We start from the raw sequence: 461,373 nt of genomic DNA, 5'->3' as shown, positions 1-461,373 counted from the left end.
TCGGGCCAGCTACGGGATTCTTGGCAATCAGGAAATCGGAAATTATGCGACACAAAATATCAGTTCCAGCGGAATCAATTACATTCAGGGAGGAACCTGGTGGATGGGTAGCAACACCGGGGTTACATGGGTTTCTCCAAAAAACCTGACATGGGAAGAAACCAAAACGAGTAATGTGGGATTGGATGTAAGCATTCTGAATGGCAAGTTTGGCTTAAATGCAGATTATTATGTCCAGGAGACGAATGATGTGTTGCTCAGCATCGCTATGCCAAGTTCTGCGGGAATGAACGGAAGCCCTACCATGAATGCAGGAGTAATCCAGAATAAAGGTTTTGAACTCCTGTTAAATCATAAAAATAACGTTGGTGAAGTTCATTATAACATTGCTGTAAATGCATCAACAGTAAAAAACAAAGTCAAGGCTGTAACGGTTGGCTCTACTCAGGAATTTGGGGGTTATAATCCTCAGGGAGAAGGCACAATCACCTGGGCAAAGGTGGGTGATCCTATCGGGGCTTTCTATCTGATTAAAACCAATGGACTGTTTCAATCTGAAGAAGAAGTAAAGGCACATACCGCTCAGAATGGTCAGCTTATTCAGCCGGATGCAAAACCGGGAGATATCCGTTTTGTAGATTTCAACGGAGACGGCAAAATCACGGATGATGACCGGCAATATGCAGGAAGTCCGTTTCCGGATTTCAACTATGGGATCAGAGGAAACGTTTCCTTTAAAGGAATTGATCTGGGCATATTTTTCGACGGTATGGCGGGAAATAAAATATACAACTATACCCGGGCACGTATGGAGTCCATGAATGAATTTACCAACTTCGGTTCTAATGTAGAAAATGCATGGACAGAACAGAACAGAGATACGGATGTCCCTCGTTTTACACAGGAGGATAAAAATAAAAACAGCCGGAGAGTCAGTGACCGTTGGTTAGAAAGCGGTTCTTTCTTCAGACTCAAAACACTGGAAATCGGATATACTTTCAATACACAGTGGGTAAGCAAAGCAAAGTTCAAAAATCTCCGTCTCTTCGCTGCAGCAGACAATCTTTTCACATCGACCAAATACAAAGGATATACACCTGACCTTGGACAAAATGACGATCAGAACGGAGGTGGCTCAAGCACAATGTCCAGAGGTACAGACCATGGACGATTCCCATTGGCCAGAACAATTATGATGGGGCTGCAAGCGAATTTCTAACATTTAAAAAGTAAAACATGAAAACCACTATATTAAAAAATATATCATTTGCTGCGATAGTCACACTATCTCTATCCAGCTGTAAATCAGACTTTTTAGATCTGGTCAATCCAAACCAGGCTGTGGAAGAAACATTCTGGACTTCTGAAGCCAATGCTCAGGCTGCTTTAGCAACTGTTTATTCGCCAATACGGGGACAGATGTACGGATATTTTGGCGGATATACAGGATGGCATACCATGAACAGGGCCGATGATGTCTGGTTCATCCTGGGTGAAGAAATTCTAAACTGGGAACCGGCGACCTATACCAATACAGCAAATACCGCAGAGAGCGATTTTGGAAGATTATACAATTGTATCAACAGAGCAAACGTCGTCCTCAAAAATATCCGGAATGTTCCCATGAGTGAAAATAAGATAAACGAGCTGTATGCAGAAGCCAGCTTCCTGAGAGGCTATGCTTATTTTCTACTCGCCAGCAACTTTGGGGATGTTCCGATACGCTTGCTCCCTGCAGGTGAGAGTTCTGATGAGATTATGAAAAAATCTTCTCCGGAGGAAGAAGTCTGGAAACAGGTTACAGAAGATTTCAAGACCGCAAAAGAATATCTGCCTGTCACAAGACCGGCTGCAGAAGCAGGACGTGTGACGAAAGGCGCTGCCATTGCTTACCTGGGAAAGGCTTATCTTTTTATGAAGCGTTATCCGGAAGCGGAAACGGAGCTGGCCACCATTATGAAAGCTCCGTATAGCTACGATCTGGTTGAAAACTTTGAAGACAATTTTACCGAATATAAGGAACTGAACAAAGAATCCATATTTGAACTTATCTATGACGGTAGTTTCGGCAGTGGTTCCTGGGGATCTGAAGAATCTACCAGTACGCAGGGTTTTGTGATTGCCAATTTTGTAGGCCCGCAGGGAACCGGAGGATGGTTTAAGTGGATGCCAACAGCCTCCATTGTTAAAAGCTTCACAGCAGAAGAGCGTCCTGCAGGATCAAGCTCCCGATTTGACAAACGGATGTATACCAGCCTTTTCTGGAAGCATTCGGACTTTGAGTCGACTGTTCCGGATGGTGCATGGTTTGGAAATATGTCATTTGACAAAATATGGGAAGCTTCTGCAACCAAACGCCTTCGCGGAGAACCCGATTTTCCAACTATAAATGCTGTAAAAGGGCGGTTCTTAATTAAAAAGTTTACCAACTTTTATAAAAATGAAGCCGATGCAAACAGCATGTACAATCAACAAAATCAAAATAATAACCTTCGTGTAATGCGCTTTGCTGAGGTGCTGCTGTTACACGCTGAAGCCTGTATCAAAACGGGTAAACTGGGCGATGCTGCAGCGGATCTTACACGTATCCGAAGCCGTGCCGGACTGGCATCAAAAACCTGGGCTAATGCTGATGAATTATGGAATGAAATGATCCATCAGAACGAACTGGAATTCTTCTTCGAAGGTCACCGTTTTTTTGATCTGAAACGGTGGTATCCTTACGAACAGATGAAACAGATCCTCGTTACCAACAAAAAACAAGGTGCAGAGAATTTTCAGGCCAGGCATTATTATCTGCCAATACCACAGGGAGAGATGAATACAAATACTGCGATCCAGCAACATCCGCTTTGGAGATAAGAACTACTAATGCAATTCATAAAACCAGACAGGGGACAGCAAAATGTTCCCTGTCTTTTATCACAAAACATTATGCCTGGACAATTTTTAAGGAGGGGATTCCATACACTGGTATTGTTCCTTATCCTTTTGCTTTACGTACGTTGTAAGGATGACAAGGTCGAAGCAACAAGTGCCGACCTTCCCTTTCGTGCAGCTCTTCAAGCCATGATTGATAAAGGAGTTCTTCTCCAAAAATATACAAAGGGTGCTGAATATTATGTTTTTCATTTTGAGACAGGAGAGATCAGTGTGCCTGTATCTAATGTCAGAGATATCAAAGAAAGTCCTGAACTATGGTCTACACAAATCACATTTACGGATCACCAGTCCATCGCTATCCCCTCAAAAGGAGATAAACTTGACTTCATTGTGAAGGATATCGTTTTAGATCCTTCAGGATATAATCCGCTCGCGGCTATGGTAGATGTACTATTACCGGCAGCAGGCAGGATCAAAGTCATCGTGAAAGGTAAATCCGGAGAACAAGGCACAATTACACACTTACTGCAGGCACAAACTCCAAGACAGCAAATACCGGTATTCGGACTGTATGCCAATTTTAATAATAAAGTAGAACTTGTATTCACGGACAAAGATGGTCTTGAACGTGGCCGTACTTCTATATCGATCCAAACAAAACCTCTTGATATAAGTTCTTTCCCCGCTTTTGAAATCATCACTGCTCAAAGAGTCCGAATGGAACCCGGATTGAATCTGGTAAGTTATCCGGGAGAGAGCGAACTGGATACTTCCTGTCCCTATATGTTGGATGCCGATGGAGAGATCCGATGGATATTGTTGCTCAAAAAGTCTCCGGATCTGCAGTCTTTAGGTGCCTCTATTGGTCTGAAGAGACTTAAAAACGGGAATTTTCTGTCAGGAGATATGTATCAAAACCGAATTGTTGAATTGGATATGTTCGGAAAACTTGTCCGGCAGTGGGATCTCAAGAAATTAGGATACACTTTCCATCATGAAGTATCAGAGGCCAAAAACGGCAACTTTCTTGTCACAGTAACAAAATCAAGTGCGCGTCTGAATAATGGTAAACCTAGAATAAACGATCATATTATTGAACTTAATCCTAGCTCAGGAAATCTGGTAAATGAATGGGATCTTGTCAGTATGCTGGACAGTTCGCGCTATGACAAAGGGGATGAAAATACTCCTCCACCATTCGCACAGACCCCAACCAACTGGGCACATAACAACTCTATTACGGAGCGGGGTAATGATCTTCTGGCAACCTTACGTTATCAGGGGATTACCAGCTTTAATCCATCTCATAAACTGAAATGGATTATTTCACCACACAAAGGATGGGGAGCAAACTATCAGTCTTATCTCTTACAGCCTGTTGATAAGCAGGGACAGCCGATTACAGATTCCCGGATCATCTCCGGAGAAGTCGCTCATCCTGATTTTGACTGGCCATGGGGGCCCCATACCCCTGTAGTAATGCCAAACGGCAATATCCTTGTTTTTGATAATGGCTACAACCGCCATTTTAAACCCAATGATCTAAGTTCCGATGAAAGCTACAGCCGTGTAGTAGAATATGCGGTCGATGAAGGCAAAAAAACTGTACAACAGGTGTGGGCATATGGACAAAACAGAGGAAGAAGAACTTTTTCACAGGCTCTTTCAGGAGTACAATACCTATCCCAAACCGGAAATATATTATTCTGTCCCGGCATGGGAACGGTAACCAACAAAGGCTACGGAGGCCATATTATTGAAATCGATGGTAAAACCAAGGAAGTCATTTATGAACTGGAGATCAGCTCCCCTAGCTACACCGCTTTTCACAGGGTAACACGCCTTCCCATGTATCCGGACAACCTATAACCTATTGATCAAACATGAGCCAGCAGAACAACATGAGGGGACACTTTTTTAACCAGCGAAAAACATTACTTTTTGACAGACACGAGGAGTTACTGACGAGAACCAACATGCCTCAATCGGATTTCAATGGGATTATAAATCGCTATAAATATCCGGTTATCAGCAAACATCATATTCCGTTAAACTGGAGATATGACCTTAATCCCGAAACAAACCCACATTTTTTAGAACGAATCCCGGTCAATTCTACATTAAATGCCGGAGCAATCAAATGGAAGGGCAGCTATCTTCTCCTTGTTCGTGTAGAAGGGGTCGACAGAAAATCCTTCTTTGCTATAGCCGAAAGTCCCAATGGGATTGATAATTTTCGATTCTGGGAGCGTCCTTTATCTTTTCCTGATAATGATGAACAGGAGACAAATGTTTATGATATACGCCTGACAGCCCATGAAGACGGGTGGATTTATGGCGTTTTTTGTAGTGAAAGGCATGATCCGAAAGCTTCTCCGGGAGATTTGTCATCTGCTATCGCTTCAGCAGGCATTATCCGGACAAAAGATTTTACACATTGGGAAAGACTTTCCAATATCAAGTCTGACAGCCAGCAACGTAATGTCGTCTTACATCCTGAATTCGTAAATGGCAAATATGCCCTGTATACACGCCCTCAGGATGATTTTATTCTGGCCAGAAACGGAGGCGGAATTGGTTGGGCACTCACAGATGATATCCGCCACGCCGTAATTCAAAACGAGATAATCATTAATAAGCGTCATTATCATACCATCAAAGAGGTTAAAAACGGAGAAGGACCTTCTCCGCTTAAGACTGCTGAAGGCTGGCTGCACCTGGCACATGGTGTACGACATACCGCAGCCGGGCTACGATATGTACTCTATCTGTACCTGACTGATCTGATCAATCCGGATATACTGATCGCCGAGCCGGCAGGCTATTTCATGGCTCCGGAACAGGGTGAGCGGATTGGTGACGTATCTAATGTGCTGTTTTCCAATGGCTGGATTGCCGATGAAAACGGAACCGTTTATATTTATTACGCATCCAGTGATACCCGCATGCATGTAGCCGTTTCTTCGATAGACCAATTACTGGATTATTGTCTTCACACGCCGCAAGACGGTTTAAGAACCATAGAATCTTTAAAAAAAATTAACGAACTCATTGACAGAAACAATATATACAACCAACAGCATCAATAAAAAGATGAGTATATTCATGTGTTATTTACGCTCCATCCGCTAACAAGGATGGGATAGAACAACGACATTATCTATTTGATATATTAACCTTTAGAGACGGGTCAACTTTCAGAAAAATTTCTGAAGACTAACCGGTGACTACTATATTACACTTGTAAAGAAAGAGAAAAAATGTACCTTTAGCCGCTCCTTAAACAATTATATTCCGGTTGATACATACAAAAGGATAGCAGATTTCCAATGAAACTCCAGTTTATAGACATTCTTATTATTGTTGTATACCTCATTACAATGATTGTCATCGGCTTATTGCTGAAAAAGAAAGCATCTAAAAATCTTGACTCTTATTTTCTGGGCGGCAAATCTCTTCCCTTCTATTTACTGGGTCTCTCCGATGCTTCCGGAATGTTTGATATTTCAGGCACCATGTGGATGGTTTACCTTGCATTTGTGTATGGATTCAAGAGTCTTTGGATTCCGTGGCTGTGGCCTGTATTTAATCAGGTTTTCCTTATGATCTATCTCTCCGTATGGTTGCGGCGCTCCAATGTACTTACAGGAGCAGAATGGATACGTACACGGTTTGGTTATGGACGGGGGGCCAATCTCTCTCATACTATCGTGATCCTCTATGCCCTGATGGGTGTACTGGGGTTCTTAAGTTATGGATTTATCGGGATCGGCAAGTTTATGGAAGTATTCTTTCCCTGGGAATTTGTCTCCCAATATATTCCGCTTCATCTTGAAACAGCGTCCGTCGCACAGGTTTACGGAATTTTTTTCACCGGTATTGCAACTTTCTATGTGATGCTAGGCGGTATGCACAGTATTGTCTGGGCCGATGTTGTACAGTTCAGTATTATGACCGTATCCGGAATGGTGATCGCTGTTATCGCGATGAATAAAGTAAGCCCTGAAATGCTGGCAGCTCACACTCCTGCAGGCTGGGGTTCTCCGTCTTTTGGCTGGACACTGGACCTCGACTGGAGTAATCTCATCCCCTCCATTATGGACAAAATCAATGAAGATCAGTATAGTCTGTTTACCATATTTGTGATGATGATGCTTTTCAAAGGAATTTTTATGAGTATGGCAGGTCCGGCAGCCAATTATGATATGCAAAAGATATTAGCCTGCAAAAGCCCCAAAGAAGCAGCACTCATGAGCGGTTCTGTATCTGTCATTCTGTTGATACCAAGATACCTTATGATTATGGGATTCACAGTTCTTGCTCTTGTCTTTTTCAGTGAAGACTTTAACAATATGGGAAATAGTATAGATTTTGAAACTATTTTACCCAGAGCAATTAATGAATTTGCACACGTAGGGCTGGTGGGTCTTTTACTGGCCGGACTTTTATCTGCTTTTATGTCTACATTCGCCTCTACGGTCAACGCAGCACAGGCCTATCTGGTCAATGATGTATTCCTGAAATGTATACACAAAAAAGCTTCAGCAGTGACACAGATCAGAGTGAGCTATATCGTATCTGCTCTTGTCGTGATTATCAGTACCATTATTGGTATGTATGTCAGCAACATCAATTCCGTATTGCAATGGATCGTATCCGCATTATATGGCGGATATATTGCCGCCAATGTACTGAAGTGGCATTGGTGGCGCTTCAATGGGAACGGTTTCTTCTGGGGAATGCTTTCAGGTATTATCGCATCCATGATTGCACCGCTGTTTTTTCCGGATATACTTCCTCTTTATTATTTCCCTGCACTCCTGTTGGTATCCGTTACCGGATGTATAGCGGGCACATTGCTCTCCAAACCTACAGAAGAAAAAGTATTGATAGATTTTTATATCAAAGTACGTCCCTGGGGATTCTGGAAGCCCATCATCCAGAAAGCAACGGCACAATATCCGGATCTTAAGGAAAACACAAACTTCAAGCGTGATATGTTCAATATTGTTATCGGCATTATCTGGCAATGCAGCCTGACCCTCATACCCATGTATATTGTAATCAAGCAAGGCTTTCCGTTATTCACCAGTATACTGATCTTAGGAATTACCTCACTTATCCTCAAGAAAAACTGGTACGATAAGATGAATATCGAGGAGAAAGAATACAATGAATTTATGAAGAAAAACTTCAGAAGTATTGATCAGAAATTCTAATGTACTTCGTTTTCGCGCAGTAAGCGTAGAAAATTACCTCCCATTATTTTGCCTACATCTTCTTTGGAATACCCCTGTTCCAGAAGTGCTTTAGTCAATAAGGGGAATGTACTTACATCTTCCAGCTCACGCGGAGGAGATTCGATTCCATCATAATCGGATCCTATGGCCACGTGGTCGACACCGACTTTCTTAACCAGATAATTAATATGTTCCAGCAATTTGGACATCGGAGCATTAGCCTCATGCTGTAATTTCTTTGGCAGTTTTTCATATTGGCGGGTAGGGGATAATTTATAGTTCCCTTTATCTCCAAAATGCTTGCGGTAAAGCTTCTTGACCCGTTCTGTATACGTCGGATCTAAAAATCCCGAATAAAAATTTACACCGATGACTCCGCCATTTTTCTTTAAGGCTTCCAGTTGTTCGTCTTTCAGATTACGATAATGTGGCATTAAAGCATAGGCATTACTATGAGATACCAGAATCGGTTTGGTAGATGTGGCGATAACATCATAAAAAGTCTTTTCACCTCCATGAGAAAGATCCACCATCATCCCCAGTTCATTCATCCTTCGGATAATATCCTTTCCATGCGCTGTCAGTCCCTTACCTTTATCAGAGCTTGTTTTGACCTCAATAGCTGCTGCTGTAACCCATGGAAGATTATAATTCCATGTCAATGTAAGATAACGGACTCCCCTGTCATATAGCTTTTCCAGATTCGCAATTTTGCTTTCAATCATGTTGCCACCTTCTACACCTATCACCGCAGCAATCTTTCCTTTATTCAGTATGGCATCTATATCTTTGGAGCTTTTGGCCAGTTCGATCTGCTGCGAATTTTTCGAAATCATTTTCTCCAGCGCATCAATCTGGTCGTTTGCATGATTAAATGCACCCTTTTTCCATTTCTTATCATCCGACCATACAGCAAAGACCTGCACATCCACCCCGCCTTCTTTAAGCCTGGGGAGATCTGTATGGCCTGTATTCAGCCGCTTACCAATATCCTTGCCCTTGAAAATAGATTCATAGATCACATCATTATGGCCATCCACGACAATCAGATCCTTATGAATCTGTTTGTAATCCTGGGCAAATACAGAAGAGAAAGCACTCATAAGTGTAATTCCTACAGTTAACTGTTTGACTATTTTAATCATAAGAGTATCTTTTATTCCATGTATATAATTTGATTTTCAATGGTAATACAGAATATCCAAACTATATTCATTGGTGTTTGTGCAGCCTGTACGACATGATATTTCATTAGAATACGGCTTTTCAACGATTGACAGACCCTACTTTTATTTCTTTACTTCATCGAGCGTCTCATATATGGCATCCTGAATCCGGCTGCGGATATTCAGGTCCAGCAATTTAGATGAAACCTGCGGGTGAACTCTGTTGGATAAGAAAATATAGATAAGCTGATTAGACGGATCTATCCAGATACATGTACCGGTGTATCCGGTATGTCCATATACGGAGCTATTTGCACCTTTAGAAGGATATTCATTTTTTGGATTCGGATCCCAACGGTCAAATCCAAGTCCTCGTCTGCTCGTTGCGGATTGTTTGCTGGTAAACAGATCCACTGTTTCTCCTTTAAAATAGCGGTTTCCACCATACTCTCCTCTGTTTAAAAGTAACTGACCATATATGGCCAGGTCATTTGCGGTAGCAAAAAGCCCGGCATGTCCTGCCACTCCACCGGCCATTGCAGCTCCCTGATCATGAACATAACCTTGTAAAAGGACTTTACGAAAAGAAGTGTCATGCTCTGTAGGAATAATATTTTCTTTTGCAAAACGGTCTCTTGGAAGATATCCTGCAGTCTTCATACCCAACGGCTTATAAAAGTTCTTCTGTACATAATCCTGCATAGGTACGCCCGTCTGATGCTCTGCAACTTCTTTCATGACATACATACTGATATCACTGTATACATAATTGCCGACCGGCTTGACCGGAGAATTTAGCATTTCAGGCCACATCACATCTCTGTAGTAATTGTTCAGCAGATAACAGCTATCTGCAACTTTCACCTGATGACTTGCCGAAAAACGACGTTCCAGATCTCCGGGTTTCAGGTTTCTGTAAAATGGAATAAAGGGAGTAAATCCTGCTTCATGCAACATTACACTTCTTAAGGAGATGTTCTTTTTATTGGTTGCCTGTGCCTGATACAGGTAGTCTCCTATGGTACTATCCAGATTGATCACATGTTGTTCTGTAAGACGCATAATAACAGGGGTTGTACCTGCAATTTTGCTCACGGAAGCAAGATCAAAAATATTACCTATAGTCGTAGGCGTCTTTTTGTCATAAGTGTGATATCCGTAGCCTTTTTCAAAAATGACCTGTCCATCCTTAATAATCATCACTACAGCACCAGGAGTCGCTTGTTTGCTGATGGCTTCTGCAGCAATCTCATCTATTTTTTTTGTGAGCTTATTTAGATTAAGAGAGCTGTTCTGCCCCTCTGTATACTGAAGTCTGGTTTGATTCGTATTGAAACCGGCTCCCTTTTGAAAATAAAAACTATAAGTCTTATCCAGTTTTGCGGTACTGGAGATCCCGCCAAAAATTGTCATAGCCGCGTTTTTCTGCGTCTGACTATCTGTATTTGTATTAAACAGAATTGGTATTGTAAGGCTGTTCAATTTCGTCAATCCGCTTCCGTTACCGAAAACAGCAAGGATGATCTTTTTATTATTTTTACGGGCCTGCACCAGCTGGTAGACGAATTGATCCGTGATATCCGCATCTTGTAATGGAACAATAACCGTATTCGCATACTTAATACTCTCATCCAGTTTTTCCAGCCCCTTTGTTTCAAATTCGGTGTAACGTCCGGCCTGAGCAATAAAATCCGCAAATTTATCTGAAGAAGGGCTGGCAATAACAATTTTATAGTCATCCAGCTTTTTAAGAGGAATCATTCCCTCCTGATTAAGGAGCAACACACTCTCATTTTTGACAGCAGATTTATACTGTCCGTACAGAGGAAGTGTTCCCAAAAAACTACAAACAGTTGCTGCGATTACCCATTTATGGATTTTCATACGTCTTTAATTTAGGGTTTACGATGATAAAAGTAACGAATAAATTCTTTTTTGCTGTAAATTTAAACTCCAAAAATGCACAAACATGCATACAATTTGTCTTTTTTATTCCAATCCAGTAAAAATATTACATACAATCTGCTAAAATCGTTACTTTTTTATCAAAGAAAGATTGTCTAAGTTTGTTTAATGCCAGAGGTTATCGACAATAAAACCATTTTCTCCTTACTGGAAGTAACGAAAAGTATTCAAAAGACTATTGCGGATCGTTACAAGAGTATGTATTGGATTAAAGCGGAGATGAATAAGCTGAATCATTACACGCATTCCGGACATTGTTATCCTGAACTGGTTGAAAAAAAAGATGGTAAAATTGTCGCAGAAATTCGTTCTATCCTCTGGAAGGCGGACTACAACCGGATCAACATAAATTTTATGAAGACGGTACGTGAGCCGCTTCGCGAAGGTATCACGATGCTTTTTCAGGCCAGCATCTCCTACGATCCTATGTATGGATTGAGTCTTAAAATTGTAGATATAGATCCGACTTTCGCACTGGGGGAACTGGAAAAAGAAAAATTGGAGAGCATACAACGTCTTAAAGAAGAGGGAATCTACGATCTGAACAAGTCTCTCCCTTTCCCTGTAATTCCCAAGCGTATAGCTATTATATCTGTAGAAACAAGTAAAGGATTATCCGATTTTTACAAGATCATTCAACAGAATCCCTGGGGATACCGATTCGAATGCACCCTGTATCCTGCCCTGTTACAAGGGGATAAATCTATTCCTTCCATTATTCAACAGCTTAGTATAGTGGCAGAACATCAGGATAAATATGATGTAGTTGCCATAATCCGGGGAGGTGGTGGAGAAGTCGGACTATCCAGCTATAACAATTATCTGCTGGCAAGAGCTATAGCTATATTTCCACTGCCGGTTCTTACGGGTATAGGACATTCAACGAACCTTACAGTAAGTGAAATGGTGGCTTATAAAAATGCTATTACCCCCAGTGAATTAGCTGATTTTCTTCTGCAGAGATTTCATAATTTTGCTATCCCGCTGGACCGCGCCTCCGAAACAATCCACCATTACAGCAGCCTGATATTTGAACAGCAAGCTCAGAAACTGAATGTGTTTGCTTCAGATATCAGATGGACTACGCAACATATGGTCCAGATGGCTAAAAATAATATCCATATTCTGGAAAAGGATCTTAAAACCGGATTTCAGCAACACATAAAGGAGCAACTCTCTTTTCTAGAAAATACAGAAAAGCTGCTGCAGTTAGCTGATCCGGTACATCTGCTGCAACGCGGATTTTCAATAACAAAAATAAACGGGCAATTACTGACTTCAACGGTACAGGTCAAACCGGGAGACAGCATCAGCACACGCGTGCAGGATGGAGAAGTTTCCAGTACAGTACATGCCATTAATACCCAACAATATGGAGACTAACTACAGCTATACAGATGCATTCAACGAACTGCAACAAATTGTCAATGATATCTCTTCAGGAAGCACGAATATTGATGAACTGTCCGAAAAGATCAAACGGGCAGCTCTCCTTATCAAAGTCTGTCGCACCAAACTGATTTCTACAGAAGAAGAAGTAAACCAGCTCCTGGCGAATCTTGCCCCTGCTGAGGCACATGTTAGCCCGGAAGAAGAGTAACAGACGTGCTTATAACCGAAGTGTAAAGATATTGTTGTTTAATTAGTTTCCGTCGATCAGGGTATCATAAGATATTTTAATTCCTTAAATTTGCCATGCTGCTTTCGAAAATTCACTGAAAAACAGCGTGATAAGTCACTATTGCATGCAAGATTCTGAAAAAAACAGCCCTAAAACTCATATACTTATAAAAGGAGCACGAGTCAATAACCTCAAAAACATTGATGTCAGTCTTCCGAAAAACAAACTTGTAGTTATTACCGGAATGTCCGGTTCGGGAAAGTCTTCTTTAGCTTTTGACACCCTCTATGCAGAGGGACAACGCCGTTATGTAGAAAGCCTTTCTTCCTATGCCCGTCAGTTTATGGGCAGGATGAATAAACCTGAAGTAGATTATATAAAAGGTATAGCGCCGGCTATTGCTATTGAACAGCGTGTCATTACCAGCAATCCCAGATCTACCGTAGGGACATCTACAGAAATCTATGATTATCTTAAACTCCTTTTTGCCCGTATAGGCAAGACTTTCTCTCCTGTTTCAGGAAAGGAAGTAACTAAAGATACGGTATCAAGCGTTGTAGATTTTATTTCGAAAGCACAGGATGAGGCTACAGTTACCATATTTGCTCCCTTAATCCCGCTGAACAACAGAAAACTAAAGGAGGAGCTCTCTTTACTCTTACAAAAAGGCTTTGTCCGCGTGTGGTATCAGGACAAGATGCAAAAGATAGAGCAGCTTATAGATGATAAAAATGTGGCGAACAAATCCTTCAAAGATGATGAGGTACAAATTGTTATTGATCGCATCCGGTTAGATCAGGAGGAAGAAACCATCAGTCGTCTGGCAGATTCTGTGCAAACTGCTTTTTTCGAAGGAAAAGGAGTCTGTACTGTTGATATAGATGGTGCTAAGCATTTTTTCTCTGATAGATTTGAGCTGGATGGTATTACATTTGAAGAACCCACTCCCAATTTTTTCAGTTTCAATAATCCATATGGAGCCTGTCGCCGTTGCGAAGGTTACGGAAAAATCATAGGTATAGATCCGGATCTGGTGATTCCTGATAAGAGTCGTTCGGTATATGATGGTGCTATCGCACCATGGCGCGGTGAAAAGATGGGAGAATGGTTGCAGGTACTTATCAAATCTGCACTCAAATTCGATTTCCCGATACACCGTGCATATGGGGATCTGACACCTGAGCAGCAAGAATTGCTGTGGACAGGAAACTCTTATTTCCGCGGACTGAATGAGTTCTTTCAGGAACTGGAAGAGCAAACTTACAAAATCCAGTATCGTGTCATGCTATCCCGCTATCGCGGTAAAACAGATTGTCCGGATTGTAAAGGGTCTCGTCTGCGTAAAGATGCAACCTATGTCAAAGTCGCTGATCGTTCGATTACCGACATTGTACTGTTACCATTAGATCAGGCGCTCACTTTTTTCCGGGAGATAAAACTGACAAAAAATGAAGAGATTGTCGCAAAACGGTTATTGGCAGAGATCAATAACAGACTGCAGTTCCTGTGCGATGTAGGACTGAGTTATCTGACTCTTAACCGCTTATCCAATTCTTTATCCGGCGGAGAATCTCAGCGCATCAATCTGGCTACGTCACTTGGAAGCTCATTAGTGGGATCCATCTACGTTCTGGATGAACCTTCCATTGGATTACATCCCCGTGATACGCAACGCCTTATCGGGGTGCTGAAATCACTACGCGACATTGGAAATACGGTGATCGTAGTGGAGCATGAACAGGAAATGATGGAAGCTGCGGACTACCTTATTGATATCGGCCCTGAAGCCGGTATTAACGGGGGAGAATTAGTATTTGCAGGAACCTACTCTCAGATCCTGAAGGATAAAAAAAGTCTGACAGGCCAGTATCTGAGCGGAACAGAGCAAATTGATATTCCAGCAAAAAGAAGAAAATGGCATGATAGCATCAAAATTAAAGGTGCTCGTGAAAATAACCTCAAAGGCATAGATGTTGCCTTCCCTCTCAATGTATTTACCGTTGTTTCGGGGGTGTCTGGTTCGGGAAAAACCTCTTTAGTGAAAAGAATCTTGTTTCCTGCTCTCCAAAAAGCGATAGGTAATTATTCCGGAGAGCAAACAGGTATCTTCGACGCTATTGAAGGTGATATTAACAGTATAGAGCAAGTGGAAATGGTCGATCAGAATCCGATAGGCCGGTCCTCACGATCTAATCCGGTGACGTATGTAAAAGCCTGGGATGAAATTCGTGCCCTGTACGCCAATCTTCCGGTTGCAAAAGCGGGAGGCTTAAAACCTGCTGCATTTTCATTTAACGTAGAAGGCGGACGCTGTGATGTCTGTCAGGGCGAGGGAGAAGTAAAAATCGAAATGCAATTTATGGCGGATATTGTGTTGCCATGTGAAGCATGCGGAGGCAAACGATTCAAACCACATGTCCTGGATGTACTGTTTAAGGACAAAAATGTATCTGACATATTAAGCCTGAGCGTAGATGAAGCCCTTGAATTTTTCAAGGATCAGGCTAAAATCATTTCCAAACTACAACCCCTGCAGGATGTAGGTCTGGGCTATGTAAAACTGGGGCAGTCTTCCAGTACCTTGTCCGGAGGAGAAGCACAGCGAATCAAACTTGCCTCCTTCCTGATCAAAGGGAACAACAGTAAAAAGACTCTTTTTATTTTTGACGAACCGACTACAGGTCTGCATTTCCATGATATCAAAAAATTACTGAAATCTTTCGATGCTTTGATCGCTTTAGGAAACAGTATCCTGGTGATCGAGCACAATATGGAGATGATCAAATCTGCGGACTGGGTTATCGACATCGGTCCTGAAGGAGGAAATAAAGGCGGACAGTTGGTTTTTGAAGGAACTCCGGATGAACTCGCCAAATGCAAGGAATCTTACACAGGACAATACCTAAAGAATCATTTAAACAACAATTAATATTACTATGAAGCTAAAAAAAGTACTAATATTAGCCACTGTCGGAATACTGGGATTGACTGCCCAGGCACAAAATCAACCTGAACGCCCAAAACTGGTGGTCGGGTTAATGGTAGACCAGATGCGCTGGGATTATCTTTACCGCTTTGCTGACCGCTACGGTAAAGGAGGTTTCAAAAGACTGTTAGATGACGGCTTTACCTGCCAGAATACATACATTAATTATATCCCTACTTATACTGCTATCGGGCACAGTTCGGTCTACACCGGAAGTGTACCGTCCATTCACGGTATTGCAGGAAACGACTGGATCATGGAACAGACCGGAGAATCTATGTACTGTACACAAGATACAAGTGTTACAGGTGTAGGAACTACTGAAAAAGAAGGAAAACAGTCTCCACGCAATCTGTTAACATCTACGGTGACAGATCAATTGCGCCTGGCTTCTAATTTCAAATCAAAAGTAATCGGTATTGCTCTCAAAGACAGAGGAGGAATTTTGCCTGCCGGTCATTTTGCAAATGCAGCTTATTGGTTTGAAAGCAAGTCAGGTAACTGGATCAGCAGTAATTTCTATATGGATCAACTGCCAAAATGGGTACAGGATTTTAACAACAAGAAACTGGCCGATAAATACCTGAAACAAGACTGGAATACACTTTATGATATTTCGACCTATACTTCCAGTATTGCTGATGACAATGTATACGAAGGAAAATGGGCAGGCGAGGATAAACCAACATTTCCTCACCTTACTTCCAAGCTGATGAAGGATGAAGGTTATGAGCTGATCAAAACAACTCCATATGGTAACCAGTTGACTCTGGATCTGGCAAAAGCAGCTATTGAGAATGAAAAAATGGGAAATAATCCGACAAAAAACACGGATTTCCTTTGTGTAAGCCTTTCATCCACGGATTATGTAGGTCACCGCTATTCTTTATCTGCTATTGAAATTGAAGATACTTACCTGCGTCTGGATCAACAGCTGGAAGAGTTTTTCAATTATCTGGATAAAACAGTAGGACAGGGTAACTATACTTTATTCCTGACTGCAGATCATGGTGCATCCTATAACTCCCGCTATTTTATGGATATGAAAGGAAATGGAGGTTATTTCTTTTCCCGTCAGGTAATGAAAGATCTGGATGAAGCATTGAATGCAAAATTCGGAGTTACCAAGCTGGTTAAAAGTCTGATGAACTATCAGGTTCACCTGAATTACCCGCTAATCGAAAAATCCAATCTGGATGTCGATAAAGTAAAAGAAGAGATTATCAAAGTATTGAAAAAAGAAGAAGGAGTAGCCTATGTGGTAGATGTGGAAAAAGGAGACAATATGGCGATTCCACAACCTATTCGTGAGCGTATCATCAACGGGTACAACATGAAAAGAAGCGGAGTTATCCAGATTGTACTGGAACCGCAATGGTATGACGGATCTCCGCGCTCTACAGGAACCACGCACGGCACATGGACACCTTATGATTCCCATATTCCGTTGATATTTATGGGATGGGGCATCAAACCGGGTGTTTCAAACAGAGTGGTTAATATGACAGATATTGCGCCGACTATTTCTTCTTTACTGCATATTACTGAACCGAACGGCAATATTGGTAAGCCGATACTGGAGGTATTAGGTCAATAAAACCATCATATGAAAATCGCAATTAATTTGCTTATTTTTGTGGATTATCAATGGAGTTAAACTATGCTTTCTAAGAAAACAAAATACGCAATCAAGGCTTTGATGGTTTTGGGACGAAATTACGGGAAGGAGCCGATGCAAATTGTTAAAATAGCTGATGAAGAAAATATTCCGAAAAAGTTTTTGGAACAGATCTTATTAGAAATGCGAAACGCTGGTATCCTGTACAGTAAAAAAGGTGCTGGTGGCGGATACAGCCTTAACAAAGCTCCGGAAGATGTTTTTCTTTCACAGGTTATGCGTCTTATCGATGGACCTATTGCATTATTACCCTGCGTAAGTCTTAACTTCTATCGTTCCTGTGATGAATGTACAGAAGAACATGTCTGTGGTATACGCGATACTTTTATCGACGTCCGCAATGCTATGCTGCAGATCCTGAATGATACAAGCATCGCACATCTTATCAATAAAGAAAAAGAACTAAATCTGGATATCAGGCCTTAAGTTCTGCCGGAAAGCAAGATATAAAAAAGCACATTGCATTAACGCAATGTGCTTTTTTTTGTAGTATCTCCTTTTTATTTTAACATTCGTTAACCTTATTTAACATCATGCTAATTAACAATAACTTATTTTTACTGTACATATTTGAACCGATTAATTATGAAAAATCTCTACCGGTTATTGTTAATAATCCCCTTAATTATAGGCATTTCGCAACACACATTTGCGCAGATTAATATTTCCGGTAAAATCCGGAATTCCAGTGATTCTCCTGTTTCATCGGCTGTAGTAACGTTGTATCAAGGCAAAGGAGCCGGTAAAATGATCACAGCAGGAGCCACAGATGAAAATGGAGAATTCCAGCTTACATCAGATAAGGGTTCTTATTTGCTGAAAGTTACTTTTTTACAAGAGCTTCTTTATCAAAAAGAAATAACAGTCGAAAAACAACTTGATCTGGGCCTGATTACAGTCGAAAAAGATGGTAAATCTAAAGAGCTGGCTGAAGTAGAGATCAGAAAGTACAAACCAACTGTCGTTTTCAGAAACGGGAAATTAGAATTCAGTCCCAGTGTAGTTGAAACGGGTTCGGTACTGGAGATAATGAAGATTGCCCCTACCGTGCAGATACAGGAAGAACAGATCAATCTGCTTGGGAAAACGGGAACAGAAATTCGCATAAACGGCAGAAAAATACATATGAGCGGAGAACAACTGACTTCTTATCTCGCCACTCTTTCAGCTAACATGCTCGAAAAGCTCGAGATAGTACACAATCCGGGAGCAGAATATGATGCGGATGCCAGAGGAGGAGTTATCAATATTGTATTGAAAGAGTTAAAAGAAAAGGGAATTAATGCCTCCACCTACGTGACCCAGACGAAGTCCAAATATGCAAACACTTCATTAGGAGGTAATTTTAATATGTTAACCGGAAAGTGGCAGACATGGGGATCTGTGGGAGTAGATAAAGGAAAAAACTGGACTTACGGCACCAATGACATTTTCTATACTTCAGGACTATGGCAGGACAAAAATGAACAGACAACCCAGCAAAAAAGTCTGTCCGCTACTGCCGGAATCGAGTTTGTACCCGATTCCAGTAATGCCATCAATGCCTCTTTTTCTTATTATAAAGGCCCTTCGACAGGAGAAGAATATAATCAGTCCTTTATCTATAATGTCAAGAAGATACTGGATTCGACACTACGAACTACAGGAACAAATCCTCAGGATTACAGCAACTTTTCCTATAATGTGAATTACGTACATACATTCGGCAAGAGCAACAGAAAACTAACATTTGATTATGCGCAGGTATCTACCTTGTTTGACAGAGAGCAGGATTTCACCAACTCGGTCGTCAAAGGGGGAAACGACACACAAACGCAACGTTTCTTTTCCGGAAACAATCAGAATGTGGCTGTACAGACGGCTAATCTTGCCGTGGATCTTCCTAACAAAATTGTAAATCTGAACGTAGGAGGCAAACTTATCTTCAACAAAAATCAGAATGAGACTTCGTTTTATGAGTTTGTAAATAATAACTGGGATGCAAGTGAAGATAAGTTTGATAATTTCAAGTATAAGGAACGTATTCAGGCCCTTTATTTTCAGGGAAATAAAACTATAGGCAAGTGGGAATTGCAGGGAGGACTTCGTATGGAAGCTACCCAAACAGAAGGCAGCAGCATTACGAATGAACAGATCACAAAAAGGAATTACACGAAATTCTTTCCTTCCTTCAGCGCATCATTCAATAAAGATGAGAACAATACGTTTAATCTGTCTTATGGCAAAAAGATTCAGCGACCTGAATTTTCATGGGTCAATCCGTTTGCCTGGTATACCAATGCATACGAATATTCGCACGGAAACCCTTCCCTGCAACCGTATTTCAGTAATGACCTGACCTTTATGTATGTGCTCAAACAAAAGTGGACATTTTATGCAAGCTATTATTCCGCACGTGATATTTATGCGGAATACATGAAAATCGATACGACAACCGGACAGCGTGAAAGCAGAGTGGACAATTTTGTAAATCAGGATATTCTCAGTCTGTATGCAAGTACTGATTTCAATCTGTGGAAAAAATGGAAAATGTCTCCTGAGTTAGCTTTTCAGGCACATAAAAGAGGTTCAGACCTGGCATTGATTGATGATACTAGCGGCTTTAACGTAACTGCCGGTCTATACCAACAGATTCAGGTATTGCCAGACAACAAACTGGTGCTGACTTTAAATTCATCTTACAGCTCGCCCAGCAATGCCAGTGTATTGGAAACCAAAGCCAGATTTGTACAGCATGCAGGCATCACCTACCAGGCTGTTAAAGATACACTGCAAATTTCTATCAACGGCAATGATCTGTTCAAATCCGGAGCTTTCCAGTATGATGCATATGTTAATGATATTCGCCGCACACGGTACAAATATTCCAATAGCCAACAGGTCAGCATGACGGTCCGCTATAATTTCAAAAAAGGTAAAAAAAGAGAAATAAACAGATCTAATGCAAATGATGATGAAATGCGTCGGGCAGGATAAAACAAAAGCGGCCGGAAATATTTCCGGCCGCTCTTGTTTTATAATACATCCATCAGATGTTCAAATGCCATTCCTCTGGAAGCTTTTAACAGAATTGTACTATTGATTACCGGCCGGTCAATCAAAGCTTGCTTAGCCTCTTCCGAGGTTTCATAAAATTCCGCTTCAAGATAGGCTTGTTTTTTGAATGCCTTTCCGACAAAAATCAAACGGTCAGCTCCGATAGATTTTGCCCGTTGCACCACCTTTTCATGTTCTGCATCAGACTCATCCCCCATCTCAAACATATCTCCCAATATGATCACCTTGCGGGTAGCATCAATGACTTCAATATTATCGAGTGCCGCAGCCATACTGCTGGCATTTGCATTATAATAATCAGCTATAATGGTATTATGCTCTGTCTTTGTCACCTGTGAGCGGTTATTTTTAGGGACATAACGCTCAATTCCGGTATTAATTTGCTCAGCACTGACACCAAAGTATAATCCTACAGCTATTGCTGCCAAAAAATTCTCTGTGTTATATGATCCTGTCAATTGTGTGTGGACGGTATAGGAATCAGACTTATCCTTTTCCTTCCATTCAATCTGCAGGAGCGGATCCGCCTTTAGCAATTTCCCGATTACATCGTTGGTTTCAGCAAATCCGTAGGTAACTACTTCACTTATTTTACGTGTGGCAGCCATTTCATTCAGATGCGGGTTGTCTGCCTGAAGAAACAACGTGCCATTGTGGTTCTGTAAATAGTCATACAATTCACCTTTTGTTTTCTTCACCCCCTCAAATGAACCAAATCCTTCCAGATGTGCTTTTCCTACATTTGAGATCAGACCATGTGTTGGTTCCGCAATAGTACACAAGAAAGCAATTTCTTTGAGGTGATTTGCACCCATCTCTATTACTGCAATTTGTATGCTCGAATCAATAGATAATAAAGTCAGTGGAACTCCGATATGGTTATTAAGATTTCCCTTTGTTGCATACGTCTTAAATTTCTGCGACAAGGTAGCATGTAACAGTTCTTTCGTGGTCGTCTTGCCATTTGTTCCTGTCACACCGATAACAGGAATACTCAATGTTTTACGATGATGATTAGCGAGCTGCTGTAGGCTTTCCAAAACATCATCTACCAAAATATAACGTCCGTCTTTAGCATGTGGTGCTTCATCAATAATCACATAGCTCGCACCGGTTTGTAAGGCTTGATCAGCAAAGCTGTTTCCATTGAAATTAGCCCCTTTAAGCGCAAAAAACAAACTCCCCGGCAAAATATTACGGGTATCTGTAGATACGTATGGATGTTGTAAATATAAATCGTATAGCGCTTCAATAGTCATGATCAAGAATTTGTTTCACAAACTTAGATAAACTTGTAACTATATGCAAGAGTCTGTCGACGGTTAACAAATATGAGCAAGATTCTTCCTTATAAAATCAAACCATATGCTCCGTAAAATCTGGAAAATATTATTGTAATTGATACGCAATCACGCTATTGCCATTAAAAGTAGGGATATACACGATTTTTTTCTTTGCATCATAGCCAAGATCGGCAGTATTAAACTCTCCTTCAACATCTAATAGTTTCTCAAAATTTCCATCTGCCTTTACATAATACACCACACCCGGCCAACAGGTAACAATATAATCCCCGTTACCTACAGCTTCTATTCCATCCCCGCCATGCTCAAATCCTTCTGCAAGAATCTGCTTTTCTTTCGTTTGTGCATGTACACTCCACAATTCCGGACCGGCAAGTACCAAAAGGTTATCCCCAACCACCAAAAGCCCGTTGGCACTTTCTGCATCCTCCAGAAAAACCTCAGGTTTGTGGTTAATCAGTTTAAACACTTTTCCTAAACGCGTATCAGAAACATATACTGTCCCTTTAGCGTCAATTGCTATATCGTTTAGAAAAGTAGCATCGGGGACTTCAATCTTCTCCAATAGTTTACCGCTTTTGGCATCCACCACTACGACATGGTCTATATCCGCTACATAAAGTTTGTTCTTATACAATCCTAATCCTTTAGGTGCATTCATTCCGGTAGCCCAATCTTTCTCTTTTACTGTCCCATCTGTATTTAATAGGGCAACACCTCCTTTTCCGTCTCTTTCCATTCCTCCTCCGTCAATTAATGACACATACAATTGTTTGTCAGGTACTGCAAGAACAGATTCCGGAACAGGCATTTCTTCCTGTGTACGCCAGATTTCTTTTAATTGATGTTGTGCCTCTGCCATTGTAATGCACAGAAAGGAAAGGGAAAGACTTAGAATTGTGTTTTTCATAATATAAAGAGCTTATATTCTTAAAGATACGAAAAAAATTAATTCCCGTCTTTCGTCAGCCATTTCGGTCGTTGCGGAGCCTGATAGTTTTTCATCTTTTCCAGCAGATCTTCGATATCATCACTAACCAATAACATATCCCTGTTTTCTGCAGAGAGCAATCCTGATTCTACCATGTGATTTACAAAAAGGATAAGATGATCGTAAAATCCATTAACGTTTAACAGTCCTATAGGTTTGGAATGCAGCCCCAACTGTCCCCATGTAATCATCTCGAACAGTTCTTCCATTGTACCAAAGCCTCCGGGTAGCGTAATCACGCCATCACTCAGGTCATTCATCATCTGCTTTCGTTCATGCATACTTTCCACCACATGCAGCTGAGTCACTCCTTTATGCCCGATCTCTTTGCTATTCAGAAAATGAGGAATCACACCGATCACCTCACCTCCCTGAGCCAAAGCACCATTTGCCACAGCACCCATTAACCCTACATGACCACCTCCGTACACAATACGTAGACCTTCGTCGGCTAATTTTTGCCCTGCGAAATAGGCACTGTTCATATAAACTTCATCAAATCCCGGACTTGACGCACAAAATATAGCTACACTCTTCATAGTTTTAAAGATAATGATAATCCCAAAACATTCAGATTTTGCATGTATAAAAAAACCGTAAGTGCCTCGCGCGCTTACGGTCATAACTAACTAAACATTGAAACAATCTTTTATTGGGCCCGGCTTTTCTCTTCGTTACCGGTGTCCTTTTTATTGAAGTTATTTTTCAGATTTCCAAACTTATACGTGTAGGTCAATCGGACTACACGGCGATCATGCGTCTGGCGGATTCGGGTATTAAATTCACCAAAGTTTGTGGACAGATTATGATTACCTGTATTGAATATATCGTTTATGGCCAGTTTGATAAGGCTTCTTTGGTTCTTAAAGGTCTTGGTAACTCCCAGATCCAGATTCCAGCGCGATTCCAGCTTATAAATGTTATAAGAAAACGGAGACATATAGTTCACATTAGCCTCTGCAGACAACAAAGATGAGATCTTGAAGGTATTCATGGAATTTCCCTGAAACATTACTGTCTGACGGTTTAACGCGTTATTGGCAACCTCTCCTTCAAACTTCATGTAAACAGCTGTCAGGTTGTTATACATCGACCAGAATTTTGTCACCGTCACCGGGACATTCAGATTGATATAAGCCTCTTTATTTCTTCCCAGATTTTCGCGTGTTACCCAGGTTGTATTCGTTGTCGCATCCTGCCCCATACTCTCCACTATCGCATCTTTCTTGACGGTGTAGCCCATAGCGACGTTATACTTTTGCAATAAAGTATAGTTAAATTTATATTCATCTGCGTATTGTGGATTCAGATACGGATTTCCTCTCTCAGATGTAAACTTATCAATGAAATAATCGAACGGATTCAGATACTTATAGTTTGGACGATTAATTCTTCTTGCATACCCAACAGATACAATATGATTGGGACTCACCGTATAGGTCAGTGTTCCGGTAGGAAACAAATCCAGATAATCACGTTTTGACCGTTTACCCATTGTTATGGAATTACCATCAGACTGTGTATATTCTGCTCTTAATCCGGTTTTTAATCCCCATTTTCCAAACTGACCTGAATAATCCACATATCCGGCAGCGATTTGTTCTTTATAGATAAAGTGATTTGTTCGGGTCGTATCATTAATCCAATTATTATCCTCAAACTGCTCAAATAAAAGATCGTTATCAGATGTCACATTGGAATATTTAGCACCTACATCCAGGGTATGATTTTTATTTATAGGATGAGAATAATCTAATTTCGCAACGTAAATATCAATCCCTATAGGCATATCGCTTTGAAGCAATTCTGCTGCACCTATCAATTGGTTATCAGGACGGAAAGTTCTGTTATCATAATCGGCTCCTTTGTTATTTCTGAATCTGCTCCAGTCCAGATCCAATACCAGTTTGCGTCCGGCAGAATCAATCTTAAATTCATTGTTAAAATTGACAGAATAGTTATTGAAACGCTCTTTGTAATCCGAAGCTGATCTTACAATCGAATCTATAGGATTGTTGACAATTCGTACTTCCGTTGTACTCCAATTATCATTCAGTTCTTTATTGTTACGACCGATGAATTGCAGTACCATTGTATTCTTTGCTGATGTTTTCTGCTCTATACCAAATTTGTAACTATGTGTCTTGTCCCGTGCATCAATCTGACTAATCTGAGAAAAATTAGTATTTATTCCATTATTTGCAATAGTTCTGTCGACGTTGATATCATTGATATAGCGCTCATTGAAATAGGAATATGATGTAAACACATTTGTATTGTTCTTTTTATAATTTACAGACAGGGAAGTGTTGCCTCTGAATCTGCGTGCCTGTGCAGCAGATACATTGAAATTTCCGTTGAAGCCTTCAATTTTATTCTTCTTCAGCACGATGTTGATCGTACCCGTAGATCCTTCTGCATCGTCTTTACCTGAAGTAGCAGTAATAACTTCCACAGACTTCACCTGATTGCCATCGGTACTCTTCAATAAAGTTGCCAACTGATCTCCTGTCATATAAGTCTGACGGCCATCTATCGTCACATTGATACCACTCTGCCCCATCAGCTGAATATTGTCATTCTGATCTACACTTACACCTGGAGCTCTCTTGATAATTTCCAGCGCATTATTACCCGCAGCCAATGGTGAATCTTCTACATTCAGAATCAACTTCCCCTGTTTATTCTCGATCAGAGGCTTCTTTCCCTGTACCTCTACTTCTGCGAGTACAGTTGAAGAATTTTTAAGAATAAGATCAGCGACTCTTCTGTTCTGACCATTTATATCCGTGATTGCTGATTTTTCCTTTGCATATCCGACACTGTTTGCTTCAATGATATATTTTCCCTCCGGAACATTTACAAACTCATACTCCCCCTTTTCATTGGAGACTGTGGATTTCAGAAGCAATTGTTTTTCCGCCACATACAGATACATGGTCGCCGCAGCAACAGGCTGTTGTTTTTCATCCACAATCCTTCCTTTCAGGTTGTTGTCCTGCGCCCACACATTCAGTTTCCCAACACAGAATACGGCTGTAATAATTAATAATTGTACTAGTCTTTTCATAGATTTTAAAAATAAGGCTTCCCTGTTCCGGAAAATTCTCTCCGAAATAAGCTGTCACTCCGATGTATTGATGATCAGTTTGTGGCGGTTGGCCTGTTGTTGTTTACTGTTTTATATAGGTTAGACGCTAACGGGAAAGAAAAGGTTGCATTCCTTTCCCGATTTCGCTTTCTTTATTTTTTATTCTTCTCCTTCGTATCTATTCTCACACCATCTTTCCCAATATTCACCAAAGTGTCTTTTGAGTTTTTCGTTGTGATCTTGATCCCATCTTTAGAGATATTTACATTTGTTTCATCATCGCTGTGATTAATGGAGTCCTGTTCAATTGTCACCTCTTGATCTTCTGAAACTTCTTCTTTCGGTTCAATAGCACATTTCAATCCCAGATCTGTCACGTTCCACTCCGTTTCTTTCACATCCTCTTCATATCTTACTTTACAATCGTAGTAAGAGATATCTCTTAATTTATGTTCCAAAGAGCGATCAATGATTACTTTAGATCCTACAGGCAGGTAAAGAGTTACTGTTACTTCCTGATCTCTGTACAATTCTTTCTCTCTTAATTTAAAGTGACTGTCGAAATGTATGCCCAGACTATCCTGAGTTACCTGATATCTGATTTGCGAAGCACGATTGGTCGCCAGCTGATAATTTTTACCTCTTGATGAATACTCATATTTGATATAAGGAGCTTTCAGAGAGTCTATTTTTTCAACTCTAACCCTGATATTATTTTTCAGAAAATCGCTAAGATCCCTGTCATCTATCTTGATTGTTCTTTTGGTATTGCTTTCCTCTACTTTGATCACTCTTACATCACGCTCACTCAGGTGATAAACGGCCTGTCTCTGAAGAGGCTTTTCTTCAACGATTGTACTTTCTTCCTTAAAGTCTTTCATCGTGTTGACCCCATAAGAAATACTTACTCCTGTCGCCAGTAACCAAACAATAAATAAGGAAATCGATACATATTTATTCATGGAACCTTTATTGAAAAGCGCCCGTATAATACTGTAAAATATAGCGATCATAGGTATTGCGATTGCAAAAGCAGCTGCTATAAGTGCAATATAGGCCTGATTCGGTTCCATGAAATTGACAGGATACATAATTCCGTTGTCACTAAATCCGGAAATTCCGAAGGCGAAGAAAATCACAGCGATCAATAATCCCAGTAAACTCAAGCCTATTGAAAAGGCGATTACCAATCCTATTGCCTTTACAAACACAGTCAAGATCTTGACGATAACATCGCCGGCCGAACGAACTCCTTGACTAAGAGAATCGCCGGCCCCCGAAAAATTTTCGCGAAACCCACTCATTTCTTCTTCAAAATTTTTCTTAAAATTCTGCAGATTCGGAGCTTCTCCTCTCATTTCCATTTTATCTGCGCGGGTGACAGCTACAGGCATAATAATCCAGAGAATCACATAAGCCAATATACCTGAACCTCCCAGAAGAACAAACAAAACAAACAGCAGACGTACCCAACGAGCTTCAAGTCCTACATAATGTCCAATCCCGCTACACACACCGCTGATAACCGTATCATCCGGATCACGCATCAGCTTTTTGCCAAAAGTAAAAGACTGGTTATTTGTATAATCCTGTTGTGTATACCCTTCACCATAAGATTCATCTGCTGTATCAAAGTCACTCACTCTTCCCATCTGAGCGATCACATCATTCACATCTTCGTTGTTAATGACTTCTTTACGCCCGCTCTCGATACGCTCGCTAAACATCTCAGCAATTCTGTTTTCGATATCTTCCAGAATCTCTTTACTATCCTCCGATTTACCAAAATGGCGTTTGATGTCGATCATATAAGATCGGAGTGTCTCGTAGGCATCCTCTTCTATGTGGAAGACGATCCCGTTAATATTGATAATTATTGTCTTATTCATGATATATGTCTCTAATTGTTTAGTCTTTAGTTTATTCTTCCTTCAATTGATGTGGATACGGCAAATACCAGTTCCTTCCAGGTCACATCTAATTTTTCGAGAACCTGAAGACCTTCTGCTGTGATCTCATAATATTTTCTTGGAGGACCTGAAGTTGATTCCTTCCAAATATAACTCAGCAAACCATTGTTCTTAAGTCGAGTAAGTAATGGATATAGAGTACCTTCTACTACCAGTAACTGCGCCTTTTTTAGTTCGCTGATAATATCTGAGGCATATATCTCCCCTCGGGAAATAATAGAAAGGATACAGTATTCCAGGATCCCTTTCCTCATTTGTGTTTGTGTATTTTCAGCTATCATAACAATACAAAGATATATGCTTTATCCTGTACTTTGCAATACATAGTACTATAATTTATGAAAATAAATAAACAACAGCCTGATAATCAGCAAAATAATTTTTTATGTTTTTTTCTAATACTGAATCAAAAGGTTAAAAAAATTATTATTCCGTTATTTTTCCCTATTTTTAAAACATGGAAGGCTGCTTAACCTTCCTTAAAATGAAAGCATATTTTAATGAGATTTTTAATAAACTATTCATGGACGATTTTGTGGTCCATAATCGTTCTTATATTGATCAGCCTTCCGTCCAATGATTTCAATGGCGTCAGTACGTTCGAAGGATTTGATAAACTTGTACACACCGGTTTCTTTTTTGTCTTTACGATCCTGTCCTACTTCGGATCGGTTTTACAGTCCAAAAGAAGAGCAACCAAGCTGAAGACAAGTATTATAATCATACTGATAGCAGTATCCTTTGCCTTTCTTACTGAAGGGATACAACTGTACCTTACAACGACAAGAAGTGCAGACTGGTGGGATATCTTTGCAGACACTGTGGGTATAGGTATGGGTGTATTTGCCTATTCATTACTCTATCATAAAAGAACAATATGAAAAGAAAATACTGGATTTTTACACTTCTGATTGTCTTCACGACAGTATGTTTTAGCTCCTGCTCTATCTTTAAGAAAGACTGTGGATGCCCGTCGGTGAATTCAGGCAAGCGAAAATAATGTCAGGCTCTTGCCAGGGTAGCGATAGAGACGCGTACTCCGCTGATGCCGGATAGCATACTGGCAGCGGAGGCAAGGGTCGCTCCTGTTGTCAATACATCATCTACAAGGAGTATATGTTTATCCGTCAATGTTTCTTTATTTAAAATGTCAAATATACCCTCTACATTGTCATATCGATCCAGTCTGGAATACATCGTCTGACTCGAAGTTTCTATCGTTCGTGCCAGATTGACGTTGTCCAACGGTATACTCATTGACGTTGCGAGTCCCCGCGCGAAATACTCCGCCTGATTATAGCCTCTTTTTCGTTGACGCTTACGGTGTAAAGGAACGGGAACAACGAGATCCACATCAGCATATTCACTGGTTCTCCTGAGTACCTCTCCATATTTTATACCCAGAAAATAACCGATTTCAGGATGTCCGTTGTATTTGAGTTGATAAAGAATACGCTCTACGCGACTTCCTTTAGATAGAAACAACATAGCTGTCGCATTCTGAAAGTCACACTTCCCTCTTAATTGGCGGGTAGGTTCATTATTACTATCCAGATGAAAATAGGTCAGCGGTAAATGATACAGGCATGTTGTACATAGAAATTTTTCCTGATAGAGCAATGCTACTCCGCAGCCAAAACAACATTCCGGAAAAAATAAAGATAGAAAATCTTTCCAATAGAACACCAGCTTCATACATTCAAGTCATTGGTTTGCTTAAAGTTAACCAATGATAATGAAAATAGAAAACCGGCTAGACAGCTTCCTCTTCTTTGATCGCTAACTGTCCGCAGGCAGCATCTATATCTTTGCCTCTGCTACGTCGTACATTTGTGATGATGCCCTGACTACGCAGATATTCAGCGAAAACATCTATTTTATCGGCATCAGCATTGGTAAAATCTGCTAATGATATGGGGTTGTACTCAATAAGATTGACTTTGCTTGGTACATGTTTACAAAAACGGGCCAGCTCTTTCGCATCTTCAAGTTCATCATTAAAATTATTAAAGACTATGTACTCGAAGGTGATCGGACTTTTGGTTTTTAAGTAGAAGTATTTCAGGGATTCAGCAAGAGCTTTCAGTGTATTTTGCTCATTGATAGGCATGATTTCATTACGCTTCTCATCATTAGCTGCATGTAAAGAAAGTGCCAGATTAAACTTCACTCCATCATCACCCAATTTTTTGATCATTTTGGCGATACCTGCAGTAGATACGGTGATCCGTTTAGCGGCCATATTCAAACCATCCGGAGAGGTAATCCGTTCTACAGACTTCATCATATTGGCATAGTTAAGCAAAGGCTCGCCCATACCCATATATACGATATTTGTAAGAGGCTGTCCGTATTTTTCTTCAGCCTGCCTGCTGATCAATACGACCTGGTCATATATTTCATCTGCATTCAGGTTGCGTTTACGGTCCATATATCCGGTTGCACAAAACTTGCAGGTAAGACTACATCCCACCTGAGAACTGACACATGCAGTCATACGATCGGTAGTAGGAATAAGTACACCTTCAATAACATTGTTATCATAAAGCCAGAAAGAGCTTTTTATAGTTCTGTCTGAACTGACCTGCGATTCTTTGACAGTCACAGCATTAATAGCAAAATTTGCCTTCAATGTGTCTCTCAATGCTTTACTCAGGTTGCTCATCTCATCAAAATCTGTACAGGATTTCTGCCACAGCCATTCATATATCTGCTTGGCGCGGAATCCCTGCTCTCCCATTTCAACTAACTTTTGCTTCAGCTGATCGAGTGTTAAACTTCTGATGTCGATGATGTTACTTTTTACTGCCACGGCGCAAAGTTACGGTAAATTTTGGAAATCCGTCTTTTCTAATGACACAGCAGTATCAAAAAAAGGCTACTCCGTCTCCGAAGCAGCCTACTATCAATCACCTGTTTTACTATTAATTCACATATTCTATAAGCACGGAAGATGCCTTATCATTAAATGATGTAATACAACTGTTAGAGGCATTCAATACATAACTACTGCCTTTAAAATAGTCCTGATCGTAAAGTGTTACCCGTATATTCGGAGACAATAATGCTCCGGAAATATCATTATCTGAGATCCCTTTAGCGACTAATTCTGCTGTTGTATATCCTCCGACCGGCAGCTCGACTTCATATCCTCCATAACTGCAATGTTTATAAAATTTGGCTGTACCCCCGCCACCATAAGGCTCGACAATGACAGAACTGGTCTTATCATTAAAACCATAACTTCCTGCCAGACAGTCTGCACTTGCAGTCATGAGCAGCGGAGTTCCGGCAAAATTGTCCTGATCATATAACCTCACTCTAACGCCGGTCATCGGCACTTTTATCCCGGAAACATCATTATTTGCAACTCCTAACGCGATCAACTCTGCTGTGGTATAAGAACCATATGGAAGCGTAATATTATATCCTCCGTAAGAACAGTTTTGTGTTACGGTAGTTGTATTTCCTGCAAATTTTGGAATTCCGTTTACAAAGCTGAAAGAATATCCCTTAGCGCTGATGTTCCCATTTTCAGCAAGCAACCGTATTGTAAAATTATAGGATGTATTGCCTAAGGAATGTAAATCACTTACAGGCATTTCTATATGAAATGTATTTCCGGAAGGAGCATTTACCCACATAGGAGAGTCATGATCTGTATTCGTCGGACTACTGACAGGGTCAAAGTAGTAAAGGACGTTTGCCAATGTCTGATTACTGGTAAATGTTCCAGAAATAACCATTTTTGATGTTGCTGTATTGTAATACGCTTCTGTAAGAGAAGCATTTGTAGTCAGACTTCCATATTGTCCGGGAACGACAGAAGGCTGAAACAGTTCATTGCGAAATAATATAGCACAATCTCCTTCTGAAAGAAAGGTTTTTTTGCCGGTCTTACCATAAGTAGAATTTCCGCTTCCCATTAATGAGGTTCCTAATACCAGAGCTTCTGAGACTTTCTCTTTGTTGTGAGGCAGGTTTAATCCATGTCCCAACTCATGGAACAGTCCGCCGATATAGGCCGATGTCGTAGTTGGCATAGCCGCCAGACTGATGTTAGGGTTATCGAGGGCAAAACAATTTCTTCCAAGGCCGAAGAAAGGCTGCCCACCGCCATCTGTACGTTGAGGCAAAATAATCAGATTGTGATAAGTCGTAGAAAATTCCTGCGGATGGGTGGATCTATACGCATTTATTTCACTTATAATGGCATTCGCAGCTGTTGTACTATATGGGTAATTTGCCTGAGGTTGCGCGCCCTGTATTGTTATAATTTTTACACGATTAGTCGTACTGTCCAACGGAAGTCCTAAAGTTTTGCCTCCATATCCGTTACGGATCATCTCCGCTGTAATAAATCCCTGAAAATGAATCAGCAGATCACTCAACCGTTCTTTGTAACCACTTACTGCCGGATTATCGGACGGAACAAAATAAATGATATTCAGGTTCCTGGCATTCGAAACAAAGCCACCGGCATTCAGCGGGAGGTTGGCAACAGTATTTGTATTGGAAAGTTTTGAATCGGATTGTGTATCCGTTACATTGGGTTTCTGACAAGCGTACAGCATGCCCAACACCCCCACCAGTATTAGTGTTTTTAGATTGTTCATAAGTAGTTTATTTGATTGGTATCAACCAAATATAATGATCTATACGCTTAATATTCTTGCGTTTACAACGAAAAAATTACGAAAACGTTTACGTGTATAAGATACATTTTACCGCTATTTATTCATCAAAAAATGCCGCTATTTTCAGGTATAGCGGCATCATTTCTCACAAAAGACAGCAGTAAATTTTATTGTTTCCTGCGCTTTTTATATTTGCGGATAAATACGAATCCCAATACTCCGATCAGTAAAAACGGCCAGATTCGAATCAGGATAATAAAGAAGGTTTCTAATGCAGTCCACCCGAAACGAACTGCATCCACTAGCTTGGTGCCAAAGCTGTCTGCCCCGATGGAAATATTGGATTGTTCCTGATAAAGATAAACTGAAAGCGTACTATATGCGACTTGTTCACTTAAAGATTTGAGAGAAGCAGCCGTTGCATCAATTTCTTCCTGAATAACCCGTATCTGCTCCTCAATCTCTAAGATCTCCTTGACATTCCGGGCTTTGCCAAGCAATTCTGTATAACGTTGGAGGTAGGCTTTTTTACTTTTCAGCCGCGAGTCCAGATCATAATACTGCCCGGTCATATCCTGAGACTGAATGCTCTTACTTGTAATATTGTCCTTCCCGCCTTCCAGTTCTGCAATGAATGCTTCATAGTCTTGTACAGGAATCCGGATATTAAGATTATACGAGGCTATTGAATTTCCTTTTGAAAGTGTCTCTTCCTCATAGAACCCTTTATGTTTGCTGACCAGCGCATCGAGAGATTTTTTACTTTTCGCTACGTCCCGGGATTCCACAGAAACAGATCCTGTCTTGATGATTTTTTTCTGGGGCACAACCAGACTCACCTTTGCCGCGGCATCAACCGCAGCATTCGGCTCACTCTGATCTTCCAGTTTCAGCTCCATAGGTTCTGCTGCATCAGGCTCGGACAAAGCGACCTTAGAGGAGTCCGAAAGCTTATTACACGAAAATAGGACCAGTACTGCTGATCCTATTAACAAGATTCGTTGTACATTTTTCATTTTTTTGAATTTTAGACATGATGCAGCATCAAATCAAATTCCATAAAAGAAAAACGAATCCTTATTTATTCGGCTTTAGCTAATGCTTTTTTAACCGCCGGAGCTATTTTTGTACCGAATATTTCTATAGATTTCATCATCATATCGTGATCCGGACTACCGACATCCATATGTGCTGAGAAACGTGTCAAACCAAACATTTCCTGTACATGAAGGATTTTTTCTATGGCTTCATTCTCACTTCCGATGATCAGGTGTCCATGGATAGAACGACCAAAATCATATTGTGATCTTTGGTAAGGAGGCCAGTTGCGGCTCTTACCGATTCTGTTCATCTGAGCAGCATATACAGGATAGTAGTACTCCGCTACTTTTCTACTGTCTTCACCAAAGAAGGCATGCATGTGTACACCCACCTGAAATTTATTCATATCATGTCCGTTGTCTTCATAAGCCTGACGGTACATCTCGAACAAAGGCTGAAATTGCTCCGCAGCTCCTCCGATTATGGCAAACATTACCGGAAGGCCCAATTTACCGGCACGAATTACAGAAGAAGTCGTTCCGCCGACAGCGATCCAGATCGGAAGTTCGTTGTGCACAGCTCTCGGGAATATCTCCTGATTAATGAGTGATGGTCTGAACTTACCTGTCCAGTTAACCGTTTGTTGTTTATTGATACGGAGCAACAGATCTAATTTCTCTTCAAAAAGCTCACTATAATCTTCTAATTTGTATCCAAATAATGGAAATGATTCAATAAAAGAACCTCTGCCGGCCATGATTTCAGCACGACCGTTGGAAAGTAAATCTACGGTAGCAAAATCCTGATATAACTTAACCGGATCGGCAGAACTTAATACAGAAACTGCACTACCCAATTTGATATTTTTAGTAACGGATGCTGCCGCTGCTAAAATAATCTCCGGAGCAGCTACAGCATAGTCTGCACGGTGGTGTTCTCCCATTCCAAAGAAATCCAGACCGACTTCATCCATCAGCTTGACCTCTTCAATAATTTGATGTAAGCGCTCCTGTGGTGCCTGTATCTTGCCGGTCGAAGAATCTATTTGAAGATCCCCAAACATTCCTATTCCTAATTCCATAATATTTCCCATTTTATATCAACAAAATTAGATAAGATTGGTTGTGCCTGCATTGATCTATGATAAGAAACGCTTGTTATGAAAATATATCTGTGATACTTACCCGTGAATAAGCTCTTTATTACCGTAGCTCTGAATCAATTCTCCTTCAAAAGTCAGCCATTCTTTCCACCGCTTGTCAACATCTACATCTGTAGAATATTTTCTCGCAAAATTCAGAAATGTAGTATAATGATTTGCCTCAGAGACCATCAGGTCATGGTAGAATTTGGCAAGATCCTGATCCTTGATATTCTGGGATAATACTCTGAACCGTTCGCAGCTTCGCGCTTCAATCATAGCCGCAAAAAGCAGGCGATCAATAAAAGCCATATTACGGCTTCCGTCTTTTTTTGAAAACTTCATCAGCTGGCCGACATAGTCATCTTTACGTTCTCTTCCCAGCGTATACCCTCTTTCCCGGATAATCTCTATAACCATCTGAAAATGTTGCATTTCTTCAATAGCAATTGCCGTCAATTCGTGCACAAGATCTTCATGTTCAGAGTTATACGTAATCAGTGAAATAGCATTTGTTGCTGCTTTTTGTTCACACCATGCGTGATCTGTAAGAATCTCCTCTAAATTAGATTCTGCAATATTTGCCCAACGGGGATCCGTTAATAATTTCAATCCTAACATATACAAAGTAAATAGTAGAAGCTGTTTAATAATCTGCCGATATCAACCTTTTCTTCTTTTAAAATATAAAAATAAGGATATTATGCCGCTTTCAGGCATCTACATTGTCAAATTGATTCTTAATGATGCGATGTCAGCTCGGAGATCACAGCATTCGCCACCTCATCTTCATGTCCGTCAAAATGATGGTCCCCTTTCAGTACCTGAATACGCACATGTTTTGTGGCTAGTTGTGAGGAAGGAAAATCCCGGGTATCGTTTCCCATCAACAGAAGGGTTTGTGTATTTTCTATTTTATTTATTTCAGCAATGACATCGAGGCTTCTTTTCACATGACTCCGGCCGACCATATCTGCCAGATGAATCTCCAGATCGGTAGATGTGGAAGGTTCTATCATGACAGCGCGATACAACTTGCTTTTGAGATCTGCAGGAAGCCTGTTTACAAGAAAGGGAACCGCATCGGCACCAAAAGAGAATCCCGCAATGACAAATTGCGTATTAGGTCTTTTGTCCAGTATCTTATGAAGGTAGCCAGCCATATCAGTGGCAAGCTGCTGGGGACTCTTCTTATTCCAGAAATACTTTTTGGAATCCACAGCAGAAATACTATATCCCTTATTTGCCAATGTACTGCAAAGATTGCTTGAAAAAGTATTCAATCCGCCATCTCCACTAAAAAATAAGATAAACGGAACTTTTGTATTTCCCTGCCATTCTTTCATAGGTACCGTATTTTGTTGAGCCTGTACGACCATTAAGATCATAAGTGCTCCCAATAAACCCCAATTCTTTTTCATATATAGACCTCTCCTACTTTCCCGGCTTCATTACCTTCGTCAACGCTACAGGCAATTGTAATAAATCAAAATCATTACTGAATACAAGGTACTTATTTTCCCAGATAGTTGCATATTTCTCCTTGAAACTCCGTAACGTCTGATAATGCTTAAAACTTCCCACTTTCTCGGAAGCAAACTTCATAATCTGCTCTGCCGGATTGTCCGGATTACTGAGTCCACTCATAGGAATCATTCCTAAATTAAGGTAATTCAGATTTTTTTGTTGTGCGTAACCTATTAATTCGACAATAAGTGCATCCGTACATCCGCCGGGAGCTTCAGCACGTTTACGGATCAGATCATAGGTGCATTCTTCAGGAGCAAAATCCGGAATAATGTTTAAAAATGCCTGTATTTTTTTTTCTTCATCTCTCACGACAATCACATCCTGATACTGTATGGTTTCGGCTTCAAACATACCCTGTGAAAAGATCATCTCTTTTTTACCAAATGAGACTAACCATTCCTGCGAGACAGCTTGTAGTTCCTCTACCAGATCAAAGCTGTGGGGAGCATACAGAATCTCCGCATTATACCCTCTCTTTGTGAGCGCATTAAGCCCGTTTCGTAAGGACTTGCGATCTTTTCCGCTAAGGGAAAACGAACGTGTTTCCATAATAGCTTCCTGACCAATGATGATTTTCTGCTTTTTCATATCCATGAAATAGACCAGACTACTTTCATCTACCCTGTAGTATGCCGTCTTCAGCCCGAGTCCGTGGCAATATTCTTCAAATTCAGCAATCACTTCTTCCTTATCCTCTTCTTCACAAACAGGCTCGTCGAGTACTATCGCAAACTCATTGGCTGTCGCATAAGATACAAATCCATCCGTCAGCGTAGAGAAATAGATCTGTTTATCTGCAGATACCTTGAAATAATCCATTGGGGAATGTCCGTAGAGCTGCAAGAGGCTCTTGGCTCTCTCCAGCTCGTGACCTTCCTGTATTTTTTCGGGGTGCACGATCTTCGGGCGAAGAATAGTATATAATAATAACAACCAGGAACACAGCCCCAGTAACCGCGTGATGTTGAGAAAATCGCGGCCGAAGTTGGTGCGCGGATCTAATTCATCATCCGAAAACAACAGAAAACTGCGGATCGTATGATAAAGCGATTCCTGCCAGGAAAAGTCTTCTCCGAAGTGTTTTTTATCAATAAAATAGAAGCTCAAAAATTCGAAAAGCCCCACTGCGGTCAAAACCGTAAAAAATGTTATAAATCCAATCCGGATCCAATTCAGATTTGTCTTGATATTATACTGTCTTCGGTTGCTCATCAACAGGAAAAGGATGAGCAAAGCAACGATAGATTCTTCGTAATCAAAGGCTTTTCCGAGATGTCCGAACAACGACAGTACCGTAAAGATAATAGCCGCAACCCAGGCTAACCGAAGCCCCTTCAAGAGATAGGCTGATGTCACCATAAGCGCTATTCCCATGACCAGTACCATTAGCTTTGAAGCATGCATCGCTTCTGCCGGCAAATAAAATTTCTCCAGCCGCATCCGTTCAGCGAGAGGAGGCGTTGCAACGGAAATCAGGTTGACAAGCCCCAAGAAGAAAATAGATACCGCCGGAAGAATCCGTACAATAAGCTGTTTTCCCCGCCATAAAAACGAAACAATTCCGGCAAACAAAGGCAGCCAGAATTCAAATACCCGATACAGTAATGTAATTCCTAAAGCCTGATCGTGCGCATATCCATAGGCTGTAAAAATGTACAGCATCGTAAATTCCACAGCTCCCAGTCCTCTTAGAAAAGGAGAAATAATCATCAGCACCACTGAAATCGTATAGCCTACTGCAGCAGCTTCGAAAGAGATGTGTACACCTAATGCATACATACTTATAAAGGCATGCAGAATACCACAGCATTCGATCAAAGTAGAGAGAAGAACGGTATACAACAGATGCTTTCGGTCCAGACTACCTGAAAAGACTTCGTCTATCTGATGGATTACTTTAGGAAACCGACGTTCCACAAGCCCGTAGAGCCTTCCTCTGGTTCTAAAGGACCAGAAAATAACAAAAGCAATACCCAAAAGCAGACCTAATGCCAGCAACGCCAGCCAGGCATCATTAAAACTGCGATGATCCCACACCGTGTAGATAATAACCGGAACTCCGATAATAAATACCGTCAACAGGCCGACATAGCCGTAAATCGCCCCCGCCTGATGGATTTGTGTAGCTTTGAGCTTGCGCCGGCGTAGCTGTGCCGTGGTATAGGCGAGCGAGCTGATTCCTCCTGCCGGAAGAAATACACTTAAAAAATTACGTTTTAAAAAAAGCTCTATAGCATCTGAAAGATGCAGAGATGCTCCAATAGTACGGAAACTCTGTATGTACATCCAGCCCTGAAGAAGAATATATAGCAGCGTAATACAGACTCCGCCAAGAAGCCAGACAGGATCGGCCTGCTGCAATTGCGGAAGAATGGACGCCAATTCTTTACGTTCACTACGGAAAAAGAAAAAAGCCAAAAGGATAACGAAGATAGCTACGATCTCTTTCCAATATGTTTTTGGGGAAAAACCCTTTATTTTTTCTTTAAGCAATGCGTTCATTATAACCTCATTGATGAAACGAATGTAGTATTATTTCTTAATAAAGCAATGTTAAAAAAAATTAACCATCGTCTTAAAATTGGCTTAACTTTGGACTTCATGCAACATCAAAAAGTATTGATCATTGGCCTGGTGTGGCCGGAACCGACATCCTCAGCAGCAGGATTCCGGATGCAGCAATTGATAGAACTTTTTCTTCAACATGATTTACAGGTCGTCTTTGCCTGTGCTGCTCAAAAGTCTGCATACAGTCTCGATCTTGCCGCAATGGATGTAGAAGAAGCCCCTATATTGCTTAATGATCCTTCTTTTGATACTTTTATTCAAGAGCTGAATCCTGCTATGGTGGTATTTGACCGCTTTATGATCGAAGAGCAGTATGGATGGAGAGTAACACAGCACTGTCCGGATGCACTAAAGATACTGGACACCGAAGATCTTCATTTTCTTCGCCACGCACGTCAGCAAAATACGACAGATACCACTCCCGACCTATACAACGATGTCACTAAACGTGAACTCGCTGCTATCCTGCGATCAGATATCAGTCTGATTATCTCCGAGACAGAGATGGATCTCCTGACTTCTACATTCCGGATAGACCCTCGTATACTGTATTATCTACCTTTTTTGGAACAGGAAATTGATGATGAAAGAGTTGCATCATGGAAGACATTTGAAGAAAGAAAAGATATGCTGTTCATAGGCAATTTTCTGCATGAGCCGAACTGGCATACGGTGCTGAATCTTAAGAAAAATATCTGGCCGTTACTTTGCAAAAAAATGCCTGAAGCCTCTCTTTATATTTATGGTGCCTATCCTTCTCAAAAGGTCTTACAGCTTCATAATCCTAAAGAGCGTTTTTTTATAGCCGGCCGGGCAGAAGATGCCAGAGAAACGATGGCTAACCACAGGTTGCTGATCGCACCTATACCTTTTGGTGCTGGTATAAAGGGTAAGTTTATAGATGCCATGCAAACCGGAACACCTTCCGTCACCTCTTCAACAGGAGCCGAATCAATGGCTGACCGGGTTAACTGGCCTGGCGCAGTGGAGGATGATATAAATCTGTTTACAGAGCAGGTCACGATACTTTATCGTGATAAAGATGTCTGGGAAGCTGCTCAGAAAAAAGGTATTTCGATTATCAATAACCGGTATTCCAGCAGGAAGTTTGTGGAGACGTTTATACAAAGGTTATTTGAGTTGCAGCGCGCTCTTGCCTTACACCGCCAAACTCATTTTGTGGGGCAGATCCTGCAACATCATACTTTGCAAAGCACCAAATACATGTCCCTCTGGATTACAGAAAAGAACAAATAAGATAAGCTATCTTTTTGAATACACCTTATCTTATTCCAAAATAATACGCCCTGTAATTCAATTAATTATTGTAAAGTTTGCTGTGAATCTTCTTTAATTCATCTACCGGAATTTTTATTACTTTTCTGTCATAGGTCATAAGACCATTAGTCTCAATCTCTACATCTGTAGTCTGCGTATATACTGCTGCCGAAAGACCGGCCCGGATCAATTCAGGAAGGCGCCCTATAAGCTTAGCATACTCGGATAACAGTTTCTCTTTATCATCATAAGACTTATATCCCCAATTGCCTTTATCCAGCCACACATGGTCTTTGACCGGAAGTCCCAATCCTCCGAACTCGCCCAATACCAGAATTTGTTTGCTGCCATATACAGCCGGATCCGGCATGGCAGGTCCTGTATAATAATGCAGGTCAAGTATTGGACTCAATCCCACGAAAAAATTACCTCCGCTCGCAGCATTGACCAGCCTGCTCGTATCATATTTCATTGTCCATTCTACAATATCTTTCGTTTTGAATTGTCCCCAGGCTTCATTAAACGGAACCCAGACAACGATAGACGGATAATTATGGAATTTATCCATGATCGCTTTCCACTCTTTACGGAATATCCCTTCTGATTCTGCAGAACGCACCTTATCAAATTTAAGATCTGGTGCCTGCGCTATCAGATCGTGATCCGCATCGACTTTCTCTCCCACAGGCATTTTGACCCGAAGGTGCTGAGACCAGTTGTTATCCCCCCTGTCTCCGCTAGGCATATCCTGCCATACCAGCATCCCCAGCTTATCACAGTGATAATACCATCTTGCGGGTTCTACCTTAATATGTTTACGGATCATATTAAATCCCATTTCTCTGGTTTTCAGAATATCAAATACAAGTGCCTCATCTGTTGGAGCAGTATATAATCCATCCGGCCACCAGCCCTGATCCAATGGTCCGTATTGGAATACAAACTCATTATTGAGCATCATACGCTGTATGCCATTCTGATCTTTGGCCATAGATATTTTCCGCATTCCAAAGTAGCTTCCTACTTCATCTATCACTTTTCCTTTGCGTAGTATCGTTATTTTCAGATCATATAAAAACGGATTTTTAGGAGACCATAGTTTTGCATTTGGAATGGACAAAGTCGTCGCTCCGTCGGTCAGCAACTGCTCTGTAACCTTTACTGATCCGTCCAATGCTGTTACTTTTATCTGATCACCCGTCTGAAGATTACTTGTCTCTACTGTCAACTGTAGCTGCGACTTATCAATATCAGGCGTTTGACGGGTTGACAAGATATACGTTTCAGGAACAGCCTCTACCCATACGGTCTGCCAGATCCCTGTGACTGGTGTATACCAGATAGACTCCGGTTTGTTGACCTGTTTACCAGCAGGCTGTGGCCCTTCGTCTGTCGGATCCCAAACCCGAACAGCAATCTTTTGTTTTGTGCCTTTATTCAGTGCTGAACTGATATCAAACGAAAAGGAATCATACCCTCCTTCATGTGTTCCGACTTTTGTCCCGTTTACATAGACCTGTGTTGCCCAATCTACCGCTCCAAAATGTAACAATACCTTCCCTTTTCGCAGCGAGGAAGGGATTTCAATTTCCCGGTAGTACCATAATACACTGTCTTTTCCCACAGATCTGCCCACTCCGCTCAAAGCGGATTCTACTGCAAAAGGAACTAGAATATCCCCGTCAAAAGATTCCGGAATCTGCGGATCAGCAGCATCAGGCAAAATAGTGTATCGCCACAGGCCATTAAGATTTTTCCAATTATTATTACGTGTTAATTGCGGTCGTGGATACTCGGCATGGGGAGAAGATGCATTTACTTTTGTAGCCCATTCTGTGGTAATTTTTCCGGGCACTATTTTCCATTCCTTCTGAGCAAAGACCTGAGCAATAGCCAGCCACCCCATCAGTATCAGCAATATTCCTTTTTTCATAATCATTAGTTTGTTTCTTTTTTGTTCCAAACGTTTTTCAGTTATTTAACGGTTGAAAAAGCATAGGTAGATTTTGTATGGTATACCTCATCCGGCCGAAGCACAGTTGAAGGAAAGTTAGCATGGTTGGGACTATCCGGAAAATGCTGCGTTTCTAAACAAAATGCGGATCTGTAAACATCTTTACCGTTTCTGAGTGTGTTTTTTTCCTGCATAAAATTACCGGAATAAAACTGCAATCCGGGTTCACTGGTATAGATTTGCATTTGTATTCCCGAATCTGTACTTTTTACGGTTGCCACCGGGCCCGTAGATTTCTTATTAAGAACGAAGTTATGGTCATACCCTTTGCCGAAGCTCAACTGTTCATTTTTTTTGTCTATGTCAGATCCTATTTTTTTCTCCATCCTGAAATCAAAAGCTGTTTCTCCCACATCGGCGAGCTCTCCTGTAGGAATTAATGAACTGTCAACAGGTGTATATTGATCCGCATCTATCTGAAGGGTATGGTTCAGAATGCTCCCGGATCCATTCAGATTGAAGAAAGCATGATTGGTGAGATTCACAACGGTTGTTTTATCTGTTGTTGCTTCATATTCCATTGTCAGCTCATTATTGGCTGTAATGGTATATATTACTTTTACTGTCAGATTTCCCGGAAAGCCATTATCCTGATCCGGAGAAACCAGTGTACAGACAAGTGTGCTGTCTCCCACTTTTTTGAGGTTCCATTTTTTATACTGAAATCCTGTTTTACCTCCGTGCAATGTATTCAGACCATTATTGATCGTCAATTGGTAGTCTTTACCCTCAAGTGAAAATTTACCTTTATTAATCCGGTTTCCATACCGGCCTATTGTCGCTCCGAAGTAAGGTTCGGTAGCGGTATCATAATCTGCAGGGTCTTCGAATCCAATAACGACATCGACAGGATTTCCATTTTTATCCGGTACCTGCAGACTCATAATTCTGGCTCCGTTTTCACAGAATCGAGCCGTCATCCCTTTATTATTAGTAAGGATAAATGCCTGATATGCTGAATCCTGCAAATTAACCTGCTGTTTTGAGCTTTTATCTGTGGAGGATTGACAACTTAACAAAGTTCCGATAGTAAGTACAAACAATGTGATGGTGATTTTCATTGGTTAGCCGTTTGTATTATCATAATAATATGTATGTCGGTTCCTGACATACATATTGTTTTTCAAAGGTATCTGTATATAAAAATAGTTCTAAAATTTCTATATACGCACATATAGAGTATATATATTCTGTGACAAATAATCAACTCCCCAACGGAGAAGTCAGGAGAGATGATTATTTTTTTATTGGGGCAGGTGTTTCTATAAAGATTTTATGGCAACACCATATTCTATTCTTTTATATATTTTAATACAAAAAGAATAGGTTGTAAATTATTAGAAATTTGGTTCCTGATTATCCTGTTTCTTCGCCAGTTGCTGACTGTCTCTTGTATTTTTTTGTACAGCAATAGCACCAAACAACGCCAGTAAAAAGGAGAAGGCATAAAATCCCTTTTCACTCGGAAGCAGGGTTGCATTCCAGAGTCCTATGGTCAGTAATACAATGGCCAGAATCGTCGAAAACCAGCTAAGTCCATAATAGATATCTGTAACCGGAATATTTTCCAGTCTGTCGCGGACACTCTTCTGAACGGATATAACAGCAAAAAGGCCAAACATTAGAACAGTGAAATAATAGCCCTTTTCGTTTAACAGCATCTCCGCTCTCCATAGTCCGATAAGAAAGCCCGCTATTCCTGCTGCAAGAGCAATCCAGGAAGCAGCAATAAATGCACTTGATGTTTTTGATTCATATAGTCGTATAATTGATTTGTTGTAAAATTCTAAGCGAAGAAATTCTTCTTCATATTTTAAGTGAATACAATCTTCTTAATTACAAATGGCTGATATATAAACGTCCAATATAAAGAATTTATTTTCTTATTACTATTCCGGGGAATCAACTTTAAACTATTTTGCTCTTTTATTTTCAGTGGCTAAAGAGATTGTTTCTTCAATTCGCTTTTGCCTGGTTTCCGGTCTTTTCGCATCATAAATCCATTTCAAAATTTCCTTTTTTGATGTTCTCGAAAAGCTTTCCCAATTTTTATATGCTTCTTTATTTATAAGAAAAGCATGCTCTAAATCCGGAGGAACCAACAGATTCTCCGCATTATCAGATGCATCCCACATTCCGTTTTTCCTCGCTATATCCACGACTTCCAAACCTGCATCCGTCATCAGATTCTGCTCCATCAAAAGCGCAATTTTTTTCTTATTTACAGCGCTCCAGTTACTTTGTGCTTTTCTTTTGGAGAAAAACTGAAAGCATCCATCCGGATCCCGCTTCTTCTTGAGACTATCAATCCAGCCATAACAAAGCGCTTCTTCCACGGCTTCAGAGTATAACACACTTTTCACAGCAGACTCTTTCCTGAAAACGACCAGCCACACTGCATGAGCTGTCTGGTGATTATCCGCAAGCCACTGGCGCCATTCCGCTCTCGATTTAGCATATATCACCTTAACTCCATTTCTGATTTCTTCCATAACATTGTTTATTAAGAACTCAGGAAAGCAAACCACCTTCATTTACAAGATCTTACCAACTAAACTTACACAAAAAAAACCTTCTCTGAACAATCTTTATTTATAAATGCGACTATTACAGAAGCACTTTGACACCCAAAGAGATATTCCGGCCGGGAAGAGGTGCAAGATATTTCAAAAAGGAATTTTGTGGTCTGGCTTCTATGTTCAGCAGATTATTACCATGCGCATAGCATTCTACTGTCTGTCCCATAAACTTCAATCTATATCCGACCCGTCCCGCAAGCAGAGAATAAGCTGGCATTGGAGGCTCCGGATTTATATTTTTCCCTAAATAACGTTGTTTCAGATAGCGGTCAAAGGATACATGAAAAAAGATCTTATCTAACTGCAGCGATCCTGCAAGGCCGTATCGGCTGGTAGGAAGGTTTGGCATATAATCTCCTTCCGCCCATTTACGCATATTATCATCTGCTGTGTTTTCATTTTTGACCAGATCAAAGAAAGAGGATATCTCCCACGTTCTGTCCTTAGTCCAGGAAGCTTTGTAGCTTAGTTCAGCTTCCCAACCTGAAATTTTCGTATCGGAAGCTCTCCATTCCTTGACCAAAAAACCTCCGGATCTGGATATTCCGGTATGTGCCAGATAAAGGTAATTGTCAAACGTTGTTTCATAATATGTTGCACTCACCTGAAAACCGTACGCCTGCCAACCGGCTCCGAATTCATAGGTTTTAGCAACCTCTTTTGGTAATCTGTCATCTCCGTTTTCTTCAATCATAATTGCGAAATGATCATTACCGGCGTATAGTTCGTTTACATCGGGAGCGCGTTCAGCATGATTGTAGGATAACTTAAGAAAAGCTGTTTTCAAAATATTCCAGCGCAGATCAGCAGAAAAATGATTCAGATCAAAATTCCGGTCGGAAAGCTTTCCTCCTGCCATCCCGCGACTCGTTTTATATCCGGCATCATGTTCTGCCCGCCGTACGACCCAATCATGTCTGTAACCGACATTCAGCAGTACGGGTTGGAAAGTAAATTGCTGTAAGGTAAATGCCCCGACCTCCCGGCTCCAATTATTGGGTAAATATCTTTGTGCTCCCGTTCCATCAATTTTTAAAAAGGAAAAATCTATTCCACTGGTTCCTTTCCAGAATTTTTTAATCTGATGTTCCATATCTGTTCGGAGGGCGTGTCTGGTACTGTTGAATTTATTGACCTGGTATATTCCCACCAATTCTCTGTCATCAGATCGCTGCATCATATAATTGAGTTTCCAGGCGGATATAATGGAAGAATCAGCACGATAAGCTGTTTCAAAAAGTGCACTGTGAGCCAGAGCTCTTGTATTGATCGGTGCGTAGTCCGGCATTGGCACCACCACATCATGTGAATGCTTAGGTTTACTTGTCATCGCAAATCCCGGAATTCCATAATATCCCTCCAATGCACGGTAGCCTAAGCCTATCCGCCACCGATCCTGAATATAACTCGTTCCGATATTTATCGCCCGGCTCTCCGCATGGCTGTTGGGCATGATCCCTCTGGTCACGGGTGCATAATCCGAAATTCCATGTACTACAGTAGTCGAAAGAGGTGTTTCGGGGTCTTGTCCCGCGATATATTTGTCATTGGGAGGATTGAGCACACGCTCAGTACCGATAACAGAATGGGATTCAAAAGTATAAAGATCTGCTTCGGAAAGACCCCATTTGGGATCATTCAAATGATCCAGTACAAACTGGCTTAGGTAAGGATACAGGCTCAGGTTACGAATCGTCTCTCTATCCACATGAACCTGTGCCATTGTTTCGGTCAGGTGGTCAATCTGGGGATCATACGCTATCGGAGCTTTGGTATTTCCCGGGATTTTAAGATTATTATTATGCTGATTCATTCCCCCGAAATGCCAGGCCCATTTTTTTCCGAGATTACCATTGATATCGACGGCCTGTCTGGTTCCGCTATTCGTACCACCTTCTACCGTGACCCGCCCTCCAAAAGGTTTTGTAAATAATGACACCGGAATTGTGTTATCGTGCATATCCACAGCTCCTCCAATTGCCTTACCTCCATAGAGCACGCTCGCACTCCCCTTATACACATCAATTCCCAGTAAATTATCCATATCAACATTGCTGTTCAGATTGGGACTTATACCAGACAGATCATTGTAAGATAATCCGTTTGTAAGGATTTTGACACGGTTTCCACTCAGACTTCTGATCATTGGTGCTCCAGAATTGGGTCCGAAGTTGGCATTCTGTACTCCAGGAATACGGCTCAAGGTCTCGCCCAACGTCCTTGCCTGCAATATATCGAGGTCTTTGCGACTCAGCTCAGACACATTTCCCTTTGAGGATTTACTGCCTGTTACAATAGCTGTGGGTAGATTGATCTTTTTCAGACTATCAGCAGTGACTTTTTCCTGCGCCTGAAGAAAGGAAACTGAAAATATACTTGTAGATAGCATAAATACTAACGGAATGCGATAGTGAAGCGATTTCATATGGTGTTGAGAAGTAATGTTTAAATGATGGTGCAAAAATATAAAAACAAATTTTAAATGCAACATTGTTGCTTTTTATTGCAATATATTCCTACCTTCGTCAAAAAATACATTTTATGAAACGCTACAATTACTCTAAACCCTTACTTTTCGCTTGCGCCACAGCCTTATTGCTGTCTACGTTTTCGGCTTGCAAAAAAGATGAAAAAACACCTGATCAATTACCTTCAGAACTTTCCCTGCTTTATGGCGAAGAGAAAGATCTGACGTTACCTGGATCTTTAGCAGAACACGGGGATGTCTCCTTGCGACTGGAATACGCTGAAACGGAAAATATTACGATTTCGGGAACAACCAAACTGCACGATAAATTAAGTCAGGCCTTCTCCATTCAAAAGAATCAAAATAAAATTCACATTAACAGTAATGTTCTATACCCGAATGGAGTCGTTTCTGTAACGAACGGAATCAAAATTCCGGATACTTACAAAGTAGCAGTGGTAGCTACTGCGGCTAACGGCACTGTAGTGGGCAGACAGACGGTAGGAATCAAAGTATCTCCGGCTAAAGTGAGCATTAAAGGAGTCCAAAACAACGGCGAAACTCCCTTTTCCTATGTCTTATACAATGATAAAGGAGCTAGTTTTGAATTGGATGCATTGAAAACACCTACTACCGGTACTTCCTGGTTCTTGCCAAAACCTGCGGACGGAGATACGGCAGTCAGCATAGACGGCAATCAGATCAAATTTGCCGCCACTGCCGGAGACCCTCAGAAACAAGCTGAAAAAAAATATGATCTTGCACCCGCTTTGCTAAAAGATGGATTTCCAGTTGCCTCAACTCCTTTCCAGGTTATATTTATTCCGCAGATCAAATTCTTCTTTGGGATGTACTATCCGGAACACAACCTGACGATCAGCCTCAATCTGATTCATATTAGCTTATCTAACGGCTATGTCTCTGCTGCTCCTACTTTATATCCGGATAAATACAAATCTTCATTCAGTCTTGTTTCGGTAGAAAAGGATGGCAAAGCTTTTACAGATAGCAACAACACTTTTGCTGTCAATCCCGCTACCGGAATTGTAACTGTTAAAAAAGATGATACATTGAAAGCCGGAAGTTATAAGTTTATAATAAAAGCGGTTACCACTACAGGTCTGACCTTTGAAACAGATCTGACATTAGCCATGTCTGGTGAATAATAGTTAAGAATTGGTTTTGGTTAATTAATAGAAGATGGCGGTTTGTGCTTAGTGTCTTGATTACGGACATTAGGTACATCGTCATTTTCAAACCATTGGATAAACATTGATTTTGAAAAGCAACCTATCTTAAGTATATTACAACTTAAGCTGAAAAACAGCTTAAGAGACTTATGCTTTCTGGACAAATTAGGGTGCGCACATAATCAAAGAAAATGAAGGTAAAGAAAATAGTAATTATTCTGGCAATGCTTGCTGCAGGTGGAATTGGCCTTTTTATTTTCATACTCTATGCAACCGTCAAAACCAAATCTACCGACATCAGTACATACTCTCCTTTTAAAGAATGGGTAGGAAAAACCGTTACCCTCAAAAAAGAAATGTTCCTGTTAGAACAGGATAAAAACCAAATTGAAGAACCTGTATATCCTTACTTACTAATAGACAGCTTGCATCCGCAATGGCAATATGCTGAAGCTCAAAAAAATAATTCAAATAGTGACATTAAAATAATTGGAAAAATTCCTGTGGGCAGTAAACTTTCCATTGAAAAAGCAAAGCAATATACAAATGGTGTTTCGGGTTTTTCGCAACCAGCTCTCCTGGGAACTTTAAAAAACGGAGAAAAAGAATTTAAGATCTCATTCGAATGGGGAGATCAGAATATAAGCAAAGCTATGGATGGAATCGAAGCTTCCTGGCTCTTTCAACAGGCTCCCTGGCAGGAAACTAAAGACACCTCCTATTACATTTTGCCTCAAGCAAAATGGTGGTAGAACCTCTATCCATTATCTGAAATAAGGAATTCTGAATCCCTTGATTTTTCATTTTTTTATTATTTTAGTTTAAAATTTGAAGGATATATACCTATTATTATCCTTCCTCATTTATCATGAATTACAAATGAAAAGATACATTCTTATTCTGACGCTTAGTCTTTTGCCTTATTTTGCTTTTTGCCAAAAGACAGTTGTTCCGGGTAGTCCAGATATTAAGGCTTCCTATCTAAAGCCGGAAAAATCTTTATACACAGTTTATTATGTGAAAGATACCAGCTGGACAAAAATGGGTTCTTTAGCTTATGATATCTCTGTATCCAACAATCAGCTAAGCCTTACATACAAGTATACAGACAAGAGTAATGAATGGTCAAAGCAGCGGGTTTCTATCGCTGATGCAAAAACATTAAGACCAATCAGTTATAAATCAGAAGGAACGGAAATAAAACTGGACCTTAATTTTGCAGAAACAATAACCGGAAATTACTATTCCAAGAAAACCAAAAAAGAAAAACAACTAAACTTACAACCAAATAGCAAGTTTATAGATTTCAATCTGGCAGATCACTTTATTACTACACTTCCTCTGGATGTTGGGTACAAAGCCGTTATTCCTCAATTTTATTATGATGAAAAGTCAGATATATTAATTACCAACTACATTGTAAAGGAAGTAAAAAGTTATATCTATTATTCGCCCCGGACCGGAAAGCATGATACCTGGTTAGCAACGGTACTGGAAGAAAGTACAGGAGCGATTTACAACTATGTGGTTGATAAAAAGGACCATCGTCTCTGGCAGAGAGAAATGTCTATGGGCAAGGGAATGTGGGAAATCTGTGTAAATGAGGAAATAGATTACCAGCCGATCAAAAGCGCATTTGATAAAGAACAAGCGATGCGGCAGATTACAAAGGGAAACAGCGTTATTATTGGAACGGCATATGCAAAGGAAAATTCAGGTAAAAAGCTCGGAGGACTCGTCAATACAGCAAAAAAACAATTTGCGCCAAAAGGAACAGAAATAACACTTTTTCCAAACTCTGCTTATTATGAGGAATGGGTAACTGTAAATAAGAAGATAAAAAAACAGGGAAAAATGCCAGAAGTTCCCTTAGATGCAAATTTTGGCTATGGTATTAAGAAGGCAAAAGTATATGACGATGAAGGTCATTTTGAATTCTTAGATCTTATGCCCGGAACGTATGTTGTAATGGCTAGTTTTGATTTTACCAATTCCTACAATTATTCTTATGTATCCGGCTATACGAATTATTACAATTACTGGGGCTATACAGGATCAACAACACATTATGGTTCATCCAGACAGCAATACAGAGATAAAGCAAATGTCGAAAAAGAGGTGACAATAGCCAAAGACGGAGAGAAAAAAGAAGTAAACCTGAAAGATAAGTAAATAATTAAACCCGGTTGTTTTTATAACTGGCATTGATCTTTTATTGTTAAATTATCAGCGTATCAAAGATGTAAAACCCGGCAGATACGGTAAACGGTATCGTTACATTATCATACCCGTCACGGCTCAATGCCTCCGTGAGTGCTGTGATAACAGATAGTAGTGCTAATACCAACAGTTCCTGTCCCTGCAAGGTATACCGGAATATAAGGCAGGAAACCAACATAATCAAATAGGCGCTGACAAAAAAGAAAAGCGAGCCGACAATCGTTTTATGTGCTCCCCAGATCTGATATGCCCCCAAAGGCCATCTCTTTCCGCTCAATGCGGCAAGCGGATCACTAAGGGCTAATATGAGAATGGGAAGATAATAGTATATCAGCTGATTATTCAGGATAGTATAGCTCAGATAGCAACCGTATACGGCTACCGGATAAGCCAGACTGCCAACAGATCTGCGCTCAATAGCATGAATCGATCGGAGTAACAGGAAACGTTCAGAGCAGATTAACAGAATTGTAAATGTAGTACATAGGGCTAAAACCCACCAATGATTATCCAGCATCATTGGAAAAAGCAATGCTAATAAGCCTGTACCTGTATGTACAATTTTGCGTGTAAACTCGACCCTTACTTTAACGCAGTGATATAACAGTTCTGCAACAGCAAACAGCGATAAAAAAAGTCCGGACAGTATCAGCACATTACATATTCCTGGATCCATATCTGTTACCATATTAATTGTTCTACATGCACTAAACCAAAAACCGATCCTGTGAACATAAAGCTGTCATACCGGTCCAGTATACCTCCATGTCCCGGAATCAGCCTGCTGTAATCTTTCGTTGCACAAAGTCTCTTATACCAGGACGCCAGTGCATCTCCTGCAAATGCACAGATGCAGATCAATAGCGGTAAAATCAGGTTAAACCCATCAAAGGTACCGGCATGAACAGTAATAAGCAGACCTGTTACATAGCCTGTGATGCCTCCTCCAACTGTGCCCGCAGCAGTTTTGTTCGGGCTGATATTCGGTAATATCTTACTTTTACCAAACAACTGCCCGAAGAGCTGCGAGAAGCCGTCAAACGTAAAAATAATGGTATAGATATACAGCAACACTTCAGGAGTACTGCTGATAACAAACCGATAGAATCCAATAGCAATACCGATATAAATAAGCATGGACACAACACCAAAAATTACTCCCCGCCTGGAGAGGCACCCTACCCAAAGAAGCTCAATAAATCCCGTAAAGATTAGTCCGGCAGCCAGGTAAATCAGCATTCCGGTTTGAATACTGACCGCTGTAATAAGGACGATCAGTAAATAAAGAATATACTTAATCCACCGGGATCTTTTCTGCTCCGGGTTGCTGTTTTTATTTAGAATTACCGTAAGCAAAGCGCCAATTCCGAAAAATAAAATAACTATATAGATCAGGTTCAAAAACATCATTTCTTTGATTTGTTCCACACGAATAAACTGCTTTTCACATTCGACCGGAGTTCGGGCAAGACAGACACTAAAAGTAATTCTTCCATATAGGCCAGAAGGCTGATGACCAGCATAATATAAAAGTAAATCGTACTTACTCCGAATATGAAAAATGTGAATATAAAAACACCCTGCACATATCCCGTTACTTTGTAGGACCAGAGGTGAAAACTCGGGAATCTGCGAAAACGGATCAAACTTACTAACTGAGGAAGCAGCCACATCCCGATAAGCAGACTGAATTCTATCCTATGCTCCATAACAAAAGATTTCTCCAGCATTATCATTCCCGCAAAAGCCATAATGTAGGTGCCGATATCAGCCAGAGAGTCGAGTCTTGCACCCAATTCCGTTTGTAAGTGAAATAAACGGGCAATAAGCCCATCCAGGATATCCGTTATCAGATTGACAGACAGAAGTGTGATAAAAAGCGGTTTGTCTCCCACACGCATTGCATAGATAATAAAAGGCAAAGCCAGTATACGGTATATGGATAAGGCATTGGGCACATTCCATATGTTTTCTTTTTTAGTGTCCATAGCTATACAGATTTCTTACGTCCGAATTTCTGGTGAGCACTTGTAAAATGTCCTGCTGATAACGCTGCTGCGATAGAGAGTTCGCCAGCCAGTACAAGACCTCCACATATTTCAGCAAATTTTCTGGCCTGGCCTGCTCCATAGCAATCCATCATTTCCAGACACTCCCGCTGTGTCGGCAGATGAGTTCCCCCACCAACTGTTCCAACCATCAGATTGGGCAAAGTCACACTTGCGTACAAGGAACCATCCTTATTAAGCTCCATACGTGTTATACCAGTCGCCGCTTCTGCCACGCAGGCAACGTCCTGTCCGGTTGCCAGAAATAAAGCCGCCAATCCATTCGCATAATGTCCGTGCGCTCCTATAGCACCACTTTGGATAATGCCCATTGTTGAGGAGCGCCAGTATTCTGCCATAAGTTCAGGCGTGGTTTTCAATACCTGCCGGACAATAGTCTCCGGAAGCACAATTTCAGCTGTCACCTTTTTGCCCCGGACATTTGAGAAGGATAGAGCAGTTGCCTTTTTATCGCCGGAATAATTACCTTCTACAAACCAGAGCTTAGGCTTTACAGGACTGTGTGATACCAGATACTGGCATATGGCATCTGTACATATCGTGACCATATTCTGCCCTGCCGCATCTCCAGTCTGATACTCAAAAGTGACAATGAGATGGTTCCCTTCGATCTGAATCTGCATATTAGCTAATCGGGCAAATCGACTGGTTTGTCTTGTGATTTCCTTCAGTTTTTCTTCCTCCGGAAGTAGCCAGCTGACAAACAGACCTAATTCGCCGACATTCTCAAATTTGAACAAGGGACTGCGTTGTACACCTTCCAGCAGACATATTGAAGTAATACCGCCTGCCATAAAACAGGCTCTCGCACCGCGATGATAAGAGGCCACTAAAGCACCTTCACTCGTTGCCAGAGGGACATAAAAATCAGCATTGGCGGCAGAACCCGTAATCCGTAACGGGCCGATCACTCCTGTTGGTACACAAGACATCCCGATATAATTTTCAATATTTCCGTTAAGAAGATCCGGTTCATCTCTGCTCTCTCCTCCCGCCAGACAGGGAAATTGTTTTCCGGTAATCTTTTGTAAAAACGAATGCCGCTGCTCCAGACCTTCCCTGTTTACCTCCTGAGATAACGGAAGTGTACAGTCAACTGCTAATTCTGCAGGTTTGCGGTTTTTGAGGTTGTGTATTATACCTTTAATGTCTGTATTTTCAATTGATGAGGCCATAATAATTGATATTAGTAAACACAAACATATTGCGATTTTCGTTGTTTAATTTGTGACAAACAATAATAATATTTTGCATTTTTGTGAAAATCACAAAATAAGCCTATGTATCAGGAACTGTTAATCCGCGAAATCCAAAAAAAAACAGGCCAACACCAGTCGCTTATAGCGGAAGTATCTGCTGCTTTGGATATCAGCTATGACGCTGCACATCGGCGTATATCTATGAAAAGTAAATTTTCTATTGAAGAATCTGTTCAACTGGCAAACTACTTTGGTTTTTCAATGGATCAGGTTTTTCAACGGAGTGAGCATGTTTTGGTTAAAAGAACAAAGGAGATTCAGACGTTAAATGACTTCAGCAGTTATCTGGATAACTCTCTCAAGTCGTTAATGGATTACCTTCCCGATACAGATACCAGTCTCTATTATTCCGCTAAAGATATTCCGATATTCTACACTATAAATATGGATCTGTTATCTACATTCAAGCGTTATGTCTGGCTGAATATGTTGAATATGGAAGGTTTGGATATTTCTTTTGAAACCTTTGAAAAAAATGCCCGGATTATGGATAACAGCAGAAAACTAAATCACTTTTATTCTGCTATAAGTGCTCATGAAATCTGGAATGATACGACGATAAACAGTACTCTGCAACAAATCATGTATTTCTTTCATGCGGGTCTTCTAACTGCAGATAACGGAAAATCCCTCTGTGAAAACCTTAAAGAACTGATATTTTCCCTGGAAAAAAAATGTACCGCACAAAATGAGCAATACCGTCTCTATTATCACGATCTGCTGATCCTGAATAACAATGTTCTCGTGGCAGATAAACAACGTAAATCTTTATTTGTGCCCTATACCATGCTGGGATATTTTATCACCAGTGATACAGATACTTGCAAGCATGTTTCTAATTTTTTTCAGCATCAGCTCAAAAACTCCAAACTTCTGAATACTGCCGGCACCCGAGATAAAAAGATGTTTTTTAACAGGGCGTATCAAAAAATAGATCTGTACAAAAATCAGATTACTTCTTTTAATGATATTGGTTAAAGGGGATAATATTTACACATTCTGAAAATTACGTTGCTTTATGAAATCTCAAATTTTTGACCTTAAACTCTCCGGAACTCCGCTAGATTTTGGGGATACACAATCGCTGGAAACCTATAGATTTCCAAATGGTAAAGGTTTTCCGGATTCTTACAAAGATTTTGTGCTGACCTATGGATATGGCGTGGCTCTGGGAGAATTTCTTATTTACATACCGATGGAAGACTACGGTGATTCCCTGTTTGTGCGATCGGAAGAAATCAAAAGTACGTATATCGAAGATGTTTATAATAATGATATTTGGTTTGAACTGGAACCTGATGGTTCTCCGGAATTGTTAAAACGATTATTTCCTTTTGCCAGCAGCGAAAATGGACTTTATCTGTTCTGGGATTATGAGTCGAATCCCCAACCACATGAATTTGACATCTATCTTACCGATTTCCGGGGTACAGGTTTTAAGAAAGTGGGCGGATCACTATACCGTGTCATCAATAATCTGACACACAATGGATCTGAACATACACCTGTTTTCAATAATCCGAAGGAACGGATTTTTAAGTGTCTGCAGAGACAGGATTTGTAAGAAAAACAGTCCTCTAAGCCAGAATCTTGATGTTAAGACCAATAAATACAAGAAGAGACTTCATCAGAAGCCTCTTCTTGTATACTTAAATTAGCCCTTTACTTAGCAGGTTCTGCTTTTAGGCGTTTGAAATTGACTTCATTCGAACCCTGGCGATAGAACATACTTTCCTGAGCCGGGGAAAAATCCATATAGATTTGAGCCGCCTCAAACATAAACTTGTCCTCTTTATAACAGGTTAACGGAAATGCGCCCTGACCGTCGGCCTGACCGTACAGCTCTCCCTCTTCCTGGAAAATCTTTATTTTGAGTGGAAAATCTGCAGATGAATACACTCCTTCATACTGCTTTAACTGTTCCGGAGAAAGTTTCAGAACATTGGTTTCAAATTCCGGTAATTTAAGTTCAGGATCATAGATAGCACCCAGAATAGCGATATAGACAGCATTATGTTCATACCGCTGACCGTTAATTGTAATAGAAATAGCTATCTTATCATCCACATTGTATCCGGCGAGGGTGTGGGTACCATAGGTATCTCCTCCATGCCCCAAAAAGACATTCTTCTTATAAGGGATATACATAAATCCCTTTCCAAAACCATTATTATCTTTACCTGCCTTCATTTTTTCGAGCGTTTCCTTTTTCAGCAGCTTACCTGCGAACAGCCCTTCAAGGAAATTGTTCAGATCCCGTGGAGTAGCCAGAATATCTCCCACACCGATAATATTCTGAGGATAAAAATCCGGAACCTCAATCCATTCATTAACATACTTGTAAGGCCGGAAATAGTTATTATTATAACTGTCAAAAGATCTGAAATCCTTTAATTTTAATGGTTTGACAATCTCTTTTTCAACGATCTTTGCGTAAGGTTTCTTATAGCATTTTTCTATGATCTTCGTTAATAAATAGAATCCTGAATTTGAATACCGCATGTCGGTTCCGGGCTCAAAAAGAGGTTTTCCATGTCGTATAACATTCAAGATAGAATCCACAGATCTTTTTTCTGTTAGCCAGGGTTCCCCCTCTCCAATATTTGTATAATCTCCCAAACCACTATTATGACTGAGAATCTGACTTAAATGAATCTTATCTGCATTGGGAACATCAGGAAAATAGGTGCTCAGCTTTTCCTCTAAATTTAACTTACCTTGTTCAACCAATTTCCAGAAAAGAACAGAAGTTACCAGTTTAGTCACAGAACCTATCTGGTAGCTTGTATGTTCATCAAAGGTTAGATCCTTGACTTTTGACTGTCCGAAACTTCGGTTATACACTTCCTTTCCGTCTTTGTAGATAGATACGTTTCCAATCCCCTGATTGTAGTGTTCGATATGATTGAGAACTGAATCTAATCTTTCTTTTCGGATAGTCTGCCCTCCGCAAACAGAACCTATCAGAACGAAGGTCAGTAAGAGTAGTGATTTCATATATGATTTTGTTTTTCAGCTTAATAACTGTCAGCAATTTAATAATAAAATATAAGCTCCCAATTTTTCAGTAAGTAAAAATTAAATTTAACCGTCAATCCAGGTTAAGCAGTAAAATGAGACAGATATATAAGAAAGGGTCGCCTGATTATAAGCGACCCTGACTTTACTTTGTTATGAGTTATAATGTTCTTCTTAAGGTTTTAAAACTTCTGCCAGTTTTTTCTCCAGGTCAGCTCCTCTTAAATTTTTAGCAATAATTCTTCCTTCCGGATCCAATAGAAAGTTTGAAGGAATTGCACGGATACCGTACTGTGTGGAGACATCATTTTTCCAGCCTTTCAGATCTGATAATTGAGCCCATTCCTGAAGATTATCATCTTTAATTGCTTTAAGCCATGCTGCTTTACCTTTTTCATCATCCAGAGAGATTCCGATAATGGTAAAACCCTTATCCTTAAAAGTGTGAAATGCTTTTACAACATTGGGGTTTTCAGCTCTACATGGGCCACACCAGCTTGCCCAGAAATCTAAAAGAACGTATTTTCCTCTGTACTCCTCCAGCTTAACAACTTTCCCCGATGTATCCTGCTGACTGAAAGCAGGAGCGACACTGCCCAATCCTAAAGCTTTTTGCAACAACAGCTGTTCCAGGTATTTTTTTCCTGCAGTACTGTTTTTAACTTCAGCAGAGAGCTTTTCGTAAAGAGGATAGATATCATTGTATTCCGGCGAATAACCACCAATCGCCTGCACAATATCCAGCGCAATAGGAGTATTCGGATATGTAGTTAAAAAGTCTTGCCTGATCACCTTACGCTTCTGGCTGATATCCTTATTTGTTTCATCAATCTTATTCTTCACAGCCAAAGACTCTCTCTCCGTTTCAGATAATCCCCTGTACCATTCATACAGTTTAGTCTGTTCGTCATTATGAGGTTTAAGTAATGCATTTAATTTCTGATCATCGGTATTAACTGCACCTCCTGTAACCGTTGCATTAGTTATGGAGTCCTTACTGGCTAGTGTAATCTTACCTTCCTCCAGATAAAATGGAATTGCATAACGGTAAGCCTGTCTCAGGGTAGACCCCACCAGAAGATGTGCTTTCGTGGGACCATCAACCTCACCTGAAAATATAAATTTACCTTGCGGATCAATTTGCACCGAATCAGCCTCATTACCTTTAAGCAGATACGCTTTATACTCCTTCTTTACTTCAGGAATATGACCTTGAACTTCAAATTTCGAAACCTGCGCCTGTGCTGCAATGGGAGCAAGTACTAAAAGCAGGATTTGTTTTGTGATTTTTCTCATGATTATATAAACTAAATTAGTGTTGAATTCTTAAACCGTCTAATGCAAAATATGGCGGACTTAGCAGAGCCTGATTATTATCCTTATAGTTTCCGTCAATAGTAAAAAGTATTTTATCTACACGACCCAGGGACTGCAGATCTACTCTGGTCCAGTTGGATCGGACAATCTCTACTGTGGGATTCTGGCTGTCCCCTCCTTTTGTGGTTGCCAGATAGAAAGTAGTCGTTCCGGTCCTGGAACCATTCAGATAGCCTGTTATCAGCAAACGAATATAAGTAGGCGTTTTGCTTAATACTGTCGTTCCCGCCAACCGGATAAGATCTTTTCCGGCTAATGTCGGAAGACGCCACCGACCATAATCTGCTGTGGAAGTACTGGATACATTCGGATTTCTGACTTTTGTACCATCCAGTTTATACTGTTGACTGCCGGCATCTAACGTCCCTGAATAGACAGATCCATAATTTGCCAGCAGGTAAGTATAAGTCGTGTTAGCGATCAGTACATGCTCCGCTACTACCGGAGCATCAAAAGAAAGAAAAGCCTGATCATCCTGCGCATGTCCGATAAGGTAGGTTTCAGTCCGGTTAGGCGTAGTTGTGTAAACGCTAAAAATTGTTGAATCAATTGCTCTTCTTCGTAATTCTGCTGATACACCTGATGATGGCGTAAAATCCGGACTTAATACCCAGGGATAAGAACGGTAGTTTCGGTTAGATAACGCAAATCCGCTGAAATCGTTATTACCCTTTTTCTGAACATTTACCTGCACAAATCCTGTAGATTCAGCTCCTGCACGATAAGGCGCATCCGGAATATGACTGGAAAATCTATCAAGTGTAATCTCATTGAATGTAATATCTTCCGGATAAGGTATTAAAACCTCTTTGACCTCGTCTTTGCAGGATGCAATACCTGTAGTAAGTGAGAGCCAGATAAGCGATTTGATTATATTCATCTTTTTCATATAAATAATTAAATAGAGGGGTCAATTAATCTTGTCCCGGATTTTGGATAGCTGACGGGTTATTAATAATCTCTGAATTTGGGATAGGCCAGGAAGAACGTGTAATGTCAAATGTCAATCCGTCTTTAATTGCTACAATCCAGGGCTGATTATCTTTTTTAAAGCGAATACTGGCAAAGAATTCACTGCCATTTTCCAGGCACAGTTCTAAAAATATTTCTTTAAAAATAGCATCATATAGCTGCTCCTGATTGAGTGGACTAAGGCTTTTGAACGCCTGTGCAGATCTTTTCTGACGAAGTTCATTGATTGGCGCAATAGCTTGCGGCACACTAGCTCCCGTACGGGCCAGTAGTTCGGCTTTGAGCAGATAGAGTTCTGCAAAGCGGAAGTAATAAGTTGCATACTTTTCATCAACAGGCGAATTGACTTTACCCTGATAACTTCCCAGACGTGCTAACTTCTTAAATGTATAGCGAAAAGTATTGTCCCAAGTCTCAGGAGCTCTGACCTCTCCGGTAGCAATAGACCAGCGCGGATCGCCCGCGAACCAGTCAGTACCATAGCGCAGACCTGCCGTTAATGAACCTCCCGGAGCTAATGGCAATGTATTTCCCTGATAGATAATCCCGTAGGTATACCAGTATCCTCCTGCGGAAGTACGGGAACCATCGTCTTCTAAATATTTTACAAAAAGGTTTTCGGGTGACTCCCAGGACCGCTGGTATACTTGTGCAAGATCACTTTGAAGCTGAAATTTGGCATTCGTTTGCTCCAAAACACTGTTAACCAGAGTCAACGCCTGTCTGAGAGGTTCTGTTTCATTACGGTAACCTGCACGATATAAGATAGATTTTGCCTTAAGTATTTGTGCATACTGCCTTGAAATATAGCGAGGACTATCAAAGTCCGGAGCATGTTGAATGGCAAAATCAAGATCTTCATTAATATGCCTGTAGCTTTCACCAACAGTTATACGCGGAGCATTCACATTGTCCAATGCTGCAGGTTTGTCCCGATAAATCAGCCCGTAAGGACTTTCATCTTCTGCCCACCAGTAGCCAAAATTCCAGAGGATATTAAGATTGATCCATGCGCGTACTGCCTTAGCTTCACCAAGCAGGGCATTTCGTTGGGCAGTATTGGCAAAAGCAGATTCAGGAAGAGCCTCAATACCCGTTATAGCAAAATTAGCAGAATTCAGACTACGGTAAAAAGCACTCCAGACAGCCGATCCTCCGGGCGTCTCCTGCGTATAAGACAGATTGTAGTCAGCTACACCTGAAAAATTTACAAATCCAGCTTTGGTTGCTTGCGCCACATATAGCGCGCCGGACCAATTATCATTACGAAAAGTCGCATATATGCCATTCACAGCCGCTTTTGCTTTATCATAACTCGTGATGGCATTGGATTCCGTGAGGGCAAACCTGGGCTGCTGATCCAAATATTTTTCACAACTGACAAGCAATGTAAATACTGAAATCAAAAGAATATGAAGGTTGAATTTTTTCATAAGTATTATTTTTATCTAAAAGTGAGTTTCACACCTAAATTAAATGTGCGTGCTGCAGGATATGCACTGTTATCTGTTCCCATCCCGGTACCTATGCTTGAACTGGACCAGTTGCCCTGCGGATCAAATCCGGGATAGGAAGTAAAAGTCAGGAGATTAGTCGCCTGGAATGTTAAATCTATTCCTTGTACCAGAGAATTGGCGAGTGATTTTTGAGGTATTCTATAGCTTAGATTAAGAGCACTGAGCCGGATGTAAGAAGCGTCATATAACCAAAAATCGGAGAAAGTACCATTAGCCCCGTCTCCGTACTGCGTCATGCGAGGAATAGTTGCAGTGTAGGGATCTAACAGCGTTGCACTTTGTCCTGCGATCTTATTACTATGGTTGTAATTCCCTACATAGCCGACATCTTCAAGAGGCATACTCCACAGTCTTTTCTGACCGTAAGCATAGGTAAAAGTAGCATTGGCATAGAAATTTTTGTAAATGGCGGTAAGACCAAATCCACCAAAATATTTGGGTTCAGCGCTTCCTAAAAAAACCTTGTCTTCTGTATTAATGATACCATCTCCATTCTGGTCTCTAAAATACAGATCACCAATACTTTCCTGTGCACTTCTGTAATATTGTTTGGCACCTGTGGCACTCGTCCCCTGTAAAGCTATAATTTCTTCCTGTGTGACAAACAGCCGGTTATAGGTTTCATAACCAAACCATTGTCCTGTCCTTTCTCCTTCCTTGACCACGATATTACCAAAATTCAGCTCCGATGCCGTACCGTTAATTTTCAAAACCTTCCCTTTGTTACTGGCAATGTTTGCATCAGCCGTTAATGTAAAATCCGGCCGCTTAATAATATCATACCTTATATCAAACTCCAATCCTTCATTCTTAATAGATGCTACATTAGAACTAATAGTACTGAAGGATGAACTGGTTGGAAGTGGTTTGGAGTAAATAAGATCGTCAGATTTTTTAGAATAATAACCAAATGATCCGCGAAGTCTTTCCCTGAATAAACCAAAATCAAGCCCGACATCGACCATCTTGGTTTCTTCCCATTTGAGTTCTAAATTACCGATAGAAGACGGACTGATTGCGGGACTTTCGTTATATCTTGCGGAACCGATGTAAGTTTGCCAACCATAATTACCAAGGTTTTGGGAACCGGCTGTTCCTATAGATCCTCTTAATTTAAGATAAGAGATCTTGTCTTTTACAGCGGTATTTTTAAAGAAGGATTCTTCATGAATCAGGTATGCAACTGATCCTGAAGGAAAGATTCCCCAACGATTATTGGGACCAAAGCGGGACGATCCGTCTCTTCTTAAGCTTCCTCCAATAATGTAGCGATCTTTAAATTTATACTGAAGTCTGGAGAACTGGGAAACCAAAGCATAGGCGGTATAATCTTCTGTCAGGGCTCCCCTGTTTGCTCCCGAACTGAAATTATTGAGAATATCATCATCAGGGAAATTGCTGGCCGCCATCCCAAAGCTTGTTAAACCTGTTTTTTCGAATGAATATCCAAGTAAAGCCAGTATATCATGATCTCCATGTTGCCTGGAATAATTAAGCGTATTTTCCCAAACTTGAGAATTTGTTTTCTGATACTGCCAATTGCGGCTTCCATCATAATTAAAAGTACTGCCCCGGCGCATATACCTTAGCGACTCATTGTTGATATAGTTTGCCGTGAAAGCCGTTCTCAAAAGAAAATGTTCCCAAAAATTCACTTCCAGAAAAGTCGTGGCATTGAAGTTTTTATTTTCTCCATTTTGGGTATTCAATAAAGTCGTGTAAGGATTTTCAGTATAAGGATCCCTGGTGAAAAGAGTTCCGTCCTCATTGTAAACAGGAATATCCGGTCTTATTTTTTTTATGACGTTAAGCATATAATCTTTATCGTCCGTATTTCTGGAGGAAGCATTTATTTGCAGACCAAATTTTATCCCTTTACGAATCCTTGCCTCAAGATTTGCCCGACCTCCGTAAAGTCGGTTTTTACCCGATTGGATAACCCCATAGTAATTCTGGTTATTGAGCGAAACATAATAGACCACATCCTGTGTTCCTCCCCGCAAGGAGAGCGTATGGGTATGGTTCCAGGGCGATTGGGTCATCTCTTTTAGCCAATTGGTATTCCCGTCATAATATGCTCCCGGTAGTATACGAAGGTCCGATTGGTCATATTCGCTCGTTCGCAGTTTAAAAAAAGCCTGTTCATCCAGATATAACCGTGTGAAATAATCGAAAGCTCCTCTGCTGATAACCTCCTCACGTGCAGCCCTATCCGCAAAATCGATATACTGCGGAGCATCAAAATAGGAGTACTCATTGAAGTTTTGAGTTTGCAACCCCAATCGGGAGGAAACCTCAATAGTGGGCACCTGACCTTGCTTTCCTTTTTTTGTTGTGACCAGGACTACGCCATTTGAAGCTCTTGAGCCATAAAGTGCTGTAGCAGAAGCATCTTTCAAGATATCAACACTCTCCACATCTTCCAGATTCAAGTTGTAAAGAGTGTTTGCCACATTTCCAGATGTATTATTAGAATAATCCGGTACACCATCGATAACCCAAAGCGGTTGATTATTGCCGGTCAGCGAAGATGCTCCCCGAATAATTACACTGACGGGTGATGTTGGAGAAGCAGATTGAATCGCAACGTTGACACCCGCTGCTCTTCCCTGAAGAAGGCTCTGAATATTAGCACCCATAGGTGCATTTTTCAGATCAGCCTCCGTAAGCCGGGTTAGTGATCCCGTTATATCTTTTGCCTTGGAGCGCCCATAAGCAACAACAACAGTCTCTTCCAGTGAGTTTTGAAGAACCTGCATGTTGATCTCTATACGTTCCTGGATATTTCGAAGGGGATAATGGACAGTTTCAAATCCAACATAAGAAATCGTTAACTGATCTCCTTTGACAGAGGGTATTTCAAAATTTCCAACGGCATCCGAGTGTGCGATAATACCTGTGATTTTAGATTTAATGGTTGCTCCGCTTATAGGACGTCTTGATTCGTCAAGAATTTTTCCGCGGATAAGTGTCCGCTGATCTGATTCCGGTAAACCCACAATAGCAGGCAGGCGTAAGAATCGACTTTTTTTAGTAGCAAGATTATGATTTTCAGAAGAATAAGCAACACTTATGGACAAACTAAACAATACCAAAAGTATCTTCAGCCAGGCACAAGTGTATGTATAGAAACGAATGTATTTCATTAAGATTAAAGTTTAAGTAAGCAAGAGGATGTTTAGCAGTAACTAAACTTTTGTTTTTTAGGATAAGGATAATGCGTTAGCATCTACCTCTTTGTGGATGTAGTATGTGATGTGCCAGGGGGCACATTCGAAATATTATAAAATGTTTTTTATAGGGCATTAGACGTTAGATTATTGTTAATTGCCCTGCAAATATATTACAATATCTATAAAAACTATAGACTTTATAGATATTTATTCTTTTAGAAATCTATAATAACGAATAAACAGCTGATTTAATGAGCTTTATAAATTTAAATTTTTTCTAAATAAATACTGATTACATGAAGATTTTAACCCTATACTCTTCTTTTACTAAAGAATTATTGCACATTTAAGAATTAAATCAGCCGGTTTGCTTTCATCGCTTCGCTGCCTTAAAATGGAAAACTTCAGGAAATATCTGCGGGTTTGCAGATTTATATGGGGATCAATAACAGGGAATAATTAGTAAAGCTTCCTAAACAAAGGAAGAAATAATCCGGATCTCCATCTACAGACATGAGATGTCAGCTATACAGAGATCCGGAGAAAATTTAAAATTTATACGCAACGCTTGCCATAAAATTAAATGGCTTTTGCGGTCTGGCATAATAGCCGTCACTTACCCAGTATTGTTTATCAAGGATATTATTTGCTTTAATACGAAAACTATATTTTGGTCTGTTGTAGAACAGCGTCGCATCCAGCAAGTTATAGGCTCCCAAAGTAAATGTATTTGCAGCATCCAGATATGCTTTTGAAATATAGGAATTTCCGACGCCAAGCCCCAGTCCTTTCAACTGTCCGCTAGTCAGCGCATAACTTGCCCAGACATTGATAACATGTTCAGGAGTACCCAATGCCCGTTTACCTACATTCGTCCCACTTACAAATTCATTATCATTATATCCATAACTTGCCACATAATTAAAACCCGTAAAAGGTTTACCTATTAACTCCACTTCAAGACCTTTACTGCTCTGTGTTCCATCTTGTACAGTATAATTCTTACCATCCCGCGCCTCTGTACGCAGACTATTTGTAACGTCAATATCGTAATAACTCACTGTTGCATTGAACACATCAGACAACTCGACTTTGAACCCTCCTTCCAGCTGATTTGCCCATTGCGGTTTAAATACCGAAACAACTCCATCCGGCTGCAAACGGTTCGGCACATTCTTGAAGCCGTTCATGTAATTAGCAAATAAAGAGACTTTTTCTTTCCATACATTGTAAACCAATCCAAATTTAGGGGAAAGGGCTGTTTGGTTATAATTCCCGGTCTGTACTCTTGTCAGTGTATTGGTCGTCCCTTCACTGATAAACCGGTCTACCCGCAGACTTGCCATCGCCAGTAACCGATCTGTCACATTAAATACATCAGATACATAAGCACTGTAACTTGCTTCTTTGGTCACATTCTGTCCCGTATTTCGTCCGGCCAGGACTGCACTGACATTCTCTATCCGAATCACAGGTGTTGCCGGAAGATTGTATAACTGCGCAGGTGCAAATACCGGTGTTCCATAACCTAAACCATCGTAACGTGTTTTTCTATAGTTAGACATATAGTCAAATCCGACAACCAATCTGTTTCGGAACTTTCCGATAAGAAAATCTCCAATGAAATTCTGCTGAAAGTTTTTACGTGCAGACTCTTCGTCTGTGAAAACACGCAATGTCCTGTCCACCAGACTATCTGTCTTCCAGATCATATCAAAAATATAAAGATCATCGTATCCACCACTTCCCCAGGCGTATTTAGTCTGCGAAAGCCATTTATCTGAAATTTTATAATCTGCCTGAAACAAGACGTTGCTGGAAGATTGTTTACTAACTAATGAATTGTCGTTAAGAGACTGCCGATAGTCCAGATGAAGCTGGTCAAAACTTGTTTTCCCGAGCTTGGAATCGATCATCCAACCCGCCGGAGTGATGCCACGAACAGCATAAAAATCAGCATCAAGTGTCAGTTTCAGCCGGTCATTGACCTGATATGAAAGACTGGGGGCAATAAGTACTGTTCCGTTATTTCCCTGATCCTGGAAAGAATTCTCTTTTTGACGTGCCAGATTCAATCTGAATAATACGCCGTCCCCAATCTTAACAGGTGTGTTAATATCAGCTGTTAACCGGTTCATATCCCAGCTTCCCACCGTATAACTTACCTCTCCGCCAAAGGTCTCATATGGCTTTTTTGTAATGTAGTTAACAATACCGCCAAAGGAAGTCATCTGTGCCCCAAATAATGTTGATGTTGGACCTTTGATAGTTTCCACCCGCTCCACTTCAGCCAGGTCGATTCCTGTGCGCAAGTAGGTGGCCATACCATTTCTAAAGTTTTCACTGGTCTGAAACCCTCTGGAAAAGAAAGAAGGCATTCCGGCTCCGGTCTTGGATGGCGCAGCTCCTGGTACATTTCTAAATGATTCTTCCAGAGTCAGTGCCATTTGTTCTTTGATTAATTCTTTATCCACCACACTGTAGACCTGAGAATTTTCCAGATTTTTAAGTGGTAACCGTGCTACATAATCACTCTCCTTTTTAGAAGTGATGATATATTTTTGTCCGATAATAAGAATTTCATCCAATGTCTTGCCGTCTGCTGACAGAACAAAATCGGCGATCTTTTTTTCTCCGTCTGCAAGCTGCACAGTCTGAGATTGCTCCGGCAACCCCACAAAACTTACGGTAATAATGTAGGTTCCGGCCTCCATATTTTCAAATGTATAGCGGCCATCTTTATCGACACTTATACTTCTTCCACCGGAAAGTTTTACTGTACTGTATGCTGCAGATTTACCATCTGTTGTGGAGACCCGACCAGTAATAATGCCGCTTCTGTTCTCCTGGGCATTGATATTCCCGGAACAGATCATGAAGAATAATATTTGGAAAAGAAGGAGTAGTGATTTACTGTTTTTTAAAGAATGATACATTTTTGTTTTTGGTTATGTGTAAGTATTAGATTGAACTATATGATTAATTATCTATCAGATCATACGCTGCCATCATAATACCTCTACCCTAACTATATTATCCAAACGAGAATAACTGTATAACCTGAAAAACAAAATAAGAATAGAAGCAATACGCTTGCTACCAGCATGTTAATTGCTCTGACTCTATTAATTATTTGAATGCATTTTCATTTATATATATTAAGTCTAAATAAAAACAATAGCAAATGTATTTTCAAAATATTGAAATACCAAATCTTTTTAACAAATCTTAAATAACAGATGGAGAGAATATACTTTTATAGTATAAGTGTTGGTCAGATTACACTCTGTTTTGAATACATAACAGATATAGCAAATTAAGTTCATTTGCTTTCTAATCTGTGATAGGAAGATCTATATTGAAGTTGTTCCGTTTTTCTGCCTGGCTAAAAAGCCCCCGTCAGTCTCAACTGCAGAAAAATCGAGGAGAGGGCTTCTTTTGCTTTTCGCTGAATTACAACAGTCGTAGTTTGTTTAATTCCAGATTACTCACTATTTCAGAGGTATGACCATATTCCATGTACGGTCAAAACTGTAGGAACCATTTCCGCTGCCTGTCGCTGCAAAAAGGTGAGTTGGCTTCCCATCTTCAAATAATAAAAACGGCCTTTCGAAATTCGCCTGAACGGTTTCAGTTCCGTCATCCCATCGGATTTTTTTGGAATACGCTTTGACAGGAGAAGAAAGCTCCCAATTGATCCCGTCACGCGAAGAAGCATGAATTCCACCGCCTTCTTCTCCGCATATATGCCCGAATCTGTCTTTCATGATTAGTTCATACGATTTTCCATTCCACCATACAAAAGGATCTTCAACATCGTTAGCTTTATTTTTCAGGGAATGAAATGAAAATATTGGATTATCAGATATCCTGTTGTAAGGGCCTTTAAAAGTTTTTGCCATTGCAGCACCCAAAAGCAAAGGGGGATTATGATCTGCCGGAGAGGATTTATAAACAAGGTAAATGCTTTTATCCGGTAATACTACAGGAGAGGGGTTTGAGGTAATCGAAGCATCCCATTTTCCCGGCCGGGGAGATAGTATGGGAGAATCTGACCGCGTCCATGGACCTTTTATGGATTTGGAATAAGCCATTCCTATCCTTTTATTCATCCAGGCTTTATGCGCCACTCCGTTGTTCCATACGTCTTCATCATACTGAGGGGCCGGATCGCTGTAAGTATTACCAAAGTAATAGAGTACATAGTATCCATCCGTTTTTATAATACGCGGATTGTGTGTAGTACAGCCATCAAAATATTCTTTTCCTCTCGCAGGCAGTACAACTTCGACAAATTCATACGGCCCTTCGGGTGTGTCAGATACAGCTCTCACCACTTCAGAATTGGTAACCCAATTTCCAAATCCATATTTTTTACTCCACCTTGAGGCAAACATATGATATTTTCCATCTTCTCCTTTTATCACTGACGGATCCCATATCCAGTAATCATCCATAGCGAAACCACCACCTTTTGAAGCAGGTAAAAGTTTATCAATGAATGCATCTTCTTTGTTAAAGAGAAATATTCCCTCCTTCTGCATAGACAGAAAAATAGGGGCGCCAACCATCGCTTTCAAAAAGTTCTTTCGAGAAATATTCATTTTTGATTGTTGAAAAATAAAGACCCTATTGCAAAATAAAACTACATTTAATAACTAGTTTTTCTACAGATCGTATAATACCAAACTTAAATATCCGGTTTTTTTCAAAATAATCAATTACTTTTTAGATCTATAGGTTTTATCATACGAATGAATGTAACTGCAAATTCTATCTTTCAGATAAATAACAGATTATCCCAAAATAAAAACAGGACAAATGAAATATATTTTCATTTGTCCTGTTTAGTAGCCCGTAGGGGAATATCCACTATTGGGTTTTAGTTTCTTTATCTGGCTTTTACAAGTGTTACTTTTTCGAACTCATCGAATAACGTACTGGTTTGACATACGTCTTAGCTGCAATTGCTATTATGCTAAGATAAGGAGTTCTTAATATATGTGAAAGAAATATTAGTGGAAAACGAACCAATATGTTTTCATATTTACTAGTTTACATTTTTTCAGCGATTGTGAAACACATTCGGCCTCATGAATACACAGAATGTTAAAAAACTAAACGGAAAAAGTACATTCTATTAGTAACTAAAGGTAAATCAACTGTTCTTTATCATCTGTATACTTTAACTTAAGTACGCCCATACCTAATTGTGCGATATCATTTAACGGACCTATCTGCAATTTGATAGGCTCAACTCTATCGTTGGGAACGAATATTCTAAACTCCTGTTGGTGCTTAAATTTTTCATGCTTTCTAAATAAGCCAACTCCACCAGAGTAGTTGTTTGCATAATAGTTGACTTTATTTGAAATACAACTGCTATACCCCAAATCGGTTAAGGCTTTACTGATACGATCTATAAAAACCTTTGGTTTATGGATGAAGATCACAGTATCGCCAAATGATTGCGTTTCAAATCTAATTTCATTCCTATTCCCCGAGAAATGTTCTGAATATATCCCGGTAAGACAATAAATATTACCTTTTTGCAAATTATCATGTCTAATCAAAATATCCTTTGCGTCGAAAGTTGTACCATCTTTGTCGAAATCCCCTCCGATCTCGCAAAGTATTACTTTACCTTCGCCGAGATAGTTACGGCCATGTATCCCATCTTCTTCGTTAGATCGTTCCCAGTTGTTATCACAGTTTCGAATAAAATCAACAGAGTTAATATACACTTCTCCAGTATTGAAAAGAGCCTCTATATGTTCTCGTTTCCCTCTACGGAATAAGAAATAAACCCTTCTATCTTCAATCGGAATAAATTCCTTTTCCATACAATTTTAAATTATATTGATAGCTTTTACCAAATCACCTACCTGTATCTCACTTTTCAACTTATCTTCGATATCCAAACCTTCAAGTAATCTCCCTACACTTGATAAAGCAAAAAACCTTCCCTTTGATTTGTTTTCTGCAACAAGAGTAGAAATTTTTTCTTGTACATGCTGAACATTTATTGTTGAATCCTACAGATGGGTCATCTGTGGGCATAATGTCAACGGTGATACCCTTGATTTTGAAGCGACAGATTACACCCGACTCAATCTCAGCTATTCTTCCAATTGCTGTCACTGTTTGTAATTAGGTGTCTCGACAATCACATCAATATCATCAGTCGGCCTCACCTCAAGGACAGGCCGGTCGGCATATAAAGATATTGTTGCTCCTCCTACGAAGACCACATGGTCACGTAACTCTTGTAGGGCGTTGTTTACGGCCTTGATCCGTACGATATTAGTATGATTTGACATTGGCTGATAATTCTTCTTTCAACTCTTTTTCTGCAACGGCTTTTTCCCGAAGTTTGCCGACTCTTATCACGTCCAAGAGGGCGAGTAATCGATATAGTTCTTCATCTTCCGCGATGGCTTTAACCTGATTGGCGTAGAAAGGTTCTATAGCCTGCCCCAAGACTGATCCGGAAGAAGACGGCCAGACATAAGACTGCTCGCTACTGATAAAAGACTGCATAAAGGGATGTGAATGAGCTGTAGGCACACCTCTTGTCAGTATTCCCGCTTGTGCTGGAAATACATATTTCATTCCGTGTATAAGAAAATTCAACAAATTTCCACGATGGACATTGCGCTTTCCAAAATCAATCAGACCAGCATATGCACTTCTTTCTAACGATTCTGATATTTCTGAATTACTGATGTATAGAGAATTCGCCAAATCTTTTAACTGCCAATTTTCATAGTGAATTGTCGAGATCTTGACCAAGACAACGATATCCTGTGGTCTCATGCCGTTATGTTTGCGTTTCATGGCATAAAGGCAATACTTTATTTTGCAATTCGCGATTTGCAAATTGCAAAATAAAATAAGCTTGACTCGAATTATTAATACCTGAACAAAATCTGCTTCATGCGGTAATTTTTCTCTGAAAGCAATCTCAAACTTCCGGGTTTCGTTTTTTATAATCGACTGATCTTGATGTTTATTTATGTGACACACGTGCGCCCAATAGTATTAGGTTAGCGTTTTTTGTCATCTTGAACGCAGTGAAAGATTTTATGCACTATGCTTTTTTAGATGCTTCGGTACCCTCAGCATGAATAAAACGGTATTTGTATCCTTAACTTAATGACATTGCATGTGCGCCGGCATGGGAGTTATCGTGGAATGCATTGAACAGTCAGAGATGAGTTAATTTTCGTACTTTTGTCTTTATGAACCTTGCATTATTGATTAATCAACCCGAAGGTAGGCGTTTAGAGTTTAAGCAGCAGCTGAATAAGCCTTTAGAGCTTGCGAAGACTATTGTGGCGTTTGCGAACGATGCAGGGGGTGAGTTGATTATTGGTGTACAGGATGATCACCGTAAATTGGTAGGTTTGCCCGAAGATGAACTCCTTTTTCTCGAAGAACAGATCAGCAATATTATTTTTGATCACTGCCAACCCATTATCGTACCCGAGATATCTTTCCAGCAGGTCGATGGCGCCCATTTTATTAGAGTCCATATCCATCGGGGAAGCAATTTTCTATATTATATTAAAGCAAAAGGGAAGCTCGAAGGAACCTATATACGTGTAGGTTCATCTAACCACCTGGCCGATGAAAACATCATTGCCGAACTAGAGCGCCAGAAAAGAAATGTATCCTATGATAGTGAAGTCGTATTGGATGATCATATAGGGGATTTGGATCTTGGGAGATTCCGGTTATTCTATGAAGAGCGTACAGCAGAGAGATTGGATGAGACAGCTTTGCGCAAATTGGAATTGGTAAGGATATTTCAGGGAAAGCCCAGTGCCTACTCATGCACCAATCTTGTTTTCTGATAGTCCCCTCCGCAGGCGGTATTTTCCCTACCCCAAGATCGAGTGCGCCAGGTTCAAGGGTGCGGACACAGGTGCGTTCATCGACCAGAAAACCATTGATACGCATATCGGCGAACAGGCAGAGCAGGCGTACGAATTTGTATTGCGGCATATCAATAAATCGGCGACTGTAGAAGGCGTGTATACCAATACCCGTTGGCAATATCCCGTAGTGGCTGTTCGGGAGGCTATTCGGAATGCGGTCGTTCATCGTGACTATGCACTCACGGCAGAGATATCAAGGTCGCCATCTTTGACGATATGATTGAGATTACTAGTCCCGGTAAGTTGCTGTCATCCATAGACTTCGACGAGTTAGAGGCTCGGCAGTCCGATATTCGCAATAAGGTCATTGCCAATATAGGCTTCGATGTAGTCGAGTATTGTAGTGTTATGGTAGAGAAGGGTATAATTTAGCATTGTTTAACGATAAGAATTTGGAATGTATATCTACGAAGCATTATCACGTGAAAGGGTTAAAGTATAAATGGAAGTAAAATATGTTGACAGAGTATGAACTCTATATTCTTGAAGAGTTTAATAGACTGAGTTTAGAGCAACCAAAGTCTCTTTTCAAATATATGGATATTGATGGTGGAGTAAAGTGTTTGGAATCATGTAATATAAAATTCACATCTCCTTTAAATTTTACGGATTTAACAGAATGCAGGCTCTCCCGTTTTGATATGCAAAGATATTATCAGGACACTTTTCTTCGGCTCTCGAAAGATCTGAGTGATAATGTTATAAAGATTGGAGATCAAAATGCATGGGATAAATATAATTTCTTCTTGACGATGGATTCGGAAGAAAGGAATGAAATGCTATTACGGATGACAAACGAGACTATTAAGTCATTCGGTATCTGTTGCCTAACTCATCGATTTGACAATGATAGGATGTGGTCTGACTATGCCAATAATGGTAATGGTATTTGTATAGAATACGACTCACAAATGCTGATTAATGAGTTGAAAAAATATTTCAGGAAGCTAAATGCTCCCTATATGACAGGTAAGACATTGTATATTGATGAAATTGAGCGTGTCCATTATTATCTTGGAGATGTATCAGGAGAGGGAGATGATGATTTTTTTAAAATGTCTGCAATTAACTGGATGTTTGTTAAAGAACAGGAGAAATATCAATTTGAGGAAGAATACCGTTTCGTTTTTCCAGTTTTTAGTCATAATGAATCTGGTTTTTCGCTGGTTAATGTTTCTCCAAATGTTGTGAAAAAGGTACTGATCGGACAACGAGTAAGTTCGTCCAATAGAGAAAAAATCATCCATCTCATTAAACGCAAATATTATGGAAAACCAGACATAGTATATATCTAATTAATCGATCCTATGCTAGCTAAACCAAAGACTTTAGAAGAATTATATTCGTACTTATCTCCATATAGACTGTTTGATGTCTTAAATATAGTGGCCCAGATTAATGCTGTATTCAAGTTTGGTACCTCATTAGAAGAATTACAATATGAAGGTATAGATTTTGAGCTGTTTCAATGGATAAAATATATGAATACCCAACAGCGGATTAACTTATATTTTTCTAGTACTCGATTGGCTAGATTTATATTGTTGTCAGGGGCACACAATGAGTCCACTAGTCGTGTTTCATTTAAGTCCCAAATATTCCGTAACATGTTGGATTACTCGATAGACTTATATGACAAGGATGTAGAAATATTTGATAAAGACTTTATCACTCCCCATATTTTAGGAAAAGTTTCTCATTGGCAATTTCCGTTGCAAGAAAGCCTTCCAAAGCTATTAGGTAGGGCTAATCTATTGTTTTTAGAGATTCCAAGAGAAGTCTCGACAGAGTATGAATTTGACATTAGATTTCAATCCTATTTTGGAATGTCAATCAAAAGCTATTTAGGTATTGGTACACTTATATGGCATAAATCCTGTGGTTACGTAGACAGATTTATGGAAATCGATGAAGCATTGAGTTTTATGTCGCAGGATAGTTATGCGATTTTTCTCGATTTAGTGTCTATGAAGCATCAAGAATACCCGACGTATTTTAGAAGTCAGAAAGGCACTATTGCCAGCAAAGGTTTAGAAATTTATGGAGTTGATCCCTTAAAACATAGGCCATTAATAATTGACGATGGTAATACTTACCTAATACCACAAATGAAATATTTCTTTGATAAGGTTACCAATGGTGTATTTCATTTGTTAGCCGAGAAAGAGCGAAGCAGTAAGCGAAATGAGAATCCTTTTCGGATTACTTTTGGAAATATCTTTAAAACTTATGTGGGTAAATTTTTAATGTCAACTGATTTCGTTCAATGTTTAGATTTGGATTATATAGACTTGGATTATAATAAAAAGATACCTGACTATGCATTGATATCTGGTGATGTCTGCTTATTGATTGAAGTGAAACTTTCCTTGACAAATGCTCATACCAGAAGTCGATTTGATAAAGAGAATGTACTTAATACCATCAAAAAAGGCAGTATGAATAAAGCTTTGCAACAGCTTGATGAATTCGGAGGTTTTATTGTTGAGAATAATTTAACGCTAAACCATCCCTTTTATAAGGTGAAACATGTGGTTTCATTGATTGTGTGTTATGAAGATTTGTTCGTTTCAAATCTTGCTTTTCTAAAACTCATAGAATCAGAGACAGGATTTGACATGAACTTACAAGTATGTAATATCTCAGAATTAGAATCTTTGGGTGACTTACTTTCCAATGGTCTTGATATTGTCGATATTCTTTATAAAAAGGCTGTTTCTGATAAAAAGTACGAGCCAATATCATCATGTACAGATCCATATCAAGAGAAACTGTCTCGTACTGTTTTGACTAATAGCAGAGATAGATTTTTTGATGACTTAATAAACTAGTCAGACTGTAAATGTTTAGGCTATTCCAAGATTTCTTATATTTATAAAGTAATAATTGCAATAAAGTTGAACAAGAGCTATTGGCCTCAACCAAAATATAGAGGAATTGGATTTTATGGTGATATATCAATGTATATTGATGTATTGAAATTTGGTAGAGATGTTGATTTTTTCTCTAAGAAAGAAATAGAACAGATATTAAGTAATCGTGTTAAGGGTCTTAGCTTTTCATCACGGTTGAGTATAACTGCTTGCAACAATTTGCTTACTGAGCTTACAGAGTTTAAGTGGATCGAATTATATTCACGAGTAAACTATAAGAAAGAGGATTTCCAACATAGTTTATTGAATAGAGAACTGTACAGTATTTCTTTTGTTGGCGAACAAATTTTAGAAGCCTATAGTAATGATTACTGGACATTTTATAACGCTTTAATAAAAGAGTTAAACAGCATGTATACTATACCTGCGTGGTTTATTCAGAGACTTTGGGATTTGAATTCTAATCAAGGACAGCTGATAATACCTAGTCCACGAATATCATGGAACCCCGAGAAAAGAAAGTGGTCTGATAAAGATTGGAATAAAGAAATCGAGGACATTGTGTCGGATACATGGAATTACATCACCAGTATTCTTCCAGAAGCTTTTCCGTATCCTAAAGAGCATTTTGTGTCTGATACCGCGATAAGATGGGAAGAATTAGGTAAAACTAAACCTAGACGGATACCAGAGAAAAGTACAGAGTTTACACCACGAAAAAGATTATCTCAGTCTATGAGAGAGGCATCAATTAATTTTTTCTTTGGAAATAAAAATCCTCGCTTGAATAACAATGATTTTTTGGGGAATAAAAGCCCGTTACTACCTCGGACATACTCTTATTGGTGTGCGAGATTAGAAGAATTAGGACTGATTAATTATACCGATTATAATCCCCAGATACCAGGCAGAATAATATACCCTGTATCTACGTTTAGAGAAGATGTCATTGATAAAAATTTATCCGAGATAAAACATGTATTTAATCTTCATAAGCATAAACTAGCCTTATTTAACCCCTCAACTGATAATAAAGAATTCCGTTCTCTTTTTATTTTAACTCTTTACGAAGAATATTATAAATTATATTTGATAAAGAAATCATTATACGTTTCCGTTCAAGATGTTCGTGATGAGGTGTGTCGTCTTTTGAAACTGAATGCACATTTATTTAATACATTTTTGGAAAAAACTATTCATTTGATGGATAATGGTGGGGAGGCTGGATATCGGATTTCTTTAGAAACAGATATTAGGGAAGATCAAAAAAGTGGTTCTCAAATTCTTAGGAGGCCTGTTTATGTAAATAAAAAAATAGTTACACTAATCGCAATTACAAATATTTAATCATGAGTATTTTAAGAACCGTTGAAAAAAAGGATAATTTCAATAATCGATATAAAAAGTATTATCTTACTCGTAATCCCTTTCCTATAAAACCAGGAATTCAGATTCTTAGCTCTGATGATCGGGAAAATGGTGAAATTTATTTGCCTGAATTAAGAACTAAAGAAACTTCTCAATTTGAAAGCTTAGTTATTCCAAAAGCAGAAGGTAAACCTACTCGATGTATCTCATTACTAATGGACAATGCAACGAGACAAGGACGTGGTATCGGAAAATCCTCTTTTCTGTATTACCAGTTTCGAAGGATAAATAAAGATTGGGGAGAAGATATTACTAAGGATTCCGAAGTAATGTTTGCAACTTATTGTGCACCAAATAGCTCTGAAAGTTATCGTAGATTTTACTCCTTAAGCCGTTTAATAATTAACAATCTTATTGAACAGAATGTTCTTTCAATAGCTGTATGTAGACTTCGTATCATGACAAGTTTTTTAGATGAGAGGATATATGACGAAGTCACTGAAACTAATCTTCTAGAGACAGTAGGTGATTATAGCTGGTTGAAAAACAAGTATAATGACCTGGGAATGACATATTTGAGCGAACACGATTTACAGATGGCTGTAAAAAGAACATTAGAAAAACTTGATATTAAAAACCCGAAATTGGTAGATAGATTATCAAGATTTGGCTATAATGCTACGGATTTGAGTAAATACTTTACCTCTGAGATTTCAGAATCCGAATGGAGAAGTTCTGGAAATACATTGTTGTTTGATGATATCGTTACTATTTTAAAGGCTTCGGGATTTACAAAAGGAATAATTCTCTGCGATGAATTGGAGAAAATTATAGTTCCCTTGTCTGCGCAAGAAAGAAGAGCTTTTTGTGAAGAATTAAGATATTGGTTTTTAGATGGAACTAATGAAAATGCTAAGGTCTCATTTTTCAATATTTTACTTGTGATACACCCATATTTACAAGAGATTCTGAACCCATATTGGAGTTCCTCGGGATTAGAGAGATTTACATCTTTGGGAGGAGAGTTGACGCATACTAGTACCATTCTGTTTGAACCCATAACAGTGGAGCAAGCTATTCCTTTGGCTAAGGAATATCTCAAGAAGTCTAGAGAAGCAGGATATAATGCTGATGATAGTTTATTTCCGTTCACTGAAGAGTCCTTAACTTTGGCCTCTAATAAATGTTCAAATATTCCTGGGAAATTTTTAGCTTTATTACATAACGCAATTGAGGATGGAGTTGAAAAGGATGTCGAACATATAGAAGAAAGTAACATTAAAGATTTGTTGTCCAAAAGTTCGATTTCCGAAGGGCAGACTGAATCTAAGGTAGAATCTATTAAGAATCCAAAAATTAACCTTTAATGAGTTTTAAGTATCTTTCTCATAAGTGTTTTTCGGATATTGAAAGAGGCTCTCCGAAAGATGAGCAAACATCTTTTGTCGGTACTTATTCAGATTTACTTTTTCTGGGGGATGGTCGAAAAGAAAAAATCACAAGAGATGATTATATGAAGCTGAAGACGATAATTGATATAGGAAATGTGTTTTTGGTTGAATTAGATGAGATTTGGTTTCAAGAGAACGCTTTTGATATAGATGAGGACGGGAATCCATTCTTAGATAAGAATGTTCATTGTTCCGATAAGATACCTTTATTCACATGTAACTATGTTAGTCTGAAACCTAGTTGTGAATCAGCGTACTGGGACAATGAATTATTTGAAGAGTTTATGAATAATATTTGATATGACTGATATAGTATTGGATACCCAAATATTTGTCGATTTTATGCATCAGTATTATAGTAATAAAGTATACGAAGATGGTCTCTTTATTAAAAATGGTTTTATTTCGGACAACCTCGCAAAATATTTAAATAATATTGTAGAACGATTCAGAGCAGAAGGAGACTTGATCGAGGGAATAGTCTGTACCTCGATATTGACATTCATAGAAATTTCTCGAAAATTTGACCTTATTGCAAAGGATAAATTTACATTATTGCAATTTAAGAGCTTTTTAGCGAATCGACCTGATTGGGTAAAAATTGCGCCATTTACATCAGAGTTATATGAACAACTATATAATGTACCCAAGGTGGTTACTGTCTCAGGGCATATCAAAACAGTGGAATGGGCCGATGCTGTTCATTGTGCCACATATTTAACTCGAGATAAAGCATTATTGGCGACTACTGACGGTACGATAAAATCGATTGCTTTCTTTAGTTTTGTTAATTAAATTTCAATTTTAAACTGAATCCGAATTAAATGAACATCCGTTTGAATTTTGTGTTTTTATAGCAATTAGGATTTTACTCCTCTTTTTTTACAATGGTAGAGTCATCGATATTGAGAGCATCGCAGACTTCTAATAGAGTTATAAAATTGTAGTCTTCTCGTGCATTTTCCATTTTGCTGATTTTTGCAGAGTTAACAGTATCACACCTACGTGCTAATTCATCTTGCGACCACTGCACTTCTTTTTTACTGGGAAAAATTGAAAGATCTGTAGATACAGATAAAACAAAAAACGCTGTAAATATTTAATTTACAGCGTTTTTTGTTTTGACTTTTAAGTGTGTAGCCCGTAGGGGAATCGAACCCCTGTTTCAAGAATGAAAATCTTGCGTCCTAACCCCTAGACGAACGGGCCATTATTTTTTTGGTGATGCAAATATAAGAGGATTTTCATTGCTTCCAAAATATTTTTCTCAGTCGCAACGTAAGCTATTGAGACTGAGAAAAATGTTTTTCAAATCAGATCAGATCGAAGCCAATATCACGGCGAAAATACTTACCATCGAAGTATATGCGGCCTGCATCAGCAGTCGCCTGCTGCAAAGCATCAAACAATGTATCCTGCAAAGTAGTGACTGCGATGACACGTCCTCCGGCACTTAACACCTCCCCATTCTGCTCTTTTGTACCTGCATGGAATACGATAGATTCCTTTACATTTTCTATGTTAGATATCACTTTCCCGGATTCGTAATCACCAGGATATCCACCCGAAACCAACATTACTGTAACAGCCGTTTTTGATGAAACTGTATAGGAGCGGGTATCCAGATTTCCCTGTGCAACACCTTCAAGTAAATCAACCAGATCAGATTCAATACGAGGCAATACCGATTCTGTTTCCGGATCACCCATACGTACATTATATTCGATCACAAAAGGCTCTCCACCGACATTCATCAAACCGATAAAAATAAATCCTTTGTAAGGAATATTATCCTTCTTCAGACCATCTACTGTCGGTTTAATAATTCGTTCTTCCACCTTGTTGAGAAACGTTTCGTCTGCAAACGGGACAGGAGAAATGGAACCCATACCACCAGTATTGAGACCCGTATCACCTTCGCCGATACGTTTATAATCCTTTGCAGATGGCAATACCTTATATGAAGTCCCGTCTGTAAGTACAAACACGGACAGTTCTATTCCTTTCAAAAACTCCTCAACCACAACGACATCACTGGCTGCGCCAAATTTAGCATCTGCAATCATAGCTTTCAGTTCATCCTTTGCCTCCTGAAGGCTTTCGCATATCAATACCCCTTTACCCGCAGCAAGACCATCCGCCTTCAGTACAATCGGAAGATTCTGCGTTTCCAGATAAGCAAGTCCCTCTTCCAGATTAGACCGGTCAAATGAACGGGAAGCCGCTGTAGGAATCTGATGGCGTTGCATAAACTGTTTGGAGAAATCTTTTGAGCCCTCCAACTGTGCTCCCTCCTGCTGAGGACCGATTACAGGAATATGCTTGATGTCTTCTCTGTTGAGAAAATAATCATGAATTCCTTTAACAAGAGGCTCTTCAGGTCCGACCAATATCAGATCAATCTTATTGTCCAGAGCAAACTGTGCCTGTCCTTCAAAATCAGTTACTTTTAAAGGCACGTTTTCTCCATAGGCCAATGTACCTGCATTTCCCGGAGCAATAAATAATTTGTCTAATTTTTTACTTTGAGCAATTTTATATGCAAAGGCAGATTCCCGACCGCCTGAACCAATGATTAGGATATTCATACCGCAAATATATTTGTTTTGGCCGGAATGCGAGGATATTTTTGAGTCTAATCTGCTAATTATCAAATAACCTTTATACTTTCTGTATTTTTTCTTAATTTTCTAAAAAAACCGATCATGAGTCTTAAATATTTCTTCATGTGTTTGTTTACATCGCTTTCTATCTCAGCGATGGCACAAACAGCAGTCATTGACAATGTCTCCAAAAAACTCGACACCTATCTAAGCAACAATATTCAGGAAAAGATATATCTCCATCTTGACAAACAACATTACAGTGCCGGGGAGACTATCTGGTTTAAGGCTTACACTACCGTCGGAATAGAAAATCTGCTATCAAATATCAGTGGTGTTGGTTACGTTGAACTGATCGGACCTGAAAAGAAAATCATTAAATCCCTGACCATTCCCATGACGGCAGGACTCGGCATCGGCGAAATTGAACTGATCGATACCCTGACAGAAGGCTCTTACCGTATCCGTGCCTATACCAACTGGATGCGGAATAATGATGATGCCTACTTTTATGACCGAACCATACAAATATCAAACGGACGAAGCGATAATGTTGTTTCAACGACCTCCTTTATCCCGGCCTCAGATCCTGCTGAAAAGAAGAATACCTATGTAATCAATCTTAAAAATTTCGCAGGAGCACCTTTGATCAACACGAATGTACAATACCGCACCTATACAGGAGACAAAATAGAAGACAAAGGCCGTGAAAAAACAGATGAAAAAGGAGATCTGACTCTCAAAACAGATAAAAAACTCACTTCAGGCTATATTCTTCTAACTTTCGAATCTACCGATAAGCGTCCGGTAAAGAAAATCATTCCTCTTCAGGCACCTTCCGATAACAGTATACAACTCCTGGCTGAAGGTGGAATTTTACTGGACAATACGCTATCAAAGATCGGTGTCAAAGCACTGAAACCAAACGGCATGGGCATAAAGGTAAAGGGCAAGGTCTTGGATAATAAAAAAGAGGTTGTTGCCGAATTTGAAACAAATGATCTGGGCATCGGCAGCTTCACCTTTAATCCGTTTAAAGATCAGCAATACAGTGCTGAAGTCACTTTTGAAGACGGAACAGTTTCATCCGCAAAACTTCCCGAAACACAAAGCTCCGGTATCACCGTTGCTGTAAATCCATTTATGCAGGACCGTATTGCGGCACAATACAGTTTCTCTCCCGATCGTGTCGATCAGAAAGAAGTCTATCTGTTGGTACAGCACTTAGGAGAGCTCCTTTACGTGGCAAAGCAAAAAGTCAGTAAGAGCGAATTGCTATTTATGATCCCGAAAAAAAATCTGCCAACCGGTATCTATCAGATCACATTACTTTCTGAAGCTGGCCTCCCACTTGTCGAAAGAATGGTCTTTACCTCCAATCCGCAGAACGTCCTCCCGCTGAAAGTAAGTACAGACAAGACGGATTACACAACGCGAAGCAAAGTAAATGTTCGTCTGGATGATGCGATTCTGGAGCCTTCCAATTTTGCGAGCCTCTCTGCCTCTGTCATTAACCTTAACCGAAACGAGCCATATGACAAAGACGCTCCGAATATCTATTCCCAATTACTCTTAGCTTCTGATATAAAAGGATATATAGAACGTCCCGGATATTATTTTGAAAACCCGGATAGCATTAACATCACGGATCTGGATAATCTCATGATTACACAAGGCTGGAGAAAAATTGAATGGCAGAAAATAGACTCATTAGCAAATATCAAACCCACATTTGAACCTCAAAAAATGCTGTCTATCAAAGGTGTGGTAAGAAAATACGCCCGAAAGGGAACAGTTCCGAATGCTAAACTACAGCTGATCTCCACACGAAATTTCATGGATTTTATCGATACTACTGCAAATGCGGACGGAAGATTTAACTTCGATAATCTTGTCTTTCCGGACAGTGTTAAATTCCTGATCTCTGCGACAGATGAGAAAGGCAAAAAAAATGTGGAAATCGATATTGATCCAACCGTCTCTCCGTTTGTAAAAGAAAACAAAAATGCCCCTGAAGAATCGAGCAATGTAAATTTTACATTTCAAAAAACAATAAAAGAAAATCAGCGCATGTTTGCAGAAATGCAGCAAAAAGGACTTTTGGAGAAAACTATTTTTCTGGAAGAAGTCGCTATTACACGACGTGTAGAGAAAAAAGCTGCTGAAAGTTCCCGCAATCTCAATGGCTCCGGCCGCGCCGATCAGATTCTGACAGAAGAAGATCTGCAAACCTGTCCTACTCTGGAAATGTGTCTTAATGGACGATTAATGGGTGTCTATTTTCAGGGAGGCGTTCCCTATAACACACGTGGAAATGTACCTATGCAGGTCGTGTATGACGGAATGTACATTGAAGCTGATCAACTCAGTATGATTAATACCTTCGATATTGAAAGTATTGAGGTACTCCGCAGCCCGATGTACACCGCTATCTACGGCTCATACGGTGGCGGAGGTCTGATTGTTATCTCCTCAAAAACCGGAAAAGCTTCTATGACGAGCAATTTTGATCCAAAAGGAATAGCGACAGCCACACCAAAAGGATTTCACCTTAATAAGACATTTTTTAAGCCGGATTACGAAGTCAATGACCCGGAAAAAGCATTTACCCGTGATTACCGGTCAACAATCCACTGGGAGCCAAATCTTCTTATTAAAGATGAGAAAGGAACAAATTTTTCTTTCTTCACTTCAGATGAAAAAGGAACATACCAAATTACATTGGAAGGCGTTGATACAAAGGGACGCATTGGAAGAAGAGTTTTAAAATTTGACGTAAAATAATTAGAATATGCAGTTTATCACCATCAATACCGAAGAACGGATCACACACATTACGCTGGACAGAGGAAAGTCTAATGCCATGCACATGGAAATGATTGACGAGCTTACACAAGCCATTCTCGAAGCAGAAGAAGACCCCGCCATTGAGGGAATTATCTTACATGGGAAAGAGAATTTTTTCACCTCCGGGCTCGATCTGATCACCCTGTATGAATACAATGAGGAGCAAATGAAAATCTTCTGGTCCAGGTTTATGACCTTAATACATAGACTCACCGCATTTTCCAAACCTTCTGTTGCGGCCATATCCGGCCATAGCCCCGCAGGAGGATGCGTACTTGGTATCTGTTGCGATTACCGCATAATGGCTCGTGGCGAATTTATCATCGGACTGAATGAAGTTCCGGTCGGTATTGTCGTTCCACCGAGTATTTTTAAGCTGTATAGCTTCTGGATCGGACAGCGTCTGGCTTATCAATATCTGTTAGAAGGGAAATTACTTAATCCGGAAAAGGCGCTTGAAGTCGGCCTTATAGATGAAGTGGTCGACCCGGACCGTATTCGAACCGCAGCATTACGTAAGATAAAGTCAGTAACACAATTTGAAAAGAACTCCTGGAGAAGTACCAAACAGAATCTAAGAAAAGAATTACTCGAAAGTATCACTCAACAGCAGGAGGCAGCTATCGATCAGGTACTCAAGCAGTGGTGGGCACCCGCAACACGGGCAGTGCTCAAAACAATTATTGAAAATTTAACCGCAAAAAAAGCATAATATGGAACAGTCAAAAGTAGAAGGAGCCTTAAAAGAAAATGCGTTAAAAGGAAAAACAATCGTTGTCACCGGAGGAGGAACGGGACTTGGACGAAAAATGGCAACTTATTTTCTGGAATTGGGAGCTAATATCGTCATCACAAGCCGGAAAATAGATGTACTGGAAATCACGGCAAAAGAGATGATGGCAGAAAAAGGAGGAACTGTTCTGCCGGTAGCTTGTGATATCCGCAATATAGAAGAAGTAGAACATCTGCTCTCTGCAACAGAAGAACGATTCGGACGTGTAGATGCACTGTTAAATAACGCTGCCGGTAATTTTATTTCACCTACTGAACGTCTGTCTGCAAATGCCTTCTCCACAATTATTGATATTGTACTCAAAGGGACGGTTAACTGCACGCTGACATTTGGAAAAAACTGGATTGCGAAAAAGCAACAGGCCTCAGTTCTGAATATTATCACGACTTATGCATTTACAGGTTCAGGATACGTGGTCCCGTCTGCCGTCGCAAAAGGCGGAGTGCTGACCCTCACCAAATCCCTTGCTGCAGAATGGGGAAAATACGGTATCCGGCATAATGCCATTGCTCCGGGACCTTTCCCGACAAAAGGAGCATGGGATAGGTTATTACCGGGAGATCTGGCTGAAAAATTTGACTTTAAAAATAGGGTACCGCTAAAACGTGTCGGAGACCATCAGGAATTAGCCAATCTGGCTGCTTTTCTGGTTTCAGATTTTGCCAACTACATCAACGGAGAAATTATTACCATCGATGGCGGAGAATGGCTGCAGGGGGCAGGCCAATTCAGCGGATTCGAAGCGATACCGAAAGAAATGTGGGATATGATCGAACAAAGCATCCGCAAAAACAATAAATAAATGAGGAGAAGTCCCCTAATTCTGATCCTAATGCTCTTGCTGCTGGCGGGTTGCAATTCCAAAACAAAAAAGGAATCTCAACAGGTTTCGGAACTGGCGGATTCGGGAAAAACGACATCCGCTCAAACGGATGAAAAAGTAGAAATTCAGGAAATTGCCTCCCGCTTTGTCAGGGCTTACTTAAGTCAGGACTCCGCAAAGGTAAATGCTCTGATACATCCTGAGTTGGGTTTGACTATCATTCTTAGAATCGGAGCTGGAGATCGCTTTCAACGTATATCAACATTAGATTTTGCAAATCCTTTACCCGGTTTTTATCCTTACCCTGCATTTCAAAATGATTACGGAATCACATTCGCAAGCCTGCCGACATATAGTTGCGAACATGAGAAATGGAGTAAGGATGGTTGGTTTATAGATACGACCACTCACCCGAATACGCTCTCCTCATTAGCCTCATTTCTCGACCGCGTCAAGGAACAGGAAATCCCTGCAGAAGAAATCCAAAAGATGAAAACACTGGAGCAGACGAGCTACAGAGTTATTCTAACCGGAAAAGAATCTGTTATATTTCACATTACCAACTATCAGAATGCCTGGTATGTCACCCTTTTAGACCGCGCATACAGCAGCTGTGATGCTTAAAATTATGTTGTAATGCTTAAAATTATTTAGCAATCTCATTATTGATTGACTATATTTACTACCAATTAGAGTTTAGCATATGAGTACTATTGACACAAATACACAGGCCAAAATCAATCAATGGCTGGGATCTGAATATGATACGGAAACAGTAGATCAGGTCCGGAGACTAATAGATCAGAATGAAGAAACAGAATTAATTGACAGTTTCTACCGGGATTTGGAGTTTGGTACAGGAGGCCTTCGTGGTATTATGGGCGTAGGATCTAACCGAATGAACAAATACACAATCGGAAAAGCCACGCAAGGTCTGGCAAATTACCTCAAAAAACAGTTCGCTGGTCAGGAAGTCAAAGTCGCTGTATCATACGATAGCCGCAATAATTCACAGTCCTTCGGCAGATTGGTCGCCGATGTTTTTGCTGCAAATGGTATTAAAGTTTACCTGTTTTCCGAATTACGTCCGACACCGGTACTATCCTTTGCGATACGTCATTTTGGTTGTCAGAGTGGTGTTATGCTAACGGCATCCCACAATCCGAAAGAATATAACGGATATAAAGCCTACTGGAATGACGGTTGCCAGCTCACAGCTCCGCATGATAAAAATGTGATTGATGAAGTGAATGCCATTGCATCTGTAAATGACATTAAATTTGAAGCTATCGCTGAAAATATTATTCCTGTCGGAACAGAGATTGATGAGGCTTATATCAAAGCTAATGTGGCACTCAGCATCAATCCTGAAGTCGTAAAAGCGCAAAAAGACCTGAAAATTGTCTTCTCTCCCATTCACGGGACAGGCATCACTATTGTTCCGCAACTCCTTAAAGCATGGGGATTTGACGATGTAATACTCGTGGAAGAACAGGCAACTCCGAATGGAAATTTCCCGACAGTAATTTATCCGAATCCGGAAGAAGAAGATGCAATGGCAATGGCCAAAGCTAAAGGAGAAGCTGTAGATGCAGATTTAGTACTGGCAACCGATCCGGATGCGGATCGCGTAGGTGTAGCCGTAAAAAATAATGCAGGTAAGTTTGAATTGCTCAACGGCAATCAGATAGGAAGTCTGTTGATTTATTATGTATTAAGTGCTAAAAAAGAACAGAATAAACTATCAGAAACAGCATACATTGTCAAAACGATAGTTACCACTAATCTTCAGGCCGATATTGCTGCGCATTTTGGTGTAAAGCACTATGAAACGCTTACAGGATTTAAATACATTGGTGAGCTGATGACAAAGTTACTTGGAAAAGAGGAATATCTTGCCGGAGGAGAAGAAAGTTACGGATACCTGGTCGGCGACCTTGTCAGAGATAAAGATGCACCAAATGCCTGTGCTTTTCTTGCAGAAATGACTGCTTACTTTAAGAATAAGGGTAAATCAGTTTACGATGTACTCATGGACATCTACCAGGAATTCGGATGCTATCGTGAAAAACTGGTGTCACTGACTAAAAAGGGAAAAGCCGGAGCTGAAGAGATTGCAGCAATGATGGTAAGGCTTCGCGAAAATATGCCGCAGACTTTGGGCAGTATTGCTGTAAAAGAAGTCCGGGATTACCAGAACAGTGTATCTATACTATTAGCTTCAGGAGAAAAAAAGGCTATCGAACTTCCTAAATCAGATGTTTTACAATTTATTACGGTAGATGGAGATGTGATCTCTGCACGTCCGTCAGGAACAGAACCCAAGATCAAATTTTACTGCTCGGTAAAAGAGCCTCTAAACTCAGTTGCGGAATACCACACGGTATCTCAGCGTCTGGAGGATAAAGTTGCAAAAATGATGGCCGATATTATTTAAGCTGACAATATGGAAAAATGGAAATTACTCGCTTCGGAATACATTATCAAGCGTCCATGGGCTACCCTCAGAGTAGACAAAATGGAGCTTCCGAACGGTAATATAAAAGAAGAATACTATGTGCTGGAGTACCCGACGTGGGTCAACATGATCGGAATCACTAAAGATCAAAAAATCCTCTTTGTACGTCAGTACCGTCATGGTGCAGATCAGATTATGGTCGAATTGCCTGCCGGTGTTGTGGAAGAAGGAGAAGATCCGCGCGATGCGGCAAGAAGAGAACTATTGGAGGAAACGGGATTTGCATTTGAGGGAATAGAAGAAATTTGTAAGCTATACGCCAATCCCGCTACCAGTGGAAATCTGACATATACTTACATCTTACAGGGAGGTGTAAAAGTACAGGAACAGGAACTTGACAACTCAGAAGATATAGAAGTTGTAGAAATGACTATAGAAGAGGCTAAAACTTTTCTGTTTGAAAATAAATTAGGACAGGCTCTGCACACCGCAGCCCTGTTCTATGCATTCCGTAAACTAGGCCTGCTTTAAAGCAAGCCTGGTTTTATTGCTTTTCAGAAACAATCTTTTGTAAACTCCCGGTTTGGAAGAAGCAAACACTGAATAATCCCTCTCTTTACGAATGTTGTTATCTCTAAACATCATTTCACTTTAGAAGCCGTAGGCTTTTTTGTACCTTTGCCGCATGGCGAGAGAAATTATTGAAACCAAGAGAAAAGCACTTCAAATAAATCTGAACCCCGATATTTACGGCACATTTGCCGAGATCGGAGGAGGACAGGAAGTCGCCCGAAACTTCTTTGGTGCCGGAGCTGCTTCGGGCACTATTGCAAAAACCATTTCAGCATATGACATGGCCTTCAGTGATGCCATTTACGGAGCCGAAGAGTCCGGCAGATATGTCAGCAGACCCCGCCTCAATAAAATGCTCCACCATGAATTTGAGCTTTTAACAGAGCGTCTTCACGGAGAAAAATACTCTACAAAAAAGTTCTTCTCCTTTGCAAATACGGTTACAACGCTCAATTTCACAAAAACAAATGAACCGCATGGCTGGATCGGGATCCGTTTTCAGACGGTCACAAACGGCCCTATTAATCAGATCATCATTCACACCAGATTGCTGGACAATGATAACCAGCAGCAACAAAAAGTTCTGGGTACCATCGGTGTCAATCTGGTATATGCCGCATATTATTATACCAACGATATCCAATCCATGATTGAGTCTTTCGTAGATAATGTCTCCGCAGGCTCGGTGGAAATAGATCTGGTAAAAGTAGAAGGTCCGGTTTTTGAACGTGTCAATGAACGTCTGATCAACCTTTACCTTGTGGCTAAAGGATTTTCAAAAGCAGCGATCTTCAAACCAGATGGCAAAGCGGCACAGAGCAAGGATTATCTGTATAAAAAAGACATCATCATTCTCCGTACGAAATACCGTCAGAAATCTCTTCCAAACTTTGACCTTTTCAATCTTGCAGTTGAGCAATTCAAACGCAATACAAATGCAAATCCGGAAAATGTAGTCGTTATGATTGAGGTCTTGATGGGAAATGTACTGGATGAGGATTCAAATATCTCTAATGAGGATCTAAAATACTTCGCAGAGCGTGCGGAGTACCTCTGCTCCACCGGTAATACTATTTTGGTATCCAATTTCCGCAGAAACAATCACCTGGCAGAATATGTTACGCAGTTCAAACCGGGTAATATCGGCATAGCTTCCAATATCTCTAACCTGAGAAATATCTTCAACTCGGATCAATACAATAAAGATCATTATACAAATGAATTGCTGGGCTATATCAGTGGAATGTTTAGCAAAAATGTAAAGCTGTATGTCTATCCTTACATGGATAAAAATGAAAATATCATCACAACGGAGAATCTTAAAGTTTCGCCGGAAGCAAAGCCTCTATTCGATTTTCTGATACAGAACAGATATATTATCGATATCGAGAATTACGATCCGAAATTTGTAAAAACAATATAACAAAAAAGGCCTTACACGAGTAAGGCCTTTTTTGTATAAGGTGGAATCCTCTACAAGAACTTTTTATAAATAGCATACATGATCTTACGATCTTCATCCGTAAGAGTAGCTGTAGTGATGTCTCTTTGGATATAGTGTGTCTTAAATGCCTTGATAGCTGCATCCGGGTTCTTGGTGTCATATCCTATAATACGCAAAGCCATTACCGGATTGAAATCTAAGGGCGGCGTTTCCAGGAAATCATCATACCAGTAACCGAACCCTTTGTCTGCCAATGTTTTCCAGGGAAAACGGGTCGGATCATTTTTACGTGCAGGAGCCAGATCCATATGACCGATAAAATTGGCCTGTGGAATACCATACTTTGTTTTCAGATAAGTCAGTAATTCGATCAGGCTATTGATCTGTGATTCAGTCCAGGGATCCGTAGTACCATTATTGTCCAGCTCTATCCCTATAGATGAAGAATTGAGGTCTGTATCATTTCCCCATTTTCCTATTCCGGCGTGATGTGCTCGGTAATAATCATTGACCATCTGCACCACCTTACCGTCACGGCCTACCACATAGTGTGAACTAACACCTGCTTTGGCAGAATGAAATGTTTTAATGGTCTGGTCCGTAGAATTCTGTGCGGTATGATGAATGACAACATAGTTTGGCTTGCGCATGCCAAAATTAATAGAAGCCACCCATTCTTTATCCTTTACCGGATACAATTTGGAAATAGCCTGATCTTTGGGAGGAACTTCTTTATATAGTTTGGCAAATTCTTTTGCTTTGCTTTTGTATACTTTCTCAGTTGCGGCATACTTTCCGCCTGAACAGGAGGCGATTACAAAAGAAGCCAGCATAATTCCCGTAGAAATTTTTAAATTCATAAATCATTATTTTAAACAAATATACAACCTGCAACCCAAATAAAAGACCGGACAAACCTCTTGGCACATAATTAGCATAGAAGCAACAGGTACTCTTATTAAACGAAAGAAAACAATTAATAATACATTTATTAGAACACTACAATTATGAGCGAATTTTCATTACAATCATTCATTGCAAAAACAAGGCAGGATGATTCAGAACATGATTATTTTGAATTGGAAAAAGCACAAATGCTGGAAATCAACCTGAATAATCAATCTGTATGGACCAAAAACGGAAGTATGGTCGGGTATGTTGGTACTATCAAGTTTGAAAGGGAAGGTATGCTTTCCGGAGGGATTGGAAACTTCCTTAAGAAAACCCTTACTGGCGAAGGAGCTAAGCTGATGAAAGCACAGGGCACAGGTCGGCTGTATGTGGCAGATTCGGGTAAGAAAGTTCAGATTCTGCAACTCAATAATGAGTCTATCTGTGTAAATGGAAATGATATCCTTGCACACGATCAGAGTATCAAAAACGAAATTACAATGCTGAAGAGTATTGCCGGAATGCTTTCCGGAGGATTATTTCAGGTTCGGTTGACCGGGAGCGGATATGTTGCCATTACAACACATGGCGATCCGCTTACACTGATGGTAACTCCGGGAAACCCTGTCTTTACAGACCCGAATGCGACTGTAGCATGGGCAGGACACTTAAAGCCGGAATTAAAAAGTAATGTATCATTCAAAAGTATACTGGGCCGAGGAAGTGGCGAAGAATTTCAAATGATGTTTCAGGGAGAAGGCTGGGTACTGATCCAACCCTATGAAGAAGTGTATTTTCAACAAAGCTAAATAAAAGAGGGGCTGTTTAGCCCCTCTTTTATTTATATCCTTTTATTTTAAAGCAGAATAATTCAGCTTATCCATAGCTTTCTGTAATTCAGCCAATGAGAAATGCTGGCCTCTTAATTCAACATTGTATCTGTCTTTTTCTAAAAAGCTTACTGAAGAAACAAAGTAATCTGCTGTTCCGTCATTTTCTTTACTTTCTTCCGTTTTACCACGTTTTCCGTTAAACTCGCCGGTCTTCTCTACACGGTTTCCGTTTTCACTTTCACTTTCCACCTGATAACCAAGCACAAGCAAAGAAACAACGCCCGATCCAAGCTCACCTGCACCATCCATCAATTTTACGGTGATTTCTTTACCCGCCTCATCTGAATAAGTGGCATTTCCAGTAGCAATATTTCCATACATTTCACCATTCCCTACCGAAATACTGGTTCTCTTCAATCCTTCTAATGTTTCCGGAAAGAAAGATTTTAGTTCCTCATTAGATAACGGAGCCAGTCCTTTTAATTTCTTCTGTACTTCCTCCATTTTTGCCGCACCATCAGTTAGATTATTCAGGTTTTTGACCCCCGAAACTACGTCTGCGATACCGCCCTTTTCTTCTGTAGAAGTATCACCGTCCTCACTTTTTTTATTTCCGCCACAGGCAGATAGTAAAACTGCAGACAAAGTAAGAGTTGAAATAATTTTGAAATAGCTTTTCATATGTATAAAATTTGTTTTTTAAAAGACCGACGGGCGGATTCTAAACTGTACTGATTCGTATTTGTGAGGCTTGTACCACACAGATTTTCATATATAACTTATTTGTTTAACAAATATAAAAAATCCCATCACATATACAATAATCTATTAAACAGCATTTTACTCATTCGAAAAAATTAAACACATCCGCTCTTCTGAGATATGTTTACTTCTGTAAAGCAATTAACAAAAAAAGAGGCATCACTTAAAAGTAATGCCTCTTTCTGTATTATAATGAAAGGCTTATGCCTCCATGTATTCTTCAATAGAAGGACATGAGCAAATCAGCGTACGGTCTCCCTGAGACTCATTTACACGACCTACAGATGGCCAAAATTTATGTGCTTTCAGATAGTCTAACGGATATGCAGCAGTCTGACGGCTGTATGATCTTGTCCACTCATCTGCAGTCACGACAGCCGCTGTGTGCGGAGCATGCTTCAGAACATTCTCTGTCTGATCAATTTCTCCGGATTCTATTGCTGCGATTTCCTGACGGATAGCGATCAACGCATCACAGAAACGATCTAACTCTGCTTTAGACTCAGACTCTGTAGGCTCAACCATCAGGGTACCCGCTACAGGGAAAGAAACCGTTGGCGCATGGAAACCATAATCCATCAATCGTTTAGCGATATCCGCAACTTCCACTCCTACGTTCTTAAAGTTCCGGCAATCCAGGATCATTTCATGCGCACAGCGACCATTGATTCCGGAATATAATACCGGATAATGATTTTCTAATCTGGATTTGATGTAGTTTGCATTCAGAATAGCTGTTTTAGTTGCATTTGTCAGACCATCTCCGCCCATCATAGCAATATACGCATGCGAGATAACCAGAATAGATGCTGAACCAAAAGGAGCTGCTGAAACAGCATGAATACCTTCTTCACCTGAAGTTTCTACTACTTCATGATTAGGTAAGAAAGGCACCAGATGTTTAGCGACACCGATAGGGCCCATACCCGGACCACCACCACCATGCGGGATACAGAATGTCTTGTGCAGATTCAGGTGACATACGTCAGCACCGATATGACCCGGACTTGTCAGGCCTACCTGTGCATTCATATTCGCACCATCCATATATACCTGACCTCCGTTTGCATGGATGATCTCACAGATCTCAATAATAGATTCTTCAAATACACCGTGTGTAGATGGATAAGTAACCATCAATGAGTTCAGATTAGCAGCGTGCTCCTCAGCTTTCGCTTTTAGATCAGCTACATCTATATTACCAAAATCATCACATTTCACTACGACAACTTTCAATCCCGCCATTGATGCAGATGCTGGGTTGGTACCATGAGCAGATGCAGGAATCAAACAGATATTACGGTTATGATCACCACGACTTTCATGATAAGCACGGATCACCATAAGACCTGCATATTCTCCCTGTGCACCGGAATTCGGTTGAAAACTCATTTTCGCAAATCCCGTGATTTCAGACAACCAGTCATTCAGTTCACCGATCAATTGCATATATCCCGAAGTCTGATCCAGTGGTGCAAACGGATGAAGTCCGCCAAACTGTGCCCAGGTCACTGGAACCATTTCCGCAGTTGCATTCAGCTTCATCGTACATGATCCCAACGGAATCATAGAGTGACATAGCGAAAGATCTTTCGCCTCTAATGATTTGATATAGCGTAACATCTCATGCTCAGAGTGGTAGCTATTGAAAATAGGATGCGTCAGGTAAGCGCTCTGACGAACCAGTTCAGCAGGGATAGAAGATGCAACTGCCTTCTCCGCAGCATCAAAATCAACATCACTTAGTGTCTTACCGATAATTTTAGCAAACACTTTTGTGATGGTCTGAATGTCTTCAAAGGTAGTCGTTTCGTCTATAGAAATTTTTACTTCTGTTCCATTGTAGTTGAAGTTCATTTCATTATTCAGTGCTTCAGCTTTCAATGATCCGGCATGTTCTCCCAGTTCGAAACGAACTGTATCAAAATATGTTTTGTTCAGCTGTGTATAACCCAGTGACTGAACAGCATGATCTAGTAATTGTGCAAGATCGTTGATACGGCTTGCAATATTTTTAATCCCCTGAGGTCCGTGATATACCGCATAGAAAGAAGCCATAATAGCTAGTAATGCCTGTGCAGTACAGATATTAGAAGAAGCTTTGTCACGACGGATATGTTGCTCACGGGTTTGCAGTGCCATACGAAGCGCATAATTCCCGTTTGAATCAGAAGTAACCCCTATGATACGTCCCGGAATATTACGTTTGTAAGCATCTTTTGTAGCGAAGAAAGCCGCATGAGGACCTCCAAAACCCATTGGTACACCAAATCGCTGCGAGTTACCCACAACAACATCAGCACCCCATTCTCCCGGAGGCGTCAATAAGGCAAGACTCATCAGATCTGCTGCTACACAAATTGTCATTCCTTTTGCATGAACAGCATCAGCGAACGCTTTGTAGTCAATGATAGATCCGTCACCCAGTGGATACTGTAAGAAAACAGCAAAAACATCGTCTGTCAGATTAGATTCTGAAACAGATGCTATTTTCAATTCGATTCCAAAAGAGATTGCTCTTGTTTTCAATACATCAATCGTCTGTGGAAATGCTTTTTCTGAAACCAAAAAAGTGTTTGCTGCTTTATTCTTACGAGCAGAATACAACATAAACATTGCTTCTGCAGCTGCTGTTGCCTCATCTAACAAAGAAGCATTCGCAATTTCCAAACCTGTAAAGTCAGTAATAACCGTCTGGAAATTCAACAGTGCCTGAAGGCGACCCTGAGCAATTTCAGCCTGATATGGCGTATACTGTGTATACCATCCCGGATTTTCGAATACATTTCTCTGGATAACTCCCGGAAGAATTACATCGTAATATCCCTGGCCAATATAGGATTTGAATACCTTATTTTTTTCGGCGATTTGCTTAGCTCTTTTCAAATACGCAGTCTCACTTAATGCTGTTGGCAGGTTTAATGCTTTTTTAGCTCTGATTTGAGAAGGAACCGTTTGATCAATCAGCTGATCAACAGCGTCAACACCTAAAGCTGACAACATCTCATTCACTTCAACCTGACTTGGACCGTTGTGACGACTTTCGAATTTTTCTTGAAAATGTATTTTACTCATGGATGTAAAAAGTTACCGCTTTTTGTTCAGTACCGGCCCCCGGTTTATGGGGCTTTATTTCTTCACAAAACAGACGAATTTTGGATGTGCAAAGATACATATTTTCAAAGCCTAAAAAAAGTGATTTTTGCCTTGTGACACACGAAGTATACTTACCCTGTAAAACAACCGTTTGCGCTATCATTTTAATAAAATATATTGCCCGGCTAATCGCATTTGTAACACATTATTCTGACTTCCCCGTGAGCTTTTTTATAAATAAGAGAATCAGAGCAATCCTATTTTTCCATTATGATAATTTCCGGCTCAAAAAACCTGTGCATATTAGTATATTTATAATCCAGACACAGTCCAATAGTCTCAGAACCAAATTGTATAAACCCTAATAATCAGCTAAGAGACAATGGTTTCACGTGGAAGAAATTCCTTATGCAGAAACCGGAAAACAAGAAGGCCGGTTCAGGTGTTCTATTTTATTACTAAAGGAGGATGCAAACCTATATACCATGAGACAAACAACAGATACGCTATTGATGATCCGGCCGGCATCTTTCAGAAAGAATGAGCAGACCGCAATCAATAATTATTTTCAACAGACCATTCCCGGTTGGTCTGCTGAGCATATCAATACCTCCGCTCAGCAAGAGTTCGACAACTTTGTCTCCTTATTAAAACAACATGATATCAGACTTATCGTTGTACAGGATGACGGCCAATACGATACGCCTGACAGTATCTTTCCGAATAACTGGATATCTTTTCATGAAAACGGGGAAGTAGTGCTCTATCCTATGTTTGCTGAGAACAGAAGAAATGAGCGTAAGATTGATATTTTCGCTCCTCTAAAAGAAGCCGGATACGCTGTAACTGATCGCCGGGACTTCACTTCTTCAGAAAATCAGCATCTATTTTTAGAAGGAACAGGAAGTCTTATTCTGGATCGGGTAAACCAAAAAGCATACTGCTCGCTCTCCCCAAGAGCTGATAGCGATCTTGTACACCGCTTTTGCCTGACCATGGATTATACCCCCGTCCTGTTCGAATCCTTTCAATCGGTGGGCGATCTTCGTAAAGCGATATATCATACGAATGTGATGATGGCAGTCGGAGACCATTTTGCGGTGCTCTGTGCAGATGCCATAGACAATAAATTGCAACGTCAACTGGTGATTGACAACCTTCACAAGGATAATAAAGAGATTGTATTTATTACAGAGGAGCAGGCGGGCAGATTTGCCGGAAACATTTTACAGGTGCATTCCGTCTCCGGAGCTTCGTTTGTCGTGATGAGCAACCAGGCGTATGACTGTCTGCTCCCCATACAGATTGATATGCTCTCGCAATATGGCACACTCCTTAAAAGCCCCCTGAACGTAATCGAGACCTGTGGCGGAGGAAGTGCGAGATGCATGATGGCCGAAGTATTTCTGCCACAACAGACGACGTCTTAATACAGTATACTAAATTTGAAATCCAGAGGATTAAAATGCTTGTAAAGTTCACTGAAGAGCTCATCTCCATATTTGACATAAAGCAATGCAAAGTTTTCTGTCCGCTCCTGTAAACCACCTCCCGGAAACAGTTTTTCCTTTACTCTTTCAATCTGCGTCAATGCTTCATTATGATTGCGTTTATCTGCTTTCAGAAGCTTTTTCTCAAGATTCTTTATTGCCTTTTTCAGTCTGGCTTTGACGGCATCTGTACTTGGTCCGAGGCTTGGGTCAATTTTATGTGTACGAAGCTTTATTTTACCGAAAATCGCATTTAGCTCCATCCATTCATCATTAAGATTCAGACGATGCGTAGTATGCCTGCGCACATAATCATTCTTAAGTGTGTTTGCCGGCTTAAATATACTTTTGAAGGTGAGATCCAGACGAAAGATTTTACCGGCAATAGTATCATCCGTGATCATGGCGGAATTACGGGGTACCAAAATCGGAAAATCAACAGCATACTGATCAAAATTTGCTTTTAACTGGAGCCAGTATACCATTTCAGCTCCTCCGCCAATGTAGGCCAGATTAGGGAGTATTATTTCCTCATACATAGGCCGCATGATCACATTAGGGCTGAAGCGCTCCGGATAGTTATCAATCTCCTTTTCTAATTCTTCCCTGCTGAAATAGACATCCTGATGCAAAACTTCATAACGGCCGTCATCCAGCTTAACAATTCGCTCTCTGTACGTATCTGTTAAATAGAAAAAGTTGATCTCCCGGGCATGCACCTGAGTAGAAAAACCTTTCTCTTCCAGTTCTTCAGACGTTTTCTGAATAGCTTTATAGCTTTTTTCCTGAAGAATATCTTCTTTGATAACCGGAGCAAATACCTTTTTCAATTCCCTGCTATCGGCATCCAGAATAACTAAACCATACTCTTTAAAAAGACTGTGTACAAAAGTTCTGGTTGCATCTGCCAGATTATTATGTTCAATGTACGCCTTGTCGACTTTATCATTTAGTTTACAGGAATTGTCTGAAAGCCCCAATATTGCCTTATACTGTTTGACCGCTTCTTCGATACTTTCGGTTGCCATACGTCCGGTGGCAGATACAGCCGGAGTATCCCAGCTTATTTTTTTTCCAAATACACGTGTATGATTTATCTCCTCAAAATCGTGATCTTCTGTAGCCATCCAGTATACAGGCACAAAGTTTTTATCCGGATGCGCCTTCTTCAGATCGTCCGCTAACCGGATAGCCGTAATAATCTTAAAAATAAAATAAAGAGGTCCTGTGAAAATATTAAGCTGATGCCCGGTGGTTACGGTGTAGGTATTTTCGTCAAGTAAGGCAGTAATATTGGCTTCCACGGCAGGAGCATCAGCAAGCAGGCCTGTATATTGAGCCCGCAGTTGATGGACCAGCAAAGGTCTGTGTGTGAAAGTTTTTTTGTGTTCAATTTGCTTTGCAAAACCATCCAGATCAGGTCGGTTTCCATAAAATGGCTGCAGCTCCGGATGATTATCCAGATAAGCGATTAAGGTCTTGGAAAAACTGTTTGTATCACGGTAATCTATATAAGTTGCTTTCATTCCTGCTTATTAAATTTTGGGTGCATTAGAAAAAATACACTTGCCCCATAGGGAACCTAACAAAAATAAAAATTTAGCGGGAATGAAAGGCCCTTCTTATATTATTTGACAATAGTACCATAAAGATCGAAGTCTTCAGCACGGTCAATTTTTACCTGAACAAAATCTCCTATGCGTGCATAGGCATCTTTTGCAGAGATCAATACTTCATTATCAACCTCCGGAGAGTCATATTCTGTACGTCCGATAAAATAATCACCATCCACTTTATCAACCAGCACTTTATAGGTCTTACCGATTTTTTCCTGATTAATATCGTATGAAATTCCTTGCTGAACCTCCATAATCTGTTCTACACGGGATTCCTTTACTTCTTCCGGCACATCATCCGTCAACGAATGAGCATGCGTTTTCTCTTCATGTGAATACGTAAAACAGCCCAGGCGGTCAAAACGGGAATCTTCCACCCATTCCAACATCTCCTGAAAGTCTTGTTCTGTCTCACCCGGATATCCGCAGATCAATGTTGTACGAAGAGCAATATCAGGCACTTTATCCCGGATCTGATTGACCAGATCAATTTGCTTTTGTTTTGTTGTCCCTCTTCGCATAGATTTCAGCATATTATCTGAAATATGCTGAAGAGGCATATCTAAATAATTACAGATATTCGATCGCTCCGCCATCGCATCCAGTATATCCATCGGAAATCCGGAAGGATAAGCATATTGAAGACGAATCCATTCTATACCGTCTACGTCCGAAAGATTACGCAAAAGGTCCGAAAGATTGCGTTTGCCATAGATATCAAGACCGTAATAAGTCAGGTCCTGCGCAATAAGAATTAATTCCTTTGTACCATTAGAGGCCAGAAATTTAGCTTCCTTTACCAGATCTTCCATAGATTTGGAAACATGCTTTCCACGCATCAATGGAATCGCACAGAAAGAACATGGCCTGTTACATCCTTCCGCAATTTTAAAGTATGAAAAGTGCGAAGGTGTAGACAGCATACGTTCACCCAGTAATTCATGGCGGTAATCTGCCCCAATACTGGATAATAACTCAGGTAAATCATTTGTACCGAAGTATGCATCCACACTTGAAATTTCAGATTGCAACTCCGGTTTATAACGTTCGGACAGACAACCCGTAACGATCACCTTATTGATTTTACCCTGCTCTTTGAGCTCGCTGTATTGAAGAATGGTATCAATAGACTCCTGTTTGGCATTATCTATAAAACCACAGGTATTGATAACCACAATATCATTATTTTGAATATTAGAGGCCTCATGTACCACCTCCATTTGATTCCCTTTTAACTGCCCCATCAGCACTTCACTGTCATGAATGTTTTTGGAACATCCTAACGTAATCACATTAACACGGGGTTTCTGCTTAATTTCAGCAGGTCTTACAGATTTTGTTTTCATATTACCTTGCAGATTCTTTGAATAAAGAATCAACAAATTCTTTTTTATTGAACAATTGTAAATCGTCTATCTTCTCTCCTACTCCAATGTACTTAACCGGGATCTTAAACTGATCTGAAATACCAATTACTACACCACCTTTTGCGGTTCCGTCCAATTTTGTCAACGCCAGCGCATTGACATCTGTGGCCTGGGTAAATTGCGTACACTGCTCGATTGCATTTTGCCCGGTAGAAGCATCCAGCACTAACAATATCTCATGTGGTGCTCCCGGAATAACTTTTTGCATGACATTCTTGATCTTCCCCAACTCGTTCATCAATCCCACTTTATTATGAAGACGACCTGCAGTATCAATAATAGCGACATCATCACCATTGGAAACAGCAGACTTGATCGTATCAAAAGCAACAGAAGCGGGATCGGATCCCATAGCCTGTGCCACAACACGTACACCAACACGTTCTCCCCATAATTTTAGCTGATCAACCGCAGCCGCTCTAAACGTATCGGCAGCACCTAATACGACTTTATTTCCGGCAGCTTTCAGCTGATGGGCAAGTTTACCTATTGTCGTTGTCTTTCCAACGCCATTGACACCTACCACCATAATCACATAAGGCTTATGGTTTCCGTATTCAAAGTTTTCAAAGTCAGAGCTGTTATTCTCTGCAAGCAAAGCCTGTATTTCGTCTTTCAGCAGATTATTAAGCTCAGAAGTATTGATGTATTTGTCTTTTGCTACACGCGCCTGAATACGATCTATGATTTTCAGGGTAGTTGTTACGCCGACATCCGAAGTAACCAGTATCTCTTCCAGTTCATCAAGAACGTCATCATCCACAGTAGATTTACCGACTACTGCTTTTGTAATTTTAGACAAAAACCCTTCTTTAGTTTTTTCTAAGCCCTTATCTAGCGCTTCCTGTGCTTCTGGCGTTTCTTGCTTCTTTTTGAAAAAATCGAATAATCCCATAGATGTCCTGAGCGAAACCGTGTAATGTAAAATGATTCTGTCGCAGATAGGTATATTCCCTTTGCAGAACAGATATACGCATCAAATATACGCAAATTTAGATGTAACGAAAAAAGCCCTTTCGGTAATATACCAAAACGGCTTTTGAGAATTTTTTAAAGAAAAACTTTAAAAAAGGAATATCTTACTGTTTCGTCTTATTTAGTAGCTGCAGCTAAAGCATCTTTCACTTTATCATTGTGAATCATGCTTGATTTGAAAGTATAAGCTCCAGTTTTTGCAGAACGAGTAGTAATAATAACCTTTGTAAATTCTTTACCGCCACCTTTTTGTAACGATGCAACTGCTTTCTTTGCCATGGTTTTATATTTTTTAACTCAATATCCCTGAAGGGATCTTGTGATAATGATTATTTAATTTCTTTGTGAACAGTAACTTTTCTCAACACCGGATTGAATTTTTTCAATTCAAGACGTTCAGTTGTGTTCTTTTTGTTTTTTGTGGTGATATAGCGAGACATTCCCGGAAGACCACTTTCTTTGTGCTCAGTACACTCTAAGATTACTTGTACTCTATTTCCTTTTTTAGCCATTGTTTTACTTTATTTTATATCCGCCTTGACGGGGATTGAATTTCAGAATATTTAATGCAACAGGCGACTGACCTAATTAGATAGATCCTTTTTTAATAAACGTATTAATAGCAGCAGTGATGCCGTTTTTATTAATCGTCTTAATCGCCGAAGTTGAAACTTTTAACGTAATCCAACGATTTTCTTCTGGAATGAAGAAACGTTTCGTTTGTAAGTTTGGATAAAATTTACGTTTGGTTTTTGCGTTCGAATTCGATACGCGGTAACCATTTAATGCCGTCTTGCCTGTTAAATCACAAATTCTTGACATGATATCTGATTTTTATTGTTGTCTGTATATTACTAATATGTCTTTTCGCAAAGAGTTTGCAAATATCTATATTTCTTTTTGCAAATACAAGACCTGAGCGGGAAATATTTAAAATATTTATGACACAGGATAGGTTGGAGCGCAAAAATAACTTTTTATTTTAATCTAACTTTGTATCTTTAATCAAATAGTTTTCAACAATTCACAATGAACAAATATTTACGAAGAGGGCTTATACTATCTGTATCCGGCATACTGATCATCTATGGGGGATACTGGATGATGCACCAAGAGATTGATCTATACAAGATTATCATGATTCTCGGGGTCCTTGTTTTCAGTTGGGGATTTGTAACAATTATTTACAGCCTGATCCGTAAGATAGAAAGAAAGAGCATTATCGAATCCAGACAGGAAGAGCAACACAAAGATTAGAGAGGCAGATATTACAACTGTCAAATTCGTATTTTTGCCTGCCTCAATCGGAAAACCATGCTTCACAAAACAAAAGGTATAGCCCTCAAACTGACAAACTACTCTGAAAGTAGTGTGGTCGTGCAGGTTTATACAGAAAGTTTCGGCCTGCAATCCTATCTGGTCAACGGAGCAAAAAAACCGAAAGCAAAGATAAAGGCTAATCTCTTTCAGCCTCTTCATCTGCTGGAACTGATCGTTTATCACAAGGACAATAACAATCTGCAACGCATCTCTGAAGCACATCAGACTCCTCCTTTACTGGATCTGCCTTACCATATTGTAAAGAGCTCTATCGCCATTTTTCTTAATGAGGTGCTGTACAAGTCATTAAAGCAACAACAGCATGACGGATTTCTGTTTAATTTTATTTTTCAGTCTATACGTTATCTCGATGAAACAGATCACAGTCTGGCCAACTTTCACCTTACTTTTCTTATAAAACTCAGCATGTTTTTGGGGTTCCTCCCGAATGTAGGAACAAAAGTTCTACCCTATTTTGATCTGAGAGAAGGAAATTTCAGCAGCTCTCTACCCGCTCACAGCGATGTATTACAGCCTCCGCATACTGAAATATTTCATCAGCTTATCGGATCGACCTATGCCTCTGCTGCAGCCCTTAAAATCAATAAAGAAGAGCGTGCCCTACTGCTCTCTAAGATTCTGGACTTTTATAATATACATGTTGCGAATTTTGGGGAAATAAATTCTGTATATATACTTGAAGAAATATTCCGATAAAAAAAAGAGCCGTTTTCGATATCGAAAACGGCTCTTTTCACAATAAATATATCTTGAATCTATTAATTAGATAACTTTTACATTTACCGCGTTAAGACCTTTACGGCCTTGTTCTACTTCGTAAGAAACATTGTCGTTTTCACGAATTTTGTCAATTAATCCAGTAACGTGAACAAAGATTTCTCCTTCACCAGAATTAGGGATGATGAAACCGAAACCTTTGGCTTCATTAAAGAATTTTACTACTCCTTCTTGCATTTTGTATAATATTTAATTCCCTAAAGATATTTATAATTATTTAAAATCGGCAAAAAACATTAAACTAAATTCTCTTTTTTACGTCTATATTTCACTTATTGTATGAAAAATGGTCAAGTTTTTGACAGGTTTTCACACATAAAACAACAGATATGAAGAAAATAATATTAGGTATTTTAATTCTAGGAATTATGGGAACCACGTACGCACAACAACAAGTTACAGACAATCTACGCAAGGTATCAACAAAAGGAAAAGCTGAAAAAGAAGTCACACCGGACATTATTTATCTTTCTGTATCTTTAAAAGAGTACTACCTGGACGGAAATACCAAAAAGAAAGTAACTATTGAAACACTGGAGAAACAATTGTTTGATGCTGCTATAGCTAATGGAATCAAAAAAGAAGATTTCACCATTCAGAATATTTGGAGCTACAACAATAACGACGCTAAGAAAAAGAAAAACTCAGAATTACTGCAGTCACGTCAGTATCGTCTGAAAGTAACGGACCTTTCCAAACTGAACAGTCTGTTTGATGATGTCGATGCTAAAGGGCTTCAAAATACATCTATCAATGAATATGACTATTCCGGAAAGAAAGAACTGGAGAAACAATTAAAAACAGAAGCTGTTAATGATGCGAAAAGCAATGCAACAATCTTAGCTGCAGCTGCAGGCGATAAAGTTGGTAAAGTATTAATCATCAATGACAATACGAGCTTCAATTTTGCTAATTATGCGCCGAGTGTACGCACTATGTCATTCAAATCTGCGGATGTAATGGGCGGAGCACCGGAACAGGAAAGTCTGGACATAGATATCAAACCTATCAAAATATATATGGAGATAGATGCGATATTTGAATTATTATAATCCATGCCAAAAATTCTATTGCCCGAAGAAAAAGAACTCCGCTTAAAGCAGGATTTTGCCTGGGTAGAAAGAGTATCCTGGATACTGGACAACAAATTTAAGATTGGCGGGGTTCGGTTCGGACTAGATCCTCTTCTTAATCTGATCCCATTTGCAGGCAATCTGGTTACCTTTTCGACATCACTGATGCTGGTCATGGTGATGTGGAGGAACGGGGTAAGTTCTAAAGCGGTGGTCAAGATGTTGATCAATATTATGATTGATGCAATATTGGGTGCCATTCCGTTTTTAGGAAATATCTTTGACTTTTTTAAGAAATCCAATCAGCGCAATGTGGAAATCTTGAGGGAACATTATTATGAAGGAAAGCATCAGGGATCTGGAGTCTGGTTAGTGGCAGCAGTATTGGGTATACTCCTGTTGATTTGCGGGATTATGATTTTCATTCTTTGGCAACTTACCGGCTGGATCTATCACCTTATCTTTTAAAAAAAGATCTTTCTTTAAGAATAGCGTTAAGCGAAAGTTTAACGCTATTTTTGTTTATATAGCGATAGTATGAAAAATAAAAGCAGATATATAGCACTTGTGCTGATCATTATCATGATCACCGCATTCTTAACAAATCCTCCGCGTGAAAAACACGAAGAGATTATACGGGACAAAGCAAAGCAAATCTTAAAAGAGCAGCTAAGTTACAAACATCAGGATGCATTTGATTTTGGGATGCAGTTGTTTGGAGACCAGATGATCAATCAGTTTATGAAGGGAAGCGTACAGATAGACAATTATTATTTATTCTCGACAACAAAGGTTCGCTGGGAAAATAAACAAACCGTGATCGGTATTGGTGCCTTCGGAAAAGTATGGTTAAGCAGTAAGATAGACGAAAAAATAACGGATATCATCAAAGTTCTTAAAAAAATATAACAAAAGATAATGCTGGATATTCTATATCAGGATCAGGAGATTATCGCTATAAATAAACCACATGGTTTGCTGGTGCATCGTTCGCCTATAGCCCGGGACGCTTCTGAATTTGCGCTGCAACTCCTTCGTGATCAGCTGCAGCAACGCGTATATCCTGCTCACAGACTGGACCGCAAAACAGGAGGCATATTGTTATTCTCTCTTACGAAGGAGATGGACAAGTCATTGCAACTCCTGTTTCAGGAACGAAAAATGCATAAGTCTTATCTGGCAATAGTAAGAGGATATACAGAAGATAACGGTCAGATAGACTACCCGTTGAGAAAAGAGAATGGAGAAGAACAAGAGGCTTTTACAGATTATAAGACATTGTCACGGACTGAAATTGATCTTCCTACAGGTAACTTCCCGACTTCCAGATATTCTCTTGTAGAAGCCAATCCGGAGACGGGACGCATGCATCAATTGCGAAAACATTTTGCTCACATTTTTCATCCTATACTGGGCGACCGCCCTCATGGTTGTAATAAGCAAAACAAATTGTGGAAGGAACGTTTCGAAATGGACACCATGATGCTTCATGCATCACAGCTATCTTTTGAACATCCATCAACAGGAAGTACGGTATACATAAAAGCACCTTTACAGCCGGAGTTTGAAAGGGTATTATCTATTTTAAAATTAGAGTCACCAAATCTTTAGTCATGAATACATTTATCTTAGAGGTTTTCTGTAAAATAATCGGCATCAGCGCAGCTTCCGGATTAGTATACAATCAGTCCCATCTGTATCTGATAGCTGATAACAGCCATTACATATATGACTATCTTCCCGAAAAAAATCAACTTCAGAAGTTTCCCCTGACTTCTTCCGAAATACTGGGAGAAAATGTTATTAAAAAAGAAAAAGCAGACATTGAGGCAATCAGTCTGTATAACAATACATTATTTCTATATGGCTCCGGTTCGACAGTGAAACGGAACAGGGGCTTTGAGGTCTTCCCGGATAAATCTTTCAATGTAAATTCGGTGGATCTGACAGCCCTTTATGCAAGGTTGCAGAAGGCCGCAAACATTGCGGAGGCTGATTTCAATATTGAAGGTGCTATTGTAGAAAAGGACCGCATTCTCATATTCAACAGAGGAAACGGACCTCAGAAGCGCAATGTTGTTTTCCAAATCAACCGAAAGCAGCCGGAAAAGGAAATTCTGTGGAAGGATATTGCTCTGCCTGCCATCAAGACGATCAGCACTGGTTTTACAGATGCCATCATACACCAGGGTCAGATCTATTTTATTGCTGCAGCAGAAGACTCCAATTCCAATTATCATGACGGAGAGATCGGAGGGTCGCTCATCGGAGTAATGGATGCAGACACATTTGAAATAAAGAATACTCTCGAGATTTCTACAACACATAAGATCGAGGGCATTACTTTTTATGGAGAAGATCAGAAGTCTGTTCAATTTCTGCTTTGTGAGGATCGTGATAATGACGAAAACGAGTCTATCATATATAAACTCACCTTGCCCAAGTAAACGATTGCACAAAAAGCGTAAACCCTCATTTTTTGTGGGTTTAATTTATAAATTTGTACAAAATTAAACTTAAGTTGTTTATGTCTAAAAATACAGCTCTTACGGAGCATCACATTGCGTTGGGCGCAAAAATGGTCCCTTTCGCGGGATTCAATATGCCGGTTCAATATTCTGGGATTAATGACGAACATGAAACGGTACGCAACGGTGTTGGCGTGTTTGATGTAAGTCATATGGGTGAATTTATTTTAAAGGGAGACAATGTGCTGGATTTACTTCAGAAAGTATCTTCAAACGATGTATCCAAATTATATGACGGAAAAGTACAATACGGATATCTTCCGAATGAAAATGGAGGTATCGTAGATGACTTCCTGACTTACCGTATTGATGAAAAGACTTATTTCCTTGTTGTCAATGCATCCAATATAGAAAAAGATTGGAACTGGATCAGCAAATACAATACATATGGTGTAGAGATGAAAGATATCTCTGATCAGACTTCATTATTTGCAGTTCAGGGTCCTAAGGCTGCCGAAGCTTTACAGTCACTTACTGATATAGAGCTTGCTCCAATGGAATATTACACTTTTGCTAAAGGTACTTTTGCAGGTGTAGACAATGTATTGGTGTCAGCAACAGGATACACCGGAGCCGGTGGTTTTGAAATTTATGTTGCTAATGAGGATGCACAGAAAGTATGGGATGCCATATTTGAAGCAGGAGCAGCTTATGGCATTAAACCAATAGGTTTAGGTGCAAGAGACACACTTCGTCTGGAAATGGGCTTTTGCCTGTATGGTAATGATATCGATGATAACACTTCGCCATTAGCTGCAGGATTGGGCTGGGTAACGAAATTCACAAAGGATTTTGTAAATTCTGCTAATCTGAAAGCCGAAAAAGAAGCCGGAGTAAAACAAAAATTAGTAGGTTTTGAAATGATTGACCGCGGTATTCCCCGTCACGACTATGAAATAGTAGATGCAGACGGAAATGTTATCGGTCGTGTTACTTCCGGAACGCAGTCACCATCACTGAAAAAGTCTGTCGGATTAGGCTATGTTGATCAGGCTTTTGCTAAAGAAGGTACAGAAATCTTTATCCACATCCGCAATCAGAAGATTAAAGCTAAAGTGGCAAAACCGCCATTTGTAAAATAAAAAAGAAACGGGCTTAAAATTAAGCCCGTTTTTTTTTCTTCTTTGTTGTTGTCGTGGTCTTCAACGGAACCTGCTGAGGTGTCCTTGTCTTTCTTCGGACCTGTTTCAGCAACACAATTTTCAGGTAGATCAGTACGACTCCCAGCGCAATAGACAATCCGAAAATCAATGCATTCCCACTCTTGTAGGCTGTATACCCGATCATGATAAGCAGCATCATTCCCACATTCAGGCCTACATTATAAATAATCTCTTTTTTCATTTATTAAACTTATTTTTCGGAACGGAATGGATTACCCTATTCCGTAAAAACCAAAAATATACAGCTCCCGCAAGGATATTTCCCATTACAATGAAAATTGCTAATCCAAATCGTTCTACATTAGAAATTCTCCCTGAAAGAAAGATCTCTCTAAGAACGAGAAATACCCAGATCAGGGAAATCAATAAGGAAACACTTATAATCAGTGTTGCAAACTGTATATTGATAAAACAGGCCAGCAGGCCTATTACATAAAAAGCAAGACTAAACAAAAAAGCTTGTTTGGTCTGATGCTCCAGATTTTTCATGTGCAGACTAATAAACGTCCAGCTCAGGATCGATTTCTTCTTTCCAGGCCAGAATACCTCCCTTAAGGTTTGCCAGATTATCAAAGCCTTGCTGCTCAAGAAGCATTACGGCTTGTGCACTGCGTTTGCCACTACGACACTGGAAAATAACAGGCTTGTCCTTCGCAATTTTTTCAGCTTCAATAACAATACCCGCCAAAGGAATATTAAGTCCACCAAGATTAGACACCTCATACTCAAAGGGTTCGCGGACATCTATTAGTTGAAAATCCTCATTATTATCGATTTTTTGCTTTAATTCAGCAACGGATACTTCTTTCATGATTTCTTAAAATATTTTAATCAAATATAAGGATTTGCATTAAGGAAAAAGGAATAATGAATCCCTCTTTAGTGTTAAAAAATAATCCAGACTATTTCATCTCTCCTTCTTCCGGACGATTCGTATTTGTGCCACTGACAATACAATTTCTTTTTATTAAAAATCCGTATCTTGCCCATGTAAATACCTTTTTAATTATGAACAGAATTAATGCCTTATTTTGTGGTTTGTTCGTATGTGCCAGTCTGAACAGTACCGCGCAGAAATCCACAAGTCCTGTCGTAGATAACGCTTATATTACCACCATCCTGAATACACTGGCTTCGGACGAGATGCGGGGACGTTCGGCCCTGACAAAAGACATCGAGAAAGCAGCAGATTATATCGCCGGTGAATTTCAAAGTATAGGTCTTGAACCTTATGCGGAAAAAAACTACCGTCAGACTTTTCAGGTACAAAAAATTAGTCCGTCCATTCCAAAAGTTTCTATTGATCAGACTACTATCTCCCCAGAAAATGTACTGATCCTGAGTCGTGTAAAAGACTTGTATCTGGATGCAAAAAGTGGCGCAAAAGTGCTAAAGATAGAGGCTGGAAGTGATTTTTCAGAAGAATTTAGAAAAATTGTCCAAAGTGGAATTCAAAATGCTATCGTTCAGGTAGATCCCTCTTTTAAGGATCTGTTCAAACGTTTTCAAAAGATATATGGAAAAGAAAGTCTGGTTGCAGAGGGCAATGCGGTCTTCACGAATAGTTTTGTCTTTATTCTGGGACATCAGATCTCAGATAACTATCAGATAGAATTAAAGAACAATTATGAGACTATACCAATGTTCAATGTGGCGGGTATAATTCCGGGAAAATCCAAAGCAAACGAGTTTGTTATCTTTTCAGGCCACTATGACCATATTGGCATTCTGGTTCCCGAAGGACAGGATTCTATTGCCAATGGTGCTGACGATGATGCCTCTGGTGTAACAGCGATGATTGCTTTAGCAAAGCATTTTAAAAAGGTAAATAAGAATGAAAGAACTCTCATTTTCGTGGCCTTCACCGGAGAAGAGCTTGGTATGTACGGTTCCACTTATTTTTCCAAACACATTAATCCGGATCAGGTCACAGCCATGATCAATATGGAAATGATTGGGAAAGATTCCAAATTCGGCCCCAATACAATGTACATTACGGGTTATAATCAATCCAATCTCGGAGAATTGATGCAGCAAAATCTGAAAGGCTCTAAATTTAAATTTTATCCGGATCCCTATCCGCAGCAGAATCTCTTCTACAGAAGTGATAATGCGGTCTTGGCGGCACAAGGTGTACCTGCTCACTCTTTTTCAACCAGTCAGATGGATCAGGATACATACTACCATACTGTAAAAGATGAAGTAAGCACACTGAATATCGAAAATATTAAAGCCAGTATAGAGGCAATTGCTATTGGTATAACTGGTATCGTCAACGGTAAACAGACACCATCAAGGGTAGAGAAATTACGGGAGTAAACGCTGCATGACGTAATCATCCAGCACATAACCAAAATAAGGGATATCTACTTCTTCGGATACGTGGAATCCCTCTTTTTTATAAAAATGGTAAGCCGGATTATTCCGGTTTACATTAAGTTCCAACACTTTACAGCCAAACCGCGCACCCTCCTCTTCAGCAAATGAAATAAGTCTCTTTCCGAAACCTTTTTTTTGCGCAACAGCAAGTAAATAAAGTTTTTCTATGCGCAAGACAGCATTATCCTGAGGTTTCAGTCTGACAGATAAAAAGCCTTGTTCCTCTTTATCATCATACAGGATATAAAACAAATGTCCGTCTTTCATTGATTGCCTGATAGCAGATGCTGTGTAACTCTTCTCCAGCATAAATTCAATCTGATCGGCTGATAAAATTTCAGGGTATGTAGTATAATAACTTGCCCGGCCAATTTGAGCAATAGTTTCCGCTTCCTGCTCCGTTGCTTTATGAATGGTAATACTCATCGTTCTTCTTCTATAAACAGATATGTAGGTTGCTCAAATTCTATCTTAAAAAATCCTTCCACAGAAGTCTTATATCGATTATCTCCTATTGCTGTTAATCCGGATGTACGAATTTGATCCGAACCGATAACGCGTAATACCTCTCCCTGTGGTTTCCACTTTTCATAGGGAGATTTTACCAGAACGGTTCTTTTCGTGGTGGATATAATCACCATATCCAGCTTGTCTGCATAGTAAAGCAATAACTCAAACGGGATATGATCAGTAATTACATTGACGGCGCGATGTCCGTTTTCGACAAGATACTGCAGTGCGCTGCTTATATAGGATTGTTCTACTGGAAATATTCGGGTGTGTTCCTGTATATCTATATCATACACGGAATCATGAAGAAAAAGTATATCTACCTTAATACCCAGACTTTCGAGCGCATCATAGCTTGCATCACTGCTGATAAGGGTAGGGCTCCATTCCAGTAACTGGCCCAGGGACTCTTCATCGATAGCGTCGAGCACATCAATCAATAAAGCCGGTTCTTGATTTTCACGAACGATGTGGTGAGAAGACATATTAATTTCCTAATTTACGAAGTGCGATATAAGCCATCAGCCCCATACCTGTTCGTAATGATTGCTCATCAATATCAAATGTCGGTGTATGTACCGCCGAGGTAATTCCACGGGATGCATTTGCTGTTCCCAATCTATAGAAACAGGCGTCTGTTTCCTGAGAATAATATGAAAAATCTTCGGCTGCAGGCCACAGATCCAGATCAACAACGTTTTCTTTGCCCAGATAATCTTCTGCCAGCAATCTGGCCTGACGTGTCGTTAATTCATCATTAATTAAGAAAGGATAACCTTTACGCACTTCAAAATCACAGACAGCATCCATGCTTTCGGCTATGCCTACGGCCATCTTAACCATTTTTTCATGTGCTTCTGCACGCCATTTTTCATCGAAGGTTCTGAACGTTCCTTCCAGATATACTTCATTAGGAACTATATTTGTTGCACCATTTGCCTGTACCTTACCCCAGGATAATACTGTCGGTGTACGCGGATCTGCCATACGGCTTACAATCTGCTGTAAAGCGGTAATGATATGTGCAGTTATGACAATAGGATCTATATTCTGGTGAGGATGTGCTCCATGCCCGCCCCTGCCCTTGACAGTCATAAACAGCTCATCACAGGAAGCCATATACTTGCCTTCCCTGAAACCGACTTTCCCGGTCTCTATAAAAGGCATTACATGTTGGCCGATGATAGATTTAGGCTCCGGATTATGTAATACTCCTTCTTTGATCATCAGTGATGCTCCGCCGGGAAGACGTTCTTCTCCAGGTTGAAAGATCAGTTTGACTGTGCCTGAAAAAGTAGATTTGAGACGATGAAGGATTCTGGCAACGCCCAGCAATGAGGATGTATGAGCGTCATGACCGCAGGCATGCATTACCCCCTGATTAGAGGAACCGTATGACCTGCCTTCTACTTCCTGAATCGGTAAAGCATCGATATCCGCCCGAAGAGCAATTACCTCTTCTCCGGGAAGATCTCCTTTTACTAATGCCACTACTCCTGTATTGGCCATTGTTGTAAACGGAATATCAAGCTGTCTTAACTGATCCTGTATGAAAGCAGAGGTATTGTATTCTTCAAAGGAAAGTTCAGGATGCTGATGCAGATGTCTTCTGATAGCTATAATATCATTTAAAAACTCTTCTGCCAGTTGTTGTACCTGTTCCTTTGAAATTGTCATGATTAGCAACTTTAACGATAGACATACACGTCTTCTGTAAAGACGAATACATTATCAAACTGAGACCTTAAAATACGCATCAGATTGTTTGCTTCTGAGCGACTTGTAAAGTCTCCCACTTTTACACGGTAGTTCGGCTCATCATAATTGACATAAGCCTCATACTCTTTATATAGGTTTTTGAATCTTCCCTGTTCAGCATATGCCTCATTACGGCTTGCTCCGGAAAAGATCTGTACTCTGAATCCCCGAACTTTGACACGCTTCATCTTGGACTTATCCACTACGGAGGTTTTTCCTATAGAAACGGTCTTTTTTTCAAGAGAGGGATTAATACCTTCTTCCAATCTGTAGGCTTGCAGAACCGAGATCAGGGAGTCCTTGAACACCTCAACCCGTCCTGATTGCTGAGCTTTTGCAAACACGGCAAATCCAAACATCAAAAAAAATAGTATTAATCCCTTTTTATACATATTGAATACTTTATTCTTCAAAAAGATTAACTGTTTTTGCCGTGGCAATTTTTGTATTTTTTACCTGACCCGCAAGGACAATCATCATTTCTGCCTACAGTCGCTTCTTTTCGGATAGGCTGTGTAACGACATTTTCTCTTGTGTCCTGTACATCTTCGTCACTCACTCCGGTAGGAGACGTCAGTTCTGCTTTTGAAGCAACCACTCTTGCCGGCTGTGCCGGTATAGGACGGGCTTCAGCCACTTCCTGTGTCTGACCCGGGATTTCTCCTTTAAATAAGAAGCTGACAATTTCTTTATTCATCGAAGCTAACATCGATTTAAATAAAGAGTAAGCTTCCATTTTATAGATAATGATCGGATCTTTCTGTTCGTATACCGCATTCTGAACAGACTGTTTCAAGTCGTCCATCTCACGAAGATGTTCTTTCCAGGCTTCGTCTATCAATGCCAGTACTATCCCTTTTTCGAATGATTTGAAAACTTCTCTTCCGTTTGTTTCGATTGCCTTTTTCAGATTAGTTGCAACCTGAATACCACGGATACCATCCGTAAAAGGAACAACTACATTTTCGATAACATTACCACGCTCAGCAAACACATTCGCCAGTACAGGCAATGTCTGTGTTCCGATCTGAACAGCTTTATTGTGATAATGATTGATCACCTGATCAAACAAACGATCTGTTAATGTAGTAATATTACTTTGTGCAAATTCTTCTGCTGTAACTTCCGGATCCAAAGCAAACAGTCTGATCACTTCCAGTTGGAACTCTTCGAATGATCCTCCTTCTTTTGCCTCTGCTACGATATCCTCAACAACATCAAAAATAGTGTTATTCAAATCTACATCCAGACGCTCTCCGAATAATGCATTTTTACGTTTAGTATAAATAACTGTACGCTGTGAGTTCATCACATCATCGTATTCCAGTAAACGTTTACGGATACCGAAGTTATTTTCCTCTACTTTGCGTTGAGCACGTTCGATAGATTTCGTCAGCATGCTGTGTTGCATCTCTTCGCCTTCTTCCACACCCATTTTTACCATGATGTTAGAAATACGCTCAGAAGCAAACAGACGCATCAGGTTGTCTTCCAGAGAAACGAAGAACTGAGAAGAACCCGGATCTCCCTGACGACCGGCACGACCTCTCAGCTGACGGTCTACACGACGTGATTCGTGACGCTCTGTACCGATGATAGCCAGACCACCTGCCTTGATGACATCCTCACTTAGCTTAATATCCGTACCACGACCAGCCATATTTGTAGCAATAGTCACTGTTCCGGCTTTACCAGCTTCAGCAACGATATCTGCCTCTTTCTGGTGCAATTTAGCATTCAGTACATTGTGTTTGATACCTCTCATCTTCAACATACGGCTCAGCAATTCGGAAATCTCGACCGAAGTAGTACCTACCAGTACCGGGCGGCCTTCTTCTGTCAGTCTCTGGATCTCCATTGCTACAGCATTGTATTTCTCACGGGCAGTACGATAGATCAGGTCATTTCTGTCATCACGCTGAATTGCTCTGTTTGTCGGGATTTCTACAACATCTAATTTGTAGATTTCCCAAAGCTCTCCTGCTTCTGTAGATGCTGTACCCGTCATACCAGACAATTTGTGGTACATACGGAAGTAGTTCTGTAAGGTAATCGTAGCGTATGTCTGTGTAGCATCCTCTACTTTAACATTTTCTTTTGCTTCGATCGCCTGATGAAGACCGTCAGAATAACGACGTCCTTCCATAATACGACCTGTCTGCTCATCTACGATTTTCACTTTTCCGTCATCAACGATATACTGATCATCGATTTCGAATAACGTGTATGCTTTTAATAACTGGTTGATCGAATGAATACGCTCAGATTTAACAGCGTAGTCACGTAACAATTCTTCTTTTTTATGAACTTTCTCTTCTGTAGTAAGCGTTGATTTTTCAATTTCAGCAATCTCCGTACCTACATCCGGAAGAATAAAGAAGCTTGGATCTTCTCCTGATGCTGTGATCAGTTCGATACCTTTATCTGTCAGCTCTACCTGATTATTTTTTTCATCAATGACGAAGAATAATTCCTTATCTACCTTAGGCATCTGACGGTTTTGCTCCGCCATGTAGTAGTTCTCTACCTTTTGAAGGATTTGTCTGTTACCACCTTCACTCAGGAATTTGATTAAAGCTTTATTTTTAGGAAGACCTCTGTAAGCACGTAATAAGGACATTCCTCCACCTTCTACATCCGAATCTCCGGCATTGATTGCTTTTTTAGCATCATTCAGGACAGTGTTGATATAGTTTTTCTGTGCATTTACCAATCGCTCGATACGTGGTTTCAATTGGTAGAACTCATGTTCATCCCCACGCGGAATAGGTCCGGAGATAATCAACGGTGTTCTGGCATCATCAATTAATACAGAGTCAACCTCATCGATCATGGCATAGTGCAGCTTGCCCTGTACCAGTGCATCGGGAGTCTGCGTCATATTGTCACGCAGGTAATCAAAACCAAATTCGTTATTTGTACCGTAAACAATGTCAGAAGCATATGCTTTACGACGTTGAGGTGAATTCGGCTGGTGCTTGTCTATACAGTCTACACTCAATCCGTGGAACTCGAATAACGGGCCATTCCACTCGGAGTCACGACGAGCAAGATAATCATTGACCGTAACGATGTGAACACCTTGTCCTGAAAGGGCATTCAGATAAGTAGGTAATGTTCCTACTAATGTTTTACCCTCCCCTGTAGACATCTCGGATATTTTACCCTGATGTAATACAATACCACCGATCAACTGTACATCATAGTGAACCATATTCCATTTCACTTCTGTACCCGCAGCAATCCAGGTATTTTTCCAGAAAGCTTTATCCCCTTCAATAATGACATTCGGTTTGCGGGATGCTATTTCTTTGTCAAACTCAGAAGCCGTAACCTCCAGCTGATCATTTTCGGAAAGACGTCTTGCTGTTTCTTTTACCACTGCAAATGCTTCGGGTAAAATCTCCATCAACACTTCTTCCAGTTTTTTATCGCGATCCTTTTTCAGCTTATCTATTTTATCATAGATTTCTGTTTTATGCATCATATCGACATCATCCGCATCTGCCTCTGTTTTCAGGGCATTTATTTCCTCATCGATATCTGCTAAGTATTCTTTAATTCGGTTTTTGAAGTCTGTTGTCTTAGAGCGCAGCTCATCATTGGTTATACTGGATAACTTTTCGTATTCAGCTTTAATTTTGGTAACAATGGGTTGGATAACTTTGATATCCCTTTCGGATTTACTACCAAATAATTTACTTAAAAATTTTAACATAATTTTTTATCTATCTCAATTTATAGCATTTCGCAATAATGACTCCAAAACTATTTTGCAGACAATTTGACACTAATCGGGCAAATTTAGTTATTAGATATGATAACTTACAAAATCACCGGCTTTTTTTTATTGATTTTAAGAAAGAAACAATTTCTTATCTGTATCAGGGATCAGCTTTAGAGCCAAAGCATTATCAAACATATAGGCAATAGCCTTTCTGCCCTCTGTCCCGAGGTCTCTGGAATAGGAATTAACATACAGCTCAATATGTTTGTACATCACTTCTTCGCTCATTTCCTGTGCATGTGAACGGATAAAGTCAAGTCCGGATTTTGGATGTTCAAAAGCAAAGGCTACACTCTTCTTTAATATGCGGTTAAGCTTTTGTTTCACTTCAACCTCCAACCCTCTCCTGACCACAATACCGCCCAGCGGAATCGGGAACCCGGTCGTCTTTTCCCAAAAATCGCCCAGATCAACTACTTTATGAAGTCCCTTATCTGCATAAGTGAATCTATTCTCGTGGATAATCAAGCCCAAATCAATGTCTCCGTCAATCACAGCCTGTTCAATACCCGAGAAAACAACTTCCTGTTTATTTTGCAATTGCGGAAAAGCCAGGCCTAAAAGAAAATTTGCAGTGGTGTATTTTCCCGGGATTCCTATTCTCAAATCTGCCAGATCAGCACTTAATGTTCCTTTAGTATCCAGAGATTCTTTCAGTCGCTCTGCCAATTTTTCATCTTTTGTGATCAGCAAAGGGCCGACACCAAATCCAAGGGCACTCCCGGCATCCAGTAATTCATAGTCTTCTACCGCATAGGCGAAGGCATGGTAACTCAGCTTAGTTACATCCAGTTCCTGCTGAAAAGCTTTTTGGTTAAGGGTTTCCACATCCTGGTATTCCACTTCAAAACTCAAGCCTTCTGTATCTATCTTATTGTGAATGAGCGCATCGAAGATAAACGTATCATTAGGGCATGGAGAAAAACCTAATGTTAATTTCATTATCCAAATATTTTTAATGTATAAATCAATATGACTGTCCCTGCAAATGTAACCAACATAATACCCCTGGCCGTCTGCTCTTTGTCATTTCTATAAAAGTAACGGAGCATAACCAGGTTGACTAATCCGGCAATAACATATAGTGCAGCGGGCTTATTGGCTGACAGCATAGTCTCCAGAGCGGTATAAGTCGTCAGAAGATACGCAACCAAAGGAGCAATGACGCCGATTGCCATCCCGATTAAAAAGTTATTTTTCTGCATGATCCGGATTAAACATCAAAACTCCAGGAATTCAACTCGGGAATGGCATGATGTGCGGTCATGTCATATTGTGTCGGAACGACAGATACATATCCGTGATTGAGAGCATGTGCATCTGTATCTTCTCCGCGGTCTTCCAGTTGAAATTTGCCCGTAAGCCAGAAATAATCCCGGTTGTGCGGATCTACACGTTCATCAAACTCCTCTACCCAGCGAGCACCTGCCTGACGGCAGATCTTAATTCCTTTAATATCGTTCCCTTGCGGAAAATTGACGTTTAACAACGTGTTCTTTGGCAATCCGTTGTTGAGTACCTGTTGGGTTATACTCAATATATAAGGCCTGCAGGGATCAAAGTTGGCATCGTATGTAAAATCATCCAAAGAAAATCCGATAGAAGGAATAGATTCAATAGCCCCTTCAACCGCAGCCGACATTGTCCCGGAGTACAGGACATTAATAGAATTATTAAGGCCATGATTGATACCTGATACACAGATATCCGGCTTCTTACCTTTGAAAATCTTATTTACAGCCAGTTTTACGCAATCTACAGGAGTACCGGAACATTTGTACATTTCTACTCCTTCATAGAGATTTACTTTATCCAGTCGCAAAGGTTTTCCGATAGTTATCGCATGTCCCATTCCCGATTGCGGGCTGTCCGGAGCTACGACGACAACATGTCCCAGTTTTTGCATTTCTTCAATAAGCACCTTTATTCCCGGTGCTGTTATACCGTCATCGTTAACCACTAATATGGTTGGCTTCTTTTTTACCATACTGCTAATTTAGAAAGAAAAAAAGAAAGCGCTAGCTAAATTAGCTAACGCTTAACGATCTTATTACAATAACTAAAGGATTACAAACTGTTGAACCAGTTTTCTACTTCTTCCTTCGTTTTTCCAGTTTTCTTTTGAATGCGGCCCAACAGTTCATCGGCTTTTCCTTCTTCGTATAACAAATCATCATCTGTCAAATCTGCATACGACTGTTTAACCTTACCTTTTAATTCGTTCCAACGGCCTTCCCATGTTAATTTACTCATCTTTTTCCTCCTTTGTTTTAATTTAAAAAATTTTGAGAATGTAATAAGATAACAACCTTACCCCCCTTTTTGTTTTAGAATACGAACTATTCCTCAACACTCTTCTTATAATCAACTCTTTATATTTTACCTGTATTTAGCCTTTAGTTCTTAATTTTACTTAAATTAAGGATTGAAAACCTTTTCGTAGAATTATATGTCAATCCGGCCTAAAACCGTTAATTTAGAAATTTATTCACCCCTCATTACTATTAATTTTTTTCTAATATGAAAACAATATTTGAATCCAGATACGCAATCGGTCCTCAGGAAAGCAAAACCCTTGATACTGCCGGTCTAAGAAAAAACTTTTTGATAGAAAAGCTCTTTGATGCAGATCAAATTCATTTTGTATATACACACTATGACCGCTATATGGCCGGAGGTGCCATGCCGGTATCCGGAAAAATCAAATTAGATACAATTCCTGAATTATTGAAAGAAGAGTATTTTTTGAGTCGCCGTGAATTGGGCATTATCAATGTTGGTGGAAAGGGTTCGGTAGAAGTTGACGGAACGGTATATGAACTGGAATACAAAGAAGCATTGTATATAGGAAAAGGAAATAAAGAAATCTTCTTTAGCAGCGAAGATCCTCAAAAACCTGCTAAATTCTATATGAATTCCACACCTGCACACCGCAATTTTCCAACGAAAAAAGTAACTAAAGAAACAGCCATTAAAAAAGAACTGGGCACTTTGGAAACCGCCAATCACCGTACCATTAATCAAATGTTGCTCAATACAGTGCTGGAAACTTGTCAGCTGCAGATGGGAATGACAGAGCTTCAGCCGGGTTCTGTATGGAACACGATGCCGGCACACACGCATGACCGCCGCATGGAAGTATATTTTTATTTCGAAGTGCCTCAGGAGCAATCTGTATGTCACTTTATGGGACAACCGGATGAAACAAGACATATCTGGATGCAAAATGATCAGGCCGTTATATCTCCGCCATGGTCCATACATTCTGGCGCTGGCACTAGTAATTATACTTTCATCTGGGGAATGGCCGGTGAAAACCTGGACTATGATGATATGGACAAAGTGGCAATAAACGACTTAAAATAAAGAAAGATGAAAAAGACATTCATAGCTGCTTTTGTAGCTCTTGCGCTTGCAAATTCTTTATCCGCACAGCAAAAAATTGTAGTTAAAAATCCGGGTAATCATTCCCGTCATGAACTGATAAGTATACCTTATTCCTCGTTCACAAAGCATTTTAAAGTAGATTCCGTCTTTACGATTGTCAATGCAGCTGACGGTTCTGAAGTTGCACATCAACTTGAAAAGCTGGGACAGTCTTCTCCACAGAACGTTCTGGTGGAAGTCAACGTTGGTAAACAACAGGAACTGACTTTAACGGTAAAACCTCAAAAAGCATCTGCTTTTCAGGCACGGACCTATGCAAGGTATGTCCCTGAGCGGAAGGATGATTTTGCCTGGGAAAATGATATTGCGGCATACAGAGCTTACGGCAAAGCATTAGAAGGCACAAGTGAAGATGCACAAGGTTTCGATTTTTGGTCAAAAAGAACATCCGAACTGGTTATTAATGAATGGTACAAGACAGGCGATTATCATGCAGATCATGGAAAAGGTCTGGACTATTATTCAGTAGGTCAGACGTTAGGCGTCGGTGATCTGGCCTTATTTGTCAATGGAAACATAAAGTTTACCAAACATTACCGCAAATTTGAAGTGCTGGACAATGGCCCTATCCGGTCGACATTCAAATTGATATTCGAACCTCAGGAAATAGAAGGAAACACGATTGAAATCTCCAAAACAATATCTATTGATGCAGGTTCTCAGCTCAATAAAATACAGGTAGAGCTGAAAAACAATAAGAAATCTTCCACAGCTGTAGTAATAGGACTATCCCGCAGAGGTGAAGAAATACCAGCTTATCAATTTGCAGACAACAGTCTTGCATATTGGGAGCCTACACTAGCTGATAAGGGAACTACCGGCACGGCTGTATTGTTCGGAAAAGATAAAATAACGTTAGATACAAAGGATCCTAAACAGTTTCTGGTACACACGACTATTCCGGGAAATAAGAAATTTGTTTATTATAACGGTGCTGCCTGGGATAGAGCCGGAAAAATCACAACAGCACAGGAATGGTTTGATTACATAAAGCAGCAACAACAAAATATTAGCGCACCGCTAAAGGTAACACTGAAATAACAGCATCAGAAGTGTTATCAGCATACAACTTTTAAAGATATATACTATGTCCATAACCCAAATGTTTGACCTGACAGGGAAAACAGCTATCGTAACAGGCTGTAAAAGAGGTATCGGAAAAGCCATAGCCGAAGCACTTGCAGAGGCTGGAGCAGATATTATAGGAGTATCTGCATCTCTGGAACTGCAGGACTCTGCTGTAGAAAAATCCGTTAAAGCTATCGGAAGAAAATTCAGTGCATATCAGACAGACTTTTCCAACAGAAAAGACCTTTATGCTTTTATTGAAAAGGTCAAAGCAGAACATCCGCAGATTGATATTCTTTTTAATAATGCTGGTAATATTCTGCGAAAACCAGTCGCAGAACACCCGGATGAATACTGGGATGAGATTATCGAAATCAATCAAAATGCACAATTTATACTGACCCGGGAAATCGGAAAAGAAATGGTGGCAAGAGGGTCCGGGAAAATCATATTTACAGCTTCTCTCCTGACATTTCAGGGAGGAATTAATGTTCCAGGATATGCAGCATCCAAAGGAGCAATAGGCTCTCTTGTAAAAGCGTTCTCCAATGAATGGGCTTCAAAAGGAGTCAATGTGAATGCATTCGCTCCGGGATATATTGCAACGGACAACACAGAAGCGCTCCGTGATGATCCTGAAAGGTCAAAATCTATATTAGATCGCATTCCTGCAGGAAGATGGGGGCAGCCGGAAGATTTTAAAGGCCCTGCCATTTTCTTAGCATCTCAGGCATCTGACTATGTACACGGTACTATTCTTACCGTAGATGGCGGATGGATGGGAAGATAATCTCAATATAAAATAAAAGGCTTCCGAAAAGGGAAGCCTTTTATTTTACTGGTTGTTTCCTGCCTATTACAGCATTTCCTTTTCTTTTTCAGACATCTTTGTAATCATAAACCGCCGGACATCGGCTATCTGAATCTCATCCAGAACATCTACCAGATTCTTTGTAACCGATTCATTTCCGGGTTTGATCAGCACAATCATATCTTGTCCTCCAGTACTTTGTAGTATCTCCGTTTTCAAATTTATCAAAAGCTCCCTCAGTCCCAGTTTACCATATGACACCTTTACAGGTTTGCTCTTTGGATGCTGGTCAGCACCTTTATAATAGGTAATTTCATTTTGGTCTCCTAATAAAAGATTGATGGTGCGGTCCTCGTTAATCAATACCGGTTCGGTAATAGGTCCCTTATCCGGCATAGCGACAGCCAGATTATTGGGTGTATTCAATGAAGTGGTCAGCATAAAAAAGGTAATCAGTAAAAATGCCAGATCTACCATTGCCGTCAGATCTACTTTAGGCATAGCCCTTGCTCTGATACTTCTCCTTTCCTTTTTTCCGGTGTTTTGTTGTTTAAGACTTAGCTCTGCCATGACCTTGAAGTTTAAAAGTTAAATAATGGTTATTTAACTTTAGGATGCTTTAAAAACGTCCTTTCCATAAAAAAGAAAAACTAAATCCTGCAGCTGTGGCAATAAAAAAGCCCACCTGAATAGATGGGCTATGTCTTTTTTTATTTTGAATAAAGACCCTTTTTGTCTATAAATTCTATAACCTTATCCGGTGTAAAAAACTTAATATCTTTCCCTTCCTGAATGGCCTTTCGTATAAATGTAGAAGACAATTCCATTAATGGGGTATCCGTGATGGTGATAGAAGGGTGATCTTTAAAATCTCCGGAATTGTAGCCGGGTCTCGGGTATACATAGATGTGATAATCCCGCAGAATGATATCTATATTCTTCCATTTCTGAAGAGATTCCAGATTATCCTGTCCCATAATAAGGTGAAACTGCTTATCCGGATATTTTTCAGATAAGTGTACAAGTGTATCTATAGTATAGGATGGCACAGGCAGATTAAACTCAATGTTACTACACCTTAAGTTTTCCGTATCTTCAATAGCCAGATTCACCATCTCCAGACGATCATAAGGATCCGCTAAAGATGCTTTCTTTTTAAAGGGATTCTGAGGGGATACCACAAACCATACTTCATCCAGAGCAGTATGATTAGCCATATAATTGGCAATGATCAAATGCCCTACATGTACCGGATTGAAAGATCCAAAGAAAAGCCCAACCTTCTTCATCGCCGATCTGTACTTAATCCTGATCGATAAAATCTAACAATAGTTTTTCTGCTTCAGCACATGCTGTATCCAGATCATAATTTTTGAGGATGACATCAAACCGATCAGCAAAAGACAACTCATGTTCCGCTTTTGCAAAGCGCTCTTTCAGTTTATCTTCACTATCAGTACCACGACCTCTCAACCGATCTTTCAACACTTCCAGAGAAGGCGGTTTTACAAATATAGAAAGTGCCTGATCCGGAAATTTGGATCGCAGCCGCAATCCTCCGACAACATCTATATCAAAAATAACATGCTTTCCTTTTTCCCAGATACGCTCTACCTCTGAACGGAGTGTACCGTAAAAAGTACCGGAATAAACTTCTTCAAACTCAATGAACTCCTGCTTTGCAATTTTATGCAAAAATTCTTCTTTCGAAATAAAATAATAATCCTTTCCGTCCACTTCCTCTCCACGCGGTTCACGCGTACTGGCCGAAATCGAAAACTCTATTTTATCCGGATATTTATTTAATAAGTGTCTTACTATTGTTGTTTTTCCTGCTCCTGAAGGTGCAGAAAAAATGATTAACTTTCCTTTCATGCGGCTATAAAACGTTTAGCAACTGTTCTTTAATTTTCTCTAACTCCTCTTTCATACGAACCACGATCTGCTGTATCTCCGCATTATTCGCTTTTGATCCTAAAGTATTGATTTCTCTTCCCATCTCCTGAGAGATAAATCCAAGTTTTTTACCATTAGAATCCGGTGCATTCAATGCTTCTAAAAAATAATTACAATGACTGCGTAAGCGGACTTTCTCTTCCGTGATATCCAGTTTATCGATATAATAAATCAGCTCTTGCTCAAACCTGTTCTTATCGATATTCTCTTTGCCGACGACTTCGTCCATATACTGGCTGATACGCTCTCTTATCAACGGAATGCGGGAAGTTTCTTTTGCTTCTACTGAAGTCAGATAGTCCAGGATAAACTGTACACGCTGTTCCAGATCATTCCGTAATACCACTCCTTCCTTTTCCCGGAATATATTAAACTGATTAACGGCTTCCTTAAAAGCGGTCATCAATATACCACCTTCTTCTTCATCAACCGTGTCATCATTATTGGTTACCACTTCGGGCATATCCAAAGCCAAAGCAAACAAAGAAGCTTGCTTATCACCAAGTTCTACAGCGATGTCCTGAAGTTGTTCGTAATATTTTTTTAAGAGAGCAGCATTAATATTTGAGGCTTTTGCTGTCTGATCGGTATACTCAACGTTTACCATCACGTTGACTTTCCCTCTTTCAATAAGCTTACCACACTCTCCGCGAAGGGTCAGCTCTTTATCGGAAACCGCCTTAGGAAGACGGATATTAAGCTCTAAGAATTTTGAATTGAGGGATTTTATTTCAACACTATACTTAACCTTTTCATTGTCATGAGTGCCAATACCATACCCGGTCATTGATTTTATCATATGCAAAGGTATGAAAAGTAAAAAATAAAAAGTAAAAAATAAACCGGTGAAAGTGAGCTTTATAGAAGATAATGCATTTATTACCAGTCATGCTTTGCGATTATAACACAGAGATAGCTTTTATAAGTCGCTCCCGAAGGGATCCTGACATATCCAATACCTATATCCTGGAGGGATCCGTTCCATTTATCCATGCCAAGCAAATGCTTACGATGCATAAAACCGGGAGATCCTTTCCCGATAATCAGCGCCCTTATTCCTTCTTCTGCAGAAGGATGGTTGGCAGCTATAGATTCAAAATTATTTGCTTTAATGTTTTTTAACCAGTCTTTGTTTAAAGAATATCCTCCTTCAGCGATCTGTACATTCACGCCCACACCATCAGGTGTAATGTGGTCAAAATAAGCTCTTTTAGCCATATCATAAGCTCTTTCTTCCGCAACTTTAGCTAATTGTTTGTTCCAGACTAATGCCTTTCTGGTTACATTTTGTATATCCGATATTCCCAGTTGCTTCTTGTATTTAGAAGGATTACTGCGTATATCATTAAGTAATACATAGGCATCTTTTGCTTCACCTCTTTCTGTGGTAATACGTTGTGCTTGTGCAACATGAGCAACCAGCGAAAAAATCGCTACAATCAGATATTTCATAGGCATATTTTATAGTGAAGACTGAGGAGCCAGACAAAAGTTTAATCTATAAACGTTGCTTATTTACTTTTATTTCTGACAATCTCTATAACCGGAGGAATAATCGATACAGCTATAATAAATAAAATAACAAGAGAAAAGTTATGCTGTATAAAGGAAATCTGACCGAAGAAATAACCGGTCAACAGAAAAAGAGACACCCACAATATTCCTCCTATTATATTATAGGATCCAAAACGGGAATAAGGCATCTTACCAACCCCTGCAATAAAAGGTGCAAATGTCCTTACAATTGGTACAAAACGTGCATATATTATAGTTTTAACCCCATATTTTTCATAAAATTGTTCTGTTTTCAACAAGTACGAGGGTTTAAAAATCTTAGATCCGGGTTTGAACAATCGCTTACCAAAATATTTGCCAATCTCATAATTTACAAAATCCCCAAGTACAGCTGCTGTAATCAGCACCACCAGCATGACCCATACGGACAACTGACTCTCCTGCTTCGCTAAAATAACGCCTGTCGCAAACAATACCGAATCTCCGGGAAGGAATGGTGTCACAACAAGACCCGTCTCCGAAAAAATAATGATAAACAAGATAAGATATGTCCATGTCTGATAATCATTGACAATATCCACCATATGCCGATCTATATGTCGTATAAAATCAAAAAGCTGTACAATCAGATCCATAGCAATAGGTATAGATACAAAAAAAGGAAGCTTTTAGGCTTCCTTTTTTTTAAATTTTTCTTTTATCACTTCCACTACCGGAGGCAGTATAGAGAATACAATAATGCCAAGAATGACATATGTAAAATTTTTCTTTACAAATTCTAACTCTCCAAACTTAAATCCCAGAAATAAGAAACTGGACACCCACACAATCGCTCCGATAACATTATAGGAAGCGAACTTGCGGTATGACATAGATCCTACCCCTGCCACAAAAGGCGCAAATGTTCTTACTATTGGAACAAAACGGGCATATATAATCGTCTTCCCACCGTATTTTTCATAGAATTTTTCGGTCTTATCCAGATAATCCTTTTTAAGAAACCGATATTTTCCACTGAAGGCTTTGGGTCCTATATACTTTCCGATATGATAATTCACCATATCGCCAAGTATTCCGGCGACCATTAGTAGTACCCACATCAGCCAGATATTTAAATCTGTTTCTGGTTTGGCAATGATGGCTCCCGTTGCAAACAGTAAAGAATCTCCCGGTAAAAAAGGAGTAACTACAAACCCTGTCTCTGCAAAAATAATAATGAAAAGAATCAGATAAGTCCATGTTTGATAATCATTGACGATCTCGACCAGATGTTTATCAATATGGAGAATAAAATCAATAAGTGATGATATAACTTCCAAGACGCTCTAATTAACCGGCATTATTCAACATGACAGGCATTACCAACATCAGGATGTCTTCATTGTCATCTTTGATCGCCGGGATCAATAAACCGGCTCTGTTTGGTGTACTCATCTCAATAATTACTTCTTCGCTGCTCAGGTTATTCAACATCTCAACCAAAAATTTAGCATTGAAACCGATCTCCATATCATCTCCTTCAAACTGGCAGCTCAAACGTTCGTGTGCTTCATTTGAAAAGTCAAGATCCTCCGCAGAAATATTAAGCTCACTACCTGAGATACGTAAACGTACCTGATGAGTAGTCTTATTTGCGAAAATGACAACACGACGTAAAGTATTCAGAAATAAAGAACGGTCTACGGTCAGTTTATTAGGGTTTACCTGAGGAATAACAGCCTCATAATCCGGATAACGCTCATCAATCAGACGACAGATCAGAAAGATATTGCCAAACTGAAAGAATGCATTGGTATTATTATATTCAATTGTCACATTCACATCGTCAGATGGTAAAGACGATTTTAATAAAGAAAGTGCTTTTTTAGGCAAAATAAGAGATGCCGGTTTATCCGTGTAAATATCTGTACGGCGGTAACGCACCAATTTGTGTGCATCTGTAGAAACAAAAGTAGTCGATTGTTCCGCCAGTTGTACTAATACACCGGACATCGCAGGTCTCAACTCATCGTTACTCACCGCAAAGATTGTTTTGTTGATAGCCTCAGCCAAAACAGGTGCAGGAATATTTACTGTAGAAGTATTGTCAACGGTTGGAATCTTAGGAAAATCATCTGCATTTTCACCACTCAGCTTATACTTACCATCTCCCGCACTGATCTCGATAGCTAACGTATTTGTGTCAACAGAAAAAGCTACAGGCTGATCTGGTAATGTCTTTAAAGTCTCAATCAAAATCTTAGATGGCATAGCGACACGCCCCTCCTCTTTAGACTCTATCTGTAAAGAAGTTACCATACTTGTTTGCAAATCTGTCGCAGAAATTGTCAGCGTATTATCTTTGATTTCAAACAGGAAATTTTCCAAAATAGGCAGAACAGTACTGCTACTTGAAGCGCCACTGATGGCTTGCAACTGTTTTAATAGAATTGAAGTGGATACTATAAATCTCATTTCCTAATATACTTATTTATACTTGCAATAATACAGAAAAGAATCAATATTCTTTGTATTCACTCGTCGTTAATGACGAATAGTTTTCTACATTTTGTTTTATCATACAGCAGGCGAAACCGTATCCGCAAATATATTTTGTTACATTTGTATGTTGGCGTTGAATTATGCAGTTTAAAGATATTATTGGTCATCAGGAAATTAAAGATCATCTCGTACGTACCGTATTGGAGAACAGGGTAAGCCATGCCCAGTTGTTTCTTGGTCCTGAGGGTTCAGGAAGCCTGGCTTTAGCACATGCCTATGCCCAGTTTATCAATTGTGAAGCTAAACTTGCTGACGACAGTTGCGGCCAGTGTAATTCCTGCCGGAAATATGCCAAAATTATTCATCCCGACCTTCATTTCTCTTTTCCCTTTTTTGCAAAAGGAAAAGAAGAGACTTCTGTAACATATATGGAAGAATGGCGGGCAGCTTTTTTGAAAAATCCATACCTCAGTCTTGAATATTGGAGAGGACAACTTGAGGCTGATAACAAACAAGCCAATATCAACATAGCAGAAGCGCATGATATTATCAAAAAGCTTAGTTTGAAAGCCTTTGAAGCAGAATACAAAATCCTGATCATGTGGTTGCCGGAATATCTGGATACGCAAGGCAATGCTCTCCTCAAATTAATAGAGGAGCCACCGGAAAAGACACTGTTTCTCCTGGTATCAGAAAATCAGGATCGCATATTAAATACTATTATTTCCCGGACCCAACTTGTCAAAATTCAAAAACTTCCGCATCAGGAAATTACAAACTACCTGGTAGAAGAACGTGGAATTCAGAAAGAACAGGCCGGAGAAATCGCTTTTATTGCAGACGGAAATCTTCAACAGGCGCTCAATCTGCTTTCTGAATCCGGTAATCATCTGGATTTGCTGATCCGCTGGCTGCGATTTATTGTCAGTGATGCAGGTCTGCATATGATCAGTATATGTGATGATGAACTGTCAAAACTCGGAAGAGAGAATCAGAAAAGCTTTCTTTTGTACGCTATAAATATGATGAGGCAGATTATCCTTATCAAGGAAGAACTTCATGATCTGGTCTTCCTTCCGGAGAAAGAATTAGAGTTTGTAAATAAATTTGCACCACTTTTTACGGTCAATCAGATCGAAGAAGCTGTATCTTTATTTGAAAAAACACATTATTGTGTAGAACGCAATGCAAATCCTAAAATATTATTTTTAGATTTATCTTTGCAATTAGTTTTATTGTTTAAGTATCAAACGTTCCCAAAAGGGACTCAATATATATAAAGAAAAAATATGGGATGTGGCAGTTGCTCATCCGGTGGAGGTTGTGGAAGCGGAACTGCAGTTGCAGGTGCTACCCCGGCAGGTTGCCAAAGCAATGGCTCTTGCATGACCAGCGGATGTAATAAATTAGATGTATATGACTGGCTTTCCAATATGGATATGCCATCTAACTATAAAGCCTTCGATGTGGTCGAAGTGCGTTTTAAAGGATCTCGGAAAGATTTTTTTATCAATACGGACAATCATTACCTGGAAATGGGAGAAATGGTCGTCGTAGAACCTTCTACAGGTGGCTATGATATTGGTCATGTATCCCTAACCGGTGAACTGGTCAGACTGCAGTTGAAAAAAAATAATGTTTCTGTAGACGCTGTTACAAAAAAGATCTACAGAAAAGCAAACGAGGCGGACGTAAAGAAATTTGAAGCAGCGAAGGATCTGGAATGGGAAACCATGCACAAAGCGAGAAAACTGGCTTTGGATCTGGGACTTTCGATGAAGATATCTGATGTTGATTATCAGGGAGACAAGACCAAAGCAACCTTCTACTATACAGCTGAGGGCCGTGTAGATTTTCGGGAGCTCATCAAAAAAATGGCGGAATCCTTTAGGATACGTATAGAGATGAGACAGATCGGTATGCGTCAGGAAGCAAGTCGTCTGGGTGGAATCGGATCCTGTGGCCGGGAACTTTGTTGTTCCACGTGGCTTACAGACTTCAAAACCGTATCTACTTCAGCTGCGCGCTATCAAAATCTTTCGCTTAATACGCTTAAATTAGCGGGACAATGTGGCAAACTGAAGTGTTGTCTCAACTATGAGCTGGACAGCTATATGGATGCATTAAAGGATATCCCGAATAATGTAGACCGTATCGAAACAATTATAGGTACCGCATATCTTCAAAAAACAGATATTTTCAAAAAGACAATGTGGTATGCTTATCCGAAAGCGGAAAACTGGATACCTCTGTCTGTAGATAAGGTAAAAGAATTCATCGAAATGAATCGTGAAGGAAGAAAACCGGAAGAACTGGTTAATCCTAACATTCAGGAAGAAGTAGAAAAACCTGTTGTCTACGATTATGAAAATGTAGTAGGTCAGGATAGTCTGACACGTCTGGATGAACGCAGAAAGAAAAAATCCAAAAGCAAAAACCGTAATAAAAACAAACAAACGGTACAGAAAGCAGAAGGAGTAGCTGAAGACAAAAAACCTGTAAATAAACAGAATAATAAGCCCCAGCAACCGAAAGTTCAACAAGCGAAAAAGGAAGATAATACGGAATCCAAATCAGCGAAAGAGCCTCAAAATACTGATGCTCCAAAACCAAAAAAGAGATTCAATAACAGAAACCGTAATAAAGGAAGAAATAATAATAGTGGTTCTCAGCCTGCTGAATAGGGGTTAACAAGATGAAAAGATTACTTTACGCTTTTATTGTTTTAAATATACTGGTATTGGCCGGATGTGATGCCAATACTGTAGTAGATGAGAATATCATCATTACAGACAAAAGCTGGCCGTATAATGTTATTCCAAAAATAAAAGCGCATATTACGGACAAAGATGCTAAGTATGATGTATACCTTAATCTGCGTCACAACGGAGATTACAGATACTCTAATATCTTTGTTCGTATACATGAAACAAATCCTAAAGGTATCAGTAAAAGAGAAAGAAGAGAGCTTAAACTGGCAGAATTAGATGGCAGATGGACGGGGAGCAGTGCGGGTAGCTTATATGCACATCAGGCGTTGATACATGAAAATTACAGTTTTCCTGATACAGGTGTTTACATTTTTGCTATAGAACAAAATATGCGCGAAAACCCACTGAAAGACATCAATGATGTGGGAATAAAAATTGTAAAGAGATAATTATGAATAAATTTAACCAGATTTTAATACATCCGAATTTTAGTTATATCTATCTTTTTTTAGTTGTTATTTGTGCTGTTTCATTCTTTGTAATGGATGAAAAACATCCCTTCAAAACCTATATTTTTCCGATAGTAATTGTTTTATTCTTGCTACAACGATACCGCAGATACCTGATCCAACGTAATCAAAAGTAATTTGGCTATGCTATTGTTAAGATGGTTTCTATTTCCAATTACCATTATCTACACCAGCATTATATGGCTTAGAAATCGTCTGTACGATTATCAGCTGCTAAAAAGTAAAACCTACGATATTCCCCTCATTGTAATAGGAAATCTGGCCATAGGCGGGACAGGTAAAAGCCCGATGACCGAGTTCCTGATCCGTCTTTTGAAAGACAAAATTAAACTGGCTACGCTCAGCAGAGGATACGGCCGTAAGACAAAAGGGTTTAGATTTGTGTCTACTCAGTCTACATCTGCAGAGGCCGGAGATGAACCTTTGCAATTCAAACGCAAGTTTCCGGAAATAACCGTAGCTGTTTGCGAAGACCGCTGTTATGGTGTAGAACAATTAAAAGATCAACATGAGCTGATTATTCTGGATGATGCATTTCAACACAGAAAATTAAAACCTACCTATTCCATTCTACTTTTTGAATATACTTCTCTTCTGGCACCCGCTATTTTACTTCCTACCGGAAATTTCCGCGATATGATGATGGAAAGCCACAGAGCCAATATCATTATCGTAACCAAAACCCCGGAAGAAGCAACAGAAGAAGATAAAAGGAAAATTATTAAGAAGATTTCCCGTCACAATTCCACTGCTTCCATATATTTCAGTAAAATCAAATATGATAAATGGATGGATAAGAATGGTTCAGGCTGCTATACCAATTTAAAAGAAACAGATGTTCTACTTATAACAGGTATAGCAAATCCAAATCCGCTGATCAATCATTTACAACCCAATGTAAACAGATTGATTCATATGTCCTATTCCGACCATCATGCTTTTTCAGAGACAGATATCAGTAAGATAGAAGAAATGTATAAAGCTATTACCGGATCAAATAAACTTATTCTGACTACAGAAAAAGATTTCCAGCGTTTGTATGGAACACGTCTGCATCATTTCCCGTTTTACTACATTCCTATTCAGATAGCATTTGATACAGCAGATTACGCAAACATAGAAAGAAGTATTTCGGATCATTTAGGAATCTGATATACATATAATATCTTTTTATATGTAGGTATAATACTTCCATCCTCTGCTAAACTACTATCTTACGATAAGAAGATATATATCCTTTAAACCTATCACCCCACCTTCATTATATATAGCATTTTTACCTCATTTTGAGATAAAATAAAGCTTTTACCAGCCTTTCATCTCAAAACAGTATTAATCAGGCTCAGATTGACCTTAAATTCATCCATTTATTGTAACACAATAATTACAATTTAAATTATTGATTATCAAATGCTTACAAATAATCAAAATGTTAAGTAATGTTAAAAAGTAACAAACCTGATACAATTATATACTAAGCCCTGTCAAAAAGCAGTTATTAATGTAAAGAATTTAATAATTGAGTTTTAAACGTATAAATTTTAACAAGATGAAAAAATTAATTTTAACAGGTATCGGATTTTTCTTAGCATTAGGATTAACATTTGCGCAAGCGCAACAACCCCAGTCACCAGAAGATAATGCAAAACAAGTGGTTACTGTATTGACACAACAATTAACATTAACCGAAGAACAACAACCAACTGTATATAATGCAACATTAGAATATGCAAAAGCAGAACAAGCATTATTAGCAGATAATACAGCATCTAAAGAAGCTAAAGCTGAGCAAATCACAAAACTTCAGGCACAGACAGATGCAAAAATCATTGAAGTGTTGACAGATGAGCAAAAACCACTTTTTGAAAAAATTGTAGCAGAAAGAGCTCCTGTAACGATTCCTGAGTCAGCTCCGGCAGAAGTACCTGCTACTGAGCCTTCAACTACTGAGCCAGCACAACCAGTAGAACAAACTCAGCCAACTGAACAACCTACTGAGCAACCTGCTCAGCCGGTACAATAATTAGCAAAGCAATAATAGGTTTCATAAATTAGCAATTAAGGGGTCTTGTTGAAAAACAAGGCTCCTTTCTTTTTAGAGCTTATGCCCTAAAGTATAGAATGCTAATTTTGCAGGTTAGTCTACAATGCTTATATAAAAAGAAAACGGCATTTAAATTTGCTTAACAAGCTGCTTACCGTAATAACGAGATAATAAAAAAGGGAAGCAAATAATTGCTTCCCTTTTTACGTTCAAAATTTTGATTGTTAAGATGCTTTTAACTTTTTCAGGATATCCTGTACATACGTTTTAAACTTCTTGTCTGTTTCTATCAGATCTTCTACTGTCTGGCAGGCATATATCACTGTAGAGTGATCCCGTCCACCAAAGAAGTTACCGATAGACTTCAAAGAAGATTTAGTATGATTCTTTGCAAGATACATAGAGATCTGACGTGCCTGTACGATTTCACGTTTCCTAACTTTTGATTTTACCATTTCTACCGGAACTTCAAAGTACTCACATACCAATTTCTGTATGTATTCCATTGAAATTTCCTTACTGGTATTCTTCACAAAGTTTTTCAGCATAGATTTAGCCAGGTTCAGGTCAATCTCCTTTTTGTTAAGGGTAGATTGCGCCAATAATGAAACCATAGCACCTTCTAATTCACGGACACTGTTATCAATCTGATGCGCCACATACTCTACAACATTCTCCGGCAATTCAATACCGTCAGAATACATTTTTTTCTTCAGGATAGCCATCCTTGTCTCCAGATCAGGAACCTGTATATCCGCAGATAAACCCCATTTAAAACGACTTAATAATCGTTCTTCCAGTCCTGCCAGATCTTTAGGAGCCTTATCAGAGGTCAGAATAATCTGTTTACCTGACTGATGAAGATGATTAAAGATGTGGAAGAAAATGTCCTGGGTTTTTTCCTTACCGGCAAAATTGTGTACATCATCCATGATGATGACATCCATTGCCTGATAAAAATTCACAAAGTCATTGATTGTATTGTTCTTTAATGAATCTACAAACTGTTGACAGAATTTTTCACAGGATACATAGATAACCAACTTATCCGGCAGATTACGCTTGATCTCATTTCCAATGGCCTGGGATAAATGGGTTTTACCTAACCCTACATCTCCGTATAACATCAAAGGGTTAAAAGAGGTTCCTCCGGGCTTATTTGCTACCGCAAATCCTGCAGATCTTGCCAGTCTGTTACATTCACCTTCGATAAAATTATCAAAAGTATAATGCTGATTCAACTGCGGATCTACCTGTAACTTCTTTAATCCCGGAATAACAAAAGGATTCTTAATATTCTTATTCAAATTGACCGGAACCGGGATCGATTGACGCTTCCCTTCTGCACCGTTTCCATTTGACGGAATATTGGTTGTATATGGTATATTGGTTGAAGATTTCTCCACCACAATATTATATTCCAACCTTCCCTGTTCTCCCAAAAATTTTTTGACCGTTTTACGTAAGATACCTACATAATGTTCCTCAAGCCACTCGTAAAAAAATAAGCTCGGCACCTGAATAGTTAAAACGTTCTCATCAAGTTTCACCGCTTTCACCGGTTCAAACCAAGTCTTGAAACTTTGCGCAGGTATATTGTCTTTGATAATCTGAAGACAACTATTCCAAACACTTGTGTACGTTTTTTCCATTCTAAAATTGTTAATAACTTGATTTACAATATCTGACCAAAAAATTGTTTATAACTTTCTCTTAAAACGAAGATGGCAAAAAAAATTCAGCTAAAAAATTAAAAAGTAAAAAAATACACAACGTATTGATAAACAATAACTTAAGTCATTTTTTAGAGATTTTTTACTAAAATTCACAGGCAAAATTTTAGTTTTCAACATCAGCTCTTATGATGGGCTCGATACTCCCAATTTAGTAACTTTTATTGAATTAAAAAAATCAATGTGGAAAACTATGTTTTAAAATAGGGGATAATTTTCAGATAGTTTTATAAGGATAAAGCATAAAAAAGGAGTTGAAAATATCAACTCCTTTTTTAAATTTTATTATCGTACAGGTTATCTATCCAACTAGAGAATCTGTTTTACGGATAGTGGATAATTTTCTGCATTGCTCAGCAATAGCCTCTGCATCATAATGACACAAATTCCAAAGCTCTTTTTGCTCTCCATGCTCTACAATTTCATCCGGAATACCAAGACGAACAACATGAGATTGGTAACCATTATCGACCATAAATTCGAGTACTGCCGAACCCATTCCTCCCTGTAAACAACCATCTTCTACGGTGATCACTTTTTTATACTTACGGAAGACTTCATGTAACAATTCTTTATCCAAAGGTTTGACAAATCGCAAATCGTAATGTGCCGGATAAATACCCTCTTCATTTAATACACGAATTGCTTTTACAGCTTCATTACCTATACTGCCAATGCTTAATATAGCAACCTCTTCTCCGTCCGATACTTTACGGCCTTTTCCTATTTCTATTTCTTTAAATGGTCTTTTCCAATCCGGCATTACCCCTGCTCCGCGTGGATAACGGATCACAAATGGTCCTTTATTCTCCAATTGCGCAGTATACATCAGATTACGAAGTTCTTCCTCATTCATAGGAGCAGACACAGTCATATTTGGTATACAACGCATATAGGCAAGATCGTATGCGCCGTGATGTGTAGGACCATCTGCCCCGGCAACACCTGCTCGGTCCAGACAGAATACCACATTCAGATTTTGTAAGGCTACATCATGAATAACCTGATCATAAGCCCGTTGCATAAAGGAAGAGTAGATATTACAAAAAGGAAGTAATCCCTGTGTAGCCAGTCCAGCACTGAATGTAACAGCATGCTGTTCAGCTATTCCCACGTCAAAGGCACGGGTAGGCATAGCTTTCATCATAATATTCATAGAAGATCCTGACGGCATAGCGGGAGTAATTCCCATTATCTTCTTATTATTCTCAGCCAGTTCCACTAAGGTATGTCCGAATACATCCTGATACTTAGGTGCAACAGGTTTGTCAGAAACAGATTTTTTAATCTCTCCTGTGATTTTGTCGAAAAGACCCGGTGCATGCCACAGTGTCTGATCTTTCTCGGCTAAAGCATATCCTTTACCTTTTACTGTAACGCAATGCAGGAGCTTCGGTCCTGGAATATGTTTAAGATCTTCCAGCGTTTTGGCTAGTTTCTTGACATCATGTCCATCTACAGGCCCGAAATATCTGAAATTTAAAGATTCGAAAAGATTTGCATTCTTTAGCAGTGAACCTTTGATTCCTCGTTCAAGCTTTTTGGCTATTCCAAGCGCATCCGGTCCTACTTCTGATATTTTAGAAAGCACAGCAGCCAGATCATCTCTGAATCTGTTGTAACGCTTAGACGTTGTTATACTGGTCAGATATTCCTTCATCGCTCCAACATTCGGATCGATTGACATGCAATTATCATTTAGAATAACCAGCAGATTGGATTTTTCTATACCGGCATGATTCAAAGCTTCAAACGCCAATCCGGCAGTCAGGGCTCCATCTCCTATTACAGCTACATGTTGTCTGTCATCTTCTCCTTTATAATGAGAAGCTACAGCCATCCCAAGAGCTGCCGATATAGAGGTAGATGAGTGACCTACACCAAAAGTATCATACTCACTTTCATTTCTGTTTGGAAAACCCGAAATACCATTTAATATCCGGTTTGTATCAAAGACGTCCCTTCTCCCCGTCAGTATCTTGTGACCATAGGCCTGATGACCTACATCCCAGATCAATTGATCATAAGGTGTATTTAACACGTAATGAAGGGCAACGGTTAATTCTACTACCCCTAAACTTGCTGCAAAATGCCCTCCGTTAACGGAGACAATATCAATTATATATTGTCTAAGCTCTTTACATACCTGCAATAAATCTTCTTCCTTTAATTTCTTAAGATCTGAAGGAAAATTTATTTTTTGCAATAGTTCTCCAGCCTCTACCTGCATAGTTTTTACGATTTCAAAATAAGATACAAAGTAACAATTTTTTATTTACATAAATCATATAACAATTCGTAATTGTTATGGTTTACATAGGTTCTATAATAAACTAATTTATTAATAATTTTTTATAATTATGTACTTTTGAATCTATGAATGCAAGTGAGGGTTACGAAATTAAGTTAGAACAATTTGAAGGTCCGTTTGATCTGCTTTTGTTTTTTATAGAACGTGATGAATTGAATATCCATGATATAGCGATCTCTAAAATAACAGATGATTTTCTGGATTACATCCAGAAGATGCAGGCTTTGAATATAGAACTGGCCAGTGAGTTTATATTTGTAGCTTCTACCCTCATGCGTATCAAAGCAAAAATGCTTTTGCCACGTCCTGATCTGGATGAAAATGAAAATGAAATAGATCTTAAAAAGGAACTGGTACAGAAACTGATACTCTACAAACAGTTCAAAAATATTTGTGAAGATCTGAAAGGACTTGAAGAAAACCGTTTCAGGTATCATTTAAGAGGAAATATCGGTTATGATCTGAAGAACACTAACCGCCCTGTACAGGAAGGAGAAGAATTGTCTTCATTTGATCTTTACAAACTTATGATGGTATATGAACGTATGATGTACCATTATTCAAATCGTGTCCAGGAAGTCAAACATACTGTTGTAAAATATCCATATACCATAGAACAACAGAAGAGAGTCATTAAGGAGTTGATAGAAATGAATGAGAAACTGGATTTTAACAGTATCCGAAAGAGTTCAGAAAATAAAGTTCATTTCGTCTATAATTTTTTAGCCATTTTAGAAATGCTGCAGCAACGCTTATTAGAAATTGAGGTAGGATTGGGCTATAATAATTTTTGGGTTGAAAAACGTGATCCCAATGTACCGGATCCAGTAGTATTAGAACTGGAAGAAAACTAAAAAAGGTGCTGTTTCATGTGAAACAGCACCTTTTTTTATATAGTAATCAATACATTACTTTTTAAAAGCATTCCAACCCTGAGCTGTTAAAGGATATACATTTCCGGATTTGGAAATCATTTCATATCCAGCATTTGGCTCGGTAATATATCCGATAACTGTTATATCAGGAAGATTTCTAAGTTTATCATATGCTGACTGTGGAACTGTAAACAACAATTCATAATCTTCTCCTCCGTTTAATGCACAAACTGTAGGATCCAAACCAAATTCACGGGCAGTATCATATGTCATCTGATCCAACGGAATTTTATCTTCATATAATTTACATCCTTTATCAGACTGTTTACAAATATGAATGATCTCCGAAGCCAGACCATCTGATACATCTATCATAGCATTTGGTTTGATATCCAGACTATCCAATAGTTGAACAATGTCTTTACGGGCCTCCGGTTTCAACTGGCGCTCGATGATATAATCTTTTCCTTCCAGATCCGGCTGAATATTGGGATTATCTAAAAATACCTGCTTTTCACGCTCCAAAATCTGTAATCCTACATAAGCAGCTCCAAGATCTCCGGAGACACACAGAAGATCACCTTCCTGAGCACCTGAGCGATAAGTTATGCTGTCTTCATCTGCATATCCTATACTGGTTACAGATATAATTAATCCCTGGGCAGAGGCTGAAGTATCTCCACCTACCAGATCTACGTTGAATTTCTTACAGGCAATCAATGCTCCTTCATAGATTTCTTCAACTGCTTCTAAAGGAAATTTTGAGGATAATCCTATTGAAAAGGTAATCTGAGAGGCTATACCATTCATAGCATATATGTCACTTAAATTTACCTGTACAGCTTTATAACCCAGATGTTTAAGTGGAACATAGCGCAAATCAAAATGAATTCCTTCCAACAGCAGATCAGTAGAAATAAGCGTTTTCTTATTTGAAAAATCTAATACAGCAGCATCATCTCCTATACCTTTGACCGTAGACTTTTCAGTCAGTTCCACATGTTTGGTCAGGTGTTCAATCAAACCAAATTCACCCATCTGATCCAGATTTGTTCTTTCTGTATTTTCAAACATTCTATAATGTTAAAATTAAAAATTATATCAGTTAAGCTTACAATCCTAATCTTTCTGAAATCTCCAACATACGTTCAATTGGCTTTTGAGCGCGTATAATTACATCTTCAGGAAGTGTAATTTCAGGAGATTCGAACTTGAGACAATTGTAAAGTTTTTCTAAAGTATTAAGCTTCATATGCGGGCAATCATTACATGCACATGCATTATTCGGAGGTGCCGGAATGAATGTCTTTTCCGGACTCGCCTTTTGCATTTGATGAATAATACCGGATTCAGTGGCTACAATGTAAACCTGTGAGGGATCATTCATGGTAAACTTAAGCATACCTGAAGTGGATCCTACATAATCAGCACCAGCCAGAATATGATCCTCGCACTCCGGATGTGCTATAAACTTTGCATCCGGGTATTCGTTGCGTAAAGCATCTATTTTATCCTGCGAAAAAATCTCATGTACCATACATGCACCATTCCACAAGACCAGATCTCTACCCGTCTTCTTTTTTACATAAGCTCCGAGATTGCGATCCGGACCAAAAATTATTTTCTGATCCAACGGAAGGCTTTCTACGATCTGTACCGCATTACTGGAAGTACATACAATATCTGATAATGCTTTTAACTCAGCTGTACAGTTTACATAAGTTATGACCAGATGATCAGGATATTTTTCTTTAAATTTCGCAAATAAATGAGGAGGGCAACTATCTGATAGTGAGCATCCTGCCTTCAGATCAGGTAATAATACCTTTTTTGATGGGGATAATATCTTTGCTGTTTCAGCCATAAAATGCACCCCAGCAAACACAATCACATCTGCATCTGTCCTGGCAGCCTGTTGGGAAAGTCCCAAACTATCGCCTATATAATCCGCAATATCCTGAATTTCAGACTCTTGGTAATAATGAGCGAGAATAACAGCATTCTTTTCCTTCTTGAGGCGATTAATTTCTTCTACGAGATCAATTGTAGGATCAATAGCTACATCTATGTATCCTTTTGCTTCCAGATCTCTGTCATAAGTAATATTCATTTCCGTGTTGATAAAATTTAAGTCAACGATTCAGACGGTATCACTTCACAAAAGTAGCGAAAGAATTTGAAACGAAATCCACATTCCCTTTTTTCAATAATTAATAACTCTTTTTATAAAAAGGAGACTTATTGTTTATTAGTGTGTGGAAAATGGGGAAAGTTTTAAGAATTTATATTTGCGATTATTACTTTTAACATAGTTATCCACATTTATCCACATCTAAAGTTTATAAATAGAGCTGATTTTCAGATATATGAAAATTACTCTTTTTCGTTTTCCATATTTTAGTGTGAATTGTTTGTTGTTTACATTTTGTTAATAATGGGGTAAAGTTGTGGTTATAATTTGTTCACAATGGCTGGATTTTTTGTGGAAATGTGGAATAAAAAATAGTTTTCATTTTTAATTCACCATTTATCTACACGTTATCCACATATTTTGTTAATTTGTTATCTGAAAAACTAGATTTTTAATACGCATTAGTATTTATGGGAGATCGTAAGGTTGATTTTTTGATTATTGGTTCCGGAATTGCTGGTTTAAGCTTCGCTTTGAAAGCTGCAAAAAAAGGTAAAGTCTTGATAGTCACTAAGTCTAATGAAGATGAGTCTAATACCAAATATGCACAGGGCGGTGTTGCTGCAGTTGTGGATAAGTCTGATAGCTTTGAGAAGCATATACTTGATACTCAGATAGCTGGTGATGGATTATGCCATGTGGAAATTGTGGAAAACGTTGTTAGGGAAGGTCCTGAACGTATAGCAGAGCTTATAGCGTATGGTACTAACTTCGATAAGGTAGATGATGACAGCTATGATCTCGCAAAAGAAGGTGGTCATTCCAAACACCGTATTTTGCATTATAAAGATATAACTGGTTATGAAATAGAACGAGCCTTGCTTGCTAAAGTACATCAGGATCCTAATATTGAGATACTTACACATTATTTTGCAGTAGATTTAATTACGCAGCATCATTTAGGTGAATTTGTTGATAAAAAATCGGACGATATTAAGTGTTTTGGTATCTATGCATTGAATACAAAGAATCACCGTATAGAGAAGATTTTAAGCCGTATTACCCTAATGGCTTCAGGAGGTGCAGGACATGTGTATTCGAGTACGACTAATCCTACGATAGCTACCGGTGATGGTATAGCAATGGTCTATCGTGCGAAGGGCAAAGTACGTAATATGGAGTTTATACAGTTTCATCCTACAGCTCTTTATAATCCCAGTCAATATCCTGCATTTCTGGTATCAGAGGCTGTACGTGGCTTTGGAGGTATCCTGAGACGTGTGTCAGGTGAATCATTTATGGAAGAGTATGATGAACGGGGTTCATTAGCACCACGGGATATCGTAGCTAGGGCAATAGATGCTGAAATGAAGAAATCGGGTATTGATTATGTATACCTGGATATTACAATGCGTAGTAAAGAGGATATTTTAGCGCATTTTCCAAATATTTATGAGAAATGTTTATCCATCGGATTGGATATGACAAAGGATTATATTCCTGTATCTCCGGCTGCACATTATTTATGTGGGGGAATTCTGGTAGATGCATACGGACGTAGTACTATTAATAATCTGTATGCATGTGGAGAATGTTCATCTACCGGGCTTCATGGAGCTAATAGATTGGCTTCTAATTCATTACTGGAAGCTGCTGTATATGCACACCGTATCTGGCTGGATGCTGCTGAAAAGTTAGGGGATATCGATTTTGAGGAAAATATACCAGACTGGGATGATTCCAATACAAGTTTATCCAATGAAGATATTCTGGTCTCGCACAATCTTCGGGAGACACAAAAAGTAATGTCCGATTATGTTGGTATTGTACGTTCTGACTTCAGGTTGGATCGTGCATTCAGAAGACTTGGATTTTTGTATGATGAGACGGAAGAATTTTATAAGCATACCAAATTATCTGTGCCACTTTGTGAATTGAGAAATGTCATTCAGGTTGCTTTTTTAGTTATTAAGTCAGCTCAGGATCGTAAAGAAAGCAGAGGACTCCATTATTCAACAGATTATCCTTATCATGCTGAAATATTAAAGGATACTATATTTTAGAAGACATATGGCTGTTATATTACCTGTTAAAGATAAATACCCTGAATTTCCGGAAGATTGTTTTATAGCCCCTAATGCGACCATTGTAGGCGATGTGGTCATGGGCAATAAGTGTTCGGTATGGTTTAATGCTGTGATAAGAGGAGATGTAAACTATATACGAGTCGGATCTTATACAAATATCCAGGATGGCGCTGTTATTCATTGCACTTACCAGAAGAACGGAACTGATATAGGCAGTTATGTCAATATTGGCCATCAGGCGATGGTACATGGATGTGTAGTAAAAGATTATGTATTGATCGGTATGGGCGCTATTGTCATGGATAAAGCCGTAGTAGAGACTGAAGTTATTATTGCTGCAGGCGCTGTGGTACTGGAAAATACCATATGTGAATCAGGCTATCTGTATGCAGGTGTTCCAGCTAAAAAGATAAAAGCGATAACTGATGAACAACGGGAGATGTTGCATCAGTTACCGCATAATTATGTGTTATACAGTTCCTGGTTTGAAAACAGTTAATTTAGATTGACTGTTTCATTTTGTTCCCAGTTGGCCCGTATTGTGAATGTCTTGTTAAGATACCATATTTGTTCTGCCTGCTTTTTTGTTTTTACATCTGCAGGATCCCATACACCATTCTTGTTAGCATCATATATTACACGTAAAGAATATCTGCCACCCGGAAATTTCTTGTAGGATATCGTATTATCAGGGCCTAATATCTGCCTGTTAAATACCTTTTCTTTCTTGTCATCGATAAGTTCTACCACATATTGCATAGTGCTGTCTATATTGGTAAAATTGAAGTTTATATCTCCGTAATTTTCGCTTTCATCCAATGTGAAATTAGTTTTGAATTCCTTATTATGATCTCCGAATAATCCTGTTAAAGCTTTTTCTTCTAAAACTAATGTATAATTCCTTTTAGGTTTCCAGTTAAAGCGAATATGATAAAGCTGATTATTAAGTGTATCTTTTTGCAGTTGGAAGTTGGTTCTTGCTACACTATCTTCTGTGAGTTTCACTTTAGACTTATCTATAGAGGCTAAAGGTATTTTAGAGGTAACAGTGATATGCGTAATCTTATCTACTTTATTACTGATATTGAGGACAGGTAGTATTTCTTTTTCGAACTTCACATTTACTCCCTTCTTTAATAATACAGTATCCATGACCGTATTGTAATTGCGAATCTCCAGTTTAAGAGAGTCAAAATCAGTGTTTTGAGTATATATTAATGCACTGTCTTTATGTACACCATAGCGTACATATTTGGATGCATCCAGTTCCTGCGGAGATAATATTTTTATGGTCGGATCAAGTAGAGGGCGGTTAAATACAAGTTGTATACCCCCATCCTTTTCCAGTTTCTTTTCACCGGTTCTGAATTTATCAGGGTAGGGTTTAGTAAATTCCAGTTTGATATTACTGGTATCTTTCCTTAATACGATGCTGTCATTGAGAAAACCTATCCAGTCATCTGTACTTTCATATATACGATTACTGCTTTTCTCCTTCAAGGCATATATACGGTATGTATCCTCTCTCAGATTATTGAATTTGAAATTACCAGCTGTATCTACAGCCGTAAATATATTCGCTTTACGCTTACCAAATATACTGTCCTGACGGGTGGGAATCAGAATAACGATGACATCTTTATCTTCATTCTTCATATCCAGACTCTTGGTATATCCGTTCAGAACTGATCCTGATATAGAAAGAGAGTCAAGTTCATCACCAGTGGCAAATACATACGAATAGTTAGGAAGCGGATTACCTTCATTATAGTCGACCAATCCTTTTCCGAAGTGGATTGTATATGTTGTATTTTCTTCTAATGAATCGGGTAATGTTATTTCAAGATTCTTTTTCTTGATTTTATATTCGGGTTGAGTATCTACATCCGGGGATATACTGAATTCTTTAAACTGACTGTTTAGTTTGACATACTCATCGAATTCCAAAACTATTTTTTTTGCTTTGAAATTTCGGGTATAGTTTTTTGGTAACTCACTTAATATTTTCGGTGGAAGTGAATCTTTAGGTCCGCCAGTAGGGTGTTGCATGTTGGCGCACTGTATAGTACTTAAAATAAGAAGACAAAAAAATGAAAAAATTACCACTTTTTGAAATAGGGTAGTTTTTAGCGTTTCTGAGCTACTTTTATCTTTTTTGGATGTTTGTATCATAAAATTAAAAATATCTTCTTATATCCTTTTATTTTAAGCTTATATATTTTATTGTTAATATGTTGAAAATCAATACATTAACTCATGTATACCATTAAAACACTAATATCAGCAGGCGAAACTCCTGAAATACGTGAAGCTTGTCCCAATGTTCTTGGCTTAACCTTTAACAGTTTTTGCCTTGCTTCTATAGAAAGGGAAGTTAAAGAATTGTAATCAAAATTTGGATTGATCTCTTTATCTTCCATTTTTTTCATACGGTTGACAATCTCCATCTCTTTTTCAAAATAGCTGTCGTATTTTACTTTTATTTCAGCCTGCTCTATTGTTTCTTTATCAAACTGATTTAAATAGTTTTCAAAATCACTATCCGCTTTTTTGATATCGTAAATATTAATCTGTGGTCTGCTTAGTATATTAAACATTCTGGTTTTTTGAGATACCGGGGAGGAGTTAAGATTTTCGAGTACCGGATTAATGTGATCCGCTGTTACACTATTTTGTCTTAAGTATTCTACAATAGCATCTGAATTTTTGATCTTTTCGTTTACTTTATTCAGTCTCTCCTCTCCTACCAGACCCAGTTTATAAGCCATTGGTGTAAGACGAATATCTGCATTATCCTGACGTAACAACAAACGGTGTTCTGCTCTTGATGTAAACATTCGGTAAGGTTCTTCCGTACCTTTTGTAACCAGGTCATCAATCAAAACACCTATATAAGATTCGGAACGTTTTAGCGTCAGTTCATGAAGATCATTTATTCTCTGGTGAGCATTGATACCTGCAATGAATCCCTGTGCTCCTGCTTCCTCATATCCTGTTGTTCCGTTAATTTGTCCTGCAAAGAATAAGTGTTTTACTCGAAGTGTTTCAAGTGTCAGATCCAGTTGCATTGGCGGAAAGAAATCGTATTCAATAGCATATCCCGGTCTGTACATTCTGGCATTTTCAAATCCAGGAATCAGTTGTAATGCTTTTTGCTGTACATCTTCCGGAAGAGAAGTCGAAAATCCATTTACGTATATTTCTACCGTATTGAATCCTTCCGGTTCTACAAATATCTGATGTCTTTCACGTTCTGCAAATCTGTTTATTTTATCTTCGATGGAAGGGCAATATCTGGGACCTAAACCTTTTATTCTTCCTGTAAACATAGGGGATCTTTCGAATCCTGTTTTCAGCATTTCATGAACTTTGTCATTTGTGTAGGTTATCCAGCAACATCTTTGTTCTGTAGGAATAGGTACATCTGTATAGGAAAATCTACCTTTATTTTCATCTCCCCATTGCTCTTCCATGAGATCGTAGTTAAGAGATCGTCCATCTATACGTGGAGGTGTTCCGGTCTTCATTCTACCCGATTCAAAGCCAAGACTTACTAATTGTTCGGTAAGACCTGTAGCTGCTTTCTCTCCGGTACGGCCTCCTCCGAAATTTTTTTCTCCGATGTGGATCACTCCATTTAAGAACGTTCCGTTTGTCAGAACTACTGCATCTGCTTCTATTCGTATTCCCAGAGAAGTAATGACTCCGGCAGCTTTATCGCCTTCGACTATCACTTCTTTAACGGTATCTTGCCACATATCCAGATTAGGGATAGCTTCCAGTTGCATTCTCCATTCTTCAGCAAAGCGCATTCTGTCATTTTGAGATCTCGGACTCCACATAGCAGGACCTTTGGACAGATTAAGCATTCTGAATTGTAGTGTAGATTTGTCTGCTATGATACCTGTGTATCCACCCATTGCATCAATCTCTCTTACGATCTGCCCCTTTGCTACTCCTCCTATTGCAGGATTACAGCTCATCTGAGCGATTACACCCATGTTCATTGTAATCAACAAAACAGATGATCCCAGGTTGGCTGCTGCTGCTGCTGCTTCACATCCGGCATGACCGGCCCCTACTACAATTACGTTATATTTCTTAAACATTTTATTTTAGTTTCACGTGGAACAATCACTGCTTCACGTTTAATTTATCTATAGTTTCACGTGGAACGCTTTCTTGTTATTCTGCAAGTTCTGCTAATAATAACCAACGTTCTGTTTTTTCTTCTAGTTTTAATTCAAGTGATTTGATAGCTTCCGCAATCTCGACGAGTTGTAAATGGTCGGTTGTTGAATTTAACACTTCTGTTTTTTCTGCGATCTGCTGTTCTAAAGAGGTTACTTCTTTTTCCAGATCTTCATATTCTTTTTGTTCTTTATAGCTTAGCTTTTTCTTGCTTGGTTGTTCTTTTACTTCTACAGGTTTTACATTTGTTTTTCCAGCTTTGAGTTGCTTGTTTAATAGGTCCTGCTCTGCTTTGAAGTCTGCATAGTTTCCGTTATAGATGTTGATATTTCCTGATCCATCAAAGATGAAAAGTTGATCGGTCAGTTTGTCTACCAGATAACGATCGTGTGAAACCAGAAGAAGTACGCCTGTATATTTTTCAAGAAAATCTTCCAGTACATTTAAAGTATCAATGTCAAGATCATTGGAAGGCTCATCCAGAATAAGAAAGTTTGGATTACGCATAAGCACACGCATAAGTTGCAAACGCTTACGTTCTCCCCCACTTAATTTTTCAACCATGCCGAATTGTTTCTCCGGAGGGAATAAGAAATGTGTTAATAATTGAGAAGCGGTGATCACTTCTCCTTTAGCCATTTCTATATATTCAGCCACATTCTTTACAACATCTATTACACGTTCATTGGTTTGAAATTCCAGACCGCCTTGTTTATAGTATCCGTATACTGTAGTCTCTCCTACACTGATTGTTCCGGAAGTTGGTTTTTCAATGCCTGTGATTAAATTCAGGAAGGTGGATTTTCCGGAACCATTGCGACCGGATAAACCAATGCGATCTCCCTTTTTGAAAGTATAGCTGAAATTTTCAATTACTGATTTAGTTCCGAAGCTTTTAGAAGCATTTTCTATTTCCAGAATTTTGGAGCCCTGGCGACTTACTTTTACACTCAGCTGTACAATATCATTTTTCTTTGCAGCTTTAGATTTTTCCTCTAGATCATAGTAAGCTTCAATTCTGGATTTGGATTTAGTCCCTCGAGCCTGCGGTTGTCTGCGCATCCATTCCAATTCCTTACGCAACAGATTTCTACTCTTTTCAACCAATATGGAATCATTAGCTTCGCGTTCTGCTTTTTTCTCCAGATAATAGCTGTAGTTACCTTTGAATGTCAGAAGATTTCCTCTGTCAAGTTCGCGGATTTCTGTACAGACTCCATCCAAAAAGTAACGATCGTGCGTTACTAATAATACTGTTTTATTTCCTGTAGTCAATAGCTTTTCTAACCATTCTATAGTCTCTATATCCAGATGATTCGTAGGCTCATCTAAAATATAGACATCAGGTTCGTCAATTAGTAATTTTGCAAGTGCCAGCCTTTTTCTCTGACCTCCTGACAAATTATCTATCTGCTGGGTGAAATCAATAATATTAAGGCGGTTTAGAATAGTCTTGATGTTGTATTCATATTCCCATGCATTGAGCAAAGATAATTTTTCAGTAAGATCTTCCAGTTTTTGCTGATCAGGTTCATCTGTACTTAACAATTCTTCATATTGACGAATTAAAGTCTGCTGTTCGTTATCCGCACTATAAATGAAATCATTGATAGAATGTAATCCTGAAAAGTCTGGATCTTGAGCAAGAAAGCCAATTTTAATTCCTTTTTCCTTTACTACTTTTCCTGAAGTCGGAATTACCTTTTCTGCTAAAATAGATAGAAGTGTAGATTTGCCGGTACCGTTAATTCCGACAAGAGCTATCCGGTCACCCTTTTGTAGTCCAAAATGGATGTCTTTGAATAACCATCTGTCATTGAAGGAATGACTGACCTGTTCTGTAGATAATATACTCACGCTAATTCTTTGATTTTCGCTGTTTTGATGATATGAGTGCCTATGAGATCAGATAAACATATGTTCATCATTGATCTGGCTACGTCTTCTCCTTTTATACTTTTATAATCTTTTAATTTTCCTATTAGGAAATAATTTATAATATTCATAACCGCTGAAGATACCTTCTCCAGCATTCTGTTTTCTTTGCGTTTTCCCAATAATAAGGATGGTCTGAATATGAATGTTCTTTTAATCGAAAGTAATTCTATATCGCGCTCAATCTCTCCTTTCATTTTCAGGTAGAAGTTATTGGATAATACATTAGCTCCCATACTTGAAACCAAACTTACCGCAGAAAGCCCTTTGTCTTTGAGATGCTGTGCTACCGACAAAGGATAATCATGATCTATCTTATAATATGCAGAGAGATCAGGAGTTTTACTTTTGGTACTTCCCAGACAGCAATACAGGTGATCAACAGCTATATTTTCCAGCTGATGTGCTATTGAATCTGCATCTGCTATAATATTGATAAGCTTGGGATGTTGCATCTGTAGCTGACTTCTTGATACAGCGTATACTGTTGAATACTGTGTATTATCCAAAAGCATCTCGACCAAAAAGCTGCCAATCAGGCCTGTGGAGCCTAAAACAAGTGCGGTATAGCCAGTCTTATCCATAATAAGGTACAAAAATACAGAATTTAACGGGTTTAAACAGCGTAATATTTATAGGAAAGCTTAGAATTGTACTTCTTTATGACAGTGTATATATAACTGTTAATTTAAGCGGTGATTAGCAATAAGGTTAAAACGGGGAATCTCTACATAAAAAATCTCTCCGTCTAACTGGCGGGACATTTGGTATGTACCTTCCATATAGCCCATTTCGCTTTTAAGATTACAACCGGAGACATATTGATGTGATTCTCCTGGCTGTATAACTGGCTGTTCCCCCACGACCCCATCTCCTTCTACTTCCCTGTGTTCTCCAATTGCATCAAATATTTGCCAGTGACGACGCAATAGCTGAACGGTATAATCGCCTACGTTTTCAATAGAAATACGATAAGCAAACATGAAATGTTCCTTTTCAGGATTAGAATATTCCGGTTGATAAATACTCTCTACCGAAATCTTTACACCTTCTGTTATTAGAGATACCATTAATGCAAATATTACTATAATTTATAAATTATCAAAGAACAACTCCCTGAATGTGATAAAATTACGTAAAAATGAAAAAATCCTGAACCAGAGCTTGTTAATGTTTGTTAAATGACGATTACGTATCCTATTCAAATGCTGACAAACAAGATAAATTTGTATTCGTCTGATCATATTCGTCATAAATGACTAGGTTTGTATATGTCAAAAGGTATATTGTATCTCCTTCCTGTTCCGTTGAGCGATGACGCTGCAATGGCTTCTTATACACCCTATTTACAAGAGACCATCAATACACTGGATGAATATATTGTAGAAAACGAAAAAACTGCCCGGAAATTTTTGAAACAAGCCGGTTTGTCTATTCCGCAACAACAGTTGATCATCCATGATTATGGTAAACATAACCGTGATCAGGGAAATAAACAGGAGTTTTTCAAAGGACTGATGGCGGGCAAAAATGTGGGATTAATGTCTGAAGCTGGATGTCCTGGAGTAGCAGATCCGGGTGCGGATATTGTCGCTGAAGCACATAGCAAAGGTATAAAGGTTGTTCCTTTGGTGGGACCAAGTTCCATTCTTTTAGCCTTAATGGCTTCTGGTTTCAGTGGACAGAAATTTGCATTTCAGGGATACTTGCCTATCGATAAATCGGATAGAAACCGGAAGATAAAAGATCTGGAAGTACAGGCATACAGAGACAAGCAGACACAGATTTTTATAGAAACTCCCTTTCGCAACAATGCCTTATTCGCGGAATTACTGAAGGTCTGCAAGCCTCAAACCAAAATATGTGTGGCCTGTAATCTGACTGCTCAGGATGAATTTATCCTGACACTTACAGTGGATCAGTGGAAAAAAAGAAAGGATGATTTTCACAAAAAACCGGCTATTTTCCTTCTGTATTTTTAAAGAACAGAAATAGAAGAATGACTCTGTAATAAGCCTATTTTCGCTGATTTTGTAAGAAAAATAAAACCAAAGAACTTTTTACAGGTTGTTAAATTGTCAGATAGGTGCTAAATATTATTCATAAATATCAAGTTTTGAATAATTCAGCCTATATTTAAAGAAGAAATTCAAAATTAAGAATGCTAGAGTTTACACCTGATAAGATGACGATGGAAATGCTGTACATTGTTTTGGCAGCATCCGCAGTTCGTCTGATTTGCTGGATTTTATTTGCCAATACCATTCGGAAAACATTAAATCTGATCGCTCCGGAAAACAGGAATATTTTGCCGTCACAAGCCTGGTTTGTAGCTGTGCCCCTGTTTAATATTTACTGGCACTTTGAGGTCGCACGAAGACTCTGCGACTCCCTGAATAATGAATTTTATGACCGTAAAATTCCGGTGGAAGAAAATCCTACACGTAAGGAAGGACAAATTTATGCATGGACATTTCTTTCCATTAATATTCCTTTTCCACCCTTTATACTTGTTATTGCAGGTATTATGAATCTGATTTATTTCATTACATATTGGGTAAAGATCAATCAATACAGAGTTTTATTGATAGAGCACAATAAGTTTGTGGAAAAAGATGTTAATGAAGGATAAAGGCCTGATCCTTTTCTTTGGTAAAGTAAAGCAAAAAAGAGTTGAATGAAAATATTTGAACTAACAAACTATTTAGAGAGTATAGCTCCTTTGGCATATCAGGAATCTTATGATAATTCTGGTCTGTTAGTGGGTAATCCCGGAGATGAGATTCACCGTGCATTAATCTCCTTAGATTGCACCGAAGCTGTTGTGGATGAAGCTATTGCTGAAGGATGTGATATCATTATTTCGCATCACCCTATTGTATTCGGGGGCTTGAAAAAGTTTACCGGATCCAATTATGTGGAGCGAGTGATTATTAAGGCTATCCGGAATAACATAGCTATTTATGCTATTCATACCAATCTGGATAATATCTTTGGTGGGGTCAGTTCAAAAATTGCGGAGAAGCTTCATCTGGAAAATACAGCTATATTAAAGCAAAAGAAGAATCTGTTAAATAAGCTGGTGGTATACGTACCGAGAACACACGTGGAGCTTGTGCGGACGGCTCTTTTTGATGCAGGAGCAGGCAATATTGGTAATTATGACCAGTGTAGCTACAACAGTGCCGGATACGGAACTTTCAGACCATTGGAAGGAGCTGAACCTGCTATTGGCGAGATCGGCCAGCAGGAAAGGGTTGAAGAAACTAAAATAGAAGTTATCTACCCACAAATAAAAGAGCGTGAGATTCTCGTAGCCATGTATGCAAGTCATCCCTATGAAGAGGTTGCGTATAATATTGTTACATTGCAGAATAATTATCAGACTATAGGGTCTGGAGTGATAGGAAATTTATCCGAACCGATGAGTGAAATAGATTTTCTGCAATACTTGAAGGAAAAGCTCAATCTTACCGTCATTCGTCATACTGAATTGAGAGGCAAAGAAGTGTCTCGGGTAGCAGTATGTGGGGGTGCAGGAGGCTTTTTGCTTGCTGATGCAAAAAGATCAGGAGCAGATTTTTTTGTTACGGCAGATTATAAGTATCACGAGTTTTTTGATGCTGAAGGTCAGATCGTCATTGCAGATACGGGACATTTTGAAAGTGAACAATTTACGCAAGAATTATTGTTAGAGATTATTCGGAATAAATTTGCTAACTTTGCAGTCCTAATAACGGAAACAGACACAAATCCAATAAAATACTACTGTTAATGGAACAAACTGTAGAACAAAAATTGAAAGCATTATGGTCTTTGCAAACCATACATACTAAAGTCGATAAAATTCGTCAAATCAGAGGTGAATTGCCTATCGAAGTAGCTGATCTTGAAGATGAAATCGCAGGATTAGAAACCCGTATTGAGAAAATCAGAACGGATCTGGATGAATTGGAAGATTCTATCGTAAAGCGCAAAAACATGATTAAGGACGCTCAGGGGGCCATCAAGAAATATGAAGGTCAGCTGAACGAAGTTAAAAACAATCGTGAATATGATGCTATCACTAAGGAGATCGAAATTCAGGGCTTAGAAATTCAGGTTTGTGAAAAACGAATCAAAGAATATGAGTTTGAAATCCGTAACAAGACTGAACAGTACGAAAGCACAGAAAAAACCTTAGGTTACAATAAGACTGAGCTTGAAGGAAAAAGAAAAGAGCTGGATACAATTACGGCAGAAACTCAGAAAGAGGAAGATACGTTATTGAAGAATGCTGAAGCAGCAGAGAAAAACATTGAGGATCGTTTAATGAATGTCTACAACAGACTTCGTAATTCATTCAAAAATGGTCTTGCTGTAGTTTCTATTGATCGCGACAGCTGTTCAGGATGTCACAATAAGATCCCTGCACAGATGCAATCTGAAATTCGCCAACGCAAAAAAATCATTATTTGTGAGCACTGCGGACGTGTAATCGTTGACGAAGGAATCCTACTGGAAGTAGAATGCGAAATGGTTTAGTTTCGATTTACGATAAAAAATGTTAAAGCGCTGATAATCTCAGCGCTTTTTTTGTAAATCAGATTTCATAACTGTATCTTCATGCTGTTTTACAACAAAATTTTAATAGTATATTTCCTACTTTATGAATAAAAAGCTAAGATTCTATTTCAGTAGTATCATTCTCACAGTATTTTCAGCTACAGCTGCTCAGGGACAGCAACAGGAAACTCTCTTATTGAGAAATCCCAGCATCAGTCAAAATCACATTTCTTTTGTATATGGAGGCGATATCTGGATCGCAGGAAGAGATGGCAGTAATCCTAAAAGACTTACTGTCAACCCCGATGTAGAAAGAAATCCAATGTTTTCACCCGACGGAAAGCAGATTGCTTTTACAGGTAACTATGATGGTAATGTCGATGTTTACACCATCTCTGTCGCAGGAGGTGAACCTAAACGAATTACGTATCATCCCGCAGCAGATGTTATGAGAGGCTGGATTAATAACGAGGAACTCTATTTTACAAGTACACAGGAATTTCAGTATTCATTGGGTTCCAGACTCTATAAAATCAATATAAACAAAGGAAAAGATGAAGCTCTTCCTATGCCGACAGCTTTTGAAGGCTCCCCTTCTCCTGACGGTAATTATTGGGCATATTTAAAAAATTCCGACCCTACGGAACGTGAAGTTGTAGCTTTTAAAAGATACAGAGGTGGAGGTATGCCTTCGATCTGGATTTTCAATAATAAAACAAATGATATTGAAATCGTACCCGGAGAAAAAAGTAATAATGTTAAGCCTATATGGTTAGGAGATAAGATCTACTTTTTGTCAGATAGAGATAAAATCGTGAATATCTTCAGCTACGATACAAAAACCAAGAAAACAGAGAAAATTACCAATAGCAAGGAATACGACATCCGGACATTAAACGGCTTCGGTGATGATCTTATTTATGAAGCTGAAGGTAAGATCTATACCTTCAATATTAAAAGTAAAAAGACTTCTCATATCCCTGTTCAGATCTTTGCAGATAACACGTATAAGCGCCCTCATTATACCAATATATCCGAAGGTATCCGCAATTGGAATGTCTCTCCTACGGGTCAGCGGGCAATTTTTGAAGCAAGAGGCGAAATATTCACAGTACCTAAGGAAAAAGGTGATGCAAGAAATATATCCTCTTCACCAGGCTCTCATGAGCGTTTCCCGAATTGGTCACCCAACGGAAAATGGATATCTTATCTGTCTGACGCAAGGGGAAAATATGAATTGGTGCTGAGAGATCAGATGGCCAAAAATGACCCTATTTATATATCACTGGGAGATTATTACTTCTATTTTGATCCGATCTGGTCTCCGGACAGCAAAAAGCTATTCTTTAATGATGCTCATCTCAACTTGTATTATGTAGATATTGACACGAAGAAAGTGACAAAAGTTGATGATGATGTCCTGGGATCGCATACTAACAGAACAGGCAATTATTTTGAACCGTCATGGTCTCCGGATTCTAAATGGATATCTTACATCAAAACATTACCGAATACTGTATCGGCAGTATTTATGTATAATCTGGATACAAAGCAAAGTCAGCAGATTACGGATGGTATGTCTGAAACGCATCAGCCTACATTCAGCAGAGACGGAAAGTACCTGTTTTTTACGGCTAGTACCAATACCGGTCTGACAAACTCGGGTTTGCATATGTCCGCCTATGAGCGTTCCCCTAATTATACCATTTATGCCTTTATTTTAGCTAAGGATACGCCTTCTCCGTTTAAACTGGAAAGTGATGAAGAAGCTGTTGGTAAGGATAAAGAAAAGGAAGAAGAGAAGAAAAAAGAAGAAAAAGAGGAAAAGAAAGAAGAACCGAAAGTCAAAAATATAAAAGTCGAATTTGATCAGATTTCTAATCGTATTGTCGCTTTGCCATTACCTGCAGGCTATTATAAACTGGATGGAAGAGTGGAAGATATGCTGCTTTACCAACGCGGGCGTACTATCGGAGCATATGATTTAAAGAAGCTGGAAGATAAAGTATTTGTAGAGGGGGCCGGTGGATTTGAGGTTAGTGCAGATGGTAAAAAGCTGATGTACAGTTTAGGCGGTTCATATTTTATTGTGAATTCTAACCAAAAGCCTATTCCTGATAACGGTAAACTAAAGATTGATAATGTTAAACAGCTGGTAGATCCTGCTGCTGAATGGAAGCAGGTATTCAATGAGGTCTGGGCAATGGAAAAAGAATATTTCTATGTTGAGAATATGCACGGTGCAGACTGGAATGCCGTAAAGCGTAAATATGAGAAATTTCTGCCGTACGTAAACCATCGTTCGGACCTGTCTTATCTCTTGAATGAAATGATGGGTGAGATGGTTGTCGGTCATAGTTACATCTATCCGGGAGATCAGCCAAGAACTCCGTCTGTGAATGTCGGAATGCTGGGTGCGGATTATAAAATAGTTGACAACCGTTATCAGATAAGTAAGATCTATACCCGTATGGAGTGGAATCCTGAGCTGCAGGCACCATTAGCTGAGCCGGGGATAGAGGTTTCGGAAGGTATGTTTATTGTATCTGTAAATGGAGTGGAACTGACTGCTGATATGAATATTTATAGTTTATTCAATCAAACAGCCGGAAAGCAAACGGTCATTATGGTGAATAGTAAACCATCCCTTGTTGGAGCAAAAGAGGTTGTCGTGAAACCGATTCCTTTCAGTGATGAAATAAACCTACGTCAGACAGAATGGGTAGAGCGTAATAGAAAACGTACAGATGAACTTAGTAAAGGCCAGATAGCGTATGTGTATATGCCGAATACAGGTTCAGAGGGATATACCTCGTTCAACAGATACTATTTCTCTCAAATGGATAAGAAAGCCCTGTTATTGGATGAGCGTAACAACGGTGGAGGATCGGTAGCCGACTATGTCATCGATCTGTTGTCCCGTGATCTGATCGCTGGCTGGGGTATACGCGACGGAAAGAGCTTTACTACACCCGGAAATGGTATTTACGGACCAAAGGCTATGATTATTAATGAAAATGCAGGATCAGGAGGCGATATGATGCCTTATATGTTTCGTCATAAAGGCTTAGGAAAGCTGGTTGGACGTACGACTATGGGCATATTAGTCGGTATCAGTGGCTACCCTATTCTATTGGATGGCGGAAGGGTAACTTCTCCTAACTTTGGGATATTCGATCTGAAAGGAAATTATATTATCGAAAATGAAGGGGTTGCTCCTGATGTTTTTGTGGAGCAGACTCCAAAAGAAGTGCTGCAGGGTCGTGATCCGCAACTGGAGAAAACGATACAGATCTTGTTGGAAGAGATGAAAACATATCCGTATCAGCAGATGCGTAAACCGGCAGATCCGGTCAGAGTAAATTAATAGAACTATTGAAAAAGGCTGAAGTTTAAACTTCAGCCCTTTTTCGTTAAATAACACGTCCCATTTGAGGGTCTGTCATCGAGGAAGTACCTGTCTCTGCTCTTCCGGCAAAACCACGTTCAAAGTTCGGATCATCAGCTAATAAAACCTTAACTTCATACCAGTTAAACGATTTTTTCCCATTGATAGAAATGATTTTTTCCTGATTGGGCTTCAGGTTAATTTTTTCCTGAAGCTGTTGATAGATCTGTGCAGATACAATTACAGGTCGTGTTTTATTCGCATCTGTATTTTTAATCCTGAGGTTGATATTGCCTGTCGGAATACCTTTCTTATCTAATTCATATTCACAGGTTACGTCTAATAATTGTGAACTTTGATTGCCTTTGAAGGTTCTTAAAAATCCGTTAGGACCATATACCCGTAAGTCATAGTTGTCTTTGAAGTCGGCAAGATTCCATTCAAAATCTACCTGATTTCCGGCTGAAGTAGCAAAAGGCCAGTAGCTAACACCGTCTTTATAGGAAGGCCCGGAATACACATTGAAAGGCGAGCCTAATGCGTTGTCTTTAAATATATTTTTTCCGGCATTAAATCGAAGTTTTATTTTAGACGCAGTCATCTCAGCATCTACATACAATTCATATGCTAATGCAGAGGATTCTTTTATACCAGACTCTTGTTTAGGTAAAAACGGACTCGTAGCCGGAGATCTGTTTGCTGTTTCTATTTCTGAAGAGGACAGCGCTTGGTGGTTTTTCGGATAGTCCAGTGATTTGCTTTTATCTATTCTCAGGATTTGTTCATTGCGGTCAAGAAAATCAGGAGAAGATGTACTTTTATTCGTTTGAGGACGGAAGGCCGAAGTCAGATCGCCGGTAATACCTCTTCTCCATGAGCTTATATTACTTTCAAAGATTTGCTTGTTGTACTTTTTATTCAGGAATGTTTCCATAAACTGAATAGTAGAGGTAATATCGCATACTTCGGAATTAACCCAGCCTCCCTTAGACCATGGTGAGGCAATGACCAATGGAACGCGATACCCCAGGCCGACAGGGCCTTCAGTTGCACTTTGCTCTGATACACCCGCTGCAATCTCTTGTTCGCGTGTTACATATTCATCACTATAGTCCAGATCCGTAGAGGTTCGGCCCGATGCAGGATCATTTGGATTAGGCGCAACAAAAGGAGGGATATGGTCAAAATAACCATCATTTTCATCGTAGTTAAGGATAAAAATAGTTTTTTTCCAGACTTCAGGATTCTGCGTCAATATATTCAGCACTTCTGAAACATACCAGGCGCCGTACATCGGTGCGCTCGGATGATCAGAAAAGTTTTGTGGAGCAACCAGCCAGGAAACTGTAGGCAGCTTTCCGGATTTGACATCCTCTCTGAACTGATATAGTACATCTCCTTTAGGAACCGTAATATCTTTTGATGTTCCCTGATCATCCATTGATACCGTTTCGATTTCGTGGTAGTGTGGATCTCCTTCATTTGTTTGAAAGGCTTTCGTTACAAGCGCTTTATCAAAATTGCTTAATGCAGCAAAGTTCTCAGCACTGTATGTTTTTAATGCAGACTGATAGCTCTCGAGTTGCTGAATTTTGTTCTTTAAGTTTTTCTGTAATTTTTGGCTATCAGCAACCTTTGTATTTTTTATCTGTGTTTCCAATTCCGCAATTTCTGCAGGTAATTGCGTTACACGTATTTTTAAGAAATCGGTATGGCTTTTCTTGAAGCGGATATTATATTGCGCGAACCACTCCAGATTATTGTCTGTAAAATTGCCCAACCAGGGTTCGCGTTCTCCTTCAAGCGCATTTTGGATGCTGACCTCATTTTGATATACTCTCCAACTGATATTATTTTCTTCCAACCGCTCAGGAAAAGTTTTCCAGTGAGCAAGTTGATTAAAATAGATATCGGAATTACGGACAAGGGGCTTTTCTCCCTTTTTAGGGACACATTTTCCTGTCCAGAAGAAATGGCGGTTAGTGGTAGTTCCGGTTATAGAAGAACAGAAATGCTGATCACAAATCGTAAATGCATCTGCAAAAGCATAGTAGAATGGAATATCAGCTCTGGAATAGTAACCCAGTGTCAGCGGAATATCTCTTTGTTCTTTTACTCCCGAACGTTTGGCCTCCAGCCAGTTATCGTGTTTTCCCTTATTGCGTGCAGCAGATTGGTTTTCCCAGGAATGCGGAAGATCTCTAGTCCAGGCTGCATTCGAACTTTGCAGATCCAGCCGGAATGGAGCATATGTTTTACCTTCTTTATTTTGCTGTAACCAGACCAGATTTTTATTAGGCAGTTGGATTGCTCTGGGATCATTAAATCCACGCACACCTTTTAAGGTACCAAAGCTGTGATCAAAAGATCTGTTTTCCTGCATCAGTAGTACGATATGCTCTGCGTCATAGAATGTGGATCCGGCCGCCGGCTCAATAGCTAGTGCTGCCTGAATAGATCCGGGCAGGCTATTAAAAAGACCAAAGGAACCCGTTAATAATGCGGCCTTTTTAATAAAATCTCTTCTATTTTCCATAAGAATTAGGTGTTTGCGGGAAAAATCCGCAGTATTTGTAAAATTGAACGTGCAAACTACTGATATTGCCTATCTTTAACAAATTTTTGAGATTAAGAGAATACAGTATCATTATTATTTTTACAATAACAAATGCTATTAACAAAGCCTATTCATACGCCGGTCGTATCTATGCTATTATTGATTATTATTAGCCTGGCTTGCAGTTTGACGCTGCAGGGAATAGTCATGTTTATATATGCTGTTTATTCCGGAAGTTTTGACGTGCTCAAATCAGGCTCGTCGATCATGAGTAATCCGGTTTTCAGCAATTTGTTATTAGCTGTAAGCAGTATTGCTACATTCGGATTACCGGCTTATTTTCTTTTACAGGCCGAACAGCGTCAGATAAATTACTTTCCTTTACAAAAGAGGGGACGCCTTACCTATTTTGTACTGGTATTGCTTACGATGACTGCTTTTATCCCTTTGATGAGTCAGATTGCAGAATGGAATGCAGAGATGGTTCTGCCGGATGCTCTGAAAGGCATCGAATCCTGGATGCGGGAACAGGAAGACAGTGCGGCCTCCATGATGTCTGGTATCGTAATGAAAACGTCGTGGTGGGGTTTGTTTATTAATCTGATTATTCTAGCCCTATTGCCCGGAATCTGTGAGGAATTGTTTTTCAGAGGGGTAATCCAAACGAGCTTTTTTCGTCTTTTCAAAAATCAGCATCTTGCGATCTGGGTAACGGCTATAATTTTTAGTGCCATACATGTTCAGTTTTACGGATTTTTCCCAAGAATGTTTTTAGGAGCATTTTTCGGATATCTCCTGATCTGGAGTAATAATATCTGGGTCCCTATATTCGGACATTTTATCAACAATGCTACGGCTACCATTTTTGGCTTTTACTATTCCAGAGAAGGGAAAACTTTTGAGGAGATGAGTACTGCTGAAACTTATCCATGGTATATTTATATCGGGAGTATAGCGGCAACAACGATATTGTTATTTATAATTTACAACTATTCAAGAAAGATTAACGATGGAAAAAGACTGGGTAAAGATCAAGACGTATACGAATGCGATCCAGAGTGAAATTGTAAAGCAGATGCTTTTAGAAAATGAGGTTAATGCTGTTGTTCTCAACAAGCAGGACTCTTCTTATCTGTTTGGTAAGATTGAGCTTTATGTCAATGTAAATGATGTAGAGAAGGCAAATGCATTGATCGAAGAACTTAATCCGGAAGAAAACTAATCATGAAGACAAGAGCTATTACAGGTGTTTTCTTTGTTATTATCCTTGTCGGGTCTCACCTGTTGGGTAAAGAGGTATTTGTGGCTTTCTTTGCGCTACTGGGTGTAGCAAGCCTTCATGAATTTTATAAACTGGTAACTTCTGATGATATTAAACCAGATAAGACTATCGGGTTATTGACCGGACTGGTTCTGATGGTTACAGGCGGAGGGGCTTATCTGGAATTTTGGTCTTTCCGGTTTATTCTGCTGGTTGTTCCTTTTCTTTTATGGATCTATATTGCGGCTCTATACCAAAACCGTAAATTTCCTTTTCACGATATATCCTATACTATCAGTGGAATAGTGTACACTGTTGTCCCGTTTTTAACACTGATAGGCCTGGCTTTTGTAAACGGGAAATTTAACTTTTACATCCCCTTAGGGTACCTGATTCTACAATGGTCTAATGATACCGGAGCTTATTTGGCAGGTAGAAGTTTTGGAAAGCGGAAACTTTTTGAGCGGATTTCTCCAAACAAGACCTGGGAAGGATTTATCGGAGGTGTACTGCTTGCAGTAGTGGTTGCGCTCAATCTGGAACAGTATTTCGGGTCTATTGAAAAATGGCAATGGGTTGTCGTGGCGCTGACAATTGGCGTTTTCGGGACATTGGGAGATCTTGTTGAGTCTATGCTTAAGAGAAGTCTGGATGTCAAAGATTCAGGTAAGATCATGCCCGGACATGGTGGCTTTCTGGACCGGTTTGACGGTGTGCTTATTGCAGCTCCGTTAGTCTATATATTTTTGTTGTTGGTTTAAACTCTATTTTCGTTATGGCTAAGATTGAAAAACAAACCTTTTCTTTTTTGGAGGCTCTTCGTCCAAATAATAACCGGGAATGGTTTCAGGAAAACAGAGAGCTTTATGAGGCTTCTCTGGCTAATGTAAAAGCATTTATCCGTGGTATTATTGATGCATTATCTGCTTTTGATCCTCATATTCACACCGATATTTCAGAGAGCAAGTGTTTGTTCAGGATCTATCGGGACACTCGTTTTTCAAACGATAAAACCCCTTACAAAACCTGGTTCAGTGCCGGGATATCTGTTGACGGGCGTAAACTGGACGGGCCGGAATATTATTTACATATAGAGCCGGGTAAGTCTTTTTTAGGAGTGGGTTACTGGAGACCTAATAAAGAGCATCTGGATGCCATCCGTCAGGAGATTGATTATAATGCTGAAGGGTTTTATAAAGCATTGGAAGATCATCAGTGGAAAGCATCAGACCTGTCTGCAGAAGATAAATTGGTAAGACCTCCTGCAGGATATGATGCTTCGCATCCGGAGATAGAGATCCTTAAATTAAAGAGTTTTATTCTCTATCGTAAGTTTACAGATAAAGAGCTGATTGCTTCTGATGCACTGGATAAGGTAATTGAGGCCGCACACAGCATGCTGGCCTTTAAAATCTATATACATCAGGCTATCGACAACGATTAGACTGGCAGACTTATTTTGCCCATACAAACAGCAGGTGAATCTTTGATCTGATTGACATGATCCGGTTTTCCAACAAGTGACTCGTTTGCGAGTAATGCAAACAGACATGCTTCTTTTGCATCCGGATTAAGTCCCAGCTCTTCGAAAGAAGTTATTTTGTAATCTGGTAAACCTGCTTTTATTAATTCTACGAGTAAAGGGTTATGCAGTCCTCCTCCGCTGATGTATACAGCAATATTCTGAAGACCCTCGCACTGTTTTAAAATAGCGGCTACAATGGTGTTTGCAGAGAAATGACAAAGTGTAGCCATCACGTCTTCATGAGAGAGGGTTGTGGTATCTGACAATTCCTGTAAATGATGTAAATACTTGAGATTAAAAAGTTCCGGCCCTGTTGTTTTCGGAAAATCCAGCAGGAGAAAAGGTTCTTTACTTAATTCTTCCAATAATTTTTGATCAGGTTTTCCGGAGCGGGCCACATGTGCGTCTGTATCCATTTCTTCATCAAAATATTCCTTCATATATTGATTCATCATGGTATTTCCCGGACCCAGATCTGTTGCATATGCTTCATAGGTACTATCCGTATGCGGCAGGAATGTAAAATTCGAAATACCACCGATATTAAGTAATATTCTGTTCTCAGTCTTATCGGTGAATAGCAGGTAGTCTCCGTATGCCGCTAAAGGAGCACCTTCTCCCCCGGCAGCAATATGCTTTTGTCTGAAATCTGAAAGTGTAATAATACCGGTCATTACAGCAATATGATCTCCATCGCCTACCTGTAATGTGCTATTCGGCAGGCGCGTGTCATGAGTCAGACTTTGAGGAGCGTGATATACGGTTTGCCCGTGACTGGCAATAATATCCACCTGAGAGGCATCCATATGCCATTGCTGCAAGGCCTGATTGATCAGCTTAGCGTGAACAATTCCAACATAGGCATTCAGCCCGGATAAAGTTTGCAGATCAATAGTGCGCTTTGAAAACACTTCCCTTACATACGTTCTGAATTGAGGTTCGTAATCCAGAGTCTCAAAAGCGACAAGTTCCAGATGTGTATTGCTTCCTGAACCGGAAATCTTACATAGTGCAACATCTAATCCGTCCAGTGATGTTCCAGACATTAGGCCTATAATCATCCGTTCCTGCTTTTGAGCAAGGGCATACAACTTTTCAATCTGTGCATTCATATTCTAAAAATACAACTTTAATCATATATAAAGGGCATCTTTAATATTTTGTAATGTCATGTTATAATTCTATTTTTGAGAAAAAATTAAGATTATGAATTTTCCAGCAGAATTAAAATACACGAAAGATCACGAATGGGTTCGTGTTGAAGGAGATGAAGCCGTAATTGGTATTACAGACTTTGCACAACGCGAACTAGGCGATATCGTATTTGTGGATATCAACACAGTAGGCGAAGAAGTGCCTGCAAATGAAGTTTTCGGTACAGTAGAGGCTGTAAAAACAGTTTCAGATCTGTTTATGCCCGTTACTGCAACTGTATTAGCTGTAAACGAAGCTATTGATGCTTCTCCTGAATTGGTTAACTCGGATGCCTATGGCGAAGGTTGGATTATTCGTGTTAAATTGAGCAATCCTGCTGATGTAGATGCTTTATTGTCTGCAGATCAATATAAAGAAGAAATTAATGCGTAATGCATTTACGTATATAAAAAACAAAAGGCTCACCATTCGGAGAGCCTTTTGTTTTTTATAAGGTATTCATAGTGACTTCCGTAGTCACTTTTGTCCCCTGTACTTCAAGTCTTGTTGTCAGGATATAACTTTTGGTCAGATTAGTGGTTTTATCTAAGATATAGTTTCCGGTTATCGTTCCTATCTGAGAGTCATCATCCCCGAATACATTTCCTGCAATATCAATAACGTAGCCACTATCCGATATTTCTTTAAATGTTGATTTCGTTGTGATTTTCGGAACAAGTTCTCCTTTTTCTATTTCACTATCCCATGTATCTCCTGGTTTTACAGGATGATCGGGCAAGGCTGTTGCCATATTATTAAAAGAGTTTTTATCTATGCTTTGTCCCAGTTCTGTCGGAAAGGATACATCCAGCACTTTTCCTGAGTTTGTCATTACAGTCGTAATTGTTTTGTCAAGTATAGGTGCAAACTGTTCACTCAGCATTTTTCCCATTTCGTCAGTGGATTCTTTTTCCGAATCGTAATTCAGCGTCATCATATCTGCATTGATTTCAGCTTTTATCGTTTTGGTAAGGGTTTCAATAGTAATCTTTTCCCCTTCTATACTTTTTGGTGTCATTTCCATTTTCATGGACATATTCATTAATACACTTTGAGGTCCGTCCACATCTGTCTTGACCTCCATTTTGACTATCGATGGTTTGTTAAGGGATGGTTTAATTTTTAAAGTAACGGCTTGTTGTGCCTGAGTGGTCAAGGTTAGGCCTATTAAGATAAGCAGGCCTAATGCGTGTTTTTTCATAAAAGGAATTTAAGTAAGTGGTCAAAAAGAAAGCCCCTCATCACTGAGAGGCTTTCCTGAATTTATAATAAGATAACTTATTTCTTTAAGTAAGCAACTTCTTTTACTGCTTTTACCACTTTAGCTACACTTGGTAAAGCTGCTTCTACTAATGTAGGCGCATATGGAAGAGGTACATCTGCCGCTGTAACACGAGTTACAGGAGCATCTAAGTAATCGAAAGCATCACGTTGTACTTTGTATGTTATCTCTGAAGAGATAGAGGCCAGAGGCCATGCTTCTTCAACAATAACCAAACGGTTTGTTTTCTTAACAGATTCAACGATAGTTGCATAATCGATAGGACGTACAGAACGTAAGTCGATCAATTCAACATTTACACCTTCTTTTGTCAATTCTTCGATAGCCGGAAGAACAACACGAGGAATCATTTTACCGAATGAAACAACAGTTACATCAGTACCTTCTTTTACGACATTTGCTTTGCCGATTTCCAGGTAGTATTCTTCCTCAGGAACAGGACCTTTATCGCCGTACATTACCTCTGATTCCATGAAGATAACAGGATCCGGATCAATGATAGCTGATTTCAAAAGTCCTTTTGCATCATAAGGGTTAGAGGGAACGACAACTTTCAATCCTGGTGTATTAGCATACCAGTTCTCAAAGTTTTGAGAGTGCTGTGCACCTAACTGACCGGCATTACCTGTAGGGCCACGGAATACAATAGGGATGGAAAACTGTCCACCACTCATCGAGTGAATTTTGGCTGCAGCGTTGATCACCTGGTCAATTGCTACCAGTGAAAAGTTGAATGTCATAAACTCAACAATAGGCTTAAGGCCGTTCATTGCTGCTCCAACACCGATTCCGGCAAAACCAAGCTCTGCGATTGGAGTATCTATAACGCGTTTTGGTCCGAATTCGTCAAGCATACCTTGACTTACTTTATAGGCTCCGTTGTATTCTGCAACTTCCTCGCCCATTAAAAATATTTTTTCGTCTTTACGCATTTCTTCGCTTAAGGCTTCGCGAAGTGCTTCTCTGAATTGTATTTCTCTCATCAGTTGTAAATAGTGTCAAATTCTAATACGCAAAACTACTATTATTTATTGATATTTTGAAGGTTCCGGCTGTCAAAATTATATGACTTTACTTCATTTTTGATAAAAAAAGGAGACTGATATGGCAATATTAACAAGAAATAAAACCTATTTGGATAAAAGATCTAAAAGTTGGACGTTCAAATTTTTGATTGCCAGCGAAATATTCCAGTTCTCTCTGTTGCGCCTTTCCACATAGTTTGAAATGCTTCGAAGCTGAATCACAGGGATGTTTTCTTCTCCGGCAGCCATGAATACAGCCGCTCCTTCCATAGATTCTAAAGAGACAGAAGGAAACAGCCTTTTGACATCTTCAATTGTCTGTTCATGACCATGTACTTTATTGACTGTAATTGCGGTACATTTTTTATAAGAGTCAAGACGGGTGTTCCAGCCAGGAGGGGGTGTTGCAATATAAACAGATTGGCCAAATCCGAGTGTTTCTATGGGAAGAAATGTCTCTCCGTCTTCAGCACCCAATTCTGAAAAGCGATCTTCTGTGATCAGCAGTACCTCTCCTATCATCAGATTTTTGTCAAAAGATCCGGCTATTCCGACGTTAATAATCAGATCATAAGGATTGCTGACCAGGTGTTTCCCGAGCTGATAGGCCGTATTGGTCATGCCCACCCCTGTGATTAGGATCTCACAGGATGGATAATCCTGTTTTTTTTCCAGAAAGGGTTGAATTTCAAAGGATGTAGCAGCAACAATAAGTGTCTTCATACGAGCAAGCGTTGTCCCACAATAATACTAATATTTACTCAAATCTAACCGTAAAGCAGTATCTTTGCAGCATTATGATTTTTATTACTCGACGCGAGCGTTTCAGTGCTGCGCACAAACTTTACCGAGAGGACTGGTCATCAGAGCAGAATGAAAATGTCTTTGGAAAATGTAGCAACCCCAATTGGCACGGACACAACTATGTGTTGTTTGTGACAGTCAAGGGAGAGGTAAATCCGGAGACCGGTTTCCTGATCGATTTAAAAAAAATGAAGGAAATCATATTGCATCATATTATCGAAAAGCTGGATCACCGCAATGTGAACCTTGATGTAGACTTTATGAAAGGCAAACTGGCTTCGACGGAATATATCGCTATTGAGATCTTTAATGTATTAAAGCCTCTTTTTGAGCAGGAGAATGTAATCCTTCATAGTGTGAAATTAGTAGAAACAGAAAACAACTATGTCGAATATTTCGGCAATTAAATCTTAAAAATAAAATTTGATCATGAGCAACCCTTCAAGTTTAGATCATGAAGAGATGAATGGCTACGTTAAAATCGACAAGTATAATCCAGTGCATGTTGACAGAATAGCTACTCATTATACCGATATTCTGCAGGCTCTGGGCGAAGATCCCGCACGAGAGGGACTGTTAAAGACACCAGAGCGTGTTGCAAAAGCATTGAAGTATCTCACACACGGATATGATCTGGATCCGGCGGCTGTATTGAAAGGTGCTATGTTTGAAGAAGACTACAGTCAGATGGTTGTGGTAAAAGATATAGAAGTATACTCGCTTTGTGAGCATCATATGCTTCCTTTCTTTGGAAAGGCGCATGTGGCCTATATTCCTAACGGGCATATTGTGGGTCTGAGTAAAATACCGAGAGTCGTGGATATTTTTGCCAGACGTCTGCAGGTACAGGAGCGTCTTACCAATGAAATCCGGGATTGTATTCAGGAGACACTTGGTGCTCAAGGTGTAGCTGTGGTGATGGAATGTAAGCATATGTGTATGGCTATGCGCGGTGTGCAGAAACAAAATTCTGTTACAACGACATCCGCATTTACCGGTGCATTTCAAAACGATGTGACACGGTCCGAATTTTTGAGATTAATTACCGCCAATCTGGTTTAATCTAAGAAATCCCCGCTTTTATTAAGAATTACTGAATCCAGACATTATTTTGCTTTGTGACGAACGAAATAAAGTAATGTCTTGATTTTTAGTGAGATATGATTTTTTGTTTTTGTATTTACAAAAGCCTTATTTACATTTGCATCCATGTATCAGTCAGAAGAACTGTTAAATACGTACTTAGAACATACTTGTGACGCAGAATCTGCGTTACTAAAAAGGATCAACAGAGAGACCTATTTACGGGAAACTATGCCTCATATGTTGTCGGGTCATTATCAGGGAAGAGTACTTTCTTTTTTGAGTAAAATGGCAAGGCCGAGACGTATTTTGGAGATTGGTACATTTACAGGATATGCTACTCTTTGTCTGGCTGAAGGGCTCAGTAAAGATGGTGAAATCCATACAATTGATATCAATGCAGAGCAGGAAGAACGTGTGCAGGGATATTTTGATGAATCATCATATAAGGAGCAGATCCGGTATCATATCGGAGACGCGCTGGAAGTGATAAAAGAGATATCAGGAGATTTTGACCTGATATTTATAGATGCTGACAAAAAGAGAAATCTTCAGTATTATGAATTACTGGTTGATCGGGTTCCGTCCGGAGGACTTATTATGATCGACAATGTTTTATGGAAGGGAAAAGTGTTGCAGGAGGATCCGGACAATCAAACGAAACAAATTCTCGAGTTGAACGAGCAGTTAGCAAAAGATCAACGGGTAGACAAATTAATTCTACCTATTCGGGATGGGCTTTTTGTATTACGCAAAAAGTGATTTGTGGACTAAATGATTTATTATGCAAGAAAAAAACTTTAAGAAGGTTCTTCTTGTGTTGTTTTTGTGTTTTTTAAGTATAACTACTTTTGCACAGAAATTTTCTCCGACATCTTATGTCGAAGAGCACAAGCAGATCGCACAACGTCTGAGCCGCGAACAGGGTGTTCCCGCCTCCGTTATTTTAGCTATTGCAATGCATGAGAGTGCAAATGGAAATAGCAAAGTCGCCAAAAACCTGAATAATCATTTCGGAATTAAAGGCAAGAACAATAGCAAGACCATCCGGTCATCCTACAAAGGCTATTCTTCTATTTTAGATTCATATCATGACTTCGTTGCCTTACTAAAGCGAAGGACTTCCACTCAAAAACTTTTTGACAAATACGACTCAGACGATTATCAGCAATGGATAAACGGAATCGCAAGATCCGGATATTCACACAGTAAAAGCTGGAAATCTCAGGTGTTGGGTATGATCAAAAGATATGGATTGGACGAACTGGATACTCCGGTTTCAGATAATAAATCCCGTATTGCCAACAGATTAGATGCTGATGTTTCACAAGGAACATCCTCAAAATTGAGATAAGCTTTTTTTTCAGTATTATTGCATTTTATAACAAGGTAAAACTCTATAGTATTCAATGAAAAAGATTTTCTATTTGTCCATCATGGTTATGCTGGTCGCATCATCATGTTCAAGTAAAAGGCACACCGTTTTACAGGGCAAAAATGGAACCTCTGTTTCAAAAGGAAATCAGGGCAGCCAGACTTCCTCCGGCAAAGGAGCGACCAGTATGTCCGGATTGAGCTATATTGAACGTTATAAAGGTGTTGCTATTTCAGAAATGAATAAATACGGGATTCCGGCCAGTATAAAATTGGCGCAGGCATTACTCGAATCCGGAAGCGGGAATAGCTATCTTGCTAGAGAAGCAAATAATCACTTCGGTATCAAGTGCGGCGGCGTTTGGAACGGCAGAAGTGTCAACCGTCCGGATGATAACGAAAATGACTGTTTCCGCGTATATGATAATCCGGACCAATCTTTTAAAGATCACTCTCAATTTTTATTAAGAAAACGATACGAGAAGCTTTTCCTGCTGGATAAGAACGACTATAAAGGTTGGGCAAAAGGACTGAAATCTGCTGGTTATGCTACAAATCCACGCTATGCCGAACTCCTGATTGATATGATCGAAAGGTATGAGTTGTATCGCTACGACCGCTCCGAGACTTATGTGGAAAAAGAAAAGCGTGAGGAAGTCGTGGACAAAGTAATAGAACAACGTATTGTACAGGAACCCGCAGCGGTGGTACCTGAACAGATAAAAAGTCCTGTGGCGATGCGTATTCATGAAGTCAAAGCAAAGGAGACATTATATGCCCTCAGTAAAATGTATAATGTGTCTGTAGAACAGATAAAGCAACTGAATGGATTGACTGCTGATGATGTTTCTATAGGGCAATTGCTTGTGATTTCAAAATAGTTTGCAAACAGTGAAAAGTTGTTAAATATTTCACAATTAGCGTTCGATAATGTAGTTTTACCTTGTGAGAACGCGCCTTTATATTCTTTTTTTTATTTTATTTCTCGGGAAAATCACGCCTCTTTTTGCACAAAAGCAAATAGAAGGAATAGTTTTTGATATGGACACCAAGCAAAGGATTGCGAAGGTGAATATCAGGAATGTGACTGGTGGTGGCGAGGTTTTTAATAATTCAAAAGGAGAGTTTCAGATCAAAGCCAAAAAAGGAGATATACTTATTGCGTCCTCTAAAGGGTTTCACGGAGATACTGTAAAAGTAGAAGACAGCCCGGTGATCCTGTTTTATCTGAAGCGGGCAACAATTTATCTGCAGGAAGTAACTGTCAAAGGCAGGAAGACACCTGAAGAGATTCTGCAACAGGAACGGGAAAACTATAATAAGGCTTACCGTCTGGCTGATCCGGGAAGTGTATTTTCAGTCGGACCAACAGGAGCAGGTGTAAGTATCAATGCGATTTACAGTCTTTTCAGCAGAGAAGTAAAGAATGCAAAACGGTTGACACGCCTCATTGAAAACGATTATAAAGAGAATATGATCGATTACAAATTTACGGAGGCATTGGTTGTAAAGGTGACTGGGCTTAAGGATGAGCGGTTGAAGGATTTTATGACACAGTACCGGCCATCATATTTTTTTGTAATTTCGGCAACAGAATATCAGATGACAACCTATATTCAGTCAAGTTATGATCAGTATATAAGCAATCCTGCATTAAAACGCTTACCTTTGCTGCCGGACGTAACATTAGATATAACACCCTATAAATAATTGTTTAACAAAACAGCTATTATGAAAATAAAAAACTACGCTTTTCTTCTATTGATGGGCCTGCTTTTCAAAACAGCCCATGCTCAGGTTGATTTAAAAGATCTTCGGGCAAAACCGGACTCTATTACAAATAATCAGGATAAGCAAAAGTTAAATATAAAACCGATCAATGTTCCTATTCCTAAATTGGCGCTGGAAGTAGATTACTGGAAGCACTGGAGCCGGTTTGGGGTTAACGCTAATCAGGCTTCATTCAGTGATAGCTGGAAAGGTGGAGGGGTCAATTCATTAGCTTTGGGACTAAATGCCTGGCATAAATCCGAATTTAATAAAGATGATTTTAACTTTATTACGGAGGTAGATCTGCGATATGGTAAAGTGAAGAATAAGGATCAAATGGCCAAAAAGAACAATGACCGTATTTTCTGGGACAATAAGCTGTCTTATAAACTATCTAAAAGCTGGTCACTCTTTACTTCCTTGACATTTGAATCCCAATTTGACGTAGGTTATACGTATGAAACAAAAGACGGCGTAGAGCGAATAAAAGAAACTGTTTCTGCATTTATGGCTCCGGGTTATGTTACGGAATCTTTCGGTTTGGAGTATAAGCCTGATAATACGTTTTCTGTACGATTTGGTACAGGTACTGCCCGTCAGACTTTCGTCTTGGACGATCGTATCAAACCCTTGACAATAGAACAATATGCCATCAAGTATCCTGGACAGACAATCACTAAAGACCAGGAGAAGTATGGTGTTAAGGCCGGAAAAACTTTTAAAAATGATCTTGCATTTCAGATAACTGCCAACCTGGATAAGAATCTGTCTAAGAACCTTAATCTGAAGAGTCGTTACAATCTGTTTGCAAATTATGAGAAGATCGGTGATCCCAGTCATCGTTTAGATGTATGGCTGACAGCTAAGATTACACGATTAGTGAATGTTAATTTAAACGGGATAATGCTGTATGACAGCGATGATGTTACTCCTGAAAACCCGAAAGCGAAACTGCAGTTTTCAGAATCTCTGGCTTTAGGTCTTACATTTAATTTGCCGAGGTAATGAAAGCAGGCATACAAGCCGTATTTGGAGTTTTAGTGGTGGTGATAGGATTTTCAGCTTGTAAGACCAATCAATATGCCAAGACAAATAAACAGTACCAGAATCAGGTCAAAGAGATTGCATCTACACTGACTGCTGAGCTTCCGCAACCAAGCGGAGCAAAAGAATCGGCAGACAGCGCTGTTCCGGAAGTAAAGGCCGTAGATAAAGTGGCCGATCTTCAGCAAAAAGGAATGCGTAAGGATCTGGATTGGGTAGGAGCAATTCATTTTGACATCCGTAAACCCAATTATGTAATTATCCATCATACCGCTCAGGACAGCCTCAAACAGACGCTTCGTACATTTACACTGGAGCATACCAAAGTGAGTGCACATTATCTGATCGGTAAGAAAGGTGAGGTTTACCAGTTACTCAATGATTATCTGAGAGGATGGCATGCAGGAGCAAGTAAATGGGGATCTGTTACAGATATGAATTCGGTTTCTTTGGGAATCGAGCTGGATAATAATGGAAGAGAGCCGTTTTCCGAGGTGCAGATCAATGCCTTGCTAACCTTATTGGATACCTTAAAAACAAATTACGATATACCTACAGCCAACTTTATAGGTCATGGAGATATTGCTCCTACCCGTAAAAATGATCCAAGTATATTTTTCCCGTGGAAGAAGCTTGCTGAGCGGGGATTTGGGATCTGGTATGATGAACGTACACTTATGACCCCTCCAGAAAATTTCAACCCTATAGATGCGCTCAAAATAATCGGATACGATACCCGTAACCTATCTGCAGCTATTGTAGCATTCAAACGTAAGTTTATTGTGAATGACCTCAGACCCGAGCTTACCCTATATGATAAAAGTGTATTGTATAACCTGTACCTGAAATACTAAGTTCTTGTTCAAAAAACTTTATCCTGATCAGCAGGTCAATTCAAAGTAGATTAGATTCAGATGTAAAGGACAGGTGTGCATACCGGGGCCTGCAGGCTGTTTGTCATATTAATCAACATTCTCAGCTTACCAGTTTCTCTGTTTTTCGTGGCAGTGTTGCCTGCAGGATAAGTCCTATGATGACAACCAGTGCGCAGCCGATAAGATTGAGCCAAAGGAAAGCAACAACATCCATTTTCCATATGGCTACAATAATGATTTCTGAAATCACTGCTGCCCAGAATACCGCCCTCCCTCCTATTTTTTTCACATAAAAGGCTACAATAAAAATACCTAATATTGTTCCATAGAACAGGGATCCAAGTATATTGACAGCTTCCAATAAGTTGCCGAGCTGACTGGCGTAGAGTGCGATGAGTATGGTAAATATGCCCCAGGCAAATGTAATCACCCTGGATGCATTAAGATAGCCCTGGTCGGAAGCCTCTTTATTCATAAATCGTTTGTAGATATCTACGATAGTCGTTGATGCCAGAGAGTTGATGGCACTGGCCGTTGCTCCCATAGAAGCAAGGAATATAATGGCCACAAGTAATCCGATAAGACCCTTAGGGAATGTGCTGGTTATAAAAGATAGAAATACATAATTGTTATCATTTACTTCCGCTTTACTATCGTTCTTTTTGATCAGCGCTATTACGTTATCCCTGACACCCTGTACCTGTTTATTTGATTGTTCAAGTTTCAGACGGGCATCTTCTATTGCTTTATCATTATTTTTATCCAGTGCTGTTGTCAACTCATTGATGACGGCCTGTTTTTCAGTATACAGTTGTACATGCTGCTTTTCAAGCGACTGGTATTCCTCATTATAGCTACTTCCCTGAAGCTTCTGAATCTCTTGCTGGTTGAAAAATACAGGAGGGGTATGATACTGATAGTAAGCAAATACAAGTACGCCGATCAATAGAATGGCAAATTGCATCGGAACTTTCAGTAATCCGTTCATCAAAAGTCCCAACCGGCTATCCCGGATAGAGGAGCTGGTGAGATAACGCCCTACCTGACTTTGGTCTGTCCCGAAATAAGACAGCTGAAGAAAGAAACCTCCGATCAGACCTGTCCATACCGTATATTGATTATTGGGGTCAAAAGTAAAATCAATGGCATTTGTTTTTCCGGATTTTCCGGCAATATGAAGCGCTTTACTAAAGCCGATATCTTCCGGTAATAAATGCACAACCATAAAACCTGCGACCAGAAGTCCGCCAAAGATGATACTCATTTGCAGGGCCTGCGTATACGAGACAGCTTTTGTTCCTCCATATACCGTATAAAGTACGACCAGACTACCAATAAACAGTGTCGTATAGGTAACATCTACATGAAGAATGGTCGATAGAATAATAGAAGGTGCAAAGATGGTAATGCCGGTAGATATACCGCGTTGTATCAAAAACAGAATGGCTGTAAGTGCCCGTGTTTTGATGTCGAATCTTTTCTCCAGAAATTCATATGCAGTGAATACACGCAAACGGTGAAAGATTGGGACAAAGGTAATACAGAGCACAATCATGGCCAGCGGGAGTCCAAAGTAGAACTGTACAAAGCTCATTCCGGAGGAGTAAGCTAAACCCGGAGCTGATAGAAAAGTGATTGCACTGGCTTGAGTAGCCATTACAGATAGCCCTACATTATACCAGGGCATAGAGCGGTTGCCTAACAGGTAGCCGTCTATATTGCGGATGCCTCTGCTCTTGTATATGCCGTAGCAGATAATGAGCAGAAGAGTAAGAAAGAGTACGGTCCAGTCGATCGCACTCATGAGAAATACAGTGTAAATCCGTAAAGAAACAGAATAAAAAGCGCTAGCCAGAGAACAACTAAAATATAAAACTGCCTCCAGCTACGCACAAAAGGGGGTAAACCCCTATCTGTCATGTGGTTTTCCTTTTAGAAGAAAACTAATAAAAATGACTGCAAAAATAAAGCCTCCGATTGCTCCACCGATCGCACCCAGGATAGATAGATTCCAGGCAAGAACAGTCAGTGCGCCAAAAATTACCCCAATTAGAATAATCAATCCAGGAACATTCAATGCCGTTTCTTCTGTATTTTCGATGTGGTTTTCCATTTTTAATTTATTGTGATTGTTTTGATAGCAAATTTACAAATAATCTGTAAGCTCCCGGTACTCCGGCAGGCAATTGTCTAAAAAAAGACAAGGATGTATACACAAATTTACCTTTTCCTTCATTAACAACCAAAAGAGATCCGTTATTCGGAGATTCATTTTTATCATTCATCAGCAGTGGAGTAGCATATTTGCGGTCTATCTGCGAGGCGAAGTATAATCCCCGTTCCTGAATCCATCCGTCGAAGTCTGCAGCTGTGATTTTATTCGGAGTTTGTAAAACCGGACTTTCCTTGTCAAATTGTACAGTTGCATTTTCATCAGTCACACGGTCACGCGAGATCTGAAACGGGTAAGGGCCAAAGGTGTTGGATTTCAGGCCATTATTTACATTGTATTGCTCTACCAGCGTTCCTCCCGATCTTACATATTTTAAAAGATGCGGCATCAGGGCAGACATTCTGCTATTTACATTGAAAGCTCTTATACCAACAATTATGGCATCATAGTCCTGCAACTGATCATTTATAATCTCGGATTCCCGTAAATTGGTAACCGTAATACCAATATCTTTAAGACTGGAAGCAACGAGATCTCCTGCTCCTTCAATATAGCCGATTTTTTTCTGAGGAATATTAATATCCAGACCCGTAAGACGGACTTTTGCGGGCGGAAACCAGGTGATTTTCGGAATATGTTCGTATGCAATGGAATGATAAGAAAGAGCAGCCGTATTTCCTATGTTGATCTGTAAAGAATCTAAACGGATATCTTTTGACAAAGGTGTCAATATTATCTTTTGTGAAATTTCAGTCTCCTTATTTTTAAAATCCAGGGATAGTTTTTGCGGAGATACAGTCCAGTTCTTTGGCACATCGAAAGATACTTCTGCTGTCTGAGGTTGATCTGAATGTGCCTGAAATAAGATTTCTACCGTTTTCGGTTCGCCGAGGCGTGCGACAACAGCACTGCTCAGTATATTAGCCGTTACAGCAGGACTAATGATTAACGGCTCATATACCTCTCCTCTCACAGGATGTGTGTATTTAAATAATACCGGACGATCAAATGTGATAGACACACCGTTTATTTTGAGGGTAAAAGTATTGTGCAGGGCATCGGGATTTTCAGGATTGCCAACAAGTGTTAAATCATCCACATTGAATTTTCCCAGCGTACCTTCCTTTTCAAGCCAGTAAGGTTGTGAAACAGGTGTGGCTGTTTGGTTATTTTTTTCGGTTAAGATGCTGTTATAACTAAGCGATTTATTAACAGGTGTATTGTTTATTGCCGAGAGCTCGACTTTAACGTCCGGTCTTCTGACGATAGCATCGTTAGCGACAGAAACGGTTGTACCTAAAACAAATTTTGACTGATCCGCATAACTTTCTATCCATATGCCAGCACAGTCCAGTATCAGTTCTTTTATTTCTTTGGTCTTTTGTGTTTTCCAGTGCGTATCATCTACTTTTTGGACCAGCTGTAAGAGTTCGATCAGTCCGGTGACAGAAGCTTCGGGATGACTAATATTAAAGTTCTGATTAAGCTGCGTAATTTTTTGTTGTATAGCCGGATTGTCTGTTACTCTTTTCCAGGAAGTTTCCACACCATCCATTAAGTCTGTTTTAGGAGCGTCGCCTCCCAGCAGCTCAAAGTATTCTCTGGCATTTCCTCTTTGTCTGGAAGCGCCAAATCCCTGGCTTTTGTGTGAAGAGCGGCTCTCGGAAGCAATCTCTCCATAAGACTTACCTATAAGGGGATTATAATCACCGATCTCAAGATTGAACTGATTCGCTGCTGTTGTATTTACATTGCCAAAATTAAAGGTATTCCAGAGCAATCTCCTGGCTGTCCATGGTTTTACATATTTCAGCTGTTCGGGATATACCTTGGGATCTCCGGCAATTTTAAACGCCTCGATAGCCAGTATAGCTGATGCCTGATGGTGTCCGTGTCCTCCTCTTTCATCTGGCGGAAAACGGGTGATAATAACATCCGGCTGAAACTTTCGGATAATCCACACGGCTTCTTTCAGAACTTCATCTTTCTCCCAAAAATCAAAGGTCTCTGCATAGGTCTTCGAAAAACCAAAATCATACGCAGTGCTGAAAAACTGCTCTCCCTTATCAATGGATCTGGCTTTTAGCAGTTCCTGCGTACGGATAAGTCCCAGCTCTTTTCCAATTTCCGTACCGATTAGGTTCTGTCCTCCATCGCCCCGGGTAAGGGACAGATATGCTGTTCTGTATTTTTTTTCCTGTGCCAGCCAGGCAATAAGTCTGGTGTTTTCATCATCCGGATGCGCCGCAAAATAGAGTACAGAGCCAAGGGAGTTTAGTTTTTCAAGTTTGAGCTTGATTTCGGATGATGGTGTCGGGAGTGAAGGTTGAGCGTATAATAGATATGTGTTTGCGATCATGCAAAGAGCAATAGCGATATTCCGTATAATCATAGGAATAAAGATAAATAATTTTGTAACGCCGAGTAGCAGAAAAGTAAAAGGGATCTGTAATTTTACAGATCCCTTTTAACAACAATTAAAAAATCTTTTTTTGACCTAAAGCTGCAATTAGCGACGAATAATTGAGTTTTAAACAGGTTTCCGTTGTTTGCAACTTTAAGTATTGTAACCTTTATTATAGTAAATGTAGTGTTTTTTATTTCTATTGACAGAACACCTGTAAAAATAAATTTTCCACAAAAAAGAAGTTATGCACATGTGTTGTTGTAAAAGTGCTTCTTCACTATCATCTACTTACTTTTAGATCAATGCTTAGCGGATTATTTATCTATAGAGCCCAAAACTCTTTTCATAAACACATTTAGTGCTTCTTTTTTAGGAGTTCCTTCTTTTATCAATTTATCGACCTCAACAGCTCCATACATATTGGAGATCAATTCACCGATAACATCCAGTTCTTCATCTTTTAAAGAAGGAACTTCCGTTAATGCTTCCAGCGTTTCTATAGTCTCCAGCACGTAGTCCACATCATTTTGCTCGATAAACTCTGTTAAATGCTTAATTACTGGTAGTTTCATTGAATAAGTCTATTAATCCTTCGAATTTATTAGTTTGAACCTGATTGATCAGCTTGCCGTTTTTGAATGCAGCAAAAGTTGGAAGATTATTTACGTTCGCTAACTTTCTTGATTCCGGGAACTTCTCTGCATCAACGATAATAAATGAAACATTTTCATTCTCACCGGCTAATTTTTTGAATTTTGGTTTCATGATACGGCAGTTTCCACACCATGAAGCTGAGTATTGTACCATTACAATATCATTATTGTCCACAATTTCTTGTAGCGTATCGTTTTCTAATTCCTGTAACATGATTTTTTTATTTAAGCGGTTAAATAACAGGGGAAATACAGATACTTCCCCTGTTTTTTTGTTTGTCTTTGCTAAAGCTAGCCAGACTTAGTTAAGGTTTGACAAGTATTCAGCTACACCTGTACGAGTTGCGTGCATAGCTTCTTTACCTTCTTCCCAGTTTGCCGGGCATACTTCACCGTGTTGTTGTACGTGTGTGTACGCATCGATCAAACGGATATATTCTTTAACGTTACGGCCTAAAGGCATGTCGTTTACTGACTCGTGGAATACTTTACCTGTTTCGTCGATCAGGTAAGTTGCACGGTAAGATACTGCAGATCCTTCAGCAAGAGTACCGTATTCAGGGTGCTCCACTTCTTTGATTTCCAGAATACCCAGGATACTGGATAAGTTACGGTTTGTATCAGCCAGGATAGGGTAAGTAACGCCTTCGATACCACCATTATCTTTTGCTGTATTTAACCAAGCAAAATGTACTTCGTTAGAATCACATGAAGCACCGATTACGATAGTGTTACGTTTTTCAAATTCTGGTAAAGCATCCTGAAAAGCATGAAGTTCAGTAGGACATACGAAAGTGAAATCTTTCGGATACCAGAACAATAATACTTTTTTACCTTCCTGAGTTGCTTTTTCAAAAATGTTGATACTTAAATTGTCACCTAATGAATCGATTGCATCTACTGCAATACTTGGGAAATTTTTACCTGTAAAGCTCATGATTATATATTGTTTTTTAATTTTTTCTATGCTACAAAGATACGACTTATTCCATCACGAAAGTATTGCAATTGTCAATAAGCAATTGTTGAAATCTATATCTTTATTATAGTTGTATAGGTTTTTACTATTCTTATTTCTTTATAAATTATGCGCAGACATTGTTTAGAAAGAAGAGAAATATTACATTTGCTTCGCTCAAGATCTAATGGCCCTGTAGTTCAACGGATAGAATAGAAGTTTCCTAAACTTTAGATAGCAGTTCGATTCTGCTTGGGGCTACTAAACAGGACAAAAGATTATAATCCCTTGTCATCGAAGCATAAAAACACCGGTCTCATTAACGAGACCGGCGTTTTTATGTTAGAGAGGTCTTATTTCCAGCCCCCGCCAAGGCCTTTATAGATATCGACAACCGTACTTAGTTGTTTTTGCTTTGCTTCTATAAGTTCCAGTTTGGCATCCAGAGCATCCCGTTGATTCAGGAGTACTTCCAGATAATCTGCTCTTGAATTTTTGAATAACTGATTGGCGATCTCAATAGATTCGTCCAAAGCCTGCGTTTCCTGTGATTTCATTTTATAGTACTGATCTATATTTTTCACTTTGGACATCAGGTTTGCAATATCCAGATAGGCATTCAGTATCGTTTTGTCGTATTCGTATAATGCCTGCAGCTGTCTGGCATCTGCTGTCTGGAAATTGGCTTTTATGGCACTTTTGTTGATCAGCGGACCAGCGAGTTCACCTGCCAGACCAAAGGCTATTGACTCCGGCATTTTCACCAGATAAGAAGGTTTAAATGCTTCGAGTCCCAGCGCAGCGGAAATTTCCAGTGACGGATAAAATTCTTTGCGGGCAGCTTCTACATCCAGTTTTGCTGCTTTTAATTCCAATTCAGCTTCTTTAATATCCGGGCGATTCGCCAGCAATTGTGACGGGATCCCTGTATACACTGGTTGTGCTATTGTCGACATAAAGCTCTCTTTTGTGCGGACTACAGGCTGCGGATAGCGTCCCAGCAAAGCGTTGATCTGATTCTCTTTTTCGGTTATTTCCTGATGAATCGTATAGGCCGTAGCTTTGGACTTGGATAGTTCTGCTTCAAATTTTTTAACTGCTAATTCTGTTGTTGCCGCAGCTTCTTTCTGAATTTTGGAGATCTCCAAAGCTCTTTCCTGCAATTTGATATATTGTTGTACAATATCCAGCTGATTGTCCAGCGCCAGCAATTCATAGTAATTGTCCGCCACTTCTTCAATCAGGTTGGAGAGCACAAAGTTTTTACCTTCTACAGTGGCCAGATAGTGAGCAATAGCAGCTTGCTTTTCTGTCCGTAGCTTTTTCCAGATATCCACTTCCCAGTTGGCGACTAACCCACCTTCAAAATTTCCGAGGGGATCCGGCATTTCTTTTCCAGGTTCTATCTCTGTAGTCGCATCTCCGGCTCCTTCACTGGTATAGCGGCCGGCTTTGCTTACTCCTGCGCCGAGTTTTGCAGCAACAGTCGGGCTTAATTTACCGTTTTTGTAAAGTACACCACTTTTTGCTATCTCGATTTCCTGAAGAGTAATCAGCAGCTCCTGATTATTTTTTAAAGCAGTCTCAATAAGTGCGACAAGGTTCGGATCCGTGAAAAATTGTCTCCACGGCGTTGTACCACTGTTCTGTACGGTATCCTGCTGTTCACCACTTTGAAAATTCAGAGGGATATTTTCTTTTACCTCATCTTTTACAATGGTCGCCTTCGGGGCTTTACATCCTGCCAGCATCAGTGCGAAAGCAATCGCTGTGATAATGCTCTTAGTCTTCGAATTTTCCATCATGTTCATAAGGTTCAGTTTTTTCTGTTAATGGATTTTCTTCTTCATATTTTGCCAGTCGTGATCTTTCCGCTATTGTTCCGAAGATGTAGTATAATCCCGGAATAATCAGCAGTCCGAAGATGGTTCCGATAAACATTCCTCCTGCCGCCGCAGTACCGATGGTACGGTTTCCTAAAGCTCCCGGACCTGTCGCCATCACTAACGGGATCAGACCGGCAATAAATGCAAATGAGGTCATCAGGATAGGACGGAATCGGATTGTCGCTCCTTCTATAGCTGCTTTTACCACCGATATTCCTTCTTCCGCCTTTTTCTGTACGGCAAATTCAACAATCAGTACGGCATTCTTGCCTAGCAGACCGATCAGCATAACCATAGCTACCTGTGCATAGATATTATTTTCAAGGCCTAATAATTTTAAGCATAAAAAGGCTCCGAATATACCTGTTGGTAAAGAGAGGATAACAGGAAGCGGAAGGATAAAGCTTTCATACTGAGCTGACAGGATCAGATACACAAATCCCAGACAGATCAGGAAAATATAAATCGCTTCATTTCCACGGCTTACCTCATCTTTGGAGATACCGGCCCAATCGATACCAAATCCTCTTGGAAGCTTGCTGTTTGCGACCTCCTGAATAGCCTTAATGGCCTGCCCGCTACTGTAGCCAGGAGCCGGAGATCCGCTCACCTCTGCAGAGTTATACATATTATGTCTGGTGATCTCAGACAGACCATATACTTTTTCCAGATGCATAAAATCAGAATAGGGAACCATCTGATCCTTATCATTTTTTACATACAGTTTCAATAAATCTGTCGGTAAAGCCCGGTATTGCGGTCCAGCCTGTACGATCACTTTATAAGGTCGGTCAAAGCGAATGAAACTGGTTTCATAGTTGGAACCTATCAGTGTAGACAGGTTGTCCATAGCTTTTTCTATGGTTACACCTTTTTGTTCAGCCAGATCGTTATCTATTTTCAGCATATACTGCGGAAAACTGGCAGAGTAAAATGTAAAGGCAGAACCCAGTTCAGGACGTTTTTTCAGTTCCTTCACAAAATCATTGCTTACCTGTTCCATTTTTTGATAGTCTCCGCTTCCTGCTTTATCCAGCAGACGAAGTTCAAAACCTCCGGCAGCCCCGTAGCCTGGAATGGATGGTGGCTGAAAGAACTCTATGTTTGCACCCGGGATATTTTTGGCCTTTTCTTCCAGTTTTTCAATGATTTCTGCGGCAGATTCCTTCCGTTCTTCCCAACTTTTGAGATTGATAAGACAGGTTCCGGAGTTGGATCCCGTACCTTCTGTCAGGATTTCATATCCTGCCAGCGATGATACGGATTGTACGCCATCGATATCTTCTGATTCTCTTAACAGTTCTTTTGCAATCTGGTTGGTCCTTTCCAGTGTTGATCCCGGTGGCGTCTGAATAATAGCATAGATCATTCCCTGATCTTCTCCCGGTATAAATCCGGAAGGGAGAGAATTACTTAAAAAGAAGGTACAGATACAGAAGGCCAGTAACAAAGGAAGAGTAAAAGCTTTCTTAGTAACCGTTTTATTCAACAGCTTCTCATATCTTCCGGCACCTTTGGTAAACATATTGTTGAAGCTGTCCAGAAATTTGCTGATCCATGTTTTCTTTTTCGGTTTTCCATGATTGTTTTTAAGGATCAGTGCACATAAAGCCGGAGTTAATGTCAGGGCTGCAACTCCTGAGAGCATAATGGAAGACACCATTGTGATGGAAAACTGCCGGTAGAATACACCAACAGGACCGGACATAAAGGCTACCGGAATAAATACAGAAGCCATGACCAATGTAATGGCTATAATGGCACCGCTGATCTCATGCATGGCTTCTTCTGTCGCTTTGAGCGGAGACAGATTCTTCTCCTCCATCTTGGCGTGCACGGCCTCGATGACTACGATCGCATCATCGACTACCACTCCTATGGCCATCACCAGTGCAAAAAGCGAAATCATATTTAAGGTAATACCGAACGCCGACATGATAGCAAATGTACCTACCAGTGACACCGGTACAGCAAGTGCCGGAATCAGCGTAGAGCGCCAGTCCCCAAGAAACAGAAACACCACAATCGCCACCAGTATGAAAGCCTCAAACAGGGTATGAACTACTTTTTCGATAGAGGCATCCAAAAACCGGGATACATCATAACTGATATCATAGTGCATACCTTTTGGAAAGTTGTTCTTTTGAAGATCCGTCATCAGTTCTTTTACATTTTTGATAACGTCGCTGGCATTGGATCCGTAGGATTGCTTTACGGTGATTGCAGCTGAAGGCTTGCCGTTCAGGGTGGAATAAATATCGTACATAGATGAACCAAACTCTACATCGGCCACATCTTTCAAGCGTACAAATTCACCTCCGGATTTGGCTTTTAGGATAATGTTTCCATAGTCTGTTTCATTATTGAAGCGACCCGGATATTTCAGAATGTACTCGAAAGATTGGGAACGTTTACCGGAACTCTCTCCTGTTTTTCCGGGAGAAGCCTCCAGACTCTGTTGGTTTAGGGCTTCCATGACCTCATCGGAAGAGATGTTATAGGCCGTCAACCGATCTGGCTTCAGCCAGATGCGCATAGCGTATTCACGTGTACCCAGTATATCTGCAAAGCCCACACCACTTACCCGTCTCAATTCGGACATCACGTTGATATCCGCATAGTTGAAGAGAAACTTCTGGTCGGCTTTAGGGTCATCACTGTACAAGTTGATGTACATCAGCATGTTGGGTTCTTCACGTGTGATTTTTACCCCTTCACGGACAACCAAGGGAGGCAGTTTATTGACTACAGAAGATACACGGTTCTGTACATTCACGGCTGCAACATTCGGATCTGTACCCAGATCGAATACAACCTGTATAGATGCTTCGCCGTCATTACCGGCATCTGAAGTCATATATTTCATGCCCGGTACACCGTTCAGACCTCTTTCTAACGGAATAACTACCGATTTAATCAATAGTTCGTTGTTCGCTCCGGGATACGAGGCGGTAATATTTACCTTGGGCGGAGAGATGGACGGAAACTGTGTCACCGGAAGTTTGGCCAGTGAAAGTATTCCTAAAAATAGTATAATCAGTGAGATTACTATAGACAGAACGGGTCTGCGAATAAATTTCTTAAACATAATATTTCATTTTAAGCCAGCCTTACTCTGCTTTTAATTTCAACGATTGCATCACTTTTTCCGGCTCCTGAAACTTCGTTTGTACCTTTTGATCATCTTTTACTTTCTGTACTCCCTCCAGTAAGAAGCGGTCCCCGTCTGCAAGACCCGAACTGATCACATAGAGATCCGGAATCTCATAGGCGATTTTAATGTTTCTGGATTTCGCTATTCCGTTTTTATCTATTACAAAGACATATTTTTGATCCTGAATCTCGTAAGTTGCTTTTTGCGGGATAATCATTGCATTTTTCAGCGGCAGTACCATTTGTATTTTTCCGGTTTCACCGTTTCGCAACAGTTTATCAGGGTTTGCAAATTTCGCACGGAAAGCAATATTTCCTGTTTCATTGTCAAACTCACCTTCGATAGTCTGTATTTGTCCTTTTTTAGGAAAAGCCTCCCCGTTAGCCATAATCAAGGTTACCTCCTTACTTCCTCTGTCATTGATATGTGTCTGATAGTTTAGATACTCAGGCTCTGAGACGTTGAAGTAACTGTACATTTCTGTGTTATTTGAAAGGGATGTCATCAGATCACCTTCATCAACAAGACTTCCCTGTTTCAGCGGAATACGGTTGATTATACCCGAAAACGGAGCTTTGATATCTGTAAATGATAAGTGAATCTGTGCCAGCTTCATTTCGGCATTGGCAGCATCCAGTTTGGCTTTAGCCATAGCTTTTTCATTTTTAGAAACAATGTTATTGGAAGCCAGTGTGCTGGCATTTTCCAGCTCTATTGTTGCCTGTTCTACTTCCGCTTTTGCTTTCAGCAATTCTGCCTGATACAGTTGCGGCATGATACGGAATAGTGTCTGGCCTGCACTTACATACTGACCTTCATCTACAAAGATCTTTTCCAGAAAGCCTTTTTCCTGAGCGCGGATTTCGATGTTTTGTACAGAGCGGATCTGTGAAACATACTCCTTCGTGAAAGAGGTGTCTACTCTTAACGGACTGGTAACGGTGTACTCTGCTACTTCTTCTTTTTTTTCTTTTTTAGCAGTACAGCTTGTTTGGTATAATAATGCAAACAAGCTCATGAACATGATAATTCTCTTCATGATATGAATTAATATAGGACAAATGGAAATTGGAGAAACCGAAGATTTCTTTAGGGACTATGGAAACATCACAACGTTGCCGGATACAAACAGTCTAACAGCCATGAAAATCAAGCATATGCCATTAGCCTTCGATAAGCGTATCGCAGACTGTAAATATGATGTAAGGAAAGGTTATCAGATTCTTAATACCCGCTGGAGGATATATTTGTAAGAAGGGGTATACAGGTGAAAATAAAAAGGAAGACGGTCCTTATGTCTGTATTGAATAAAAGGCAAAAGCAATCCGTATGACAGAGCAATAATCTGTTTGGATAGCTGCACGTCTTTTCGTCCGAAAACAAAATCAGTATCTTCATTTTCTACGCTGAAAATACTTTTTTCCTCCTCATCCAGCAGACTGTTTTTCACGACGAGCGCGTCGTGGTGTATATGACAGGTCTGTTTGGTTTGCTGCATTTGATTTCCATGAATACCGTACACCTGCTGTGCAGTATGTGCATAAGCATGGTGGTGTCCCCATATCAGGAGAAAACAAATATTCAATATGAAAATTACAGCTCTCATTTTCAAAGGCCAAAAATAGCAAAAGTTTAATCTCCTCAAAGCGAAACCGGTGCCGTGATATGTGAAATAATCGTTAAATTTTATTTTGAATGCATTTTTGAACGATAAATTACATGGTTTTTACATTTAATGTTGTCAGAATGTAGACTATTAGCTACTTTCAGCTCAAATATTGCAGCACATAAAATCAGATCGGGATAATTTTTATGCTATCTATAGTCAAACAAGTAATTGGATTATCTCTCTTGTATGCTGCAAATTATAACCTACTATTTTTATGATCAAACATTTTCTTTGTTCACTGGGAATTTCTCTGAGCAGTCTGCTTAGTGTACATGCACAGTCCCAGGCATCCTTCTTCTCGTATCCCACACTGAGTCCGGACGGACAAACAATTGTATTCAGTTACGACGGCGATCTGTGGAAAGTCTCCGCCGACGGAGGTCTGGCGCTACGGCTCACCGCTATGTCGGGAACGGAGATCGCTCCCCGGATTTCTCCTGATGGCAAATGGCTTGCCTTCTCTTCGAACCAGAATGGCAATTTGGATGTATATATCATGCCACTGGAAGGTGGTGATATCCGGCAGTTGACCTACCACGATGCCGGTGACGAAGTAGACAGCTGGAGTTGGGATAGCAAGAGTATATACTTTACTTCTGCCAGATACAACAGATTCAGCAGCTATAAGGTTGCTGTAAACGGGGGAACTGCGGAAAGGATGTTTCCGCATTATTTCAATACCATTCATAATGTGGTAGAAACTCCTTCCGGGGAACTGCTGTTCAATGATTCCTGGGAAAGTAATTTTGCGGCTAACCGCAAGCGCTATAAAGGAGCCTTCAATCCGGACATTCTTTCTTATTCTCCAAAGCAAAAACAATTCAAACAGTATACTGATTATGCGGGGAAAGATTTCTGGCCAAGTGTGGATCAAAAAGGAACGATTTACTTTGCATCGGATGAAGTAAACGGGGAATACAATCTGTATAGCTTTGTGAATGGACAGAAAACAGGGCTGACCAAATTTTCAACATCTATTAAGCGTCCTTCGGTTTCAGCAAACGGGTCAAAGATCGTTTTCGAGAAGGATTATCAGTTATTTTTATATGATGTTGCCACAAAGAAAACGATCCAGCCTAAGATAGCAATCAGCCGCAATCTGGTATTGAATAAGCAACAGGAGTTTGATGTCAAAGATAATATCAGCAATGTAGACGTTTCTCCTGATGGTAAAAAAATGGCTTTTGTCTCCCGCGGAGAATTGTTTGTGAGCGATATTGAAGGTAAGTTTGTACGGCAGATGCCTGGTCAGGGCGAACGTATTGTAGAAGTCAAATGGCTCAAAGACAATAAAACCTTACTCTTTAATCAGACTTACCAGGGATATCTCAACTGGTTTACGATAGCTGCAGACGGCAGGGAGCAGGCAAAACAATTGACAAAAGATCTTCGTAACAACAGGATTATCGAATTTAATAAAGACCGTACTCTTGGTGTTTATCTGAGTGGTCGGGATGAGGTACGTACATTAGACCTCCATACACTGAAAAGTAATACGGTCGTAAAAGATGAAATCTGGGCATTTCAAAATTCATCTCCATCTTTTTCGCCCGACGGCAACTATATCCTGTTTACAGCATACCGCAATTTTGAACAAGATATTATGCTGCATAACCTGAAGACGAACAGTACAATCAACCTTACCAATACAGGAGTATCCGAGCTTACTCCTACCTGGTCTCCGGATGGAAAGTATATTTATTTTGCAAGTAACCGGACAAAACCTTCCTACCCGACCGGAGTACAAAATGCCAGCATATACCGAATGGCACTGGAAAACTTTGATGAAGACTACCGTATCAGTAAGTTTGACGAACTCTTTAAAGAGACAGAGAAAGTAAAAAAAGATACGACAGCACAAAAGAAAACACCTGCAGATAAAGATAAAAAAGAACCTGTGAAAACGGCTTCTGCTGACAAGCCGGTGGTGACTATAGATACGAAGGGTTTACTGGATCGTATAACACTGGTCAGTCCGGCTTTCGGAACACAACTGGATCCTGTTGTATTTCAAAAAGGAGATAAAACCTATGTGTTCTATTCATCCAATCATGGAGAAGGACGGGGTGCATTATATCGTACTGTGATTGAACCTTTCACACCCAATAAAACTGAAAAGGTAGCTGATGGAGGCATCGGCGCTTTATTCGAAACCGGTGGCAAATATTATGCATTGAGCAAAGGAGCCATTCAGAAATATAATATAGAAGCAAATAAATTTGATAAAGTAGATATTTCATTGAAATTTCAGCGTAATCTGGAGAAAGAATTTTCGCAGATGTTTTATGAGACCTGGGCTGGCATAGAGGAAAACTTCTATGACGGAACTTTTCATGGAATAGACTGGTCAGCTGTGAAGAAGCAGTACGAAGCTTATCTGCCCAATATCAATAACAGAGCCGATCTGCGCATATTACTCAATGATATGCTAGGCGAGCTGAATGCTTCCCACTTGGGGTTCAATTCTTCAGGTCCTGAAGAACGCAAAAGCTTTACTGCTGTCACAAACGAGATTGGTGTGGTATATGATGCAAAGGATCCCTGGAAAGTATCACAGATCATTGTCAACAGTCCTGCATCCCGCAAAGGTGTAGACATTAAAGAGGGAGATATCCTGCTGGCAGTTAACGGGCAGAGCATAGATAAAACCAGAGACCGGGATTCCTATTTCACGTTACCTTCCTTAGCTGAAGAAATGGCATTGACATTCAGCCGTCAGGGCAAAGAAATCAACGTCAATATACGTCCGCAGCCGGCAAATGCACAACGGGAGCAGCTCTATGACGAATGGATCAAAGCAAACAGAGCTAAGGTTGACGGAATGAGCAACAACCGGATCGCCTATTCTCATATGAAAAATATGGGCGGTGAAGAGTTAAACCGTTTTTTACTGGATATGGCCGAACAGGAAAACAATAAAGATGCGATTATTCTGGATCTGCGCTACAATACCGGGGGTAATGTGCACGATGAAGTTCTGCGTTTCCTGTCCCAGCGTCCATATCTGCAATGGCAATACCGGGACGGTAAGCGGGCTCCTCAAAGTAATTTTGCTCCTGCCGCCAAACCGATTGTGTTGCTGATCAATGAGCAATCACTCAGTGATGCAGAGATGACTGCAGCGGGATTCAAGGCGCTGAAGCTGGGTAAGATTATCGGAACCGAAACTTACCGCTGGATTATCTTCACCTCTGCGAAGGGATTAGTGGACGGATCCATGTACAGAGTACCGGCCTGGGGATGTTATACCTTAGATGGTCAGGATCTGGAGTTGACAGGGGTGTCTCCGGATATCTATATCAAGAATACATTTGTGGACCGTTTAGAAGGAAAGGATCCGCAGCTGGAAAAAGCAATTCAGGAAATCCTGAAAGATTTAAAATAAATCAAAAAGCCGGTATTTCAGAAGTGAATACCGGCTTTTTAATCGCCTTTTGTTAAAGTCGTAAGAACATAAACTTTATACTACCCAATATTGCATTTTACAGGACTAATCATGTTGTTCACAGATCAGTATATTTGATTGTCCCAGTCTTTGTGATCCTCTGGATGCCGGAACAGCAACATCTCCTGTTGGCAAAAAGTCTATTGTACCGGCTTGTTGTGGTACGTATATCTCTACTGATGTCACAGAATAGCCCTGAGGAAGATATTTGATATAATAACCGTCCGGATGAAAGCTCCAGATGCCTCTCGGAAATTTTTCATTAACAGGAGCGGCTCCGGTAAGCATGGCCAGACTTTCAATTTCCTGATAAGAGGCATTCGCCTTATACATCATCCCTCTGATCTTGTTTTCGATCTCTACAATTGTTTTTGCAGGTTCAGGCAGATTTTGTGTCAGCGACTGCATCGCTTCTCCGCTAAGATAATCAATGACTGAGCTCCCCAGAGCGGACAGGTCTTTTTGACTCAGCAGTATCGCTGCGGTCGCCTGAAGATCCGGAGATAATTTAGTAAAGTTTGTCTTCGCTATAATAGCCCACAACAGCACCTGTACCTGAGATTGTTCGATTTCGGGATGATCTTCCCAGTTTGCGATGAGCGTACGTGCGATCTTTTCTTTGGGGCCTGCGAGTGGAGCGAACAGATAAGCGTCTCCTCTTGAGGGGCCGTAAGTACCTGCCTGCAGACAGAAACTTTTAAAGGTTCCTTTATAAAAACCAGGCTTCAACCGGAATCCTGTAGTTTTGGTATACTGGGCACTTAATGTGCAAAGATCTGTTTTGACAGAATCTTTTCCGAAATCTGCCACAAGCGTTTTTTCCTGGTTGCAATCATCAAAATTGGTTGTGATCGGATCGGATTTTAATAATTTGAGCTGGGAACTGTTGAGTGCCTTGCCGACTCCTTTATTGACGATATCTCCCAGTTTCCCAAATTGAGCCTGAGCACTGAAACTCTGTAATGCGACAAAAAGTATGACCAGTCTGATGGTGGTGCTTTTTAAAGAATATGTATTGTACATCTCTGATTTAGATAGATTAAACTCAAAGTTAATAGAAATATCAGTATGGACAAGATGAATTTTTTGTAAACAAAATCTTAGTGATCCCGTTATCACTGTGTCATAATATGAGATAATGCCTGTTCATTGCTCATGGTTGGGCTCAAATATTGCTGTATGTTAATTTAATGTTGTAAATTTAGTATGTCTAAAAATCCCTCCATATGAAAAAGATATTTCTTCTTTTCGCTGTATTTGCGGTAATACTCTTACCTGCAAAAGGACAACAGGAATTGTCTGCCAGCAAAGGCGGTAGTTCCTGGATCTGGGGCCCGTCTGTGGGGTATCAATACCAAAAGGGTAATTTTTTAAAAGTTTCAGGCTGGGGACTTTTTGCACCCAATGATAATCAGTATATGAAAATTGATGCGGGAGCCAACTTTACCTGGATGATGGATAAGACAACCGTTATTCCCGAGCTTGGATTTACATACTACCTGAGCGATAAAGGTGTATGGCCTTTTCTGAAAGGAGAAATTACACCCTATACCGTTACACCAAAGGCGGGGGTGAGTTTGCTTTCGCTCATTGATATTGGGGTAGGCTACGGGTTTGATATGCAGACGAAGGATAATTTTAAACCCCTGAAGGGCTTTACAACTTCCATCAGTGTTAATGTGCCGTTTAACTTCTTTATCCGTTAATCATCCTGCATCCATAGTAAAGGTTTGACCCATAATATTGTTTCTTTCGGGGAACTACCTGCTCCTGTGGTTAATCTTTGCATTCGGCTTCATTGGTCATAAAAATATATTTCCTCTTTGTGTTTTGATTCGTAAAGTTAATTGGGCAAATTTAATGGAATTAATTTTTCGATATGAGAAATGCTATTCCGATGTTTTTCCTTTTTCTATTGCTCCTCTTTGCTCCCAAATCTCTTTTGGCCCAAAAGAACAAATGGATCTGGGGTCCGTCAGTAGGTTATCAATATCAAAGCGGTAATTTTTTGAGAGTTTCGGGTTGGAATCTGTTTGCGCTGAACTCCAAAGAATATATAAAGCTCGATGCCGGAGCCAACTTTACCTGGATGATGGATAAGACAACCGTTATCCCTGAATTAGGATTTACTTATTACAGGGAGGATAAAATGTTTTGGCCAGCTTTGAAGGCAGAAATTACTCCTTATACTTTTACTCCTAAAATAGGGTTTGGATTGATCTGTTTAGCGGATGTAGCTGTCGGTTATGGATTTAATATAAGCACCAAGTCTCAGTTTAAGCCTATCCGGGGATTTACGGCCTCTGTCAATTTTAATATACCTTTCAATCTCTCCGTTCTTTAAACTACTTTTCGAGCCAGGTTTTGAAATCACTTACCCGTTCCCTGCTGACGATCATTTCCTGATCCGGATCTGGCTGCAGATATATGCGCAGCCGGGAGTTGGAATGTACCGCAATTTCTCTAATACTGTCTATCTGGATAATATGGCTGCGACTGATCCTGAAAAACCGGTTGGGATCAATCATCTTTTCCACCTTATCTAAAGTGATGTCAAGCAAATAGTTATTTCCCTGACGTGTCCACAGGTAAGTTCCTTTGTGTTCACTATAAATACAGGCAATGTCTTGTATATCAATTACCTTGATCGTTTGTCCGATCTTTATGGTAAACCTTTCTTTGTAAGACTCTTTTTTTGTGAGTTTTAAGAGCGATCGGATTTCATTCAGGTCTACAGTCTCTGAACTGCGCTGCAATTTCAGAAATTTTTCAAATGCAAACTTCAGTTCTTCCTCAATAATAGGTTTGAGCAGATAATCAATACTGTTCATCTTGAATGCACGCAACACAAACTCATCATAGGCAGTTGTAAATATGATCGCGGATTGTACAGTCACCTCTTCAAAGATCTCAAAGGAAAGTCCGTCAGACAATTGTATATCCAGAAATATAAGTTCCGGTTCCGGATTGGACAAAAGCCATGCTTTAGCTTCTTCTACCGAGTGCAGAAGTGCAGTCACAGCATATCCCATATTTTCTACCTTCCGCTTCAGCAGGCGTGCAGAAGGCATTTCGTCTTCTATAATTATTATATTCATGATTCAGATTTTACAGACAGCAGCGGTAAGCCTACTTCAAAGTTTCCGTTTTGATCGTTAATAATGACCTCCTCAGTAGTCAGCAATTGGTAACGACTGATAATATTGCTTAATCCTATACCTGTAGACTCCGCAAGCGTTTCTTTAGGTTGCAGATTGTTGCTTACATATAGATAGTTATCTTTTTTGACAATCCGGATATGCAGTTTCCGGGCAGCGCTGACCACATTATGTTTGATTGCATTTTCGATAAGCAACTGCAGAGAAAGGGGGATAATGTTTTCTTCTTCTTCCATATTGCTTTCATCAATCTCTACGATCAGGGCTTCCTCAAAACGAAGTCTGAGCAGATTGAGAAAGATTTGTGCAAATCTTAGTTCCTGTTGTGCGGGTACCAGTTCTTTGTCTTTTTGCTCCAAAACATAACGATAGATACGGGAAAGTGATGTAGTGAAGTCCACCGCCTTTTCCGGACTCTCTTCAATCAGTCCGGTGAGAACATTGAGACTATTGAACAGGAAGTGCGGATCAATCTGATTCTTAAGAGACTCAAATTGAGCGGTGGCATTTCCTGCAATCTGTTTCTGCTTCTGGATCTGTGCATTTTTATAAGCTTTATAGAAATAGAAAGCATAAAACCCGAGACCAACGACTAAGGCAATAAGAGTTGTCATGATATAAGTCGCTAAGTGCTGCCTCAGCAGAAATTCGGTGAATGAAAGCTCTCCGAAAACAACCTGAAAAAAGCAATTGACCACAAAGACCATCAATACAGTAATCAGGATACTACCTGGTATAAAATACGATAACCGTTTACGCCACAGGTTATCATTGGGTACTTTGCTGTGAATATAGGCGGCCAGATTGCTATTTAGCATATATCCCATTACCCCATAGATCATTCCGATCTGTGCCCCTCTGGATTTGTAAAACTGAATATCCAGATTACCGTAAGTGATGAGATAATAGGCCGAGAATAATAGGGATATGCCCGCACTTATTACTATTCCCAGAAATAATGATTTAAGAAAGGCTTTCATATCGGTATTATTTACTTGAACAGGAAGAAACGATCTGCTCTGCTTGCTCTTTTCCCCAGGAAGGAGCAAAAGCGGTCTCGGATTTCTGTGTTTCGAACAAATGTAGAGCTTTCTTTATACTTTCACACTCTGCGCTGGTATCCTGATGGAAATATTTCTTGGATTGCATCTGAAATTGAGCCAGATTCAGGATAACCCTTGGGTTTTCCGGTGCAATAGCTTTCGCTTTTTCGTATGTACCGATAATCAGCGGCGACAATTCCTGTGCTTTAGTCATAGGGTCTGTCGTGAGTTCAGCCGTATAATTCATGGCTTTCAATACCAACCATTCCGGGTTGTTATGCTGTGCAGGATAAGCATCCAGAATAGCCCTGGCTGTTTTGATCAGACTCATCTTGCTGTCGGCATCTTTAGCATTGAATGCGGATAAAATGGTAATAAAGGATTGGTAGTAAGCTGGTATCCAGTTGTCTTTTTCTACCTGTGCGATGCGCTCGAACTGGGCTGCGGCTTCTGTGTTTTTGCCGGATTGCCAAAGTTGCATTCCATTAGCCATACCTTTTTCATAGGCGGTCTGCGCAAACATAGAGTTTGTAATCAGCAGCGCAAGGAGTAATAATGTTGTTTTCATAATATGTTGTATTAAAGTTTATAATTCAAAAGTGTAAAGTCTGCTGTCGTTGTACAACTAATAATAACTGAACTGTCGGAAAACCGGGATGAATTGTCAGATACTACAGATTGTCCAGTTGGTTATCTTTTTTATTTCGGCTTATTGTCATAAAGAATCCTATAAATACAAATCTTTTAGCGACCGGAGTGATTGCCTGACGGGCAAATACACCCTGCGGTCCAGCCTGACTGGCGTAATTGTAACCATAAACAGGTTTATTACCCAGAAGGTTACTAACGGAAAAGAACAGAATCTTCTGCTGGCTAAGTAAATAAGACCAGCTCATCGCAACCTGCGAATAGCCTTTTGTCTTCTGTTGCATAAAGTCCGCCGAATTTGGGTCGTTATAAGGTCTTCCGGATACGTAGCTACCGGTAAGACTAAGTTGAGATTTCAGGTCACTGATCCAGTATTTGCTGACGACCGACAATGCATGATCGGCAACATAAGACGGAGTCACTTCCAGAGGATAGTTGGCTTCCTGGCGACGGGTATGCGTATAACTGTAAGAAACCCAGTACTGCAGATTTCGGATACTCGTATTATCCCGGTACAGGATATCCACACCTTCCGCAAATCCTTTTCCCCTGTTACTGTACACGCTTTGATACGTAGGACGGGCTGTATTGTATTGTACCAGCTGATTATACGTTTTTCGGTAAGCTTCAATACGAAGAGTTCTCCCTTTGCTTTCGTACATGTAATTGAGGATAAAATGTCTGGATGACATCCAGTCTAACCGATTGGCGTATTTGAGTACATTCGGGTCTGCCTGTTGATGAAAATCTCCATAAGCCAGTGAAAGCTGACTGGATCTGTTTATCAGATAGCCCAGTGATACTCTGGGTTCCAGAATCACTCCATCCTGCAAGTTTGTCTGACTCGCACGTAGTCCAAGTTTTGTAATCCATTTTGTACTGATTGCATAGTCCGTCTCTGTATACAGCGCTCCGATTTGCGAATTATAACCATACGCAAATGATCGGTCAGGATCTGTATAGTGCTCTTTATACCGGGTATAAAAAAAATCTCCTCCGAAGGATGTACGTAAACGTTGATGCCAGGTTTTAGAAAGCTTTTCCTTGACATGCAGACTGAAATCCTGATTCGGGATATAGCTTTCATTAAAATAAGTGCTCGTGTTTTTGCGGTCTGCGCCTATTCCGGATTCCATCCGCCAATCATTGGATAGTTTTTGTTTGTAATTGATATTCAGATAGATATTGTCTGTTTTTTGTTTTACATATACCGGATCGGTGTAGTCGATATGCTGCTGGCGCAATGAAAACCGTTCTATATTGAATGAACCATATACATTCAGAAAGCTGTTTTCGGACTGATGACGATAGATCATCTCACCGGACGCGCTTTGATAGGGATCTATCCAGTCCAGTTGTTGGTTAATCAGTTTTACATAAGGTCTGAGGTTAGAGTAGCTACCGTTGAAGCTGAGGGAGTTCCTCTTCCAGGCTTGTGTGGTTCCGAGACCTACACCAACCGAGGAAAGGGACAATTCAGTCTTCGGATCTTCTATTTTATCTGCAGTATTAAGCAGCAATACTCCTGAGAGTGCATTTCCATATTCGGCAGAGTAACCTCCGGTAGAGAGATTGATCCCTTTGAATAAGAAGGGAGAAAACCGTCCCCGGACAGGAGAATCATTAGGCGCGGATGTATATGGCTGACTGGCCTGTATACCATTTACATATGTACTTGTTTCGGATGAAGATCCACCCCTTACCATTAATCTTCCGCTTTCTCCGGCGACCTGAGCTCCGGGAAGTGTGGCCAGTCCGGCAATTATGTTGCCCATGCTTCCAGCTGTAGTAACAATTTCTAAAGGAGTCATTACACTGCCTTTGGCTTTATCTCCGGCCTGCAACATTCCGGCAGAAATAGCAATTTCATCCAGTTGAAGCGCTGCTTCTGCGAGTTGAATCTGTAAAACAGACGTTTGTGTAGTGTGTATAGTTAAAAGAGCGCTTTGATATCCTATAGCTGTTACTTTCAATTCTTTTGAGCCGGTTTCGGTGGTACGGAAGCTAAAGTTTCCGCTGGAGTCCGAGGTGGTACCATCATATGTGCCGATGAGATATATACTTGCACGGGGGACAGGTCTGTTGCTTTTATCTGTAATACGGCCTGTGATCTGGGTTTGTGCAAAAACTGCGGTCTGCATAAATAATAAAAAAATCAATACTCTCATGTGGTTAATAAATTTGATATAAAGGTGCCTCCGGAGACTCGTTTTGGCAAAAGAGAGTGCCTGAATTGTCAGAAAACCAGGATGAATTGTAGGAAGAGCACAAAGAGCTAACTTTTACTCCTGTTTCTCATCTTATTTTTTGGAATATAAACTATTTCTGTACTTTTGCGTAGAATTAATCTAAATAAGAATAAAGTATGCCCCACTATCTGAATATGTACCCGTCAGGGATGAGATATGTTTTCTTTAAAACAGAAAAAGTAATGCATTCCCATCAATAGGCTTTGCTTTTACATGTCTTTCCGGGTTTCCATATACGGTCTTTTTCTTATGTACACAATTTGCCTTTTCTGAATATGCCGGTTGATTTTATCATGGCAGGAATGCGCACAATGAAGGTACAGGTGTATAGCTTCTTCTTTCCGAATTACACAAAAACCAAATTATATTATTACAGAACATTACTATTCTAATTAACATCATGAGATCAGTCTTTATTATTTTATTGTGCTGTGTATTGCCCTTAACCGGTGCGGCACAGAAACAGGAACGGGTGCGCGGAAAAATTATGCTCACAGATCAGGTACCCGTTAAGGATGCCCTGTTGCGATTATTAAATACCTCTTATCAGTCCAGAACCGATAAAACCGGTGAATTTTATCTGGATAATGTTCCTCCCGGAGAGTATGTTATACAGGTAACGTTGAACGATATTGAAGTGCTGCGGGAGAATATACAGCTTACAGCAGGTATGGCAGAACTGCCAACGATCTATGCCACTAAAAAGTACCATGATCTGGACGGTGTGACCGTCTATGGTTACCGACGGAATAAGTTTCTGGATAAGGATAGCACCACAGCAGCCAAGATGCCTTTGCGTTATCTGGAAAACCCACAGGCGCTGACCAGTGTCAATCAGCAGATTATGAAAGAACAGCTGATTACAGATCTTTCGGATGCCCTGCGAAATGTACCGGGAATGGTCAAAATGCAGGGAAGTCCGGGGCGCGGCAGCGGTGACGGTTCATTCTATTACAGTCTGCGCGGATTCCCGACCAAAGTATCGATGGTGGATGGTGTGCCGGCGACGACTAACGGGGAAATTGATCCGGCAGATATAGAACGTGTAACGGTATTAAAAGGGCCATCCGGAACGTTATACGGGGGTGCGGTTACTTCATTTGGAGGATTGGTCAATATTATGACCAAAAAACCAAAGGATTATTTTGGCGGACAGGTTTCTTATTTTCTGGGGAGTTATAACCTCAACCGTCTGACAGCGGATGTATATGGACCGGTGACCAAATCCAGAAAGACACTTTTCCGTTTCAACTCGGCTTATCAGTATCAAAACGGATTCAGAGATTCGGAGTTCCGAAAATCTTTCTTTGCTGCACCGACATTCAGTTATGAGGTCAACGATAAACTGACCTTCAATCTGGGGGCACAGCTGTATAACTACGAAGGAACGAATACGCCGATTATCTTTTTTGCAAGAACACGTCCGTTTTATGCGCATACACCGGATGAACTGGGTTTTGACTGGAAGCGCTCTTATTCCAATAATGATATGACGCTGAAGGCGCCATCCATCAATATCAAGGGTGAAGTCAACTATAAAATTTCAGAAAACTGGACCTCCCAAACATTACTTTCCCGCAATTTCAGAAAAACAGAAGGCTTATACCAGTATCAGTTTATCCGTGGCAATGACAGCGATGCGCTGTTGGAGCGAAATGTACAATGGAACAATTCGGAAGGTAGTTCTACGAGTGTACAGCAGAATTTTAACGGTACATTTCATATCGGAAGTATTAAGAATAAGGTGTTGATCGGTCTGGATTATCTGAATCAGTCTACCCGAAACAACCACTCTCCGATAGTAAAATACGATACAATCAATGGTCGGGATCTGGAAAATGATTATGGTTTTATTTCCCGGGAACTGGCTACAGCCAGCATTCAGAAATCTAAATCGCCAATGGTGCGTAATTATACCTCCAGTAATATTTACGGAGCATACCTGTCGGATGTGGTATATCTGACAGATCGCTGGACGACTTTATTGAGTTTGCGTGTCGATCATTACAACAGCCGCGGACAGTTGAATCTGAATAACAATGTGCGTACAGGAGAGTTTAAGCAGACAGCCTGGTCGCCAAAAGTGGGCATGGTCTATCAGGTACTGAAAGATCGCCTGTCGACTTATGCAAACTATATGAACGGATTCAGCTATGTGGCTCCTGTAACGCAACAATTACCGGAATATAACGGTAATCTGAAACCGCAGATGGCCAATCAGTGGGAGGCAGGAGTGAAAACAAATCTATGGGAGAACAGATTTAACCTTACAGCATCTTACTATGATATCACGGTTAATAACATGTCCCGTGATATCGCCGTAGAACAGGGCGGTAAAGAATATCTGATCACTATTCAGGATGGTGAACAGCGCAGCAAAGGTCTGGAGTTTGAACTGATTACGAACCCGATTGCCGGATTGAATATTATGACAGGTTATACCTATAATGACAGTAAATTTCAAAAAGCGGATGCTTCAGTAGAAGGTCGTCGTCCGGGATCAGCAGGTCCGGCGCATGTCTTTAATTCATGGGCGAGTTATGTCTTGCAGACGCGTGTGTTGCATGGGCTTGGATTTGGATTTGGTGTCAATCGTGTAGGCGAACAGATCAGTGAGGATAAAGTGGTGACAGGACGCTTTACTTTCCCTGCTTATACGCTGATCAATGCTTCTGTTTCTCTGGAAAAAGAGAAGTACAGATTCGGATTCAAAATGAATAATCTGGGTAATGCCCAATATTTCGCCGGACAGGGAGTGGTGGTCGCACAGATGCCACGCAATTTTACAGCGGAGCTGACCCTGAAGTTTTAAAATACAGAGAGGAGAATTCTTTCTTACATGAAATGTATAAGCCGGTTGCAATTCTACTCTGCAACCGGCTTTTCTTTTACTTTGTCGGCCGTAACATGTAATAATGAAGTGAAAAACAGAGAAAATCCGGCAATATAAAGCAGGTAGACCAAATTGTGATACCATACTGTCTGCCAGATATTACTAACCATACCCCATAGTATTCCACAGATTACGAGCAAAAGGGAAAATATCAGCCATTTTTTTAAAAAGGACGGCTCCCTGCCTTTATGCTTGTAATAATTCTTTATAAACTGAAACGGCATAAGGATGAAGAGCAGAAAAAGAACCGGCATTAAGGGATAAGCCATCGGGTGTAATATGATTTTGCTTATATATTCACCTGCAGATTCATATGTCGTATCATAATACTGGTAATTGCCGCTGAGGATATTGCTCCATTCTCTATAAGAGATAATGACAGGAAAAATAAGCAGTGCCGTCAGTGTATTGATAACTATTCTCAGAAACATAATTCAGGATTATTTCTTATGCAAGTTAAGAATAAGAAATGCTATCACATGGTTAAAAATTTTTGTATTCGAAATAAAGGGTTTTCCTGTACAACAGCGGTGTAAAAAATTCTTTAAAGCATTTGTTTTATTGGTGTACAACTGTAACTTTGTTTATAGCCCTCGAGCAAATCTGACTTCGTAGCTCAGTTGGTAGAGCAACAGACTCTTAATCTGTGGGTCCTGAGTTCGAGCCTCAGCGGGGTCACTTTCTGAAAAGAACCTTTTTCGTAGAGAGAAAGGTTTTTTTAGTTTTCGAGACCTTTAAATGTATTCAAGATCTGGCTCTTCATTCCATTCTTTACCATCAAGAACTCTTCCATTCGCTTTTTTGCTTCGCTTAACCCCATCGACTCCCCAAGTTCCCCATTGTTTAAAAAAGAATGCTATATTTTGGTCATTGCATTGTTTCAAAACTTTTAATGCCCATTCAGGCTTCATCGGCCTGGCCTTTGATCCACTTTCCCCACCAACAATGACCCAATGGATATTTGATAAGTCTAAAATACCTAAATCTTCTAACAAAGGTTCTATTGAAAGAAATCTAATTTTCGCTTCAATTTTTCTGAGTATATCTATTCTTTGCTTTGCTTTTTGAAACTCTACAGTAACGCCTAACCAAACATTCTCTGGAATCGATCTGGTTTTACAATATTTTTCCAATATAAGCTCTCTCTTTGTTAAAATTTGATATGTATGATACGGTGTTAAACGAATTATATCAAAAACCCTATCTAAAAATTCGAATGGCATTTCTTCATGAAATAAATCACTCATAGAATTTACAAAAAACTTTGTAGGCTTTTTTATTTTAAGGGGCATTTCTAAACGATCTGGCATAAGTGTAAACTCAAAACCATTGTCATAACCTGGTGCTCCCATGGCTTTTAAGCGCATCGCCATAGATTCAGCGTAACAATGTTTACATCCAGAAGTCACTTTATTGCAGCCTGTTGAAGGGTTCCAAGTTGCTTCAGTCCATTCAATTTTTGAAGTAGCTTTCATACTTTTTGATTAAAATATTTCTATGAACTCATTCTTTTTTAATTTATGTAGGTTCTTTGTAATTAAAATATCATTGAACGTAATTTTTCTCTTATTTTTTAGTTCAATTAAAATTTTATTGGCATCTTTATAAAGAAAGCCCTCACTCAATGTATATAAATATATTTCTTTAATACCTTTCATGTTATTTTCAAATATTTGCTTATGCAATCCTTTTTCAAAAATATCAATCTTTTGAGGTATATTTAAATCATCAAATAAAAAGGGGGTTGTTGTATTTATTTTCTCATTATCAATATCATAATTAGCCTCTCCCCTTAACTTATCTTTTTTCCAACATACATTAAGAAACTTTTCGATTCCTAATGTATGATGTGTTCCAAAAATTAAACCATAAATATTTCTTTCTTTCTTAATTGAAAACGGTGCTAAATAATACTGTTTTTCGCTTGGAATGAAAAGTTTATAATGTTCTAATACTTTTCTGTGAATATGATAATAATGGGAATTCTCAAGAAAAGACCTATCAAAATTGAAATATTTTTTAAATTCATCTGTATTAGAAAACCTTTTAAAATATGACGATGAAATGAATAGTAAAAAATCTGTCTGCTTTAAGGTGACTATTTGTCTAAATAAGGGTTCAGTAATCTCTTTTATACCATTTTGATCAAAAAATAAAAAATTTGCAGACCCTTTCATTGATAGATAAAGCTTATCAAAAGTAGATTTAAAGTCGGAGTTGTAAGTTTTTATTTCGAATAAATCATCTTGTTGTGAAGTATTTTCTACTAAAATGTTGAAATTATCAATATTTAATTCATTTAAGTGTAAGATTATTTTCAATTTATTTTTTAAAATAAGTTCCTTTAAGGATTTAATTACTTGGATAAATATTAAAGGACTACCATCCTTTCCTTCTTTATCTTTCCCCTGTCCAGCGAAAAAATCAAAAATCTGTATTGTTCTCCATATAGGCTGTTTTTTTGCTACAAAAACCGGGAGCCATTCTTCAAAGTATTGCCTTACAATATCTAACTTTGTATTCGTTCCCTCATCAAAAGGTTTCTGAAATAGGTTTTTAACTGGCATAAAACTATTTTTTGGTTTTCAATCCTATTTCAATAACTTGAACAAGTTCTTTATATGTTGATATATTTTCTAACTCTTTACTTTCTGGAAATTTTGTCAATAACTGTTCTTTTAAGCTTTTAAAAAGCTTATCTTCTGATACTTGAGGTTTTATGTTGGTGCGGATAAACGTTTCATCTTTAATTGACATATAGGGCTCATAAAGCTTGAAATATCCTCTTCCAACAGCACCCTGAAATAAAAAAAGTTCTGGGTTAGTTTTCATCTCATTTCCTGCTTTCAAAATTTGTTCTTTGGCAATACCTGGATAGGGGTCAATGTAGAATACTTTCTTAATTCCAAGTTGAAAAGCTTTTTTGGAACATAACTCACATGGACTAGCTGTTGTAAATAAAATGCCTCCATGTAATGGTTGTCCACCGAATTTAGAAATTTGTAACATTGCATTTTCTTCTGCATGAAGAGATCTAGTATGAACTTGATTCTCTTTACCTTCAAACGCATTATGAAAATCCTTAAAACAATATGGGCAATTATGTCCATTTAAATTATTAAAGAAATTATCTTCCTCACCATACACATCTATTAGTGTCTCTTTCACTTTTTCTTTAAAAGTCTTACCTGAATAATTACCGCCATTTTTTTCGTAATCAGAATAGACATTAATTCTCTGATTTAAAGCTAATTCTTTTAAACTTCTTAAGGAGCATGGAGTTTGTCCTTGTGGCACTTCGTTCCATCCTAATGATTTAACAGAGTAACTGGAATCTGTTACCACAGCCCCAACTTGTCTTGATATACACCCTGAATTATACTTTGAACTAAAAGCTACCTGCATAGACCTCTCAATTGCTGATGGAGTAATTATGCCAGGTTTGTAAATTAAGGCTAAAAATTTTAAAAGTTGCATTTCTAAATTTAAATATCTATAATTTTCACTTTCATACTTAATAGGCTCAATTTCAGGATCCTTACTGTTATAGATGTAGTAATCTGCTTTTTGTATACAATTTTCGAGATCTGGAGTGGAGAATTTTCCAGCTTTAAAATCTTTAATTTGATAGTGAGCATTATCTATTTCTTTTATCTTATCAATGATAGAAGATAGCTTTGCATTACTGAATCCTAGTTGTTCAATCTTGTTTTTAAGATATTCGTTAGCTTGTTGTTCATCACGACTTGATGCTATCAAATAAAAACCTGAGTATCTTTCTCTAAAAAAATTGATTTCCAAAGAATTCTTTAAAGAATCAATTATAATTCTATTCCAACCAATAGCCCCTCTGTTTAATTTAATGATATTCTTAATTGCCACGGCTACTGTAAAAATACTCTCGGTTTCTCTTTTCTTATTATTATCTTCAAAAGTTATATGTCCAGAAGATCTGAGATTGCATGCTATATCCTGTAAGAAAAGTTGACGAGCTACAATGTCAATTTTATCAATTTTTTCAAAGAAACCTTTAGCAAAAACACTGAAATTATTAAAGAATAAATCATTCAAAAAATTTAGGTTCTCTTTTTTAGATACACCGCTTTTTAAAAGATCAAATAATTTATCAAAACTAATAAGTTCAGAAATATTATCTTTTAAATATCTAAGGATCTGTTGTACAATTTTATCCGACAAATCGTCTTGCCCTAATCGTCTAGTGACATTTTGGTTTAAATTATAAAGCCTGTTGAAAAGATTGATAAGTAAATCTAAATTTAAATTTGAAAAGTCATTTGAACATTTTTTCTGTAATTCTTCTAGAAAAAATAATAATAAAATATCACGGTATTTTATAACGGAAAATTTACGCCATTCATTTGTTGAATCATTTAGGATATTCTTACAAATATTAAATTTTTGAATTTCATTAATATGAAGGTTTTGTGGAACAGAAATATTTTTGAATGGGTTTTCACTTGATTTTAAAAAATCACAAACATCATTACATCCCCCTCCCGTTCTCCCAGTAAGGCCAACAACTAAAAAGTTGTTTCGCAAACTATAAAAATTATCTAAACTCATTTTTGATTAATTAATGGTTGTAAAAAATCCAAATCTTATATATTTGGAGGAGAGCATAATTTATTGTTAAATAGTTTTAGTGAATATACAAAATACTTAACAGGTTTGAAGAAAAGGAAGTTTAAATTATTTAAAAAAAATTATATTATTCATCTTTTGTAACAACCGAAAGCTCTTAAAGTCTATATGGCTTATTATATTCTAACATTTTTCTCTAAATATTTAGTTAATAATGATCACTTTATTGAATTTTTATATTCAAGCATCCTATTTCCATATAGGAAAATTATTGCTTTTATTTCCCTAATCTAAAGCCAAGTGTTACACCACCTACAAAAGTAAATTCACTTATACCATCATAAAAAATTACTCCGGGACCGATGCCTACATTCATCATGAAACGCTCTCCATAGTTCCGCTGAATTCCCCACATAGCACCCACTGCCATAAAGAAATCAGGCACATATACATTATCACTTTTTAGTATGGAAGGACCGCCTGCTGCAACTACTCCGGCAATATAATTTCCGGAGTTATGTGCTACTTTTTTTCCTTTTCTAAGTCTTTTGTTTAAATCGTAATAATGTCTGACTTGCACATCAAGCGCAGGACGGATGACATAACCCCATTCTGAATCTTCATAATGGTAGTCGTTAATTGTTATGGATGAACTTCTGTATAAAACGCCTCCTGCTATAGGGCCCGATAAACGTAATGTAGTTTTTTTTCCAATACCCTTTTCGTAGGAAAGATTGGTCAGTAAATTATAAGCAAATTGGTGATCCTCTACCTGAGCTTCAACATCCGTATTTGTTTGCGCAAAAGAGGTGCCGGCGAAAGCTATCGCCATAAATGTTGTGATAAAAATTTTTTTCATTGATGGTTAATAATTTGATCTTGCGAAGATATAAAAATTGATAATGATTAATATCAGTCTATACAGAAGCAGGAAGTATGAGTCTGTTCATCTATTATAGTATATAGAATCTACTTCCAGGGGTGAAAATCACTTTTGTTATTTAAATCAAATTTTGCAGAATCTTTGAACGGACTGTCTTCAGATATTGAGGCCCTTTTATAAGAATATGTCCCAATTAATGATTTGTAATTGTCGGATGCGGCAATGACTTGAACCAGAAGCGTATAATCTCCGGAAGGAACGGCCTTTGTAAAGTCTTTCGTCGCATATTTTACGTGTTTAGGCATGTCAGAAAAAATATGATACACTGTATTCTTGTTTATCTCTTTTGGAAAATCTTTAATAGGAATAACAGCTATATCACAAAATATATACTCATCTCCGGTTATGACTTTATCACCGTTAGTTAAAGTCGCTGCAATATCAATCATACCATGCGGAGGGGAAGCTTCATTTTTGGAGCAAGAGGAAAAAGTCGTTACTAATAACAGAATAAGAATAGTGTAGTAGTTTTTCATAATTTATAGTTAAGGAGTAAAAATATAAAAAAAATCAAAGGTTAACCTCTTTACGGGAAACCCTTTTTTCAGGTTCTGTGTCGGCAGTATTTTCGTGCCTATGAAAAAGATAGTATTAATTTTGGTTGTTTTAAGTTCATTACTGGCATGTACAAAATCTGAGGTAGAAAACCTTTCAACTGGTGCCGGAAGTTGTACCTACAACGGAAACAGACTGTACGATGGCCCCAAGGGCGGATGTTATTATAAAAACTCCAATGGCAATAAAATCTATGTTGACCGAAGCTATTGCAATTGCAAATAAGCTAAAAGCCTTCCACCTAAATCAGTGAAAGGCTTTTATATCTAAAATTTATATCCGACGGATATGCCAAAGCCTTTGTTTTTTCGTTCTCCTTTAGGCTTGTATGATCCCCATTTCGGTTCCAGATTGGCCATACCCCATTCTGCGTTCAGCTGGAATGTATAGGTATTGAAAAGATCATATCCAATTACAGCACTTGTTCCGTAATCCCAGGGTTTTCCATAGATATAAGTGCCATAATCGGCAGCAGAGCCATCATTTTTAAATTTTATATCGCCTTTATTGTCGATCATAATGTCCCCTATCAATACGGTTTCGTCAGTTTTCCATTTTCCTCCTGTGCCATAGGCAAGATAAGGACCTACCCCCAGAATAAGACTTCCCGGTCCAACCTTTGGTTTGTAAAGAATATGCACAGGAAGTTCTATGTACGATACATTTGCATTAAATCCTTTGCTGAAACCTATAGATCCGGCATCGGCTTTATATCCTTTTCCGGAATACAAGAGAGAAGGCTGTACATAAAAGTCACTTATGACAGGAATATCTGCACTGATGCTGATGGAGAAGCGTGTGACGTACTCTGTTGCTAGTTCACTTTCCTGTTCATTTGTGGCATTGAGTGCGGTAAAATTAACTCCTGCTCTGGCCCCCCATTTGATCTGCGCCTGTAAACTATTTGTAAAAGAGATAATCATTAATGACAACGCAGCTGCATAAAGTTTGAAGATGTTCATAAATTCAGTATTTTTTTATCTGTTAATTAAAGGTTTGCGAATATAACGGTTATTTTTTTGGAAATGCTACAGCATATCTCTGTAAATATGGGATTAGGGGGCTTTGGAAGCATTAAAATTTAAATAATCATGTATATTTGACACATTATCAGCACAGAATTGGCCTCGTAAACCCTATTCCGAAACATGGATGAATTTAGACAGTTGAATCAACCCACAGGACGCAAAATACAGCTTCATGACAAAGAGTATCTCTTTTTCGGGGGAACAGCATATCTGAGTCTGCTGAATGATTCGGCATATATGGAATTGTTTATAACAGGTGTAAGAAAGCTGGGATTGAATAACGGGACTTCCCGCAATAATAATGTACAGCTTGGAATCTTTGATGAGGCGGAGAAAGCCATATCGCGGAGATTCGGATTTGAAGATGCAATTCTAGTTTCCGGCGGATATCTGGCCGCGCAGATGGTAGTCAAAAATCTGGCTGGAGAAGGAGAATTCATCTATGCGCCGAATAGTCATCCGGCACTCTGGCTGTCCGACAATCCCGGTATCCGGGGTGAATTTCCGGATTGGGTAACGAACACAGTTACTTGTATCAACAACTCAGAACAAAAGGTTTTCGTCCTCATCAGCAATACGCTGGATAATATGAAGCCGGAGCGATATGATTTTAAAGCTTTCAGGGGTATTGACCCGGATAAAAAAGTAATTCTTATACTGGACGATTCGCATGGTATAGGTGTAATAACCCGCAATCGAGCATCTGTAGCTGTTGAAGAGCTTGTACAGGACAATCTGGAAGTCATTTTATTGGCATCCCTGGCCAAAGGAATGGGAACAGATGCGGGTGTGATCTTTGCTTCCTCCCAACGTATCGCAGCATTGCGATCTTCAACATTCTATACAGGCGCTTCGCCCAGCTCTCCGGCATCGATGTATGCCTTATTGCATGGCGAAGAAATCTATCACAAGCAGTTTGATCAGCTGCAGCAGAATATTGCTTTATTTGACCAACTGGCAGGAGACAGACTTTCCCATACTCCCGGTTTTGCTGTGTTTACCTCAGCCAGGGTGGAGTTATATCACTTTCTGTTGCAGAGCGGATTTGTAGTATCCAGTTTTCCATATCCGCTGGCAACGGATCCTTTGCTGAACAGAATCGTAATCTGTAGTCATCATACAGCAGCGGATCTACACCAACTGGCTGATCATATAAACGAGTTTACAGATCAGCCGTAATGCTGTTTTAGTTCCTGCAGATGCTATCTGTATACTGCTACTTAAGTGTTAAAAATACAGTTTCCAGTCCTTTGACTTTGACTGCAAGAACACTGGAACCTTTATTTTTGCGGATCTTAATCATAGCGCGTCCATTAAAAGTCTGTAAGTAGCGGGAGCCTGAAGAAGTTCCCTGATCCTGAACTAATATTCCGTCTCCGGCCAGTTCAAAAAGGACATAGTCTTTTGCGTCCAGACATGCTGTACCCTCCGCATCCGTCAATTGTACTTCTACGACTACTTCGTCATTGGAGAGATTGCTGGTTCTGGTTGTGATACTGGTGGGTTTACTCCATTTTTTTGTTTGGTAAAATTGATTGATCTCATCTGTCACAGTCTGTTTCCCTTTCTTAGCAATTACCCGGATATGATTTTCCCCTTCGCGGAAAACGGTGTTCCAGCGTAGTCCTGCTGCGGGAAAATCTGCGGAGTTCCGTTTTTTCGTGCCCAGACTTTTTCCGTTGAAAAATAATTCGGCTTCATCCGCATTGGAATAGACCTTGATCATTTTCTGTTCATCGGCCTCTCCCCAGCGAATGGGCCAGGAGTGTCCGTATATATGAGCCATTAGATCTTTGGTCCAGTAAGACTGAAAAACATAATAAGACTCTTTTTTTGTAAAATCCCGCTCTACGACACCTTTCTGATTTACATAAGGTACCGGATTGTCCGGACGTACAGGAGTGGAAAAATCTTTGAAAGGCCAGTATGCAGATCCGGTTAGCCACGGCATATGTTCCTGTTCTTTGAGGTGCCAGTCTATCAGATTGCAGATGTAGCTTTCACTCCAGTTTCCATCTTTGGATGCCCTGGTTGCGCCTCCGTATAGAGAGGCATCTCCTGCGCGTTCATCCGCAGAAGTGCTTGACGTGAGTTTGGTAAGGCCGTTGTCCGGATTTTCATCGTGTCTTCGAGCATGGCTGTCCCCTCCCCACTCTGCATGAATAAAATGCGGAACTTGTTTGAATTCAGCCTCGGATACAGATTTATAGTCGGTATACTGACCCCTGTACCATCCCGCCCATATGGACGGAGAATAGACATCTACAATATCCTTACAGAAGTCACAGCGGCGGATGGCCGTCTTGCGGGTATTATCCAGACGATGAGAGAGATTGTGCAGCTCCTGCATAAAAGCTCTGATCTGCTGTTTGTCAAATGTGGGAAAGTCGTTCGGCCAGTCATTTTCATTTCCCATTCCCCAAAGAATAATGCTTGGGTGGTTGTAATGCTGTTCTATCATATTGCGAAGCATACGTTTGGCCTGTTCCTGGTAGACCGGTCCGCCAAGACCACCTCTGCACCAGGGAATCTCTTCCCAGACCAATATGCCCAGACTGTCACAGGCATTGAGAATAATACGGGACTGCTGATAATGTCCGAGACGGATAAAGTTAACTCCCATCTCTTTCATCATTTTCATTTCCTGCAGCATCATCTCTTCAGTCATAGCAGCTCCTACTCCGGCGTGATCTTCGTGGCGGTGCGTTCCTCTCAGAAGAAGACGCTCACCGTTGAGCCGGAAAGGGCCGTTGTCTACGAATTCGAAATGGCGGATTCCGATAGCTGTGCTTTGACGGAAAGTCTGCCCGTTATAGTTGCCCTGTATATGTAACGTATAGCGGTTGGGCTGATCGGGTGACCATAGTTCCGGTTTTTGTAGTCTGATGGCGGGGAGTGTAATTTCAGTGCTCAGCCTTTGATTGCTTGTATGCTTATAGACCGTCTTTCCATCAGGAGCGGTCAGTTCTACTGTAATATCTCCATTAGCCTGATCCGTTTGCGGATATAGCCGAAGGGAAACGGCAATATTCGCTGATTTGCCGGAGATGTCATAGGTTGGTGTCGCAAATACCTTCTCGATTGCGACGGCAGGAAGATACATCAGATTGAGATAGCGGTATATTCCGCCATATACATTGAAATCTGACAAATCTGATGGTATCATTTCCGTGTCTCTGGAATTATCTGTACGAATGACCAGCGGATGACGACCCTTATATTGTTTTTGAAATGCAGGGTTTTTCTCAAAAGCTTTTACAGCATCGGTGATGTCGACAGTCCATTCGTCATATCCGCCTACATGTTCTCCAACCAACTGATCATAGAGATAGACTTTTGTTTTTTGTCCTGCACCTTCAAAATGTAAAAGTGTGCGACCGTTGGGATAAGGATTGCGGATAGCCAGTGTAGTGCGGTACCAGGCAGGTCCCTGATAATAGTTTTCAAACGGAGCGACGGCATCTGTTGCATTATAGCAATGAGGTAACGTAATTTTCTGCCAGATGGGAACACTTTCGGAAGATCCCGGACTATATGGCCGGATCGCTTCCCAGATATTGCCCAGATCATTTCGCACAAAGTCCCAGTTTTCATTCAGGCGCATGCTCTCTTGTGCGGTATTGAATTGCATAGACGCAAAGATCATGTAAACTAACAGCAGGTATTGTCTCATAAATAGGATATAAAGTCTAAAAATAAGAAATGAAAGCGGGCAAAGGGAGGTTTGAAGCATATGAATTTGCGAAAACGTTTAAGTTTTACGCATAAAATTTGCAACTTTCGGGTTTCACGTGGAAAGATAATTTTACAAAATAACTCTTTGATATTCAAGGTAAAAAGTTGTACTTTTGTCGTTCGTTTACGATTGAAAACAGGAGTCGGTTGGGGATAAATACTTGTTAATGATGCATTTTTGTTGTCATTTTCATTAAAAAACGCAGAAATAATTTCCAAAGCTCGTTTTAAAGCAATACCTTTGCGTCCCCAAAGTGCTGTGTGCTTAAGGGTTGAAATACAAAATAATACAGTAAAAACAGATATGACTAAAGCAGAAATTATCGCAGAGATCTCTAACAAAACGGGTTTAGAGAAAGTAGATGTACAAGAAACAGTAGAGGCATTCTTCAAAGTAGTGAAGAACTCCATGATCGGCGGAGAAAATGTTTATGTAAGAGGTTTCGGTAGCTTCGTAGTGAAAAAAAGAGCTGAAAAAACTGCAAGAAACATTTCGAAAAACACAGCAATCATTATTCCTGAGCACTTCGTTCCAAGTTTCAAACCTGCAAAAGTGTTTGTTGAGAAGGTAAAAAACGGGAATAAATAATTCAACGAAATAATTTCATCATGCAAAAGACCAAGCAAATTGTTGTTATTGCCTTAGTAGTTCTCCTTGTAGGAGCCCTATTGGCGCAGCCAATAAAAGGTCTGGTAGATGGTAAGGAAGAAGCTACAAGTACCAAAGGTACTGAGGCTTCTTCTGTCGTTAATTTAGATGCGATCTCACAGGCATCCAAACAAGGATTAGATGCTAATCTGATTCAGGATATCGCAGATCTGGAATCTAAAGTAAGTAAAGCTTCGGGTGAAGATAAAATTGCACTTTACCAGCAGCTAGCTCAAAAATGGGATGACGTAGCAAAACCTGCTCCTCAGGCATTAATTTATGAGGAAATGGCAAAAATTTCTCCTAAATTTGAGTATTGGTTGAAAGCCGGACAGGCTTATCGCGCCGCCTATACAAATTTACAGGACACCGTATTAGCTTCGGCACTTAATCAAAATGCAATTCATGCATTTGAAGAAGCAACTAAACTTGATGCGTCCAGTCTGGATGCGAAGACAGGTTTGGGGGCCGCCATGGTAACGGGTACGAATAATCCTATGGCCGGTATTGCGATATTGCGTGAAGTCGTGGCAAAAGAACCAAAAAACGTAGAAGCAAACAAAACACTGGGATTGTTTTCACTGCAGTCCCGCCAATTTGATAAAGCAATCGATCGTTTCAAAACGGTTATCGAGCAGAAACCCGATGCGGAGTCATACTTTTATTTAGCCACAGGCTATGAAAACATTGGGATGAAGAGTGATGCTATCGCTGCTTTTCAAAAAAGCAAAGAACTGGCATCTGATCCTTCACTCTCTCAATTCATCGATAAACGTATCGAAGAATTAAGCAAGTAACATATTATTTTATAATCATTTAAAAACATTAAAGCTATGCCAAGCGGAAAAAAAAGAAAAAGACACAAAATGGCTACTCACAAACGTAAAAAACGTTTAAGAAAAAATAGACACAAGAAAAAATAAGCTTGTGGGGTTATGACGGTTATTAATGCATATTGCTAACTGAAATAACAGAGTACAATCGATGGATCTGCAATCGTGGATCCATCGATTGTATTTTTTCATTAAACGGGAATTATGTTTCATCGGTGCCCGTCCGGACGGAGTTCGGACAGGAAGGCATCCCAAATATGTAGCTGTTGGTAAAGGAATTAATTATCGATTCTACCCCTGATAAAGGGGTAACTATTGCTTTACTACAGGATAAACAGCTTGTTGAACTAAACAAGGAGCAGGCAAACAACAATTTTTCCGTCGGTGATATTTACCTGGGAAGAATAAAGAAGATCATGCCTGGTCTTAATGCAGCTTTTGTAGATGTAGGTTACGAAAAGGATGCATTTCTGCACTATCTGGATCTCGGTCCGCAGGTGCAGTCGTTACTCAAGCTAACCCGTATAGTAAAGAATGGCAGTTATCAAGAGAAACTGCTCAATAGTTTAAAACTAGAAAAGGACATCGATAAGGCAGGTAAAATTTCGGATATCTTGAGCCGGAATCTGTTACTACCTGTTCAGATAGCCAAAGAGCCTATCTCTACAAAAGGACCGCGGTTGAGTTCGGATTTATCCATCGCCGGAAGATTTGTAGTATTAGTCCCTTTCTCGAGTACAGTTTCTATTTCGAAACGAATCAAAGGAAGCGCCGAACGTACACGCCTCAAAAAAGTAGTGGAAGGAATCAAACCTGCCAACTTTGGAGTAATTATTCGGACTGTTTCTGAAGGTAAAGGGGTTGAAGAGTTGCAAAAAGACTTGTTAGACCTGATTTCGAAATGGGAATTATTTACCAAACGCCTTAGAACTGCAGAACCACCCCAGAAAGTGTTGGGTGAGATGGATAGAGCTTCTACCATTTTACGCGATATCCTGACGGATGAGTTTACGCATATATATGTTAATGATCCTGTTATCTACGAAGAAACAAAGTCGTATGTGCAGGAGATTTCTCCGGATCTGGAAAAGATAGTCAAACTTTATAAACATAAAGAACCTATCTTTGATCACTTCGGAGTAGAAAAACAAATTAAGGCCTCTTTTGGCAAGACGGTCAATTTGCAGGGTGGTGCTTATCTGGTAATTGAGCATACTGAAGCCTTGCACGTTGTTGATGTAAACAGCGGTAACCGGACAGCCAATAAAGAAAATCAAGAAGACAATGCGTTGCTGGTCAATAAGGAAGCGGCGCGCGAAATAGCAAGGCAATTGCGTTTGCGGGATATGGGCGGTATAGTGGTCATCGATTTTATTGATATGCACAAGCCAACTAATCGTAAGGAATTATTTACTTACTTACGCGAATGTATGCAGGCCGATCGTGCCCGTCATACGATATTACCACCAAGTAAATTTGGATTGGTACAGATCACACGGCAACGTGTACGCCCGGAAATGAGCGTAGTGACTAATGAAAAATGTCCGACCTGTAACGGAACGGGCGAAATCCGATCCAGTATCGTACTAATGGACGATATTGAGAGCAATTTGAGTTTTATTCTGCAGGAACAAAACGATAAGGGAATAACACTATGTGTACATCCTTATATAGAAGCCTACATTAAGTCTGGTTTTGTATCAAAAAGAATAAAATGGTTTATGAAGTTTGGAAGGTGGATCAAAGTAAAAGCCGTCTCTTCATATAGCTTAACAGAATTCCATTTCTTCAATGCGAAGGATGAGGAAATCAAGTTATAAGATATTCTAAAAAGGGGTAGTGTTCACTACCCCTTTTTTATGTTTAGTATTTCTCTGCACATCTGCGCTGTACTGCCCTGTTCCAGCCAGTGAATCTGTACATTATCTTTTTCCATTTTGCGAAAGTAAGTCATCTGCCTTTTAGCATAGCGATGTATCTCAGTTTCTAATTTGGTAAAGCAGGCTTCCCTGTTCAGATCCCCTGAAAGATAATAGGAGATATACTTATACTCCAGTCCATAATATTGCAGATCATCATGCGTCACACCGTGTGACAAGAGATGTTCTACCTCTTCTACCAATCCCTGATCAATACGTTGTTTCAGTCGCTGAGATATTTTCGTTCTCCGGATCTCTACCGGAGGATCGATACCAAATGCCTGGTAAGTAAAGGGGATGGGAACAAGCTCAGCTGTTCGCCCATATTTATCTAAGCCAGCCAGGATTTCTAATCCCCGGATCATGCGTTTTCGGGTGCTGTTATCAATCTTGAGATCCGGAGGAATTGTTTGCTGATCTAACCGGATTTGTAATTCTTCCCGGGATAAGATCTCCAATTCTTCCCGTAATTCGGGGTTAACAGGGACATGGCTGTATGGTTTTTCCTGAATGACAGATTGAATATACAAACCTGTGCCCCCACAAAGTATAGGCTGCTTTCCACTTTTGACAATATCAAAATAAGCTTTTTGAAAATCATGCTGAAAATCAGAGAGATTATATTTTTCTCCGGGCTCGCATATATCAATCAGATAATAGGGAATATCTTCGTATTCTTTCAGGTCCTTACCCGTGCCGATATCCATCTGTCTGTATACCTGACGGGAATCTGCGCTGATAATAGCACCATTTATTTTTTTAGCCAATGCAACGGCCAAAGCCGTTTTGCCGGAGGCTGTAGGGCCAAGTATAATAATTACATTTTTCATCGGAACATCAGATTGCTCCGATGAAAAATGTAAGGAATCTTGTCGGTTTATCACACGACAAATTTAGTCCATTTTTCGTTACCTTCATTATTCTGAACGACAGTCTCAATAAAAGCCATACCTCTTACACCATCCTGTACATTTGGAAAATCCAAAGATTCAGCAGACGGAGTGAGGCCTTCACGCTTCGCGGATACTGTCAGCGCAAAATTGCGGTATATGTTTGCAAAGGATTCCAGTAATCCTTCCGGGTGACCTGCCGGAATACGGGTATTGTGCGTCGCAAATGAACTTAATGTATAAGGAGCAGCATATGCATTACCTGTGCGGTAAAGCTGACGTGGCTGATCCAGCATTTTTATAATAAGGTTGTTCGGATCTTCATTTGCCCACTCCAGTCCTCCCTTTTCTCCGTAAATACGGATACGTACCGCATTCTCCTCTCCTGCCGATATTTGAGAAGCCATCAGAACGCCTTTAGCGCCGTCTTCAAATCGCAGTAATACGGATCCATCATCATCCAGTAAGCGGCCTTCAACGAAAGTGGTCAGGTCAGCACACAGTTCGGTGATCTTCAATCCCGAAACGTATTCTGCCAGATGTGCAGCATGTGTCCCGATATCCCCCATGACCAATGATTTGCCAGAACGCTTCGGATCTGCACGCCAGGCTGCTCCGGCATTCCCTTCCCGTTCAGAAAGACGGCTCAGCCATCCCTGAGGATATTCTACCACAATCTTCCGGATTTTACCGAAATGTCCTTCTCTCACCATCGCTTTGGCCTGTTTGACCATCGGATAGCCGGAATACGTATGCGTAAGGCATAATGTTCTGCCTGTACTTTCTACAATAGATTTTAGTTCCTGCGCTTCTTCCAGAGAAACAGTCATCGGTTTTTCCACTACCACATCAAATCCATTTTCCAAAGCTAGCTTTGCCGGACCGAAGTGTAAAAAATTAGGAGTAACAATGGTGACAAAATCCATACGCTCACCTTCCGGTAAAGCGGCTTCTTTGGCAATCATTTCTTCATAATTTTCATAAATGCGGTCTGGGGAAACAAATAGTTGCTCTCCGGATTCTCTGGAAATCTGCGGATCAATACTAAAGGCTCCACAAACCAATTCTATCTTTCCGTCCATAAATGCGGCTATGCGGTGAACAGCACCAATAAAGGCATCTTTGCCTCCGCCCACCATGCCCATGCGTAGTTTACGTTTCATCTCTTTTAGCGTTTTAAAACTTAAGTTTATAGTGTTAAATATACACAATACAGGGCTTCTTTCATAATGTTAGTACCAATTTGGCACTTCCACTATTATACTTGAGATAGCCTGTTGGGTAAGTACGGATGATAGTATCTTCCATATTTTCGGAGAGAAAATACCTTTTCTGGTCTGCTATCCAATATTTTTGTGCCGGAATGGTATAGCGCTTTTCAAAACCGATACGTTCGAGACTTGATTCCTGAGCCCAATCCAGATCTGTGTAGGTCATAATATCCCCGGGATTAAAATCCTGTTGAAAAGCACGGATCAGCTTGCTGATACCTCCGATTACAATATAGGGTTGCTTGTGGCAGAACCGTATCAGTTCAAAGGAGCGATAGCCTTCAGGTTTGTCATGCATGCGGCGACCGCCCGAAAAAACAGCTATAGAAATCAGTTCTCCGTCAGCGAATAAACCATATCGGTATTTTCCGGGCATTGCATCCTGCAGGTGAAATTCTTCCTGAAAAGCCATTGAAATCCGTTTATCTATACGAGCTGCTACGGTATTGCGTGCATAAATGCGCTTCCCCTGTCCGGCCAGCGTCCGGATACGGTCGATGATCTTTTGCTCATCTCTCGCCAGCTGATCTATATCCAGATGAATATTATGGGTGGGATGTGCCGGCTCTTTAATTCGTTCTGTTGCTCCGGCCAGGTAGATGTAAATCTGATAACTGAAGTCCGGCCCGGTAATAAGAGATATGTCGGTCTTACAGTTCTCTAAACGGAGTTCCTTTCCTGTTGAGATAGCAAGTTGTTGCATGAAGTATTTAATCTGCTCTGCGTCGGACATATGTACTTTGGATCAAAGTACAAAAGTAAAGGATACAATCGGATTAAATAAAAGCTTCCTGATATTTGGGTCATAAAAAATATTGGTAACTTTGTACCCACAAAATTTAATAAGATGAAACTGCCAATCGTTGCGTACGGAGATCCGGTCTTGAGAAAAAAGACACAAGAGATAGATGAAGATTACCCGGAGATCAAAGAACTGATCGCCAATATGTATGATACCATGTATGCAGCTCATGGAGTCGGTCTGGCAGCACCTCAGATCGGTTTGCCGATCAGGGTATTTGTGATAGATGCATCTCCGTTTGCAGAGGACGATGATGAAGATAAGTCATTGAAAGATTTCAAAAAGGTCTTTATTAACCCGATTATCGTGGAGGAAACAGGAGAGAAATGGGGATTTAATGAAGGTTGCCTGAGTATTCCGGATATCAATGAAGAGGTATTTCGCCCTTCTAATGTGGTCATTAATTATCTGGATGAAAATTTTGAAGAGCATGAAATCGAACTTTCTGGTCTGGCTGCACGTATTGTTCAGCACGAATATGATCATCTGGAAGCGAAACTTTTTACAGATAAACTGGGGCCGTTGAAAAAGGCGATGCTTAAAGGAAAACTGGATGCAATATCTAAAGGACTAATCAGAGTCGGATATAAAATGAAATTTCCGTTTGAAAAGAAAAAACGTTAAGGATTTATTCCTTAACGTTTTTTGTATTCGCCCACTGCAGGAAGAAAAAGCCGGTATTTGATAGAAACAATACGGACAATAAATACAACTGCAGCACCGATAAATGCACACCACGAATTATTGAGCCCTGTGTTGCGCAGCAGGATAAAAGTAATAGCTCCCGCAAGACAGGCCGTAGCATAGATCTCTTTTCGGAATATAAGTGGGGTCTCGTTCATCAGCGTATCTCGTATAACTCCCCCCAAAACTGCGGTAAACATACCAAATACAACTGCCGCAATGGTACTGCTGTCATAGATCAGAGATTTTTGTACACCTACAATGGTGAAAAAACCGATACCTATAGCATCAAATAAAGAAAGTGTACGTGCGTATTTGTCAAGGCGCTCATTTGCAAGGAGTGCGATGCTGACACCGATCAGAATGGCTACAAGGTAGTTTCCGTCATTGACCCATACAGGACGCAGGTTGAGAAAAATATCCCGGAGTGATCCCCCTCCGATAGCGGTAACAAATCCCAGAAAAGTAGCACCAAACATATCGATGTTTTTTCTGTTGGCTGCCATTGCTCCGGATATAGCAAAAAACATCGTTCCGACCAGGTCACTGTAATATATGTAGTTGGCGTCTGTCATCTGAATAATTTGAATTCAATTATAAATAAATTTGCGTAGCTATGTAAGGAAGAACGTTTATTTTTTAACAGGACTATCCAGATTTATACCTACTCGTATTGCTCTCAGACCTTCCACTCCCTGCACTTCCTCCAAATCTAATTCCTCAATACCTGGCAGCAGTAGATGGGTCGCCTGTAAAGATTGTATGCTTTCACGCAATTCTGAGGCCATTTCCTGAGAAAAATATACGATTGCAATTTTATCCGGTTGTGTAAGGCGCTCGAGCGAATGTCTGATCCGTATTTTATCTATTCGTTTTTTAATGATCTGGTACCTGATGTTATAAGATCCTTCTACATCAAATCTTCTCTCATCACTGCGGAAGCTGATGTCAATATTGGTAGGATTGACAAAAATCAGCTGTGTGGTCTGTAATGGTATTTTTAATTCAGGCTGCATATGATGCACTAAAATACCGATTCTAGCCATGGTGATAAGTTGCTGAAGACGAAATATCCGGATAATTCTGGAGTCAAATGGCTGTAATGGGGTAATGGATTCACCGACAAAGATATCGTACTCTATGCCATCCGTTCTGAACTTTTCAAAGTAAGAAGGATAGTTGCCCTGTACAAAGGCATTAAGAACATCGAGTTCCTGACTGATAACAGCATTAAGCTGTTGCAAGGAAATCTCAAATTCATTCTGAAAACAATCGTTGTGTATCTCGTTACAACTTATCTGATTTTCGTAAGATGTGATAAGTGCATTTGTTCCGGCATTATGATGCCTCACCTCCTCAAAAAACTGATTAAGGTCTTTTCTGAAAAACTCTACAATCTTAAGCAGTGCCTCATCAAAGGGTAGCGTAGAAAATAGCTTTCCGGATTGTTGCATTTTATCTATAAATGCACGGACTGCCGGCGAATCATCTATATCCTGAATCTTTAGAAGCAGTTCTTCCAGTTGCTGATGTTGCAGATTAAAATCGCGCTGTACGGCCTTACTTCTCAGAACAGAAGAATCTCTGACATCTATTGCACCATAGAGCGGATATACATCTCTGAAATAAATGTCTTGTATTTTTGAATTCGGGACATTTGCCGCAAGGTCTCCAAGGTATTTAGCTGCAACCTGATTAAATTTCCATTGTACTGCCGGTTGTAAAGCAGTAAACTGTTCTGTAATGACTTTGTCAAGCCTGTTTTTAAATTCCAGAGAGAGATCAAAAGACAACTGAGAAAGCAGTGTCGCTATATGACGAAGTCTTGGCAGGATGCTTTTATCCAGCATTTTTCCATTGGTAGAATAGATCTCCAATACACCAGAGAGCGTATTGTTATAATATAGCGGCAGTCCTAAATACGAAGTTATCCCTATCTGCTGAAGTGCATTGGTCAGCATAGACTCCGAATCGATCATACCATCCACGAGATTATAGACAATGGAAAAGGGAGAATGCAGATATTCGTAGATAAAATTAGGACTCTCCTCCCTGAAGATATTCTGTAGCTGCCCGAACAATACACTTTTATGTGTAAAGTCTGAATTGACCACAGGTGAGCCATTAAGATGGAAAAGAGGGAAAAGACTGAATTGTACTTCAGAAACACCAAGAAGTATTTTAATAAACTGATCAAGCTTTTGAAAATAATGATTTGTCTCGTAAAGAGACAAGTTGGTCATCATAGACTTGATATGCTGTGTAACGCGTTCTTCAGTGACATTCTGAAAAGTCAAAAGCGTGAATCCTGAAAACTCAAATTTAGTAATATCAAGCACCTTGCTGAGCTGAGACCAGTCCGTGTTTGCTGGATTTCGCTGTTCTTTTAACTGTGTGTAGTCTATGGGAGGCAGGTCGCCTTGCACCTGAATATCTACAAAAGTGTAATCTGTAATCAGATCATAATAGCTGTGTACAGTTCCGTCTTCACTCTTTAATGTGTACAGAATCTTATCTTTTTCGGTATTCGGAAATCCGTAGAATCGCTGTAAGACCAATGCATACAGATGGCGGATCTGGGGATCTATCTCCGGGACAATAAAAGCAGTTTCGGACATATCTTCCTCTTCCAGATTTTTGTCCAGGAAGGAGTAAAGTGCATCCGTGCCATAAGCGACCGTTTTGCTGACCGGAAGTCCGATTCCCCAAAGAGTATCCTGATTGTTAGCCATCAGGGATACGGTCAGGTTGTAAATCAGATGAAAAACCTCATCATATGCGGTCATATTATCCAACGCCAGCTTGCCGTTTTTGTGCTCAACTTCTCTGATTCTTTTTAAAGCAAATTCAGGAAGAATACGTTTGTGCGGATCAGAGTTTTGGACGATATTATCCAGATAATTGAAAAAAGGGTCGCAGGAGAGTTCTTCTTTAAGAACCGGCCAGTAGCCGGCTTCTTTCCTGTGTATATCTTTTAAATACGATTGCATAATCTCTCATTAATATTTAGAAACGGAAACCCATTGAAAAATAGGGATACCAGCCTTCTGTGGAGTGGGCCATGACAAACTGCAAAGCCAGCATCTTAGCCAAAATGTAATAAGCACCACCACCAATGCCCTGATGCATAGAAGAATCTGTAGTGTTTTCAGACCAGACCTTACCAATATCATAAAGACCCAGAACTCCAATTTCACCGGGAGCAATATAACTGTTAATATGATGTACGCGTATCCGTGCTTCAAGATTATTATAAAAATACTGGTCTCCGGCAAACCGGTATTGGCGATATCCTCTGAGATTACCCTGTCCTCCCAGGAACAGGGACTGATAAAAGGCAGGTTTCCCCACATTGGATCCCGCACCGGTTCTGTTGGCAAGTACAATAGCTTTCTGTAAAAAACTTTTGTATACCCCCATCTCAGCAGTCAGCTGTGCATAGGATCTGGAATATTTATTCAGACCTGTATATCCGGAGAGAGAGGTAGAAAAATACCCTCCTTCTGTTGGATTTAAGTGATTGTTGCGATTGTCCTTCATAAAATGCGCTGCAAGCCCTATAAAAGTCTTGTCTTTGGAGACGGTAAGACTGTCGTAAGAGTGAAGAGCGTTGGATGTCAGAATAAACCGGTCTTTGTTTTCTTCCGGATTCATATGATAAGCCTGAAAAGAAGGACCAATGCTGTAGGTAATAGTAGGGCTGGGATTCCAGAGTAAATGTGAATTTACATCAAAAAGATTAAAACGGGCTCTGTAATACCTGCTGCCATAGGTGTCTTCATGAAATTCAGAGTCATTACCCATCCCGAAAAAATTCTGACTATTGTCCGGAGCTTTGGCATTCGCTTCGACTACCAGATCTGCTTTGCCAAATACTTCTTTCCATTGACCACGATATTTGATACGGTAAGCTCCGGTGCGGATCGCCCCTCCTATTCCGAATTCCTGGGTGTTGGAAAACGGAGTTTTGCGAAAACCTCGCTGCTGTGTGTATTTAAATCCTGCTCCCAAAAATACTCCGTCATCAGCATTATATCCTGCAGTCAATAAAGGAAGCCAGGTGTTATATAAATTTACGGGAACAAAATCTACATTAGCAGAATCTTTACTGCTTTTCACATGCAGACGGTTAATATCACCGGAGAAATGTGAAGAAGCACTGTTATCATATAGTCTGATTGTTTTGTTGGAATGTTGTATCTCGTATGCTTTGCTATCATAGCTGCCTATAATCCGGAGTCCTATATCTGTGTCGGAAGTATTGACAAAAACGGAATCTGCACCTTTACCTAAATATATTCTTACTTCTTTGGTCATGTCCGGTGAGAATATTTTGTCCATTAGCAATTTAGTCTCCTCACCTTCTTTATTGATTTTGGTTATTTTAATGCTTAACGCTTTATCCGGAGCATCTTCAATCCGTACTTTTTCATTCTTATCACTCAGATGTACGTCAACGATATTATTTACAAAACGGTAGTATTTATCCATAGCTGCGGGCATGGCATCTCTGCGGGATTTCAGGTCATGCAATATCGCTTCCCCACGGATAGTGATAGAGGACTGGGGCAACTTGCTGACACTCTCTGTCAATACCTCATCTGTAAGTTGATCCGAAAATTTATGTGCTTCCTTCATCCATTCTTCATAAGACAATTGTGCCTGAGGATGCGCATTGAGAAAACGGGATTTGATCATTGAATATTGAATTCTGGGAATTTTGGGACCAAATCCCTGCATAGTGGGCATAATAAAAGGCTGATAGATGTTGGATGTAATAAATCCCTGAGTGACACGCAATGCCTGGTCACGATCCCGGGGAACGGAAACATAGTCGCGGTCTTTATCTTTTTTGCCTTTATTTACATCATACCACCTCCACTGATCTTCATGTCTGTCCCAGTCATTGATCAGGACATCCAGCATTCTTGCTCTTAGAAATGTTTTAGCCTTAAATTTATTGTCATTGTCATTTTGCAGCTTTTGCATCATTTTGATGCTGTTGTCAGAGTTGCCCAAAGGCTCCCGCTCTTCGAGCAAGGCCACTTCATTTGCAAATAAAAGATTATAAGCGCCCAAAGCGGTATCCGGAGCGACTACTCCGATAACAGGATTGGCTACGGGCACATCTATTGCTTTTGCCAGAGGAGGTATCATTAATGCGGAATAGGGATGTTGGGCACTGTTTGCATCATCCAGAACATTTTGTACAAAAGTGTGATGCAGTTCTTCCGGAATAAGAGATTCTGTCCGTTTGTTTACAGAGCGAAGAGCCCACTCTTTGCCCTGTGCATCTTCCAGACGCAGGGATATAGATTGCATTCCTCCGCCTCTTTTCGTAGGTTTTAACCCGCCATGTAGTTCCGACATGCGTAATACAGGTAGTTTGGTTTCGGCGGCCCATTCTTTTCGGTAGTTTTCACCCAGGAAGAAGCGTTGAAGGGTATTCGCCTCATCATATTTCGGATTGACCCGTACAGTGACACTATCCCGGCCGGCAGTCCTGTTGTGTAAAGAGTCTACTATAATATTTATATCCTTATAAGGCTTGGTATATGTGTATGATTCTTTTACCTCATCTTTATCATAGACATAATATGTCATTTTTATATTTCTGTCTTCGAGTTGATCCAGAATTACAAAGCCTTCTTTTTCTCCTTTGTACAAAAGGTGTTTTCCTTTGTGAATATGTGATGCACGTGATCCGGCTCCGCTGACAACCTGTGTAATGTTTTTATCCTGAATGAGTTGGAGCCCGTGATCATGTCCGGAAACATAAATAGTATTAGGAAACTGTTTGAATACAGAAGTCACTTCTGTAATAAGGTCTGTGTATTCAGGATGCGGCTTATCCTCCGGGCTTTGGAATACTGTGGAACGAAGGAGCGGATAGAGTGAGCCGACAACAGGTAGCGGAATGTAAAGATTTTTCCAGCCTTCTGTAAGAGGAAAGAGGTGTTGTTTTACTGAAAAATATCCGCCATGTGGTCCGTAAGTCCGCATGGGGTGATGAGAGGCAACTATAATGGTTTTATAACGGTTTTCATATAACAGTTCATCAAGCTGTTGCAGAAAAACAGTTTTAGAATCACATTCGCAATCGATGTCTGCTGTTGATTTCTTGTGTGGAAATAACCAATATTCACTGTCATAAGCGATAATAACCAGATCTTCAGAGACCGGAATCTCTACCGGTCCCGGACATCCGTTGGCAGGAAGGACTTTTAATAAGGAATCCTGTTGATCCGCTATAAAGTTCCACTGCGCCCTTATTTTTGCAAGTCCTTCTTTACCCATATTATCCCAATCGTGATTTCCGGGAATAAAGTAAACAGGACTGCCGGCCTGTCTTAGGGGTGAAAATTGGGAGGATAAAATTTCCTTGGTTACTTTTTCTTTTGGATTTCCGGGTAAAGCCATACCAGTAGGATATATATTATCTCCCAGATAGAGGGTTGTCGTTTTGCCCGGAATAATAAGTTCTGCTGCTTTAGTAATCAAAGCAGTTTGCTGCGGATTGATTTCTCCCGCATCCCCGATCAGAATCAAACGGCTGCGGATCTGTCCGTTTTGAGCAAAGGCCGGACCGGCCAGCAGAAGAAACAAAAAAAGCGATTGAAATTTCATTATTTAAGCAGTTCAAATTTATATAATATCGCTTTATCTTTATTGCCGGCCTCATTGCTGATATACAGGTTGTCATCGGCATCAAAAGCAATCCCTTCCGGCTGTGCATGCTGTTTGCGGCTTAAGGGAGAAACAGACTTTACATTCCATTTGTCATCTGTGATGACCAACACTTTATCTACTGATGAAAGAATATACCATTCATTTGTTGACACACGTTTTGTCAGAGCAGAAGGTTTGAAGGTGTTAGAGAAACTATGGTCAACTTGTTTTAACTGCTCAATATTCAACGTGAATCCTCCGTTCGCTTCCAAATCTCCGCGTTCATTTATTTTGAAGATATAACCGGAAGTCTGCGCTTTCTTTTTGTCTGCGGAACAGGATTTGCACAGCGCAAACACCAACCCACGGGCAGGGTCAGTGGCCAGACCTTCATATTCTCCCTTTGGTAATAGGTCCTTGAAGGTTTTGACCTGCTGTATATTGTTTTTCTCAGTAATGGGAAAAGTATATAACGTACCATTACTCTTTAGAATAATAAAATGACTGTTGCTGACCGCTAAATCTTCATAATCACCATCTTTTTCGAAAGGGACAGAAGAGAGCTGTTTGTTTATAAGATTATAAGAGTACAATAAACCCTTTTCATCCTGAATGGCATAAATCCATTCTTTATTATCAGGTAAGAAAGTAATTCCCGAAATTTCCTGCAATTCTTCTGGCAATTCCGTTAGCGCTCCCTGATCAAGTTGGTAAGGAAGAGTTGTAGCGGCCGTTGATGGGGCAGATGCTGTATCTTTTGTTTTCGTATTGTTGGCTTTCTGAGAGCAGGCCTGAAAAGCATATGAACTTAAAGATAGAGCCAGGGATAATATGAAGACGGAGCGATTCATAGGCGTCATTTTAAAAGAATGATTATATACTTACGGAAATCAAAAAGGATATAGAAGAAAGAATCAAACCAAGCATAAATATAGCATATGCAATACGCAGTAGTTTGTATTTTCTTCCTAAAACAACTCCCTGTGCATACACATCCTTTGTCAGCATCCCATACAGGAACTCGCTGTCATCCATCACCCTGTTCATTCCTTCCTTATATTCCTCCAGTTTCATTTTATAAAAATTGCCGAAAAACAAGAGGTTTACTGTTTTTTTATTAATCTCTTCCTGTGTGAATACTCCCGGTGGCACCTTCGGAATAGTGGACAATATCGCGACTACCATTGTGGATACACTGAAAGATAATAGCATAATAGTAGGAATAACCAGATGCTCGTTGCTATCCAGCTTTCTCAACAGTACCGCTATGACCATAGAGAGAATAATCGAATTAACCGTTAATAGAATATTCGCTTTATTATCGGCCATATCACTTAAACGCTGATTGTTGGATGAGGTAATCCGAAACATAGTTTCTATCCCGCGCTCGGGTTTCTTTTGCCGTTCCTCATTCTTTTTAGAGTAAGTATCCTCCATCAGCTCCTTCCCCTCCTTGTTCTCTTTATCCATTAAGGTTTTCAGATTTTTCTCTTTTTTCTTATTCAGTTTTTCTTTTGCATAATCTGTATGATAGTGATGCTGCTGCATAAGTGCGATTGTTTGCTTTCTCCATTCCTCTTTACCGATCTTCTTCCCTCCCACTGTTTCTGCTTCTTTACGCATAAGTTTATTGCGGGTCTCGAAATTCTCCCCTCCTAAATGAAACAGATCTGCATCACATAATATCTGCTCTAATAAATTAGTGGGTTGCTGCGGCATCCGGGTAGCCATAATGCAACCTACTACCTGATCCTGAATATGCTTATCTATACCTTGTTCTTCAAGAAATGTCCGGGCGAGTTGCGCTCCCCTTCCTTCATGTTGCTTGGCTCCGCCATGGAAATAGCCCAGGTCATGGAAATAAGCAGCGCATAAGACAATAAACAGATCTTCTTTATTAAGCGCATAGTGATGGGCGATCTCAGTAGTCGCATTGACCACTTCTGAAGTATGTGAATCATTATGAAAGCATAGCTCGGCAATTTTATGTTGCTTTATAAAGTCTGAAACATAGGCTTGCACTTTTTGGAGGATCAGGTCGTATTCCATTTTAATAACCGTTAAGTATTATAACAAATATATCTACATCTGTAGAAAGTCGTAGCAAAACCTGTTTGTTTTTAATAGAAATATATATTTTTTGATTCCTGACTGACTTTTACAAGCCGTTTTATAATGACTTTTGAAATTATCTTGTATATTATCAGATAGTTAAGTTTTAATGAATAAAAAGCTTTGAAAAAGGTTTGGAAGTAATGAGTATAAAGTTCTACCTTTGCACCACTCCGCAAGGGAGGGACGGTTGTTTCGCAAGGGACGACACTTGAAAAAAGGAGGTTTAGAATAACGGGAGGGCATATTTTTTATAAAAAAGATTTGTGTATACCGAAAAAGATTTCTACCTTTGCCATCCCTTACGGGAGCTAAGCTGAGCGGTTTCGGATAGAGATCGGGAGGTGAAAAAAAAGGAAAGAAAGAACCAGAAAATATTTTCACAAATATTTTGGAAGTTTAAAAAAGATTTCTACCTTTGCAGTCCCTTCAGAAACGAAGGAAAAAACAAGATCAAAAGGGGCGCAATGCCTTATTGAAATAGAAGCTGAAACGAGAGTGGAAGCGCGAAGTTCTTTAAAGAAATAATCATGTAGCGTAACGAGTAGTTGATTAGTCAGCGAAAGTTAACAAACAATCAACCAAGTCAATTCAGGTTAGAAATTAACAAAAGACAATTCTAATTATTTTTATTGATAAATAGTTAGGTGTCGAACAATTCATTATTACAATGGAGAGTTTGATCCTGGCTCAGGATGAACGCTAGCGGCAGGCCTAATACATGCAAGTCGAACGAGATTATCCAGCTTGCTGGATATGAAAGTGGCGCACGGGTGCGTAACGCGTGAGCAACCTACCTCTGTCAGGGGGATAGCCCGGCGAAAGTCGGATTAACACCGCATGACATTATAGATGTGGCATCACATTATAATCAAATATTTATAGGACAGAGATGGGCTCGCGTGACATTAGCTAGTTGGAGAGGTAACGGCTCACCAAGGCAACGATGTCTAGGGGCTCTGAGAGGAGAATCCCCCACACTGGTACTGAGACACGGACCAGACTCCTACGGGAGGCAGCAGTAAGGAATATTGGTCAATGGAGGGAACTCTGAACCAGCCATGCCGCGTGCAGGATGACTGCCCTATGGGTTGTAAACTGCTTTTATCGGGGAATAAACCTACGTTTGTAAACGTAGCTGAATGTACCCGAAGAATAAGGATCGGCTAACTCCGTGCCAGCAGCCGCGGTAATACGGAGGATCCAAGCGTTATCCGGATTTATTGGGTTTAAAGGGTGCGTAGGCGGTTCTTTAAGTCAGAGGTGAAAGACGGCAGCTTAACTGTCGCAGTGCCTTTGATACTGAAGAACTTGAATGCGGTTGAGGAATGCGGAATGAGACAAGTAGCGGTGAAATGCATAGATATGTCTCAGAACCCCGATTGCGAAGGCAGCATTCCAAGCCGTTATTGACGCTGATGCACGAAAGCGTGGGGATCGAACAGGATTAGATACCCTGGTAGTCCACGCCCTAAACGATGATAACTCGATGTTGGCGATAGACAGTCAGCGTCCCAGCGAAAGCGTTAAGTTATCCACCTGGGGAGTACGCCCGCAAGGGTGAAACTCAAAGGAATTGACGGGGGCCCGCACAAGCGGAGGAGCATGTGGTTTAATTCGATGATACGCGAGGAACCTTACCCGGGCTTGAAAGTTAGTGAATGATCCAGAGACGGATCAGTCCTTCGGGACACGAAACTAGGTGCTGCATGGCTGTCGTCAGCTCGTGCCGTGAGGTGTTGGGTTAAGTCCCGCAACGAGCGCAACCCCTATGTTTAGTTGCCAGCACATAATGGTGGGGACTCTAAACAGACTGCCTGCGCAAGCAGAGAGGAAGGTGGGGACGACGTCAAGTCATCATGGCCCTTACGTCCGGGGCTACACACGTGCTACAATGGTCGGTACAGCGGGCAGCTACACAGTAATGTGATGCCAATCTCTGAAAGCCGATCACAGTTCGGATTGAGGTCTGCAACTCGACCTCATGAAGTTGGATTCGCTAGTAATCGCGTATCAGCAATGACGCGGTGAATACGTTCCCGGGCCTTGTACACACCGCCCGTCAAGCCATGAAAGTTGGGGGTGCCTAAAGCATGTAACCGCAAGGAGCGTGTTAGGGCAAAACCGATAATTGGGGCTAAGTCGTAACAAGGTAGCCGTACCGGAAGGTGCGGCTGGAATACCTCCTTTCTAGAGTACTTGAATTGGTGCTCGTTACGTATACACATGATTAAAGAAAGACATTAAGAAGAAAGTACCCATCCCAAGAAAAAGGAATGGAGTTACCGAGAGAGATTAAGAAAAAGCTAGTCCCGTAGCTCAGTTGGTTAGAGCACTACACTGATAATGTAGGGGTCAGCAGTTCAAATCTGCTCGGGACTACCACACAAGCCGGGGAATTAGCTCAGCTGGCTAGAGCATCTGCCTTGCACGCAGAGGGTCAACGGTTCGACTCCGTTATTCTCCACTAAAGAAATGTGTTATCGAGTGATAGCATGGTAAGTTTCTTAACGAGTTCTTTGACATATTGAAAGAAAAAAATTACAAGAGAAGACAACAGTAGAGACGTTTTCCATTAATTTGGAGAACACAATACAAGCATCACCATAGTAGCAAAAGGGCTATGCGTGAGAAGAAAGTAAATAAGGGCACACGGGGGATGCCTAGGCTCTCAGAGGCGAAGAAGGACGTGATAAGCTGCGATAAGCATCGGGGATTGGCAAATGCGACTTGATCCGATGATTTCCGAATGGGGCAACCTAACATACTGAAGGTATGTTGTATAATACGCGAACGCGCTGAACTGAAACATCTAAGTAGGCGTAGGAGAAGAAAATAATAATGATTTCCCAAGTAGTGGCGAGCGAACGGGAAAGAGCCCAAACCATAATTGTTACGGCATTTATGGGGTTGTAGGACCACGACGTTGTATTGACCGTATGAAGTAGAAGCAGATGGGAAGCTGCACGATAAGGGTGATAGTCCCGTATACGTAAAGAGGGTCAGCATAGTGGTATCCTGAGTACCGCGGGGTCGGAGACGCCCTGTGGGAATCCGGCGGCACCATCCGCCAAGGCTAAATACTCCTGAGAGACCGATAGTGAACCAGTACCGTGAGGGAAAGGTGAAAAGAACCCCGAACAGGGGAGTGAAAAGAACCTGAAACCGTGTGCTTACAAGCGGTTGGAGCAGAGTGATTCTGTGACAGCGTGCCTTTTGCATAATGAGCCTACGAGTTACTCTTGTCTGGCAAGGTTAAGTGGTTCAGCCACGTATCCGAAGCGAAAGCGAGTCTTAATAGGGCGCATAGTCAGATGAGGTAGACGCGAAACCTTGTGATCTACCCTTGGGCAGGTTGAAGTTGCAGTAACATGTAATGGAGGACCGAACCGATAAACGTTGAAAAGTTTCCGGATGACCTGAGGGTAGGGGTGAAAGGCTAATCAAACTGGGAAATAGCTCGTACTCCCCGAAATGTTTTTAGGAACAGCGTGAGAGTTTAGTTTGATAGAGGTAGAGCTACCGATTGGGTGCGGGGGAGTCAAATCCTACCAAATCCAGACGAACTCCGAATGCTATCAAATATATCTTGCAGTGAGGCTTTGGGTGCTAAGGTCCAAGGCCGAGAGGGAAAGAACCCAGACCATCAGCTAAGGTCCCCAAATATACACTAAGTTGAACTAACGAGGTCCGGTTGCCCAGACAGCTAGGATGTTGGCTTGGAAGCAGCCATTCATTTAAAGAGTGCGTAACAGCTCACTAGTCGAGCGGCCGGGCGTGGATAATAAACGGGCATCAAGTGTATTACCGAAGCTATGGATTATATACAAGAGTATATACTGGTAGGGGAGCATTCTATAGGGGGCGAATCGTCATGGTAATGTGGCGTGGACTTTATAGAAAAGCAAATGTAGGCATAAGTAACGATAAGGCAGGTGGGAAACCTGCCCACCGAAAGACTAAGGTTTCCTGATCAACGCTAATCGGATCAGGGTTAGTCGGGGCCTAAGGTACACCCGAAGGGGGACAACCGATGGACAACTGGTTAATATTCCAGTACTTTTTATAACTGCGATGTGGTGACGGAGTAGTGACACTGCCGCGAACTGACGGAATAGTTCGTTAAAAGGCGTAGGTATTAGAGATGTAGGCAAATCCGCATTTTTAGCTGAAACCCAATAGTACAGCAAAGCTTCGGTGGCGCTGATAGAGCAGGTAAGCAGACTTCCAAGAAAACCCGCTAAGCTTCAGGTTATAAAAACCCGTACCGTAAACCGACACAGGTAGTCGAGGAGAGAATCCTAAGGTGCTCGAGTGAATCATGGCTAAGGAACTCGGCAAAATGGCCCTGTAACTTCGGGAGAAGGGGCGCTTCCTCACGAGAGTGAGAAGCCGCAGTGAAAAGGCCCAGGCGACTGTTTAACAAAAACATATGGCTTTGCAAAATCGAAAGATGAGGTATAAGGCCTGACACCTGCCCGGTGCTGGAAGGTTAAGAGGGGATGTCATCGCAAGAGAAGCATTGAATCGAAGCCCCAGTAAACGGCGGCCGTAACTATAACGGTCCTAAGGTAGCGAAATTCCTTGTCGGGTAAGTTCCGACCTGCACGAATGGTGTAACGATCTGGGCGCTGTCTCAGCCATGAGCTCGGTGAAATTGTGGTATCGGTGAAGACGCCGGTTACCCGCAACGGGACGGAAAGACCCCATGCACCTTCACTATAGCTTAACATTGGAATTGGGTACAGGATGTGTAGGATAGGCGGGAGATGTTGAAGCGGCTTCGCCAGGAGTCGTGGAATCAACCTTGAAATACCGCCCTTTCTGTATTCGGTTTCTAACTCGATCAAGTCGAGGACATTGTTTGGTGGGTAGTTTGACTGGGGTGGTCGCCTCCAAAAAGGTAACGGAGGCTTTCAAAGGTAAGCTCAGTACGCTTGGTAACCGTACGTGGAGTGCAATGGCATAAGCTTGCTTGACTGTGAGACCGACAAGTCGAACAGGGTCGAAAGACGGACATAGTGATCCGGTGGTTCTGTATGGAAGGGCCATCGCTCAAAGGATAAAAGGTACGCTGGGGATAACAGGCTGATCTCCCCCAAGAGCTCATATCGACGGGGAGGTTTGGCACCTCGATGTCGGCTCGTCACATCCTGGGGCTGGAGAAGGTCCCAAGGGTTGGGCTGTTCGCCCATTAAAGTGGCACGCGAGCTGGGTTCAGAACGTCGCGAGACAGTTCGGTCCCTATCTGTTGTGGGCGTTGGAAGTTTGAGTGGATCTGATCTTAGTACGAGAGGACCGGATTGGACAGACCGCTGGTGAACCTGTTATGCCGCCAGGTGTACGGCAGGGTAGCTACGTCTGGAATAGATAAGCGCTGAAAGCATCTAAGTGCGAAACTAGCCACGAGATGAGACTTCCTTATAGGGTCGTAGAAGATGACTACGTTGATAGGTTGTAGGTGTAAAGGTAGAAATACCATAGCCGAGCAATACTAATAGCCCGAAGCTTTCTCAAGCAGATAACACTGTTGTCTTCCTCTTTAATTATTTCTTTCAATATAATGTCATTGATGTTATTGTGGCTAATGAGAGTTAGTTATTATATAATATCAAAAAAGTATTCAGGTGCCTATATCGGCGGTGTCTACCTCTTCCCATTCCGAACAGAGCAGTCAAGCCCGCCAGAGCCGATGGTATTGCCGTAACAGGTGGGAGAGTAGGTCGGTGCCTTTTTTTATACGAAAGCCCTTTCTGGAAACAGATAAGGGCTTTTTTGTTTTCATAGGGTAGAACCAAACCAAATAGCCAACAAAAGCTGGTTCGAGCGTGCCCGCTCGTACCAATATAATACAGGCACAAGCAGCACTACGCTTATGCTTGCGCCAGAGTTAGTGACAACGATTTGTCCGAACTATTCTCTCTCCTTTCCAAGGAGAGATCCCGGTTTACCGGGAGAGAGGTTAAGAACTATTATGAAACAGTACAATAAAAAAGCCCGTTGAAATGTATATTTTCAACGGGCTTTTTTATGGCGCTAGGCCTTTATATTAATCTTCTTCGTAAAATTCGATTAATGAAGCCATATACGGATTACTCCAGCCATCTGCAATATCGTCAAATGCCTCGTCAGGAATATGGATGTGATTAACTTCCAGTGATGTCCCTTTTTTATGTTCATGTAGTTTTAGGGTAACAATAGAAGGTTCTTCCTGCTCGCCAAAGTACCATTGCTGTACAATCTTTTTACCAGGCTCTAAACTGATGAATTTTCCAACGATTGCTCCATCCCACATAGAAAATTCTCCACCTTCTACAGGATCTATGGATGCTTCGTCGCCTGTCCATAAGCGTGCGGTAATCTCTGTTGTAAGTGCCAGATATACTTCATCAGGACTTGCGGGTATTATAAAATATTTTTTAAAATCTTTCATATCATTATTTCTATTGCAAAGGTAATGATTTATTACTGATGTCACTTTTGTAATTATGTTCTGCACTTTTTTTGAGAATGATTAACTTTACTGCTTATATAAGATAATCAAGATGAGTAATATTCTGCCCAATTCCTTAATCCGCAAATTAGGAGCGAATCCATTGTTTGATGAGCAAGCTTTCATTGATGTTCACGAGAAGGGAGAAAGGCAGAGTTCAATCCGCATAAATGAAAGAAAAATAACAGAAGCTCCATTTGCTCATGCAGAACCGATCCCATGGTGTGATCGTGGGTTTTATCTTGAAGAAAGACCTTCTTTTACTTTAGATCCGCTATATCATGCAGGCTGCTATTATTCTCAGGATGCATCATCTATGTTTATTGCGCATATTATTCAATATTTGAAGCTTAATGATAAACCGCTTAAAGCGCTGGATCTATGTGCTGCACCCGGAGGGAAAACGACTCTTTTGAATAGTTATCTCCATCCACAGAGTCTGTTAGTGGCAAACGAAATTATAAAAACTCGGGTGCCTATTCTGATGGAGAACATGATTCGTTGGGGAAATTCCAACGTCGTAATTACGAATAATGATCCCAGTGCTTTTAAGAGATTGCCCGGTTATTTTGATTTGGTAATGATTGATGCACCCTGCTCAGGCTCCGGAATGTTTCGTAAAGATAGCGGAGCTATAGATGAGTGGTCAGAAGCTAATGTAAAGCTTTGTAGTGAACGCCAACAACGCATTCTGGCCGAAGCGATGGATTGCCTTAAAACTGATGGCATTCTTTTATACTCAACCTGTTCTTATTCGCAGGAGGAAAATGAAGATATAGCTGATTGGTTGATAAAGGAGTACGGACTAAAATCTATTCAGATTCCCATACCTGAAGAGTGGGGAATAGAAGAAACAAAATCTGATGTTACGGCATCTTATGGATACAGATTCTATCCGCATAAAGTTAAAGGCGAAGGTTTTTTTATTACAGCATTTATCAAAACAGAGTTTCAGGAAACATTTAACAGAAAAAAAATAAAGCCTGAAAAATCGGATGTTCCGAATGCAATTATTGAACATTGGTTAAATAATGCTGCAACACACATGGCCTTTCTTCATCACGATAATATCCATATCTTCCCCAAAGACTATGAATTAGATCTGAAGATCCTGCAAAATGTACTTTATTTGAAGAATGCAGGAACAAATATTGGTAAACTGGCTGGGAAAGAGCTTATTCCGGCACACGGACTTGCTCTCAGTATAGCGATAAAGACTAATATACCAACACTTGAGCTCACATTAGAGGAAGCGCAGGATTACCTCCGTAAAGAGAATATCAATCCGGAGCACAATTTGAAGAATGGCTGGACGTTGGTTACCTATAAAAATATAAGATTGGGCTGGATAAAGATTCTTGCAAACCGAATCAATAACTATTATCCGAAAGAGAGTAGAATAGCTTATTTATAAACTTAATTTGAAGGTGACGAATGCTGAAGGATAATATTACAGATATCTTTTGCTACCTCTTGTTTCGTTTTTAGGGAAAACTCTTTTAAAGTACCGTCTTTAGCAATAATTGTTACTTTATTCGTATCTGTAGAAAAGCCGGCTCCTTTATCTTGCATAGAATTAAGGACAATATAATCCAGGTTCTTCTTTTGGAGCTTACCTTTTGCATTCTCGAGTTCATTATTTGTCTCCAGCGCAAAGCCGATAAGCACTTGTTTGTCTGTCTTTCTCTTTCCTAAGGTTGCCAGTATATCAGTCGTCTTTTTGAGAGGAATAGCAAAGGTATTTTCTTTCTTCTTGATCTTCTGATCTGCGACTGTTTCAGGAGTATAATCTGCTACAGCTGCACTCATGACAATAATATCTGCTGTATCAAAATATGAGTTTGCAGCCTCCAGCATTTGACTGGCTGAGATAACGGAAATCCTGTTTATATCACTTGGAGCGTTTAAGTGAGTAGGTCCGGATACTAATGTGACCTGAGCGCCCAGATTTTTCAATTCTTCAGCAATTGCGTATCCCATTTTTCCACTGGAATGATTGCCGATGAAACGAACCGGGTCAATTGCTTCATATGTAGGGCCTGCCGTGACTAAAGCTTTTTTACCTGATAAGGGTAGGTCGTGTGTGAAATATTCTCTTACACGGGCTAAAATCTCTTCTGGTTCGGCAAGACGGCCTTCACCTGTCAGACCGCTGGCCAGTTCTCCGTTACCGGGATGTATGATGGTATTGTTGTAACTCTCTAACATTGCAACGTTGCGTTGTGTTGCTGGATGTTTCCACATATCCAGATCCATTGCCGGGGCAACGAAAACAGGGCATTTTGCTGATAAATAAACTGCTGTAAGGAGGTTGTCAGACTGTCCGTTCGCCATTTTAGCTAATGTATTAGCCGTGGCAGGAGCGATCAGTAGAAGATCCGCTTCCAGTCCGAGGTGAACATGATTATTCCAGGAACCGGTTTTTTTGTCGAAATAATCAACCAGTACAGGTTTGTCGGATAGAGTAGAAAGTGTAAGTGGAGTGATAAATTCTACCGCATCCGGAGTCATAATGACTTGTACGGACGCTTTTTCTTTTACAAGGAATCTTACGAGAGTCGCAATTTTGTATGCGGCAATACTGCCGCATACACCAATTACAATATTTTTGCCTTGCAAAGACATGAGAATAAGATTATTCTTGCTCTTTAGAAGGATTTCTGAAGTAAACTTTATCGTGAAGGAATTCATCGATAGCTACAAGTGTAGGCTTTGGCATACGCTCGTAGTGCTTAGAAATTTCAATCTGTTCGCGGTTTTCGAAGACTTCTTCCAGATTATCGTTGTTACTGGCAAATTCAGCAAGTTTACCGTTTAACTCTTCTTTCATGTCAACAGCAACCTGATTAGCTCTTTTGGAAATGACGACGATAGACTCGTACAGGTTATCAGTACCTTTATCCAATTGTCTCAAATCACGTGTAACCGTTGAATTTGGAAGACTGTTATTATTTGTTTGACTCATATCAAATGGGTATTACTTATTTCTTATTTATTTCTTTACTTCTTCAGTACTTTCACGTTGTTGGTTAACACCCAACTCTCTTTCTTGTTCTTCAATAGATTTTTTGATCTCGTTCCATCTTTTGATAGCTACGGCCATATTCGTTTCTGAATCTTTTCTGATGTCATCCACTTCTTTACGGTGCTTACTTTCGGGATAATCATCTATAAAGTCCTGATAATAATCAATCACCTTGCTGTAACGTTCTTCCTGTCTGCGAGGCGTGCTTTTTTCTGCATATCTGAATTGTGCTTTGATAATCAGATAATTGATCTCTTCAGCATACTTCGTATCCGGATAGTCTTTAAGTACATTCTCCAATGCGATAACGGCAGCTTTGTAATCATCATTAAGCCCCATATCGTAATATAGTTTTGCATTTGAAAATGCTTTTTTCTCCAACTTGTCCCTTAATTGCTGAATCAGATCTGACGCTTCTTTTGCTTTCTCTGATTCCGGATAAAGGTTTACAAACAACTGCAGCTCATCAATAGCCTTACGTGTATTTTCCTGATCCAGTGAAGATCTTGGAGAATCCAGGTAAAAACAATAAGCTGTCATAAACCTACATTCTTCAGCTTTTGCACTGTTTGGAAAAGTCTGTGCAAACTGTTTAAAATGATAACGAGCAGAAGTATAGTCTTTTAGTCGGTAGTTTGTATATGCTGTGTAGTAATATAAATCTTCCGCTTCGGCCTGTCCTCTATAACGTTGCATTAAGTCGTCAAATAGGGCTAAGGCTTTCGTATATTTCTTTTTTTCGTAAAATTTGACAGCCTCCTGGTACTTTAAAGCCAAATTATTGCTGGCCCGCAACTTCTCAAACTTGCTCTTACAGCCACTAATAAATACAATGAGCAATAATCCGGCAACAACTGCCACTAAACGCCTATTTAAAAACATTTTACAAAGATAAGGGAATTTGATATAATAGTCAATTAAATTTTGATGTGCAATATAAGGGAAAGATAAGTTTTGAACAATTCTATCTTTGAATTTAACAAACTTTAACGAGAGTTACTGGCGACGTAGAATAACTATATTTTGTCATGCTGTTGTTGAAAAATTAATGTTACCTTGGGAAGGTACGATAGAATTCTGAATAATTCACTATATTTACAAATCATAAAGATTTAACTAATTAAAAATGACGTTACACGAGAGAGTTGAACAGGCCTTAGATACAATTAGACCTTATTTAGAGACAGATGGAGGTAATGTAAGTTTAGAGGAAATCACACCTGAGAATGTTGTGAAACTTAGGTTGACAGGAGCTTGTGCATCTTGTTCTATGAGTATTATGACATTCAAGGCAGGGCTAGAGCAAGCGATCAAAAAGGCAGTTCCTGAGATCACTTCGGTTGAAGCTCTGAATATTACAAGTGCAGATGACCCGAATGCAACTACTCCTTCTCCAAAGGTTTTATAGCAAACTGCTGGCTTTTAACTATTAACACATTTTAACAGCCGTGTAGCGCGTAAATGTGTAGTTTTGTGAGTATGGTAATAAACCCAAAACATATTGTTTTTACAATCTTGCTTATCTGTTCTTCAGTTTTTTCCTTTGCTCAGGAAAAGAAAATTGTCCAGTTTAGCGGGATTATTCATGCAATAGGTTCTGAACTTCCAGTACCCTTTGTGACTATCCGGAATGGTGATCGACAGGATCAGGTTTTTGTTGCCAACCATGAAGGTTTTTTTTCTTTCGTTGCACATATAGGGGATACAGTACGATTTTCTTCAATAGGATATGATCCTACAGAATTTGTTGTTCCCAATACTTCTGAGGATAAATATACTGCTGCAATTCAGATGAAGAGTCTTGTCAAAGAATTACCTATGGTTACACCATTTCCCTGGGCAAGTATAGAAGAGTTTAATATGGCCTTTATGGCGCTGAATGTTGGAGATGACGCCATAACCACCGCTCGCAGAAGCGTTTCACCTGAAGCGCTGGCAGCATTAGCCCGCATAACGCCAAGAAGTGCAGAAGAAATCCAGAATTATAATTCTACACAAAGACATATCGGATTGACAAATAAAGCTATAAATCAAAAATATGCAAACCCATTGCTTAATCCATTTGCATGGGGGAGTCTGATCAATGATATTTTCAAGGGTGACGATAGCCGGAAGAAGTTAAAGTATTAATCAGGCATCTTACTTACAGAGAAAGCATATAGAATTAATCCACTCTGTTCACTTTAATATTTTCGTGGTATTTGTTTTTCTATAAAGCACACATACACCAGAACCCTTACAAAAGCTCCTATTTACCATTTAAGTCTGTTATTACTCGTTGTTTTCCGCTTTCAGATCTCCTATTGCTTTTACACTTAACAGAGAAGACAGATAGGAAATAAGGACGGAAGCTAATAATACAGTTAAGAAGACTAACAGGAAGTCACTCAATCGTATATCTACCGGATAAGCATCAATTATACTATTATTGCCTTCACCGGTACGAATGAATCCGAAAGTATCCTGCAAAAAGCAAAATACGTATCCTATAATAATGCCGCTGACACTTCCAATAAGCGCAATCAGCATCCCTTCGTTATAAAAAATACGTTGTATTAAGGAATTTTCAGCACCCAGACTTTTTAAAACAATCATATCCTGACGTTTGTCAATGACCAGCATTGTCATAGAGCCGATAATATTGAATATCGCAATAATACCTATAAAAGTAAGAATAAAGAATACCGCCCATTTTTCTGTACTAACAGTTTTATAGAGTGTAGGATTTTGTTCTTCGCGATTTAAGACTTTAAACTCTTTGCCTAATTTATTCTGAATCTGTTGCTCGATTTCTTCAATCTTTTCCGGTTGCCGGGTATATATTTCTATCGCCGAAACCTTGTCATACTCACCGAGTGCATCCCTGGCAAAGTCAATAGGGGTGATGACGAGATCGTCAAACCCTTGCTGGTATTTAAGTACTCCTCTCGGACTAATCCCCCTTTGTATAATATCATCTGCCGGATTGACTGCGTTAGTCGATCCTTTTTTGGGAGAGTTGATCAGCATTGTATTTCTCAGGCCAACGATAGGTATTTGTAAATTTGCCTGTACATTCGCACCAATAATGGCATAGCTGACATCCTCTTTGAAAATCTCGAATTCTCCTGCATACAACATGCTGTCTGAAGCATGTTGATAGAGGCTATTTGGTTCAATACCTTTTAGTTTGCCAATAAATTGATGATTGCCGAATTGCAAAAGAGCTTTCTCTTCAAGAACTTCACTATAGCTTTTGATATCCTTACTTTTACGCAGTTCCTCAAAAAGCTGATTATTCGTAGAAAAAAGCTTCCCTTCTACCGGTTCAATACGAAGTTCCGGAGAAAATGTGCTGAACATCGAGAGAATAAGCTTTTCCATTCCATTATAAAAAGATAATACAATGACGAGTGCTGCACTACTGACCAACACACCAATTACACTAATCATCGAAATAATGTTAATAGCATTAACCGATTTTTTAGAGAATAAGTATCGTTTGGCAAAAAAGTAGGACAGATTCATAATATGGACTTTCTTTTATGCGCGTACAAAAGGATTGGTTCTTTTTTCCTCTCCGATAGTGGTTGATGGACCATGCCCCGGATATACAATTACATCTTCCGGTAAGGTATAAAGTTTTTCCTTTATACTTTTTAGCAATTGATTGTGATTGCCTCCCGGTAAATCTGTTCTTCCGATACTGCCTCTAAATAGAGCATCTCCTCCTATCACAAATTTTTGGGATTCATGATAGAAGCATAAGTGCGCGGGAGAATGACCAGGCACGAATATCAGTTTCAAAACATTGTCTCCAAAGCTGACAGTTCCTTCTTCAGGTAAAAAATATTCACCGATAGGAGAGATATCATAGCGTATTCCCATCTGAGGGGCATAATTCTGTACTTCTATCAATAAGGGAAGTTCTCCTTCATGAAACTGAGGTAAAAGACCATATTGCTCATGAATGAATTTATTACCCAATACGTGATCAATATGACAATGGGTGTTCAGCAGTAAAACAGGATTTAGTTTATGCTCTTCCATAAATGATAAGAAAAGATCTTCTTCTGCTTTTCCATACATTCCCGGATCAATGATAGCACAGTAGCCTTTATCATCGTAAAGTACATATGTGTTTTCCTGATAAGGATTGCAGACAAATTGCTTTAAATGAACCATAGTCTTCAAAAATACGATTTATTTCCAATGTATTGTTTGGATGATGCGTTCAATATCGGCATTAATAAAGTCTAGAACCGGTTGTATGGAATCGAGGTGTGGTTTTTCATTGAAATACAGCGCTCCTCTTAGATAATGCTGTGTACTATCGGATACAAAAAACTGGTCATTTGAGGCTGTATTTCCCCGGATCAGATATTGTACACCAAATATACGGCGATCTTTTTTATTGATTCTTTTCTGTTCAATCGCGGTGGCTTTTACCGTGTGATTGAATGCAAATGTTCTGGCGTCTTCACTTAATTGCTGAAAGGAGACATTTTTGTTAATGTCAAAATAGCTGAGATGAAGGCGTGCATTAAATTGCGGAAAATCGAGATTCAGCCAGCATGGCCTGGCATCCTTTTCATGATCCTTCTCTAATGCCGCATAAGCTGGAATTTCGAAATCGAACGGACAGCCTGTCTGCGTCATTTTGTATTTTTTTTCCGGAAATTCAATTCTAAAATAACCTCTTGGCTTAGGGGAATAGTCTTCCTGGCAGGCTGTAATAATAGTACAGAAAGAGAAGATAACTACTGAAAATAAAAGAAATGTTCTCATTATGTTTCGTTCCATATAATCCAGTTCCTTTCGGCCTGAAGTAATAGCATGTCATATCCATTTTTGATTGCGGCCCCTTTTTCAAGCCCCTTTTTAAGAAACAAAGTAACTTCAGGATTGTACACGAGATCATAAAGCAGATGCTCTTCAGATATACTTTCATAAGGGATATCCGGGCAAGTATCTACATTGGGATAGGTTCCCAGCGGCGAACAGTTGATAATAAGGGTATTTTCTTTTATAATGGTGTCATTCAGATCCGAATAGGTAAGATTGGTATCTGTTTTTGTGCGGCTAACAAATGTATAAGTAATGCCTAATTTTTGAAGAGAGAAGACTACTGCCTGTGCAGCACCTCCATTACCCAAAATGAGTGCTTTGTTATGATGTGGTTTGAGAAGTGGCTTCAGTGATTCTTCGAAACCGAATGCATCTGTATTAAATCCTTTCAAATGATATCCTTTATCCTTTTTTTTGATCTGGATACAATTTACAGCATTCATTTGCTGTGCTTCGGGAGATAATTCATCCAGAAAAGGAATAATCGTTTGTTTATAAGGTATGGTGACATTTACGCCATAAAGACCATCAGTTTCCTGATAGAGATCAGGAAACTGATGGATGTCTTCTAACGGATATAAGTTGTAATCAATGCCCCGGATATGTTCTTTTTCAAATTTTTCTAAATAGTACTTTTTGGAAAAGGAGTGACCTAACGGAAATCCAATGAGCCCTAATTTTTTCATGTTCGTTATAAAGCGTATTTTTTTATGATATCAACAATGATTTTGTTTCCCTGCAATTGAGGCAGGTATTCAAAAATAATATAGTGCTTCTGGGGATCTGTTGCGAGTCCTAATTCCAGAAAGTTTAAGGCTTCATTATATTGACCGTTTGCAAATAAATAGGCAACCATTCGATAGTACAACTCTGCTGCTTCCGGATTGTTGTTAATTGCATCAGCTATGGTGTCTATTGCTTCTACAAATTTGCTTTGCTCAAAGTAGATAGATGAAAAATCAAGCCACGCTTCCACATCAGTCGGATTAAGTTCAACGACCTTTGCGTATGCTTTTTCTGCTTCATCCAGTTGTTTTAACTTGTAGCGAGCATCCGCAATGGCGAACCAGTAATCCGGATTTTGTCCATCTATATCCAAGGCTTTTTTGTAAAAATGAAGCGATTCGAAATAGCGCTCTTCAAAATCTAATGTTACTCCGATTCCAAACCATGCATCACCCATATTGCTATCCAGCTTCACTGCTTTTTTGTAATACTGGCGGGCTTCATCCATCTGTTCCAGCTTCTCGTAACATTCTCCAATAGCACAATATGTTTCAGCACTCGGCGGTTCATACTCGAAAGTATGTTTATAGACCTCAATTGCTTCCTTAAAACAATCCAGATTGACCAATGCATTCCCTTTATTGAAATAGGCCGAAGAGAAGTTCTCTTTTATTAAAATGGCATAGTCATAGGCGTCTATAGCTTCTCTATACTGACTTAGCTTATGGTAGGCATTACCCAGATTGTACCATGCAGCATAAGAATATGGATCATTATCAATATACTGTAGATAAAACGCAACACTTTCTTCCTGTTTGTCCAGTACATCATAACAGAAAGCTAGTTCATACAGTGCATCCTGATTTTCCATATTCAGTTCCAAAGATTTCCGCAGGTAATATACTGCTTTCTCATAGTCTCCCTGTGCCTGATATAGTCCGCTTATCTGATAAAATACTTCATCCTTACTATCGGTAAGTTCAAGTGCTTTCTGTAAGTTTTGATGCGCCTCATCAAAGTTATTAAGCGATCCGAGTATACTACCCTTTATGAGGTAAATATCTCCTTCTGAAGGTTCCAGAAGTTCTGCTTTATCCAGTGAAGCCAATGCATTGTGAAACTGGTTTGTTGCAGCGAACAGCTGTGCTTGTTTCAAAAAGAAATTGGTTTCAAAGGGGTGCTGGTTGATTGCATAGTCGACAACCTGTAGGGCTTTTATAGGATCATTCTTATCCATATAATAGTCGATGATGCCCTCAAAAGCCTTCGTGTCAAAGAAATATTGATCTTCATTTCTGATCATTTCTTCATAGCGGTCAACCGAAAACTTCTGTTCTTCAGGAGAACCAAATTCGAATTCTTCTTCCATCGTATTCCTTTCTATTTAGAAATCATAATCCCGTTCACTAATCTTAAAAGAAAAATAAGACTTTTTGTTGAATATATGATGTATATGTTTTCCACATTTTATGGAAATAATAGTACAAAGGTACAATAAATAAAGTAAATGTGTTTAAAACACAAAAGCCTTCCCGAATTTCGGGAAGGCTTTGTATGGTAAATTATTCGTATTAAGAATAATTATTTTTTGATCTCAACACGACGGTTTTGGATACGACCTTCTTCAGTTGCATTAGATGCTACCGGGTTAGCTTCTCCGTAACCGTTAGCTGTAACTTTAGCAGCAGTAACACCAGCGTTTACTAAGTATTGTTTAACTGCGTTAGCACGGTCTTTAGAAAGAGTCATGTTGTAAGCTTCAGTACCTTCTGCAGATGCATAACCATCTAAAGTTACTGATGAATTGTTATCACGCAATTCTTTAGCTAATCTATCTAAAGTAGAGTAAGATTCAGTTTTCAATACAGAGCTATCGAATTCGAATTGAATGCTACCGTACTGACCTGTAGAAGCAGTGATGTTGTTAACAACTGGCTCTGGGAATTTGATTGGACATCCTGAACCATCAACTACTGTTCCAGCAGGAGTGTTAGGGCATTTGTCAAATTTATCAGATACACCGTCACCGTCAGAATCTTTACCTAACTGATCAACAGTTCCTTCTAAAGTAGATACACGTTGTTTCAACGCTTCAACTTCGTTTTTCAATGAAGGATCTTTCAACTCATCGTATAATGTAGCAACTGGGTTAGCAAAAGTCAAGTTTTGTTTGTCTCTTGAACCTAAAGTAAATTCTAAACCACCGTATACGTTAGAGAATTTACCTTTGTAGTCAACTCTACCTGGACCGTATAACAAGTTGTCATCAGTGAAGTTCATTGTGTAACCTAAGTTCAAGGCAACAACTTCAGATAATTTGAATTTAACACCAACACCAACTGGTACGAAAGCGCCTAATTTGTTATCTCTGTCACCAACTTTTTCTCTGTCACCAAAGATTTCTTCACCCCATTTACCTTTGTTGTTATAAACTTCAGCACCAGTGAAATCGTTATTAGCGTACTGGATAGGATTTGAAGCCATTACTCCTAAACCTACTTTAGCGTAGAAGTTAACTGCATTTTCTCTTCTCAAGAAATCGATAGTACCCAATTGGAATACACCGTTTAAGCTAGCAGCCCAGTTTACATCAACTTGTGCAGATCTTGCTCCGTTTGCAGTTTCAGCAACAGGACCAGATACATCGTGGTTGTAAGTTTTGATCTTACCTCTGTTACCTTCTAATTCTAAACCGAACAGGTGAGAGAATTGTTTACGAACAGTTAATCCGTAGTACTCACCAACTTTATTTTGGAAAAGACCTACTTTTTGACCGAATGCATTAGATCCACCTACAAGTACGTTAGGAGCAGTGATACCACCTTGTACACCGATAGACCAAGTTCTGTATTGTGATCTTCCGCCAAATACTGTTGGTTGTTGCGCTTGAGCAACTTCAGCGTAACCTAGAGCGGCTACTAATGAAGCAGCGATAGCTGTTTTTTTAATTGTAGAATAGTTCATACTCTTGTTTTTAAGGTTATTAAAATTTTAATTGTTTTCTTTAACTTAATTTAACACTAACAATCTAAACAATAACTGTACCAAAAATTTAAAATGCTTTAAAAGATTTAAATCTTCATTACCTGATTGCCTTCAGATTTTCAATTTAGCGTGTAAATGTACCTATTTTGAACTTTATACACAAATTTTTTAATATTGAATTCATCGAATTACAATAAAACGGACATAATTGTAGCCTTTTAACTACGATTATAAAATATAATGGATGATTGCCAGCGTGATACCACCCAATAGTGCTGAAACTGGTATTGTCAGAATCCAGGCCCAAAGTAGGCTGATCGTAACGCCCCATCTTACTGCAGAAACTCTTTTTACAATTCCAACACCGATAATAGATCCCGTTATGGTATGTGTAGTAGAAGCTGGAATTCCGAAATGTTCTGTGATACCCAACGTTACTGCTCCGGCTGTTTCGGCACTTACACCTTCCAGAGGAGTTACTTTAGTGATCTTGGTTCCCATTGTTTTTACGATTTTCCATCCGCCACTCATTGTTCCGGCAGAAATAGCAGCATAACAGGTCAATGGTATCCATTCGGGCATATGACTGGTGTTCTCAATATAACCTCCTGCTACCATCGCAACAAGGATAATACCCATTACTTTTTGTGCATCATTACCTCCATGAGCAAAACTAAGCGCCGCCGAAGAGATCAGTTGTAAAAACTTAAACCATTTTTCTGCTACGCTTGGTCTACTTTTCTTCGCCAGATTGATAATGATCAGGGTAATGATGACAGATATTATCATCCCTATGACTGGAGCGAGTACAATGAATGAAATAATTTTTAATGTCGCATCAATGTTGATGGCGTGGATGGGATCACCTCCCATAATATAGGCATAAGCCATTCCCGATCCTGCAAACCCGCCTATAAGCGTATGCGAAGAGCTTGAAGGGATACCATAATACCAGGTGAATAAATTCCATCCGATAGCAGCCACCAGGCCGGCGAATATTACTTCCAGTGTAATGTATTCTTCAATAACTGTTTTGGCTACGGTATTGGCTACTTTATGGTCAGTAAAATAAAAGTAGGCTGCAAAATTGAATATTGCTGCCCATAATACAGCCATAAATGGCGTTAATACTTTTGTCGAAACTACTGTAGCAATAGAGTTGGCTGCATCATGGAAACCATTGATATAGTCAAAAGCAATTGCTAAAATAATAACAACAACTAATAAGGTTGAAATCATTGTGAAATTGTTAAAACTTAAATCCTAAATTGGATTTTACGCATTCTTAACTAAAATACTTTCTAATACATTTGCGACATCTTCGCATTTATCTGTAGCATCTTCCATTGCAGATAGTACTTCTTTATATTTGATAAGCGTGATTGCGTCTTTCTCATATTCAAAAAGATCAGCTACCGCTTTATCAAAAATATAATCTGCCTTGTTTTCAACACTGTTTATTCTTACACATGAATCTGTGATATTGCGAATGTTTTTCAGATCTCTTAGTTCATATATTGCTTTTGCAACGTGTTCTGTTGCTTCCAGAATCAATTCAGTGATCTCGATCATAGGCTGACTTGGTTCCAGGACTTTGTATAATTCCATACGGTTAGATGCTCCGTGAATAAAGTCTGCAACATCGTCAAGTGAGCTTGCTAATGCGTGGATATCTTCTCTATCGAAAGGTGTGATAAAATTTTTACCCAGTTCTAAATGGATCTGATGCGTGATGCTATCACCCTTGTGTTCCAAATCCTCAATTTTTTTGGTGATCTCTTTACGGGTTTCAAGATTTGTTGAGTTGACATTTTCTTTCAACAATTTGGCCATCTCGATCAGATTGCTTCCTGCTTGTTCGAATAGCGGGAAAAATTTTTTGTCCTTTGGAACAAAATAACTGAAAATACTATTTAACGACATATGTTAATATATAATTTATACAAAGATATAAAGCCAATGTTAAGTTAGTGTTAATTTTGACCTTACTTAATATTGACTGATGTTCACTGTCAATGAGATGGACTAGTTTTTTGATTTTTCTAACGTAAATCCAAATGTTGTTCCTATTCCCTCCGTACTTCTTACATTTACATTCTGCTGGTGTGCTTCTACAATATGTTTTACAATAGCTAAACCCAGCCCCGATCCTCCTATTCCCCGTGACCGGCTTTTATCCGTTCTGTAGAAACGTTCAAATACCCTCGGCAGATTTTTTTCTTCAATACCCTGGCCATCGTCGGTTACTTCTACAAGAACCTGTTCGAATAATGGGAATATGCGAATATCTGTGCTTCCTCCTGTTTTTCCGTATTTAATAGAGTTGTCGATCAAATTGGTTAGCACTTGCTGGATTTTCTTTCGGTCTGCTTTTACAAAAGTCACATTTTGATACTTTTGTTTGAATACAATATCAATTTTTTCTGATTTGGCTTTATCGTCCAGATTTTCTATCGTTTCTTTTATCAGTTCGGAGAGATCAAATTTTTCAATATTCAGCGAGATTCTTCCGGATTCGAGTTTGGAGATTTCATCCAGATCATGAATCAGATAGCTGAGACGATCCAGATTTTTGGAAGCTTTATCCAGAAATCCTTTTGCCATTTCGGGATCTTCTTCTATGAGTCCATCCTGTAAAGTTTCAATGTATCCCTGAATAGCGAATAAGGGTGTCTTGAATTCATGAGATATATTGGAAAGAAACTCTCTGCGGAATTTTTCCTGACTTCTAAGCTTATCTATTTCTGATTTTTTCTCTTTGGCCCAGTCTCGTACCTCACGTTCAGCATCTGTGATAGGGTCATCGCTGACATATTCACCCAATGCATCTTTGAGGTCCTTTCCTAATTTGAGATTGTGTATTAGCTTATAGATGGTATTGATACGGCGATAGATATATTTTTCAAAGAGAAAATAAAACACCACAAAACTCACGATCAGGGAAATACCAAAAATGATGAAAGCAGCTTTAATATCGTGCTGATAATAAAAGCTGACAATAGAAATGGATAATCCCACAGCTGCGGCATTAATCAGTACTAACAGTTTAAAATTCATAAAAAAAGCTTCGAAATACTTTCGAAGCCTAAGATAAGTAATGCTTTATTAAATCTATGTTAAAATCTTCCGATTATGGTTTTTCCACCTACAACCTTGTCTTCCAGTTTGACATCGATCTTGGTTCCAAGAGGAAGGAATAAGTCTACACGTGAGCCGAATTTGATGAATCCAAATTCATTTCCCTGCGTTACAGTATCATTTTCCTTCACATACCATACGATACGACGAGCTAATGCTCCAGCAATCTGACGGAAAAGTACTTCCTGACCGGACTTAGACTGCACTACAACTGTGGTACGTTCATTATCTGTAGAGGATTTCGGGTGCCAAGCAACCAAAAATTTTCCGGGATGATATTTGAAATATTTTACAATACCACTGATTGGATTACGATTAGAATGCACGTTGACTGGCGACATAAATACAGATACCTGAATACGTCTGTCGTTAAAATATTCCGTTTCTTCCGTTTCTTCAATAACGACTACTTTGCCGTCTGCAGGACAAAGAATCACTCCATCATCAATTGTTACTTTGCGGATCGGGCTTCTGAAGAACTGTACAATCGTAATAAACAGAAATGCTGAAACTATATAAATGATCCACTTGACAGCAGTAGGGGCGTCATAATAATCAGCAAGGGCATTCGCAATGAAAATAATCAAAACGACAATTGCCAAACTCGTATAACCTTCTTTGTGAAATTTCATTTTCAAAAATATTGTGCAAATATAGTATAATCTTCAAAAAGGAGAACTATTCTTCTGCAGGACGTTTAATGGATATGGAATGTACATCTATCTCTCCTGCCTCATTCACCTCCAACCGACCGGAAACTACGATCGTATCATTGACGGGAAGGTTGTTTTTCAGCGAAGGGAAATAATACGGAATTACCTCTATAATAGCCGCTAATATGTTTTGTGTTTTAGCGTCTTCTATCATTTTTGTAAATGTTACTTTAGAGGGTTTGCCTGCTTCAGATAATTTAGCGGTGTATTCAAAATTTCCGGGTACTATTTTAAATGTCAGCTTTACAACATCAAATGATTTTTCAATTTTTTCACTCAGATAATTTGTGAAGTTACTGTAATCATCAAAGTTGCACTTTTTGAACACTAAGTATTCTGCTCGAACGAAGTATTCTACCGGCAACACCGGAAAATCAGACTGTGTATAGCTATCCTCTGTGAAATAGTTATCTCCTCTTTTGAAAGCTCCACCTGAAAAGTATTCATCTGCCGCAAGGACGCTGTTTTTCTTTTCATCTACGAAATAGACTTCCCATCTATCAGCAGGTACACCACTTTTTACTCTTCCTCTTCTTCGAAGCATAGGATAGCCATATTCAGAATATCCTTCAAAAGGAATAGTGAAATCGTACAGGCCCTCACCCTCTGTAATGGTCTGTTTCCCTTTTCTATCCCATAACGATATGATGCGGACTCCTTGCTCATAATTTAATACCATCATCGGCCGGCCATCCGGATAATAGAATTTCCAGTCATTAACCGGCTGTCCATCTGCAAAAGTCGCTTCCCACTTGATCTTACCATTAGGATGATAAGCGATAAAGGGACCTGTTTTTACACCATTGATATGACTTCCCGTTAAAATGACGTGTCCGGAGGGTCCGAAATCTTTAAAATTTCCTTCAAAAGTATTGGTCTCTTTATTAAATCCGGTTACTCGTTCTATGGATTTAAACGGACAATTTTTTTCTGCCAGATAATAGTAATTGTCAAAGTAAAAACGCATCAGGCTATCCGTTACTTTTTCAAAGTATACTGATTTGGATTCCTGTGCCTTCGATGAAAAGAACAGGAGTGCCAATACACTTAACAAACAGATTTTTTTGAGATTAATCATTACACAATACGTTTAGTGCGCTTCTAACCAATTTTTTCCTTGTCCGATCTCCACTTCTATAGGTACTTGCATGGGAATCGCTGTTTTCATTCTATTTTGAATAAGTGTTTTAAATTGGTCAACTTCTTCTAAAGGAACATCAAACACCAATTCATCATGTACCTGCATGATCATTTTACCGGTCAGTTGTTGGTCTTCAATATCTTCCTGAATGCGCAACATGGCTACTTTTATCATATCAGCAGCGGAGCCCTGTATGGGTGCATTAATGGCATTTCGCTCTGCAAAACCGCGAACAGTCATATTTGCTGAATTGATATCTCTCAGATAACGTCTTCTTTTGAGTATTGTTTCTACAAATCCGTTTTCTTTTGCTGACGCTATTGCTTTAGACATATAGTCGCGGATACCTGAATATTGTTGAAAATATTGGTCTATAATATCTGCGGCTTCACGACGGGGTATCCCTAAACTTTGTGACAGGCCAAATGCTGATTGACCATAAATGATCCCAAAATTAACTGCTTTAGCATTTCTTCGCTGATCGGAGGAGACTTCGTCAAGTTCCAGTCCATATACTTTGGCAGCTGTCGCGCGGTGAATGTCATATCCTTTTTGAAAAGCTTCGAGCATATTTGCATCCTGACTCAACTCTGCCATTAATCGTAATTCGATCTGAGAATAATCGGCAGATAGAATCACGTTATTTTCGGATCTTGGTATAAATGCTTTTCGAACCTCACGACCTCTTTCTGTACGAATCGGAATATTTTGAAGATTAGGATTCGTGGAGCTAAGCCGGCCTGTTGCAGCGACAGCCTGATTATAGCTGGTGTGTATCAGACCTGTAATTGGATTAATCAGGCTTGGTAGTGCATCCACATACGTTGACTTCAACTTTTGGAGCTGTCTGAAATCCAGTATATCCTGCACAATATCGGATTTACCAGCGAGTGTCAGTAATACATCCTCCCCTGTTTTGTATTGTCCGGTTTTTGTTTTTTTTGCTTTTGGATCGAGCTGCAATTTGTCAAATAATACCTCTCCTAACTGTTTAGGTGAGGCAATGTTGAATTTGACTCCAGCTTTTTCATAAATACTGGTTTCCAGATTACGGACATCTTCTTCTATTGTTTTGGAAAATACAGAAAGGACATCTACATCTATTTTAACACCATTTTTTTCAATTTCAGATAAAACATAAACAAGCGGAAACTCGACTTCCTCTGCTAATTTGAGAGTAGCTGTTTCTTCCAGTAAAGGTTCGAATTTTTCTTTCAGCTGTAGGGTGATGTCCGCATCTTCAGATGCATATTCCTTGATTAGTTCAATTTCTACATCCCGCATATTCCCTTGTTTTTTACCTTTTTCTCCGATGAGTTTGGTAATGGAAACCGGAATATAGCCTAAATAGTTTTCTGCCAATACATCCATGCCGTGACGGGTATCCGGATCGATCAGGTAATGGGCCAACATCGTATCAAACAAGGCTCCTTTAACTTTTACGTCATAACGGGAAAGCAATAAGATATCGTACTTAATATTCTGACCGATTTTCTGAATGGCTGGATCTTCGAGAACAGGTTTGAATATGTTTACAATTTCCAGTGCCTGTTCACGTGAAGCAGGAGTCGGGATATAGTATGCTTTGCCTTTTTCAAATGCAAAGGATAGACCAACAATGTCTGCGACCAGGGCATCAAGACCCGTGGTTTCCGTGTCAAAGCAGAAGCTTTTTTGTGCTGCAAGTTCTTTTGCCAGCTTTTGCTGTGCTTCACTGGTATCAACGAGGATATATTCGTGTGCTGTATTGTCAATATTGTTGCTTGCTACAGGAGGAAGCTCTTCCTGTAGCGGAGTAGTATCATTCATCGCCGTGCTGAAAAGGTCCATCTGACCGGAAGTGTTTTTCCCTGTAGCATCAGCGACAGAAAAATCTTCACCAAACACACGCTTTCCTAATGTTCTGAACTCCAGTTCAGCAAATAAAGGTTCCAGTACTTCCTTATTCGGATCTTCAAGAAGCAGCGATTTTTCATCAAATTCGATTGGAACATCTAATTGTATTGTTGCTAAACGTTTAGAAAGGAGCCCCTGTTCGGCAAAAGTTTCGACGTTCTCTTTCATTTTGCCTTTTAGCTTATCCGAATTGGCAATAATTCCTTCTACAGAACCAAAGTCCTGCACTAATTTTTTTGCTGTTTTCTCGCCGATCCCTGGTATTCCGGGGATATTGTCTACGGCATCACCCCAAAGTCCGAGAATATCGATGACCTGAGACACGTCCGAAATTTCCCACTTAGCCAGTATTTCGGGTACTCCTTGTGTTTCTGCGCCATTTCCCATTCGGGCAGGTTTATAGATAAAGATATTGTCAGATACCAGCTGACCAAAGTCTTTGTCGGGCGTCATGCAATATACCGTAAATCCTTTTTGCTCTCCTTCTTTGGCCAAAGTACCGATAATATCATCTGCTTCATAACCATCTTTTGTAATGATCGGGATATTGAATCCTTCGATCAATCGGAAGATATATGGAATAGAGGCAGACAGATCTTCAGGCATTTTTTCCCGATGCGCTTTGTATGACTCAAACTCTATGTGTCTGTTTGTAGGGGCATCTGTATCAAATACGACTGCAATATGAGTGGGTTTTTGATTTTTCAAAACTTCCAGTAAGGTGTTTGTAAATCCCATTATTGCTCCGGTATTCAAGCCATTTGACGTGAGTCTCGGTGTTTTGTTTAATGCAAAGTAGGCTCTGTAAATGAGCGCCATTCCATCTAGAAGAAATAGTTTTTTCACAAAATCTTATTTAACGGTGTATTCACAAAGGTAATAAATTCAATACTTCCGAAGATTAATAAATTTTTACGACTTTTGTCACATGGAGCAAATGGCTGTAATCATTTTTGATAGGGTATGAGAGGGCTGGTGACAAAATCTACAGGAAGTTGGTATCTGGTGCTGGGATCTGACGGCCAACGTTATGAATGCCGGATCAAAGGTAAGTTTCGTACCCATGGTATCAAAAGTACTAATCCTGTGGCTGTCGGTGACTGGGTTGAGTTTGATCTGGAGCCGGATCAGGATAGTGGTGTAATTAAACATCTGGAGCCCCGTCGCAATTACATTATCCGGAGATCGGTCAACCTTTCTAAACAAACACAGATCATAGGTGCTAATCTGGATCAGGCTATTCTGGTAGTTACACTGGCTTCTCCTCCGACATCACTGGGATTTATAGATCGCTTTTTGGTTACTGCCGAAGCTTACAGTGTGCCTGCGGTGTTAGTTTTTAATAAACTGGACCTGTTCAGCGAAGAAGGTCTGGATATTCTGAAGGAATATGAACACATTTATGAGTCTATCGGTTATCCTTGCTATGAAGTTTCCGCTCTGGAAGGCATCAATGTGGAAGAACTAAAGGGATTGCTAAAAGATAAAGTGACGCTCGTGTCAGGGCATTCCGGTGTTGGCAAGTCGACATTAATCAATGCTTTGATTCCGGATGCCGGGCTGAAAACAGGAAGAATATCTGACTGGTCAGATAAAGGAAAGCATACAACTACTTTTGCGGAGATGATGGATCTGCCATTTGGAGGTAAGCTCATCGATACACCTGGTATACGTGAACTCGGGATTGTAGATATACAACCGCAGGAACTATCCCACTTTTTTCCTGAAATGAGGGCTTTGCTCAATAAATGCCGCTTTAACAATTGTCGTCATGTGAATGAGCCCGGTTGTGCGGTTATGGAAGCCGTAGAAAACGGAACTCTTGAGGCTTCCCGTTATGATAGCTACCTGAGTATCTACCATAACGAGAATACCCGCAATTAATTAATAAAATCCCGTAAATAAGAACACTCATTAACCGCAATCTGGTAATATTGTGTCTTGGAATAGTTGTTTTTTAGTTCTTTAAAGTATGGATTGTTAAAGCTGTACAGATAGAACGGAGACTGAGAAAAGAATTCATAATATTTCCACCGCTCGTCATTTGAATATTGAAATTCTTTTTGCTGGCATTTTGCAAGCATGAACGTACAACGTGCTTTGAATTCGTTGTCTTTGCTTAATGTACGAGCTTTTTCATACCAACGCTTTGCCTGTCTTCCCTGCAAATAGTCGTATTCCCAATCTACTTCAGGCGAAGTGTACGGATCATAGCTGCTCCAATTGTAGCTTACCAGCATCCATGCATTTCCGAAAGTTGAGGTTTGGTACACTCCGTTTGCCATCATAAAATAGATATTCGCTTGTTTTTGAGGATCCTTTTCTGTTTTGAGTTTTTTCTCTAACTGTAGCATCTGTCTGGCAAAATCAAGCTTGTCGAATACATCACTGCCTCTCTCTTTTGGATAATCGTTATTCATTGTAATGAATGGATTGGCATATACAGACTGATCTGAATACCAGTCACTATAGGATTGATAGGTGTACGTATTCGGAAGCTTTTCTAAAGTTTTGACGGCATTTTCGTAATCATGTGTACGCAGATAAGTTGTTCCTAAAAGCTCTGTGATCGCCATCTGATCGGTATTGCTGATTCCCTGAAGCAGGTATTTGACTATACCTTTCTGCTGTTCCGGATTTTGAAGATAATTCTGTATTTCTATTATAGAGGAAGAGGTCAGGTATTTCTTCCAGAATATGTCTGTAGAATAATTAAAGTTCTTTTCAAGCGTATCCTGTACATAGTTATTGTTGCTGAATATATCTGCTTTTAAAGCTGCCAGACTCGCTAAAGCAGTGTCACCTTTTGCCAGATACTGGGGAACCAGAATATTGCTTAAGATGTTTTTGCCGATAAGGCTGTAGGGACTTCCTTCATAGCCGTAATAATACTGATCATTTTCTTTATGTTGCTCTCCCTTAGACTTTTCAGAAAGCCAATTGAGCGTGGAGACCATTTCTTCTTCATTTACGTTAGTACCTTTTTTCCAATCGGTGAGTTGGGTCAGCATATTGGTAATACGGAATTGATCGAGAATTGGTTCCGGAAGTTTTTTAACATTTATTTTTTTCAAATATCCCTGAGCAGCTTCATTTTCGTTAATCAACCAGCTGGTATAAGCGGCGGTGAGAAGTCCCAGACTCTTTTGTTTTCCGGATAGCTGGAGTGCGAAATCACGAAGCTCGTGAGCATGTTTCTGTGATTTTTCTTGTTCTTCAGGACTGCCGAAAGGATTGTAATATGTCCAGTTTAAGGAATACGGAGTGATCAGAGCAGATTCCAGCTTGTTCACTTCGCGGGTTAGCAGCATGCCCACGACTTCATTGTTATGATCCAATGTATAGCATGTTCTCAAATATTCCATTGTCATGTCCGATGCAGAGAAACCCAGCAATGCTGCGAGGCTGATCTGATCCTGTTTTGTCTTTGATAAGACGGTGATTTCCTCATCAAGAATATCTATATAGTGAAAGTTTTTATACGCTAAGACTCTTCTTTCCGGGTTGGAATAGAATACTTTAGCATATAAAAATGCAGCTTCTGCTTTTTCTCCGCTCCATCTTTTTGCACCGGCATAGTTGGATAATGCCCAACCCATCAGTGCACTTTTAGATTTGACAGGAGCGATATACTTTTCATATATCAGGATAGATTTATCGTATTCCTTGGCATACAGATACAATCGGGCTGCCTGATAGGAATATCTTAATCTCAGGAAGCTATTCGCAGGGAATGTTTCGATTTTTTCTTCAGCTTTTTCAGCAATATCCAGTATAGAGGAATAATCTACCGGAGCAGGATCCCAATAATTATAGGGTACGAAAGTTAAATTTTCAGCCTCCTTTGTCAGGCTGAAATATTCTTTTGCGGGTGCTGATTTGGACTCTAATAGTTTGACCGCAAATGTGTTTCCTGATAAGGAGTCTGGTAATTGTTTCTGTTCTGTAGCCGCCAGGAATGAAACTACAGTGGCACTGTCTGCTTTATACATCAAAGCCTGTACATCTTCTGGTTTTACGCTTTTTCCCAGGTAAGCTGTCCATTCGCGAATATTGATCACGGCTTCACTCTGTGGTTCTTCTTCTGAGTAAAGGAATCTATAAGGTATATATTGAAAAGCCGAATAGCTCCCGGCTTCTATATTCGGCAGGAAATAGGAAGTTTGATTATCATAAGGATCCATTTCCGGACCACAAGCAATATTCACTGCAATTTCACCAAAATATGCCGCCAGAAACAGACTAGAGACGATTAATGATTTTTTGTAAAGTTTCATTCGGGTATGTTGATAGTATTGTTTTGTCCAGATGATAGAACACAATGTTTCGATCTTCTTTCTTTAATTCTCTTTTCAAAAATGAAGCCGTTTTTGAGAGGTCTTCCTCAGAAACAAACTCATATCTGATGATATCATTTTTCATCAGCCCTTTTTCCGGAAGATCCTGTTTCAATACATACAGATTTGTATTCGGATTACGGGTAAATAGGGTGGTATTGTCCAGCTCTTGTTTGTCAATTTTTTTTGAAATCCCTGCATACTCCTGATTGCGGAATACAACGAACCATTCGAAGAGTGGTAGTGCTATATCGAGCTTGAGCGGATAATTGCCTAAATGATCTTTGAGGTAAAGATTAAGATCCTCCTGGTTCAATATGGAATTTTGAGTTCCGAATTTCCGGAGGTTCCCCATGTTATAGCACATAAGAATGGCTCTCGAAACCGGAGGTATGCCGCTGGTCTTGATATTTTTGATCTGGTGGAGTCTAAGCGTGGAGGTGAGTTCTACATTTGCCAGCTCTGGAAAAGTCTTCATAAACTCGATCAGATAAAAGAATTTGTCGCGGGATGAAGCTGTCCAGTCACAGTCCAGTTGTAACTCTCCAAATGTGGTATTGCCGCTTTGTTTTACCTTTTCAATCACAAATGGCACGATTTTGTGAGCTAAACCTCTTATTGTAAGGCTGTCCATGGACTGAAAGATCCGGGTGTTGATAAAAACTACGGGAACGATCTGCATATCTGCCGGAAGAGTATCTTTGAACGTAATAGGCGAAATGGGGATCGGTTCACGTCCGTTTTCCTGCATGTCTATATCCATAATCCTTACATACAGTTTGTTAGTATGAAGCTGGTTCAGACTGTTTTGAATAATCGAGTCGGATGCGTATGTTGTTTTCCAATAGTAAAATGAAACCTCTTTTTGAGGATTCTGACAACTCACAGCTATCAGTAACATCAGGATGCAGAGGTAAAAATACAGGTGTATGTTCTTATAAATCATTTAGTGTAAAAGTAAGATATTTATATGAGTGAAGCCAAAATAATACATAGTCGTAAAACATAATAGCATACGTAGTTGTTTTATCACGGATTGTTAATTAAATAAAGATCATTATAAATTTAAAGGATGAAGCCAGTTTGGAAATGGGTAATCGGGGTCGTTGCATTTCTTATCATTGTGGTAGTAAGTGCCAGTTGGTATCTAAGTATACATTGGAAACCAATTGTGGAGGATCAGTTAAAGGAAGCAATTAAAGATGCCAGCGATAGTCTTTATACCTTAAAATATGATGATCTGGACATCAATCCAGGGCTGGGAAACGTGGTGGTCAAGAATGTGGAACTTATTCCGGATTCCAATGTCTATAAACAAATGGACGAGCGCAAAGAAGCTCCGAATAACAGGGTTCATATCAAAGTTTCCAAACTTAAAATAGTGAGCTTCAATCTTATTGATATTTTAAAGAAAAAGAAGCTTAAGATCGAATCTATCGAATTCGAAAGTCCTAAAATTCATTTGATGAATGAATATCATGCCTACAATGATACTGTTTCCACTAAACCACAAAAGACGCTGTATGAAAGTGTTAAAAAGTTTTTAAATACCATTCAGATCGGAGGTATAAAAGTTGAGGACATTTCCTTTAAATATACCCAGCTTGATAAAGGCAGGTCATCACATATGGAGATTGAAAAGGTCAATCTGCGGGTGAGAGATGTGCTGATTGATTCAACATCAATCTCAGATTCTCTTCGCTTCTACCATACAAAAATGATCGAACTGGAGGTGCCGAAATTCGAATACCCTCTGCCTAATGGACTATATAAGGTCGGATTTGAAAAATTAAAAATCAATACAGAAGAGCAGAACATTTTACTGACTAAGGTTTCTTATTTACCACAGTTAAAGAAGGATGCTTTCTATAAGAAAAAAGGTTCGGGAGGTTCTATTGCTTCACTTCGGTTTGATACTGTTCGTTTTGAAAATCTGGATTTCAAAAATCTGATGCGGAATAAGCAACTGACAGCCAGACGTGCTCAGATCAGAAACGGATCGGTAGTGATCTCATCAGATAAGCGCTATCATAGTCCTTCTGAAAACAAGATTGGGCAGTCTCCGCACCAGAAGCTGCTTCAATTAAAAGGATTGCTTCGGTTAGATACAGTGCTGGTTGAAAATGTGGATGTAACTTATTCAGAATTTAGTAATAAATATCTGAAAGAAGGCTCTATTTCCTTTGATCATACCCGGGGTTACCTGACGAATGTAACCAATGACTCTGTAGCTCTGAAGAAAGATAAGTGGATGAGGGCTAATCTGAGCAGTAATATAATGGGTTCCGGATTATTAAAAGTTGAATTTGGATTCGATATGCTGAGCAAGCAGGGCGAACACACGTATAAAGGTTCAGTGGGAGCGATGAATGCTACAGCATTCAACAGGATTTTGCGGCCACTGTTAAATGTAGAGATTGCATCGGGAAATATCAAAAGAATCAATTTTGATTATAAAGCTAATGATTACCGCAATTGGGGGACCTTCAAATTCGATTACAATCATTTAAAAATTAATATCCTGAATGAACAGGGCAAGGGCGAAGAGAAGGTGTCTAAGCGTGCTATTTCTTTTTTGGTCAATAGTTTTATACTGAATGACAGTAATCCTGATGCAAATGAAATCTACCATGTAGGAAATGTTAATTACAAGCGGGTTCCTCAATATCCTTTTTTCAAAACGTTATGGCAAAGTTTGCTTGCAGGGATCAAACAATGTGTCGGTATGACTCCAGAGCGGGAGGCAAAGCTTATGGGTAAAGCCGAAACTGCAACGGAAACAATCAGTAAGACCAAGAAATTCTTCAATTCTATCTTCAAAAAGAAGGATAAGAAAGAAGAAGATAAAAAGGAAAAGAAATAAACGGAAAGAGGTGGCTATCTTTGTTACCTTACAGTTGCAGCAGATAAGAGGATGTTAGGTTTCTTAAAGTTTATTTTTAAATACAAAAACAAGATAATAGACATTTGCATGTTCTATGTGAGCATGATCTGTGCATTTGCTGTTATTTTGCATGTAGGATATATAACAGATCCTAAGATTGCGAAGGTATTCGAAGTTGTTATACACGGAATGTTCTTTGGGTTGTTCCTTTTAGAAGGGTTTCGTACGTTATCGTCGATATATGTTCAAAAAAGAGTCGGGGTATCTAATATTTCGGGCCTCGTAATCATTGGTTATTTTTGTTTTATCACCCTTGCCAGGCTCTCGGGCCTCGAATCGCTTTCCTTTTTTAATAAAGAAGAGTGGATATATCTTGGAATCTATCTGATATTTTTATCTGCATTATCAAAAAACAGTCTGTTTTTTGATAATTTCTACTTTAATCCTACGATTCTTTTTGTCATCAGTTTTTTAGTGCTGATCCTGATCGGCACCTTGATTCTGATGTTACCCCGCACTACTTTAGTCGCTCCTTTGACATTTATAGATGCCTTATTTATGGCGACGAGCGCTGTATGTATTACTGGCCTTTCTGTAACGGATATCTCTTCAAATTTTTCGATGTTCGGACAGACTGTGATTCTGGTTCTTATCCAGATCGGAGGACTGGGTATCATGACATTTACAGGTTTTTTCGGGTACTTCTTTTCCGGTGGATTTTCTTTTAAAAATCAACTTATGTTTGGAGAAATACTGGAAGAGAATAAACTTAATTCAGTAATAAGCACTTTGCTAACCATTATTTTCATTACTCTGCTATTTGAACTTATAGGTGCTGTTTCCATTTATTTTACGCTGGATCCAACCCTGTTTAATTCTATTGGTGATCAGGTTTTCTTCTCTATTTTTCATGCTGTCTCTTCGTTTTGTAATGCCGGGTTTTCTATCCTTCCGGATGGAATACAACATGCAGATTACCGGTATAACTACAACTTTCAGTTAGCGCTCGCTATGATATTTGTTTTCGGAGGACTGGGTTTTGGAACGGTTTACAATTTCTATACCTATGCCAAGACAAAGATTCAGGCCCTGTTTTGTAAGCTGATTTTAAAACGCAGTTATGTTCACAGGCCGTGGCCCTTCAGCTTCAATTCTAAATTTATACTGATCTGTAACCTTATCCTTGTCGTGTTAGCAACCAGTTCATATTTTCTGTTTGAATACAACAATACGCTCCAGCAGGATGAGATCTGGTATGGAAAAATAGTATCAGCTTTTTTTATGACCAATGCTTCCCGCTCTGCCGGTTTCAATAGTGTAAATCTTAATTTTCTGAGTGGTCCTACTGTAATTATGGTGACCTCTTTAATGTGGATCGGGGCCTCTCCGGGATCTACCGGCGGGGGTGTGAAAGTGACAACCGTAGCTATTGCGTTATTGAATATTTTATCTCTGGCAAGAGGTAAGGATTCTATAGATATTTTCAAAAGAAGGATCATTCCCGAATCTGTTAATAAAGCATTTGCTATTATATTGCTTTCAGGAGTTACGATTGGAATTTCTTTTGTCCTGCTCAATCTTTCCGATCCCGGCAAAGGAATGAAAGAACTTCTTTTTGAAACGGTATCCGCTTATACGACCTGCGGGCTCTCTTTGGGTGTCACTCCCTCCCTGAGTCCTTCAAGTAAGATTATCATTATCTTTACGATGTTTGTAGGACGTGTAGGTACGTTAACGCTGCTTGTTGCATTTATCAAAAATATGCGGAATAGAAATTATGTCTATCCGAGTGAAAAAATATTATTCTAATTTATCAGCATGAAATATATCGTATTAGGATTAGGACATTTTGGGAAATCGTTAGCGATACACCTCACCGAATTGGGACATGAGGTAATCGGTGCCGATAAAAATCTTACGATTGTAGAACAACTGAAGGATCGGGTGACTCATACGGTATGTATGGATACTACAGATCGTGATTCCGTGAGCGCTCTGCCACTAAGAGATAGTCATGCTGTTATTGTGGCCATTGGTGAAGACGAGGGCGCTTCGATGCTTACTACGGCCTTATTAAAGCAGCTTCACGTGAAACGTATCATTGGCCGCGTAGTATCTGATTTGCAGAAGACTGTTATGGAAGCAATGGAGATTGACGAATACATCATGCCGGAGGAAGAGGCTGCGGAAAGGCTGGCGATGCGTCTGGATAATATTGACATCGTAGATTCCTTCAAGATCTCGGATAAATACAGTATTGTAGAGACTAAAGTACCTGCAAAATATATTGGGATGACCTTGGAGCAGGCAAATCTGACTAATAGTTACGGGGTGATCGTACTCACGACTGTCAATCAGCGGGATGTACTGGAAAAAGGTAAAAATGTGAAGATAAAAGAGGCAACAGGGATTGCAAAATCTGATACCATGCTCCGGGAAGAGGATTTGCTTGTCTTATTCGGCGAACTTTCGAATATTAAAAAACTGATTCAAAAGGGCGAATAGCTTACAACTTCCAGGAATGTAATGCCAGGAAAAGGATTTCATGTTTTAAAACACTGAAATCCTTTTTTGTTATTCTGACGAATTTTAAAATGATTTGTATATTTTTGGAGCTTAATCATTACATACAACCTATTTAGAGTACATGAAAAATTGGTTTAAGGAAAATGCAGTACACTTTGCGATTGTCGGAATCTTTATCGTTATGGTGTTTTTTTATTTTACACCTATATGGCAGGGTAAGACTTTGGCACAACATGATGTGCTGCAGGCAGAGGCAAGTCAGAAAGAATTATTTGATTATAAAGCCAAGGACGGACATGCGCCCAACTGGACAAATTCTATGTTTGGAGGTATGCCTACCTATCAGATCTGGGCAGAGCATAGCAGCAATGTCGGCACCTATATATCCAGAGGTTTAAAAACAGTTTTTCCGACGCCGATAGATGTTGTATTGCTGTACCTTTTAGGGGCGTATTTTTTGTTCTGTGTCCTAAAGGTAAGACCGTGGCTAGCTGCGGTAGGTGCAATAGCTGTCGCATTTACATCCTATAATTTTATTTATATAGAAGCCGGACACGTGAATAAGGCTTATGCTATTGCCTATATGGCACCTATTATCGGGTCTGTTATTCTGTGCTATCGGGGCAAATTTCTCTTAGGTGGAGCTATTCTGGCTTTATCGATGGCTTTAGAAATCCGTGTCAATCATATTCAGGTTACCTATTACCTGTTTATTGCTTTGTTAGTACTGGTCGGTATTGAACTGTACCATGCTATCAAAGAAAAGAGAATCAAGGGATTCGTACAGGCGACTGGCGTTCAGTTAACAGCTGTTATTCTTGCTGTGCTGGTCAACGCATCTGTATTGTATCCTACTTACGAATACAGTAAATATTCTACCCGTGGTAAGGCCAATATCATCAAAGTCGATGAGGCAAATGAACAAAAAGGGCTGGATAAACAGTATGCATACGACTGGAGTCAGGGTGTGGGGGAGACCATTACATTTTTGATCCCTAATGCTTACGGAGGTCGCTCGCAAGGAGTTCTGGATGAAAATTCACATGTTGCCAAACTTTATGAATCGAAAGGGGCTTCTGCAATGCAGGCTGCACAAATCGCAAAACAGATGCCATCCTACTGGGGTGAAAAACAATTCACTGCAGGTCCCTGGTATTTCGGAGCAAGTATATTATTTCTGTTTGTCCTGGGACTATTCATAGTTAGAGGGCGCATTAAGTGGTGGATCCTGGGAGCTACGGCACTTATTATCTTCCTTTCATTTGGCCGTCATCTTCCTTTTATTTCGGATTTGTTTTTTGACTACTTCCCGATGTATAATAAGTTCAGAGCTGTAGAATCCATATTGGTCATTGCGGCATTGCTGATCCCTATATTGGCGATATTATGTATCAATGAGTTGATTAACCGTTCTTCTGAAATCAAAAATCTGGATAAGAAAGTACTTTACACTTTTATAGGTGTAGGAGGTTTGTGTCTTTTGATTGCGTTAGTTCCGGATATGTTTCTGAGCCTTCGTAACTCTAAGCATCAGGATCTTGTGGAAGTATTTACGCAGCAGATCGGAGATCGTACGGTTGCAAATGAAACTGTGACAGCATTGGTGAAGGACCGTGCTTCGCTTGCAAGTAAAGATGCCTGGCGTTCATTGTTTATTGTTGCATTGACATTTGGTCTGATCTGGTTTTACCTGAAAAAGAAATTAAATTATACTGTATTAGTTGTTGCTTTGGGAGTGATCTTCCTTGCAGATCTGTGGTCTGTGGATAAACGCTACCTGAATGATGATTCATTTGCAAACCCTTCTTCCTCCCGGATTCCAGAGCGTGAGGTTGATCAGCTGATCCGCCTGGATCAGGATCCAAGTTATCGTGTGCTGGATCTTACAACAAATGCGTTCTCAGATGCTACAGCATCTTACTTCCATAAAAATCTTGGAGGATACCATGCTGCCAAAATGATGCGCTTTCAGGAGATCCTTGAACATCAGTTTAACGGAGCTTTAAATGAAGATGTACTGGACATGTTCAATGTTCGCTACCTGATTACAGCAGATCCTTCAAACGGGTCTCAGAAAGTAGTAAGGAGAAGTTCTGCTCCGGGTAATGCCTGGTTTGTAGATAAAGTGACGTTTGTGAAAGACAATGCACAAGAGATGCAGGCTATAGGCAGTTTTGATCCAAAGAAAGAAGCTTTTGTTAATCAGGAATTCAAGGATAAGATTGATGCCGGGCGCTTAGGTTTGCCTGTCAATTCCTCTATTACACTGACATCTTATCATCCGGATACGTTGAAATATGAATATACAGCACCAAATGATGCATTCGCTGTATTTTCTGAAGTATTCTATGATAAGGGATGGAAAGCATATATCGACGGTAAAGAAACACAGATTATTCGTGCAGACTATATTTTGAGAGCATTGCAGGTGCCTGGAGGAAACCATAAGATTGAATTTATCTTTGCTCCGGAATCTGTCAAAACTACGAATCTTCTTTCTGGAATAGCGTCAGTTATTCTGGTGCTTGGGTTAGCTGGTGCGGTCTGGTATGGCGTACGTCAAGACAAGAAAAAAGGTCCGGAACCGGAAAAACCGAAACGGACCAATTAAGTTTCTCTTAAATAATATTTAAAAACCTTTAGAATAATTTGAGCTGCGGATCGGTTATTCTGAAGGTTTTTCTGTGATGTGGTGTTAGGCCGTATGCAAGGACGGCGTTTCTGTGTTTGACAGTGGGATAACCCTTATTCTGTAGCCAGTCATAGGCCGGAAAATCACAGGCTATGCTTTCCATATATTCGTCGCGGTAGGTCTTTGCCAGTATGGATGCCGCTGCAATAGAAAGATACTTCCCATCCCCTTTGATAATACAGGTATGTGAAACTTCCGGATAAGGGATAAAGCGATTTCCGTCTACTATAATGTATTCAGCCTTCACTCTTAGCTGATCTAATGCACGATGCATGGCCAGATAGGATGCATTGTGAATATTGATTTTGTCAATTTCTTCAGCGGAAACACTGGCTACGGCAAAGGCAAGAGCTTCCTGCTCAATAATGGGGCGCAATGCCATCCGTTTTTTCTCACTTAGTTTTTTGGAATCATTAAGTAGATCATGATGATAGTCTTTTGGAAAAATAACAGCGGCGGCAAAGACAGGTCCCGCAAGACAGCCTCTTCCAGCTTCATCACAGCCGGCTTCTATACGTTCTATCTGAAATGTGGATAATAGCATGGTATTCAATTAAACTTCAAAAGTAATATTTCTTAAGCCGGGATGAAAATGTAACTTCTCTGTGATTAACCTGCTTTTACAGTAATTAACACTTCTTATCAGTTCTTTTGTAACGAAAACGAATGGTGAACAAACCTTTGGCAATTCTTTATGTCCAATCCCTTGTTCATCACGATTACCGGTTTATGAAGAAAATTCTCATCATATGTATATGTTTCCTGATTTCAATGTCCGGCTATGGGCAGAAGAAATCAAAACAACCTGTTGTTACTCTTCCTGCAATTGATAATGTAGTGATAGACGCACAATTAAAGGAATGGTCAGGAAAGCTTATTTCTGTTGGTCAGGATTCTTCCTGGAGCTATTCTGTTGCCCGAAACGGAGACTATCTGTATGCGGCAGTGAAAATTAAAGATAAAGAATTGCAGAAAGATGTAGTGCGTTGGGGTATAACGTTGGGAGTACATGGCAATGTAAAGAAAAAGGATGGGGCAGAATTGATATATCCGGTTGCTGACCGTGAAGATGTACGGGAGCTTGCACAATCTGATGATTATAAAGGTCAGGATATCAGACAGGTGTTGCTTAATACAGTACGGGGATATCAGATTTCTGGCTTTCAGTCATTAGTGAATGGAAATCTTTCTTTCTCAAATAATTATGGAATTCAGGCGCAAATACGGATCGACGAACACGATAATCTGTGCTATGAGGCTGTTTTGCCGGTTTCAAGACTACCCATAGATAAGGATAAAGGTCCTGTCGGAATTCAGTTACAGTTAAATACGATGTGGTCAGCTATGGCCAGATCGGCCAAGGCTAACAAGGGAAGGGCCGTTGCCGGCGGAAGAACATACGCTACACCGCAAATGCCTAAAAATCAAAGTAAAGTACAAACAGAGGTGTGGATATTGACCATACTGGAACAGAATTAATAATTATATACATATGAAAATACTTCAAAAGTATGCTGCTTTTTTTATCGTCTTCTGTATAGCGGCTACCAGTGCATTAGCGCAAACGGGTAAAAGCGTACAGGGTTTTCTGCGGGACAGCAAATCCCGTGTGGTGGCAGGAGCATCAGTCACTCTGATTTCAGATAAAGATTCGGTGGGTACCAGCTCATCAATGAGTGGTATGTATTCTTTCAGTAATGTAAAGGGAGAAAAGTTTAAAATCAAAGTAAGTAGTATAGGTTATGAAACTTTCGAGAAAGAATTTGCCTTCCAAGCGGGACAGAACAGTCTGTCCATTCCGAGTTTTGAGCTGATGCCTACCAGTACGATGCTGGAGGAAGTAGTAGTCGACGGTGTTCCGACAGTGGTGGTGAAAAGTGATACACTGGAATATACTACACGCGATCTGAAATTACGGGACGGAGCACTGGTAGAAGATGCCTTAAAAAAACTGGAAGGTGTAGAAGTTGACAAAAATGGAACAGTGACAGCACAGGGAGAGCAGATAAAGCGTATCCGTATCAATGGCAAAGACTTTTTTGGAGGAGATGTGAAGACTGCAACACAAAATCTGCCTGCAGATATTATTGAGAAGATTCAGATTATTGATGATTATGGAGATGTGGCGAATCTGACAGGTAATAAAACAGGAGATGCCGAAAAGATTTTGAATATACAGATCGACCCTGCAAAAAATAAAGGATATACGACGACATTAAGACTTGGCTACGGTACTGAAGACCGGTATCAGGCGACAGGTATGATCCTGGCTATGAAAGAGGGTATGCAAATCTCAGCCTTAGGAAACCTGAATAACATCAATGCGCCACTATTTGATTTTAATACACAAGGTGGTGGAGCAAGAAGACGTCAGGGAGGCGGTGGTGGCCGGGGAGGCGGTGGTATGTTTGGTGGTGCCAATGGAATTACCAATACCGGATCATTTGGACTGAACTACAGACAGGATTATAATGATAAGGTAACTGTATATGGTAGCTATAGCTATGGTCACGATGATAATGATGTTATTTCATCCAGCCTTAACAAATTTTTATACCCCGATTCTACATTAGACAAGAATACCGAGTCCACTACAAATACAATAGGTAATACCCATAGATTTGAAGCAAACCTGGAGTGGAAACCTTCTCCAAAGGATTTTATTAAAATCTCCCCTCAGCTTGGCTATGGAAAAACAACAACGGATACTTACAGTCACAATGAAAATCTCTTAAACGGAGTGCTGTATAATACTGAGACCAACAACTCGTACAGTTCTTCGAGGAGTCCGAATGTGGGCATCAGTGCTTTGTATAACAGACGTCTGAATGACAAGGGTAGAAATGTTTTTTTCAATATGAACATCAATTCTTCGGGAACCAAACAAGATCAGGATCGTATTATTGAGACCTTAGTGGGCGATCCCAACAACAGCACTATTACGATGGATAGTATTTATAGGAGAACGCTGGCTGAGCTTGACAATAAAAGCTGGAACGGAGGTGCAAGTGTATCCTATATAGAACCATTGAGTCAGTTTGGCAAATTGGAAGTTTCGTATGACTACAATGTCAATACCTATGACAATAACCGCAATCAGAAAGCTTACAATCTTGACGGGTCAGTTCTGGATGACGATGACTTTAATTTTGAGCGGATGTATGATTATTCCTTTAGTACACATCGTGTAGGAGCCAACTACAGCTATAATAATGATAAAATTAAATATGCTATCGGTGCTTCGGTACAGCCTTCCATATTAGATGGTGATGCTATAGTGGACGGGAACAAAATCAATATTCACCGCAATGGGTTTAATTTTGTACCAATTGCCAGATTTGAGTATAAATTCAATAGGCAGAAGAATTTGCAGATTAATTATTCCGGAAATTCCAATGAGCCATCTATCACACAGATACAGCCATTTACAGATAATTCTAATCCAACAAACGTTGTAACAGGTAATCCGGATCTGGCTGCTGAATTCAGACACAATCTGAGATTCCGGTTTAATTCATCTGATTTTCAAAAAGGAAAAACGTTCTTTGTGATGCTGAACGGAACATTGACTCAGGATAAAATCGTATCCAACAATTTCAGAAGAACTGATCCGGGATTGGGTATAATACAGGAAGTTAATTATCTGAATGAGGACGGAGCATTTAGTTTGAATGGTTTCTATCATTACGGACGATCATTCAAAAGCAAGACTTATAGTATAAACTTTATGGGAGGATTGACCTATAACAATAATCCATCTTACACAGACGGACAGTTGAATCTTGCAAAAAACTGGGCGCTGAACCAAGGAGTGATGTTTAGATATAACCCTTCCGAAAATCTGGAAATAAATCCGGGTTTCAGGTACTCGTGGAATCATACTAACAATACGCTTAATAATACTACAGTCGTAATGCAGTCTTATGCACCGACTTTGATCGGATCTGTTAATATTTCGCCATCGGTTATTTTTGGAGCAGATCTGTCCAAAACATTCTATCAGGGAAATGCCTATAATGAAAACCCATTTGTTATAAATACATATGTGGAGAAAAAATTTATGAAGCAAAACAGAGGTACGCTGCGTTTACAGGCATTTGACCTGCTGAATGAGCAGACGAATATTTCAAGAACGTTTTCAGATATTCAGATCTCTGACAGCCGGACCAACAGACTCGGTCGTTACTTCATGCTGATGTTTACCTACAAGTTCTCCAAGTTTGCAGGAGGTGTAGGTCCACAGGAAGAGAATAGATTTCCAGGAGGAGGACGTCCACCCAGAATGTAATTTTATACCTTTGAAATCGACAAACGGTTGTAGTTCTGAAAGACTGCAGCCGTTTTTGTTTTATAATTATGTAGTTTTGCACAGTTCCGTACATCGTAGGTATTGGAATACGAAGTATATTGAACACCCATAATATTTTTAGATGACTACAATGGAATATGAGATTATTCGATTATCGAATGGCATTAGGATAGTTTTATATCCCCAGCAAACTCCGATCACACATACCTGTCTTCTTATCAATGCCGGATCCCGTGATGAAGAAAACGGGAAATTCGGTGTAGCACACTTTATAGAGCATCTGCTCTTTAAGCAGACAGAACGAAGAAATACAAATCAGATTTTAAACAGATTGGAGACTGTAGGTGGAGACTTAAATGCATATACAACGAAAGAGTATACCTGTATTCACGCCTCTATTTTAAATCCGTATCTGGACCGGGCGCTCGACCTGTTTGAAGACATCATATTTCACTCCACTTTTCCTGATCTCGAGATGGAAAAGGAAAAAAGCGTAATTGTAGATGAAATGGCATCCTATCTGGATAGCCCGGAAGATGCAATTATTGATGATTTTGAAGATATTTTATTTGCAGATTCCGGCCTGGGACATAATATTCTCGGAATAGAAGATCAGTTGGTCGGTTTGCAAAAAAATGATATCCTTCGTTTTATGAAGGGAAATTATAATACCAATGATATTGTTATTGGTATTACGGGAGATTATAAAAAAACACAGATAGAAAAACTGGCCAACCGTATTTTCGGGCAGATCGAGAAATCTGTTATTCAGAGAGACAGAGCCCGCGTTACGGTGCATACTCCGCAACATATTCGGATGGAGAAGCCCATAAATCAGGTGCACTATATGTTAGGTACCCAAGCCTATGGTATAGGGGATGAACGAAAAACCGGGTTATTGTTATTGAATAATATGTTGGGAGGATTAGGCATGAGTTCTATCCTGAATTTATCTATTCGTGAAAAGTACGGTATCGCTTATACGATTGAGTCAAATTATTCTATGTTTTCGGATACAGGAATTTTTTCCATTTATCTGGGAACGGATGAGGAGAAGGTAAAAAAAGCGGTGTCACTTGTTTTCAAAGAATTGAATAAGCTGAAAGTGCACGGTCTTACAGCTACGCAACTGCAAAAAGCAAAGAATAAATTTAAAGGACAGATTGCGCTGGCAGAGGAAAACAGAATGAGTATGATTATTGCTGTGGCAAAAAATATCATGGATTATGACCGGGTAATAACGCTGGAAGAAGTTTTTCAAAAAATTGATGAGGTGTCAACAGATGGTGCCAAAGAAATATTAGAAGACATCTTTGATACGGATAAGATGACATCTCTAAGTTTTGTGCCTTCGGAAGAGGATTAGGGATATTTAAGTATATTTGTTCCATTAACAATCAAGATAAAATATGAAAACAGCTTACGTGTTTCCGGGTCAGGGCGCTCAATTTGTAGGAATGGGCCAGGATTTGTATAATTTGAATGATGAAACAAAGGCTCTGTTCGAACAGGCTAATGATATTTTAGGATTTCGTATCACCGACATTATGTTCAATGGTACGGATGAAGAGTTGAAACAGACCAAAGTAACACAGCCTGCTATTTTCCTGCATTCTGTAATCCTTGCAAAAGCTTTAGGTGAAAATTTCAAACCGGATATGGTTGCAGGACACTCATTAGGTGAATTTTCAGCATTGGTCGCTGCAGGTGCACTGACTTTTGAAGACGGATTGCAACTGGTAGCAAAACGTGCTAATGCAATGCAAAAAGCTACTGAAATCGAGCCGTCAGCAATGGCTGCTATTTTAGGACTGGAAGATAATATTGTAGAAGAAACATGTGCGCAAGTAGAAGAGACAGTTGTAGCAGCAAACTTTAACTGTCCCGGTCAGGTCGTAATCTCCGGTACAGTTGCAGGAGTGGATAAGGCCTGTGAATTGTTATTAGCGGCTGGTGCAAAGCGTGCTTTGAAACTCAATGTCGGAGGAGCATTTCATTCTCCTTTGATGGAGCCGGCACGTGTAGAACTTCAGGCAGCTATAGAAGCGGTTGATATCAAAAGTCCGGTTTGTCCGATCTATCAGAATGTAGATGCAAATCCGCAGACTGACCCCGCTGTAATTAAAGAAAATCTTATTGCACAATTGACAGGAGCTGTTCGCTGGACACAGACGGTACAACATATCCTAAGTGACGGAGCAGAAGCATTTGTCGAAGTAGGACCAGGCAATGTGTTGCAAGGATTGGTGAAGAAAGTAGATCGTCAGATCCCGACTTCAGCAGCCACAGTATAATAGATATAACATAAAATAGAAAAGTCCCATTCAACTGAATGGGACTTTTCTATTTATTGCGGAATATCGTATAATGATCTTTTATAATAATATCAATAAACTCTTCCGGATTTCTATCCCGTTGAATGCCTAATATCTGTTCAAGCCTGGCGGATAAAGCCCAGATAATATTATAGTCTTTGCGCTTAAATCCCTTATTATAAACATCCTTTATTGTATTGGCATCCTGATCGCTTAATTTGATGACCTGTGGATAGGTAATAGCTCTTTCTGCGGTTATTTCTGCAAACAAAGTATGGCTGAGCTGGGTATTTGTCTGTGTACTGATCACCGTGGTATCTGCTGCCAGATCTCCGATACGCTGTCCTTTTTTTGACAATATGATACTGCTCATGCCTAACGCCCCCATACAAAGGAAAATGTCAACAATGGAACATACCCAACGGATAAAATACTGATAAGCAGTTGCCCTTGTGCCATCAATTTTGACAACTTTGATTTTCATTATCTTTTTTCCGAGTGTCTGCCCGGAAAGAACGGTTTCCATAACAAAGGGATAGAAGAAGGCAGGAAGCATAAACAAACTGTAGAGCCCCATTGTCGTCCATGAATCTGATAAAAAACCTGCTCCGGAATACTTTAAAATAAGAACGGCAAGAATAACATAAGCTATAACAATAAGCTGATCAATCCCAAAGGCAATAATCCGGGCACCTAAGGTGGCTAAATTATATTCAAATTTTACGTTTTGAGGGGTGTTTATTAAGAGCTTATTCATATATTTGAGTAAATGCGTTGATTATTTTAATTATGCGAGAACCTTCATTCATAGACCGAAATAAAGAAAAATGGGCAACTATTGAAAGCAATTTAGCAAATAAAGCTGATATTGATCCGGATGAATTAGCCTCAAATTATATCGAACTTACGAATGATTTGGCATATGCGCAAACTTTTTACCCTCAAAGTAAGACAAAGCAATATCTCAACGAATTGTCCCTTATAGCTCATCAGAAGATTTATAAAGATCAACGGGCATCTAATAACCAGTTTCTACATTTTGTAAATTATGAAATCCCAGAGGCGATCTGGAAAATAAGAAGACAACTGCTCTATTCTCTCTTGATTTTCTGTCTTGCTGTAGGCATCGGCTTTCTTTCTGCTCATTACGATGAACAGTTTGTCCGGCTGATATTAGGAGACGGGTATGTAGACTTTACAACAGAAAAAATAAAAGAAGGAGATCCTGCCGCTATCTACGATGAAGGAGGTATGTTCGGATCTGCATTAGCGATTACCATTAATAATGTGAGAGTAGCATTTTATGCCTTTATTTTTGGGATATTCTATAGCATTGGGTCCGGTTATATCCTGTTCTCAAACGGAATTATGCTGGGCGCATTTCATTATATGTTTTTCAAGTACGGAGTGATGCAAGAGGCTATGTCCGCTATTTGGATCCATGGAACAATCGAGATTTCAGTAATTATCATTGCCGGAGGCTGCGGTCTCACATTAGGAAACAGTATGCTGTTCCCAAAATCATATACACGGCTGGAATCATTTAAACGAGGAGCCAAGCTGGCGAGCAAGGTGCTCATCAGTACCGTTCCGTTTTTTATTATTGCAGGTACATTAGAAGGATTTGTGACCCGTTTTTATCAGTCATCTTTAGCGATGTGCCTGGCTATTATTTTTGCGTCCTTATTTGCGATTGTATATTTTTATATTTGGAGACCTTATCAATTAGCCAGAAAATTTGAATGGAGTTAAACTTTGAGTTCAAAAAGGAACGTAAATTAGGGGAATTTGTGCAAGATTTTGTGGATTTGCTAAAGATCGTTATCCGGCATTTCTGTGCAACGCTTTTTCGGCTGGCGGTTATACCTCTTGCCATTCTGTTGCTACTGGTCTTTTATCTGACGACTAAAGTAGATTTTAATGCAGACTTCAGTGCCGGAGATATGATGCAGATATGGGGTCTCTTTATCGGTATAGTCTGTGTCCTTTTGTTGCTTTCTACTCTGTTTTTTGGCATAGCTATAGAATACTTTATTCTGTTGAAAAATCAGAATAATCTGGATTTCGGATCAACGGAAGTATGGAACAATTTTAAATCAAACTTTGGCAAGTATTTTAGGTTTTTCGGTGCATCTATTCTGGTGATGTTAATCATGATCATCCCGTTTTTCTTTGTCCTGATTATTGCTTCTTTTATTCCTTTTGTCGGTAACATCGTGGCCGGGGTCCTGATGTCCCTGATTGGAGTGTGGCTGTTCTGCGCTTTTATGCTGTATAGAGAAGGCTACTATTCTCTTGGCAGCTGTTTTAATGAGGCCTATCATTTACTGAAGAAAAAAGTATATGATTATGGTGTATCCTCTTATATTGTCAGCGCCATTTTTCAGGTTATGCTTATGATGATGACATTGATCCCTGCATTGATCCTGGGATTGATTGCTTATAATACAGTTGGGTTCAACGATAATTTTTTTGATACCTTTTCCGGAAAACTGATTGTTTCGCTGGGTGGAACTATTTTCTCACTGGTAACGATAACCAGCTATATGTTCTCTGTACTCATTTCCGGATTGATATATGAATCCGCTAAAGAATTACGGTTCGGAGAGAATATTTATGAAACAATAAACAATATTGGAAAGGAGGCAAATGGCCACTAATTTTCGTACCATTATTCTTTCTATTTTCTTTATTACACTATGTTATTTCGGTTATGCTCAGGAACAGGACACGCTCTATACAGATCCTGATACAGCTGTTTACGATGAACCGATAGATGCAACAGATGAACTTATTACCAAGAAGAAACAACATCCTTATTGGGAAGAAGGATACTATAATAAGGTACCGAGAACCCATGATATCCCGGCTGTAGATTCCGCAGAATTCAATAAAATGTTCAAAAAATATCAGAGTGAAGAATTTCTTTACAATGAAAAGGTACTTGATAACATAAATTTTTTGAAGCGCTTAAAAAACAGGATTAATGACCTGCTATCCTCTATTTTGCCGGATTTCTATTTTCAAAATCCGGAATGGATGTACAAACTTATAGGTGCCGTTTTCGTAGTTCTTCTGGTGTATGTTCTTTACAGATTAATATTTACAGGAAAAAAACTCTACACTGTACAGGAAAAGGAAGACGACGAAAATGCGAATGTGGCATTTGTCGAACGGAATCTTCTTCAGGTAGATGTGCATACATTTGTGGAGCAGGCACTAAAAGAAGAGAATTATTCCCTGGCTATTCGTTATCTCAATCTTCTGAATATTCAGACGCTGGCAAAAAAAGAATTGGTAAAGTGGAATTATACCAAAACCAATATTGAACTGATGAATGAAATGGACAACACAGAACTGAGAAAAGAGTTTGAAGCTTGTTCCAATGTCTTTAATTATGTGTGGTTCGGTAATTTTCCGGTAACGAAGGAGAACTATGAACAGTACGCTACACTATTCCGTGAATTTCAAACTAAATGGTCATGAAAAATACGGGTAAGTTTGGAATTATAGTATTGCTGATCGCGCTGGTATTGATTGCAATAATAGATGCAACCAGTCGCAAGCCTATAGACTGGAGAAAATCTTTTGATCAGCGGGACAAGATACCCTACGGATTATATGTGTTGCATCAGGAGTTGGGAAATATCTTAGGAAATGACCGCAAAATCGAAAACACAAAAAAGTCAGTTTATGAAACTTTAGAAGAGGATTCATTGCACGCAAAAAATACTGCTTTTGTGTTTATAGGTGACTATATAGACATTATGGGAGCCACTGCAACAGAGAAATTGCTGCAATTTGCAAAAGAAGGAGGAGAAGTTTTCATATCGACAAACTATTACTCCAGCAATCTTTTAGATACGCTTAATCTTTCTTCAGCCTATCTGGATGTGAATAAATTTTCGGGATTTTCGTTATTAGGCGATATAAACTACTCACTTGTCAACGGTCGCAAGAGAATAAAGTACGATAAGATAGAACAGACATCAATATTTGATCTTATCGATAGCACTAATATTTCCATTGCCGGTAATGCGTATGCAGGCAAGCATGCTGTCCCTAATTTTGTGGAGGTATCCTGGGGCAAAGGCAAGCTCTATTTGCATCATACTCCGGAAATGTTTACCAATTATTACATGCTGCAACATCAAAAATATGATTATGCAGCTTCGGCATTGAAATTAATAAAAGCTAAGCATATCATCTGGTGTGACAACTATTACAGGGAAGGGCAGCCAAGTACACCTCTGCGTATGATTCTTTCCTACGAAGGACTTCGTGAAGCATGGTATTTGTTATTGTTTGGTCTTCTGCTATTTCTGTTGTTCCGAAGCAAACGTGAACAACGTGCAGTAGAGGTGGTGACTCCTGAGCCAAATCTGTCTAAAGAATTTGCCAAAACAATAGGGACGCTTTATTATGAAAATGGTGAGCCGGGAAATATGATAGACAAGAAAATAGATTATTTCCTTTTCGATATCAGAAATCATTTTCATCTGGACACGCTCCAGTTGAGGGATGAAAAATTTCTCAACAATCTGTCTCTGAAAGCAGGAATTTCACTTGCCGAAACGGAAGAATTAATGAATTTGATAACGCGGTACAGGAATAGAAAAGACCTGTCTACACACGATCTCAAGTTTATAAACAATAAAATAGAAGAATTCAAGACTAAATCTAATATGATATGAACGAATTAGAGAAATATATGCCCAACTTTGAAAGCCGTCTCGATCTGACAGAGCTGCAGGATAAGATGGAATCGGTGAAAAGGGAAGTAAAAAAAGTAATTGTAGGTCAGGATCAGGTTATCAATATGCTATTGATGTCTATTCTGTCATCCGGACATTCCCTGATTGAAGGGTTGCCCGGAGTCGCCAAGACGCTGACTGCAAAGTTGATCGCTAAAACTATTAACAGTACTTTTCGTCGTATCCAGTTTACGCCCGATCTGATGCCTTCAGATGTTACGGGTTCATCTATTCTGGATCTGAAGTCTAATGAATTTGAGTTTAGAAGAGGCCCCATTTTTGGAAATATCATTCTCATCGATGAGATCAACCGTGCCCCTGCAAAGACCCAGGCATCTCTTTTTGAGTGTATGTCCGAGCGTCAGGTGACAGTAGATGGAAATACCTATCCAATGGATTCCCCTTTTATTGTTTTGGCGACTCAGAATCCGATAGAGCACGAAGGAACGTATCGCTTGCCGGAGGCGCAGTTGGATCGCTTCCTGTTCAAGATCGTCGTTAACTATCCCGAATTCAGTCAGGAGCTAACCATATTAAAAGAACACCATGCACAGAAGGCTGGTAACAAAGAAGCGTTGGTTCAGCAGGTCGTTTCAGGTGAGGAGATTGTGTTGTTTCAATCACAGGTCAAGCTGGTCTTTGCACATGAAGATGTCCTGAACTATATAGCGCAGATTATTGTACAGACCCGGACTAATCCGAATCTGACTTTAGGAGCTTCGCCGAGAGCTTCAATTGCAATTCTGGAGGCTTCAAAAGCATCTGCAGCACTTCTTGGGCGAGATTTTATCACGCCGGATGATGTCAAGTACGTTGCTCCTGCTATTCTCGGACACCGGGTGACACTCACGCCTGAAAAGGAAATGGAAGGATTCACCACCGAATTTATTATCAAACAAATTGTAGACGGTGTAGAGATTCCAAGATGATCAGGCGTATAAGAAGACTTTATTTCACTAATCAGTTTTTCTATTCCTTATTAGGAATGGCTCTTTTGTTTACTGTTTCCTTTTTTGTGAAGGGAATGTTTCTGGTAGTAGGTATTGTCTTCTGGCTACTGTTGATCTGTTGGGTTTGGGATCTTATGTTTTTGCATTTTGGTAAGAATAGAGTGGAGATTGAGCGACATTACCCTGAAAAATTATCCAACGGAGATGACAATCATTTTGAGCTTGCTTTTATAAGTCACTATCCGAAGAAGGTAAAAGCCAGAGTTCTGGAAGAATTTCCAATGCAGTTACAGATTCGTGAAAAGGAATTTGAAATAGAACTGTCGTCTTTAATTCCGAAACATGTGGAGTACGAGTTGAGACCAACCAAAAGAGGTATATATGAATTCGGCAGATGTCATGTTCTGGTTCGGAATCTGGGTTTCTTCGAACGGAAATTTCTTTTGGAAGAACCTTTAAAAATACCATGTTATCCCTCCTTTATTCAGTTGCGAAAATATCAGCTTATGGCAACAACAGACAGACTGAAAGAGATGGGAATCAAGCGAATCCGCAAAATCGGCTCAACTCTGGAATTTGATCATGTGCGGGAATATGTGAGAGGAGATGAATACCGCTTTATGAACTGGAAAGCTTCTGCCAAACATAAAAAGCTGATGGTCAATCAGTATCAGGAAGAGAAATCTCAGCCCATATATTCCTTTATTGATACCGGCCGTGCCATGCGCATGCCGTTTAACGAGATGACCTTGCTGGATTATTCGATCAATTCAGTACTTGTTTTGTCCAATGCTGCAATACTGAAGCAAGACAGAGCCGGAATGCTGACGTTCTCAAACGGGATTGCAAATCATATTCCTGCGGAGAAGAGAAACAATCAGATGCAGAAAGTGTCAGAGGCACTATATAGTATTACAACGCTATTTGAAGAGTCTGAATTTGGAAAACTATATGCATTTGCGAATAAGCATATTAATAAGAGATCTCTGATTTTTGTGTATACTAATTTTGAGACAATGGATAGCCTAAACAGGCAGATGCCCTATCTCAAAATGATCAATAAGACCCATATCGTTGTAGTCGTTGTATTTAAGAATACCGAATTGATACAGATGGCAAAGGAGAACACGCATTATACAATAGATATATATAATCAGATTATAGCGGAGAAATTTGTTTACGAAAAGAGTCTTATTATTCAGGAACTGAATCGTCAGGGGATCCAGACGATTTATACCGCACCGGAACAATTGACAATCAATTCAATAAACAAATATCTGGAAATAAAAGCCCGTGGATTAATCTAACTGCGTATCATGGACGAGTACTTTTGTCCAGTTACTGCTGAAATCCTCTATTGCCTTCAGGTGAATAGGATGAGTCTCATACGTATTGATGTATTCCATCTTTTCAAATACAACAATCAGATTGTATGTCCAGCTATTGTCTACGACAGGTCGTTTACTTGTTTCGGCAGGACGGCCATAGCGTAGACTTTTAATATTAGGCACTTTCCTCAAGGCTTCGAAAAACTTAGTAAAATCTTTAATCTGCTGGGCTGTCAGTTCTTCTTTTAGCCAAAAATATACCGAGTGCATGATCTGTCCGTTTTCTACAACCGCAAACGAGGATTTTGACTGTGCAAAAGCGGATACAGCTAATGCTGAAGTTCCGATAGTTGCAGCTGAAGATTGGAGAAATTTTCTTCTTTTCATAGTATGTTTGTCTTGATCGTTTTAAATATAGTAATAATTATAGACGGATAAAACAGAAAGGGCTTATCACATCCTGATAAGCCCTTTCAAATTTTTATAAGGTCAAAGCCTGTTAGATATTAAATGCAGCTTTGATCTGATCTACAAAATCTAATTTTTCCCAGGTAAACAGATCTACTTCTACCGTTTTTTGTTCACCATTGCTGTTTTCAAAAGTTTTGGTTACAGATCTTGGGGTACGTCCCATGTGGCCATAGGCAGCAGTTTCTGAATAGATCGGGTTTCTTAATCCCAGGCGGGTTTCGATTCCGTAAGGAGTCATATCAAATAACTCCGATATCTTTTGTGCAATCTGTCCGTCTGTTAAGTTTACTTTGCTGGTGCCGTAAGTATTTACATATACACCCATCGGATCTTTAACACCGATAGCATAAGATACCTGTACTAATATTTCCTCTGCAACTCCGGCTGCTACCAGATTTTTTGCAATGTGACGTGTTGCATAAGCCGCAGAACGGTCTACTTTTGAAGGGTCTTTTCCTGAGAAAGCCCCGCCGCCGTGAGCACCCTTGCCCCCGTATGTATCCACAATGATTTTACGTCCTGTCAATCCTGTATCACCGTGAGGACCTCCGATCACAAATTTTCCGGTCGGATTAATGTGAAATTTGATCTTATCATCAAATAAGGATTGCAATTCTGGTTTTAGCTGAGCTTTTACACGAGGAATCAGGATTGCTTTAATATCTTCCGTAATCTTATTCAACATTGTTGATTCTTCATCAAAATCATCATGTTGTGTAGAGATTACAATCGTATCAATGCGTACAGGCTTGTGATTGCTGTCATATTCTAAAGTCACCTGAGACTTGGCATCCGGCCGCAGATACGTGATTTCTTTATTCTCTCTACGCAAATCTGCCAGTTCGTAAAGCAGACGGTGCGAAAGATCAAGTGCTAAAGGCATGTAATTGTCGGTTTCATTGGTCGCATAACCAAACATGATTCCCTGATCACCGGCGCCTTGTTCTTGTTTTGTTTTACGGTCTACACCTTGATTGATATCGGCAGACTGTTCATGGATAGCAGATAATATACCACAGGAATTGGCTTCAAACATATAAGCTGATTTGGTATAGCCAATCTTTTCAATGACTGAACGTGCAATCTTCTGTACGTCCAGATATATCTTGGATTTTACCTCACCGGCAAGTACAACCTGACCTGTAGTGACTAAAGTTTCGATTGCTACACGTGCATCCTGATCCCACGCAAGGAAATTATCTATTAATGCATCTGAAATTTGATCGGCAACTTTGTCAGGATGTCCTTCCGAAACCGATTCTGAAGTAAATAAATAAGCCATAAGTATTGCTAATTAATGTAGACAGGCTCGCTGATAAGAAGGTAGAAACACAGGGAAGTGGAAAAACACGAAATGAAATAGTTTTAGCACTTTTTTACTGTGGTTGCAATCTCCTGCTACAGAGCTTCTGCCCGTAACGCAAATCAGTCCACAAATTGTTCGGCAAAGCTACAACTCTTTGACGAAATATAAAATTCAATTTTATACTCTACAATTAAAAATGAAAATTCAATGATATTAAAATTAACATTCATTATGTATACGGGCTTTTGTCTATCTTTATCCGGAAAAAATACAAGTAAAGACCTTTATGGCCGAGAGAAAGCGAATATTATTTGTCGTCAACCCTATTTCGGGAGGAAAACGAAAGACTGCGTTCAATAAGCAGGTTCTTGAGGTATTAGATCTTCAGAAATTTAATCCTACTTTTCAACAAACTAACCATCCCAATCATGCGTATGAACTTGGAAAACTGGCAATTGAAGAAAAGTACGATGCCGTTGTAGCTGTTGGCGGAGACGGGACCATCAACGAATTGGGCTCTGCATTGGTGGGCTCGGATATTCCTTTGGGGATTATTCCCGAAGGTTCGGGAAATGGGCTGGCCTTATATCTGGGTATTCCGATGAATGAAGCTGCTGCACTGCGTAGGCTAAACCGATTTGAGGCTGTAGAAGTAGATTCCGGTCTGATCAATGACCGTAATTTTTTCAATATAGCAGGTATTGGATTTGATGCATCCGTGAGTGACCGCTTTGCCAATGAAAATATAAGAGGTCCTATAGGGTATCTCAAATCAGCTATTAATGTACTCAGTAATTATAAGCCCTGCATGTATAAACTGACCATTGACGGGGTGCAGTATGAGCGGGAGGCCTTCATGATCAGTGTCGCTAATTCTCCACAGTATGGAAATAATGCGTATATCGCTCCTCAGGCATCTGTTAACGACGGTGTGCTGGATGTTTGTATTGTGCACAAGTTTCCACTTTATACCTTGCCTATGATGGTGTTTCACCTGTTTAATAAATCTGCAGATCAGTCCGAGTATGTAGAAATCATTCCGGGGAAAGAAATCACTATTGAACGTGAAAAGGATGGCGCAGCGCATGTAGATGGGGAGCCGTTTGAGTTAGGCAAAAAACTGGATATACGAATCTTACCAAAATCACTTCGGATAATTTGTTAACTTAGTTCTATGAATAAGCATAAAAAACAACGTTTTGAAGGAATTGTATATTCCACTTCTGACGATTTTGATTATCAGGAGAGCGATATTACAGAAGAAGCAGAGACACTTCCAGCCAATAAGCAGTTGCTGAAGGTAATGCTTGACCGCAAAATGAGAAAGGGAAAAGTTGTTACAATTGTAACCGGTTTCATAGGTTCGGATGCCGACCTGGAAATCCTAGCAAAAAAATTGAAGCAAAAATGTGGAGTTGGCGGGACATCTAAAAATGGTGAAATTATGATTCAAGGTGATTTTAAACAAAAAATAGTTGACTTGTTGAACCAGGACAGCTATAAAGTCAAAGTCGTTGGCGGATAGTTGTTTACACATCATTTATAACCTGAACCTTAACTTTTTGTAACAGAACTGATGCAATAACTCTCATAATTTGACGTTTAAAAAACACTTAGTTACAAGAGTATTCATGTGAGTAATCACTTACTTATTTTTAACACTTAATGATTTATTAATTTGCATATCAAAAAAAAAATGGTTTTCATTGTAAAAAATTACAGCATTAAGCATGATTTTGACAAGATAAGAATGACGGGCAATGATTCTGCTGATGTATTGTTCGTTTTAAAACGTGAAAATCAAAATGAAAATTTAGAAAATTGTATTTTAATGCAACATTAATTTTATTTTTATTACAAAATGCTATATTTGTTTCTCACATGAGTAACAGATATAGATCTAGATTGCACATAATTGAATTAAACATTATATTAAACAACAGTAAAAAATCTAAAATTTAGTAAAAATGGCAAACGCACCAAAAACAACTAGTCCTGCAAAACAAGAGAGCGGAAATTCAGGTTCCCTATTTGCAAGTTTAGCAATCATCATTTGTTTCATTGTTGGTTTCGTAGTATGGAAATATGTAATGGGAGCACCTTCTAACTTCCAGGAAAATAATCCAGAAAACCAACCTCTTCCAGGAAACTACTTAGGAATGGTATACCACGCTGGTGCTATCGTACCTATCCTTATCGGTTTATTCTTAATGGTGTGGGTTTTCTCTATCGAACGCTTGATCGTTATCAACAAAGCTTCAGGTACTGGTAATGTTGGTAACTTCGTAAGAAAAGTACAAACGTTAATCAACGGTGGTAACATTGACACAGCTATCGCTGAGTGTGACAAACAAAAAGGTTCTGTTGCAAACGTAATCAAAGCAGGTTTATTGAAATACAAAGACGTTTCTGCTAACCCAGGTCTTGATTCAGAAAAATCAGCATTGGCTATCCAAAAAGAAATCGAAGAGACAACAGCATTGGAAATGCCTATGTTGGAGAAAAACTTAAACGTTATAGCAACATTAGTTTCTATCGGTACGTTGACAGGTCTATTAGGTACAGTAACAGGTATGATCAAGGCCTTCTCTGCATTAGCAACAGGTGGTGCTCCGGATTCAGCTAAATTAGCAAACGGTATCTCTGAGGCCCTTATCAATACAGCAACAGGTATCGCGACTTCTACATTCGCTATCGTAATGTATAACATCCTTACTGCAAAAATCGATAAATTAACTTACTCAATTGACGAGGCTGGTTTCTCAATCGTACAAACGTACGCGGCTAACCACAAATAAGAATCTGATGTTTTTTACGATTCTTTTATGGAATCGTAAAACGAAAAGCATCATATAGTCAAAGTATATTGAGTAATTAATTTTAGAAGTAAAGAAAAATGGGAAAAGCTAAAGTAAAAAGAACGAGTACGTCCATCGACATGACAGCCATGTGTGACGTATCCTTCTTGCTTCTTACATTCTTCGTATTGACATCTACAGCACGTCAACCGGAAGCATTCCCTGTAGACACACCAGCTTCTACCACAAAAGATAAATTGCCGGATACTAATCTTGGTATTATCACAATCGGTGGAGAAGGAAAAGTGTTCTTCGGAGTGAAAGAACGTGAAGTTCGTAAAAGGATGTTAGAAAGAATGTCGGCGAAGTACAATATTCAATTCTCTCAAGAGGATTACACAAAATTCGAATTAGCTGAGGATTTTGGTGTTCCGATTAAGAATTTGCGCCAGCTTTTGACACTTGACGTGAGTCAACGTGTACAGCCGGGAGTGCAAACAGGTATTCCTGTTGATAGTACAGAGAATAATACAAACGAATTGTATCATTGGGTTCAGTCAGCAAGATTAGCAACAGCTGAGATTACAAAAGAAAAAGAAAGCGAGAAGGATTTTGTTGATCCGGGACCGATGAAAATTGCAATCAAAGCAGATGCTAACGAGAAGTATCCATCAATTAATTTAGTAATTGAGACTCTTCGTAACCAAAAGCAGAACAAATTCAGTTTTGTAACAGGTCTAAAAGGTAACGAATAATTAACGTCTCATTTTAATTAAATAGAAGAAAATGGCAGAATTAAATCAAGACTCCGGTAAACAGGGGAAAGGTGGCAAAGTAAGAAGTAAGAAAAATGGTGGTAAAGTCGATTTGACAGCCATGGTTGATCTTGCGTTCTTATTGATTACTTTCTTCATGTTAACTACGTCTTTAAACAAGCCTCAAGCGATGGACGTTGCAATGCCTGATAAGAATAAAATGGACGCTACTGACAATCTCGAGATTGCAGATAACCGTTCTATCACATTATTATTAGGTTCTGACAATAAGATTTTATGGTACTACGGACAATTAAAAAGTCCGATTACCCCTCCTACAGCCATTGATTATGGTAAGGACGGTCTTCGTAAAGTCATTACTGAAATGAAAGCAAGAGTTCCGGCTGCTGCTGGAGGAAAGGATTTGATCGTAGTAATCAGACCTAGTGAGAAATCTGTTCAACGTAATCTTGTCGATGTATTAGATGAGATGAAAATTGTAGATATCAAACGCTATATGATTTCAAAAATCACTCCTGAAGAAATAGATGTGTTAAAGCGTGAGAATTTGTATAACGACTAGTTTTATAAAATTTTAAACGCAAAAAAATAAGAAATTATGTTTGGTTCAAAATTAGATTTATTCAAAAAGGAATGGCTAGACGTTGTTTTTGCGAATAGAAATAAGGAATATGGAGCTTATCAGCTTCGTAAACTGGCACCAAGAGCGACTAACGTTGGTTTAGCAGCTGTTATAGGGTTAGTTATCCTTTTGAGTATTCCAAAGATTTTCAACATCAAGTTGATTCCAGATAAGCCGGTAGAACCACCTCCAGTAATCACGGAAGTGACCCTGGAAGATTTGGAAATCCCGGAGCCGCCAAAAGAGGAAGAAGAGCCTCTTCCGGCGGAAGAACAACCACAGCGTATTGCTCAGGAACCGCCTGCTGAAGACCTTATCCGTTTTCCAGAGCCTAAAGTAGTTCCTAAAAATCAAGTGAAAGAAGAAGTAGCTGCTCAGGAAGACTTCAAAGACGACAAGAAAACTCCTGCTCGTATTACGCTTAAAGGTACTAAAGGTGCATCTGGCGTTCCTACAGGTGAATTTGGTCCTAAGAAAGTCGATGGTGCTGTAACGGGTACAGAAAAAGGTTCTCCTGACGGTACCGGTTCGAATGAAATCTTTACTGCGGTAGAGGTGAATCCAGAGCCACCGGGCGGTATGAAAACTTTCATGAAATGGATCGGCGATAACTACCAATATCCTTCAGCTGCATTAGAGCAAGGTGTTAATGGTGTGGTTCAAGTGTCATTCGTTGTAGAGAAAGATGGTAGTCTTACTGACATCAAAGTACAACGTGACTTACAATATGGTACAGGTCAGGCTGCCGTAACGTTACTGAAAAAGGCTAAAAAATGGTCTCCAGGTATACAAAACGGACGTCCGGTACGTGTAGCATATACATTGCCAATTCGATTAAACACTATTAATCAATAATTTGTGACAAGTAACAAATTTAACAATAGTACGAATAGTTACAGACAGAAATCGCCTCTAAAGCGATTTCTGTCCATTTTAGGACTATTTATGTTTGGCCTTTACTTCGTGCTGGGGCTTCTTATCATCTTCTGGAATAACTTTCCGTTAGAAATTAATCCGACCTATCGTACTTTTTTCGGGATTTTGCTTATCGTCTACTCTTTCATGAGATTTGCGAGACTTTGGCAAAATAATTTTAGGGATTAAAATCATATCAATTAATCTTTTTAGTATTTATCTAATCTATAGCTGTATGAACAAAAAGGTAAGCTTTCGGATTTTTATGTTGGCAGTTGCCACAAGCCTGGCTGTGTTTACATCTTGTAGCAGTCGTAGTTCTAAAGATGGATCCGATGAGGAAAAGGCAAAGCATGGAGATATTTTAAATGGAAGACTATCTGTAATAGTAGATGAAACTCTTTTACCTATTATAGAAGAACAGGTAGATGTTTTTCAGAATTCTTATAAGGACTCCAAAATCGAATTAGTTTCAGCGCCGGAGGTAAAAGGAATTAATCTGTTGTTGCAGGATCGGGCTAAGACTGCAATAATGACAAGAAAGCTGTCGGCAAGTGAGGAAGAGTATTTTAAAAAGAAATCTATATCTCCCAAAGTATTTCAGATAGCTACGGATGCGGTCGTTTTTATTAGTAATACAGGCCGTGCGGATACAAGTATTACCGTTGAAAATGTGGTAAAAATATTAAAGGGTGAAAATATCGGACAGAATTATTCGTTAATACTGGATAATGTCAATTCGAGCACGCTACGTCAATTAAAAGATATTGGCAAAATTGAAAAAATTTCGGGAAAAGGATTGAAAGCCATGGAAAATGGAGAAGAAGTCCTTTCTTATGTGGCCGAACATACAGATGGAATAGGGATTATTAGCTATGATCAATGGCTAAATGCAAAACGTTCTTTTCAGAATAAAGATAAAATTCGTACCTTAAGCGTGCAAAATTCGTTAACAAAAGAAGGAGATAATAAATTTTATCTACCAAATCAGTCAACTTTGGCAGAGGGTTTGTATGTATTAAGTCGTCCGGTGTATATTTTAAATTATCAACCGGACATGGGACTTGGAGTCGGCTTCTCTGCTTTCCTGACAGGAGACAGAGGTCAGCGAATTATGTTAAAGGCAGATTTAGTGCCTGCAACAATGCCGGGTAGAGAAATAATTATTAGGGATAAAGTAGAATAATTCGTTATTTAGAAAATATAAATAGAACACAAATAGATTATGACAAAAAGCAAATTATTTTTAAGTCTATTATTTGCAGGAGCTGTAGGAACAGCAAGTGCGCAGAGCTTGAAGGATGCTCAAGCTGCAATGGAGGCCGAGCAATATGATAAGGCAAAAGGTATTTTGGAGAACTTGGTTCAGAAAAAACCAAAGGATGGAGACAATTACTTTTACTTAGGTCAGATTTACCTGGTAAATGATAAAGTGGATTCAGCTGCTATTATCTTTAACAATGGTTTGACTAACGACCCTAAGTCGCAGTTAAACAGTGTTGGTCTGGGTATTGTTGATTTAAAAAACAACAATAACTCTGCTGCTGAACAGAAGTTTACAACAGCAACTTCAAACTTAGGTAAGAAGGATTACTTACCATTATATTTTTCAGGTCGTGCTTTGATCGATGCTCCTAAACCGGATTTCGCAAAAGCATTGGAGTATCTGACTCAGGCAAAAGCTAAAAATGCAAAAGATGCATTGGTACCTTTGGCATTGGGTGATGCTTATGCAGGTATGAATGAGTCCAGTCTGGCTTATGTTCAGTATCGTGATGCGATTTCTCTGGATGAAGCATTGATTCGTGCAAAAATCGGTCAGGCTGTGATCACACGTAGAGCACAGGCATATGACGTAGCTATTGAATCTTTGACTGCATTAAGTCAGGAATTCCCTAACTATGCCCCTACTTACCGTGAATTGGCGGAGACTTATCACCTTTCTTCCCTGAAAATTGATGATGAGGCAAAATACAAAGAGATCAATAAACAAGGTGTTGATGCATATAAAAAGTATATCGAACTAACTGGTGACAAGTCTTTAGAGGCAAAAATCAGATATGCAGATTTCCTGGTATATGCTCGTGAGTATGCAGAATTGAAATCTGTTTCTGAAGAACTGGCTAAAAATCCGGATATCGATCCTAAAATTTACCGTTATTTAGGTTATATCTCTTACAATCAGGATAAAAACTACGCTAAATCAGCAGAGTATCTTAATTCATTGTTCACTAAAATGAAACCTGAGCGTGTAATCTCTCGTGACTACTTGTTCGCTGGTTTGGCTAATATCGGTGTTGCTTCTGCAGATACAACCGGTGCTTCATCTGCTGCTGCAGATAAAGGATTGGAATTTCTGAAAAAAGCAGTTGAATTAGATAAAGAAGAATTGTTACCTGAAATCGCTGAGACTGCATTTGCAAGATATCAGGATCGCGACATGGTAGCAGCTGCTAAGATTTTCGAAATCCCGGGTTCAATGCCTGAGTCAGAGTATTATTATGATGCTAACTACTACATCGGAGAGATCAACTACAACTTAGGTCAGAAAAAAGTTTCTGCTGAAGAAGATGGTAAACCATTCTTTGATAAAGCGGATAAAGCTTTCGGTGTTGTTATCGGTGCTACTAAACAAGAAGTTGTTGACAAATACTTAATTCCTGCTCTATACTACAGAGGTTTTGCACAATTAGGTTTGGATAATCTGGAAGAGCCAGAGAAAATGCAAGGATTATTTGTTCCTTCATTCACAAAATTGATTGAAGTGATCAAATCAAAACCTGCAGATCCAAAAAACAATGATTATTTAGTTGATGCAAACAACTATTTAGGAGTATTCAATTATGCAAAAGGTAACAATCCTAAAGCAAAAGAATTCTTCCAGGCTACATTAGCTATTAATCCTGCTGATGAGTTTGCTAAATCGTATATGGAGGCGCTGTAATTCAGCTTCTAAACAATACATAAAAAGGTGGCCGATTTTTCGGCCACCTTTTTTATTATCTTGGATTTTAGCGTATAAAATGCTAATTTTAAAACATAAATAACCAAAAAATGTACACATGGAAACAGTAAACCTAGCCAGTGCACCCGTCGACTATTTACCTATATTGATACAACTGCTTGTGGCAGTGAGCTTTGGTGTAGGAACGATCATCATTACCCATATGATAGGTCCCAAAGTAAGAACCGAGAATAAACTTTCTTCCTTCGAATCCGGAGTTGAAGTAAAAGGAAATGCCCGTCAACCTTTTTCCATTAAATACTTTCTGGTCGCAATTCTATTTGTCATTTTTGATATAGAAGTGATCTTTATGTACCCTTGGGCAGTCAATTTCAGATCGTTTGGTATGCAGGGTTTGATTGAGATGTTTGTCTTTATGGGACTGCTACTTTTAGGCTTTATTTACATTATCAAAAAGAGAGCTTTGGACTGGGATTAGAATAATTCTAAATAATTTTTTGATTTACAATAAATTATATTTTACAGTACCTTTAGGAAGTAATCACTATAAGCGAGTCAATATAAACAATAAGAACTACTATTATGAGTAATGTCAAGTTGGCTGAAGCTCCTCCGGGAGTAGAAGGATCAGGATTTTTTGCGACAACTTTAGATAAAGCTATCGGTTTGGCACGTGCTAATTCGTTATGGCCATTACCTTTTGCTACTTCTTGCTGTGGTATTGAGTTTATGGCGACAATGGGATCTACTTATGATCTGGCACGTTTCGGAGCTGAAAGACCTAGTTTTTCGCCGAGACAAGCGGATATGTTATTGGTAATGGGAACCATTGCTAAAAAGATGGCTCCCGTTCTGAAGCAGGTATATGTACAGATGGCAGAGCCCCGTTGGGTGATCGCTGTCGGAGCCTGTGCTTCTAGCGGGGGAATTTTCGATACTTACTCCGTATTGCAGGGAATAGATGAGATTATCCCGGTAGATGTATATGTGCCAGGTTGTCCTCCAAGACCAGAAGCTATTTTAGATGGCGTACTGCGCCTTCAGGAGATTGTAAAGAATGAATCTCTTAACAGAAGAAATACACCTGAATATAAAGCATTGTTAGAAAAGTACGGAATAGTAACTGATAATGGATAAACTTACTAATATACAACTGTGGGAGCGTCTGCAAGAGCATTTTGGGACTAAAGTCAAAAATGCATCTGAGTCTTACGGTCTGCTGACCATACAGACTTCAAAAACAGATATAATAGATGTACTGGCTTTTATAAAAGATGATACTATACTTCAGTTTATCTATCTGACGGATATTACAGCTGTACATTACCCTAATCAGGAAGAAGCTTTTGCTGTAGTTTATCATGTGCATAGTCTGGTTCATAATGTACGTATCCGGATCAAAGTTTTTATTGACGGTCAGCATCCTGCGATTCCGTCAGCGACTGTACTTTGGAACGGTGCAAACTGGATGGAGCGCGAAACATATGATTTCTTCGGCATCCATTTCGAAGGACATCCCGATCTCAGAAGAATTTTGAATGTGGATGAAATGACAGTCTTTCCGATGCGAAAAGAATATCCATTGGAAGATCCGAACAGAGTAGATAAGAAGGATTTTTATTTTGGCCGATAACTAAATATTTGAGATGAGCGATTTTATAACCAAGATAACCCCCAATAGCCCCGTTTATTCCGATAACGATCCGCAAGATGAACTGATAACACTAAATATAGGCCCTACTCACCCGGCAACACACGGTGTGTTCCAGAATGTAGTGCAGATTGATGGTGAACGTATCGTTAGCGGTGTCTCTACTATTGGTTATATACACAGAGCTTTTGAAAAAATTGCAGAGCATCGTCCATTCTATCAGATTACACCTCTCACTGATCGGTTGAATTATTGTTCATCACCTATTAATAATATGGGGTGGCATATGACAGTGGAAAAACTGTTGAATATAGAGATTCCTAAGCGTGTGCAGTATATGCGTGTCATCGTTATGGAACTGGCTCGGATTGCAGATCATATTATATGTAACGGTATCCTCGGTGTTGATACAGGAGCTTTTTCCGGCTTTTTGTATGTCATGCAGGAACGTGAATTTATATATGAGATCTTCGAGGAGATCTGTGGAGCCAGACTGACTACCAATATAGGGCGTATCGGTGGTTTTGAAAGAGATTTTAATGATGTCGCCTTTTTAAAGATAAGAGAATTTTTAGAGCGCTTTCCTCCTGTTCTGACAGAGTTTGAGGAAATGTTTGTTCGCAACAGAATATTTATAGAGCGTACTTCAGGAGTGGCAGCTGTCACACCGGAGCAGGCTTTGAGTTATAGTTGGTCGGGTCCGATTCTGCGGGCTACAGGTATCGATTATGATGTGCGTGCACAAGAACCGTATTGCTCTTATGAAGAATTTGATTTTGAAGTGCCAGTAGGTACTACTGGTGATGTATACGACCGTTTTATGGTGCGTAATGCCGAAATGAGGCAATCTATGCGTATCATCGAACAGGCTTTGGAGAAAATAGCAAAAGAACCTGCAGATGTGTTCCATGCCGATGTTCCGGAGTTCTATCTTCCTCCAAAAGAACAGGTATATACGAATATGGAAGCTTTGATCTATCACTTTAAGATCGTGATGGGCGAATGGGAAACTCCAAAAGCGGAAGTTTACCACGCAGTAGAAGGCGCCAACGGTGAATTAGGGTTTTACCTGATTCATGATGGAGGACGTACACCCTATCGTTTGCATTTCAGAAGACCTTCGTTTGTAAATTATCAGATGTTTGCTCCAATGAGTAGCGGGATGTTAATTTCGGACGCCATTATTAATATGAGTAGTTTAAATGTAATTGCAGGAGAGTTAGATGCTTAGTGTTAAAGAAAGTCAGCCCGTAGAATTTTCTGCTGAACTTTTGCAAAAGTTCGGAGAAGTTGTATCCCGTTATCCGGAAGGGAAACAGAAATCTGCATTATTGCCTGTTTTACATTTGGTCCAGGCTGAATTTGGCTGGCTGAGTGTAGACGCAATGGATAAGGTTGCACATTATCTGGATATACAGCCTATTGAAGTATATGAAGTGGCCACGTTCTATACTATGTATTTTCTGGAGCCTAAAGGAAAATATGTTCTTGAAGTATGTCGCACAGGACCTTGTTGTCTTGTGGGAGCAGAAAAAATCATGGATCATATTGAAAACCGCTTAGGTGTAAAGGAAGGAGAGGTCACTCCTGACGGACTTTTTTCATGGCGTGGAGTAGAATGTGTTGCCGCCTGCGGATTTGGTCCTGTGTTACAGATTGGCCCGGAGTATACATTCTATGAGAATCTGACTGAGGAAAGTGTGGATAAGCTCATAAACGAATTGAAAGAAAAACATTAATTACCTAGGAGATGGCTCGTAAGTTATTACTCACACATATAAATGTTCCCGGTATCCATACATTCGAAGTGTACCGGCAGCAGGGCGGATATCGTGCTGTTGAAAAGGCATTGAAATCGATGTCTCCGGATGATGTAGTAGAAGAGGTGAAAAAATCAGGACTTCGTGGTCGTGGCGGAGCAGGTTTCCCTACGGGTATGAAATGGAGTTTTCTGGCAAAGCCTGAAGGCGTACCACGCTATCTGGTATGCAATGGTGACGAATCAGAACCAGGAACGTTTAAAGATCGTTTCCTGATGACGCATATACCTCACGCACTTGTTGAAGGTATGATCGTTTCCAGCTATGCTTTAGGAGCAAATACTTCTTACATCTATGTCAGAGGAGAGATGATGCCGCAAATCCGTATTCTGGAAAAAGCCATAGCAGAAGCAAAAAATGCAGGATTCTTAGGGAAGAATATTTTGGGGACCGGATATGACCTGGAGATTTATGTACAGCCAGGAGGTGGTGCTTATATCTGTGGAGAAGAAACGGCTCTACTGGAATCTCTTGAAGGTAAAAGAGGGAATCCGCGAATTAAACCTCCGTTTCCGGCAGTAGCTGGTTTATATGGATGTCCTACAGTTGTTAATAATGTAGAATCTATAGCAGCGACTGTTCCTATCATTAATGATGGCGGAGAGGAGTATGCGAAAATTGGAATAGACCGTAGTACAGGAACAAAACTGATCTCAGCCGGAGGTAATGTAGCCAAGCCGGGAGTATATGAGATCGAATTGGGATTGCCGGTAGAGGAATTTATTTATTCTGATGAATATTGTGGCGGTATCGCCAATGGTAAACGATTGAAAGCCGTCGTGGCAGGAGGTTCTTCTGTTCCGATTTTACCGGCCAATCTAATTACTAAAACTATTAATGGAGAAAGCCGGCTGATGAGCTATGAATCATTAGCTGATGGTGGTTTTGCAACAGGTACGATGTTGGGGTCGGGAGGTTTTATTGCTTTTGACGAAGATCAATGTATTGTACGTAATACCTGGAACTTTACCCGTTTTTATCATCACGAAAGTTGTGGACAGTGTTCGCCATGCCGTGAAGGAACGGGCTGGATGGAAAAGATACTTCATAAAATAGAAATAGGTCAGGGATCTATGGCAGATATTGATCTGCTGTGGGATGTACAGCGGAAGATTGAAGGAAATACAATATGTCCGTTAGGAGATGCCGCTGCGTGGCCGGTTGCAGCTGCGATCAGACATTTCAGAGATGAATTTGAGTGGCATATTACCAGCGCCAGTGAGGCGACAAGCCGAAATTATGGCCTGGCACATTATGCAGATCCGTTAGCACCGGTTGTTTAAAATATTAAAGGAAAGTAGAAAATGGCAGAAGACGTTAAATTCAAGGTTAGCATAGATGGAATTCCTGTAGAAGTAGCTCCGGGAACAACTATTTTGAATGCTGCCCGTCAGATAGGAGGCGATATTGTTCCTCCGGCAATGTGCTATTATTCCAAGTTAGAAGGAAGTGGTGGTAAATGTCGCACCTGTTTGGTAAAAGTAAGTAAAGGATCCGAGAAGGATCCCCGTCCGATGCCTAAGCTGGTCGCTTCCTGCCGTACAACGGTTATGGATGGAATGGAAGTGCTGAATATCACTTCTCCTGAAGTAGTGGAAGCAAGAAAAGGTGTGGTCGAGATGTTGTTGATTAACCATCCTTTAGACTGTCCTGTATGTGATCAGGCCGGAGAATGTAAACTTCAGGATCTTGGCTATGAGCATGGCAGCGAAGGAACCCGTTATGAGTTTGATCGCCGGACTTTTGAGCGTATCGATATCGGGGATAAGATCCAATTGCACATGAATCGCTGTATTTTGTGCTACAGATGTGTATTTACAGCAGATCAGATTACGAATAATCGTGTACATGGTATTCTTAACAGAGGAGATCATGCCGAAATTTCAACCTATATTGCTAAAGCTGTAGACAATGACTTTTCTGGAAATGTGATAGATGTATGCCCAGTAGGAGCATTGACAGATAAAACATTTCGTTTTAAAAACCGCGTGTGGTTTACAAAGCCTGTAGATGCGCATCGGGACTGTCCGACCTGTTCGGGTAAAGTAACATTGTGGAACAGAGGTACGGAAGTACTGCGTGTAACGGCACGTAAAGATGAGTTTGGTGAAGTGGAAGAATTTATCTGTAACACCTGTCGTTTTGATAAGAAACATACAGATGACTGGACACTGGAAGAACCAACGCCGGTAGATAAGGATTCTGTAATCGGTGCAAATCATTACCCCGAGTTTAATCCACCTCCGGTTATTAAGCCTGATCTGGAATTGCAGGAGGCGAATGAAGAACAATTAGCAAGAACTGAAAAACTAAAATAGTATAACATATAAGCATGGAAACAGCTTTCATTATAGAGAAATCCGTTTTAGTCGTTATTATTTTCGTAGTGACGCTCGTCATTGCGATGTATTCTACGCTGGCAGAGCGGAAGATTGCGGGGTTTATGCAGGATAGGTACGGCCCGGATCGTGCGGGAATATTCGGACTGTTGCAGCCCCTGTGTGATGGCGGGAAGTTTTTTTTCAAAGAAGAAATAATACCGGCAGGTGCACACAAGGTGCTTTTTATCCTGGGACCTACTATTGCAATTATTACAGCTTGTATAAGTTCTGCTATTATTCCCTGGGGACAGACGCTTACAATAGGAGAACGTACTATTTCTCTTCAGGTAGCGGATATCAACGTTGGTGTTCTTTATGTTTTCGGAGTAGTTGCCTTGGGTGTCTACGGAATTATGCTGGGAGGATGGGCATCAAATAATAAATTTTCCCTGATGGGAGCTATACGTGCAGCATCGCAGAGTATCAGCTATGAGATCGCTATGGGATTATCCCTGATTGCTTTACTGATGGTAACAGAAACGCTGTCTATTGGTACTATTGTGGCACAGCAAACAGGTTTTGTAAATTGGAATATCTGGGTACAACCTCTGGGATTCTTACTGTTTATGGTTTGTGCTTTTGCAGAATGTAATCGTGTGCCGTTTGATTTACCGGAGTGTGAAACAGAACTTGTGGGTGGATATCATACAGAATACTCCTCTATGAAACTTGGGTTGTATATGTTCTCGGAGTATATCAATATGTTCGTGTCGTCTGCATTGATGGCGGCTCTGTATTTCGGAGGATATAACTTTCCATTTATGAATGATCTGGGATTATCACAAAACTGGATTACCATTATTGGAGTTATCGTGTTTTTTCTTAAAATATTTGGTTTTATCTTTTTCTTCATGTGGATTCGCTGGACACTGCCGCGTTTCCGGTATGATCAATTGATGAAACTGGGCTGGAAAATTTTGATTCCGTTAGCAATTGCCAATATTGTGCTGACTGGTATTATTACGGTAGTAAAGGACACCTATTTTTAGGGGTGTGTAGGGATCATTTAAATTAGAATCAGGATGCAATCATTATCAAATAGAAAGAAAGTACTGGAACAAAAGCCCATGAATATCTGGGAGCGCATGTATTTGCCTGCCATTGCCAAGGGACTTGCGATTACTTTACGACATTTTTTTAAGAAAATTCCAACGGTTAAGTATCCGGAGCAAATCCGGCCTTATTCTAAGAACTTTAGAGGACAGCACTCGTTGAAGCGTGATGAGCAGGGAAGAGAGCGTTGTACAGCATGCGGACTTTGTGCACTGTCTTGTCCTGCAGAAGCGATTACTATGACTGCTGCGGAGCGTGAAAAGGGTGAAGAAAACCTGTATCGGGAAGAAAAATATGCGGCAGTATATGAGATTAATATGTTGCGCTGTATCTTTTGCGGATTGTGTGAAGAGGCCTGCCCTAAAGAGGCCATCTATCTGGATGGTCCTCACGTAACAGCTTCCTACCTCCGCAAGGATTTTATTTATGGAAAAGATAAATTGGTAGAACCTAAGTTTGATATAACTCAGCTTCAGCAAAAAAGTATAACCTAATTAACAGATGACGATATTTTATTTTGTAGCTTTTTTGTCTATTTTCTTTGCGTTAATGACCATTTTCACAAAGAATCCTGTACATAGTGTTCTGTATTTGGTTATCACATTTTTCACCTTTACAGTACATTATATTCTGTTGAATGCCCAGTTTTTGGCTGTAGTCAATTTCATTGTTTATATGGGGGCGATCATGGTGCTCTTTCTCTTTGTCCTGATGCTCCTCAATCTCAATAAGGAATCCGAACCCATGCGATCGGGCGTTGTTAAGATTATGGGCGCAGTAGCCGGAATGTGTTTACTGGTGGTAGTTCTTGGATCTTTACGGATCATTGAAATTGACAATGGTGATGTAGTCGCTCAACCATCTATCGGACTGGTCAAAGAATTAGGAGTGGTTCTGTTTGATAAATTTTTACTGCCATTTGAAATTTCTTCTATTTTATTGCTAACAGCGATGGTAGGAGCAGTTTTACTGGCTAAAAAAGATACTAAGAAAGTAAATGGATAATATTGTTCAACACATACAAGGGGTACCATTAAATCATTACCTGATTTTTTGCAGTATCATTTTTGCAATCGGCGTGATTGGTGTTTTGATCAGACGTAATGTCATCATTATTATGATGTCGATCGAGCTGATGCTGAATGCTGTCAATCTGTTGCTGGCCGCATTTTCTTCTCATCATGGAGATCCTAGCGGACAAGTATTTGTATTTTTTATTATGGCACTGGCTGCGGCAGAAGTTGCTGTCGGTCTTGCTATTATTATTATGGTATATCGAAATACCAAATCAGTTGATATTGAATCGTTAAGTCGATTGCGTTGGTAACATTTATAAGATTAAGGTATTATAAATATGATTGAATTAATTTGGTTGATCCCTCTATTACCGTTAATTGGTTTTTTAATCAATGGAATCGGTCAGCATATCCTTCCCAAGTCCCTTATCGGAGTTATTGGAAGCGGAGTGGTGCTGGCATCTTTCCTGATCAGTTGCGGAATATTCTCGACCGTATATGAGGCCAGAGTTGCCGGAGACGCAGCCGTATTTACACAAGAAATCTTCAATTGGATTAAAGTTGGCAACTTAAGTATTTCCCTTTCTTTTCTGGTGGATCCGCTGAGTTCTATTATGTTGTTGATCGTTACGGGAATAGGTTTTCTGATACATGTATATTCTATCGGATATATGCACAAGGATAAGGGCTTTGGTAAGTTTTTCGCTTATCTCAATCTGTTTATCTTCTTTATGTTGCTATTGGTTTTAGGCTCGAACTATTTGGTCATGTTTATTGGCTGGGAAGGTGTAGGTCTATGTTCCTATTTACTTATCGGATTCTGGTATACGAATGATTCCTATGCTTCAGCTGCAAAAAAGGCTTTCGTGATGAACCGGATAGGAGATCTTGGCTTTCTGTTAGCTGTTTTCTTTATCTTTTATGCCTTCGGATCATTAGAGTTCGCTTCAGTATTTCCAAAAGCAAAAGAACTGGCGATGGGTGATACTTCATTACTTGTCATCACGATCTTATTATTTATAGCTGCCACCGGTAAGTCTGCGCAAATCCCTTTGTTTACCTGGTTGCCGGATGCCATGGCAGGACCAACTCCTGTATCAGCGCTTATCCATGCCGCAACGATGGTTACTGCGGGTATTTATATGATAGCAAGGTCTAACATTATGTTTACACTTTCACCAGTGACAATGCAGATTATAGCTATCATTGGTGTGGCAACTGCTTTATTGGCCGCGTTTATTGCACTTACTCAGAATGATATCAAGAAAGTACTGGCTTATTCGACAGTTTCCCAGCTGGGTTATATGTTCTTAGGTCTGGGAGTAGGTGCTTTTACAGGTGCTTTCTTCCATGTTTTGACCCACGCATTTTTCAAAGCACTATTGTTTCTCGGAGCAGGATCTGTTATTCATGCTATGAGTGATGAGCAGGATATGCGCAAAATGGGAGGTCTTCGGAAGAAGTTACCTGTAACTTATTTTACTATGCTTATCGGTACGATTGCAATAGCAGGTATCCCTCCATTATCAGGATTTTTCTCGAAGGATGAGATATTAGCCTTTGCTTTTGCGGAGAATAAACTATTGTGGACAATAGGATTTATTGCAGCTCTATGTACGGCTTTTTATATGTTCAGACTGTTGTATCTTACCTTCTTTGGTACATTCAGAGGAACAGAAGAACAAAAGCATCACCTTCATGAGTCACCGATATCCATGACGCTACCTTTAATTGTATTGGCAATTCTGGCAGCAGTAGGCGGATTGATGAATATTCCTGAAGCCTTGGGCGGAGGGCATAAACTTGCTAATTTTCTGGCTCCGGTATTTGCGGACAGTCAATCTATCAAAGGAACTTTCCATATTGACCATCAGACCGAATATATTTTAATGGCTGTATCTGCTTTGGCAGCGATAATTATGGCGGTAGTGGCATACGGACGATATGTAAAACGAGGATATGTGCCAAAATCTGACGCTTTGGAAGATAGCGGCCTGCATAAACTATCTTATAATAAGCTGTATGTAGATGAACTTTACGATAGTGTTATTGTAAAGCCCCTTAATGCATTTTCAAGATTCTTATATAAAGTAATAGATCGTTCGGGTATAGATGGTATCGTCAATGGTATCGGTAACCTGTTTGTCTCCTCAGGAAAAGGAATCCGTCAACTGCAGAATGGCCACGTTGGATTCTATATCTTCATGATGGTTGTCGCTGTGGTTGTATTGTTTGTGTATGGAATTTTAAGCGTTTAATGAAAATAATTGTATAGATGACTAACCTTTTTATACTGCTTTTATTACCACTGATTAGTGCTGGTGTTCTGGCATTTGTGAAGAATTCGCAACCTGCTCAGATCATTGCATTGACTTTGTCTTTACTGCAATTAGCTTTCACAATTCCTTTTCTGTGTCAGTTTGTTCCTGATGCCAGTGTACAGTTTGAACAAAACTATAGCTGGATTGAGAGTTTAGGAATACATTTTCATATCGGATTGGATGGGATCAGTTTACCTCTGGTCTTACTGACAAATGCACTTATGCCTTTGATCGTATTATCAACGTTCTCTAAAACGTACAAAGGTAATCTGTATGCTTTGGTCGCTTTTATGCAGGCCGGTCTGGTATTGGTATTTACGGCTTTAGATGCTTTTACATTTTATGTAGGATGGGAGATTGCATTGATTCCGATTTACTTTATCTGTGCGCTTTGGGGCGAGGGTGACCGGATACGTGTGAATTTAAAGTTTTTCGTTTATACTTTCCTTGGAAGTATTTTTATGTTGGTTGCGATTATCTATTTGCAACAACAAACTGTGAATAAGGATTTTGAATGGAGTTCCTTTGCTGCACTTGATCTGACCGGATCTGTGCAACGTTGGATTTTCTGGGCATTTTTCCTTGCTTTTGCAATCAAGATTCCTTTGTTTCCATTTCATACATGGCAACCTAATACTTATACCAACGCACCAACTGTAGGTACGATGTTACTGGCTGGTATCATGTTAAAAATGGGTATCTATGGTCTGATCCGCTGGTTGATCCCAATTGCACCGGAAGGAGTGGCTGAATATGGCCATATTGCTATGATATTGGCGGTTATCGGAATTGTGTATGCTTCTATTATTGCTATCCAGCAAAAAGATATAAAACGCCTGATTGCCTATTCTTCTATTGCGCACGTGGGACTGATCAGTGCCGGAGTGTTTGCGTGGAACCTGCAGGGATTGCAGGGAGCGATGATACAGATGATCAATCACGGTATATCTGTTATCGGGTTATTCTATGTGTTGGATATTATAGCAAGTAAGACCGGAACGAGATCTTTGGCTGACCTTGGCGGATTAGCCAAGCGTATGCCTAACCTGGCCATATTCTTTCTGATTATTGTGATGGGGGCTGTAGGGTTGCCGTTGACAAATGGTTTTGTAGGAGAGTTTTTGTTGTTGATGGGCGTTTATCAATATGGCTTCTGGTATGCTGTCTTTGCCGGACTTACACTGATATTAGGAGCAGTATATATGCTGCGTCTTTACCAAAAATCTATGTTGGGACCATTAAAGGAACAAAATAGTCATGTTACGGATATCAGCGGACATGAAATAGTATTACTGAGTATCGTTGTGGTAGCCATTATCTATATCGGTGTTACTCCAAATGGTTTATTGGGCTTGTCAGAAGCTTCTGTACAACAATTGCTTCAGCAGGTGAAATTTTAGAATTATAGCGACAAAATATTAGAACGATTTATTTATGGGTGCGATTATTACGCTGTCTTTATTAGGAATATTAGTATTATACATGGGACTGTATAAGGCTAAAAATGCCTTATTGCCTGTTACACTGCTGGGATTGGCCGGTGCATTGGTTTTTCTAATATTGGATTGGAACAAAGTTGCTGAACCTCTTTATAGCGGGATGATTATATTTGATCACTTCGCAATAGGTTTCTCTGTGCTTTCTATTCTTATTACAGCATTGGTTCTGTTACTATCCAAAGAATATTTTTGGTCAATTAGTGAACATGTTGCAGAATATTATGCTTTAATTTTGTTTTCCCTGACTGGAGCTATATTAGTTAATTCCTATCATAACTTTGCGATGCTTTTTATAGGCATAGAAATTATGTCGGTAGCTTTATATATTCTTGTAGGTATCCGAAAGCAGGATTTTGCATCTAATGAAGCGTCCTTGAAATATTTCCTTATGGGTGCATTCTCCACCGGATTTCTGTTGTTTGGGATCGCCCTTATTTATGGCGCTTCAGGTTCTTTTGATCTGGAAGTAATTAAAGGCTATGTCATTGCTCATCCGCATGATATTTCTCCGTTATTCTATGCCGGAATTTTATTTCTGATTGTGGGATTATGTTTTAAAGTTGGGGCTGCTCCTTTTCATTTCTGGACGCCTGATGTCTATGACGGTGCTCCAATTCTGATTACCAGCTACATGAGTACGGTTGTCAAAGCCGCCTCTTTTGCCGGGATGCTGCGTCTTTTTAGTTCCGCTTTTGTACCACTAAATGAATACTGGACACCAATATTACTAACCATTGCTATTATAACATTGTTCATCGGTAATATTTCAGCATTAATGCAGCACTCGTTTAAGCGTATGCTTGCGTATTCCAGTATAGCGCATGCTGGTTATATGTTATTTGCTGTTATTTCGATTGGTAATCAATCGGCGAGTGCAATTCTGGCTTATGCGACAGCGTATTCCTTAGCTACAGTTATTGCTTTCGGCGCTTTGATCCTTGTAAAACGTGAGGTGGGTTCGGATAATTTTTCTGCCTTTAACGGACTTGCAAAACGTAATCCCTGGCTTGCACTTGTTGTGACAGTGGCAATGCTTTCTCTGGCAGGTATTCCTCTGACAGCAGGTTTTATAGGTAAATTTATGATGTTCACCATAGCGATGAACAATTACCATATTGTGCTGTTGATTCTGGCAGCGGTCAATGCTGTGATTGGCGTATTTTATTATCTGCGTGTGGTCGTAGCGATGTATTTCAGAGAAAGTGAGCCGGGAACTTCAAAGGTTAATATTCCTGTTAATTATTCTTTTGTTTTCCTTATTGCAGTCTTGTTAACAGTCTTGATAGGTATTTATCCGGATTGTTTGATAAAGCTTATTTGATTATAATAAATCGAAAAAATTGAAATGCATGGTACACTACCATGCATTTTTTTGTTATAAGTTTTATTCTCAGTTTACAAATTGTATATTTATACGGGTGCAGGATTTAAGAATGATATACAATAAGAAACTCGATTATATTTTACTTGTTGGATTCCTACTACTGATAACTTGTCCTGCTCTTGGTCAACTGACGATCAAAGGAAGGGTTGTGGACAAGAACACAGGACATGGAATTCCCCGTGCGACTATCGTATTAGCCCCTGGAAACCTGGGGACTTCTACTGATACATCGGGTAATTTTGCAATTCTTGCCAACCAAAATCAGACTTCTATCCAATTCAGGGCAATGGGTTATACCGCCGTTAATCTGCCTATCACTAAAGATTCCTTGCAACAACTTAATGTCGAATTGGATTATGCCGATAATATGTTGGAAATGGTCACTATTTCCAAAAGATCAAAATCAAAAAAGGACGATCCGGCTTTGGAGTTGATTGATCTTGTCATAAAACATAAAAAAGATAACCGGCTTCGTTCGTTAAATCAGGTGCAGTTTGAAGAGTATGAAAAAGTTCAGTTCGGGCTTGTTGATCCTCGAAAGGCAATGGAGAAACGGATGGGGAAATTGAAATTTATTTTTAAGAACCTTGATACTGCATCCATAAAGGGGAAGGCGCTTCTGCCGATGTATATGGAAGAAAATCTTTCGGATGTCTACTCACAGACAGATCCTTCAAAATATAAGAAGCTTATAAAGTCTCACAAGAAGACAGAATTTGATCCCCGGTATATCAATAATGCCAATATTCAACAATATCTCAATTATCAGTTCCGTCCGGTTGATATCTATGATCCCAGTATTTTTATTATCAATAAACTTTTTCTAAGTCCGATTGCAGACGAAGCGAAATTGTTTTACCGGTTTTATATTCAGGATACCATACAGACGGTCGACGGCACATTTGTAGAGCTGGCATTTGAGCCTAAGAATAAGCAGGATCTCCTGTTCAGTGGTACATTGCAGGTCACCACAGATGGCCGGTATGCCGTGCGGCAGGCTGAACTTGCTGTTGGTAAGGAAGCTAATTTAAACTGGATAAACGATATTTTGATCAGTCTGCACTACGATCCTAATGCCGACGGGTTTATGTTTCTTCGGAAGTCAGATCTGTTGATTCTTTTCGGAGGCAGGAAAGACGATGCTTTATTTGGTCGCAGGGTTGCCTTCAATTCGAAATGGGATTTTAAAAGCCAGATTCCGGCTAAGATATTTGAAGGAGCTCCTACTGAAATGCTAGCTTCAGCAAGTCAGGATACGGCTATTTTGGAGCGGCAGCGCCCCATTCCGCTGAATAAGATCGAGCAAACGGTCTACTCCAATACCGATTCGCTCAATAATATGAAAAGCTTCAAGCGTCTGATGGCTATAGGCTATTTACTGGCGCAGGGCTTTCATAATGCAGGGCCTGTAGAATTCGGACCGCTTGAGTATACCTATAGTTTTAATGAAGTCGAAGGAAATCGTATCCGGTTTGGCGGACGGACTACCGGACAGCTTTCTGAAAAAGTATACCTGGAGGGTTATCTGGCCTATGGAGTCAAAGACAGGAAAATGAAATATTATCTGAGATCCGCATTCTCACTTAATAATAAATCGGTGACGACCTTCCCTGCTCACTATATTGAGGGGACAGTACAACATGATGTCATGGAGCCGGGACGTGGTATTGGTTTTAAGAAAGGAGACAGTTTCTTTGCTTCCTTTAGTGGTACTAAGCCGGAGAAATTTTTATTCAATGATGCCTATAAATTAAATCATGTTTGGGAATTTGGAAACCATATCAGCGTAAGTACCGGATTTACTTATTTCAGAAGGGAAACTGCAGGTACACTTGTGTTTAACAAAACAGGGATTCATGCCGGTGAGACGCTGCCACGTATAGTGACGAACGATGTGGAAATGCAACTGAGGTGGGCACCAAATGAAAACTTTTATTATAGAAATCTTACACGAACTCCCATTATTGATAAATATCCTGTCTTTACCCTTCAGTATAATCAAGGGGTGAAAGGTTTTCTCGGAGGAGAGTACAACTACAGTGCATTGCGGTTTGCCGTATCCAAGCGCCTTTTTCTGAATCAGCTGGGGACTGCTGACCTTACAGCTGGCGTAGGTAAAATATGGGGAACATTGCCTTATCCGTTATTAGAAATACCGAATGTTCAGATTGAACAGGACCGACACACGGTGGACTATTTTATGATGAATAGCATGGAATTTGCGGCAGACAGGTATGTGAAGTTTGCTATAGATCATCGGCTGCAGGGATTTTTGCTGAATAAGATCCCACTGATCAAAAAATTAAAATGGAGGGAGTTGTGGCGTCTCCGGATGTTTTACGGGGACCTTTCTCCGCATAATAATCCCTATATCAGCAATGAAGTTGTTTATTTTGATAAAGATGACGATGGAAGAATCGTAACGCGTACGATTGATCAGACGCCCTATATGGAAGCAACAGTGGGAGTAGAAAATGTTTTTCGGTTTTTTACCGTTGAATATGTCAAAAGACTTTCTTACCGGGAATATGATAATGTCCGGAGAGAAAAAGTTCGTTTAACAGTACACTTTAATTTTTAATGAGATGAATGCACTTGAAAATCTTTTAGTAAAAAAACAAAACCATGTTTGTTATGTTACTTTCAATCGCGAGCAGCAGTTGAATGCACTTAATACAAAAACATTTGAGGAGTTGAGTACGGTATTGGATGACATTGCTCAAGATCAGGATATCTGGGGTGTGATTGTCACAGGAGCAGGATCAAAGGCATTTATTGCAGGCGCAGATATTAAAGAATTTCAGTCGTTAAATGAAGAAGAAGGCCGGCTACTAGCTGCTTCAGGGCACAAGGTGATGGATCGGATTTATAATTTTGACAAACCAGTCATAGCTGCCATTAACGGCTTTGCATTAGGTGGAGGTCTGGAACTGGCATTGGCCTGTCATATGCGTGTTGCAGCTGTATCAGCCAAATTGGGTCTCCCGGAAGCTTCCTTAGGATTAATACCCGGATATGGAGGGACACAGCGTTTGACAGATCTTGTAGGGCGAGGGAAAGCTATGGAAATGATACTGTCCGGCAATATGATTACTTCGGAAGAGGCTTTATCATGGGGTGTGGTCAATCACGTTACGGAGACAGAGAATCTTCTTTCTAAAGCAGAAGAGATATTGACAAATATTTTTTCAAGGTCCAAAACATCTGTTAAAGCTGCTATCAGAGCTATTAATGCCAGTATTTCAAAAGAGGAGAACGGTTATAAAATAGAAATATCTGAATTTGGAAAATGCTTTGGGCAGCCTGATTTTATTGAAGGGGTATCTGCTTTTGTAGAGAAACGCAAACCAAATTTTTAGTTTCGGGACTACTTTAACTTATTCAATAGCATATCCAAGCATATATTCGCCGAATTTTTCATAATACACGTTATATGTCGTGCGGATCTGGTTGATTTCTAGTTGAAGTTTAAGAATTCCCTGTGCCTGATATTCAAAAGGCAGTATGGTCATATTATTCAGGAAGGAGACCCCTTTATTGCCCTGTAATTTATATATGGCTTCCTTTGCGCACCAGCAGGCATAAAGCTGTTCTATACTTTGTTCGCCTTGTATAAAAGCAAGTTCTTCCGGTTTCAGAAACTTATGTTTGATTCTGATGACTTTATCTTTTACAATTTCCAGATCAATTCCTACTTCTCCTTTAGAACTTATCAACACAGCTGCGTAATCATAGGAATGTGTAAGCGATATTTTGTAGGGAAAATTTGTCAGATAAGGCTTACCGTTTTCATCTGAAGGACAATCAATATACTGATCAGTTTGCAGGAGATAACGTAATAGAACACGGGTTGTCATCCAGTGAAGGCTTCGTTTGCCTTTTCCAAAAGAATCCAGAAGCGCTTTCTCACGCGTATCCAGTTGAAGTTTTGCCAACAGTTCTTCAGCAGATTCTTCTATCTTCCAGATAGCAAGTTTAGTATGTTCATCTAATTCTCGGAGGTATGCTAAAGCCATCTCAGTACAGTATGATCGTTGATTATACTGCAAGTTACGCAGACCCGGACTAAAATCAAACAGATCTGTCACAATGTTTGTGGCAATCCACAAAGGAAAGTAAGTGGTTTAAATAAAATTCGGAATATATGGTCATAATTCTGAGGCAAAACTGTATTTTTGGAGGCTGACAATGTGGGGGTTATCCCGGTCAGTCTATTTTTACAAAACATGATTTTATCGGACAAAAGAATACTGGAAGAAATTGATGCCGGAACAATCGTCATCGAACCATTTGACCGCAGTTGCTTAGGAACTAATTCTTACGATGTGCATCTGGGCAAATATCTGGCAACATATAAGGATCGCGTGCTGGACGCAAAACAACATAACCAGATCACACACTTTGAGATCCCGGCTGAAGGGTATGTGTTAGAGCCTAATACATTGTATTTGGGTGTGACACTGGAATATACGGAAACACATAAGCATGTCCCTTTTTTAGAAGGAAAATCCAGTACAGGACGACTGGGAATTGATATCCATGCGACAGCAGGAAAGGGCGATGTAGGTTTTTGCAATACATGGACGCTTGAGATTTCTGTAGCACAGCCCGTTCGCGTGTATCCGGGTATGCCTATCGGACAGTTGATTTATTTTGCTGTTGAAGGGGACATCGAGACCTTGTATAATACGAAGGGAAATGCCAAATACAATAGTAAAACGGTGCGCCCTGTAGAGAGTATGATGTGGAAAAACTCTTTTTAGAGAGCAGACTATAGAAACAAAAGAACAGGGAATTTTCCCTGTTCTTTTGTTTTATACTTATCCGCCGAATTCCATCAGATAAGCTTTCAGGAACAGGTCAATATCTCCATCCAATACGGCTTGAGTGTTTGATGTTTCTACGCTTGTTCTGAGGTCTTTGACCAGTTTATAAGGATGCAGTACATAATTTCGGATCTGCGAACCCCATTCGATCTTTTTCTTGGAACCTTCGATAGCAGCAGTAGCTTCCTGACGCTTACGCATCTCTATCTCATATAGCTGTGATTTTAGAAGGCGTAGTGCATTCTCTTTATTTTGGAGCTGTGATCGGGTCTCCTGATTTTTGATAATAATACCCGTCGGTTTGTGGTGCAGACGTACTGCAGTTTCTACTTTATTGACGTTCTGTCCTCCTGCTCCACCTGACCGGAATGTATCCCATTCGATTTCAGAGTCCTTAACATCGATTTCGATATTATCATCGATCAGCGGATATACATACACGGATGCAAATGAGGTATGTCGTTTGGCATTAGAGTCAAACGGAGAGATCCGTACAAGACGATGTACTCCATTTTCACCTTTCAGATAACCATAGGAGAAGTTTCCTGAAAACTGTAGTGTAACAGTCTTAATCCCTGCAACATCTCCTTCCTGAGAGTCCTGTTCGGTGACTTTAAAACCATGCTTTTCTCCCCACATAATGTACATCCGCATAAGCATTGCAGCCCAGTCACAACTTTCTGTTCCACCGGCACCCGCGGTGATCTGTAAGATTGCATCGAGCTGATCCTCTTCAGCACTGAGCATGTTTTTAAATTCAAGCTCTTCGATGTCCTGTAAAGCGGTTTGATATTGACTTTCCAGTTCCTGTTCTGTCGCATCACCGCTTTGGAAAAATTCGTACATCACCACCGTGTCTTCTACCGCTGATGCGACCTGATCAAAATGTTCAGTCCATACTTTTTTTGTTTTGATAGCGTGAAGTACTTTTTCGGCAGCTTTGGAGTCGTCCCAAAAAGTGGGGGCAAGTGTTAGCTCCTGTTCCTGATTGATTTCTTCTTTCTTGACATCAATGTCAAAGATGCCTCCTCAGGGATGTTACGCGATCCCTCAAGTCTTGAATATGTTCTTTGGTCATGTATCAAAAGTAAAGATTTAAAAGTACTTTCTCATCTTTCAGGCCTTCTAACTTTTTAACTTCCCTAAACTTTAGCTCCTTCGGTTTTTCAGGAGTCTTCGAGGAGGGGAAATATGTTTGCAATTCACCCCATTGGGAGAGGGAATTTATTATCTTTGAATAAATACAAAAGATATGTTACCAAGAATAGATTTTACACAGACAAACGCATATAAATATCTGACAGATCATTATATCACGATTAACCAGGAGAGTCTTAAAGAGCTATTTCAGAAAGATTCTCAACGATTTGAGAAATTTTCTGTTCAGTTGGAAGATATTTTGGTGGATTATTCTAAGAACAGAATTAATGAAGAAACAATAGCTTTATTGATTCAACTGGCTAAAGAATGTCAATTGGATGTGGCTATCAAAGCTATGTTTTCCGGAGAAAAGATCAATGAAACGGAAGGACGTGAGGTGTTACATACAGCATTGCGAAATCAGAGCGGCAAGCCTGTACTGGTTGACGGTAAAGATGTAATGCCTCAGATAAATGCCGTATTGGATCATATGGAATCTTTTACGAATGAAATTCTTTCCGGATCCTGGAAAGGCTTTACGGGCAAAGTGATTACAGATGTCGTGAATATCGGTATTGGTGGATCAGATCTGGGGCCGGTCATGGTTACGGAGGCTCTGAAGGCGTATAAAACACACCTTAATGTACATTTTGTATCTAATGTTGACGGGACACATATTGTTGAAACACTTAAAGGACTTAACCCCGAGACGACCTTATTTCTGATTGCTTCCAAAACATTTACGACACAGGAGACGATGGCAAATGCCGGCTCTGCACGTGAATGGTTTCTCCATAGCGGTGCCAAAGAATCGGATATTGCCAAACACTTTGCCGCTTTGAGCACCAATGCGGAGGCTGTATCTGCGTTTGGAATTGATACACGAAATATGTTTGAATTCTGGGATTGGGTAGGTGGACGTTACTCTTTATGGTCCGCAATCGGACTTTCCATTTCTCTGGCTCTTGGTTTTAATAATTTTAAGGAATTACTGAAAGGTGCTTATATCGCCGATGAACATTTTCAAACAGCTCGTTTTGAAGAAAATATTCCGGTATTGCTGGCTGTGTTAGGCATCTGGTATAATAACTTTTTTGATGCTGAAAGTCATGCTATTCTTCCATATGATCAATATCTGCACCGCTTTGCTGCGTATTTCCAACAGGGAGATATGGAAAGTAACGGTAAATATGTAGATAGAAATGGCAATCGTATAGATTATCAGACCGGACCTATTATATGGGGTGAACCCGGAACAAATGGTCAACACGCGTTCTATCAGTTGATACATCAGGGGACCAAATTGATTCCTTGTGATTTTATTGCCCCTGCCGTTAGTCATAATAAGATCGGAAACCATCATCAACTGCTTTTATCCAATTTTTTCGCACAAACGGAAGCATTGATGAACGGCAAGTCTGAGGAAGTCGTCGTAGCAGAGTTTGAAAAGGCAGGAAGATCTCAGGAAGATATTCAGCGATTAAAGAATTTTAAAGTATTTGAAGGTAATCGTCCAAGCAATTCGATTCTGCTGAAAGAGATTACACCCCGTTCTTTGGGAACTCTTATTGCTCTTTATGAACACAAGATATTTGTACAGGGAATTATCTGGAATATCTTTTCATTCGATCAGTGGGGAGTAGAATTGGGTAAGCAATTAGCAAATCAGATCTTACCTGAACTGAAGGGTAATGAAGAAATCAGTTCTCACGATTCTTCTACAAACGGGTTGATCAATCAGTATAAAGCCTGGAGATAAATCTCATCATTGTGGGATATTAAAAAAGGGTCATTTTATTACGAAATGACCCTTTTTTAATATATACTAATTATCCTATACTTCAGTTGTTTTTGGCGGAAAGTTTTTGTGTTTCCGTTTACTGATTTTTTCTAAATTGACAGGTTGAGGGACTTTCACATAATAGCCTGTTCCGTCATAAGGACGTTTTCTAGGGTGTTCCTTACATTGTGGTGAACAGCATCCGTCCATTTCCCAACCACATTCATCACATTGTGTGAAATGTTCATTACATTCTGGATTTGCACAGTTGATCATTTTTGGAGTCGTCTTGCCACAGTTTTTACAGGTAGAGACAATTGTTGGATTTACTTCATTGACATCTACTGTAAGACGGTTGTCAAAAACATAGCACTTTCCTTCAAAATCCTTTCCCCCGGCTTCTTTTCCGTATTTGATAATTCCTCCGTGAAGCTGATATACATCTTCAAATCCTTCCTTCAGAAGAAGAGCAGATGCTTTTTCACATTTAATACCACCTGTACAATAGGTGAGGATTTTTTTGTCTTTATATTTCTCTAATTCCTTGATCTTTTCGGGGAATTCACGGAAGTTTTCGATATCCAGTGTAATGGCATTTTTGAAACGTCCTACACTGTGCTCGTAATTGGAGCGAACATCTAGTATAATGACGTCTTCCTGGTCTTTCATTTCCATGAAATCCTTAGGTTCCAGATGAACTCCTGTCTGACGATTCGGATCTATTTCTTTTGGATCACGTAATCCCGAGTGTACGATTTCTTCTTTATACCGGCAGTGCATTTTGATGAAAGAAGGCTCATCGACCACATCAATTTTAAACTCCGTTTTGTTAAACCGTCCATCTGCATAGATCGCTTCCATATAGGCCTTACAAGCTTCCTCTGTTCCGGAGATTGTACCGTTCAGACCTTCGTCTGCGACAATAATACGACCAACAAGGCCAAGGGAATTACAAAATTCTAAGTGATCTGCAGCAAACTGTTCTGCATTCTCGATAGGGCTGTAGCAATAATACAGCAATGTTTGATATGTCATACTATTCATTGATACCGCTGCAAACGGCGTTTAATGCTAAATAAATTAATGGAACAAAGATAAGGAAAATAAAATATCCTTCATTTTGATTCTCATCACTTTTTTATCAGGGGAGCCAGCAGGTATTCAAGGCCGTTGAGTTTGATCTCGTAAAGGGTGGCAAGCTGATTGCCTAGTTTTCCTTTGGGGAACCCTTTCTGTCGGTACCAGACAATATAGGATTCAGGAAGCCGGCACAGGAGCACACCTTTATATTTACCATAGGGCATTGGTGTATTGGCCAGTTCGGTTAAAATTTCGGGATTGAACATTAATCTTGGGTTTTTCCGTTTTTGATACGGTATAGTAGAAGACGGACAGCGATAACTGCGTGATGAAATATATTGGGTATAGTGCCGTAATGTTTTTTGAAAATGGCATAACGTTCTTTCAAACTTTGTTTATGTCGTTTTTGGGACATGCCACCCACAAGATATTTAGCGACATAATGATGCGTATTGACTGTAGTCTTAGCTTTTTTTGCTGCACGGATTACCCAGTCGATATCAGCACTAAGCTGGTATGACGTATCATAGGGCTCTGTCAGCTCTCTTTTAATATAGATGGCCTGGTGACATACATTCATGCCGTATCTGAAGCTTTTCCAGTAAAAATGCTCGGGGATACGATGTCTGCGATCACCTAAGATATGACGATCCTCATCTACAAGTTTTGTTTCACCGTAGTAGATATCGGCCATGTCGCAATTTTCAAAAATGTCACTCAATGTTGATGGAGAGAACAGTTCATCTCCTGAATTTAAGAAAAGAACATAATCTCCGGTTGCAAGAGCCAGCCCTTTGTTCATGGCATCATATATCCCTTTATCTTTTTCGGATATCAACACATGTATATAAGACTTGTATTGATCAATAATATCCAGAGTACCGTCTGTTGACAAGCCGTCAATAACAATATATTCAATGTTATCATAGCTTTGAGTGGCTACAGAGTCTAACGTATATCTGATGTCCCGGACATTGTTGTAGACAATGGTTATGATTGATATTTTGGGGTGCGCCACGTGATTAGTTGTTTAATTTGTTGATCCATTTTTTTGCAAAGCGAATACCGCGTTGGAATAAAGATCCTTTGCGGTGTGCATAGAAATTTTTGATCCGCTCATAAGCAATTGCATTTTCTTCTATTTTTTCCGGGAAAAAGGTTGTTTTCTCTTCGTTGAGTCTTACTCTATACGTCTGTTCTGTATCAGAATGCGTTCCGGATCCATCTGTGCCTATATTCTGAATGTAGGAATGACGCGGATACAAAGTTAAGCCCTTTTGCAGAAAAACAGACAGATACCAGCGGATCGCCCAGGAATTTATTGTGCCTTTTCTGAACTGCTGCACCTGTCTCCAGAAGTTTTCTTTTCCTTCTATGCTGAATTGGTAAACCTGTTGCTGATCCAGTTGCTGAACCAAACTCTCTATGTCCGGATTAAAGTATTTCCACGCTCTGTCCCAGGTCGCCCATCCCCAACTGTTCGTCACCCGGAAAAAGAAAGTCTCAGGGAGTGTATCTGCATCTTTCAAGGGATAGTTATATCCGCTGACAGACATCACCTGAGGCTGGGACTCATACTGATTCAGCGCATCATTAAAATATTGAAGTGCATTTGGGGCGGTTTTAAGATCATCTTCCAGAACGATGACTTTACCGTATCTATTAATAATAGTAGTTACTCCGTCAATAATATTTGGTGCCAGGCCCCAGTTTCTATCCCGTTGTACAATAGTGACAGAACGAAAAGACCAGGTTTTGTGTATGATTTTATAGACTTCAGCGACTTTGCTCTCGGCGTTCTTGTCCTTCGCTCCATCTGCGTAGATAAAAAGATCAGATTCTGATGCCAGTAGATTTTTTTCCAAAGCAGCTAACGTCTGCTCCGTATGGAGAGGACGATTGTAAACAAAAAGAACAACAGGAGCCAGTTTTTTTTCCATACAGATTGCCAAAGGTTCTACAAAGATAAGATTAAATAAAATTTCTACCCGGATTCTTTGTTTGATTGCGAACCTTAGTTACTTCTGCCGTTTTTGCCAAAAGCTTAAAAATCATTTTATAATAAGCCCAGCATAATTTCAGATCTCCTTTGAAAAAAGCTTTAATACTTTTAAGCTTTGCGGCCACAATGCTTTTTCCGAAGGCTTTGCCAAACGTATAATTGATGTTAGCATATTCAGAAAGAAAATATACGTATTCTGCGCGTTCTGTGGCAGCAAATGAAGGCTTGCGAAAAGCTCTGTCATGAAAACCAATGGCAGAAGAGGTATATCCAAATTTGTAATGGTGGAATTTAAGCCTGTTCGCATAGTCCTTATCTTCTCCATAGTGATAGAATAGAGGCGAGAAACCACCTACTTTCCTGAGAATAGAAACCGGAATAAACCAAAAAGCTGCGTTTATAAATTCTACAATTTTAGTCTCTTCATATTGCTTTACCTGTTGCAGATCTCTATTCCCGATATAGGTTTGAAATCCATGATCCAGTTTATTCCCCTCACCTGTCAGGTGGATAGGAGAAATAATGCCTTCAGGAAAATCCTGCTCTATATGTTTTATCATATTTCCGATGGAAGGCTTGGTGACCCAGGCATCCTGATTAATCAAAAAGGCATAATCATAATGTTCGTCGATAGCAATAGTGAGTCCCATATTGTTGGCTTTGCCAAATCCCAGATTCTGATCATTGGCGATGAGACGCACACTTGGATATTCCTGACGGATACGCTTTAAGGTTTGATCCTGTGAAAGATTGTCTATCACCAGAATATCGACCGGCTCATCCGAATGGATCAAACTTGGCAGGCATTTATCTATCCATTTTTCAAAATTATAAGTAACGATGATTGCTAAAATTTTCATGCTGTTTTACTTTTGAAAAATTTATCAAGTTTAAGAAATGTAATACATTCTTTAACCAATTGCGGACGAATAAACCAGACAAGCGTTGTATACAATATTGCTGTGATGATAATTTTCAGAATAAAATGAATGTACAGATGGAGGGTGAGATCCATCGTGATAAGATATGTTCCGGCTACTGCGACCGATGCAATCGCGGCGAACAAAAATACATCCGCAAATAAGTGTTTCCATTGTAGTCCTATCTGGTTAGAGACAAAATAATGCCATACAAATAGCCAAAAGATATTTGTAATGACATACACGAGAATCATACTCGAAATACCGTATGGATATACCAGTAAGAACAGTGCAAGCTGTGTCAGACTTAATGCAATAACATTCCACATGTAAATGTTTGATTTTCCTTTGCTTAGCGCCAGATTAGCATAAATGTCTGCCAAAGGGACAAAAGCACCGCCTATACAGAGCAATTCCAGAAAGTAAGCACTATTCTGCCATTTGTTTGTAAGAAAGATTTCAATAAATTCTTTTGCGACGGAGGACAGACCAAATATCAATGGAAAGGTCATAAAAGCTGTAAAGCTCAGAATCTTTCGGAAAACTCTTAATTGCCTTTCTTCTTCTTCGTGAACACTTGTCAAAATGGGTTGAGCAACACTACGTGACATGCCCAGTAATACCGATTGTCCCATGATGTTCCATTTATTGGCCTGATTAAAAGCTCCGGCGTCACTCTTGGTGTAGAATTTTCCTAATATGGTCGTGATAATATTGGTGTTGAATTGGAGAAAAAGATTGGTAATCAATACCTTGCTGCTAAATGCAAACATCTTCTTTACGGGGCTGAAATCGAAATGAAAAGTTGGCCTGAAAGAGGAGAATATCCATAGAAAAGTAGTATTTACCAGTACATAAAGTACGGTTTGCGTGGCAATCCCCCAATAAGCCTTACCATTGTAAGCCATAATAACGCCTGCGATTCCGGAAATAAGGAGCGCAATAGTCGTTCCTATTGCACGCTGTTTCACTTTCAGATTTCTGAAAAGATAGGCATTGTGTGCGGTGCCCATACTGGATATTAAAAAGCTGAGGAACAGATACCGTGCAAGCGGAGTTAATTCCGGCATATCATAAAAGGATGCGATAAGCGGAGCACAAAAGAAAAGGATAATGTATAGAGATAATCCAATAAGTCCACTAAACCAAAAAACGGCATTGTAATCTTTATGTTCTACCTGCTTTTGATTGGTAATAGCACTTACAAAGCCACTTTCCTGTAATGTGGATGCCAATACCGGAAAAATGAGGAGTACAGCAACAGCTCCATAATCCTCCGGAGTAAGGATACGGCTTATATAAACACCAAAAAATGCACCTAGCAGTTGTTGGATAAGATTGCTCATTCCTCCCCAAAGAAGGCCCTTTGCAGTTTTTTGTTTTAAAGAAGGCTCTTCTCTGTTATTGTTATTTTCCTCCCGCAGCGATTCCATCTAACTCTTTGATACGCTATTTTAAATTACTTTTATCGTTTTAGCGAACTCCTTTAAAGATGGATGTTCAGGTGTCAAATCTGTTACTAAGAATGAAACATCTCTCAATGGTGCAACTTTCATTTTCTGGTTAGAATTCAGCTTTTCTGCGATACTTAATATAGCTACTTTATGTGAGCATTTGATCATCGCACGTTTGATTTGTACAACCTCCCAGTCTGAATCTGTAATTCCGTCATCAATAGAAAGACTATTGGTGCCTAATATGCAAAGATCTACTTTGATCTCGGAAAGTTCATTAATGACCTGCGCTCCGGTTACGATATTTGTATTTCTGGAAAGCTTACCTCCGATAGAGATTACTTCTATGTTTTCCTTTTCGGCAAGTTCTAATGCAACAAGAGGACTGATCGTGAAAAAGGTACATTGTATATCTTCAGGAATGATCCGTGCTAGTTCTATAACTGTCGTACCACCACCGACGAGTACCGTCATCCCATTTTGGATAAGGGATATGGATTTTCTGGCAATTTCTTTTTTAGACTCTTTAGCATATACATTTCCATCCTGAAACGGGAATTGAAATGACTTGGAGAGTGCCCCACCATAAACTTTTAATACCTGTCCGTTTTCAGCGAGCTCATTAAGATCCCGTCGGATAGTATCTTCCGAAACGTTAAGCTGCACACTGAGGTCTGAAGATAAAACTTTATTGTGAAGATTGATTTGGTGTATAATGTAGGCTTGTCTTTCTTCTTTTAACATATTTATAGCTGATTATTGTTATAAAGTTAAGGCTTTTCTTCGCATTCTAAATTTTTTCGCTAAAAATTTAGTCTTCAGCGGTTTGGTTATCTTCGTTTTTCTGAATTTTTGTCACACCAGCTTTAAACTTTGGTCTGAATCCCAGTGGCTTAGCCGGAGTCTGAGGAGCCTCTTTCGTGTCTTCAGCGGTTGCTGCAGAAGATGTTTCTGTCGTTTCCTTATTGTCTATAGCTGCGGATTCCGTTGGTGAAGTTCCTTCGTCTTGTTCTTTTTTGACGGTTGTCACACCAGCTTTGAATTTGGGTCTGAATCCCAGTGGCTTAGCCGGAGTCTGAGGAGCCTCTTTCGTGTCTTCAGCGGTTGCTGCAGAAGATGTTTCTGTCGTTTCCTTATTGTCTATAGCTGCGGATTCCGTTGGTGAAGTTCCTTCGTCTTGTTCTTTTTTGACGGTTGTCACACCAGCTTTGAATTTGGGTCTGAATCCCAGTGGCTTAGCCGGAGTCTGAGGAGCCTCTTTCGTGTCTTCAGCGGTTGCTGCAGAAGATGTTTCTGTCGTTTCCTTATTGTCTATAGCTGCGGATTCCGTTGGTGAAGTTCCTTCGTCTTGTTCTTTTTTGACGGTTGTCACACCAGCTTTGAATTTGGGTCTGAATCCCAGAGGCTTAGCCGGAGTCTGAGGAGTATCTTTCGCGTCTTCAGCGGTTGCCGCAGAAGGTATTTCTGTCGTTTCCTTATTGTCTGTAGCTGTGGATTCCGCCGGAGAAGCTGTTTCGTTTTGTTCTTTTTTAGGAGCTGTAATTCCAGCCTTAAACCTAGGCTTAAATCCTGCCGGCTTATTACTTGTCTCTTGTATATTCTCTTTTTCGGGAGATACAGGTTCTTCCGTATTTGTTTTTGTAGTCGTAACTCCCGGCTTAAAACGAGGTTTAAAACCTGCAGGTGCACCAGAAGATGCCGGTTGAGTATTTGAGTCTTCTTTAGGCTCTGTGTTCTCCGTTGTGGTATTACTTTTAAAGCGAGGTGTGAATCCGGTTGCCGGACGGGGTTCTGCTGCTGTTTTTTCCGCAGTCGGTTCATTATCAGTAACCGGTGTAGCTGCAGATTTGAATTTTGGCCTGAAACCTGCTGGTTTCGAAGCAACTCCTGCAGATGCAGCAGGGGCTATTGGCGTTTCTGTTTTTTTGACAACAGCAGCAATCCCCACTTCCTGTTCGGCCAGCTTATAATCCTTACGAAGCCGGTTGAACCAGAATTTCTTTGTATGATCAAAGCTTTTCTCCCCCATTAACATATAATGCTTTTTGAATTCATCATAAAGAGCCGAGTTTGAATGTTGTAAGGCATTCAAATCAATGTTCTTTTTCACAAAAAATTCTTCAAAGGTCATACGTTCCTGTTTTTACAAATGTACCGAATTTACCAAAATGAAAAAAGAGAGCGAAAGCTCTCTTTTTTCATTTTATAAGAAATAATACGAATTATATTAGTCCATATTATGATATACAGCCTGTACATCGTCATCTTCTTCGATTTTATCGATAAGTTTAAGAACATCAGCTGCTTCTTCCTCAGAAATAGTAGAATGTGATAAAGCAATACGTTCTAATTTTGCTGATTTTGTTTCTATACCTTTTTCTTCTAAAAGACGTTGCATATTTCCAAAATCTTCAAAGGAAGTTTGTACTACCACAACATCATTTCCTTCTTCATCCGCTTCTACATATAACTCTTCCAGACCTCCGTCGATAAGTTCCAGTTCCAATTCTTCTACATCCAGATTTTCCTGAGCATCGAATCTGAAGATAGATTTTCTGTTGAAAATAAAGTCTAAGGAACCTGTTTTCCCTAATGTACCGCCGGCTTTTGTAAAATAGCTTCTGATATTAGCTACAGTTCTGTTGGTGTTATCTGTTGCTGTTTCGATAAGAATAGGCACACCGTGCGGGCCATATCCTTCATAAACATATTCTTCATATCCTTTCGCATCTTTCTCTGAAGCACGTTTTATCGCTGCTTCGATACGATCTTTAGGCATGTTTACAGCTTTACCGTTTTGGATTGCTGTACGCAGGCGGGAGTTGGTTTCCGGGTGAGGTCCACCTTCTTTTACTGCGATAGCGATTTCTTTTCCTAAACGTGTAAATTGGACAGCCATTTTTGCCCAGCGTTTAAATTTGCGCTCTTTTCTGAATTCAAAAGCTCTTCCCATTTTGTCTGTTATTTGTTTTTAAGGTTTTGGATCATGTCCGCCGTCATTTCGGTTAAATCGAATTTCGGTTTCCATTCCCAATCTTTTTGGGCATATGAGTCATCAATACTTGCAGGCCAGGAGTCTGCAATAGCCTGACGGGGATCATTGTCCGAATAAGTGATGGTAAAATTAGGAAGAATTTTTTTAATTTCTTCAGCAATCATCTTCGGTGTGAAGCTGATACCTGCAAGATTATAGCTGGAGCGGATCGTTAGCTTTTGTTCAGGAGCTTCCATCAATTCGAGTGTACCTCTTATTGCGTCATCCATATACAGCATTGGCAGGGCTGTGTTTTCTGAAAGAAAGCATTCATAGGTGCCATTTTTGAGCGCTTCAAAAAAGATATGTACGGCATAATCTGTAGTTCCTCCTCCTGGTTCTGTTTTCCAGGAAATAATTCCAGGGTAACGTATGCTTCTTACGTCCAAACCATATTTTGCATGATAATATTCGCAAAGGCGTTCTCCTGCCAGTTTGCTGATACCATAGATACTGTTTGGATCCATTGTACAGTATTGCGGTGTATCCTGCTTAGGAGAATGTGGTCCGAATACAGCGATTGAACTAGGCCAGAATACGCGTTTTACTTTAAACTCAAGCGATAGATCCAGTACATGGAGTAAACCATTCATGTTGAGATCCCAGGCCTTTTGCGGATATTGTTCACCAGTCGCAGATAACATGGCTGCAAGGTGATAAATCTGAGTAGGTTTATATTTATCAAAAAGCGCTTTTAAAGCTTCTTTGTCTAATACGTTAATGATTTCAAAAATCTCATTTTCGGCCAAGGATTTTGGTTCTCGAATGTCTGATGTAATGACATTTTCATATCCAAATTTTTGTCTCAGGGCCAATGCTAATTCGGTTCCGATCTGACCGTTTGCACCAATAATAATTACGCGCTCTTTCATCGAAACAAAGATACTCATTTTGTAACCTTTGTCAATAGTGAGATGTGGCTGAGGCAAGGACAAAACTCCCTCTGAATGTCCTGTTGAAGCCTTGATTGTCATATAATTCAACTATATATAAGTAAATACCCGGCGGTGCCGGTGAACCATTTTCTGTTCGGCCATCCCAGGTGATCTGTCCCGATGAACCTATACTTTTATTCCGAATCAATCGATTGATCATATGACCTCTATCGTTTACTATACTGAGGCTGATCATGGCATTTTCGACTTGTATTTCATAGTTAATGAAGAGTAAATCTTCAAATGAATCTCCATCAGGAGAAAATGTGCGGGAGGTCAAAAAAAAATTATTTTTTTTGAAAATTTTATCGCTGTACCGGCTGTTTTGATATCCCGGAGTTGCTCCTTCCGCTGATGTTGCGGAAGAACGGAAGTTTCCGGGAGTATTTGTATCCTCTTTGTATTGTTGTCGTTCCAATGAAATTCCCCGTTTATTGGTAATAAACGGGCTATGCATATTTTCGGTATAAAACAGACTATCTATAATCTGTTCCTGATACCGGAGTGTCACTACACCTGATATATTAGTGTAGGCCGGGAGTGTACGTAGCTGTATCAGATTATTCAGATCTGTAGCCGGATAATGTTGTTTTACAATTGTTCCGTTTGTGGTAAGCAGCCGGTAATGTCCGGCTGGAAAGTAATGAACAGTGTCGGCTATGTTATATTTTCCGATCTTCCAGTTCTGTAGATTTATGTCCTCTATACTGTTGTTGTAGATCTCGACAAAGTCTACCCCTCCGGGCTTCGGGTTAAATAATATTTCATTAATGATAATGTCTTGAGGGTGAGGTTTATAGGGTGGGATGTGTGAAAGCGTTATAGCTGTGTCGAGTGCTGTCTGATGTCCGTTGAATAGTACTGCCTTACGAATATTAATCTGAAAGGTTTCTTTTACCAAAGAATCTTTCAGATGCAGATATACAATTGAATTCTGAGAAGTGATATTCTCAATTTTTTTGGCTGGGCTAATAAAGTAATTGGATTGTTCAGACATAGTCGCTGTATCCAAAGGATCGGAGAATAGAATTGATATCGTTTTAGGATTAAGAATGGATGCTCTTTTAACAGATAATCGATCTGTCGAAGAGTATGCTTTGAGCAGGATATAATGGAAACGAAGCGATGAACGACGTGTTGCAGTGAAGTAACTGGCCAGTCCGAAATCTGTCTGCAGCTTGTAGACATGGTCTTTTACCTGGGCCTGACCGGCTGTGTTCAGGAGAGGAAGAAATGATTTCTGCTCATACTCTTTCACTGCGATACGCCAGATGCCATTCTGATCGCAGGTTATCATGACCTGTGCAGACAGGTGCTCTTTCTCATTTACAAGCGGAGTACTTTGAAATATAATCATTCTGGAATTTCCATTCTGACGATAAAGTTTATAGAAATGGTAATCTGAAGTGCCATCTACCTGCAGATGATAGCCCTCATGAGGCTGATGAGTTGAAGGTTTATTAACAGAAAGATAGAAGCGGAAGTAATTAGCTGAAGAAAGCGCTGTAGTACTGGTAAATCCGATTTCGTATTGCATACCTGCTTTAGGTAGGATGCTGCTATGGAGATATGCGGGTGATGAAGATTGGGGACTGATCCGCAAAATATTATCTTCAACGAAATAATCCCGGGTAGGCTGCCATTGATGGAGCTGACCTGCCTGGAACTTGTCCATAAATAGGACACCCAGTGTATCAGATAGAAGAAGGGTATTTTGCGCATGTAAGGATACCTGCGGAGTAAGAAGATGTAACAGGCCTGCTAACCAATAGCATAAAAGTTGTCTTTTTTCTATTAATACGCTCATAATTTATATAAATTGTCAATATTGCTGTGTAAAATTTATAAATTTTAAAATATCTCTGGTTTGATGTCTCTTTAATTTGTATGTTTGGCATTCTACATTAACATGTAAGTTAAGTAAAGATTAATAAAATTTATAACAATTTAAAAAAACAACACAGTATTATGAAAGTTGCAGTAGTTGGCGCAACAGGCCTTGTTGGGTCAGAGATGTTGACAGTTTTGGCAGAGCGTAATTTCCCGGTGACCACCTTGATTCCAGTTGCTTCTGAGAAGAGCAAGGGTAAGGAAATTGAGTTTAAGGGTAAGAAGTACGAGGTTGTAACCGCAACAGAAGCTATTGCACTGAAACCTGATGTTGCTCTTTTTTCAGCCGGAGGCAGTACTTCTACAGAATTTGCTCCTTTGTTTGCAGAGGCAGGGATTACAGTTATTGACAATTCATCAGCATGGCGCATGGACCCGACAAAGAAACTTGTCGTTCCGGAAGTAAACGGGGATGTATTGACTGCAGAGGATAAAATTATAGCAAATCCTAACTGTTCTACGATCCAGATGGTCGTGGCATTGAAGCCATTACATGACAAATACAAAATCAAGCGTGTAGTTGTATCTACTTATCAATCCGTTACCGGAACCGGTGTTAAAGCGGTTCAGCAGCTTAATGATGAGCGTGCGGGAATAGAAGGAGAAAAAGCGTATCCTTATCAAATCGATTTGAATGTAATTCCTCATATTGATGTATTCCAGGACAATGGATATACAAAAGAAGAAATGAAGATGATCAAGGAAACGAATAAGATCATGCAAGATGATTCTATTAAAGTGACAGCGACTACTGTCCGTATACCTGTGATGGGCGGGCACTCTGAATCTCTTAATATCGAATTTGAAAATGAGTTTGATTTGAAAGATATCAGATCTGTACTGGAAGCACAGAGTGGCGTAATTGTAGTGGATGACCCGGCTAATCTGGCATATCCTATGCCAAAGGATGCACATGGTCGTGATGAAGTCTTTGTTGGTCGTATACGTCGTGATGAGTCTCAGGACAAGACATTGAATATGTGGGTTGTTGCAGATAACCTTAGAAAAGGAGCTGCAACGAATGCTGTTCAGATTGCAGAACTATTAAACAAGAAGGGACTGATTTAATAAAAAAATCTTTCTGATTATATGAAGAGCTGCTTTATACAAGCAGCTCTTTTTTTGTGAACTTATATAGTGTAAAAATGCGCTGTCACAGTATAGATGGAAAATACACGAACATTGTCTGACACTCTATCCTGGAGAAGATAGATGGTTGGCATCGTATGCTTTCTGATTATATGAAGAGCATGAATTACCTTCAAAAAACAGAGACAAAAAAAAGAGCAACTTTTGTTGCTCTTTTTTTATTTTGTGAATAGATATATTCTTATCTCACAGGAATGAATTCCCAGTTGTCATCAAATTTGAATGTACCGTTAGCACCTGTTGCGATATATCCTTTTCCGTTTACAGAGAATGATGCTGCGCCTTCACGTGCGGATCCCTGGAATGCCTGATGTTTGCTTTCCCATGAATCACTTGAAGGATTGTATCTCCATGTGCTGTTCAGAATAGAAGATTTTTTACCACCAACAACGAATGCTGTCTGACCTACTGTAAAAGCAGATGCACTCTGACGTGTTACGTCGATATCATCTGTTTTGATGTCATTCAGACGAGTCCATGTTGTTCCGTCAAATTTATAGAAATCTTCAGGGAAAGCGTTGTTGTCAAAACCACCACCTACATAAGCAGTGTTACCGATCACGAAAGAAAAGGCATTCACTCTTTTATTAGCGAAGATAGTACCTACTTCAGTCCAGGTATCAGTTGCAGGATCGTATTTGTAGAAATCTTTAAGTGTTTTTTCCGCTTTTGTAGAACCTAAACCTACATATCCGAAACCTCCTAATGAAAACGCTACCGCTCCGTATCTGGCTTCACCTGGTAAAGATTTAATCTTTGTCCATGTGTTTGTCGCAGAATCGTACTTGTAAAAGTCATTCAATGCATCTGTTCCGTTGTATCCTGTACCTACGAAACCAACTCCGTTGATTGCGAAACCTACAGCTGCGTTACGAGCGTCTCCGATGAAGTCAGCTTTTTTAGACCATGAACCTTTTTTGGAATCGAATAACCAGGTATCTTTTACTCTCTCATTTGTTCTCAGGATACCCGTAGTAATAAAACCGTTGTCTCCGATAGAGAAATAGGCTGCTGCACTGCGTGGATCTCCGTCAAAAGCTGAAGTTTTAAACCACTCAGTCGGACCTGTATCTGTTGTGCTATCTGTATCATCACTTTTTTTACAAGAATTGAAGGACGTTAAAGCGATAGTACAGGCTAAAAATAAGATTAGCCAATTTTTCTTGTTCATAAATTGTTAAAATTTAGTATATACGATGTTTAATTTAACTTTTGGCTTGTTATTTTCTTTTGCGATTTCAAGCGCATTCGCTGTGGAGAACAGGCTTGGAGATGCAACAGTTAAAAATAACGAAGTATCATAATAATTTACAGTATTAATATTCTTAAGGTATGCAATCAGATCAAATACATATTTACCATTTGCTCCGGTATCATTTCCTTTGCTGAAACTTACCTGTTGTATAGTGTTTGTAAAAGGAAAATTGACTGCTGTAACAGGTATTCCGTTAATATTTGCTACCATCAGCATGACGGATGGAGGTACAGGGTACATTCCGGTATTTAAATTTGGTGTTTCGATAATCAACTCCGCTTTGTTTATGGAAATCTTCTCATCCAGTATAAATTCTCTTAACGAAGGAATCTTAATGTTCGCTACAACTCCTGTACCACCCTGAACAAATACTTCCTGATTAGTTTCCGAGCTTTTCAACTCTTTATTCGTATAATTTAAGGATTCGTATGGAGTACCGGTACGGTCAAATGTAATATTGTTATGCTGATAAGATTTACTGTCAATAGTAAATGTTTTTGCAGCCTGAGTTTTAAATCCGTCCGATCCGATGTAAGAATAGTTTACTTTAACTGCCAGTGTATCATTAAATCCGATTACAGTAGTATTAGTCGCTGCAGGGACAATGACCATACCTTTAAAGAATTCCTGAAAGTTAGCATTGGAAGATACTTTAATGTCATTATTCTTGAAAAGATTAAATAATGTGTTTCCAAGATTCTGATCCAGACGTACAGATAAAGTATCTAAGGATTTAATACGTGGTCTGAATGTTAATTCTCCAAGAGGCGTGCTGTTATAATTAAATTTCTGCTTGCCGAATAGAGTCGGACCTGTGACAAAAGCCGGAGTCAGATTATTATCAATACCTGTAGTAATGTCTCTTAGTATGATATTTTCTGTGACTTCATGTACACTTATCTTTTGATTTACAGTAGTATCTCCGTAGTAGTATCTGGCCTGATTAGGTTTGATAACCAGTGTCAGGGAGTCAAATGTTGCACCGTCAGGTATTGTCGCAGATACATTTCCTAAACCTAAGCGAAAATAGCTGCTTGATGAAATACTTCCCGTCTTTGCGCTGTTCGCTTTACCGACAAGGATAGTACCCGTTGCTGCAGTAGGAAGATTATCCATCTGGAAGGTGGAGACATTTACAGTAAATGAATCGGTAACACTAAGACCAAGATTGTTATCGGAGCCATCAAGTGAAATACTGATATCCTTATTACAGGAACTTACGACAGCAATGAATAAAATTGGTAAAATATATCTTATATTTCTTCTTTTAAAAAATCGACTCATGTTGAAAAATTACGCAATGACGCAAAAGTAATGATTGCCTCCTGTTAATCAGTGTTATATTTTGTTAAATTAGGTTAATTCATAACCGTGAAGCAAAGCTACTAATTTAAATTTGTTTTTTAATTATGGTGAAAAGGTATAAATTGGTAATAACAGTCATGATCCTGACGGGTTTGGGCGTTATTCTGGTATTGTCGGGATGGCTTTATGGCAGCTATCAGAACAGACGGGATCTGTTTCTTTCTTCTGCAGAAAGATCAATGTTTAATGTTATACAGGAAGTATATCAGACGAAGATCAATGTAGACGATTCTCTCCGTTCCGCTCAGGCCAGAGGAAGGAAATCATTTGTAGGCTATCTGCAGGAAAAATTTCCAAAAATAGACTTTGATTCTTTACGCAAGAATTTTGAAGAAAGCTCAGGGAAATCTTCCTATATGCAAGGCTTCAGGGATAATGCTCCCAGAAGAGGAGAAGAGCGTAATGACGAAGGACCTGCTCAGATTATTCCTCCCTATCTGTTCAAAGATTTTGATTTCGATAAAGAGGTGATGGATACGGTCTGTCACAGACTTAAACTGACGCTAACAGATAAAGGTATTCATACCGATTTCAAGGTGGAGTTACTGCAGCTTAGTCGGGAAGAGGTGTCTACTTTCCGTGCAAATACGAAAGCAGAAAAGCTGATGTGGACAAGACCAACCTTAGTAAATCCAGACAGAGGGCAGTTTGTCGTGGTTAAATTTGAGAATACCTGGCGTTATTTTCTTTTTGGTATAGGATGGCAGTTGTTGGTTTCAATAGTTCTTGTTGCTTCTCTGGTTGGCTCCTTTCTTTATCTGATGCTGACCATATTGCGGCAGAATAAGATGGCTCAACTGCGAAAGAATTTTGTAAATAATATGACCCATGAGCTCAAGACTCCGGTCTCTACTGTTATGGCAGCTGTAGAAGCGATTCAGACGTACGGTGTCAAAGATGATAAAGCTAAAATGGAGTTATATCTTCAGGTTTCCAGAAATGAGCTTCAACACCTTTCTGATATGATTGAAAAAGTTTTGCAGATGGATATTGATGAAGTAAAGGGAGTCAATTTACAATACACGACATTTGATATTGCAGACTTGCTGGAGCGGTGTATTATGATTGCAAAGCTCAATTTTAAAAAGAAGATTGAGGTAGTCTTTGATTGTGAAAAGAGACCGGTAATGATATCGGCTGATGAAGCGCATCTGAAGAATGTGTGTAGCAATCTGCTGGATAATGCAATCAAGTATTCCGGAGAAGAGGTTTTGATAACGGTTGTTCTGAAAGAATTGGCGCACTCGATAGAGATCAGTGTGAAAGATAATGGGAAGGGCATTGCTGCAGAATATCAAAAGGATGTATTTGATGCTTTTTTCAGAGTTCCCGAGGGAAATCTTCATGAAGTAAAGGGTTTTGGTCTGGGATTATCATATGTAAAGCAAATGATTACACAACATGGAGGGACTGTTTCTCTCGTCAGTGAATTAAATAAAGGTAGTATCTTTACGATCAGTATTCCTAAAGCGTAGTTATGATCCGTATTTTGTATGTAGAGGATGAGGCTGGTCTGGCCATGATTTTGTCAGATACTCTGGCGTCTCATGGATTTGAAGTAACACATTGTCCTAATGGTGGAGAGGCTTTTTCCACGTTTCAGGAACAGAAATATGATCTTTTGCTGATCGATGTCATGATGCCTGTGATGGATGGTTTTGAGCTGGCAAAGAAGGTGAGAGGAATGGATACGGATGTACCTATTATATTTCTGACCGCACGGACGCAAACTGAAGATGTCGTTGCAGGGTTTCACCTTGGAGCCAATGACTATATTAAAAAGCCATTTAAGATAGAAGAACTCATTGTCCGGATAGAGGCTCTGTTTAAATATTATAACCGGGCACAGGCTGTTTCAAAATTGCAAATAGGAAATTATGTTCTGGATCATGTGAAGCATCTGCTGACTTTTGAGGAGATGGAAGAGAAGCTATCCTTTCGGGAAAGTGAATTGTTGCGCAGATTATTTGAAAATAAAGATAAGGTGGTTCCCCGGGAAGAGATTATTAAAGCATATTGGAGCCAGGACAAATATTTTACCGGCAGAAGTCTGGATGTTTTTATAAGTAGAATGCGAAAGTACCTTATTAAAGATGAACGGATCAAAATTATTAATATCAGAGGTATAGGTTATATGTTAACAATAGATGAATAGAAATGAAAGCATTGATTATAGTAGATGTTCAAAATGACTTTGTGCCGGGTGGATCGTTGGCCGTAGAACATGGCGATGAGATTATCCCTTTGATTAATCAGCTTCAGCAGGATTATGAACTGGTGGTTGCTACGCAAGACTGGCATCCCGTTCATCACAAAAGTTTTGCGGTGGAACATCCTGGCAAAAGCGTTTTCGAGGTAATTGAACTAAATGGTCTGGAGCAGCGATTGTGGCCAATGCATTGCGTACAGGGGAGTAGTGGAGCAGCATTTCATGAACAGTTAGACATGAATCGGGTAGAAGCGATCTTCAGAAAAGGAATGAATCCGGAAATAGATAGCTACAGTGGTTTTTTTGATAACGGACGCAGGAAAAATACAGGTCTTGCTGGATTTTTGCGTGACAGAAATATTGAAGAAGTCCATGTATGCGGTCTGGCGGCCGATTACTGCGTATATTTCACAGCTAAAGATGCATTATCTCTAGGCTTTCAGACAGCAATTCTTGCTGATGCCACTAAGGCGATAGATCCGGCTCATTTTCAAACACTTGCCAGATCATTTGAAGAAGATGGTGGGAGGTTGATTTAACGCATTCCTCTGCCCCTTCCTCCTTCTCTGCGCGGGTTGGTTGATCCGCGTGATCCTTTACTGTCCTGTCCGCCGAATTTGCGTAGATGGTATGTAAAACTCAATAGAAAATAGCGGGTCAATGTATTAGACTGAACATCTGAAATCGAGAATTCATCTACACGTCTGTTGACATTTTTTGCTTTATTGAAGATATCGAATGCTTTTAAAGACAGTTCTGCGTTTTCTTTCTGAAAGAACCGTTTGCCAATGGAGGCATTCCAGATAACTGTCTGAATCCCGGAGGTATTCTGTACACCACCGTTAAGCATGTAGTTTATATTGGACGTCACAAACATTCCTTTCCAGAAATCTACAGACGCATTATTGTTAATGGTATGGTTGTACACATTATATTTTTTGACCTGTAAGGATGGATTCTCCGTAAAGGTCAGGTTGCCGTTGTAGGAGAGTCCTATTACTGTCTTTCTTCCGAAATTACTGGATATTCCTACTCGCTGACGTATACCGTAGGATTTGGAATTCAATAAATCTTTATTTAATATGGAATAATTGTTATTAAAGAAAAGATTATTATTCAGGTTGAGGTTTAGTTTCCATTTATTAAGCGGTAAACCCAGACTGTTTGTCATCCTGACCGAGTAAGCTCCGTTGACATTCTCCGGTGTGATGTACTGTCCACCGGCTCCTAAAATAATATCATCTGTGATGTGTACTGCTGTATCTGTCAGTAAGATCGAATTGACGATCTTGTCCTGTATATATTCAAAGTTAAGGCTGGAATTGAAACTGCGTCCTGTGGATTTTTTGATATCCCTGAATTGAAAACTAATATTATGTTTATATTCCTGATCCAGATCCGGATTACCGTTTTGAATACGCAAGGCGTTTTGATTGTCTATAAAGTCTTGTAACTGATTTATAGAAGGGGCATTCGTTGCGGTATTATATTTCAATTCCAGCCGCTTTTCTTTACTGATGTGATAAATGATACTCATCTCCGGTAAAAAGCTTCGGAATCCGGAAGTCGTGAGTACATTTTTAGGGAAAGTCTTATCATTCTTGCGGGAGGCATATTGATAATTTGCTCCAATCTGAAACGTTAAGCTATCTTTTTTAGAGAATAAATAAGATATACCACCACTGTGAAAATCAAAATCATTTCGGAATTCATTTGATAACCTCTCGTTAAGCTGGCCCAGTTGTCCGGTTTCTTCCAAAAATTCGAAAGTCTTGCGGTCCGAATAATTTGCCGTATTGCGGTAACTGTAATTAGCCTGTAACCGGCTGAATCTGGATATGTTTTCGGTAAAGGTCAGCCTTCCGTTTATTCCGTTTCCATAGCCCTCAGATATATTCTGATTATTATTGGTGTCAATACGATTTAACAGTGCATCTTTATAATATTGATTGAGCGCATAGGTGCGTCCCTCACTGTTATTGGAGGAATGATTGGCATTTAAATTAACAGATAATGTTCTTCCGGGTTTATTCAGCCTTACCATATAAGTAAGTGCTCCCGATAAATTAAAGTTGTTGCTATTATTTCGATTTCTCCGGTCCGATGTATTAATGGTATCCTGGAGTTCATTAAGAGTTGTACTTATATTAAAATTAGTGCGATCATTGGAAGAATAGGACAATTTCGGCACAAAATCTATGCGTTGAGTGGAATCTATATCCCAGTGTAGCCGTGCCCCTGCATTGTGACTTACTGCTCCATTGTCTGTATTCGACGCTTGTTGTCTTAACTGATTAGCCCGTGAACCGAGGATATAGTTGGTTAAGGAATTTGTAAAAGTATTGGTATTGGTCGAATTAAAATTGTAATCCGCGCTGACCTGCATTTTTTGATTTAAATAACTGTTGTTGACGCTCGTTGCCACGGCGTATGTCTTAGACAGGCCACGCTCAACATTTGAATTTCCCCCTCTGTTGCCCCCGCGTCCCTGCTCCCCGAAGTTGGTCTCATTGGTATTATTAGCCATTGCTGTAAGGGAATAGCGCTTGTCATTCTGAAAGCCATTTATATTGATATTAGTTGCGTACTTTTCATCATTTCCCAGATTGCCGTTTGCTTTTCCGAAATATCCCTTTTTCCGATTGGGCTTGGTAACGATATTGATGACCTTATCTCGCTTACCATCGTCGAATCCGGAAAATTTAGCCTGTTCAGATTTATCATCTATGATTTGTACTTTATCTATGATGTCGGCAGGTAGAGATTTGAGCGCAATTTTGGGATCCGTGCTGAAGAATTCCTTACCATCAACGATTATTTTTTTTACTGCTTCTCCGTGGGCATTGACATTGCCGTCTTCATCAATTTCCACTCCGGGAATCTGCCGGATCAGTTCATCTGCATCGGAGTTTTTGGCTGTTGCATATTTATTGGCATTAAATTCCATTGTATCACCTTTCAGTGCAACTGTTTCTGCTGTAATCTCGATTTCATCCAACATGATTTCCGAAGATTCCATTTGAAAATTTACTGTTGCTGCGGTACTTCCCAATGTGATTTTTCGCATATCCTGCTTATACCCCATGTAGTTGATGTTGATGACATAGGTACCTTGTTCCAGATTGTTGAATGTATAGTTGCCCAGCATATCACTAGGTGCTTTCAGAGTAGTTGAATCTTTGCTGTTAAGAATAGAAATACTGGCTCCTTTAATTGGCTGGGATGTCAGCTTATCCGTGATTTTACCGGAAATACGGATTTGACCAACAGCTGATAAGGAAAGGAATAAAAAGATACTGACAAGCGCAAGGTGTCTCATTGAAATTTAGGTTGATGTGATAGTCTTTTTATAGGAATACTGTTTGTAAAAAAAATAATGACAATCCGTTATCCTCTTCGACTATGCCTGTGCGAATATAAAAAGATTAGGTATATTTGTAATATTTATAGCAATAAAGATACATGAAAGATAATGCGATGAGTCGCAAGGAAAGGATAATGAAAGAGGCTTTGGCTCTCTTTGCGGAGAAAGGATATGCGGATACTTCGACAAAAATTATTGCTCAAAATGCAGAAGTTTCGGAGGCCTTGATTTTTAAACATTTTGGAAATAAGGACGCTCTGCTTTTTCATCTGATCAAATCCGGATACAGAAGAGTACTGATGTATCATAAGGGAATGATGACCTATAAAAATCCAAAGGACTTTCTGAAAAATATGATCTTTCTGCCAAGTAAACTGGTGGCTGAAGAGCCTATTTTCTGGAAACTGCAGGAGCGTCTGTCTCATAATTCTTTTTCGCGCCAGCAGCATGAGCAATTTATGAAACCTGTACAGCCTATTATAAATCGTGCATTTGAAGAGCTTGGTTATGAAAATCCGGAACTTGAAACACAGTTTTTGTTAATTGTTATTGATTCCCTCTGGAAAAAAGAAGCCAGTGGTGAGATTGAGCAATCCTTAGATCTGGCGATTCTTTTAGAGAAAAAATACAATCTGCTGTAAGCTATATTTTTTTTGTAACAATTTGCGTTTTTGTGCATCTTTTTTGTTGTAATACGCACAAATAGTTTTAAAAATCAATTTTATTTGACGTAATTCGTGGTACCTAATTAATTTTAAAGCATATGATATTTAGAAAAATGGTTTTAGGGCTTGCCTTTGTGGCTGTTTCAATTGCCGCTAAAGCACAGTCTAACCCCAATTTTGTTGCCTTTATTAATCAAAAGCACGCGTGGGTTGATTCTGTATTCAATACCCTTTCTCCTAAAGAGAAAATAGGACAGTTATTTCTTGTTCGGGCACATACAAATCTAGGCCAGAAATATATAGATTCTGTGGCTGCAGTAATTCAAAAAGAACAGTTGGGAGGTCTGGTTGTATTTCAGGGAGGACCTGTGCGTCATGCCAATATGTTTAACCGTTATCAGGCCGTTGCCAAAGTGCCTTTGCTGATGACTTTTGACGGTGAGTGGGGCTTGGGAATGCGTATGCCGGATTCTACGGTTTCTTATCCTTATCAAATGACTTTGGGTGCTATTCAGGATGAGTCTCTGATTTATCAGATGGGTAAAGAGGTGGCTAAAGATTTTCATCGCATCGGAATGCACTTTAATTTTGCTCCGGTTGTTGATATCAATAATAATCCTAAAAACCCGGTGATCAATTTCAGATCATTCGGTGACAACAAGTATAATGTTGTTAAGAAGGCAAAAGCATATATGGATGGTATGGTTGACGGAGGGATTATAGCATCATTAAAGCATTTTCCGGGACATGGAGATACGGATGTGGATTCACACCATGATCTGCCACAGTTGAAATTCAGTAAGGAGCGTCTTGATACATTGGAAATGTACCCTTTCAAACAGTTGATCAAAGATGGTGCGCCGGCAGTCATGGTTGCGCATATGAATATTCCAAGTCTGGATCCCACTCCTAATATGCCTTCATCAATATCAAAAGCCGTAGTAACAGGACTTTTGAAGGATCAGTTAGGTTTCAAAGGCCTCACGGTTACGGATGCAATGGATATGAGTGGAGTGAAGAAGTTTTTTCCAAACGGAGAAGCAGATGTTCAGGCCATTATTGCGGGGCATGATTTGCTGGAAGTTTCTGAAAACAGTGGTCGCGCTATTGGGTTGATCGAAAAGGCAATCAAGGATGGCCGTATCAAACAAGCCGATCTGGATGCCCGGGTAAAGAAAGTTCTGGCTGCAAAATTGTGGGTTGGTCTGAACCGTAAGCGTGTAATCAATACAAACTATCTGTATGATGACCTGAACAGAACCAGTTCAAAACAATTGGTACAGCGTTTAGCGGATGCGTCCATTACACTGTTGAATTCAAATAACCGCCTGTATTCGTTTCAACCAAAACAAAAAACGGCTATTGTAAGTATAGGCGTGACTGCAGCGCAGGATTTCGAAAAAGAAATGAAAGCCCGTCTTCCTGAGTCTGATATATATTACATCAAAGGAGACGAAAAAGAAGAAGCGCTACAGGAGATTTTCAAAAATGCGAAAGATCATAAACAGTTAATCGTAGCGATTCACGATGACCGTTCACGTCCGCGCAGTGAGGTTCCTTTTAGTCCGGAAGTAAAAGAGGTGATTGCTAAATTAGCAAAGAGAAAAGCGATCACCTGTCTGTTTACTAATCCTTATGCATTGGCTGATCTGCCAGGTGTAGAGAAAAGTCAATCTATACTTATGGGGTATCAAAATGACTGGTTCATGCAAAAAGCTGCGGTGAGAGCTATCTTCAGAGAGATCAAGCCGAAAGGTAAATTACCGGTAACGATCAATGAAAATTATAAAAACGGAACAGGAATTTAAGGCTTATAAGATTAATTGTATATGGCGAATCACGTAAAAAATGATTCGCCATTTTTAATGTATTATGGGAGGATCACTTCCCGGATATTAGAGATATTACTTTCATTTTTCATTCTGTCAATAGCCGTCACCACATAAAAATAATGACCTCCGGGTTTTATAGTATTATCCGTGTACTGAAGGTAGCTGTCATCGTATGATATTTGTAAGATACGTTCTGCATTTGCGGTGTTGACATTTTCTCCCTTTTCAAAACGATAAATGATATAACCATAGATCTGTTCATCGTTAGGCTTTTGCCACATCAGCGTAGTCGATCTTCTGTTTGCAGAGACGTGTGCCTGTAATCCATAAGGGGATTGCGGAGGTATGCTGTCTATCCATGCCATCGTTGGTGGAAGTGCTTTGTAGCGATACAGATCATATTGCATGGAATCACGTAGTCCTGCCAGATTGTCCATCAAAGATTTAGAGCTGAAATAAATACTTCCCTGTACTTCATGTTGATTCCGCAGGTGACGCACCTGCTTTGGAATTTGTCCCTTATCTGTCCATCCCTGGCGTTTTTCAGTTAGACGGTATGCCCCATGTCCTACATAAAAATGACGTCCGTAGGTATGTTTCTCCCACCATTCCAGCAAGATTTCGAAAGCTGCAGCTCTGTTATTAAACGGAAAATAAATTTGTGGATTGATATAGTCTATCCAACCTTCTTTCATCCACTTGACCCCATCTGCATACAGCGTGCGGTAGCCACTGAGTCCGCTTGTATTGGATCCATCCGGATTATCTCTTTTATTATCCCATATACCAAAAGGGCTTATCCCATATTTGATAAATGGTTTTTCCTTTTTAATTGCTATTCCGAGATCACGGATCAAAAGGTCGACATTGTTTCTGCGCCAGTCGTGTATATTGGCAAAGCCTTGGCCGAACTGATGAAAAGTAGGCGCATCAGGTAGCGCAGTATTTCTTGCATCCGGATAAGGATAGAAATAGTCATCAAAATGAATCCCGTCCACATCATAGTTTTTGACAACATCCATGATGACATCAATGATATATTGTCTTACTTCAGGCAATCCCGGATTGAATAGATATTTTCCACCATATTTAAAAAACCATTCCGGTTTTGTCCGGGTGATGTGATCTTTGGAAAAATGGGCAGGATTCAGTGTTGTAGATGCACGATAAGGATTGACCCATGCGTGTAGTTCCATTCCTCTTTTATGTGCTTCTTCAATAACAAATTCCAGCGGATCGTAGAATGGTGATGGAGCTTTACCCTGTACACCGGAAAGATATCTGCTCCAGGGCTCTCTTCCTTTAGCGTAAAATGCATCTGCAGCAGGTCTGATCTGGAAGAATATGGCATTCAGTCCGGCACGTTGGTGTGCATCCAGAATATTGATCAGCTCTTGTTTCTGCCGTTCACTACTTTCATTGTCCCTGCTTGGCCAGTCAATATTGGCGACTGTAGCTATCCATACACCACGAAGTTCCCGTTTCGGAGAATTTTGGCTGCTTGCCTGATACTGGAAATGACTGATGAAAAGAATTAGAATGATTATCTTTCGAAAGTGCAACATGTTTTTTGAATCCCCCACAACTATTAGGCATCAAAGATAACAAACGTAGGGTAACTGACTTGTTACGTACAGGCGGGAGGGTGTTAAATAGTGTTAATTTTTCGGAATGTACGGAGGGAAAATCGTTGTTTATAAAAATGACAATAATTCGTGTTGAAATAACCTTTTCAATATGATATTTGTAATGGAATATATCATATTTTTGTGACGATTAAATTATTGATCTAAAAAATGGCAAAAGAGCAGATTTCTATATTTGATATGTTTAAGATTGGGGTAGGGCCGTCCAGTTCGCATACATTGGGTCCATGGCGTGCTGCACAGCAGTTTACCAAAGTCTTAGAAGATAAGGGTGTGTTGGGTGATGTAGAAGCTGTCAAAATCTTATTGTACGGCTCTCTGGCAAAGACCGGCGTCGGACATGGAACTGATATTGCAATCCTGTTGGGGCTGAGTGGGGATGACCCCGTGACTTGTGACGTCAATCAGATCACACCTAAAGTAGAGCATATCAAAACCGCACATGAGCTTGTATTGGCCGGTAAGCATGCTATTCCTTTTTATTTTAAAGAGGATCTTTTGTTTTTATTTCAGGAAAGTCTTCCTTTTCACCCTAATGCTGTAACTTTTCAGGCTTTTCTGAAAGGAGAAAAGGCTGTAAGTGAAACTTATTATTCCATTGGCGGAGGCTTTGTTGTTCAGGAAGGAGACGATTCAGGATTTTTATCTGAAATAGATCTGCCCTTCCCGATTGATACTGCACAGGAGCTTATGCTGGCGTGTATGCGTACGGGGCTAAAGATCTCTGATGTCGTTATGGAGAATGAGAGTGCATGGCGTAGCGAAGAGGAGACCAATGCCGGCGTCCTTCGTATTTTTACAGCTATTAAAGAATGTATCTACAGGGGTTGTCATACTTCGGGTGTACTCCCAGGCGGATTGAATGTGGAAAGACGGGCTGCAAAACTGAATAAAAAACTGATCAATGGTCGTAGTTATGTCGATTTTGAGAGCTGGGTACAAGCTATACGTGAAGGAGGGAAAGATTTTGATTATATTCTGGATTGGGTAAGTTGCTTTGCTTTGGCGGTAAATGAGGAAAATGCATCATTTGGACGTGTGGTTACTGCACCTACAAACGGAGCTGCTGGTGTAATTCCGGCGGTGCTTCAATATTTCATTACTTTTCATAATGGATTTGATGAGAGTAAGATTATTCAATTTATTGCAACAGCTTCTGAGATTGGTTCGATTTTTAAAAAGGGAGCAACTATATCTGCCGCAATGGGTGGATGTCAGGCGGAGATTGGCGTTTCCTCTGCAATGGCTGCCGGAGCGTTGACCGAATGTCTGGGCGGATCTCAACGTCAGGTATTAATGGCTTCTGAGATTGCAATGGAGCATCATCTGGGGCTGACCTGTGATCCGATCGGTGGACTCGTGCAGGTGCCTTGTATAGAACGAAATACAATGGGTGCAATTAAAGCAATCACTGCGGCTCAGTTAGCCTTGCGTTCTAATCCGGATAAAGCTAAAGTAAGTCTGGATGCAGTGGTGAAAACGATGTGGGATACTGCACAGGATATGAATGTCAAATATAAAGAAACTGCAGACGGAGGATTGGCGGTACATATTCCGCTGAGTCTTCCTGAATGTTAAGAGTATATGATCTTACCGGATATTTTTTAATTTTGTTTGAATGAAGTATAGTGCTATAGCATCAGGCAGTAACGGTAATTGCTATTACGTGGCGAAAAATGATTCTGCAATTCTGGTTGATGCCGGGATAAACAGCAAGCATATTCACCTGCGAATGGGAAATCTGGGAATTCAGCCTGATACTATAAAGGCAATTTTTATAACACACGAGCATACAGATCATATTCGCGGGCTTTCGGTTTTCAGTAAAAAATATAACCTTCCGGTGTATATTACTGAAGGAAGTTACCGTGGAAGCCGTTTACATCTCCCTTCACATATGGTACATGTTATCAAGCCGGATGATAAGGTGGAGATAGGAGAACTGACGGTATATGGTATCCCCAAATATCATGATGCGAAGGAACCTTGTAGTTTTCTTGTTTCTGACGGAGAATATAATATCGGTATCCTGACCGATATCGGCAGGGCTTGCGATAATGTCAGATATGTTATTCAGCATGCAGATATTCTGTTGTTAGAATCCAATTATGATGAGGAAATGCTTCGTACCGGGCGCTATTCTTATTATTTAAAAAACAGAATCAGTAGTGGATGGGGACATATCTCGAATACAGTTTCTCTGGAAATTTTTAATAATTGCCGTAGCAGCAGGCTTAAGCACCTGATATTAACCCATCTTTCGGGAGAAAACAACAGTGTAGAACTAGTTGAGCAGACTTTTGCGCCGTATTGCGCTGAGATCAAATTGTCTGTAGCGACCAGATCCGCAGAGACCGAATTGTTTGATCTTCATGCGTTGCTTCTGAAAGAATTGATTTAGGTAAGCGTTGCGGCTGACCTAAATTTTAGATCAATTCCATCTTGAAGAGGTCTGCCAGATGGTTCTTTAATCTGTCTTTTACTTCGTTGATATCTACTTCTCTTCCAAGTTCACGCTGCATAGAAGTTACGTCTTTATCATCTATTCCACATGGAACAATGTTCCCGAAATAACTCAAATCGGCATTTACGTTAAATGCGAATCCGTGCATAGTCACCCATCTGCTGGCACGTACACCCATTGCACATATTTTGCGGGCTTTGTCATTATCCGGATCTATCCATACTCCTGTATATCCTGGGTATCTGCCTGCCGGAATTCCATAATCGGCAAGAGTAAGAATAACAGCCTCCTCCAATGTGCGGAGATAGAGGTGGATATCGGTAAAGAAATTGTCCAGATCCAGAATCGGATAGCCTACGATCTGTCCGGGACCGTGGTAAGTGATGTCCCCTCCACGATTGATCTTATAGTATGTAGCTTTTTTTTCTTCAAGGCCCTGCTCATCTAATAAAAGATTGTCCGGATGACCGCTTTTTCCTAATGTGTACACATGAGGATGCTCTGTAAAGATGAGATAGTTACGGGTCTCTGTATGTGCTTCGTTGACACGATTATCATGCTTGACGTCCAATATACTTTTGAAGATATCTTCTTGTCTGGCCCATGCATCCTGATAATCCTGCAAACCCCAGTCCGTGAATTGTACTTTTTTGTTCATACTTACAGCCTTTCACTAATACAACAAATTATTATATGGATATCTGGCATTGTGCATTTCGACAATAATGTCGTAAAGTTTTTGCTTGAATTCCTCTACATTCGTTTTATTGGTTGCTGAAATAAAGATTGCCGGATCTGAATTTTTTGCCATCCAGCTGTTTCTGAATTCTTCCAGTGTTACTTCTCTTTCTTCGCCTTCGTCTCCTTCTTCAACTGCCGGCTTGTAAGCATCTATTTTGTTGAATACTGTAATGACGGGTTTGTCTAATGCTCCCAGATCCTTTAATGTTTCATTGACAGCGTGAATGTGATCTTCAAAATTGGGATGAGAAATGTCAACAACATGAATCAGCACATCTGCTTCCCTTACTTCATCCAATGTAGATTTGAAACACTCTACCAGGTGATGGGGTAATTTACGGATAAATCCAACAGTATCGGACAGCAGAAATGGCAGATTATCAATCACGACTTTTCTGACAGTGGTATCCAGAGTTGCAAAGAGTTTGTTTTCGATCAGTACATCGGATTTGGAAATCATATTCATAATGGTTGATTTTCCGACGTTTGTATATCCGACTAATGCTACCCTGATCATTTCTCCACGATTCTTACGCTGGGTCTCATTCTGTTTATCAATAGATTTGAGACGTTCTTTGAACAGGGAGATCTTATTGAGGATCATCCGTCTGTCGGATTCTATCTGAGACTCACCCGGACCACGCATCCCGATACCACCACGCTGGCGCTCTAAGTGAGTCCACATTCGTGTCAATCGGGGAAGAATGTATTGAAGTTGAGCCAGTTCAACCTGGGTCTTAGCCTGAGCTGTTTTGGCGTGACTGGCAAATATATCCAGGATCAGGTTGGAGCGGTCCAGAATCTTCACTTTGAAGAAGTTTTCGATATTGCGCAGTTGAGATGGACTTAATTCATCATCAAAGACCACCATATCGATTTCTTCTGCATCGATGTAAGATTTGATTTCCTCCATTTTTCCACTTCCGATAAAAGTTGCCTTATCGGGATAAGCGAGTTTTTGTGTGAAAATGCCGTTGGTAATTCCACCGGCAGTCTCTACCAGAAATTGCAGTTCTTCGAGATACTCACGAGCTTTAGCTTCTGTTGTATCCGGAGTAATGACCGAGATCAGTACAGCAGTTTCGGGTTTTAATGCAGTATCGTATATTTTGGTTCTAGCCATATAATAGTATTAAGAATAAGAGCAGCAGGAGATTTGAAAACAGGTATATTATTAACAGATTCCTACGCAATTTTGTTTGCCGGAAGCATCTTGCTCAAAGCATAATGCAAAGATAGGGGTTTTTTAAGAGATTTTGTCCCAGGAGATACCAGGAGCACGTTGTTTAAGGTAAGCGCTAAGTAAAATATTCTTCTCAGACTGGAGTGTAGGGTCTTCTTTGAAAATGCTGATCACCGTATTCCGGGCTTCCGAAAGAATCGCCTGATCACTGGCCAGATTGGCGATCTTCATGTCCAGTACACCGGATTGCTGTGTTCCGGAGATGTCTCCGGGACCCCGCAGTTGTAAATCGACTTCTGCAATTTCAAATCCGTCGTTGGTGCGGACCATTGTTTCCAGTCGTAAACGGCCTTCCTTACTTAGTTTGTTGCCAGACATGAGGATACAAAAGGATTGTTCGGCACCTCTTCCTACACGTCCGCGTAGCTGGTGAAGCTGGGATAGTCCAAAGCGTTCGGAATTTTCGATGACCATGACAGATGCATTCGGCACATTGACTCCTACTTCGATCACTGTCGTCGCTACCATGATTTGTGTTTCATGCTTTATAAAGCGTTGCATCTCAAAATCTTTATCTTTCACCGGCATTTTTCCGTGCACGATACTGATCTTATATTGTGGCAACGGAAATTCACGTTGCAGGTTTTCAAGTCCGGCTTCCAGATAGAGCAAGTCCAGCTTTTCACTTTCCTTAATCAAGGGAAATACGACATACACCTGTCTCCCTTTTGCGATCTCTTCTTTCATAAAACCGAACATGCGCAGCCGGGAGCTTTCAAAAAAGTGCACCGTTTTAATCGGTTTACGGCCTGCCGGTAATTCATCAATGACCGAGATATCGAGATCGCCGTACATAGTCATTGCTAGCGTGCGCGGTATAGGTGTAGCTGTCATCACCAGCATATGCGGAGGTATGATATTTTTACGCCACAGTTTGGCTCGCTGTTCTACTCCGAACCGGTGTTGTTCATCAATAACTACAAAACCAATATTTTTGAATCGTACTTTATCTTCAATAAGCGCATGCGTACCTATCAGTATATCCAGTGTCCCTTCTTCCAGCTCCTGATGGATAATCCGACGTTCTTTGGCAGGCGTAGATCCGGTCAGCAAACGGACTTTTGCAAATTCCTCACCTAACAGTTCACTTACACTGGCGTAATGTTGTGTAGCAAGAATTTCTGTTGGAGCCATCATACAAGCCTGAAATCCATTGTCTATGGCGAGCAGCATACTCATCAGGGCTACGACTGTCTTTCCTGAACCCACGTCTCCCTGAACAAGCCTGTTCATCTGGGCGCCGGTATTGGTGTCCTGACGAATTTCTTTGATCACCCTTTTCTGTGCATTGGTCAGTGGGAAAGGAAGTTTTTCATTGAAAAATGTATTGACCTTTTCTCCGACCTGATCAAAGCGATGACCTTTAAATTTGAGCGTATTGAGCTGCTTGTTATTTAACAGACGGAGTTGGATAAAAAACAGTTCTTCAAATTTTAACCTTCGGATTGCCTGATCGAGTTCCTGCTGTGATTTTGGGAAGTGAATGGCAAGTAAAGCCTTCGGGTAGTCGATTAACCGGTGTTCCTGTATGAGGTAAGAAGGCAACATATCTCCGATACTACGGTATACCGTCTCCAGAGCTGTCTGTTGTAAACGCTGTATACCCCTTGTGTCGAGGTTGAATTTTTTGAGTTTCTCTGTAGAGGAATAAACGGGTTGCAGACTCTGATTTCCGATCTTTTGTTCCAGTGCATTATACAGCTCCATCTCCGGATGTGTGATAGAGATATGTCCGTTAAATTCGGTCGGTTTTCCATAAAGGATATACGGAGAACCAATCTTAAGGGATTTTTTTAGCCAGGGAATACTTTGAAACCAGACGAGTTCTATTGATCCGGTATCGTCTCTAAACTGACCGACCAGCCTTCTTCCTCTTTTTTCACCAACTTCCTGCAGCCCGACCAATCGTCCCAATACCTGGGCACCGATCATATCAGGATGGAGTGTGTGGATTTTGTGAAACTGAGTACGGTCTATGTAGCGGAAAGGGTAATATTCCAGCAGATCACCAATAGTAAAAACCTGCAACTCTTTTTTGAGTATGTCGGCCTTTTGCGGCCCTACGCCTTTGAGATATTCTATGGGTGTTATTAATGATAAATTAGCCACTGCAATTACATTTCTGCTAAGTGGCTAATTTAAGAAAAATGCTTCAAATACGGTTAGTATTGTATGACTGGTTTTCCATTTTCACAGCTGACTCCCTTTGCAGGTTTGTCATTCTGATTGGTGCATGGAGGTGTACCTTGCAGTTGTCTTTTGGATGCAAGCAGACTTTCGTACTGACGACCTTTTCTATAAAACTCTTCTCCTCTGATGTTTTCATTGTAGAGTACAGCGATATATTTACAGTCTTGGCGGATATATCCTATTCTCCACACATTAGGATTAGTACAAGGATCATTTTTATGGAAATCTACAATCTCTGTAAAATATTTTGGTAATTCCACCTCTATTTCCTGCAGCGTCATATCTTTAGCATAATAAAGTTCGGCCTTATTATTTTTGCATCGTATTCCAATGGGTGGATAGCCTTCGATGTAATCGAGGTAAGGAATAGGGGGAGCATCCGGAGCATTATCAGCGCGTTTGCGGCGAACATGAAATTCTTCTACGAGTTTTTTATACCGCTCTTCAAAACTTGGGTGTACCGGAAGATATGTCGGCCCTAGCTTGTAGATAGTGGCGATCTTCCAGACGGATGGATCTCCGCAAGCTACACTTTGTGTCAATTGTACTATTTCCTGATACTTTTCATCTGCCAGACGGTTTAATTCTTCATAACCGGGGTCTTTTTTACAGCCCGAAAATATAATTCCGGACAATAAAAGGAGAAGGCTTAATATTCTTTTCATAGTTAATTTTTGGTATTGTTATAGATTAATGTTGCTTTGCCGTTTTGACAGATAATACCGGAGGGCTTTTGATAAGCCATACAATTTATTGCAGGAGCGACCATTGGCGCATATATTTCCATAATCTGATTATGGTCATAGATCAGTTTTTCAAGCTTTGCTCTATCGATACTTTTGTGGTATACGATATGGGATAATCCACACTCTGTCCGGATATCGGTCATACTCCAGTCTGTCGGATCGGAACAGGGTATACTGTTTGTTAACTCATCCAGCTTTTTGTAAGAATCTGTTGAAAGTTTTTTTAACTGTTCCTGGCTAAAATTTTTGTAAGGATTTGGTATATCCGGAATACAGCAATCTTTTCTTTTACAACTGAAAAAAATCAGGATTACCATAAAGAATAACGATATTGACAGTGTTCTTTGCTTCATAACCAAGTAGGGGTTTAGTGTAATAATGCAGATTACTTCGCTATTGATTAGTATTTAACAACAGGTTTGCCATTCTCACAAGTTACCCCTTTTGCCGGTTTGTCATTTACAGATGGACAATTCATAGATTTATCCAAAACGGTTTTACGATAATATAGATGAGCATATTCTTCCACTCTCTTTGAAAACTCTCTGAGCCTTTTGGTATCTGTATAGGTTATTGGTACAAATTCACAATCTTTGCGTATGGTGGTTACATACCATCCTGAAGCTGAACTACATGTCTCCTCTTTAAAAAAGTCTCTGATTTCCGGAAAAAGTTTCTGTAAGCGATCATTAACCTCTGTCAGATCAAAATCATTGGCCGTCATTACTTTTATCTTACCATCTGCACAACGTAATCCGAAGTGAGGGGGAAGAACCACCATTGACGTTCTGGCAGTATTGGGTACCGGACCGTTGTAGAGTTTCCCTGCTCTTATAAAGAGCTCGTTTGCTTCTTTTACTAGTTTTTTGTAGTCCTGTTCAAAACTTGGGTGTACCGGAAAATAACCATAGGTGTAGAGCGTGTCTATTCGCCATTCACTCAGATTGCCACAGGAGCGATCTTTGGTAAGTTGCATGGCTTCCTGAATTTTAAGATCTGCTAGTCTGTTTAGCTCTTCATAGGACTCTCCTTCTTTCTTACAGCCCATGAGTGTGAGAATAAGGGTGAAAAGTATCGAAATTGATACAGCTTGGATTTTCATAAGAATAATAATATGGTTTTAAGATAAAGACGTTGATTGCAACCATTATGCTACAGCAGTATTATTATTTAAATAAAAAAGCCCCTGATTAAAATAAGATCAGGGGCTTTTGCAGGCTTGAATAAGGAATTTTAAAAATTTCCCTGTTCTTTGTCCCACCACAAACGTGTACCTCCGTTGTCTGCTCCTCCAAGCAATTGTATTGCTTTTTGGACTTCACTACCGTTGGCATTATATTCATTCTGAGGAAAAGGTAATCTTCGGATCTGTACACTTGTACTGATCGTGCCTCCGCTGTTGTTGACTACAACCGGGAATAATTTTGGATAACCTGTTCTTCTGTATTCACTCCATGCTTCCTGTCCTTCAGGGAATATGGCTAACCATTTCTGCGTGATGATACGTTCCAGCTTTTGCTCATTGCTTGCCGCCTCATCCCATTTGATGGTGATTGCTGTCATAGGAGTAGCGTCATTTTCTGAGTTCTTAGGATCTAGATATTCGACAGGTATATTCGTATTATCCTGAATGTAGTGGCTCAATTGAGATGAGACATTCCATTGCTGGAAGGATAGGTCTATTCCTTTCTCATATAACGATTGTGCTGTTCCGCCGGCATTTGCCCATCCACGGAGTGCAGCTTCAGATCTAAGGAAATATATCTCGGCAGCTGTCATCAGCACTGGGGCTGTAGTTGCAGAAAAAGAAGGATTGCCATCTGTTGTATTCAACGAGGAGTATGATTTGTATTTATCTTTTTCTATTCCGTCTGCACCTGCCCTTATGCCTTTGTACTGTCCTGCAAATGCAGGATCAGTAGCTTTATCCATGTATTTGGAAATACGGGGATCCTGATAGCCCACCATAAATGATTCCAGAGATGCGTTGATACGTGTGTCATCCCAGTTTTTTGCAATAAAGAATAGTGGGTTGGAGAAGTTCGCATCTGTTGGAATATGGATTGTGAAATTCTCGGTATTCACTTCTATTACTCCGCCATTTGCAGGATTAAGAGCTTTCTCCGCTTGTTCACGCGCTAATTGCGGATTTGCTTTTACAATACGCATGGCTAAGCGTAAACGAAGAGAATTGGATAATTTGAGCCAGTTTCTGAAGCGGGCAGTATTGTCAGCTCCTTTATAAACCAGATCTATATCATTAATTTTATCAGGAACAGGGCTTGCAGAAGGGTTTGCGATGTAGTCCTGCAGTATTTTTGCAGAGGCATCCAGATCAGCGAAAAAGCTGGTGTAGATATCTGCCTGGCTATCGTAGGGAATATCTCCTATAATACCCGCTTTGCTGTAAGGAATCGGACCGTAAATATCGGTTACACGACTGGCTGCAGCAACTTTTACCACTAAAGCGGATCCCCACAGTGCCGGATATGTTGTAGCCAGCTCATTCTTTTCGAGTTTGTTGAGGGAGTTCAGTACATTCACGTATAACACTTTGAAAGGTTCTCCGTTCCACCCGTTTACTAAAGCATAGTTAAGATTGTTCTGACCGCTGTTGAATGGTGTCGGAGACATGAAGTATCCTGAAAATACATCTGCATTCAGATTTTGTTGTACCTGATAGGAGTTGGGATCGCCACCACCTGAAAAATTGTAGATGGCCATCTGTGCCTGACGAAAGAATAACACTAGATCCTGTCCGTCAAGCTTGAGGTCTTCATCTGTCACTCCGATATTATTCGTGTTATATTCTTCAAAATTTTTGGTACAACCGCTCAGTACTCCGGTTGATAACGAAAGGAATAATAAATAGCTTCCGTATTTCTTTATATTAATTTTTTGCATGATAGTCCAGATTAGAATGTTGCATTTAAAGTAAGTCCGTAGTTGCGTGTTGCAGGCATCATAAAGATATCTACGCCACTCAGTGTGTTGCCTGTAGACATGGTAACCTCCGGATCAAACGGTGCTTTTTTAGAAATATAGAACAGATTGCGTCCTACTGCTGAAACTTTTAATTTCTTAATAAAACCTTGTTTGATATTGAAGTCATAGCCCAAAGTCAATTCTCTCAGTCGGACCACTGTACCGTCATAGATATAGTTACTGGTTACAGGTCCTATACCACCGGTGGAAGTATACCATTTATTTGCATCGATGCTGGTAACAGGAACTCCGGCCGGAGTAACACCATTGATCGCTACACCTCCTGCCTCACGTGCGTCTCCGCTGACTTTGGACACACCGTATCCGTCCAGTACAGCCTGCGTCACGGACATCACTTCGTAATCAAATTTGCCATCAATCAAAAAGCTAAGTGATAGGTTTTTGTAGCTGAAATTATTATTCCAGCCCATTTGCCAGAGTGGATTAGCATTTCCTAATTTGGTATAATTTGAATTCTTTTGAGGTATACCGTCGCTGACAATAATTCTTCCCTGATCATCTTTCTGGAAATCCTGTCCGTAGATGTCTCCGAATGAGCCGCCAACTTCGAATTTAGAAGCGTAATTATTACGGCTTTCCCCTGTAAGAGAGAAATCTTTGATTCTGTCATCCAGTTCAATAATCTTATTCTTATTGTAAGAATAGTTGATACTTGTAGTCCAGTTAAAATCTTCTGATTTAACAGCATCCAGACTGATCAATGCTTCTATACCCTGATTCTGAATATTTCCTGCATTGATTGCATATTGATTGTAGAATGATGCCTGGCTTGCTGCGATCTTGAAGAACTGATTTTTTGTGTTCGTTTTGTAATAGGTCACATCGATGCCCAGGCGGTTATCCCACATTTTCCATTCCGTACCAATCTCTAAAGAGTTGGTCATTTCCGGTTTCAGTTCTCTCAGGAATGCAATATCATTTGGTGTAAGGACAGCATACGGGTCTAATCTGTTGGTGAGTAATGTTGTGTATGGCGGCAAGTCATTACCGACCTGCGCAAATGATCCGCGGATCTTCGCCATATTAATAAACGACGGTAAATTCAGTTTATCGTTCAGCACAATACCCAGACCGGCTGATGGATAGAAGAACGATTTATTGCCTGTAAACGCTAAAGTACTTGACCAGTCATTACGTGCTGTGAGATCTAAGTATAACCAGTTGTCGTAGGATAGATTAGCACTTGCAAATACAGACTGTAACTGTCTTCTCATAGCAGAAAGTGTCGAAGGACGAGGGGTTGTTGAATTCTGAAGTGTGAAAACATTCGGGATTTTCAGACTTTCCTGTCCGCTGTTGTAATCAACACCTTCTGTTTTCCAATCGGTGATACTGGTTCCCAGCAAACCGGAGATCTTGAATTTGTCTGTCACATCAAAATTGACATTGGCAACCAAGTCTGCATATTGTTGTGTGATCGTTGTATTTGTATAATCGTATCTTCCGTTTGGTCTGGACAGGATGCTTTGTGTTCCTGCGTATACTTTTCGTTCATATACTTCACTCGTTCTGTCGAGGCTACCGCGAGCCTGAACAGATAACCAGGGAGTAGCTGTATATTTTGCACTACCATTCAGAAGGAGACGGTTTCGTACAGAAGAATTCTGATTACGGTTGACGATCCACCAAGGGTTTTGCTGCGTCGTCTCATTATCTGTTATAGAAAACCAGTTTTGGTCGTATAGATTTCTTGCCGGATTGAATTTTTCGAAATCTTTATAGGGTGAAATATCAATACTTCTCGGAAGAAGATACAGACCTACAATAGGGTTAAAGTAAAAACCGGTCTGCGGTGCGTTTTCTAATTTCTGGGTGATATAGTTTGCTCCTCCTTCTACTTTTAGTTTATCATTGAAGAAGTTTGCAGATTCCTTAAAGTTGAAGTTATGACGGGAAAGGTCATTATTAGGAGTGATTCCCTGTGCCTGTGTATTGGAGTACGAGAAGTACGTCTGATTCTTTTCGTTTCCTCCTGATAAGGTAATGGAATTGGTGAAGTTATTACCTGTTCTGAAGAACTTACCTACATTATCGTAGTTCTGTGCAGAGATTTCCTCTCCCCAGCTGGAAGACCCTGTGGTACTTGCTACTCCGTTGGAACCCTGGCCGTATTTATTCTGGAATTCAGGAGTATAAGCAGGTGTTTCCAGCGTTGCACTGGATGAAAAATTAACGACTGTACGGCCTTGTTTTCCGGACTTCGTTGTTACGAGGATTACACCATTTGCTGCCTGGCTACCATACAAAGCTGCGGCTGAAGCACCTTTCAGGATGGATATGTTTTCAATATCTTCCGGATTGATAAGAGCAATCGGATCTCCCGGATCGCGTTCCCCTCCGAAGACATTGCTCGGCTGTGTACCCAGTGTGCTGTTATTGATCGGCACTCCGTCAATAACATAAAGGACCTGATTATTGCCGGAGGCAGATTTGTTACCTCGCAGAACCACTTTGGCAGAACCTCCGGGTCCGGAAGAACTTGGAGCAATATTGACACCGGCAACCTTACCATTTAAGGTGTTGATCAGATTGGGGCTTTTTACGCGGTTCAATTCATCAGAATTAACCTGTTGTGTAGAATAGGTTAATGATTTTTGTGCACGGTTGATCCCCAGTGCGGTCACGACCACACTTTCCAGTTCCTGCATGCTAGGTGTCAGTACGATAGTTACCTGTGCTCCGTTTGCAGCAGCGGTTGCTGTTTTTGTTTCATAGCCCACAGAAGATACACTTAAGGTATTTGATGTGGAAGTCGTGGTGATGGTAAAGGTTCCGTTTTGGTCGGAGGAAGCGGCTTGTTCTGTGCCGACCAATTTGATAGTCGCTCCTGCAATTGGAGATTGATTCTGTCCGTCAAGGACAAGCCCTTTGATTTGCCGCGTCTGTGCAAATGCCTGGCTGCTGCCAAAGCTTAATAGCAGTACTATTAAAGTCGCTTTGAGCAGTTCGTGAAATTTGATAGTAGTAAGACCCATATATTGGTGATTTTAAGATAGTGTATTATCAAAAGATATAATTGTTTATTGTTTTTCTATTCAGCAAGCATCGAATATCACGTAGGATGTGTCTCGTATGCAAAAAATTGTCGCGTCGCTCTTTTACAGAAAGCGGGATATAGCCAGTTACAGTTTTTTAAGGAAACAGAACTACTAATTACGATATAATCAGATAACGGATAAAGTGACAATTACAGTTTATATTTTGTGTGTTAAAAGCTTTTAGCAACGCTGAAAAAGCGGATGCTAAAATAAGTACACTTTAACGACTTTTTTGTTTTATTATTGTCAGTTTTTGAGTGAAATTTTATTCGGGGATGTATTTTTAACCTCTCAGAATTTTTGTCAGGATCTTTGAATTGAAGAGTATCAGCGCTATGATAAGTAAGCCATATGCCCAGAATTTATGCGGATCGACCTGCTCTTTGAAATAGAATACGGCTAAGAAGAAAGCTATTATCGGATTGATATACAGCATGATGCCTACAGTTGATGACGATATTTTGTTGAGTGCAAACATGCTCAGATATAACGGAACAATCGTAAACAACAAGGCTATAATGAATGTTGTGTACCAGAATACGGGTGCTGTTGGCAGCGCATGCTGATTGAATAATAATTTAGGTACAACGATAACCATACACAACAGCAACTGTATGGCCAGAATATTTAATTTGTCAAATCCCTGTACTACTCTTTGTATGATCAGGTAGAAAGCGTATAATCCACCTATTGCAATTGACCATAATACTTCAATCAAGGAGCCTGTTGCCAACATGATGACACTGCATAACGCAAAGAACAGAGCTGTTTTTTTGATCAGACTTAATTCTTCCTTGAGAATAAAATGGGCAGCTGCAGTAGTAATGAGAGGGCATAACATGTATGCAAATGCGGCAGCCTGTATGCTGATATGATTAATGCAGTATATATAGGTATACCAGTTACCAAAGATGAACACAGAAGCCAGAATGGTGAGCCAAACATATTTCCGTTTATCTTTTTGGATCAGTTCTTTATAATGATAAATGTCTTCCTTTAATTTTTTTCTCCGGAATATCAGGATGAATATCCAAAGGATAAGCATAGCTGTCAATATGCGAAAATACAGGATATCTTCGGCGGGCCATCCACGTATCCAGCGAACAGGTATAGACATAAACCCCCATATAAAGGGGGCTAAAAAAGCCGCTAAGAAATACTTTCCGCGGCTTTCTGTAGTTTTTATTTCGTTATTCACTATGCTTTCCAGGCAATTACGGATATCTCTACATTTACATTTTTTGGTAACGTTGCTACTGCAACACATTCCCGGGCTGGCTGTGCATCTACAAAATACTGTGCATATATTTCATTGACAGTAGCAAAGTCACCCATATCTTTTAAAAAGATAGATGTTTTGACTACATCCTTAAAAGAATATCCTGCATGACTTAGAATAGCTTCCACATTTTTGAGTACCTGATGTGTTTCATCGCGGACACCTGATGTGATGAGTTCCATTGTCTCCGGAATCAAAGGAATCTGTCCGGATACATATAATGTTTTATCTGCTTTAATGGCTTGGTTGTAAGGTCCGATAGCTGCGGGAGCTTTTTCAGTGTTTAAAATAATTTTTTCTGACATGCGTTTAGCGTTTACTTAAAAAAGAAATGTTGGATAACCTTGAAAAGAATAGCCAGTACGAAGATCGTGATGGCTATAATATTGATATTTCGCATCAGTCTGATATTCGAATTGACAGGTTTTTCGCTGTCTTTTTTGTTAAAAGAATCCATTAAGCTAATTTACACACCTTCATTGACATTACCAATCCTTATCTTTATATCTCTCAAAATTCAGGCATCATGCATACAAAAACTGTAATTGTAAACGGGCGTATCTTTACAGGTACCGAAATATTATCTGACCGTATCATCGTATTGGAAAATGATAAGGTTTCTTCTATTATTCCTTCAGAGCAACTCCCGGCAGGAGCAAAGGTTATAGATGCAAAAGGAGGATTGGTGAGTGCGGGACTGATTGATCTTCAGATCTATGGCGCAGGTGACCAGCTGTTTTCCGCTGAGCTGACCAGTGATTCACTGGCTAAGATTGATGATACACTTCTGAAACAAGGCTGTACCTCCTACCTCTTGTGTCTGGCCACTAATACTATAGATGTATTCAAAACAGCTATTGCCATTGTAAATAAGTATGAACCACGAGTTGCATTAGGTCTTCATCTGGAAGGCCCGTTCCTGAATGCAAAAAAAAGAGGAGCACACCCGGAAGAGCTGATTATAAAAGCCACAACGGAAGAGATTACGCACTTATTGAATGATGATCATAAGGCTTTGGTTAAAATGATGACTGTGGCTCCTGAATTGCTGAGTTCCGACTGCCTGTCTCTTTTGCTGGACAGAGGTATTTTATTGAGTGCAGGACATAGCAATGCGACTTTTGAAGAGGCTACAGCAGGATTTGATAGAGGTATCCGGACGGCGACACACCTCTTCAATGCGATGTCAGCTTTCCATCATCGAGAAGCAGGGCTTCCAGGTGCTGTTTTCAATCATGCCCGGGCCTGTGCAAGTATTATTCTGGATGGTATTCATGTGAATTATGAAGCGGCAAAAGTGGCTAAAAGGCAAATGGGAGAACGTTTGTTTATGATTACGGATGCGGTTGCGAAATGTGATAAAGGAATCTATAAACATATACTGAATGTAGATCATTATGTGTTGCCGGACGGGACATTGTCCGGTTCTGCACTAACGATGTTGCAGGCGGTGAAAAATGCTGTATTGCAAGTTGAAATTCCTCTCGAAGAAGCTTTACGGATGGCCACATTGTATCCTGCAAATCTTATCGGTCGTACGGATCTGGGCAGGATCGAAGCTGGTGCAACAGCCAATATAATTGTGTTTGATGATTCATTCGGGCTTCAGCAGGTTGTTTTTGAGGGAGAGCTGATTGACATTAAAGGTTAGAAAACGGCAATAGCGGGGATTAGTTTTTCGTTTAATCTTAAAAGTGTAGTTTTGTCGTTTATTTTACGATTTATGAATAAGCCGTTAGTTTACGTTATAGTATTGAGTTTTATTTTTGTTGGTTTGAGCGGATGTTCTTCCAAGAAAAGAATGAAAAATCAAGTGTTGGTAGCTCCTTCTGTTGTTGTACAGGTTGATTCTGTGAAGGCAGTTACCCCGCAAATAGAAAAGCCACAAACCAAAGCGAAGGAAAAAGAAGAAGAGCTTAAGGTCGATTTGCCACAGGTACCACGTGAATTCAGGGCGGCCTGGGTCGCATCTGTTGCTAATATAAACTGGCCAAGTAAAAACAACCTCTCTACAGAGGAACAGAAGCAGGAAGCCATTTCCTTACTTGATTTTTTAAAATCAAATCGCTTTAATGCAGTTATCTTTCAGGTAAGACCTGCTGCAGATGCATTATATAAAAGTGATTATGAGCCTTGGTCTGTATTTCTGACAGGACAACAGGGGAAAGCTCCGTACCCTTACTATGATCCACTGGAATTCTGGGTCGAGGAAGCACACAAAAGAGGTCTGGAGCTTCATGTCTGGCTAAACCCTTATCGTGCGCATCACAGTGCAAGTGGTGTGGTCACGGAAGCATCTATGGTAAAGCGGATGCCTGAATCTGTGCTGAAACTGAAGCAGGGTTATTATTGGTTTGACCCCTCTAAAAAATCTACTCAGGATCATGCGTCACGTGTCGTTTTAGATATCGTAAAGCGTTATAATATCGATGGTGTGCACTTTGATGACTATTTCTATCCGTATGCAGAATATAACGGAGGACAGGATTTTCCGGATACTGAAAGTTGGAATGCTTATGTCAAATCCGGTGGTAAACTTACCCGTGCTGACTGGAGAAGAAACAGCGTAAATACATTTATTGAACGGATCTATAAGGAAATCAAAGCCGAAAAAGATCATGTAAGATTTGGAATCAGTCCTTTTGGTATCTGGAAGCCAGGGTATCCTGCTGGTATACAAGGATCAAGTCAGTATGATCAGTTATATGCGGATGCTAAGCTATGGCTCAATAAAGGATGGATCGATTATTTCGCACCACAGTTATACTGGCCTATTGAGCCTGCTAAGCAGAGTTTTACGACTTTATTGAAATGGTGGCAGAGTGAAAATACATTAGGACGTCATGTGTGGCCTGGTGTTAATACAGTCGGAAGGCGATCTGCAGATTATTCCAATGAGATTGTCCGTCAGATAGAGGCGACGCGTAAGGAAATTCCAAACAGTATCGGCGCCATTCACTGGAGTATTGCTGGGCTAACTAAAAATGCTGCTATGACCAGAGCGATTGCGGACGGACCCTATCGGACGGAGGCACTTGCTCCAAGAACACCCTGGCTAACTTCTTTCTATCTTTCAGCTCCTTTTGTAAGTGGCGATACGCATAAGCAGACTGTATTTGTCAAATGGTCGCACCCGCGAAAAGAGCAGGTAAGCAAATGGTTGGTATATACTAATTACGGAGGAGAGTGGAAATATGAGATTGTAGTGCCTTCTGTGCTGAGTAAGGAGTTTGCGCGTGAGGAAAACGGGAAAAAACTAAAAATGGTCATTGTAAAAGCAATAGATCCGTTAGAGAATGAAGGAGAAATGGGTGTCTATAAGGTGAAGTAATATTTGCGTATTCTTGCGTCTTGTTACGTGAATGCATTATTTTTATTTATAAAAATGGGTTTGAATTACTGTTCAAGCCCTTTTTTGTGTTTATTTTAAAATATTTTTCGAAATATCATGCATAATTATGCTATCTTCGGTAGAGATTATTAACCCTAGAAGAACCAAATTTTATAAACAAAAAGTAGACAGCTACCTCTCTGTTTTTTCAGAAATAGTGACCAGGTCATTAATCTGATCGGACTTAACCTAATAAAACTAACCTAATTTTAAATCATGAAAATAAAATTTCTCCTATTAATGCTGGGGGTTGTTTGGAATTGCGCTATACTCTTTGCGCAACAACAGACAGTGACCGGTAAAGTAACTGACGATGATGGAAAATCGTTACAGGGGGTTACTGTTATGGAAAAAGGCAAAAGTAACCAGGTAATTACTGATGGAAACGGTAATTATAAGATCTCAGTGTCTCCCCGGGCTACTCTTGTATATCGCTATGTCGGTATGAATACTATAGAGCAAGCTGTAGGTAATAAAACCAGCCTGAATGTGACCTTATCCAGCTCATCCTCATCAATTGATGAAGTCGTAGTGACAGCATATGGTATAGACAGAAGTAAAAAATCTTTAGGCTATTCAACTCCTGTAGTCAGTGGTGATGAGGTTTCAGAAACACAACGGGAGGCCTTTTTTAATGGTCTTCAGGGTCGTGTTCCGGGATTGTCTATCAATTCTACGAGTGGTGCACCCGGAGCCTCAGCTCAGATTGTGCTTCGTGGATTTGTGTCTGTATCCGGCGATAACAGCGCATTGATCGTTGTTGATGGAGTTCCTGTTGATAATTCTACTCTTAATGAAACAGATTTAGCATCAGGTTCTGCAAACAGAGCATTAGATTATTCCAATCGTGGAATGGACCTGAATCCGGAAGATATTGAATCTTATACCATTATGAAAGGTCCGGAGGCAACGGCTTTATTTGGAAGTCAGGGAGCTTCCGGAGCGATATTAATCACTACAAAAAAAGCAAAAGCAGGCAGAACAGCTGTAACATACAACTTCTCAGGTCGTATGGAAACAGTCAATAAATTTCCTGAAGTGCAGAACATATACGCCAAAGGAACAAATGGACTATATGATGGTACTTCACCGTATTCATTAGGACCTAAATATAAAGAAGGGGTTCAACTGTATGATAATATCAGAAGCTTCTTCAGAACAGGTTATAATCAGAAACATAATCTTTCTTTTGAAGGAGGAAATGAAGCATTTACATACAGATGGTCTAATGAATATAATGATAATACCGGTATTACACCTAACACACGATATACGCGTATTTCATCCAGACTTGCTGCCACAGCGAAGTTTGGAGAAAAGCTAAATATCAATACCTCTTTCAGTTATACGAATTCTGACAATGATAAGGCCAGAAAAGGTGCAGATGGCTACATGGTTACTTTATTACGATTCAATCCTATGGCTGATGTACGTCAGTGGATAGATGAAAAAGGAAACCGTGTCCTGCATTCAGGGACTATATACAGCGAATTTGATAACCCTTTCTGGGATGTTTACAGAAATACCTCATTTGATAAAGTGAATCGTATGATGGCCAATTCCAATATTATGTACAGACCTTCGAAATGGTTATCTATAAATGGTATTTTGGGCTTAGATTATTCTTTTACACATGGAGAGAGTGTGTATCATAATCAATCCTATTTAGGCTCAGGCTCAGAAGGCGATCCTACCGGCGGGCAGATCAGCGTATATGACCGGACTTCACGGATTCTGACAGGATCATTGACAGCAAGGTCAAGTCATAAGTTTGATGATTTTTCATTACAAGGTGTATTAGGAGCTTCTTTTAATGATTATGATTATGTCACCAATTCGCAGTATGGTAAAAAATTCTTTGATCAGGATTTTTACAGCATAAACAATACACTGCCTGAAACAAGATTATCCAAAAGTACCATTAATAATTACCGAAATGTAGGCTTTTTCGGACAGGCAGTACTTGGTTATAAAACCATATTATATCTGACATTGTCAGGCCGACTGGATGGTAGTTCGCGACTTATGCCTAATAATCCTTTCTTTGGTTACCCTTCCGGATCTATAGCTTTTAACTTCTCCGATATTAAAGGATTCCACGACATGTTCCCTTTTGTGGATGAAGGAAAGCTGAGATCTTCAGTGTCACTTACCGGAAAAGAACCTTGGCGTACGTATTATACTAAATCTTCTTTTGAAGGACAGTATTCTACCGGAGGAGGTTTTGCATACGGTGTTAATGGCGGTAATCTGGATCTGAAAGTAGAGCGTACAAGAGACTTTGAGACTGGAATCGAGTTCTCTTTGTTCAAGAAACGCGTTTCTTTTGATTTTACTTATTATACCCGTTTAAGTTCGGATCAGATTATTCTGCCGCGTCTCAGTTACGGAACCGGTTATATACTGAAGATGCTGAATGGCGGCGAGGTTAAAAATCACGGGATAGAAATTCAGACTATGGTCAGACCTATTGAGAAGCGTGATTTCAACTGGGATGTTACGTTCAATTTTACTAAAAACAGAGGGAAAGTACTTTCGCTGGCCGAAGAATTGCCCGAATTGTATGAATCTGATACCTGGGTGCTTTCAGGCTTACGTACTTCAGTACATCCCGGATATAGTATAGGTGCATTGAGTGGTACCCGATTCAAGAGAAATGCGAACGGAGATGTGCTGATTAATACAGCTACAGGACTTCCTGTAACAGGAGATGGTGTTTATTATCCGATCGGTGACCGTATTCCTGATTTTACTCTGGGTACGATTAATAAGTTCAGATATAAGAGTATTTCATTATCCTTCCTTTGGGATCTGCGGGTAGGAGGTGATGTGTTTAATGGTTTGGAAAACCGGATGTTCAATCTGGGTGTTTCAGCGAAAACACTTAACCGCGAAGAGCCTCGTGTTGTTCAGGGTGTTCTGCAGGATGGTTTAGAAGAGTCTGCCAATCCGACTATTAATAATATTGCCGTCACTCCATTTTACAATTCTAACTATTACTTTACGAATGTCGAACCGTCCATGTTTATCGAGCGGGACATCTATACTTTCCGTTTACGGGATATCTCTCTGGCTTATGAATTACCCAAAAGCCTTACCAGCAGAATTGGTAAAAACACCAGTATGAGTGTATTCTTTACAGGAACGGATCTGTTGCTGTTTACAAACTATACCGGATTGGATCCGGAAAGTAACCTGAATACACCAGGTGTAGGAGGTATAGGTGGATATGGTATTGACTATGGTAATATGGCGAAGCCGAGGGGATTTAACTTAGGATTGCGGTTAAAATTATAATTTTATGAAAAGTACAAAAATATTACTGGTGGTACTCATAGTGGGCTTGCTGACCAGTTGTAAAAAATATCTGGACATTAATGATAACCCGTCATTTCCACAGGATGCAAAAGCCGAACTGCTTCTGGCACCGATTGTCTATCAGATGGCTAATGGTTATTCTCAGGATGCACGTATTATAAACAAATTTACACAGGGTATAGTAGGAGGCAGTTCTGATTTTAACTCTCTGGTCTGGGAAAGACATGGCTATATTGGCGGGGTAAGTGACGTGGGTGGTGTCATGTGGCGGATGGTGTATTATAATCATGGACACAATCTGAGAGTGATGCTTGAAGATGCGATCAAAAATGAGAAATACGAGTATGCTGCAATTGGCTATGCGATCAAAGCATGGGGTTATCAGATGCTGACAGATTATCATGGTCCTGTAATTCTGGATGAAGCTTTACGCAATGATTTATTAAAATTCAAATATCAGGATCAGCCTGAAGTGTATGCTAAAGTGCGTCAATGGTGTGATTCTTCACTGTATTATATGACGTTGAAAAGTCCGCTTAATTATTCTGCCAATCTGAATTCTGCGTCAGGTGATAATCTGTACAGAGGGAATATGGATCGCTGGAAAAAATTTGTATATGGAATTCTGGCATTGCAATATAGCCACCTGGTTAATAAGCCTGAATTTTCTTCCCAATATGCTGATTCTGTAATCCATTATGTAGATCTTTCCTTTACTTCTGCAGCGGATGATGCTGGAGTGAAGTTTGGTGGGAAATCGCCGGAAACATCAAATATTTTCGGAACGGATGGAGGATATCTTAACTCTACATATTACAGTAAAGCGGGCTTGCCGATTTTACGGTACTTAACCGGAGGTGTAAGAGGGGATTTTGAGGAGGCTGCAAAGACTTCTTTGGATCCGCGATTGTCAAGAATGTTGAACTTTAGACTTCCCGATAGTACATTCATCGGAGGGACGCCCAATATTTCTAATTCGACTGTTCCTTCTGTAGTAGGTGCCGGAGGTAAATTTATCTTTAAGAATACGGTAGATTTTCCATTAATGACATATTCACAGCTACAGTTTGCCAAAGCGGAAGCTATGTTGATAAAAGGACAGCGGGACGGCGCATTTGCAGCCTATCGAAATGGAATAACGGCACATATGTCTTTTGTGAGTCGCTATGCTGTAGCGGAGGCTTCCGGAGAAAAAGACATTACAGCAACAGAAATCGGGATATATCTGGCAAGTACAGAGGTTGCACAAACTGCAGCTGAATTGACGATAGCTGACATTATGGGGCAAAAATATATTGCACAGTGGGGCTGGGGTTCACTGGAACAATGGTGCGACCTGAGAAAATACCATTATGATGCAACTGTTTTCAGACAGTATCAGCAAATAGATCCGTCTACATTGGTGTACAAGAAATATGGGTATCGTGTGCGCCCCCGCTACAATTCGGAATATGTATGGAATGCTGATGAGTTAGCTAAATGGGGTGGTTTAGAACCTGATTATATCACAAAGGAGTTATGGTTTTCAAAATCTACGGATTGAAATTTTTGAAGTTATGAAATCAATAAAACTAATTATATGCGTGCTTGGTCTCGTATCCCTGTTCGGCTGCGAGAAGTCGGTCAAGGATTATGGAAATCTGGAGTTCATGACCAACGATGACGCTATTGTCAAGATCAATATGGCGAGTGTATATCCGGACGACAGGTACATGTATGTCAAATTTAATGATCAGCGTGTAACGCCACTTATTCGTGCCCGTGAACCGTATCCGGGAGGAGGATGGAATACAAGAGGAGATTCTCGAGCGGATTTTCTAAGGATCAAATCCGGCAATGTAAATGTCAAACTGGGTCTCCCAAAGAAGAAGGATGATGGTACAGATTCGTTAATTCTTTATGAAACGAATATTATGCTGACGGCGGGCAAACGCTATACCCTCCATCTGGCGGATACGGCAGCAAATACCAAATCCCTTTTGACAGAAGAAGATTTCTCCGTACCGGACTCCTTATATGCACGCTACCGGTTTGTAAATCTGATGCCGAATGTGCCTGCAGTAGATCTGTATTATGGATTTTTCTCCACCACAGCTGCAGGGCAGGTTGCAACTCAGGATTCTCTGGTGGCGAGTAACATTAAGTTTATGGAGATGAGCGAATACTTTGTACTGAACAGAAGTGTCTCCAGAACCTGGAAGGTCAGACCTGCGGGGGCAGCAGTGACCAATGCTACTGTTATTGCGTTCTATGGTAATGCAGGTACGATTGTCAATCAGCGGACTTATACTGCATTTGCGTTAGGATATAACGGACAGACAAGTACTGCTATGAAGCCTTATCTTTCATTTTTTAACATACGATAAATGACTACGCTATGAAATCAAGTTTAAAATTTTTGTCATTGAGCGTTGAACATACGTTGACGTTTGTTGTGACTTCTGTGTTTATCGTTTCAGCATTTACATCTTGTAAGCAAAGGGATGACTGGCCTGTATTTGAGAATAAGGAAGTGATAGTAGAGAAAGATACTATTCCTCCTGATAATCAAATCGGTGCTTTGACCCAAAGTATTATTACGAATACTGATATTATCAAAACTTTTCGTCTGGATTCGACTACAACTGTTGCAGAGGGGATCGTTCATACGCACATCCGTTACCTCAATAGACTGAATCTCCCTGTCAGTATGCATGTTCTGGAAATAGATTTATCCAAACCTAAGCTTGCTGTTCAGGCACTCGGTCCATTTAATGAGGTGCTTTATGCTACTCAGATTTTACCTGAAATGGCAAAGTATAATGAATCGGGATCAGGAGGAAAAATGATGGTCGCCATTAACGGAGATGCCGTATTGACTTCCGGAACAACGGTGAATGCGCCATCGGGGTCGTATATACGCTATGGAAGGCAGATCAAAACGAATACCACTACTGCGACTGCTTTTACTATTCCGTATTTTGCTGTTACAAAGGCTGGAGTGCCGTTTATCGGAAACAGACCAAGTGCAACTTATCCTGCGGAAGCGGTAGATCTGAATACCATTTATCATTTAGTTTCCGGAACAAACTGGCTTGTTTTTAACAATAATCTGATAACATCTACGACCGCTACAGTATCTGCACGTACGGCAATAGGGATTAATGCGGATAAAAAAGTTATCTGCGTGGTGGTAGATGGAGGAGATGATGCCTTTTCTACAGGTATCACACTGAATGATCTGGGCGTAGTCATGAAAACTCTGGGATCCAGCAGAGCATTTTTTACAAATGGAGGGAATTTCTCTGCTATGGTAAAGAGGAAGGAAGATGCAAAAGGCCTGCGTTGGGATATGTTGAACAGGCCGGTTAATAAAACCGGATCTGCCACAGCGAACGGAATCGGATTTGTGCTGCGACCATAATAAGTTTAACGTTTATAGTATAGGCGGGCAGATATTCTGCCCGCTTTTTTTGTTAAGAACGCTGTTATGTTCTTGTTTTTGCGTTTTATTGCAGACTTTAAGGTTGAATTTGAGGTATAATTGTGTTATTTTGTCTCGAATTTAAATAAAAGAAGCAAAATAGTGCAGTTTTAGAAAATAAATTGCTAAAATTGTAAAGGACATTGTCCTGTTTATACTGACCAGACCATATTGCATGCTTATTATCTAAACTATTCTATTATTTATAAACCATAAACAAACTGTCAAACATGAAGAGAAAATTACTCTTATTATTTTTTTGGCTGATGCTCATTTCAGTCAATTTGATGGCGCAGCAGAAAACAATCTCCGGGAAGGTTACCAATTCTGCAGATGGGACGCCATTGTCCAGTGTGACTGTTCTTGTCAAAGGAAAGTCTGTCACAACAAAAACTGCTCCGGATGGTAGCTTTACAATTCAGGCAAATCCTGGAGATGTGTTGATCTTCCGTTCTATAGGATCGAAAGAAGTGCAGCAAACAGTCGGGGCCGGTAATACAGTCTCCGTATCTATGTCCGGCTCGGAAGAAGCTCTTGAAGAAGTAGTGGTAACGGCGATGGGGGTAAAGCAGGAAGTGAAGAGTTTAGGTTTTGCACTACAAAGTGTATCTCCAAAACAAATTACAGAGTCTAATCAAACCAACGTAGTTAATGCACTTCAGGGCAAAGTTGCAGGAGTTCAAGTAACAAATTCAGGAGGATCTCCCGGTGCTTCAGCAAATATTATGATCCGTGGCGGAACTTCTTTAAGCGGAAATAATCAGCCCTTATTTGTTGTGGATGGTATTCCGGTAGATAATACTACTCCGGTTTCTCAAGGTGGGTTAGCCGCAGGTGTAACTCCTGCTTCCAACAGGGCAATTGACATCAATCCCGAAGATATTCAAAGTGTAACGGTTTTGAAAGGACCTGCAGCTGCAGCTTTGTATGGAATAAGGGCAGCAAGTGGTGCTGTGGTTATTACGACTAAAAGAGGTGTGAGCGGTCAGGGAGGTATAACTTACTCTAATACGTTTTCTTTTGATAAAGCAAATAAGTTTCCTGAATTACAGTCGCTATATAAGCAAGGTGAAAAAGGTGTATTTAGTGCAGGTTCTTATCTTTCGTGGGGTCCGAAATTTAGTGAAGGTGAAAAGGTTTATGATAATATCCCCGATTTTTTCAAAACGGCTTTTACTCAAAATCATGATCTGTCTGTAAGTGGAGGGACCGATAGGTCAACTTTTTATGCATCTGCCTCGTTGTTTGATCAAGGAGGGATAGCTAAGAATACTGAGTTTAAAAGGAAGTCATTTAGGGTAAATGCAGATCACAAAATTAAAGATAATTTAAAAATAGGAGCTAATGTTAATTATGTTAAGACTGATCGGACTTACTTTTCACAAGGTAGCCAAAGTGGAATAATGGGAGCATTATTCTGGCCACGAAATGTCGATATGACAGATTACCTAAATCCAGATAATACACAAAAAGTACTAAGTGAGAATTCTGAGTCTGCATTTGATAATCCTTATTGGACAATTAACAGGAAACCGGTTTTTAATGATATTAACAGAGTTATAGGAATTGGTGAAGTGGTATATGATCCTTTATCATGGTTAAATATTACTTATAGACTTGGAACGGATTATTATGGGGAAAATTTCCAGAGTGTGACAAGTCCAAGTTCTCAAACAGGTCTTACCGGATATTTAGCGGAAGCTGCTACAACTAATCAAGTAACAACTTCAACTTTTTTAGCGAATGCGAAAAAATCATTTAATGACTTTAATATCAATTTTACATTAGGTCATAATGTTGAAGCAACTTACAGAAAGACTGTGACATCTACTGCAAGAAATTTTATTGATCCGGATTTTATTGGTATTAATAATACTCTCGCGAGTGATAGAACAGTTTCAAAAGGAATATCACGCAGAAGAATTGTAGGTGTTTTTGGAGATCTGAATTTGGACTGGAAAAACATAATTTATCTGAATTTCAGAGGAAGAAATGATTGGTCTTCCACATTGCCAAAAGCTGAAAACAGCTTTTTCTATCCTTCAATCAGTACCTCTATTATAGTAACTGATTTAATCAAGGAATTAAACGGAGATCAGTCAACAGGTTTTTTATCATTTGCTAAGTTGAGAGGGGCGTGGGCTCAAGTAGGAAAAGATGCTCCATCTCACGTATTGCAAACAACATTAGGCACATATATCAATGATTTTACCATTAACCCAAGAGGCTTTATTACAAATATTACAGACTATTTTGGAAATCCAAACCTGAAGCCTGAATTTACAAATTCCTATGAGGTAGGAGCGGATTTGAAATTCTGGAACAATCGCCTTGGGTTAGATCTTACTTGGTATAAGACGTTGACAGATGATCAGATACTAGGCACAAGAACTCCTCCTTCTTCAGGCTCTTTTCTTGCTTACTTGAACGGAGGATCTATTGAAAATAAGGGATACGAAGCAATTCTGAATTTTCAGGCTGTTAGAAAACAGGATTTTAACTGGAGTATAGATGTGAATTTCAGTGCTAATAAGGCAACAGTAAAGGATCTGCCAGGAAAACTGGACAGAGTTGAAATTTCCGACTCTTGGATTGCTAATTCAATTGCGCAGGGAGCCGCCTTTTTAAATGGAACTCTTTTCGGAATAAATGGACAAACCTGGAAAACGAATGCGGATGGACAGTTGTTGCTGACTGAGACAGGTCTGCCTCAGGTTGTGTCAACTATGTCTCAGATCGGAGACAGAAATCCGGATTGGATAGGCGGAATCACAAATACATTTAAGTATAAGAACTGGGGAATGTCGTTTATGTGGGATATAAGAAAAGGAGGAGATGTGTTTAATGCAACATCTTATATGTTGGTCCGCCAAGGGCTTAGTCCTTTAACAGCGGATCGGGGAACTACAGTTTTACCCGGTATAGTTGAGAAAACAGGAGCGGCTAATACCAGTTCTATTAATTTGGATCAGGATTTTTATCAGACATACTACGCAGCTAGAGGCTCTAATTTTGTAGAAGATGGATCTTGGGTACGTTTAAGATACGCCAGTCTGACTTATAGTTTGCCTTCAAATGTGGCTAAGAGCTTGAAGTTATCTAATTTACAATTTACATTAACCGGCCGAAATTTATTGTTATTTACGGATTATTCAGGTGTTGATCCGGAAGTCTCAGGAAGCGGTGCTGGTGTTGGTGGGTCCGGCTCTTTTGGATTTGATAACTTAGGTGTTCCAGCAACAAGAGGATTTGATTTTGGTTTGAAACTAACTTTTTAACTCAAACGATGATGAAAAGAAAATTTAAAAATTACGGCATATATTTGATGGTTACATTAGGTGTTTCAATGACCTCTTGTACAAAGTATCTCGATGTTAATGAAGATCCTAATAATCCCTCAAAGGTTGAAGCAGCAAGTCGTGTGGCCGGGGCAATTACAACTTCTAGCGGAGCGGCCCAATGGAGGGGAACGAGGGAAATTGCAGCAGTGATGCAATATACCGGACTCCAGACAATTAACTCGGGAGGATATGCAGCAAGCAATTGGCGCTTTACTTCTGGGTACTTTTTGTGGCAAAATGCGTATGTTAATACAATGCCAAACTGTGTAGATATTATTAATCTGGCAACGGAAGAAGGTAATCCTCATCTTATTGGTGTTGGAAAGACATTGTTGGCACTTAATTTTGGACTTTTGACAAGTCAGTACGGTAATATCGTTGTAGATGATTATTATACGGGAAAAGATCAGTTGGTTTTAGAGCCAAAATTTAATGACCAGAAGACTGTCTATGAGCGGATCCAGAAATTGTTGGACGAGGCTATTGAAGCATTCAACTCTACAGCATCTCAACGAGGTATTAACGCAAAGAAAGGCGACTTACTTTATCAGGGTGATGTAGAGAAATGGAAGAGATTTGCTTGGTCATTGAAAGCTCGTTATATGAACCATTTATCAAAGAAAAGTGGTATATATAATTCTGCAAAAATCATTGAGGCATGTCAGAATGGTTTTAATGGAGACGGAATGGATGCTGAATTCCCTTATTTAGCAGGAGGATTGTTAATTGATGAAAATCCGTGGTCAAGCTGGGGTGGTTTTGAAAGTGTTGCAAACCCTCGTTACTTTTCTTGGTCTCAGTTTTTTGTAAATATGTTAACTTCTTTTCCTGTTACAAATACAAGTTATGAAGATCCACGGATAAGTAAAATCATGGTTGGAGCGGCATCTGATGGAAAGTATAGAGGTCCTGGTGCAGGGGCTTTCATTGCAAATGGACAAGGAACTCTCGCAAATGGGAATCCTGGAGACGCTACAAAAACTGCTCCTGATGACTATGGTAGATTTAGTAAGAGTGGTTATTATACTAAGACGGAGTCACCATTTGGTTTTATAACTTACTCTGAAGTCAAGTTTATAGAGGCAGAGGCTAAGTTAAGATCAGGAGATGCTGCTGGTGCATTAATTGCATATGAAGAAGGTGTAAAATCCAATATGCGAAAACTTGGAGTAACACAGGCAGGCATCAATGCATATTGGACTGCTCAACAGGCTGACGGATTGAGTACGCATTTTAACTCTTTAAATGGAGGGTTGAGTCATATTCTTCGACAAAAGTATATTTCATTGTGTCTCAACCCAGAGACATGGGTTGATATGCGTCGTATGGACTATGCTTCAACTATATACGGACCAAGTTTGAAAAGACCAGCTAATTTGAATACAACAATATTTGAAGCGGGTAATCCTAATCAGTGGATTCAGGCAATGGTTTATGAGAGTAATGAACAGAACCGTAATCCGGATAATGTGGGCGATAATTCAGAGAAATATCGACTTACTACTCCATTATGGTTTAATGTTGCAGAATAATGAAAGGCCTGTCATTTGACAGGCTTTTTGTATATTAGAATCGAATATGAAAAATATAGTATTGACCATATATCTGTTTATGTGTTGTCTGTGTGTTAAGGCACAAGATTTAAAAATCATTCAAAAGCCAATAACATGGAATGCCGAGCGGGAACAATTATCGCTGGAATACCTGAAAGTACGGCATGGTTTAGATCAGAAAAAAGCTATTATAAAACCTCAGATTGTAGTTGTTCACTGGACTGCAAATAACAGCGTAAAATCTACTTTTAATGCTTTTAATCCGGTGCAATTGCCGGGAAGGCCAGAGCTTACGAAAGCCAGCAAACTTAATGTTTCTTCGCAGTACGTCATTGACCGGGATGGTACGATCTATCAGTTCTTACCGGATACCGTATTTGCGAGGCATACTATAGGTCTTAATTATTGCGCCATTGGTATCGAAAACATAGGAAGTGAGAAAAATCCGTTAACAGATGCACAACTGAAGGCCAATACACAACTTATTGATCAGTTATCGGAAAAGTATCCCATTGAACTCGTCATTGGCCATCTCGAATATAAGCAGTTCAAGAAAACCAAATGGTGGAAAGAAACGGACCCCAATTATATCACCGGAAAATCAGATCCCGGCTTGGATTTTATGAAAAGACTGCGTTCAGGATTGAAAAATACATCCCTTAGAAAGCTTTCCTTTTAAGCTCAACTGTTACTGTAACACAAAAATTACCTAAAAGTGTCTAAATGACACTTTTTTTGTTTTCTCTTCTTTCCTTTTTTGATTCAAATAATAAGATTTTAAACACGTTAATGCGGTTTTGTGCGCACTTTCAATAGTGCGCTATTTCACTTTAAAGACACTTTTAATTCTATTCTTTGCAGGTTTTAACGTGTTTTAGTTGATTGTTTTATTTTCTAAACTCAAAATCTTTATTATTTTTATCACGTTTTGCCAATTAACCGACATGAAAACGCAAAACCAATTTAACAACTACTAAAGAATAAACTAATTTTTTCACTATGAGAAAACATCTACTATTGCTGTTGGCAATGCTAGTGTGCCTTTTGGATGTGGTAACTGCTCAGGAACTAACAATTTCTGGAGTGGTCACATCACAGGAGGATGGAAAACCTATTTTGGGCGCTTCAATTAAAGTTGTGGGTACTGCCATTGGAGCAGTGACCGATGCAAGTGGTAATTATAAGATCAAGGCTGCTAAAGGGCAGACTCTTTCTTTTAGTTACATTGGGATGTTGGCTGCCACACGTGTGGTAGGTGAATCGTCTGTAATAGACATTACTTTGTCGCCTGACATGAAAGGTCTGGATGAGGTGGTGGTCACAGCAATGGGAATTGAGCGTAATAAAAAGAGCCTTACCTATTCCGTGCAGACTGTAAAAGGAGACGATCTCCGGGATGCCAATCAATCGAATGTCCTGAATGCATTACAAGGGCAGATCGCAGGAGCGCAGATTTCATCTTCCGGAGGTTCGCCGGGACTGCCGACAGAAATTATTCTCCGGGGATCGAGTACACTGACGGGGGACAACCAGCCACTGATGATCGTGGATGGTATCCGTGTGAGTAATTCTTCTGCTAATGGAACGGTCAACCGGATTGCGGACTTTAATCCTGCTGATATTGAGGATATCTCCATATTAAAAGGAGCGGCTGCGGCAGCACTCTATGGTATTGATGCCGCTTCCGGTGCAATCATTATTACAACTAAAAAAGGTAAAGCCGGAGCGATGCAGATCAATGGATCGTACAAGGCATTTGTCGAGACCATGGGACGTACACCTCGTCAGCAAGGTATTTATACTACCGGAACAGGAGGAGTATACGATGAAACCTCAGGAAGTTCATGGGGTCGGAAATTCAGATATGATGAGACTGTGTACAATAATATAGATCGTTTCTTTCAAACGGCTGTAACGCATGATGTCAATCTGAACGTCAATGGAGGTAGTGAGAAATTAAATTACTACATGTCCGGAGGATACCGCAATGCAGGATCCATGGTGCCTAATACAGAGCAGGAGAAAATCAACTTCCTGTTAAAAGGAACAGCTAAATTAAGTTCAAAACTGGAACTGACCACTTCTGCAAATTACATTAAAAACAATATTCAGGAAGGTCTTGGAGGAGTAAACTCAGGAGGATGGATTAATAGTATTCTGACTTATCCACTCAGATACGATATTCTTTCGTATCAGAAACCCAATGGAGAACCCTTGTATTCGTATATTGAGGCAGAGGATGATGGACGTAATGCAATGATCTCACCTATGTGGGGTGTTATGCGTAATCCGCGAAACAACGACGTGGAACGTTTTGTGGTCAATGGAAGAATTGATTACAAAGTCGCAGACTGGGTGAGACTTTCGTATCAGCTGGGACAGGATTTTACAGCATCCAAGTACCGTATTATCACCACGCCGGGAACTCCGGGGACTTATTTTGATGGCCGGGTTTCAGAATCCAACACGAATACAAAGTATACAACATCGATATTCAATGCCACATTTGACCGTAAATTCTATAACGATTTCCGTGCAACGTTGATCTTGGGAGGAACAAGTGATTACTTTGATAGTAAAGGCGTTGGTTATATGGGTGAAAGTCTGCTCGTAAAGGATATCTTCTCTCCGAATGTGGTGGAGCGTGAAAACCTTAGCCTTACAGATACATGGTCCAGACGTCAGCGCTATGCAATCTATGGGGATTTCAAATTGGAGTACAAAAACATCGTTTCTGTTGGGGTAACGGGACGTAATGACTGGTCTTCTACTTTGCCTAAAAATGCACGTTCATTCTATTCGCCATCCTACTCCGGTAGTTTTAGCTATAGCGAACTGTTTGATCATGATTCCTGGTTTGGTAAGTTACGTGTGAGTTATGCCAAAGTAGGTAAGGATGCACCTATTTACCGTACCAATACCAATCTGGTGCAGGCGCAGACACAGGGAGGTGGATTCGTGACCAGTGCTACAGGAGGTAATCCGGATCTGAGACCGGAGAAAACCAGTGAGTTTGAGATCGGATCAGAATTAAGTTTGTTTAAAAACCGACTGAATCTGGATTTAACCTACTATGAACGTAAGAGTATTGATATGATTATGACTCCTCGGGTACCTCTGCCTTCGGGATATGTCATTATGACTTTCAATGCAGGTTCACTGCGTAATCGTGGAATCGAAGCTTCCCTTAGCGGAACACCAATTAAGAAAGATGATTTTACGTGGTCATCAACACTAAACGCATGGCGTAATACTTCAAAAATGCTAGAATTTGCGGGAGATATTGTGACATTCAAATATACGAATGCACAGCTTACTGCCGGTACAGCCGCAACAACGCTTAATGATGCTGTGTTGGGAATTGTGGGTACTGACTATAAAAGAACAGATGAAGGATATGTTGTTGTAAATGCAGATGGTTACCCGATCATTGATTCTAAAGAAAAGTATATCGGAAACCGTGAGCCTGAATTTAATATCGGCTGGATGAACAAGTTTCGGTATAAAGATATCAGCCTTTCTTTTTTATGGGATTTCAGATTCGGAGGAGATATTCTGAATGCCAGTCGTCAGCGTATGATGTCTGTAGGTACAGCATATGATATCGGAGAATGGAGGGATAAAGAATTTGTGTTCAATGGTGTTGTGCAGCAAAATGACGGAACGTACATCAAGAACGAGAAATCAGTGGTGATGGATTACAGTTACTTTGCAAATAACTACTATCAGGTAGGAACAAACTTTGTTGAAAAGGTAAACTGGGCTCGTGTGCGCTATATCACATTAAGCTATGCGTTGCCGAAGATATGGTCCAAACGATTGGGTGTAAATAACCTGAGTCTGGAGTTGTCTGCGCAGAATCCTTTCGTTATTACTAATTATTCGGGAGGAGATCCGGAGGTAAACAGTGCCGGACCAAATGCTGGTGGCTCCGGAGCCAGTACGATGGGAGTAGATAATGGCGCTATTCCATTGCCTAAATCCTACTCTTTTGGTTTTAATATTTCTTTATAAGCATCGGATCATGACTAGAATTTTAAAAAACATAACAACAGTACTTGCCCTGGTCGTGGTAAGTTCGTGTAGTAAACTCGATATTAATGAGAACCCTGTGAATCCGGTAACCGTACCTTCTACACAGCGTTTGGCAGCAATAGAAGCCAATCTGGCGTACTCATTGTATTCTCAGGCACGCTGGGGAGCTTATCACAGCTATTACCTGACGACAAGAACTGGAAATAGTAATGCACAGACAGACACCTGGAATTACAACAGTATTACACGCCTGGGTGCATGGAGGTGGCATTATTTTGATGTAGGTAGTAATATTATCGGACAGGCAGGTATGATTGTCCGTGCTAAGGAAGAAGGGTCGAATAACTACATTGGTGTGGGCAAAATTATGCTTGCATTGAGTTACCTGAGTGCGACAGACGTATTTGGAGATATGCCAATGAAAGAAGCATATATAGGCTCTTTTAATCCGCTGTATGATAGCCAGGAAGAAATTCTGAAAAATATACTTGCTCTTCTGGATGAGGGTGTGGCTGATCTGAATAATGTAGGTGATCAGGCTTTGTCCATGACTGCCAAGACAGATATTATTTATCAGGGTGATCTTAATAAATGGAAAGGCTTGGCCGAAGCGGTAAGAGCTCGTGTAAAGTTGAGAACAGCTAATTTTCAAAACGGACATCAGGAGCTGCTGACAATTGTAAACAATGCAATAACAAATTTTTCCGATGCGCTTTATACTTATCCAAAAGGATCGACATCATCCTGGCAGCGCAATCTTTGGGGGCCTTCAGGTCCGCCTCCTGCCGGAGAGGCATTTCAGTTTGCTGATATCAAAAGTGATCTGGAAACCACTCTTCCAACAGATGTGCTTATGAAATCACTGACAATAGACGAAGTAAATAAGGTGTATGATCCTCGTTTACTTAAGCTGACAACGCCGGGAGCAAATAACAAATATCTGGGTGCTAAAATGTCTGAAGGTCTGCGGGATGTTAATCTTCCGACAGGGACTGTTTATCAGGATTTTGCAAACCTTCGAAACGGATTCTGGACTTCAGATGATTCTCCTTACCCGATCCTGTTAAAAGAAGAACTTTATTTTATCAAAGCTGAAACACAGTTTTACTTGGGAGATACAGAAGGTGCGCTGGCTTCTTACCATACAGGCATAGATCTGAATCTGAGAAGACTGGGTGTAGCTGAAGGGCAGATCATCAGTTATATGGGGTCAGCTAAGGTTGCACAGAATGCTTCCGCATTGACTATCGCTGATATTATGCTTCAAAAATATATCGCACTTTACCTGCAGGGAGAGACCTGGACAGATATCAGACGGTACGGATACAGCAAGAAGGCTTATCCAAATTTGTATTACCCAAGATATGCGCTTACAGAATGGACAGGGAGATATATTCAGCGTTTGCCTTATGATCCGCAGACAGAATATGTGTACAATCCTAAAGAAATTGCCCGCTTAGGTGCATCGTCCAGAGACTGGGTATTTAAACCGGTTTGGTGGGCAGAGAAGTCAACATTAAAAGATTAAGAGAATGAGAAAGATAACGAACATACTATATGCAATAGTCTTAGCATGTGCTTTGATTTCTTGTGAAAAAAATGATCCCATTTCAGAGCTGGGAGAAACAAACGGTCAGTTTGCTGCACAGTTGAGAGTGTCGTATAATAATACACGGCCGGCAATCGGAGATACCTTACAAGTGACAGCCTCTACCTGGCAGCGTGATGATAAATTTTCAGAAGTGAGATTTATGGAGACCATAGTCGAAACATTCGGTGTTAATATGAGTCTTAAAAACGGAACCCAGTTATTGACAAAAGGAGAAACTGAATCGACCCTGACTGTTATAGATTCCATTGCAAAAGCAAATTCATGGTTGAAAGTTGCTGCCGCCGATATGGATAAATATTGGGTGACAGTAACGAATAATTATGTGATGGTAGGAAGGTATCCGATGGTTATTAAAGAAGGTAAGTATCCGAATAACAGTAGCTTGATTACAAAATTGTCTGATCAGGAATTTGAGATACTGAAAGGCTTGCTAGCTTACACGATCACCAGAGCCGATTATTTGGTCTTGTATCCGAGTGCTCCTGCCAGTCATTTTACGAATGGCGGAACTTATGTGTTGTCACAGACGGGGATCAATAATCTAAAGCAGACATTGACAAAAGAACAATTGCTTCCCGTTGTCAACAGTATTAAAAAAGTAGGAAAATACAGTGTGACAATAGATGTGGCGGCTATAACTTCAACAGGTACTGCTACAGTAGCGACCAGAACATTCGAAAACAGTTTATAATATGAAGACAGTTAAATTTTTATACCTATTTATCGGCCTTATCATATTAGGCTGTTCAAAGGATGAGATAACCAGTATTGGCCAGCAGGGTGAGTATATCGCAAACTTTGATTTCCCGGAATATGCTATTACTGCTCCGGCAAAAGTAGTGCTGACAAACCGATCGAAGAATGCAGATAAATTTCAGTGGCAGTTTGACGGAGCAAAGATTATCGATAGTAAAGGGAAAGTACAGGATGTGACCACATCTGAAAAGATGGTTCCGGATACTATTTTTTATGAACTTCCGGGAGAATACAGTGTCAGTCTGACCACCTGGCAAGGTGATCAGAAAAAGGAGATTACGAAAAAAATCGTTATCCCTAAAATGCAGCCTAAGATTAATGTGCCTGAGAATATAGCCGTCTATACTGACGCACAATTCTCCGCCAGCATATTCACGTATCCTGGAAAAACGGTGACCTATAGCTGGGATTTTGGCAATGGAGTCGTTTCTGATTTAGAAAAACCTGTTGTTAAGTTTACAAAAGAAGGAAGTCAGGTTGTGAAGCTGACCGTTAACGACGGTGTAGAAACGCTAACAACAGAAGTAGCGGTAGATGTCAAAGGAGAACTGGCCAAAACCATTTATTTTACGGATGTCATTACCAAGAAAATCTACAAATATAAACTGACGACTTTGGCGCCATCTACCGTAGTTGATCTTGGAATTACCACCGGTGTCAGTCCTTTAGGTTTGTCTATAGGTAATGGCAAGGTTTATCTGTCAGATGCTGGTCTTGGATTGCGTTTTAGTACCGGTAACAATGCAAACGGAGATGGTTTTGTAAAATATTTTAATCTGGATGGAACTGGAGAGACTACCTTGACAAAGAGAAGTGTTGTTGGTGCATCCGAATATAATCTGGATCCTTGGATGAACACCGTTGACTCAGATGGTAACGTCTGGTGGACAAGCCGTAACAATGGCGTGTATGTAGCTGCAGGAGGAGGGGTAGAGATTCCTTATCCTAACTTTAAATTCAGACCTACAGCGACCAATATTCCCGGATTTTCTTCTTCTACACATTTCTATAGCGGGATAAAAGAGGTGAATGGGGAAATCTGGGTTTCGTTTACCGGTACAGCTGGCGTCGGAATTCATAAGTTCAGCAAGGCAGGGGCATTTATAGGCTCTCTTTCAGGAACAATTAGGTCTCTGGGTGTACGTCAGTTTGTGGTGGATCAAGTCAATAAGCAAATCTATTTTGCGATCAACAGAGCAGGAACATATATCCCTGGAATCTACCGTTCGGATATGGATGGCAATAATATTGTCGCCGTTTATAATGACCCGGCTGTAATGGGCTTTACTGCCACAGGCTTTAGTGACCAGGGTTATGTAGCACCGGATAATACAAATGAGACCATCTATGTAACCGGTATGGATGTCGATGTAGATGAGACCGGAAAGGGTTATCTATACTTTGGCTACCGTAATAAAGCTGATGCAAGCGGTGCAAATGCACCACAGACAGTGGGTTCGGGATCTAAATCCGGAGTCTTGAGATATAAGTTAGGAACAAATGAAACTCCTGAATTTATTATCAAAGGATATGCGCCTTATGGTATCGCTATTGATCAGGTAAAACGATAAGATATAATCTGCCCCTGCAGAAATGTAGGGGCTAAATAAAATGAACATGAAGAAATTTTTAATATTGGGTATAACTCTTCTGGTAACATTGGTGTCCTGTAAGAAGGATGTTATCTGGGTGCCGGATGGTTACGGAGCAGATCAGTTTGTCAAGCCGACAACTCCTTATCAGCCAGATCTTTCATTTAAAACGGTTGTTTATCTGCCAAGCTACCGGACTGTTGCTGCTATAGATACCACAGCGTTGGAAAGTTTGACGCATGTGATATACGCGTTTATGCAGCCTAAGTCCGATGGGTCATTGGTTTTGCAGGGAACAAAGGAGAACATGCAGGCTGCAGTGAAATTGGTAAAGCGTCATAATAAGAAAATTGTAATCGCAATGAATGGTGTGGATTCCGTATTTACGACGATTGTTTCCAATCCGCAGTTGCGATCCAAGTTTATTGCAAATATAGTGAGCTTTACGCTTCAGAACCAGTTCGATGGTGTAGATATGGATTGGGAATACCCCAGATCCAATAAGGCGAATGATGTTACATTTGGCATATTTATGCAGGAGCTGGGTGCAGAGCTTCACTCCTGGCATCGTACATTAAGTATGGCTGTAACGGCAGGAATCTTTGCCGGAACTGTCAAAGAAGGAATCAGCAAAGAGGCTATCGATGCCTGTGATTTTGTTAACCTTATGGCCTATGATGGCATTGGAACAGATTCGGCCAATCCCAATCATCATGCAAGCTTTGGTATGGCAGAGCGTGTACTCAATATCTGGATAACAGAGAAAGGACTGCCGGCAAATAAGGCTGTTTTAGGCTTGCCGGCTTATGGGAAAACGGCGGCAAATGCAGCGACTCCATATCGGGATTTACTGGCAATGGGAGCGAATGCAAATGCTGATGAATTTACTAAAGATGGAAAAACCTATTATTACAATGGTGAAAATACCATCAGGCTGAAAACACAACTAGCCAAACAAAAAGGGAATGGAATTATGTTTTGGGAATGGGGTCAGGATGCTGTAGGAGCACAATCTTTAATAAAAGTGGGTTTTGCTGCTGCAAAGTAAGTATTCACGAACTTAATCGTTTTTAAATGCCGGCAATAAAGTGCCGGCATTTTTTGTTATAAACGCAATTGTATCGTAAACGTGACATTATAGTGTATTTATTACACTATCCTTCTCTGCGGTAAATAACAGTCAATCTGATTATTGTGCGTTTTTGTGCGCATTTTCAAAACCTTTCTTGCTTGTTCTTGCTTTTTAGAAGAGTTTAAATAAGAACTATTGTTCTATAAAGTAAGTGTTTCCTCACTTTATTTGTTAATAAATGTTAATTATATCCATATTTCTTGCATACTTTTATCCTGATTTAAAACAAAACAAACATAAACAGGCAAAACTTTTTAAAATCTACTTTAAAAAACAAGCTAATTTAATCTAAAAAAGTATGAGAAAATTTCTACTATTTTCTGTTGCTCTAGGATTATCCTTACCGTTTTCGGAAGCACATGCCGGAAATGTAAAAGGTAATGCACTCGTCCGCGAAGCAACTTCGTACATGAGTTCGAATCTACGAATGGAGCAAGGGACGGTTCAAGGGACAGTATCCGGTCCGGATGGACCATTGGCGGGTGTTACTGTCTCTGTGGTGGGAACCACTACTTCTACACAAACGGATGCCAATGGGCAGTTCCGTCTTACAGCTCCTATCGGAGCTAAGGTCCGTTTTTCAAGTGTAGGATTTACATCTAAAGATCTGACTGTTACATCCAACACCTTAAATGTAACTCTGACGAGTGATGAGTCCACACTTGATGAGGTCGTTGTTGTAGGATACGGTACACAGAAAAAAGGGAATCTAACCGGAGCTGTGTCTACTATCAATGTGAAAGAAAACCTGCAGAGCAGGCCTATCGCTGACGTCGGTCGTGCTATACAGGGAACAACTCCCGGATTGAGTGTTACTATACCGAGCGGTGAAGTTGGCTCTGATCCAAGGATCAGAATCCGTGGTGCAATTTCTTCTATGCAGGGAAACAGTAATCCATTAATCTTATTGGATAATGTGGAAATTCCAAGCATTCAGTATGTCAATCCGGAAGATATCGAATCGATCTCTGTACTGAAAGATGCTGCTGCATCTTCTATTTATGGAGCAAAAGCTGCTTTTGGTGTTATTCTCATTACGAGTAAGACGGGTGGCACGCAGGAAAAAATCAACATTAACTACTCTAACAACTTTTCTTTCCAAAACCCTTTCAAAAAATATGAAATGGGACGTGTCAATGCATTGAAATATACAATGGATGCATTGGACCGTATCGGCGCGGTAGAAACAGGAGCGTTTTATAAAGTAAACCGCGAGAGTTATGAAAAAGCGGTAGAATGGGATAAAAAATACGGATCCACTATCGGCGCTAATGATCCGACGGTATATGGTCGTGACTGGTATGTAAACCCGGGAGATCCGACTAAGAAGTATGGTGTACGTACCTACGATCCATATGATTATATGATCCGTGAATGGGCGCCTACACAGACACATAACTTGTCACTGAATGGTAATCTGAATAAAACTAAGTATACCATGTCTTTTGGTTCACTGAATCAGAGCGGTATGTTGAAACCCGGTGATTCGGATAAATTCAAAAGATACAATGCAGCTTTACGTGTGAGTTCGGAGTTGAATAAATACCTGACTGTACGTGGAGGTGCCATGTTTGCGCAACGGAATAAGACGTATCCGTATGCCACCAACTCTACTACAGCCGATCCATGGTTGTACATGTACAGATGGAGTTCTTTATATCCGATGGGGAATGACGAAAACGGAAATCCGATTCGCAGCCCATGGAGTGAAAACTCTGTTGCAAATGATGCCAGCATGTTGCGCAATTATATCAACTTAAATGCAGGTGCAACGGTCAATATCATGAAAAACTGGAAAGTAGATATTGACTATACTTTCACAAATGAAGACTACAGCTGGAGAAGAAACGGAACCCGTTATACAGCAGCCAATTCATGGGTTGCTGCAAAGCAAAGATTTGATAAAGACGGTAAACCGGTATATGTAAACAGTGACGGACAGACTGTCGCTGCTACAGATCCGGGAGCGATATTGGCATATGATCTTTCAAAAGATACGTATACTGCTAACGGATCTGCTCAGGATCATATCTATATGCGTTCAGAAAATGAGCGCAGACATACAGTGAATGCATTCACCACTTATCAGCTGAATCTGAATGATGCACATGATTTCAAATTTATGCTGGGACTTAACAGGGTGACTACAGACGGACAATACCACTGGACACAACGTGCAGATCTGATCGATATCACTAATCCTCAGTTTGACCTGGCCGTGGGACAAGTTACCGGTAGCGGAGGTGAATCATGGGATTCTCAACTGGGATATTTTGGGCGTATCAACTATGCCTTTAAAAACAAATATCTGGTAGAAGCGAATCTGCGTTATGATGGTTCTTCTAAATTTCCAACGGATTTGAAATGGAGATGGTTTCCATCCTTTTCTGCAGGTTGGGTAGCTTCAGAAGAAAGTTTTATGGAATGGGCTAAGCCTACATTAAGTAATCTGAAGTTCAGAGGATCCTGGGGTATTATCGGAAATCAGGCTGTTCCTTCCGATCTGTATATCGCAAATATGACTGCAGGACAGACAGGTTGGATTGCGAATGGTGCGTTGACCAATTCGGTGGGAACGCCTAAGTTGAATGTGCCTTCAGTAACCTGGGAAGATCTGGAAACATTGGATTTTGGTGTGGATGCCCGTTTCTTCCAAAACAAATTGGGTTTAACATTTGACTGGTATCAGAAGAAAACAAATAACATGTTTGCTCCTATGGAGGGAACGACCTGGACCTTGGGTGCTGCCGCTCCATTCGGAAACTACGGTACATTGACAACGAAAGGTTTCGAGTTGGCTATTGATTTCAACCACCGTTTCGAAAATGGATTGGGGATCAATTTAAGAGCTAATATCGATGATGCGAAGTCAGTATTTAGCGGGTACACTTCACAAAGAGGTACTGGATTAAATTATGATGGCCGTGTATACGGAGATATCTGGGGATATGAGACAGATCGTCTGTATCAGTATGATGACTTTGTGTTAGATGGCAACGGAAAACCTCAACTGGTTAGCCTGACTCCTGAGATGTCTAAATACAATACCAGCGGTGGTGGTAAAGCATACTTGCTGAAAGACGGACCAAATGGAGAAAAGGCAGTTTATCAGCCGAGATTCCAGAATTCAACCAATTTTTACTTCGGCCCGGGGGATGTTAAATTTAAAGACTTAAATGGCGACGGTGAGATTGATAACGGAAACGGAACAGTAGAAAATCCGGGTGATATGCGTATTATCGGAAACTCTACCCCACGTTATCAGTATGGATTCAGAATAGGTGCAGACTATAAAGGATTTGACCTTTCTGCATTCTTCCAGGGAGTAGGACAACGTAGTGTATGGGGAGTTGGATTCCTGGCTATTCCTGGTTTTAACGTTTCTGACGGAGCTATGCCGGCATCTTTTGTCAATGATTACTGGACTCCGGACAATCAGGATGCATTTTATCCTGCAGCATTTAACAATGCAGGTACATTAAATGTAAATAATATGCAGGTTCAATCGCGCTATTTGCTGGATATGTCTTATTTAAGAGTGAAAAACCTGACATTGGGTTATACCATTCCTAGAAATGTACTGGAGCGTGTTAAGATCAATAACTTAAGAGTATATGTTTCTCTGGAGAACTTCTTTACATGGGATAAATTAAACGGATTGCCTATCGATCCGGAAGAAGTGGAAGGAGAATCTATCTTTAATCCGACAAGCAGCAGAAGTCAAATCTCATTCGATGCCAATAGTTATAACGGAGGAAGAACAGGTGTCGGTACTCCAAGCTTTAAAAGTGCATCTTTTGGTATTCAGTTGAATTTTTAATGTGTCAAAAATGAAAATAAGTAAAAAAATCATATATACAGTGCTTGCTACTACAGTTGGTTTAGCAAGCTGTAATAAAGATGTTCTGGATAGACCCGAGAAAACAAAAGTTATAGATAAGGATTTTTGGAGAAATCAGGGAGATGTAAAATTATACGCCAATGATTTTTATACCAATTACTTTGTTGGTTACAATTCCGGATTTGGAACGGCATATGCGCCTATGACCGGTTATACAATGGCAGATGATTTCACTTCAGAAGGAACACAGACCGGATTTGAGGCGACTGTTCCTGCTACCAGAGGTTCTACATCTGAAGTTCCTGCGATTCTATCTCAGCAATATGGCGGAGGTCCTAACTGGAATTTTGCATGGGTTCGTAAATCCAATGTCATGATCAACAGACTGGATAATCAGGCTAAAGCAAATCTTTCTCAGGAAGAGTATAATCACTGGATGGCTGTGGCCAGATTTTTCAGAGGTTTTGAATACTCCAGATTAACCAGTGTCTTCGGAGATGTCCCATACTATGACACGCCGGTAGATCCTACAGATCAGGCGTCTATGTACAAAGAACGTACACCGAGAGGAGAAGTAATGGATCGTGTGTACGATGACTTTAAATATGTGCTGGCTAATATGCGTCTGGACGATGGAGCACAGTATGTAAACCGTTATGCAGCGGCGGCACTTATTTCTAACATGATGTTATTTGAAGGGTCATGGCAGCATTATCACGGTCTGGACGCAACAAGAGCTAAAAAATATCTGGAATTAGCTGTTGAAGCAGCTCAGTTTGTAATGGATAGCGGAAAATGGCGTTTTAATAATGACTTCAAAAGTCTATTTGCATCAGATAATCTGGCGACTAATACAGAAGTTATATTCTACAGATCATACGATGATGTATTGAAAGTAACACATGCTGTATCTTCTTACAGCAATGGTACGGAAGGGCAGCCTCGTGGCGCTAATCTGGATCTGTTGAAAGCATTTATCTGTAACGATGGTCAGACATGGCAAAATTCTACAGTTGTAAATGCAAAAGATTTTACGCTGAAAAATCTGGCAAGAACCAGAGATCCGCGTTTCGAAGCCACCTTTATGGATACGGTGAATACAGCATCTTCCACTATGGCTTATGCGCACAAATTTGCGGGAAGAGATGCATTGACATATATCGGTAAGACCTATCCGGCTAAATGGGGTAGTAATACAAACGTGAGTGATGCGCCTGTTGTACGCCTTGGAGAAGTGGTTTTAAACTGGATTGAAGCAAAGCAGATCTTAGCAGAAAACTTTGGTGGTCCGGCAGTAAGTCAGGCAGATCTGGATAAGTCGATCAATGCAATCCGTAATCGTCCGCTGGATACAGACGCAACAAATAAAGGAGTGAAGAAAACAACCCCTTTATCTCTTGCAAATTTACCAAATGATCCTGCACGTGAAGGAGATATTTCCCAATTGATGTGGGAAATCCGTAGAGAAAGACGTATGGAGTTTGTTTATGAATATGCACGTATCAATGATATCAGACGTTGGAAAAAACTAAACTATATGAATTTTGTAAAAGAAGATTACAGTTTAGGGCCATGGGTAAATGTGAAAAAAGATCTGCCAAACCGATTGACAGCAACGTATAGAAATGTACTCAAAGTAAAAAATGCAAGCGGTCAGATTATTACATATGATGGTAATAATGCAGATGCGCTGGTAGGATACTATGTGGTTGCGAGATTTGCAAATCGTGTTGCCTTTACAGACAGAGCTTATTTAGCACCTGTGGGCTTAAATCAGATACAACAATATACAGAGTTAGGCTATACGCTGACTCAGACACCAGGATGGTAATTATTTAAACAATTATAAATATACAACACCGGGAGAACCAAATCTCCTGGTGTTTTCTACTGCTTATGAAAAAACTATTTACATTATCACTTATCACTGTGGTACTGATGCAGAATGCCTGTACTTCAGCATCAAAACAAGCCGCTGTAAGAAATGATTCTGTTGCACAGACCATTGTTGCTTCATCTCCTCTTCCGGGAGCTGACCAGCTATCTGCATATTTACCTTTGTTGAAAGGTAAGAAAGTAGGTTTAATGGGCAACCAGACCTCTATTGTCGGAAAAGATAAAGAACATCTTGTCGATGTACTGTTAAGAGAAAAAGTAAATTTGAAGTTTGGATTTGCTCCGGAGCATGGTTTTCGTGGAAATGTGGAGCGTGGTGAAAAAGTAAGCAATGATGTGGATCAGAAAACCGGTCTTCCCTTGTATACCTTATACGGAGGTAATGAAAAGCAGGACTCTATTGTAAAGTCAGTAGATGTTATGATATTTGACCTGCAGGATGTGGGAGCCCGGTTTTATACGTATATCACCTCTTTACATCGTGTAATGGAGTTGTGTGCCAAACATAACAAAGAGCTGATCGTACTGGACAGGCCTAATCCCAACGGTGATCAGGTGGATGGTCCGGTCAGAAAAGATGATAAATTCAAATCGAATGTCTCTTTTCATAAGATTGCTATGATTCACGGGCTGACAGTGGGTGAACTGGCGCATATGATCAATGGAGAAAAATGGCTGGAGAAAGGAAAACAATGTAAGGTAACTGTTATTCCGGTTAAGAATTATGATCACAAAACGATGTATGATCTGCCCGTTATTCCATCCCCAAGTCTTCCGAATCATCTTTCCGTACGCCTGTATACCTCGTTATGTTTATTTGAAGGGACTGATATTTCCGTGGGGCGAGGTACAGACTGGCCTTTCCAGGTAGTAGGATTTACAGATCCCGTATATGGTCAGTTTACATTTACCCCAAGTGAACGTGCCGGAATGGTAAAACATGTAGAAGGCAAAGGAGCAACTAATTACGGTCTGGATCTTAGAAATCTAAATGCAGATGAGCAGAAGTTTACACTTAAATATATCCTTCACTTCTATGATAAAATGCCGGATAAATCCAAATTTTTTGTGCGTGCAGAATTTTTTGATAAACTGGCAGGAACAGATGAATTAAGAAAGCAGATCCTGGCAGGAAAAACAGAACAACAAATCCGTGATTCATGGAAACAGGAGTTGGATGATTATAAAAAGATGCGCAAGCAATATTTGCTCTATCCTGATTTTGAATAATGCCGAAAAATGAAAAACATGTCTACTAAATCTATAGTTATTGCTCTTTGTCTCCTTGTTGCACAAAGTCTTTCAGCACAGTCATTCCGATTTGCACATGTGACCGATACGCATGTTGGAGGAGCAACAGGAGCAGAAGACCTGCGCAGAACGGTTCAGGATCTGAATATGCAGCAACAGCTGGATTTTGTTATTCTCTCAGGAGATATAACCGAATTCGGGGCAGATGCAGAATTGAAACTGGCTAAGCAAATTCTGGATAGCCTGCAGTTGCCCTGGTATGTAATACCAGGCAATCATGACGGCAACTGGTCCGAAAATGGGGCAAATACATTTCGAACAGTATTTGGAGGAGAGACATTTTTTTTCAAACACAAAGGCTTTATGTTCATGGGGACCAATTCCGGTCCTAATATGCGTATGAGCCCCGGCCAGATTCCAAGAGAAAATCTGGTATGGATGGATTCTGTTTTTAAAGCAAATCCCGATACGCAGACACCTCTGATATATATCAATCATTATCCGCAGGACTCATCGCTGAACAATTGGTTTGAAGCTATAGATCGTGTGAAAAAAAGGAATGTACAACTGGCATTTTGTGGTCACGGACACGCTAATGTAAAGTACAACTGGGAAGGTATTCCGGGAATAATGGGAAGATCTAATCTTCGTGCAAAGGATAGTGTCGGGGGGTACAACATTGTAACTATAGGAGAGGGAAAAGCTGTTTATCAGGTAAAGAAACCGGGGCAACCTCTGGAACCTGCATGGGCAACAGTGGAACTGAAAGATCATCAGTTTGCTACAGACAACACAGCCTATCCAAGACCTGACTATACAGTCAATACGAAGTATAAAGATAAAGTAAAGGTCAATTGGGTATTCGAAGATTCGGGTGATATAGGGGCGGGTATGAGCAGCTATAAAAACCTTATTATTACAGCCAATACATTAGGAGAAATAATTGCCTTAGATATAAATACCGGTAAGAAAGTATGGTCCTTTGCGACAAAAGGCAAAGTCTATTCTACTCCAGCGGTATGGAAAAATATCATTGTTGCAGGGTCTTCTGATCACAGTATTTATGGGATTAATGCCGATAATGGAAAGCTGAAATGGAAAGTAGAAACGGATAAGTCTGTATTGGGGTCTCCATTAGTACACAATGGAATTGCGTATATAGGAGGTTCTGACGGCAAATTCAGAGCTGTTGATATCAGCTCAGGAATTGTAAAATGGACTTTTGAACACGTGAAAGGATATGTTTCAACTTTACCTACACTGTATAAAGAGAAGGTTATCTTCGGATCCTGGGGAAATGGCTTTTATGCCTTGAATACAGCAGATGGTAAATTAGCCTGGGAATGGAATAATGGGCATGCTAACCGTATGTTTTCTGCTGCAGCCTGCTACCCTGTCGCTATTCATGATCGTATCTTCGTAGTGGCTCCGGACAGATTTATGACAGCATTGGATGCTTCAGACGGTCATATTATATGGAGAGCTAAAAAAGATCCTTATCGTGTAAGAGAGTCAATGGGCTTGTCAAAAGATGGTCAGCATGTATATGTTAAAACGATGGACGGACAACTGTTGGGTATTTCAAGCCAGGCCGATAGTATGGATATTGTCTGGCAGTCAAAGTTACAATTACCTTATGAACTTACTCCGTCTTCAATTGTCTCGTCAGGACGTTACGTGTTTGTGCCAAGTCAATCAGGACTGGTTTCAGCCGTCAATGCGAAGTCTGGAGAAATAGAATGGCAATATAAAATTTCAAATGGTATGGTTAATCCTATATTAGTAAGCAAAAAAAATAGTATTATTGCAAGTACAATGGACGGTAAAGTTGTTTCGCTATCATATCAACCTTAATCACTGAAAATATAAAAGATGACATTAACACGTAAACATAAGCAAAAAATCATGCAGATAGCAATGCTGTTTTGTGCTGTTTTGTGTTTTAATCTTGCTAAATCACAAGAAAAATCCTGGATTCGTATTAATCAGGTAGGTTATATACCGCAGACTGTCAAAGTGGCTGTATGGGTTTCAAAAGAGCAATCGGTACCTCAGAAATTTGAATTGATCGATGTGCAGACTCAAAAAACAGTCTTTAAAAATAGCACCGGTAAAAATTTCGGAGCTTACGGGCCATTTCTCCACTCACTTCGTTTAGATTTTTCTAATTTCCAAAAAGAGGGTGAATATTATATTAAAGCCGGTAAAACCGTTTCTCCTAAATTTAAGATCAATAAAAATGTCTATAAAGGCACTGCAGATTTTGCTTTGCGATATATGAGACAACAACGTACTCTTTTCAATCCGTTTTTGCAGGATAGCTGCCATACACATGATGGATTCACCATGTATGCCGGAAAGGCCGGAATTCCGGATAGTACGCGGATCGATGCAGGAGGAGGATGGCATGATGCGTCAGACTATCTTCAGTATTCCACAACTTCTGCCAATGCGACTTATCACCTGTTAGCTGCTTACCGGGATTTCCCTCATGTTTTTGAAGACACAAAACAAGCCAACGGACTGGCGGGTAAAAATGGTATTGCAGATGTTCTGGATGAAGCAAAATGGGGGCTTGACTGGCTTCTGAAGATGCATCCTCAGCCACATCTGATGTTTAATCAGATCGCTGATGACAGGGATCACAAGAATATGCGTATTCCAAAAGAAGATCCTTTTTATGGAAGAGGATACGAGCGCCCGGTTTATTTTATTGACGGGGAGCCACAGCAACGCGGTAAATTTATGAACAATACTACAGGTACAAGTTCTACAGCAGCGAAGTTCTCAAGTGCATTTACATTGGGCAGTACCTTATTTCATTCTGTTGATCCGGGTTATTCCGGTACCTTACAGGACAAAGCAAAGTCCGCTCTGGATTATGCTTATATAAAACCTGGCGTAACGCAGACTGTTTCTGTCAAATCACCTTATATATATGCGGAAGATAATTGGGTAGATGATATGGAGCTGGCTTCAGCTCTGATGTTTTCCAAAACAGGTGATCAGACATATGCAAAAAAAGCGTTGGATTTCGCAGAGCAGGAAAAAGTAACACCATGGATGAGCAGAGATACTGCAAGTCATTATCAATATTATCCTTTTATCAATCTTGGTCACTATGAATTAGCTAAATCGTTAAAAGGAGGTGAACAGAAGCAAGTAACTGCATTCTATAAAGAAGGTATAGATCAAGTGTGGTCACGGGCAAAAGAAAATGCCTTCTATCGCGGAGTACCTTTTATCTGGTGCAGTAATAATCTTACCGTTTCATTCGCTATACAATGCAGATGGTATCGTGAAATCAGTGGTGATTCTTCTTATGCCACTTTAGAGCAGGCCAATATCGATTGGTTATTTGGTGTCAATCCATGGGGTACAAGTATGGTGTACGGACTTCCGGCTGATGGGGATACGCCTGTGGACCCCCACTCTGCATTTACAAAGATTGGAAACTATCCTATCGATGGAGGACTGGTAGATGGCCCGGTATATTCTTCTATATTCAATAATCTGATCGGCATTAAACTGAATGAGGAAGATGAATATGCTGAATTCCAGAGCGAACTGGCGGTTTACCATGATGATTATGGTGATTACAGTACAAATGAGCCGACTATGGATGGCACGGCTTCACTGGTGTATTTGTTAGCAGCTCAGGAAGAGGGTGCCCATCATGTGGTAAAAGATAATTATGGTGCGATAATAAAAGGTGATCCCACTAAAAAGAATATTTCCTTAGTCTTTACAGCAGATGAATTCTATGATGGAGCGACTTCTATTCTGGAAACATTGAAAAAGGAAAAAGTTCAAGGATCTTTCTTTGTTACCGGCAGGTTTCTGGATAATCCGAATACCGCTGATTACACAAAGGAGATAGTGAAAAGAGGACATTATCTCGCTCCTCATTCTGATCAGCATTTGTTGTACTGTGATTGGGAAGACCGTGAACATACACGGGTTTCAAAAGCAGAATTTTCGCAGGATCTGAATAATAATTTTCAGAAAATGAAAAAATATGGAGTAGAGAGAGATGTTGCGAGATATTTCTTACCTTCATACGAGTGGTATAATACAGATATTGTTTCATGGGCTGAACAAGAGGGAGTACAGGTTGTAAATTTTACGCCAGGGTTAAGAACGGCTGCAGATTACACATATCCGGAAATGGGTAGCCGTTATCTGGATTCAGAAACTATTTATAATCAATTGATTGAAAAGGAACAAAAAGAAGGATTAAACGGATACATTATATTAGTACATTTGGGGACGGATCCAAAGCGGAAAGATAAATTTTATACTTTACTCCCTCGCCTGATTAAAGATTTAAGAAAAAAAGATTACCATTTTAAAGTGATAAACGAAATGCTGTAATATAGCGCAGCATATACAAGTGATTAAGACAATGATAAAGATGATTAACACCACAGAGAAAGAATCCAACTATCAGGACCTGGACAAAATGTCTGTACACGAATTGTTAACCAACATAAATGCAGAGGATAAAACAGTCCCTTTAGCTGTAGAAAGAGCCATTCCTCAGATTGAAAGGCTTGTAACAGCGACTGTAGAGAAAATGAAGACCGGAGGACGTCTTTTCTATATCGGAGCAGGGACAAGCGGCCGACTTGGCATCCTGGATGCGTCCGAATGCCCTCCTACATTTGGAGTGCCTTTTGACTGGATTATAGGATTGATCGCCGGAGGTGATACAGCAATACGTAAAGCTGTAGAATTTGCAGAAGATGATATCGAGCAGGCATGGAAAGATCTTGAAGAATATGGTGTAAATGAAAAGGATGTGGTGATCGGTATCGCAGCATCCGGAACTACTCCCTATGTCATCGGTGGATTGACCACAGCCAATGAAAAAGGATTAATCACAGGATGTATTGTTTGTAATGGCGGCTCTCCTATCGCTGCAGTCGCTCAATTGCCTGTGGAAGTGATCGTAGGCCCTGAGTTTGTAACAGGATCTACCCGCATGAAAGCCGGTACTGCACAAAAGCTGGTCCTTAATATGTTAAGTACTTCTATCATGATTCGTTTGGGACGTGTCAAAGGGAATAAAATGGTAGATATGCAGTTGTCCAATCATAAACTGGTAGCCAGAGGTGTTCGTATTATTATGGATGAAACTGGTGCTGATGAATTAACTGCATCAGAATTACTGGAAGAATTTGGAAATGTCCGAAAGGCAATTGAGAATTATGTAAGTAAAGGATAACTAACGCTAAAACAATCAAACTAAACACATGTCACCTTTTATATTATTAACCTTTTTATTGGTTTATTTCGGACTTTTGCTCGGAGTAGCCTATTTTACATCCAGAAAATCATCTGACAACTCTACATTTTTTGTTGCCAACCGTAATTCCAAATGGTATATGGTTGCTTTTGGAATGATAGGTACAGCGCTGTCCGGGGTTACATTTATTTCTGTTCCTGGTGCAGTAGGACATACCAACTTCAGCTACTTTCAGTTTGTGCTGGGTAATGCTGTCGGGTTTGTGATGATCGCTTATGTGTTATTACCACTCTATTACCGCATGAATCTGACTTCTATTTACACCTATTTAGAAGAACGATTCGGGCATAAAAGCTATAAAAGCGGGGCGATGATATTTCTGATATCCAGAACGATAGGGTCTGCATTCCGACTTTACTTAGTTGCCATCATCCTGCAAAAATTTATATTTGATTCTCTTCAGGTTCCTTTTGCAGTAACGATTGCGATCTGCCTGATACTGATCTGGATGTATACAAATAAGGGTGGTCTTAAGACTATTATTATCACCGATACGTTGCAGACATTCTTTTTGCTACTGGCAGTTGTACTATCCATCTATTTCATGGCGGACGGTCTTGGAATTTCAGTAGTTGAAGCATTTGAAAAAGTAAAAAACAGTTCATACTCTTCTATATTCGTTTGGGAGGATCTGTTAGGAGATAAGAATCACTTCCTGAAGAATTTTATCGGAGGTATATTTGTTACCATCGCTATGACAGGACTGGATCAGGATCTTATGCAGAAGAATTTAAGTATGAGTACGATTGGTGAAGCACAGAAAAATATGTTGACATTTACCAGCATATTTGTTGTTATCAATCTGTTTTTTCTGGCAGTAGGAGCCTTATTGTATATCTATGCTGCAGAGAATAATATTGATGTTTCTGCTTTGCGCACTCCGGATTATTTATATCCTGAGATTGCATTGAATTATCTTTCCCTTGCTCCGGGCATTATCTTTATGATGGGACTTACTGCAGCTACATTTGCGACGACAGATTCAGCCCTGACGGCTCTGACAACATCTTTTTGTGTAGATTTCCTTAACTTTAATAAAAAGGCTAATCCGAACGATCCGGCATTAGTACGTCAGCGCAATTGGGTACATGTGGGCTTCTCTGTACTGATGCTTGTTGTAATTTTGATTTTCAGAATCCTCAATGATGATTCTGTTGTTACAGCAATCTTCGTAGCTGCAAGTTATACATATGGTCCGCTGTTGGGATTATTTGCTTTAGGGATTTTGACCAGATATCGTGTCAATGACAATCTGGTGCCATTTATCTGTGTACTTTCTCCGGTTATATTATTCTTGATCAATTACTTTCTGATTGTGCCACATACGACATATAGAATCGGTTACGAATTGATTGTATATAACGGATTTTTAACGGCCCTGATGCTGATCATCACATCTCCGGGTAAACAGCATGCCGATACAAAAGCACTCTAAATCTACCTAAGAATACGATTTGATATTTGTGCGTGCAAAAAAAATGCATTAAGTTTGAATTTAAACTTTTTTTTGCACGCATGTATCAATCTATAGAAGAAACCGTATCCTTTATCAAAAAGCGAATAGGAGACTTTGTCCCCGAATTCGGTATTATCCTGGGAACAGGGTTGGGGAAACTGGTCGATGAAATCGACGTCGAATTCCAGCTTATGTACTCAAATATCCCTAACTTTCCAATTTCCACCGTAGAGTTTCATTCCGGAAAACTGATTTTTGGAACTTTAAATGGCCGCAGAGTTGTCGCTATGCAGGGAAGACTTCATTACTATGAAGGATATAGTATGCGTGAAATTACTTTTCCGGTTCGCGTTATGAAGGTATTAGGCATACAAAAGCTATTTGTATCCAATGCTTCAGGCTCACTCAATCCGGAGATCAAAAAAGGAGATTTAGGAATTATAGATGATCATATCGACTTGTTGCCGGATAACCCTTTACGTGGAGGAAATGAAAATATATTCGGACCGCGTTTTCCGGATATGAGCAGACCTTATGATCCGACAATGATCAAACAGGCTATGGATATAGCTCACCGGTTAGATTTAAAAGCGCATAAAGTGGTTTATGTATCTACTCCGGGACCTAATCTTGAAACCCGAGCAGAATATCGATATATGCGTATTATTGGCGGAGATATTGTCGGTATGAGTACCGTCCCGGAAGTTATTGTTGCAAATCATATGGGATTACCTGTGTTCGCTATTTCAGTTGTGACAGACGAAGGATTTCATGAGGAACTTAAACCTGTTTCACTTCAGGAGATTGTAGATGTAGCTGCCAGATCTGAACCCAAAATGACGGCAATTATGAAAGAATTAATTGCACTACAATAATTTTGTTTTTTAGCGTTATTTTTGAAGCAGGAAACAACAAAATAAATTTCGAAAGATTGTAGATGAGAATTTTACTCCGCGTTTTAGCATTAATATGCTGTGTCAGTTTGGGACTTGGGCAAGCGCACGCTCAAGAAGGGGAAGAGTGGAGTACTGCTCTGGACTCTGCACGAGCAAAAGAGGATAACAAAAAGGATTCGGTAGAATTTACGGCAAGATATGTTCGCTATGCCACATTAGACATGCTGAAACAGGCGACTTATACCGTACAGATTGATACTTCACATCGCAATTTTCAGTACTTTAATAAGCAAAATTTACCTTGGAACCCAAGTATAAATCTGGGATCCTATGGACTGGCAAGCCGTGACCTCCTTTTCAATCCGAATAAGACGATTGGATTTCAGAGTGGGTTCCATGCTATGGAGCGCTATTTACTGCGACCAGACTCTATACAGTATTACAGAGCACGAGCCAGATATTCGGAACTGTATGCCGTCGGATTTTTCTTTGATGATCAGGTTTTTAAAGCCAAAATTGCACAAAATATTACACCGCATTGGAATATAGGAGCGGAATATCATGCAACCAATACGGATGGATATTATAAAAATCAGAATTACAGTGATCGTAAAGCGGCTGTCTTCTCCTGGTACGAATCATCCAACCTACGGTACAATATGCTTGTCAATGCGGTCTTCAATTCCTTGGATGCAACGGAGAATGGTTCGGTAGTGAATAATAATATCTTTCAGGATACCACAGGGCAGGCCAAATATACTTATGAAACAAAGTTAAGCGGGCAAACAGCAAACCGACCTTACAATAAATGGAAAGATAATTCATTTTTTCTTCGTCAGTCTTATTACATAGGCCGGTTAGATACGATCAATGCAGGGACACCCGAAATGGAGATACATCCGACCAATGCTGTTTCTCACAACTCATCTATCCGGATGCAGAAATTTTTGTTTTTTAAGAACGAAGCCGATTCATATGATGCTTTCCCGGTAGGAGGAAGTGTCCTTACACGAGATACGACCTCTATTACTAATATATCCAATGAATTTACGTATACATTCTATTTAAGACCGGGAGGAAAGCTTAAGAATGAAGCCAAGCTGGATCTGGGATTTAAAAATGATCTGATCTGGTATTCGGGCTCAAAAGATACACTTGGCAATGAATTTTTTCAGAACAGCACCGTCTGGGGGACAATAGGGTATAAGTTTAGCGACAGGGTAAATTTTCAGGGAAGAGTTGACCAAATTATACTGGGCCGTAACTTTGGTGATTACCTGTATGAAGCAAAAGCAGATGTACTGTTAAGTGAAAATGCCGGTAAGATCAGTTTGGGCGCCTATAGTCAGAATAAGTCACCGGAGATGATCTTTGACCGTTTAAATTACACCTATCATAAATGGGACAATAGTTTTGATAAAACAAAAACACAGAATCTTTCTTTTGCCTATAAAAACAATAAAATAGGATTTACAGGTAAGGCTGAGTATTTTCTGATCAGCAATTATCTTTATTTTAAGGAAGTAGATAATCCCAGCAACAATGCCGAGCTGGCAAGGCAAATAGAACCGGCGCAATTTGGAAATCTGAATTTATTGAAAATATCTGTAGGACAAAACTTTAAGTTTGGTAACTTCCATTTAAACAATTTGGTGGTCTATCAAAAATCTGATGCTGCCGGTATTTTAGCAATTCCTGAAATATACACCTGGCATAGCTTCTATTACAACAATAAATTATACAAGGTTCTGGATTTCAATCTGGGTACAGATGTCAAATTCAATACACCATTCCGTACACCGTCTTATTCGATCAATTCCGGACAGTTTTATAATGATAATGTGGGTATAGAATTTTCTACATATCCGATTGTTGATGTATGGGCTACAGCCAATATAAAAAGAGTGAACTTATTTATCAGCTATAATTTTATCAATCAATTCATTTATCCTAAAGGATATTATACTGTGAGAAGATATCCGATGAACGAAGCGAATCTTCGGTTTGGTGTGAGTTGGAAATTCTATGATTAATCAGAAGAATTTATGTGGTTGTTTTTGAGTTAATTGTATTTTAATCAATAAAAATATATTACAAATTGTTTTGTAAATCGAAATAATCGCCTATATTTGCACACGCAATCAGAAAGAACGATTGCATTTTTGAGATAATCAAAAATCCACAGACAGAATAAAATCTGTTAAAAATACAAGGAGAATTAGCTCAGCTGGTTCAGAGCATTCCGATACAAATCGGAAGAGTCACTGGTCAGAAAGCAATAGACGGTATAAAATCCGTTAAAAATACAAGGAGAATTAGCTCAGCTGGTTCAGAGCATCTGCCTTACAAGCAGAGGGTCACTGGTTCGAACCCAGTATTCTCCACACTTAATTAAAAGGAGGCTTAGCTCAGCTGGTTCAGAGCATCTGCCTTACAAGCAGAGGGTCACTGGTTCGAACCCAGTAGCCTCCACCAAAGCATCCGACAGGATGCTTTTTTTGTTATGACCTAGTTATGTATTACTTATACATTCTCTATTCCGTTAGTGCAGACCGTTATTATATTGGAGTGACGAATGATGTTGCAAATCGATTGCGTCGTCATAATTCCCGTCATAAAAAGGGTTTTACAGGAATATCAGCAGATTGGTGTATTGTTTATCAGGAATGTTATAAGACGAAGAGTGAAGCATTAGTCCGCGAACGCCAGCTTAAATCCTGGAAAAGCCGTTTAAGAATAGAAGAGCTTATTAAAAAGCCCGAATAGCTGGTTCAGATCATTCCGATAAAATCGGAAGGGTCACTGGTTCGAACCCAGTAGCCTCCACCAAAGCATCCGACAGGATGCTTTTTTTGTTATGACCTAGTTATGTATTACTTATACATTCTCTATTCCGTTAGTGCAGACCGTTATTATATTGGAGTGACGAATGATGTTGCAAATCGATTGCGTCGTCATAATTCCCGTCATAAAAAGGGTTTTACAGGAATATCAGCAGATTGGTGTATTGTTTATCAGGAATGTTATAAGACGAAGAGTGAAGCATTAGTCCGCGAACGCCAGCTTAAATCCTGGAAAAGCCGTTTAAGAATAGAAGAGCTTATTAAAAAGCCCGAATAGCTGGTTCAGATCATTCCGATAAAATCGGAAGGGTCACTGGTTCGAACCCAGTAGCCTCCACCAAAGCATCCGACAGGATGCTTTTTTTGTTATGACCTAATTATGTATTACTTATACATTCTCTATTCCATTAGTGCAGACCGTTATTATATTGGAGTGACGAATGATGTTGCAAATCGATTGCGTCGTCATAATTCCCGTCATAAAAAGGGTTTTACAGGAATATCAGCAGATTGGTGTATTGTTTATCAGGAATGTTATAAGACGAAGAGTGAAGCATTAGTCCGCGAACGCCAGCTTAAATCCTGGAAAAGCGGTTTAAAAATAGAAGAACTTATTAAAAAGTCCGACTAGCTGGTTCAGATCATTCCGATAAAATCGGAAGGGTCACTGGTTCGAACCCAGTAGCCTCCACCAAAGCATCCGACAGGATGCTTTTTTTGTTATGACCTAATTATGTATTACTTATACATTCTCTATTCCGTTAGTGCAGACCGTTATCATATTGGAGTGACGAATGATGTTGCAGATCGATTGCGTCGTCATAATTCCCGTCATAAAAAAGGCATCCCTCGCGGATGCCTGATTACTAAAATAGAGGGGAAAGGAATTAGAATTTGTATCCTACAGACAAGCCATAAGTTTCATTACGGGCACCCAGGTCTTTATTCCTTTTATTGAGGCCGTAATTGAATCTCAGGTCGAAAGTGAATTTCTCAACATCAGCTCCAACATTTATTAATGCGTCGTAGGACAGTTGTTTAAATGAAGATGTAGCAGTTGCCTTCACTTTTTTCAGATCATAGTTAAGTTGAGGTCCTGCAGATACACGTAAGTTCAATTCATCTTTTTCAAGGACTTTATATCCCACTTGTAGAGGTAGATTTGCCTGATAGAATTTTGGTGTGTACACTTTGCTGTCGTACGTATATTTTGCATTAAACATGGAAAAATTCAGTTCCGGTTGAAAGTATAATTTTTCAGCAGTACGTGCAAATACTCCTATATGTGCACCTATTTTGCCGGCTTCGTCTTTAATTGTTTTATTTCCATATGAAAAGCTGCTGTACTGTGCTCCCGCTTTTATGCCATATTCAATTTTTTGAGCATGTGCAGTTAGAGACAATCCCAAAGTAAGTGCTAATAGTGTGAATCCTGTTTTTAAGTTCTTGTTCATCTTTTTTGATTTTAGTAGATAATGAAATTTTTATTGTTGTTTAGGAATAAGACAGTGTAATTGCATTATACCCTTGTCGCATTTTAATTTTTTTTTATTTCCATCTCCGGTGTGACCATAACCAATAACAAGGCGCTTTCATAATGCTATCTTCCAGTTTCCGGATATAATTGAGTGTTATTTCACCTGCTGAAGTTTGGCCTGCGGAATCACAGATAAGATCTAAGCTAAGCGTCCATGCGTAATCACCTGCAGGAGACAATTCCCCATATACTACATAAGCATTTAAAGTCTTCGCAATTTTTTCCGCTCCGCTAAAGGCATAGGTTTGCTGATTCAGAAATGTAACAGGATAGCCATTCTCAATTCCGGGATATTGATCTGCAAGAAATACTGTGATATTTGGAGCGTTCTTTTCCTTTAATAATGTCCTTAAGGCCTTAGAGGAAGGAATAAGCCGTAAACCTTCCCGTGTTCTGATTTTTGTGAAGAGGTGATCAAACAGAACACTTTTTAAAGGTTTGTAAAGTGCTTGTACAGGTTTGTTTAACACACCTGGCAGGCGATTCAGAAGTTCCCAGTTTCCATAGTGACCCATCAGCATAATAATATGTCTCTTTTCGCGGTAAGGCGTGTCCAGTAGCTGTGTATTTTGCAAATGGAGTTTGGGTGAACGAAATATACCCGATAGTTGTTCAGTGACAATTCGGCCAAGTATACAATAGAAATCATGTACATGATGTACAATCGAAGTATACGACATGTCGGGAAATGCTCTGGCGAAGTTTTGAATAACGACATTATATCGATAGCGAAATATTCGTCCGATTATAAATCCTGTAATACGGTATATGCTGTTCATGTGTTGAGCACTACGATTCGTTTTATTACTCTGTTTCTGCGCTTTCATGTATCGCATTTATAAGGGTATACAGCATCCATAGGAAAGAAATAAAAATTAATCCGCCGAGAATAAAAGAGTAGATGAGGAGGCTCATGTTTAACATTGTTTTTTAATAGTTTTGACAATTGGTTTGGCTTTTACCCTTAAAAAGAGGAGAAAAGTATTGGTGAAAACGGCAAAAAGAAAAAAAACAGAAAAAGGATGAGGGTAAATGATTTTTGAGTTGTCTTAGCTATAAATTGAAGAATAAATAACGTATTTAAATTATTTCGATGTTAGCAGGTATTGAACATATTCCGCTTCAAAAGGAACACAAGTTTGAAATGATCTTCAGAGAACATTTCAAGGATCTCCATCGGTATGCTTTTCGTTTCCTGGAGGATTCAGCTATTGCAGAAGAGGTGGTACAGCAGGTATTTATGAGGCTTTGGGAGCGCGACTGGGAGACAGATATCCACACTTCCTTAAAAGCCTACCTCTATCGTGCAGTGTATCATGAAAGTCTCAATACACTTAAGCGCGAGCAATTAAAAAGAAGGTATCAGGAATACCAGTTGCTGCATGAAAAAGATACAGAGTATATGGATCAGGGAGATTCGGAATTAAAGAAACAATTGCATCATGCACTGTTACAGCTGCCGGAGAAAAGCCGGGCTGTTTTTGAGATGAGTCGGTTTCAGGATTTAAAGTATAAGGAGATTGCAGATCTGCTCAACTTATCCATCAAGACCGTAGAAGGCCATATGAGCAAGGCATTGCGCCATCTGCGTGTACATCTGGTAGATTATTTAACCTTGTTAATCATCTCTTTACTATTTGGGTTATGAAAGACGTGTTAGTGACAAAATATATTGTAGGAGATGCTTCTCCGGAAGAGGTTCTTGTGGTAGAACAATGGATCTCCAGTAATCATGAAAATGAAAAAGTGTATCAACAAATGAAGAAAGCCTGGGAACTGAGTAAGCAAACAACTGTCCCGGAAGATATCGATGTCGATCGGGTCTGGGCAGATTTTGTACGGAGAAAGAATGAACGAGAGGAAGCTCAGGTCAAATATGAAAAACCTTCAAAGTTCTTTTCGGTCAAATGGATGATCGCAGCTGTCACCTTGTTGTGTTTGGGTATTTCTCTTTATTTCTTTGCAGTACAGTCTGCCGTGGATAAGCAATTGCAATCTTTTGCTGATGTCCGGAGGGATCAGTTACCTGACGGAAGTGTAGTTACGTTAAATAAATATTCTCAGATCGCCTATTCTGAGTCCTGGTTAAGTAAAAACAGATCAGTGAAACTTACATCCGGAGAAGTATTTTTTGAAGTGAAAAGAGATGAAAAGCATCCATTTGTAATCGATGCGGGTAAAACTAAAATTACTGTTCTGGGAACCAGTTTTCACGTAAGACGTAGTAATGGCGAAACAGAAGTAATTGTTGCCTCCGGCTCAGTAAGTGTACGCAGTGCAGATCAGGAGGTCATCTTAAAGCCGTTACAATCTGTTCTGATAAGTGATACGCTGAGAAATAAGCTTAAGGTAGATACTGTTCCCGATCAATTGTATCGCTACTATGTACATCAGGAATTTGTATTTGAGAATACACCATTGCCACGGGTAATTGAAATACTGAATAAGGCCTACGATCAGCACCTGGTTTTGATCAACCCGAAGCACCGGCAGCTTTTGCTTACAGCAACTTTTGAGCAGCAGCCATTATCCGAAATTATCAAAGTGCTCCTGGAGACCTTTGATTTAAAAATTGAGAAAAAGGGGGATGAGTACCATATCAAATAAAATCATGTCTAAAAATAACATATCATACTTGTCAAAAAATCTATTATGCTCACTTTTTGTTGCAGTCTGTATGTGTGCATACGCTGGTGCGCAGGAAAAATTAGCACAGCAGATCAAAATTCCGGCTTTCAAAAATACATCAATACGTGATATCTTTGAACAGATTAAATCATCCAATCAAATTCTTTTTTCTTATAACAGCCAGTTAATCAATCAGGATAGCATCGTCAATGTTCCGGCGTACACTGGTGTGCTGGTGGGTTATCTTGAAAATCTGCTGGGAGATCAGTTCAGTTTTAAGGAGACAACCTCTCATGTAATTATCTCCTATTCTCCACAAAAGATGGATGTAGATGTTCATATCCCCGCTCAGATAAATAACAGAGTGATGATAACGGGATATATAAAAGATATCCGTACCAATAAGGCTATTCAATATGCCAGTATCTATGATAAAAATGCATTTGTATCTACCTTAACAGATAAGAACGGGTATTTCGAACTTGATATCAAGAAGCCGGAGCAGCTTGTCGCTATATCAATGAGTAAGGAAAACTACAGAGATACATCTATTATTCTGCTGTTGCCCATAGAGGCTACCAAATTGGCAAAAAAGGGGAAACTGGGATATTATTCAGATTATAATAAAGAAAAAGGAATATTTACCACCTATCTCGGGAATTTGTTTTCTAATTCTTCGCGAAAGATTCAGAGTCTCAATCTGGGAGGTGTGTTTGCATATAGCCCTTTTCAGGTATCCATGACACCGGGACTGAGCACACACGGTTTTTTTGAATCTCAGGTTGTCAATAAGTTTTCTCTTAACGTATTGGGTGGCTATACTGCCGGAGTGGATGGGTTCGAGATAGGCGGAGCGTTAAATATCAATCAATACAATATGCGCGGTACACAGATCGGAGGTCTTGTAAATGTCGTAGGAGGAAATGTGAAAGGATTACAATTAGCAGGAGCTGGAAATGTGGTGGTTAATGATTTGTCGGGAGTACAAATCGGAGGACTATGGAACAAAGTAGATACCGTAAAGTCAGGACTACAGCTTGCAGGAGCACTTAATATTGCCAATTCTTCACAAGGAAGCCAGATTGCCGGACTGGTTAATGTATCGCGCTCAGAAGTAAGTAACCAATTGGCAGGAGCTGTTAATGTGGCCAAAAAAGTAAAAGGAGTGCAGATCGCCGGTTTGATTAATATTGCTGATAGCAGTGACTACCCGATTGGTCTCTTTAACCTCATAAAAAACGGATATAAAGAATTGTCTGTCAGTGCCGACGAAAGCAAGTTGGTAAGCCTTAATTTCAGGTCGGGAGGACGTGTGTTATACAGCCTTATCAGTGCAGGGTATTATTGGGACGATCCGGATCTCAAGTATGCTTTAGAATTTGGAGTAGGAGCAAATATGATTCGTAAGAAAAAGTTCTCACTGGCAGCTGAACTGATCAGCAGAACAAGTTATGATGAAGATTTCAAGAATGACTATTTCAGAGCGGGTCTGCGGGTAATCCCAAGATTTCATCTGTCAAAACATCTGGCTATATATGCCGCACCTTCTTTCCATTATTCAGAGCATATAGTTCCTGATGCAGACAAAGAGCCGGTTAAATGGAAGTTTTTCGGTTCAGATAAAAAATCGGATACCTTCCATGGAGGAGGTTCAGTGGGGCTTGTATTCAATTGGTAATCTGAACAATTAAGCTCTGCAGATCAGAGGTCATGATTAATACCTCTGATCTGTTTAATAAATTTTATATCTCTCTTATTTTAATATTGCGGAAAGCTACAGAATCTGTATGGTTCTGAAAAGCAATTTTGCCTTCAGTAGCTTTTGCAAAATCAGGGTGCACCTTCAGATTGCTTTGCTGCACTTTTGCTTTCCAGGCAGGACCACTTAGATCTTCTTCTGCAGTCAGTATACCATTGAGGTAAAAGCTTACTTTCCCATCTTTTTGAACAATTCGTGATGAATTCCATTCCCCGAAAGGTTTTGGTTTGGACTGATTTCCCATACAACTTACATCATAGATACAGCCAGCCCAATGCGTACTGTCTTTCTGGTGTCTGGGTTCCGCATTTGCATTGTCCAGAAGTTGCATTTCCACTCCAGTTGCAAATGTAGCGCTATACTTTGGGTCTTCCTGTACATTGATAAACACGCCGCTGTTTCCTCCTTTGGCAATACTCCAGTCGAATACTAATTCGAAGTTTTTATAGTTTTTATCTGTTGTAAGATCTCCGAATATACCGTCTTTCTTGTGCGGTGAGCAGGCCAGTATCCCATTGTTCACAATCCATTTGGAATCTTTGGCTGTGCTGTTAAAAATATGCCACCCTTCAGTATTATCTCCGTTAAAAAGAAATTGCCATCCTGCCTTTTGTTCAGCTTCTGTAATGGGCTTAGAAGTCGAGTTGGAGTTTGAACAGCTTTGAAAGACAAAAATCAGCAATGTAATAAAAAGGAGATGTTTGTTTATAAAGTACATATGTATTCGTATTGGTTTTTGGTAAAGATATAAAAATTATAATTTCTTAATTGTCTGAAAATGATTAGTTAATATAGTTTTATCTTTTTTGTAAAAACCAATCTGCATATGAAGCGAGAAGTAGATTTAGTCATTCTGTCGGATGTCCACCTGGGTACATATGGATGCAGAGCTCAGGAGCTTTTGCAGTATCTCAGGTCCATAAAGCCACGCAAACTTATTCTGAATGGTGATATCGTAGATATCTGGCAATTCAAAAAAAGTTATTTCCCCGATTCACATTTGCTGGTTATAAAATATATTTTTGAACTCGCCTGTCAGGACACAGAAGTCATTTATATCACTGGTAATCACGATGAGATGCTTCGGAAATTTGCAAACGTGCATTTTGGTAATATCCTGCTGACGAATAAAATAATTCTCAATCTTGGCGGTAAACTGGCCTGGATCTTTCATGGAGATGTATTTGATGCTTCCGTTCATCATGCAAAGTGGTTGGCAAAATTGGGAGGCTGGGGCTATGATAAGCTTATTCAGCTCAATAATCTGGTAAACTGGGCGCTGACGAAAATGGGTAGAGAGAAATACTCGTTTTCAAAAAAAATAAAAAACAGTGTCAAGAAAGCGGTGAAATATATTAATGATTTTGAAGAGACAGCTTCAGAGCTCGCGATAGAACAAAATTATGATTACGTTATCTGCGGACATATCCATCAGCCTCAGATCCGGACGGTCAAAACAAAAAAAGGGGAGACTATCTACCTCAATTCAGGAGACTGGGTCGAAAATCTGACAGCATTAGAATACCATGAAGGTGAATGGGAGATGTTTGTATATGAAAACAGTAAACATCTGTTAGGCAAATATCCCACTCCTGAAGTTTCATTTAAAACCTCTATAGATCAGCTTCTGGAGAATATTCTGAAATCCAGATAAAAAATTAGAATTGAATGATTTCGTGGATTTGTTCCTGTACAAATTTCACCGTTGTTGATTGAAACAGCTGTTGATCTTCATTCAGTTCGGATTGAATATGCGGGATGTGAATTTTGAGAGGAAGTACATGCATGCGGAGGTAGTTACAAACTCCTGTAAAGTGATCCACGCCTCTGATGTTACCATACTTTCCACTTGATACGCCTACCAAAGCTACTTTTTTGTTGAAGAAGCTTACCGGAAAGGTACAGGCATCGATAAATACCTTAAGCACTCCGGGGTAGCTGCCATTGTATTCAGGGATAACAAAAATAAACTTTTTAGCTGCCGACACCTGCTCCTGAATGATGCTGAAGGCTTCGCTGCGGTGGTTGTAGAGGTCTGATACGATGATGTTTTCGGGAAGATCTCCTAAGGATAATAAACTCCAGTCTTCTCCTTTGCGTCTGAGTTCCTGTTGATAATATGATGCCACCTTCAGGGAGTGACTTCCCACTCTGTTTGTTCCCGATATAATTAAATTCATTGTCGTCTTGTTACTTACAAAAACCGCCCCGTACAGAGGTTACGATATCATTGATTTTTTGTATCTTAGCGGTCTGTGGTTTAGTGGACTAAACTGCTATCAAAAGTACGAATTTAACATCATTTAAGCATTTTATTCATAAATCGTCATTAAATTTGTCGTTTAAGCAGAACAAAAGCAGGTTTTTTTTGATGGTTTATTCGAATTAAGAGGCATATAACGTTTTAGATTATCATTCAATGGGTAAAATTATAGCTATCGCAAATCAAAAGGGAGGAGTAGGGAAAACCACTACTTCTATTAACCTGGCTGCGAGTTTGGCCGTGTTAGAATATAAAACACTTCTGGTTGATGCTGATCCTCAGGCTAATTCAACGTCTGGTATCGGTTTTGATCCAAGAGGAATCAAAGCAAGCGTATATGAGTGTCTGGTCAATGACCTGAGCGCCCGCGAAGCTATTCAAGCCACCGAGACTCCAAATCTGGATCTGCTTCCGGCACATATTGATCTGGTCGGAGCGGAGATCGAGATGATCAATATGCACGAGCGTGAATACAAAATGAAGAAGATTCTGGATGAGATCAAAGACGATTACGATTTTATCATCATTGATTGTTCACCTTCTTTAGGATTGATTACGATCAATGCCCTTACCGGTTCGGATTCGGTTATTATTCCGGTACAGTGTGAATACTTTGCGCTTGAAGGACTTGGTAAATTATTGAATACAATTAAGATTGTTCAAAACAGGTTAAATACAAATCTGGAAATCGAAGGAATCTTACTGACAATGTATGACGTGCGTCTTCGCCTGTCCAATCAGGTAGTGGAAGAAGTCCGTACACATTTTAATGATCTGGTATTTAGTACTATTATTCAACGGAATACGCGTTTGAGCGAAGCTCCGAGTTTTGGTATCTCCGTAATTATGCATGACGCGTCCTGTAAAGGAGCGATTAATTACCTGAACCTGGCAAGAGAGATTCTGGAAAAAAATGGAATGGTTAAAGAGGAAAAGCAAACGGTAACTGCATAATATGGCTGCACAACAACGTAAAACAGGATTAGGAAAAGGGCTTGGGGCATTGCTCCAAAATGAAAATATTGAAGTATCCAGATCATCAAGTGTATCGGAGTCTGATGTAATGGAAAAAGGAAAAACTTCCGGCAGCATTAATTTTATCAAAGTAGACGAGATCACCGTCAATCCTTTTCAGCCGCGTACAGATTTTGACGAGCAGGCTCTTCAGGAATTATCCGAATCTATACAGCTTCAGGGATTAATACAGCCGATTACTGTTCGTCAGGTAGGCGATAACGCTTATCAGCTGATCAGTGGTGAGCGTCGTTTGCGTGCTTCCAAACTGGCGGGTATCACTTCCATTCCGGCATATGTACGTACTGCCAATGACCAGCAAATGCTGGAAATGGCACTTATCGAAAATATTCAACGTGAAAACCTGAATGCCATTGAGGTGGCGCTGAGTTTTCAACGTATGATAGAAGAATGCAACCTTAAACAGGAAGAGTTGGGTGATCGTGTGAGTAAAAACCGCTCTACGGTGACGAACTATCTGCGCCTGTTGAAGTTGCCTCCCGTCATACAGGCGGCAATTCGTGACGGACAGCTTACTATGGGACATGCCCGCGCGCTTATCAATGTAGGTGAAGTAGATAAACAACTGTATATCTTTAAAGAAATCATTGAAAAGGGACTTTCCGTACGTAAAGCCGAGCAATTGGTGCGTGAAGTACAACAAGCTGCTGCCCGTAAGAAAGCTCCTTCAGATAAAAAAACAGCACTGACTTTTCAATTTCAAAAAATAGAAGACGATCTGGCAAGTAAATTTGCTTCAAGAGTAAAACTAAACGTTAAGTCATCTACAAAAGGAAAAGGAGCTATTGAGATTCCTTTCGAATCAGAAGATGATCTGAGCCGAATCCTGGAGTTATTGGATTGGTAATTTATAGAATGATGATAAAGTACCTGTTCACTCTTTTCGTTCTGATTTCCACTACAGTAGCCTGCTTTGCTCAAAAAGCGGATACCGTCAAAACTATTCCCGCAAAGAATACAAAACCGGAAATAGAAAAAGTCGTTACTCAGGATACGATCAAGAAGGAAGAATCTCGAAAAGAAAGAAGAAAGAGAGAAAAGGCCGAAAAGGAAGCAAAGGAAAAGGCGGAAGAAGTTTTTAAAGACTCTGCCCGTCTTGCCATTGAACACAAGTCCAAAGTCGCCTGGAAAAGATCTCTTATCCTTCCCGGATGGGGGCAACATTATAACGGAGGTGTATGGTGGATCAAAGTTCCGGTCATATACGGGGGGTTTGTATCTACAGGTCTTATCATAGAATTTAACCAAAGATATTACAGCCAGGTACTTAAAGAGCTGGATTTTCGTATTTCCACAGGGGATACAGAAAGGAAAGATCCAGAACTACAAGGAATGTCTACCACAGGACTGATACAGGCTAAAGACAATTTCAGAAGAAACCGTGATCTGGCTATATTAGGTACACTGGGTTGGTATGGATTGAACATTGTAGAAGCCTATGTCGATTCTATGCTTAAGAACCGATGGAATATTGGGGATGCAAAAAAAGTAAATATCCGGTTTTCTCCTACTATTATTTCTAACAACAGTTATGCTTTCCAAAGCGGCCCTATTCGGCCGTCTATTGGTCTAAAAATGACAATGCAATTCAAATAATACACGCAAACCTCTTTGTAAATCCATTTAAGTCATTAAATTAGCGTGGTAAATATTTTGACTTGAAGAAAAAATCCTGATAATATGAATATCTGTCTATCTCACACCACATTTACGGGAGTAGATATGATTCGGATAGACCATATTACAGTTAAAAAACAAATTATATCCATATGAAAATAGTCCTTTTGGGATACGGCAAAATGGGACAGCTCATCGAGAAATTCGCACAAAAGCGAGGTCATGAGGTGATACTTGTTGTTGATCAGCATAACAGAGAAACATTAACGGCTCAAGATATACAGGATGCCGATGTGGCTATCGATTTCAGTGTGCCATCAGGAGCGCTGGAGAATATCAGTCTGTGTTTTGAAGCATCCGTGCCACTTGTTGTAGGTACAACAGGATGGTACGACCATCTGGATGAGGTAAAGGATATTTGTCTGGAGACCGATCAATCCTTATTATATGGTTCTAATTTCAGCATTGGCGTAAATATTTTCTTCCATATCAATAAAATGCTGGCCAAAGCTATCCAGCCCTATCATCAATATGATGTGCAGGTAGAAGAAATCCACCACGTGCATAAGCTGGATGCCCCAAGCGGGACAGCTATTACTATTGCAGAAGGTATTCTGAATAATAGCGACACCAAGCAGCAATGGGTAAATGAACTGGTAGATGAAGGAGACGGTATCATTCCTAAACCAAATGAATTGCTGATCGAAAGCCTGCGTATCGAAGAAGTACCGGGAACGCATACTGTACTCTATAGTTCAGAAGTAGACCAGATCGAATTTAAACATACCGCACATAACCGCGAAGGGTTTGCGCTTGGAGCTGTTATAGCGGCAGAGTGGCTTAAGGGTAAAAAAGGATTCTATCAGGTAACCGAAATGTTTGACTTTAATAAGTAAATCATATGATCAGTATTATTGTATTTATAGTATTCACTCTTGTTGCCTTATTCGGACTTTGGCAGCTTTTTGTCAAAGCAGGAAAACAAGGATGGGAGTCCATCGTACCTTTTTATCGGGAATATGTATTCGCACAATTAACGGGAAAGCCAACCTGGCAGGTATTTCTATTACTGATTCCGATCGTTAATATCTTTATCTTCTATGGTCTTTACCTGGACTTTATCAAATCCTTTGGTAAGTTTAGATTTTGGGAACATGCCGCGGCGATATTAGTTCCTTTTATCGTATTGCCTATGTGGGCAAAAGATCCTCAGGTAAAATACCTGGGATTGTCTGCTACAGAAGAATTCAAAAAGAAATATCCGTACAAGAAATCTGTCGGAAGAGAGTGGGCAGATGCGATTGTCTTTGCGATCGTTGCCGCTTATTTTATCAGAAGCTTTGTGATCGAATTGTATTTTATACCATCCGGATCGATGGAAAAAAGCTTAATGACAGGAGATTGTATCGTCGTAAGTAAATTTCACTACGGTGTTCGTCTGCCTATTACACCAATAGCCTTTCCTTTAGCACATCATACCATGCCGCTTTTAGGTACAAAAGCCTATTCGACTATAATCCAGTGGCCGTATCGTCGTTTGCCGGGATTACAGGAAATCAAGCGTAATGATATATTTGTTTTCAATCTTCCTGAAGAGGCTGATCCGCCGTTAAGCCGGCCTATCGACAAACGGGAAAATCTGATCAAACGTTGTGTGGGACTTCCTGGCGATATTATCACGCTTAAAGAGTCTGTATTATTCGTGAATAACAAACCCGGTTTTGATCCGCCGGAAGGAATGATGGATTATTTTGTTTTTACTGATGGAACAGGGCTGAATCCTGATCGTATGTTAGAAAAACGTATTGAATTCTATTCCGCAGGTCAGGAGCCTTATCAGGTGTTTTTGACTAAAGCAGAATTGGCCGATATGAAAACATGGCCGAATATCAAGCAAATCATCCCTAATATTGCCAAACCTACAGATATAGATCAGGGAGAAGGCATATTTCCACACAATCCCAAATATCACTGGAATGTCGATAACTTCGGACCGTTGCAAATCCCTAAAAAAGGATGGACAGTTCAGCTTGACAGTATGACTATGCCTCTTTATGAACGTGCAATCCGTGTATATGAAGGAAATGAAGTGGAGACTAAAGCGGACGGTATTTATATCAATGGAGCCAAAGCAACAAGCTATACTTTCAAAATGAATTATTACTGGATGATGGGTGATAACCGCCACAACTCCAGAGATGCCCGCGTATGGGGATTAGTTCCAGAGGATCATATCGTAGGAAAACCTCTTTTTGTATTATACAGCAAAGATAAAGATGGCTCAGGATTCTCGAGTTTCAGATGGAATAGAGTATTTAAAAGCATAAACGATTAAAGAAGCGAAGGACACAACTTCATGTGGTATATTATATTTGGAATAACAGCTCTCCTGTCCGTATATGGGGTCTGGAGATTGTTTGAAAAGGCAGGGGAACAAGGGTGGAAGGCTATTATTCCATTGTACAGAGAATATGTGATGGCGCAACGTACGGCCAGGCCAACATGGACGGTGTTACTTCTCCTTGTACCTATCGTTAATGTCTTCGTATTTTACGGTATCTGGTTTGACTTCATCAAATCTTTTGGTAAGAGGCGATTTTGGGAACATGCAGCCGTTGTATTGATTCCCTTTATGATTCTGCCGCTGTGGGGACACGATAAGAATGTAAAATATCTCGGAGCATACAATACTGCAGCGTTTAAGAAAAAATATCCTTATACCAAATCATTCGCAAGAGAATGGGCGGATGCTATTGTATTTGCTGTTATTGCCGCCTCATTGATCCGGGGATTTTTGATTGAAGCTTATATGATTCCTACCGGCTCAATGGAAAGGAGTCTGTTGGTAGGTGATTTTCTATTTGTCAGTAAGTTAAATTACGGTCCCCGTATTCCTATTACTCCGCTGGCTTTCCCGTTTGCACACCATACTATGCCGGTTACAGGTGGCAAAGCTTATTCCGAATGGATTCAGGTCCCTTATAGACGACTCCCAGGGTTTCAGGATATCAAACGCAATGATGTAGTTGTTTTTAATTATCCGATGGAAGCTGATGCGCCTTATAACCGACCAATAGATAAAAGGGAAAACTATATTAAGCGACTGGTTGGAATGCCCGGCGATAAAGTGACCATGAAAAGCAAGAGATTGTTGATCAATGGAGAACCTGCTTTTACGAATGAGGATATGCAGCATGGCTATCTCGTCTTTACAGATGGTTCCGGTCTGGATCAAAAAGAGTTGGTTCGTAAGCGATACGAGGCTACTGAAAGTTTTATAGAACCCTATCTTCTTCATATTACGCCGGAAGAATCAGAAGATGTAAAGAAATGGGCACACGTGGAACAAGTCATTTCGTTTCAGAATCAGAATTCAGCATTTCCGCATATCGATAAATGGGACTGGACATTTGACAATTTTGGTCCGGTTGTCGTTCCTTCAAAAGGCTGGACAGTTAAGCTTGACAGCATGACCATGCCCCTTTATGAGCGTGCTATCCGCGTGTATGAGGGAAATACACTGGAAGAAAAAAAAGATGGTATTTATATCAATGGAGCTAAAGCAACAAGCTATACTTTCCAAATGAATTACTACTGGATGATGGGCGATAACCGCGACAATTCTGAAGACTCCAGGGGATGGGGATTTGTACCGGAAGACCATATTGTAGGCAAAGCGCTATTTGTATGGCTGAGCTGGGATAAGGACGGTAGTTTCATGTCAAAAATAAGGTGGAACAGAATATTTAAAGGAATAAAATAAACATCCTTACGGATACTAAAAATCCTCCCCTGAATAACATTCGGAGGAGGATTTTTAGTATTATAAAGTCTTATTCCTTCTTTGTTAAGGATTACTTTAACGCGGCTAAATATCGCTTTATTGTTTCTTCAAGACCCAGATAGAGTGCATCTGCTATAAGGGCATGTCCTATGCTTACTTCCAGTAGACCGGGGATATGCTGATTAAAATAAGTCAGATTATTCAGATCCAGATCATGACCTGCATTGATGCCCAGTCCCACTTCGTTTGCTTTTTGGGCAGCCTTAAAATAAGGTTGTATAGCTGCTTCGCGTTCATCCAGAAATGCCGTTGCATACGCTTCTGTATACAACTCGATACGGTCAGTGCCCGTTTCTGCTGCGGCTTCTACCATTTCCGGGTCAGGATCTACAAATATAGACACCCGGATACCATGATCTTTAAAAAGCTTGCACATTTCCTTTAAATAAGCCTGATGCTTAATGGTGTCCCAACCATGATTGGATGTAATCTGCCCTTCCTCGTCCGGAACAAGCGTCACCTGAGCCGGTTTATTGGCTAACACAAGATCAACAAATTTCTGTTCCCTGCAATTGCCTTCAATATTAAATTCTGTTGTAATATTTTCTTTCAGATCATACACATCTGTATAGCGGATATGGCGTTCATCCGGTCGTGGATGTACGGTGATGCCCTGAGCACCAAACCGTTCGCAGGCTAAAGCTGCAGCTAATACGCTCGGATTATTTCCCCCTCTGGAATTACGAAGAGTGGCGATCTTATTGATATTTACAGATAATCTGGTCATAATGAGATGTAATTAGAGTATGCGTATACAAACATAAATATAAAGAGAGACTTCTGTGTGTTTTTGTCAATTATTAACACACATCTTTAGTCGATTTTTTTTAACTTGCGGGATATATCAATTTTAAATGGATTCGAGTTTCTTAAGTGGTTTTAGGCTGTTAGATATTGTGGACATCTTGCTGGTGGCCATTATTATTTATTATGTCTACAGCCTGATAAGAGGAACCATTGCTGTTAACATCCTTATAGGAGTAGCGTTATTTTACGGGATATATCTTATTGTCAAGCAGATGGAGATGCGTTTGCTGACAGAAATCTTTGGCGGATTTATTTCAGTTGGATCCATTGCACTGATTGTAGTATTCCAACAGGAAATCAGGCGTTTTTTGCTTCATGTAGGTAAGAATATATCCATGAAACGGAAGAAGTACCTGTGGTCATTCTTAGGTAACAAAAAAGCCGTTGCCAGTGAAAATACTGAATTTCTGAGACCGATTATTGACGCATGCCGCAGTATGTCCAAATCCAGAACCGGAGCTTTACTGGTTTTTGCTAAATATTTTGACGAAGAATACTATCAGAGTAGCGGAGAGCTTATAGATGCACATATCTCCAAGCGGCTGATTGAAAGTATATTTAATAAACTAAGTCCTTTACATGATGGGGCGGTGGTAATTGTAGACAACAAAATTATGTCTGCAAGTTGTGTATTGCCCCTGTCAGATAGTGAAGATCTGCCTTTGCAATTTGGATTACGCCACCGGGCAGCGATTGGTGTGACAGAGATCAGTGACGCCATCGCCGTTGTCGTATCAGAAGAGACAGGTGAGATTTCCTTTGCCAAGGACGGTAATGTGAATATGAATATTACACACGAAGAGCTGGAAGAGCTTTTGAAGGCAGAATTATAACCTAACCAATGCATAACATATTTAAGAACCTAACCTTTCAAGTTCTTACTGCTATTATTTTAGGTGTCCTTGCAGGCATCTATTTCCCTGGTTTTGCGGATACAGCAAGAATCATCAGTGAGACTTTTATCAATATGATCAAAATGGTCATTGCGCCTATCATCTTTTTAACCATAGTGCTCGGCATAGCCAGCATGGGAGATATGAAAAAGGTAGGACGCGTAGGCGGTAAAGCACTTCTTTATTTTGAAATTGTCACCACATTTGCACTTATTATAGGTCTTTTTGTGGCTCACTACACTGAGCCGGGAAGAGGAGTCAACTTTAATCATGAAGGGGTCGCGGATATTCAGAAATATAAGAATGAAGCTGCAGAAATCAACTGGATAGAATTTTTTACCCATATTGTTCCTTCCAATGTGTTCAAAGCATTTACGGATGGAAATATCCTGCAGGTCTTATTCTTTTCTATATTATTCGGACTTGGCTTGACAAAACTTGGTGAACAGGGACAGCCATTGCTGCGGAGCTTTGACCGGTTTTCAAAAGTACTCTTCAATATTATGAAGATGATTATGAGGCTGGCTCCTTTCGGCGCTTTCGGAGGAATGGCCTATACAATAGGAACACACGGAATAGAGGCACTGGCGCCTATGGGGCGACTTATGCTTTCGGTATATGCCACCATGATTCTATTCATTTTCGTATGTCTGAATATTATCTGTCGTATGTATAAATTCAGCCTGTGGAAATACCTCAAATTTATAAAGGAAGAAATCCTGATCGTATTGGGGACCTCGTCTTCCGAATCTGTGTTACCCAATATTATGCAAAAGATGGAGGACTTTGGATGTGCCCGTTCTGTCGTTGGGTTGGTGATTCCGACAGGTTATTCCTTCAATCTGGACGGAACGACTATTTATCTGTCTATGGCTACCATCTTTTTAGCGCAGGTTTTTCATGTGGATCTGACCTTTGCACAACTGTTAACTATTATCGGAATATTGTTAGTGACAAGTAAAGGTGCTGCCGCTGTTACGGGCGGAGGTTTTATTGTTCTGGCAGGTACATTGACAGCACTCAAGGTTATTCCGGTAGAAGGAATGGCCATATTGCTGGGAGTAGACCGCTTCATGAGTGAAGCAAGGGCAATCACTAATCTGATCGGAAATGGTGTCGCTACAGTGGTCATCGCAAAGAGCGAAAAGGAATTCGATGAGGAAAAGTATCAGCACGCTATTTCTGAATTATAGAAATACATTCAGATGGATTTCATAAATCGCTGTATCTGTGGATTCTGATTGCTTTTATCCCATACCGCAAAGATTTGTGTACGCTGTGGAATTGCCTTAAGTTCAATTGCTGTTACATCTTCCGTATGAAGCTGAGCTAAAGAAGTAGGTATAATGGAGATGCCCATGCCGCATCCGACCAAGGAGAATATAGTCGGGCCATGAATAGCCTGATGCGTGATTCTGGGATAAAATCCGCTGTCACTGCAAAGATTCACAATCTGCTGAAAATAAAATTCACTTTTGGCATTTGGAAATAAAATAAAGTCTTCGTCCTTTAATATACGTAAATCTTTAAAATGATAGTTTCCAAAACGGTGATTCCGGGGAAGGATAAGTGTGAATGTCTCTTCGAATACCCGTAGAATATGCATCTGGTCTCTGACCTGATTGGAGCGCATAAAACCAATGTCGATGTCTCCGTTTTCCAGTGCCGGTAATTGTTCAAAATTGTTCATCTCTTCAAATCGAAGATGTATCGCCGGATAGGCGGTGTGGAACTTTTTAATCGCTTCCGGAAGAAAAGAAGACATTGCCGATGCTACAAACCCGATCTTCAATGTACCTGCTGATCCTGTGTGGAACTGATCCAGACGTTCCATACTCCGCTCCACCTGTTGTAAAATGTGAATGGCTTCCGAATAAAATAATTCACCCAGATCACTTAATGATATTTTTTTGTTTAGCCTGTCGAACAATGCTACTCCCAGTTGTTGTTCCAGTACTTTTATCTGCTGACTCAGTGCAGACTGTGAAATATGTAACTTATCCGCTGCCTTATGGTAATGTAATTCCTCAGCCAAAGCTTTGAAATAGCGAAGCTGACGTAATTCTATTTGATTAGTTTTGCTTATCATTATTTAAGTTTTATTAATCATTACTTATGGTGAAAATAGGTAAATTTGGTCAAATGGTAGTACTAAAAGAGCAATAACATGAAATTTGAAGAAAATAAACCTTTAGATATCGTCCTTAACGATTTATTTGAGCATTACAGAAAGAATGTGACTGCTGTAGGTCAGATTACAGATGCTTTATTGCAGAAAGGTGTGGTATCCTCACAGGAAGATATTGTAAATGATCATATTGCTTTCCGTACCCTGGGAGTTCCTCATTTGGGTATCGCCTCATTCGAAAAGATCTTTTTGGCCTATGGGTATAAAAAAATGGATCACTATTATTTTGAAGGAAAAAAACTGGATGCGTACTGGTTCAAACCTCCGAGTACGGATTATCCGCGAATATTTGTTTCTGAACTTATAGTTTCTCAATTGAGTGAAGAGGCTCAGGCTATCATTCATAGATATACAGATGGAATTACAGCAGATCCTGTTGATACCCTGAATCTCGAAAATGGTCAGGAAGCTGCAGATTTTCTTCAGAAACCTTTGTGGAAGCTCCCTTCGTCTGCAGATTATACACGTCTGCTTCAAGAAAGTGAATATGCAGCCTGGGTTATTTTCAACCGGTATTATCTGAATCATTATACCATCAGTATCCATGAACTTAAAGATGGCTATAATACATTGGAAGAATTTAACAGTTTTGTAGAAGGACTGGGAATCAAGCTGAATACATCTGGTGGTAAGATTAAGACCAGTGAAGATGGATTATTGAGGCAGTCCAGTACTGTCTCGGCACTTTATGACGCACAATTTTCGGATGGAGTCACTTTACAGATCGCCGGAAGTTATGTAGAATTTGCGGAAAGAAGTGTATTGCCTGAATTTAAAGATACGCCGAAGGATCAGATAACAGCCGCACAACGCAGGGATGGATTCGAGACCAATAATGCGGATAAAATCTTTGAAAGTACCTATACAACTCAAATAAAAAATAAGTAATATCTCTTCGGTAGAACAGGTGAGCATATGGAAGAAAAACTTCGGATATTAAGTGAAGTACTCGAAGGGGAGCTGTTGTGGGATAATCAGACAAAGATACTCTATGCAACGGATGCCTCTGCATATCGGGAAATGCCGACTGCTGTAGCCTATCCCAGAAATGTGAAAGATCTGCAGGAGTTAATTGCATTTGCCAGGAAGGAAAAAAGTGCATTGATTCCCCGTACTGCGGGCACTTCTCTGGCCGGACAGGTGGTAGGGAATGGGATTGTTGTGGATGTGTCTAAATATTGGACAAAAGTAGTAGAGATCAATAAAGAAGAGTCATGGGTACGTGTACAGCCCGGAGTGATACGTGACGAATTGAATATGTATCTGAAGCCTTACGGGCTTTACTTTGGGCCGGAGACATCTACAGCTAATCGTGCTATGATCGGCGGTATGGTTGGTAATAACTCCTGTGGTTCCAATTCGCTGATCTATGGAAGTGCAAGAGAGCACTGTATAGCCATTAAAGGATTGCTGAGTGATGGCTCTGAAGTTGAATTCGGACCGCTGGCATTTGATCAGTTCATCGCAAAAAGTGAATTAAAAACGCTTGAAGGCAAGCTTTATCAGCAGATGAAAACCATACTGGGCGATTATGGTAATCAGGAAGAAATACGAAAAGAATTTCCCCGGAAAAGTATACCTCGCCGTAATACGGGTTATGCCCTTGATTTGTTACTGGAAACGGATCCTTTTACAGCAGGAACCGAACCATTCAACTTCTGCAAACTGATTGCCGGATCGGAGGGAACCCTCGTTTTTATTACGGAGATCAAATTGCACGTTGATCCGTTGCATACAAAGAAAACAGCTTTGGCCGGAATTCATTTTAAGACTTTGCAGGATGCACTGAGGGCCAACCTCATCGCCTTAAAGTATCAACCGCGCAGTTGTGAACTTATAGACCATTATATTCTGGAGTGTACCAAAAATAATCTGGAACAACGTCAGAATCGTTTTTTTATAGAAGGAGATCCGGAAGCCATTCTGGTTGTGGAATATGATGGAGATGATGAAGAAGCCATTCTGCAAAAAGTGAAGGTAGTAGAGGATGAGATGCGGTCGCAAGGTCTGGGATATCACTTTCCTGTTATTTTCGGAAAGGATATGCAACGGATCTGGGCACTTCGGAAAGCTGGTTTAGGATTGTTGAGTAATCTCCCAGGCGATGAGAAGGCGGTAGCTGTTATTGAGGATACAGCTGTGGATGTGGCTGATCTGCCTGAGTATATTCAGGAGTTCAATACCATACTGGCCAGATACGGGCTTTATTCTGTACACTATGCCCATGCAGCTACCGGTGAATTGCATCTCCGGCCAATCCTGAATCTGAAAACGAAAGAAGGAAATAAACTGTTCAGAACGGTCGCACAAGAGATAGCTGTTCTGGTTAAAAAATATAAAGGATCATTAAGTGGAGAACATGGTGACGGCAGATTGAGGGGTGAGTTTATCGCTTACATGATCGGCGAACATAATTACAATCTGCTTAAGGAAATTAAGAAGACATGGGATCCGGATAATATTTTTAATCCGGGTAAGATTGTGGATACTCCGGCTATGAATACCATGCTTCGCTATGAGCCGGATGCGCCTGTGGCAACTATAAAATCGGTATTCAGATATCCCGGACAAAACATTTTGCAACATGTGGAGCAGTGTAATGGTTCCGGGGATTGTCGTAAACTACATATTTCAGGCGGTACCATGTGTCCATCTTATATGGCAACCCGGAATGAGCAGGATACTACCCGTGCAAGAGCTAATATACTGCGGGAAATGCTCACGCACTCGACAAAGGAAAATCCTTTTGATCATGAAGAGATCAAATCTGTCATGGATCTTTGTCTGAGCTGTAAAGGTTGCAAAAGTGAATGCCCGTCAAGTGTCGATATGGCTAAATTGAAAGCAGACTTTTTACAGGCTTATCATGATGCTAATGGAGTACCGTTGCGCACGCGTATGATTGCTAATATAGATCAGGTATCCAGATTGGGCTCTTTCTTCCCCGGGCTTTACAATTGGTCTGTATCAAATGCATGGATAAGTAAGCTGATTAAAAAAGCTGTTGGCATTGCTCCGAAACGCTCTCTCCCGACCATTGGCACTCTTAGTCTTAGAAAATGGTTCCTGTCGCGGGAGAAACCTCTTTATACGAAAGAAATCAGAGGTACAGTCTATTTCTTTTGCGACGAATTTACAAACTATAATGATGTAGAATTAGGCAAGAAAACCATAAGGCTGCTGGAAGGCTTGCATTATGAGGTCTTAATGATTCCTCATCCGCAGAGCGGAAGAGCGCTGATGTCTAAAGGTTTTCTGCGTGAAGCAAAGAAAATAGCGGAGCAACAGATCAATATTTTTAAATCGAGGATTACGGCTGAGACGCCTCTGATAGGAGTAGAACCGTCTGCGATATTGACTTTCAGAGATGAATATGTAGATCTTGTAGATGAATACCTCTTGGAAGATGCCCGAAAGGTAGCCGCTAATGCCTTGCTGATTGATGAATTTCTGTTGAAAGAAATTTCGTCAGGTAAAATCTCCAGTTCGGAATTTTCGCAGGAACAACGTTCCATCAAACTTCATGGACACTGTCAGCAAAAGGCCTGGAAACTTCAGGCAACCTCTGAGAAGATATTAAGTTTTCCTGCACATTATGATGTAGAATTAATTGCTTCAGGATGCTGCGGGATGGCTGGTTCATTCGGATACGAAGCGGAACATTACGACGTGTCTATGCAGATCGGTGAACTTGTCCTATTTCCAGAGGTGAGAAATAAAGCTGCACAACAGCTTATTGCTGCTCCGGGGACAAGTTGTCGCCATCAGATCCAAGATGGTACAGGTGTAAAAGCGATGCATCCTGTCGAGATACTGTACGATGCCTTATTAAACAAATAATGCCCGGATTTCCGGGCATTATTATTTGTGCTGATGCGCAATATTATTTTTTGGCGTTATTCAAAGCCTGTGTGTTTAATTTGATATATTCATCATTTTTACCCGCTTTAGCCATGTCAATACCTTGTTGAGCAGTCTCTGCGGCACCTTTTTTATCGCCGGATTTTAACAGAATCTGTGACTTCCAGTATTTAATCCACGGAGCCTCAGTATTTCCCTGATCTGCAATATTAACCCATTCAACTGCTTTTTTGATGTCCAGATTGTTGTTGAAATAATATAATGCAGCTTGAAAATAAGGTTTTTTCTCACCTTGCATTGCCTGATCAATAGAAGCTAATATTTCTTTTGACTGGTCTACCTTGATGTTGAATTGTACGAAGACTTTATCCCATGCGATGCTCACTACTCCTGAAGTCGTCGTTACCTGATCAAAACTAATGGTAAACGTTTCTACTTTATTCGCTAATGTAGTCGGTTTCACATTGAAACGTACAAGATCTTCTTCTTGTTTGTACGTATATGCTCCCCATTGTTTACTGTTTTTGCTCAGAATAATTGTCCATTCATTTTTGTTAGGAATGGTGAAAATCCCATAAGTTCCTGCAGGAACTTTTGTTCCCTGAACAGTTACTTCTTCTTCAAATGTCAGTGTTGACACGGTATTCGCACCTGTACGCCACACTTGTCCGTAAGGCACAAGATCACCGAAAATAGTACGTCCGTTTGTATTCGGGCGGCTATAATTCAATACTACGTTGTGAATCCCGATCGCCTGCTTAACTTCAGTAGCACTGCTCGGCTGAGGTATTTTCAGTTGCGCCTGAGCTCCGAAAGCTAAAGCTGAAGCAACTAATAATGTTAAAATTGACTTTTTCATATCTGTTTAGTGTATTCTTAAATATTATAAGCTATTCAGGTATTCACGTGCTTTTATTACCTGATCGTGAATCGTATTCTGATGGATATTTTTATTATTGAATCCCTGAATAACAGACTCTAACTTATTAAGTTCGGCAGTCTTGCCTTCCTTTTTAAGCTTTTCTCGGATAATTCTGATTTTCTCTGCATCCTGTACTCCTTCAATGAGTTTTTCAAAACGGATTGAAGTCTTTACATCCGGATAGATAAACCACGCATCACCTGCCAGCCAGGTCCCGAAACGCGTATCTAAGTTAGGATTTTTGTTCCAACAGTCAAAGGCCCAACGGAGATATCCGTCAAATCCGCGCTGTACACTATTCCAGGGTAGCCATGTGGCTTCACTGTAGCCTGAACTGGTAAATGTATTTGGGAAGGGTTCGGTACAACAGGTGTAGAAAGTAGTAGTAAGCCCTTTGGCTTTTCTGCTTTCCAAGACTTCTTTATCCATGTCTTCCTTCAGCGTGATACAATAATCTGCCAGATCGTCTGACAATTCTTTATGGTATGTTCCAGCCAGCGAGATTTTGAAAGAAGGATCAGCTTCTTTAATAATAGCAATGGCACTTTGCATCTGATCCATAGGTCTTTCGTCCATAGCAATAGTAGTACGGTTAAAATTACCAGTCTCTTTTAAATGGCGGGCAAAATCTTTCAGCATAGGAAGCCAGTGTTTTTTATACTCTTCGGAGGTCGGTGCCGCTTTTAAGAAGGTCGTCTTTCCTGTAGCCTCATCTTCATAGTAAAATTTTGGATCCCAGGGAATCATGCTGTAGCAATTGATGAATTTACCCATGCCCAGATCGGTCATAAATTTGACCCATTTATCAAAATTGCTGTAATCGTATTTCCAGTTGCCATCTTTCGTTTTAATCCATTTGATCATCGTCTGATATTTATCATACGTCTGTCCGTTCCAGGGATCATGAATAATACTGGCGGTAATACTCTTTTGTCCGGCACTGGCTAACTTCTGCATGTAGGGTTTTAATATCTCCAGGTGTTTATCTGAAAAGGGCTCTACATTATAGTAACGTGCGGTAGAGAACGGGTTCTGCCAGAGATCCAGGTGAAACTGCCACTGGTCGCTGGTGGGTAGTGTATGATCCAGAACCTCTATACTATAATTGATTTCCTGAGCTTTATTACCACTTTTTGCTATGACCTTACCTTTATAGATGCCAGCTTTGGTGTTCTGCGGAATATCCAGAGATATCCATATCGGGCGGGTTGTATTTTTCTCATATTGAAAGTGTTGTTCGTTTTCAATACGGTCAGCCACTAAGATAGAATCCAGTTTTCCGCTGATACCACAACCAGATTTGAGATTTCCAATAAGATCCGACATAACATAACTTACATAGCTGATGGTGATATGATCTGCGCTGATGGTATTTTTAGAAGCAGCGGTCAGGTCTGTTACAGACAAGTCGATATCCTGAAAATCTTTTGAAGACCACAGCACGGCCTGTATTCCGACTTTCTCACCTTTCCAGGCTTTCTGAGTCCATGATTTTGTCAATGCCTGCTGCTGAGGGGGCGTGGTCTTGGAGTGACTAAAATTGGTTGATGAAAAGGAAAGATTAATGTCGGGGCTAACGGTCTTCCAATTAGCAGAACTACCGGGTTTCGGATCAGCAGACTCATGTCCGATCTGCCCGAACAATAAGGTGGAACAAAACAGGGTCAGACCTGTTAAAAAAGGTTTAATGCTCATAGTATTAAGTTGTAATTATGCTAAAAAAGCAATTATAATACATGTTTATAATTGCTTTTAAAAAGTTTAAATTTCAAAGATTGAATTTATGCTTTACCTGCTTTGTGGCCTGATACGGCATAATATAAAATAAACAGATAGCATGGCAGTGCAATCCAGTATGCCTGATGTGAGCCAATTAATCCCGAAAGTTTTCCGTACAGAAGCGGGATTATTGCCCCTCCGGCAATACCCATTACCAACAGACCTGAAACAGCATTGGTAAACTTACCTACACCTTTAAGTGCAAGCGGCCAAATTGCCGGCCATACTAATGAATTTGCAAAACCAAGTAATGCCACAAAAGTCAGGGAGACCATTCCATTGGTAAATACAATTCCCATAGAGAAAATAGCGCCTAATATTGCACAGAATTTAAGTGCATTTTCCTGAGACAGATACTTAGGAATAGCTACGATTCCGATAAGATAACCGACAACCATTGCACCCATAGTGAAGGATGTAAAGAATTTGGCAGTGCCCAATGCTACGCCCTGAGATGTTCCATAGGCTATAATACTATCACCGGCTAGTACTTCGACTCCTACATAGAGAAATAGAGCAACAAAACCTAATATAACATGTGGAAAATCGAATACACTCTTCTTGCCTTCTGAGACCTGGTGATGATCCGATGTCTCTTCTTCATTACCTTTTGCTTCGGGTAAATTTGAAAATGAAATCCATATAGAAAGAATAAGTAACACTACAACGATACCGATATAAGGGTTAACAACCTGAAGAGCAACTTGATCCAGTGCTGCGGCATGTTGCTCAGGCGTCATGCTGTCCATCTGTTTTGTAACCTGATCTGCTTGTTCAAGATTCAGGAACATCCCCAGAATAATAGGGGCAAGAGCACCGGCAAATTTATTACAGATACCCATGATACTGATTCGGCGTGCAGCTGTTTCGACAGGACCTATAATAGTGATGTAGGGGTTAGATGCGGTTTGAAGAATGGCCAAACCTCCGCCCATAACAAATAAACCAATCAAAAAGATCGCATAGGTACGCATATAGGCTGCCGGAATAAATAACAACGCACCTACTGCCATAATGCCAAGCGCAATAGACATCCCCTTCTTGAAGCCGAATTTGTCAAGTACACGTGTAGATACAGGCGCCATCACTAAGTACGCAATGTAAAAAGCAAAAGTCACCAGGTACGATTGAAACTCGGATAATTCACATGCTATTTTCAGGTATGGAATAAGAAGAGAGTTAAGCCACGTGGCAAAACCGAAGATGAAAAAAAGCGAGCCAATGATTATCATTGGGCCCAGAGTAGATTGTTGATTAGTTTTTTGTGGTTCCATGTTTAGGATTATAGATTATTTTATTGTTGGAAAAAATCTTTATTACAAGGCTACTGAAATAATTTCACTTTTTAAATGCAAATGTTTATGCAAACGTTTGTTAAATCGATAGACAGGTTAAAAAATCTTATAATATTAATAAAAAAACCTCAGTTTTATATTAATTATACTAAGGATATTACAAAAGAAGAGCGAATCCAGGGGGTGGAACCGCTCTAAAAACCTAAACCGTATCACAAAACCAAGAAAATGGTTTATATACGTATTAGACAATGTATTTTTTAAAAAGTTTTGTAACAAATTATCTTTTTGGAACAATAGCAACCGTAAGTCTAGATATGCAAAGCAATTGCCCGCGATGATTATTAATCCGTATATCCCAGACATGTGTTGTAGCACCGATATGTAAGGGGCTACATATAGCTGTTACCTCTTTATCTGTTGCTGACCGTATATGATTTGCATTAATCTCTAATCCTACGCCCATATATTTTTCGTCATTGACAACCATATTAGAAGCAATGCTTCCTACAGATTCGGCTAATACTACAGAAGCTCCTCCATGCAAAAGTCCAAATGGCTGTTTAGTCTTTTCATTAACAGGCATAGTTGCCGTAATGCTGTTCTCTGTCAGTTCAGTTGCTTTAATACCCAGAAAACCAGTCATATTTTTTTCAAATATGACGTTTAGTTCATCCAGATTATATTCTTTAAACCAGATACTACTCATTGTCAGGATTAAGATAACGTTCTTGTATAATAAATTTGTGATGGTTCAAGTGGCCGGCTACAATATAAACAAATGCACGAACACTGATGAGACGGTCTGAAGCCATCCCTTTACGATTCAATTCCGTTTCATTAAAAGTATGAAACAAGGATAAATTTGATCGTCTGAGATAATTGAACTCCTCAATTATACTTTCCAGTGTGCGCTCATTGTGCCGTCCGTTTTGTACAAACTCTTCCTGTTCAAATGCAGGTAACGAAGTCATATCATTTCTTGCAAACCGCAATGCACGGTAGGACATGACGCGTTCTGCATCCAGAATGTGGCACAATACCTCTTTAATCGACCATTTATCCTCTGCATATTTGTACAGCTCTTTCTCTTTGGGGATAGATGAAATAAAAGCAGGAAAAGTGCTCAGCTGCTCTTCCAGGACTTCCATTACGTCTCCGACAATAGTTTCAATGTAGTCCGCATAGATTGCCGGATACTCATCCGATTTGAGTGGGTTCATATCTTAAATTACTTTTTAATACTATTCTAAATGTTGTTCCTTTTCCTATTTCGGATTCTTTGACAAAAATCTGTCCTTTATGATAGTCTACCATACGTTTGGTCAGGCTCAGTCCCAACCCCCATCCTCTTTTACGGGTTGTAAAGCCCGGTTGGAAGACGGTCTCAAAATTTGATTTCGGAATTCCTTTTCCCGTATCACTAATGTCTATAAAAATTTCTTCTTTTGCAATGTTTTCTGAAATGTTAACACTGACTAACCCTTCTGATTCAATAGCATTTACTGCATTTTTGAGCAGATTTTCGAGGATCCAGTCAAACAGAGGTGCATTAAGCTTGGCTTCAATATGGGTGTCACCCGTAAGGGTGAATGTAATTTTATCACTGGTCCGTATTCTGAAATAATTGATGAAATCATTCACAATTGTATATACATTGTAGTTGGATAAGGATGGTATGGAGCCGATCTTGGAAAACCGATCAGCAACAATCTCCAGCCGTTTGACATCTCTTTCCATTTCGTTCAGAATGTTATCATCCTCTGCATCAAACCTCATTCTGACAAGTTCCAGCCAACCCATTAAAGAAGAAATTGGTGTGCCTAACTGATGTGCGGCTTCTTTTGCCATACCCACCCATACCAGGTTTTGCTCTGACTTTTTGATCGAATTAAATACCGTGTAAGCGATTATAAGAAAAATTGCAATAACGGATAGCTGTACATAAGGAAATATCCTGAGCTGTATAAGTTCATTAGAGTCTTTATAAAATACCTGCCATTGGTCTCCATTATCCAGGTTAATGGTAATAGGCGGATGACTACGCTTCATTTCCTTCAGTTCTTTCTGAAAGTATCCGGGATCATAGACCGGGGTATTGGCTGCAACAGAATCCTGTTCGCTGTGTTTGATATTAGTTTTAGTAGGATCCAGATCTCTCCAGAATATAATGTTATCCTTCTGATCTGTGATAATGGCTGGCAGTGCGAGACTATCTCTTACAGCATAGATGAAAGTGATAAACTCGTCATCTACATCGGGCATGGTAATAATACTTTTGGTACTCATCGCCCATACCTGGGCTTTTGTCCGTTCGGATGCAGACAGATTTTTGACCAGATTATTGGTGTAGAAAAGAGATGCTCCAGCGATGATCGCTGCAAAAATCAGTAATAAAAATTTCCAGCGTTGTTTATTGTATTGATAAGGATTCATGCGCCGATTTTGCAAAATGATGCTGCAAAATAGGGAAAATAGATGAGTTGTGATAAATATGGTCAAACTTTAACAGAAGATAACAGTTGTCGCAAATAAAAAATTTTATGGTAATTTTGCAGTATGAGTTCTCAAAAAAGAGTTAGGGTGCGTTTTGCTCCCAGTCCTACCGGCGGTCTGCACTTAGGAGGTGTACGTACAGCCTTATTTAACTATTTGTTTGCACGTCAGCATCAAGGTGAATTTATCCTCCGTATTGAGGATACCGATCAGACAAGATTTGTCCCGGGAGCTGAGGAATATATCAATGAATGCCTCGCCTGGTGCGGAATAGTACCAGACGAAAGCCCTTCCAAAGAAGGTGCTTATGGTCCATACAGACAGAGTGAGCGTAAACCTTCTTACCGCCAGTATGCAGAACAGTTGGTAGAAAAGGGATATGCCTACTATGCGTTTGATACCGCAGAGGAACTGGATGAGCAAAGAAAGATTCAGCCCAACTTCAGATATAGTCATGAGAATCGTATGATCCTTCGTAACTCGTTGAGTCTATCTGCTGAAGAAACGCAACAATTGCTGGCTGAAGGTCATTCTCATACTATTCGTATCAAAATGCCTCAGGAAGAGACTGTTTCTTTTGAGGATATGATTCGTGGAAGAGTGAGCTTTGAAACCGGTCTTGTAGACGATAAAGTCCTATTGAAAGCGGACGGAATGCCGACTTATCATCTTGCTGTAGTCGTAGATGATAAAGCTATGGAAATCAGTCATATCTTCAGAGGGGAAGAGTGGTTGCCATCTGCTCCAGTACATATATTGCTTTGGGAATATCTGGGCTGGTCTGCTGAAATGCCTCAATGGGCACACCTGCCGTTAATTCTGAAACCAGATGGTAACGGTAAGTTGAGCAAGCGTGATGGTGATCGTCTGGGATTTCCGGTATATGCAATGAACTGGACCGATCCTAAGACCGGAGATCTGACTAAAGGATTTAGAGAATTAGGCTTTTTACCGGAAGCATTTGTTAATATGCTGGGAGTATTGGGGTGGAATGACGGGACTGAGCAGGAATTGTTTTCATTGGCAGAGCTGATCGACAAATTCTCTGTTTCACGTGTCAGCAAAGCTGGAGCTAAGTTTGATTTTGAAAAAGCAAAATGGTTCAATCATGAGTGGATCAAACGTACGGATGATGTTGCTCTGTTACCTAAAATAAAAGAAAATATACAACAACATGGGGTTGACCCCTCTACACAGACTGACGCATATATGTTGACCGTATTAGGCGCTGTCAAAGAGCGTCTCACCTATGTTGAAGATTTCTGGACACAGGCATCGTTCTTTTTTGTAACTCCGGAACAATACGATGTGGAAGCTGTAAAGCCGAAATGGAATGAACAAAAAACAGCTTTTTTTCAGGAAATATTAAATGATTTTGAACAACAATCTGATTGGAAAACAGAAGTATTAGACCCCTTGTTCAAAGAGAAAATAGCAAGTTCAGGCCTTAAGATGGGCGAATTGATGATGCCATACCGTATTATGCTGGTAGGTGGAAAGTTTGGTCCCGATGTCTTCCAGATAACAGAACTTTTGGGTAAAGACGAGGTTATTCGACGTATTGGCAAAGCATTACCTTTATTTAGCTAAAGAATAGCACAGTACTAAAAGAACAAGCCCGTCCGGAATGCAAATATTTCCGGACGGGCTTTTTTATAACAGAAATGATAGACTATTCACTTTATGAATGCAGCCCAAATAGGTACATTTGGAAGATCAACCATCCCCATTGCGGATGCAAAAACTACTAATATGAGAAACATAAAACTCCTTATTTGTGCACTGATTGCACTAACGACAGTATCGATTTACGCTCAGAAAAAGACAACAACTTATCCTGAGAAAAAATTAAACTGGAAGCTGGGTTCACAGGCTTACACGTTCAGACTCTTTACTTTTGCTCAGGCTTTAGATAAAATTGACAGCTGTGATCTGCGTTATGTAGAGGCTTTTCCTGGCCAGGAAATTGGCGGAGGAATTGTAGGAAAGATGGATTATAACCTTTCTGAAGAAAGTAAGAAAGCGGTTAAGGCTCTGTTGAAGAAGAAGAATATTTCCCTTCAGGCATATGGGGTAGTATCCGGAAAAGATGCTGCAGAATGGGAAAAGATATTTGCTTTTGCAAAATCAATGGATATTCCGGTTATTAATTGTGAACCAAAAGAAGCGGACCTGGAGACAGTATCTCAGTTGTGTGATAAATATGATATTAAAGCTGCCATACACAATCATCCTAATCCTTCATTCTATTGGAATCCGGATAAAATCGTGACTTTATTAAAAGGTAAAAGTGAAAGAATGGGAGCTTGTGCAGATGTAGGACACTGGGTACGTTCGGGACTTAATCCTGTAGAATCCTTAAAAAAACTGGAAGGCCGTATTTTCCATGTTCATTTCAAGGATCTGAATGTATTTGGAGATAAGAAAGCTCACGACGTACATTGGGGAACAGGTGTTATCGGAATGAAAGATGTTATTAATGAACTGAAAAGACAGAAGTTTGCTGGGATGATCTCTGCAGAATATGAATACAACTGGGAGAACAATAAAGAAGATGTGAAAGAGAGCGTAGTTAACTTTAGAAAACAATTGTAAATCCATAAAAAGGCATAGGTATTTAATCTTATAAATACCTATGCCTTTTTTTATCCCAAAAGTTCTTTCAGATCTTCCTGTGAAAGGGACTTAATGAAACTTTCTTCAGTAGTGATTAGACTTTTTGCAATTCCTCTTTTTCGGTTTTGCATAGCCAGTATTTTTTCTTCTACAGTATCTTTTGTAATGAACTTATAAATAAATACACTACGGGTCTGTCCGATACGATGCGACCGATCCACAGCCTGCTGTTCGACAGCAGGATTCCACCACGGGTCGAGAATAAATACATAATCCGCTTCGATAAGATTCAATCCTACACCACCGGCTTTGATGGATATAAGAAACAGCTTGGTATTCTTATTCTTTTGAAACTCAGCGACGGCCTCCGAACGGTTTTTCGTAGCACCGTCCAGATAAGCATACTGAATTCCCTTCTCTTCAAAATAAGTTCTGAAAATACTTAGCTGCTTAACAAACTGAGAAAAAATAAGCACCTTGTTTCCAACATGCAATACAGATTCTAAGGTTTCCAGTACCAAATCAAATTTGCCGGAATTTCCTTCAAAGTCATCATCAATCATCTTTGGATGATTAGCCAGCTGACGTAATTTTGTCAATCCCTGCAACAATGTTATCTGCGACGTTTTTGCTTTATCTTCAGTATTAACATTTAGCAATGCATTGCGGTATTCGGATTTTACCTTTTCATAAGTTTCAGATTGATCTTCAGTCATTTCACAATAGATAATTTGCTCCGTTTTAGGAGGCAGTTCTGTTGCTACCTGATCTTTTGTTCGTCTGAGGATAAAAGGTTTGACAATAGACTGTAGTTTCTTTGCCCGCTCTTCATCTTTCTTTTTCTCTATAGGCTGTACAAATTCCTTTTGAAAATAAGTGAATGTACCGAGTAATCCGGGATTGGTGAAGTGCATCTGCGCCCAAAGGTCGGATACTGAGTTTTCAACCGGCGTACCACTTAATGCAAGCTTATGCCGGCTTTTAAGGCTTTTGATAGCTTTAAATGATTTGGATGCAGGATTTTTGATATTCTGACTTTCGTCCAGAATGATGTAGTTAAAGTAAAACTTTTCAAGCATTTCCTCGTCACTTCGTACAATACCATATGTAGTGATCACCAGATCGAAATGTGAAAGGGAGAAGTTATCCTTGATCCTGTTGGTTCCGGTATGCAGCAGGATTCTGAGTTTGGGTGCAAACTTAGACGCTTCCTTTTGCCAGTTATAAATCAGAGAAGTCGGGAGAATCAAAAGAGAAGTATGAGGCTGTCCATCCTCTCCGGTGTCTTCTTTCTGTTTTTGAAGTAAAGCCAGCGTTTGAATAGTCTTTCCAAGTCCCATATCGTCTGCCAGCACACCACCGAATTTATAATGTTGCAGAAAATGAAACCAGTTATATCCTGCCTTTTGATAGGGACGTAGCTGTCCTTTAAAATTTTTAGGTTCGGCAACATCACTTATTTCTTCAAAATCGGCAAGTTTTTCTAATTTACGTGTGAAGGTAAGTGCGGTATGTTCACTGATATCATTAAGTACCCCAATGTGTACTTTATTAAGTTTAAGCTCGTTTTTTGTGGAAGAGAAATGAAATAAATGTTGGTATTGTGCGAACCACTCTTCCGGAATAATCGCAATCTCCCCATTTGGAAGTACAAATTCCCGAATGTTATTTAGGATATTATTCCTTAATTGTATAAAAGGGATCTCGTATGGCCCGAACCGAGCTACTGCTTTAACATCAAACCAGTCATTATCTTCTTCAACGGCTATATCAAGAACCGTTTTCCCAATAAAATATCGTTTTGCGGATTCTTCCTGAATAACCTGGAAGCCGGATTCAAGCAATTGTTCCTGATGCCTCGAAAGCCACTCCAATGTATTGACCTCACCTCCGTTTTGTTCGTTTGGAATAAGATTGCTGAATAATTTATCGATTTTCTCCAGTCCCAGTTTTTCTAAAAGGGCAAATTGCTTCTCTTCCCATACAAGAGAACGTTTTATGCGGTGGAAAGTGTAGAGATCTTCAGCTTCATCATAGGTCATTCTTACTGTGACGCGATGTTCACCTCCGGATTCGAAAAGGTAAGGGCCATACTGAAATAACAACTGTAATTGCGATCCGGTATGGAGATGCACCAGCTTGATGATCGGTGTGGCTTCGTGCTGATAGGTTTTGATATCAAAACCTTCTGCGTAGACATGATATTTTTCAATAAGTCCGCATACGAACGTTTCAAAGTACTTTTTCTCCGTTCCCCTCGGGACTGAAATATATCTTTTATTGAGAAAAGGACTTAGTTTCTTCCCTTCCACAGCCTGATCAAAATGATAGAGTGTGTTTCCCAATAGCAACCAGGCCTGTTCATTGATAACAACCTGGGCATCTTTAAACATAAATTCGATCCGGTTGTCATCGTACTTGATGGTTGGGAAATAACGTGTTTCTTCTTCGCTACGCCGGAAATGGAATAATACCGATGCCGGAAGAGGGGCAAGATGTAGCTGCTGCTCTGCCGGATATCCATCTTTACTCATTAAAAATAGCGGTTTATCTCCGATAAGATCCAATACCTTCAGCAATTTGTTGTCTAATTTCGGACGGATATAATCGTAAAATTTCTTGTCAAATATTTTGGCAAAGAAATCTATTGGCCGAACGGCTTTTTTGTGATAGCGTTTGATTACGTGGGTTTGCTCTGTTTCGTCTAATAGTTTGATAAGCTTATAGTCCGTTTCATCAAGTTTGTCTGCAAATTCATCCACTGTGTTGCTGAACACCCGTTTGTATTTGAGCGAATAGCTGCCATTTGCATTCAAAAATACAATGTGCGGTTCGATCAGGAACCCCAGATATGGATGTTCCCCTAAGGAATAAACAAGTTTGTAACTCAGATTATCTTTTGTCTGCTGCATTTAAAAGCTAAAAATCACTAAAAAGGTTTCTAATATAGTGATTCTTGTGGTTTTTTTGTTGGTTTGTGAGATAATCTACCTTTTATGTAGATAAATTTTGTGTTCCGTTTTAAATATTTCCTTCAAAGACATAGTTTGCAGGACCTTTGAGGTAAACTTCTTTGAAAGTAAGCCCTTTTTTGAAGAAGCTAATGTAGAGCTGTCCGCCCAATACACGGATAGGTATTTCGAGCTGTCCTTCCAGATTTTCTTCGATGGCCATTGCCATTGCGGCTGCTGTTGCGCCTGTTCCGCAGGCTAATGTTTCATCTTCGACACCTCTTTCAAAAGTGCGTACAAAATATCCGTTTTCTTCTTTCTCGACGAAGTTAACATTGATGCCTTCGTTTTTATAGGTATCATTATTACGAATGGTGTATCCTTCCTTATACACATCCATATTTTTGAGATCGCTTACTGTTTTAATAAAATGCGGAGACCCTGTGTTGAGAACATATGCTGTTTCATCTTTCGTGACCTGGTCTACATCTATCATCTGCAGATTGACCTGGTTGTCATGTATTTGAGCCTGATGGGGACCGTCTACTGCCAAAAAGGCAGTGTTCTGACGGATGATATCAAGGTCACGGGCAAATGCGACAATACAACGTCCACCATTGCCACACATGCTGCCTTCTCTGCCATCGGCATTATAATAGACCATTTCAAAATCAAAATTTTTCGTATCTTGAAGGAGCATCAATCCGTCAGCGCCGACTCCAAATCTGCGGTCGCATAATTGTTTTACTAAGTCTTCATTTGAACGCTCAAAGCCTCCTTTTCGATTATCGATCAGGATAAAATCATTGCCTGCTCCCTGATATTTATAAAATTTGATTTGATCTGTCATTTTTGCTGAAATATGCTACAAATTTAATATTCTTGTTACAATAATTTGGCCAATCGTTAAATCTTGTTAAAATCTTCTTAAGATGCTTTATTGTTAACACTTTTTAACTGACATGACTTGACAACAGCTGCCAAATGGTATTACATTTGAATATAAGATTTATAAATAATGAGTGTTAACGTTTTTTTGGTAAATTAATAAAAGACACAAGATGAAAGATAATATGAAAAAAATCACTTTAACATTGATGACAGCGGCCTTCGGTGGTGCGATTGCCATCGGAGGGTATAAACTCTTCGAGAATCAACGTTATGACAACATGTCTTTCGAAGAAAGACAAAAAGTTTACTATGCAAATAATCCCTCTGGTGAAGTAATGGCTTCAACAGGTAACCCTGATTTTACACAGGCAGCTGCTGCGGTATCTCCGGGTGTAGTACATATCCGAACCACCTATTCAAATAAAGGTTCAAGAGGAGGAGAATCCGGATCACCGTTTGATATGTTTGAAGAATTTTTCGGAATGCCTCAAGGGCGCAGATCACAGCCTCGTGCCCCACAACAGGCTTCGGGTTCCGGGGTGATTATCTCCGATGATGGTTATATCGTAACGAATAATCACGTTGTTGAAGATGCTGATAAAATAGAAGTGCAGCTGACGGACAAGCGTACTTTTGAAGCTAAGGTTATCGGGCGTGATCCTAATACGGATCTGGCATTATTGAAAGTTAGTGCGACAAAGCTCCCTATCGTTAAATTAGGAAATTCGGACGATGTTCAGATTGGCGAGTGGGTACTGGCAGTAGGCTATCCGTTGAGTCTGCAGTCTACCGTGACAGCTGGTATTGTGAGTGCAAAAGGTCGTCAGATTGGTATTTTAGGAGAATCACAAAATCCGCAAGGATATCCAAGAGGTTATGGTCAGCAATCAGAAGAGCCGATTATTAATACCGCTATTGAATCTTTCATCCAGACAGATGCTGTGATCAACAAAGGAAATAGTGGCGGAGCTTTAGTAAATGCCCGCGGTGAGTTGATCGGTATTAACTCTGCTATTGCATCTCCTACGGGGGTATATGCAGGATATGGCTTTGCTATTCCGGTGAATCTGATGAAAAAGATCATGGATGATTTTGTGAAATTCGGATCAGTAAAAAGAGGCTTGATCGGAGTTACATTTACAGAAATGTCACCTGAACTGGCTAAACAAAAAGGTCTTGATGAGTTGAACGGTCTTTATGTTCAGGATGTAGTAGCTAATGGGGCTGCTAAAGCTGCTGGAATCAAGCCGGGAGACCTGATTACGAAGATCGAAGACAAAGTTATTTACTCTTCATCAGATCTTCAGGAACGTGTAGCGCGTCTTCGTCCTGGTGATAAAGTCAATCTTACTATCAAGTCAGGTGGTAAAGAAAGAAATGTAACCGTTACACTGAAGGCAGAAGAAGACGCTAAGAAAACGGCTTCAGGATCCAGTAAAAGTGCAACCGAAATTTACAATAAATTAGGTGCTAGTTTTGTACCCGCTTCTGCAGCTCGCAAAAAGGAATTGGGTGTTAATTCCGGAGTTGTGGTAGCGCAAGTGAATCGTGGTGGACTGTTTGAATACTTTGGAGTAGAAAGAGGTTTGGTCATCACTGAAATAAATGGTAAACCTGTAAATAGTGTAGATGATATAGAATCTGCATTAGGAGATACCGATCGTAACATTATCCGTATCAAAGGTGTGCCGGAAAGAGGCAGTACAGTTATGTTGAATGTTCCGGTGGAATATTAAACGAAAACTGTCATGATAAAATCAAAGGGTTGCCATACATCTGGCAACCCTTTTTTGATTGCAATATTTAATCGTAATTTAGGAGCATGAAAATTCTAATGGTTTGTTTGGGGAATATTTGCAGATCTCCTTTAGCACATGGCGTGTTACAACATTTAGTAGATGAAGGTGGTTTAGACTGGGAGATTGATTCTGCCGGCACAGGCGACTGGCATATCGGACAGGCTCCGGACCATCGGTCGATAGCGGTGGCAGCAAAATACGGAATCGATATCAGTAAACAAAAAGCACAGCATTTTAATCCGACTCTGTTTGATAGATATGATTATATCCTGGTAATGGATAATCAAAATTATAAAGATGTAATCGCACAAACTACTTCTGTGGCTGAGCGGGAGAAAGTAAAATTATTCATTCCGGATAATGCTGTTCCTGACCCTTATTTTGATGCTAAAATGTTTGACCCTGTCTACAAAATGATTGAAAAACGTTGTGCAGAACTGATTAATGAGCTCAAGTAAAGATCGTTTGTTATCAACAAACTGTTAGAGAATACGTACCGTTTACTGTAAAGGTTTTTACCTTTTTAATTTTTACTTTTGAGTTTATAGATATGAATGCTAGTCAAGTGAATAAGAGTTGGTCTGTGCTACAGGGGAAGATGGCGGAAAGTTTTGATATGGATATACCGGATATCAAAGTCATGCTTTTTCTGATAGGAGTACAGGAATTAGGTAAAGGACCTCAGACATTCTCTAAAAGAGAGAAAGAGGAACTGATGCATATCGCTACCTGCAAGCTTTTTAGTGCAATGGGATTTTATGAATTGCAGGGCGTTGATCAGGAAGGCTGGCCACACTGGGAATTAATTAAACCTATTCCGAATTATACATTATTAGAACAAGAACTAATTATAAAATCTTTAATAGTCGATTATTTCCAGGAAATGGAAATGATGTAGCTTTTGCTTACTCTTTTATGATGAGAAAAATAATTTTACTGTTTTTTGTAATGACATGCAGCCTGTATGTCTGGGCTGCTAAACCTGAATTTAAGTATGTTAGCATCACTACAGATAAAGGCATATGTCTGTTGAAATTGTACAACTCAACTCCGCTACATCGGGATAATTTTGTGAAACTGGTGAAAGAAGGATATTACGATAGTCTGCTGTTTCACCGTGTGATCAATCATTTTATGATTCAGGGAGGAGATCCTGATTCGCGACACGCTGCAAAGGGACAGGCACTTGGAGAGGGAGGTCCGAAATATACGATCAATGCGGAAATTCGGGATACCTTATTCCATAAAAAGGGGACTATAGGGGCTGCAAGAGATAACAATCCGGCTAAAGCATCTTCAGGATCTCAGTTTTATCTGGTTGAGGGCCGTGTATTTACAAATGCCGGACTGGATAGTCTGGAACAGTTCAAATTAAAAGGGCGCAAGTTTACGGAAGCACAACGCAAAATTTATACTACTATTGGAGGAACACCTCATCTGGATGGTAATTATACCGTTTTTGGTGAACTTTTGAATGGGGTAGAGGTTGTGGAAACAATTGCTAAAGTGAAGACAGATGCTTTGGACAGACCGACAGATGATGTAAGGATGTCGATGAAAGTGTTAACCCGAAGAGAAGCATTAAACCTTGAACTGGAACTTAAAGGGGAGAAACCTAAAACAGGTTTTCTAACCCGGTTTTTTGATATGTTTTCAGGAAAAGATTATTAGTACCTCCGAATAAATAATCTATCAGAACTTATATCAATATTTAATTTAAAGATTTACTTTATATTTTTTTCTCGTGAAAATCATTACGTATAATGTTAACGGTCTGCGTGCTGCTCTTAGAAAGGGGTGGCTGGACTGGCTGAAAAGTACGAATGCAGATGTGATCTGTCTTCAGGAAATAAAAGCTACACCAGATCTGATTCCTGAAATAGCTTTATTGGAGCAATTGGGATATGAGCATTACTGGTATCCTGCACAGAAGAAAGGATATAGCGGGACTGCGATCTTTACAAAGGTCTCTCCTAAACGTGTGGAATATGGATGCGGACACGAGCTGTACGATTTTGAAGGAAGAATAATCCGGGCTGATTTTGAAAAATTCTCGGTTATGAGTACTTATTTTCCATCAGGTACAACTGGTGAAACACGACAAACTTTCAAGTATCAGTTTTTAGATGATTTTCAGCAATACAGCGATCATCTTCTAAAGGATATTCCTAACCTTATTGTATGCGGGGATTATAATATCTGCCATCGTGCAATAGATATCCATAACCCTAAATCCAATGCAAATACTTCCGGATTTTTACCTGAAGAACGGGAATGGATGGAAAATTTTATTAATTCGGGGTACATTGATTCTTTCCGCCACTTAAACCCCGAGCCGCATCAGTATTCCTGGTGGAGCTACAGAGCAGGTGCCAGAGCAAGAAATCTGGGCTGGCGTATTGATTATAATATGGTATCAGCGCCATTGGCCAGTCAGATTGAGAAATCGTACTTACTGAATGATGCTATGCATTCAGATCACTGCCCTGTTGTAGTAGAAATAAGTGAGTAAAGAGATTTTTAGAGTGTAGAGTGACACTATAAGTATTGATATAAGAAAGAACAGATAAAGTTTTCGTCACTACAAGATCATCCGAAAAGGCTAACCCTGATGTTGGATTACCAAGGTTAGTCCATTTCGAACTCCTTTGGTCTTTTAACTTAGTGTGCGCATTGTCAGAATACTTCACTGCCACTGGATTTATTGAGGCATACCTGTTATTCCAAATTATATTATTGGTTTTTCCGGTAGGAAATCTTTCGGCGACATGCCAAAATGATCTGCAATCATATTGAGGTGGTTTAAGTTGTACTTCGCTCTGCTGTTTTTACTTTCCACACTTGTAATAAATGTTCTTTCAACATGCAAAATTGTCGCAATGTCTTGTTGCGTAAGGTTTTTTCTGTTCCTTAACTTAACTACAAAATCAATTACAGATTGCTCAAAAGGAGTAATATTCGTTTTTCCTTTCATAGCTTTAAATTGTTAAAAAAATGAATCGATAATGCTATACATGTACCACATATTTTGTTTGAAGCAATTGATATTGGTTAATAGCAGTTATGGGATAATTGCAAAATCTGTGCTAAAATTTTAAGAAAGAAGAATTATAGCCGGTTCTATAAGAAAGAACTTCGACCGGAATACATTTAGAAATATCTAATTATTCAACAGATATTTCTAATGTACAGTATCCGGATTCTGCATTCACAAAACTATTTCTTAATTTATTTTTGCTTCTGATTGAGGATGTGTTTGAGTTGTTCCGCTGTCAGATTCGAAGATTTTAAGAAGTCAACATATTTCTTTAAGGATTTTACAGTCTCACTTTCAGGATACAGCTTTATTCCTTCTGCCAGAATAGTTGTGTCAGATTTAAAATCAAACTCTGATTTCAGTAGATTTTTAAGATAATATTCGTAGGCTTCCTGACTTTGTGTGTATTTATTAAAGGCATTAAAAGCTTTTTTAACACCATTGATATCTTTATTACTGCCAGCCAGTTCGATGTTCATCTTATAGTCATTATAGCTATATGGTCTTTCATTAAACATGACCTGACTGTATTTGTATGCAGAATCTATTTTACCCATATTGGAATACATCAGCATTTTCATATTGTCATCGTACACCGTGTATGGGCTTATTTTATTATAATCCTTTAAGATATCAAGCATCTCTTCATATCTTTTTTCAAAGTAAAGGTATTTTGCTTTTTTGAGAATCAGAGGTTCGCTGTCAACCCCCAGGTTGGGAATAGATCCTGACAACATGTGCTCAACTTGCTGATAGGTATACTTAGGGTGAGGATTGGAATAGTCTACATTGTCAGAATCTGTATCTATCAGATACTGGGCTTTGTAAGATTTGTAATTAATGTAATTGATGTAAAAAGCTCCTGTAGCCAGAATTAATACAGAGAAATAGATGTATTTGTAAACAGATTTATAGCTTGTTGTATCTGTTTTTACCTGTACACTTACATAATTAGCAATGATCATCGCTAATAATAAGACGAACATGATATTCATATTGGGGCGTGCCAGGGGAAAGTTAAAGACGGAATCTATAAAATATCCGATTATTCCACTGAAAATCAATATTGCGGCGAATTTCCTTTCCTGATTATATTCTTTTCTGAAAAGAATTTTTAACGTGTAAATAAAGGCAAAAACAAACAGACCAAAATACACGATTCCTGTTATTATCCCACTTTCGAAAGCAACCTGTAAAAAATCATTGTGATTATAGCGGTTGAAAACATTAGATGTATAATATTTACCTGTAATTCTTGGCGATTCTATTTTGTAGTTACCTAACCCAAACCCTGATAAAGGACGCTCCTTAATGCCTTCTAACGAAGCTTTCCACATGTAAAGACGAATATTCGTTCCTGCATTATCAAAATCCGTAATTGTCTGGGCACGCTCTTCAATAAAAGAGCTGTTTTGGGTTTGTTCTGTATTAACTTGTTTATCGGATCCGGTTTTAGCATACTTTGTAAGGGTATTATCAACAATCAGGAAACTGATAACAAAGAGTGAAATGAGAACAGCATTATGGAGGAGAGTAATGTTTCTTTTTTCAGATTTCCAATACAGAACAGTTGTGCCTAGAGTTATGAATAAAATGATCAGGGTAGAACTAATGTAAATAGCTCTGGCACTAATGAAAAATAAAGTCAACAGGGCGATAAAATAGGTTAACAGCGCGATGTACCTGAATATACCTTTCGTGCGTAAAAAAGTATAGACTACAAAGCATAGTTTAACGATCAAAGTCGCACCAAAAATGTTTTTATTACCCGTACTCCATTTTATATTATTGACTGCATCCCACAACGGAAGTGTTTTAATTTCCCGTATGAATTTATACAGTTCAGCACCGGATTGGTATAGAACAATACAGGTAACTATAATGGAGATTGCTTTAATATTATCTTTTGCTAAAAATAGTAATGCAAAAATATTAAAGAATGCAATTAATGTAGTGGTATAGCCTGCATACTCCAACAGACCCTCAACTTTGTTGAGACCGGCAAAGATGGAAATACCGGATAGTACAAAAAAGGAAATAAATAGTACAGGTATGACCTGTTTAAAGAATAAGGAAATCTTAAAACCAAATCCTTTTGAAAAGTTCCTTAAGATATAGATAATCGCAGAGATATTAATGATATCTAATTGTATTCTGTGCTGACCAGCCGTATCAATAATATCTCCCCGTGGAATAATATCTACAATAAGGTAGAGGGCGATGAAAATAAGATAAACATAAGTATTGGGCGCGGATTCTTTAGGAAGTAATGATTCGGCGACATCAGTAGATTTTCTGTTGTCATTTTTCAGGGTAGATTTCTTATGAGTTTTTTTTGATTTTGTCATTTTTGAATGTGATCTTCAGTCAAAACTATACGAAAGTACATTTTTTTTGGTCGGATTTTCCTATACAGCTGATTATAGAAAAATTAATTACTTAATTATCGATTTTTAGCTACAGGTATATGCATTTCTCATTTCCTTCAGCTACTTTTTGTTAAAAGTATTGAGATATACCTAATTAAGGACTTGTGATCCTTATATGTTACCCATACTTTGCTGTTTCGTTTTTCAACAGGAACTGTTTTTATATGCTGCTTGTGATTTTGTTATTAGGTGTGTCATCAACGTTTACCTTCCGGATCTATTGCCTTAAGTGTATTTTTTAATGTAGAATTAACAGTTAAATGTAGTTGATTGTCTATAAAATTTTAACGAATATATGTAAATACGTGTATTTTGTAGCTTGATAACTACACTATAGAAATAAAAAAAAGTAGCCTCTCATACCTTTATTAGTTTTGCAGCCACGGTAGTTTTTATCGTGATCAGATTGACTCTTTATATGTGTTCTGACGTAAAAAGTTTATTTGATAATAACTGAAATGCAAAATATAATTTACAGAATATGAAAAATCGTTTGGCTCTCTTTCTCCTATTTTTCGTTGTATCAGTAGGGTCTGTGTATGCTCAGCAAAAAATCAGTGATGGGTCTACTACGGGAGAATCTGCTCTTCCGAATAAAGATGCTATGCTAGAACTTGAAAGTAAGTTCAAAGGGCTTCTTTTTTCACGTGTAGAGTTAGTTTCAACAACAAACCCGGCGCCATTACAGGGAAATAAACATATTGCTGGTATGATGGTATACAATACCGTGTCCGCAAACGATGTGAGACCTGGTATATACTACAACGATGGCAGTAAATGGGTGGCTGCAGGCAGTTCAACCGGAGCAACGAACATTTCCTACAATCCGTCTACTTATGAGATTTCTTATATAGATGCAAACGGTAATTCTGTAAATATAAACCTGGCTGAAGTAGTTAAGAAAAACGAGACTGTTACTACCTTAGTAAATAACGGAAACGGTACGTACACGTATACTTCAGAGAACGGTACTACGACTACGATCAATGTACCAGCCGATGTTATCAACAACTTCAACAATATCTTAGGCGATTCGAATGTAACCAATGCGATCACTAACCTGATCAAGAATGTAGGTGGTAACGTATACTACGATGGTTCCAACTTCACTTACCTGGATGATAACGGCACTACCCAGACGATCAACATTTCAAACATTGTAAAAGCAAACGAGACTGTTACTACCTTAGTGAATAACGGAAACGGTACGTACACGTATACTTCAGAGAACGGTACTACGACTACGATCAATGTACCAGCCGATGTTATCAACAACTTCAACAATATCTTAGGCGATTCGAATGTAACCAATGCGATCACTAACCTGATCAAGAATGTAGGTGGTAACGTATACTACGATGGTTCCAACTTCACTTACCTGGATGATAACGGAACTACCCAGACGATCAACATTTCAAACATTGTAAAAGCGAACGAGACTGTTACTACCTTAGTAAATAACGGAAACGGTACATACACGTATACTTCAGAGAACGGTACTACGACTACAATCAATGTACCAGCCGATGTTATCAACAACTTCAACAATATCTTAGGCGATTCGAATGTAACCAATGCGATCACTAACCTGATCAAGAATGTAGGTGGTAATGTTTACTACGATGGTTCGAACTTCACTTATCTGGATGATAACGGTACTACCCAGACGATCAACATTTCAAACATTGTAAAAGCGAACGAGACTGTTACTACCTTAGTAAATAACGGAAACGGTACGTACACGTATACTTCAGAGAACGGTACTACGACTACGATCAATGTACCAGCAGATGTTATCAACAACTTCAACAATATCTTAGGAGATTCGAATGTAACCAATGCGATCACTAACCTGATCAAGAATGTAGGAGGTAATGTTTACTACGATGGTTCGAACTTCACTTATCTGGATGATAACGGAACTACACAGACGATCAACATTTCAAACATTGTAAAAGCAAACGAGACTGTTACTACCTTAGTAAATAACGGAAACGGTACGTACACGTATACTTCAGAGAACGGTACTACGACTACGATCAATGTACCAGCAGATGTTATCAACAACTTCAACAATATCTTAGGCGATTCGAATGTAACCAATGCGATCACTAACCTGATCAAGAATGTAGGAGGTAATGTTTACTACGATGGTTCCAACTTCACTTACCTGGATGATAACGGCATTACACAAACGATCAACATTTCAAACATTGTAAAAGCGAACGAGACTGTTACTACATTAGTAAATAACGGAAACGGTACATACACGTATACTTCAGAGAACGGTACTACGACTACAATCAATGTACCGGCCGATGTTATCAACAACTTCAACAATATCTTAGGCGATTCGAATGTAACCAATGCGATCACTAACCTGATCAAGAATGTAGGTGGTAATGTTTACTACGATGGTTCGAACTTCACTTATCTGGATGATAACGGAACTACACAGACGATCAACATTTCAAACATTGTAAAAGCAAACGAGACTGTTACTACCTTAGTAAATAACGGAAACGGTACGTACACGTATACTTCAGAGAACGGTACTACGACTACAATCAATGTACCAGCCGATGTTATCAATAACTTCAACAATATCTTAGGAGATTCGAATGTAACCAATGCGATCACTAACCTGATCAAGAATGTAGGTGGTAACGTATACTACGATGGTTCCAACTTCACTTACCTGGATGATAACGGTACTACCCAGACGATCAACATTTCAAACATTGTAAAAGCGAACGAGACTGTTACTACCTTAGTAAATAACGGAAACGGTACGTACACGTATACTTCAGAGAACGGTACTACGACTACGATCAATGTACCAGCCGATGTTATCAACAACTTCAACAATATCTTAGGCGATTCGAATGTAACCAATGCGATCACTAACCTGATCAAGAATGTAGGAGGTAATGTTTACTACGATGGTTCGAACTTCACTTATCTGGATGATAACGGAACTACACAGACGATCAACATTTCAAACATTGTAAAAGCAAACGAGACTGTTACTACCTTAGTAAATAACGGAAACGGTACGTACACGTATACTTCAGAGAACGGTACTACGACTACGATCAATGTACCAGCAGATGTTATCAACAACTTCAACAATATCTTAGGCGATTCGAATGTAACCAATGCGATCACCAACCTGATCAAGAATGTAGGTGGTAATGTTTACTACGATGGTTCGAACTTCACTTACCTGGATGATAACGGTACTACACAGACGATCAACATTTCAAACATTGTAAAAGCAAACGAGACTGTTACTACCTTAGTAAATAACGGAAACGGTACATATACCTATACTTCAGAGAACGGTACTACGACTACGATCAATGTACCGGCCGATGTTATCAACAACTTCAACAATATCTTAGGCGATTCGAATGTAACCAATGCGATCACTAACCTGATCAAGAATGTAGGTGGTAATGTTTACTACGATGGTTCGAACTTCACTTATCTGGATGATAATGGAACTACACAGACGATCAACATTTCAAACATTGTAAAAGCAAACGAGACTGTTACTACCTTAGTAAATAACGGAAACGGTACGTACACGTATACTTCAGAGAACGGTACTACGACTACAATCAATGTACCAGCAGATGTTATCAACAACTTCAACAATATCTTAGGTGATTCGAATGTAACCAATGCGATCACTAACCTGATCAAGAATGTAGGTGGTAACGTATACTACGATGGTTCCAACTTCACTTATCTGGATGATAACGGAACTACACAAACGATCAACATTTCAAACATTGTAAAAGCGAACGAGACTGTTACTACCTTAGTAAATAACGGAAACGGTACGTACACGTATACTTCAGAGAACGGTACTACGACTACGATCAATGTACCAGCAGATGTTATCAACAACTTCAACAATATCTTAGGCGATTCGAATGTAACCAATGCGATCACTAACCTGATCAAGAATGTAGGTGGTAACGTATACTACGATGGTTCCAACTTCACTTACCTGGATGATAACGGCACTACCCAGACGATCAACATTTCAAACATTGTAAAAGCGAACGAGACTGTTACTACCTTAGTAAATAACGGAAACGGTACGTACACGTATACTTCAGAGAACGGTACTACGACTACGATCAATGTACCAGCAGATGTTATCAACAACTTCAATGATATCATTGGCAATACGAATGTTACCAATGCGATCACCAACCTGATCAAGAATGTAGGTGGTAACGTATACTATGATGGTTCCAACTTCACTTACCTTGATGATAACGGTACTACACAGACAATCAACATTTCTAACATTGTAAAAGCAAACGAGACTGTTACTACCTTAGTGAATAACGGAAACGGTACGTATACCTATACTTCAGAGAACGGTACTACGACTACGATCAATGTACCGGCCGATGTTATCAACAACTTTAACAATATCTTAGGCGATTCGAATGTAACCAATGCGATCACTAACCTGATCAAGAATGTAGGTGGTAATGTTTACTACGATGGTTCGAACTTCACTTACCTGGATGATAACGGTACTACACAGACGATCAACATTTCAAACATTGTAAAAGCAAACGAGACTGTTACTACCTTAGTAAATAACGGAAACGGTACATATACCTATACTTCAGAGAACGGTACTACGACTACGATCAATGTACCGGCCGATGTTATCAACAACTTCAACAATATCTTAGGCGATTCGAATGTAACCAATGCGATCACTAACCTGATCAAGAATGTAGGTGGTAATGTTTACTACGATGGTTCGAACTTCACTTATCTGGATGATAACGGAACTACACAGACGATCAACATTTCAAACATTGTAAAAGCAAACGAGACTGTTACTACCTTAGTAAATAACGGAAACGGTACGTACACGTATACTTCAGAGAACGGTACTACGACTACAATCAATGTACCAGCCGATGTTATCAATAACTTCAACAATATCTTAGGAGATTCGAATGTAACCAATGCGATCACTAACCTGATCAAGAATGTAGGTGGTAACGTATACTACGATGGTTCCAACTTCACTTACCTGGATGATAACGGTACTACCCAGACGATCAACATTTCAAACATTGTAAAAGCAAACGAGACTGTTACTACCTTAATAAATAACGGAAACGGTACGTACACGTATACTTCAGAGAACGGTACTACGACTACGATCAATGTACCGGCCGATGTTATCAACAACTTCAACAATATCTTAGGCGATTCGAATGTAACCAATGCGATCACTAACCTGATCAAGAATGTAGGTGGTAACGTATACTACGATGGTTCGAACTTCACTTACCTGGATGATAACGGCACTACACAAACGATCAACATTTCAAACATTGTAAAAGCGAACGAGACTGTTACTACCTTAGTAAATAACGGAAACGGTACATACACGTATACTTCAGAGAACGGTACTACGACTACAATCAATGTACCAGCAGATGTTATCAACAACTTCAACAACATCTTAGGCGATTCGAATGTTACCAATGCGATCACCAACCTGATCAAGAATGTAGGTGGTAATGTTTACTACGATGGTTCCAACTTCACTTACCTTGATGATAACGGCATTACACAAACGATCAACATTTCAAACATTGTAAAAGCGAACGAGACTGTTACTACCTTAGTAAAGAATGCTAACGGTACGTATACATATAAAAATGAAAAACAACAAGAGGTAACTCTAGATCCAGGTATGGTTAATGTAACTTTTGCAAACGGGGTTTATACTTTTAAAGATGCGGAAGGAAATGTATTGACTACAATCAATACAAATGCAGATCATATTACCTATAATAATACGACTTCGGGTTTGACGTCAAAAGATGTACAAGGTGCGATCGATGAATTACTTGCTACGATTAAAACTATTCAAGGCACAAAAGGAGATTTGACTGCAGGAGACGCATCAGTTGTAGTGGGTAACGGAACCGGAGCAACATTAGTTAATGCAAATGTTAAAGTTGCTGATGGAGGAATTACTACAGCTAAAATAGCAGGTAAAAATGTTACATCTGATAAATTAACTGCCGGAGCAGGAACAGACGGACGTGTTGCAATTGCAGATAAGGATGGTAATGTAACCTATTCAAATGCTATTCCAAGCACTTCCATATCAGGTCAAAATGTTACTGCAGCAACGAACAAAGTCGTATTAGGAGGAACTCCAACCGGAGCAGCTCTGAAAGCTTTCTCTATAGATGTGGATGAATCAAAATTAAGTTTACAGAATATTGGGGGTAAAGTAACAAATAATCAGATCACTACAGGTACAGATGGTCAGGTATTGGTAACTGAAGGTACAACGACTAAATGGGTTGATAAAACTACCATTGCTCCTGAAACCACAAATACATTAGCAAATAATGGTACCAATACCCTTACTTCTACAGTAAACGGTAAGGTTGCTACAGCGCCGGTTGTAAACGGAGTAAGTAATACAATCACCGGAACCGGACTTGTAACTACAGTAAATGGAGTAGCTTCTGCTTCTGTGGATCTGAAAGATGCAATACAGGCGGGTCAGCACAAAACGATAGTTGCTGAAGGATCAGGTATCACTGTTACACCTACTCAGGGAACGAATACTACTACTTATACGGTATCTGCAAACCCTGCGACTCTTGCATTATCAGGTGATGTTACCGGTGCAGCAAACGCAACTAAAGTAGAAAAAATTCAAGGCACACCTGTAAGCGCAACTAAACCAACTGCAAATCAGGTCTTGACATATGATGGTACAAACTGGACTCCGAAAGTACCTTCAGTAGACGTAACAGGTGTGACAGGAGGTAAAGCATTGACTTCAACAGATCTGGATCTGTCTGCTAATGCACCGACAGCTCTGTTAAAGGATGTTACAGCTAATATTAAAGCAAAAGCAGTAACGGCAAGCAAGTTAGGCGCAACAGCAGCCGATGCCGGAAAAGTGGCTACAGCAAATGCAGATGGAACGGTTACTTACCAGGCAATTTCTGCTACAAACTTAGCAAATGCTAAAAACCTGACAGCAGGAGACGGATCTATTTCAGTCGCTTCTGGAACAGGAGCAACTTTAGTCGACGCAAATGTAAAGGTTACTGATGGGGGAATTACATCTATCAAATTAGCCGATAAAAATGTGACAGCTGCGAAATTAGGTGCAGCCGCTGCTGATGCCGGAAAAGTGGCTACAGCAAACGCGGATGGAACGGTTACTTATCAGGCTATTTCTGCAACCAATCTTACAAATGCTAAGAATCTGACAGCAGGAGATGGATCAATTGTTGTGGGAGCAGGAAGCGGAGCGACACTGGTTGATGCAAATGTGAAAGTAGCGGATGCCGGAATTACAACTGTTAAATTAGCAGATAAGAATGTTACTGCAGGTAAGATTGCACCGGGAGCAGCAAATCAAGTGTTAGTGACAGATGCTACAGGTGCAAATGCACAGTGGGTTGCGCAGTCTACATTGGCAGATAATACAACTGCAGATAACGGTTTGACAAAAACAGGAAATAATGTACAGCTTGGTGGTAACCTGACAAAAGCAACTACTATTACAGCAACAGCGACAAACACGCTTGCGGTGGCAGGATTACAGAATACAGCTGCAGCGGCTTATAACGGTACAAATGGAATAAGTACAGATAGAGTAGTCGTAGCTGATGCAAACGGCGTATTGAAACAAGTTAAAGCGACTATGCCGAAATTCTTCTATATGCCTTCTATTATCGTTCCTACAGCAGCAGATCAGTTTGTAGCTGAAACGGGTGTATCAGGGGAGTCTTTCGGAACGATCAATCTTTATGACCGTTACAAAAAGCAATTTAGTACACCAATGGCTCAGAACGCTGCTGTTACAACAGCGCTACCGGTTCTACCTTCAGGTGAGTTAGATTACTATATTACATGGTATGATACAAATGTATTTGCGAGTGTGTCTGTAAGTAATGCAGGTATTCTGACTTATACAATAAAAGCAAATGCTGATGTAACAATCGGATCATTTATGAATATTGTGTTTGCTGTAAAACCATAATAAAAATGACACAAGTAAATTTGAATACGCACAACATTAAATTCAGGACTGTCTTAAAAATGACAGTCCTGGCTATTGCATTCTTTTTTATGCAAAAAAATGCGCAGGCACAATTTACAATAACAGAGAATTTCAAAGGAGCTGTAAGTCCCGATATTATCCTGGGTGATGACGCCAAACTTACCTCTGGTCAGGAAGATCCTGTAGGTGCAGGATGGTTAAGATTGACTCCGGATGATCAGAATAAAAAAGGATACGCTTTTATAAATAAGACATTTCCATCTTCACTGGGGATTATTGCGGATTTTGAATATAAAATCTGGAGAACCAAAGATGGCCGTGGCGGATTAAATGATGGCGGGGACGGATTTTCTATTTTTCTTTTTGACGGAACGACTACAGCTTCTCAATTTGCCCTTGGTGGGTATGGAGGTTCATTGGGATATGCCCGTAATAAGGAAGCTCCGAGTAATAACACCGGATTGAAAAATGGCTATATTGGTATTGGTTTTGATGCTTTTGGTAATTTTACAAATAAAAATGCACCGAATAAATTCACCGGAGCCAATCAGTTAGTGCCAAACTCCATTACTTTAAGAGGAAGTACGACAGCAGCAGATGATGCTACCTCAAATCCGTTTCTGAAAGGAGTGAATATCTCCGGGTCGGGTACAGGTACAAAAACAGATATTCCGGCTAATTATACGGGAACTCTGGGAAATGGCTGGCAAAATCATATTGATTATAACAAAAGTAGCGGAACAAGTACAGGATCTTATCCTACATCACGACCTACAGATGCTGTGTTCTACAGAAGAGTGCAATTGGAGGTTATTCCAATTGCAGGAAACAAGTATAGTATTACACTTAGATGGAAACGTGAAGGGCAGACTGACTTTGAAGAGTTGATCACCTATACGACCACAGAACCGCCACCAGCAATTCTGAAATTAGGTTTTGCGGCCTCCACAGGATGGGCAGTCAACTTTCATGAACTGCGTAATCTGTTAGTAACAACTCCGGGAAACCTCAGGGTTGTGAAAAAAGCGGATAAAGACATACTAAGAAGTATTTCAGGCACAGGAAGTGAAAATAAGGTAACTTATACCATAGAAGTTGTTAACGATACTGATGCGGATCTGACAAAAATTGATTTTAAGGACAAGATAACAGACGGAGACGGAAATCTGGTTACTCCTGACATGTTTACGATTAACAGTATTTCCTATTCCGGATTTTCAGCAGGAACTACACTTCCTGCAACTTCTGCAACGAATGAATTTTCCGGATCGTTAAACTTAGCAAAGAAGACCACAGGAAGAATAACCGTTACTGGTACATTGAATAAAATTCCGGTTGGAAATATTCTTACAAATACCACCAACGTAATGCCTACAGATATTACCGATCAGGATCTGGAAAATAATACCTCAGTCGTTAATACTCCGGTAATAGCAGAAGATGTGGATCTTACCTTATTAAGTAATGTTCCTGATGCTTGTATAGACCCCGGTGCAGGAAACAATTTTGAAATCAAAGTTGTAAATAAGGGTAATCAGCCAACAACAACGGCTAACAGAATCGTAGTGACAAAAGTGATTCCGTCCAATGTTACCTTTACGCAAAGTGCATCTGATTACAGTGGATGGACCCGCACTGTATCCGGATCTACTTATACATACACCGCTACATTAGCTCTGGGATCAGGAATAGTTGCGCCTAATCCAATCAAGTATAATATAAAACCGAATAGTGGAGTAACAGCGTATACGGACCAGACTTCTGTGAAATATCTTTCCGGAACTTCTACGAGTACAACCGAATTGGAGCCGGCAGCCAACAGAGGGAATAACAGCCTCTCTATAAGTATGGTTGCTCCACCTGTTGCTCCTGTTGCCCCTAGCCCTGTATATTACTGTCTGGGTGAAACGGCAGTACCTCTTACTGCAACAGCAAACGGATCGAATATCCTCAGATGGTATACACAGACTACAGGTGTACCTTTGGCAAATGCACCTACACCTTCAACCAGTACGGCCGGTACATTTACATACTATGTGTCTCAGACAAATGGTAATTGTGAAGGACCGATGACGCCTATTCAGGTGATTGTGCAGCCAGTGCCTACTGCGGGTAGCATAGGTGCAAATCAGGTGATATGTGAAAATGCCGTACCACAACTAATTACTTCTGTTCAGAATGGTACCATATCAGGAAATACTACGCTAACGTATCGTTGGGAGCAATCTTTAGATGGTGGATCAACCTGGAATAGTGTTGCCGGAACTTCCTCAACACTACAGCCTGGTAAATTAAATAAAACCACGCAGTTCCGTAGAATCACAGTATCTTTGTCCTCAGGACATACCTGTGAATCCGGATTTACAAATGTCGTAACTATCAGAGTGAAAAACTGTAAGGTAATAACTAACCCCATGTTGATCAATAGGGCCCGTAGGCAATAAGTGTATGAGAAAGATTTTATTATTTGTTCTGATTTGTAGCTTTTTTGCTCAGCTAAATGCTTCCGGGCAGTGTACTCTTCCTTCCGGACAATTTGCTACAGCAGCCTTTGCTACAGGAGGAAGTAGCGTATATAAAAATAATGTACTCTGGTTGACATGGGGTGCACAAGTTGCATCTGATACGTATGGAAAACATAATCAGACACTTAATAATGGATCATCTTCTTATGCTTCTATTAATATGGGCGGAGGACGTTACTTATGTATACAGGCAACAATTTCTAATTTGGTAGGATTGATCAACAGTTACGCTCCGGGAAATTATAGCGGGGATTCAATGGATGATATGTATAATATTGGTGGCACCGGATCTAATAATAAACTGGTGAGTGGTATCCGGAATACCACAGATGGTGCCTCTGTTAGTTTTACATTGACATGCAAAGCCTCCATTGACGGAGTACCGGTACGGCTTAACGGAATGGTACTTGGTGACGCTGAATCACTGGCAAGTAGAGAAAATTTCACAGCTACAGCTTCCGGAACATGGTCTATCGTGGATTTAAAAAAGAATACATCTTCTACTGCTTATGAAGTAAGAAAGGATAATCTAACCGGAAATAAGCAGAAATTATCCTTTTTAAAAGGAAACGACAACAACACAGGTGCTGTGGCATTTCTGACCTTTAATGAGCAGGCTTTTCAGGGGACTGATCTGAGTGTATCATTTGATGTAACCCTTAAGGGGGGAGGGTTAACTGCGATTTCTTTAGGACTATTGCCTCCGGCTATAGATGGTGGTGACGCTCCTGAAAGCTATGGAACCCCCCTTCATATGATTGATGCATTGAACGTCAAATATGATAATATTCCGGTGAATACTGTTGTCAATCTAAATACTACATCCTATCAGGTTGGAGGCCTTGAAACAGCTACTTCCGGTTTTCTGGGAACTACCGGTCCTGATGCTGACAATAAACCGCTGTACAGTAAAGATGCAATGGGAGATAATAATGACGGTATAGCAGGTGTTAATGAAGAAGATGCATGGCCTGCTCAATATAAAAGTTTTTCTTATAAACTGTATTATAATCCAAATCAAACTATATCGGTAGCTATTCCTTATAAAGCTTACAGAGACGGATATATTGCCGGATGGATTGATTTTAATCAAAATGGTGTCTTTGATGCGTCAGAAAGAGCTGTTGCTACAGCTCCGGCTTCCGGTACTACGGTGAATCTTACGTGGACCGTTCCGCAAAATCGTGTGATAAGAAGTACATATGTAAGATTGCGATATGGTTATAACCTTAATGAACTACAAGTGGCGACAGGAAGCGCTGTTGGAGGAGAGGTAGAAGACCATAGAATATTTATACAGGGATCGGCAATAACAAATCCGATGCTGCCTGGTAAAGGCAGAAAATAAAAAGGAATGAATCATTCTAACAAGAACTGATATGATCAATAAGATAAAAATATTTTTGTTAATTCTGATGTTACCATTCGCGCTCAAAGGGTTTGCACAGGATGGTAAGAAAAGTTTGTTTTCAGACAACGGACGTATGGTGGTAGCTGAAGGAACATCAGATGTTTTGTATTCAGAAAGTCTATATATTGGTCCTAATGCAGACTGGCAGATCAACGGAGATCTGTATGTGTATAGTAAACAAATCTGGATAGCACCTACTGCCAAGATTCGTGGTACAGGTAAACTGATTCTAAAAGATCCGGGGACTAATCCATACTATGCCGGTTGGGGAAATCAGGCAACAGTTATTGACGGAAATAACGGAGAATTTATTGCTGTGAATATCATCATAGATAATCCTTCAAATGTTAAGCTGGCCGATATAGCCGATCCGGGATATAACCTGAAAGAGACGACAGATAATATTGCAGCCCTGAAAGTTGCTTCCAATATAGATTTCAATGTTAAGGGCGGAGATATTCTGCTGAATGGATATGAGCTTGTACTGGGAGCTGAAGCACAATTGCTGAACGCAGGCAGTGTCAACAGTCCTAATCAGAATATCAATGGATATGTGGTTACAGGTAATATTACGAAGAGTCTTTTGATTAAAAGTTTAAAAACAGGAGAGAAATTCCTGTTTCCGGTAGGTATTGATGAGAGCAGTTATACACCTGCAATTCTGACTCCTCAGGGAGAGACCAGACTTTATGTCGGAGTGGTAGATTATGAGGCTGCAGGCGCAAATATAGAACTTAAAGATAAGGAAATCGGTATGGACAGAGTATGGCATGTGTTCGCTGATAAAAACCTGCTTTCAGATTATACACTTATCCATCAGTCAATCACTAACGGTAAGATGTATGTCGATAAAACAGCTGAAATTATGCAGTATACAGGCAACGGTAACTGGGTAGGAGATGTGACTAAGCTGGAATCTGCTGGAGTGCACACACGACAAGGCCTTCAAACTTATGCTGCCCGAACCATTTCAGGAACCTGGATGACCAAGTTAAGTTTTAAAGGACCTGTTGCCAATGACGATACCTTTGATCTGCCTTACGCAGATGACTATACAAAAAATGAGAATGTATTCCATATTCTGCAGAATGATGAGGCCGGAACCAGCCCGATAGTCGTATCATCTGTAACGATAGTAAGACCTCCGTCGCACGGTAAGATTACCGTAAATATAGATGGAACCGTCACATATACTCCGGACCCGGGCTTTGTTGGAGTGGATGAATTCGAGTATAGTATCACGGATGAAAACGGTCTTTCTGATACAGGCAAAGTTACCATTAATGTAAATGCCCGTGATCTGCATATTCCGAATGTATTTACTCCTAACGGAGACGGAATCAATGATTACTTTGAAATTATCGGTTATGAATATTATGACCGTATAGGAGTGACTATCGTGAACCGTTGGGGAAATGAAGTATACCGCAATAACAGCTATGATAACAGATGGGAGGGTAGCGGCCTTAATTCTGGCACCTATTTCTATATTATCGAAGCGGTGAAAGATGGTAAAAGCCGTATATTTAAAGGGGACGTGCTGATCAAACGGAATTAGATAAAGAAATAAGGAATCGACATCAAAATTAGTTGAGATGAAATACGGAAAATATATACTGATGGTTGTGGGAATACTAGGTCTGCGTATAGGTGAGGCGCAGCAGAGTATCCAGTTTACACAATATATCTTCAATTCGATGAGTGTCAATCCGGCCTATGCCGGATACAAAGAAGAGTGGTTTGCACAGGTTGGTTTGCGTAGCCAGTGGACGGGCTGGGAAGGAGCTCCGAAAACGGGTACAGTATCTATCGATGGAGTAGTGGATCCCGTATCCAAACGTCATGGTGTAGGGCTGAATATCACCGCTGATAAACTGGGTGCTCAAGCGGCGACATCCATATATGGCAATTATGCTTTCCGTCTTCAGCTGGATGAAGAAGATACCCAGCGATTAAGTCTTGGTATTGCAGGAGGAGTTACACAGTATAGTCTTGATGGAAATAAGCTGGATCCGAATCAACCCGGAGATCCAACCATTCCGACAGGCAAAATATCAGACTGGGCTCCGGATATTCGTTTAGGTGTATATTATTATAATCCACGTTGGTATGCAGGGGTTTCCGTTCAGGATTTGTTCAATGGAACAAATTCGGGATCAGATTACAGGTTTAACCAAAATACTTCGGAAAGTTTATATCGTACAATCAGTGGTTATCTGATTGCAGGAGCCTTATTCGAATTGAGTCAGGGCGTACACCTGAGACCAAGTATGCTGATCAAAGAAGATTTTAAAGGACCTACTTCGTTGGATGTAAATGCTATGTTCGTATTCAACAGTAAATTCTGGATCGGAGCGGGATACCGTACACGTGCCCGGATCTTCAACCGTACATACCAGGATCGAACCGTAGACAAATTAAGCGCAACGAATGCGATCACAGGTATTGCGCAGTTCTACGCGACAGAGCGCCTTCGTATCGGATACTCTTACGATGCTATGATTAACAGAATGAGCGGATTACAGAACGGATCCCATGAGATTACACTGGGGCTTACATTTGGTCGTAGAGGAGCAAGTCAGTATCTGAGTCCACGGTTTTTTTAGTACTGTTAGAAAGATACCGGGAGAGAGATTTATATAGTATAGCATACACGATCACATACAAATACAATGAAGGTAAAGAATATATATAGGCTACTCGTTTTCACCATACTCCTGATAGGCGGGTTAACTTCTGTCAAGGGGCAGGAGCAGATTAGCCTCCGTTCTACGGCAGAGAAACTGTACTATCAGTACGAATATTATAATGCTTCGCGGATTTATGAAAAACTGGTAGACACGAAGAAACCTCGTGTACAGGATATGGAACGCCTTGCAGAATGCTATTACCGGATTAATGATTATGCGTTAGCTCAAAACTGGTATGCCCGTGTAATTGATGGAGGAAAGTTTTCGGATCAGTCCCAACTGAACTATGCTGAAACACTTAAAAAGAACGGTAATTATGCAGCAGCAAAGGAACAGTTTGCCCAATATGGTACCCGTACCGGAAAAACTGCTGAAGTAGCTCTTGCGATTCAAGGAGCAGACTCTGCAGTGATATGGATGGCAAATCCAACCCTTCATAAGCTAAAGAATGAAGAAACAATCAATACACGTTACTCTGAATTTGGTACCACACCGCTTTATAACAGTGTCTTGTATGTCGGCGAGCCAAGTGGATGGGATGGGAAAACGTCAGGTATGACAGGACGCCCTTATCTGCGTATTTATTCTTCAAGCAAAGAAGCTGATGGTATTACCTTAAAATATCCAAGTATCTTGCCTGATGTATTTAATAATGCACCTTATCACGTAGGACCTGTAGCCGCTAATAAAGAAGAAAATGTACTCTTCGTTACCCGTACTCATCCGGGAGAAGATGCTGAGAAACAGCGTTCAGGTAATTACAGGTTTAAAAAGCACAATCTGGAACTGTTAATCTATACCCGCTCAGGAGATAGCTGGACCGAAACCGCATTTCCTTATAATAATGTAAAGAACTATTCAGTAGGACATGCAGCCTTGAGTGATGATGAACAAACACTTTATTTTGCTTCAGATATGCCCGGAGGTAAAGGTGGTGTAGATATCTGGTATTGCACTCGTCTGGCAGATGGTAGCTGGAGTACTCCGGTAAATGCAGGAGAAGAGATTAACTCTGCCGGAGATGAGATGTTTCCTTCAGTATTCGGCAATAAATTGTACTATTCCAGTAACGGTTTTGCAGGTATGGGGGGGCTGGATGTATTTGTTGCTGAAGGGCAGCAGAATTCATTCCATAGCCGACAAAATCTGCGCTTTCCCGTTAATTCAGCTTCCGATGATTTTTGCTATGTGATGGTTAGTGACAGTCCTGATTCATTTTACGGATATGTATCTTCAGATCGCAACGGAGGTAAAGGATTGGATGATATATACTCATTTTCGTACGATAAACCAAAAATTATTATCCGCCTGGAAGGGCAGACACTTAACAAAGTGACTTCAGAGCAGATAGAAGATGTACAACTTACATTGCTGGATGATAACGGACAGGTGGTGTTAAGAAGGCTAAGTAATGCAAGCGGTGCGTTTACATTTCCGTTAGATGCCCGTACCAACTATCGTATAGTGGCAGAAAAAGTTAAGTTTCACGGGGATTCTGTGGCTATTGCGGCCTTATATCCTCAAAAAGATACCACGATCAGGCTGACTCTTCGTTTACAACCTGTAATAGAAAAAGGAACAAGCTTCGTACTGGAAAATATCTATTACGATCTGGATAAATATAATATTCGGGAGGACGCCAAGCCAATCCTTAATCAACTCGTAAGAACTATGCGGGATAATCCTACACTGAAGATCGAACTTTCCAGCCATACGGACAGCCGCGCTACCGCACGATACAATATGAAGTTGTCTCAGAATCGTGCACAGGCAGCAGTAGACTATATTGTAAGCCGCGGCATAGCGCGTGATCGGATTGTTGCTAAAGGATATGGTGAAAGTAAACTTGTCAATAAATGTGCAGATGGCGTACAATGTTCAGAAGCTGAACATCAGGCAAATCGCCGTACCGAAATAAAAGTATTAGCGTATTAATAACTACCTATTTATTAACCTTGAAGGAGTCCGCTTATCATAGCGGACTTTTTTTGTTTTGTAACTTTTCTGATATTTATAAGTCAAAACATATATTGCTTATACAATAATTGCTTTTGTTACGATTTTTTTACATTCCTGAGTATAAAATTTGTCTTGTTAAAATTTTGTTAAAAATTTTGTTAATAAGTGTTAATTGTGTTTGATGTTCTGTTTTTGTCAATACATTCCAAACTATATTCTTTTTTCAAAAACATAAATTTTGTATTCGTATTCTGAAAATAATGAAACGTAAGGTCTGTAATGTTAAAATACTTGCAATAACAACAGTGCGTTTATATATTTGCTCTCCCCAATAAGGATAGTCTCAACTATATTCTCTACCATTTATTCGCTTTTGCGGATCTGATAGAATGGATTTCAAATGGCTTTTGTTGGCATAATATGGTTTACACTAATCTGAAGACCATTACAATAAGTTGGATGCATTTTAATACATCATATAATTAATTAAAAAACAACAGATGAAACAAAAATTACTCAGTTTTCTCGTTGGGACAATGATACTGACTTCAGTAGCATTTGGTCAGGAGAAGAAAATTAGTGGTAAAGTAACTTCCGCTACAGGACAGGCTTTACCAGGTGTTACTGTTGTTGTACAAGGGACAAACCTTGCTACACAAACAGATGCAAATGGTAATTACACGTTAAATGTTCCGGCAGGAAAGACACTGGTATTTCGTTCAATTGGATTTAACGAAAAGACTATTGTTGTATCTCCTTCAGCAACTTCATTTAATGTGTCATTAGACGATCAGGACAATGCACTGGCAGAAGTTGTCGTAACAGCAAATGCAATTAAGAGAGAAAAAAGAACATTAGGGTATTCAGCTCCTACCTTGAACAATGAAGAGCTGACTTCCGGAAAAAATGCAAGTGCAATCAATTCGTTAGCGGGTAAAGTAGCTGGTGTTAACATCACTTCCACATCCAACTCACCGGGAAGCTCTTCAAGAGTTGTTTTAAGAGGAGGATCTTCCATTGCCGGAAATAATCAGGCATTGATCGTTATTGATGGTGTACCAATTGACAACTCCAGTGTAATTGGTGGAGCTTCTTCTTTGAGCAGTGTCGATTTTGGTAACAGAGGAAATGATATCAATCCAGATGACATTGCTTCCATGACAGTGTTAAAAGGTCCGGCTGCCGCTGCTCTTTACGGATCACGTGCATCTAACGGTGCGTTGATCATTACGACTAAAAGCGGGAAACAAGGTGCAGGTAAAACCGAGATCACTTTTAACAGTACAAATACACTGTCCTCTATTCTGAAACTTCCTGATTTTCAAAATCAATATGGACAAGGATATTCTTACTATGACGATGCAGGTAATGTATTATTCGAAAACGATCCAAAAGAAAACTGGTCATGGGGTGCTCCTTTTACCGGAGAAACACAAGAGTGGGGACAAGCCATTAACGGAGTCCGTCAGACAAAACCATATTCAGCGGTCAAAAATAATGTAAGAGATTTCTTTGATCTGGGAGTTGCTTCTGATAATAACCTGAGTTTGTCCGGTGGCGGTGAGAAGACAACATTTTACTTAGGTCTTAACTCGCTGAATTCAAATGGTGTGTATCCGGGTAAAAAAGATACATACAACAGATACGGAGTTCGTTTCAATGGAACAGCAGAATTTTCTAATAAATTCTATGCCGGAATCTCCGCGAATTACAATAAAATAAACAGTAATAATATTGCCGGAGGGCAAGGAGGTGGATCTGTTTACAATAATTTGTTGCAGACCCCAAGAGATATTCCAGTCTCGGATATGGGCGATCTGACAAACCCGTACAACGGTTATGGCCAGATTAGAGATGCTTCCGGTAACCTGAGAGAAGATCTATACGGTTACTATGGTGCATATTCTATGAATCCATATTGGGTATTGGACAATTATAATAACTTCAATGATGTAAACCGCATTATGGGTAATGTAAATGTGGGATACAAGCCTTTTGAATGGTTGGATATTAAAGAACGTATTGGTGTAGACCACTATTCAGACAGACGCCGGTCAGAATCTCCTAAGTTTACTTTTGCTCCGGCAGACAATACGACGGATAATTATTCTCAATCCGCAAATAAACAAACTGAAGTAGGCCAATACCGCATTGACCAGTTTAATGTAACAGAAATTATTCATGATTTCATGGTTACCGCTAATCATAAGTTTAACGATGATTTTGAAGCTTCTTTAATGTTAGGAAACAATATCCGTCAGCGTCAGACTACTAATAATAGCACCGCTACAAATGCGAGTGCGGGACTAGTGATGCCGGGATGGTATAATCTGGCAAACAGTAACGGACCACTGGATCTGATTGAAGATTCATGGAGTAAAAGAAGATTGGTTGGGGTATATGCCGACTTAAATTTATCTTATAAAAACTATTTGTTCTTACAGGCAACAGCACGTAATGACTGGTCTTCAACTTTACCAAAAGCCAACAATTCATTTTTCTACCCAAGTGTAAGCGGTTCATTTGTATTCTCTGAACTGATGTCACCTGAAGCAAGACAAATCCTGAGTTATGGTAAGTTAAGAGCTAATATTGCGAAAGTAGGTAATGATACAGATCCTTATCAGTTAATTACCACATTCTCCAGAGGAGAGATTAATGGTGGTTTTGGTACGACTACATTCCCTTTTGGTAATGTATCTGCTTTAATGTCGAGTTCAACTATCGGTAATGCTCTGTTGAAACCAGAGATCACTACTTCATATGAGGTGGGTACAGAGTTAGGATTTTTTGCTAACAGATTATCTTTAGATTTCTCTTACTACAAAAACAGTTCGAAAAATCAGATCTTAAGTATTCCGATCCCGAATTCTACAGGATATGGATTCAGCGTTATTAATGCAGGGAAAGTTGAAAACTCAGGTATCGAATTATCTCTGAGAGGTACGCCGGTTAAAACAGCAGATTTCTCATGGGAACTGATGGGTACATTCACTAAAAATAACAGTAAGGTAATAGAACTGATGGAAGGTGTAGATCAGGTTTCTTTAGGTGGATTTAGCGGAATGTCTATTGTAGCAGCAAAAGGTAAACCATATGGTGAGTTTTATGCGGTAACAAACGCAACAGATGCACAAGGAAGAACAATTGTTGACGCAGAAACAGGTTTGCCGGTAATCACAGACGAACCTCAGTACTTAGGGAGTTACAATCCGAAGTTTCAGGCTTCCTTAGGAACCAACGTAAACTACAAAAACTGGTCACTGAACGCTTTATTTGATATGAAACATGGAGGTGTATTTTTCTCAAGAACAAGAGATATCATGGCTTTCACAGGTACTTCTGAAGAGACAGGAGGAGATCGATTTGGTCAGATTTTCCCTAATTCAGTTTATCTGGATGATGCAGGTAACAGTATAGTTAATACTACTGCAACATACGATAAAGTGGATTACTTCCCAACCAGAGAAGCCGGATTAAATGTGGTAGATGCCTCTTATGTCAAATTACGTAGTTTGGCAATCTCTTACAAATTCTCTAAAAACCAACTGAAAAATACACCGTTCGGTAGTGCGTCAGTAGGTCTGTTTGGAAATAATCTGTTTATCTGGACTCCGAGTGAAAATAAATATGCGGATCCTGAAGTAAACTCTGCAGGAGCGGGCAATGCACAAGGATTTGACTATACTGCTCAGCCTTCTCTGAGAAATTATGGAATAAATGTTAAGGTTTCATTCTAGTAAAAAGAAAACAATGAGAAAAAATATTAAATCACTGCTTTTTGCTGCAGTAATGGGATCTGCAGCATTGGTAAGCTGTAATAAATATCTGGATATTAATGATAATCCAAATAATCCGGAAAAATCTGACCCTAGCCTTTTATTGCCTTCTGTAGAAGCTTCAATAAGTCAGGTTGTCGGAAATCAATTTCAGACCTATGGAAACATGTGGGCACAGTACTGGACTCAAAACCCGTCTTCGTCTCAATATCAGACCATAGATCAATACAATATGAGAGGTACGAATTCAGATCGTGCCTGGCTTAATCTGTATCGTGGGGCATTAAATAATGCAGAGATTATTATTAATACACAAGGACCTACACATGCACAATACAGGGCAACGGCCTACATTCTAAAAGCATATGCTTTTCAGCTGGCGACGGATGCATTCGGTGATGTACCTTTATCCGAAGCGTTAAAAGCTGGAGATAATCTGAATCCTGTTTATGAAAAGCAAGAGGTGGTATACGATAGTATCTTTACTTATATCGATAAAGGGATAAGTGAATTAAAGTCTTTGAATACATCAATAGCGAATAATCCGGGTGACCAGGACATGTTGTTCAAAGGAGATGCAAATGAATGGATTACTTTTGCAAATACATTGAAACTTCGGGCATATCTGAGAATCTCCAATGTTAATCCTGCGAAAGCAGAAGCGGGAATCAAAGCATTATATGCTACTAATCCTTCCTTTATTTCTAAAGATGTATCCATTGCATATACTACTACAGGAGGTAATGAAAATCCTATGTACAACGAAATGGTTGCTTTAGGACGCGTGCAGAATGTTGTTGCAAGTGGTACAGTGATCAATGCTTTCAAAGCAAATAATGATCCAAGACAGTTCGTATTGTTTGAAAAGATTTCTGGTCAGGATACAATTGCTTGGATCGCTCAGGGAGGATACAGAGGGATGAATAGAAAACTGGTTTCGCCACCTTCGGCAATAGTGGGAGCAAATGCCAACATTCCAAATTCTGCGTTAGCACCTGTTAAACTTATTTCTAAGGCCGAGAGTTACTTCCTGCAGGCAGAGGCTGCCCTGAAGGGTTGGGGATCAGGTTCTGTACAGTCACTGTACGAATCTGGTGTACGTGCTGCTTTTGAAGCAGTAGGGCTTTCTACTGAAGCTAACGCATACCTCACTTCAGCTCCTGATGCAGAGCTTGGAACAGGAGAAGAAGCGCAATTGAAAGCTATTATTACACAGAAATATTATGCCATGTGTGGCTTTCAGGGATTTGAAGCCTGGAATGAATGGAGAAGAACAGGATATCCAACCTTCTTCACCGTTTCAAAAGAATCTATTATCGGAGCTGGTTTGTTTCCGGTAAGAATGGTATATCCGAATAGTGAGGCAACTACCAATGCCAAATATCCGGGTACAATCAGCGTTTCCAATCCGGTGTGGTGGGACGTTAAATAATAAGATCTCAGGATACCTATAATAAAAACGCAAGCAAGGCGGCCGTAAATTTTACGGCCGCTTTTTTTTGTTACAAATACCAGGTTGAGGCAATAGAACTATTTTACTCATTTATTATGCATGCATTGCGTTTTATCAAAGAAAAATAGAAAGAAAGGAGTTATAAATAGAATGATTTTAATTAGTTTTTTATACAATCATTTGCTTTTTTAAGTTTAAAGATTATTTTTGTTTTAACATTTTTTAACAAATGTTTTTAAAATGTATTACTAATCAGTTTTCTAAATATGATCCATTCTGTTTTAGAAAACAAATATTTTCGAATTAGCTAACATCTCATCGGAGATATTTATTAATAAACATAAACATATGAAACAAAAATTACTCAAAGTTTTTCTTGTGTGTACACTTCTGGTAGGAGTTGTTTATGCACAGAATCGTCAGGTGAGTGGTAAAGTTACTTCTGCTTCAGATGGTACTCCTGTACAAGGAGTGTCAGTTGCTGTACAGGGAACATCTACTGCTACCCAAACAGATGGTTCAGGTAATTATTCCATTGATGTAACCGGAAATGCTACATTAGTATTCTCTTATGTAGGGTATCAGCGGCAGACAGTAGCAGTAGGCAATCGCTCCACTATCAATGTGCAACTAACAAGTGATGAAACTTCTTTAGAAGAAGTTGTTGTAACGGCATTAGGGGTCTCAAAAAGTGCACGAGGTCTTGGATATTCCGTCTCCAAAGTAAATGGAGACGACTTGGTTAAGTCTGGCGAGGCGAATATTATCCAGGGTTTGGCTGCTAAGGCTACAGGTGTGCAGATTACCTCTTCCAGCGGAACTCCCGGTGCTTCTTCTAAAATTTTATTAAGAGGTCCTGCTTCTTTTTCGGGGGATAACCAACCTTTGATAGTCATTGATGGTGTGCCAATTGATAATGGATTGAATAATACAAAAGCTGGTGATGATCCTTATAATCAAAACCTTGCGGGTGTGCAGGTTGCCAATAGAGCTTTGGATATAAATCCTGATGATATTGAATCTGTTACTGTTTTGAAAGGTCCTGCAGCAGCAGCCCTTTATGGTCAGGCAGCAGGTAATGGAGCGATCATTTACACAACTAAAAAAGGAAAATTAGGTTCAGGGCTCGGAATTACTTATTCTTCCGGATTTGAAATGTCTCAAGTAAATAAATTACCTGGGATTCAAAATAAATATGGTCAGGGAGAAGCGGGTCAATATACACCTGTTCCAGATAGCTGGGGACCAAATCTTGAAGGAAAGCAAACGTACAATAATGTTGAAGATTTTTTTAGAAAAGGAAGTATTTTTAATAATAATTTAGCCATTACTTCCGGAGGTGAAAAAACAACATTTAGATTTTCAGTTGGGTCACATAATAATAAAGGAATTATACCTAATTCATCTTTCAACAGATATACTGCTCGTCTTAGTTCGGATACTAAGTTAAATGACGCAATATCAGTGGGAGGAACGTTAAATTATACAAATGCAAATACTAAAGCTGCTCAAAATGGTAGTAACTTGGCAGGTGTAATGTTACCTCTTTTACGATCTCCAGTTGATTTTAACCTTGCGGATTACAAGAATCCTGATGGTTCTCAAAAGCAGTATTTCGTCAATTATGATAATCCTTATTGGTCAACGGAAAATAACCCTTATACAGAAGAGAATAATAGAATTAATGGTAATGTATATACTGATATTAAACTCAGTGATATTTTTTCTGTATCATGGAAAACCGGTCTTGATAGCTATTCAACAGAAGGGACACAAATTTATGCAATAGGGTCTGTTGGGGATGATAATGGAACTCGTTTAGGAGAAATTAAACGAACAAATGTAAATTATAGAAATCTTTACACGGATCTTTTATTAAAATTTAATTCAAAATTAGGTGGAGATTTTTCTGTAAATGGTTTATTGGGGGGGAATTTTAATTACAGTCAGTACAGAACTAATTTTGGCAGAGGAAGAGATTTAAGTATGCCTGGGTTCTATAACTTTAAATCAGCAAAGGATTTATATGTGAGTAATTATGAAGATTACAGAAACAGCAAAGCAATATTTTTAGATGCAACATTTGATTATAAAAGTATTCTGTTTTTAACGTTAACCGGAAGAAATGAGTGGTCTTCTACTTTTGGAAAAGATGGAAAAGGATTTTTCTATCCTAAGGCCGATTTATCTTACATCTTTTCTCATCTTTTGGAAAATAATAGTATTCTTAATTATGGTAAAATCAGACTGGCTTATTCTAATGTGGGGATCTCACTTAGCGTATATTCTGATAGAGCATATTTTACAGTACCTACAATCGCGGATGGTATGACGAATGGATTTTCATTTCCTTACTTAGGTCAGACTGGCTTTGCTATGACGAACGTTGCAGTTGCAGGCGAGTTTAAGCCAGAGCGTAACAAGGGATACGAGGCGGGTTTAGAAATGAAGTTTTTTCAGAATAGATTAGGATTGGACTTTACATATTATCAACAGCACTCTTCTGACTTGTTAATTACTCAACCAATCGATCCTACTACAGGGTTTGCTTATTATTATAATAATATTGGGGCAATGAAAAACACTGGTTATGAAATTAGTTTAACTGGTCATGTGATTAAATCCGAGAAATTTAATTGGAATACGACAGTAAATTGGTCTAAAAATGAAAATGAAGTAACAGAATTGGCTGAAGGAGTTACTCAATTATCAATTGGTTCTGCTTTTTCAGCTCCTCAATCGTATGCTATTGTAGGACAGCCTTTTGGAGTTCTTTATGCACAGAAGTTTAAGCGTAGTGCAAGTGGAGAAATAATGATTAACCCTGCAAATGGTTTGCCGATATATGAAGACCAACTTGGAAATGTAGGTAGCCCAATACCGGATTGGTTATTAAACTGGAACAATGAATTTACTTATAAAGACTTTTCATTATCATTCCTTTGGGATTTCCGTAAAGGAGGTAAAATATGGGGAGGAACATACGCCAACCTTTTAAACAGAGGAAAAGCAGAGGAAACAGCCGATAGAGAGAGAACATATGTGATAGAGGGTGTATATGGATCCGGAAGTAATGAAGGTCAACGAAATGAGACTGAAATATCAGCATTACAATATTTTAGAAGCTATTTAGGTAATAGTAATTCAGAAATTGCAATTCAGGATGGTTCATGGGCACGTTTAAGATCGGTTGACTTAAGTTATCGCTTTAAGAACTTCTCAAAGAAAATTCAATATATTCAAGTTGGTGTTAATTTAAGAAATCTTATTTTGATAACAGACTACAAAGGAGTAGACCCGGAAACTAGTTTAACAGGTTCTAATCAAAACTTTGCTGGTTATGATTTCTTTAATAATCCAGGAACTAAATCTTACTCACTTAATCTTCGATTTGGATTTTAAAAAATTAAAAAATGAAAGCTCAATTTAAATTTATATATATATTATGTCTGGCTGTTTTAGCTGGGTGTAAAACGGGGGATGATCTGTATTTAAGTCCAAATGACCCTGCTGAGGCAACTCTGCCAACACTTTTGACTGCGGCAGAAGTTAATACCATGGCAAATGTAGAAGGTGAATTGGCAAGAATCAGTAGTATACTTGTTCAACATTCCGTAGGTATAACTGCCCAATATACAGATATGCAGAATTATCGTATTACAGAAGGAGACTTTGATAATAGTTGGGAAGGACTCTACACAGGAACAATGAATAATGCAAAAATTCTAATTAAAAGTGCGGGTACAACAAGTCCATATTATGCTGGTATAGGTAAAGTAATAATGGCGATTAATATGGGAATAGCAACGGATCTTTGGGGCGATGTTCCCTATTCTGAAGCATTTAGAATAGATGAAGGAATAAGAACGCCAAAGCTAGATACACAGGAAGAGGTATATAAGTCAATTGACGCATTATTAGGTGATGCTATTGCTGATTTTGCCAAATCAGAAGCTGATAATCTATTTGTTCCGGGGGATGACGATGTACTTTTTAAAGGTGACGTTGCAAAGTGGACTAAGGCTTCTTATACTTTACGTGCAAGATATTTACATCGAACATCTTCTAAAGTTGCAGGAACTGAAGCAAAAGTTTTGGAGTATCTATCAAAAGGGATTTCTTCAAATGCTGAAAACCTTGAAGCAGTTCATACTGCGACCGGAGGAACTCAAAATCAATGGGGCGCATTTAATAACGGACGTGCCGGTCATTTAGGAGCAAGTAATTTGTTTGTAGACAGGTTGAGTGCCAAAAATGATCCAAGACTAGCTTATTTCTTGTCTAAAAATAAAGATGGAGTCTTTATTGGTGGAGATATTACGAAAGAAACAATTGCTTCAACTATTTCTGGCTTAGGACCATTTTTTGGAGTAGGTGAAAATTATCCAATTGTGACTTATTATGAAGCTAAGTTTATTGAAGCAGAAGTCAAACAAAGACAAGGTGCAAATGTTGCACCTGTATTAAATGATGCAATTAAAGCATCAGTTGCGTATGTAACTAAAGGTGTAGAATCGGGAGACAATATTGCGATTTATACAACAGCGTCTCTTTCAGATATCATGACTGAGAAATGGGTTGCAATGTATAATCAGTCTATTGAGCCATATAATGATTACCGCAGAACCGGAATTCCTGTTTTGACTCCACGTCCTGAAGCAGTAGGGGCAGAATTGTCTTATATCCCTAAAAGATACCCTTTCCCTAAAACTACTACATTATATAACCCTAACGCCAAGCTTATTCCAATGGATGTTCCTGTATGGTGGGGAAAATAAGAAAACAATATAATACCGATATTTCAAGAAAGGCCATAACTAACTTTATTAGTTATGGCCTTTGATTTAGAAAGACCTTCATTGCAACTCTCCTAAGAATATAATTGTATATAAATATATCAAAGACAAAAATTTAATTACAGAATCTCTTTGTTACAATTATAGTGTTTGTAACAACTATTATTGCTTAAATGTAAATTGTTTTTTAAATTTTTATAACCTAATTATCAGGCGTTTATAGATCGAGTTGGTACCTCGAAATATAGTTTTTTATGCAATCGTTTGTTTTTTTCGATTTTAACTATATTTTTGCGTTTTAACATTTGTTAACACTTTTGTGTGATTTTCTGACCATCTATCCTATTTCCAAATAAGTTTTAGATACAGCTGAAAATTCGTTGCTTAACTAACGTCTCTCAGGGGACATTTTTATTAATAAACATAAACATATGAAACAAAAATTACTCAGTTTTATTCTGGTGTGTACCCTAATGCTTGGGGTTACGTATGCACAGAATCGTCAAGTGAGTGGAAAGATCACCTCTTCAGAGGATGGATCCCCTATTAGTGGGGCTTCGGTATCTGTGGTAGGTGCTTCCCGCGCTGTACAATCGGACGGTTCCGGAAATTATTCCATTAGCGTTCCGGCTAATGCAACACTTTCCTTCTCTTATGTTGGTTTTACCAGCCAACGTATCAGTGTTGGAAACCAATCTGTGATCAATGTTGTTCTTAGTTCTGATGCAGCAGTATTAGACGAGGTTGTTGTAACAGCAATGGGACAGGAAAAATCCAAAAGAGCACTTGGTTACGCTACTCAAAACGTTAAAGGTGATCAATTATTGGATAAAGGGGATAATAATATCCTGAATGCGTTACAAGGTAAGGTCGCAGGTGTTGAAATTACTGGCGCCAGTGGTGCTGCCGGTGCTTCTACAAACATCGTATTAAGAGGTATTTCATCTCTTACCGGAAACAACCAACCTTTATTCGTTGTTGATGGAATTCCTATCAGTAATGATTTGGATCAATCTACAAATACACTTTACGGAAACCAACCAGCAAACAGAGCCCTGGATTTAGATCCGAATAATATTGCATCCTTGAATATCCTTCAGGGACCAGCAGCAGCTGCATTGTATGGAACAAGAGCTTCGGCGGGTGCTATTATCATTACGACTAAAAAAGGTTCTGGAACCAAAGGAAAAACTGATATCAGCTTTAATACCGCTTACGGTGTTCAGAATGCCTATGGATTTCCAAAATTACAAAATAAGTATGGTCAAGGAGCAAGTGGGGTTTTCAATGCAATCTCTGGAAACTCATTAGGTTTACCTTTTGGAACTATTCCAACACTTGCGAATGGATTGATCGTAGCGCCAGGAACAGAAGTTGTAGTTAACGGTGTTACATATAAGGAAGGTCAGACTGTACCTTATGTAAATTATCCTAACAACTTTGACGCATTCTTTGAGCAAGGACATACAACAGATAACAACTTATCTATTTTAAGTGGTGATGCTAAAAGTAATCTTGGATTCTCGTTAGGTAAGTCTACAAACAAAGGTATTCTTCCTAACTCCAATTTTGACAAGGTAAATGCCAGATTTAGTGCAGGTTCACAAATTACAGATCAATTAAACATCAGTGGAAGTATTAATTATTTTAATACAACACAAATTGGTGCGACTACTCAAGGTAATGGCGCGAACAGTAGTATGTTTGCGATCTATGGCGTGACCCGTTCTACAGATCTTGAATACTACAAAGAAAACTACACAAATCCTGATGGATCTAATAACTGGTTTATTGCAGGTCGTGATAACCCGTTCTTTGCATCTTATGAAAATACATACAAAAGTAAGTTGCAACGTTTTATGGGTAATGTTGATATCTCTTACGACATCACTAACTGGTTGAATGCTACTTACCGTGTAGGATTAGATAGCTATAACGATAGAAGAAAGAAATATATAACTATTGGTTCAACTCAGGCACCTAGTAGTGCGGGTAGTATTCTGGAAGATAGCTTCTACCGTACAGAATTCAATGGTGATTTGATCTTGACAGCTAAAAAACAAAATATTTTTACTGAGGGATTGAACCTGACAGCTTTAGTAGGTCAAAGTATTAACCAAAGAGATTATCAAAACTTATACGTAAATGCAACAGGATTAACTATTCCTGATTATACTAACGTTGCAAACGGACAGAATTTTGCTTCATCCGGTGAGCTAACCAGAAAAAGACGTGTATTAGGTGTATATGGTCAGTTATCATTTGCGTACAAAAACTACCTGTTCTTAGACGTTACAGGACGTGCGGATAAAAGTTCTACACTTCCAAAAGATAATAATACTTATTTCTACCCGTCCGTATCATCCAGTTTTGTATTCTCTGATCTGATGGATCTTGAAGATAGTTTCTTCTCATTTGGTAAAGTAAGAGCTGCATATGCACGGGTTGGTAGGGATGCAAATGAGTATGTATTGGATCCAAGAACATTTAATTCTGCGACTTTTGGAAATAATACAGCTCAATTCAACTTCCCATACGGACCAATCTTAGGATTTGGAACCAGTACAACTATTGGTAACGATAAACTGAAACCTGAGTTTACAGAATCTTTGGAAGCAGGTTTGAATGTATCGTTCTTGAAAAACCGTTTGAGTTTGGATGTAACGGTTTACAAACAAGGAAGTAAAAACCAAATTATTAGTGTCGGATTGCCTACCTCAACAGGTTATTCCAGCCGTTTGGCAAACGTAGCGGAAGTGTCTAATAAAGGTATTGAGTTATTGCTTAACGGAACACCTGTAAAGAATACTTCTTTCCAATGGGATGTATCCGCTAACTTCTCTAAGAATAGAAATAAAGTTGAATCTCTGGCTGATGGTATTGAATCTTTTGCTATTGCAGGAAATGCTTTTGGTGGACAGATTCCATCTGTTGCTAAAGGATATCCATTTGGTGTAATTATGGGAAGTAAATATCAAAGATCTCCTGATGGCGATTTGCTTGTAGATCCTGCAACAGGACTTTATTTTACAAATTTAGTTGCGAATCAAGTGATTGCAGATCCTAACAGAGAATGGTCTGCTGGTTTGACAAATAACTTCAGATACAAAAAGTTCTTCTTGTCAGCTCTTGTGGATTTCAAAAAAGGTGGTGATATGATCTCCTGGACTACAGCGGCTCTAAGATCTAACGGATCTTTAGAAGTAACAGGTGAAGATCGTGATAAACCACATGTTCTTCCGGGAGTTATTCAGAATCCTGATGGAAGCTACTCTCCGAATAACATTCAGATTCCAGCGCAAACATATTGGAATGCTGGTTTCGGAGGAATTGGCGGTTCTGAATTCAACGTATTTGATGCAACAACATTCAGATTGCGTGAGGTATCTATCGGTTATGACATCGATGGCAAAACTTTTGGAACAAACGTAATTAAAAATGTACGTATTGTTCTTTATGGACGTAACCTGTATTACTATGCTCCTAACAGCTTGATCGATCCTGAATTGAGTACCCAAGGTGCGGGTAACATCAGAGGTATGGAGTTACAAAGTGCTCCAAATACCAGGAATTTCGGTGGTAGTTTAAGAGTAACATTTTAATTAAGAGACTTATATGAAAAAGATATTATTATATACGTTAGCTGGTTCTCTGTTATTTTCATCATGTAATGATTTTGTTGATGTAAATGATAATCCGAATGCAGCTTTAGAAGTACCTTCGAAGGTATTACTACCAACTACAAGTATTGGTATTGGTTGGGCAAATGCGAATGAATTGGGAAGATGTGCTGCTGTATTGATGCAATATAATGCAGGACTTGCAAACTCTGCTCTGACATATGATTCATACAATATCAATGACCAGTTTAATAATCAGTGGAATTCAGAGTTATTCACAGGAACCATCAATAACCTTCGAGTAATTGCTGAACAATCTACGGAGAAAGATCCTGCATACTCAGGTATCGCGAAAATTCAAATGGCATATGCATTTTCACTTCTGACAGATTTATGGGGCGATGTTCCATATTCTCAGGGAGGATTTGGGTTGCTATATCCGCAGCCAAGATTTGACAAACAGGAAGATATCTACCAGGGAAATGCAGCCCTTGGAATCCAATCCCTATTTGATTTAGTAAAAGAAGGTATAGCTGATCTGGATAGACCTTCTGTATTAAAACCTGCTGCAGATGATATCATCTATAAAGGAGACTTAGCAAAGTGGAAAAAAGCTGGTAACAGTTTGATTTTGAAATTGGCAAACACTATTTCAAGAGTAAATCCAACTTTAGCTAAAGATCAGATCAATTATGTATTGAACAGTAACAATGGATTTATCGATGATAATGCTGTTGATTTGATGGTTCCGTTTTCAACAACGGTCAGCAATCAAAATCCAATGTATGTATACGACATCTCTGGTAGTTTTAAGAACAATCAAATGATGAGTACAAGGATTTATGATATGTCTAAAAGTTTAAATGATACAGTACGTCTTAGCAAATACTACACAAAACCATTAGGGACAAGATTCGTCGGATATAATAATGGAGCTACTGTGACTGCACCAACTTTGGCAACTCGTTCTATGTACAATACGTATGTTGTTGGAGCAACAGGAGAGGCTCCAGTAAGATTGTTGACAAATTTTCAAATGAAATTTATTCTTGCAGAGTCTGCATTGGTTTTGGGCACTCCAGGAGATGTTCAGAAACTATATGAGGATGGTATTAAAGCTTCCATGACTAAAGTAGGTATGACTACAGCGGAGATTAACAATTACTTTACAACTAATCCATCTGTAGTTACTTTATCAGGTAGCAATGAAGATAAGTTAAAACAGATCATTACGCAAAAGTATATGTCCTGGGTTGGAAACGGTATAGAAGCATATAACGACTGG

Annotated in this window: 369 protein-coding genes, 7 tRNA genes and 3 rRNA genes (2 of these 379 cut by a window edge); 203 read left to right on the top strand and 176 right to left on the bottom strand. The window is 39.7% G+C overall.

Annotated features, from left to right (window positions below):
- The 5 genes from I6J02_RS07555 to I6J02_RS07535 form a co-directional block, all read left to right on the top strand.
- Positions 1–1,219, top strand: the final stretch of a protein-coding gene (locus tag I6J02_RS07555; RefSeq protein ID WP_201681128.1) for a SusC/RagA family TonB-linked outer membrane protein. Its footprint begins 1,799 nt before the window's first position; 1,219 of the gene's 3,018 nt are visible here — the last part of the coding sequence; the start codon falls outside the window, past its left edge; its stop codon occupies positions 1,217–1,219.
- Positions 1,220–1,236: 17 nt separating this feature from the next.
- Complete coding sequence (locus I6J02_RS07550) at positions 1,237–2,862, top strand: RagB/SusD family nutrient uptake outer membrane protein (protein WP_201681127.1); 1,626 nt, start codon at positions 1,237–1,239, stop codon at positions 2,860–2,862.
- 72 nt (positions 2,863–2,934) lie between these two features.
- On the top strand, positions 2,935–4,752 hold the full coding sequence (locus tag I6J02_RS07545) for an aryl-sulfate sulfotransferase (RefSeq protein WP_201681126.1): 1,818 nt from the start codon (positions 2,935–2,937) through the stop codon (positions 4,750–4,752).
- Positions 4,753–4,766: 14 nt separating this feature from the next.
- Positions 4,767–5,972 carry a glycosidase gene (locus tag I6J02_RS07540; RefSeq protein WP_317191828.1) on the top strand — a complete coding sequence of 402 codons (1,206 nt, stop codon included), beginning with the start codon at positions 4,767–4,769 and terminating at the stop codon, positions 5,970–5,972.
- A 240-nt stretch (positions 5,973–6,212) separates the two neighbouring features.
- Positions 6,213–8,102, top strand: coding sequence for a sodium:solute symporter family protein (locus I6J02_RS07535; RefSeq protein ID WP_201681125.1), 1,890 nt, complete (start codon positions 6,213–6,215; stop codon positions 8,100–8,102).
- Here the strand turns inward: I6J02_RS07535 and I6J02_RS07530 are convergent.
- Complete coding sequence (locus tag I6J02_RS07530; RefSeq protein WP_201681124.1) at positions 8,099–9,268, bottom strand: dipeptidase; 1,170 nt, start codon at positions 9,266–9,268, stop codon at positions 8,099–8,101. The two genes, I6J02_RS07535 and I6J02_RS07530, sit on opposite strands and share 4 nt — an antisense overlap.
- A 144-nt stretch (positions 9,269–9,412) precedes the next feature.
- Positions 9,413–11,173 carry a serine hydrolase domain-containing protein gene (locus I6J02_RS07525; protein ID WP_201681123.1) on the bottom strand — a complete coding sequence of 587 codons (1,761 nt, stop codon included), beginning with the start codon at positions 11,171–11,173 and terminating at the stop codon, positions 9,413–9,415.
- A gap of 189 nt (positions 11,174–11,362) precedes the next feature.
- Here I6J02_RS07525 and xseA point away from each other — a divergent pair, with 189 nt between their 5' ends.
- The 6 genes from xseA to I6J02_RS07495 all read left to right on the top strand — a co-directional run bounded on the left by xseA (position 11,363) and on the right by I6J02_RS07495 (position 20,515).
- Positions 11,363–12,637 (top strand): exodeoxyribonuclease VII large subunit, encoded by a 1,275-nt coding sequence (gene xseA, locus I6J02_RS07520; RefSeq protein ID WP_201681122.1) that lies wholly within the window; start codon positions 11,363–11,365, stop codon positions 12,635–12,637.
- Complete coding sequence (gene xseB, locus I6J02_RS07515) at positions 12,627–12,854, top strand: exodeoxyribonuclease VII small subunit (RefSeq protein ID WP_201681121.1); 228 nt, start codon at positions 12,627–12,629, stop codon at positions 12,852–12,854. The genes xseA and xseB overlap by 11 nt, the downstream gene beginning before the upstream one ends.
- 145 nt (positions 12,855–12,999) lie before the next feature.
- Positions 13,000–15,804: an excinuclease ABC subunit UvrA gene (gene uvrA, locus I6J02_RS07510; RefSeq protein WP_201681120.1), complete on the top strand. Its 2,805-nt coding sequence runs from the start codon at positions 13,000–13,002 to the stop codon at positions 15,802–15,804.
- Positions 15,805–15,811: 7 nt separating this feature from the next.
- Entirely contained in the window at positions 15,812–17,458 is a 1,647-nt protein-coding gene (pafA, locus tag I6J02_RS07505; protein WP_201681119.1) for an alkaline phosphatase PafA, read from the top strand.
- Positions 17,459–17,521: 63 nt separating this feature from the next.
- A complete protein-coding gene (locus I6J02_RS07500) occupies positions 17,522–17,965 on the top strand; it encodes an RrF2 family transcriptional regulator (RefSeq protein WP_115170267.1) in 444 nt (147 codons plus the stop codon).
- A 159-nt stretch (positions 17,966–18,124) separates the two neighbouring features.
- Complete coding sequence (locus tag I6J02_RS07495) at positions 18,125–20,515, top strand: TonB dependent receptor (RefSeq protein WP_201681118.1); 2,391 nt, start codon at positions 18,125–18,127, stop codon at positions 20,513–20,515.
- Between the two features lie 38 nt (positions 20,516–20,553).
- Here I6J02_RS07495 and I6J02_RS07490 read toward each other — a convergent pair whose 3' ends face one another.
- The 6 genes from I6J02_RS07490 to I6J02_RS07465 form a co-directional block, all read right to left on the bottom strand.
- Positions 20,554–21,855: a UDP-N-acetylmuramoyl-tripeptide--D-alanyl-D-alanine ligase gene (locus I6J02_RS07490; RefSeq protein ID WP_201681117.1), complete on the bottom strand. Its 1,302-nt coding sequence runs from the start codon at positions 21,853–21,855 to the stop codon at positions 20,554–20,556.
- A gap of 130 nt (positions 21,856–21,985) precedes the next feature.
- On the bottom strand, positions 21,986–22,810 hold the full coding sequence (locus I6J02_RS07485; protein WP_201681116.1) for an SMP-30/gluconolactonase/LRE family protein: 825 nt from the start codon (positions 22,808–22,810) through the stop codon (positions 21,986–21,988).
- A gap of 38 nt (positions 22,811–22,848) precedes the next feature.
- A complete protein-coding gene (locus tag I6J02_RS07480) occupies positions 22,849–23,430 on the bottom strand; it encodes a TIGR00730 family Rossman fold protein (protein WP_201681115.1) in 582 nt (193 codons plus the stop codon).
- A gap of 110 nt (positions 23,431–23,540) precedes the next feature.
- On the bottom strand, positions 23,541–25,961 hold the full coding sequence (locus tag I6J02_RS07475) for a TonB-dependent receptor domain-containing protein (RefSeq protein WP_201681114.1): 2,421 nt from the start codon (positions 25,959–25,961) through the stop codon (positions 23,541–23,543).
- A gap of 173 nt (positions 25,962–26,134) precedes the next feature.
- Positions 26,135–27,871 carry a PspC domain-containing protein gene (locus tag I6J02_RS07470; protein WP_201681113.1) on the bottom strand — a complete coding sequence of 579 codons (1,737 nt, stop codon included), beginning with the start codon at positions 27,869–27,871 and terminating at the stop codon, positions 26,135–26,137.
- A gap of 26 nt (positions 27,872–27,897) precedes the next feature.
- The gene (locus I6J02_RS07465; RefSeq protein ID WP_115170281.1) at positions 27,898–28,233 is read right to left on the bottom strand and encodes a PadR family transcriptional regulator; all 336 of its coding nucleotides are present in this window, start codon (positions 28,231–28,233) and stop codon (positions 27,898–27,900) included.
- Positions 28,234–28,452: 219 nt separating this feature from the next.
- Here I6J02_RS07465 and I6J02_RS07460 point away from each other — a divergent pair, with 219 nt between their 5' ends.
- Entirely contained in the window at positions 28,453–28,833 is a 381-nt protein-coding gene (locus I6J02_RS07460; RefSeq protein ID WP_201681112.1) for a VanZ family protein, read from the top strand.
- Positions 28,834–28,954: 121 nt separating this feature from the next.
- Here the strand turns inward: I6J02_RS07460 and I6J02_RS07455 are convergent, their stop codons facing one another.
- From I6J02_RS07455 to I6J02_RS07420, 8 genes are all read right to left on the bottom strand, one after another.
- Positions 28,955–29,647, bottom strand: a complete 693-nt coding sequence (locus I6J02_RS07455) for a ComF family protein (protein WP_236582348.1) — start codon at positions 29,645–29,647, stop codon at positions 28,955–28,957.
- A 58-nt stretch (positions 29,648–29,705) separates the two neighbouring features.
- On the bottom strand, positions 29,706–30,764 hold the full coding sequence (gene rlmN / locus I6J02_RS07450) for a 23S rRNA (adenine(2503)-C(2))-methyltransferase RlmN (RefSeq protein WP_201681111.1): 1,059 nt from the start codon (positions 30,762–30,764) through the stop codon (positions 29,706–29,708).
- Between the two features lie 112 nt (positions 30,765–30,876).
- On the bottom strand, positions 30,877–32,568 hold the full coding sequence (locus I6J02_RS07445) for a hypothetical protein (protein WP_201681110.1): 1,692 nt from the start codon (positions 32,566–32,568) through the stop codon (positions 30,877–30,879).
- A 188-nt stretch (positions 32,569–32,756) separates the two neighbouring features.
- Positions 32,757–33,605, bottom strand: a complete 849-nt coding sequence (locus I6J02_RS07440) for a DUF4349 domain-containing protein (protein WP_201681109.1) — start codon at positions 33,603–33,605, stop codon at positions 32,757–32,759.
- A gap of 65 nt (positions 33,606–33,670) precedes the next feature.
- Positions 33,671–34,711 (bottom strand): LLM class flavin-dependent oxidoreductase, encoded by a 1,041-nt coding sequence (locus I6J02_RS07435; protein ID WP_201681108.1) that lies wholly within the window; start codon positions 34,709–34,711, stop codon positions 33,671–33,673.
- 99 nt (positions 34,712–34,810) lie between these two features.
- Positions 34,811–35,392, bottom strand: a complete 582-nt coding sequence (locus tag I6J02_RS07430) for a tRNA-(ms[2]io[6]A)-hydroxylase (RefSeq protein ID WP_201681107.1) — start codon at positions 35,390–35,392, stop codon at positions 34,811–34,813.
- 119 nt (positions 35,393–35,511) lie between these two features.
- Complete coding sequence (locus I6J02_RS07425) at positions 35,512–36,192, bottom strand: AcvB/VirJ family lysyl-phosphatidylglycerol hydrolase (protein ID WP_201681106.1); 681 nt, start codon at positions 36,190–36,192, stop codon at positions 35,512–35,514.
- A gap of 13 nt (positions 36,193–36,205) precedes the next feature.
- Positions 36,206–38,803, bottom strand: a complete 2,598-nt coding sequence (locus tag I6J02_RS07420) for a phosphatidylglycerol lysyltransferase domain-containing protein (protein ID WP_201681105.1) — start codon at positions 38,801–38,803, stop codon at positions 36,206–36,208.
- Positions 38,804–38,902: 99 nt separating this feature from the next.
- Here I6J02_RS07420 and I6J02_RS07415 point away from each other — a divergent pair, with 99 nt between their 5' ends.
- Entirely contained in the window at positions 38,903–40,126 is a 1,224-nt protein-coding gene (locus I6J02_RS07415) for a glycosyltransferase (protein WP_236582347.1), read from the top strand.
- A gap of 61 nt (positions 40,127–40,187) precedes the next feature.
- On the opposite strand, the gene I6J02_RS07410 is transcribed toward I6J02_RS07415, so the two are convergent.
- The 5 genes from I6J02_RS07410 to I6J02_RS07390 all read right to left on the bottom strand — a co-directional run bounded on the left by I6J02_RS07410 (position 40,188) and on the right by I6J02_RS07390 (position 47,165).
- A complete protein-coding gene (locus I6J02_RS07410) occupies positions 40,188–42,080 on the bottom strand; it encodes a glycoside hydrolase family 2 protein (protein ID WP_236582346.1) in 1,893 nt (630 codons plus the stop codon).
- A 41-nt stretch (positions 42,081–42,121) separates the two neighbouring features.
- Positions 42,122–43,222: an aldose epimerase family protein gene (locus I6J02_RS07405; RefSeq protein ID WP_201681102.1), complete on the bottom strand. Its 1,101-nt coding sequence runs from the start codon at positions 43,220–43,222 to the stop codon at positions 42,122–42,124.
- 276 nt (positions 43,223–43,498) lie between these two features.
- Complete coding sequence (gene yiaA, locus I6J02_RS07400; RefSeq protein WP_236582410.1) at positions 43,499–43,843, bottom strand: inner membrane protein YiaA; 345 nt, start codon at positions 43,841–43,843, stop codon at positions 43,499–43,501.
- Positions 43,844–44,074: 231 nt separating this feature from the next.
- Positions 44,075–44,653, bottom strand: a complete 579-nt coding sequence (locus tag I6J02_RS07395) for a YdeI/OmpD-associated family protein (RefSeq protein ID WP_201681101.1) — start codon at positions 44,651–44,653, stop codon at positions 44,075–44,077.
- A 115-nt stretch (positions 44,654–44,768) separates the two neighbouring features.
- A complete protein-coding gene (locus I6J02_RS07390) occupies positions 44,769–47,165 on the bottom strand; it encodes a TonB-dependent receptor (protein ID WP_201681100.1) in 2,397 nt (798 codons plus the stop codon).
- Between the two features lie 116 nt (positions 47,166–47,281).
- Between I6J02_RS07390 and I6J02_RS07385 the strand changes: the two genes are divergently transcribed.
- The 3 genes from I6J02_RS07385 (at position 47,282) to I6J02_RS07375 (ending at position 50,569) form a co-directional block, all read left to right on the top strand.
- Positions 47,282–48,373 (top strand): hypothetical protein, encoded by a 1,092-nt coding sequence (locus tag I6J02_RS07385; protein ID WP_201681099.1) that lies wholly within the window; start codon positions 47,282–47,284, stop codon positions 48,371–48,373.
- A 215-nt stretch (positions 48,374–48,588) separates the two neighbouring features.
- Positions 48,589–49,149 carry a hypothetical protein gene (locus I6J02_RS07380; RefSeq protein ID WP_201681098.1) on the top strand — a complete coding sequence of 187 codons (561 nt, stop codon included), beginning with the start codon at positions 48,589–48,591 and terminating at the stop codon, positions 49,147–49,149.
- Between the two features lie 127 nt (positions 49,150–49,276).
- A complete protein-coding gene (locus I6J02_RS07375; protein ID WP_201681097.1) occupies positions 49,277–50,569 on the top strand; it encodes a hypothetical protein in 1,293 nt (430 codons plus the stop codon).
- A 46-nt stretch (positions 50,570–50,615) separates the two neighbouring features.
- Here the strand turns inward: I6J02_RS07375 and I6J02_RS07370 are convergent, their stop codons facing one another.
- From I6J02_RS07370 to I6J02_RS07355, 4 genes are read right to left on the bottom strand one after another with little or no spacing between them, the layout of a single operon-like run.
- Positions 50,616–51,293 (bottom strand): phosphatidate cytidylyltransferase, encoded by a 678-nt coding sequence (locus I6J02_RS07370; RefSeq protein WP_201681096.1) that lies wholly within the window; start codon positions 51,291–51,293, stop codon positions 50,616–50,618.
- A gap of 5 nt (positions 51,294–51,298) precedes the next feature.
- A complete protein-coding gene (locus I6J02_RS07365) occupies positions 51,299–52,045 on the bottom strand; it encodes a phosphatidate cytidylyltransferase (protein WP_236582345.1) in 747 nt (248 codons plus the stop codon).
- The gene (locus tag I6J02_RS07360) at positions 52,024–52,605 is read right to left on the bottom strand and encodes a CDP-alcohol phosphatidyltransferase family protein (protein ID WP_201681095.1); all 582 of its coding nucleotides are present in this window, start codon (positions 52,603–52,605) and stop codon (positions 52,024–52,026) included. Before I6J02_RS07360 ends, I6J02_RS07365 begins: the two co-directional genes overlap by 22 nt.
- A gap of 2 nt (positions 52,606–52,607) precedes the next feature.
- A complete protein-coding gene (locus tag I6J02_RS07355; protein ID WP_201681094.1) occupies positions 52,608–53,861 on the bottom strand; it encodes a hydroxymethylglutaryl-CoA reductase in 1,254 nt (417 codons plus the stop codon).
- A gap of 105 nt (positions 53,862–53,966) precedes the next feature.
- Between I6J02_RS07355 and I6J02_RS07350 the strand changes: the two genes are divergently transcribed.
- Positions 53,967–54,923, top strand: a complete 957-nt coding sequence (locus tag I6J02_RS07350; RefSeq protein WP_201681093.1) for a hypothetical protein — start codon at positions 53,967–53,969, stop codon at positions 54,921–54,923.
- 40 nt (positions 54,924–54,963) lie between these two features.
- Entirely contained in the window at positions 54,964–55,509 is a 546-nt protein-coding gene (locus I6J02_RS07345; RefSeq protein WP_201681092.1) for an SMI1/KNR4 family protein, read from the top strand.
- A gap of 98 nt (positions 55,510–55,607) precedes the next feature.
- On the opposite strand, the gene I6J02_RS07340 is transcribed toward I6J02_RS07345, so the two are convergent.
- The 9 genes from I6J02_RS07340 to I6J02_RS07300 form a co-directional block, all read right to left on the bottom strand.
- The gene (locus tag I6J02_RS07340; protein WP_201681091.1) at positions 55,608–56,942 is read right to left on the bottom strand and encodes a serine hydrolase domain-containing protein; all 1,335 of its coding nucleotides are present in this window, start codon (positions 56,940–56,942) and stop codon (positions 55,608–55,610) included.
- Positions 56,943–57,137: 195 nt separating this feature from the next.
- Positions 57,138–58,259 carry a TlpA disulfide reductase family protein gene (locus I6J02_RS07335; protein ID WP_201681090.1) on the bottom strand — a complete coding sequence of 374 codons (1,122 nt, stop codon included), beginning with the start codon at positions 58,257–58,259 and terminating at the stop codon, positions 57,138–57,140.
- A 16-nt stretch (positions 58,260–58,275) separates the two neighbouring features.
- Positions 58,276–59,220, bottom strand: coding sequence for a DUF4465 domain-containing protein (locus I6J02_RS07330; RefSeq protein WP_201681089.1), 945 nt, complete (start codon positions 59,218–59,220; stop codon positions 58,276–58,278).
- A gap of 34 nt (positions 59,221–59,254) precedes the next feature.
- Positions 59,255–60,745, bottom strand: a complete 1,491-nt coding sequence (locus tag I6J02_RS07325; protein WP_201681088.1) for a RagB/SusD family nutrient uptake outer membrane protein — start codon at positions 60,743–60,745, stop codon at positions 59,255–59,257.
- A gap of 11 nt (positions 60,746–60,756) precedes the next feature.
- A complete protein-coding gene (locus tag I6J02_RS07320) occupies positions 60,757–63,975 on the bottom strand; it encodes a SusC/RagA family TonB-linked outer membrane protein (RefSeq protein WP_201681087.1) in 3,219 nt (1,072 codons plus the stop codon).
- A 575-nt stretch (positions 63,976–64,550) separates the two neighbouring features.
- Positions 64,551–66,938: a TonB-dependent receptor gene (locus I6J02_RS07315; RefSeq protein ID WP_201681086.1), complete on the bottom strand. Its 2,388-nt coding sequence runs from the start codon at positions 66,936–66,938 to the stop codon at positions 64,551–64,553.
- 555 nt (positions 66,939–67,493) lie between these two features.
- Positions 67,494–68,606: a glycoside hydrolase family protein gene (locus I6J02_RS07310; RefSeq protein WP_201681085.1), complete on the bottom strand. Its 1,113-nt coding sequence runs from the start codon at positions 68,604–68,606 to the stop codon at positions 67,494–67,496.
- Between the two features lie 543 nt (positions 68,607–69,149).
- Positions 69,150–69,845 (bottom strand): hypothetical protein, encoded by a 696-nt coding sequence (locus I6J02_RS07305; RefSeq protein ID WP_201681084.1) that lies wholly within the window; start codon positions 69,843–69,845, stop codon positions 69,150–69,152.
- A 460-nt stretch (positions 69,846–70,305) separates the two neighbouring features.
- A complete protein-coding gene (locus I6J02_RS07300) occupies positions 70,306–70,839 on the bottom strand; it encodes a hypothetical protein (protein ID WP_201681083.1) in 534 nt (177 codons plus the stop codon).
- Positions 70,840–71,243: 404 nt separating this feature from the next.
- On the opposite strand from I6J02_RS07300, the gene I6J02_RS07295 reads away from it, so the two are divergent.
- From I6J02_RS07295 to I6J02_RS07260, 8 genes are all read left to right on the top strand, one after another.
- Positions 71,244–71,858, top strand: coding sequence for a helix-turn-helix domain-containing protein (locus tag I6J02_RS07295; RefSeq protein ID WP_201681082.1), 615 nt, complete (start codon positions 71,244–71,246; stop codon positions 71,856–71,858).
- A 300-nt stretch (positions 71,859–72,158) separates the two neighbouring features.
- A complete protein-coding gene (locus tag I6J02_RS21925; protein WP_201681081.1) occupies positions 72,159–72,314 on the top strand; it encodes an ATP-binding protein in 156 nt (51 codons plus the stop codon).
- Between the two features lie 269 nt (positions 72,315–72,583).
- On the top strand, positions 72,584–73,237 hold the full coding sequence (locus tag I6J02_RS07285; RefSeq protein ID WP_201681080.1) for a DUF2971 domain-containing protein: 654 nt from the start codon (positions 72,584–72,586) through the stop codon (positions 73,235–73,237).
- Between the two features lie 12 nt (positions 73,238–73,249).
- The gene (locus I6J02_RS07280; RefSeq protein ID WP_201681079.1) at positions 73,250–74,773 is read left to right on the top strand and encodes a hypothetical protein; all 1,524 of its coding nucleotides are present in this window, start codon (positions 73,250–73,252) and stop codon (positions 74,771–74,773) included.
- A gap of 66 nt (positions 74,774–74,839) precedes the next feature.
- A complete protein-coding gene (locus I6J02_RS07275; protein WP_201681078.1) occupies positions 74,840–76,162 on the top strand; it encodes a hypothetical protein in 1,323 nt (440 codons plus the stop codon).
- Positions 76,163–76,164: 2 nt separating this feature from the next.
- Positions 76,165–77,550, top strand: coding sequence for a hypothetical protein (locus I6J02_RS07270; RefSeq protein ID WP_201681077.1), 1,386 nt, complete (start codon positions 76,165–76,167; stop codon positions 77,548–77,550).
- Positions 77,550–77,933, top strand: coding sequence for a hypothetical protein (locus I6J02_RS07265; RefSeq protein ID WP_201681076.1), 384 nt, complete (start codon positions 77,550–77,552; stop codon positions 77,931–77,933). Before I6J02_RS07270 ends, I6J02_RS07265 begins: the two co-directional genes overlap by 1 nt.
- A 1-nt stretch (position 77,934) precedes the next feature.
- Positions 77,935–78,429, top strand: coding sequence for a hypothetical protein (locus I6J02_RS07260; protein ID WP_201681075.1), 495 nt, complete (start codon positions 77,935–77,937; stop codon positions 78,427–78,429).
- A gap of 342 nt (positions 78,430–78,771) precedes the next feature.
- Here I6J02_RS07260 and I6J02_RS07255 read toward each other — a convergent pair.
- Positions 78,772–78,843, bottom strand: a tRNA-Glu gene (locus tag I6J02_RS07255).
- Positions 78,844–78,947: 104 nt separating this feature from the next.
- Complete coding sequence (gene purD, locus I6J02_RS07250; protein WP_201681074.1) at positions 78,948–80,222, bottom strand: phosphoribosylamine--glycine ligase; 1,275 nt, start codon at positions 80,220–80,222, stop codon at positions 78,948–78,950.
- Positions 80,223–80,339: 117 nt separating this feature from the next.
- Here purD and I6J02_RS07245 point away from each other — a divergent pair, with 117 nt between their 5' ends.
- The 7 genes from I6J02_RS07245 (at position 80,340) to I6J02_RS07215 (ending at position 89,154) form a co-directional block, all read left to right on the top strand.
- Positions 80,340–83,021, top strand: a complete 2,682-nt coding sequence (locus tag I6J02_RS07245; RefSeq protein WP_236582344.1) for a TonB-dependent receptor plug domain-containing protein — start codon at positions 80,340–80,342, stop codon at positions 83,019–83,021.
- Between the two features lie 7 nt (positions 83,022–83,028).
- Positions 83,029–83,796, top strand: a complete 768-nt coding sequence (locus tag I6J02_RS07240) for an enoyl-CoA hydratase/isomerase family protein (RefSeq protein WP_201681073.1) — start codon at positions 83,029–83,031, stop codon at positions 83,794–83,796.
- A 1-nt stretch (position 83,797) separates the two neighbouring features.
- Entirely contained in the window at positions 83,798–84,679 is an 882-nt protein-coding gene (locus I6J02_RS07235; RefSeq protein ID WP_201681072.1) for an SDR family oxidoreductase, read from the top strand.
- Positions 84,680–85,324 carry a hypothetical protein gene (locus tag I6J02_RS07230; protein WP_201681071.1) on the top strand — a complete coding sequence of 215 codons (645 nt, stop codon included), beginning with the start codon at positions 84,680–84,682 and terminating at the stop codon, positions 85,322–85,324.
- 79 nt (positions 85,325–85,403) lie between these two features.
- Positions 85,404–87,137 (top strand): phospho-sugar mutase, encoded by a 1,734-nt coding sequence (locus I6J02_RS07225; RefSeq protein WP_201681070.1) that lies wholly within the window; start codon positions 85,404–85,406, stop codon positions 87,135–87,137.
- 9 nt (positions 87,138–87,146) lie between these two features.
- Positions 87,147–87,689 carry an NUDIX hydrolase gene (locus tag I6J02_RS07220; RefSeq protein WP_003009518.1) on the top strand — a complete coding sequence of 181 codons (543 nt, stop codon included), beginning with the start codon at positions 87,147–87,149 and terminating at the stop codon, positions 87,687–87,689.
- A 154-nt stretch (positions 87,690–87,843) separates the two neighbouring features.
- Positions 87,844–89,154: a nicotinamide mononucleotide adenylyltransferase gene (locus I6J02_RS07215; protein ID WP_201681069.1), complete on the top strand. Its 1,311-nt coding sequence runs from the start codon at positions 87,844–87,846 to the stop codon at positions 89,152–89,154.
- A 50-nt stretch (positions 89,155–89,204) separates the two neighbouring features.
- Here I6J02_RS07215 and I6J02_RS07210 read toward each other — a convergent pair whose 3' ends face one another.
- Positions 89,205–90,035: an N-acetylmuramoyl-L-alanine amidase gene (locus I6J02_RS07210; RefSeq protein ID WP_201681068.1), complete on the bottom strand. Its 831-nt coding sequence runs from the start codon at positions 90,033–90,035 to the stop codon at positions 89,205–89,207.
- Positions 90,036–90,182: 147 nt separating this feature from the next.
- On the opposite strand from I6J02_RS07210, the gene I6J02_RS07205 reads away from it, so the two are divergent.
- A complete protein-coding gene (locus I6J02_RS07205) occupies positions 90,183–90,875 on the top strand; it encodes an AIM24 family protein (protein ID WP_002998389.1) in 693 nt (230 codons plus the stop codon).
- A 42-nt stretch (positions 90,876–90,917) separates the two neighbouring features.
- On the opposite strand, the gene I6J02_RS07200 is transcribed toward I6J02_RS07205, so the two are convergent.
- Both I6J02_RS07200 and gcvP read right to left on the bottom strand, forming a co-directional pair.
- Entirely contained in the window at positions 90,918–91,580 is a 663-nt protein-coding gene (locus I6J02_RS07200; RefSeq protein ID WP_201681067.1) for a hypothetical protein, read from the bottom strand.
- 282 nt (positions 91,581–91,862) lie between these two features.
- The gene (gene gcvP, locus I6J02_RS07195) at positions 91,863–94,736 is read right to left on the bottom strand and encodes an aminomethyl-transferring glycine dehydrogenase (protein WP_201681066.1); all 2,874 of its coding nucleotides are present in this window, start codon (positions 94,734–94,736) and stop codon (positions 91,863–91,865) included.
- Between the two features lie 506 nt (positions 94,737–95,242).
- On the opposite strand from gcvP, the gene ctlX reads away from it, so the two are divergent.
- Entirely contained in the window at positions 95,243–96,187 is a 945-nt protein-coding gene (gene ctlX / locus I6J02_RS07190; protein ID WP_236582343.1) for a citrulline utilization hydrolase CtlX, read from the top strand.
- On the opposite strand, the gene bshC is transcribed toward ctlX, so the two are convergent.
- The 6 genes from bshC to rpmB all read right to left on the bottom strand — a co-directional run bounded on the left by bshC (position 96,184) and on the right by rpmB (position 101,087).
- Positions 96,184–97,773, bottom strand: coding sequence for a bacillithiol biosynthesis cysteine-adding enzyme BshC (gene bshC / locus I6J02_RS07185; protein WP_201681064.1), 1,590 nt, complete (start codon positions 97,771–97,773; stop codon positions 96,184–96,186). The genes ctlX and bshC overlap by 4 nt on opposite strands.
- Positions 97,774–97,874: 101 nt before the next feature.
- Positions 97,875–99,209: a 30S ribosomal protein S12 methylthiotransferase RimO gene (gene rimO, locus I6J02_RS07180; protein WP_201681063.1), complete on the bottom strand. Its 1,335-nt coding sequence runs from the start codon at positions 99,207–99,209 to the stop codon at positions 97,875–97,877.
- A 1-nt stretch (position 99,210) separates the two neighbouring features.
- The gene (gene ftsY, locus I6J02_RS07175) at positions 99,211–100,185 is read right to left on the bottom strand and encodes a signal recognition particle-docking protein FtsY (protein WP_002998405.1); all 975 of its coding nucleotides are present in this window, start codon (positions 100,183–100,185) and stop codon (positions 99,211–99,213) included.
- A 197-nt stretch (positions 100,186–100,382) separates the two neighbouring features.
- On the bottom strand, positions 100,383–100,544 hold the full coding sequence (locus I6J02_RS07170; RefSeq protein WP_002998407.1) for a DUF4295 domain-containing protein: 162 nt from the start codon (positions 100,542–100,544) through the stop codon (positions 100,383–100,385).
- 50 nt (positions 100,545–100,594) lie between these two features.
- Positions 100,595–100,777, bottom strand: a complete 183-nt coding sequence (gene rpmG / locus I6J02_RS07165; protein ID WP_002998409.1) for a 50S ribosomal protein L33 — start codon at positions 100,775–100,777, stop codon at positions 100,595–100,597.
- A gap of 76 nt (positions 100,778–100,853) precedes the next feature.
- Positions 100,854–101,087, bottom strand: a complete 234-nt coding sequence (gene rpmB, locus I6J02_RS07160; protein WP_002998411.1) for a 50S ribosomal protein L28 — start codon at positions 101,085–101,087, stop codon at positions 100,854–100,856.
- Between the two features lie 207 nt (positions 101,088–101,294).
- Between rpmB and I6J02_RS07155 the strand changes: the two genes are divergently transcribed.
- Together I6J02_RS07155 and recO are read left to right on the top strand one after the other, a co-directional pair.
- Positions 101,295–101,522, top strand: a complete 228-nt coding sequence (locus I6J02_RS07155) for a signal peptidase (protein WP_201681062.1) — start codon at positions 101,295–101,297, stop codon at positions 101,520–101,522.
- 57 nt (positions 101,523–101,579) lie between these two features.
- Complete coding sequence (recO, locus tag I6J02_RS07150; RefSeq protein WP_201681061.1) at positions 101,580–102,302, top strand: DNA repair protein RecO; 723 nt, start codon at positions 101,580–101,582, stop codon at positions 102,300–102,302.
- 66 nt (positions 102,303–102,368) lie between these two features.
- Here recO and I6J02_RS07145 read toward each other — a convergent pair whose 3' ends face one another.
- Positions 102,369–102,560: a cold-shock protein gene (locus I6J02_RS07145; RefSeq protein WP_002998417.1), complete on the bottom strand. Its 192-nt coding sequence runs from the start codon at positions 102,558–102,560 to the stop codon at positions 102,369–102,371.
- 152 nt (positions 102,561–102,712) lie between these two features.
- Between I6J02_RS07145 and I6J02_RS07140 the strand changes: the two genes are divergently transcribed.
- The 6 genes from I6J02_RS07140 (at position 102,713) to gcvT (ending at position 107,066) form a co-directional block, all read left to right on the top strand.
- Positions 102,713–103,435 carry an SIMPL domain-containing protein gene (locus I6J02_RS07140; protein ID WP_236582342.1) on the top strand — a complete coding sequence of 241 codons (723 nt, stop codon included), beginning with the start codon at positions 102,713–102,715 and terminating at the stop codon, positions 103,433–103,435.
- A gap of 3 nt (positions 103,436–103,438) precedes the next feature.
- The gene (locus I6J02_RS07135) at positions 103,439–103,924 is read left to right on the top strand and encodes a DUF4112 domain-containing protein (protein ID WP_201681060.1); all 486 of its coding nucleotides are present in this window, start codon (positions 103,439–103,441) and stop codon (positions 103,922–103,924) included.
- A 69-nt stretch (positions 103,925–103,993) separates the two neighbouring features.
- Entirely contained in the window at positions 103,994–104,365 is a 372-nt protein-coding gene (locus I6J02_RS07130; protein ID WP_201681059.1) for a DUF4359 domain-containing protein, read from the top strand.
- Between the two features lie 9 nt (positions 104,366–104,374).
- Complete coding sequence (locus I6J02_RS07125; protein ID WP_201681058.1) at positions 104,375–105,067, top strand: pseudouridine synthase; 693 nt, start codon at positions 104,375–104,377, stop codon at positions 105,065–105,067.
- 2 nt (positions 105,068–105,069) lie between these two features.
- Positions 105,070–105,903 (top strand): DUF6929 family protein, encoded by an 834-nt coding sequence (locus tag I6J02_RS07120; protein WP_201681057.1) that lies wholly within the window; start codon positions 105,070–105,072, stop codon positions 105,901–105,903.
- An 80-nt stretch (positions 105,904–105,983) separates the two neighbouring features.
- A complete protein-coding gene (gcvT, locus tag I6J02_RS07115) occupies positions 105,984–107,066 on the top strand; it encodes a glycine cleavage system aminomethyltransferase GcvT (RefSeq protein ID WP_201681056.1) in 1,083 nt (360 codons plus the stop codon).
- 19 nt (positions 107,067–107,085) lie between these two features.
- Here gcvT and I6J02_RS07110 read toward each other — a convergent pair whose 3' ends face one another.
- Together I6J02_RS07110 and I6J02_RS07100 are read right to left on the bottom strand one after the other, a co-directional pair.
- Complete coding sequence (locus I6J02_RS07110) at positions 107,086–107,328, bottom strand: DUF6358 family protein (protein WP_201681055.1); 243 nt, start codon at positions 107,326–107,328, stop codon at positions 107,086–107,088.
- A 315-nt stretch (positions 107,329–107,643) separates the two neighbouring features.
- A complete protein-coding gene (locus tag I6J02_RS07100) occupies positions 107,644–107,958 on the bottom strand; it encodes a rhodanese-like domain-containing protein (RefSeq protein WP_201681053.1) in 315 nt (104 codons plus the stop codon).
- 197 nt (positions 107,959–108,155) lie between these two features.
- Here I6J02_RS07100 and I6J02_RS07095 point away from each other — a divergent pair, with 197 nt between their 5' ends.
- Positions 108,156–109,466 (top strand): M28 family metallopeptidase, encoded by a 1,311-nt coding sequence (locus tag I6J02_RS07095; RefSeq protein WP_201681052.1) that lies wholly within the window; start codon positions 108,156–108,158, stop codon positions 109,464–109,466.
- Here I6J02_RS07095 and I6J02_RS07090 read toward each other — a convergent pair.
- From I6J02_RS07090 to I6J02_RS07050, 9 genes are all read right to left on the bottom strand, one after another.
- Complete coding sequence (locus I6J02_RS07090) at positions 109,455–109,952, bottom strand: GNAT family N-acetyltransferase (RefSeq protein WP_201681051.1); 498 nt, start codon at positions 109,950–109,952, stop codon at positions 109,455–109,457. The genes I6J02_RS07095 and I6J02_RS07090 overlap by 12 nt on opposite strands.
- Positions 109,949–110,521 carry a thiamine diphosphokinase gene (locus tag I6J02_RS07085; RefSeq protein WP_201681050.1) on the bottom strand — a complete coding sequence of 191 codons (573 nt, stop codon included), beginning with the start codon at positions 110,519–110,521 and terminating at the stop codon, positions 109,949–109,951. The genes I6J02_RS07090 and I6J02_RS07085 overlap by 4 nt, the downstream gene beginning before the upstream one ends.
- Before the next feature lies 1 nt (position 110,522).
- On the bottom strand, positions 110,523–111,713 hold the full coding sequence (locus I6J02_RS07080) for a M20 family metallopeptidase (RefSeq protein ID WP_201681049.1): 1,191 nt from the start codon (positions 111,711–111,713) through the stop codon (positions 110,523–110,525).
- Positions 111,714–111,724: 11 nt separating this feature from the next.
- Positions 111,725–112,207 carry an SPOR domain-containing protein gene (locus I6J02_RS07075; RefSeq protein WP_236582341.1) on the bottom strand — a complete coding sequence of 161 codons (483 nt, stop codon included), beginning with the start codon at positions 112,205–112,207 and terminating at the stop codon, positions 111,725–111,727.
- Positions 112,208–112,212: 5 nt separating this feature from the next.
- Positions 112,213–115,512, bottom strand: a complete 3,300-nt coding sequence (secA, locus tag I6J02_RS07070) for a preprotein translocase subunit SecA (RefSeq protein ID WP_201681048.1) — start codon at positions 115,510–115,512, stop codon at positions 112,213–112,215.
- 138 nt (positions 115,513–115,650) lie between these two features.
- Positions 115,651–116,523: a menaquinone biosynthesis family protein gene (locus I6J02_RS07065; protein ID WP_201681047.1), complete on the bottom strand. Its 873-nt coding sequence runs from the start codon at positions 116,521–116,523 to the stop codon at positions 115,651–115,653.
- Entirely contained in the window at positions 116,523–116,786 is a 264-nt protein-coding gene (locus I6J02_RS07060) for a hypothetical protein (protein WP_201681046.1), read from the bottom strand. The genes I6J02_RS07065 and I6J02_RS07060 overlap by 1 nt, the downstream gene beginning before the upstream one ends.
- Before the next feature lie 8 nt (positions 116,787–116,794).
- On the bottom strand, positions 116,795–117,568 hold the full coding sequence (surE, locus tag I6J02_RS07055; protein ID WP_201681045.1) for a 5'/3'-nucleotidase SurE: 774 nt from the start codon (positions 117,566–117,568) through the stop codon (positions 116,795–116,797).
- A gap of 80 nt (positions 117,569–117,648) precedes the next feature.
- The gene (locus I6J02_RS07050; protein ID WP_002998456.1) at positions 117,649–117,834 is read right to left on the bottom strand and encodes a CsbD family protein; all 186 of its coding nucleotides are present in this window, start codon (positions 117,832–117,834) and stop codon (positions 117,649–117,651) included.
- Between the two features lie 267 nt (positions 117,835–118,101).
- On the opposite strand from I6J02_RS07050, the gene kduI reads away from it, so the two are divergent.
- From kduI to I6J02_RS07035, 3 genes are read left to right on the top strand one after another with little or no spacing between them, the layout of a single operon-like run.
- Positions 118,102–118,947: a 5-dehydro-4-deoxy-D-glucuronate isomerase gene (kduI, locus tag I6J02_RS07045; protein WP_201681044.1), complete on the top strand. Its 846-nt coding sequence runs from the start codon at positions 118,102–118,104 to the stop codon at positions 118,945–118,947.
- Between the two features lie 6 nt (positions 118,948–118,953).
- The gene (locus tag I6J02_RS07040) at positions 118,954–120,069 is read left to right on the top strand and encodes a DUF4861 family protein (RefSeq protein WP_201681043.1); all 1,116 of its coding nucleotides are present in this window, start codon (positions 118,954–118,956) and stop codon (positions 120,067–120,069) included.
- 46 nt (positions 120,070–120,115) lie between these two features.
- Positions 120,116–120,886 (top strand): SDR family oxidoreductase, encoded by a 771-nt coding sequence (locus tag I6J02_RS07035; RefSeq protein ID WP_411028014.1) that lies wholly within the window; start codon positions 120,116–120,118, stop codon positions 120,884–120,886.
- A gap of 66 nt (positions 120,887–120,952) precedes the next feature.
- Here the strand turns inward: I6J02_RS07035 and I6J02_RS07030 are convergent, their stop codons facing one another.
- From I6J02_RS07030 to dnaN, 8 genes are all read right to left on the bottom strand, one after another.
- The gene (locus I6J02_RS07030; RefSeq protein ID WP_201681042.1) at positions 120,953–121,477 is read right to left on the bottom strand and encodes an ExbD/TolR family protein; all 525 of its coding nucleotides are present in this window, start codon (positions 121,475–121,477) and stop codon (positions 120,953–120,955) included.
- A gap of 140 nt (positions 121,478–121,617) precedes the next feature.
- Complete coding sequence (nadD, locus tag I6J02_RS07025) at positions 121,618–122,196, bottom strand: nicotinate (nicotinamide) nucleotide adenylyltransferase (RefSeq protein WP_201681041.1); 579 nt, start codon at positions 122,194–122,196, stop codon at positions 121,618–121,620.
- Positions 122,197–122,209: 13 nt separating this feature from the next.
- Entirely contained in the window at positions 122,210–122,782 is a 573-nt protein-coding gene (gmk, locus tag I6J02_RS07020) for a guanylate kinase (protein ID WP_201681040.1), read from the bottom strand.
- Between the two features lie 4 nt (positions 122,783–122,786).
- A complete protein-coding gene (locus I6J02_RS07015; RefSeq protein ID WP_201681039.1) occupies positions 122,787–123,662 on the bottom strand; it encodes a YicC/YloC family endoribonuclease in 876 nt (291 codons plus the stop codon).
- A gap of 80 nt (positions 123,663–123,742) precedes the next feature.
- Entirely contained in the window at positions 123,743–124,315 is a 573-nt protein-coding gene (locus I6J02_RS07010) for a CAP domain-containing protein (RefSeq protein ID WP_236582340.1), read from the bottom strand.
- Between the two features lie 59 nt (positions 124,316–124,374).
- Positions 124,375–125,013, bottom strand: a complete 639-nt coding sequence (locus I6J02_RS07005; protein WP_201681037.1) for a DedA family protein — start codon at positions 125,011–125,013, stop codon at positions 124,375–124,377.
- A gap of 33 nt (positions 125,014–125,046) precedes the next feature.
- Complete coding sequence (locus tag I6J02_RS07000) at positions 125,047–125,697, bottom strand: DedA family protein (protein WP_002998478.1); 651 nt, start codon at positions 125,695–125,697, stop codon at positions 125,047–125,049.
- A 10-nt stretch (positions 125,698–125,707) separates the two neighbouring features.
- A complete protein-coding gene (gene dnaN, locus I6J02_RS06995; protein ID WP_002998480.1) occupies positions 125,708–126,832 on the bottom strand; it encodes a DNA polymerase III subunit beta in 1,125 nt (374 codons plus the stop codon).
- 167 nt (positions 126,833–126,999) lie between these two features.
- Here dnaN and I6J02_RS06990 point away from each other — a divergent pair, with 167 nt between their 5' ends.
- The 5 genes from I6J02_RS06990 (at position 127,000) to I6J02_RS06970 (ending at position 132,123) form a co-directional block, all read left to right on the top strand.
- Positions 127,000–128,139 (top strand): ATP-binding protein, encoded by a 1,140-nt coding sequence (locus tag I6J02_RS06990; protein WP_201681036.1) that lies wholly within the window; start codon positions 127,000–127,002, stop codon positions 128,137–128,139.
- Positions 128,140–128,244: 105 nt separating this feature from the next.
- Positions 128,245–129,543, top strand: a complete 1,299-nt coding sequence (locus I6J02_RS06985) for a stage 0 sporulation family protein (protein WP_201681671.1) — start codon at positions 128,245–128,247, stop codon at positions 129,541–129,543.
- Positions 129,544–129,554: 11 nt separating this feature from the next.
- Positions 129,555–130,019 carry a gliding motility lipoprotein GldH gene (locus I6J02_RS06980; RefSeq protein ID WP_201681035.1) on the top strand — a complete coding sequence of 155 codons (465 nt, stop codon included), beginning with the start codon at positions 129,555–129,557 and terminating at the stop codon, positions 130,017–130,019.
- A gap of 204 nt (positions 130,020–130,223) precedes the next feature.
- On the top strand, positions 130,224–131,252 hold the full coding sequence (gene lpxK / locus I6J02_RS06975; protein ID WP_201681034.1) for a tetraacyldisaccharide 4'-kinase: 1,029 nt from the start codon (positions 130,224–130,226) through the stop codon (positions 131,250–131,252).
- Between the two features lie 397 nt (positions 131,253–131,649).
- Positions 131,650–132,123 carry a hypothetical protein gene (locus I6J02_RS06970; protein WP_201681033.1) on the top strand — a complete coding sequence of 158 codons (474 nt, stop codon included), beginning with the start codon at positions 131,650–131,652 and terminating at the stop codon, positions 132,121–132,123.
- 245 nt (positions 132,124–132,368) lie between these two features.
- On the opposite strand, the gene dnaA is transcribed toward I6J02_RS06970, so the two are convergent.
- Together dnaA and dxs are read right to left on the bottom strand one after the other, a co-directional pair.
- Positions 132,369–133,796 carry a chromosomal replication initiator protein DnaA gene (dnaA, locus tag I6J02_RS06965; RefSeq protein WP_002998498.1) on the bottom strand — a complete coding sequence of 476 codons (1,428 nt, stop codon included), beginning with the start codon at positions 133,794–133,796 and terminating at the stop codon, positions 132,369–132,371.
- Positions 133,797–134,178: 382 nt separating this feature from the next.
- Complete coding sequence (gene dxs / locus I6J02_RS06960) at positions 134,179–136,107, bottom strand: 1-deoxy-D-xylulose-5-phosphate synthase (RefSeq protein WP_201681032.1); 1,929 nt, start codon at positions 136,105–136,107, stop codon at positions 134,179–134,181.
- 146 nt (positions 136,108–136,253) lie between these two features.
- On the opposite strand from dxs, the gene I6J02_RS06955 reads away from it, so the two are divergent.
- Entirely contained in the window at positions 136,254–137,042 is a 789-nt protein-coding gene (locus tag I6J02_RS06955) for a segregation and condensation protein A (RefSeq protein ID WP_201681031.1), read from the top strand.
- A gap of 54 nt (positions 137,043–137,096) precedes the next feature.
- Here I6J02_RS06955 and thiL read toward each other — a convergent pair whose 3' ends face one another.
- Together thiL and nadA are read right to left on the bottom strand one after the other, a co-directional pair.
- Complete coding sequence (gene thiL, locus I6J02_RS06950) at positions 137,097–138,137, bottom strand: thiamine-phosphate kinase (RefSeq protein ID WP_201681030.1); 1,041 nt, start codon at positions 138,135–138,137, stop codon at positions 137,097–137,099.
- Between the two features lie 37 nt (positions 138,138–138,174).
- On the bottom strand, positions 138,175–139,173 hold the full coding sequence (gene nadA, locus I6J02_RS06945; protein WP_201681029.1) for a quinolinate synthase NadA: 999 nt from the start codon (positions 139,171–139,173) through the stop codon (positions 138,175–138,177).
- 491 nt (positions 139,174–139,664) lie between these two features.
- Here nadA and nadB point away from each other — a divergent pair, with 491 nt between their 5' ends.
- Positions 139,665–141,257, top strand: a complete 1,593-nt coding sequence (nadB, locus tag I6J02_RS06940; RefSeq protein WP_201681028.1) for an L-aspartate oxidase — start codon at positions 139,665–139,667, stop codon at positions 141,255–141,257.
- A gap of 7 nt (positions 141,258–141,264) precedes the next feature.
- Positions 141,265–141,780, top strand: a complete 516-nt coding sequence (locus I6J02_RS06935; RefSeq protein ID WP_201681027.1) for a gamma carbonic anhydrase family protein — start codon at positions 141,265–141,267, stop codon at positions 141,778–141,780.
- On the opposite strand, the gene I6J02_RS06930 is transcribed toward I6J02_RS06935, so the two are convergent.
- The 5 genes from I6J02_RS06930 to apaG all read right to left on the bottom strand — a co-directional run bounded on the left by I6J02_RS06930 (position 141,777) and on the right by apaG (position 148,477).
- Entirely contained in the window at positions 141,777–143,330 is a 1,554-nt protein-coding gene (locus tag I6J02_RS06930; protein WP_236582338.1) for an Ig-like domain-containing protein, read from the bottom strand. The genes I6J02_RS06935 and I6J02_RS06930 overlap by 4 nt on opposite strands.
- A gap of 200 nt (positions 143,331–143,530) precedes the next feature.
- Entirely contained in the window at positions 143,531–145,390 is a 1,860-nt protein-coding gene (gene mnmG / locus I6J02_RS06925; RefSeq protein ID WP_201681025.1) for a tRNA uridine-5-carboxymethylaminomethyl(34) synthesis enzyme MnmG, read from the bottom strand.
- 76 nt (positions 145,391–145,466) lie between these two features.
- Positions 145,467–147,329, bottom strand: a complete 1,863-nt coding sequence (locus I6J02_RS06920) for an ABC-F family ATP-binding cassette domain-containing protein (protein ID WP_201681024.1) — start codon at positions 147,327–147,329, stop codon at positions 145,467–145,469.
- Positions 147,326–147,991, bottom strand: a complete 666-nt coding sequence (locus I6J02_RS06915; protein WP_201681023.1) for an NAD-dependent epimerase/dehydratase family protein — start codon at positions 147,989–147,991, stop codon at positions 147,326–147,328. Before I6J02_RS06915 ends, I6J02_RS06920 begins: the two co-directional genes overlap by 4 nt.
- A 99-nt stretch (positions 147,992–148,090) precedes the next feature.
- On the bottom strand, positions 148,091–148,477 hold the full coding sequence (apaG, locus tag I6J02_RS06910; RefSeq protein WP_002998519.1) for a Co2+/Mg2+ efflux protein ApaG: 387 nt from the start codon (positions 148,475–148,477) through the stop codon (positions 148,091–148,093).
- 201 nt (positions 148,478–148,678) lie between these two features.
- Here apaG and I6J02_RS06905 point away from each other — a divergent pair, with 201 nt between their 5' ends.
- The 5 genes from I6J02_RS06905 to I6J02_RS06885 all read left to right on the top strand — a co-directional run bounded on the left by I6J02_RS06905 (position 148,679) and on the right by I6J02_RS06885 (position 155,319).
- Positions 148,679–149,389 (top strand): SAM-dependent methyltransferase, encoded by a 711-nt coding sequence (locus I6J02_RS06905; RefSeq protein WP_201681022.1) that lies wholly within the window; start codon positions 148,679–148,681, stop codon positions 149,387–149,389.
- Positions 149,390–149,568: 179 nt separating this feature from the next.
- Positions 149,569–150,039 (top strand): hypothetical protein, encoded by a 471-nt coding sequence (locus I6J02_RS06900; protein ID WP_201681021.1) that lies wholly within the window; start codon positions 149,569–149,571, stop codon positions 150,037–150,039.
- Positions 150,040–150,084: 45 nt separating this feature from the next.
- Positions 150,085–151,182, top strand: a complete 1,098-nt coding sequence (locus tag I6J02_RS06895; RefSeq protein ID WP_201681020.1) for a Nif3-like dinuclear metal center hexameric protein — start codon at positions 150,085–150,087, stop codon at positions 151,180–151,182.
- On the top strand, positions 151,182–151,931 hold the full coding sequence (locus tag I6J02_RS06890) for a zinc ribbon domain-containing protein (RefSeq protein ID WP_201681019.1): 750 nt from the start codon (positions 151,182–151,184) through the stop codon (positions 151,929–151,931). Before I6J02_RS06895 ends, I6J02_RS06890 begins: the two co-directional genes overlap by 1 nt.
- Before the next feature lie 124 nt (positions 151,932–152,055).
- Positions 152,056–155,319 (top strand): S41 family peptidase, encoded by a 3,264-nt coding sequence (locus I6J02_RS06885; RefSeq protein WP_201681018.1) that lies wholly within the window; start codon positions 152,056–152,058, stop codon positions 155,317–155,319.
- A gap of 46 nt (positions 155,320–155,365) precedes the next feature.
- Here the strand turns inward: I6J02_RS06885 and I6J02_RS06880 are convergent, their stop codons facing one another.
- Positions 155,366–157,876, bottom strand: a complete 2,511-nt coding sequence (locus I6J02_RS06880) for a phosphocholine-specific phospholipase C (RefSeq protein WP_201681017.1) — start codon at positions 157,874–157,876, stop codon at positions 155,366–155,368.
- A gap of 132 nt (positions 157,877–158,008) precedes the next feature.
- Here I6J02_RS06880 and I6J02_RS06875 point away from each other — a divergent pair, with 132 nt between their 5' ends.
- The 4 genes from I6J02_RS06875 to I6J02_RS06860 are packed head-to-tail and all read left to right on the top strand — an operon-like array spanning position 158,009 to position 160,602.
- Positions 158,009–158,959: a CPBP family intramembrane glutamic endopeptidase gene (locus I6J02_RS06875; RefSeq protein WP_201681016.1), complete on the top strand. Its 951-nt coding sequence runs from the start codon at positions 158,009–158,011 to the stop codon at positions 158,957–158,959.
- Entirely contained in the window at positions 158,907–159,119 is a 213-nt protein-coding gene (locus I6J02_RS06870; RefSeq protein ID WP_236582337.1) for a putative signal transducing protein, read from the top strand. The genes I6J02_RS06875 and I6J02_RS06870 overlap by 53 nt, the downstream gene beginning before the upstream one ends.
- A gap of 2 nt (positions 159,120–159,121) precedes the next feature.
- Complete coding sequence (locus I6J02_RS06865; protein WP_201681015.1) at positions 159,122–159,919, top strand: phosphatidate cytidylyltransferase; 798 nt, start codon at positions 159,122–159,124, stop codon at positions 159,917–159,919.
- Between the two features lie 14 nt (positions 159,920–159,933).
- On the top strand, positions 159,934–160,602 hold the full coding sequence (locus I6J02_RS06860) for a DUF2461 domain-containing protein (RefSeq protein ID WP_201681014.1): 669 nt from the start codon (positions 159,934–159,936) through the stop codon (positions 160,600–160,602).
- Here the strand turns inward: I6J02_RS06860 and I6J02_RS06855 are convergent.
- The gene (locus I6J02_RS06855; RefSeq protein ID WP_201681013.1) at positions 160,599–161,795 is read right to left on the bottom strand and encodes an anhydro-N-acetylmuramic acid kinase; all 1,197 of its coding nucleotides are present in this window, start codon (positions 161,793–161,795) and stop codon (positions 160,599–160,601) included. The genes I6J02_RS06860 and I6J02_RS06855 overlap by 4 nt on opposite strands.
- A gap of 94 nt (positions 161,796–161,889) precedes the next feature.
- Between I6J02_RS06855 and gcvH the strand changes: the two genes are divergently transcribed.
- Positions 161,890–162,270 (top strand): glycine cleavage system protein GcvH, encoded by a 381-nt coding sequence (gcvH, locus tag I6J02_RS06850; RefSeq protein WP_002998541.1) that lies wholly within the window; start codon positions 161,890–161,892, stop codon positions 162,268–162,270.
- Positions 162,271–162,325: 55 nt separating this feature from the next.
- Here the strand turns inward: gcvH and I6J02_RS06845 are convergent, their stop codons facing one another.
- From I6J02_RS06845 to mqnB, 3 genes are all read right to left on the bottom strand, one after another.
- A complete protein-coding gene (locus tag I6J02_RS06845) occupies positions 162,326–163,078 on the bottom strand; it encodes a DUF6263 family protein (protein ID WP_201681012.1) in 753 nt (250 codons plus the stop codon).
- A 77-nt stretch (positions 163,079–163,155) separates the two neighbouring features.
- A complete protein-coding gene (locus I6J02_RS06840; protein ID WP_002998545.1) occupies positions 163,156–164,142 on the bottom strand; it encodes a pyruvate dehydrogenase complex E1 component subunit beta in 987 nt (328 codons plus the stop codon).
- Between the two features lie 147 nt (positions 164,143–164,289).
- Complete coding sequence (mqnB, locus tag I6J02_RS06835) at positions 164,290–164,907, bottom strand: futalosine hydrolase (protein WP_201681011.1); 618 nt, start codon at positions 164,905–164,907, stop codon at positions 164,290–164,292.
- Between the two features lie 74 nt (positions 164,908–164,981).
- On the opposite strand from mqnB, the gene I6J02_RS06830 reads away from it, so the two are divergent.
- The 8 genes from I6J02_RS06830 to I6J02_RS06795 all read left to right on the top strand — a co-directional run bounded on the left by I6J02_RS06830 (position 164,982) and on the right by I6J02_RS06795 (position 171,113).
- A complete protein-coding gene (locus I6J02_RS06830) occupies positions 164,982–165,395 on the top strand; it encodes a 6-pyruvoyl trahydropterin synthase family protein (RefSeq protein WP_201681010.1) in 414 nt (137 codons plus the stop codon).
- A gap of 55 nt (positions 165,396–165,450) precedes the next feature.
- Positions 165,451–166,050 (top strand): GTP cyclohydrolase I FolE, encoded by a 600-nt coding sequence (gene folE / locus I6J02_RS06825; protein WP_201681669.1) that lies wholly within the window; start codon positions 165,451–165,453, stop codon positions 166,048–166,050.
- 147 nt (positions 166,051–166,197) lie between these two features.
- A complete protein-coding gene (locus I6J02_RS06820; protein WP_201681009.1) occupies positions 166,198–166,833 on the top strand; it encodes an O-methyltransferase in 636 nt (211 codons plus the stop codon).
- A gap of 22 nt (positions 166,834–166,855) precedes the next feature.
- Positions 166,856–167,425, top strand: a complete 570-nt coding sequence (locus tag I6J02_RS06815; RefSeq protein ID WP_003009747.1) for a glucosaminidase domain-containing protein — start codon at positions 166,856–166,858, stop codon at positions 167,423–167,425.
- A 55-nt stretch (positions 167,426–167,480) separates the two neighbouring features.
- Positions 167,481–168,326: a glucosaminidase domain-containing protein gene (locus I6J02_RS06810; RefSeq protein WP_201681008.1), complete on the top strand. Its 846-nt coding sequence runs from the start codon at positions 167,481–167,483 to the stop codon at positions 168,324–168,326.
- A gap of 160 nt (positions 168,327–168,486) precedes the next feature.
- Positions 168,487–169,155, top strand: a complete 669-nt coding sequence (locus I6J02_RS06805; RefSeq protein ID WP_236582335.1) for a hypothetical protein — start codon at positions 168,487–168,489, stop codon at positions 169,153–169,155.
- 21 nt (positions 169,156–169,176) lie between these two features.
- On the top strand, positions 169,177–170,220 hold the full coding sequence (locus I6J02_RS06800; protein ID WP_236582334.1) for a DUF3078 domain-containing protein: 1,044 nt from the start codon (positions 169,177–169,179) through the stop codon (positions 170,218–170,220).
- A complete protein-coding gene (locus tag I6J02_RS06795) occupies positions 170,220–171,113 on the top strand; it encodes an N-acetylmuramoyl-L-alanine amidase (protein ID WP_201681005.1) in 894 nt (297 codons plus the stop codon). The genes I6J02_RS06800 and I6J02_RS06795 overlap by 1 nt, the downstream gene beginning before the upstream one ends.
- 121 nt (positions 171,114–171,234) lie before the next feature.
- Here I6J02_RS06795 and I6J02_RS06790 read toward each other — a convergent pair whose 3' ends face one another.
- The 6 genes from I6J02_RS06790 to I6J02_RS06765 all read right to left on the bottom strand — a co-directional run bounded on the left by I6J02_RS06790 (position 171,235) and on the right by I6J02_RS06765 (position 177,304).
- The gene (locus tag I6J02_RS06790; protein ID WP_201681004.1) at positions 171,235–172,938 is read right to left on the bottom strand and encodes a sodium:solute symporter; all 1,704 of its coding nucleotides are present in this window, start codon (positions 172,936–172,938) and stop codon (positions 171,235–171,237) included.
- Between the two features lie 105 nt (positions 172,939–173,043).
- The gene (locus I6J02_RS06785) at positions 173,044–173,247 is read right to left on the bottom strand and encodes a hypothetical protein (RefSeq protein ID WP_002998565.1); all 204 of its coding nucleotides are present in this window, start codon (positions 173,245–173,247) and stop codon (positions 173,044–173,046) included.
- Positions 173,248–173,254: 7 nt separating this feature from the next.
- On the bottom strand, positions 173,255–175,699 hold the full coding sequence (locus I6J02_RS06780) for a PIG-L family deacetylase (RefSeq protein ID WP_201681003.1): 2,445 nt from the start codon (positions 175,697–175,699) through the stop codon (positions 173,255–173,257).
- Between the two features lie 329 nt (positions 175,700–176,028).
- The gene (locus I6J02_RS06775; RefSeq protein WP_002998569.1) at positions 176,029–176,286 is read right to left on the bottom strand and encodes a DUF6952 family protein; all 258 of its coding nucleotides are present in this window, start codon (positions 176,284–176,286) and stop codon (positions 176,029–176,031) included.
- A complete protein-coding gene (locus I6J02_RS06770) occupies positions 176,267–176,581 on the bottom strand; it encodes a thioredoxin family protein (protein ID WP_002998571.1) in 315 nt (104 codons plus the stop codon). Before I6J02_RS06770 ends, I6J02_RS06775 begins: the two co-directional genes overlap by 20 nt.
- An 87-nt stretch (positions 176,582–176,668) precedes the next feature.
- Positions 176,669–177,304, bottom strand: coding sequence for a peroxiredoxin (locus tag I6J02_RS06765; RefSeq protein ID WP_002998573.1), 636 nt, complete (start codon positions 177,302–177,304; stop codon positions 176,669–176,671).
- A gap of 210 nt (positions 177,305–177,514) precedes the next feature.
- Here I6J02_RS06765 and I6J02_RS06760 point away from each other — a divergent pair.
- Positions 177,515–177,586: transfer RNA gene (locus I6J02_RS06760), tRNA-Arg, on the top strand.
- A 92-nt stretch (positions 177,587–177,678) separates the two neighbouring features.
- Here I6J02_RS06760 and I6J02_RS06755 read toward each other — a convergent pair.
- The 4 genes from I6J02_RS06755 to I6J02_RS06740 all read right to left on the bottom strand — a co-directional run bounded on the left by I6J02_RS06755 (position 177,679) and on the right by I6J02_RS06740 (position 183,971).
- Positions 177,679–179,136 carry a TolC family protein gene (locus I6J02_RS06755; protein ID WP_201681002.1) on the bottom strand — a complete coding sequence of 486 codons (1,458 nt, stop codon included), beginning with the start codon at positions 179,134–179,136 and terminating at the stop codon, positions 177,679–177,681.
- Complete coding sequence (locus I6J02_RS06750; RefSeq protein WP_201681001.1) at positions 179,108–182,299, bottom strand: efflux RND transporter permease subunit; 3,192 nt, start codon at positions 182,297–182,299, stop codon at positions 179,108–179,110. The genes I6J02_RS06755 and I6J02_RS06750 overlap by 29 nt, the downstream gene beginning before the upstream one ends.
- A gap of 22 nt (positions 182,300–182,321) precedes the next feature.
- Positions 182,322–183,404 carry an efflux RND transporter periplasmic adaptor subunit gene (locus tag I6J02_RS06745; RefSeq protein ID WP_003009784.1) on the bottom strand — a complete coding sequence of 361 codons (1,083 nt, stop codon included), beginning with the start codon at positions 183,402–183,404 and terminating at the stop codon, positions 182,322–182,324.
- A gap of 177 nt (positions 183,405–183,581) precedes the next feature.
- The gene (locus I6J02_RS06740) at positions 183,582–183,971 is read right to left on the bottom strand and encodes a hypothetical protein (protein WP_201681000.1); all 390 of its coding nucleotides are present in this window, start codon (positions 183,969–183,971) and stop codon (positions 183,582–183,584) included.
- Between the two features lie 277 nt (positions 183,972–184,248).
- On the opposite strand from I6J02_RS06740, the gene I6J02_RS06735 reads away from it, so the two are divergent.
- Positions 184,249–187,419: a S41 family peptidase gene (locus I6J02_RS06735; RefSeq protein WP_201680999.1), complete on the top strand. Its 3,171-nt coding sequence runs from the start codon at positions 184,249–184,251 to the stop codon at positions 187,417–187,419.
- A 105-nt stretch (positions 187,420–187,524) separates the two neighbouring features.
- Here the strand turns inward: I6J02_RS06735 and I6J02_RS06730 are convergent, their stop codons facing one another.
- Positions 187,525–188,502 (bottom strand): hypothetical protein, encoded by a 978-nt coding sequence (locus I6J02_RS06730; protein ID WP_236582333.1) that lies wholly within the window; start codon positions 188,500–188,502, stop codon positions 187,525–187,527.
- Between the two features lie 203 nt (positions 188,503–188,705).
- On the opposite strand from I6J02_RS06730, the gene I6J02_RS06725 reads away from it, so the two are divergent.
- Positions 188,706–189,185 carry a hypothetical protein gene (locus I6J02_RS06725; protein ID WP_201680997.1) on the top strand — a complete coding sequence of 160 codons (480 nt, stop codon included), beginning with the start codon at positions 188,706–188,708 and terminating at the stop codon, positions 189,183–189,185.
- Positions 189,186–189,358: 173 nt separating this feature from the next.
- Positions 189,359–189,823 (top strand): hypothetical protein, encoded by a 465-nt coding sequence (locus I6J02_RS06720; RefSeq protein ID WP_201680996.1) that lies wholly within the window; start codon positions 189,359–189,361, stop codon positions 189,821–189,823.
- Between the two features lies 1 nt (position 189,824).
- On the opposite strand, the gene I6J02_RS06715 is transcribed toward I6J02_RS06720, so the two are convergent.
- The 4 genes from I6J02_RS06715 to I6J02_RS06700 all read right to left on the bottom strand — a co-directional run bounded on the left by I6J02_RS06715 (position 189,825) and on the right by I6J02_RS06700 (position 194,496).
- Positions 189,825–190,577 carry a LytR/AlgR family response regulator transcription factor gene (locus tag I6J02_RS06715; RefSeq protein WP_201680995.1) on the bottom strand — a complete coding sequence of 251 codons (753 nt, stop codon included), beginning with the start codon at positions 190,575–190,577 and terminating at the stop codon, positions 189,825–189,827.
- Positions 190,574–191,617 carry a sensor histidine kinase gene (locus I6J02_RS06710; protein ID WP_201680994.1) on the bottom strand — a complete coding sequence of 348 codons (1,044 nt, stop codon included), beginning with the start codon at positions 191,615–191,617 and terminating at the stop codon, positions 190,574–190,576. The genes I6J02_RS06715 and I6J02_RS06710 overlap by 4 nt, the downstream gene beginning before the upstream one ends.
- A gap of 7 nt (positions 191,618–191,624) precedes the next feature.
- Entirely contained in the window at positions 191,625–192,248 is a 624-nt protein-coding gene (locus I6J02_RS06705; RefSeq protein WP_201680993.1) for a hypothetical protein, read from the bottom strand.
- A 103-nt stretch (positions 192,249–192,351) separates the two neighbouring features.
- Positions 192,352–194,496 (bottom strand): TonB-dependent receptor, encoded by a 2,145-nt coding sequence (locus tag I6J02_RS06700; RefSeq protein WP_201680992.1) that lies wholly within the window; start codon positions 194,494–194,496, stop codon positions 192,352–192,354.
- A 481-nt stretch (positions 194,497–194,977) separates the two neighbouring features.
- Here I6J02_RS06700 and I6J02_RS06695 point away from each other — a divergent pair, with 481 nt between their 5' ends.
- Positions 194,978–197,389 carry a TonB-dependent receptor gene (locus I6J02_RS06695; protein WP_201680991.1) on the top strand — a complete coding sequence of 804 codons (2,412 nt, stop codon included), beginning with the start codon at positions 194,978–194,980 and terminating at the stop codon, positions 197,387–197,389.
- Between the two features lie 53 nt (positions 197,390–197,442).
- Here I6J02_RS06695 and I6J02_RS06690 read toward each other — a convergent pair whose 3' ends face one another.
- Positions 197,443–197,901, bottom strand: a complete 459-nt coding sequence (locus tag I6J02_RS06690; protein WP_201680990.1) for a hypothetical protein — start codon at positions 197,899–197,901, stop codon at positions 197,443–197,445.
- A 174-nt stretch (positions 197,902–198,075) separates the two neighbouring features.
- On the opposite strand from I6J02_RS06690, the gene I6J02_RS06685 reads away from it, so the two are divergent.
- A tRNA-Lys gene (locus tag I6J02_RS06685) sits at positions 198,076–198,148 on the top strand.
- A gap of 56 nt (positions 198,149–198,204) precedes the next feature.
- Here the strand turns inward: I6J02_RS06685 and I6J02_RS06680 are convergent.
- The 6 genes from I6J02_RS06680 to I6J02_RS06655 all read right to left on the bottom strand — a co-directional run bounded on the left by I6J02_RS06680 (position 198,205) and on the right by I6J02_RS06655 (position 204,532).
- A complete protein-coding gene (locus I6J02_RS06680) occupies positions 198,205–198,945 on the bottom strand; it encodes a DUF5131 family protein (protein WP_201680989.1) in 741 nt (246 codons plus the stop codon).
- A gap of 9 nt (positions 198,946–198,954) precedes the next feature.
- Positions 198,955–200,037 carry a three-Cys-motif partner protein TcmP gene (tcmP, locus tag I6J02_RS06675; protein WP_201680988.1) on the bottom strand — a complete coding sequence of 361 codons (1,083 nt, stop codon included), beginning with the start codon at positions 200,035–200,037 and terminating at the stop codon, positions 198,955–198,957.
- Positions 200,038–200,041: 4 nt separating this feature from the next.
- Positions 200,042–202,054: a hypothetical protein gene (locus I6J02_RS06670; RefSeq protein ID WP_201680987.1), complete on the bottom strand. Its 2,013-nt coding sequence runs from the start codon at positions 202,052–202,054 to the stop codon at positions 200,042–200,044.
- Positions 202,055–202,349: 295 nt separating this feature from the next.
- On the bottom strand, positions 202,350–202,931 hold the full coding sequence (locus tag I6J02_RS06665; protein ID WP_201680986.1) for a hypothetical protein: 582 nt from the start codon (positions 202,929–202,931) through the stop codon (positions 202,350–202,352).
- A 110-nt stretch (positions 202,932–203,041) separates the two neighbouring features.
- On the bottom strand, positions 203,042–203,491 hold the full coding sequence (locus tag I6J02_RS06660) for a hypothetical protein (RefSeq protein ID WP_236582332.1): 450 nt from the start codon (positions 203,489–203,491) through the stop codon (positions 203,042–203,044).
- A gap of 345 nt (positions 203,492–203,836) precedes the next feature.
- A complete protein-coding gene (locus tag I6J02_RS06655) occupies positions 203,837–204,532 on the bottom strand; it encodes an outer membrane beta-barrel protein (RefSeq protein WP_201680985.1) in 696 nt (231 codons plus the stop codon).
- A 186-nt stretch (positions 204,533–204,718) separates the two neighbouring features.
- Between I6J02_RS06655 and I6J02_RS06650 the strand changes: the two genes are divergently transcribed.
- A complete protein-coding gene (locus I6J02_RS06650) occupies positions 204,719–205,777 on the top strand; it encodes an aminotransferase class I/II-fold pyridoxal phosphate-dependent enzyme (RefSeq protein ID WP_201680984.1) in 1,059 nt (352 codons plus the stop codon).
- A gap of 37 nt (positions 205,778–205,814) precedes the next feature.
- On the opposite strand, the gene I6J02_RS06645 is transcribed toward I6J02_RS06650, so the two are convergent.
- Positions 205,815–208,271, bottom strand: coding sequence for a glycoside hydrolase family 2 TIM barrel-domain containing protein (locus I6J02_RS06645; RefSeq protein WP_201680983.1), 2,457 nt, complete (start codon positions 208,269–208,271; stop codon positions 205,815–205,817).
- A 366-nt stretch (positions 208,272–208,637) separates the two neighbouring features.
- Here I6J02_RS06645 and I6J02_RS06640 point away from each other — a divergent pair, with 366 nt between their 5' ends.
- From I6J02_RS06640 to I6J02_RS06630, 3 genes are all read left to right on the top strand, one after another.
- Positions 208,638–208,922 (top strand): HU family DNA-binding protein, encoded by a 285-nt coding sequence (locus I6J02_RS06640; protein ID WP_037461054.1) that lies wholly within the window; start codon positions 208,638–208,640, stop codon positions 208,920–208,922.
- A 20-nt stretch (positions 208,923–208,942) separates the two neighbouring features.
- Entirely contained in the window at positions 208,943–209,779 is an 837-nt protein-coding gene (locus I6J02_RS06635; protein ID WP_201680982.1) for a tetratricopeptide repeat protein, read from the top strand.
- A gap of 302 nt (positions 209,780–210,081) precedes the next feature.
- Entirely contained in the window at positions 210,082–211,635 is a 1,554-nt protein-coding gene (locus tag I6J02_RS06630; protein WP_003001733.1) for a ribonuclease E/G, read from the top strand.
- 26 nt (positions 211,636–211,661) lie between these two features.
- On the opposite strand, the gene miaA is transcribed toward I6J02_RS06630, so the two are convergent.
- The 3 genes from miaA to I6J02_RS06615 all read right to left on the bottom strand — a co-directional run bounded on the left by miaA (position 211,662) and on the right by I6J02_RS06615 (position 214,628).
- On the bottom strand, positions 211,662–212,564 hold the full coding sequence (miaA, locus tag I6J02_RS06625) for a tRNA (adenosine(37)-N6)-dimethylallyltransferase MiaA (protein WP_236582331.1): 903 nt from the start codon (positions 212,562–212,564) through the stop codon (positions 211,662–211,664).
- Between the two features lie 50 nt (positions 212,565–212,614).
- Positions 212,615–213,787: a Gfo/Idh/MocA family protein gene (locus tag I6J02_RS06620; RefSeq protein WP_003009879.1), complete on the bottom strand. Its 1,173-nt coding sequence runs from the start codon at positions 213,785–213,787 to the stop codon at positions 212,615–212,617.
- Positions 213,788–213,848: 61 nt separating this feature from the next.
- Entirely contained in the window at positions 213,849–214,628 is a 780-nt protein-coding gene (locus I6J02_RS06615) for a hypothetical protein (protein WP_201680980.1), read from the bottom strand.
- A 114-nt stretch (positions 214,629–214,742) separates the two neighbouring features.
- Here I6J02_RS06615 and def point away from each other — a divergent pair, with 114 nt between their 5' ends.
- The gene (gene def, locus I6J02_RS06610; RefSeq protein ID WP_201680979.1) at positions 214,743–215,321 is read left to right on the top strand and encodes a peptide deformylase; all 579 of its coding nucleotides are present in this window, start codon (positions 214,743–214,745) and stop codon (positions 215,319–215,321) included.
- An 11-nt stretch (positions 215,322–215,332) separates the two neighbouring features.
- On the opposite strand, the gene I6J02_RS06605 is transcribed toward def, so the two are convergent.
- From I6J02_RS06605 to I6J02_RS06585, 5 genes are read right to left on the bottom strand one after another with little or no spacing between them, the layout of a single operon-like run.
- Positions 215,333–215,956, bottom strand: a complete 624-nt coding sequence (locus tag I6J02_RS06605; RefSeq protein WP_201680978.1) for a trimeric intracellular cation channel family protein — start codon at positions 215,954–215,956, stop codon at positions 215,333–215,335.
- Positions 215,957–216,013: 57 nt separating this feature from the next.
- A complete protein-coding gene (locus I6J02_RS06600; protein ID WP_201680977.1) occupies positions 216,014–218,371 on the bottom strand; it encodes a GAF domain-containing protein in 2,358 nt (785 codons plus the stop codon).
- A gap of 16 nt (positions 218,372–218,387) precedes the next feature.
- The gene (locus tag I6J02_RS06595) at positions 218,388–222,008 is read right to left on the bottom strand and encodes a BamA/TamA family outer membrane protein (RefSeq protein WP_201680976.1); all 3,621 of its coding nucleotides are present in this window, start codon (positions 222,006–222,008) and stop codon (positions 218,388–218,390) included.
- A complete protein-coding gene (locus I6J02_RS06590; protein WP_236582330.1) occupies positions 222,008–222,901 on the bottom strand; it encodes an SdiA-regulated domain-containing protein in 894 nt (297 codons plus the stop codon). Before I6J02_RS06590 ends, I6J02_RS06595 begins: the two co-directional genes overlap by 1 nt.
- Before the next feature lie 22 nt (positions 222,902–222,923).
- The gene (locus tag I6J02_RS06585; protein WP_201680974.1) at positions 222,924–224,099 is read right to left on the bottom strand and encodes a Pycsar system effector family protein; all 1,176 of its coding nucleotides are present in this window, start codon (positions 224,097–224,099) and stop codon (positions 222,924–222,926) included.
- Positions 224,100–224,829: 730 nt separating this feature from the next.
- Between I6J02_RS06585 and I6J02_RS06580 the strand changes: the two genes are divergently transcribed.
- The 5 genes from I6J02_RS06580 to rrf all read left to right on the top strand — a co-directional run bounded on the left by I6J02_RS06580 (position 224,830) and on the right by rrf (position 229,897).
- Positions 224,830–226,352: ribosomal RNA gene (locus tag I6J02_RS06580) — 16S ribosomal RNA — on the top strand.
- Positions 226,353–226,470: 118 nt separating this feature from the next.
- A tRNA-Ile gene (locus I6J02_RS06575) sits at positions 226,471–226,547 on the top strand.
- An 8-nt stretch (positions 226,548–226,555) separates the two neighbouring features.
- A tRNA-Ala gene (locus tag I6J02_RS06570) sits at positions 226,556–226,629 on the top strand.
- 165 nt (positions 226,630–226,794) lie between these two features.
- Positions 226,795–229,679, top strand: a 23S ribosomal RNA gene (locus I6J02_RS06565).
- A 106-nt stretch (positions 229,680–229,785) separates the two neighbouring features.
- Positions 229,786–229,897: ribosomal RNA gene (gene rrf / locus I6J02_RS06560) — 5S ribosomal RNA — on the top strand.
- Together the 16S, 23S and 5S rRNA genes with 2 tRNA genes alongside form the textbook arrangement of a ribosomal RNA operon.
- 314 nt (positions 229,898–230,211) lie before the next feature.
- Here the strand turns inward: rrf and I6J02_RS06555 are convergent.
- On the bottom strand, positions 230,212–230,595 hold the full coding sequence (locus I6J02_RS06555; RefSeq protein ID WP_201680973.1) for an SRPBCC domain-containing protein: 384 nt from the start codon (positions 230,593–230,595) through the stop codon (positions 230,212–230,214).
- Between the two features lie 112 nt (positions 230,596–230,707).
- On the opposite strand from I6J02_RS06555, the gene I6J02_RS06550 reads away from it, so the two are divergent.
- Entirely contained in the window at positions 230,708–232,069 is a 1,362-nt protein-coding gene (locus I6J02_RS06550) for a methyltransferase RsmF C-terminal domain-like protein (protein WP_201680972.1), read from the top strand.
- Positions 232,070–232,071: 2 nt separating this feature from the next.
- Here I6J02_RS06550 and coaBC read toward each other — a convergent pair whose 3' ends face one another.
- The 3 genes from coaBC to I6J02_RS06535 are packed head-to-tail and all read right to left on the bottom strand — an operon-like array spanning position 232,072 to position 234,562.
- Positions 232,072–233,280: a bifunctional phosphopantothenoylcysteine decarboxylase/phosphopantothenate--cysteine ligase CoaBC gene (gene coaBC, locus I6J02_RS06545; protein ID WP_201680971.1), complete on the bottom strand. Its 1,209-nt coding sequence runs from the start codon at positions 233,278–233,280 to the stop codon at positions 232,072–232,074.
- A gap of 10 nt (positions 233,281–233,290) precedes the next feature.
- Positions 233,291–233,620, bottom strand: coding sequence for a DNA-directed RNA polymerase subunit omega (locus I6J02_RS06540; protein WP_003000319.1), 330 nt, complete (start codon positions 233,618–233,620; stop codon positions 233,291–233,293).
- Between the two features lie 27 nt (positions 233,621–233,647).
- The gene (locus I6J02_RS06535) at positions 233,648–234,562 is read right to left on the bottom strand and encodes an outer membrane protein assembly factor BamD (RefSeq protein WP_201680970.1); all 915 of its coding nucleotides are present in this window, start codon (positions 234,560–234,562) and stop codon (positions 233,648–233,650) included.
- A gap of 244 nt (positions 234,563–234,806) precedes the next feature.
- Here I6J02_RS06535 and I6J02_RS06530 point away from each other — a divergent pair, with 244 nt between their 5' ends.
- Entirely contained in the window at positions 234,807–235,088 is a 282-nt protein-coding gene (locus tag I6J02_RS06530) for a NifU family protein (RefSeq protein WP_201680969.1), read from the top strand.
- A 71-nt stretch (positions 235,089–235,159) separates the two neighbouring features.
- Positions 235,160–235,810, top strand: a complete 651-nt coding sequence (locus I6J02_RS06525; RefSeq protein ID WP_236582329.1) for a hypothetical protein — start codon at positions 235,160–235,162, stop codon at positions 235,808–235,810.
- A 141-nt stretch (positions 235,811–235,951) separates the two neighbouring features.
- Here the strand turns inward: I6J02_RS06525 and I6J02_RS06520 are convergent, their stop codons facing one another.
- The 12 genes from I6J02_RS06520 to polA all read right to left on the bottom strand — a co-directional run bounded on the left by I6J02_RS06520 (position 235,952) and on the right by polA (position 249,952).
- Entirely contained in the window at positions 235,952–237,112 is a 1,161-nt protein-coding gene (locus tag I6J02_RS06520) for an FtsX-like permease family protein (protein WP_236582328.1), read from the bottom strand.
- 90 nt (positions 237,113–237,202) lie between these two features.
- Positions 237,203–237,844, bottom strand: coding sequence for an MBL fold metallo-hydrolase (locus I6J02_RS06515; protein WP_201680966.1), 642 nt, complete (start codon positions 237,842–237,844; stop codon positions 237,203–237,205).
- A gap of 18 nt (positions 237,845–237,862) precedes the next feature.
- Positions 237,863–238,447, bottom strand: coding sequence for a gliding motility lipoprotein GldD (locus I6J02_RS06510; RefSeq protein ID WP_201680965.1), 585 nt, complete (start codon positions 238,445–238,447; stop codon positions 237,863–237,865).
- Positions 238,447–239,193, bottom strand: a complete 747-nt coding sequence (locus tag I6J02_RS06505) for a shikimate dehydrogenase family protein (protein ID WP_201680964.1) — start codon at positions 239,191–239,193, stop codon at positions 238,447–238,449. The genes I6J02_RS06510 and I6J02_RS06505 overlap by 1 nt, the downstream gene beginning before the upstream one ends.
- Positions 239,194–239,198: 5 nt before the next feature.
- A complete protein-coding gene (locus I6J02_RS06500; RefSeq protein ID WP_201680963.1) occupies positions 239,199–240,602 on the bottom strand; it encodes a tetratricopeptide repeat protein in 1,404 nt (467 codons plus the stop codon).
- Between the two features lie 212 nt (positions 240,603–240,814).
- The gene (locus tag I6J02_RS06495) at positions 240,815–242,197 is read right to left on the bottom strand and encodes an OmpA family protein (protein ID WP_201680962.1); all 1,383 of its coding nucleotides are present in this window, start codon (positions 242,195–242,197) and stop codon (positions 240,815–240,817) included.
- Positions 242,198–242,446: 249 nt separating this feature from the next.
- Entirely contained in the window at positions 242,447–243,457 is a 1,011-nt protein-coding gene (locus I6J02_RS06490; protein ID WP_003013114.1) for an inorganic phosphate transporter, read from the bottom strand.
- A 36-nt stretch (positions 243,458–243,493) separates the two neighbouring features.
- Positions 243,494–244,141 (bottom strand): DUF47 domain-containing protein, encoded by a 648-nt coding sequence (locus tag I6J02_RS06485; RefSeq protein ID WP_003013112.1) that lies wholly within the window; start codon positions 244,139–244,141, stop codon positions 243,494–243,496.
- 102 nt (positions 244,142–244,243) lie between these two features.
- Positions 244,244–245,275 (bottom strand): sensor histidine kinase, encoded by a 1,032-nt coding sequence (locus I6J02_RS06480; protein WP_201680961.1) that lies wholly within the window; start codon positions 245,273–245,275, stop codon positions 244,244–244,246.
- 59 nt (positions 245,276–245,334) lie between these two features.
- On the bottom strand, positions 245,335–245,988 hold the full coding sequence (locus tag I6J02_RS06475) for a phosphatidylserine decarboxylase family protein (RefSeq protein WP_201680960.1): 654 nt from the start codon (positions 245,986–245,988) through the stop codon (positions 245,335–245,337).
- A gap of 46 nt (positions 245,989–246,034) precedes the next feature.
- Positions 246,035–247,147 carry a toxin-antitoxin system YwqK family antitoxin gene (locus tag I6J02_RS06470; RefSeq protein ID WP_201680959.1) on the bottom strand — a complete coding sequence of 371 codons (1,113 nt, stop codon included), beginning with the start codon at positions 247,145–247,147 and terminating at the stop codon, positions 246,035–246,037.
- 12 nt (positions 247,148–247,159) lie between these two features.
- Positions 247,160–249,952, bottom strand: a complete 2,793-nt coding sequence (gene polA, locus I6J02_RS06465) for a DNA polymerase I (RefSeq protein WP_201680958.1) — start codon at positions 249,950–249,952, stop codon at positions 247,160–247,162.
- A 117-nt stretch (positions 249,953–250,069) separates the two neighbouring features.
- On the opposite strand from polA, the gene rsgA reads away from it, so the two are divergent.
- Positions 250,070–250,990 (top strand): ribosome small subunit-dependent GTPase A, encoded by a 921-nt coding sequence (rsgA, locus tag I6J02_RS06460; protein ID WP_201680957.1) that lies wholly within the window; start codon positions 250,070–250,072, stop codon positions 250,988–250,990.
- On the opposite strand, the gene I6J02_RS06455 is transcribed toward rsgA, so the two are convergent.
- Together I6J02_RS06455 and I6J02_RS06450 are read right to left on the bottom strand one after the other, a co-directional pair.
- Positions 250,987–253,383 carry a hypothetical protein gene (locus I6J02_RS06455; RefSeq protein WP_201680956.1) on the bottom strand — a complete coding sequence of 799 codons (2,397 nt, stop codon included), beginning with the start codon at positions 253,381–253,383 and terminating at the stop codon, positions 250,987–250,989. The two genes, rsgA and I6J02_RS06455, sit on opposite strands and share 4 nt — an antisense overlap.
- A complete protein-coding gene (locus tag I6J02_RS06450; protein ID WP_236582327.1) occupies positions 253,349–254,344 on the bottom strand; it encodes a hypothetical protein in 996 nt (331 codons plus the stop codon). The genes I6J02_RS06455 and I6J02_RS06450 overlap by 35 nt, the downstream gene beginning before the upstream one ends.
- A gap of 171 nt (positions 254,345–254,515) precedes the next feature.
- Here I6J02_RS06450 and I6J02_RS06445 point away from each other — a divergent pair, with 171 nt between their 5' ends.
- From I6J02_RS06445 to I6J02_RS06430, 4 genes are all read left to right on the top strand, one after another.
- Positions 254,516–256,306, top strand: a complete 1,791-nt coding sequence (locus I6J02_RS06445) for a hypothetical protein (RefSeq protein WP_201680954.1) — start codon at positions 254,516–254,518, stop codon at positions 256,304–256,306.
- A 123-nt stretch (positions 256,307–256,429) separates the two neighbouring features.
- Positions 256,430–258,136: a TrkH family potassium uptake protein gene (locus I6J02_RS06440; protein WP_236582326.1), complete on the top strand. Its 1,707-nt coding sequence runs from the start codon at positions 256,430–256,432 to the stop codon at positions 258,134–258,136.
- A 9-nt stretch (positions 258,137–258,145) separates the two neighbouring features.
- On the top strand, positions 258,146–258,832 hold the full coding sequence (locus I6J02_RS06435) for a potassium channel family protein (RefSeq protein ID WP_003000278.1): 687 nt from the start codon (positions 258,146–258,148) through the stop codon (positions 258,830–258,832).
- A gap of 142 nt (positions 258,833–258,974) precedes the next feature.
- Positions 258,975–261,464, top strand: coding sequence for a YfhO family protein (locus I6J02_RS06430; RefSeq protein WP_201680952.1), 2,490 nt, complete (start codon positions 258,975–258,977; stop codon positions 261,462–261,464).
- A gap of 28 nt (positions 261,465–261,492) precedes the next feature.
- Here I6J02_RS06430 and I6J02_RS06425 read toward each other — a convergent pair whose 3' ends face one another.
- The gene (locus tag I6J02_RS06425) at positions 261,493–262,089 is read right to left on the bottom strand and encodes a ribonuclease HII (protein ID WP_201680951.1); all 597 of its coding nucleotides are present in this window, start codon (positions 262,087–262,089) and stop codon (positions 261,493–261,495) included.
- A 185-nt stretch (positions 262,090–262,274) separates the two neighbouring features.
- Between I6J02_RS06425 and I6J02_RS06420 the strand changes: the two genes are divergently transcribed.
- The 4 genes from I6J02_RS06420 to fabD all read left to right on the top strand — a co-directional run bounded on the left by I6J02_RS06420 (position 262,275) and on the right by fabD (position 268,148).
- Positions 262,275–263,024 (top strand): hypothetical protein, encoded by a 750-nt coding sequence (locus I6J02_RS06420; RefSeq protein WP_201680950.1) that lies wholly within the window; start codon positions 262,275–262,277, stop codon positions 263,022–263,024.
- A gap of 13 nt (positions 263,025–263,037) precedes the next feature.
- On the top strand, positions 263,038–265,833 hold the full coding sequence (locus I6J02_RS06415) for an outer membrane beta-barrel protein (RefSeq protein WP_201680949.1): 2,796 nt from the start codon (positions 263,038–263,040) through the stop codon (positions 265,831–265,833).
- A gap of 142 nt (positions 265,834–265,975) precedes the next feature.
- Positions 265,976–267,220 carry a M16 family metallopeptidase gene (locus I6J02_RS06410; protein ID WP_201680948.1) on the top strand — a complete coding sequence of 415 codons (1,245 nt, stop codon included), beginning with the start codon at positions 265,976–265,978 and terminating at the stop codon, positions 267,218–267,220.
- Positions 267,221–267,263: 43 nt separating this feature from the next.
- Entirely contained in the window at positions 267,264–268,148 is an 885-nt protein-coding gene (fabD, locus tag I6J02_RS06405) for an ACP S-malonyltransferase (RefSeq protein ID WP_201680947.1), read from the top strand.
- 49 nt (positions 268,149–268,197) lie between these two features.
- Here the strand turns inward: fabD and I6J02_RS06400 are convergent, their stop codons facing one another.
- Positions 268,198–268,926: an RDD family protein gene (locus I6J02_RS06400; RefSeq protein WP_201680946.1), complete on the bottom strand. Its 729-nt coding sequence runs from the start codon at positions 268,924–268,926 to the stop codon at positions 268,198–268,200.
- Between the two features lie 32 nt (positions 268,927–268,958).
- Between I6J02_RS06400 and I6J02_RS06395 the strand changes: the two genes are divergently transcribed.
- The 6 genes from I6J02_RS06395 to I6J02_RS06370 are packed head-to-tail and all read left to right on the top strand — an operon-like array spanning position 268,959 to position 275,180.
- The gene (locus I6J02_RS06395; RefSeq protein ID WP_201680945.1) at positions 268,959–269,921 is read left to right on the top strand and encodes a stage II sporulation protein M; all 963 of its coding nucleotides are present in this window, start codon (positions 268,959–268,961) and stop codon (positions 269,919–269,921) included.
- Positions 269,912–270,829 carry an ABC transporter permease gene (locus tag I6J02_RS06390; RefSeq protein ID WP_201680944.1) on the top strand — a complete coding sequence of 306 codons (918 nt, stop codon included), beginning with the start codon at positions 269,912–269,914 and terminating at the stop codon, positions 270,827–270,829. The genes I6J02_RS06395 and I6J02_RS06390 overlap by 10 nt, the downstream gene beginning before the upstream one ends.
- Positions 270,819–271,655, top strand: coding sequence for a hypothetical protein (locus I6J02_RS06385; protein WP_201680943.1), 837 nt, complete (start codon positions 270,819–270,821; stop codon positions 271,653–271,655). The genes I6J02_RS06390 and I6J02_RS06385 overlap by 11 nt, the downstream gene beginning before the upstream one ends.
- Positions 271,652–272,863, top strand: a complete 1,212-nt coding sequence (locus I6J02_RS06380; protein ID WP_236582325.1) for a DUF4350 domain-containing protein — start codon at positions 271,652–271,654, stop codon at positions 272,861–272,863. Before I6J02_RS06385 ends, I6J02_RS06380 begins: the two co-directional genes overlap by 4 nt.
- Positions 272,860–273,852 carry an AAA family ATPase gene (locus I6J02_RS06375; RefSeq protein WP_236582324.1) on the top strand — a complete coding sequence of 331 codons (993 nt, stop codon included), beginning with the start codon at positions 272,860–272,862 and terminating at the stop codon, positions 273,850–273,852. The genes I6J02_RS06380 and I6J02_RS06375 overlap by 4 nt, the downstream gene beginning before the upstream one ends.
- Complete coding sequence (locus I6J02_RS06370) at positions 273,849–275,180, top strand: DUF58 domain-containing protein (protein WP_236582323.1); 1,332 nt, start codon at positions 273,849–273,851, stop codon at positions 275,178–275,180. Before I6J02_RS06375 ends, I6J02_RS06370 begins: the two co-directional genes overlap by 4 nt.
- Here I6J02_RS06370 and I6J02_RS06365 read toward each other — a convergent pair.
- Both I6J02_RS06365 and metK read right to left on the bottom strand, forming a co-directional pair.
- Entirely contained in the window at positions 275,172–275,588 is a 417-nt protein-coding gene (locus I6J02_RS06365) for a Dabb family protein (RefSeq protein WP_201680941.1), read from the bottom strand. The genes I6J02_RS06370 and I6J02_RS06365 overlap by 9 nt on opposite strands.
- A gap of 112 nt (positions 275,589–275,700) precedes the next feature.
- Positions 275,701–276,954: a methionine adenosyltransferase gene (gene metK, locus I6J02_RS06360; RefSeq protein WP_201680940.1), complete on the bottom strand. Its 1,254-nt coding sequence runs from the start codon at positions 276,952–276,954 to the stop codon at positions 275,701–275,703.
- Positions 276,955–277,264: 310 nt separating this feature from the next.
- Between metK and I6J02_RS06355 the strand changes: the two genes are divergently transcribed.
- The 24 genes from I6J02_RS06355 to I6J02_RS06240 all read left to right on the top strand — a co-directional run bounded on the left by I6J02_RS06355 (position 277,265) and on the right by I6J02_RS06240 (position 301,538).
- Positions 277,265–278,143, top strand: coding sequence for a diacylglycerol/lipid kinase family protein (locus I6J02_RS06355; RefSeq protein WP_201680939.1), 879 nt, complete (start codon positions 277,265–277,267; stop codon positions 278,141–278,143).
- A gap of 9 nt (positions 278,144–278,152) precedes the next feature.
- Positions 278,153–278,503, top strand: a complete 351-nt coding sequence (locus tag I6J02_RS06350; RefSeq protein WP_201680938.1) for a translation initiation factor — start codon at positions 278,153–278,155, stop codon at positions 278,501–278,503.
- Positions 278,504–278,945: 442 nt separating this feature from the next.
- Positions 278,946–279,776, top strand: coding sequence for a MotA/TolQ/ExbB proton channel family protein (locus I6J02_RS06345; RefSeq protein WP_003013025.1), 831 nt, complete (start codon positions 278,946–278,948; stop codon positions 279,774–279,776).
- 98 nt (positions 279,777–279,874) lie between these two features.
- Positions 279,875–280,531, top strand: coding sequence for an ExbD/TolR family protein (locus I6J02_RS06340; protein ID WP_201680937.1), 657 nt, complete (start codon positions 279,875–279,877; stop codon positions 280,529–280,531).
- 31 nt (positions 280,532–280,562) lie between these two features.
- Positions 280,563–281,114: an ExbD/TolR family protein gene (locus tag I6J02_RS06335; RefSeq protein ID WP_003000221.1), complete on the top strand. Its 552-nt coding sequence runs from the start codon at positions 280,563–280,565 to the stop codon at positions 281,112–281,114.
- A gap of 36 nt (positions 281,115–281,150) precedes the next feature.
- Positions 281,151–282,029 (top strand): energy transducer TonB, encoded by an 879-nt coding sequence (locus tag I6J02_RS06330; RefSeq protein WP_003000219.1) that lies wholly within the window; start codon positions 281,151–281,153, stop codon positions 282,027–282,029.
- Between the two features lie 214 nt (positions 282,030–282,243).
- Entirely contained in the window at positions 282,244–283,275 is a 1,032-nt protein-coding gene (locus I6J02_RS06325) for a PstS family phosphate ABC transporter substrate-binding protein (protein WP_236582322.1), read from the top strand.
- A 39-nt stretch (positions 283,276–283,314) separates the two neighbouring features.
- The gene (locus I6J02_RS06320; protein WP_201680936.1) at positions 283,315–285,033 is read left to right on the top strand and encodes a tetratricopeptide repeat protein; all 1,719 of its coding nucleotides are present in this window, start codon (positions 283,315–283,317) and stop codon (positions 285,031–285,033) included.
- Between the two features lie 118 nt (positions 285,034–285,151).
- On the top strand, positions 285,152–285,532 hold the full coding sequence (locus I6J02_RS06315; RefSeq protein ID WP_201680935.1) for an NADH-quinone oxidoreductase subunit A: 381 nt from the start codon (positions 285,152–285,154) through the stop codon (positions 285,530–285,532).
- A gap of 104 nt (positions 285,533–285,636) precedes the next feature.
- Complete coding sequence (locus tag I6J02_RS06310; RefSeq protein ID WP_003013014.1) at positions 285,637–286,191, top strand: NADH-quinone oxidoreductase subunit B; 555 nt, start codon at positions 285,637–285,639, stop codon at positions 286,189–286,191.
- On the top strand, positions 286,184–286,687 hold the full coding sequence (locus tag I6J02_RS06305; protein ID WP_201680934.1) for an NADH-quinone oxidoreductase subunit C: 504 nt from the start codon (positions 286,184–286,186) through the stop codon (positions 286,685–286,687). Before I6J02_RS06310 ends, I6J02_RS06305 begins: the two co-directional genes overlap by 8 nt.
- Positions 286,688–286,700: 13 nt before the next feature.
- Positions 286,701–287,936 carry an NADH-quinone oxidoreductase subunit D gene (locus tag I6J02_RS06300; RefSeq protein ID WP_201680933.1) on the top strand — a complete coding sequence of 412 codons (1,236 nt, stop codon included), beginning with the start codon at positions 286,701–286,703 and terminating at the stop codon, positions 287,934–287,936.
- Positions 287,929–288,444: a complex I 24 kDa subunit family protein gene (gene nuoE / locus I6J02_RS06295; protein ID WP_201680932.1), complete on the top strand. Its 516-nt coding sequence runs from the start codon at positions 287,929–287,931 to the stop codon at positions 288,442–288,444. Before I6J02_RS06300 ends, nuoE begins: the two co-directional genes overlap by 8 nt.
- An 11-nt stretch (positions 288,445–288,455) precedes the next feature.
- Positions 288,456–289,808, top strand: a complete 1,353-nt coding sequence (gene nuoF, locus I6J02_RS06290) for an NADH-quinone oxidoreductase subunit NuoF (RefSeq protein ID WP_201680931.1) — start codon at positions 288,456–288,458, stop codon at positions 289,806–289,808.
- A 21-nt stretch (positions 289,809–289,829) separates the two neighbouring features.
- Positions 289,830–290,843: a 2Fe-2S iron-sulfur cluster-binding protein gene (locus I6J02_RS06285; RefSeq protein WP_003013006.1), complete on the top strand. Its 1,014-nt coding sequence runs from the start codon at positions 289,830–289,832 to the stop codon at positions 290,841–290,843.
- Positions 290,844–290,857: 14 nt separating this feature from the next.
- Complete coding sequence (nuoH, locus tag I6J02_RS06280; protein WP_201680930.1) at positions 290,858–291,895, top strand: NADH-quinone oxidoreductase subunit NuoH; 1,038 nt, start codon at positions 290,858–290,860, stop codon at positions 291,893–291,895.
- A gap of 33 nt (positions 291,896–291,928) precedes the next feature.
- A complete protein-coding gene (locus tag I6J02_RS06275; RefSeq protein WP_201680929.1) occupies positions 291,929–292,453 on the top strand; it encodes a NuoI/complex I 23 kDa subunit family protein in 525 nt (174 codons plus the stop codon).
- Positions 292,454–292,460: 7 nt separating this feature from the next.
- Positions 292,461–292,964: an NADH-quinone oxidoreductase subunit J gene (locus I6J02_RS06270; protein WP_201680928.1), complete on the top strand. Its 504-nt coding sequence runs from the start codon at positions 292,461–292,463 to the stop codon at positions 292,962–292,964.
- Complete coding sequence (nuoK, locus tag I6J02_RS06265; RefSeq protein WP_003000191.1) at positions 292,957–293,286, top strand: NADH-quinone oxidoreductase subunit NuoK; 330 nt, start codon at positions 292,957–292,959, stop codon at positions 293,284–293,286. The genes I6J02_RS06270 and nuoK overlap by 8 nt, the downstream gene beginning before the upstream one ends.
- A 27-nt stretch (positions 293,287–293,313) precedes the next feature.
- Complete coding sequence (gene nuoL, locus I6J02_RS06260) at positions 293,314–295,233, top strand: NADH-quinone oxidoreductase subunit L (protein WP_201680927.1); 1,920 nt, start codon at positions 293,314–293,316, stop codon at positions 295,231–295,233.
- Between the two features lie 17 nt (positions 295,234–295,250).
- On the top strand, positions 295,251–296,696 hold the full coding sequence (locus tag I6J02_RS06255; protein WP_201680926.1) for a NuoM family protein: 1,446 nt from the start codon (positions 295,251–295,253) through the stop codon (positions 296,694–296,696).
- Positions 296,697–296,730: 34 nt separating this feature from the next.
- Positions 296,731–298,116, top strand: coding sequence for an NADH-quinone oxidoreductase subunit N (locus I6J02_RS06250; RefSeq protein WP_201680925.1), 1,386 nt, complete (start codon positions 296,731–296,733; stop codon positions 298,114–298,116).
- 112 nt (positions 298,117–298,228) lie between these two features.
- Entirely contained in the window at positions 298,229–300,760 is a 2,532-nt protein-coding gene (locus I6J02_RS06245) for a DUF5686 and carboxypeptidase-like regulatory domain-containing protein (RefSeq protein ID WP_201680924.1), read from the top strand.
- Positions 300,761–300,764: 4 nt separating this feature from the next.
- A complete protein-coding gene (locus tag I6J02_RS06240; RefSeq protein WP_201680923.1) occupies positions 300,765–301,538 on the top strand; it encodes an enoyl-CoA hydratase/isomerase family protein in 774 nt (257 codons plus the stop codon).
- Positions 301,539–301,556: 18 nt separating this feature from the next.
- Here I6J02_RS06240 and I6J02_RS06235 read toward each other — a convergent pair whose 3' ends face one another.
- A complete protein-coding gene (locus I6J02_RS06235) occupies positions 301,557–302,195 on the bottom strand; it encodes a 4'-phosphopantetheinyl transferase family protein (protein ID WP_201681665.1) in 639 nt (212 codons plus the stop codon).
- A gap of 210 nt (positions 302,196–302,405) precedes the next feature.
- Here I6J02_RS06235 and dcd point away from each other — a divergent pair, with 210 nt between their 5' ends.
- A complete protein-coding gene (gene dcd / locus I6J02_RS06230) occupies positions 302,406–302,942 on the top strand; it encodes a dCTP deaminase (RefSeq protein WP_201680922.1) in 537 nt (178 codons plus the stop codon).
- Between the two features lie 57 nt (positions 302,943–302,999).
- On the opposite strand, the gene prfB is transcribed toward dcd, so the two are convergent.
- Positions 303,000–304,083, bottom strand: a protein-coding gene (prfB, locus tag I6J02_RS06225) for a peptide chain release factor 2 (protein WP_201680921.1) whose coding sequence is annotated in 2 segments (ribosomal slippage) — positions 303,000–304,022 and positions 304,024–304,083 — 1,083 coding nt in all. Because the reading frame shifts where the segments join, the coding sequence is not laid out codon by codon here.
- A gap of 174 nt (positions 304,084–304,257) precedes the next feature.
- On the opposite strand from prfB, the gene pgi reads away from it, so the two are divergent.
- On the top strand, positions 304,258–305,904 hold the full coding sequence (gene pgi, locus I6J02_RS06220; RefSeq protein WP_201680920.1) for a glucose-6-phosphate isomerase: 1,647 nt from the start codon (positions 304,258–304,260) through the stop codon (positions 305,902–305,904).
- Between the two features lie 75 nt (positions 305,905–305,979).
- On the opposite strand, the gene I6J02_RS06215 is transcribed toward pgi, so the two are convergent.
- From I6J02_RS06215 to I6J02_RS06165, 11 genes are all read right to left on the bottom strand, one after another.
- Positions 305,980–306,969 carry a rhodanese-related sulfurtransferase gene (locus I6J02_RS06215; RefSeq protein ID WP_201680919.1) on the bottom strand — a complete coding sequence of 330 codons (990 nt, stop codon included), beginning with the start codon at positions 306,967–306,969 and terminating at the stop codon, positions 305,980–305,982.
- 86 nt (positions 306,970–307,055) lie between these two features.
- Complete coding sequence (locus I6J02_RS06210; protein WP_003000169.1) at positions 307,056–307,271, bottom strand: DUF3820 family protein; 216 nt, start codon at positions 307,269–307,271, stop codon at positions 307,056–307,058.
- Entirely contained in the window at positions 307,271–308,023 is a 753-nt protein-coding gene (locus I6J02_RS06205) for a glycosyltransferase family 2 protein (protein ID WP_201680918.1), read from the bottom strand. The genes I6J02_RS06210 and I6J02_RS06205 overlap by 1 nt, the downstream gene beginning before the upstream one ends.
- Positions 308,024–308,027: 4 nt before the next feature.
- Positions 308,028–308,945, bottom strand: coding sequence for a sugar transferase (locus I6J02_RS06200; protein ID WP_201680917.1), 918 nt, complete (start codon positions 308,943–308,945; stop codon positions 308,028–308,030).
- A gap of 31 nt (positions 308,946–308,976) precedes the next feature.
- Positions 308,977–309,867, bottom strand: coding sequence for a glycosyltransferase family 2 protein (locus tag I6J02_RS06195; RefSeq protein ID WP_201680916.1), 891 nt, complete (start codon positions 309,865–309,867; stop codon positions 308,977–308,979).
- Positions 309,864–311,360, bottom strand: coding sequence for a lipopolysaccharide biosynthesis protein (locus I6J02_RS06190; protein ID WP_201680915.1), 1,497 nt, complete (start codon positions 311,358–311,360; stop codon positions 309,864–309,866). The genes I6J02_RS06195 and I6J02_RS06190 overlap by 4 nt, the downstream gene beginning before the upstream one ends.
- 21 nt (positions 311,361–311,381) lie before the next feature.
- The gene (locus tag I6J02_RS06185) at positions 311,382–312,125 is read right to left on the bottom strand and encodes a DeoR/GlpR family DNA-binding transcription regulator (protein ID WP_201680914.1); all 744 of its coding nucleotides are present in this window, start codon (positions 312,123–312,125) and stop codon (positions 311,382–311,384) included.
- A gap of 67 nt (positions 312,126–312,192) precedes the next feature.
- Positions 312,193–313,512 carry a hypothetical protein gene (locus I6J02_RS06180; protein ID WP_201680913.1) on the bottom strand — a complete coding sequence of 440 codons (1,320 nt, stop codon included), beginning with the start codon at positions 313,510–313,512 and terminating at the stop codon, positions 312,193–312,195.
- A 96-nt stretch (positions 313,513–313,608) separates the two neighbouring features.
- Positions 313,609–314,334, bottom strand: a complete 726-nt coding sequence (locus I6J02_RS06175; protein WP_201680912.1) for a YebC/PmpR family DNA-binding transcriptional regulator — start codon at positions 314,332–314,334, stop codon at positions 313,609–313,611.
- 8 nt (positions 314,335–314,342) lie between these two features.
- On the bottom strand, positions 314,343–315,305 hold the full coding sequence (locus tag I6J02_RS06170; protein ID WP_201680911.1) for an NAD-dependent epimerase/dehydratase family protein: 963 nt from the start codon (positions 315,303–315,305) through the stop codon (positions 314,343–314,345).
- A 13-nt stretch (positions 315,306–315,318) separates the two neighbouring features.
- Positions 315,319–317,157, bottom strand: coding sequence for a lamin tail domain-containing protein (locus tag I6J02_RS06165; protein ID WP_201680910.1), 1,839 nt, complete (start codon positions 317,155–317,157; stop codon positions 315,319–315,321).
- A gap of 161 nt (positions 317,158–317,318) precedes the next feature.
- Here I6J02_RS06165 and I6J02_RS06160 point away from each other — a divergent pair, with 161 nt between their 5' ends.
- On the top strand, positions 317,319–318,308 hold the full coding sequence (locus I6J02_RS06160) for an aspartate-semialdehyde dehydrogenase (RefSeq protein ID WP_201680909.1): 990 nt from the start codon (positions 317,319–317,321) through the stop codon (positions 318,306–318,308).
- Positions 318,309–318,570: 262 nt separating this feature from the next.
- Here I6J02_RS06160 and I6J02_RS06155 read toward each other — a convergent pair whose 3' ends face one another.
- Both I6J02_RS06155 and I6J02_RS06150 read right to left on the bottom strand, forming a co-directional pair.
- The gene (locus I6J02_RS06155) at positions 318,571–319,560 is read right to left on the bottom strand and encodes a Kelch repeat-containing protein (RefSeq protein WP_201680908.1); all 990 of its coding nucleotides are present in this window, start codon (positions 319,558–319,560) and stop codon (positions 318,571–318,573) included.
- 6 nt (positions 319,561–319,566) lie between these two features.
- Positions 319,567–320,928: a DUF4270 family protein gene (locus I6J02_RS06150; RefSeq protein ID WP_201680907.1), complete on the bottom strand. Its 1,362-nt coding sequence runs from the start codon at positions 320,926–320,928 to the stop codon at positions 319,567–319,569.
- Positions 320,929–321,053: 125 nt separating this feature from the next.
- On the opposite strand from I6J02_RS06150, the gene I6J02_RS06145 reads away from it, so the two are divergent.
- From I6J02_RS06145 to pncA, 3 genes are read left to right on the top strand one after another with little or no spacing between them, the layout of a single operon-like run.
- Positions 321,054–322,484 carry a sensor histidine kinase gene (locus I6J02_RS06145; protein ID WP_201680906.1) on the top strand — a complete coding sequence of 477 codons (1,431 nt, stop codon included), beginning with the start codon at positions 321,054–321,056 and terminating at the stop codon, positions 322,482–322,484.
- 2 nt (positions 322,485–322,486) lie between these two features.
- Positions 322,487–323,164 (top strand): response regulator transcription factor, encoded by a 678-nt coding sequence (locus tag I6J02_RS06140; protein ID WP_201680905.1) that lies wholly within the window; start codon positions 322,487–322,489, stop codon positions 323,162–323,164.
- A 2-nt stretch (positions 323,165–323,166) separates the two neighbouring features.
- On the top strand, positions 323,167–323,757 hold the full coding sequence (gene pncA / locus I6J02_RS06135; protein WP_201680904.1) for a bifunctional nicotinamidase/pyrazinamidase: 591 nt from the start codon (positions 323,167–323,169) through the stop codon (positions 323,755–323,757).
- Here pncA and I6J02_RS06130 read toward each other — a convergent pair.
- Positions 323,754–326,537, bottom strand: a complete 2,784-nt coding sequence (locus I6J02_RS06130) for a TonB-dependent receptor (protein WP_201680903.1) — start codon at positions 326,535–326,537, stop codon at positions 323,754–323,756. The two genes, pncA and I6J02_RS06130, sit on opposite strands and share 4 nt — an antisense overlap.
- A gap of 143 nt (positions 326,538–326,680) precedes the next feature.
- On the opposite strand from I6J02_RS06130, the gene I6J02_RS06125 reads away from it, so the two are divergent.
- Both I6J02_RS06125 and I6J02_RS06120 read left to right on the top strand, forming a co-directional pair.
- On the top strand, positions 326,681–327,223 hold the full coding sequence (locus I6J02_RS06125; RefSeq protein WP_201680902.1) for a TetR/AcrR family transcriptional regulator: 543 nt from the start codon (positions 326,681–326,683) through the stop codon (positions 327,221–327,223).
- Between the two features lie 122 nt (positions 327,224–327,345).
- Positions 327,346–329,055, top strand: coding sequence for a glycoside hydrolase family 3 protein (locus I6J02_RS06120; protein WP_201680901.1), 1,710 nt, complete (start codon positions 327,346–327,348; stop codon positions 329,053–329,055).
- Between the two features lie 62 nt (positions 329,056–329,117).
- Here I6J02_RS06120 and I6J02_RS06115 read toward each other — a convergent pair whose 3' ends face one another.
- Positions 329,118–330,644, bottom strand: a complete 1,527-nt coding sequence (locus I6J02_RS06115; RefSeq protein ID WP_201680900.1) for a glycoside hydrolase family 10 protein — start codon at positions 330,642–330,644, stop codon at positions 329,118–329,120.
- Positions 330,645–330,875: 231 nt separating this feature from the next.
- On the opposite strand from I6J02_RS06115, the gene I6J02_RS06110 reads away from it, so the two are divergent.
- Both I6J02_RS06110 and I6J02_RS06105 read left to right on the top strand, forming a co-directional pair.
- A complete protein-coding gene (locus tag I6J02_RS06110) occupies positions 330,876–332,303 on the top strand; it encodes an L-serine ammonia-lyase (RefSeq protein ID WP_201680899.1) in 1,428 nt (475 codons plus the stop codon).
- 40 nt (positions 332,304–332,343) lie between these two features.
- Positions 332,344–333,126, top strand: coding sequence for an MBL fold metallo-hydrolase (locus I6J02_RS06105; protein WP_201680898.1), 783 nt, complete (start codon positions 332,344–332,346; stop codon positions 333,124–333,126).
- A gap of 25 nt (positions 333,127–333,151) precedes the next feature.
- Here the strand turns inward: I6J02_RS06105 and lipB are convergent, their stop codons facing one another.
- The 11 genes from lipB to I6J02_RS06050 all read right to left on the bottom strand — a co-directional run bounded on the left by lipB (position 333,152) and on the right by I6J02_RS06050 (position 345,889).
- Positions 333,152–333,847, bottom strand: a complete 696-nt coding sequence (gene lipB, locus I6J02_RS06100) for a lipoyl(octanoyl) transferase LipB (protein ID WP_201680897.1) — start codon at positions 333,845–333,847, stop codon at positions 333,152–333,154.
- A 15-nt stretch (positions 333,848–333,862) separates the two neighbouring features.
- On the bottom strand, positions 333,863–335,053 hold the full coding sequence (gene hflX, locus I6J02_RS06095) for a GTPase HflX (RefSeq protein ID WP_201680896.1): 1,191 nt from the start codon (positions 335,051–335,053) through the stop codon (positions 333,863–333,865).
- 123 nt (positions 335,054–335,176) lie between these two features.
- Positions 335,177–337,282, bottom strand: a complete 2,106-nt coding sequence (gene recG, locus I6J02_RS06090; protein ID WP_201680895.1) for an ATP-dependent DNA helicase RecG — start codon at positions 337,280–337,282, stop codon at positions 335,177–335,179.
- Positions 337,283–337,335: 53 nt separating this feature from the next.
- A complete protein-coding gene (locus I6J02_RS06085; protein WP_201680894.1) occupies positions 337,336–338,028 on the bottom strand; it encodes a hypothetical protein in 693 nt (230 codons plus the stop codon).
- Between the two features lie 2 nt (positions 338,029–338,030).
- A complete protein-coding gene (locus I6J02_RS06080; RefSeq protein ID WP_236582321.1) occupies positions 338,031–338,462 on the bottom strand; it encodes a hypothetical protein in 432 nt (143 codons plus the stop codon).
- 47 nt (positions 338,463–338,509) lie between these two features.
- Positions 338,510–339,211: a hypothetical protein gene (locus tag I6J02_RS06075; RefSeq protein WP_201680893.1), complete on the bottom strand. Its 702-nt coding sequence runs from the start codon at positions 339,209–339,211 to the stop codon at positions 338,510–338,512.
- A 131-nt stretch (positions 339,212–339,342) separates the two neighbouring features.
- Complete coding sequence (locus tag I6J02_RS06070) at positions 339,343–341,013, bottom strand: RagB/SusD family nutrient uptake outer membrane protein (protein ID WP_201680892.1); 1,671 nt, start codon at positions 341,011–341,013, stop codon at positions 339,343–339,345.
- Between the two features lie 11 nt (positions 341,014–341,024).
- A complete protein-coding gene (locus I6J02_RS06065; protein WP_201680891.1) occupies positions 341,025–344,090 on the bottom strand; it encodes a SusC/RagA family TonB-linked outer membrane protein in 3,066 nt (1,021 codons plus the stop codon).
- Positions 344,091–344,436: 346 nt separating this feature from the next.
- On the bottom strand, positions 344,437–345,351 hold the full coding sequence (locus I6J02_RS06060) for an EamA family transporter (RefSeq protein ID WP_201680890.1): 915 nt from the start codon (positions 345,349–345,351) through the stop codon (positions 344,437–344,439).
- Complete coding sequence (locus I6J02_RS06055; protein ID WP_003000090.1) at positions 345,351–345,737, bottom strand: RidA family protein; 387 nt, start codon at positions 345,735–345,737, stop codon at positions 345,351–345,353. Before I6J02_RS06055 ends, I6J02_RS06060 begins: the two co-directional genes overlap by 1 nt.
- An 11-nt stretch (positions 345,738–345,748) precedes the next feature.
- Positions 345,749–345,889 carry a DUF6728 family protein gene (locus tag I6J02_RS06050; RefSeq protein WP_003000088.1) on the bottom strand — a complete coding sequence of 47 codons (141 nt, stop codon included), beginning with the start codon at positions 345,887–345,889 and terminating at the stop codon, positions 345,749–345,751.
- A gap of 69 nt (positions 345,890–345,958) precedes the next feature.
- Between I6J02_RS06050 and nagA the strand changes: the two genes are divergently transcribed.
- The 29 genes from nagA to I6J02_RS21920 all read left to right on the top strand — a co-directional run bounded on the left by nagA (position 345,959) and on the right by I6J02_RS21920 (position 388,074).
- Positions 345,959–347,083, top strand: coding sequence for an N-acetylglucosamine-6-phosphate deacetylase (gene nagA / locus I6J02_RS06045; protein WP_201680889.1), 1,125 nt, complete (start codon positions 345,959–345,961; stop codon positions 347,081–347,083).
- 150 nt (positions 347,084–347,233) lie between these two features.
- Positions 347,234–348,763 carry a glycoside hydrolase family 10 protein gene (locus I6J02_RS06040; protein WP_201680888.1) on the top strand — a complete coding sequence of 510 codons (1,530 nt, stop codon included), beginning with the start codon at positions 347,234–347,236 and terminating at the stop codon, positions 348,761–348,763.
- Positions 348,764–349,039: 276 nt separating this feature from the next.
- Entirely contained in the window at positions 349,040–352,120 is a 3,081-nt protein-coding gene (locus I6J02_RS06035) for a SusC/RagA family TonB-linked outer membrane protein (protein ID WP_201680887.1), read from the top strand.
- Positions 352,121–352,124: 4 nt separating this feature from the next.
- Positions 352,125–353,684 carry a SusD/RagB family nutrient-binding outer membrane lipoprotein gene (locus I6J02_RS06030; protein WP_201680886.1) on the top strand — a complete coding sequence of 520 codons (1,560 nt, stop codon included), beginning with the start codon at positions 352,125–352,127 and terminating at the stop codon, positions 353,682–353,684.
- A gap of 13 nt (positions 353,685–353,697) precedes the next feature.
- The gene (locus I6J02_RS06025; protein WP_236582320.1) at positions 353,698–354,507 is read left to right on the top strand and encodes a DUF4397 domain-containing protein; all 810 of its coding nucleotides are present in this window, start codon (positions 353,698–353,700) and stop codon (positions 354,505–354,507) included.
- Positions 354,508–354,518: 11 nt separating this feature from the next.
- Positions 354,519–355,544, top strand: coding sequence for a phosphodiester glycosidase family protein (locus tag I6J02_RS06020; protein WP_201680885.1), 1,026 nt, complete (start codon positions 354,519–354,521; stop codon positions 355,542–355,544).
- Positions 355,545–355,834: 290 nt separating this feature from the next.
- Positions 355,835–358,882, top strand: coding sequence for a SusC/RagA family TonB-linked outer membrane protein (locus I6J02_RS06015; RefSeq protein WP_201680884.1), 3,048 nt, complete (start codon positions 355,835–355,837; stop codon positions 358,880–358,882).
- 8 nt (positions 358,883–358,890) lie between these two features.
- Complete coding sequence (locus I6J02_RS06010; RefSeq protein ID WP_201680883.1) at positions 358,891–360,477, top strand: SusD/RagB family nutrient-binding outer membrane lipoprotein; 1,587 nt, start codon at positions 358,891–358,893, stop codon at positions 360,475–360,477.
- A 46-nt stretch (positions 360,478–360,523) separates the two neighbouring features.
- On the top strand, positions 360,524–361,177 hold the full coding sequence (locus I6J02_RS06005; protein ID WP_236582319.1) for an N-acetylmuramoyl-L-alanine amidase: 654 nt from the start codon (positions 360,524–360,526) through the stop codon (positions 361,175–361,177).
- 320 nt (positions 361,178–361,497) lie between these two features.
- Positions 361,498–364,512, top strand: coding sequence for a SusC/RagA family TonB-linked outer membrane protein (locus I6J02_RS06000; RefSeq protein ID WP_201680882.1), 3,015 nt, complete (start codon positions 361,498–361,500; stop codon positions 364,510–364,512).
- 10 nt (positions 364,513–364,522) lie between these two features.
- A complete protein-coding gene (locus tag I6J02_RS05995; protein ID WP_236582318.1) occupies positions 364,523–366,061 on the top strand; it encodes a SusD/RagB family nutrient-binding outer membrane lipoprotein in 1,539 nt (512 codons plus the stop codon).
- A 4-nt stretch (positions 366,062–366,065) separates the two neighbouring features.
- Entirely contained in the window at positions 366,066–366,836 is a 771-nt protein-coding gene (locus I6J02_RS05990; RefSeq protein WP_201680880.1) for a hypothetical protein, read from the top strand.
- Between the two features lies 1 nt (position 366,837).
- Positions 366,838–368,472, top strand: coding sequence for a PKD domain-containing protein (locus tag I6J02_RS05985; RefSeq protein WP_201680879.1), 1,635 nt, complete (start codon positions 366,838–366,840; stop codon positions 368,470–368,472).
- A gap of 46 nt (positions 368,473–368,518) precedes the next feature.
- A complete protein-coding gene (locus I6J02_RS05980; protein ID WP_236582317.1) occupies positions 368,519–369,541 on the top strand; it encodes a glycoside hydrolase family 18 protein in 1,023 nt (340 codons plus the stop codon).
- 382 nt (positions 369,542–369,923) lie between these two features.
- The gene (locus tag I6J02_RS05975; protein ID WP_201680878.1) at positions 369,924–373,445 is read left to right on the top strand and encodes a SusC/RagA family TonB-linked outer membrane protein; all 3,522 of its coding nucleotides are present in this window, start codon (positions 369,924–369,926) and stop codon (positions 373,443–373,445) included.
- A 10-nt stretch (positions 373,446–373,455) separates the two neighbouring features.
- A complete protein-coding gene (locus tag I6J02_RS05970; protein ID WP_201680877.1) occupies positions 373,456–375,297 on the top strand; it encodes a RagB/SusD family nutrient uptake outer membrane protein in 1,842 nt (613 codons plus the stop codon).
- A 65-nt stretch (positions 375,298–375,362) separates the two neighbouring features.
- Positions 375,363–376,592 (top strand): exo-beta-N-acetylmuramidase NamZ domain-containing protein, encoded by a 1,230-nt coding sequence (locus I6J02_RS05965; RefSeq protein ID WP_201680876.1) that lies wholly within the window; start codon positions 375,363–375,365, stop codon positions 376,590–376,592.
- Positions 376,593–376,610: 18 nt separating this feature from the next.
- On the top strand, positions 376,611–378,467 hold the full coding sequence (locus tag I6J02_RS05960; RefSeq protein WP_236582316.1) for a PQQ-binding-like beta-propeller repeat protein: 1,857 nt from the start codon (positions 376,611–376,613) through the stop codon (positions 378,465–378,467).
- 18 nt (positions 378,468–378,485) lie between these two features.
- Entirely contained in the window at positions 378,486–380,987 is a 2,502-nt protein-coding gene (locus tag I6J02_RS05955) for a glycoside hydrolase family 9 protein (RefSeq protein ID WP_201680874.1), read from the top strand.
- A 31-nt stretch (positions 380,988–381,018) separates the two neighbouring features.
- Positions 381,019–381,840 carry an N-acetylmuramic acid 6-phosphate etherase gene (gene murQ / locus I6J02_RS05950; protein WP_201680873.1) on the top strand — a complete coding sequence of 274 codons (822 nt, stop codon included), beginning with the start codon at positions 381,019–381,021 and terminating at the stop codon, positions 381,838–381,840.
- Between the two features lie 28 nt (positions 381,841–381,868).
- The gene (locus I6J02_RS05945) at positions 381,869–383,356 is read left to right on the top strand and encodes a sodium:solute symporter (protein WP_201680872.1); all 1,488 of its coding nucleotides are present in this window, start codon (positions 381,869–381,871) and stop codon (positions 383,354–383,356) included.
- 80 nt (positions 383,357–383,436) lie between these two features.
- Positions 383,437–384,252 carry a purine-nucleoside phosphorylase gene (locus I6J02_RS05940; RefSeq protein WP_201680871.1) on the top strand — a complete coding sequence of 272 codons (816 nt, stop codon included), beginning with the start codon at positions 383,437–383,439 and terminating at the stop codon, positions 384,250–384,252.
- Between the two features lie 62 nt (positions 384,253–384,314).
- Positions 384,315–386,306, top strand: coding sequence for a putative porin (locus I6J02_RS05935; protein WP_201680870.1), 1,992 nt, complete (start codon positions 384,315–384,317; stop codon positions 386,304–386,306).
- 276 nt (positions 386,307–386,582) lie between these two features.
- Positions 386,583–386,657: transfer RNA gene (locus tag I6J02_RS05930), tRNA-Val, on the top strand.
- Positions 386,658–386,670: 13 nt separating this feature from the next.
- Positions 386,671–386,748: transfer RNA gene (locus I6J02_RS05925), tRNA-Val, on the top strand.
- 39 nt (positions 386,749–386,787) lie between these two features.
- Positions 386,788–387,039, top strand: coding sequence for a GIY-YIG nuclease family protein (locus I6J02_RS05920; protein WP_201680869.1), 252 nt, complete (start codon positions 386,788–386,790; stop codon positions 387,037–387,039).
- 102 nt (positions 387,040–387,141) lie between these two features.
- Positions 387,142–387,393, top strand: a complete 252-nt coding sequence (locus I6J02_RS05915; protein ID WP_201680869.1) for a GIY-YIG nuclease family protein — start codon at positions 387,142–387,144, stop codon at positions 387,391–387,393.
- Between the two features lie 102 nt (positions 387,394–387,495).
- Positions 387,496–387,747: a GIY-YIG nuclease family protein gene (locus I6J02_RS05910; protein ID WP_201680868.1), complete on the top strand. Its 252-nt coding sequence runs from the start codon at positions 387,496–387,498 to the stop codon at positions 387,745–387,747.
- A gap of 102 nt (positions 387,748–387,849) precedes the next feature.
- Entirely contained in the window at positions 387,850–388,074 is a 225-nt protein-coding gene (locus I6J02_RS21920; RefSeq protein WP_201680867.1) for a GIY-YIG nuclease family protein, read from the top strand.
- On the opposite strand, the gene I6J02_RS05900 is transcribed toward I6J02_RS21920, so the two are convergent.
- A complete protein-coding gene (locus tag I6J02_RS05900; protein ID WP_201680866.1) occupies positions 388,004–388,570 on the bottom strand; it encodes a porin family protein in 567 nt (188 codons plus the stop codon). The genes I6J02_RS21920 and I6J02_RS05900 overlap by 71 nt on opposite strands.
- A gap of 94 nt (positions 388,571–388,664) precedes the next feature.
- Entirely contained in the window at positions 388,665–389,480 is an 816-nt protein-coding gene (locus tag I6J02_RS05895) for a lysophospholipid acyltransferase family protein (protein WP_236582315.1), read from the bottom strand.
- Between the two features lie 266 nt (positions 389,481–389,746).
- Between I6J02_RS05895 and I6J02_RS05890 the strand changes: the two genes are divergently transcribed.
- The 3 genes from I6J02_RS05890 to I6J02_RS05880 all read left to right on the top strand — a co-directional run bounded on the left by I6J02_RS05890 (position 389,747) and on the right by I6J02_RS05880 (position 392,959).
- Positions 389,747–390,301: an RNA polymerase sigma-70 factor gene (locus I6J02_RS05890; RefSeq protein ID WP_201680864.1), complete on the top strand. Its 555-nt coding sequence runs from the start codon at positions 389,747–389,749 to the stop codon at positions 390,299–390,301.
- Positions 390,298–391,260, top strand: a complete 963-nt coding sequence (locus tag I6J02_RS05885; protein ID WP_201680863.1) for a FecR family protein — start codon at positions 390,298–390,300, stop codon at positions 391,258–391,260. The genes I6J02_RS05890 and I6J02_RS05885 overlap by 4 nt, the downstream gene beginning before the upstream one ends.
- A gap of 70 nt (positions 391,261–391,330) precedes the next feature.
- On the top strand, positions 391,331–392,959 hold the full coding sequence (locus I6J02_RS05880) for a hypothetical protein (RefSeq protein ID WP_201680862.1): 1,629 nt from the start codon (positions 391,331–391,333) through the stop codon (positions 392,957–392,959).
- Positions 392,960–393,023: 64 nt separating this feature from the next.
- Here the strand turns inward: I6J02_RS05880 and I6J02_RS05875 are convergent, their stop codons facing one another.
- Positions 393,024–393,758 carry a DUF1080 domain-containing protein gene (locus I6J02_RS05875; RefSeq protein WP_201680861.1) on the bottom strand — a complete coding sequence of 245 codons (735 nt, stop codon included), beginning with the start codon at positions 393,756–393,758 and terminating at the stop codon, positions 393,024–393,026.
- 108 nt (positions 393,759–393,866) lie between these two features.
- Between I6J02_RS05875 and I6J02_RS05870 the strand changes: the two genes are divergently transcribed.
- The gene (locus I6J02_RS05870) at positions 393,867–394,694 is read left to right on the top strand and encodes a UDP-2,3-diacylglucosamine diphosphatase (RefSeq protein WP_201680860.1); all 828 of its coding nucleotides are present in this window, start codon (positions 393,867–393,869) and stop codon (positions 394,692–394,694) included.
- Positions 394,695–394,698: 4 nt separating this feature from the next.
- Here the strand turns inward: I6J02_RS05870 and I6J02_RS05865 are convergent, their stop codons facing one another.
- Positions 394,699–395,220: an NADPH-dependent FMN reductase gene (locus I6J02_RS05865; RefSeq protein WP_201680859.1), complete on the bottom strand. Its 522-nt coding sequence runs from the start codon at positions 395,218–395,220 to the stop codon at positions 394,699–394,701.
- 239 nt (positions 395,221–395,459) lie between these two features.
- Between I6J02_RS05865 and I6J02_RS05860 the strand changes: the two genes are divergently transcribed.
- From I6J02_RS05860 to lepB (I6J02_RS05835), 6 genes are all read left to right on the top strand, one after another.
- On the top strand, positions 395,460–396,257 hold the full coding sequence (locus tag I6J02_RS05860) for a ParA family protein (protein ID WP_003012633.1): 798 nt from the start codon (positions 395,460–395,462) through the stop codon (positions 396,255–396,257).
- Between the two features lies 1 nt (position 396,258).
- Entirely contained in the window at positions 396,259–397,185 is a 927-nt protein-coding gene (locus I6J02_RS05855; RefSeq protein ID WP_201680858.1) for a ParB/RepB/Spo0J family partition protein, read from the top strand.
- 8 nt (positions 397,186–397,193) lie between these two features.
- Positions 397,194–397,934, top strand: coding sequence for a DUF5683 domain-containing protein (locus I6J02_RS05850; RefSeq protein ID WP_201680857.1), 741 nt, complete (start codon positions 397,194–397,196; stop codon positions 397,932–397,934).
- Positions 397,935–398,107: 173 nt separating this feature from the next.
- On the top strand, positions 398,108–398,851 hold the full coding sequence (dapB, locus tag I6J02_RS05845) for a 4-hydroxy-tetrahydrodipicolinate reductase (protein ID WP_201680856.1): 744 nt from the start codon (positions 398,108–398,110) through the stop codon (positions 398,849–398,851).
- A 5-nt stretch (positions 398,852–398,856) separates the two neighbouring features.
- Positions 398,857–400,290 carry a signal peptidase I gene (gene lepB / locus I6J02_RS05840; RefSeq protein WP_201680855.1) on the top strand — a complete coding sequence of 478 codons (1,434 nt, stop codon included), beginning with the start codon at positions 398,857–398,859 and terminating at the stop codon, positions 400,288–400,290.
- 21 nt (positions 400,291–400,311) lie between these two features.
- A complete protein-coding gene (gene lepB, locus I6J02_RS05835) occupies positions 400,312–401,718 on the top strand; it encodes a signal peptidase I (RefSeq protein ID WP_201680854.1) in 1,407 nt (468 codons plus the stop codon).
- A gap of 91 nt (positions 401,719–401,809) precedes the next feature.
- Here the strand turns inward: lepB (I6J02_RS05835) and I6J02_RS05830 are convergent, their stop codons facing one another.
- Complete coding sequence (locus tag I6J02_RS05830; RefSeq protein WP_003012623.1) at positions 401,810–402,526, bottom strand: pyridoxine 5'-phosphate synthase; 717 nt, start codon at positions 402,524–402,526, stop codon at positions 401,810–401,812.
- Positions 402,527–402,653: 127 nt separating this feature from the next.
- On the opposite strand from I6J02_RS05830, the gene cdaA reads away from it, so the two are divergent.
- Positions 402,654–403,439, top strand: coding sequence for a diadenylate cyclase CdaA (cdaA, locus tag I6J02_RS05825; protein WP_002999975.1), 786 nt, complete (start codon positions 402,654–402,656; stop codon positions 403,437–403,439).
- A gap of 8 nt (positions 403,440–403,447) precedes the next feature.
- Positions 403,448–404,692: a dicarboxylate/amino acid:cation symporter gene (locus I6J02_RS05820; RefSeq protein WP_201680853.1), complete on the top strand. Its 1,245-nt coding sequence runs from the start codon at positions 403,448–403,450 to the stop codon at positions 404,690–404,692.
- 8 nt (positions 404,693–404,700) lie between these two features.
- On the opposite strand, the gene I6J02_RS05815 is transcribed toward I6J02_RS05820, so the two are convergent.
- Complete coding sequence (locus I6J02_RS05815) at positions 404,701–405,588, bottom strand: LysR substrate-binding domain-containing protein (RefSeq protein WP_201680852.1); 888 nt, start codon at positions 405,586–405,588, stop codon at positions 404,701–404,703.
- A 78-nt stretch (positions 405,589–405,666) separates the two neighbouring features.
- Between I6J02_RS05815 and I6J02_RS05810 the strand changes: the two genes are divergently transcribed.
- The gene (locus tag I6J02_RS05810; protein ID WP_201680851.1) at positions 405,667–406,575 is read left to right on the top strand and encodes a DUF1338 domain-containing protein; all 909 of its coding nucleotides are present in this window, start codon (positions 405,667–405,669) and stop codon (positions 406,573–406,575) included.
- A gap of 27 nt (positions 406,576–406,602) precedes the next feature.
- Entirely contained in the window at positions 406,603–409,527 is a 2,925-nt protein-coding gene (locus tag I6J02_RS05805) for an FAD-binding and (Fe-S)-binding domain-containing protein (protein ID WP_201680850.1), read from the top strand.
- Between the two features lie 43 nt (positions 409,528–409,570).
- On the opposite strand, the gene I6J02_RS05800 is transcribed toward I6J02_RS05805, so the two are convergent.
- From I6J02_RS05800 to I6J02_RS05775, 6 genes are all read right to left on the bottom strand, one after another.
- Positions 409,571–410,407: a DUF2911 domain-containing protein gene (locus I6J02_RS05800; RefSeq protein ID WP_201680849.1), complete on the bottom strand. Its 837-nt coding sequence runs from the start codon at positions 410,405–410,407 to the stop codon at positions 409,571–409,573.
- A gap of 24 nt (positions 410,408–410,431) precedes the next feature.
- Positions 410,432–412,165: a DUF4091 domain-containing protein gene (locus tag I6J02_RS05795; protein ID WP_201680848.1), complete on the bottom strand. Its 1,734-nt coding sequence runs from the start codon at positions 412,163–412,165 to the stop codon at positions 410,432–410,434.
- Between the two features lie 86 nt (positions 412,166–412,251).
- Positions 412,252–413,523, bottom strand: a complete 1,272-nt coding sequence (locus tag I6J02_RS05790) for a sugar MFS transporter (protein ID WP_201680847.1) — start codon at positions 413,521–413,523, stop codon at positions 412,252–412,254.
- Positions 413,524–413,824: 301 nt separating this feature from the next.
- Positions 413,825–414,253 carry a hotdog fold thioesterase gene (locus I6J02_RS05785; RefSeq protein ID WP_201680846.1) on the bottom strand — a complete coding sequence of 143 codons (429 nt, stop codon included), beginning with the start codon at positions 414,251–414,253 and terminating at the stop codon, positions 413,825–413,827.
- A complete protein-coding gene (locus I6J02_RS05780) occupies positions 414,246–414,767 on the bottom strand; it encodes a DinB family protein (protein ID WP_201680845.1) in 522 nt (173 codons plus the stop codon). The genes I6J02_RS05785 and I6J02_RS05780 overlap by 8 nt, the downstream gene beginning before the upstream one ends.
- Positions 414,745–415,980, bottom strand: coding sequence for a sensor histidine kinase (locus I6J02_RS05775; RefSeq protein WP_201680844.1), 1,236 nt, complete (start codon positions 415,978–415,980; stop codon positions 414,745–414,747). Before I6J02_RS05775 ends, I6J02_RS05780 begins: the two co-directional genes overlap by 23 nt.
- 123 nt (positions 415,981–416,103) lie before the next feature.
- Between I6J02_RS05775 and gltX the strand changes: the two genes are divergently transcribed.
- The gene (gltX, locus tag I6J02_RS05770; protein ID WP_201680843.1) at positions 416,104–417,630 is read left to right on the top strand and encodes a glutamate--tRNA ligase; all 1,527 of its coding nucleotides are present in this window, start codon (positions 416,104–416,106) and stop codon (positions 417,628–417,630) included.
- A 93-nt stretch (positions 417,631–417,723) separates the two neighbouring features.
- The gene (locus tag I6J02_RS05765) at positions 417,724–418,635 is read left to right on the top strand and encodes a sugar phosphate isomerase/epimerase family protein (RefSeq protein WP_236582314.1); all 912 of its coding nucleotides are present in this window, start codon (positions 417,724–417,726) and stop codon (positions 418,633–418,635) included.
- A 50-nt stretch (positions 418,636–418,685) separates the two neighbouring features.
- Here the strand turns inward: I6J02_RS05765 and I6J02_RS05760 are convergent, their stop codons facing one another.
- Both I6J02_RS05760 and dapF read right to left on the bottom strand, forming a co-directional pair.
- Complete coding sequence (locus tag I6J02_RS05760) at positions 418,686–421,568, bottom strand: DEAD/DEAH box helicase (RefSeq protein ID WP_201680842.1); 2,883 nt, start codon at positions 421,566–421,568, stop codon at positions 418,686–418,688.
- A gap of 109 nt (positions 421,569–421,677) precedes the next feature.
- On the bottom strand, positions 421,678–422,457 hold the full coding sequence (dapF, locus tag I6J02_RS05755; RefSeq protein ID WP_201680841.1) for a diaminopimelate epimerase: 780 nt from the start codon (positions 422,455–422,457) through the stop codon (positions 421,678–421,680).
- Between the two features lie 211 nt (positions 422,458–422,668).
- On the opposite strand from dapF, the gene I6J02_RS05750 reads away from it, so the two are divergent.
- The 5 genes from I6J02_RS05750 (at position 422,669) to I6J02_RS05730 (ending at position 426,809) form a co-directional block, all read left to right on the top strand.
- Positions 422,669–424,234: a Do family serine endopeptidase gene (locus I6J02_RS05750; protein ID WP_201680840.1), complete on the top strand. Its 1,566-nt coding sequence runs from the start codon at positions 422,669–422,671 to the stop codon at positions 424,232–424,234.
- Between the two features lie 86 nt (positions 424,235–424,320).
- Positions 424,321–424,755, top strand: a complete 435-nt coding sequence (locus I6J02_RS05745) for a low molecular weight protein-tyrosine-phosphatase (protein WP_201680839.1) — start codon at positions 424,321–424,323, stop codon at positions 424,753–424,755.
- Between the two features lie 92 nt (positions 424,756–424,847).
- The gene (locus tag I6J02_RS05740) at positions 424,848–425,195 is read left to right on the top strand and encodes a hypothetical protein (protein WP_201680838.1); all 348 of its coding nucleotides are present in this window, start codon (positions 424,848–424,850) and stop codon (positions 425,193–425,195) included.
- A 17-nt stretch (positions 425,196–425,212) separates the two neighbouring features.
- The gene (locus I6J02_RS05735; RefSeq protein WP_201680837.1) at positions 425,213–425,968 is read left to right on the top strand and encodes a peptidylprolyl isomerase; all 756 of its coding nucleotides are present in this window, start codon (positions 425,213–425,215) and stop codon (positions 425,966–425,968) included.
- A 73-nt stretch (positions 425,969–426,041) separates the two neighbouring features.
- Positions 426,042–426,809, top strand: a complete 768-nt coding sequence (locus tag I6J02_RS05730; protein ID WP_201680836.1) for an exodeoxyribonuclease III — start codon at positions 426,042–426,044, stop codon at positions 426,807–426,809.
- Positions 426,810–427,025: 216 nt separating this feature from the next.
- Here the strand turns inward: I6J02_RS05730 and I6J02_RS05725 are convergent, their stop codons facing one another.
- Positions 427,026–427,271 (bottom strand): helix-turn-helix domain-containing protein, encoded by a 246-nt coding sequence (locus I6J02_RS05725; protein ID WP_002999910.1) that lies wholly within the window; start codon positions 427,269–427,271, stop codon positions 427,026–427,028.
- 254 nt (positions 427,272–427,525) lie between these two features.
- Positions 427,526–429,682: an O-antigen ligase family protein gene (locus I6J02_RS05720; protein WP_201680835.1), complete on the bottom strand. Its 2,157-nt coding sequence runs from the start codon at positions 429,680–429,682 to the stop codon at positions 427,526–427,528.
- A gap of 562 nt (positions 429,683–430,244) precedes the next feature.
- On the opposite strand from I6J02_RS05720, the gene I6J02_RS05715 reads away from it, so the two are divergent.
- The 12 genes from I6J02_RS05715 to I6J02_RS05660 form a co-directional block, all read left to right on the top strand.
- Positions 430,245–437,834 carry a hypothetical protein gene (locus I6J02_RS05715; RefSeq protein WP_201680834.1) on the top strand — a complete coding sequence of 2,530 codons (7,590 nt, stop codon included), beginning with the start codon at positions 430,245–430,247 and terminating at the stop codon, positions 437,832–437,834.
- Between the two features lie 5 nt (positions 437,835–437,839).
- Positions 437,840–440,299 carry a hypothetical protein gene (locus I6J02_RS05710; RefSeq protein ID WP_201680833.1) on the top strand — a complete coding sequence of 820 codons (2,460 nt, stop codon included), beginning with the start codon at positions 437,840–437,842 and terminating at the stop codon, positions 440,297–440,299.
- Between the two features lie 4 nt (positions 440,300–440,303).
- Positions 440,304–441,728 (top strand): CshA/CshB family fibrillar adhesin-related protein, encoded by a 1,425-nt coding sequence (locus tag I6J02_RS05705; protein ID WP_201680832.1) that lies wholly within the window; start codon positions 440,304–440,306, stop codon positions 441,726–441,728.
- A 31-nt stretch (positions 441,729–441,759) separates the two neighbouring features.
- Complete coding sequence (locus I6J02_RS05700) at positions 441,760–443,349, top strand: gliding motility-associated C-terminal domain-containing protein (protein WP_201680831.1); 1,590 nt, start codon at positions 441,760–441,762, stop codon at positions 443,347–443,349.
- 37 nt (positions 443,350–443,386) lie between these two features.
- Positions 443,387–444,397, top strand: coding sequence for a type IX secretion system membrane protein PorP/SprF (locus I6J02_RS05695; protein WP_201680830.1), 1,011 nt, complete (start codon positions 443,387–443,389; stop codon positions 444,395–444,397).
- A gap of 66 nt (positions 444,398–444,463) precedes the next feature.
- Positions 444,464–446,416 carry an OmpA family protein gene (locus I6J02_RS05690; RefSeq protein WP_201680829.1) on the top strand — a complete coding sequence of 651 codons (1,953 nt, stop codon included), beginning with the start codon at positions 444,464–444,466 and terminating at the stop codon, positions 446,414–446,416.
- Between the two features lie 524 nt (positions 446,417–446,940).
- Entirely contained in the window at positions 446,941–450,180 is a 3,240-nt protein-coding gene (locus I6J02_RS05685) for a SusC/RagA family TonB-linked outer membrane protein (protein ID WP_201680828.1), read from the top strand.
- Positions 450,181–450,193: 13 nt separating this feature from the next.
- Positions 450,194–451,651: a SusD/RagB family nutrient-binding outer membrane lipoprotein gene (locus I6J02_RS05680; RefSeq protein WP_236582313.1), complete on the top strand. Its 1,458-nt coding sequence runs from the start codon at positions 450,194–450,196 to the stop codon at positions 451,649–451,651.
- Between the two features lie 369 nt (positions 451,652–452,020).
- Positions 452,021–455,074: a SusC/RagA family TonB-linked outer membrane protein gene (locus I6J02_RS05675; RefSeq protein WP_201680826.1), complete on the top strand. Its 3,054-nt coding sequence runs from the start codon at positions 452,021–452,023 to the stop codon at positions 455,072–455,074.
- Between the two features lie 11 nt (positions 455,075–455,085).
- Complete coding sequence (locus I6J02_RS05670; protein ID WP_201680825.1) at positions 455,086–456,450, top strand: SusD/RagB family nutrient-binding outer membrane lipoprotein; 1,365 nt, start codon at positions 455,086–455,088, stop codon at positions 456,448–456,450.
- Positions 456,451–456,899: 449 nt separating this feature from the next.
- Positions 456,900–460,070 (top strand): SusC/RagA family TonB-linked outer membrane protein, encoded by a 3,171-nt coding sequence (locus I6J02_RS05665; RefSeq protein ID WP_201680824.1) that lies wholly within the window; start codon positions 456,900–456,902, stop codon positions 460,068–460,070.
- Positions 460,071–460,083: 13 nt separating this feature from the next.
- On the top strand, positions 460,084–461,373 hold the 5' portion of the coding sequence (locus I6J02_RS05660; RefSeq protein WP_201680823.1) for a SusD/RagB family nutrient-binding outer membrane lipoprotein. It continues 162 nt past the right edge of the window; only the first 1,290 of its 1,452 coding nucleotides appear in the window; it begins with the start codon at positions 460,084–460,086; its stop codon lies beyond the right edge, outside the window.

The organism is Sphingobacterium spiritivorum (assembly GCF_016725325.1).
Taxonomy (GTDB): domain Bacteria; phylum Bacteroidota; class Bacteroidia; order Sphingobacteriales; family Sphingobacteriaceae; genus Sphingobacterium.
This window is presented reverse-complemented; position numbering and strand designations above follow the sequence as displayed.

Coding starts and splice junctions, on each gene's coding strand:
- I6J02_RS06970 (WP_201681033.1), top strand. CDS start 131,650: ATGAAAAAATTAATTTTAACAGGTATCGGATTTTTCTTAGCATTAGGA.
- I6J02_RS06985 (WP_201681671.1), top strand. CDS start 128,245: ATGACCAGCGGATGTAATAAATTAGATGTATATGACTGGCTTTCCAAT.
- I6J02_RS05685 (WP_201680828.1), top strand. CDS start 446,941: ATGAAACAAAAATTACTCAGTTTTCTCGTTGGGACAATGATACTGACT.
- dnaN (WP_002998480.1), bottom strand. CDS start 126,832: ATGAGATTTATAGTATCCACTTCAATTCTATTAAAACAGTTGCAAGCC.
- I6J02_RS06805 (WP_236582335.1), top strand. CDS start 168,487: ATGGACACCAAGCAAAGGATTGCGAAGGTGAATATCAGGAATGTGACT.
- I6J02_RS06250 (WP_201680925.1), top strand. CDS start 296,731: ATGGGTGCGATTATTACGCTGTCTTTATTAGGAATATTAGTATTATAC.
- I6J02_RS07540 (WP_317191828.1), top strand. CDS start 4,767: ATGAGCCAGCAGAACAACATGAGGGGACACTTTTTTAACCAGCGAAAA.
- I6J02_RS07420 (WP_201681105.1), bottom strand. CDS start 38,803: ATGAACGCATTGCTTAAAGAAAAAATAAAGGGTTTTTCCCCAAAAACA.
- I6J02_RS05775 (WP_201680844.1), bottom strand. CDS start 415,980: ATGAATCCTTATCAATACAATAAACAACGCTGGAAATTTTTATTACTG.
- I6J02_RS05700 (WP_201680831.1), top strand. CDS start 441,760: ATGATCAATAAGATAAAAATATTTTTGTTAATTCTGATGTTACCATTC.
- I6J02_RS05880 (WP_201680862.1), top strand. CDS start 391,331: ATGTGTGCATACGCTGGTGCGCAGGAAAAATTAGCACAGCAGATCAAA.
- I6J02_RS06730 (WP_236582333.1), bottom strand. CDS start 188,502: ATGTACAATACATATTCTTTAAAAAGCACCACCATCAGACTGGTCATA.
- I6J02_RS06160 (WP_201680909.1), top strand. CDS start 317,319: ATGAAAGTTGCAGTAGTTGGCGCAACAGGCCTTGTTGGGTCAGAGATG.
- I6J02_RS06660 (WP_236582332.1), bottom strand. CDS start 203,491: ATGAAAAACTACTACACTATTCTTATTCTGTTATTAGTAACGACTTTT.
- I6J02_RS07035 (WP_411028014.1), top strand. CDS start 120,116: ATGTCCATAACCCAAATGTTTGACCTGACAGGGAAAACAGCTATCGTA.
- lipB (WP_201680897.1), bottom strand. CDS start 333,847: ATGAACAAAAAAGTACAATTCACGGACTGGGGTTTGCAGGATTATCAG.
- I6J02_RS06700 (WP_201680992.1), bottom strand. CDS start 194,496: ATGAGAGTATTGATTTTTTTATTATTTATGCAGACCGCAGTTTTTGCA.
- I6J02_RS07470 (WP_201681113.1), bottom strand. CDS start 27,871: ATGAATAAGACAATAATTATCAATATTAACGGGATCGTCTTCCACATA.
- I6J02_RS06770 (WP_002998571.1), bottom strand. CDS start 176,581: ATGTTACAGGAATTAGAAAACGATACGCTACAAGAAATTGTGGACAAT.
- I6J02_RS06650 (WP_201680984.1), top strand. CDS start 204,719: ATGGATGAATTTAGACAGTTGAATCAACCCACAGGACGCAAAATACAG.
- I6J02_RS06930 (WP_236582338.1), bottom strand. CDS start 143,330: ATGCAACACCCTACTGGCGGACCTAAAGATTCACTTCCACCGAAAATA.
- I6J02_RS06285 (WP_003013006.1), top strand. CDS start 289,830: ATGGCAGAAGACGTTAAATTCAAGGTTAGCATAGATGGAATTCCTGTA.
- gltX (WP_201680843.1), top strand. CDS start 416,104: ATGAGTTCTCAAAAAAGAGTTAGGGTGCGTTTTGCTCCCAGTCCTACC.
- I6J02_RS05960 (WP_236582316.1), top strand. CDS start 376,611: ATGTCTACTAAATCTATAGTTATTGCTCTTTGTCTCCTTGTTGCACAA.
- I6J02_RS05680 (WP_236582313.1), top strand. CDS start 450,194: ATGAGAAAAAATATTAAATCACTGCTTTTTGCTGCAGTAATGGGATCT.
- I6J02_RS07380 (WP_201681098.1), top strand. CDS start 48,589: ATGAAGGTAAAGAAAATAGTAATTATTCTGGCAATGCTTGCTGCAGGT.
- nadB (WP_201681028.1), top strand. CDS start 139,665: ATGGGAGATCGTAAGGTTGATTTTTTGATTATTGGTTCCGGAATTGCT.
- cdaA (WP_002999975.1), top strand. CDS start 402,654: ATGGATTCGAGTTTCTTAAGTGGTTTTAGGCTGTTAGATATTGTGGAC.
- I6J02_RS07465 (WP_115170281.1), bottom strand. CDS start 28,233: ATGATAGCTGAAAATACACAAACACAAATGAGGAAAGGGATCCTGGAA.
- I6J02_RS21920 (WP_201680867.1), top strand. CDS start 387,850: ATGTATTACTTATACATTCTCTATTCCGTTAGTGCAGACCGTTATCAT.
- I6J02_RS06345 (WP_003013025.1), top strand. CDS start 278,946: ATGGCAAACGCACCAAAAACAACTAGTCCTGCAAAACAAGAGAGCGGA.
- I6J02_RS07110 (WP_201681055.1), bottom strand. CDS start 107,328: ATGAAAAAAGAGATTATTTATAATGTAGGCCTGAATGTGGGAATGATG.
- hflX (WP_201680896.1), bottom strand. CDS start 335,053: ATGGCTAGAACCAAAATATACGATACTGCATTAAAACCCGAAACTGCT.
- I6J02_RS07065 (WP_201681047.1), bottom strand. CDS start 116,523: ATGAAATTAACATTAGGTTTTTCTCCATGCCCTAATGATACGTTTATC.
- I6J02_RS07415 (WP_236582347.1), top strand. CDS start 38,903: ATGCAACATCAAAAAGTATTGATCATTGGCCTGGTGTGGCCGGAACCG.
- I6J02_RS07455 (WP_236582348.1), bottom strand. CDS start 29,647: ATGAAGCTGGTGTTCTATTGGAAAGATTTTCTATCTTTATTTTTTCCG.
- I6J02_RS06300 (WP_201680933.1), top strand. CDS start 286,701: ATGAGCGATTTTATAACCAAGATAACCCCCAATAGCCCCGTTTATTCC.
- metK (WP_201680940.1), bottom strand. CDS start 276,954: ATGGCTTATTTATTTACTTCAGAATCGGTTTCGGAAGGACATCCTGAC.
- I6J02_RS07355 (WP_201681094.1), bottom strand. CDS start 53,861: ATGGCCTCATCAATTGAAAATACAGACATTAAAGGTATAATACACAAC.
- I6J02_RS05815 (WP_201680852.1), bottom strand. CDS start 405,588: ATGATAAGCAAAACTAATCAAATAGAATTACGTCAGCTTCGCTATTTC.
- I6J02_RS05970 (WP_201680877.1), top strand. CDS start 373,456: ATGAAAATAAGTAAAAAAATCATATATACAGTGCTTGCTACTACAGTT.
- I6J02_RS06800 (WP_236582334.1), top strand. CDS start 169,177: ATGAAAATAAAAAACTACGCTTTTCTTCTATTGATGGGCCTGCTTTTC.
- I6J02_RS06400 (WP_201680946.1), bottom strand. CDS start 268,926: ATGAATAAGCTCTTAATAAACACCCCTCAAAACGTAAAATTTGAATAT.
- I6J02_RS06180 (WP_201680913.1), bottom strand. CDS start 313,512: ATGACCTTTGAAGAATTTTTTGTGAAAAAGAACATTGATTTGAATGCC.
- I6J02_RS06605 (WP_201680978.1), bottom strand. CDS start 215,956: ATGACAGACGCCAACTACATATATTACAGTGACCTGGTCGGAACGATG.
- I6J02_RS07080 (WP_201681049.1), bottom strand. CDS start 111,713: ATGACAATTTCAAAGGAACAGGTACAACAACTGGCAGAAGAGTTTTTA.
- I6J02_RS07490 (WP_201681117.1), bottom strand. CDS start 21,855: ATGACTATTGAAGCGCTATACGATTTATATTTACAACATCCATACGTA.
- I6J02_RS06085 (WP_201680894.1), bottom strand. CDS start 338,028: ATGAAAAGAATATTAAGCCTTCTCCTTTTATTGTCCGGAATTATATTT.
- nadA (WP_201681029.1), bottom strand. CDS start 139,173: ATGAATATTACTTATGACAGAGATCTGGAAGCAAAAGGATACATAGAT.
- I6J02_RS06780 (WP_201681003.1), bottom strand. CDS start 175,699: ATGATTATACGGAATATCGCTATTGCTCTTTGCATGATCGCAAACACA.
- I6J02_RS07050 (WP_002998456.1), bottom strand. CDS start 117,834: ATGAGTAAATTAACATGGGAAGGCCGTTGGAACGAATTAAAAGGTAAG.
- I6J02_RS07230 (WP_201681071.1), top strand. CDS start 84,680: ATGAGGAGAAGTCCCCTAATTCTGATCCTAATGCTCTTGCTGCTGGCG.
- I6J02_RS06525 (WP_236582329.1), top strand. CDS start 235,160: ATGGTAATAAACCCAAAACATATTGTTTTTACAATCTTGCTTATCTGT.
- I6J02_RS07310 (WP_201681085.1), bottom strand. CDS start 68,606: ATGAATATTTCTCGAAAGAACTTTTTGAAAGCGATGGTTGGCGCCCCT.
- I6J02_RS06775 (WP_002998569.1), bottom strand. CDS start 176,286: ATGAAACTACCAGTAATTAAGCATTTAACAGAGTTTATCGAGCAAAAT.
- I6J02_RS06935 (WP_201681027.1), top strand. CDS start 141,265: ATGGCTGTTATATTACCTGTTAAAGATAAATACCCTGAATTTCCGGAA.
- I6J02_RS05675 (WP_201680826.1), top strand. CDS start 452,021: ATGAAACAAAAATTACTCAAAGTTTTTCTTGTGTGTACACTTCTGGTA.
- I6J02_RS05735 (WP_201680837.1), top strand. CDS start 425,213: ATGATGAGAAAAATAATTTTACTGTTTTTTGTAATGACATGCAGCCTG.
- I6J02_RS07410 (WP_236582346.1), bottom strand. CDS start 42,080: ATGAAAAAAGGAATATTGCTGATACTGATGGGGTGGCTGGCTATTGCT.
- I6J02_RS05955 (WP_201680874.1), top strand. CDS start 378,486: ATGACATTAACACGTAAACATAAGCAAAAAATCATGCAGATAGCAATG.
- rsgA (WP_201680957.1), top strand. CDS start 250,070: ATGAGAGGGCTGGTGACAAAATCTACAGGAAGTTGGTATCTGGTGCTG.
- I6J02_RS07390 (WP_201681100.1), bottom strand. CDS start 47,165: ATGAAATCGCTTCACTATCGCATTCCGTTAGTATTTATGCTATCTACA.
- I6J02_RS07215 (WP_201681069.1), top strand. CDS start 87,844: ATGGCGAGAGAAATTATTGAAACCAAGAGAAAAGCACTTCAAATAAAT.
- I6J02_RS05870 (WP_201680860.1), top strand. CDS start 393,867: ATGAAGCGAGAAGTAGATTTAGTCATTCTGTCGGATGTCCACCTGGGT.
- I6J02_RS07345 (WP_201681092.1), top strand. CDS start 54,964: ATGAAATCTCAAATTTTTGACCTTAAACTCTCCGGAACTCCGCTAGAT.
- I6J02_RS07475 (WP_201681114.1), bottom strand. CDS start 25,961: ATGAAAAGACTAGTACAATTATTAATTATTACAGCCGTATTCTGTGTT.
- I6J02_RS05985 (WP_201680879.1), top strand. CDS start 366,838: ATGAAGACAGTTAAATTTTTATACCTATTTATCGGCCTTATCATATTA.
- I6J02_RS05945 (WP_201680872.1), top strand. CDS start 381,869: ATGTCACCTTTTATATTATTAACCTTTTTATTGGTTTATTTCGGACTT.
- I6J02_RS06425 (WP_201680951.1), bottom strand. CDS start 262,089: ATGCTATTATCCACATTTCAGATAGAACGTATAGAAGCCGGCTGTGAT.
- I6J02_RS07285 (WP_201681080.1), top strand. CDS start 72,584: ATGCAAAGATATTATCAGGACACTTTTCTTCGGCTCTCGAAAGATCTG.
- nuoE (WP_201680932.1), top strand. CDS start 287,929: ATGCTTAGTGTTAAAGAAAGTCAGCCCGTAGAATTTTCTGCTGAACTT.
- I6J02_RS07240 (WP_201681073.1), top strand. CDS start 83,029: ATGCAGTTTATCACCATCAATACCGAAGAACGGATCACACACATTACG.
- I6J02_RS06785 (WP_002998565.1), bottom strand. CDS start 173,247: ATGGAAAACCACATCGAAAATACAGAAGAAACGGCATTGAATGTTCCT.
- I6J02_RS06000 (WP_201680882.1), top strand. CDS start 361,498: ATGAGAAAACATCTACTATTGCTGTTGGCAATGCTAGTGTGCCTTTTG.
- I6J02_RS05745 (WP_201680839.1), top strand. CDS start 424,321: ATGAAAATTCTAATGGTTTGTTTGGGGAATATTTGCAGATCTCCTTTA.
- I6J02_RS05855 (WP_201680858.1), top strand. CDS start 396,259: ATGGCTGCACAACAACGTAAAACAGGATTAGGAAAAGGGCTTGGGGCA.
- I6J02_RS06535 (WP_201680970.1), bottom strand. CDS start 234,562: ATGTTTTTAAATAGGCGTTTAGTGGCAGTTGTTGCCGGATTATTGCTC.
- I6J02_RS05915 (WP_201680869.1), top strand. CDS start 387,142: ATGTATTACTTATACATTCTCTATTCCGTTAGTGCAGACCGTTATTAT.
- I6J02_RS05800 (WP_201680849.1), bottom strand. CDS start 410,407: ATGAAAAAGTCAATTTTAACATTATTAGTTGCTTCAGCTTTAGCTTTC.
- I6J02_RS05790 (WP_201680847.1), bottom strand. CDS start 413,523: ATGGAACCACAAAAAACTAATCAACAATCTACTCTGGGCCCAATGATA.
- I6J02_RS06615 (WP_201680980.1), bottom strand. CDS start 214,628: ATGTCCGACGCAGAGCAGATTAAATACTTCATGCAACAACTTGCTATC.
- I6J02_RS06745 (WP_003009784.1), bottom strand. CDS start 183,404: ATGAAGAGAATTATCATGTTCATGAGCTTGTTTGCATTATTATACCAA.
- I6J02_RS07280 (WP_201681079.1), top strand. CDS start 73,250: ATGCTAGCTAAACCAAAGACTTTAGAAGAATTATATTCGTACTTATCT.
- I6J02_RS05780 (WP_201680845.1), bottom strand. CDS start 414,767: ATGAACCCACTCAAATCGGATGAGTATCCGGCAATCTATGCGGACTAC.
- I6J02_RS07370 (WP_201681096.1), bottom strand. CDS start 51,293: ATGGATCCAGGAATATGTAATGTGCTGATACTGTCCGGACTTTTTTTA.
- mnmG (WP_201681025.1), bottom strand. CDS start 145,390: ATGTTTAAGAAATATAACGTAATTGTAGTAGGGGCCGGTCATGCCGGA.
- I6J02_RS06450 (WP_236582327.1), bottom strand. CDS start 254,344: ATGTTACTGATAGCTGTGAGTTGTCAGAATCCTCAAAAAGAGGTTTCA.
- I6J02_RS07305 (WP_201681084.1), bottom strand. CDS start 69,845: ATGGAAAAGGAATTTATTCCGATTGAAGATAGAAGGGTTTATTTCTTA.
- I6J02_RS07260 (WP_201681075.1), top strand. CDS start 77,935: ATGACTGATATAGTATTGGATACCCAAATATTTGTCGATTTTATGCAT.
- dapB (WP_201680856.1), top strand. CDS start 398,108: ATGAAAATAGTCCTTTTGGGATACGGCAAAATGGGACAGCTCATCGAG.
- nuoK (WP_003000191.1), top strand. CDS start 292,957: ATGGATAATATTGTTCAACACATACAAGGGGTACCATTAAATCATTAC.
- I6J02_RS07335 (WP_201681090.1), bottom strand. CDS start 58,259: ATGAGAAAAATCACAAAACAAATCCTGCTTTTAGTACTTGCTCCCATT.
- pncA (WP_201680904.1), top strand. CDS start 323,167: ATGAAAGCATTGATTATAGTAGATGTTCAAAATGACTTTGTGCCGGGT.
- I6J02_RS06355 (WP_201680939.1), top strand. CDS start 277,265: ATGGCCGAGAGAAAGCGAATATTATTTGTCGTCAACCCTATTTCGGGA.
- I6J02_RS06555 (WP_201680973.1), bottom strand. CDS start 230,595: ATGAAAGATTTTAAAAAATATTTTATAATACCCGCAAGTCCTGATGAA.
- I6J02_RS07140 (WP_236582342.1), top strand. CDS start 102,713: ATGAAGAAAATAATATTAGGTATTTTAATTCTAGGAATTATGGGAACC.
- I6J02_RS06530 (WP_201680969.1), top strand. CDS start 234,807: ATGACGTTACACGAGAGAGTTGAACAGGCCTTAGATACAATTAGACCT.
- I6J02_RS06705 (WP_201680993.1), bottom strand. CDS start 192,248: ATGAAAACAACATTATTACTCCTTGCGCTGCTGATTACAAACTCTATG.
- I6J02_RS07535 (WP_201681125.1), top strand. CDS start 6,213: ATGAAACTCCAGTTTATAGACATTCTTATTATTGTTGTATACCTCATT.
- I6J02_RS07530 (WP_201681124.1), bottom strand. CDS start 9,268: ATGATTAAAATAGTCAAACAGTTAACTGTAGGAATTACACTTATGAGT.
- I6J02_RS06755 (WP_201681002.1), bottom strand. CDS start 179,136: ATGAACATGATGGAAAATTCGAAGACTAAGAGCATTATCACAGCGATT.
- I6J02_RS06375 (WP_236582324.1), top strand. CDS start 272,860: ATGAACGAATTAGAGAAATATATGCCCAACTTTGAAAGCCGTCTCGAT.
- purD (WP_201681074.1), bottom strand. CDS start 80,222: ATGAATATCCTAATCATTGGTTCAGGCGGTCGGGAATCTGCCTTTGCA.
- I6J02_RS06655 (WP_201680985.1), bottom strand. CDS start 204,532: ATGAACATCTTCAAACTTTATGCAGCTGCGTTGTCATTAATGATTATC.
- I6J02_RS06715 (WP_201680995.1), bottom strand. CDS start 190,577: ATGAATATAATAATTATAGAAGACGAAATGCCTTCTGCACGCCTGCTG.
- I6J02_RS06245 (WP_201680924.1), top strand. CDS start 298,229: ATGATATACAATAAGAAACTCGATTATATTTTACTTGTTGGATTCCTA.
- nuoL (WP_201680927.1), top strand. CDS start 293,314: ATGATTGAATTAATTTGGTTGATCCCTCTATTACCGTTAATTGGTTTT.
- I6J02_RS06470 (WP_201680959.1), bottom strand. CDS start 247,147: ATGATTAATCTCAAAAAAATCTGTTTGTTAAGTGTATTGGCACTCCTG.
- I6J02_RS07040 (WP_201681043.1), top strand. CDS start 118,954: ATGAAAAAGACATTCATAGCTGCTTTTGTAGCTCTTGCGCTTGCAAAT.
- I6J02_RS06140 (WP_201680905.1), top strand. CDS start 322,487: ATGATCCGTATTTTGTATGTAGAGGATGAGGCTGGTCTGGCCATGATT.
- I6J02_RS06740 (WP_201681000.1), bottom strand. CDS start 183,971: ATGAGAGCTGTAATTTTCATATTGAATATTTGTTTTCTCCTGATATGG.
- I6J02_RS06690 (WP_201680990.1), bottom strand. CDS start 197,901: ATGTTTCTGAGAATAGTTATCAATACACTGACGGCACTGCTTATTTTT.
- I6J02_RS07405 (WP_201681102.1), bottom strand. CDS start 43,222: ATGAAAATCACCATCACATTGTTTGTACTTACTATCGGAACTTTGTTA.
- I6J02_RS06340 (WP_201680937.1), top strand. CDS start 279,875: ATGGGAAAAGCTAAAGTAAAAAGAACGAGTACGTCCATCGACATGACA.
- I6J02_RS06990 (WP_201681036.1), top strand. CDS start 127,000: ATGCAGTTTAAAGATATTATTGGTCATCAGGAAATTAAAGATCATCTC.
- I6J02_RS06510 (WP_201680965.1), bottom strand. CDS start 238,447: ATGAGAACATTTCTTTTATTTTCAGTAGTTATCTTCTCTTTCTGTACT.
- I6J02_RS06765 (WP_002998573.1), bottom strand. CDS start 177,304: ATGAGCTTTACAGGTAAAAATTTCCCAAGTATTGCAGTAGATGCAATC.
- I6J02_RS07265 (WP_201681076.1), top strand. CDS start 77,550: ATGAGTTTTAAGTATCTTTCTCATAAGTGTTTTTCGGATATTGAAAGA.
- I6J02_RS06600 (WP_201680977.1), bottom strand. CDS start 218,371: ATGCAATCGTATTTAAAAGATATACACAGGAAAGAAGCCGGCTACTGG.
- I6J02_RS06030 (WP_201680886.1), top strand. CDS start 352,125: ATGAAAAGTACAAAAATATTACTGGTGGTACTCATAGTGGGCTTGCTG.
- I6J02_RS05705 (WP_201680832.1), top strand. CDS start 440,304: ATGAGAAAGATTTTATTATTTGTTCTGATTTGTAGCTTTTTTGCTCAG.
- I6J02_RS06725 (WP_201680997.1), top strand. CDS start 188,706: ATGAAAAAGATATTTCTTCTTTTCGCTGTATTTGCGGTAATACTCTTA.
- I6J02_RS07525 (WP_201681123.1), bottom strand. CDS start 11,173: ATGAAAATCCATAAATGGGTAATCGCAGCAACTGTTTGTAGTTTTTTG.
- I6J02_RS06410 (WP_201680948.1), top strand. CDS start 265,976: ATGACTACAATGGAATATGAGATTATTCGATTATCGAATGGCATTAGG.
- I6J02_RS07030 (WP_201681042.1), bottom strand. CDS start 121,477: ATGGCAGAGCTAAGTCTTAAACAACAAAACACCGGAAAAAAGGAAAGG.
- I6J02_RS06255 (WP_201680926.1), top strand. CDS start 295,251: ATGACTAACCTTTTTATACTGCTTTTATTACCACTGATTAGTGCTGGT.
- I6J02_RS06330 (WP_003000219.1), top strand. CDS start 281,151: ATGTTTGGTTCAAAATTAGATTTATTCAAAAAGGAATGGCTAGACGTT.
- I6J02_RS07120 (WP_201681057.1), top strand. CDS start 105,070: ATGAATACATTTATCTTAGAGGTTTTCTGTAAAATAATCGGCATCAGC.
- I6J02_RS07015 (WP_201681039.1), bottom strand. CDS start 123,662: ATGATAAAATCAATGACCGGGTATGGTATTGGCACTCATGACAATGAA.
- I6J02_RS05760 (WP_201680842.1), bottom strand. CDS start 421,568: ATGCAGCAGACAAAAGATAATCTGAGTTACAAACTTGTTTATTCCTTA.
- I6J02_RS06365 (WP_201680941.1), bottom strand. CDS start 275,588: ATGAAAAGAAGAAAATTTCTCCAATCTTCAGCTGCAACTATCGGAACT.
- I6J02_RS06240 (WP_201680923.1), top strand. CDS start 300,765: ATGAATGCACTTGAAAATCTTTTAGTAAAAAAACAAAACCATGTTTGT.
- I6J02_RS07220 (WP_003009518.1), top strand. CDS start 87,147: ATGGAAAAATGGAAATTACTCGCTTCGGAATACATTATCAAGCGTCCA.
- I6J02_RS05740 (WP_201680838.1), top strand. CDS start 424,848: ATGAATGCTAGTCAAGTGAATAAGAGTTGGTCTGTGCTACAGGGGAAG.
- I6J02_RS07325 (WP_201681088.1), bottom strand. CDS start 60,745: ATGAAAAAATTCAACCTTCATATTCTTTTGATTTCAGTATTTACATTG.
- I6J02_RS06145 (WP_201680906.1), top strand. CDS start 321,054: ATGGTGAAAAGGTATAAATTGGTAATAACAGTCATGATCCTGACGGGT.
- I6J02_RS06320 (WP_201680936.1), top strand. CDS start 283,315: ATGACAAAAAGCAAATTATTTTTAAGTCTATTATTTGCAGGAGCTGTA.
- I6J02_RS05875 (WP_201680861.1), bottom strand. CDS start 393,758: ATGTACTTTATAAACAAACATCTCCTTTTTATTACATTGCTGATTTTT.
- recO (WP_201681061.1), top strand. CDS start 101,580: ATGCTTCACAAAACAAAAGGTATAGCCCTCAAACTGACAAACTACTCT.
- I6J02_RS05820 (WP_201680853.1), top strand. CDS start 403,448: ATGCATAACATATTTAAGAACCTAACCTTTCAAGTTCTTACTGCTATT.
- I6J02_RS06500 (WP_201680963.1), bottom strand. CDS start 240,602: ATGGAAGAAGAATTCGAATTTGGTTCTCCTGAAGAACAGAAGTTTTCG.
- I6J02_RS06120 (WP_201680901.1), top strand. CDS start 327,346: ATGATATTTAGAAAAATGGTTTTAGGGCTTGCCTTTGTGGCTGTTTCA.
- ftsY (WP_002998405.1), bottom strand. CDS start 100,185: ATGGGATTATTCGATTTTTTCAAAAAGAAGCAAGAAACGCCAGAAGCA.
- I6J02_RS21925 (WP_201681081.1), top strand. CDS start 72,159: ATGATTGAGATTACTAGTCCCGGTAAGTTGCTGTCATCCATAGACTTC.
- I6J02_RS06200 (WP_201680917.1), bottom strand. CDS start 308,945: ATGGAAAAAAAACTGGCTCCTGTTGTTCTTTTTGTTTACAATCGTCCT.
- I6J02_RS07245 (WP_236582344.1), top strand. CDS start 80,340: ATGAGTCTTAAATATTTCTTCATGTGTTTGTTTACATCGCTTTCTATC.
- I6J02_RS06980 (WP_201681035.1), top strand. CDS start 129,555: ATGAAAAGATTACTTTACGCTTTTATTGTTTTAAATATACTGGTATTG.
- I6J02_RS06485 (WP_003013112.1), bottom strand. CDS start 244,141: ATGTCGTTAAATAGTATTTTCAGTTATTTTGTTCCAAAGGACAAAAAA.
- lepB (WP_201680855.1), top strand. CDS start 398,857: ATGATCAGTATTATTGTATTTATAGTATTCACTCTTGTTGCCTTATTC.
- I6J02_RS06645 (WP_201680983.1), bottom strand. CDS start 208,271: ATGAGACAATACCTGCTGTTAGTTTACATGATCTTTGCGTCTATGCAA.
- I6J02_RS05795 (WP_201680848.1), bottom strand. CDS start 412,165: ATGAGCATTAAACCTTTTTTAACAGGTCTGACCCTGTTTTGTTCCACC.
- I6J02_RS05665 (WP_201680824.1), top strand. CDS start 456,900: ATGAAACAAAAATTACTCAGTTTTATTCTGGTGTGTACCCTAATGCTT.
- tcmP (WP_201680988.1), bottom strand. CDS start 200,037: ATGCCAGTTAAAAACCTATTTCAGAAACCTTTTGATGAGGGAACGAAT.
- I6J02_RS05715 (WP_201680834.1), top strand. CDS start 430,245: ATGAAAAATCGTTTGGCTCTCTTTCTCCTATTTTTCGTTGTATCAGTA.
- gcvH (WP_002998541.1), top strand. CDS start 161,890: ATGAATTTTCCAGCAGAATTAAAATACACGAAAGATCACGAATGGGTT.
- I6J02_RS07225 (WP_201681070.1), top strand. CDS start 85,404: ATGAGTACTATTGACACAAATACACAGGCCAAAATCAATCAATGGCTG.
- I6J02_RS07435 (WP_201681108.1), bottom strand. CDS start 34,711: ATGGAATTAGGAATAGGAATGTTTGGGGATCTTCAAATAGATTCTTCG.
- I6J02_RS07430 (WP_201681107.1), bottom strand. CDS start 35,392: ATGTTAGGATTGAAATTATTAACGGATCCCCGTTGGGCAAATATTGCA.
- I6J02_RS06665 (WP_201680986.1), bottom strand. CDS start 202,931: ATGAAAAAAATTTTTATCACAACATTTATGGCGATAGCTTTCGCCGGC.
- I6J02_RS07205 (WP_002998389.1), top strand. CDS start 90,183: ATGAGCGAATTTTCATTACAATCATTCATTGCAAAAACAAGGCAGGAT.
- I6J02_RS06480 (WP_201680961.1), bottom strand. CDS start 245,275: ATGAATTTTAAACTGTTAGTACTGATTAATGCCGCAGCTGTGGGATTA.
- I6J02_RS06845 (WP_201681012.1), bottom strand. CDS start 163,078: ATGAAAAAACACGCATTAGGCCTGCTTATCTTAATAGGCCTAACCTTG.
- I6J02_RS07440 (WP_201681109.1), bottom strand. CDS start 33,605: ATGAAAAATGTACAACGAATCTTGTTAATAGGATCAGCAGTACTGGTC.
- I6J02_RS05865 (WP_201680859.1), bottom strand. CDS start 395,220: ATGAATTTAATTATATCGGGAACAAACAGAGTGGGAAGTCACTCCCTG.
- I6J02_RS06430 (WP_201680952.1), top strand. CDS start 258,975: ATGAAAAATTGGTTTAAGGAAAATGCAGTACACTTTGCGATTGTCGGA.
- I6J02_RS06865 (WP_201681015.1), top strand. CDS start 159,122: ATGAAGACAAGAGCTATTACAGGTGTTTTCTTTGTTATTATCCTTGTC.
- I6J02_RS06115 (WP_201680900.1), bottom strand. CDS start 330,644: ATGTTGCACTTTCGAAAGATAATCATTCTAATTCTTTTCATCAGTCAT.
- dcd (WP_201680922.1), top strand. CDS start 302,406: ATGATTTTATCGGACAAAAGAATACTGGAAGAAATTGATGCCGGAACA.
- I6J02_RS06795 (WP_201681005.1), top strand. CDS start 170,220: ATGAAAGCAGGCATACAAGCCGTATTTGGAGTTTTAGTGGTGGTGATA.
- I6J02_RS06080 (WP_236582321.1), bottom strand. CDS start 338,462: ATGAAGCAAAGAACACTGTCAATATCGTTATTCTTTATGGTAATCCTG.
- I6J02_RS07350 (WP_201681093.1), top strand. CDS start 53,967: ATGTATCAGGAACTGTTAATCCGCGAAATCCAAAAAAAAACAGGCCAA.
- I6J02_RS05995 (WP_236582318.1), top strand. CDS start 364,523: ATGACTAGAATTTTAAAAAACATAACAACAGTACTTGCCCTGGTCGTG.
- nuoF (WP_201680931.1), top strand. CDS start 288,456: ATGGCTCGTAAGTTATTACTCACACATATAAATGTTCCCGGTATCCAT.
- gcvP (WP_201681066.1), bottom strand. CDS start 94,736: ATGAGTAAAATACATTTTCAAGAAAAATTCGAAAGTCGTCACAACGGT.
- I6J02_RS06635 (WP_201680982.1), top strand. CDS start 208,943: ATGCAAAAGACCAAGCAAATTGTTGTTATTGCCTTAGTAGTTCTCCTT.
- I6J02_RS06310 (WP_003013014.1), top strand. CDS start 285,637: ATGAGTAATGTCAAGTTGGCTGAAGCTCCTCCGGGAGTAGAAGGATCA.
- nuoH (WP_201680930.1), top strand. CDS start 290,858: ATGGAAACAGCTTTCATTATAGAGAAATCCGTTTTAGTCGTTATTATT.
- dapF (WP_201680841.1), bottom strand. CDS start 422,457: ATGACAGATCAAATCAAATTTTATAAATATCAGGGAGCAGGCAATGAT.
- I6J02_RS06455 (WP_201680956.1), bottom strand. CDS start 253,383: ATGAAACTTTACAAAAAATCATTAATCGTCTCTAGTCTGTTTCTGGCG.
- dnaA (WP_002998498.1), bottom strand. CDS start 133,796: ATGGAAAAAACGTACACAAGTGTTTGGAATAGTTGTCTTCAGATTATC.
- pgi (WP_201680920.1), top strand. CDS start 304,258: ATGTTACCAAGAATAGATTTTACACAGACAAACGCATATAAATATCTG.
- I6J02_RS07235 (WP_201681072.1), top strand. CDS start 83,798: ATGGAACAGTCAAAAGTAGAAGGAGCCTTAAAAGAAAATGCGTTAAAA.
- I6J02_RS06075 (WP_201680893.1), bottom strand. CDS start 339,211: ATGAAAATCCAAGCTGTATCAATTTCGATACTTTTCACCCTTATTCTC.
- xseB (WP_201681121.1), top strand. CDS start 12,627: ATGGAGACTAACTACAGCTATACAGATGCATTCAACGAACTGCAACAA.
- I6J02_RS06050 (WP_003000088.1), bottom strand. CDS start 345,889: ATGGATTCTTTTAACAAAAAAGACAGCGAAAAACCTGTCAATTCGAAT.
- dxs (WP_201681032.1), bottom strand. CDS start 136,107: ATGCAGGTAGAGGCTGGAGAACTATTGCAAAAAATAAATTTTCCTTCA.
- I6J02_RS07090 (WP_201681051.1), bottom strand. CDS start 109,952: ATGAGTATTACCATTCATAAAGCAACGGAGCAGGAAGCGGAAACTATT.
- gmk (WP_201681040.1), bottom strand. CDS start 122,782: ATGAAAGGAAAGTTAATCATTTTTTCTGCACCTTCAGGAGCAGGAAAA.
- I6J02_RS07095 (WP_201681052.1), top strand. CDS start 108,156: ATGAACAGAATTAATGCCTTATTTTGTGGTTTGTTCGTATGTGCCAGT.
- fabD (WP_201680947.1), top strand. CDS start 267,264: ATGAAAACAGCTTACGTGTTTCCGGGTCAGGGCGCTCAATTTGTAGGA.
- I6J02_RS07360 (WP_201681095.1), bottom strand. CDS start 52,605: ATGGACACTAAAAAAGAAAACATATGGAATGTGCCCAATGCCTTATCC.
- I6J02_RS05720 (WP_201680835.1), bottom strand. CDS start 429,682: ATGACAAAATCAAAAAAAACTCATAAGAAATCTACCCTGAAAAATGAC.
- I6J02_RS06540 (WP_003000319.1), bottom strand. CDS start 233,620: ATGAGTCAAACAAATAATAACAGTCTTCCAAATTCAACGGTTACACGT.
- I6J02_RS07270 (WP_201681077.1), top strand. CDS start 76,165: ATGAGTATTTTAAGAACCGTTGAAAAAAAGGATAATTTCAATAATCGA.
- I6J02_RS05980 (WP_236582317.1), top strand. CDS start 368,519: ATGAAGAAATTTTTAATATTGGGTATAACTCTTCTGGTAACATTGGTG.
- pafA (WP_201681119.1), top strand. CDS start 15,812: ATGAAGCTAAAAAAAGTACTAATATTAGCCACTGTCGGAATACTGGGA.
- lepB (WP_201680854.1), top strand. CDS start 400,312: ATGTGGTATATTATATTTGGAATAACAGCTCTCCTGTCCGTATATGGG.
- I6J02_RS05975 (WP_201680878.1), top strand. CDS start 369,924: ATGAGAAAATTTCTACTATTTTCTGTTGCTCTAGGATTATCCTTACCG.
- I6J02_RS07130 (WP_201681059.1), top strand. CDS start 103,994: ATGAAAAATAAAAGCAGATATATAGCACTTGTGCTGATCATTATCATG.
- I6J02_RS06445 (WP_201680954.1), top strand. CDS start 254,516: ATGAAGCCAGTTTGGAAATGGGTAATCGGGGTCGTTGCATTTCTTATC.
- I6J02_RS05900 (WP_201680866.1), bottom strand. CDS start 388,570: ATGAACAAGAACTTAAAAACAGGATTCACACTATTAGCACTTACTTTG.
- xseA (WP_201681122.1), top strand. CDS start 11,363: ATGCCAGAGGTTATCGACAATAAAACCATTTTCTCCTTACTGGAAGTA.
- I6J02_RS07210 (WP_201681068.1), bottom strand. CDS start 90,035: ATGAATTTAAAAATTTCTACGGGAATTATGCTGGCTTCTTTTGTAATC.
- I6J02_RS06125 (WP_201680902.1), top strand. CDS start 326,681: ATGAAAGATAATGCGATGAGTCGCAAGGAAAGGATAATGAAAGAGGCT.
- I6J02_RS06840 (WP_002998545.1), bottom strand. CDS start 164,142: ATGAGAGAAATACAATTCAGAGAAGCACTTCGCGAAGCCTTAAGCGAA.
- I6J02_RS06915 (WP_201681023.1), bottom strand. CDS start 147,991: ATGGATAAGACTGGCTATACCGCACTTGTTTTAGGCTCCACAGGCCTG.
- I6J02_RS06790 (WP_201681004.1), bottom strand. CDS start 172,938: ATGAGTGCGATCGACTGGACCGTACTCTTTCTTACTCTTCTGCTCATT.
- I6J02_RS06235 (WP_201681665.1), bottom strand. CDS start 302,195: ATGGCTTTAGCATACCTCCGAGAATTAGATGAACATACTAAACTTGCT.
- I6J02_RS06900 (WP_201681021.1), top strand. CDS start 149,569: ATGCTAGAGTTTACACCTGATAAGATGACGATGGAAATGCTGTACATT.
- I6J02_RS06955 (WP_201681031.1), top strand. CDS start 136,254: ATGAATGCAAGTGAGGGTTACGAAATTAAGTTAGAACAATTTGAAGGT.
- I6J02_RS06830 (WP_201681010.1), top strand. CDS start 164,982: ATGATTTTTATTACTCGACGCGAGCGTTTCAGTGCTGCGCACAAACTT.
- I6J02_RS07445 (WP_201681110.1), bottom strand. CDS start 32,568: ATGAACAATCTAAAAACACTAATACTGGTGGGGGTGTTGGGCATGCTG.
- I6J02_RS06735 (WP_201680999.1), top strand. CDS start 184,249: ATGATCAAACATTTTCTTTGTTCACTGGGAATTTCTCTGAGCAGTCTG.
- miaA (WP_236582331.1), bottom strand. CDS start 212,564: ATGAAAAATGTAATTATTATACTTGGCCCTACAGCCTCCGGCAAAACG.
- I6J02_RS06895 (WP_201681020.1), top strand. CDS start 150,085: ATGAAAATATTTGAACTAACAAACTATTTAGAGAGTATAGCTCCTTTG.
- I6J02_RS05850 (WP_201680857.1), top strand. CDS start 397,194: ATGATGATAAAGTACCTGTTCACTCTTTTCGTTCTGATTTCCACTACA.
- I6J02_RS07340 (WP_201681091.1), bottom strand. CDS start 56,942: ATGAAATCACTACTCTTACTGACCTTCGTTCTGATAGGTTCTGTTTGC.
- I6J02_RS05860 (WP_003012633.1), top strand. CDS start 395,460: ATGGGTAAAATTATAGCTATCGCAAATCAAAAGGGAGGAGTAGGGAAA.
- I6J02_RS05895 (WP_236582315.1), bottom strand. CDS start 389,480: ATGAAAGCGCAGAAACAGAGTAATAAAACGAATCGTAGTGCTCAACAC.
- I6J02_RS06005 (WP_236582319.1), top strand. CDS start 360,524: ATGAAAAATATAGTATTGACCATATATCTGTTTATGTGTTGTCTGTGT.
- I6J02_RS06435 (WP_003000278.1), top strand. CDS start 258,146: ATGAAATATATCGTATTAGGATTAGGACATTTTGGGAAATCGTTAGCG.
- I6J02_RS06370 (WP_236582323.1), top strand. CDS start 273,849: ATGATCAGGCGTATAAGAAGACTTTATTTCACTAATCAGTTTTTCTAT.
- rimO (WP_201681063.1), bottom strand. CDS start 99,209: ATGAAAACAAAATCTGTAAGACCTGCTGAAATTAAGCAGAAACCCCGT.
- I6J02_RS06335 (WP_003000221.1), top strand. CDS start 280,563: ATGGCAGAATTAAATCAAGACTCCGGTAAACAGGGGAAAGGTGGCAAA.
- I6J02_RS07295 (WP_201681082.1), top strand. CDS start 71,244: ATGAACCTTGCATTATTGATTAATCAACCCGAAGGTAGGCGTTTAGAG.
- I6J02_RS07010 (WP_236582340.1), bottom strand. CDS start 124,315: ATGAAATATCTGATTGTAGCGATTTTTTCGCTGGTTGCTCATGTTGCA.
- I6J02_RS06105 (WP_201680898.1), top strand. CDS start 332,344: ATGAAGTATAGTGCTATAGCATCAGGCAGTAACGGTAATTGCTATTAC.
- I6J02_RS05830 (WP_003012623.1), bottom strand. CDS start 402,526: ATGACCAGATTATCTGTAAATATCAATAAGATCGCCACTCTTCGTAAT.
- I6J02_RS07100 (WP_201681053.1), bottom strand. CDS start 107,958: ATGAAAGAAGTATCCGTTGCTGAATTAAAGCAAAAAATCGATAATAAT.
- I6J02_RS06070 (WP_201680892.1), bottom strand. CDS start 341,013: ATGCAAAAAATTAATATAAAGAAATACGGAAGCTATTTATTATTCCTT.
- I6J02_RS06130 (WP_201680903.1), bottom strand. CDS start 326,537: ATGAGACACCTTGCGCTTGTCAGTATCTTTTTATTCCTTTCCTTATCA.
- lpxK (WP_201681034.1), top strand. CDS start 130,224: ATGCTATTGTTAAGATGGTTTCTATTTCCAATTACCATTATCTACACC.
- I6J02_RS06420 (WP_201680950.1), top strand. CDS start 262,275: ATGAAGAAAATTCTCATCATATGTATATGTTTCCTGATTTCAATGTCC.
- I6J02_RS06415 (WP_201680949.1), top strand. CDS start 263,038: ATGAAAATACTTCAAAAGTATGCTGCTTTTTTTATCGTCTTCTGTATA.
- I6J02_RS07330 (WP_201681089.1), bottom strand. CDS start 59,220: ATGAATATAATCAAATCGCTTATCTGGCTCTCACTTACTACAGGTATT.
- I6J02_RS05890 (WP_201680864.1), top strand. CDS start 389,747: ATGTTAGCAGGTATTGAACATATTCCGCTTCAAAAGGAACACAAGTTT.
- I6J02_RS07085 (WP_201681050.1), bottom strand. CDS start 110,521: ATGTCTTCTCACCACATCGTTCGTGAAAATCAAGAACCGGCTTTATTG.
- I6J02_RS05990 (WP_201680880.1), top strand. CDS start 366,066: ATGAGAAAGATAACGAACATACTATATGCAATAGTCTTAGCATGTGCT.
- I6J02_RS07385 (WP_201681099.1), top strand. CDS start 47,282: ATGAAACGCTACAATTACTCTAAACCCTTACTTTTCGCTTGCGCCACA.
- I6J02_RS07060 (WP_201681046.1), bottom strand. CDS start 116,786: ATGCAGAAAAATAACTTTTTAATCGGGATGGCAATCGGCGTCATTGCT.
- I6J02_RS06680 (WP_201680989.1), bottom strand. CDS start 198,945: ATGAAAGCTACTTCAAAAATTGAATGGACTGAAGCAACTTGGAACCCT.
- I6J02_RS05695 (WP_201680830.1), top strand. CDS start 443,387: ATGAAATACGGAAAATATATACTGATGGTTGTGGGAATACTAGGTCTG.
- I6J02_RS06870 (WP_236582337.1), top strand. CDS start 158,907: ATGGAAAAAGACTGGGTAAAGATCAAGACGTATACGAATGCGATCCAG.
- I6J02_RS06905 (WP_201681022.1), top strand. CDS start 148,679: ATGTCAAAAGGTATATTGTATCTCCTTCCTGTTCCGTTGAGCGATGAC.
- I6J02_RS07170 (WP_002998407.1), bottom strand. CDS start 100,544: ATGGCAAAGAAAGCAGTTGCATCGTTACAAAAAGGTGGCGGTAAAGAA.
- I6J02_RS05920 (WP_201680869.1), top strand. CDS start 386,788: ATGTATTACTTATACATTCTCTATTCCGTTAGTGCAGACCGTTATTAT.
- I6J02_RS06155 (WP_201680908.1), bottom strand. CDS start 319,560: ATGAACAAGAAAAATTGGCTAATCTTATTTTTAGCCTGTACTATCGCT.
- I6J02_RS06020 (WP_201680885.1), top strand. CDS start 354,519: ATGAAATCAAGTTTAAAATTTTTGTCATTGAGCGTTGAACATACGTTG.
- I6J02_RS06590 (WP_236582330.1), bottom strand. CDS start 222,901: ATGAATCGCTCCGTCTTCATATTATCCCTGGCTCTATCTTTAAGTTCA.
- I6J02_RS05810 (WP_201680851.1), top strand. CDS start 405,667: ATGAAATTTGAAGAAAATAAACCTTTAGATATCGTCCTTAACGATTTA.
- I6J02_RS06025 (WP_236582320.1), top strand. CDS start 353,698: ATGAAATCAATAAAACTAATTATATGCGTGCTTGGTCTCGTATCCCTG.
- I6J02_RS06040 (WP_201680888.1), top strand. CDS start 347,234: ATGAAAAATCAAGTGTTGGTAGCTCCTTCTGTTGTTGTACAGGTTGAT.
- I6J02_RS07375 (WP_201681097.1), top strand. CDS start 49,277: ATGAAAAGATACATTCTTATTCTGACGCTTAGTCTTTTGCCTTATTTT.
- I6J02_RS06350 (WP_201680938.1), top strand. CDS start 278,153: ATGAATAAGCATAAAAAACAACGTTTTGAAGGAATTGTATATTCCACT.
- I6J02_RS05710 (WP_201680833.1), top strand. CDS start 437,840: ATGACACAAGTAAATTTGAATACGCACAACATTAAATTCAGGACTGTC.
- I6J02_RS06170 (WP_201680911.1), bottom strand. CDS start 315,305: ATGAGTATCTTTGTTTCGATGAAAGAGCGCGTAATTATTATTGGTGCA.
- I6J02_RS06490 (WP_003013114.1), bottom strand. CDS start 243,457: ATGATTTCAACCTTATTAGTTGTTGTTATTATTTTAGCAATTGCTTTT.
- I6J02_RS06595 (WP_201680976.1), bottom strand. CDS start 222,008: ATGAAATTTCAATCGCTTTTTTTGTTTCTTCTGCTGGCCGGTCCGGCC.
- I6J02_RS07550 (WP_201681127.1), top strand. CDS start 1,237: ATGAAAACCACTATATTAAAAAATATATCATTTGCTGCGATAGTCACA.
- nagA (WP_201680889.1), top strand. CDS start 345,959: ATGCATACAAAAACTGTAATTGTAAACGGGCGTATCTTTACAGGTACC.
- I6J02_RS07460 (WP_201681112.1), top strand. CDS start 28,453: ATGAGATTTTTAATAAACTATTCATGGACGATTTTGTGGTCCATAATC.
- I6J02_RS06010 (WP_201680883.1), top strand. CDS start 358,891: ATGATGAAAAGAAAATTTAAAAATTACGGCATATATTTGATGGTTACA.
- secA (WP_201681048.1), bottom strand. CDS start 115,512: ATGTTAAAATTTTTAAGTAAATTATTTGGTAGTAAATCCGAAAGGGAT.
- I6J02_RS07480 (WP_201681115.1), bottom strand. CDS start 23,430: ATGAAGAGTGTAGCTATATTTTGTGCGTCAAGTCCGGGATTTGATGAA.
- I6J02_RS07005 (WP_201681037.1), bottom strand. CDS start 125,013: ATGGATCTGATTGTACAGCTTTTTGATTTTATACGACATATAGATCGG.
- thiL (WP_201681030.1), bottom strand. CDS start 138,137: ATGTTTGAAAATACAGAAAGAACAAATCTGGATCAGATGGGTGAATTT.
- I6J02_RS05940 (WP_201680871.1), top strand. CDS start 383,437: ATGTATCAATCTATAGAAGAAACCGTATCCTTTATCAAAAAGCGAATA.
- I6J02_RS06390 (WP_201680944.1), top strand. CDS start 269,912: ATGGAGTTAAACTTTGAGTTCAAAAAGGAACGTAAATTAGGGGAATTT.
- I6J02_RS06720 (WP_201680996.1), top strand. CDS start 189,359: ATGAGAAATGCTATTCCGATGTTTTTCCTTTTTCTATTGCTCCTCTTT.
- I6J02_RS06550 (WP_201680972.1), top strand. CDS start 230,708: ATGAGTAATATTCTGCCCAATTCCTTAATCCGCAAATTAGGAGCGAAT.
- ctlX (WP_236582343.1), top strand. CDS start 95,243: ATGAGACAAACAACAGATACGCTATTGATGATCCGGCCGGCATCTTTC.
- I6J02_RS06520 (WP_236582328.1), bottom strand. CDS start 237,112: ATGATTAGTGTAATTGGTGTGTTGGTCAGTAGTGCAGCACTCGTCATT.
- I6J02_RS06515 (WP_201680966.1), bottom strand. CDS start 237,844: ATGGTTCATTTAAAGCAATTTGTCTGCAATCCTTATCAGGAAAACACA.
- uvrA (WP_201681120.1), top strand. CDS start 13,000: ATGCAAGATTCTGAAAAAAACAGCCCTAAAACTCATATACTTATAAAA.
- I6J02_RS05690 (WP_201680829.1), top strand. CDS start 444,464: ATGAAGGTAAAGAATATATATAGGCTACTCGTTTTCACCATACTCCTG.
- I6J02_RS06275 (WP_201680929.1), top strand. CDS start 291,929: ATGCAATCATTATCAAATAGAAAGAAAGTACTGGAACAAAAGCCCATG.
- I6J02_RS07500 (WP_115170267.1), top strand. CDS start 17,522: ATGCTTTCTAAGAAAACAAAATACGCAATCAAGGCTTTGATGGTTTTG.
- I6J02_RS05670 (WP_201680825.1), top strand. CDS start 455,086: ATGAAAGCTCAATTTAAATTTATATATATATTATGTCTGGCTGTTTTA.
- I6J02_RS06395 (WP_201680945.1), top strand. CDS start 268,959: ATGCGAGAACCTTCATTCATAGACCGAAATAAAGAAAAATGGGCAACT.
- I6J02_RS06150 (WP_201680907.1), bottom strand. CDS start 320,928: ATGAGTCGATTTTTTAAAAGAAGAAATATAAGATATATTTTACCAATT.
- I6J02_RS06815 (WP_003009747.1), top strand. CDS start 166,856: ATGCAAGAAAAAAACTTTAAGAAGGTTCTTCTTGTGTTGTTTTTGTGT.
- I6J02_RS06440 (WP_236582326.1), top strand. CDS start 256,430: ATGATCTGTGCATTTGCTGTTATTTTGCATGTAGGATATATAACAGAT.
- bshC (WP_201681064.1), bottom strand. CDS start 97,773: ATGAAAGCAACTTATATAGATTACCGTGATACAAACAGTTTTTCCAAG.
- I6J02_RS06210 (WP_003000169.1), bottom strand. CDS start 307,271: ATGTTCAATCCCGAAATTTTAACCGAACTGGCCAATACACCAATGCCC.
- I6J02_RS07135 (WP_201681060.1), top strand. CDS start 103,439: ATGCCAAAAATTCTATTGCCCGAAGAAAAAGAACTCCGCTTAAAGCAG.
- nadD (WP_201681041.1), bottom strand. CDS start 122,196: ATGAAGAAGGTTGGGCTTTTCTTTGGATCTTTCAATCCGGTACATGTA.
- I6J02_RS06875 (WP_201681016.1), top strand. CDS start 158,009: ATGCTATTAACAAAGCCTATTCATACGCCGGTCGTATCTATGCTATTA.
- I6J02_RS06855 (WP_201681013.1), bottom strand. CDS start 161,795: ATGAATGCACAGATTGAAAAGTTGTATGCCCTTGCTCAAAAGCAGGAA.
- I6J02_RS06585 (WP_201680974.1), bottom strand. CDS start 224,099: ATGGAATACGACCTGATCCTCCAAAAAGTGCAAGCCTATGTTTCAGAC.
- kduI (WP_201681044.1), top strand. CDS start 118,102: ATGAAAACAATATTTGAATCCAGATACGCAATCGGTCCTCAGGAAAGC.
- I6J02_RS06015 (WP_201680884.1), top strand. CDS start 355,835: ATGAAGAGAAAATTACTCTTATTATTTTTTTGGCTGATGCTCATTTCA.
- mqnB (WP_201681011.1), bottom strand. CDS start 164,907: ATGAAGACACTTATTGTTGCTGCTACATCCTTTGAAATTCAACCCTTT.
- def (WP_201680979.1), top strand. CDS start 214,743: ATGAAACTGCCAATCGTTGCGTACGGAGATCCGGTCTTGAGAAAAAAG.
- I6J02_RS06670 (WP_201680987.1), bottom strand. CDS start 202,054: ATGAGTTTAGATAATTTTTATAGTTTGCGAAACAACTTTTTAGTTGTT.
- I6J02_RS06475 (WP_201680960.1), bottom strand. CDS start 245,988: ATGAAATTTCACAAAGAAGGTTATACGAGTTTGGCAATTGTCGTTTTG.
- I6J02_RS07320 (WP_201681087.1), bottom strand. CDS start 63,975: ATGAAATACATTCGTTTCTATACATACACTTGTGCCTGGCTGAAGATA.
- I6J02_RS06620 (WP_003009879.1), bottom strand. CDS start 213,787: ATGAAACGTAAACTACGCATGGGCATGGTGGGCGGAGGCAAAGATGCC.
- coaBC (WP_201680971.1), bottom strand. CDS start 233,280: ATGTCTTTGCAAGGCAAAAATATTGTAATTGGTGTATGCGGCAGTATT.
- I6J02_RS06495 (WP_201680962.1), bottom strand. CDS start 242,197: ATGAACTATTCTACAATTAAAAAAACAGCTATCGCTGCTTCATTAGTA.
- I6J02_RS06710 (WP_201680994.1), bottom strand. CDS start 191,617: ATGAAAGCCTTTCTTAAATCATTATTTCTGGGAATAGTAATAAGTGCG.
- I6J02_RS07315 (WP_201681086.1), bottom strand. CDS start 66,938: ATGTATCATTCTTTAAAAAACAGTAAATCACTACTCCTTCTTTTCCAA.
- rpmB (WP_002998411.1), bottom strand. CDS start 101,087: ATGTCAAGAATTTGTGATTTAACAGGCAAGACGGCATTAAATGGTTAC.
- gcvT (WP_201681056.1), top strand. CDS start 105,984: ATGTCTAAAAATACAGCTCTTACGGAGCATCACATTGCGTTGGGCGCA.
- I6J02_RS06315 (WP_201680935.1), top strand. CDS start 285,152: ATGGAAACAGTAAACCTAGCCAGTGCACCCGTCGACTATTTACCTATA.
- I6J02_RS06190 (WP_201680915.1), bottom strand. CDS start 311,360: ATGGAATCGCTGCGGGAGGAAAATAACAATAACAGAGAAGAGCCTTCT.
- I6J02_RS06270 (WP_201680928.1), top strand. CDS start 292,461: ATGACGATATTTTATTTTGTAGCTTTTTTGTCTATTTTCTTTGCGTTA.
- murQ (WP_201680873.1), top strand. CDS start 381,019: ATGATAAAGATGATTAACACCACAGAGAAAGAATCCAACTATCAGGAC.
- I6J02_RS06890 (WP_201681019.1), top strand. CDS start 151,182: ATGGAACAAACTGTAGAACAAAAATTGAAAGCATTATGGTCTTTGCAA.
- surE (WP_201681045.1), bottom strand. CDS start 117,568: ATGGTAAAAAAGAAGCCAACCATATTAGTGGTTAACGATGACGGTATA.
- I6J02_RS07125 (WP_201681058.1), top strand. CDS start 104,375: ATGCTGGATATTCTATATCAGGATCAGGAGATTATCGCTATAAATAAA.
- I6J02_RS05805 (WP_201680850.1), top strand. CDS start 406,603: ATGGAAGAAAAACTTCGGATATTAAGTGAAGTACTCGAAGGGGAGCTG.
- I6J02_RS07200 (WP_201681067.1), bottom strand. CDS start 91,580: ATGAAAAGCTATTTCAAAATTATTTCAACTCTTACTTTGTCTGCAGTT.
- I6J02_RS05910 (WP_201680868.1), top strand. CDS start 387,496: ATGTATTACTTATACATTCTCTATTCCATTAGTGCAGACCGTTATTAT.
- I6J02_RS05885 (WP_201680863.1), top strand. CDS start 390,298: ATGAAAGACGTGTTAGTGACAAAATATATTGTAGGAGATGCTTCTCCG.
- I6J02_RS07485 (WP_201681116.1), bottom strand. CDS start 22,810: ATGAAAAACACAATTCTAAGTCTTTCCCTTTCCTTTCTGTGCATTACA.
- I6J02_RS06110 (WP_201680899.1), top strand. CDS start 330,876: ATGGCAAAAGAGCAGATTTCTATATTTGATATGTTTAAGATTGGGGTA.
- I6J02_RS06185 (WP_201680914.1), bottom strand. CDS start 312,125: ATGTTAAAAGAAGAAAGACAAGCCTACATTATACACCAAATCAATCTT.
- I6J02_RS06505 (WP_201680964.1), bottom strand. CDS start 239,193: ATGAAAAAATTAGGGCTCATTGGATTTCCGTTAGGTCACTCCTTTTCC.
- I6J02_RS06215 (WP_201680919.1), bottom strand. CDS start 306,969: ATGAATAGTATGACATATCAAACATTGCTGTATTATTGCTACAGCCCT.
- I6J02_RS06640 (WP_037461054.1), top strand. CDS start 208,638: ATGACTAAAGCAGAAATTATCGCAGAGATCTCTAACAAAACGGGTTTA.
- I6J02_RS07495 (WP_201681118.1), top strand. CDS start 18,125: ATGAAAAATCTCTACCGGTTATTGTTAATAATCCCCTTAATTATAGGC.
- I6J02_RS06810 (WP_201681008.1), top strand. CDS start 167,481: ATGAAAAAGATTTTCTATTTGTCCATCATGGTTATGCTGGTCGCATCA.
- I6J02_RS07425 (WP_201681106.1), bottom strand. CDS start 36,192: ATGAAAAAGAATTGGGGTTTATTGGGAGCACTTATGATCTTAATGGTC.
- I6J02_RS05750 (WP_201680840.1), top strand. CDS start 422,669: ATGAAAGATAATATGAAAAAAATCACTTTAACATTGATGACAGCGGCC.
- I6J02_RS05785 (WP_201680846.1), bottom strand. CDS start 414,253: ATGAGTAGTATCTGGTTTAAAGAATATAATCTGGATGAACTAAACGTC.
- I6J02_RS06195 (WP_201680916.1), bottom strand. CDS start 309,867: ATGAAAATTTTAGCAATCATCGTTACTTATAATTTTGAAAAATGGATA.
- I6J02_RS06820 (WP_201681009.1), top strand. CDS start 166,198: ATGTATCAGTCAGAAGAACTGTTAAATACGTACTTAGAACATACTTGT.
- I6J02_RS05765 (WP_236582314.1), top strand. CDS start 417,724: ATGAATGCAGCCCAAATAGGTACATTTGGAAGATCAACCATCCCCATT.
- apaG (WP_002998519.1), bottom strand. CDS start 148,477: ATGGTATCTCTAATAACAGAAGGTGTAAAGATTTCGGTAGAGAGTATT.
- I6J02_RS07155 (WP_201681062.1), top strand. CDS start 101,295: ATGAACAAATATTTACGAAGAGGGCTTATACTATCTGTATCCGGCATA.
- I6J02_RS06880 (WP_201681017.1), bottom strand. CDS start 157,876: ATGGAAAATAGAAGAGATTTTATTAAAAAGGCCGCATTATTAACGGGT.
- I6J02_RS06885 (WP_201681018.1), top strand. CDS start 152,056: ATGAATAAAAAGCTAAGATTCTATTTCAGTAGTATCATTCTCACAGTA.
- I6J02_RS07545 (WP_201681126.1), top strand. CDS start 2,935: ATGCCTGGACAATTTTTAAGGAGGGGATTCCATACACTGGTATTGTTC.
- I6J02_RS05935 (WP_201680870.1), top strand. CDS start 384,315: ATGAGAATTTTACTCCGCGTTTTAGCATTAATATGCTGTGTCAGTTTG.
- I6J02_RS06175 (WP_201680912.1), bottom strand. CDS start 314,334: ATGGGAAGAGCTTTTGAATTCAGAAAAGAGCGCAAATTTAAACGCTGG.
- I6J02_RS05965 (WP_201680876.1), top strand. CDS start 375,363: ATGAAAAAACTATTTACATTATCACTTATCACTGTGGTACTGATGCAG.
- I6J02_RS06065 (WP_201680891.1), bottom strand. CDS start 344,090: ATGGGTCTTACTACTATCAAATTTCACGAACTGCTCAAAGCGACTTTA.
- I6J02_RS05725 (WP_002999910.1), bottom strand. CDS start 427,271: ATGAAAGGAAAAACGAATATTACTCCTTTTGAGCAATCTGTAATTGAT.
- I6J02_RS06035 (WP_201680887.1), top strand. CDS start 349,040: ATGAAAATAAAATTTCTCCTATTAATGCTGGGGGTTGTTTGGAATTGC.
- I6J02_RS06055 (WP_003000090.1), bottom strand. CDS start 345,737: ATGTCAGAAAAAATTATTTTAAACACTGAAAAAGCTCCCGCAGCTATC.
- I6J02_RS07145 (WP_002998417.1), bottom strand. CDS start 102,560: ATGCAAGAAGGAGTAGTAAAATTCTTTAATGAAGCCAAAGGTTTCGGT.
- I6J02_RS06165 (WP_201680910.1), bottom strand. CDS start 317,157: ATGAGCGTATTAATAGAAAAAAGACAACTTTTATGCTATTGGTTAGCA.
- I6J02_RS06385 (WP_201680943.1), top strand. CDS start 270,819: ATGGCCACTAATTTTCGTACCATTATTCTTTCTATTTTCTTTATTACA.
- rpmG (WP_002998409.1), bottom strand. CDS start 100,777: ATGGCTAAAAAAGGAAATAGAGTACAAGTAATCTTAGAGTGTACTGAG.
- folE (WP_201681669.1), top strand. CDS start 165,451: ATGAATGGCTACGTTAAAATCGACAAGTATAATCCAGTGCATGTTGAC.
- I6J02_RS06860 (WP_201681014.1), top strand. CDS start 159,934: ATGGCTAAGATTGAAAAACAAACCTTTTCTTTTTTGGAGGCTCTTCGT.
- I6J02_RS07395 (WP_201681101.1), bottom strand. CDS start 44,653: ATGGAAGAAATCAGAAATGGAGTTAAGGTGATATATGCTAAATCGAGA.
- I6J02_RS06305 (WP_201680934.1), top strand. CDS start 286,184: ATGGATAAACTTACTAATATACAACTGTGGGAGCGTCTGCAAGAGCAT.
- I6J02_RS07300 (WP_201681083.1), bottom strand. CDS start 70,839: ATGAAACGCAAACATAACGGCATGAGACCACAGGATATCGTTGTCTTG.
- I6J02_RS06750 (WP_201681001.1), bottom strand. CDS start 182,299: ATGTTTAAGAAATTTATTCGCAGACCCGTTCTGTCTATAGTAATCTCA.
- I6J02_RS06380 (WP_236582325.1), top strand. CDS start 271,652: ATGAAAAATACGGGTAAGTTTGGAATTATAGTATTGCTGATCGCGCTG.
- I6J02_RS06695 (WP_201680991.1), top strand. CDS start 194,978: ATGAGATCAGTCTTTATTATTTTATTGTGCTGTGTATTGCCCTTAACC.